The organism is Aeromonas sp. BIGb0405 (assembly GCF_024807335.1).
In the GTDB taxonomy this organism is placed as follows: Bacteria; Pseudomonadota; Gammaproteobacteria; order Enterobacterales; family Aeromonadaceae; genus Aeromonas; species Aeromonas rivuli.
Genome location: NZ_JANUEP010000002.1, coordinates 1 through 461373, shown reverse-complemented (window position 1 = coordinate 461373; position 461373 = coordinate 1). Strand labels below are relative to the sequence as shown.

Below are 461373 nucleotides of genomic sequence, written 5' to 3'. Positions count from 1 at the left end.
GTCACATGTACTGTTGCCTTGTCGCCATTTGGAGTGACAAGAAACGACACCTTTACATCCAGGTGTTTGTCACGGTCTTCCAGAATGACTTCATGTTGAGTGTTTTGCAATATACTAAAAATCCCGACAACATCACCATATTTGTATTCGCTGCTGGCTTTGCCGGCGTCGACACTCGTCATGCCCCCAAGTTCTTTCAAACCAAAGAATGATACCGTCGAATTCCTCAATGACATTAACCAATCAATCCAGGCTGGGGTGCCTTTTGCAACAGCATGATAAATATCCAATGCCGATTGATTTTTATAATCTATTTCAGTCGTATGGGTGTCGCAGAAATATGCGTTTTCCATATAACCCTGAATTATTGACTGTTTTGGAATATCCATTGAGACCTCGATGTTAAATGACATTGATATAATAGAGGCACAGTCAGATCAGGCCCCCAGAAGAGGAAGCCCCTTAAGGCTGTGATATTTGAGCGCCAATACAATGCAATGCCTTAATGGTATCTGCTCAATATTGGTAGTCAGCGGCACTATAATGGCTCTCTTTCCCTCAAAGCAGAAGATGCCTGGATAAATTTCTCTGAAGGTTTCAATCAGCCGTGTTTGGCAGTGAAAAAATACTTTGATGACATGCGGATCCTTTGGCTGCCAATCGATTCGAATGGTCGTCCCCCCTCTGACGAGGTAACTCGCCTCCCCCCACTTGAGGCACTCTTCAACCTCCCCTAACTGGTTTTCAATCGCAGAGTCCAGAATAAGCTGACGAACGCGCTCAAGCTGCTGCCTTGCCTCTGTCGGGTAGCCATCAAATTTCTCCTGGATATCTGAATTCATAAGCATCCTGCCACATCAAATAACTAGCTGTCATAGTGTGCTTATAGCGTATAGCGCCTTTCTATCATACGCTTATTTTAAATATTCTTCCTTGACCCCCTGAGAGCAGGTCAGAGATATTGGCGCTATTTACTGGACAGAACCAGGTCTTTTATCTTCGTTGCCTTTTCAAAATGATCGAGCCGATGCGTCATTATCCACCAGGTGGCCGCCTCCATAAGTAATTCGGGATCATCATTCCTGTTTGCGAAGAAAGCATAGAATGACAGACCCACCCCTGGTCCCTTGCTGGCAATTTTCTTGTCGCATACCTCAACGAATTTTCTTTTCAAGCTTTCTCGCATGCAGTCTCCGGCTATTATATTGTATATTCCTGCACCACTGCTTGTCGTTAACAAGGATGCAATATTTCATCTGTATGATGCCGCCTTGACTTAACCACCGTTAGGTTGCCGCCAGTGACTGTAAAATAAACTCCACACGCTCGGGTACCGAGGCCTTTGGCACTTCAATTAACGAGTAACCAAAAGTCTGGTATGCAGCGACCATTTCCAGGTAAGTATCAACAGCTTCGGCATAACTCTGCTTACGCTCTGAATCATTAGAATAGATGGACTCCCACGGCGGGAAGATAAACACATCAATGTGATATCTAGCAAGATGGCATGTGTTCAACAATGCACTGGGTATCGGCAGCCCTTCGAGTTTTGAATAGGCATATGAGTCGATAATACCTCTATCAAAGAATACCAGGCCTTGGTTGCCTTGATGGTGGCTGAAACATTCCAACTCTTCTCGTATCATCTCATCGCGAAAGGCGACCTTATCCATCCAGGGTAACGCACACCCATCTATCGCAAGTTGTTGCAAGATGACCTTGCGACCCACTTCATCCACGCACTGGTAACCGAGAGCCTTCAAGCAATCAATAGTCGTTGTTTTTCCTGACCCTGGCCCTCCGGTAAAAACGATTAAATGATTCAATCATGCCTCCATGAACGCCAATCAGATTTCAGTTGCCCTGAGAAAATAAATATCACTCATCTACATACAAAACAGTGCATATATTTCAAGGATCTGTCTAGCAATACATTCCCCGGACATGTCATAAACCATGTCGTGGGCATTATTTATAACCACGTGTCGATTTTTTTATGGCCTGTCTCACGTTTTGCATGATTGGCGTCATGATGCGTATTGGCCATGCCAACGGACAACCTCATGCCCGAACATTGGTTACCAAATGGCTATCATAACGGCCCGCCTGACGGAGGGAAGCGGGAAGAGGCGAAAATCCGAGCCGGATCAATAGCAGATTGACCGACCGAAGGCGCTGGCGTGCCAGATGGTGAGAGTCCGGGCAATCAGACCGTGCGCTCAGGGGTCTGAATACTGCCCCCTGTCCCTGTTATCCAGTTCACAATTAGTGCCGATTCAGTCTCAATACAGGCCCTATCCGCTACCATCTGAATTGACTCTCCCAGCTTAAACCCCTCTAATTGGCGTCTCGGATCTCATGCACGAACATCTTATGAAAATTCTGTTAGTCGAAGACGACAAGCTGCTCAATCATCATCTCACTACCCTGCTCGGCGAGGCGCAGAATCAGGTGCATGGCACCGACAGCGCCCAGGTGGCGTTACACTATGCCGAGGATTACCCCATCGATGTGGCCATCATCGATCTCGGCCTGCCGGACATGGATGGTCTGCAGTTGATCCGCACCCTCAGAGAGCGGCAGATCGCCTTCCCCATCATAGTGTTGACCGCCCGCGGCAACTGGCAAGACAAGGTCGAGGGGCTCGAGGCGGGGGCCGACGACTATCTGGTCAAACCCTTCCAGAAAGATGAACTGCTGGCCCGGCTCAATGCCCTGGTGCGGCGCAGCGCCGGTTTTATCTCGCCCAAGGTGCAAGGGGGGGATTACGAACTGGATCTGTCGCGCAAGGAGCTGACCATCGCCGGGGAGGTGGTGGTGCTGACCAGCTTTGAATATCTGATCCTGGAATACCTGATGCGCAATGCCCGCCAGGTGGTCTCCAAGCAGCAGCTGCTCGACCAGCTCTATGGCGATGGGGAAGGTGACCCCAATACCATAGAGGTGATGGTGAGTCGGCTGCGCAAGAAGCTGGATCCTGATGGCGAGATACAACCCATCTCCACCATCCGTCGCCAGGGTTACATCTTCAATCTCTCCTGCAGCTAAGATGGCTCTCGCCTTGTCTCTCACTGTCCAACCAGGTGAGCCCCTGGCATCGCGAGCCCATCCCCAGACTCTCACCGAGGCCAGCCCATGCCGTTGATCCGCCGCTCTCTGCTGGCCAAGCTGATGTTGAGCACCATGCTGGTCATCGCGCTCATTCTGGCCTTTGCCGTCTATGCCCTCTACCTGGCCAAACAGGAAGAGCTCGTCAAACAAACCAGCACCCAGATGCAGGAGAACCTCTCCAAGCTGTTCTCTTCCAAACTGCCCGATAATCAGGGCCAGGCCGGGTTCGATACCCTGGACAAGAATGCTGCCGATCCGAGACTAGACACCATGATCTGCCGCGCAGATGGTCAGATAAGCTGGGCCAGTCTGCACAATCCCGAGGTGCTCGAGGCCAAACCGACCCTGTGTCAGGATCTGATGAACTACCTCGGCAAGATGGATCATGACTACTTCTTCAAGCTGATCACCATCAAGAGCGGCAACAGCTACTTCATCTACAGCCTGCGTTTCATGCGCAACCATGGCCAGGGCCCCGTCACCTATTACGTGGTGATGATTGATTCGGCCACCTCGTATCAACAGCAGGTACAAGATTACCTCTACCAGTGCATGCGTCAGGCACTGCTCGCCTATGCCCTGCTCGGTGCCCTGCTGCTACTCACCAGTTTCTGGAGCCTCTCCTCACTGCGCGCCATGGCGCGCCAGCTCGATGAAATCCGCGCAGGCAAACGGGATGCCCTGTCACAAGATTACGAGCGCGAGCTGGCTCCCCTCACCGGCTCCGTCAATCAGCTGCTGGAGAACGAACGCCAGCAGACCCTGCGCTACCAGCATGCCCTCAATGATCTCGCCCACAGTTTGAAGACCCGATTAGCGCTCATACAGATGACGACGCAAGATGTCGCAATGAGCAAGGAGTTGCACGAAAACATCAATGAACAAATTTTAACCATGGATCAGATGGTCCAGTATCAGCTGCGCCGAGCCGTGACTGGCCGAAAACGCCTCGCTGGCAAGGGGACAGAACCCGTGCCGCTCATCGAAAAACTGCTGGCCAGCCTCGCCAAGGTGTACCGCCACAAGAAGCTGCAGACCCGTTTCCTGTTTGACGACGACGTCTTCTTCCATGGGGAACAGGGGGATCTGATGGAGCTGATGGGCAACCTGCTCGATAACGCCTGCAAGTTCGCCATCAGCGAGATCCGGGTCCAGGTGCGCCGTCAGGACAATGGCTTGCTGATCGAGGTCGAGGATGATGGCCCAGGCATAGAGCCGAGCAAGTCGCAGCAGATATTCCAACGAGGGGTGCGCGCCGACACCTCGCCGGGTCAGGGCATTGGCTTGGCCGTGGTCACCGAGATAGTGCACAGCTATGGCGGCGAAATCCGGGTGGATGAATCCCCCCTCGGCGGGGCCAGATTTCAGCTGAAACTGCCTCAATGATTCACATTTGAAGATTTTATGACCTGAAAACAAGGCGTTAAGCCACAATCTTATGCAAAATTGCTCCATGTGGAGCGTGGAAAATGTACCCTATATGTGACATAACTAGAGCCATTCTCTGCCGCACGGAAGCGATAGCCATGGCCAAGCCCTTTTCATCTGCAATTCTCAGACCCCATCAACAGATGCTGGCCCTGGAGCCACGCATTCTGTTCGATGGCGCAGCCGCCGTCGCCGTTGACCATCAGAGCCAGGATAATCAGGACGCATCCCAGACAGCGCCTGATCACGCCGAGCCGAATCAAAGCGGCCAACCCCGCCAGTTGCTGGTCGTCGATGCCCGTATCGAGCAGGCCAGCGAGCTGACCAAGCACCTCGGCAGCAACGTCAGCCTGCTTGTCATCGACAGCAACACCGACGCCCTGAGTGCCATAGGCGCCAAACTGGCCGAGCTGGGCCAGGTCGATGCCATCCAGATCCTCTCCCACGGCGCCGCCGGACAGTTCACTCTGGGGGATCGCACCCTCACGGCCGATAGCCTGACCAGCGTCTCCCAACAGTTGCAAGGCTGGCAAAGCCATCTGAGCGATGATGCAGATATTCAGCTGTACGGTTGCAGAGTCGGTGCGGGCGATGCGGGTCAGGCCTTGGTCAGCGCCCTGGCCAAGTGGACCGGTGCCGATGTAGCGGCCTCCAGCGATGATACCGGCGCCAGGGAGAAGGGTGGCGATTGGGATCTGGAGGTGCGTAGCGGCCTCATCGAACAACCCCTGGCCCTCAGCCGGGAGGCCGTACAAGCTTTTGACAGCCTGCTTGCCAATGCCAGTCCCGAGACCAGCCTGAGCCAGGGCAGTTCGGATGTGCTGCTCGGTGACAGCTTCGAATTCACCGTTAACCTCAGCAACGGATCCAGCCAGGTAGGCTATGCCCCCTATGTGGATCTCTATCTGCCCAGCACCGGCAAGGATGGCGACGATGGCATCAGTTTCGTCAAGGCAACCTACCTGGATCAGACCCTGAAGTTCCATCAGGTCACCTTCGATGCCTCGGGCAACGCGACTCATCCCCTCGCGGTCGACAACAATGGTAATCCGCTCATCATCAGGGCCAGCGATGTCGGGCTCAGGGCCGGGGATACCATGATAGTGCTGGAGATCCCCTTTGGCAGCCTGAGCCAGGGGCAGCCGGACATCGCCATCGATGTCACGGCGCGTCTGAGCAATCTGGCCGATACCAGCTACTCCAATGGCTCGCCAGCCCTGACCATAGGGACGCGCAGTGGCTTCCAGTTCGGCAATGACTCCCTCAACAACCCCCAGGCTGACCCCAGCCTGGTCGAGAGCAGCATTCATACCTTTGTGGTCAACCCGACGGTTATCAGCTTCGAGCAGAGCCTTGATATGCGCGAAGGAGAGACCGCCACCGGGCCCAACTTCAACCATACCCTGACCCTGACCGCCATCCCGGCCGATGGCCAGCCCTTGAGCAATGTGGTTATCAGCCAGACTCTGCCGCCTAATATGCAGGTGACTGCCATCATCCCTGGTGCCAATGGCACCCTGACCTCCATCACCCTCTCCGATGGTCGCGTCATCACCAACCCGGCCCTGATGGATGCCGCCATCAATAGTGACAGCCTCTTTATCAGCGCCTTCACGGTCGAATACAGCACGCTGACAATGGCGACCGACACGCAGGTCAAGTTCTACGTGCCCGATACCGATGCCAATGGTGAGCAGGTGATAGACCCCAACAGCGGCGATGCGGTGCAGATAGTGATCGACGCTCCCACTGGCAAGGGTGAGTGGGTGCCTCTCGATGGCCGGGATGTCACGGCACCGGCCACCAGCATCGATTTTGCAGGCCAAGGTGACACAGTGACCTTCACTGCCCGCTCCATCACCCTGCAAAAAGATGTCACCTTGAGCGTCGATGGCGGCAAGGCGGGCATCAGTCCGGGAGATACCCTGGATTACAGGGTCAATATGGCACTGTCTGATTACTTTGCCTTTGGCAAAACCACCTTCGGCGAAGGTCAGTTTGTGGTCACCGACACCCTGAGTGATGGTCAGACCCTGACCGGTGTCCCGACCCTGACCCTGTTTCGCAATGGCAGCGCCACAGGCGAGACCATCACCCTGGTCTACACTGCCACCCTCAATGCCGATGGCACCACCAGCATCACCTTCGACATCGGCCAGTCCCTGGCCAATGCCAATCAACTCATCAGCTGGCTGGCCGGCGATCTTGCCCTGAATGACAGTCAGCAGCAGGGTGCCACCCTGGCGCTGCTGAGCTACAGCGCCCTGATCAGCCAACGCTATACCCCCCCGGCCGGTAATCCCCAGAGCGAGATCAATGAGGGGGATGCCATTGGCAACAGCGCCAGCGTCACCGCCACCATAGTCGAAAGCAGCATCAACCTGACCGGCGGTAGCGAGTCCGACAGCTCCCAGACCACCACCCGCATCCCCACCAGCCAGGTTGTCATCGATCTGGTCGATATCAATGGGGGCGCGAATCCCGGAGGCGCCGTCGAGCTGCACCCCGGCGACGAGGTCACCTTCCAGCTCAGTTACGATCTGGTGACCGGGGACTATGAACAGTTCAAACTCACCGCCTATCTGCCCCTGCCCCTGTTCGATCTCAGCGGCATCAACTGGTCCGAAGGCAGCGGCGTCGGCCAATGGCACTTCGGCAGCGGTGACACCAACCTGGGCAATATCATCAGTGTCACCAATGGGCCGGGCAACTCGCTCATCTTCGACTTCGGTAGCTATGACACCAGTGATCTGAACGGCACCCGCATCGAAATACAGTTCACCCTCACCGTTGGCGATCAACCCTTTGCCGACCAGCGCGAGCTCGATGTGCTGGCCCAGTCGAGTCAGGTGACCACCCTCGACAAGACCCAGCTCAGCAGTTCGGACGTCACCGTCATTACCTCCATCGCCGAACCGGATCTCGCCATCGGCCACGGTGTCGTCTCATCGAACAACGGCACGGTGAGCGGTACCACGGGTAGCTGGCATCAACCGGGCAGTGGCGGCATGCCCTTCACTGGCACAGTCACCGATATCAATGCGGTGAATGGCAATGTCAGTGGCATAGATGGCGGTGATGCCCTGCGCCTGGCGACCGCCATTGAAAACCGCGGTGGTGGCGGCGCCTTCGATGTCGTCACCAGCATCAATCTGCCCGCCGGCCTCTCCTTCCTGAATGGCACCCTGGCCGATGCCAATCTGAAGATCTACCGTGGAGATGGCAGCCTGCTTGTACTGGGTACCGATTATCAGGTGAACGGCAACACCATCAGCTTCCTCGATGCGGGGGGGCAAGCCACCTTGCTGGCAGGACGCGATGGCACCGCTGCCGACCTGGCTGGCAGCAACCTGGTGATCATCACTTACGATGTGACGGTTGCCGACAACATCAATGCCAGCAGCACCCTGGAGACCAGCGCTGTGCTGAGCAACTATGCCAGCATTGATAACGGTGATGACTTCACCCCCACCGACTTGACGGAGACGGCAAGCGAGCAAGTCGCCGCCCCCACCATCAGCATCGATTTCACCGGCGGCAATGCAGGCAACGCCTCCAGCGCGGGCCATACCTCGGGCGCCAATCTGGTGATTGGCGAGAGCATGGGTTACGACATAGTGGTGACCCTGCCCGAGGGCAGCACCCAGCAGCTCAACATTGACAACCTCATTCCGCCCGGCTTCAAGCTCGATACCAGCTACAACGGCGGCAAGGGTTATGACCTGATCCTCACCGGATTTGGCGGCTCGGTCAGTGACCCTCTCCTCAGTGGAATAGGGGGGACTATCGGCAGCAACGGTGTCGATGCCCGTTTCAGCTTCAGTGTCAGCGGCGCCAATGCCGATGACAACGCAGGGAACAACAGCTTCACCATCAGGGTCAGGCTCATCGCCGATAACGTGCTCAGCAATCAGGACGGCACCACCCTCAGCAATGGCGCCGTCCTGCACTATCAGGATCCCGATGGCGACCTAGCCGGTGGTGCGGCACTGGTGCGAGACATCACTGCGACCCCGGCCCCCAATGCCATTATTCAGGAGCCCAAGCTCACCGTCAGCCAGGACCTGCTGATCACGCCGCCGCCCTATGGCTTCCAGCAAGGGGATGACGTCAGTGTCAAGATAGTGATCAGCAACAATGGGCCTCTGGATGCCTTCGACATCCGCTTGAGCGATCTGCTGCCCAGCCAGCTCAGCAACTACAGCCTGGACTCGGTCATCTATGATGGCGTCGATGTCAGCAGCCAGTTCGAGATAGTGGGCGGCCAATTGCAGACCAAGGCCAATGCCAATCTCGATATCGCCGTGGGCAAGCAACTGACCCTGGTGATCAGCGGGGTAGTCAATGCCAGCGCCACCAACTTGGCCCAGCTTCCCAACCAGGTCGAAGTCCAATGGACCAGCCTCGATGGCAGTGTCGGCACCAGCGCCGACCCCGCCGGTGAGCGCACCGGCGCCGATGGTGTACCGGGTAGTGACGTGCTCAATGACTATCGAGCCGTCAGCCAGGGGCTGATCCCCATCGCCAGCGGCATCTTTATCTCCCGGGTGGGTGGTGTCACCGAAACCGGCGGTGGTGCCACCAATGCCAGCCATGAACAGGTCACGGTCGGCGAGATCATCCGCTACAAGGTGGTGGCCCTGCTCCCGCAAGGGGAGAATGACAACTATGAATTGCGGATAAGCCTGCCCAAGGGGCTCAGCTTCATCGACAAGGATCAGGTGCGCCTCGCCCTCATCTCCAATGGCGGTCTGACCAGCAGCTTGAGCGGCACCGCCATCACGGGTGCCGATGTCACTGGCGACGAGACCAGCAGCGCCGCCCAGGCTATCTCCTCCACCCTGGCCAACGAGTTAACCGGGCTGCTGGCCGCTGGCCAGATAGAGATAGTGACCGATGCCGATGGCAACCAGACCATTATCTTCCGGTTGGGCGACATCAGTAACCTCGATGCCGATCTCGATCAGGAAGGGATCGCCATCGAGTTCAACGTGCGGGTCGATAACAGCCTGGGCAACCAGGCTGGTACCCAGCTTGAGGTCAGCGCCAAGGATTATATTGGTGTCGATCCCGACAACCTGGTGCAGCGCGGTATCAGCCAAGTGGTCTATCAGGACATCATTGAGCCTGGTTTTGCCAACCTCGACAAAGAGGTGATCGCCTTTAACCCCAACCCGGCAGGCAATACCGGCAGCGCCGTGGTGCAGATAAGCTTCGAGCAGAATGGGGGCATGACCGCCTTCGAGCCTCGCCTGACCGATGGTTTCCCCGGTGGCAGCAACTATGCCCTCAACAGCCTGATCATAGAGCTGGGCGGTACAACGTATACCTATGACAGCAGCGACAGCGGCAACAACTTTGGTCTGCCACCCGGCGTCATCATCAGTGTCACCCAAGGGGGCAGTTTTGCCGTCGACTTCTCTCAGTTGGATGCAGGGGCCAAGGTGACCCTGGTCTATCAGGTCGACTTGCCAAACGGCGCGACCATTGCCGGCACCGATGCCAGCCTGAGCTGGTCCAGCCTGCCGGACAGCTTCACAACCTGGGGTGGCGACAACGTTGGCGTTGACGGTACCGCCGGCGGCGAGCGTACCGGCCAGGATGGTCAGGGCAATACCCTCAACAACTACGTGCTCACCAGCGCAGCCGGGCTCGGGATCATCAGCGGCACCCTCTGGAATGACACTGCCAGCGCCACCGCCAGCACCAGCCCCGATGGCCCGGGGCTTGCCAATCAGACGGTGACCCTGGTCTGGGGCGGCTTGGATAACGACTTGACCACCACTGGTGATAACCAGAGCTTTGTCACCACTACGGATGGCAGCGGCCACTTCTCATTCGGCATACTGCCTTCGGGCGTCTATCGCCTCGACGGACCGGCTGGCACCACCATCACCGATGCCAGCGCGGGCACCTTGCAGGTCCGCATCGACAGCGATGGTGGCGACCTGGGTCAGGTTGGCATAGCGCTCACCGAATCAGGGATAAACACTGGCCAGTATGAAGATGGGGCCAATATCGGTTATGTGGAACTCAACGATGCCCCCACCCTGGGCAACACCACCCCTGCCCAGAGCGTGGATGAGGATCTCGACCTGGCGCTGGTTGGCCTCTCGGTCGCCGACATAGATGCGGGCAGCGGCGCCCTGACCCTCACCCTGACAGTGGGTCATGGGGTGCTTTCTCTGGGCAGTGCGACTGGCCTGAATGTCGTCACCAATAATGGCGGCGCCCAGCTGGTGCTGACCGGCAATTTGGCCGCCCTCAATGCCGCCCTGCTGACCCTCAACTACCGTGGCAATCAGGATTTCAACGGCACTGATACCCTCTCTGTCCTGGTCAATGACAATGGCCAGTTTGGTGACAAGCTCGATGGTGACGGCACTCCCGGCAACGCCGAGGATGCCCTGACTGCCACCACCAGCATCCTCATCACCATCAATCCGGTCAATGACACCCCCGTTGCCAACAACGACAGCGCCACCGCCATCGAGGCCGGTGGTACGGCCAACACAGTGCCTGGCAATGACCCTCAGGGAAACCTGATCAGCAATGACACCGATGTGGATATCGCCACCAATGGCGACATCTTGCACCTGGGACTGGTTGCCAGTGTGGCCACCGGCAACAGTGCCACCCCAAACTCGGTCGATAATCCCGTCACTGTTGAGGGCAAATACGGCACCCTCTATCTGTTGACCGGGGGCGGTTACCGTTATGTGGTCGACAACAGCAATCCAGAGGTGGAGGCCCTGCGGCTCAGTGGCGACACCCTGACCGAGCAGTTCGATTATCAACTGCTGGATATCGACGGTGCCAGCAGCCAGGCCAGTCTCATCATCACCATCCAGGGGGCCAACGATGCCCCTGTGGCCAGCGATGACATCGGCAGTGCCACCGAGCAGGGAGTCGGCCAGGCAGGCACCAATGCCACCGGCAATGTGCTGGGCAACGACAGCGACATCGATAGCGGGGACAGCAGCCACGTCAGCAAGGTGGCTCTGGGGCCGGACACCAATCTCAGCCAGATAACCGACGTGCCAGCAGGCAGCACCAGCGCCAATGGCGCCGTGATCATCGGTCTGTACGGCACCCTGACCCTGGGTGCCGATGGCAGCTATCGCTACGTGATTGACAACAGCAATGCCACCGTCCAGGCACTGCGGGCAGGAGACACCCTCACCGAGACCTTCAGCTACAGAGCCACGGATCTTGGCAACCTCAATGATATCGCCGCCCTGGTCATCACCATCAATGGCACCAACGATGCCCCCGTGGCGGTGGATGATACGGGGTCGGCCGTCGAGGCGGGAGGGATCAACAATGCCACGCCGGGCAGCGATGCCAGCGGCAATGTGCTCGACAATGACACAGACCCGGATGCAAGCAACCTCAACGAGACCCAAACCGTCAGCGCGGTGCGCACCGGTACTACCAGCGGCACGGGCACCGCTGGCACCCTGGGCAACCCGCTCAAGGGCACCTATGGCTGGCTCACCCTCAATGCCAACGGCAGTTATGACTATGAGATAGATAACAGCCTGGCGGCGGTGCAGGCTCTGCGCCTGTTGGGCAATACCCTGACAGACAGCTTTACCTATACCTTGATCGATGCCGCAGGCGCCACCAGCCAGGCCAACATCACCATCACCCTTCAGGGGGCCAACGATGCCCCCACGGCCGTCGCCGATGCAGGCACCGCCATCGAGGCGGGCGGCCTCAACAACGGCATCGCTGGCACCAATCCAGTCGGCAATGTGCTCGGCAACGACACGGATCCGGATCAAAATGGTGAGCAGCTCACCGTGACCGGCGCCAGTTTCGGTGCCAGCAACGCCGCCCCCGGCACAGCCCTCAACGGGCTCTATGGCACCCTCACCCTCAACGCGGATGGCAGTTATCGCTATGTACTCGACAACAGCAATGCCGACGTACAAAAGCTGCTGCCAGGGGAAACCCTCACCGAGCTCTTCGACTACCAGATAACGGATCTGGGCGGCCAGATCAGCGCCTCGACCCTGACCATCACCATTGAAGGGCGTAATGACAGCCCGGTAGCAGTCAATGATACCGGCACAGCAGTCGAGGCGGGAGGCGTCAATAACGCCACCCTGGGCAGCAATGCCACCGGCAATGTGCTGGGCAACGACACCGACCCCGAGTCCGCCAACGTCGATGAGCGTCAGAGTGTCACGACAGTGAGCACCGGCAGTGGCACCGCGGGCACCCTGGGCAGTCCGCTCAGGGGCACCTACGGCTGGCTCACCCTCAACAGTGATGGCAACTACACCTATGAGGTCGATAACAGCCTGGCGACGGTGCAGGCCCTGCGCCTGTCGGGCAATACCCTGAGTGACGGCTTTAGCTACACCATGGTTGATGCCAATGGCGCCAGCAGTTCGGCCAACATCACCATCACCATTCAGGGGGCCAATGATGCCCCCACTGCCGTCGCCGATGCAGGCACCGCCATCGAGGCCGGTGGCCTCAACAATGGTACCGCAGGTAGCAACCCAACCGGCAATGTGCTCAGCAACGACACGGATCCGGATCGCTACGGTGAGCAACCCACCGTCACCGGCGTCAGTTTCACTGGCAACAACGCCGCCCCCGGCACGGCCCTCAACGGGCTCTATGGCACCCTTACCCTCAACGCGGATGGCAGTTACAGCTATGTACTCGACAACAGCAATGCCGATGTGCAAAAGCTGCGGCCAGGGGAGACGCTCAGCGAGGTATTCGACTATCAGATGAGGGATCTGGCTGGCTTGGTCAGCGCGTCGACTCTGACCATCACCATTCAGGGCCGCAATGACACACCGGTGGCAGCCAATGATACCGGCACAGCCGTCGAGGCGGGGGGTGTCAACAACACCACCCCAGGCAACAATGCCACCGGCAATGTGCTGGACAACGACACTGACCCCGATTCGGCCAATGGCAGCGAGACGAAAACTGTCAATACAGTACGTACCGGTACCACCACGGGCGCGGGCACCACGGGAACGCTGGGCAACCAGCTCAGAGGCACCTATGGCTGGCTCACCCTCAACGCCAACGGCAGCTACACCTATGTGATCGACAACAGCCTGGCGGCGGTGCAAGCCCTGCGTACCAGCGCCGATATCCTGATAGACCGTTTCAGCTACAGCATGGGCGATGCCAGTGGTGTCACCAGCGCGGCCAATCTGACCATCCGCATCGAAGGGGCCAACGATGCCCCCCTGGCCCAGAACAATATCGGTATCGCCGTGGCCGACAATGGCGCAGGCAATGTCAGCAACCCCAGTGGCAATCTGCTTACCAATGACAGAGATGTCGATCAGGGGGACAGCCTGACCCTGACGGCAGGCCGCACCGGTGAAGAGCAGGCCGGTGGCAGCCTGGCCCCCGTCACTCAAGGCTCCCCTCTGGTCTTGACCGGCCAGTACGGCACCCTGACGCTCTACCTCGACGGCCACTACCAATATGTGCTGGATATCAACAATGGCGATGTGCAAGGCCTGGCCCCCCTGCAGACCCTGAGAGACAACTTCACCTATCAGGCACAGGATCTCGCTGGCGGCGTCGACCTGGCCCAGCTCAGCATCATCATACGGGGACGCAACGATGCCCCCGTCGCCAACCCGGATCAGGCTCAGGTGATAGAGGCAGGTGGGCTCAATAACGGCCAGCCGGGTCTTGATCCCAGTGGCAACGTGCTTGGCAACGATACCGATCTGGAAGGGGATGCCCTGACGGTGACCGGGGTCCAGAACAGCAGTGGCCAGGGGGCAAGTCTCGGCACCGTATTGCATGGTCGCTATGGGGATCTGGTGATGAATGCCGATGGCAGCTGGCACTACAGCCTGGATAACAGCCTGGCCGAGGTGCAGGCTCTGCGCGGCCCCAATCAGACCCTGGTCGAGGTCTTCAGCTATCAGATTGAAGATATCTGGGGGGTCGGCAGCGCCAGCACTCTGACCCTGACCATTCGCGGCAGCAACGACACCCCCATCGCCGTCGATGACACCACCACCGCCATTGAAACCGGTGGCGTTCACAACACAGGCGCCGGTCTGGATCCCGGTGGCAATGTGCTGGATAACGATACCGACGTGGACAGCCAGGCCAATGGAGAAACCAAGGCGGTGCTCACCGTCACCAGCGCCGCCGGTGTCAGCGTCAATGCGGGCCAGACTCTGCAGGGGCGCTATGGTCAGCTGATCCTCAATAGCGACGGCAGCTATCAGTATCTGGTCGACAATGACAATCCCGAGGTAGAGGCGCTGCGCTCGGCCAACCAGACCCTCACCGAAGTATTCAGCTACCGGATGCGTGACCAGGCAGGGGCCTTCTCGGAAGCGCGGCTGACCGTCGTCATCCAGGGTGCCAATGACAATCCCGTCGCCCAGGATGACAGCTCGCTCGCCAATGATCAGGTTCAACCCCCTCATACCTCCGGCAATGTGCTGCCCAACGACAGCGATGTCGATGCCAATGATCCCCTGCGGGTCACAGGGGTGCGCAGTGGCACCGAGAGCGGCAGTGGCCAGGCAGGTCAACTCGGCCAACCCCTGGCCGGTCGCTACGGCTGGCTCACCCTCAATGGGGATGGCAGTTACAGCTACACCATTGACCTGACCAACAGGGAAGTGCTGGCCGCCGCAGGTTTGGGACAGGTGCTGCAGGATGTGTTCACTTACACCCTGATTGATGGCAGCGATGCCACCGACCTGGCCCAGCTGGTGATCCATCTGGACATCTCCGCGCCCTACGTGCCGCCTCCCGAAAAAGGAGGGGTTGGCCCCCATCGGCTCGACAGGGAGATAGACAATGATCGGCAGACGGGGCTACCCGATATCACGCCAGCCATCTTCATCACCCCAGTGGTGCAACGGGTCGGACTGGGGCTCGATGCCAGCGGCGATCGCTCCGACGGCAGCCAGCTGTTCTTCGGCATGCCCCCCGAGATCCGCAGCCAGAGCATCGGTCAGGGCCTTGGCCAGATAGAGGGTACCTTCGTCGGTCAGAGCGTGCAGGAGAGCGCCATGGCGCAGGAGCTGGATCTTGCCAGCTTCCTCGGCCGCCATGGCCGGGTCGATCTCAATGCCGATGGCTTGCTCAGTGACGAATCGGTGTTTGCCCTGACGCCACAAGACATGAAGGCCCCCTCGTCCCAGGGCGAGCGGCCGACCAAAGCCAACAGCTTTACCAGACAACTACAAGAAGCCGCCGGGCGTTCCGCCCAGCCCAAAGGGGACAATCAACCCTTTGTGACCAATTCAGGCGTTTGATTCTAAGGACAGATGATGCCAAGACACGCTCTTCGACCACTTACCCTCGCCTCCACCCTGCTGCTGGGCGCTTGTAGCGCCCTGCCGCCGGAGGTTTATACCCAGCAGGATAAACAAGACAGGATCCGCCTGGACCGAAAACTCATGTATGGCCAGCAGGAACCTGTCACTCATCCCATCACCTTCTACGAGGCGGCGGCCCGGGCGCTCAAATACAACCTGGACTATCGCCTCAAGCTGATGGAAGGCGCGCTGGCCTCGGATCTCCATGACCTCTCCAGCTATGAGATGCTGCCCCGAGTGGTCGCCTCGGCCGGTTACGCCAGCCGCAGCAATGAGTCCGGCGGCACCTCGATCGGCATCGAGGACGGGGAAGAGAGTCTGCGGGCCTCAACCTCTCAGGAGCGCTACCGCGACCTGAGTGGTTTGGGGCTGAGCTGGAGCCTGCTCGATTTTGGCGTGGCCTACTACCGCAGTCAGCAGAAGGGGGATCAGGTGATGATGGCCGAAGAGCGTCGTCGCAAGGTCTCCCAGAACGTGCTGCAGGATGTGCGCAGTGCCTACTGGCGCGCCCTCGGCGCCCAGCGGTTGCTGCCTCAGGTCGACAAGCTGATGACCCGCACCCAGATGGCCCTCGATTCGGCCCGTCAGGCCGAAACCCAGGGGTTGATGCCACGGCAAGAGGCATTGGCTTACCAACGAGCACTGATCGACTCAGTCTCCCTGCTCAACCAGCGTCGTCAGGATCTGGAGTTCGCCCGCGCCGAGCTCTCCGCCCTCATGTCCCTGCCCCCCGGCAGCGAGATGGTGCTGGCCGATGACCCCGAGCCCAATCTGCCGGTCCTGACCCAACGGGTTGATAATCTGGAGCAGATGGCCCTGGAGAACCGCCCCGAAATCATGGAAGAGTGGTATCGCAAGCGCGCCAACCAGCAAGACATCAAGATCGCCAAGGCGGAGCTGTGGCCCAACGTGGGGCTGAACTGGGGTTACAACTACGACTCAAACAAATATCTCTACAACAACCACTGGTCCGAGGCGGGGCTGCAGGTCTCCCTCAACCTGCTCAAGTTCCTGCAACTGCCCGCCATCTGGGGCATGGAAGAGTCGCAGGAAGCCACCGATGATGCACGCCGGGTCGCCCTCTCCATGGCGGTGCTGACCCAGGTCAGGGTCGGGGTGCTGCGCTATAACCTGGCCTCCCAGGAGGTCGCCTTCGCCGACGAGAGCCTGCGGGTCGATGAGAGCCTGCTCAGCTATGCCCAGGCCGCCAGTACCAGCCGTCAGGGTTCCGAACTCGAGGTGATCCGGGCCGAGGGGCGTTACCTGCTGTCGCGCTATCAGCGCGAGGCCGCCTACTCCCAAGCCCAGGCGGCCTGGGGCCGTCTCTACAACTCGGTCGGCCTGGATGTGCAACCGGACGAGATCGCCCAGAACGACATCAAGACCCTGTCTCATGCCATCGAAGTGACCATGAAGCGCCAGGCAAGCCAGGAACTGATTGGTACCAATAGAGGAGTTCCCTATGCCCTTGCACGCTAAGCCCGGGCGCCCATTCGGGCCCTGGCTGTGGTTGGCGATCATGCTGCCCCTGACGGCCCAGGCCGAGAGTCCCACCCCGGCCACAACACCGCCCCTCAACCTGGGCGCGGCCCAGGATGATCCCAATGCGATCCGCATCCTGCTCGCCGCCGAGCTGGAGGCCACCCTCTCCAGCCAGATGAGCGGCACCCTGGGCGAACTCCAGGGGCGGCTCGGCCAAACGGTGAAGAAGGGGGCCACCCTGGCCCGTTTCGACTGCCGGGAGGGAGAGGCGCAGGCCAGGGTCGCCCGCGCCGAATTGCAGATGGCTCGCCAGGATCTCAGTGCAAAAAAGAGCCTGCGCAAGCTTGATGCGGTGGGCGATCTCGAAGTCGCCATCGCCGCCACCGGGGTACAGCGGGCCGAGGGGGCCGATGCCCTGGCCCGTACCCGCAGCAGCTATTGCGACGTCAAGGCGCCCTTTGCTGGCCGCATCGCCCAGGTACAGGCCAAGCCCTATCAGACCATGAGCGCCGGCACTCCGCTGTTCGACCTGGTCAGTGATGGCCCGCTCAAGGTAAGGCTCAACGTGCCCTCCCGCCTGCTACCCACCCTCAAGGAGGGCCAATCCCTCGAGGTCAGCGTGCTCGAGACGGGCAAAGCCTACCCGGCCAAGGTGAGCCGGATCAATGCCAGGGTCGATGCCGTGGCCCAGACCGTCGAGCTGGAGGCCAAATTGGAGGCATCCTATCCCGAGCTGGTCGCCGGCATGAGTGGCGTCGCCCGCCTGACCCAATGACGGAACGCCTCCCCTCTCCCCAGCTGCTGCTGGCCCTGACCGCGCTGCGGGACAGGGCCATGGCGGCGACCAGTCTCAACGCCCTCGCCTTCTCCATGGCCAACGACCTCTATCAGTTGTTGCCCTTCCATCAGGCCTTGGTCTTCGCCCACCACGGCCAGGCCCAGGAGCTGCTCTGCGTCTCGGGTTTGGCCCGCCCGAGCGAGGACTCGCCCTACCTTATCTGGCTGGAGCAGGCGAGCCGCTGGATCAATGCGCAGCTGGTCGACAGCGCACCGCGCTGGCTGGCGAGGGAGGCGCTCGACCTGCCCGAATCGCTGGCCGATGGTTGGAGTGAATGGTGGCCGGACGGTGTCTTGTGCATCCCTATCCAGCAGGCAGAGGGGACCAGGCTCGGCCTGGTCTGTCTGCTGCTCGAGGCTGAGCCGCCCGAAGCCCTGCTGACCCTGATGCAGGGGGTCTGGCAGACCTGGGCCTACTGCTGGCATAGCCTGACTCACAAGCCACGCCTGCTGGGTTGGCGCCCGAGTCGACGCCAACTGCTGCTGCTGGCCCTGGTGGCCGGGCTCATGCTGCTCATCCCGGTGAGACAGAGCGCCCTGGCACCGGCCGAGATAGTGTCGCGCCAGAGTCAGGTGATCAGCAGCCCGCTGGCGGGGGTCATCGCCGAGGTGGCGGTGCGTCCCAACCAGGCAGTCAGTGCCGGTACGCCGCTGTTTCGACTCGATGAGACCACCCTTCGCAACCGCGCCGAGGTGCTGACCCAGGAGGTCGCCGTCGCCGACGCCGAGCTGCTTGCCGCCAGCCAGCGCGCCTTCGACAATCCCCAGAGTCGGCGCGAGCTGACCCTGCTCAGCGGCCGCGCCCAGCAGAAGCGGGCCGAGCTCAACGGCGTCCAGTTGCAGCTCGGTCGCAGCCAGGTCGTGGCCCCCGCCGCCGGGGTCGCCGTGTTCAGCGATGCCAATGACTGGCTCGGCAAGCCGGTGGTGACCGGGGAGCGCATCATGCAGTTGGCAGATCCCGCCCGCCCCGCCATGCGCATCCAGCTGCCGGTGGCCGATGCCATCGCCCTTGAGCCCGGCGCCGAGGTGGCGCTCTTCCTCACGGCTTACCCCTTGCAGCCCCTGCGCGGCAAGATATTGGAGACCAGCTATCAGGCGCAGACCAACGCCGAAGGGGTGGTTGCCTATCGCCTGCTGGCCAGCATAGAGGAAGCCCCCGCCCACGCCCGGCTTGGTCTGCACGGCACCGCCAAGCTCTATGGCGAGCGCGTGCTGCTCGGCTACTATCTGCTGCGCCGCCCCCTGGCCGCCCTGCGGGCCTGGAGCGGGCTCTGATGCTGGATCCCGCCGACTTCCCCCTGCCAGCCCTGCGTGACGATCTGCAGCTCTGTCCAACCGGCCGCAACCCGGATGGGGAACCGGCCTGGCTGATCCAGGACAAGGTCGTCAATCGCTTCTACCGTATCGGCTGGTTTGAGTTCGAATGCCTGGTTCGCTGGGCCGGACAGACCCCCCGCCGCTTGCAGCAGGCCATCGCCGCCGAGACGGCCCTGCACCCCGAGGTGGAACAGATATTGGGTTTTTGCCAGTTCCTAGAGCGCCACCAGCTGCTGCGCCCCAGCCCCCAAGCCGTGGAGCGACTGCGCCTGGCGAGCGAGGGCAAAGCCTGGCTCACCGGCCGCTGGTGGCTGCACCACTACCTCTTCTTCCGGGTGCCGCTGCTGCGCCCCCAGGCCCGGCTGCAAGCGCTGGCTAGCCGGCTCGGCTGGCTGTTCCACCCCCTCACCGGCTGGCTGGTAGTGGGCGCCAGTCTGCTTGGCATACTGCTGGTATTGCAGCAGTGGGATCAGTTCAGCCATGCGGTGGTGGAGTCGTTCTCCCTCGATGGACTGCTGAGCTTCGCCCTGGCGCTGGCCCTGGCCAAGACGCTCCATGAGATGGGCCACGCCCTGGTGGCGACGCGCCAGGGGGTCAGGGTTGCCCACATGGGAATAGCCTTCGTGGTGCTCTGGCCCATGCTCTATACCGACACCAGCGAGAGCTGGAAGCTGGCGCACTCCCGTCAGCGACTGGCCATCGCCAGTGCCGGCATACTGACCGAGCTGGCCCTTGCCGGACTCGCCACCCTGGGCTGGGCCCTGTGCGCAGACGGGGCGTTGCGCAATGGTCTGCTCTATCTCGCCACCACCAGCTGGATACTGTCCCTCGCCCTCAACGCCAGCCCCTTCATGCGCTTCGATGGTTATTTCATCCTTTCGGATCTGCTCAACTTCCCGAACCTGCATGAACGGGCCTCGGCCCTGGCCCGGGTCGCCATGCGCCGCCGTCTGCTCGGCCTGATGGAACCCTGGCCCGAGCCCTTCCCCGCATCCAAACGCCGCCTGCTGATCATGTTCGCCATGGTGACCTGGCTCTATCGACTGGTGCTCTTCCTCGGTATCGCCGTCGCCGTCTATTTACTCTTCTTCAAGCTGCTCGGGATCCTCTTGTTCTGCGTCGAAATCAGCTGGTTCATCCTCCTGCCCGTCTGGCGGGAGCTCAAACATTGGTGGCAGGAGCGGGCCAAGGTCGCCCGGCCTCGTCGGCTCTGGCTCGGCCTTATCCTGATCACCCTGTTCACCCTGCTGGCCCTGCCCTGGCACAGCGAGATCAAGGGCAGCGGCGTGGCCCGTGCCGAGCGGCAGCTGCCGGTATTTACCCCTTTCCCCGCCCAGCTGGACGCCCTGCGACCCACAGGCCCGGTCAAGGCGGGGGAGCCGCTGCTGCAACTGGTGGATCCTGATCTGGCCTGGAAGGTGCAAAGCAATGAGCAGAGCATACAGAGCTACGGCGCTCGCCTGGGCGGCATGGTGGATGATCCCCTGGGACTCAATGAGCAGACGGCGACGAAAGAGCGGCTGCGGGTGCAATACCGGGAGGCGAGTGCCACCCGCGCCGAAATTGCCCGGCTCAAGTTGCAGGCGCCCTTCGATGGCCTCTGGCTGGATGTGGATCCCCAATGGCAGCCGGGCCAGTGGCTCAATAGCGAGCAGGCGGTCGGCATACTGATCGATCCCGACCACTGGCAGCTCGATGCGTATGTGGCCGCCGACGATGTGGCCCGCCTGCAACTGGGCAGCCCGGTGCGCTTCTACCCGGACGGTGTCCCCACCCCCCTCTTGGGCACCCTGGTCGACATAGCCCCCACCCGGGCTGGCAAGATCAAGTATCCCATGCTCAGCTCCCACTTCGGCGGCCCCATCGCCACCAACAATCAGGGGCAGGATCTGGTGCCCACTCAGACCCTGTTCCTGGTGCGCGTCCAGCTCAATCAGGCCCCCGCCAGCTTGCGCGAAACCCGGGGCAAGGTGGTGCTGAGCGGCAGCGAGCGCAGCCTGCTCGGCGAGGCGGCGACCCAGCTCGCCTCGGTGCTGCTACGGGAGAGCGGCTTCTAAGCCTCACCCCTTCCATTTGCAGACATAAATGGCAGACATAAAAAAAACCGGCCATAAGGCCGGTAAATACAGTTCAGGCTTTGTCAGGTGACAAACACACTCAGCGGATGACTCGCTACTCCGCGTCCTGCGGACCTCACGGGTCTTGAATGCGTGGGTTCACTATAAGCCGGCCAGGCTTAATTGGGGCTGAATCAGAGCGCGATCCCCATGGCCTGACGCAGATAGGCCCCCGCCCCGAGCAGACCCGGTCCCTGATGGGTGATGAGGAAGACCGGGATCTCCTTGAGATAGGGCTTGAACCGCCCCTTGTCTTCGAAGGCCACCCGAAAACCCGAGGCGAGGAAGAACGCCTGGAAGCGCGGCACTATGCCGCCGGCAATATAGATGCCGCCGAATGTGCCCATATTGAGCGCCAGATTGCCCGCGAAACGCCCCATCAAGACGCAGAACAGGCTCAGGGTGCGGCGGCAATCGAGGCAGTCACCCGCCAGCGCCCGCTCTGTGATGTCTTTTGGCGCCAACTCGGCAGGCTCGCGACCATCGGACTTGACCAGGCCGCGGTAGAGGTTCACCAGCCCGGGACCTGAGAGGAAGCGCTCGGCCGAGACATGACCCAGCTCGGCGCGCATCACCTGCAACACCGCATCCTCTTCTTCCGTGTTGGCGGCAAAGTCCGTGTGTCCCCCCTCTCCCGGCAGGCTCAACCACAGTCCCGCCGCCTGCACAAGATGCGCGACCCCAAGGCCGGTGCCCGCACCATAGATGGCCACCGGCTTGCCAGTCTGAGCCTGGCCGCCACCGAGCTGGATCCTGTCATCTTCGCCAAGCACCGGCACGGCCATGGAGACGGCGGTGAAGTCATTGATCACCAGCAGACGAGCCAGACCCAGATCGGCCTGCATCTGGGCAATGGAGAACTCCCAACTGTGGTTGGTCATGGCCACCCAGTCGCTATTGACCGGGCAGGCGATGGCGATGCACGCCTCGCTCACCTGCACCTGATGTTCGGCGAGATAGAGGCGGATCACCGCCTCGAGGGAGGGGTGCTCCAATCCGGAATAGGTCTTGGGCAAGGTGATGGCGCCCGAGCTCAATTCACACAAGGCAAGCCTGGCGTTGGTGCCGCCCACATCGCCAACCAGGGCATGGGTATGCTGCATAATCACTCCTTCGTTCCTTCGTTAAGGGCCCGGCAGTGCTGACACCCGAGCTTATTATTTGGCTGGGATTCTACCCGAGGCGCTCCTTTGCGAGGGGAGTTGGACACCACAAACGTGCGCGGGCTCACAGTGTTGTTGCTTTGCAACATTTGTAAGCGGTTTCAAAGGGGTTCTGGAAATTTGTAACCAAAATAACGAAATAATTAGACATGAGTCATACTTTACAGGGCCGAGATTAGTGCCGATAAGCGCTTGTCTTGTATAGTCCTTGGCGTAATTGGAAACCTTTTTAGCCCTCTATTTAGTGCAAAGACACTGAAGCTAAATTACAAGAAAGCCTGGTGGTAATGATGAATACCCTCGATAAGATTACGAACAATCTGGAAAGTTTCAGTAAGTCGGAGCGCAAAGTCGCCGAGGTGATCCTCGCCTCTCCCCAGACGGCCATTCACTCCAGCATCGCCGCCCTCGCCAAGCTGGCCGATGTCAGCGAGCCCACGGTCAACCGCTTCTGTCGTCGTCTCGATACCAAGGGTTTCCCGGACTTCAAGCTGCACTTGGCCCAGAGCCTGGCCAATGGCACCCCCTATGTGAATCGCCACGTGGAGGCCGAAGATGGCCCCGAGATTTACACCGCCAAGATCTTCGAGTCCACCATGGCCTGTCTGGATGCGGCCAAGAACAGCCTGGATATCTCCGCCATCAATCGCTGCGTCGATATCCTGACCCAATCCAAGAAGATCAGTTTCTTCGGCCTGGGGGCCTCCTCCGCCGTGGCCCGGGATGCCCAGAACAAGTTTTTCCGCTTCAATATCCCGGTGGTGAGCTTCGATGACATCGTCATGATGCGCATGAGCTGCATCAACAGCAGCGAAGGGGATGTGGTGGTGCTCATCTCCCACACCGGCCGCACCAAGGCCCTGGTCGAGATCGCCGCCCTGGCCCGCGAGAATGACGCCACCGTCATCGGCATGACCGCCAAGGACTCTCCACTGGCCCGGGAGTGCAACCTGGTGCTCTCCATGGATGTGCCGGAAGACACCGACGTCTACATGCCCATGGCATCGCGCATTGCCCAGCTCGCCCTGGTCGATGTGCTGGCTACCGGTTTTACCCTGCGCCGTGGCATGAAATTTCGCGAAAACCTGAAGAAGGTCAAAGAAGGTCTTCGCGAATCCCGCTTTGATACACCGCACTCTGCCTGAGTCGATGGGGGCCCTGCGCCCCCACTAGGTGTACCCGCCGCCATTCTGTAGTATTGTCATTTAGCAACAATATCCCCTCAGATGGCGTTTGGGCCTCTGCCCGCCGGGACAGTATTTCAAGTCATATCAACTTCAAACTGGAGTCTTTCATGCCAAGACGTACAAAGATTGTGACCACACTCGGTCCTGCTACCGACCGCGAAGGCATCCTCGAGGGGATCATCCGCGCCGGTGCCGACATGGTGCGAATGAATTTCTCTCACGGCAGTGCAGAAGACCATATCCAGCGGGCCGAACAAGTACGCGCCATCGCCGCCAAGCTGGGCCGCCATGTCGCCATCATGGGGGATCTGCAGGGACCCAAGATCCGTGTCTCCACCTTTAAAGATGGCAAGATCTACCTGGCCATCGGCGACAGCTTCATCCTGGATGCCGCCCTCGGCAAGGGTGATGGTTGCCAGGAGCAGGTTGGTATCGACTACAAGAGCCTGCCCGATGACGTGGTGGCAGGCGATGTATTGCTGCTCGACGATGGTCGGGTACAGCTCAAGGTTGAGCGCGTGGCAGGCAGCCGCATCCACACCACGGTCACCGTGGCCGGCCCGCTCTCCAACAACAAGGGCATCAACAAGCAGGGAGGTGGCCTCTCGGCCCCGGCCCTGACCGACAAAGACAAGGAAGACATCAAGACCGCCGCCCGCATGAACGTCGACTACCTGGCCGTCTCCTTCCCCCGCTGCGGCGATGACCTGCGCTATGCCCGCGAACTGGCCCGTGAAGCCGGCTCCAACGCCAAGATAGTCGCCAAGGTCGAGCGCGCCGAAACCGTCGCCACCGATGAGGCGATGGAAGACATCATCCTCGGCTCCGACGCCGTCATGGTAGCGCGGGGCGATCTCGGGGTCGAGATTGGCGATCCCGAGCTGGTCGGAGTACAGAAGAAGCTGATCCGTCACTCCCGTCGCCTCAATCGCATCGTCATCACCGCCACCCAGATGATGGAGTCCATGATCAACGCCCCGCTGCCGACCCGCGCCGAGGTGATGGACGTGGCCAACGCCGTGCTCGATGGCACAGATGCCGTCATGCTCTCCGCCGAGACCGCCGCCGGCCAGTTCCCCATCGAGACGGTCACCTCCATGGCCAGCGTCTGCGTGGGCGCCGAGAAGCATCCCAGCATCAATGTCTCCAACCATCGCATGAACTACACCTTCACCTCGGTGGAAGAGGCGGTGGCCATGTCGACCATGTATGCCGCCAACCACCTGGAAGGGGTGCAGGCCATCGTCGCGCTGACCGAATCGGGCACCACGCCGCTGCTGATGTCGCGCATCAGCTCCGGCCTGCCGATCTTCGCCATGTCTCCCCACGCCAAGACTCTCTCCTGGACCAATCTCTACCGCGGCGTCACCCCGGTACTGTTCGATGCCGATGAGAGCCGCCCCGTCTACGAGGTGTGCCGCGAGGCCCTGGAAGTGCTCAAGGCCAAGGGACTGCTCAAGAGCGGCGACATGGTGTTGCTGACCCATGGCGACAAGATGGAAACCGTGGGCAGTACCAACACCTGCAAGGTGATGATGGTCGAATAATTGCCGCCATCATGATGAAAAACGGCTCCCGAGGGAGCCGTTTTTGTGGCTGCCAGCCAGCAAACCGAGACCTCAAAAGAGAGCACCTCAACTGCCGCGATAGAGTTCGACCTTGTCGCCATCGCTCAGGGTCCCGGCACCGCGCACCACGACCCTGTCCCCCTGTTTAAGATCGCCACTGATGGCGACCTGGTGCTCGTCGCCAAACAAAATGGTGACCGGCACCCGACTCACCGTCAGGGCATCCCCCTCCCCCAAGACCCGATAGACCACGCTGCCCTGGGTATTGAGCACCAGGGCATCCCGGGGCAGCAACATGGTCTGCTGCTCCCCCATGGGCAGCGCGACCCGTACCGGCGCCCCTATGATGTAGTGGCCCTGACTCGGCTTGAGCCGCAGCTCGATGAGCCGGGAGCTGGGATCGGCGCTCGCCGCCCGCTGGTAATAGGTCGCCTCGCCCCGCAGCGACCCTCCCTCGACCTTGAGCGTCGTCTGGGGCGCCAGACGCAGGGCCCAGTCGATGGGGGCCTGCAACCGGATATCCGGGGCATCCGGGTTGACCAGCTCCAGCGCCCTCTCCCCCGCATCCACGTGCTCACCTGGCTGAATGAAGTGACTGTTGACCACCCCGGCAAAGGGGGCATAGATATGGCTGCGGCGGATCTGCTCCTCTATCTGGCGCGCCGCTATGCTCGCCAGCTGCAACGCCAAATTGGCCTGTTCCACCTCGAGTCGCGCCTTGTCGAACTGGCTGAGGGAGGCATTGTTCTGCTTGCGCAGCTTGTCTTGGCGCTCGAACTCCGCCTTGGCAAAACGCAGGCTGCTGGCCCACTTGGCCTGCTCGGCGCGGGCCTGCTCGAGGGAGAGACGCAGCGCCGCGGCGTCGAGGCGCAGCAACTCCTGCCCTGCCTCGACCCGGCTGCCAAAGTCGGCTATCCACTCGACCCGACCACTGAACTCGGCGCTGAGTTCCGCCTGCTGACGACTCGCGACAGTGCCGCTGACCCAGAGACTGGCTCCGGCCTCCCCTTGTGTCACCTCGGCCAGGGTGACCGACTTTGCCCAGAGTGGCAGGCTGGCCATCAGGGCCAGCCCGGCAATGATCTTGTTCACATTCCTCTCCTTATCCATGGATCCGAGTCTCATCATGTCCAACCTCGCATCAGGCCCGCTGACGCAGCGCAACCCTGACCGGCGTCTGCTCTCCCAGTCGCAGGAAGGCAGGCAGCAATATCAACGTAAACAAGGTACTGCAGCTCATGCCGCCGACGATGACGGTGGCCAGCCCCCGATAAATTTCACTGCCCGCACTCGGGCTCAGCATCAGGGGCAACATGCCGAAGATGCTGGTCAGGCTGGTCATGGCGATAGGGCGCATCCGGCTCTGCAGCGCATCCGCCACCGCCGCACCGCGATCCAATCCCTCACGCTCGGCCGTGCGGGTCTGGTGCACCAGCAAGATGGCATTGTTGACCACCAGCCCCAGCAGGATGACGAAGCCGATGAGGGTGAGCAGATCCATGGGCAACGGTACCACCAACCCGCTCAGCTTGAGGGTCACCACGCCACCGACGGTGGCGAGCGGCAGGGTCAGCAGCACCAGCAAAGCATCCCTGACCGAGGCAAACAGCCCCCAGAGCAGCACCAGCAGTATCACCAGCGCAAACAGAAAGATGCTGCCCAGGTTGCCGAGGGCCTGTTGCAGGCTGTCGGCATTGCCCACTACCCGCAGCTCGCCCCCGGCCGGCAGCTCGGGCCGGATACGGGCGAAGCTCTTGCCCTTGAGGGTATCGAGCACCTGCTCCATGCTCATCCCCTCAGGTGGGGTGATATGCAGGCTCAGGCTACGACGACCGTCGGCACGAAAGATGCCGGAGGGACCCATGTCATGGTCGACCTTCAGCAGCTCCCCCAAGGGGACTATGCCCCCCCTGGGGGTGGCCAGGGGCACCGCTTTCAGATCGTCCGGATTGCCCGAGGTCTGCCCCATCAGCAGGATGTCGAAACGCTCATCCCCATCAAAATACTCGCCGACCCGCAGGCCATCTCCGAAGGTCTGGATGATGGTCGGCATGGGGCCGCGATCCCAGCCCACCTCGGCGAGGCGCCGGTCTTGCGGCACCAGCCGCAGCTCGGGGGCCGTGAAATCCAGGGAGGGCTCGGGTCGCACCTGGGCGCCCGGCAAGTCTTGTTTGACTATCTCCATGGCCGTGCGCGCCGCCCGATAGAGTGCAGGCAGGGATCCGCCCTGGAGCAACAGCTCGACCCCGTTCTCGCTGTCGAAGCCGCCAAACAGCGAGCCCTGGCCACCGAAGGCCCGGGTATCGGGAATGCCCTGCAGCAGATCCTTCATCAGCAGGGTTTCCAGCTCCTTGATGCGATCATCGTCCCTGGCCCGCACCCCAATCTGGGCCCCACCCGGGTAGCGCATGATGTAGTAGTTCTTGAGCGCCGGTTCCTTGACTCCTCTCATGTAAGGGTCGAGACGGGCGATCAGGGTATCGATCACCTCCTCGCGCTGGGCCTTGAGATTGACGCCGGGGGTAAAACTCATCCAGACATCGATGGCGTCACGCTTTACATCCGGCAGGTAGTTCATCTTGGGCAGCAGGGCCCAGGTCGCCAGCACAGGCAGGCTCATCATGGTAAGGATGATGGCCCAGCGCCGCGCCGGGGTGCGCGTCCAGTGGATGATGCGCATCGTGGCCCTGTGCCAATGGCCTGCATAGGGATCTGTCAATCGATCTTGCCCCATCCAGCGCGAAGCCACGGCCGGCAGCACGGAGACCGCCACCAGCATGGAGACGGTCACGGCGCAGGCAATGGTCAGCGCCAGATCCGCAAACAGCTGGCCTTCGACATCATTGAGCAGCAAAACCGGCAGGAAGATGGCGACTGTGGTCAGGGTCGAGGCCACCAGCGCCGCCCACACCTGGCGGGTGCCCGCCAACGCTGCTCCCGCCTTGTCGATGTCCCCCCGCTCATGGCGCCGGTAGATACTCTCCAGCACCACAATGGCGGCATCGAGCACCATGCCCACCGCGAAGGCTATCCCGGCCAGAGAGATGACGTTGAGGGTCCTGTCCATCAGCTTGAGCAGGCAGAGGGTCAACATGATGCTGATGGGAATGGCGAGGGCTATCATCAGGGTCGCCTTGAGCTGGCGCAGAAAGACCCAGAGGATGGCGCAGGAGAGCAGCACCCCCAGCCCCAGGTTGGCGGTGACCATGTGGATGGCGCGATTGATATAGAGGGAGGCATCGAATGATTGCTCCATGTGCAGTCCGGCGGGTTCGAGCACCTCGCGGTTGAGATCCGCCACCCTGGCCTTGATCGCCTCAAGGGCCGCCAGGGCATTGGCACCATTCTCCTTGAAGATCTGGGCTGAAATAGCCTGGTTGCCATTCTGGATCCGCAGCACGGGGGACGCCTCCCGGGTCAGCCGCACCTCGGCCACATCGCGCAGATAAATGGGCAGGCCATCGCGCCAGTCCACCACCTTGTCCCCCAGGGTCTCGACATCGTAGCGACCCGCGAAGCGCAGCTTGTATTCCCAGCGCCCTATGTCCAGGGTACCGGCGGAGACGTCCCAGCCGGTCGCTGCCCGGCTCGCCAGCACGGGGATCTCCACCCCCAGCTCGGCGGCGCGATAGGGGTCGAAGCGGATCTGGAGCTGGCGGGCATTGATGCCGTCTATCTCCACGGTAGAGACCCCGGGGATACGCTCCAGCTCGGGCTTGACCCTGGATTCGATCAGCGGCTGCTGATCATCGATGGTTCCCTTGGCCCCCGGCAGTTGCTGAATGAAGAAGAAGGTGAGGGTGTCGTTGCTGCTGTAGTTGTTGAGATAGGGGCCATCTATGTTGTCCGGCAGACTGGAGACCCGGTTCAGGCGGGAGATGATCTCCAGCTGAACCCGCTGCATGTCGGTGCCGATGGCAAACTCCAGATCCATCTCGACGAAACCGGGGTAACTGTTGCTGGTCAGGCTCTTGAGGCCCTGCACCCCTTGCAGCTCCTGCTCGATGGGATCGGTTATCTCGGACTCCATCTCCTGGGGCGAGGCCGAGCGCCAGGAGACAGAGATGTTGAGATGGGGCCTGTCTATGTCGGGAAATAGCTGTACCGGCAGGCTGCGAATACTGAGCAGTCCTGCCAAAAAGATGAGCACGACCGAGACCGCCACCCAAATGGGGCGTTCGATCGCCGTCTTGGCGAGATTCATTTCATCTTCCCTGATTTTGTTGTTATCGACCCGCTCCGCGGGCCTGCTTCCTGCCCCAAGGGTTAGGGGGCAAATCATTAAACTGGAAATCCAATTAATTGTAAATGCTCGAAATACCAACAAAAAAACCGGCCATCAAGGCCGGTTGAAACAGTAGGAAAAGATCTTATGCCGCGTCGTCGACCCGGGCTGCCTGCCCCATGGACTCGAGTTCACCGGGGGCAAAGTTGTCAACCTGGATGGCCTCGTAACGCAGGGCATCGGCGGCCAGCAGTTGGTCTGCCTCCGCCTGGGTCAGAATGGACTGGGCCAGGGCCGAACTCACCAGATCGGCAATCGCCAGCTTGCGGGGCAGACGCTTCTCTTTCTGAGCCTGGGCGATCTTCTTCTCCAGAGGTTGTACCGCTACCATGGCCAGGAAGGCACGCTCCATCTGACCGACGGCATCCTGCTCATCCTTGCCTACGTAGCACAAGGCGGTGAGGCGATCCCGGAACTCGCCCGGCTTCATCATGGCCTGGCAGATTGAGTGACAACGGTCATCGGCGGGCATCTGATAATGAATGCCGAACGGGAAGACCACCCGCTTGAGCAGAGCGCCGACGACCTTGTTCGGGAAGTTCTGGAAGAAGCCATCAAATGCCTTGCCGATAAGGTGCAAGTTACGCTCCAGGGCATACTGGACGAAGGGCAGATCCGATACCATGCGCCCCTGATCCTCATAGTGCTTGAGGGTCGAGGAGGCCAGGTAGAGGTGGCTCAACACATCCCCCAGGCGGGCCGAGATCATCTCCTTGCGCTTGAGATCGCCACCCAGCATCAACATGGAGATGTCGGCACACAGGGCCAGCCCCTTGCTCATGCGCGACAGCTGCTGATAATAGCGCGCCGTCTCGCCACCCACGGGAGCACTGTTGAAGCGACCCAGGGTCAACCCCTGACCGAGGGCACCGAAGAAGTTGCCCGCCCCGAAGGCCAGATGCTTCATCAGCAGGCCATCGAATTTCTCGAGACCCCGTTCGCTATCTGGATCCGCCGCCGCTTCCATCTCGCCGAAGACATAGGGGTGGCAGCGCGTGGCGCCCTGACCGAAGATCATCAGGTTGCGGGTCAGTATGTTGGCCCCCTCCACCGTGATGGCGACCGGTATGCCCATGTAGGCGTAACCCGTGTAGTTCTTCGGACCGAGCTGGATGGCACGGCCGGCATGGATGTCCATGGAGTCATCCATGATCTGACGCGCCATCTCCGTCATGTGGTACTTGGAAATGGCGGTGACGATGGCCGGAGCCTGCCCCAGATCCAGTGAACCGGCGGTCATGCGACGGGCCCCTTCCAGTTGATAGGTCAGGCCGCCGATGCGCGCCATGGCCTCTTGTACCCCTTCGAACTTGCCGATGGACATGCCGAACTGCTTGCGCACATAGGCGTAGGCACTGACGGTGCGGCTCGCCATGTGACCGCAGGCGGTGCCCAGGGCAGGCAAGGAGATACCACGCCCGGCGGAGAGACACTCGACCAGCATGCGCCAGCCGCGGCCCGCGTAATCCGGCCCGCCGATGATCCAGTCAATGGGGATGAACACATCTTTGCCGAAGGTGGGGCCATTGAGGAACGCCAGCCCCATGGGGTAGTGGCGATCGCCGACTCGCACCCCGGGATGACTGGTCGGGATCAGGGCGCAGGTGATGCCCAGCTCTTCTTTGTCACCCAGCAGTTTTTCCGGATCGTAGAGCTTGAACGCCAGCCCCAGCACGGTGGCGCGCGGCGCCAGTGTGATGTAACGCTTGTTCCAGTTGAGGCGAATACCGAGCACTTCCTCACCCTTGTAGAGCCCCTTGCAGATGATCCCCTTGTCCGGGATGGCACCGGCATCGGAGCCGGCTTCCGGTCCGGTCAGGGCGAAGCAGGGCACGTCTTTGCCATTGGCCAGACTCGGCAGCCAGAAGTCCTTCTGGGCCTGGGTGCCGTAGTGCATCAACAGCTCGCCCGGCCCCAGGGAGTTGGGCACCATGACGGTGACCGCCACGCTCAGGCTCTTGGTGGCGATACGGGTGACTATGGTGGAGTTGGCAATGGCCGAAAACTCGCGACCGCCGTAGGATCTTGGGATGATGAGCGCGAAGAACCCCTCCTTCTTCAGATAATCCCAGACCGCTTCGGGCAGATCCTTGGTTTCGTTGACTATCTTGAAGTCGTCAATCATGGCGAGCAGGGTCTCGACCTGATTGTCGATGAAGCTCTGCTCATCGGCATTCAGGGTCGGCTTGCCGTAGCCATGCAGTTTCTTCCAGTCCGGGTTGCCACGAAACAACTCGCCATCCCACCAGACGGAGCCCGCTTCCATGGCCTCGCGTTCGGTGGCCGACAGCGGCGGTAATATCTTCTTGAAGATGCCAAAGACCGGACGGGTCACCAGCTTCTTACGGATAGCCGGGACGCCGAGCACTACCGCAACGGCCACCAGCAGCAGGACAAGCAATGTGATCATGGTTCAGTTCCCTCTCTTTCACAGTTCCGTTAACTTATTGTTTTGATTAGACAGCCAGGGATAACCTGGTCGACTCCACGGGCGCACCGACACCGGCAGCCAGGTAAGGAATAACGTTGCGCACCAGCGCTTCCACATCGAGGCGCTGACCAAAATCGGCCTGAGCTATGTCGCGCAGGGCATCGGCAGAGGCCATGGTGAAGACCACTGTGCCCAGGGTGAAGTGCAGTCGCCAGAACAAGTCTGCCGGGGTCAGCTCGGGATTGGCCTTTGAAATCGCCAGGGTGATCCTTTGCAGCACGTCGCCATAGTGAGTGGTGATGAAGCGGCGAAGGTGACCCTGGCTATCGATATAGCCACGGCCCAACAACTGCATGAAAATCGCCGGCCCCTGAGGACGTACCGCAACCAGCTTCATCAAGGGACTGACGAAGCTCTCAAACACCGGCAGCAGGGTGAGCTCATCCTGTTCAATGAGGGCTCTCAGCTTGGCATCCAGCTCTGGCATGAACAGGGAGAGATAGCGGTCCAGCACTGCCTGGATCAGCTCCTTCTTGGAGCCGAAGTGATAGTTCACCGAGGCCAGATTGACGTCGGCCTCACTGGTGATCAGACGCAAAGAGGTATCAGCGAATCCCCGCTCGGCAAACAACACCTCGGCAGCATCGAGAATACGGTTCTTGGTATCAATCTTGCTCACAGCACACCTCACTTAAACGAATGTTTAAAAAGTACGTTTCACGGACTGAGGTGTCAAGAGAATGTGAATGGAGGTTAGGGAAATGTTTTATTAAAAAACTTTGAACTTTGACCAAAGAACGCACTCTATATCTATGCCACTGCAATTAAACATTAAGTCTCGCCCAACCAGCCCCGTGCTGATTGGGCATTTTTTTATGGTGCAGCCCATGGTTCAGTGGCAACGACTGGCTTGAAAGGGAAAAAAAGATAAAAAAAACCGCCGCAGAGCGACGGTGGGGAAAGGGAGGTTGCGTCGTCCTGACCCAACCCATCGATGGAAGTTCAGGCTGCACATCGATGGTCACATGCTACCCAATAGTCTTGGGCAAACTTTGTCAGAGTGACAAGCATTTGTGACAAAGTATGACAGGCCCCCATCGTGGCCCCATACCGCTCTTTTTGCTATGCTGGCGCTCCACCACCCGGCTCTGAACATCGAGGGGAACGCCATGAAGTACACAGTCGACACCCATACCCACACGGTCGCCAGCACCCACGCCTACAGCACCATTCACGATTACCTGCCCATTGCCAAGGCCAAGGGGATCAAGCTGTTCGCCACCACGGATCATGGCCCGGATATGGCCGATGCCCCTCACTTCTGGCACTTCGTGAACCTGCATGTGTTACCACGGGTCGTAGACGGAGTCGGCATACTGAGAGGCATAGAGGCCAACATCAAGAATCTGGACGGAGAGATAGATTTCCCCGAGCGCTACGAATCCCGACTCGACATGATCATGGCCGGCTTCCATGAGCCCGTGTTTCCCCCGTGCGATCGGGCGACCCATACCCAGGCGATGATCAATGCCATCAAGAGCGGTCGGGTCGACATGATAAGCCACCCGGGCAACCCCGCTTTCCCCATCGACATCCAGGCCGTGGTAAAGGCCGCCGCCGAATACAGGGTCGCGCTGGAGGTCAACAACTCCTCCTTTAGCCACTCCCGGGCTGGCAGTGAAGATAACTGTCGCGCCATCGTAGAGGCCGCGCGGGATCTGGGAGCCTATCTCACCTTCGGCTCCGACTCCCATGTCGCCTTCAGCGTCGGCGACTTTGAGCATTGCCAGCGCCTGGTGACCGAAACGGGCTTCCCCGAGGAGCGGATCCTGGCGCGCTCCCCTCGTGCTCTGCTCAGTTTCCTCGAGAGTCGTGGCCGGGCCCACATACCGGAATTTGCCGATCTCTGAACAAGCAGTCAGTCACCATCGGCTAACACCATGAGCGGGCTTGAAAAACGGACATTCCTCGATTGACTTGCCAATCCGTTTTTCGGAATCTAGCGTCAAGCCGGTATAGCTCAGCTGGTAGAGCAGCGCATTCGTAATGCGAAGGTCGCAGGTTCGACTCCTGTTACCGGCACCAGCCAAGTCAAAGGACTAGCCTCATCAGAGGGTAGTCCTTTGTTTTATTGGGTAAGTCTGCTCTTGTTTACTATCTGCCATCATGGATGCTTGCCTGTTAAATCCCAAAATCAGACTGCCAGCCACTGGAAAACACCTTCATTAAAATAACCAACTGATGGCTACCTCAGTTATTAAACGCTTTGAATTAAAACAACATTTAAATAAAGTTGATATGATTTCTTTTAATTTAAAAGCTTTTCAAAAACCCATAAATATATAGCTTATTACTTTCATCCAAAAATCATATATATTGAAGCATGCTTTTTAATACTAGGTCGATGGCATCGTTAATAGCCATTAAGTCAACCCGCATTCTAAAAGTACTCATATCCAGGCAGGTTCCAATTTACAAGCCGTGGTATCGTTGCCATCATGGCTCTTTCTGGCACTACTGATAGCGACCCGGCGGCTCCCATCATGTTCGATCACCTCTCCCTCTCCACCTTCAACGAACTAGAGCTGATGGTGTATCACTATGTCATCAAGCACAGGGAGCAGATCCCCTACATGCGGATCCGTGAGCTGGCACAGGCGGCCGGGGTGTCGACCACCACAGTACTGCGTTTTTGCAAGAAGCTGGGCTGCACGGGTTTTTCCGAGTTTCGGATCCGCTTCAAGCTCTCATTGGAGCAAGACACGGCATCGGTTGCCCGCTTCGGGGTCAATGAGTTGATGAGTTTCTTCAAGAGCATCAACAACCCCGAGTTCGAGACCCTGATCGATCAAGCCGCCGCCCTGATCTCGGATGCCGAGCGTGTCCTGTTCGTCGGAGTCGGCACCTCGGGCTCCCTCGGCAAATATGGAGCCAGATTCTTCTCCAACGTCGGCAAGTTCAGCAACCATATCGACGACCCCTATTACCCTATTAGCACCGACACCTTTCATAATGCCGTCGCCATTATTCTCTCGGTCTCTGGTGAAACTCAGGACATGTTAAAGTTGGCGCAAAAATTCAGTTTCCATAAATGTAAAATAATCAGCATTACTAATAGCGAGACCTGTTCGCTGGCTAAACTGGCAGACTTCAATCTCTCCTACCACATGCCGCAGTTCATGGTTGGCCAAAACCATAATATCACGACCCAAGTGCCCGTTGTTTATATCATCGAGACCATAGGCCGCCGACTGACGGCCAATCCTCCGGCCTGAAAACAGCTTGTTTTTTGATTGTGACAAGTCACGAATAACCTATTTCGTTATATCGTGACTTTGTTATTTGCTTTGCTAACATCAGCCCATCACACCTCGCCCTGAACCGCGCCCAATCATGGGGCTCTTACCGATTGCTCGGCGAGGATCACCCATGCCATGCCCTTATTCGGGCCTTGATGAGAGAGAAGCCAATGAAACAGCAAGGATTACCAAAAGACTTTCTGTGGGGCGGCGCAGTCGCGGCCCATCAGGTAGAAGGGGCCTGGGATCAGGGCGGTAAAGGGCCCAGCATAGTGGACGTGCTATCGAGTGGCGCCCATGGGGTCGACAGGGTCATCACCGACGGCGTACTGCCCGGCTATCACTATGGCAACCATGAGGCGGTGGATTTTTATCACCACTACCAGCAGGACATAGCCCTGCTGGCCGAAATGGGCTTCAAGTGCTTTCGCACCTCCATCGCCTGGTCGCGCATCTTCCCCAAGGGGGACGAGCTGGTTCCCAACGAGCAGGGCCTGCAATTTTATGACGACCTGTTCGATGAACTGCTCAAACATGGCATAGAGCCCGTCATTACCCTCTCCCATTTCGAGATGCCCTGGCACCTGGTCAAGGAGTACGGTGGCTGGAAGCACCGCAAGCTGGTCGAGTTCTTCGTGCGCTTTAGCGAGACAGTGCTGCGCCGCTATCAGCACAAGGTCAAATACTGGATGACCTTCAATGAGATCAACAACCAGCGTAACTGGCGCTCTCCCCTGTTTGGCTACTGCTGCTCCGGCGTTATCTACAACCAGGAACCGAACCCGGAAGAGTGCATGTATCAGGTACTGCACCACCAGTTTGTGGCCAGCGCCCAGGTGGTCAAACTTGGCCACGAGATCAACCCTGAGTTCCAGATCGGCTGCATGATAGCCATGGTGCCCCTCTATCCCTACTCCTGCCATCCGGACGATGTGATGTATGCCCAGGAGGCGATGCGCGAGCGTTTCTTGTTCAGCGATGTCCATGTCCGTGGCGCCTATCCGAGCTATATCCGCAAGGAGTGGCAGCGCAAGGGCTACCAGATAGTCATGGAGCCTGGTGACGAACAGATACTGCGCGAGGGTTGCGTCGACTACATCGGCCTGAGCTACTACATGAGCAATGTGGTACGTGCCCACCATCAGGGCAGCGGCACCGCCCTGTCAGGCTTCGAGGGCGGGGTGCCCAACCCGCACCTCAAGGCTTCGGACTGGGGTTGGCAGATAGATCCGGTCGGCCTGCGTTACAGCCTCAATATTCTCTACGAGCGCTACAACAAGCCGCTGTTCATCGTCGAGAACGGCTTCGGCGCCCTGGACAAGCCGGGTGAAAACGGTGAGGTACAAGATGACTACCGCATCGAATACCTCAGCGCCCACATCGCACAGATGAAGAAAGCGGTGATTGAGGATGGGGTCGAGCTGATGGGCTACACCCCCTGGGGCTGCATCGATTGCGTCTCCTTCACCACGGGGGAGTACCGCAAACGCTATGGCTTCATCTATGTGGACAAGCACGACGATGGCAGCGGCAGCCAGGCGCGCAGCAAGAAACAGAGCTTCCATTGGTACCAAGAGGTAATAAAGAGCAACGGTGAAACCCTCTGAGCTCCCCCTGGGGCCAGCTCATTGGCGCCATCAAGATACGAGAAGGGCTGCCTCAGGGCAGCCCTTCTTCCTTGTTGAAGCCTTGACTGATCATGAATGGTCGATGAGCTCACCGGCCCGTATGGCTCAATAGAGGCAGAGTCGGCGCCAGGGCCCGGTGACCTCGCATAATCCCGTCTCCTCGGTCGGCTCCCAGCCGAGACGCCGATAGAAGGCAAGGGCGGCGGTATTATTGATGGCCACCTTGAGGGACGCCGGTCTGGGCAGTTCGGACAGGGCTTTATCGAGCAAGGCGCGCCCCACCCCCTGACCATGCCAATCGGCAGAAACATAGAGATGATGAACGAAACTGTCTGGCGCCCAGATGGCGATAAAGCCGCAGGGAGTGCCGCCCTGCTCTGCGACCCAGATCTGTTCACCACTGATCTGTTCGGAAAAATCGTCAAGGGCAAACAGCGAAGGCTCTACCCAATGAAACGTCTGGCGACGCCCTTTTTGAAACAGACGGGATAATGGTGCCACATCCGCCTCTGTCATGGCTCTGATCATCAGCCTCTCTCCCTTGCATGGCCCGGTTCGAGCACTCTATTGGCTATCAGCTTACCCCAGATGGGTGGCAGGATCCGGTTCACAAGCAGGCGAGCTGCTGTTAATTTGAACAGGTGAGGGGCTATACTGCCCGGGTCCCGCCTACGGATGTGTGAGGTTTGCCGACCATGGATAACAAGCAACTTGAAGGTAACATTTTTATTCCTGCCCACCTAGATGATGTCTGGCACGCCTGGACGACGGAGAGCGGGCTACGCAGCTTTCTCGCCCCGGAGTGCCTGATGGTGGCCGAACCCAATGGCCCGTTCGAGATCTACTTCCGCCCCGATGCTCCCCATGGCGAGCGGGGCAGCGAGGGGTGCCGGGTCATGGCCGTCATGCCCCATGACTTGCTCAGTTTCAGCTGGAATTTCCCCCCCCACCTGCCCCATGTGCGCCAGCAGAAGACCCAGGTCAGCCTGCGTTTCGTGCCCGAAGACCAGGGCACCCGCCTCCATCTGCTGCAGACCGGTTGGGCCAATGATCCGGACTGGGATGAGGGCTACGACTACTTTCGCCATGAATGGTTGGACGTCGTGCTGCCCCGCCTGCAATACCGTTTCACCCACGGCCCCATCGACTGGCACAACCCTCCCAGCGGCCAGCAACTCAAATGCCTGGCGCAATGACCAGGACTGCATGAAAGAGACCGCCCTCAGGCGGTCTCTTGTCATTGGACGACTGCCATCGCTCACACTCCCAACCGATCCCGCAGGCTGTACCAGGCGGCGCCGGCGGCGGTGAAGGGGATGCGGAACAGACGGCCGCCCGGGAAGGGGTAGTGGGGGAGCTTGGCGAAGGCGTCGAAGCGCTCCGCCTGGCCGCTCAACACCTCGGAGAGCAGCTTGCCCGCCAGATGGGTGCAAGTGACGCCGTGGCCACTGTAGCCCTGCATGTAATAGATGTTGGGGCCGATGCGGCCAAACTGCGGCAGGCGCGACATGGTCAGCAGAAAATTGCCGGTCCAGGTGTATTCCACTTTGACGTCGGCCAGCTGAGGGAAGGTCTTGAGCATCTTGGGGATGATGAGCCGCTCGATGTCAGCGGGATCCCGGGCGCCATAGACGACACCGCCGCCGTAGATCAGGCGGTGATCCCCTGTGGTGCGGTAGTAGTCGAGCAGGTAGTTGCAATCTTCCATGCAGTAGTTCTGCGGCAGCAGTTGCCGGGCACGCTCCTCGCCTATCACCTCGGTGGTCACTACCTGGGTGCCACAGGGCATGCTCTTGCCCGCCAATTCCGGCACCAGATCCCCCAGATAGGCATTACCCGCCACCACCACGAAGCGTGCCTTGACCGCCCCCTTGGCGGTGCGCACCAGCGCCGGTTGACCCGGCTCTATGCTGGTGACCGCTGACTGCTCGAAGATGCGCCCACCCAGACTGCGAATGGCCTCGGCCTCCCCCAGCGCCAGATTGAGGGGATGGATATGGCCACCGCGCTTGTCGAGCAGGCCGCCGACGTAGCGATCGCTACCCACCACCTGGCGTATCCCCTCTTTATCCAGCAGCTCCAGCTGATCGTTGCCCCATTTGCGCCAGCGCAGTTGCTGGGCCTTGAGCTCGTGCAGCTGACGCTCGGTATCGGCGGCAAAGACGCCACCCTGCTGCAAGTCACATTGAATGTCGTAGCGTTTGATGCGCTCGCGAATGATGTCACCCCCCTCAAACAACATGCTGCCGAGCAGCCTGGCCTGATCCGGCGGGCAGCTCGCCTCTATGTTGTCGATGTCGCGGCTGTAGGAGTTGACTATCTGGCCACCGTTGCGACCGCTGGCGCCGAAACCGACCCTGGCCGCCTCCAGCACCACCACCGAATAGCCCTTCTCCACCAGATGCAGGGCACTGGACAGGCCGGTATAGCCGGCCCCTATGATGCAGACATCGCACTCAAGCTGTTCATCCAGACTGGGGAAAGGCGCATGGGTATTGGCACTGGCGGCGTAGTAGCTCTTCACATGTTCGGTCATGATCCCTCGTTCCTCACAAGATTGCGCTCAATAATGGCTGAAATGGGGCCTTGCCTGGTCCCTTTTCGGGGGCGGGACTGGGTGGCTTGTGCATCGAACGGATTGCGCCTTCCGTTCATTATTTTGCACACCCATGACCGCAAATCTGTCAATGACACCACTTCTAGCACGCCAATACCGCCCTGGGCAACCGCATTTAACACTTGAAAAACAAAGTGGCGGCCATTATGGTCATCCAGTGCTTATTATTCTATACAGCAAGCGTGCCGGATAATGCCATGTCATCCCATCCAGAACGCCCTGAATCTACCGCCGAGGCCCCCATGTCACTGACAGCGCAGCTCGAACCCCTGACTCACTCCCTTGCCTATATAGATGGCCGCTGGTGCCAGGCCCACAGCGGTCGCCAGTTCGAGGTGACCAACCCGGCCACGGGTGAACTCATCACCCGGGTGCCGGACATGGATGGTGCCGATACCCAGGCCGCCATCGAAGCCGCCCATGCTGCTCAGCCTGCCTGGGCGGCACTCACCGCCAAGGAGCGCAGTGCCAGACTGATGCGCTGGTATGAACTCATCATGGCGAACCAGGATGCCCTGGCGCGGCTGATGACCCGGGAGCAGGGCAAGCCCCTGGCCGAGGCCAAGGGGGAAGTCGTCTACGGTGCCAGCTTTATCCAGTGGTTCGCGGAAGAGGGCAAGCGCGCCTACGGCCGCACCATACCGGGATTCAGTGGCGACAGGCGCCTGGCCACCATCAAGCAGCCGGTCGGGGTCGTGGCCGCCATCACCCCCTGGAACTTCCCCATCGCCATGATCACCCGCAAGGCAGGCCCGGCCCTGGCCGCCGGTTGCACCATCGTCATCAAGCCCGCCGCCGAAACTCCCCTGTGCGCCCTGGCCCTGGCTGCACTGGCCGAGCAGGCCGCTATTCCGGCCGGGGTGATCAACATAGTCACTTCCCATCAGGCCGCCATCGTCGGGGATGAGCTCTGTGCCAACCCCCTGGTGCGCAAGCTCTCCTTCACCGGCTCGACCCGCATCGGCAAGCTGTTGATGCGCCAATGCGCCGACACCATGAAGCGCGTCTCCCTGGAGCTGGGCGGTAACGCCCCCTTCATCGTGTTCGACGATGCGGACTTGGACGCCGCCGTGACCGGGGCCCTCGCCTCCAAATACCGCAATGCGGGCCAGACCTGCGTCTGCGCCAACCGCATATTGGTGCAGGCCAGCGTCTATGACGCCTTCGCCGAGAAGCTGGCCGCCGCGGTTCGCGCCTTCAAGGTGGGAGATGGCCTTGGTGAAGGCAGCCAGATTGGCCCCCTCATCAACCAGGCCGCCGCCGACAAGGTCGCCACCCTGGTAGAGCAGGCTCAGGCTGCCGGCGCCCAGGTGCTGGTCGGTGGCAAGATCCACGTTGCCGGCCCCCTCTTCTACAGCCCGACCATATTGACCAACGTCCAGGCCGATAACCCCATTTTGCAGGAGGAGATCTTCGGCCCCGTCGCGCCCTTGGTGCGCTTTGAGACCGAAGCCGAGGCCATCGCCATCGCCAACGACACCCCTTACGGCCTGGCCGCTTACTTCTATGGCCGTGACATCGCTCGGGTGTGGCGGGTCGCCGAACGTCTCGAGTACGGCATGGTGGGCATCAACGAAGGGATCATCTCTACCGAACTGGCGCCCTTTGGCGGCATCAAGGAGTCAGGCCTGGGCCGGGAAGGCGCCGCCGAGGGACTCGATGAGTATCTGGAAACCAAATATCTCTGCTTCGGCTCCATTGCATAATAAAACAAATTAATGGATATTTTATTCACCAGTAGTGGGGCGCAGGACAACCAGGCCCCCTGTGATGGACAACCTAAGGATGGGGAGCGACAGCCAGGCTGCCGACTCATCAACATACAGTGAGGGGCTTGCCCCTGATGGGAGAATCAAGATGAGTAATCAATCCTGGCAAGCGCGCCGCGAAGCCGCCGTGGTCAACGGCGTGGGCACCCTGATGCCGGTCTTTATCGACAGGGCCCAGAATGCCGAGCTGTGGGATGTGGAGGGCAACCGCTACATCGACTTTGCCTCGGGCATCGCCGTGCTCAACACCGGCCACAACCACCCCAAGGTGGTGGCCGCCGTGCGCGAGCAACTGGAAAAATTCAGCCACACCTGCTTCCAGGTTACCCCCTACCCCGGCTACATCGAGCTTGCCGAGAAACTCAATGCCCTGGTACCGGGATCGACCCCCAAGCGTACCCTGTTTCTCTCCACCGGTGCCGAGGCGGTGGAGAACGCCATCAAGATAGCCCGCGCCCATACCGGTCGCAGCGGCACCATCGCCTTCAAGGGGGGCTTCCATGGCCGCACCATGATGGGCATGGCGCTCACCGGCAAAGTGGTGCCCTACAAGACAGGGTTCGGCCCCCTGCCGGGAGAGGTCTATCACCTGCCCTTCCCCGCCGATTATCTGGGGGTGAGTGAGGCCGATGCCTTGGCCGCACTGGATCTCTGCTTCAGTGCCGACATAGAACCGACCCGGGTCGCGGCCATCATCATCGAGCCGGTACAGGGCGAAGGGGGCTTCTACCCAGCCTCCTCCGGCTTCATGCAGAGTTTGCGCAACGTCTGCGATCAGCACGGTATCGTGCTCATCTGCGACGAGATCCAGAGCGGTTTCTGCCGCACCGGCAAGACCTTCGCCACCGAATACAGCGGCATAGAGCCGGACATCATGACCCTGGCCAAGAGCCTGGCCGGTGGCTTCCCGCTCTCGGCCGTGGTCGGCAAGGCGGCTATCATGAACGCCGCCAAACCCGGTGGCCTGGGGGGCACCTATGCGGGCTCCCCCATCGCCTGCGCCGCCGCCCTGGCGGTGCTCGACGTCATTGAGGAGGAGCAACTCAATCGGCGCGCCCAGGCCCAGGGCGAGCAGCTCAAAGCCCGCTTGCACCAGCTTGCCGAGCGTTTCGACTGCATCGGCGATATCCGTGGCCCGGGCGCCATGGTAGCCATGGAGCTGGTCAAGGGCCGCGATGCCCGCCAACCGGACGCCGATCTCACCAAGCGTCTGGTGGCCGAGGCGGGCAAACAGGGGCTGGTATTGCTCTCCTGCGGCGTGCGGGCCAACGTCATCCGCTTCCTGGCGCCGCTCACCGCCGCACCGACGCTGGTAGACGAGGGGCTGGACAAACTGGAGCGGGCCCTGACCGCCGCCCTCGCCTAGGGCCGATACCGGCAACCTCAGCCCGGGCCCTGTACCCGGGCTGAGTCTTTACCCCAGAACAAGCCCCTGAACTTGCACCAAATATTTGCACTCCACCGGGCTGCCATGGGTTGTCATCCCCGTCCATCTGGGGCAAAATGCGCGCCGCTAAAATAACCGACTTGGTTGCCAAGTCGGTTATTTTCATTTTGTTGTTTACCACCAAACCGAGGCCGGGCCTTTTCCCGGAAATGATATCCGGGGTCGCACTCATAGATGGCGCGAACCCACCCATGATTTATGCCGCTATGAGGAACAAGATGGGGCTCTCTTATACTTCGTCTCCGCTCGCCGGAGTCAGCCTTGGCAACGCGATTGCCAACGACCTCTGCACCACTCTGTCGAGTGTGCGTCTGTTCAGTCCCCTGGCGTCTCGCCATGACCATGCCCTGGCGGCAATGCAGGAGGTTCGCTGATGTCTGATGCACCGGTTCGCCTCAAAAAAACCCTCAAATTATGGCAAGTCGTGGTCATCGGCCTCGCCTACCTGACCCCCATGGCGGTGTTCGACACCTTCGCCATGGTCTCCGACATCACCAGCGGCCACGTCGCCACCTCCTACCTGCTGGCCCTGGCCGGGATACTGTTCACCGCCATCAGCTATGGTCATCTGGTGCGCAAGTATCCCTCCGCCGGCTCGGCCTACACCTACACCCAGAAGACCTTCCATCCCTATGTGGGCTTCATGGTGGGCTGGTCGTCCCTGCTCGACTACCTCTTCATGCCGATGATCAACATGCTGCTGGCCAAGATTTACCTGACCGCCATGTTCCCCGGGGTCGAACCCTGGATCTTTATCTTCGGACTGGTGAGCGTGATGACCCTGCTCAACCTGCGCGGCATCAATCTGGTGGCCAACTTCAATGGCCTGATCGTGCTGGTGCAGGTCGCCATCATACTGGTATTCCTCGCCCTGATGGCCCATGCGGTCTACTTCGGCGAGGGAGAAGGGAGTGTGCTGAGCAGCCGTCCCTTCTATTCGGAGCACACCGCCTTGCTGCCGCTCTTTACCGGCGCCACCATCCTCTGCTTCTCATTCCTGGGCTTCGATGGCCTGAGTTCGCTCAGTGAAGAGACCCCCAACGCCGGCAAGGTGATCCCCCGGGCCATCCTGCTGACCGCCCTCATCGGCGGCATCATCTTCGTGCTGGTCTCCTACTTCCTGCAGCTCTATTTCCCGGACATCAGCCGCTTCAAGGAGCCCGATGCCGTGCTGCCGGAGATAGCCCTTTACGTCGGTGGCAAGCTGTTCCAGAGCATAGTGCTGGTCAGCACCACGGTCGCCGTACTGGCCTCGGGCATGGCGGCCCACGCTGGCGTGTCACGGATCCTCTACGTGATGGGCCGCGATGGCGTCCTGCCCGAGAAGGTGTTCAGCTATGTGCACCCCACCTGGCGTACCCCGGCCATCAACGTGCTGCTGGTCGGTGCCCTGGCGCTCTCCGCCGTCTCCTTCGATCTGGACATCGCCCTGGCGCTGGTCAACTTCGGCGCCCTGGTCGCCTTCACCTTCGTCAACCTGTCGGTGATCGCCCAGTTCTATGTGCGCGAACAGCGTAACAAGACCCTCAAGGATACGGTCTGCTTCCTGCTGCTGCCCCTGTGTGGCGCCGCGACCATAGGCCTGCTCTGGCTCAACCTGGAGCTGAGCTCCCTCTATCTGGGCCTCATCTGGGCCGGCCTGGGTCTGGTCTACCTGGTGCTGCGCATCAAGCTCTCCCAGGCGCCCCTGCGGGAGTACGAAGAGGCCGAGCTGCAATAAGCCACGCCGTTCACAGCAAGCAAAAAGGGGAGCCATTAGCTCCCCTTTTATCATTCACCATCCGGCATCCTTCGGCTATGGAGATACGCCCGCAAACGCCAGATACACAAAAAGGAGTCATGGACTCCCCTTTGTTAGCAGCTCTGGCTGTGATCCCCTGGGCGCGTCGAGCCTTATTTGATCAATGCCTTGGTGGCCGCTTTTGCAGGATCATCGACGGCATTTTCGACCTTGCCCTTGGCATCGCCCACCGAACCCTTGGCGTCGTTCAATGCGCCCTTCTTGTCATCCAGGCCGACCGAGTCTTTGGCCGTTTCGGCGGCGGAGCAACGCCCGCCCACCCCGACGGTGGCCTTCATGGCCGCGCCCTTGACCGCTTTCTCAGGGGTACAATCCGGGTTGATGACACCCGCCTGGGCACCCAGGGTGATCAGGCAGAGGGAGAGACAGAGCAGCAGTTTTTTCATGACAGACTCACTTTTGATGACGAATGAATATCTCCCAGTGTAGGGAGATGTGTGCAGGGAGCAAGATGCATCCATTCAGCCCCCTTGAGCGGGTGACTGGCGTCATAGGGTGAGACAGGCCCGGCCCAGAGAGCCTGTGGCCCGAGCAGACCCGGTTCAATGGCCACCACGCCCCCTATCAGGGAGCCAGTCCCACTCTCATCGAGACGTCTTGGGTTGTCGCAACCTGGCGCAGAGTGCTTGCCCCAGCGCGCGGTGCTTAGCGTATCAATCTTCTGGCTGCCGCCCGGCCGGGGTCATCCACGACATTCTCGACTCGCTGCCTGGTGTTGCGCGCCTTGTAATAGGCATCATCCACCCCGGTCGCCTGGGCCGCCTTGCGCTTGGCATAGTCAGCCGGGTCATCCACCGCATTCTCGACTCGCTGCTTGGTGTTGCGCGCCTTGTAATAGGCATCATCCACCCCGCTCGCCTGGGCCGCCTTGCGCTTGGCGTAGCCAGCCGGGTCATCCACCGCATTCTCGACTCGCTGCTTGGTATTGCGCGCCTTGTAATAGGCATCATCCACCCCGGTCGCCTGGGCCGCCTTGCGCTTGGCGTAGTCAGCAGGATTGTCCACGACATTGTCGACCCGCTGCTTGGCGCTGGCCGCAGAACAGCGGCTATTGATACCCGTAGTGCCATTGACGGCCGACCCCACCGCCACCTGTCCGGCACTGCAACCAGAGGGAAGAACGTCAGCCTGAGCAGAGAGGGAGACCAGGATCAGGGGAAATAGAAAGAGAGACCAATGCTTCATGACAGACTCGCGATAGCTGAAAAACGACCGCCTAGTCTAACGGCCTGAGCAGAGAGGACAAGCATTAATGACACATCAGTCACTTATGTCAGTCAACGTCTAACGCCAGGCTGCGGCCAAACGCGCCCGTTGGCCGAGGCGTCGGCAAGAGGATAGGCAGACCGTTTTTCCTTCCTCTGAAGGTGACACCGCCACGGTGCGCACGCTGTCATCAAATCATCATCAAAACGTCACTTTGTCATAAAAGTGTCATCAAGCCTTGCTGTAATGCGCCGGTCAAATTCATCAGCAGACGGCCAGCGCCGTCCCAAGAGGCTTTATGCACAACCCTGACTCCTTGCCACAGCAGCACGTCTCCTCCCATCGTGCGCTGTTCCACTGGATAACTGTCATAGCGCTGGTCTACCTGATACTGGTAGCGGTGGGAGCCGTCTCCCACGGCTTCAAATTGTTCTCCGGCGGCGCCGAGGGTGCGGCCGAAATCTTTGCCTTCGCCAACAACCCCTTCGTCGCCCTGCTGCTCGGCATCCTGGCCACGGCCCTGGTGCAATCATCCAGCACCGTGACCTCGGTCATCGTCGGTCTGGTCGCCGGTGGCCTGCCGCTGGCCATGGCCATTCCCATGGTGATGGGTGCCAACCTCGGCACCACCATCACCAACACCATCGTCTCCATGGGTCATATCCGCGACAGAACCGAGTTTCGCCGCGCCTTTGCCGCCGCCACTGTCCATGACTTCTTCAACCTGATGGCCGTGTTCATCTTCCTGCCCCTGGAGCTCGCCTTCGGTGTCTTGCAGCACAGTGCCGAGTTCCTGGCCCATCTGCTGGTCGGCTCGAGCGACATGTCGATGAAGGGCATGGACTTCATGAAGCCGCTCACCGCCCCCGCCATGCAGCTCATCGATGCCGCCGTCGCCTTCTTGCCCGGTAAAGGCCCCGCCCTGGCCACCATCGCCATCGGTATCCTGCTGATCCTGGGCTCGGTCACCTATCTGGGCAAGGTGTTGCAAAAGGTGCTGGTCGGTCGCGCCAAGGGGCTGCTGCACAAGGCCCTGGGCCGTGGCCCCCTCACCGGTATCGCCTCGGGCACCCTGGTGACCATCATGGTGCAATCCTCCTCCACCACCACCAGCCTGATGATCCCTCTGGCCGGCGGCGGCGTGTTCACCACTCGCCAGCTCTACCCCTTCACCCTGGGCGCCAACATAGGTACCACCATCACGGCCCTGCTAGCGGCCACCGCCATCGGCGGCAGCGGTGCCGAACTGGCGCTGACCATCGCCCTGGTGCATGTGCTGTTCAACGTCTTCGCCGTGGTGCTTATCTATGGGCTGCCCTTCCTGCGCGAACTGCCCATCCTGGCCGCCGAGTGGCTGGCAAGAGTCGGCAGCGAGAACAAGTTGCTGGCACTGGGCTATGTGGGCGGCCTCTTCTTCGCCCTGCCTGCGCTGATGATGGCCCTGGCAAAATAACCGGCCCCTAGGCTTAACTGAGTCGATTCACTCGGCAAGGAAGGGCGCTATTAGCGCCCTTTTGCTACCCCAGTTCGACCCACTGGGATAAGATATTCATCTCATTGTCTTACAAGGATTTAGTGATGAAATTTGTGCTGATCGCCATCCTGATCGCTCTGGCGGTCTTCTATTTCTACTCAAGCAATAACAACAAGAAGCTGGCCGAGGAGAATATCCGCGCCGGCGATCTCTTCCTCGCCGAGAACAAGGCCAAGCCGGGCATAGTGACCACCGAGTCCGGCCTGCAATATCAGGTACTGGCCGAAGGCGAAGGCGGCATGCACCCCAGCGCCAGCAGCAAGGTCAAGGTGCACTACGAGGGCAAGTTGCTCGATGGCACCGTCTTCGACAGCTCCATCGCCCGTGGCGAGCCCATCGAATTTGGTCTCAATCAGGTGATCCCGGGCTGGACCGAAGGGGTACAGCTGATGACGGTCGGCGAGAAGGCCCGCTTCTTTATCCCGTCCAGGTTGGGCTACGGCAACCGCGCCACCGGCAAGATCCTGCCCGGCTCCCTGCTTATCTTCGAAGTGGAGCTGCTCGCCATCGACTGACGCAATTCGGTCAGCCCATGATGAGCGCCGTCATGAGCGCACTGTCAAAGAGGGAGGCATTGCCTCCCTCTCTGCTTGATCTCCCCCCACCAGTCAACCTGCCTGCCCAAGCAATTATCAACCCTGAGTGAAGAGTGATTACACATATAGCCTAATTGTTCACCACAAAAAGGGGGCGGATAATGACCTCATCGCCTGCCAAGGCCCCCTCTGATGGAGCACTAAGATGTCCCCTGTCTGGTTTATCTCCCACGGCGCACCGGATCTGGTGCTGCGCGACGAGCCCGCCACTCGTTTCATGAAGGATCTCAGCCTGGGGCCGCTCAAGGGGCTGGTCGTCATCTCGGCCCACTGGTTCAGCCGCGAGCTGGAGATCAACTCGGCGCACAACCCGGCGCTCATGTATGACTTCCATGGCTTCCCCGACGCCCTCTACCGCGGGCGCTGGCCCGCCAGCAGCCCAGCGTGGTTGCAACAGGCCGTGCAGGAGACCTTGCTGCAAGGAGGACTGGTCGCCAACCCCGTCCTGCGCGAACTGGATCACGGGGTCTGGTCACCGCTCTCCCTGCTCGATGCCAACAGCGAGATCCCCCTGGTGCAGATCTCCATCCCGGCGGGCATGAGTCCGGCCGAGTTGTGGCGGCTGGGAGAAGCCCTGGCCCCGTTGCGCCAACAGGGCATTGGCATTCTGGCCTCCGGCGCCATCACCCACAATCTGAGGGCGCTCGGCCCCGATGGCTCCCCGCCCCCCGCCTGGGCCCAGGCGTTCGCCCACTGGCTGGAGGAGAAGATGGACAAGCAGGACAAGGCGGCCCTGCTCGATTATCGCGACCAGGCTCCGGGGGCGGTGCAATCCCACCCCCATGACGATCACCTGAGGCCGCTGTTCGTGGCCCTCGGCGCAGCAGGGGCAGACAAACCGCTCCGGCTGCATGATAGCTGGGACTATGGCAGCCTCTATATGGGCAGCTACCGCTTCGGTTAAGCCCACCTCATCCCACGATAAAATCCCCCCATAAAACAGCAGAGGAGCCATGGCTCCTCTGCTTTTGTTGCGCTGGTTGTGCGCATCAGCGCCTGATATTGACCGGCAGGCGGGGACCCCGTTAGCGAGACGGGTCGCCCGCCAGCAGTTGCTCCGCCTCTGTGACCAGCTGCTCGGTCAACTGATGACTACGCAGATAGCTGTCGATGAGGGCCTTGTCGGCCCGGCCCCCTGCTATTTGTTCATACCAGTGATCCAGCATGGCGGCAAAGCCACGGCGCACCAGCACGGGTTGCCAGTCGTCGATGGCCAGGGTCTGCACCACCTTGTCTCGCGCCAGCGTGCCCTGGGTGCAGTTCTCGACCTGGAGCGACAGATTGTCGCCATAGAGGCTGATGCGCTCCTCCGCGACCCCGGCGCTGCGATTCATGCTGCCACTGACTGCCGCCTGCCCGCTCTGCCAGCTGACACTGACCCCGGCCAGCATGGCCGGGTCCTGCGCGCTGGGTCTAAATACCCGGTGCAAGGCGCCACTTGGCAGGCCGCCATAGTGGCAGAGGCTATCGAGCACATGAATGAAATCATCGAACAGGAACTGGCGGGGCAGTCCGGGCAAGCCATGGCGGTGCTTTTGCCAATGCAGCTCGGTCACCGGCTGCGCCCGCCCAGCCGACAGCGCAGGCAGGTAGCGGCGATTGAAACCTACAAACAGCGGGCAATCTTGCTGCAACGCAAGCTGGCACAAGGCCTCTACCGCAACGGCACTGTCGCACAACGGCTTGTCGACGAAGGTGGGAATGCCTGCCAGCAGACTCTTGCGGGCCAGCTCCTGATGCACCGCCGTGGCGGCATGGATCATCACCCCATCGGGGCGACTCCCTAGCAGCGCATCCACGTCGGTGAAACACTCGGCCACCCGATATTGGCGGGCCAGCTTGTCGAGCACAGCTGGACTCCGGGTGCAAAGCACCGGCGTCACCCGCTCATCGCTGGCCAGCAGTGGCAAATAGGCTTTTTGGGCGATATCACCCAACCCAATCATGGCAATACGCATGGTGTTCTCTCTCCCTCAAGACTGCGCCCAGCTTACCCCATCCTCTTGTATGTTATGAAGGGATGGGCTAGCGTGGACTCCCTTTTTCCAAGCCCCGACCAAGATGACGCCGACTCTCTATCTGCTGCGCCACGGCCAGACCCGCTTCAATGCCCAGCAACGCCTGCAGGGCCACTGCAACTCCCCCCTCACCCCCTTGGGGGAACAACAAGCCCGCGCCATGGGAGCCACCCTTCGCCAGCAGCTGGACAACCCCGCAACCTGGACGATCTATACCAGCCCGCTGGGACGGGCCATGCAGACCGCCCGCCTCGTCTGCGACGAGCTGGGCCTTGACCATGGGCAGATCCGGGTCGATGAGCGGCTCAAGGAGCTGGGCCTGGGGGAGTGGGAGGAGCGCCGCCTGGACGAGATACGCCCCCTCTGTTTTGCCCTGCAAACTGGCGAGCCGGACTGGTACTTGCAAGCGCCAAATGGCGAGGGGTTGGCCAGCCTGCAGGCGCGCTGCCACGACTGGCTCCATGACCAGAGCCTGGGTTCCCGGCGCATCGCCATCGCCCACGGCTTGTCCGGCATCATGCTGCGCGGCCTCTATGCGGGATTGAGCCACGAGGCGCTCTGGCAGCAGGAGCTGCCGCAAGATGCCTTGTTCCGCCTGCAAGGGGGAGAGATCACCCGCATCCCCTGCCAGGCGGCGCTACTGCCCCAGATTTAACGACACAAGTGGCGCTGCGTTAACGAAACAAACGGCGCCAGCGTCAACGAAAAAGCGGGCCAAGAGGCCCGCTATCAGTATTTCAGTTTTTGGACTTGCCCCGCTCATCGACCAGTCTGCCCAGACGGGCACCCAATTCCGAACAGATCACGGCGCTGGCGATGGCAAACACCATCTGGATAGGATCAAACCCCTCCCTCTTCTCAAACAGCAGCGGGGCCAGCAGATTGAAGCCGATGATCCCCAGCAGCAGCCCGGTGCCACTGCCTATCTTCTCAAGCTTGGATTTGACTCTGACCGTCATCTGACTACTCCTGTGCAGGGGGATGCTTTATCGGGGGTGGCCATCATGCCTCCCCCTATCAATGGAACCTGGCCGCACAAGATAGCAAAGCCGCCCCCGCCTGACTGCTTTTATCGCCTCTGCCGCCACGCTTTGATGACAGGGCTCAAAAAACGAGAATTCTCTGATAGTTGCCTCGCTTTTGCTGCTCGCTTGGGAGGCTTCATTTGGCTTACCATGGCCATCCAGAACCCGTTGAACCGCGATGGGTTGCTACCCTCGTCGGTCAAAGGAGCATATTGGACGCTGTCATCCACGGGCGGTAGCGTGGAGTTTTCTAGCCCTTTCTGAATTGGCTGATATAAGATTCGAGATATATAACAGTGAGGAACATATGAAACTTGTCACCCCCACCCTTGTCGTTGAAGATGTCGATGGCTTTAAAAATGACGCGCTTCAGCGTAAATCATTTGGTGAAGCGTTATCAAATTTGGTAACTCGAACATCTGACGAGCTTGTAATATCTCTTGACGGAAAATGGGGGGAAGGTAAAACAACTTTTGTCAAAATGTGGCAAGGACTTCTGAAGGAAAAAGGAGTACCTAGTATCTACATTGATGCCTTTCAGAATGACTATACGGAAGATGCCTTCATTTCAATTGCCAGCGCAATTACTGCCTATGTAGGCCAGCATGCCATTCAAGCTGAAAAGAGTTCGGAGTTTTCAGATAAAGCGAAAAAAGTCGGTATTCGATTACTTTCATGGAGTGCAAAGATAGGAATCAAGACTGCCACGCTAGGAATTATCAAAGAGTCTGATATCGAGGCATTGTCTGAAATAGGTGATGACATTGCTACCGATACGTCTGAAACCGTTGCGACACTGGTCCAAGATAGGCTAAGTACACATTCCAAAGAAAATGAGATTATTCAATCATTTAGAGAGTCATTATCAGGGGTTCCCGAGACAATAACAGATAATAAAAGTGGTCGTCTCGTTGTGATTATTGATGAATTGGATAGATGTAGGCCATCATTTGCGGTGGAAGTTCTTGAAAAAATCAAGCACCTTTTCTCCGTGAAGAATGTTGTTTTTGTTCTTGTTATGCACAAAGAACAACTAGAAGAAGCTATCCGATGTGTATATGGCAGTAACATAGATGCACATACCTATCTTCAGAAATTTATTAATATTGAAGCCACGATTCCAAAACGAGTCACAGATCGTCACAGTAATGACTTGGATGCTTATATAGCACGGCTACTCCATTTACATGAACTAGAAACTTGGGGTGATAATAGGCTTATACAAGATTGCCTTAGCTCTCTAGGCCGCCATTTCAATCTTTCTCTCAGACAGCTAGAAAAGGTATTTACGAATCTAGCAATAATTTACAGTACGTCAGCAAAAAACCAGCTGAGACTCGTCCCAATAATCACATTTATTAGTACCGTGAAAGTTGTCAAACCAAGTGTTTTCAGCAAGATTCTACTAGGTAGAATATCCTATACTGAACTTATCAGTGAGACTGAGCTGCAATTTATAAACAATGAAAGTAATGAGCGAAATTTAATAAGGATAATGGACTGGGTTAGATTCTCAATACTCACTGATGCTGAATACAAAGCAATTAATGAGACTGATAATATCACTCGCCTCAGTCAATCACTCTGGGAATACAGCGTAGACAGGGAGAGACTGCTCCCAATGTTCTGTGAAAAACTCAATATGTTCACTGTAAACTGAGAAAGTGAAAATATCGCAGCACTACTATGACAAGCTGATATTCGCTTCTTAAAAAACGTTGTTTTACCTATTTATTATTACAATATTCGGCACAGCAAGGGCGACCATCCGGTCGCCTTTTTATTTCTATCGCTTTCCAATCAGGAAACTCACCGAGCCGATCGCTTGGCACTATTCCCTTTGGCCGCAGGCATTACCCTGATTAGGGCGGTTTGGCAAAATATGGGGGGCCTGATTTTTCCACGAATAACACCATCTATAACCTTTTATTTTTTAATACTACCCCCGATATGCTCTCCACTCTAAAATAAGTAAGTTCTTCTTTTCTTATTTTACCTTGACTCACTAAACAAGCGAACACATTCTCACCATAAATTCTAACAACAGCGTACTCTTTCCCACTTTTTATAAATGTTTTATATTCATCCTTATTAATTGAGCCATGACCAAGAATGACAAATGTGAATGCAAAAAGAAATAAAAAAGCACCTATATTAATTATCTTGAGACCACATTCCCTTATCTTGTTTTCTATCTTATTTTCTTGACCTATTTGCGTATCCAATGGCATCCACTGATTTAAAAAATGTAAAATAACTCCTGCATTTATCAAAATAACCATCCAGCTATTTCTTTCACCCATATAATATAATGAAAATATGTATGTAATAATTACACCTAAAAAAGATATTGATTGTTTGAATTTACTTCCCTTTCCCCATAACAATAGACATGCTGATATCAGCATTACCGGTAACAAAAAAAGATAAAAACCTATAAAGTCATCACTTATTATCGCCACGTTAATAGAAATAGCGTCTAAAGGTATATTTAGTGCTATAGCAACTCCTCTCTCATAAAAATATACTGCTGCATATAGCATGAAAGTAAGTATTGCAATTAATAATCCCTCTCTCTCAAAAATATTCTTTATCATATCAACCCTATTGTTAAGTAGCATAATATGTGTATTTATCAAAAAAATAAATTAACTATTTAATGCTATTAATCGTAACATGCAACATTTTAATGAGTCATGCCTCATAGAAATAAAAAGGCGACCATCTGGTCGCCTTTTTATTTCTATCGCTTTCCCAATCAGCAAATATCAGCGAGCCGGTCGCTTGGCTGCATTACCTTTGGCCGCGGGCTTGCCGCTCTGAGTGGCGGGTTTGGCACCCGGTTTGGCTGATCCTGCGCGGGTCGGGGTCTTCCCCTTGTGGGCGGCGTTGCCCTGCCCTGCTGGTTTGCCCTGACCTGCGCCTTGGGGAGTTGGCTTGCCGTTGCCCGCCTTGCCGTTTTTGGCAACCGCAGGCGCATTGCCCGCAGCAGCGCCTTTAGCCGCAGCCTTGTTGCCCGCCCCATTGCCCCGCTGATGGACGATATTGCTGTGGCGGGTCAGGGCTGGCTTGAGGCCCTTGTTGATGCTGCGCTCGGCCTTGACCTCGCCGCGACCTTCCGGCGGCACCAGGCAGCTCGGGCCGTTGCCGATCAGGTGGCCCTTGCCCATCTCCAGCAGGGCTTCGCGGATCATGGGCCAGCCGGCCGGATCGTGATAGCGCAGCAGCGCCTTGTGCAGGCGACGACGACGCTCGCCCTTGACCACGAACACGTCCTCACTCTGGCGGCTGATCTTGCCGAGGGGGTTTTTCTCGGTGTAATACATGGTGGTCGCGTTGGCGAGCGGCGACGGGTAGAAGTTCTGCACCTGATCGAGCTTGAAGCGGTTCTCCTTGATCCAGAGCGCCATGTTCACCATGTCTTCATCCGTGGTGCCCGGGTGGGCCGAGATGAAGTAGGGGATCAGGTACTGCTCCTTGCCCGCCTCTTTCGAGTACTTGTCGAACAGCTCCTTGAACTGGTAGTAGCTGCCCATGCCCGGCTTCATCATCTTGGAGAGCGGCCCCTCCTCGGTGTGTTCGGGGGCAATCTTCAGGTAGCCACCGACGTGGTGTTTGGCCAGCTCGCGGATGTAGCGCGGATCTTCCACGGCGATGTCGTAACGCACCCCGGAGGCGATCAGTATCTTCTTGATCCCCTTGATGTCGCGCGCCTTGCGGTAGAGATCGATGGTCGGGGTATGGTCGGTGTCCATGTGCGGGCAGATGGTCGGCCAGACGCAGGAGGCGCGCCGGCAGGTCTGCTCGGCCTTAGGGCTCTTGCAACGCAACTTGTACATGTTGGCGGTGGGGCCGCCAAGATCCGAGATGACGCCGGTGAAGCCCGGCACCTTGTCGCGGATCTCTTCAATTTCTTTCAAGATCGACTCTTCCGAACGGCTCTGGATGATGCGCCCCTCGTGCTCGGTGATGGAGCAGAAGGAGCAGCCTCCGAAGCAGCCGCGCATGATGTTGACCGAGGTCTTGATCATCTCGTAGGCCGGGATCTTCTCTTTGCCATAGGCCGGGTGCGGCACCCGCTGATAAGGCAGGCCGAACACCCCATCCATCTCGTCGGTTTCGAGGGGGAAGGCGGGCGGGTTGACCCAGATGATGCGATCGCCGTGGGATTGGGCGAGCGCCCGGGCACAGCCGGGGTTGGTCTCGTGGTGCAGGATGCGCGACGCGTGGGCGTAGAGCACCTTGTCTTCCTTCACCCGCTCAAAGGCCGGCAGCTTGACATAGGTCTTCTCCCAGGGCTTCTGCTTGGGAGGCTGCACCAATACCGGCTTGGCCTCCTGCTCCATGGGAGCCGTACCCTCGTCATCGCTGCAGGGCGCCCCTTCCATATAGGGATTCATGATGGGATCGATGCGACCGATGCGGTCCAACTTGCTGGAATCCACGCCGCGCCACTCGGGCAGCGGCTCCTTGCGGATCACGGCGGTGCCGCGAATGTCCTGCATGGTGGCGATGGTCTCTCCCGCCGCCAGGCGATGGGCCACTTCGATCAGCGGCCGCTCGGCGTTGCCGTAGATGAGGATGTCGGCCTTGGCATCGAGCAAAATGGAGCGACGTATGGTCTCGGACCAGTAGTCGTAGTGGGCTATACGGCGTAAGGACGCCTCGATGCCGCCGATGACCACGGGGACCTCCTTGAAGGCCTCCTTGCAGCGCTGGGTATAGACCAGAGTTGCCCGATCCGGCCGCTTGCCACCCACATCCCCCGGGGTGTAAGCATCATCGTGACGCAGCTTCTTGTCGGAGGTGTAGCGGTTGATCATCGAGTCCATGTTGCCCGCCGTCACCCCGAAGAAGATATTCGGCTTGCCCAGGCGCATGAAATCTTCCTTCGATGACCAGTCCGGCTGGGCGATGATGCCAACCCGAAAGCCCTGGGATTCGAGCATGCGGCCGATGACCGCCATGCCGAAGCTGGGGTGATCCACATAGGCATCCCCCGTGACCAGGATGATGTCGCAACTGTCCCAGCCGAGTTTATCCATCTCCGCCCGGGACATGGGTAGGAAGGGGGCGGTGCCGTAGCACTCTGCCCAGTAACGGGGATAGGAAAACAAGTTGGTAACCGGCTGCATTTTGAACACCTGGAACAATTCGGGTCGCGCATTATACCGGCAGAGCCCAGCGGGGGCGATGGCTTTTTATCCCTGTTAAGGCAAGGGATAAGGCCATCACGGAGGATGGCCTTAGAGGGGACGCAAGGCAGGGGCGCGGCGGCGCCAGAATCTGTGCTGATGGCGCAGCCAGAGCTGATAACCGCCGAGCAGCAACCAGAACAGCGCAGGCAGCAGGAACAGGGGGTGGGTCGCCTCGCGCAGCATCAGCAACCCCAGCAGGATCATGACGAAGGGGCGGCTCTCGTAGAGCCAGAGCGGCCACGCTTGCTTGCGCCTGCCATGGCTGCGTGGCTGGCTGAGTTGATACCAGACCAGACCGCCAATGAGATAGACGGACAGGCCGGCAAGCAGCAGCCTCCCCGGTTCGCTCACCCCTACTAGCAGGAGTCCGCAACACAGGCAGAGCAGAGGCGCTGCTTCACGACGTGACAAGATCAAGATGGGCATCTCCGGTAGACCATGAACTCAATATAGTCAACGGCTAGCGGTGTTGCGTCATAGGGTTCCCGGCTAGCACCATATGGTGGGCCTCGTCATACTCGGGGCGCGGTGCCGATGGCCTCGTCCACTTGCAGACTGCGCTGACCCGTCATGCCGGCCCGCTTGGCGAGCAGGTGATAACAGGCGGGGATCAGCAGCAGAGTCACCAGGGTCGCCAAGGAGAGTCCGAAGAAGACCACAGTCCCCACCGTCATCCGGCTCTCATAGCCGGCCCCCATGGAGAGCATCAGCGGCACGGCCCCCATCACGGCGGTGAGCGAGGTCATCAGAATAGGCCGCAACCGACGCACAGCCCCGGCAATGATGGCCGCCTCGAAGGCTTCACCACGCTGGCGCAGCTGGTTGATGAACTCCACGATCAGGATGCCGTTCTTGGTCACCATGCCGATCAGCATGATCAGGCCGATCTGGCTGTAGATGTTCATCTCCTGCCCCGTCAGCCAGAGGCCGAGCAGGCCGCCGAAGATGCCGAGCGGCACCGTCATCATCACCACGGCCGGGGTGATCAGGCTCTCGAACTGGGCCACCAGCACCAGATAGACCACCAGCAGCGCCAGACCGAACACCAGTGCCATCTCTCCCTGGTTATCGCGATAATCTTTCGAGTCTCCGGCGTAATCTACTGTCATGCCCGCCGGCAGATTGTCGTTGGCCCAGCCATCGAGCATATCCAGGGCCTCGCCCAGGGTGTGGCCCGGCGCCAGGTCCGCAGTCAGGGTCACCGCCTTCTGGCGCTGATAGTGGTTGAGCCGGTTTGGACTGGCCACCTGCTTGAAACTGGCCAGGGTCGAGAGGCTCACCATCTCGCCGGTGGCCGCCTTGAGATAGATGCGGCTGAGATCCGAGGCGCCATTAAGCTTGGTCTGATCGGCGCGCAGATAGACGTCATACTCCTCGCCCCTGTCCACATAGGTGGTCTTGGTACTGCCGCCGAGCAAGGTTTGCAGACTGTTGGCCACCGTCGACACCGGGATCCCCAGCTCGCTGGCCCTGTCGCGGTCTATGGTCACCCGCAGCTCGGGGGTCTTCTCGGCATAATCGAGATCCGGATTGGTCATCAAGCCGCTCTGCTGAGCCAGCGCCTTGAGCTGATTGCCCACCTGGTTGAGCTCGCCAAAATCCCCCCCCTGCAACACGAACTGCACCGGGGCGGTCGAGCCGCGCCTGAAACCGGGCTGGAAGGGTCTGATGGTCACATCCGGGATATCGGAGAGCAGGGTCGCCAGCTCCTTGGTGAAGGCGGTGGCATTCTGGTCCCGCTTGGCCCAATCGGTGAGCTGAATGATGGTCATGCCGGTCTGATCGCCTCCCCGCCCGAAGGCCGGGGTGCTGAAACTCATGGCCTGCACCACCCCCTGGCCGAGCAGGGGCATGATGGCGGCTTCGACCTGTTGCATATTGCGTTTCATCCGCTCGATGCTGGTGCCCTCTGCCCCCTTGACGAACACATAGACCACCCCTCTGTCTTCGGTCGGGGTCAGGTTGGCGGGCAGCAGCTTGATGAGACCGACACTGCCGACCAGACAGAGCAGCAACATCAGCAGCGCCCAGCCCGAGCGGGGCAACAGCCAGCCGAGCAGGCGGCGATAGTGCTCTTCAACCTTGCCCAAACCGCGATCCAGGGCCGCGGTCAGCGGGTTGGAGGTCTCCTTGGCCCGCATCAGCCAGGAGCCCATGGCGGGGGTCAGGGTCAGGGCGACCAGGGAGGAGCAGATCACCGCCAGGGAGAGCAAGATGGCAAATTCGGTAAAGAGCCTGCCCACCATGCCATCCATGAAGGCGATGGGCACAAACACCATCACCAGCACGGCGGTGGTGGCTACCACGGCAAAGCCCACCTCGCGGGTACCGTGCCAGGCCGCCAATAGCGGCGGCTCGCCCCGTTGCAGATGGTGGTGAATGTTCTCCACCACCACGATGGCGTCATCCACCACCAGGCCGATGGCAAGGATGAGCGCCAACAACGTGATGAGATTGATGGAGAAACCGAGATACCAGGCGCCGATAAAGGCGGAGACGAGCGACACAGGCACAGTGATGGCCGGGATCAGCGTCGTGCGCCCCTGCCCCAGGAAGAGATAGAGTACGGCCACCACCAGCACGGCGCTGATGGCGAGGGTGTGGTAGACCTCGTCGATGGACTGCTTGATGAAGATGGTGGAGTCATAATCGACCTCCAGGCTGGCCCCTTCCGGCAAGAAGCGCTGCATGGCCGTCATCTTCTGGGAGATACCCTCGGCCACCGCCAGCGGATTGGCCGTGGACTGGGGGATGATGCCTATCCCCAGGCTCTCCTTGCCATTGCGCTGGTAGGCGCTGTCTTCGTTCTTGGCCCCCACGTCCACGTCGGCAATATCGGCAAGATAGACCGGCTGACCATTGGCGGCCGTGGTGATCTGCAAACGACGAAAATCGGCGGCCGTGTTGTAGAGCCGCTCTATCTGCACCGCCACCGTCATGCTGTTGTTGCGGATCTCGCCGCCGGGCAGCTCTATGTTCTCCCGGGTCAGGGCGTCCTCAACGTCAGTGACGCTGATGCCGCGCGCTGCCATGTCAACCGGGCGCAGTCGCACATACATGACCCGCTCCAGATCTCCCGACAGCATCACCTCGCTCACTCCGTCCACCAGGCTCAGGGGATCCACCAACACCCGGTTGGCATAATCCGTCATGGCGGTTCTGTCCATCTGGCTGCTGCTGAAGTTGAGCCAGATGGCGACATCGCCATTGCCGCTGTCCTTGGTGATCAGGGGTTCATCCACATCATCGGGCAGCTTGGTGCGCGCGCGGGAGATGGCATCGCGCACATCCGATACCCCCTCGACCATGTTCCAGCCGAGCTTGAACTCCACCGTGATGCTGGAGCGCCCCTTGCGGGTCGAGGAGTTGATGTTCTCTATGCCGCTGATCCCCGAGAGCTGGTCCTCGATAGGCTTGGTGACCTGAGTCTCCATCACCTCGGGGGCCGCCCCCTCATAGGTCGTGGTGATGGAGACCGACGGCGTCTGCACATCGGGCATCTCGCGCACCGTCAATTTGCTGAACGCGACCAGGCCAAATACGGTGAGCAGGGCACTGATCACCACCGCCACCAAGGGGCGGCGTACTGATATATCGGAGAGCCACATCAGCCGTTCACCTTCGCCAAGTCCTTGACCAGCAAGCCATCCCGCAGGTTGACCAGCCCCTCCACCACGATGCGATCCCCCGCCTTGAGCCCCTCAGTCACCCAGACTTGCTCCCCTTGGGTTTCACCCAGGATCACCGGCAGGCGCTTGACCCGGCCATCGGCTTCGAGGCGATAGACGAAGCGCTGCTCACCGAGGTACTCCACCGACTGGGCCGGGATCAGCGTCATCTGCTGGGCGGGCAACGCCAGGGAGACACTGAGCAGCATGCCGGGGCGCAGCTGACCGGAGTCGTTGGGGAAAATGACCCTGGCCTTGATGTTCTGGCTACTGTCGGAAACCCGGCTATCGACCGTCTCCAGGGTGCCGCGGAACCCTTGATCCGGCCAGGCGGAGCTGGTCGCGGTGACCGTCATGCCGGGGCGCAGCAAGGAGAGATAACGCTCGGGCACGGCCAAATCCAGACGCAGCTTGGCAAGCTCGTCCAGATGCAGCAGGCTGTCGCCATTGCTGACCAGGGCCCCTTCGCTGAGATCGATCAGGCTGACGGTGCCATTGAAGGGCGCGCGCAGCTCACGCAGGCTCAGCTCATAGCGAGCCGCCGCCAACCTGGCCTGGGCCATGGCGACGGTGGCCTCCTGGCCCTCGAGTTCGGAGCTGGTCACGGCGCCACGGGCCACCAGACGCTTCATGTCGCGCAGCTTGCGCTCCTCGTCGCGAACACTCGCCCCCTGCTCGGCCAGTTCGGCCTGCTGTTTGCCGATATCGAGCTGGATCAGCAGATCCCCGGCCTTCACCTGCTGGCCAGAATGGACCGCGATGCGGACGATACGCCCCGTCACTTCCGGGCTCACCACCACGGCGCGGTTGGCGACCAGCTTGCCGACCAGCTTGAGCATGGGTTCGGTCAGGGTCTGACTGACGGTCTGGGTTCGAATATTGACAGGGTGAGGCGCGCCCTTGGCAACAGGCGCGCCAGAGCGGTAATACCAGGCCCCGATAACCAGCAGGGTGAGCACCGTGAGAAACAGCCAGCTACGCATTTTCATTGATGGATCCAGCAAACAAGGGTATGAATTTCACAATAGAGGGCCATTCTAGCCCCAGTTCTTGCCGTGACTATGTATAAGTGTGACAAAAGGTAACAGGCGCAGCACAAGCATTAACCGCCCCGCCTCCCGAATGCACCTCTTGCCCGGTCCCTCATGCGGCAATTCACCATCATCAAGGAGTAACACAGTGGCACGAAGACCCAGACTGGGACTCGCCCTTGGCAGCGGCGCCGCCAAAGGCTGGTCGCACATAGGTATAATACGGGGCCTGGAGCGGCTTGGGGTCAAACCCGATCTGGTGGCCGGTTGTTCCATTGGCAGCTTCGTCGGTGCCGCCTACGCGGCAGGTGCCCTCGACAACCTGGAGGAGTGGGTGCGTGGCTTTACCCGGTTGCAGGTGGTCAGCATGCTGGATCCCGCCCTCTCCGGCGGTCTGTTTCGCGGCGAGAAGGTGTTTGGCATCGCCGGTGGCCACCTGGGGGAGCCCAACATAGAAGACCTGCCCATGCCATTTTCCTGCATCGCCACCGAACTCGATACCGGCCGCGAGATCTGGCTCAAAGAAGGGCCCTTGCGCCAGTGTGTACGCGCCTCCTGTGGCATGCCAGGCCTGTTGACGCCCACCTTGCTCAATGAGCAGTGGCTGGTCGATGGCGCCGTGGTCAATCCAGTTCCCATCTCGCTGGCCCGCGCCATGGGGGCCGAGGTGGTGATCGCCGTCAACCTCAACACCGATCTGCACCAGCCCTGGAGTCATGAGCCGGATGAGGTGGTCGAGCCCCAGAGCGGACTGTTCGGTCAGTGGTTCAACCGGGGTGGCAACGGCAACCCGACGCCGCCCGGCATGTGGAATGTGATGAGCAGCACCCTCAATATCATGCAGGAGCGGATCACCCGGGCGCGCATGGCGGGGGATCCGCCGGAGATCCAGCTCTGCCCCCGCCTTGGCAATCTCTCCATCATGGATTTTCACCGGGCAGGGGAAGCCATTGAGGAAGGCGAGGCCTGCGTCGAGCGTAACGCCCATCAGCTCAAAGAGGAGCTGACCCGGCTCGGCCTGCTCGCTACCGCCCCCGAGCCCTCGCTCTAAGCCCGCATCCCCGCTAAATAAAAAGAGCGCCCCGAGGCGCTCTTTTTACGGCGGCCTCCCGGCCTAGAAGAGCCCCAATCCTTTGAGCATGACGATCAGGATCAAGAGGGGCGATACATAACGCACCACGAAAAACAGGGGTTTGAGGATCCTTAAGTGCAGGGTCCCGCCATTGGTCAGCGCCTCCTTCATCCGCTCGAATCCCCATACCCAGCCCACGAACAGGCAGAGCAGAATGCCACCGAGCGGCATCAACACATTGGAGGAGATAAAGTCGAACAGATCGAAGAAGCTCTTGCCCGCCACCGTCACCCCGGCCAGGGTGCTGTTGGAGAGCGCACAGCTCGACCCAATCAAGGCCAGGAGCAGCAGATTGATGAGGGTGGCTCTGGGGCGGCTCAGGCCAAATCGCTCCGACAACACGGAGACCGGCACCTCCAGGATGGAGAGCATGGCCCCGGTGGCCGCGATGGCACTGAGTACGAAGAAAAGCACCATGAATACCTGACCAAAGGGGATGCTGGCAAACACCGCAGGGATGGTAATGAACAGCAGAGCGGGGCCTGCACTTGGCTCAAATCCAAAGGCAAATACCGCCGGGAAGATGGCTATCCCCGCCAGCATGGAGACGAAGAGATCGGCGCACATCACTCGACATGCTGTCGCCGGTATGTGCTGATCGTCCCGAAAATAGCTACCGTAAGTCATCATGCAGCCCATGCCAATGGATAGCTTGAAAAACGCCAAGCCCATGGCGGTGAGCACCACCCCGGCACTTAATTTGGAAAAGTCCGGTGAAAACAAGAAAATCAATCCCTCCCTCGCCCCGGGCAGCGTCAGGCTGCGAGCCCCTATCACCAGCAGCAGGATGAATAGCAGCGGCATCAACTTCTTGGTCACCGCCTCTATGCCCCTTGAGACCCCCATCAGCAATATGCCCCCCATCAGCGCCAATACCAGCCACTGCCAGAGCAGGCTCTGCAGCGGATCCTTGATGAGTGCATTGAAGGCGGCCCCCGTCACGGCAGGATCCGTAGAGAGGATGGTGCCGCCAATCCCCTTGAAGATATAGGCAAACACCCAGGCCGCGACCTCGGAGTAAAAAGACATGATAAGGAAGGCGGCCCCCACCCCCATCAGGGCAACCAGCCACCAGGCCTGTCCCTTGGGTGCCAGCTTGATCAGGGTGCTGACCGCATCGGCTTTTCCTCTGCGGCCCAGCATCATCTCGGTGATCATCACCGGCAAACCGACCAGCAAGGTGGCAATCAGGTAGACCAGCAGGAAACTGGCCCCACCATTTTCCCCCGTCAGGTAGGGAAATTTCCAGATATTGCCAAGGCCGACCGCCGAACCCAGCGTCGCGGCCAGCACGCCAAACTTGCTGGTAAAGCCATCTCGAACCTGAGTGCTTGTCATGCTCATCTCTCACCCTGATGTTGTGTTACTGGAATTTTAGGGGGAAATCAGGGGATGGCGATCCTGCGACAAACTGCGCGAATGGGGCGACAAGGAGAGAGAAGTTGCAGCGTGCTGGCGGGGAAAAAAGATAAAAAAATGCCGCCCTTGGGCGGCATTTTCATGGGCGCAATCTCAGGCTCAGCCTTTGGCGAGATCGTCCGGACCTATCTGACCAATCTCGGCGACTTTCTTGTCGGCGAGCAGCCAGAGAGTGAACTTGTGCAGTTCCGGGTGATGGGCCAGGGCAACCAGGAAGGCGCCACCGACTTCACGGTAGCCGAGTTCGTAGTTTTTCAGGGTGGTGGGGGGAACACCCAGCAGATCGGCAAACTTGGGACGGCTCAGGCCGACGGCTTCGCGGATCTGGCGGATCTTCTTGCCAACAGTGTCAATGTTTGAATTCATAATGGTTCCATACTCCGTATGGCGGATTGACTCCGCCTTATTTTTCGCGACGACTCGTAGTCAAGTGTATCAGTTTTGAACGGACTCGTTATGGTCGAGCCTCTATCTTATAAACGCCTTTTGGCGACAACCCTTAAAAAACCTCGGGGATGGTAATCGCTCAATCGCCCAAGGTAAACAGTCTCGAAGAGAAACCTTTATGGAGGCCCGTTGAATCCTCCGTATAATCGATTGACCATCTATAACGAGTAACAAAAATGGCGTTTCCTGGAATAATATCCCGTCTGCATCCGAGCCCCGTCCCGCAGGATCTCGCCCTGCAACTGCAACAAGGCCAGCATTATCGAGCGGAAGCCTTCTTGTTACCTGAAGCCATGATGGCGCTGGCCACCGAGATACACCCGGCCCTGCCTGAGCGCATCAGCCTCTATCTGGCCCAGGAGCAAGCCGGGTTGGCACTGCGTGGCCATGACGGCGCCTTGCAAGATGATGGCGCTCTCACCCTCTATAATGGACAGCATATTCAACTGGCCCAGGAGCCCGGGCAAGGTCAGCTGGTCCCCGAATCGGGTCTGCGGGAGATGGGCCTCTGGCTCGAAGCCGGTCATCGCCACTTCATCTGCCCCGCCGCCGTGCAACCTGTCGCGCGCGCCATCCTCAATATCTGGCCTCTCGATCCCTATCTGGCCAAACATTTTTTACTCAGTTTCACTCCCCTGCTCGATTCGGCTACCGAACAAGATTTGCTCGCCGTGCTGGCGGCACGCCAGGACATCGCCACCCCGCGACCAGACTGGGTTGAGGTCTATATGAAGCTTGAAAAGCGGTTGCATAGGACCTACTTAGACCACTGAACTACAATGCTGAACCCCAGCTTGCGGCAGCGACATAAATTGGCTCAGGTCTCTTTTGTGAACTTGATCATGGTTTGAAATGGGAATACAGTGCGCATCGTCATCGGATTGACACCCTTTTTTGGTGGGTGAAAAGTGTGCAAACACAGACCCCCTCTTCATGGATGAGAGAGATCCCGGTTAACACGGGATCCCTGTCAGACTCCTTGCCATCGTTGGCAGAGCCTGCAGCTTACATAAATCAAAAAGTGCGAAGCACGTGATCAACGTGCCATCTCAACGAGGATATATTTATGATGAAAATGGCCCCTTCCCTGATTGCCATCGCCATGGCTACTCTGGGTGCTACTGCTGCTAACGCCGCTGACGATATCTACTTCGGTGCCGGTGTTGGTGCTGCTCACTTCAACGGTCTGAACAACGTCAACGGTGTTGACGATGGCACCGAAGATGCAGCCGCTGCTAACGCTTTCGTTGGTTACAACTTCACCGAGAACTTCGGTACCGAACTGGGCTACCAGTACGCTGGCCGTGGTAACACCGAAGGCTCCCGTTACGAGAACCAGGGTGCCACCCTGTCTGGTATCGCTCGTCTGCCGGTTGCCAAGGACCTGTCCATCTTCGCTGAAGGCGGCGCCTACTGGGCTCACACCGACGGTCTGGAAACTGGCGATACTCGCGTTTCCCCGCTGGCTGGCCTGGGTCTGACCTACAAGCTGAACGACGCCCTGGATCTGCAGGCTCGTTATCGCTACATGTGGAATGTCTCTGACCTGTCCACTGCTGCCTACAACACCTCTGATGACAACTACAAGTCCAACCAGAGCGTTGCGACTATGGAAGTGGTTTACCACCCGTTCCGTACTTCCTACGTTGAGCCGGTTGCCGCTCCTGTCGTTGAAGAAGCGCCTGCTCCGGTCGTCGTTGAGAAGAACTTCACCATGAGCTCCGACGTGCTGTTTGCCTTCGGCAAATCCACTCTGAAGCCTGAAGGTGTTGATGCACTGAACGGTCTGTACCAGCAAATCATCGACGCTCAGCCGAAAGACGGTAGCGCCGTAGTTGTTGGTTACTCCGACCGCATCGGTTCCGACGCTTTCAACCAGAAGCTGTCCGAAGCTCGTGCTCGTACCGTAGCTGACTTCCTGGTCGGTAAAGGCATGGCCGCTGGTAAAGTGTCCATCGAAGGTCAAGGCGAAGCCAACCCGGTCACTGGCAACCAGTGTGACGGTATCAAAGCTAAAGCTGACCTGATCACTTGCCTGGCCCCGGACCGTCGTGTTGAAGTCCGCGTTGCTGGCGTGCAAGAAGTTCAGCAGTAATCTCTCCGAGATTCTGACTGCAAGAAGGGGATGCATCGCATCCCCTTTCGTTTATCTGACACCCTGACGACAACCCCTGTCCGACCCCTCCCCCGCATTTATCTCCTCAGCCAGCCTGGCCCTCTCAAAATGCTGCATATTCGTTCAGTAACTTGATCAACGTGAGCCAAAAGAATACAGTTATCACGCTTGTAAGGTATTGGATGAATTATTAAAAGCGCCTCTACCGGTTAGTTGTCCACGGAAGCCGTTACGGCCGTGAGTAGCCAAGAGTCCTTCATATTCATTCATACTGCCCGTGCTACAGCACGGAGATATGCCATCCGGGTTCCCGGATGCGTTGCATATGACTAAGAGTGCTCGCCCATGACGCGGCAAACTCAACGAGGATATAACGATGAAAATGAAAGTGGCACCGACCCTGATTGCCCTGGCCCTTGCGGCCGCAGGCAGCACCGCAGCCCAGGCTGCTGATAACGACTGGTACACCGGTATCGCCGCCGGCTGGGCCTATACCCACGACCTGGAAGACTTTGGCAAGAATGCCGATGTGGACAAGGACGCCACCGCACTGAGTCTGTTCGGTGGTTATAACTTCACCGAAAACTTCGGTGCCGAAGCTGGCTACCTCTACGCCGGTAAAGCGGGCATCAATGGCGTGGATTTCTCCACTCAGGGCGCAACCCTGTCCGGGATCGGCCGCCTGCCTTTGGGCGACATCTTCTCCGTATTCGCTGAAGGTGGTGCCTACGTGTTCCACGCTAAAGGCAACAACGACGGCGACAACGGCATAGCCCCGCTGGCGGGTGTTGGCCTGACGGCCAAGCTGTCTGATCTGATCGACGTGCAAGCTCGCTACCGCTACATGTGGGACGTGGGTGACGAGAACAAGACTGGCAACAACATGATCTGGGAGACCGACATGAGTGTGGCCACGCTGGAACTGGTTCTGCACCCGAATCGCACCTCCTATGTGGCCCCGGTCGCCGCGCCAGTGGTGGCCGATCCCGAGCCGGTCATCGTCGAGAAGAACTTCGCCATGAGCTCTGACGTGCTGTTTGCCTTTGGCAAATCCAGCCTCAAGCCGGAAGGGATCGATGCCCTGAACGGTCTGTATCAGCAGATCGTCGACGTTCAGCCGAAAGATGGCAGCGCCGTGGTCGTCGGTTACACCGACCGTATCGGTTCCGACGCCTCTAACCAGAAACTGTCAGAAGCCCGTGCCCGCACCGTGGCCGACTTCCTGGTTGGCAAGGGTCTCCCCGCTGGCAAGGTTGCCATCGAAGGGCAAGGCGAAGCCAACCCAGTGACTGGCAATCAGTGCGACGGCATCCACGCCAAGGCTCAGCTGATCGCCTGCCTGGCACCGGATCGCCGCGTCGAAGTGCGTGTGACCGGCGTACAAGAAGTGCAGCAGCAACAGTAATGATGACAGTGTGAAGCCCTGCTAGCAGGCTAAATACCGTTGATGAAAAGAGGAGGCCATGGCCTCCTCTTTTCGTTTATATTTAGCATTCAATTGAAACCACTCATGCCGTGTATGACCCAACCGCACTTTAGGGTTTGCCACCGCCGCTTTCTTGGGATCCCGCTCACAGCCCAGACACTCTAAGTCTGTGTTCAGCCAAGCAAAATCATGGACGATGGCTATAACTAGATGGTGCGTAACAACTCTTGCACAACAAAAAAGAGGATAAGCGATGAAACCAAGCCTGTTATCTGCACTGATTGCCGTGGCATTCGCATCAGCTGCAAGCCTTCCAGCTCAGGCCAATGACTGGTATCTCGGTGGCGGTGGCGGTGTCGCCATTGGTCATGATCTGGACGATCTTGGCGATGACGTCGACAAGAATGACACCGCCTGGAGCCTGTTTGCCGGCTACAACTTTACCGAAAACTTTGGCGCCGAGCTGGGTTACCTCAACACGGGTGACTGGAGCGTCGATGATGAACAGTTCAGCAGCCAGGGCGCGACCCTGTCAGCCATAGGTCGCCTGCCCCTTGGGGATATCTTCTCTCTCTTTGCCGAGGGGGGGGCCTATATCTATCAGGTTGATACCATCAATGGCTCGGACAATGACTATGCCCCTCTGCTGGGACTGGGCATGGGGGCTCAGTTGACCGACTGGCTCGACCTTCAGGCCCGCTACCGCTATATGTTCCGGGTCGGTGATGACCCCGACAATGGCAAGCTGGGCAGCGGCACGGATCGCTGGGTCACCGACGTGAGCGTCGCGACCCTGGAGCTGGTATTTCATCCGAATCGCCATGCCTATGTGGCGCCGGTAGCCGCTCCCATGGTCGCCGCCGTCGCCCCCGTCATGGTCGACAAGAGCTTCTCCCTGAGCTCCGATGTCTTGTTCGAGTTCAACAAGTCAGCCCTCAGGGCCGAAGGCAGCAGTGCACTGGAAGATCTTTACCAGCAGATAGTGGCGGTCAATCCCAAGGATGGTCAGGTAACCGTCATGGGCTACACAGATAGGCTCGGTTCCGATGGCTACAACCAATCCCTGTCCGAAGCCCGTGCCCAGACGGTGGCCGATACCCTGATAGGGCTGGGTCTACCCGCGGACAAGGTCTCCATCCAGGGTCTGGGTGAGAGCAATCCGGTGACCGGCAGCCAGTGTGATGGCATCAGTCCCAAGTCTGAACTGATCAACTGCCTGGCACCGGATCGCCGGGTAGAGGTCAAGGTCACTGGCACTCAGACCGAGCAAACGCCCCAGCCCGTGGACGCTCAGCCCGCCACTGAGCCCATGGATAGCGAGCCCGCCAAGGCCTGACAACCCTCACCTCCGTTGTGCAAATAAAAAAGGGATGCCGCGGCATCCCTTCTTTATTTCAGCCTCTTTCGTTAGAAGGAGGTACGGCGATAACGTCGATACAGAGGGCGCCAGAAGTTAGCCTCGATGGCCTTGTCGATCACCTCGTCCGGGGTCTGTACCGCCTTGCCTTGCAGCATGGCGGTCTTGGCGACCATCTTGGCGATGTAACGGGACACCTCGTGGATATCTGCCAGATCCGGCAACAGTGAGCCATCCTCGCCTTTTACCATGGGAGAGCACTCCGCCAGGGCACGGCTGGCCGACATCAGCATGGCATCCGTCACCCGCTTGGCTCCCGACGCAATCACCCCAAGGCCTATCCCCGGGAAGATGAAGGAGTTGTTGCACTGGGCGATGACATAACGCTTGCCCTTGTACTCGACCGGTGCAAAGGGGCTGCCAGTGGCTACCAGCGCCTGGCCGTCGGTCCAGCGAATGAGATCCGCCGGGGTCGCTTCCACCCTGGAGGTGGGGTTGGAGAGCGGGAAGATGATGGGGCGAGCACAGTGTTTGTGCATGGTCTTGACCACCTCTTCGGTGAAGAGGCCGGGCTGGCCAGAGACCCCGATCAGGATATCCGGGCGACCGTGCTCCATCACCTCCAGCAAGGAGATGTTGTCTCCCACCGGCCACTCTTTGATCTGCTCTACCGGCTGGGAGAGGCGACGCTGGAAGTCGAGCTGGTTGGGGATCTTGTCGGTGATGAGGCCGAATCTGTCCACCATGAATACCCGGCCACGGGCCTGCGCATCGCTCAGGCCTTCGGCCTTCATCTGCGCCACTATCTGCTCGGCGATGCCGCACCCGGCACTGCCGGCACCGAGGAAGGCGACCCGCTTCTCGGAGAGCTTGGCCCCCGAGGCCTTGCAGGCGGCGATCAGGCTGCCCAGGGTCACGGCGGCCGTGCCTTGGATATCATCGTTGAAGCAGCACAGCTCATCCTTGTAACGGTTGAGCAGCGGCATGGCATTGCTCTGGGCAAAGTCTTCGAACTGGAGCAGGATGTCGGGCCAGCGGCGTTTGACCGCCTGAATGAAGGCGTCGACGAAGTCGTAATACTCCTCCCCCGAGATGCGCGGATGACGCCAGCCCATGTAGAAGGGATCGTTGAGCAGTTGCTGGTTGTTGGTACCCACATCCAGCACCACCGGCAGGGTATAGGCCGGGGAGATGCCGCCACAGGCGGTATAGAGAGAGAGCTTGCCGATGGGGATCCCCATGCCGCCTATGCCCTGATCCCCCAGACCCAGGATGCGCTCGCCATCGGTCACGACGATGACCTTGACGTTCTGCTTGGTGGCGTTTTGCAGCATGTCATCGATCCTGTCCTTGTCGGAGTAGGAGATGAAGAGGCCACGGGCGCGGCGATAGATGTTGGAGAACTCTTCACATGCCTTGCCCACGGTCGGGGTATAGATGATCGGCATGATCTCGGTCAGGTGATCCCGAATGAGACGGTAGAACAAGGTCTCGTTGGTATCCTGGATATTGCGCAGGTAGATATGCTTGTCCATGTCGTTGCCAAAGGCCATGAACTGGCGATAGGCACGTTCCACCTGCTCCTCGATGGTTTCGATGTTCTGGGGCAGCAGACCTTCCAGGTTGAAGTTGCTGCGCTCTTCACTGGTGAAGGCGCTGCCCTTGTTAAGCAGTGGCGTCTCTAATAGAGCGGGGCCGGCGTAGGGAATGTAGAGAGGACGTTTCTGATTATTATCTTCAAACATGGTTGGGTACCTTGACGATGTGGCCTCTGGATCCTATGGGCTTAGGCCAACAATTTCAAAGGATTTAGCCATCGGTGTGCGTCTGGGCAACCCCGGTCGCCACGGGTCTGCGACCGAGCCGGCGAAACTCACCTGGGGTCTGACCAGTCGCACGGCGAAAACGGTTCGCAAAGTTGGCGCCATCGCTGTAGCCGACCCGACCGGCCAGCTCGCCGAGCGGCCAATCGGTATAGAGCAGCAACTGGCGCGCTTTCTCCATGCGCAGCCCCGTCAGCCAGGTCATGGGGCCCATACCAAACGCCTGCTGGCAGAGCCGGTGCAAGTGCGGCGCCGAGCAGGCCATCAGACTGGCCAGTCGGGGGACTGTCCAGGGTTCATCGAGCCGCCCCTCCACCAGACGCTGCAAACCTTGCAACCGGTCAAGGGGCGTGCCCCTCGCCTCGCCGCGCAGCACCCGGGCCAACAGCGTCAGCAGCAAAGAGAGCAGTTGGGGCTGCAGGGCAGAACGGCTGCCCTCTGTGTGCATCAGCTGCAATAGATGATGCAGCGACTCCTCCTCGCGACTGACCCAGCAACGATGGCCAAGCCGGTGCAGATGCTGCCAGCGCGGCACGTCATCGAGCAGGATCCAGCTGGTGTGCCAGTTTTCCCCCGCCAGCCGCAGACCACCTGGCAGAGCGGCCGGTAGAAAGACCAAGGCCCCGGCCGGGATGGGCGTCTCCCCCTGCCCGGTCAGCAACATGCCACCCTCGCTGTGGCTGAGCAGCAAGATATGAAAAGCGGGCCTGTTGCGCTGGATAAGGTAATGGTCGCGCAGCACCGACAGACCGGTCAGAAAGACCCCCGCCTCGCCGAGCAAGGGCAGTCCCTCCCGCCCCAGCATCCGCTCCTCGCAACTCTGCGCTATCTCCAGACACTCCCTCTCGAACACCCGGCCTCCTGTTAATCGGTAATAGATAGTTTTGAACAAGAAAGACGATAGCCATTCACAGCGGGCACATCTGGCCCCGCGCTTATGATATCGGCTATCAACCTCAAGTTTCCATGACCCGGTTAACAGCAATGAACTATTGGCAAGCGATTTTCAAACAAACCACCGACAAGGAGTTCATGGGCAAACTGTGGCGACTGGCCCTGCCAGTCTCCCTGCAATCCATGATGTTCTCCCTGCTGGGTCTCATCGACATCATGATGGTGAGCCAGCTGGGGGCGACTGAGGTTGCCGCCGTCGGCTTGGGAAACCGGGTCTTCTTCTTCAATCTGCTGGTGGTCGCCGGTCTTTCTGGCGGCGTTTCTGTGCTGGCGGCGCAATACTATGGCCGCAACGACCTGAGCGGAGTGCGCCGTGCCTTGGCCCTGGCTCTGCTCAGCGCCCTGCTGGTGAGCCTGCCCTTCGCCCTGCTCTATACCTTTGCCCCGGGCAGCGTGCTTGGCTTTGCCAGTCAGGATCCCGTGCTGCGCCCCCTGGCGGATCAATACCTGATGATCACCGGCGCCACCATTCTCTGCACCGCACTGGTGGTGCCGCTGGAGGCGGCGCTGCGCTCGGTGGGCAATGCCGCTGCCGCCACCCATATCGGCATCATCGCCATCCTTGCCAACGTGCTGCTCAACTACGCCCTCATCTTCGGCCACTTCGGCTTCGACGCCATGGGGGTTGAAGGCTCGGCCTGGGGAACCACGCTGTCGCGCCTGCTGCAAACGGCCCTGCTCATCGGCTATGTGATGCACAAGGAGGCTCGCCTGCTGCCACGCCGCCCCGACTGGTTGCTGGCCCTCTCGGGCAAAGAGGTGCGCCGCTTCGTGCTGATCGCCCTGCCACTGCTGCTGCACGATGGCCTCTGGGCCTTCGGCATGCTGCTCTATGGCTTCCTCTATGCCCACCTCGGTGTCGATTCCCTGGCCATCATGACCACCCTGGGTGCGCTGGAGGGGATCCTCATCTCCCTCTTCTTCGGACTGGCGGTGGCCTGTGCCACCCTACTCGGCCACCGGCTCGGTGCCGAGGAGTATGAGGTCGCCTGGCAGCAATCCCAGCTGCTGCTGGTATTGGCGCCACTGGGGGCCTTGCTGGTCGGTCTCTTCGTCTGGTTCATGCAAGCCCCCCTGCTGCTCTGGATTGGCAACTTGCCCGCCGAGCTGCTGCCCCAGGCCGGCCAGGTGCTGGGCATTCTCTGCCTCGGCATGCTGCTCAAGGTGTTCAACATGGTGGGCATTGTCGGGGTGTTGCGATCCGGGGGCGACGTGAAGTACAGCATCGTCATCGACATCGTCGGCATGTGGTGCATCGGGCTGCCACTGGCCTGGCTGGCGGTCAGCTGGCTCGGCTGGCCTCTCTCCTGGGTGGTGGCCGTGGTGCTGCTCGAGGAGTTGAGCAAGGTGCTGATGGTCCATCGCCGGGTACAGCGTCGCCGCTGGCTGCGCAACCTGGTGGCGGCTTGAGTCAGCGCCGGTAAGTGCACCTCTGTTTGCAGCAAATCAAAGTTCGAGCAAGGCCCGGGGTGTATGCTGTGCTCATCTTGTTTGTGGGGGGCCTTGATGCCACCCCCGGGTTAGGAGAGAAACGATGCACACACAAAAAGAGACCCTGAGTCAGGAGGCCCTGCTCACCCTGGCCAACGAGCTTATCCGCAACCATGACGAGTTTATCCACGGCATGCACGCCGACGCCGTGACGCAGCGAGGGGATGTGCTGGTGTTCAAGGGGGAGTATTTCCTGAGCGACGACGGCACCCCGACCCCCAAGACGATGGCGGTGTTCAACATGTTCAAATACTTGGCTCACCAGCTATCGGGCAAATACCAGCTGGGTTGAGACGAACAACGGGATGCCAGGGGCATCCCGTTTTGCTGATGGCAAAGAGGCAGCCAGCCGCGCTCAAGCGACGCTGCGATCTGGCGAGCCCCGCTCCCCCACCACACAGTTGCGGCCCGCCACCTTGGCCTGATAGAGCCGCTCGTCGGCCCGATTGAGCAGACTCTCTGCCGATTCGGCGGACTGCATCAGAGCCACTCCGATGCTGACGGTCACCTCGAGCAGCTCATCGCTGGTCGGGCTCTTGATGAGGCGCGCCTCGACCGCCAGGCGCAGCCGCTCGGCAACCCCCGATGCCTGCTCCCCACTGCCGCAATCGGGCAGCAGGACGGCAAACTCTTCCCCCCCATAACGCCCCAGCACCATGCCCGTCTCGAGCTGCTCGGCCAGGCAGGCCGCCACCTCCTTGAGCACGGCATCCCCCGCCAGATGGCCGTAGTGGTCATTGATGCGCTTGAAGCGATCGAGATCGAGCAGCAGCAGGGCAAAGGGTTTTTGCTGGTAAAGGAAGCGGGCTCGGGATTGCGCCAACTGCTTCATCAACAGCCGCCGGTTCATCATGCCGGTCAGCTCATCCCTGGTGGATTCGCGATAGAGCTGCAGCAGCATGTTGAGCTGGCCACACTGCACCCAGGCACTCGCCAGGGCGAACAGGGTAAGCAGCCAGAGCTGATCCAGGGTGGCGGCGCTCCACAGGGGTTGGCCAAGCAGCAACCAGTTGCCCCCCAGCATGGCGACCATGATGCAGGCCGCCAGCTGCAGACTGAGCGAGAGAGGGACCGGAAAGATGGCGAACAGGCTGATCAACAGATAGGGGAAGGCCCAGTAGCCCGCCTGCAGCTCTTGCCCGGCGTCGAAGCTGGCCAGACAGAACAGCGAGAAGACCATCATCACCGTCATCAGGTAGCCGAGCGCCAGCTTCATGCGCTCCCGGCGAAAGTGAATGAGATAGGAGAGCGGGATCAGGGGCGAGAGTGCCAACAGGCAGAAAGCACGCGCCTTGAGCAGCTGGCTGAACTGCTCCTGACTCAGGGTCAACCAGTCGACCAGCCCCCAGGCGGGAATGCCGATCATCAACAGGCAGGTAAGCAGTCGCAGCCTGACCGTCATAAATCCCATGCGGGTCAGGGTGAAATCTTCCGAATGCGCGCGGGCACTCCAGAACTCCGACAGCTTCAACATCCAGCGTCTCCAGGTCGTGAAAGAGGGCTCATTCTACGCCTACATATGGCAAAAACCCATGACGTCGACGGGTTTTACCGCTCACACCCCAGATGCAAACCGGCGGATCATAATGGTCACACGCAAACGTTTCAACCTCGCGACAAATAAACCCGTTTATGACCAATTGCCGCTGGATCTCGCTTTTTCAATCACTACAATAGCCGCCAAATTTCCTCCCCCTTCTCCCATCAAATTTCGAGGTATCTATGGAACAGGCTGCTCTCAAGAGCGCTCCCGACCAGCCACAGCGGCGCCCCCACCCGGATCTGGTCTACGGCATCAACGAGGTTCCTCCCCTGCCCCAGACCCTGTTCGCCGCCCTGCAGCATATGCTCGCCATGTTTGTCGCCATCATTACCCCGCCCCTCATCATCGCCAACGCCCTTGGCCTGCCCGCCGATGAGACCCGCTACATAGTGTCGATGTCACTGGTCATGTCCGGCATCGCCTCCTTCATCCAGACTCGTCGCTTTGGCCCCATCGGCTCTGGTCTTCTGTCGGTGCAGGGCACCAGCTTCAATTTCCTCGGCCCCATCATCGCCTCGGGGCTGGCCCTCAAGCAGGCCGCCATGCCCACGGACGACCTGCTCGGCACCCTGTTTGGCACCATGCTGGTCGCCGCGCTGACCATGGTGGTGCTCAGCCGCTGCCTGCATCTGGTGAGCCGGGTCATCACCCCGCTGGTGACCGGCATAGTGGTGCTGCTCATCGGCCTGACCCTGATCAAGGTCGGCCTCATCAGCATGGGTGGTGGCTATGGCGCCCTGGCCGATGGCAGTTTTGCCAGCCACGGCAACCTCTTCCTCTCCCTGCTGGTGCTGGGATTGATTGTGCTGCTGCAACGCAGCCACAATCCCTGGCTGCGCCTCTCCGCCATCATGATTGCCATGCTGGTCGGCTATGGGGTCGCCCTGCTGATGGACAAGGTGCAGCCCCCCGTCTTCGAGGGACCTCTGCTGATGATCCCGGCGCCACTGCGTTATGGGCTCGGCTTTGACTGGCAACTGTTCGTGCCGCTCGCCATCATCTTCGTGGTGACGGCGCTCGAAGCCATCGGCGACATGACGGCCACCTCGGATGTCTCGGGCGAGCCGGTCAGCGGCCCGCTCTACATGAGCCGCATCAAGGGCGGTGTGCTGGCCGATGGTTGCAACTCCATGCTGGCGGCGCTCTTCTCCACCTTCCCCATGTCCACCTTCAGCCAGAACAATGGCGTCATCCAGTTGACCGGGGTAGCCAGCCGTCATGTGGGTCTCTTCATCGCCGCCATGCTGGCTCTACTCGGGCTGTTCCCGGCGGTGGCCAGCCTGGTACAGCAGATCCCGGAGCCCGTGCTTGGCGGCGCCACCATCGTCATGTTCGGCACCATAGCCGCGGCCGGGGTGCGCATCATCTCCCGCGAGGAGCTGGACAGACGCGCCCTGATGATACTGGCTGTCTCCCTGGCCATGGGCTTGGGGGTCGCCCAGGTGCCCGAGGTGCTGCAACACCTGCCCGAGCTCGCCAAGAGCGTGCTCTCCTACGGCGTCGCCACCGGCGGCCTCACCGCCATCATCCTGAACCTGTTGCTGCCCAAGCGAGCCGCCGCGCAGGCCTGACTCTCTCGCCAACAAACAGGTAAAGCCCCGCCGTGCGGGGCTTTACCTCCTCCTCCGTCGCGGGTACTGTGCAGGGCAGCCTCTGCTCAGGATGCCCTTGATGCCCTATACCCTGCTTCCCCCTCTGCCCACCAGCCACACCCCGGATCAGACCTTGGCCGAGGAGCAGCGCTGGCTGCGGGACTGTGCCCGTGACGGCCAACCCCGCGCCCATTTATGGCAGGCCCCCCAGTGCCTCATCGTCACCCGCAAAGATACCCGTCTGCCCCGCTATCAAGCCGCCTGCGAGCAACTTGCGAGGGAAGGCTGGCCCGTCCATGTGCGCGACAGCGGCGGCACCGCCGTGCCCCACGGTTCCGGCATCCTCAATCTCTCCTTGCTGCTACCCCGCACCGCTGCGGATCTGGCCCACTACTACCGGCTGCTGGGGGCACCGCTGCTGGCCCTGCTGGGGGAGCATGGCCTGGAGGGGAGCTACGACTTCGTGCCCGGTTCGTTTTGCGACGGCCAGTACAATCTGGTGATCGAGGGTCGCAAGGTAACAGGCACTGCCCAGCGCTGGCTGGCACCGGGTCAGGATCATGGCGGCGCCGTGCTGGCTCAGGCCATGCTATTGGTGGCTGGCGATGTGAATGAGGGCACCCGGATGGCGAGCCGCTTCTATGAACTGGCGGGAGGGGAGCTGCGTTTTCTGCCCGATACCTCCACCACCCTGGCGCACTGCATCGGTTGGCGAGGTAGCGAGGAGCAACTGGTGGCGCAGGTGCGACGGCGTTTGCAGGCGCGGCTGACCGGCAACTGATGTGCCGGCGCCCAAAGCCTGCCTGATACGAAAAAGCCACGACCCGGGTCGTGGCTTTTCTGTTTTCAGCGCCGCGGGTATCAGGCGGTCTGCGGCTCTGGCTCGGCTTCGCTATCGCGGTCCCGCTTGAAATAAGCGCGGGTCTCGGCGATCACCACATGGCGCAGGCCGATGAGACCGATGAGGTTGGGTACCGCCATCAGGCCATTGACGATGTCGGCCAACAGCCAAATCATGTCGAGATGGAGGAAGGCGCCGCCCGCCACCAGCCCCAGATAGATGAAGCGGTAGGGCTTGATAGCTCGAGTCCCGAACAGGTAGTGAGTGCAGCGCTCACCGTAGTAGTTCCAGCCGAGGATGGTGGTGAAGGCGAAGAAGAGCAGGCCTATGCTCACCAGATATTGGCCCAGGTGCGCATCCAGCCCCTGGGCGAAGGCGGCGCTGGTCATGGCTGCGCCGCTGAGATCGCCGCTCCAGACCCCGGTGACCACCAACGTCAGGCCCGTCATGGTGCAGATGATGAGGGTGTCGATGAAGGTGCCGGTCATGGAGACCAGTCCCTGCTCCACGCAGGAATCCGTCTTGGCCGCCGCCGCCGCGATGGGGGCTGAGCCTAAACCCGATTCGTTGGAGAAGACCCCCCGCGCCACCCCGGACTGGATAGCCAGCATGATGCTGGCACCGACGAAGCCACCGGTCGCGGCATGGCCGCTGAAGGCGCTCCCGACCACCAGCGCGATCGCATCGGGCAAGGCGCCAGCACTGTTCACCAGCACCCCGAGACAGGCGGCAATATAGAAGAGCGCCATGAAGGGCACCACCTTGCTGGCCACGCTGGAGATGGACTTGATCCCCCCCAGGGTCACCAGGGCGACCAGCAGCGTCAGCACCACGGCGGTCGCTTCACGGGGCACCGAGAAGGAGAGGCTCATGGCGTCGGAGATGGCATTGACCTGAGGGAAGGTGCCGATGCCAAAGAAGGCGACGCCTATGCCAAACAGGGCGAACAGTTTGGCCAGCCAGCGACTGCCGAGCCCCTTCTCCAGATAGTACATGGGGCCGCCCGCCATCTGGCCGTTGCTGTCCAGCTGTCGATATTTGACCGCCAGCAGACACTCGGCGTACTTGGTCGCCATGCCAAACAGGGCCGCCATCCACATCCAGAACAGGGCACCCGGGCCCCCTAGCTTGATGGCGGTCGCGACGCCGACGATGTTGCCCGTGCCTATGGTGGCCGAGAGCGCGGTGCACAGCGCCCCGAAACTGGAGACATCCCCCTGCTTGCCCTGGCCCTGATCGCGACCAAACACCAATTTGAGGGCGAAGGGCAACCGCACCAGCTGCAGCAGACCCAGGCGAAGAGTGAGGTAAACACCGGTCCCGACCAGCAGGATCAGCAGGGGAGGTCCCCAGACAAGATTATCGATGGCCGTCAGGGCCGATTGAATTGATGACATGCATCCTCCTTAAAAAACAACAATTAAGGAGGAGAAGGATGATCTTCCCATAGGTGTCGCGATCGCCAGAGGTGATCGGATGCGGGCCAAGAACGAGTTCACACTCTTACTGCGAGGCCGTGATCAAGGCTCATGCGCTGCTCGGAATCCTCACGTATGTCTATACGCTCCGGTTCCTGCGCTGCTCTTTACCTTGCTGACGACCTCTCGTTACAGATCGTGAACAGTTCCAAGCTCAGGTACAACCATCCCATCCCCTCTGTCCTTTTGCCTGAGAGTTTCCGGCGCCAGCCAGCCCTTGCGGGTCGTCATGGTGCCTTGCTCCTTCGGCGCCCGATTAAACGGGTCTCTCCAGAGTATCGTCCAGTAGCAGTCCACACCGGTTGCCCGGTACCTGAAAGATTTACTTCTTCGGTGGATGGTCCCCCATCGCTCTCCTGCTACCTTCATCCGAACTAGTTTTGGATTAGGACGGGCATATTAGTCCAAAATAATGTGATCTGTCTCGCAACAATCCCCGTTTTTCTTCCTGAGTCCCCGGCGCCACCTGAAAGTAAATAGATTGTTAACTATCAATTGGTTAGCCCGCCACTGGCCAGGAGGCCCTTCTTGCATCCGGATACGCCTTTTTGCACTGGATATCAATTTCCCCTTTCGTCTCGACCAGAAAATCTTGCCAACATAGTCAATCAAAAAGCTTGCATGACAAATCAATAAACAGATAATTGCGCGCATATCCAAGCAGTAACCATGAAAGTTATGCAGCTTGCTGGATAGGTCCCTTCCGGACCGCTCGCCTGAGCCGGCCGTTGCCGTCTCAACAAACCAAGGCTAGGGCAACTCCGCCCCCTAAGGATGATCAAAAGACAATGAAAGAGACCCTTGTGGCACAAGATTACCGTCAGCTGGTTGAACAATTTGGCTCTCCCCTGTTGCTGCTCGACAAGGCTGCCGTGCGCCGCCAATATCGGGCTCTGTCTGCCGCCCTGCCCGAGGTGCGCCTGCACTATGCGCTCAAGCCCCTGCCCCATGAGGCGGTGGTCGCTGTGCTCAAGGAAGAGGGAGCCTGCTTCGATCTGGCCACCAATGGCGAAGTGGATCTGGTGCGCTCGCAAGGGGTGCGGCCGGGTCGCTGCATCCATACCCATCCCATCAAGCGCGACAGTGACATTCGCTATGCGCTGGAATATGGCTGCACCGTCTTTGTCTATGACAACCCTCTGGAGCTGGACAAGTTCCTGCCCTACAAGGATGAAGTGACACTGCTGCTGCGCGTCAGTTTCCCCAATCCCAACACCAAGGTCGATCTCTCCAAGAAATTTGGCTGTACCCCGGAGCAGGCGCTGCCCCTGCTGCAACTGGCCCAGGCCAAAGGGCTCAAGGTGAGGGGGCTCTCCTTCCATGTCGGCTCCCAGGTGCCCAACAGCGAGCGCCATGTCCAGGCTATCGACGCCTGCCGCGAGATCATGGAACAGGCCTGGGATCTGGGGCTCAAGCCCTGGGTACTCGACATCGGTGGCGGCTTCCCGGTCGACTATGAGGGAGGCGAGTTCGATATCGATGGCTTCTGTGCCCCGATCCGATCCGCGCTCGCCAAGCTGCCCGCCACAGTGCAGAAAATTGCCGAACCGGGTCGTTTCATCAGCGCCCCAGCCATGACCTCGGTATCCAGCGTGATGGGCAAGGCCCACCGTGGTGACAAGATCTGGTACTACCTGGATGACGGCCTCTATGGCAGCTACAACGGTCAGCTCTATGACCACGTCACCTACCCGGTCAGTACCCCCTATGCCGGTGGCGAGTTGCACAACGCCGTACTCTCCGGCCCGACCTGCGACAGCGTGGATGTGATCCGTGACGGCATCATGCTGCCGGATCTGGAGATTGGTGAGCTGGTGATAGGGAAAGTGATGGGGGCCTATACCTGGGCCTCGGCCTCGACCTTCAACTTCTTCCCCAAGGCCAATATCCTGATCCTCGATAGCAGCCAGCAGAGCCAGAAGCTGGTCGCCGTCGCCTGAAGGGCATGACCATGACGCCGACATAGAGAGGGGGAGCCATTGGCTCCCCCTCTTGTTTGCATTGTCACGCCAGCGTCATCAGAACTGGCTGGTCAGCAGCCAACCGGTATAACCGAAGAAGATGCAGAGCAAGATCCCCCCTTCCACCCGGTTGATGCGGCCCTGGCCCTTGCGGCCCAGACACATCACCAGCAGCAGCAGGGTCAGCCCCATCATCAGGCTCCAGTCACGGGTCAACACGGCCGGATCCACGTCCAGGGGCGCTATGCCAGCGGCGATACCCACCACGGCCAAGGTGTTGAACAGGTTGGAACCCAGCACGTTGCCGAGGGCCAAGTCATGCTCCTTCTTCTTGATGGCCATCAAGGAGGAAGCCAGCTCGGGCAGAGAAGTACCCACTGCCACTATGGTCAGGCCGATGACGAGATCGCTGATGCCAAAGGCCTGGGCGATGGTGACGGCGCCCCACACCAGCAGGCGGGAAGCGCCGACCAGCAGAACCAGACCCACGATCAGCCAGAAGATGGCTTTCTTGAGGGGCATGGCCTCGCTGTCTATCTCCACATTGACATCGGCGTCCAGGGCATCGCCCTTGCTCTTGATCCCGGTCCAGATGGACCAGCCCAACAGCACGACAAAGACCACGCCAAGAATGAGCGCATCGCCACGGCCGAGATAGCCGTCAAACAGCAGGGCGCCAGTCAGCAGGGTGATGCCAAGCAGGATGGGTATCTCCTTGCGCACCACCTGGGAGGAGACGGCGATGGGGCTGATAAGTGCGGTCAGACCCAGGATCAAAGCGATATTGGTAATGTTGGAGCCATAGGCATTACCCAGCGCCAGCGCCGGGTTGCCCTGCATGGATGCCAGGGCCGAGACCACCATCTCGGGAGCCGAGGTACCAAAACCGATGATAACCATACCGATGAGCAGGGGTGGCATGCCCGCATAACGGGCGGTGGCGGCGGCACCATCGACAAATTTATCCGCACTCCAGACCAGCAGGGCCAGTCCGGCAATCAGGGCAACAAAAGCCAGGGTCATACGTATTCTTTCCAATCGGGTTGAGCTTCAGGGCGCCATGACGGTCACGGCATAAACAGGGACACGGGCCCAAGAGGCCCGTCGGCGCCAGTGTAACCGAGGGATATCGCTTTTCAAGGGCTAACTCAGCCCTGATTAACTATCCCAGCAGTGCAAGCAAGGAGTCGGCATCTGAGACCTCGAACTTGCCGGGTGCCTCTATGTTCAGCGCAGTGACCAGGCCATCTTCGGCTATCAGGGCAAAACGCTGAGCACGCACACCACCGAAGGCTCCCGTCTCTTTCTCCAGCCCCAGGGCCCGGGTCCAGCTGGCATCGCCATCGGCCAGCATGGTGATGGCCTGCGCGTTCTGTGCCTCGCCCCAGGCCTTCATCACGAAGGCATCGTTGACCGAGAGGCAATAGATGGCATCGACACCCTTGGCGCTGAACTCATCCGCCTTGACCACATAACCGGGCAGATGCGCATTGGAACAGGTCGGTGTGAAGGCGCCGGGCACGGCGAACAGCACCACCTTCTTGCCGGCGAACAGCGCCTGGGTATTCAGCGTCTGTTTGCCTTCGGTGGTAAGGAGGGTGAACTCACCCGCGGGCAGGGATTGGCCAACTGAGATCATGAAGAGTCTTCCTGACGGTAAATGATGAGGAGCAGTTTACCCCAGATGAGCGCCCCGTGCAGGGGTCCGTTATGCGCCGCCTCTGGCCTGCCAATGGGCGAGGGCTATCAGGGAATCCGGGGTAAATTCGGCGGCCCGGTTGGCGATCTCCGCCAGACTCATCCAGTGGACGGCGCTCACCTCCTCGGCCTGCAACTGCAATGGCCCCTGATAGCGGCAACTGTAGAGATAACCCCACACCTTGTAGTTGCTGCCCTCGGCCAGGAAGCTGCCATGTTCACTCAGCGGTATATCCATGATGCCCAGCTCTTCTCCCAGCTCGCGCAGGGCGCTGGCAAGGGGCACCTCGCCCACCGTCATCACGCCACCGGCGCAGGCGTCCAGCATGCCGGGGCAAAAATCCTTGCCCAGGGTTCGACGCTGCACCAGCACCTGACCCTCCCCCCCCAGCACCAGTATGTAGCTGGCGCGATGACGCAGGTTTTCACGGCGCACCCGTGCCCGATCGGCCACCTCAATGACATTGTCCTGGTCATCGACCACCTCGACCCATTCCATGCTGCTCTCCTGAGCCGTTCTGTTGCTGACGCCGCAGTATACATGGAGAAAAACCTTGCCGGATCAGCTACTAGGGGATTTTCTCGGCCAGCCTGCCCCGTCGTTTGTCGGGTAAAAGAGAGGGCACCCACAGGTGCCCTCTCGATGAGCGGTCCGCGCTCGCTCAGTTATGCAGGATCTGGGAGAGAAACAGCTTGGTGCGTTCGGACTGGGGGTTGTCGAAGAACTGCCCAGGCTCGTTCTCCTCGATGATCTGGCCTCTGTCCATGAAGATGACCCTGTCCGCCACCTGCTTGGCAAAGCCCATCTCGTGGGTCACGCAGAGCATGGTCATGCCTTCATTCGCCAGCTCCACCATGACATCGAGCACCTCCCGTACCATCTCGGGGTCCAGTGCCGAGGTCGGTTCATCGAACAGCATCACCTGAGGATTCATGCAAAGACTTCTGGCGATGGCGACACGCTGCTGCTGACCACCGGAGAGCTGACCCGGGTACTTGAGCGCCTGCTCGGGGATCCGCACCCGTTCGAGAAAGCCCATGGCGATCTGCTCCGCCTCCCGCCTCGGCAACTGCTTGACCCAGATGGGTGCCAGGCTGCAATTTTCCAGCACCGTCAAATGCGGGAACAGGTTGAAGTGCTGGAATACCATGCCCACTTCACGGCGCACCGTCTCTATGTTCTTGAGATCCGAGGTGAGCGCCATCCCCTTGACCAGGATGTCGCCGCGTTGATGCTCCTCCAGCCGATTGATGCAGCGGATCATGGTGGACTTGCCGGAGCCCGATGGCCCGCAGATGACGATCTTCTCCCCCTTGCCGACACTCAGATTGATGTTGCGCAGCACATGGAAGTCGCCATACCACTTGTTGACGTCCTTGAGTTCGACCACATAGTTACTTTCCATAATCAACAGCTCCTAACGCTTGTGGCCCGTGTGCAGCTTGCGCTCCAGATAGATGGAATAACGGGACATGCCAAAACAGAACATCCAGAAGATCAGTGCGATAAACACATAGGCTTCGGTGGAATACCCGAGCCAGTCGGGATCCGCCAAGGCCACCTTGGAGATGGCCAGCAGATCGAACAGCCCGATGATCAACACCAGACTGGTGTCCTTGAACAGGGAGATAAAGGTGTTCACCAGTGAGGGGATGGTTATCTTGAGCGCCTGGGGCATGATGATGAGCCCCATCACCTTCCAGTAGGAGAGCCCCAACGCATCCCCCGCCTCATACTGCCCCTTGGGGATCGCCTGCAAACCACCGCGCACCACTTCGGCCACATAGGCCGACTGGAACATGATGATGCCGATGAGCGCCCGCAGCAGCTTGTCGAACTCCACCTCCCCCGCCACGAACAGGGGCAGCATGACCGAGGCCATGAACAGCACGGTGATAAGCGGAACAGCGCGCCAGAACTCGATATAGACGGTGGAAAGGCTGCTGATGATCGGCATGTGGGAGCGACGCCCGAGGGCCAGCAAGATGCCAAACGGCAGGGCCACTGCGATGCCCACCACCGCCAGTACCAGGGTCAACATCAGGCCGCCCCAGAGATTGGTATCCACAGTCCTCAGCCCAAAGCCGCCGTGCAGCAACCCATAGGCGATACAGGGAAACACCAGCAGGGTGAAGAGTGCCAGCCGCCCCTTATAGGGCGTCTTGGGCCAAATCAGCAGCGCCAGCAATGCCGCCAGCCCGGCAAAGACGATATTGACCCGCCAGCGCTGATCCCCTGGGTAAAAGCCATAGATGTATTGACCAAAACGGCTCTCGATAAACAACCAGCAGGCCCCTTCCTGACTACAATCCGCTCGGCTACTGCCCGTCCAGGTCGCGGAGATAAAAGCCCAGTCAATCAGGTGCCAGAGCGCCGGCAGCAGAAAATAGGCCAGCGCCAGAGTCACCAGGCTGTTCCACCAATTGGGAAACAGATTGGCCCTGAGCCAGGCGGGTACGCCACGCCTGTTGTCAGGCGCAGGCTGCGCCTCTTGCATCTCAGTGACGAACATAGCTCCCCCTTATCATGATGCTTTCACCGCAGAGGCTGCACCGAAGACCCGTTGGGCATTGACTGTCATCTGATCTCCTCATCGCTCCACCAGCGCCATCTTGCGGTTATAGATATTCATCAGGACAGAGGTACTGATACTGATGACGAGATAGACCCCCATGGTCATGGCAATCACCTCGATGGCCTGGCCCGTCTGATTGAGGGTGGTCCCCATGAACACGGAGACCAGATCCGGGTAACCGATGGCCGTCGCCAGGGAGGAGTTCTTGGTCAAGTTGAGATACTGACTGGTCAGCGGCGGTATGATGACCCGCATCGCCTGGGGAATGATGACCAGTTGCAGGGTGCGGGGCGTGGAGAGCCCCAGGGCAGAGGCGGCTTCCGTCTGACCATGGCTGACCGCCAATATGCCGGAGCGCACTATCTCGGCGATGAAGGCTGCCGTGTAGATGGTCAGCGCCAGCAGCAGGGCCACCAGCTCGGGCAAGACGGTCAGGCCACCGCGGAAATTGAAGCCTTGCAACGTCGGCAGGCTCCAGGCAAGCGGACTGCCCACCAGCCAGAAGGTCGCCAGTGGCAGCAAGATGATGAGGCCAAGGGTGCTGAGCCACACCGGGAATATCTTGCCGGTCAACTCCTGGCGACGCTTGGCCCAGCGCCGCACTCCCCAGCTCAGGACAAGGGCCAGCAGCAGGGCACCGATCACATAGCCGAACCCCTCCTCAAACAGAGGCTTGGGCAGATAGAAGCCCCGCACATTCAAAAAGGCCAGCTCCCCCAGGTTCACACTCTCGCGGGGTGATGGCAGGGTGCGCAGCACCGAGAAATACCAGAAGAAAATCTGCAGCAGCAGGGGGATGTTGCGAAAGGTCTCGATATAGACAGTGGCAATGCGCGATACCAGCCAGTTCTTTGACAGCCGCGCCACGCCGATCACAAAGCCGAGCAGGGTCGCCAAGATGATACCCAGTACAGAGACCAGCAAGGTATTGAGCAGACCCACCACGAAGGTTCGGCCGAAACTATAGGTCTCATCGTAGGGGATCAGGCTCTGGAGTATGCCAAAGCCGGCGGTATTGCCGAGAAACCCGAAGCCGGTGGTGATGCCACGGGCCTCCAGGTTGGTCAGGGCATTGTTGATGATGTAGAACAGAAAACCGAGGACTGCCGCGATGGCCAGGCACTGGAAGATCAGCGCCCTCACCTTCGCGTCATACCACCAGCGGCCCTGTTCTTTCCTCTGGTCGTGCGGTTGTGACGCCATAGGGATTTACTCCGACAAAGCCAAGGCAAGAGGGAAAGCGGGGGCCTGAGCCCCCTAACCAACATATCTAGCGAATGGGGGGGGCGTACATCAGGCCACCCTGGTTCCACAAGGCATTGATGCCGCGATCGATCTTGAGGGGAGAACCGGCGCCGACGTTGCGATCGAACATCTCGCCGTAGTTGCCGACCTGCTTGATGATGTTGTAGGCCCACTTGTCATCGAGGCCAAGAATGCCTCCCTTGGGATCTTCGAGGCCAAGCAGGCGACGCACATCCGGGTTGGTCGACTTGAGCATCTCGTCCACGTTGCTACTGGTGACCCCGGCCTCTTCGGCATTGAGCAGGGCAAACATGCTCCAGCGCACCACCTTGAACCAGGGTTCATCACCCTGACGCACCACTGGGCCCAGCGGCTCCTTGGAGATAACCTCCGGCAACACTATGGCGTTTTCCGGCTTGGAGAGTTTGATCTTGAGGGAGTAGAGCTGAGATTGATCCGAGGTCAACACATCGCAGCGACCGGCCTCGAAGCCCTTCACGGTCTGATCCGAGGTGTCAAACACCACAGGGGTATATTTCATGCCGCCGTTGGCACGGAAGTAATCGGCCAGGTTAAGCTCCGTGGTCGTACCGGACTGGATACAGACGGCGGCGCCATCAAGCTCCTTGGCACTTTTTACCCCCAGGGCTTTGGAGACCATGAAGCCCTGGCCATCGTAATAGTTGACCCCGGCGAAGGTGAGACCAAGGGAGGCATCCCGCGTCATGGTCCAGGTGGTATTGCGCGACAAGATGTCGACCTCCCCCGATTGCAGTGCGGTGAAACGCTCCTTGGCGGTCAGGGAGACATATTTGACCTTGGTTGCATCCCCCAGCACGGCAGCGGCGACGGCGCGGCAGACATCGACATCCAATCCGGTCCAGGTGCCCTTGGCATCCGGGTTGGAGAAACCGGGCAGGCCATCGCCGACCCCACATTGCACAAAACCCTTCTTCTTGACGGCATCCAGGGTGCCTTCGGCCCAGACATTGGCGGCTGTCAACGACAACGCAACCAGCACACCCATCTTATGTAGCTGTTTCATATCACTCTTCCCTGTGGTTCAACTCGAATGTACATCACCGCAGCCTGCCGATGACGCTCTCCCTGCCTTCACTTTTTTTGCAGCTTATCCAGCGCCAAAAAAGCCTGTCAATCGGTGCAAACCGGCGCGAAATTGGTGCAGCAGCACAAAGCACCTATATGTCCCGATATACACCTTATGAATAAAAAATAGACCCATATCGACCAAATAGCATACTGACAATGCCAGCGCCGACCCTGCAGATCTTTTTTGCAGCTATTTTGTCATGCCCCAGAAGAGGGCAGCCTTTCATATTACAACTGACTCATATGGTTCATATTTTTGTCATGACGCCCCCTCATAGTGAGCCCTGTCCAAACAAGAAGGTATGCTCTGATGAAGGTGTTCAAAGGCTTGTCTCCCCGCCAGATGGCGCGTTACGTGAAGAGTTTTCACCGTGGCAGTTTCATGGTCGAGGAGATGGGGAAATTTGAATTTACTCAGGGCGAGATCATTCTGGAGAACCTGAATTGCAACAAGACCCTGGGTCTGGCAACCAGGGTTAACCGTGTGCTTCGTGGTCTGCGTCAGGGCAACCCGCTGTTGGGATAACTTCCGCGAGTCTTATTGGTCCTTTGCTTCCATATTCTTTTTTCGGCCCGCCGGTCATTGACCGCGCGGGCCGTCTTCTATTTCCGTGATGACACCGTTCTCGACGGTGACAAACTGCATGAACTGATTGCTGCCGAAGTTATAAGTCCAACGCTCTGCGTACTTGACCGTCATGCGAGCACCGAAGCCATTCTCCTCATAGCGGGTCAAATCCTCCCTGAGCATGGGTTGGCCACAACGCACCAGCAGAATGGCCGTGCTGTCCCCCTCGGTCAGCAGGTCACGTTTGCAGCGCAAGGTCCCGGCCGTCACGGGAAGCGCCAGGACACAGAGCAAGAGCAGCGAAAGCGGATATCTCATTTGGCGTTCCATCTGAACAGAGCGGCCCCCAGGGCGACGCAACACAGGGTAAACAGGCTGATCTGGGACAGTGGGCCCGCCACCTCTTGCCAGCCAGCGCCCTCCAGCATCACGGCCCGCGCCGCCGTCACTATCTGGGTCAGTGGCAACAGTGCCGCGACCTCTTGCAGCCAGGCGGGTGAACCTTCCAGCGAAAACCAGACGCCAGATAAGAACATCATGGGCAGGCTGATGAGATTGAGCAAACCACTGGCCAACTCTTCATTCTGGATGCGGGCCGCCACCAGAAGACCAAGGGAGGCCATGGCGGCCCCGCCCAGCAGCGTGATGAGCAGCAACCAGCCGGAGCCGAGCAGAGGAGTGCCGAGCAGCCAGTGGGCGACCAGGAATACCAGCAGGCTCACCACTAGCGTGATGGCTACCCGCGACAACAGTTGGGCACAGAGAAACTCGGTCGCGGTGAGCGGGGTCGCCCTCAGCCGCTTGAGCACGCCATTTTTGCGATACCGCACAATGACATAGCCAACCCCGAACAGGCCGGAGAACATCAGATTCATGCCGATCACCCCCGGCAGCAACCAGTCGCCATAGCGAATGGCCTTGCCCGGCAGAGTATCTCGTACCAAAGGGGTCAGGCTGGCCTGCTTGAGCAGGTATTCCGCCAGCCCCCCACTCTGCGAGTCCGGATTGACCCAGTAATTGCCCCCTGCCGGATTGAGCAGCAAATCCAGTTGGTGGTGACGCACCTTGAGCTGGGCGGAGGCCAGGTCGTCATATTCGATCAGCTTGAGCTGAGGGATGGTGTCGAGGGGCTGGTAGGCAGGAGGCAGCGTCCCCACGACACCGAGCTGGAGCAGGGGCTTCTGGTTGCCGGAAAAGATGATTGAGAAACCCAGCACCAGCAACAGGGGCACGGCCATGTTCCAGACCAGGGCGGCGCGATCGCGGACAAACTCCAGGTTGCGGGCATAGAAGAGGGCGGCGATGCGCCTCAGGCTGTCTCTCATCGCGGACTCCTTGTCATTTTCCTTATCAGGGCCACGTTGCTGCGGCTCATGCCCCGCTCCTCAGGCTATGGCCGGTCAACTTGAGAAAGAGATCCTCCAGATTGGGGGAGCGGATCTGCATGCCGGTCAGGGGGATCTGCAGCTCGAGCAGGCGCGGCATCAGGGTCGCGATATCGGGACAAGTCAGCTCCATCAACTCTCCCTGTTGAGTGAGCGGTAGCGCCAGCTGCATCAGGGCCGGGTGAGCCGACAGGCGCACCAGTACCCCGTCGAAATGCTGATCGAGCAGCGCTTGTGGCGTATCCAGACTCAATAAGTGGCCCCTGTCGACGATGGCGATGTGACTGCACAGTTGCTGCGCCTCATCCATGTAGTGGGTGGTCAGCACTATGCTCTTGCCCTGGGCCTTGATGGCCTTGACCCTGTCCCAAAAGTGGTGGCGCGCCTGGGGATCCAGACCCGTCGTGGGCTCATCGAGAAACAGCAGTTCCGGGTCGCCAAGCAGGGCCAGGGCCAGCAGCAGTCGCTGGCGTTGCCCCCCGGAGAGACGGCGGCTGTCTCGGTCGACGAAGTCTTCCAGGGCACAGAGGTTGATTAACAGCGCCAGAGGCAGAGGCTTGGGATAGAGGCGGGAGAAGAGGCGCAGGGTATCGCGCACCGTCAAAAAGTCCTGCAGCGCCGTGTGCTGGAACTGGATGCCGATGCGCGAACGATAGTCGGGGCCTGGCGGTTTGCCATGAAACAGGATCTGGCCGCTATCGGGGGTCAATATGCCCTCAAGCAGCTCTATGGTGGTGGTCTTGCCCGCCCCATTGGGGCCGAGCAGACCGAAACAGCTGCCATTCGGGATGGCAAAGCTCAGCCCATCCACCGCCTTGACGCCAGCGAAATGTTTGACGAGATCGACTACTTCAATGATGGCCGACATGGGTTCCCTCCCCCTTGACTCATCCGACTATAACGAAATCCGCGGATCCCTCCCATCTTCGTCGCCATCGGGCCAAAAACAAACGGCGGCCCGAGGGCCGCCGTTTGCATCGAGCAGACTGGATCACAGGATGTCCAGCAGCTCCACTTCGAATACCAGCGCGGAATAGGGCGCGATGGAACCGGCACCACGGGCGCCGTAAGCCAGATCGTGGGGGATGAACAGCTTCCACTTGGAGCCAACCGGCATCATCTGCAGGGCTTCAACCCAACCGGCGATCACGCCAGTGACCGGGAACTCTGCCGGCTCACCGCGAGCCACTGAGCTGTCAAACACGCCACCATGGGTGAAGGTACCGTGGTAGTGCACGCGCACGGACTGACCGGCAACTGGCACAGCACCATTACCTTCCACCATGACTTCGTACTGCAGACCGGAATCGGTCACCTGAACACCATCACGCTTGGCGTTGTCGGCCAGGAAGAGTTCACCGTCAGCGGCAGCAGCCTTGGCGGCCACTTCCTGTTCGGCTTGCATGCGGCTGGTGATAGCCTGGAAGGCATCATTGATATCATCACGGCTGACCGCGAACTCCAGACCATTGAGGGCATCTGCCAGACCCTGCTGCAGGGCAGGAATATCCAGACCGGCGAAGGATTGCTGAGCCAGTTGATCGCCCATATTGCGGCCTATGCCATAGCTGGCTTTCTGTTCGATAGAGTCGTATTGAGACATTGAGATTCTGCTCCGGGTCCATGTGTCAAAAGAGCGGGAATGATAACAGAATTTTTACCCGGATGCTGCCGCCAAGGCAGAGTGCCAATCTGCTCTGATGAGCTTGAGTGGCATCAGGCGGCAAACAGGGCCAGTCCCCGTCGGCCTTGACTTGATGTGGTGCGGCGCCACAGGTCCTGATGACACAGAGGATCCGCAACAACACGGCCAGCAAGGCTGACCGTTCTACTCTGGCAAAGCGACTGGCTTATTGATCAAGCAAAGCCCGCACCGCAGCCACCTTGGCGCCGTCGGTGATATTGACCCGGCCGTCGCCCGAGCTGCCCATGTTGGCCCTGTGACAAAGAGAGGCACCATGCCGTCACACCCTGACTCAGGCGCGATCCAGCAGGGCCCACACCGCAGCCACCTTGGCGCCGTCGGTGATATTGACCCGGCCGTCGTCCGAGCTGCCCATGTTGGCCCTGTGACAAAGAGAGGCACCATGCCGTCTCGCCATGACCTCAAGCGCGATCCAGCAGGGCCCGCACTGCGGCAACCTTGGCGCCGTCGGTGATATTGACCCGGCCGTCATCTGCGGTACCCATGTTCACCCCATGGGGCACCATGCCACCGCGCCAACCCATGCCGGACATATGCACCTCAGTCACCCCGGTAAATTCAAGTATGGTGCGCACGTTGTCGGCATTGACCCCGGCCCCCGGCATCAAGCTGGCGCGTCCCGCCAGGGTCTGCGCCATGGCTTGCAGGGTTTCCAGACCGGCCAGGGCGCTCGCTGCATGGCCTGAGCTCAAGATCCGCTCACAACCCGCCGCGACTATGGTCTCCAGATCGGCGCGCCAGTTGGAGCTGAGATCGATGGCGCGGTGGAAGGTTACCCCCAACGGGCCTGCAGCCGCCACCAACTGCTTGAGCTGGGCTGCGGGCACCCGCCCCTGTTCATCGAGCAGGCCAACCACCACCCCTTGCAGACCCGCGGCACGGGCCGCGGCTATGTCTTGCAGCATCAACTCGAACTCGAGTTCGCTAAAACAGAAATCCCCGGCACGGGGGCGGATCATGGCGTAGACGGGAATGCGCCCATGGCGCGCCGCCTGCTGCATGAAGCCATAGGAGGGGGTAAGTCCCCCAAGCCCGAGGGCCGAGCAGAGCTCGATACGATCGGCCCCCGCATCCTGAGCGGTAAACAGGGACTCAAGGTTATCGATGCAGACTTCGAGACGGGTCATCATGACTCCTCGTGATGGATGAGGTGAGACCCGTCATCGGGTCTCACAGATGGAGCAGTGCTGCGCCACGCACGCCGCCTGCACCGCCGAAGCGGGCCTGGCGTATCTCGGGCAAAGCCACACCGGGCAGCAGATGTCCCGGCAGGCGCAGCGGCAATTGTTCATAGAGGGCGGGCAGGCCACAGAGGCCACCGCCGAGTACCACCACGTCCGGATCCAGCACCGAGAGCGCCGTGGCCAACCCCGCCGCCATGATCTCGAGCCAGCAATCCAGGGTCGCGACCGCATGGGGCTCTCTGGCCTCGAAACGCGATACGATCTGCTGGCCGGAGGCACGCTCGCCGCTCAGGTGCAGATAGAGACGCTCCAACCCCGTGCCCGATGCATAGGTTTCGAAGCACGCGAGTCGGCCACAACCACAGCGTGGACGAGGCAGGTCGGGGTACTTCATCAAGATGGTGCCGGGCAGCGGATAGTGACCTATCTCCCCCGCCAGCCAGTTGCGGCCCTGTACCAGGCCGCCATTGACATAGACGGCGCCGCCGATGCCGGTACCAATCGTGACTGCCAATGCCGCCTCGGCACCGTCGGCTGCCCCTTGATGCACTTCGGACCAGAGGAAGCAGTTGGCATCGTTATCGACCCGCACCTCGCGATCGAGCCGAGCCCCCAGATCAGCCCCCAGATGGCGGCCGTTGATACAGGGCAGATTGGCGGCCACTATGCTCTTGTCGGCGCGGTTGAGGATGCCAGGAAAGCCGATACCGACGGTGCCGCGCACCCCATAACGTGTATCCGCCGCCAGCACCCGATCGAGGATGATCTGCTGCAGCGCCTCGTAATCGTCTCCCGGGGTCGCCAGACGCTCCTCATGACACAGGGTCAAGGCACCGTCATAGACGGCAAACGCCACCTTGGTACCACCTATATCGAAACCGTAATACATGCCCACACTCCCTTGCAGCTGAGAAAACGACTCTGTTCCTGAGCTCGCCATTGTATTAATTCGCAAGAAAAATAAAGTGACCCACCCCGAAAAAACGGCGCCTCGTCACAAATCGCGGGACATTTTTTGCTGCAGGCAGGGTCGGCCCTGTTGGCTCAGGGTGCGCTCGGTGCCATCGAACCGAAAACCGCGGCGCAGGTAGAAGCCTTGCCCCACCCGGTTGCCCGCCAGCAGCCAGAGGCTGACCCGCTCATACCCGGCGCGCCGCATCTGCATGGCGACCGCCTGCCAGAGCCGTTTGCCATGACCACGGCGCCAATGAGCCGGATGCAGATAGAGGGCACGGATATGCGCCTCGGGACCGATGTCGCCCTCCTGATGCTGCCAATAGAGCAGACCCACCACCACGTCCTGGACACAGACCAGCATGGGCCTTGGGTCATGACCCCCGAGCCGCTTGCGCCACAGCTGCAAATGCACGCTCGGGGACAGGTTGTCGAGCAAGTCGGCGCCCAGCACCTCACCATAGGCGGCCAGCCAACTGGCTCGCTGCAACACCGTCATGGCGGCGGCATCCTGCTGGCGGGCCATGCGCAGGGTCACCTCCGGCATTACCTCTTGCACTGGGGAGTCAGACCGGCGGCGCGGGCCTGCTGGTAGAGGGGAGTTGCCGTCGCAAGCTCGGCGCTCAGCTCACTGATGCGGCTCTCATTGCTCGGGTGGGTAGAGAGCAGCGCGGGAGGCGCCTTGCCCCCGGCGGCCTGCGCCATGTTCTGCCAGAGCGGGATAGCCTCGGCCGGGTTAAAACCGGCGCGAGCCATCAGATCCAGCCCGAGTCGGTCCGCCTCACTCTCCTGCTCCCGGCCATAAGGCAGGCTCACGCCGACCTGAACGCCCAGCCCAAGCGCCGCCATGGCCGCGCCACTGCCCTGGCTGCTACCCAGGGCCGCATCGGCGACCGCCATGCCAAGACCCGTTAGCTGATCGCGGGAGAGACGCTCGTTGGAGTGCTGAGCCAGCACATGGGTCAACTCGTGACCGATGACGGTGGCGAGCTGATCCTGGTTCTTGGCCACATTGAGCAGGCCGCTATAGACGCCAATCTTGCCACCAGGCAGGGCGAAGGCGTTGACCTGCTTGGAGTCAAACACCACCACTTCCCAACTGGTGATGCCATAGCTGCTCGGCACTTGGGCAGTCACTGCCTTGGCGACGCAGGAGACATAGGCATTGAGCTTGGCATCCTTGCTCACCTTCTCCTGCTGCTTCATCTGGTTAAAGGAGTCGGCCCCGAGTTGGTTCATCTGCTGGGGGGAAAACAGCAACATCTGGCTACGGCCCGTGGGGGATTGTGCGCAGGCGCCGAGCAGCAGTGTGCTGGCGGCCAGCAGTGTCACTTTGGAGAGGGCAGAGATCATCAACAGGATCCTTGTGGCTGGGAATGTCCTATTTTCGGGAAAGGCGGCGCCGCGCGCAAGTGACTATGCTTGGCCGCCCTGTTTTGCCCCCATAAAAAAACGAGCCCGATTGGGCTCGTTTTTGACATTTTTTATCGGGAAGTGGGATTACATCAGGCCCAGCTTCTTCATGTCCGCTTCGACCACCTTGGCCGGGACAGGCACATAGCCGTCTTTGGCGACGATGGTCTGACCGGCTTTGGAGAGGATGAGTTTGACAAACTCCTGCTCCATCGGGGCCAGCGGCTTGTTCGGGTGCTTGTTCACGTACAGATACAGGAAACGTGACAGCGGATACTTGCCGGTGATGGCGTTGTCGGCGTTGGCTTCGACGAAGGTCTTGCCATCCTTGGACAGCGGCACGGCACGCACACCAGAGGTGACATAACCGATACCGGAATAACCTATCCCGTTGAGGGACGCTGACACAGACTGCACCACAGAGGCAGAACCGGGCTGCTCGTTCACGCCGCTCTTGAAGTCGCCATCACAGAGGGCGTGCTCCTTGAAGTAACCGTAGGTACCGGATACCGAGTTGCGACCAAACAGTTGCAAATCCTTGCCTGACCAGTTGCCATCCAGACCCAGATCAGCCCATTGGGTAGCGGCCTTGCTCTCGCCACACTTGAGGGTGCTGGAGAAGACGGCATCGACCTGCTGCATGGTCAGCCCCTTGATGGGGTTGTCCTTGTTGACGAACACGGCCAGGGCATCGACAGCGACGCGAATGGCGGTCGGCTTGTAGCCATAACGCTTCTCGAATGCTTCCTCTTCACCCGACTTCATGGCGCGGCTCATAGGGCCGAACTGGGAAGTGCCTTCGGTCAGGGCGGGGGGCGCTGTGGAGGAACCCGCGGCCTGGATCTGAACGTTGACGTTCGGATAGACGCGTTTAAATTCTTCGGCCCACAGGGTCATCATGTTGGCCAGGGTATCGGAACCCACGGACGACAAGTTGCCGGAGATGCCGCTAACCGGCGCGTATTCAGGCAGATTTTTGTCGACGCCGTAAGCCATTGTGCTGGCAGAGAACACCACTGCAGCAGTCACACCGATAACAGCAGCCAATTTGTTGAGTTTCATCCAATCTCTCCAAAATTACAGAAGGTCCGTTCTTTAAGACGGCGCCAGTATCTGACCTGGCAGTGACAAATTTATGTCTTGTTCATGACGCTTTGATGACAAACCACCAGATAAGCAGAAAACATGAAGGGCCGCGGCTGCGACCCTTCATGAACCTCAAAAAGACAATCAATGGGTTCTATTTTGCCGTTGCGATCGCAGGCTTTGCCACCACCAGGCGCGCCGGGATCAGGAAACTGAATCGGCTGCCCATGCCGACCCGGCTGTCGATATCCAGGTGAGCATCGTGATGGCTCAGGGCATGCTTGACGATGGCAAGGCCAAGCCCGGAACCGCCGGTGTGCCGCGAGCGCGCCTTGTCGACCCGATAGAAACGCTCGGTCAACCGCGTCAGATGATCCGGAGTGATCCCCTCCCCCTCATCGCTCACCGCAAACAGCGCCTGGGAGCCCTGCCTGCGCCACTCCACCACTATCTTGCGACCGGGCGGCGTGTAGTGGATCGCGTTGTAAACCAGGTTGGAGACGGCGCTACGCAACTGATGTTCATCACCAAGCAGCCAGAGATCCGGCTGAACCAGAAACTCGATGACATGGGATCGCTCGCCGGAGAGCGCCCGCGCCTCTTGTTCAAGCAGGAACAGCATGGCCGGCATGTCGACCCTGTGGGAGAGATCGATGTCCGGCGCCGCCTCGATGCGCGACAGGGTGAGCAGCTGGTTCACCAGATTATCCATGCGCACCGTCTGCTCCATCATGACCTTGTGCGCCTTGGCCCACATGGCCGGAGGGGGCGGCTCTTCGGTCATCTCCAGATAGCCCTTGAGCACGGTCAGCGGGGTGCGCAACTCATGGGAGACGTTGGCCACGAAGTGTTTGCGGGTCTTCTCCAGGCTACGCAGTCGGGTCACGTCCCGCACCACCAACATGGCCTGATCCTCGGCATAGGGCATGATGCGAAATTCGAGAAACTTCTCCTCGTTGATGGGGGAGTGCATCTCGAAGGGCTCATCATAGTCACCCTTGTTGAGGTAGCTGACGAAGCTGGGCTGGCGAATGAGGTTGCCGATATGCTGGCCCGCATCCTCCGGCCAGCGAAAGCCGAGCAACTGCTCGGCCAGCCGGTTGCACCAGAGGATGCTGCCATCGGTACGAAACACCACGGCGGCATCGGGCAGCGCTTCGGCCCCTTCCCGGAAACGGCGGATCAACCCCGCCAGCTCCCGGCGCCGTGCTCTATGACGCTGTTGCAGCTTGTAGATACCGTTAAAAATGTACTCCCAGCTACCGCTACCGCTGGGCGGCACCAGGCTGCGTTCGTGCCACAGCCAGTCAGAGAGCCGCTTCTGAAAACGGTAATGCCACGCCAGATGCAGGCAGGTGGCTGCCAGCAGACTCAGGGCCAGGCACTCCATCAACCATCCAAACAAGACGAAGGGCAGGTAAAAAAATGCCATTCGCCACAACTGTCGCCGCCAGGCGTAGGGTTGCAACATAGCTGCCTCTAGAGACGGGTGGAGAAGCGATACCCTGCCCCGCGCACCGTCTGGATCAATCTGTCATGGCCCGAGCCTTCGACTGCCTTGCGCAGCCGGCGAATGTGCACATCCACCGTCCTGTCTTCCACATAGACGTTGGTGCCCCAGACGTTGTTGAGCAGTTGCTCGCGGCTGTAGACCCGCTCAGGGTGGGTCATGAAGAAGTGGAGCAGCTTGAATTCGGTCGGTCCCATGTCCAGCGCCCTGTCTTCGGCACTGACCCGGTGGGAGACCGGATCCAGCTTCAAGCCCTGTACCTCGATGACCTCGTCCACCGAGGTGGGCGACACACGACGCATCACGGCATGGAGGCGAGCGGTCAGCTCCTTGGGAGAGAAGGGTTTGGTGATGTAGTCATCGGCACCGGCCTCCAGGCCGCGCACCTTGTCCTCTTCCTCACCCCGGGCAGTCAGCATGACCACCGGGATCTGGCGAGTCATCTCATCTTGCTTGAGTTGCTTGAGGAACTGGATACCGCTGCCCCCCGGCATCATCCAATCCAGCAGGATCAGTTCAGGGTAAGGTTCGCACACCTTGGCCAGCCCCTCGGCGAAGTCCGCCGCCTCTATCGCTTCGTATCCTTTCTGTTCCAGTACAAAACAGAGCATTTCGCGGATCGGTGCCTCATCCTCGACCACCAGTATTCGCTTTGCCATATCCCTTCTCTCTCCTCATGAAGATTGGTGCGCCAATTATTAGAATTTTGTATGACACTTTTATGACTTTATGACAGCGAGGAGAATAAACGTTTTCAGTCGCGACTGTCAGCACGGCGCGACAACAGGTCCCAGCGGTTGCCACTGATGTCCTCAAACACCACGACAGTGCCGTAACTCTCCTGCCGCGGCTGTTCACAAAAGTGGACACCGGCGGCGCGCATCCGCTCATAGTCACCCCAGAAATCCTGAGTCTCCAGGAACAAAAAGACCCGCCCGCCCCCTTGTTTGCCGATATGGGACGCTTGCTCGGCATTGGCGGCCTGTGCCAACAGCAGGGCGCAGCCAGGCTGGGTGGACGGGGCGACCATGACCCAGCGCTTGCCCGGTTTGCCAGGCTCGTCGAGCAGCGTGTCTTCGAGCAGGGTGAAGCCGAGGCTCTGGGTGAAAAAAGCGATGGCGGCATCATAGTCCGCGACCAGCAGGGTGAGAGCGCCAAGGTGAGAAGCCATGGGGAATTCCTTGTGAGCATGAGGCTCAATGAGTGTGGGAGGCCCGGCGGCCAGATAGCAAAACAGGGCCGGGCGGCCCTGTCATTATGCCTGTCGCTACCCAGGCATTAATAGTGCGTTTCAATCCTTGGCCCTGACAGCGGAGGTCAGAAATAGAGGCGGGCGACAGATTCGATGACGCAGCCGGGGCGACGCACGCCCTCTATCTCCACCTTGATCTCCTTGAGCAGTTCCAGTCCGCCCTTGATGGGAGTCACTCGAATGAGCTTGGTGCGGGCGCGCACATTGCTACCCACCTTGATGGGATAGGGAAAACGCACCTGATCCAGACCAAAGTTGACCACCATGCGCGCCGTGGGGAACTCGGGGTTCTCCTCATCCACCGAACCGGTCAGTCTTGGCAAGAGCGCCAGGGTAAGAAAACCGTGGGCTATGGTGCTCTTGAATGGCGATTCGGCGGCGGCGCGATCGGGATCTGTGTGTATCCACTGGTGATCGCCAGTGACGGCGGCAAACTGATTCACCATATCTTGGCTGATGTGGAGCCAGTCACCGACATGGGTCTCCTCGCCGAGCTGGGCCTGCAAGCGGTCGAAGACCAAGGCCGCTTCCCCTTCGAGGGCAATCGCCGGCGCGGGCTGTGCCATGCCCTGACCGTTCACGACCTGACGTTGCTGGGACTGTTGTTCCACCTCGACAACGGGTTGGCCATGGGCGTCGAGCACCCGCCCCAGCAAGGGGTGAAGGTGCGCCTTCTGCTGAAACTCACGCCAGTAGTCACGGATAGCCGGCGAGAGCCAATCCTTGAGCTCAAAGGGGTGTTGCGCCAAGATTTCGCGCTTTCGCTTCAGAAAATCGACCACTTTCATTAACCAATCCCTATCTCTAATTAACCAACGAACAGGTCTAACCAGTCCTATTTTATGAAAGTTTCAGCTGCAAGTGCAAAAAAATCTCGGCGTACAACTGTACCGGCGGCGAGAGTGACCACTCACATGGGCTTCCCAGGCCGCGCCAGGCCTGCGGAAAAACGATTATCTGCTTTCGGGTCCCTTGCCCAGATAGCGCAGCCTGAAATGGCCAAAGTGCCTCATCAAGGCAATAGCGTCACCTCATCTGGCGAAGGACATGACGACCAACACCCCTGCCGGGGAGCGTCAGGGGTTTGTCATTGCGCGGGGATCGGCCCGATCACGCCCTGGGCATGAGGTCAAGGTCATTACTCGACAAGGGGGGAAGGGGCGAGGAGGAACGTGGTCAATCCGCCTCTGCCCCAGAGCCGGGACGCTGAGGCTCTGGGAGCGGGCCTGGGAGGAGTATCAGCCTCCCGGCCAGAGGTTGTCGGCTTCAGCGTCGCCATGCAGCACGACGCGCCACAGGGGCTCTCCTGCGCACTCAGCTCAGTCGGACCAGCGATTGTCGCTCTGGAAGCTCCAGGCCAGGATCCGGCTCTGTTTGTTACCCAGGCTCATCTCGATCACTTGCTGCCGCTTGGCGCCTGCCTGGGTGATTGCCTGCTTGGCCGCCGCCAGGTTCTCTTTTTTCGAGACCAGCGAGCTGAACCAGAGACATTGACCGGCAAAGTCCCGGCTCTCCCGGATCAGGGACGCGAGGAAGGCCGCTTCGCCCCCATCACACCAAAGCTCGGCCTTCTGACCGCCGAAATTGAGCACAGGAGCCTCGCTGCTAACCTCGGCCTTGCCCAGGTTACGCAGTTTGCGGCGGGTCCCATCGCTGGCCTCAGCCAGGGAGCCGTGAAACGGCGGGTTGCACAGGGTCAGGGTGAAGCGCTCCCCGGGCCCTATGATGCCGTGAAACATTCGGCGAGCGTCCGTCTGCAATCGGCACTCGATCTGCTTGCCCAGACCATTGCTGAGCGCCAGCAAGTTGGCCGCCTTGACCGACACGGGATCGATGTCGGCCCCAACGAAGCGCCAGCCATACTCGCGACAGCCCAGCAACGGATAAATGCAGTTGGCGCCAACACCGATATCGAGCACCCTCACCCCCTTGCCGGTCCGCGGCGCCGCTTCCCCCTCGCTGATGAGGTCGGCCACATGGTGCAGGTAGTCGACCCGTCCTGGGATCGGCGGGCAGAGGTAACCCGCGGGCAGATCCCAGTGGCGTATGCCGTAATGCAACGCCAGCAGCCCCTTGTTGAGCGCCTTGACGGCGGCGGGGTCGGCAAAATCCAGGGTGCGAGTACCATGGTCGTTGGTGAACACGAAGGGGGTCAGTTCGGGAGTGCGCAGGCAGAGAGCCGCCAGATCATAGGGAGCATGATGGCGATTGCGGGGATGCAATCCGGCTTTGGTGGTTGTCTCTCTGGTCATTGGGGGCCTAGTCATCTGGTGCCTGGTCAATCCTGGCGAAAAGCGGGCCCACACTATAGAGAGTCGACCCGCAAAAGTCTAAACGATGGCCATAAAAAACCGGGCCGCCAGGGCCCGGTTTGAGTGAGGTTGGAGAAACTGTCCGTACTGCGAACGGTTTGTCCAGCCTGGCTCTTAGATCTCGATGCGGCGCGCTTGCCAGAACTTATTGCGCCAGTACTGATTGTCCAACCGGGAGCGTGTCACACCGGCTCGGGTCGAAGCGTGAATGAACTCACCGTTGCCCACATAGATGCCCACATGATTGAGACGGGAGCTGATCTTGAAGAATACCAGGTCACCTTCAACCAGTTCCTGCTTGGAGACCCTGGTGCCTTCGTGCACCTGGGAGCGGGTATCGCGGGGCAACTCTATGCCCACTGCGTTGCGATACACTTCACGGGCGAAAGCGGAGCAATCTATGCCGCGTTCACTGGTACCACCGAAACGGTAGGGGGTACCACGCCACTCTTTGAATACGGTCAGAATTTCGTTTACGTCAGGTGTTTGGTTGACTTCCGGTTCAACCACGGGCTCCATCATGGAGACCTCGATCTTACTAGCGACATCGGGTTGGGGTGCCGAGGCACAACCCACCATGCCGAGTGAGACCAGCAGTAGCATCAGGTAACGCAATCCTTTATCCCCGCAAATTTGTTAAAAGTTGTTAAAATACGGCCTTTGGCAGGCAAATTATGAAATGCAACAGCCCTCGACTATATCCAAGAATCCTATCGAGGCAAGTGAAAATCCCTATCAAGTTCACAGTTTTGCAAGAAAATGCGTTATTTTTCATCATTAATGTGAAGATTGACCCACAAGATACCCCATAGGCAAGCCGCTGCGGTGCCGCTGCAGAGTGCTATTTATCCCTGTTTTATCGATATTTTGAAGTGAATAATGATGATAACCACGGATCTATTTTTGTTAAATTCTGCCAAGGTGGCCGAAGACCCGCTGTCAGGCTTGGAGCACCTGCTCAATCCAGCCCAGCACCGGCAATGGCAGCAGATAACACAGCCCCATCGCCGCCAGGAGTTCCTGATCAGTCGAGCCACAATTAATCGGTTATTGGGGGCCCGTCTTGGTCAGGACCCGCAAAATCTGCAGTTTTGTAGTGGTCCCCATGGCAAACCGACCCTCGCCGGTCCTGAGTCAGATTCCTGTCATTTCAATCTGAGCCACAGCGGCGACTGGCTGGTCATTGCCATCGGTACCCGGGGGCCTCTGGGGGTCGATCTCGAACTCGGACGCAGACCCCGCGCCCCCCTCCCCCTCGCCCAACGCTTCTTTACCGCCGCCGAGTATCAACACCTGGCAGGATTGCCGAGCGCGCAGCAGAGATCCAGCTTCTATCGACTCTGGTCACGCAAAGAGGCCGTGCTCAAGGCCCATGGCGGTGGCATCGCCGCCGGATTGGAGAAGGTGGAGTTTGTGCCCGATGAAGACTGGCGCCTGCTCAATCATCTGGATGGGATCCCTTATCGAGTCTGTGACTGGCCCTGGCAGGGAGGCTGGCTCAGCCTGGCGGGAGGAGAGGGTGAGGTGCATCTGCATCAACTCGATGAATACCTTGAAATCATGACAGGAGAACCCCATCTTGATAAAAACCCCTAGCCAAGAGCCAGCCTCATGATCGTTGACATCCATCCCCAGAATTTCCAGCTCGAGTTGCTCGATGCCTCCATGCAAAAACCGGTCGTCATCTATTTCTATGCGCCGCAGATGCCGGAATGCCAAGGGATGACGCCCCTCATCGAACAGCTGGTGGGTGAGAACAACCCGCAGGTCACCCTGGCCAAGGTGGACATGAACGATCCCCACCTGCAACCGCTGGCCGGTCAGCTTGGCCTGCGTGCCCTGCCCGCGCTGGTGCTCTTCCACCAGGGACAACCGGATGAGCAAGCCATGCTGGAGGGTCCGCAAGATGAACAGACCCTGCGCACCTATTTCGCCGCCTTCTCTCCCAAGGAAGAGGAAGAGCTGCTCAAGCGAGGGCAGCAAGCCCTCGCCGAAGGGCAGGCCGATGAGGGCTATGCCGATCTCGCCAAAGCCCATCAGCTGGCAGGGGATCGCCACGATATCCATCTCTGGCTCATCCAGGCAGCCCTCGACCTTAATCGCCTCGACGAAGCGGCGCAGCGGCTCGCTCAAGTTCCCATGGCAGCCCAGGATGATCACTATCACACCCTCTGCTCGCGTCTGGCACTGGCTCAACAAGCCGCTGACAGCCCGGAGCTGCGGGCTCTGGAGGCCCGTTATCAGCAGGCCCCTGACGATTTCGCCCTGGCTCAGGAGCTGGCCGTGCTCTACCACCAGGCGGGACGTCAGGAGGAGGCCCTCACCCTATTGCTGACCGTGTTGCAGCGGGATCTCGGCTTCGGTGACGCGAGAAAGACCTATCTTGATATCCTGGCGACCATGGGAGCTCACCCGGCGGTGGCCGGTTTCAGACGCAAGCTCTACAGCCTGCTCTATTGAGTCTTACTGGTACGATGAGAGGAGAGGGCTATGCCGAAGGGCATGGCTCTTTTTTATCAATGAGACCAGAGAAACAGACACTGTCGGGAAAACAAGAAAAGAGGGGATAACTGGCGGGACCTGGCAAGGAAAAGCCAAATTTTTGGCAAAAAAAAATGGCGCAGAGACTGCGCCATTTTTTCGCATGAATTACTTCTTGTAGGAAGTAGCCATGTTGTCCAGACGCTGGTTAGCGCGCATGGCTTCTTGGTTGGCTTGAGCAACATCAGCGGCCATTTTGGATTGATCAGCACGAACAGCGCTAACATCTTGAGCCAGTTGGTCAACTTTGTTAGACAGGTTCTGTACGGAGGTTTCCAGTTCGCTGGTGTTAGCACAACCGCCCAGCAGGGCAGACAGACCAACAACACCTACCAACAACAATTTTTTCATTTTTAAAGCTCCCTTGAGCTCGCCAGACGTTTAGCAAGCGGCGTGATTATGGCACAAAAAATTCTTACTTTGGATAGGCCTCATCACAGATAAATGCACTAAAACCCTCATTTTTTTTTCCATTTGCACGATTTGCGCAAATTTCAAACAAAATGGGGCCTCAGTGATGAGGTTCGGACAAAGCGTAACCAAAAAATGTCCTTATGACAATTTCGTATGGAACTTAGGCCGATCGCTCTGTCAACATCTGACGATACAGCACCAGATCTTCTATGGTCAGCACCGGCAACTGATGCTGGCGACCAAAAGCCACCAGATCCGGCAGACGCGCCATGGTGCCATCTTCGTTGGTCACTTCGCACAGCACTCCGAACGGTTTGAGTCCTGCCAACTGCATCAGATCCACGGTCGCCTCGGTATGACCCCGACGGCTCATGACACCACCATTGCGAGCCCGCAGCGGGAAGACGTGACCTGGGTGGTTGAGATCGGACGGCTTGGCACCATCGGCGATGGCGGCTCTGATAGTGGTGATGCGATCGGCGGCGGAGACCCCGGTGGTGACCCCCTGGGCCGCCTCTATGGTGACGGTGAAGGCGGTCTGGTATTGACTGGAGTTGGCCTCCACCATCATGGGCAGCTCGAGCTGACGCACTCTATCCTCCGGCAGGCAGAGGCAGACGATGCCGGAGCACTCGCGGATCATCATGGCCATTTGGGCGTTGGTCATGGACTGCGCCGCGAAGATGAGATCCCCTTCGTTTTCCCTGTCCTCATCGTCGGCAACCAGTACGCCGCGACCGGCGCGCAGGGATGCCAGAGCCGCTTCGACTCTTTCGATGGGATGACCAAATTCACTGAGTAAAGACTGATTCATGGTAAGACTCCGTTAACTTCACAAGTACCAGAATCAGGGCATGGAGCAGACAGAGAGAGGCATGCGGCGGCCACCCGAAAGGGCCACGCGTGGAACACGCTGTCTTATCCTCTTTCATCCGGACTATGACCGTCGGCTCCGGCATCTCACCGGATCTGCTGACCCCGACGACGAGTCGGGCGCTCGCGGGCTCCCCGAGTCAATCGGGATACCGCCGGTGGGGAATTTCGCCCCGCCCTGAGAATAAGCGCAGACAGACTAAAGAAATTTGTCCCGCGATGCCAGCATGCGGGCCTAAAAACCGCAAGCTGTCGAGATTTGACGCCCGGGCTGTGCTTGGGCTTTTCCTTTATGGCATAGTGCCTCAAAAACTGTGCCGCAAAGGCAGTGCCTAACCAGCAAGCCCGGCGGATACACTGCTCCGCCCGGATGGCCACCACACTACGGAAATGATGACAGACATGGAAAAGAAAATACTGCTCACGGATTGCCAGGACGCCAAGGGCCTCATCGCCAAGATCACCAACATCTGCTACAAGCACCAGCTCAACATCAACAAGAACGACGAGTTCGTCGATCACGAGAACGGCCGCTTCTTCATGCGCACCGAGCTGGAGGGGCGTTTCAATGACGAGACCCTGCTGGCGGATCTCGATGATGCTCTGCCCGCTGGCGCCCTGCGTCGCCTGGTCAAGGCGGGCAAGAAGCGGATCGTCATATTGGTGACCAAGGAGACCCACTGCCTCGGGGACATCCTGATGAAGAACTATGCGGGCGCCCTGGACATGGACATAGTGGCGGTGATCGGCAACTACGACACCCTGGCTGAATTGACGGGTAAATTCGATATCCCCTTCCATACCGTCAGCCATGAAGATCTGAGCCGCACCGAGCACGAAGAGCAGGTGCGCGCCATCATAGACGGCTATCAGCCGGACTACGTGATCCTGGCCAAGTACATGCGGGTGCTGACCCCCAGCTTCGTCGAAGCCTATCCGCGCAAGATCCTCAACATCCACCACTCCTTCCTGCCCGCCTTCATCGGGGCGCGCCCCTACCGCCAGGCATTCGATCGCGGTGTGAAGCTCATCGGCGCCACCGCCCACTTCGTCACCGACGATCTGGATGAAGGCCCCATCGTCGAGCAGGACGTGATCCACGTGGGCCACACCTTCAGTGCCGAGGGCATGGCCAAGGCGGGCCGGGACGTGGAAAAATCCGTGCTGAGCCGCGCCCTGGAGCTGGTGCTCAACGAGCGGGTCTTCGTCTATGGCAACAAGACGGTGGTGTTCAAGTAACAGCGCCATGCAAAAAGGCCCCGCGGGGCCTTTTTTGTTATCGACAGGCGGGTGGGAACCCCCACTCAGCGCTCTGCTCTCCTGATGTCACGCCGTCATCACCTATGGTCAGCACGAATAACCCCTTCACTCGACTGTGGGGCCAGTTCCGCTTCAGCCTCCAGGATGGTACGCCGCTGGGCCACATCGACCCAGTCACCATAATCGGCGAGCAGGGCCCGCAACTTGGGCTGGATGCTGATCTGGCAAAAGGGCTTGTCCGGCTGACGATAGTAGTAATCGCGGATCCCGGGGCGGGATGGCGAGAAGTCACGATAGCGCAGCGCCTCGGTCAGCAGGGGCTCGCTAAAGTGCGACTGCAGATCCGTGAGCATCTCGGCCACCCGGTGGCGTTGCTCCTCATCGAAGCAGTAGAGGGCGGAGCGGTAGCGATGGCGCAGGGCATGTGAGTTGGTGGCACTGTGACTGTGGAGATGGATCTCGACCAGCAGCGCCAGCGGCAGGCGGGACTCATCGAAGTGGACTATCACCCCCTCGCTGAATCCGGCGGCAACCAGGGCGCCATTGACTGTGCTGCCAGTGGCGGGATCCGCCTCGATCCCTTGCACGGCGTCAGCATCCTGCGCGGCCAGCCAGCCCTGCTCCACATCCGCTACGCCGCGCAGCGAGCGAAATACCGCCTCGGTACACCAGTGACAACTGCCGCCCAACCCTATTTTGCTCACCCTTCCCCCATCACACCTTTCGTTTACCCGGCGCCATGATGGCCAACCATCGCAATGCTGCATATCTCTATGCTAAACCATCGATAGACTGCATAGCTGAATGGCCGTGGCGACGCCATCAGGTCAAGTCGCCTCGGCGGGGTTACACCCCTCAGAGCGGCAGCTCATTGACCGTGAGCTTGCCCTCTTGCAGCTTCAATTCTGCCTTGAGGTTGCTCTGCTGCACCTTGAGATAACCCAGTTGTTGGAGCTGCAACAGCATGGGTGCAAGCTGGGGCACAGCCTCCCCCATCCCTTCGCTCAGATTGAGCTGGAACAGGCCAGAGAGCGCCTTCATGCCATCTTCCTCACCTGCCAGGCTGGCCAGGGTGGTCGACGCCAGGGTCAGCTCCCCCGTGAGCGAGGCGGGCTCGCCATTGAGCCGCGAGCTGAGATCGGTCAGGGTCAGGGTCAGGCCACGGCCCAGCACCTGATCCAGGGCGGCCAACAGGGCTTGCTGATCCAGGTTGCCCTCGGCACTCAGCGCCTGGTAGCCCGCCAGATCCAGCCCCTTGACCTCAAGATCGAGTTTGGCATCGGTCAGCGCCAGGTTGTCCGTGTCGTTGGCCATGTCCAGGGCGGCCAACTGGATCTGGTAACGATTGGAGAGGGTCTGTGCATCCTCCCCCTCCAGTCTGCTGTGACTGGTGAGCCGTTGCAACGAGACGCGGAGCCCGTCCTGTGGCTGCTGCAAGGAGAAGCTGGCCAGGGTCATGTCACTCTGGGGCGAGAGCCAACTGCCATCGACATCCCTCAGCTCGGCACTCCCTTTCAGGTCTGCCAGCACCATATCCGCCCCGCTTTGGGTTTCATGGAGACTCATACCAGCCCAATTGAGGGTCATGTGGCCATTGCCGACCAGATCACCGCTGTAATCGGCCTGCAACGGCTGAAACGTCATCTTTCCCTGTTCATGCTTGAGGCTAAGGGCGGCGATGTTGAGCTTGCTCTGACTCCCCTGGGTCAGCAGGTTGGTCAGGCTGGAGAGCTCCAGTCGCCACTCCTTGAGCCCCTGGGACGCCAACAGGGGAGCCAGGGAGCCCTGCTCGGTATCGAGCAGCAAATGACTCTTCACATAGAGCGGCAGGATCAGCCCCTCAACCTTGAACGCCAGCATGATGGGCTCCCCATGGCTCAGCTCGTCATCCAGCTGGGCCAGTGCCTCGGGGCCGATGATCAGACGCATCTCACCGTCGCGGTGCAGCAGATTGCTGCGACTCGGCTGCCACTGCAGCTCGATCCCGCTCTGCTCGCGCAGCTTGATAATCTGCTGCGCCAACTGGCGATCGAATTCACTACCCGTATACCAGCAGGCCCCAAGGCCAGCCCCAATCAGAGCCGCACCTGCGACGCCCCAGATCCACTTTTTCATCAAACCATCCATTTTAATCATGCTTGCAGGCACTTTACGGGGCTGGCTGCACGGCGGCAAGGCCCTCTCACGCTCACAACAAGGGGCTGAACAGGTAGAAAATGTTCTCCATGGCCCGCTTGTACCAGGGTCGGGCACGCCAATCGGCCAGCACCATGGGGGTCGCCTCCTTCATGTAGCCCTCGACCAGCTTGCTCAGCTGGCCGACAAACTCGGCATTATCGACCAGCAGGGTGACCTCGAAGTTGAGCCAGAGGCTGCGTCTGTCGAGATTTACCGTGCCCACCAGGGCGAAGTCATCATCGACCAGCACGCTCTTGGTATGCAGCAGACCGGCATCGTAGCGATACACTTCCACCCCGGCCTCCAGCAGCTCCTCCATGAAGGCATTGCAGGCATGGTTCGCCATCAGGGAGTCGTTACGATCGGGCAGGATCAGCTGTACCTGCACGCCCCGTGCCGCTGCCGAGGAGAGCGCGGCCGCAAGGGGATCGTCGGGTACGAAATAGGGGGTGGTCAGCACCAGATGGCTGCGGGCCTGGTAGATGGCGAGCAGCAGGCTCTGCTGGATGCAGTCACCGCCGACGAAGGGGCCGGACGGGATCAGCTGGGCACGATAGTTGTTTTGCGGCCAGGATTCGGGTTCGTGCTGCAGGCTGTCGAGCAGCCGTTCCCCGGTCTCCACCTCCCAATCCCAGACGAAGATGGACCACATCAGCGGCACTATGGGCCCTTGCACCCGGATCATGATGTCGACCCACTGGCCTATGCCGGCATCCTGCTTGAAGAAACGCGGATCCACCAGGTTCATGGAGCCCGTGTAACCCACCCTGTCATCGATCACCACCAGCTTACGATGCATGCGCAAGTCCTGGCGCTGGAAGGGGATGCGCCAGGCACCGACCGGCAGCACCTCGACCAGCTTGACCCCGGCCTGACGCAGCACCTTGGGCCAGTGGGAGCGGAAGAACGCCTTGCTTCCCACGGAATCGAGCAGCAGACGACAATCCACGCCGCGCTGCGCCACCTCGCACAGGGCCTCGCACACCTCGTCCGCCCAGCCGCCAGGGTGCCAGATGTAGAACTCCAGATAGCAAGATTGGCTGGACTGACGGATATCCTTGGTGATCTCGCGCAAGATCCAGTCCGGCTTGTGGAGCAGCACCATGCGGTTGCCGGAGAGCATGGGCATGGCGAGTCGCCCCTGGATAAGATCGTGCAGGGGCTGGGCCTTCTCGCTCACCTCGCAGTGGTGCTGCGGGAAGAGCCGGGCCAGTTGGCGGATCCACTTGGCGTAAGGGCGATACATGGCCTGAGCCCGCTCGGCACGCCGCTTGCCGAGGCGCACCTCGCCAAACAGCACATAGAAGCCGACGCCGGCGAAGGGGATGGCGTAGATGAGAGAGAGCCAGGCGAGGGAGACCCCGATTGGGCGGCGCTTCATCACCACACGCAGGGAGACACCGGCGACGATGACGGTGTGAAACAGCAGCAGCAGCAGGCCCAGGAAGCGGGAGAACAACAGATGAATGTCATATTCCAGAGTGTTGAACACGGGAACTCCTTTGGACATGGGATGAGGGCGGCCAGGAGATCCCGCCGAGCTGGGATGATATGCTGTCGGGCCAATCCCATTCAATCAGGACACAAGCATGATCCTGCACACTATGTTGCTCAGCCTGGCCATGTTAGGGCAAGGCTCATATGACATCAATGAACAGCAGATCAATCAATATCTGCAATCCCAGGTTCAGGTCGACAAGCAGCTGGAATTGCCCGGTATCATCAAGGCGCATGTCCAGCTGGAACAGAGCGACGTCCAGATAGGGCGCCAGAGCCCGGACACCGCCCGGGTCTTTGGCAAGGGAAAGCTCAACATCACCCTGCCTGACAGCACCAACTACGATGCCCGTGTCTCCATGACCTATGAGGCCAGACCCCGTTATGACAAGACACAGGGCGCCCTGTTTCTGGATAACATGAAGCTGATCGAGTACAAGCTGGAGCCCCTTGAGGCGGAGCAGAAGTTCGGGTTCATGCTCAACATGCTGCTCAAGAGCATGGAGAAGCGGCTCGAGACCCAACCCGTCTATCGACTCGACGACAAGGATCCGCAGCAGCTCTGGCTCAAGGAGAATCTCATCGGCCTGGAGCTGACCCCGGGCACCATACATCTGCTGACCAAGGGCTCATAACGCCACGGCATACTCACCGGGATAGCGGATCAGCAGTTCTATCTGGTAGCCCTGCTGGTGCTGCTTGATGAAATGGCTATGGAGGGGCCCCTTGAGCTCCTCCAATGCCAGGTCGACGAAGCCCACCTTGTGATAGAAGGGCTGCTCGAATGGCAGGGCCTGGCAGATGATGGGCTTGCTGATCAGGTCCTGGCAAGCCAGCTGCAACAGCCGGGAACCCAGCCCCAGAGACTGATAATGGGGGAGCAGGCGAAAACCGCACAGATGGTAATACTCTTCGTCTTCACGCAGCCGCACGGCGCCGACCAGCCAGTGAGCATCGCGTACCACGAAGACCCGCTCGCTCAAGTCCGGCACGTAATAGGAGAATGTGGTTTCGTAATAGTCCCTGATCAGGGAAAGATCCGCATCACAATACTCTTCGAAAGTGAGCTCCATGGCTCGGCCATCCATCAAAACACGCTCCCCTATCCGCTTGTCGCCTTCGGCGCCCACTCGGCCGATCTGATTAGACCAGCCAGCCGGAGAAGATAACACGGGGCAAGACGACAAAACAGCGAGCACTGCGCGCTTTGTGAATAAGCACCGGCAAGGTCATTCAGACACTTTTTTGTTGTGGCCAATCCCTTTTACAAGGCGCCTCTTCCTGGATAGCCCTTGTCCTTCCGGGGGCTGAATGCTTTACTCAACGGGCATCGATGCAAGGAGTACCACAGTGAACACAAGGATGTTGCTCACGATTTTACTCGGCACCAGTCTGCCCGCCTGGGCTCAGTCCCCGCCCCCGGCCGAGGTGGTGATGTTGAGCGTCTCCCCTCAGAAACCCCCTGCCAGCAAACAGTTCCAGGTCTACAAATCCCAGCAGAGCAATGGCGTGACCCGTTATTCAGACATCAAGCCGGAACAGGGGCACTTTGAGGTGCTGCTGTTCAACGACTGTTTCGCCTGTGATCCCAAATCCAGGGTCAACTGGAATACCACCGGTCTCTTCCTCTACGACTATGCCAGCACCATACAGGCCGCGGCACACACCTATGAGGTCGATCCCGCCCTGATCCGGGCCCTGATCCACGCAGAGTCGGCCTTCAACCCAGTCGCCGTCTCGCGCAAGGGGGCCATGGGCCTCACCCAGCTGATGCCTGCCACCGCGCGGGAACTGGGGGTCGGAGATCCCCTGCTGGCGGAACAAAACATCTTTGGCGGGGTCAAGTATCTCTCGGGCCTGCTCAAGCAATACAAGGGGGATGTGGCCCTGGCCAGTGCCGCCTACAACGCCGGAGCCGGCGCCGTGCAGAAATATGGTGGCATCCCCCCTTATGCCGAGACCCGGGCCTATGTCAACCGGGTCCAACTCCTCCATCAGCGCTATCTCACCATGCTGAAGGCAAAGGGGCTCTGACACGCCTGCGAGCCCGTTCCTGAAACAAAAAACACGCCAGGCGGCGTGTTTTTTTTCGATACACAGGAGCAGATTATTTCTGCTCAGTCGCCACCATGCGGTAGGCCAGAGCGCCCAGGATACCGCCCACTATGGGGGCAACCCAGAAGAGCCACAGCTGGCTCACCGCCCAGTCACCCACAAACAGCGCCACACCGGTACTGCGTGCCGGGTTGACCGAGGTATTGGTCACCGGGATGCTGATCAGGTGGATGAGGGTCAGACAGAGGCCGATGGCGATGGGGGCAAAGCCCGCCGGCGCGCGGCTATCGGTCGCCCCCATGATGACGAACAGGAAGAAAGCGGTCATCACCACTTCACATACCAGGGCCGCCAGCATGGAGTAACCACCGGGGGAGTGCTCGCCAAAACCGTTGGAAGCAAAACCGGCACTCACATCGAAACCGGTTTGACCGCTGGCGATGACGAACAGCACGGCACCCGCGGCTATCCCCCCCAGCACCTGCGCCACTATGTAAGGCAACACACCGCTCGCCGGGAAGCGACCACCGGCCCACAGGCCCATGGTCACGGCCGGGTTGAGATGGCAACCCGAGATGTGGCCAATGGCAAAGGCCATGGTCAACACGGTCAGACCAAATGCCAGGGAAACCCCGAGCAGACCGATGCCTACCTCCGGAAAGGCCGCCGCCAACACGGCACTGCCACAACCGCCCAGCACCAGCCAAAAGGTGCCCAAAAACTCTGCTGCATAAGGTCTCACGATAATTCTCCTGATTGATCAATGTCTTCTATGACAGAAGCCTCACAAGAGCCTGCCATCACAGCAAGTGTATTATCGGGATATGAAGGCGGATGACGAGGGGCAACTTTTCCGGCAAAAACGTGACAGCCATCACAAGTTATTGTTCTTTCAGCAAGATATCCCTATATAGAAGAAGGGCTTAACAGATGGCGCCAAAGGGGTACGACAAATTTTGGCGTCATTGCGCAACAAAAATACATCCGAGACGGGATCAGGAAGGCTCCTGGCCGTGTCACCCTGCATCCGGCAATTTTTATCAGCGATAGCGGCCGCGGGCGGCGCCCGATACCCGGCCGGCCATCTTGATCAGGCTCTGGCGGGTATGGAAGTGGCAGAGGGCAACGCCCAGGGCATCGGCCGCATCGGCCTGTGGGGTAGCGGAGAGCTTGAGCAGATGAGTCACCATATGCTGCACCTGCTCCTTGGCGGCGCCCCCGGTACCCACCACGGCCTGCTTGATCTGGGTGGCCGAATACTCGCTCACCGGCAGATAGGCATTGACCGCTGCGACAATGGCGCTGCCACGAGCCTGGCCCAGCTTGAGGGCGGAGTCAGGGTTGCGCGCCATGAAGACTCGCTCTATGGCAAATTCGTCCGGCTTGAACTGGGTGATGATCTCGCAGACGCCGTCATAGACTTGTTTGAGACGCTCTGGCAACTCACCACAGTCGGTACGAATGCAGCCCGAGCCCAGGTATTCGGCCTTGCCGGCGACGATACGAAGCACACCGTAGCCCGTGATCCGCGAGCCGGGATCTATCCCCAAAATGATACTCATGACAGCTGTTATTCCGAAGGCAGATGATGGGCGCCAAGATAGCACAAAGTCGCTCCCCCTTGGCTCGCGCCTTGCGCGCAATACGGATCCCCATGGCAGGCAAGCCACCTCAAGAAGCGGTATCGGGGGCGTCCATCATCGCACGCTGTCTTGCAGGCTAACCCACCTCCACGCGGTTGCGCCCCCTCTCCTTGGCCCGATAGAGCGCATCATCGGCTCTCACCAGTGCCTGCTCCAAGGGGTCGCCCCGACGCTCAGCCACCCCGAAAGAGGCGGTGATGCTCAAGGATGCAGGCCAGTTATCATATGCTGCCAGGGCGAGGCGGATCCGCTCGGCCAGCATGCGCGCCCGCGCCTCTTCGTAGTGCAGGCAGATCAGGATGAACTCCTCCCCGCCCCAGCGGATCAACCGACACAGGCTATCGCAACAGACCAACACCTCGCTGACCAGATGCTTGAGCACCTCATCGCCGATGGCGTGGCCATGGTTGTCGTTGACGCGTTTAAAGTGATCGAGATCCAGATAGATGACACTCAGCGGCATGTCGCCCAATTCACTGAGCAGGGTCTGACCACCGAGGCGGTTGAGGGCGCCGGTCAGGGGATCATAACGCGCCTCCATCTCGGAACGGCGGCTCTGTTCAGACAGGGTCTGGTTGCGCTGCTCGGCCTGCAGCCAGGCAGCACGGGCCCGCCGCAGCTTGTCGCGCAGCAACAGGTGCTGCATCAGGAAAACCAGCAAGCCGTAACCCAGCCAGAAAGCGAGCAGACCACGATAGAAGAGGCCCGCCGCCAGCCAGGGGCCATAGAAACTGAGTTTCTCGACCCTGAGTCTGTACTCCCCCATGGGCATCTCGGCGCCGCTGGCCAATTCGACAGCAAATATCCGGCTCAGATCGGGGCCCTGCTGCAGCAGAGGAATGCGATAATCCTGGATCCACCAGGTGGCGGGGCTGAATACCTTGAGCGGGATCTCCAGGTGCAACTCGGGCTTGTGGTTGCGAAACAGTACCTCATTGACCTTGTGGGAGACGGGATCGTCTGGCCTGGAGTAGCTGGGATCGTAGTTGCGCAGATAAATGCGCCACTCCTGAGGCGTGGGGCCATCGACGCTGATGGCCAGCGTCATGCGGCTGAAACCGGACAAGTCCAGCCCCTGCTCAGGCTCGCTCAGGGTAAAAATGATCTCGCAAAAGGGGTAACGGTAGCTGTCGCGCAGATCGCAATCTATCCCGGGCTGTTCGCCGGGCAGCAGCCTGGCTCTGGAGCTTCCCTTGTGGATACCATCGTCCAGGGCGCTGATGACCAGCCGATCCCTGGTCAGCACGTTCAGCTCCCGCTCTGGCCCATACTCGAACAGTGCGATCCCCAGCAGGGTCAACAGCAACAAGGGCCAAAACAGGCGATCAATCAGCAAGGGACCAAATGAGGGCATGACAACTCCGAGGCGACGAGATGCTTACTCTAAATCAACTTGGTGAGCGGCACCCTGATCCAGATTAACCCTCTCCACAAATAGGTTAATAGCCCCCGATTCTGCCCGAAGCCTACTTCTCCATATAGCCAGATAAGTTGAGCCAGCTCACAAAATCAATACGTTAATTAATCGCGACTGAGCTCGAGGCGCCGGTATAAGGTTGTGCGGCTGATACCAAGCCGCCGCGCCGCCTCAGTCACGTTGCCGTCACACTCGGCCAGGGTGCTGGCGATTTGCCTGTGCCCCGCCTCACGCAGACTGCGAGGCGGCGTCTCCTCCCCCCGCCCGTCTGGCAGTTGCAGGTGCTCTGGTCGGATCCAGCCCAGCCCCTCGGCCAGCACGCAGGCTACCTCCAACGCCTGCTTGATCTGACGGACATTGCCCGGCAGCGGATGTGCCAGCAGCCGCTGTTCGGCCTCCTCCGTCAGCTGCAATGCGGGATCCATCTCGACCAGCAAGCGGCTCAGCAATTGGCGCCTCTCCAGTTGCGGCCACTCCCGCCAGGGGGCGAGCCGCTGACGCCAGCCGCACAGCCGGTAGTAGAGATCCTCACGAAAGGTAGCGGCGTTGACCATGGCGCCAAGATCCCGGTGGCTGGCGCAGATCAACCAGAAATCCACCGGCTCGGGTCTGTGGCTGCCAAGGGGGGTCACGGCGCGCTCCTGCAATACCCGCAGCAAGCGGGTCTGGGCCAGCAATGGCAGCTCGCCAATTTCATCCAGCATCAGAATGCCGCCATGGGCGGCGCGCAGATAGCCCTGACTCCCCTGGCTGCGGGCGCCGCTAAAGGCCCCGCCCACATAGCCAAACAGCTCGGCCTCCACCAGATCGGCGGGCAGGGCGCCGCAGTTGACGCACACCAAAGGGGCGTCGGCCCGACTCGAGGCTTGATGCAGGCTCCTGGCCATGTGCTCCTTGCCGCTGCCGGTTTCCCCCTCCAGCAGCAGCGTGATGCCGCGCTCCAGCATCTTGAGGGGCACATTTGGCTTGCCCTCCACGGGCGCCCGAGAGGGAAGGATCCGGCAGATCTGGCGCTCGCGCAGCAATTGACGACCATCGAAAGCATGCTGGCCCAGCCAGAGTCGACCGGCCCGGTTGGCACCGAGCAGCTCCCCCTCCTCACCCAGCAGCAGCCGCGGTGACCAGAGCGTCTGGGGATCGAGATCCACCAGCCGGCCGGGACGACGGGCCAACAGGGCATTCTCCAGGGTCATGGCGAGCAGTCGCACCGTGCCCAGCATGTCGCCACCGTGATGCCGGGCATCCGAGGAGATATCCAGTACGCCGAGCAGGCTGCCGTCCGGCGCCAGCAGCGGGCAGGCACTGCAACTGAGGAAGCTGTGCTGGGCGAAGAAGTGCTGACTGCCAAGCACCTGCACTTCACTCCCCTCGGCCAGGGCTGTGCCGATGGCATTGGTGCCCTTGCTGCCCTCTCCCCAGCGGGCACCGCTGCGCAAGAAGATGCGCTCCGCATGGCGGGCAAAGCTGTCATCGCCGCTGGCGGCGAGTATGGCCCCCTCGCCATCGCAGAGCAGCAACCGGCAGGGTCTGCCTGCCAGCAGCTGGATAAACAGGGGCAGCACGAACTGCTCGAAGCAGAGCACCAGCTCCCGGCTCCCCTCCAACCGGGCCGACAGCTCCCCCTGGGGCAACAAATCCAGCTCGGCGCTCTGTTGACGACTGAGCCCCTGATGCAGGCAACGCTGCCAGGAGCGGTGAATGGGGTCGGACACGGGTAGTTCGCGCATGATGCCTCCTGTTCAAAATCGTGACAGTCGCGACAACGTGTGTCCCGTTTTGGAACAGCAGGCGTCGGCTCGCCAGGATCACTGGTTAAACAAGATACGCCGCCAACCGAGATTTGATAACGTTTTTGTAACTTTTGATGGCGTGGCCTGACCCTTGGCACGGCCCTTGCGATGTCGTGAATGACCACTATGCAGCCAAGCACAGACTATCCCCGGCGCTGACCGGGCAACAACAGGTCACACACACAAGCACAAGGAAGATGCCATGATCTATACCGCACCCGGCCAGGCAGGCGCCCTGGTCAGCTTCAAATCCCGCTATGACAACTTTATCGGGGGCGACTGGGTTGCCCCCCGCGGCGGCCGTTACTTTGAAAACATCTCGCCGGTCGATGGCCGTGTGTTCTGCGAGGTGGCCCGCTCCGATGCGGCCGACATCGAGCTGGCGCTGGATGCCGCCCACAAGGCCTTTGCCAGCTGGAGCAAGACCAGCGTCACCGAGCGCAGCAACCTGCTGCTGCGCATTGCCGATCGCATCGAACAGAATATCGAGGTGCTGGCCATCGCCGAGACCTGGGAAAACGGCAAGGCGGTGCGCGAGACCCTGGCCGCCGACTTGCCGCTGGTGGTGGATCACTTCCGCTACTTCGCCGGCTGCATCCGTGCCCAGGAGGGCTCGGCCGCCGAACTGGATCAACACACCGCCAGCTATCACTTCAAGGAGCCCATCGGCGTGGTCGGCCAGATCATCCCCTGGAACTTCCCGCTGCTGATGGCGGCCTGGAAGCTGGCGCCCGTGCTCGCGGCGGGTTGTTGCAGCATACTCAAGCCCGCCGAGCAAACCCCGGTCACCATCATGCTGCTGATGGATCTCATCAAGGACATACTGCCTCCCGGCGTGGTCAACGTGGTCAACGGCTTCGGCGCCGAGGCGGGCCAGGCACTGGCCACCAGCTCGCGCATCCAGAAGCTCGCCTTCACCGGCTCCACCGAGATTGGTACCCACATACTGCGCTGTGCCGCCGACAAGCTGATCCCCTCCACCGTCGAACTGGGCGGCAAGTCCCCCAACATCTATTTTGCCGACGTGATGGACCATGAGAGTCAATACATCGACAAGGCGGTGGAAGGCATGTTGATGACCTTCTTTAACCAGGGCGAGGTGTGCACCTGCCCCTCCCGCGCCCTGGTGCACGAGAAGATCTATGACGACTTCATGGAGAGGGTGCTGGTGCGCGCCCGGGCCATCGTGCAGGGCAACCCCCTGGACACCAATACTCAGGTGGGGGCCCAGGTGTCCCGCGAGCAATACGACAAGATCCTGAGCTACATGGCCGTCGGCCGGGCCGAAGGCGCCAACATGCTGATCGGCGGCAATGCCGCCAGGGTGAGCGGGCTGGAGGGCGGGTTCTATATCGAACCCACCATCTTCCACGGTCAGAACAAGATGCGGGTGTTCCAGGAGGAGATCTTCGGCCCGGCCCTCGGCGTGACCACCTTCAAGAACGAGGCAGAAGCCCTGGCCATTGCCAACGACACTCAATATGGGCTGGGAGCGGGCCTGTGGACCCGGGACAGCAACCTGGCCTGGCGCATGGGCCGCGGCATCCAGGCCGGTCGGGTCTGGGTCAACTGCTATCACGCCTACCCGGCTCACGCGGCCTTTGGCGGTTACAAGAAGTCCGGGATCGGCCGCGAGACTCACAAGATGATGCTGGATCACTACCAGAACACCAAGAACCTGCTGGTGAGCTACGACATCAATCCCCTCGGCTTCTTCTAACCCGAGCCGGAATGAATATCGACGCTGAGGGCGCCCATGGGCGCCCTCTCTTTATATCCGGGGATCCCCCTGGCAGGCTTTGCCAGACGGCCTGCTCAGCTCCCGGGCAGGGCCAGCTGCTGGCGATAACGTTGGGGCGAGCAACCCAGCTCGCGATTGAACATGGCGATAAAGGCCGAGGTCGAACCATAACCGAGCCGCCAGCCAATCTCCTGAATGGGCAACTCCCCCTTGAGCCAGGCCAGCGCCTTGAGCAGCCGCAGCCGCGCCCGCCATTGACCAAAATTCATGCCCAGCTCGCGCACGCAGCGCCGTGCCAGGGTGCGTTCGGTGCTGTGCAACTGCCCGGCCCACTGCGCCAGAGTGCGGGGATCGGCAGGATCACTGTGCAGCGCAGCCAGCATGGGGGCCAGCAGCTTGTCCTGGCTCATGGGCAGGTAACTGTCCTGGCAACGGGTATGGGTCAGCTTCTCCACCAGCAGCTCGGCCTGACGCATATCCCAGTCATCTCCCATGTGGCCGATGCGGCGATCGCAAAAGTCCGCCAGCAGCGCCTTGAGCAGCGGGGTCAGCTCCAGCAATCTCGGCTCGTCGGGCAGGCGCCGGGCCAGGGTGTCACTGACATAGATGGAGGTGTAGTCGAGGGCCTGCTGGTTGTAGGAGGCGTGTTCCAGCCCGGCAGGCACCCAGATGAGGTAATCCGCCGGGGCCAGCAGCCGCTGTTCGCCCACCACTATCTCCATCACCCCCAGGCTTATCAGGCTGAGCTGCCCCCAGGGGTGGCTGTGGGCGAGACAGGCATTGCCCGCCTGGATCTGGCTATAGCGAAAATAGAGCGGATTGGGGGGCGCCAGGGCGCGGTCCAGCGCCATGTAGGGGATCGACGGCACGGCTTGTCCTTTTCGAGGGATGAACTGTCAGTTTTACGTTACTTGTGATGATAAAGACAAGAGTAGACTGGCGCCATTATCATGAGGAGTCTGTCATGCCCCTGTTTTCCCCCCTGCTGTTCCCAGTCATGGCTGTCTTGATCTGGGCCACCAATACCGTGGTCTCCAAGGCCGCAGCCACCCTGGTCGATCCCGCCGCCATCTCCTTCTATCGCTGGCTGATCGCCGCCCTGGTGCTGACCCCCTTCTGCCTGCCGCAACTGTGGCGCCGTCGCCATGAAATACGCCCCTGGCTCGGCAAGTTGCTGGTGCTGGCGGCCCTTGGCATGGTGCTCTACCAGTGCCTTGCCTATTACGCCGCCCACACCACCTCGGCCACCAATATGGGGGTCATTGGCTCCCTGATCCCCATGCTGACCCTGCTGCTAGGGACATTGCTGTTTCGCCAGCGCCCCGGGCGCCAGGCCGTCATCGGCATGAGCCTCTCCCTGCTGGGCGTACTCTGGCTGCTCGGTCAGGGGGATCCCCTGAGCCTGCTGCGCCAGGGGATCAATCCCGGGGATGCCATGATGTTGCTCGGTTCGGCCAGCTATGCCTTATACGGCCTGCTGATCCGTCGTTGGCAGTTGCCGTTCGGCCCCTGGCTCAACCTCTACCTGCAGGTGCTGCTGGCGGTGGTATTGCTTGTTCCGGTCGCCGTCAGCGCCGATACCCTGGCCGTCTCCGTCCAGGCCTGGCCGCTGGTGATCTTCGCCGGTATCGCCTCCTCCCTGCTGGCGGCCTACTGCTGGATGCGCGGCCTGGCAAGCATGGGCGCGGAGCGTACCTCGGTGTTCATGAACCTGATGCCCTTGTGCACGGCGCTTATCGCCGTGATCACCCTGGGAGAGCCCATTCACGGCTATCACCTGCTCGGTGGCGGCCTGATCCTGGGCGGCGTCATGCTCTCCCAGTGCAAGCCCAGGGTACGCCCCGCCCTTGTGGAAGAGGCATAAACCGGCGAGACAAGCCGCAGCAGCACAAAGCAAGAAGGGAGCCGAGGCTCCCTTCTTGCATATCCACGCTAACACCCGCCAGCTCGGTTGCCCCGGCGCCAGTGTGTAACACAGCTGGCCGGCCACGCTGGTCGTAGTCGAGATCCACCTCGCCCCTGTACTCGGATGCCAGATAACGGCGCGCCTTGGTGCGGCTCAAGGAGAGACGCAGCGCCACCGTATCGGTGCAGAAGGAGGTTGTACACGAACAGCGCGGCGCCGCCCATGCCGAGCGGCAGGGAGCCGTTCCAGCCGGCGTAGAGGATGCAGGTGGCGAGCCCGAGGAAGATCATCATCGGCATGCCGGCGATGGGTGGATTGCCCCAGGGGGCGGCTTTCGGGGTAGAGAAGCTGTTCATTGTTATGCGCCAGCTTGTGGTGTGACGCCACGCTACGTATCCCCTCCTGCGCTGTCGGTTAGCGAGCCTGCAAAGCCATATAAAAACATTGAAACCTTAAGCACCATTGCCCTCCCCGCGTCCCCTGCCCCCGAAACTGAATGTGAGCTGAATCACGCTTTACTTAGCCTGCGAAATAAATATAATGCTTAGCAGGCTAAGTATATGAGGTGTCTGCCATGAAAAAGGATCTGGAGATGTTGCGCGAGCTCTCCCTCGCCGAACAACTGGGGCGACTGCACCGGCTGTGGCGCACCGTGGCCGATATCGAGCTGGCCCCCTTGGGTTTGACCCATCCGCGCTGGACCGCGCTCTGGAAGCTGAGCCGCCTCGGCGGCCACCTCAGCCAGAAGACCCTGGCCGAGGCGCTGGAGATAGAGCTGCCCTCCCTGATGCGCACCCTGGGTCAGCTGGAAGAGCTGGCGCTGATCGAGCGCCACTGCTGCAGCCAGGACAAGCGCGCCCGCATCGTCAGCCTGACTCCGGCCGGCAAGGCGCTGCTCGACAAGATCGAGGATCGCATCATGGAGGTCCGCCGGGATCTGCTGGCGGGCATCAGCCAGCAGGAGCTGGCCCAGTTTGAAGAGATAGTGCACCGCATCTCCGCCAATGCCCTCGGCAAGATCGGTGCCCAGCATGAAGAGAGAGAATAAGATGACCCCGGATCAACAATTCAAACGCTGGATCAAGTGGGCCATGGCCTGCTTCATTCTGGTGTTCGGCTACTTCCTGCTGGCCGACATCAAGATGCCCCTCACCCCCCAGGCCATGGCCACCCGGGTCGTCACCAAGATGGCGCCCCAGGTCAGCGGCAAGGTGGTCGAGGTCGCGGTGGTGAACAACCAGCACGTCAAACAGGGGGATCTGCTGTTCATGCTGGATCCGGCCCCCTTCGAGCTCGCGGTCGAGCAGGCCAGACTCGCCCTGGATCAGGCCGAGCAACAGAATCGCCAGCTGGATGCGACCCTGAACGCCGCCGCCGCCGATTTCAGCTCGCTGCAGACCCAGACCGCCCAGAAACAGCGGGAGGCCGAGCGCATCGATACTCTCTATCGCCGCCACATGGTCTCTGAGCAGCAGAAAGATGATGCCGACAGCGCCGCCCGCACCGCCCGTGCCAACCTGCTGGCCAGCCAGGCCCGCATGGAGCAGGCTCGCGTCAACCGTGGCCTGGCCGGTGATGACAACCTGCTGCTGCGCCAGGCGCGCAACCGCCTCGCCCAGGCCGAGCTCAACCTCACCTACAGCCAGGTCCATGCGAGCCAGAATGGCATCATCACCAACCTGCAGCTCAAGCCCGGCAGCGTGGCCACGGCGGGCGCCCCCCTGCTGGCCCTGGTCTCGGAGCAGGTGGACGTGATCGCCGATTTTCGCGAGAAGAGCCTGCGTAACATCACCCCGCAGAGCCGCGCGCTGGTCGCCTTCGACGGCGAGCCCGGCCGCCTCTATCCGGCCCGGGTCGCCAGCCTGGACGCCGGGGTCAGCGCCGGCCAGTTCGACGCCAACGGCCTCTTGGCCAACCCCATCGAATCCGATCGCTGGGTGCGGGATGCCCAGCGACTGCGCCTGCACCTGACCCTGGATCAGTTGCCCGCCCATCTGCCGGCCGGGGCCCGCGCCACCGTCCAGCTGCTGCCGGACAACGCCCTGAGCGCGCTCTTTGCCCGCGGCCAGATCCGCCTGCTCAGCCTGCTGCACTACATCTACTAATGGGGGCAAGCATGACACTCTGGCACCGAGCCCTCACCGCCAACGAGCTGCGCCAATGCCTGCGCATCGCCTTCGGCAGCACTCTGGGCTTCCTGATCTGCAAGATTTGCGGCTGGAACTACGGGGTCTTCTACACCGTCACCCCCATGCTGCTGCTCGGCATGATCCCGGTGATGAACGGCCACGCCGCCCGCCAGCTTATCGCCGCCGGCGTGATGTGCGGGCTGGAGGTCGGCCTGCTGGGCGCTCTGTTCGGCGGCCATGCCGGCCTGATGACCCCCATCGTCTTCCTGCTGTTTCTCTACCGTTTCGCCGCCATGTCCCGGGGCAGCCTGTTCCTGTTTGGCGCCAACGGTGTGGTAAGCCTCAGCATCATGCTGCACTTTGCCAGCTACCCCCAGACCGACCTGAACAATCTTATCTTCAGCAACCTCTGGGCCAACATACTGTCGGTGCTCATCGCCTACCTGGTGACGATCCTTATCCCGGATGTGGAGGCTCACGCCCCCAAAGCCTCCTCCGTCAAGGCCCCGCACCGGCTGCGGCACGAGGCACTGCTCGGCGCCAGCATCGCCACCCTCTCATTTTTGGTGTTCCAGCTGTTCGATCTGCGCGACTCCATGTCCGCCCAGGCGACCACACTGATGCTGCTCTTCCCCATGCATTGGGATGGGGCCCTGAGCTATGCCCGCAAGCGCGCCATGGGCACATTGCTCGGGGTGAGTTTCGGCATCCTGAGCCAATTGGTGCTCTATGACTGGTCAGGGCAACTGCTGCTGGTCACCCCCCTGCTCTGGCTCGGGGCCATGCTGTTCAGCCATGCCCATGTGAAGGAGGCGAGCGGCTCCGGGGTCGGCTTCGGTGCCCTCACCACCCTCGGCATACTGTTTGGCCAGTACCTGACCCCGGGCAACGATCTGGTGTTCAGCGCCCTCTACCGGGTCAGCAGCATCCTGTTTGCCATCGTCGCCACCCTGCTGGCCTGCTACCTGATCCACCGTCTGCTCAACCGTTTCGAGGCGACCCGTTTCGGTTACTGATACGACTACTGTAATGAGCCCATGGATGAGCTTTGTTTGCCCCGACCTGGTGTCGGGGCTTTTTTTGGGAAATATGTTCACCAGAGGTGATGAATAGAGCCCGCTGATGGAACCGTATCGGCGCAAAATGTCGCAACCGGGTCCCATATCTCACGGCACGACCGACCCGGGCCCCTTAATCCTTGCCTGAATGCCCTGCTCTGTTAGGCTTTATGGTCAGGCTATGGGTTCAGTCGAACCTGTACCTCACTGATGGAGTCTTCATTGTGATATTTCTGCGCTTTTCTCTGCCGGGTGCCCTGCTGCTCGGTCTCGCTGGCTGTGCCCCGGCACCCCATACCCTCACAGTCACAGGAGGCGAGCCGATCGCCTATCAGTGTGCCAACGATCAGAAGGTCCAGGTGAGCTACTTCGGCCTCTCCGATGACAGCCTCAACTTCGTCAAGCTGGCCTTGCCAAACGGCAAGGATTACACCCTGCCCCAGGTCGTCTCGGCCTCGGGTGTCCGCTACACCGATGACCATGAGGTTGTCTGGTGGAACAAAGGCAAGGAAGGCTTCGTCGAACAGCGGGCCGAAGATGGCAAGTGGCAGAGCCTCTACGCCGAGTGCACACAACAGTAACCAGTGGCATAGCCCCTACAGCTGCGAACAAAAAATGCTAACAAAAAGGCCAACCCGCAGGTTGGCCTTTTTGTTCACAAAATGCGGGTCAGGCACGCTTGTCGCTGACCACCAACCAGAGAGCATGCACCATGCCTGGCAGACCGCCGAGCAGGGTCAACACTATGTTGATCAGAAAATGCAGGCTAAAGCCCACCTGGATAAAGGCACAGACCGGGGGTAAAAAGATGGCAAGCAAGATTTTGAGCACGTTGTTCATCACATTCTCCTGTGAGTTTGATGCCTAACAGTAAGCCCACAGCCAGCAATTGGCAAAGGCTAAGTCGGGGCCAAATGACAGCAGCCCCAGCCCCGCATCCCCATCAGAGCAGATTGCGCAGTGGCGCAGAGCGGATCAGCGCCGCGATCTGATGCACCTGCTGATTGCTGCTACCCCGCCACAGCAAACCAGGATCGGCCAGGGTCTGCTCGAAGCGACCATCCACCAGTACGTCCAGCAGGGCCGCCAGCTGCCACTGCGCCTCATCAAGCTCCTCGAGCCGATAACCGGTCCAGCACCAGATGTCCTTGCCCGGACACTCGGCGCGTACTCGCCTCACCAGTGCCAGCACCTGGGGCACATTGGCGGGATGGAGCGGATCCCCCCCCGAGAGCGTCAGGCCACGCCGCTTGATCCGGCCATCATTGAGATCCGCGATGATGCGATCGCTCATGGCCGAATCGAACGCTTTGCCGCCATCGAGGCGCCAGGTGCTCTGGTTGTAGCAGCCAGGGCACTGGTGCTCGCAGCCGGAGACGAACAGGCTGGCCCGGGTACCGGGGCCATTGACCACATCGACAGGGTAATACTTGTGGTAATGCATCTCGCCCTCTTCTCGTTTCCAATACCGGCAGCTGCGGCCCTTGCATCATCGATGCTTACCGCAATCGACAAGGGTTCAAAAAGAGCCCTTTCATTTCCATCAGCAGCCAGCAGGCCCGTCAGCCTCGATCACAGGTGTTTGACCCGGCGTTTCACCTCTTCCTGCTTGCCCGCGTTGAAGGGGCGCGCATCCGGGCTGCCGAGGTAGCCGCACACCCGCCGGGTCACCGACACCTTGGCCGGATCGTGGTTGCCGCAGCGCGGGCAAGTGAAGCCCTTGGAGGTGCACTCGAACTCGCCGGTGAAGTCGCACTCGTAGCACTCGTCGATGGGGGTGTTGGTGCCGTAGTAGGGCACCCTGTCATAGCTGTAATCCCAGACGTTTTCGAGCGCCTCCAGATTGTGCTGCAAGTTGGGATACTCGCCGTAGCAGATGAAGCCACCGCTGGCGATGGGCGGATAGGGCGCCTCGAAATCCAGCTTGTCATAGGGGTTCACCTGCTTCTCCACATCCAGGTGGAAGCTGTTGGTGTAGTAACCCTTGTCGGTCACCCCGGGAACCAGGCCGAACTCCTTGGCATCCATGCGGCAAAAACGCGAACAGAGGTTCTCGCTCGGAGTGGAGTAAAGGCTGAAGCCATAACCGGTCTGCTCCTTCCACTGCTCGGTCGCGGCCTTGAGGCGGGCGATGATGGCGATGGCCTTCTGTTGCAACTGGGCACTGTCAAACAGGTGACGGTCGGTGCCAAACAGAGCGTTGATGGTCTCGTGCACCCCGATGTAACCCAGCGAGATGGAGGCGCGGCCATGCTTGAAGATCTCGCTGACGTTGTCGTCGGCCTTGAGGCGCACCCCGCAGGCGCCCTCCATGTAGAGGATGGGAGCGACCCGCGCCTTGACTCCCTCCAAGCGCTCGATGCGATACATCAGGGCTTCTCTTGCCACCTCGAGCACCTCATCCAGCCGTGACCAGAAATCGCTCTCATCCCGGGACTTGAGCGCGATGCGCGGCAGATTGAGGCTCACCACCCCGATGTTGTTGCGCCCCTCGTGAACGAGCTCGCCATTCTCCTCATAAGCACCGAGGAAGGAGCGACAGCCCATGGGGGTCTTGAAGGAGCCGGTCACTTTCACTACCTGGTCGTAATTGAGGATATCCGGGTACATCCGCTTGGTGGCGCACTCCAGGGCCAGCTGCTTGATGTCGTAGTTGGGATCCCCCTGCTTGTGGTTGAGACCATCCTTGATGGCGAATACCAGTTTCGGGAACACCGCCGTCTTCCTGTTCTTGCCCAGACCCGCGATGCGGTTGCTGAGGATGGCGCGCTGGATCAGGCGCGACTGCCAACTCTCCCCCAGGCCGAAGCCGAAGGTGACGAAGGGGGTCTGACCGTTGGCGGTGTGCAGGGTGTTGACCTCGTACTCCAGGGACTGGAAGGCATCGAAGCACTCCTTCTCGGTGCGTGCCATGGCATAGGCCTCGGCATCCGCGATGCCCCACTCCTCGGCCACTTCCCGGTGTTTCTGCCAGCTGATGGTCACATAGGGGGCCAGCACCTCGTCGATGCGGTTGATGGTGGTGCCGCCATAGATGTGGCTCGCCACCTGGGCGATGATCTGGGCCGTGACGGCGGTCGCCGTGCTGATCGACTTGGGGGTATCAATCTCGGCGTTGCCCATCTTGAAGCCGTGGGTCAGCATGCCCTTGAGATCGATCAGCATGCAGTTGAACATGGGGAAGAAGGGGGAGTAATCGAGGTCGTGGAAGTGCAGATCGCCACGCTCATGGGCCTGTACCACGGCCTTGGGCAACATGTGACTGATGGCGTAGTGCTTGGCGACGATACCGGCCAGCAGATCGCGCTGGGTCGGGATCACCTTGGCATCCTTGTTGGCATTCTCGTTGAGCAGCGCCGCATTGGTCTGCTCCACCAGGCCACGGATCTCCTGGGCCAACCGGCCACGAGCCTCGCGGGCCTGATCCCTGTCGTGACGGTATTCGATGTAGGCACGGGCGATGGTCTTGTCGTCGGAGGCCATCAGGTGGTTCTCGACCCGGTTCTGGATCTCGTGAATATCGACCTCGGCACGGCCCTCAAGCTCACTCGCCACGGCCATGGCGACGCTATTGGCCAACCCCAGATCCCCCTGACCGACCGCCTGGGCCGCTCGCCCGACGGCGGCCGCAATCAGTTCAACATCAAAAGGTGCATGGCATCCATCACGTTTGATCACAACCGGTTTCATTTCTCATCCCCGCAAAATGGCCGCACTTCGTCGACCCGATAAGCGCTCCCGGCCTGCCCCGGCTCGCCAGGGCGAGACGAGACCAGCCGGGCCTTGAGCCCCTGGCTGGCATCTGGGAGTGCTGAGGTTATCCACAGCTTACAAACACAACATATGGGATTTTTATCTCTTTAATTCCCTATATGTGGTGGCTATTAGGCCCCAAAGCCGAAGGCGCTTTCTTGATCCAAGACAGGTTTTTCGCCAGCTGCTCAGTTAGGAAACAGTGTCAAAAGAGCACTTTTCACCCCTAGGCCAGAGCCACTCTGGCCTAGGGGCGGATCCCTGGTTTGCAAATATGTGTGGCCCTTGCTGCCGACCTGGGCCGCCTCTGCCCAGCGGTCAGCCGGGCAACCCAGCAGAGCCGGTCAGGGAGACCATGCACCGGCAGCGATGATCTGTTGCAAGAGATGAGAAGAGGGATGGGATCGTTCGAGCAGGCCGTGGGCAACCGCTCAGCTGAACGGGTCGGCATAGGGAATAACCCATGAAAAAACAGACCCGGTCAGGGCCGGGTCTGTAGCGTCTCAGGTCAGGGATCCGGCTCAGGGCTGGATAGCGGCTTGCAACTGCTCTTCGGTCCAGATGGTGATGCCGAGCTCCTGGGCCTTGATGAGCTTGGAGCCCGCCGCCTCACCGGCCACCAGCACGTCCGTCTTGGCCGACACCGAACCGGCCACCTTGGCACCAAGAGCCTGCAGGGCCGCCTTGGCATCGTTGCGTGACAGGGTGGCGAGGGTGCCGGTCAGCACGAAGGTCTTGCCGGCGAAGGGTTGCTCGGCCGCCTCTTTCTGCTCAATCTCCGGCCAGTGGATACCGGCGGCCAGCAAGGCGTCGAGCACCTCGATGTTATGGGGCTGGCGCAGGAAGTAGTAGACATGTTTGGCCACCACCTCCCCCACATCCGGCACCGCGAGCAACTGCTCGACGCTGGCGGCGTGCAGGGCATCCAGAGTCAGGAAATGATTGGCCAGGTTCAGGGCCGTCGCCTCGCCCACTTCGCGAATGCCAAGGGCAAACAGGAAGCGCGGCAAGGTGGTGCTGCGCGCCGCATCGATGGCGGCCACCAGGTTGAGTGCGGATTTCGGCCCCATTCGCTCCAGCCCGGCGAGCTGGATGGCGGTGAGGCTGAACAGATCCGCCGGTGTCTTGACCAGGCCCTTGTCCACCAACTGATCCACTATCTTGTCCCCCAGACCATCCACATCCATGGCACGGCGAGCGGCGAAGTGCTTGATGGCGGCGGCGCGCTGCGCCTCGCAGAACAGACCACCGGCGCAGCGGGCCACCGCCTCGCCCTCGTGTCGTTCCACCGCCGAGCCGCACACGGGGCAGGCGCTCGGGAACAGGATCTCCCGGGCATCCGCGGGGCGCTGGGCGGCCACCACGGCCACCACCTGGGGGATCACATCCCCGGCCCGACGCACTATCACGGTATCGCCGATCATGACGCCGAGGCGCTCGATTTCGTCGGCATTGTGCAAGGTGGCGTTGGAGACGGTGACGCCGCCGACGAACACGGGTTTGAGCTTGGCCACCGGGGTGATGGCGCCGGTACGACCGACCTGGAACTCGACGTTTTCCAGCAGGGTCATCTCCTCCTGGGCCGGGAACTTGTGAGCCGTGGCCCAGCGCGGGGCACGGGCCACGAAGCCGAGTTCTTGCTGAAGCGGAATACTGTCGACCTTGTAGACGACCCCATCAATCTCATACTTCAGGGCGTCACGGCGCGCCAGAATGTCATCGTGGAACGCCTGGCAACCCGCCGCCCCCTCCATCAACCTGACCTCGGGACTCATGGGCAGGCCCCACTCCTTGAGACGACACAGCCGCGCGAAGTGGGAGTCCCCCAGCAGCTCGCCGCCAATGCCGACCCCGTAGGCGTAGAAACTCAAGGGGCGACTCGCCGTGATCCGGGAATCGAGTTGACGCAGGCTGCCAGCGGCGGCATTGCGCGGGTTGACGAACACCTTCTCCCCCGCGGCCAGGGCTCGCTCGTTCATCGCCTCGAAACCAGCCTTGGGCATGAACACCTCACCGCGCACTTCCAGCCGGGCGGGCCAGCCTTCACCACGCAAGACGAGGGGGATCGCCTTGATGGTGCGCACGTTCTCGGTGATCTCCTCCCCCGTGCTGCCGTCCCCCCGGGTTGCCGCCTGCATCAGCTGACCCTCCACATAAAGCAGGCTCACCGCCAGGCCATCGAGCTTGGGCTCGCAGCAGAAGGTGAAACTCAGCTCACGTTTCAGGCGATCCCTCATGCGCTGCTCGAACGCCACCAGCTCTTCGCTGCTGAACACATTGTCCAGACTGAGCATGGGGATCTCGTGGCGCACCTGATTGAAGGCTGTCAGTGGCGCACCACCGACCCGCACACTGGGGGAGCGGGCGGTTTTCAGCTCGGGATGATCGCTCTCCAGCGCGATCAGCTCGCGCATCAGGCGATCATATTCGGCATCGGGTACGGTGGGGTTATCCAGCACATAGTACTGATGGCCGTACTCCGTAAGCAGTCCACACAGCTGGCTATGACGAAGCTCAGGATGAGCCAATTCAAGGGCAAGTAGCTCCTCCTTCAATCGATCATATTCGGCATCCGGTACTGTCGGTTTTTTCAACCCGTAGTACTGATGGCCATATTCGATAAGCAGTTCACACAGTTGACGGTGGCGGGTGAGGGATTCGCTCATGAAAAAATCTCGACTGTGGTGGAAATGATAAGTTAGGCGGACAAATAAAAATGCGGCACCCAGGTACCGCACTTTTTATTCACTCGACAGCGCCGGTCGCTTAGTCGCGACTGGCCTCGAAGGCAGCCAATTCGCGGCGATACCTGTCGATGGTCTCATCGCTGAGCGGGCTGCGCTCCATGTCGGTCAGCATGGCATCCAGGTCACTGGCCAACTGATCGGCGGCTTGCAGCAGGTGCTCGAAGGCAAAGGCCACGTTGCTGCGCAGGGGCAGTTGCATGAACAAGGAGACCCCAGGGGTATTGAACTGCTCCATCCGGTACGGATTGAAGGTGCCCGGTTTGACCATGTTGATCATGGAGAACAGCACTTCCCCGTGGCCATCGAGCCCTTCGTGACGGTGGAAGATATCCATCTCGCCGAACTTGAATGCCAGGGATTGCAGGGAGGCCAACAGGGCAGCCCCTTGCAGCGCCTGACCGGGGCGAGCCATCAGGTTGATGACATAGACATCCTGCCAAATCTTTTCGACGGGAGCGCGATCGGGCTCCGGCTCGTCATACACAGGGGCATAAACCGGGGCCTGCACGGGGGCGGCACGCTCGACCCTGGGCTCGGCACGGGGTTGCACTCTCGCCTCAGCCCTGGGTGCAAACTGGGGCTCGTCAAACTGTGGCTCGGCATGCACTGGCGCCTGACGGGGTTCGGCGCGCACGGTTTGTTCACCGAAGCTGAGGCCGCTGGTGTAGGCAGGCTCGGGCTGAGGCTCGTCGTCAAACGGCTGCAACGCGGGTTCGTGCTGGGGGCGAGAGCGATAGACTGGGGTGCGGCGATTCACCTGAGCGGGCTTGCGCACCGGCTCGGCGGCAACCGGCTCCTCGTAGATCTCCTCTTCCTCGTCCTCATAGACAGGGGCTGGGGCGACGGGACGGGCGACCGGTTTGCGCGGGGCTGGCGGCGGCAGTTCGTCTTCATCCTCATCATCGAGGTAGTCGTGGACAGGTGCAGCCTCAGGCTGCAGCTTGGGCTCGGCACGGCGGCCAGCACTGACCACGCGCACCTGGCCGATGCCGTCGCTATCGAAGGCATCGCTGTCACGATCCCGTGCTTTGGTGTCCATCCGGTTCAAGGGTTTCTCCTTGATCGGGGACTGACGATTCTTCCTGTTGCTCCACAACCCGTGAATGAGCAATGCCGCTATGGCAATCCCGCCCAAGGCGACCAAGATGTAACGCAATTCCTGCATTAGCTGCTTCTCTTTCTAGTTTTGCTCAGCCAAAGCGACGGCTTCACCGATGTCGACCGAGACAATGCGCGAGACACCAGGCTCTTGCATCGTTACGCCGATCAGTTGTTCAGCCATCTCCATGGAGACCTTGTTATGACTGATGTAAACGAACTGTACTGTGCTCGACATCTCTTTGACAAGAGAACAGAAGCGACCGACGTTCACTTCATCGAGCGGTGCATCCACCTCATCCAGCAAACAGAAAGGCGCTGGATTGAGTCTGAAGATGGCAAAAACCAGCGCAAGTGCGGTCAAGGCCTTCTCCCCCCCGGAAAGCAGGGCAATGGTAGCATTCTTCTTACCCGGAGGTCTTGCCATGATACTCACCCCGGCCTCTAAAAGATCGTCGGAGGTGAGCTCCAGCCAGGCGCTCCCACCCCCAAACACCTTGGGGAACAGGGATTTTAAATCTTCATTGACCTTATCGAAAGTGTCACGGAAGCGTATTTGTGTCTCTTTATCAATTCTTTTAATGGCTTGGCCCAGGGTTTCCAAGGCTTGCTCGAGATCCTGGCACTGATTTTCCAGGTAGCTGGCCCGGGTTTGCGCCTCCTCGTATTCCGCCAGCGCCGCCAGGTTGATGGCGCCAAGCGCCTCCACCTGGCTCTCCAGGGTCTGGATCTCCTGGCGCAGGGCGGTGCGATTGGCGGCGATCAGCACCGCCTGATCGAGATCGATCAGCCGTACCCCCAACTCCTCGAACTGCTCATGCAGCCCCTGACGACGGGTCAGGTTGCGCTCACGCTCTAGGCGCAGCTGGGCCAGCTGCTCTTGCAGTGTCACCAGCACGTTGCGATCCGATGCCCGGGTCAGCTCCAGCTCGGCCAGCCCCTTATCAAGCTCGGCGATACGTTGATGGCAGGCCAGTTGCGCCGTCTCCAGGGTGCGCTGCTCATGGAGCAGGGGCGACAGATCCTGACCCGATGCGAGCTCAGGCGCCTTGAGCTGCGCCAGCTCCAACCCGAGCCGGGCCAGCTCTTGTTCTCGCAAGGCGATGATCTGATCCCGGTTCTGTTGCGCCAGCTGCAAGCGCTGGCTGCTCGCCAGTTGCTGCTCGCGGCGCACCCGTGCCGCCTCCAGCTCTTGCTCGGCTCGCCGCCCCTGCTCCTGTGCCAGTTGCAGCGCCTCACGCTCAGCCTCTCCTTGCGCCAGATGTTCCTGCAACTGGGCATCAATCAGCTCACACTCCTGGGCAAGCGCCTCGCTGCGGCTGGACTCGGAGGCCTGCTCGGCGTCGAGGCGACGCAGATCCTCACCCAGCTGGCCCAGCCGCAACAACCGCTCCTGGCGCTGACCCTGTTGTTGACTCCAGGCTTCACGCTGCCGCTGCCATCTCAGCTCCTGCTCGCCGAGCGCCCGGCCATGTGCCTCATAGGACTCTTTTTGCTCTACCCATAGCCGATCGGCCTCTTGCAGGGCGCTGACTAACTGCTGCCGCTCGCCGTCGGCCTGACTGCGTTCCTGACGCAACCGCTCACGCTCCCCTTGCAGGGCCAACGGTCCCAGGGCGCCATCCTGACCCAAATCGGCCCAGTTGCGCCCGAGCCAGTCGCCCGTGGGGGTGAGCACAGACTCCGCCGCCGCCAGCTGTGTCTGTTGTTGACGGGCCGCCGTCAAATCCGCCGCCAGCCAGATGCCATTGAGAAAAGCCGGGATATGCGGCCCCGTCACTTCGGCCCCGAGCGTGCCGGGCAGAGCGGGTTCCGCCGGGCCTATCCAGAGCCCTGCATGGCCCTCGGGGCAGATGTCGGCGGCGTTGGCCGTGATCCAGCGACCCAGCACCTTGTCCAGGGCCTGGGCCCAGACGGGCGACACTTGCAAACCATCGGCCAGTTTGTCGCCACCCAGTTGCGGGCCCAGGATCTGATCCAGGGTGGTGAGCCGGGCATCGAACTCGCGCAGCAGACTGGTCTGCTGATGCAGTCGTTCATTGAGCCCCTGATGATGAGCCGCGCCCCCACGGGCTAATTCGGCCAGCTCCCCGTTCTTGGCACGCATCAGCTCGAGCTCGCGGCTCAGAGCCTCCAGTGCCGGTTGCAAGTCCGGCTGGCCGGCCAGGGGATCCCCTTGCTCCTCTTCGAGCTTGAGGCGAGCGAGCCGGGTCTTGGCCTGCAGCTCCTGCAGACCATGTTGCTGAGTGCGCGTCTGGTTGAGGTTTGATTGCAACTGAGCCAGCTGCTGCTGCCACTGTTGTTGCCGCGATCTCGCCCCTTCCAGAGCCTCGCTTGCCGCCACGCGCCGCCCTTGTTGATCCTCAAGCAACTGCTCACATTGCTCGAGGCGGGCCTCCTCCTGCTCGGCGGTCAGCGCCTGGCTGGCCTGCTCGGTCAAGAGTTCGGCCAACTGTCCCTTGAGCCCCTCGATGCGCTCGGTCAGTACAATGCTGCGCGTCTGCCAGTCGCGGCCCAGCTCATCGCGATGGAGCTGTTGCTGCTCGAGGCGAGCGATGGCTTGACCGCCGAGGAAGAGCTGCTGCTGGCGCGCCGTCTGCTCGGCCTGGGCCTCCTGACGTGCCACCGACAGGCGGATATGGTGACTGTCATCCTGACTGCGCTTGGCATCGAGGGCGGCAATGGCCAAGTCCACCTTGGCAAGCTCCTCCTTGGCCTGGGCCAAGCGAGTCTCCAGTGCCCACAGCTCGGAGCCAATCAACTCGGCACGGGCGGCACGGCTGCGCCCCTTGAGCTGACTGTAACGTTCGGCGGTCTGAGCCTGGGTTCGTAAATGATCGAGCCGGGAGCCGAGCTCACTGCGAATGTCGCCGAGCCGCTCCAGGTTCTCCTGGGTGTGACGAATGCGCAGCTCCGTCTCCCGACGGCGCTCCTTGTAGCGAGAGACCCCCGCAGCCTCCTCCATGAACAGCTTGAGATCCGCCGGGCGCGACTCCACCAGGCGACTGACGGTGCCCTGCTCTATGATGGCGTAGCTGCGCGGGCCCAGCCCCGTGCCGAGGAAGAGATCGGTGACATCCTTGCGCCGGCACTTCTGGCCATTGATTTCGTAATGGTTGCTGCCATCTCGCAGCACCTCGCGGCGCACCGAGATCTCGCTGAAACGACCAAACTCGCCGGGCACGCGATTGTGGGGATTGTCGAACACCAGTTCGACCGAGGCGCGGCCATGGGCACTGCGATTGAGGGAACCATTGAAGATGACGTCTGTCATGTTTTCGCCGCGCAGGTGGCGGGCCGAACTCTCCCCCAGCACCCAGCGCACCGCATCGATGACATTGGATTTGCCGCAACCGTTCGGACCCACTATGGCGGTCATGTCGGCACTGAGCACTATCTTGGTCGGCTCGACGAACGACTTGAAACCGGCGAGCTTGATCAATTTCAGACGCATGTAGGCCTATATCCGGGCTAAATAGTGGGGCGGCGGGTCGATGACTTTACCAAATCAATGGCTTGTTTGTAATATGCAGGCTGTTCCCTGTCATGGATGGAGCTCAGATGAGCCAATCACGCCCCTTAGTCAAAGACTCTATCAGCGGTGCAGACTACTTCCTGCGCGGTTTCTCACTGATCCGCCAACCGGGTATCCGCACCTTCGTGCTGATCCCGCTGCTGGTCAACTTCCTGTTGTTCTCCGGCGCCTTCTACGCCCTGTTGCTGCAACTCGATGGCCTGTTCGCCTGGCTACACCAGCAGATCCCCTCCTGGCTATCCTGGCTCGACTACCTGCTCTGGCCCATCGCACTGCTGACCATACTGGTGGTCTTCTCCTTCCTGTTCAGCTCCCTGGCAAACTGGGTGGCGGCCCCCTTCAATGGCCTGCTGGCCGAGAAGGTGGAACAGCACCTCACCGGCCAACCCAGCGCCGAAACCGGCATGCTCGACATAGTCCGGGATGTGCCTCGGATATTCGGGCGCGAATGGACCAAGCTGAAATACTATCTGCCCAAGGCGATTGGCTGCCTGATCCTGTTCCTGATCCCCGTGGTGGGCCAAACCCTGGCTCCCCTGATCTGGTTCCTGTTCAGTGCCTGGATGATGGCCATCCAGTATGTGGACTACCCGTTTGACAACCACAAGATCGACTTCGTCACCATGCGCGACGCCCTCAAACAGCGTCGGGGCAAGTGCCTGAGTTTCGGCGCCCTGGTGACCCTCTTCTCCGCCATTCCCGTGGTGAACCTGTTCGTGATGCCGGTGGCCATCTGTGGTGCCACCGCCATGTGGGTTGATCAGTACCGGGATGAGCAGATCAAAAAGTAACGAGATTGTTTCATAAGAAAAAGAGGGGGCGATAGCCCCCTTTTCATTACTTAATCTAATGTGAATGTGAGAGTGCTTGTAGGGCCAATGCAGGCTTGTTAGGATGCGGGCCTTTCTCGAACCCGGGTATTTCTCATGTTACATGCACTCTTCTTGCTCGGCCTGGTCGCCGAAGGGATGACGGGCGCGCTGGCGGCGGGCCGGCGGCGAATGGACTTGTTTGGCGTCGTTATCATCGCGTCGGCGACGGCCATCGGCGGCGGTACCATCAGAGACGTGCTGCTGGGACACTATCCCCTGCTCTGGGTCGAGCATCCCCTCTACGTGGTGCTGGTCGCTGGCGCCGCCCTGGTCACTGTCATCTGCGCGCCCCTGATGCGCTACCTTGGCAAGCTGTTCATGGCCCTCGACGCCCTGGGCTTGGTGGTCTTCTCCATCTTCGGCGCATCCCGCGCCCTGGAGATGGGCCATGGCGCCGGCATTGCCTGCATCATGGCCGTGGTGACCGGGGTATTTGGCGGTGTGCTGCGCGATCTGCTGTGCCAGCGTATCCCGCTGGTGTTTCGCCGCGAGCTCTACGCCGGTGTCTCCCTCATCACAGCCGGGCTCTATTGCCTGGCGCTCGATCAGGGGCTGCCCAGTGATTGGGCGGCATTCGGCGCCATTGGTATTGGCTTCGTGCTGCGGCTGCTCGCGATACGCTTCAAGTGGGGACTGCCCACCTTCAACTACCAATATGCTTCCCACTAAGCGGTACATGCCTTGCTGATCTGCTGAAAAGCGGGCAACAAAAAAGCGCCGTTTGGCGCTTTTTTTGTTGGGGGAAGCTATTTGATCCCTTCGGAACTGAAGAAGGTCGCCTTGTCGGCAATGAAACGGATCTTGATGTTCTGTTGCTTGTCACCCCAGATGCAGCTGGTCGTGCCCAGGGCATCATCGCAACTGTCCGCCTTGCCGAGGATCGCACTCGCCTCGCTGTAGCTGATCCCCATCTTGAGCTTGTCGTAGTTATCACGGTTTATCTTGCCGCAACCTGTCAATACCAGGGCCACCATGGCACCTATCAGGATCTGCTTCATCTTTTTCTCCTCTGTATGAGGCACCAAGCCTAGCAGCTCCCCCTTGCCCCTGTCAGCCAATGAGACCGAATGGGTCTACCAACTGCGCACCGGCCCCGTATCCAGGTGAACAAAATTGTCGCTGGGGTAATAACCCACGCCACCCACCTTGAGCTGCAGCGCCGCTTTGCGCAAATGGGCAAGCTGCACCCCCTGCAGGCGCACATCGACCGCCTGGCCGAGTACATGGTAGCTGTGTTTCGCCACGCCCTTGCTGCGCCTGTGTTTGGCATTATTGGTGGCCGGGGAGCGGTAACCCGAGATAAGCTGGATTTCACCATGATGGCCGAGGCGCTGTTGCAGCAAATAGAGCTGATCAAACAGCTTGCGGTCTATGTTGAACACCTCATCGCGCCTGTAGTCACGCAGCAGATGATTGAGTTCGGCCAGGCCGTCCGGCAGATAGCGCCCCTTCTCCCAGTAACTGGCCTTGACCCGCTCGCCGGTGTTGAGGTTGAAAACACTCAAGTCGCGACTGTTGGTGCTGCGGCTCGCCTGGGCGGGAAAAGAGAGCAAACTGGCTCCCATCACACAACCAGCCCCCAGTAGCAGGCGGCGTCGGCTTATCTCTTTGTCGAGCATGTCGGCTCCGTCTGAATGTGAATAAAAGCAAGGAAACCGCTCGAACTTAACCGCCGCCTTCCTTTTCTGTCAAACCCTAATCCGCCAACAAAAAGCCCGGCCGAAGCCGGGCTTATCAGACTGTGCTCGGGATCACAGGGCACGACTCTGATAGCTGACCCGATCAAATCCATAGATGTCGCTGCGCAGTTGCTGACGACCCTGCTCATCGAGCCAACTGCTCCAGTAGACGGTGAATACCGGCGTTGGCGTGCTGAGCGGCAGCCACTTGGTCTTGTCTTCTTTGAGCAGACTGGCCACCTTGTCGGGTTGATAGCGGGAGTCGGCGAGCAGCAATTCGGCCAGATCGTCTGCATGTTCGACCCGGATACAACCAGAGCTGAAGGCCCGCGCCCCCTGTTCAAACAGCCCCTTGCTCGGGGTTGAATGCAGATAGATGGCATCGTTGTTGGGCAGATAGAATTTGTAACGGCCCAGGGCATTGTGATCCCCCGGCTTTTGCCGCAGTCGATAAGGGAACCCCTCGGCCAGGGCCTGATGCCACTGCTCCTCGGTGAGGTGCTGCGGATTGCCGGCACTGTCGGTCACCTCGAACTGCTCGCGGGCCAAATAGCCCGGATCGCGACTCAGTTTGGGTAGTATGTCCTTGCTCAGGATGGATCTGGGCACATGCCAAGCCGGATTGAGCACCACGGAGCGGATCTCGCTGGCGAGGATCGGGGTCTCCCGCTCCTCCTTGCCGACGATGACCCGACTGGTAAAGACCTCACCGCCCCCCTGCACCACGCTCAGGCGATAGTCGGGAATATTGACCAGCACATAACGGCTGCCGACCAGATGATCCACCAGATCCCGGCGCCAGAGATTACGCAGCAGTAAACTGGCGCGTACCACAGGCCCGGTATTGAGCCAGGCCAGGGTGCGGCGGCCTATGATGCCGTCGGCAGTCAGACCATGACGACGCTGGAACAGCTTGATGGCCTCTTCAGTCTCGGCGTCATAGATTTCATCCTGATGGGCGGGGGCCACATCGCCAAGTTCATTGAGCATGGCGCGGATCTGGCCAAGCTCGGGGGATGGTTCGCCACTGCGCAGAGTTGGCATGGCCAGGGTGGGCCAGGTGGTGGCCATGGGCAGCGCCAGCAGCTTGTGCACCTTGGCACGCACCGCCTCATATTCGGCGACCTGGGGGCGTAGATCCCGCACCTGATCGAGCAGATCGCCGCTCTCTGTCACCGGCTCCGACGACAAGGAGAGATCCAGCTTCTGGGTCTTCAGCTGCTCGCGAGAGACCAGATCCATGGCGCGCCACTGTTGCTGGAAACGGGCCAACTTGCTGAACGCCTCGTCATAGAGCGGCCCCCGCCCCTGCTCGGGCATCGCCTTGAGCCGCCGCCACACAGCTTGGAATTCAGGGTGCAACTGGGCCAACGCAGCCTCTTGCAACTGCAGCTCCAGCTCTTTTCTTGCCTGCTCTGATCTACTGTCCCTATACCATTCATGGGTGCCGATCGCAGTACTCACCACCACAGGGGTCTCGCTGGCCTGTGCCTGCCCCAGCGGCAAACAGCCCAGCCACATCAGGTTTGCCAATGCCAGCCAATACTTCTTTCCCATGTGAACCTCAATTAGATCCGAACATTGCCATCCAAGTCACAGCGACCCTCTCACCGGCCCATGATGCGACAATAAGTACAAGCTGACTAGGGTGTCTGTGTGTAGCGTTGCCAAATCCGCGCATACTGGCCGGACTGGCGCAACTGCACCAAGGCAAGGTTGACGCGCGTCACCAGCGTGGGAGAGACACTCTGCTTGCTGAACATGAAGAAGGTGGGCAGGCGAGCGGCAGGCTGCTCTGCCATTACCACCTGTTGCCCAAGTCCAGCATCCATGAGCCCCTGATGGGTCGCCAGCCTGTCCCCGAGAAAGCCATCGATGCGCCCCAGCAGCAGCTTATGATAATTCTGGCTCTCTCTGGGCACGGCACTCACCTGATGTGGGTGACGGGCAAGCAGGGCTATCAGCTCATCCCCATAGAAATAACCCCGGGTCACCCCCAATCGCTGGCCCTGTCCCAGCCAGCTGGCAAGGCTGTTACCCTGCCCCGTGACCCCGCCCCCCTTCACTAGCCAGAGCCCGGTTTCCCCGGGGTTATAGGCATCGGAGAAGAGCCCATAGGCGGCACGCTCTTCATTGATGAAGGCTTCCATGGCGATGTCTATTTCCCCAAGTTCCACCCCCTGCAGCACCCGCTTCCATGGTCGCTCGACATAGGTCAGCTGGCAGGGGATCTGTGCCATCACGGCTTCCAGCACTTCGATGGTAAAGCCCCGCATCTGACCACTATCATCACGACTGTGATAAGGCGGCCACTCGTCGTAGCCGACCCGCAACGGGTGCGGACAGGGGCTCGCCGCCCACAGGGCTGGCGAGAGCAAACAGGCAATCAAGGGGAGCAGCAAACGGGTCATTGGCAATCCTTGCACGCAGAGTCGCGCCATCATAAGGGGATAACCAGGCCAAGGCGACCATATGAGCCGAAATTTGGTGTCAATTGATGACGCACTGAATTATCCCTCGCCTTGACCTGAGCGGGCCATCCATTGCCGCGCCCTGTGTCTTGGCGAGGGAGTGTGCAAAATGACGTCACGGCATCGGGACCGGGCGGGGGTGGTGATGACGGATGACAGGGGTTAATATATGACCAAATATTTTTTTGTGATCCACTATGCTTTTTTTGCAATTGGATTAGCATATGCGCGAGTTAGCCTCCCCCTTGGGCGTAGAGAGTAATATGACATACAAAAAGTTCGGTTTTATCGCAGCCATCCTCGCCTTGAGCGGCTTCTATCTCTATACCCTCTACCTGGCTGCCCACCCCAATGTGAGCCTGGCCTATCGCCTCTATTATCTGGAAGGCAAGACCCGCTTCTGGGAGCACAACTCCAGCATGACGTACCGGGTAGGCAACGAGCTCAATCTGACCAAACCGAGCCGCTTCCTCTCCAGCGAAGGCTGGTCCAAGAAGCCGAGCGAGCAAGGCACCCAGCTAACTGGTCAGGGGGGTCTCTATTTCTTGCTGCCCAAGCAGGGGGAGTCGTCAGCCGACCAGAATGACCTCACTGTGCGAGCGCGCATCAACAGCCCAGAGGCCGGAGCCCTGCTCAAGGTCGCCATGGGTCATGACTTCGTCACCACCATCAAGCTGGCCAAGGCGGGTCTGAACGAAATCAACTTCCAGCTGCCCGGTGAGGCCCTGAGCCAGGATCCCAAACAGCTCAACTTCCTGGCCCTCTCGACGGCGACCCCGCTCAACGTCGAATCAGTGCAACTGAGCACCGAATAACCACCTCCTCTTTTCATGCCCCCTTTCCTATAAGGACAGCCCCATGTCGCAAGCCAATTTCCGACTCTCTCTGGTCGTGCCCGTTTATAACGAGGAAGAGAGCATTGATGCCTTTATTGCCGCGATAGACTCAGAACTGCACTCCATCAAGGAGCACCTGGAGATCGTCTTCGTCAACGACGGCAGTCGCGATCGTACCCGTGACGTCGTCGAGCAGGCCATCGCCCGTGACCCCCGGGTGACCCTGGTCAATCTGGCGCGCAACTTCGGCAAAGAAGCCGCCATGACCGCAGGCCTGCACCACGCCCGTGGCGATGCCATGGTCCCCATGGATGTGGACTTGCAAGATCCCCCCGCTCTCATCCTGGAATTCGTCAAGCTGTGGCAAACCGGTGACTATGACACCGTCTACGGCATTCGGGTCGATCGCAGCGCCGACACCCCGATGAAGCGCATCACCGCCGGCGGCTTCTACCGCTTCTTCAATGCCCTCTCCAGCGGTACCAAGCTGCCGGAAAACGCCGGTGACTTCCGCCTGATCGATCGCCGGGTCGTCGAGGCCATCAAGCAGCTGCCAGAGCGCACCCGCTTCATGAAGGGTCTGTTCGCCTGGGCCGGTTTCCGCGCCGTCGGCGTGCCTTACGAGCGTCCCGCCCGCCATGCCGGCGAGACCAAGTTCAATTACTGGAAGCTGTGGAACTTCGCCCTCGATGGAGTGATGAGTTTCTCCAGCTGGCCGCTGCGGGTATGGAGCTATGTCGGGGTCGGCGTTTCCTTCGTTGCCTTCCTCTACATCCTCAAGATAGTGACCCAGGTGCTCTTCTTCGGCGTAGATGTCCCCGGTTACGCCTCGCTGATGTCGGTGGTGCTCTTCCTCGGCGGCATCCAGTTGCTCTCCCTTGGCATCATAGGCGAGTACATTGGTCGCATGTTCGTGGAAGTGAAGCAGCGTCCTATTTACCTGATTGAAGGGGTTTACGGCCAATATGCCGCCGATGAGGCGAGCAAACCCTCTGCCCCCAAGGCCAAGAGCCGCGCCAAGGCGAGCAAGCCTGAGCAAGCTGACGCAGCAAGAGATGGCCAGGAGCAAGATCCTGCATGATCTCCCGCGATGAATTCTGGCGGTTGGTGCGCTTCGGCTTCGTCGGTGGTGGCGCCACCCTGGTGGATCTGGGCAGCGCCTTTGCCCTGTTCCACAGCTGGCCCGGCATCAACGAGCACCTGGTCACCACACTCGCGTTCTCGGTGGCTTTCTGGTTCTCCTTCTTCGGCCACAGGTACATCACCTTCCAGAAGCAGGGGGCCGTTGGCAAGTTCTTGCTGGTTGCACTCTTCTCGTTAGCGGTGCGTAACCTGATCCTGAGCGGCCTGCTGTTTGCCGGGCTCTCCGGCCTGCTGCCGGTGGTCATCGCCACCTTGACGGTCACCATACTGACCTATGTCCTCTCCCGTATCTGGGTATTCGCTTGATGAATGATGTGACCAATCTCAATGTGCCGGGCGCCGTGGCGCCCTATCGTCCCTCCCTGCGTATCAGCGGCAATGACTGGCTGCTGATTTTTGCAGCCTTTGCCCTGAGTCGCATCGCCTTGTATGGCATGGGTTACTTCGGGACCCAGCTGTACGGCAGCCCCATTGGCCCCTTCCAGGCTTACTGCCAATTCGACTGCGTCTGGTTCCAGCGCATCATTGAAAACGGCTACGATCTCTATCCACGCTGGCTCAGCAAGGGCAATGCGGCCAACTGGGCCTTCATGCCCCTCTACCCCATGCTGGCCGGCGGCATCTCCAGCCTGCTCGAGGTCGAGAGCCTGTTTGGACTGATGCTGGTCGCCAACCTCGCCTTCTTCGCCAGCCTGCCGCTGATGCTGCTGGTGCTGCGTCAGCTCAAGTTGGGAGATGAAACGGCACGCTTCGGAGTCTGGCTGCTCGCCTTCTCCCCCTTCTCGGCCTATTTCGTGTCCGGCTATACCGAGCCCATGTTCATGGCGCTCATGCTGGGCATGTTCCTGTTCGCTTACCGGGAACAGTGGATGATGGTGGCCGTCTTGGGGATCCTCATCTCCAGCACCCGCAACCTGGGGGTCATGATGGTGTTCCCCGTGCTGATCCTGGCGCTGCAGGCCTATGGCATCCGCGAGTTCCTGCGTTTCAGCGAGCGGACCCTCAAGGTGGTGCTCACCCTCTGGCTCATCCCCTTCGGCCTGTTCGCTTACATGGTCTACCTCTACCACCTGATGGGGGATGCCCTGGCATTCAAACACATACAGGTTGCATGGGGTCGTCACATGGACAGTCCGCTGGACTGGTGGATGAGCGGCTTCGAACTCGGCGGGCGCAAGGCCTACCTCTCCATCATGGTGATGTTCGGCTGGGCCCTGAACGGCTATCTGTTCTACAAGAAGCGCTGGGCCGAGGCGACCCTGATGTTCATCTGCTGCACCATACCGCTGATGACAGGGCTCAACGCCATGCCGCGCTACATGTTTGGCCTCTATCCGACCCTCTTGGCCATCATCTTGCTGACTCACCGCTGGCCCGCCATCCGACCGGCCGTGCTCTGCCTGTCCGGCATGGTGGCCTCCTTCATCGCGGTGGCCTTCGTCAACTTCAAGTTCTTTACCGTCTAATCCCCCATCACGACCATAAAATGCCGACCTCAGGGTCGGCATTTTGCTTATCTTGCTGTGCAAACCAACCTCCTTGCCCTTGAAAGCGTTGCCATTTGAACCGAGTTCACAGATCCCGGTTGCCGTTTCCCACTCGCCCTCTGGGGCCCCTTAGAATGAACCATCCCGCTGCTTGGCAAAGGAATGGTTCATGCGTCTCTCCCCTCTGTTGCTCGCCCTGCTGGCCCTGCCCGCCTGGGCAGCCCCCGACTTGCACCTCTATGTGGATGGCGAGGCGCTGCCCGTCAATCTCAGCCTGACCGGGGGGATGCAGCAGCTGACCCACCCCCTGGCCAAGGGCAGTTACCGCATTCGTATCAGCGATGCAGGCAACAGTTGCGGCACCAGCTTTGGCCCGCGCGAAAACATGCCGCTGCCCTTTGGCACGGATCTGCCCATGGACAACTGTGCGCCAGAGAGCAGCTTCACCCTCAAGGTGATGCTGGCAGGAGAGTACGAGTTCAGCTTCGACCCGCAGACCCCCAGCCTGAAGGTGCTGCGGGCCACCAAAAAGAGCACCTTCAAACGCCAGCCCCCCGAGCAAGCCTGCCTTGCCTGGGATGGCGGCCCGGTGACGGTGTCGCTGAAGGGCGTCTGGCCCGACGGCACCCGGCTGCGGGATGCCTACTCCAGGCAGGAGGCCGTGGTCACACAGGGCAAGCTGACCCTGACCCCGACCAAGGAGAGCGGCGGCCTGCTGCTGCTCGAACCCGTGGTGGCGCCAAGACCCGAGCCCTTCAGCTGGGATCAGGCGAGCGTCTATTTCCTGCTGACCGATCGCTTTGCCAACGGCGATCCCGGCAACGATCACAGCTTCGGCCGCCAGAAGGATGGCCAGGACGAGGTCGCCACCTGGCACGGCGGCGACTTCAAGGGGCTGACCGCCAAGCTCGACTACATCAAGGCCCTCGGCATCAATGCCATCTGGATAACCCCCATGGTGGAGCAGGTGCACGGCTTCATCGGCGGCGGTGAGCAGGGCAAGTTCCCCTTCTATGGCTATCACGGTTATTGGGCGCTCGACTTCACTAAAATCGACCCCAACTACGGCGATGAAGAGAGCCTCAAGACGCTAGTGGACCAGGCCCATCAGCGGGGCATGCGCATCATCCTGGATGTGGTGATGAACCATGTCGGTTACGCCACCCTCGCCGACTTGCAGGATCTGGGACTGACGGCGCTGACCCGAAACAGCGACAAGTTGCCGGCCCGCTGGAATGAGTGGCGCCCCAGTAGCGCGCAGAGCTGGCACGACTACAACCCGTTCATCGACTATCAGTCACCAGCGTGGAACAAGTGGTGGGGGCCAGACTGGGTGCGGGCGGGTCTGCCAGGCTATCCCCAGCCCGGCACCGATGACGTCACCGGTTCGGTGGCGGGGCTGCCGGACTTCCTGACCGAGTCCGACCAGCCGGTCGGCCTGCCTCCTCTGCTCGCCGCCAAGCAGGATACCCGGGCCAAAGCGCTCCCCAATGCCACGGTAAGCGACTACCTCATCGCCTGGCACACCGACTGGGTGCGCCGCTTTGGTATCGACGGTTTTCGGGCCGACACCGTCAAGCACCTGGAACCCGAGGTGTGGCTGAAACTCAAGCAGGCGGGCAATGCGGCCCTCAAGGAGTGGAAGGCGAACAACCCGACCAAGAAGCTCGATGATCTGCCCTTCTACATGGTGGGCGAGGTGTGGGATCAGGGGGTCACCAAGGACTTCTGGTACCAGAACGGCTTCGATGCGCTGATCAATTTCGATTACCAGCGCGAGGCCGCGCTGCCCCAGGCCCAGTGCCTGGCCAGCGCCGAGCCGACTTACGCCAGCTATGCCAGCCGCCTCAACCAGGATCCCGAGTTCAACGTGCTGAGCTACATCAGCTCCCACGACACCAAGCTGTTCTTCGGGGACTATCAGGATGTGGCGCTGCAACGGCGAGTGGCCAGCAGCTTCCTGCTGCTGCCCGGCGCGGTCCAGATCTACTACGGTGACGAGTCGGGCCGGGGACTGGCCAAGGATGGCGGCGTCTTCGATCAGGGGGTGCGATCCGACATGAACTGGCAGGAGCTGGCCAGCGGTGACAAGGCCGAGCTGGTCAAACATTGGCAGCGACTCGGCCAGTTCCGCGCCAGCCACCCGGCCATCGCCGCCGGCAGCCACCGTCAGCTCTCCGATGCCCCCTACAGCTTCGTGCGAGAAAAAGGGGACGACAAGGTGGTGGTGGTGTTCGCCGGGCGTGAGCAACCCTAAGCGCCGGCACGCATCGACACTGGGCATCACTGACTCGAGCGGCCAAGGGGAGAGGTCGGTGGCAAAACTGAACGAGGGGAGCCTGGGCTCCCCTCGTTCATACCATCGCCAGACTGCACATGCCTGGCCGGTGCCTGACGCCACCACCCGATGTTAACCCTGCGGCCTGGCGGCCAGCGCGGGCCACTCCTTGCCAGCCCGCTCAAGGGTCTCCTGCCACAGGGGCCAGGCCAGCAAATGCTGCTGATAAGCCCCCGCCGCCCCCGGCAAGGCGATACCATAGTTGAACAGACGCTGGGCCATGACGGCGTAGAACGCGTCCAGTATACCGGGAGCGCCAAAGTAGAAGCCGGCGCCGGCCTGGGCCCAGATCACCTGCAACCTGGCCAGCTCGGGCAAGGTCTCCAGGGGGGGCTCCTGCTTGCGGGGGGCCCCCAGAAAATAGGGTAAACGGCTGCGGATCTGGCCAAAACCGGCGTGCAGCTCGGCGCACAGGCTGCGCGCCAGGGCACGCTCGGCTCGGCCCGCCGGATAGAGTCCCCGACTCGGATACTGCTCATGCAAATATTCGGCGATGGCCAGGGAGTCGTGCACCCGCACGTCATCATGCACCAACCAGGGCACCAAGCCTGCCGGGGCCTGCTGTTTGAGCCTGTGCAGGGCCGCGGCATCCTTGAGCTCGAACGCCTGCTCGCGCCACTTGACCCCGGTCAGACCGAGTACCAGGGCCGCCCGCATCGCCCAGGTCGAGCCCGTGCCGACCGTCAATACCATCTCATCCATCTTGCTCTCCTGCATCGCCAGGGTCCCGGGCCACCCCATCACAGGCGGCGAGTTGCTGGCTACTTGTTATTGCCTATTGATAGGCATAGCAATTCATCCTGGCTGACCGTCACATTTGTCGGTCTGCGTGTTTGACCACCATGGGGGGCGATGCTAGTTTGATGTTCCAAAACAAATAGTTAACATCGAGCCATGGACAGCCAATTTACCATCGTCATCGCGGATGACCACCCCCTGTTTCGGGGCGCACTCTATCAAGCCGTGCACATGGCCGTCAGCGATGCGCAATTGCTGGAGGCTGACTCCATCGACAGCCTGGCCCATCTGCTTAAGGATCACCCCGAAGTCGACCTGCTGCTGCTCGACCTTAAAATGCCGGGCGCCAATGGCTTCGAGGGGCTGGTGCATCTTCGCGGCCAATACCCGGATCTGCCGATTGTTGTCGTATCAGCCTCGGAAGAGGCCTCTGTCGTGCAGCAGGTGCTGCGGCTCGGCGCCCTGGGGTTCATCCCCAAATCCTCCTCCATGAAGCAGCTGGTGACGGCACTCAATGCGGTCATCGCCGGTGATACCTGGCTGCCAGAGGGAGTCTCGCTCAGGCCAGAGAGCGAAGATGAGTCGAGCCTGACCAGCAAGCTGGCCAGTTTGACCCCCCAGCAGTACAAGGTGTTGGTGATGCTGCGCGATGGCAGCCTCAACAAGCAGATTGCCTGGGAGCTCAATGTCTCGGAAGCCACCATCAAGGCCCATATCACCGCCATCTTCCGCAAGCTCGACGTCAAGAATCGCACCCAGGCAGTGATTGCCCTGCAGCAGCTGGATATCAAGGATAACTGACCCTCAGGGCCCATATCACTACCGCCTTCCGCAAGCTCGACGTCAAGAATCGCACCCAGGCAGTGATTGCCCTGCAGCAGCTGGATATCAAGGACAACTGAGCCCTTGTCACCCTCAGGGCCCATATCACTACCGCCTTCCGCAAGCTCGACGTCAAGAATCGCACCCAGGCGGTGATTGCCCTGCAGCAACTGGATATCAAGGACAACTGAGCCCTTGTCACCCTCAGGACCCCTATCACTACCGCCTTCCGCAAACTCGACGTCAAGAATCGCACCCAGGCGGTGATTGCCCTGCAGCAGCTGGATATCAAGGACAACTGAGCGGCGTCTTCTCATTGCCGGACCGCGACTTGTCTGCTGTGCAACTGTGGCTCGCAAAAAGTACGATCGTCCTATATGCTGCCACGGGATCGACACTGAGGTGATGGATGAGCAAAGGCCGACTGACCCGTGAGACTATCTTGCAGCAAGGTTTCGAGCAGGCGAGCCAGCAGGGGTTGGAGAGTCTCACCATCGGCTCCCTCGCCAGCCGGTGCGAGATGTCCAAGAGCGGCCTGTTCGCCCACTTCCAGTCCAGAGACAATCTGCAGATAGCCGTGCTCGAATACGCAGGCCTGGTGTTTCGGGACAGAGTGATCCAGCCGGTGCGCCAGCGGGCATATCCGGATCAGCAGGCTAAATTACGGGCGCTGCTGGAAGCCTGGCTCGCCTGGAATCAGAATTTCGCCGGACGCTGCATGTTTCTCGATGCCTGGACCTCGGCCCAGGAGGGAGAGGTGCAGCAAGCCGCTCGCCAGCTGGTGCGCTTCTGGCTCGACTATCTCGCCCGTCAGGTTGCCGCAGGCCAGGCCCTGGGCGAATGGCGAGCCGAGATGGATCCCTGGCGCGCCGTCTACCGGCTCTACGGCCTCTATCTGGGCGATCAGGTGTTCGATGCCCTGGCCCTGAGCGACGATCCCGGGCACCATTTCTGGCCCGAGGTAGAGGCGCTGTTCATCAGTTGGCGCCCAAGCTGATCGCCCTGGTGGATTGGCTGTTTTCAGCCGCTGTTTTTTAAAACCGATTAAAAAGCACGACCGTACTCAAAATAACACACCCAGCCGCCTCACACCGGCGCACCACAGGAGTGACCGCCCATGAGCAGCAAGATCTACTTCAATACCCGCCGTTTCAGCCCGGGCAAGTGGCTGCTGGGTCTCGGCACCCGCCTGCATCATGGCCTGGCCCCCGCCCACGCCAAACGCACCGCCAGCAAACTGCTGCTGACCCCGAGCCGCGCCCAGCGCGACACCGATCTCCCCGCAGGTCTGGTGCGCCAGGCCGTGCACACCAGCGAGGGGCAGCTGATGAGCTATCGCCTCGGTCAAGGCCCGGTCTGGCTGTTGATGCATGGCTGGTCCGGCAGCGCCAGCCAGCTCTACCCGCTGATGGAACACATTGCGGCCCGGGGGTTCACCGCCATCGCCTACGATCACCCAGCCCACGGCCATAGCGAGGGGAAAACCGGTCATCTGCCCCGCTTCGTGCGCGCCCTGGATGAGTTGATCGAACGGCTTGGCCCCATCGCCGGCGTGATGGCCCACAGCATGGGAGGCGCCGTGGCCCTCTCCAGCCGCCACCCTCGCCTGCAGACCTGCCCCCTGCTGCTGGTCGCTCCCGTCATCGACTATGTGCCCCAGCTCTACGCCATGGTGGCGCGATCCGGTTATTCGATGCGGCTGTTCGATGCCGTGGTCAAAGAGATAGAGCAGGAGTATCAACACCCCTTGAGCGAGGTGGACCCCCTGGCTGCCCTGACCAGGCGCAGCGGCCCGGCCCTCATCGTCCACGACGAGGGGGACAGGTTCGCCCCCCATCAAGACTCCCTGCGTGCCAGCCAGAATGGCCGCACCCGGCTCATCTCCACCCAAGGCCTGGGTCATGGCCGCATACTGGCCAGCCCACCCCTGTTTGCCGCCTTCGTCGAACTCAGCCAATCGCCGGCCTGATCTCGCGACCCGCCAAGAAGGGAGGGGAGCCATGGCCCCCCTCCCTTCTTGGTCAGCCTGCCTGAACTCAATAGACCAGCGTGGGGGCGTAGAAGAAGGGCTCGATGGTCGGAGTCAGGCCCCGGCATGCGGGGCGCAGGGCATCGGCACGGGCCAGCAACCAGTCGGTGCGGTGGCGATAGCCCAGACTCATGGTCTGTCGGGGGTCGAAACAGACACTGATGATGTTGCGCGAGCCCAGCACCCAGCGCCCTGGCATGGCCGCCGCCCAGGCGGCAGCTTCCCGGCCCTGCACCCGGTTCTCCTCATGGTAGGAGTAGTGCCAGAGCGGCTGGCGGGCGAACAGCAGATGCTGCTCCTTGAAGCCCACCAGCAGCAGCTGATCTTCATGGGGCACCTCTTGCGCCGCCTTGACCATGATCTCCTCCGGGGTGCGCACCTCGTTGAGCCGCATCGCTATCTGGGTGGAATAGAGCAGCCAGCCGAAGGCCAATGAGCCGAGGACCCCTAGCAGCGGGGCCCGGCGCAACATGCCATTGATCACCAGCAACCCCAGCCCGAGCACCAGCAGCGGCAACCAGGGATGCTCCCCAAGCTCGGCCGCCTTGGCGGCCAGCCTGGCATTGAACATCAGTGCCAGAGCAGCGCCGATCCCCACCAGAGCGAGCAGCCAGCCCAACCCCTTGAGCAGCCGCACCGGCCAGACCCGGTCAAGCAGCTGGCCCAGCCAGGGCGCCGCCAGCAGCGCCAGCACAGGGGTGCCCGGCGTGATGTAGACGCCGCGCTTGCCCGGTGACAGAGAGAAGAACAGCAGCATCAAGAGCAGATAGCCGAGCAGCAGTATCACCCGCCTGTCACCATCATTTCGAATGGCACGAGCCCAGCAGACCGCGAGCCAGGGTAGCAGCAGGGAGATCGGCAGCCAGAAGGGGGGGATGACGGCGGTGAAGTAGTACCAGAGGGGTTTGACGTGATGCCAGGCGTTGGCATAGCGGGTCACCGTCTGATGCAGCAGGATGTTGTCACGATAGGCTTGCAGCACGGCATCACCGCTCGACGCCACCGCCAGCACCATGGGCAGCAGCCAGAGGCCAATCGCCCCCAGCATCACCAGGGGGCCAAGCAGCCCCTTGCACCAGGCGGCGCGACTGGCTTGACGCAATGGCTCCCTGTGCGTCCAGATAGCCGGGATCAACACCAGTACCGCCAAGATGCCAACCCCCTTGGTGATGATGCCAAGACCCGCGGCAAACCAGCCGAGGTAGTACCAGCGCCAGCCGCCGCCCGCGAGCAGGAAACGCAGGAAGCCATAGAGCCCTAGGGTGATGAAGAAACTCACCAGGGCATCGATTTGCGCCGTCTTGGCCTGCAGGGTGAACTGGACGGTAAAGAGCAGCAGCACCCCCGCCAGGAAACCCACCGGAGCATTCCACAGCCGACGACCGAGATCCCAGGTCAGCACCAGGGTACCGAGTCCCGCCAGCAGGGAAGGCAGCAAGAAAGCCACCTTGAGTGAGCCTGTCAGCAGATAACCGAGGGCAATACCCCACATGAACAGGGGCGGCTTGTCGGGATAAATCTCGCCGCCACGCATGGGAAACAGCCAGCGGCCGCTCTCGACCATCTCCTTGGCCACCAGGGCGAAACGGGGCTCGTCGGCGGGCCAGGGGTCGCGCAGTCCGATCCCCGCAGCCAGTATTACCAGGGCCAGCAGCATCAGCCAACCCAGGGTCTGGCGCGGTGATGCCTCCAGTAAAGATCGATCACTTATCATGGCAGCCCCTTGTCATCACCGATCCCCCCTGTCCCGGCGCCAGCCACGATGTTTCACATCCAGATAGAGGCTGTAGAACGCGGTGAAGGCGGGAAACAGATTCTGCAACACACCGACCGAGTCTTGCTTGGGGGAGAAAATGAAATAACTGAGCGTCATCAGGCTGCCGAGGATGCTCATGTACCAGAACAGCCGCGGGATCACCGGCTTGCCTGCCCGCCTGGACGCGATGAACTGCGCCAGCCAGCGCCCGCCAAACATCAAGGCCCCCGCATAACCGATGAGCTTCCAGCCGGTGACATGCAGCCCGGTCCATATCAGCCAGTCAATTTGGGTCTCCAGCATCATCAATCCAGCTGCTCCCTGACTTGGACTACCTTGGCCCTGCGCAGCAACCAGCAGACCCCGATCACATCCACGAGTCCGACCCAGAGCCGGTTCCAGACCCCGTATTTGGACGTTCCGGCCTGACGTGGCCTGTGGTTGACCGGGTAAGAGGCCATCTTGCCGCCATAGGCCTGGATCAGCGCCGGAATGTAGCGATGCATGTGGTTGAAGCAGGGCAGCGCCAGGTAGCATTCCCGCTTGAGCGCCTTGAGGCCACAGCCGGTATCGGGGATGCCATCGCGCAGCAAAAGATCACGAAAGCTGTTTGCCACTCTGGAGGAGAGTCGCTTGACCCAGTCATCCCGCCGATTGACCCTGTGACCAATCAGGCCCACCAGCGCCGGATCCGCCTCATTGCGCCCCATCAATTCATGCAACAGGCCGGGGATGTCGGCCGGATCGTTCTGGCCATCCCCATCCAGTATCACCAGCCAGTCGCCACGGCCATGGCGCACCCCGCTCAGGACGGCAAAACTTTGGCCCACCCCCTGCTCATGGCGCAGCACTCTGAGCCTTGGAAAATCCTGCTTTATCCGGGTCAGAATGGCAACGCTGTCATCGGTGCTGCCGTCATCCACATAGATGAGTTCGTACTCGAACTGTCCATCCATGGCCTGGCGGATCTCGCCGATCAGGGGTTCCAGGTTGTCCCGCTCGTTCTGTGCCGGTATGACGATGGAGACGCTGATGTGCGCTGCTTGCATTGATGGGGCCTCAATTGATTTCACAACTCGCGTTACATTAACCCACAGCAAGGCTGAACCTGGACTGGATTTACCCTGACTTTACACATGGGCTTAACTATTTTTATTAATAATGTTATAGACTTGTAGTCAAGTTACTGCCCAGCGTCCCTGACGGAAATGACGCAGCTATGACATCTTCTCTACCCTTGGCCGGGCGCTGGCAGAACCCATGTCACAGGATGGAACCCGACCGGCGGCTCTTGCTTTGAGCGCCACAGAACAACCTTGAATAGTTCCAAAGGCATCCGCTATGGCCAAACCTAACACAGCCCTGCTGTTAACCGGTGGTGGTGCTCGCGCCGCCTATCAAGTTGGCGCCCTCAAAGCTATCGCCGAACTCTACCCCCGCAATCAGGGGATCCCTTTCCCCATTTTATGCGGCACCTCGGCCGGTGCCCTCAACGCCACGGCCCTCGCCTGCCATGCCTCATGCTTTCACCTGGGAGTGCGTAAACTGGAGTGGGTCTGGCGCCGTTTCGAGACGCGCCACATCTTCGATTTTCACCCGGGGCGCCTGCTCTGGCGTCTGCTCTACGAGGGGTCGGCGGGCCTGATCCATCCGGACCCGAATCGCGCCTTCAACCTGTTCGACAATAGTCCGCTGCGCAAGCTGCTCGAGCAGCTCATCGACTACCACCGCATCGATGACAATATCCTCTACGGCAGTCTGGAGGCCCTGGCCATCACGGCATCGGATTATGAGAGCGGCCTTAGCACCACCTTCTTTCAGGGACGTTCTCAGCATCACCCCTGGGAGCGGGAACGCAGGCGCGGCATCCGTACCCTGATCACCTCAGATCACCTGATCGCCTCCAGTGCCCTGCCCTTCGTGTTCCCCGCCACCCGTATCGGCGACAAATTCTATGGCGATGGCTCCATTCACCAGCTCAGTCCCCTGAGCCCGGCTATCCATCTGGGGGCAGAGCGGATCCTGGCCATTGCCCTGGCGCCGCCTCCCCAACATAACCCGACTCAATACCGGGAGCGGCTGACCAGCTCCCACATCGCCAGTCACCTGCTCGACACCGTGTTCACCGACACCCTCAATTCGGATCTGGAGCGCCTGGGCCGCATCAACCTCACCCTGTCGCTCATTCCAGAGCGGGACAGAGCAAGGTTAAAACTCAAGGAGGTGGAAGCCTGCGTGCTCAAACCAAGCCAGGATCTCGACGTGCTGGCGCTCCCTTTTCTGCCCCAGCTGCCAACCGAGATGCGCCGCCTGCTGCGGGTGTTGGGGGTCAAGGGTGATGAGACCAGCAGCCTGGCCAGTTTTCTGATGTTCGTCCCCGGCTACTGCCAACAGCTCATCGCCCTGGGTTATCAAGACACCCTGGACGACAGATCCCGTGTCGCTCGCTTCCTCGATATCCAGAGCCCGGCCAGCGTCTCGCAAGTCACCGCAGTCCAACCCGCCAGATAGCGGCCAGGGCTATGTTCTTGCCGCCATTGCGCCGCCAGCGCCCTGGCGGCCTCCCAGCACACCCCATCCCCATCTTCCCGACTTGCACTAGCGCCCCTCCAGCAGCCGTTGCTCTGCCTGCTCGATGGCGGCACTCGTGCCAAACAGCACCAGGGTATCCCCCGCCCCCAGCAGCAGCTCGGCCCTGGGCTCCAGCACGTCGCCCCCACGCTGTACCTCCTTGATGTGCACAGCCTCCAGGGCGAGATCCTGCACCTTGTGGCCTATGGCCCAGGCCTGCTCGCTCAGCACGAGCGGGTGCAGCCGCTCCAGGCCCTGATCCGTCTCCAGATCCGGGGCACTCTGCCCCCCCCAGTAAAAGCCATGCAGGAAGGAGTACTGGCTGTTGCGCTCCTTCTCCATGCGCCGGATCACCCGGCCTATGGGCACGTCACAGTGCAGCAACAGGTGGGACACCAGCATCAGAGTCCCCTCCTGGGATTCCGGCACCACTTCGTGAGCCCCGGCCTGCTTGTACTGCTCCAACAGGCGGTCATCCTGGGTGCGCACCACTATCTTGACCCCCTCTGCCAAACCGGGGATCAGGGAGAGCATGGCGCCGATCCGCTTGGCATCGTCGAAGGTGATGATCACCAGACGGGCCCGTTGCAGACCGGCGGCCAGCAAGATCTCGCGTCTGCTGGCATCACCAAAGGCCACCTGCTCCCCCGCCAGCTTGGCCTCATTCACCCGCTCGGGATCCAGATCCAGTGCCAGGAAGGGGATCCCCTCCAGCTTGAGAAAGCGGGCACAGGTCTGACCGGCCCGACCGAAGCCCGCGATGATGACGTGACCACTCTTGCTCAGGCCCGACTGGGCCACTTCTGATTGGGAAAGCAGGGAAGATCGCGTCAGCCAGCGCGCCAGCTCCTGGGAGCGCCCCACCAGCCAAGGGGTGATGGCAATAGAGATAACGCCAATACCGATCAGCAGGGAGACGATATCCTGACCAAGCAAGCCGTGGCTGAGCGCCAGGGCCAGCAGCACGAAGCCAAACTCGCCAACCTGACTCAGCATGATGCCCGCCGCCATGGCATCGCGTTTTCGCTCCCCCATCAAGCGCCCCGCCAGCAGAACCAATAGCGATTTGAACAGCACCAGCAGCACCACAATGCCCACCACCTGCCACCAATGGCGCGCCACCTGCTGCCACTCCATGGCCATGCCGATGGTGATGAAGAAGAGCCCCATCAAGACATCGCGAAACGGCTTGATGTCCACCTCCAGCTGGTGACGATAGTGGGACTCCCCTAACATCATCCCCGCCAGGAAAGCACCCAGGGCCATGGAGAGCCCCATCCACTGAGTGAGAGAAGCCGCAAGCAGCGCGACCAGCAGGGCGCTCAGTACGAACAACTCGTCGGAGCGGGCCCGGGCAACCTCATGAAACAGGGAGGGCAACCACCACTTGCCCACCGCCAACAGGCCGAGCAGGACCAGCAAGCCCTTGAGTAAGGCCCAGGCGACCGCAACCAGCAGGGCATCGCCCTGGGCTTCGGGCTCGGCCAATATGGGGATCATCACCAGCAGGGGCACCACGGCCAAGTCCTGAAACAGCAGGACGCTGACCCCAAGCTGGGCACGACGGGTATGCAGCTGCTTCTGCTCCCCAAGCTGTTTGATCACCACCGCAGTCGAGGAGAGGCTGAGGGTGCCCGCCACCACCAGTGCCTGGGGCAGGGTCAGCCCCCACCACCAGCCAATCCAGCAAAACAGCGCCGTGGTCAGGATCACCTGCAGCCCCCCGACCCCGACCACCAGGCTGCGCATGGCAATGAGCTTGGAGAGGGAGAATTCGAGGCCGAGAGAGAACATCAGGAAGACCACCCCAAGTTCCCCCAGGGTGTGCATCATGGCTTGCTCAGTGACCCACGCCAGACCATAGGGGCCGAGCAGCACGCCGGCGATCAGGTAAGCGAGGATCGCCGGCAGGCCCAAGCGCCGGAAAACCGCCACCAGCAACACGGCGGCAAACAGCAACGTCAAAAATTCCGTATACAATTTTTCCTCCTATTTTATCGACTTAAGTCTAGCCAGCCGGGGTTGCCCCTATAGGACATATTTTGGGCGCGGATCTTGCAGTATTTGGCACCATGGTGGGCCTGGGTGCCGCTTGGGAAGGAAATAGAGTGGATAATTCAACATCGTGGAGAGGGGCAAACGCCTCGGTCGGTTATGACGCAGCGCAGTGGATCCGCCAACTGGATCACCTGACGCCCGTGATAAGTCAGCCAGCTCATGGCTTGCTCGAGCGCTTGCTCGGCCAGCAGACGCTGAGCGAGCTGCTGGCAATCTTTGCCCGCACGGCGGCAAGGATTGTCCGCATCCACAGCCTCTGCCTGGAGGGCACCCACCACCACAGCCTGATCCAGTGTCTGCCCCAGGATCAGATCAGCCTGCACAGCTACCAGTTTCCGCTCAAGGATGGCCAGGGTCTCTGCCTGGGACAGCTCCATTATCAGCTGATCCAGACCCCCAGCCAGCAGCAGACTGCTGAGTTGCAGGCCTGTCACCGCCAGTTCGAGCTGGCGCTGCCCCTCTACCTGCGCCTGGCCAATCTGGAACAACAGGTGCGTCTCGATCACCTGACCGGGCTTGGCAACCGGGCCTATTTCGATGAGGCCCTCGGCCGCGCCGTCGAGCAGCACAGCCGGGATCCTCATGGCTTGGTGTTGGTACTGCTGGATCTCGATCGCTTCAAGCAAGTCAATGACACCTGGGGCCACCCGGTCGGCGATCTGGTGCTCAGCCGCTTCGCCCAACTGCTGCAGCAGTGCATCCGCGCCACGGATCAGGCGTTTCGGATCGGGGGGGATGAGTTCGCCTTGCTGCTGCAACCGGCCGATGCCGAGGCCTGGCGACCGGTCTGGCTGCGGCTGCAACAGATGCTCCGCAGCCACCAGGAGCTCGTCAGCTTCGAGGTCGGCTGCTCCCTTGGCGCCGCTAACTGGCTGCCGGGCATGGACGTCTACACCCTGTACGAGACCGCGGATAGCCACCTCTACTCCCGCAAGAAAGCGGAAGGCGCTGGCTAAGCAGTCATGCCTGTCTGCATCCAGGGATAGCCAAGCCATGAGCTTGCGCTGTTTAACAAATCCGGGGCGGCCAATGGCCGCCCCGGATTTTTTATGGCAAGGGCTCGGTATCGTCCGGCGAGTCCAGCCTCTGCCAGGCCAGCCCCAGGCCACCGGTCCGGGCAAAGCCCTCGCAGATGAAGAGATCCAGGGCCGCCGCGGGCGCCTCGCCATAGAAGAGAATGGGGATTCGACCCCGCTGCCAGGAGGGCACCCCGTACTCCTGCCACAATTTCTTGAGGCGACGGCTCCCCCCTCGCCCCTGCGGGGTGAGGGTCTGGCCAGGGGCCACCGAGAAACGAATGGAGAGCGGCTCATCCGCCCCGGGCAGCCTCAATGTCCCCTCGGCGCCGATGCGCAACTGCACGCTGCCAAGCCGGTCCGGCAATGTCACCCAGCGACCAGGAACCAGGGGGATCTGCTCGGTCAGCGGCGCCAGATCCGGGCGCACCAGATAGAGCAGGCCCTGATAACGACGGCAACTCACCCGACCCCAGTTGAGTTGAGGATTGGCATCCGGGCGGGCCAACACCAGTTCGTCCCACAACCGGGCCAGCTGATCCCGGGCCGGCATCTCGCCACCCTGGCGCCGGATCCAGTGACGCAACAGGTTATTGCGCCTGGCCGGACTCAACTCATGGAGCGGGGCGATGCGCAACGCCTCCCCCTCTCCCGCCAACCGCCAATCCTCGGCCGCCAGCTCTTCGAGCAGCGCCTGCTGTTCCGCACAGAGGGCCATGCTGCGGGCCGCCGTCTGGGCGATGGCCGGCCAGCGGGCCCTAAGCCCGGGGATCACCCGCTGGCGCAGGAAGTTGCGATCGTAACTCACGTCCACATTGCTCTCATCTTCCACCCAGCTCAGCCCCGCCTCGCCGGCCGCCTCGGCCAGCTCCTCGCGGCCAGTGGTCAGCAAGGGGCGCAACAACCATCCCTGACCAAATGGCTGGCTCGGCACAATGCCGGACAAACCCCGTGGGCCGGCGCCACGCTTGAGGGCCAGCAAGAGAGTCTCCAGCTGATCGTCCTGATGATGCGCCGTGAGCAACCAGCCCCCAGGCGCCAGCGCCGTGCTCAGCTGGTCATAGCGAGCGGTGCGGGCCTGCGCCTCCAGGCTCTCGCCATTGCCCCGGTTCAGCGCTACCCGCGCCACCTGCAGCGGCACGCCGAGCTGCCGACAGAACGCGGCGCACTGCTCGGCCCAGGCATCGGCATTGGGGCTGAGCCCATGGTGCACGTGCAGAGCACGCAGGGGCAGCTGCCGCTCGCGGGCGAAACGATCAGCCAGCAAGAGCAGCAGGGTGGAGTCGAGACCACCGCTGTAAGCCACCAATAAGGAGCTGGAACTTGTTGGCGTCGGCAGGGTCTGACAGACACGTGAATAGAGTTGAGAAATCATAGGCTTCCCCGGAATAGACGGGCCGATCTTAGCAGATGCGGACTTATCAAGCTGTAACCGGACTGCTAGAGTGAGACTCGCCTGCTCGCACCCTGAGCAAGGAAGCAAATAACTCGAATTGGAACAAGTACAATGCACAACAAGAAAAGCATACTGGCCGGGTTGATAGGCTTGGCCCTGCTGGCCGGTTGTAGCCAGGGACCTGCCCAGGATCAGGCCCACTCAGGGCTGACCTTGGCCAACATGGATACCCGTATCAAGCCCGGCGACGATTTTTTCCGCTATGCCAACGGCCACTGGCTCGCCAGCGCCAAGATCCCCGATGACAGACCCGCCGATGGCGCCTTCTATACCCTGCGCGACAAGTCCCTTGCCGATGTTCGCACCCTGATTGAGGCGCTGCCCAAGGATGCGCCCCAGGGCTCTGAAGCCCAGCAGATCCGCGATTTCTACGCCAGTTATCTGGATAAAGCTGGCCGTGATGGCAAGGGCATGAGCCCGCTTCGCCCCCTGCTCGCCGAGCTGGATCAGGTGACGGATAGCCGCACCCTGGCCCAGGCCCTGGCGCGAACCGGCAAGGTGGGCGGTGGTGCCCCCTTCGGCTTCTGGATTGGACCCGATGCCAAGGCGCCGACCCAGTACAGCGTCAACATAGGCCAGTCCGGTCTCGGCCTGCCAGACCGGGACTACTACCTCAAGAGTGATGACGCCAGCGTGCGCCTGCGCCAGCAGTACCAGCAGCATATCGCTGGTATGCTGACCCGGGCCGGTGAAACCGATACCGAGGCCAAAGCCAAACAGATAGTGGCGCTGGAAACCGCCATCGCCCGCATCCAGTGGGACAAGGTCGCCCTGCGTGATCGGGAGAAGAGCTACAACAAAGTCGCCAGCGGCGATCTCAGCCGCCTCGCCCCCCATATCGACTGGCAGAGCTATCTCGAGGAGGCGGGCATTGTCGCCCAGCCGACCCTGATCCTGGGCCAACCCAGCTACCTGCAAGCCCTGGACAAGCTGATGGTGCAGACTCCCGCAGCCCAGTGGCGCGACTACCTCAAATGGCAGCTCATCAGCGACTATGCCCCCTATCTCGACAGCGACACCGACCAGGCCAACTTCGCCTTCTTCGGCACCGTCCTGAGCGGTACTCCCAAGCAGCGTGCGGCCTGGGAGCGAGCATTGGCGGTACTCGATGCCCACCTGGGCGAGGCCGTCGGCAAACGCTATGTGGCGCAATATTTCCCCCCCGAGGCCAAGGCCCGCATGGAGCAACTGGTCGAAAACCTGCGCATCGCCTACGGCCAGAGCATAGATACCCTCGACTGGATGTCACCGGCCACCAAGGCCCAGGCCAAGGAGAAACTCGCCAAGTTCAGACCCAAGATTGGTTACCCGGACAAGTGGCGGGACTACAGTGCCATCCAGGTCAACGCGGATGATCTGGTCGGCAACCTGCTGCGCGCCCAGGCCTTCGAGTATCAGGAGAGTCTCTCCCGGCTCGGCACCCCGGTCGACAAGGATCGCTGGTACATGTCGCCCCAGACGGTGAACGCCTACTACAACCCCAGCAACAACGAAATCGTGTTCCCGGCGGCCATCCTGCAGCCCCCCTTCTTCGATCTGAACGCCGATGATGCGGTCAACTATGGCGCCATCGGTGGCGTCATCGGCCACGAGATGGGTCATGGTTTCGATGATCAGGGCGCCAAGTCCGATGGGGACGGCGTGTTGCGTGACTGGTGGACGCCGACCGATCTCAAGGAGTTCAGGTTCCGCACCAGCCGGTTGGTCGCCCAGTACAACCGCTTCGAACCCATAGCGGGTCAGTTCGTCAACGGTCAGTTCACCCTGGGGGAGAACATTGGCGATCTGGGCGGCCTCACCATTGCCCACAAGGCCTACCTGTTGTCACTCGCTGGCAAGGAGGCCCCGGTGCTCGACGGCTTCACCGGCGAACAGCGCTTCTTCCTCGGCTGGGCCCAGGTGTGGAAGGGCAAGTATCGCCCCGAGCTGATGCAGATGTTGCTCAGTTCGGATCCCCACTCCCCGCCCGAATACAGGGTCAATGGCGTGGTGCCCAATATTCCCGCCTTCTACGAGGCGTTCAAGATAGATCAGGGCGACAAGCTCTATCTGGACCCGGCCAAACGGGTCAAGATCTGGTGATCGCCGCCTCGTCGAGGCAGATGACAGGCGCCGGGCACAGATGCCCGGCCCACTGGTTTCAATCCGTGACAGGCAACCCTGTTTGCCAGTCACCGCAGTAACAAGGGTCAAATCGATGAAAACCTTGCTCATGACACTCGGCCTGCTCAGCCTGCCACTGACCGGCCAGGCGGCGGATGGTTTCTTCAAACAGCTGACGCTGCCCTCCGGTCAGGTGATCACCGTCAGCGAGGGACGCGGTGAACCCGCCTCCACCGGCAGCTACGGCGTGCGCCTCTACACCGGAGCCAACCCCCAATTTCCCCTCGACCAGTTCATCGATGGCAAGATCTTGCCCCGCGATGGCAGCATCAAGGAGCTGACACTGCAGGATCTCAACGGTGACAAGCAGCCCGAACTCATCGTCATCATCGAGAGCGCTGGCAGCGGCAGCTATCTCAGTGCCAGTGCCTTCATCATCGATCCCCAGCAGGGGCTCGACAGCTTCAACCACGTAGAGGGGTTGGCGCCAAACGATGATGTGATCCAGGCACTCAAAACCCCTAGGGATTAATGGACAGTGAAGCCGGCAGCCTGCCATGCAGGCTGTCGCTTTGCTTGCTGAGATGCGCTGTTCGCCACACTCATCACCAGGGGCCACGCCCTCTGGTTCGCCGATGGACGCTTGTTTTTTTCTGTGCTTATAATCGCCTCACTGTGCCATGACAAAACACAAGGAGGTAAAAAATGGTAATCCCAACGTGTCCGATGTTCTCGGCTCGTCTGTTCGACACTTTCCCCAGCTCTTGCCTGCATAAGATCGCGCTGCGATAGCGGGTTCGAGCAAAGCCGACTCCCTTCTTGACCGAGACCTTTCTCGACCATTGTCGCCAGCGCTCCTGATGACAGGGATCTCCGATCCCGCATTTTAGAGAGCAACAGCATGACAACATTGATGAGTACCCACTCCCTGCAGATGAGCGCAGGTCACCTTCCCCTGTTCGACAATATCGACCTCAGCATCCAGAGCGGTGACCGCATCGGCCTCATCGGCGCCAACGGCAGCGGCAAGAGCACCCTGCTCGCCCTGCTGGCTGGCCAGATCCAGCCCCATGATGGACGCGTGCAACAGGCCGCCCCCTGCCGCTGCGAGTTTGTGGCGCAGCATTTACCCACTGCGTTGCAGGGGCTCAGCACCCGCGCCGTGCTGGAGCAAGCCGTGGCAGGGGATCCCGCCCTCGGCTGGCAGGTGGACAAGATGCTCGATGAGCTGCAACTCGCCGAGCAGGCCGACTTGCCGGTCACTACCCTGAGCGGTGGCCAGCACAGCCGCCTGCAGATAGGCCGCGCCCTGCTGCGCCAACCCAATCTGCTGCTGCTCGATGAGCCAAGCAATCACCTGGACTTGCCCGCCCTGCTCTGGCTGGAGCGCTTCTTGTCGAGCTGGCGCGGCGCCTTCGTGCTGGTCTCCCACGATGGCCGCCTGCTCGATCGGGTGACCCAGCACACCCTGATCCTGCGGGACAGGCGCATCTACCGCTTCGCCCAGCCTTGCAGCCAGGCCAGGGCGGCGCTGGTGGAAGAGGACGACAATGCTCGCCTGCGCCGGATGGATGAGCAAAAAGAGATAGACCGCCTGAGTGCCAGCAGCAAACGCCTCACCATCTGGGGGCGGGAACATGACAGCGAGAAGCTGATACGCCAGGCCAAGTCCATGGAGAAACGCATCGTGAAGCTGCAGGAGGAGCAGAGCCTGGTCGGCGCCGGCGCCCCCTGGCGACTCGAACTGCACGGACTGGGGCTGCCCGCCGATGCCCTGTTGCGGCTGGAAGCCCTCGACGTGCGCCCGGCGCCACAGTTGCCGCCCCTGCTGCGCGCCGAGGATCTCTGGTTGAAATCCGGTGACAGGGTCGCCCTGCTCGGTGCCAATGGCACGGGGAAATCCTCCCTGCTGCGCCAGTGCTGGGCCGAGATAGGTGAACAGCGCCAGGCAGAGGGCTGGTACCGCCACCCCGCAGCCAGCATCGCCTACTACGATCAATCCCTGCAGCAGCTCGATGACGGGGCCACCCTGAGCGACGCCCTCTACGCCCTGGCGCCGCGACCGGCGGTGACCCTGCGCCAGGCCCTGATCCGGGCAGGCTTCCCCTACACCCGTCACGGCCAGCGGGTCTTGAGCCTGAGTGGTGGCGAGCGGGCCAGACTGCTGTTCCTCGCCCTCTCCCTGGCGAGTCACCACCTGCTCTGGCTCGATGAACCCACCAACCATCTGGATCTGGAGGGCAAGGAGGAGCTGGCCGAGGCACTGACCGGCTTTGCCGGTGGCGTCTTGCTGGTCTCCCACGACCGGGATCTGATCGAGCGCAGTTGCAACCGCTTCTGGGTGATCAAGGGGGGGCGCATTGTCGAGGCCCACAGTGCCGAGCGAGCCTATGCCGAGCTGCTCGGCCATGAACTGGCAGGCCCATCAAGCAGCCCGATCCCCACGGCCCTCTCTCAGCCCCAGGCCACGGCAGAGGAGGATGACGAGGCCATGCTGGCACGCTGGTACGAACTGGATAGCTTGCTGGCGGCCGATCTCGCCCGTAAGCCCAGGCATCAGACCCCACGGCTGCAACAGCGCTGGCGCGACGAGCTATCCCTGCTCACCGAGCGGCTTGGCCTCTGAGCACTGCCGCCAATCATGATGACAAAGCCCCGCATTGCGGGGCTTTGACTGGGTCGCGTCGGCGCCTTGTGACAGCGGTTACTCGATAACGGAGCAGCTGCCCCCCTCGGCCGCGCCCTGACGCTGACGACACCTGCGCCGCCACAGGGCGAAGAGCCCATAACCCAGGGTCAGCAGCAGGGCATAGATCCCCTCGGCGGCCAGGGCGACCATGACGGCCGCGCAGAGCAGGGCACTCATACCCGCCAACCACTTGCCGCAGCCTGCCAACAGGCGCCAGCCCGCCGCCATGCAGAGCAGATAGACCAGTACAAAGTTGCCGTTGGCGTAGCGGATCAGGGTATCGAGGGGCAGCCGCCACCAGAGGATCAGGGTGATGGAGGCGACACAGATACCGAGCACCAGACAGAGCGCTCGCACCGGAGCCCCCCGCGTCGACAGGGTTGCCAGGGAAGCAGGCAGCTTGCCCTCGCGCGCCATGCTCCAGATGAGCCGTGCAAACCCCTGTAGATAGATGTTGATGCTGGCAAAGCAGGAGAGATAGCCGAGGATCGCCACCAGCCACTTGGCGGTCGGCCCGAACAAGAGCGCCAGCAGGGTAGGAATGGCGGTGGCATTGGTCGCCTCATCGCCATAGAGGCCGTACTTGAGCACGACCAGGGAGTGGATCCCGTAGATGAGCCCCGCCAGCAGCACACCGCCAAGCAGGGCAAGGGGATAGTCGCGCCCCGGGTTTTTGAACTCCTCCCCCATGTGGGCGAAGGCTTCCAGACCGACGAAGCACCAGAACATCACCGCCAGCGCCGTGGCCATGGCGGGCCATTCAGCTGCCGTCGGCAGAGGCTGAGCGGCATCACGCCAGCCAATCTCGCCCTTGAGGGCGATAAGCAGGGTCAGCCCGACGATGGCCAGGGCAATGAGCAGTTGCAGATTACCCGAGGAGCGTGCGCCGCGCAGACCGAGCAGCAAGACGCCGAGCAGGGTCAACAGCTGTATGGCCCACAGGGTCAGCTCACCAAGTTCGAACAGGGCATGCCAGAATCCCGCCGCTATGGTGAGGGCCGCAGGCAATCCCACCGGCAGCACCGCCAGAAACAGGAAGGCGGAGTAACGCTCTGCGCCGGCTCCAAAGGCATTGCCGATAAGATGGGGCGCCCCGCCCGCATGGGGATAGCGGCGCCCGAGCCGGGCAAAGGTAAAGGCGATGGGCAGCACCAGCACGATGAGCAGCACCCAGGCCCAGAGGGAGGCTCCCCCCGCCAGGGAGGCCGCGGCGGCAGGTACCACGAAAATCCCGGTACCAAGCAAGGAGGTCGCCAGCAACCCCATCCCCTGCCACAGTCCCAGATCCTTCTTTAAGCTCGACATTTTCCGTTGTCCGATGTGAAAATCGTCCACCATGTTAGGCCAATTCGGCCTCGCAGGTAAGTCATCAGACTGCCTCTTGGCAGCGGTGAAGTGACGGTTATCACCGCCATTTCGTCGGCCATAACCGGGGTGCGCAGGAAAGCAGCAGCAAAGAGGCAACGTGGACAAATACGACGACAAGATAGTGGCCCTGCTTTCGCAAGATGGTCGGCTCAGCATCAGCAAGCTGGCCGAGGCGGTGGCGCTGTCCCGCTCCGCGGTGAGCGAGCGGCTCAAGCGCCTGGAGGAGCGAGGCATCATCCTCGGCTATCGCGCCGTGCTGGCCGAGCCCCAGGGCCAGATCAGCGCCTTCTTCGAACTCAGCTTTCGCACCCCCCGCTGCGAGCAATATGGCGCCCGCATCGGCCAGATCCCCGAGGTGCGGCTCTGCTACAGCATCAGTGGCGACACCGACATGCTGGTGCAGGTCAGGGTGGCGAGCATGACGCGGCTCGACGCCATTCGCCAACAGTTGGAGGCCCTGCCCCAGCTCAGCATGATCAAGACCCATGCCATCTTGAGCGAGCTTGTCGATCGCACCCGTTGAGCCAGTTCAGGGATGCCCAGACAGCACAAAGCCGCCCGAGGGCGGCTTTGTGCTGATAACGCTGACTCAGAACAAGAGGGAGTAGAGGATGCCGGTCATGGCCAGCACACCGATGAACGTCACGAACAGGTTGCTGGGCTGGCCCGCAAACTTGCGCATGGCCGGTACCTTGGCAATGGCGTACATGGGCATCAGGAACAGCAGCATGGCGATGATGGGGCCCCCCAGGGATTCGATCATGCCGAGTATGCTGGGGTTCACCGTGGCCACGGCCCAGGTGGTCAGGATCATGAACAGGGCGGTGACCTTGTTGAGCCGCGTGCTGTCAATCGACTTGCCACGTTCACGCAGCATCTTGACCATCAGCCCATTGAAGCCCTCTTGTGCCCCCAGATAGTGGCCCAGGAAAGACTTGCTGATGGCGACCATGGCGATCAGCGGCGCCAGGGTGGCAATCACGGGATTGTCGAAGTGGTTTGCCAGGTAGGAGAGGATGGAGATGTTCTGATCCTTGGCCGCCAGCAAATCACTTGGAGAGAGTGCCAGTACGCAGCTGAACACGAAGAACATCACGCTCACCACCATCATGATGTGGGCGCCCAGCAGGATGCGGTTGCACTTGCCATCGGCTCGCTCACCGTAGCGGCCCTTATTATCCACCGCAAACGACGAGATGATGGGCGAGTGGTTGAAGGAGAACACCATCACGGGAATGGCCAGCCACAGGGTCTTGACGAAGTCCCCATTGAGGGCGTCGGACAAGGCCGGCGCCTCGCTGATGATGGCACCATTCCAGTGCGGAACCAGGTAGAAGGCCAGCCCCATGAGGGCGATGACGAAGGGGAACACCAGTATGCTCATCGCCTTGACGATAAACTTGCCCCCCAGACGCACCACGGCCATCAGGGAGAGGATCAGCCCCAGGGCCAGCAGGGCGCGGGGTGGCGGCGTCATGCCGAGCTGATGGATCATCAGGCTCTCCACCGTGTTGGTGATGGCAACGGCGTACATCAGTAAGATGGGGTAGATGGCGAAGAAGTAGAGCAGCGTGATGAGCTTGCCCGCCATCTTGCCAAAATGCTCCTCGACCACCTCGGTGATGTCACCCTCCCGGGTCGAGCCAGAGAGCACGAAGCGATTGAGGCCACGGTGAGCGAAGAAGGTGAGCGGCAACGCCAGCAGGGTCATGGCCAGCAGCGGCCAGAGTCCGCCGACCCCGGCATTGATGGGCAAAAACAGGGTACCGGCACCGATGGCCGTGCCATACAGGCCCAGCATCCACACCAGATCGGCCTTGTTCATGCCAGTGGCACGGGTGCCCTGGCGCGGCAGGCTGCCCTCTACTGCAACATTCATCTCGGACATGAGTCGTTCCTGTAGTTTGAGAATCGAATTTCTGGCTCACGGCAAGTGCCGCCTTGTTCCGACTCCCTGGAACCTTATGTCCACCCTGGATCTGGCTCGAACCGTGGCGCAACCCGGCAAGCATTACCAAATTGCAACAAGTGGGGCGATCAGGGGATTCACGTTGAACCATGCCACGGCGGCGTTCACACCCCGTTAACCCTGTATCGCGTTGATGGGGTCACTCTAAATTAAACATCCGGCCAAATCACAGGTAAATTTGAACAATTAAACAAAAGTTTGACTTAAATCGTGTTTGCCACGCTCTGAGTCACGCTTCCTTTCCACTCTGGTGAAGAGTCGTTAACAATTCGCGGGAGCCCGTTATCGACGCCTGCTCCCGATGCTGAAACAACCTGATCACACTCCTCCCTCCGGGACTCAAGTTGTGTGCCACCTTGCCCTGGCGTACCCTGTTCCTCACCGCTTTTTCCGTTGAATAACTATGGCCATCACCCGTACCGATCTCGCCGAACTGGCGGTGTTTGCCGCCGTCGCCCGCCACCAGAGCTTCAGCAAAGCCGCCCTCGAACTTGGCGTCTCAGCCTCCGCCCTGAGCCATAGCCTGAAGGGCTTGGAGCAGCGGCTGGGGGTCAGGCTGCTCAATCGCAGCACCCGCGCCGTAGTGCCGACCGATGCGGGCCAACGGCTGCTGGAGCAGCTAGTGCCGACCCTGACCCAGCTGGAAGAGGCGCTGGAGGAGCTGACCCGCCACAGCGAGGAGCCGGTCGGCAGGCTGAAGCTCTGTGCGCCACGGGGTGCCATCCATACCGTACTGGCACCTGTGCTGATCGATTATCTGGTGCGCTACCCGCGCATGCAGGTTGAGGTGGTGGAGCAGGAGCTGATGCCGCGCCTCATCGAGGATGGCTACGATGCCGCTATCTTCTATGGCGACCTGCTGCCCAAGGAGATGATTGCCGTGCCGCTCGGTCCGCTGCAACGCTATCTGGTGGTGGCTTCCCCCGCCTATCTGGCCGAGCACGGTACGCCACAGCACCCTCGCGAACTGGCCCGTCACGCCTGCATCGGTTATCGACTGACCCCCTCCCACCACTACCGCTGGGCCTTTGCCGGGGAAGAGGGCAGCCTGCTGGAAATAGAGGTGACTGGTCCCCTGACCACCAGCACCCCCGCTCTTTACCTGGGAGCGGCCGAGGCGGGATTGGGGTTGGCCTACTGCCTGGAGGAGGAGGTGAGCCAGCAGCTCGCCGAGGGGAAACTGCTGAGCGTGCTGGAGCCCTGGTGCCCCAGCTTCACGGGCTTCTCACTCTTCTACCCCAGCCGCCATCAGCTGGGACACGGCCTGCGCACCCTGATCGACCAGCTCAAGGAGCACTATCACCGCCATGATTGCTGAGTATTATTCAGTAATTCATCAAATATAAATCGGATTATCAATGTAAGTTTATCAATCTAGACTGTCTGCTCGATATTGGGCCTCCCCGAGAGAACAGATATGTCTGCCTACTTCACCCTGCGCCAACGGGTCATGACCCGCCGCTTCTGGGGCTATGCCCTCCCCTCCATCCTCGCCATGCTGGTATCCGGTGCCTATTACCTGGTCGATGGCATCTTCGTCGGCCACTATGTGGGGGCCGCCGGCCTCGCCGGTATCAATCTGGTCTACCCGGTCATCATGGTGCTGATCGGCCTCGCCGCCATGGTAGCCATGGGGGCGGCAACTGCCATCTCCTTCCAGCAAGGGGCGAGAAACCTCAAGCAGGCCCGCCAGAGCCTGGTCAATGCGCTCTGGCTAGTGGCAGGGCTTGGGGTCGCCGCCCCCCTGCTGCTGCACCATTGGCACATGGAGATCCTGCTGGCGCTGGGGATTGAGCAAGGCACCGCGACCTGGCAGCAGGCCAGTGACTATCTCACCTGGATTGGTGGCGGCACCCTGCTGCTGGCCAGCAACCTGGCGGTGCCCTACCTGCTGCGCAACGATGGCCGCCCCCGCCTCGCCATGATCCTGGTCAGCAGTGGCGCCATTCTCAACATCGCGCTCAACTATGTGATGGTGGGCCGACTGGGGCTGGGACTGGTGGGCACCGCCCAGGCGACGCTCATCTCAGAGGGTATCGTCAGCCTGCTGGGCCTCGGCTATTTCTTTAGCTCCCATGCCAGGCTGCGCCTCTCCTGGCGCGACCTCGTCCCCGAGTGGATGGCCATGCCCGGCTTGCTGTTCAGCGGCCTGCCGAGCCTCATCACCCAGTTCAACCTGGGGCTGCTGCTGCTGCTGCACAACAGCCAGCTGATGGTCTATGGCTCCATCAAGGATCTGGCTGGCTTCACCGTGGCCGGTTACACCGAGGCGGTGTTCATCGTGATCCTGCAGGGGCTGGCCTTCGGCATCCAGCCGCTGGTCAGCCAGGCGGCGGGGGCCAAGCGCCATCGGGATCTGAAGTTCCTGATGGAGATGGGGCTCAAGGTAACCTTGATCTACGGGGTGGCGGTCTGGCTGTTGATCCAGCTGCTGCCGCAACCGGTGGCCATGCTCTACACCGGTTCCCAGGATGCGGAGCTGATTGCCGCCGCCGTCAGCAGCCTGACCCTCAATCTTGCCGCCATTCCGCTGGAGGGGATCATCATGTTCGGCATAGTGCTGCTGCAATCCATGGCCCGCACCAGGCAGGCGCTGATCATCTCGACCGCCAAGACGGCGCTGCTGCTGCCGCTCATCTTCTGGCTACCGCTCTGGTGGGGCCGCGACGGGGTGCTGATGGCCCAGCCCATCACAGTGCTGCTGCTGAGCCTGCCCCTGTGCGGATTGCTGTGGCGGGAGTGGCGTCGCCTCAAGCTGGCTTGCCCCCCCCGCCCTCAACGCAAGGTGCTCGGCGCCCGTCAAGGGGGGCTACTGGCACGCCGTGCCGGCTAGCCCCAACCACGCACAGGCTAGAGGTGGGTAGCCCGGGTACGGATCTCGGGCTCGGCCATCGCCTGCTGCGCCGCCACCAGCTGCAACTCATAGGCTCCCGCCAGCCAGGTGTGGGCCATGACCGCATCCACGCTGGCGTTGGTGCGCTCGAACGCCAGCACGGGATCCTGTCCCGCCAGCAGGTTGGCCAGCAGGGTGGCGCTGAGCAGATCCCCGACCCCAATGGGATGACGCTTGAACGGATAGAGGGGACGGGAAACATGAAAGGCCCCCGCGTCACACACCAGCAGCATCTCGAACCTGTCCGGATCAAACCCGACCCGACCCAGATGCTTGACCATCACCAGCTTGGCCCCCTGCTCGCGCAGTTGCTGGCAGGCTGCCAGCGCCTCTGGCACATTGCGGATCTCGCGTGCGGTGAGTTGTTCCAGCTCCAGCAGATTGGGAGCCAGCATGTCGGCGCAGGCCAGGGCCCGCGTCTTGAAAAATTCGGCGACGCCGGGCGCGACTATGCACCCTTTGTCGGGGTGACCCATAACGGGGTCACAAAAATAGAGGGCGTCCGGATTGAGCGCCTTGAGACGGGCCACCGCCGCCAGTATCTCCTCCCCCTGCTCGACCGAGCCGAGGTAACCGCTCAGCAGCGCATCACACTGCCCCAGCACGCCGATGTCGGCCAGCCCGCCCACCAGTTGGCCGATATGGCCAGCGGGCATCACCATCCCCTGCCAGCCTTCGCTGTACTGGGTGTGGTTGGAGAACTGCACCGTATTGACGGGCCAGACGTCCAGCCCCATGCGGCGCATGGGAAACACGGCAGCGCTGTTGCCGGCACAGCCGAACACCACGTGGGATTGAATGGAGAGTACTCGCTTCATGATGGCGACTCGCATAAAAAGGGATAAACCCGAGGGGAAAAACGGGCCTTGCGGCCCGTTGTGGTCTGATTAACGCAGCACTTTGACGGTGTAGCTGCCATCGGTCTGACGATAAAGACCGTGGATATCTGTTTCGAAGCCCGGGTAGTGAGCCCCGATCTCGCACAGCATCTCCAGGAACGCCAGCACCGGCAGGGAATCGGCAGTCACCATCTCACCCGGCAGTACCAGGGGCACTCCCGGCGGGTAGGGCAGTATCATGTTGGCGCTGATGCGATCCACCATGTCACGCAACGGCACCTCTTCCAGATTACCGGCCAGCTCCTGCTGCCAGGCGGCATGCGGGGTCATCTTCATCTCCGGCAACACGTCGAACGCCTTGAACATCAGCTCAGGCAAACGGTACTTGCTGGTCAGCAAGTGGATGTTCTGGGCCAGCGTCTGAATGCGCATGCCTTCGTAGAAGCTCGGGTCTTCACGGTAGAGGCTCGGCAAGATGCTCTTGATGGTCAGGTTCAGATCATAGCCACGCTTGAACTCGGTCAGGGCGCGCAGCAGTTGCATCGCCTTGGACTTATCGATGCCGATGGAGAACAGGAACAGCATGTTGTAGGGGCCGGTCTTCTCCACCACTATGCCGCGCTCGTCAAGGAACTTGGAAACCAGAGACGCCGGGATGCCGCGCTCCAGCAGCTCGCCCTGACGGTTCATGCCCGGGGTCAGCAGGGTGACCTTGATGGGATCCAGGTACATGTGGTCATCATCGATGCCGCTAAAACCGTGCCAGTCATCTTTGGGATCCAGCTTCCAGCACTCGACGGTGTCGATGTTGTCCGGCTGCCAGACGTCGAAGAACCAGCCTTCACTCTGCTCCCGCAGCCGCTTGATCTCTTTGCGGAAGGAGATGGCGCGATCGATGGAGTCCTTGATCAGCCGCTTACCGGTGTTGCCCCGCATCATGGCGGCGGAGATCTCGGTGGACGCCACTATGCCGTACTGGGGCGAAGTGGAGGTGTGCATCATGAAGGCTTCGTTGAAGGTCTCCTCTTCGACCTCGCCCTTGATGTGGATCATCGAGGCCTGAGAGAAGGCCGCCAGCAGCTTGTGGGTGGACTGGGTTTCGTAGAACACCTTGCCCGGCATGGCGTCGCCGCTCATGCCGCACTTGCCCTCATAGATGGGGTTGAAGTTGGTGTAGGGCACCCAGGCACTGTCGAAGTGGATGTAGGGGGTATCCAGGGTCTGCTTGATGAAGCCGGTGTTGTAGAGCAGGCCGTCATAGGTGGAGTTGGTGATCACGGCGTAGCGCGGCGCCTTGGCACCCGGGGTCGCGGCCACCTTGGCGGCAATAGTCTCGCGACTGAACTCGCGCTGGGGGATGCCACCCAGGATGCCGTAGGCGTTGCGGGTCGGGCGGAAGTAGAGCGGGGTCACATCGCTCATCATCATCAGATGGGTCAGCGACTTGTGGCAGTTGCGATCCACCAGCACTGTGCTGCCGGCCGGGGCGGAATACATGCCGACTATCTTGTTGGCGGTGGAGGTGCCGTTGGTGACGATGTAGGAGCGATCGGCGTTGAAGGTACGGGCGATGTACTCCTCGGCCTCCTTGTGCGGGCCAGAGTGATCCAGCAGGGAGCCCAGCTCCGGCATGGAGATGGAGACATCCGCCTTGAACGCATTGGGGCCATAGAAGTCATAGAAGATGCTGCCGGCCGGGCTCATCTGGAAGGCGGTACCGCCCATGTGACCCGGGGTACAGAAGGTGTATTTACCCTCTTCCACGTACTTGAACAGCGCCTTGGTGAAGGGAGGCAGCAGGGCGTCCTGGTATTCACTCGTGGCCTGCCCCATCTTGAGGGCGATGTCATCGGCCATGCCGAGACGGTACTCGAAGAAGTGCACGTTCAGACGCAGATCGGTCAGGTGAATGTCCAGGGTGGACTGGTCGTTGGCGAAGGCGAAGATCGGCAGCTTCTCGTTGCGATCGTGGATCTCCTTGCACAGGCCCAGGGAATACTTGTCCCAGTCGAAGATGGCGCCGCAGACACGGGGGTTCTTCTCGATCAGTTTCAGCAGATCGGCCACGTCGACCGGATATACCACTTGAAAGCCCTTGCGCTCGAGGGAGGCTTGCAGCTGACGGATGGGCTCTTCTTTGAAGAACACGCCCAGGTGGTTGAGGATGGCAATGATATTCATCTTGTTACTCCACACGTAGAGGGGCGCTCTCCATCAGGGATGGTGAGTGGAGAGCGCTCGGAAAAGGAAAACGGTGTTAGTGGCTGGCTTGCTCTTTGAGCAGGGCATCGTGTTGACGCAGGCCCTGTTTTTTGGCGTAGAACATCAGGATGATGAGCGACACCACGAAGGTGGCAGTGAGGTTGGAGCCCTTGGCGCCCATCAGGGCCACCAGGCAGAACACGCAGGCGACGCCGGAGAACAGCATGGTGCCGATGCTGCGGGAGGTCATGCCCTCGAAGCGGATCAGGTTAATGCTGGAGTAGAAGTAGGGCAGCATGGTCAGCAGCACTGCATCCGTGGTCAGCACGTTGAACAGATCGGCTGCGTGAGCGGATTTGGATGTGAAGGCGGTCAGGCCGATCATCAGGGCGGTCATCTTGAGGGAGCCGAGGATCAGCCCCTTCTTGGCGACGCCGTTCTTGTCCAGTTCACCGTAAATTTTCGGGAAGTTGCCGTCGTTGGCGGCACGCTTGCCCGCCTCGCCCACCAGCATCATCCAGGAGCCGAGGGAGGTGAAGCACGCCAGGGCGGTGAAGGCGGAGACGAAGGGGGCAGACCAGTCACCAAAGATGGCGGAAGAGGCCATGGCAAAAGGAGCACCAGAAGCGGCCACTTCACCGGCCGGGAACATGCCGCTGATCACCTGGGTGGAGAGTATGTAGATGACGCCAGCGATGCCGGTGCCCAGCATGGTGGCGAGCGGCACTGTGCGCTTGGGGTTCTTCACCATGCCGGAGGAGACGGCGGCGGACTCCACCCCGACGAAGGACCAGAGGCAGATCAGCACGGCGCTGATGACGGCGTGCAGGTCGCTGCCGCTGGTGGTGTTCCAGTTCTGGCTGTAAAGGGTGCTGTCAAAGTGCCCCCAGCCCATCAGGGCGGTGCCCACCACCGGCAGCAGGATCAGCGCCAGCCCCAGGGTACAGAGGCGGCTCACCCAGCTACCGCCAAGCAGGTTGACGAAGGTGAAGATCCACACCGCCGCTATGGTGGTCACAGCCGCCGGGATAGGGTTGTTGAGGATCGGGAAGAAGACCGAGAGGTAAGAGACACCGGTGATGGCGATGGCCAGGTTGCCGATCCAGTTGGCGTGGTAGTAGAGCACCCCGGTCTGGAAACCGAACACAGGGGAGATCTCGCCTGCATAGGCGATAGGGCCCCCCTCTTGCGGGTTCTTGGTGGCGAGGCGGGCAAACACGAAGGCCAGGCCCATGGCGCCGACCAGACAGATTGCCCAGCTGAAGATGGAGATGGAACCGATTGTGGCCAGGGCCGAAGGCAGCAGCGCGATACCGCTCCCCATCATGTTGCCGGCCACTACACCTGTACAGGCGATGAGGCCAATCTTCTTGCTCGTATCTAGGGACATAATATCTCCGGTTCTATGAAAGGTCGGGCCGTCACACGCAAGTCTTGATGCAAGGCCACACCAACGAATGAGCACAGACTAGGCCTCGCTCCCCCGGAAAACATAAAGACCCGCTAAGGAATAAAATCATGAGTGAACTTTTTCACCCCATCCTCAAGATAAATAAAAATTCTTTTAAAACAATACCTTGAGAACTAACCCCTGAGCCACCTTGATAGAACCCTGATATCCGCTGGCGCCCTTGATGCTCTTGATAAGAGCTCCCTGGCACAGCTTGATATTTTTCGGCAGCCCCTCGCGGCCATCGGCAGTGGCATTCGGCCTCCACTGCCCGTCTGTCGGGCCGACTACCGGCCGAGGCACTGCCATCAAACCGGATATATCCCTGTTTGCCTCGCCCATCGCGGCTCAATGCCCTCACCACTGGCGCAGTACCAAGCCATCCGGAGTCAATGACGATCGGATGACGCCACCGCGAGCGGGATAAGGGAAATAATGGGGAGTCGCGAGATCATCTTCGTGGATGTTGCGAGCGGGATAAGGGAAATAATGGAGAGTCGCGAGATCATCTTCGTGGATGTTGCGAGCGGGATAAGGGAAATAATGGGGAATTGTGTGACCATCTTCGCGGACGTTGTGACCGCGAGGCCGTGCGGGCATCGCGCCAGCAGGAGGACAAGGCCGGGAGCGGGCTCAGGAACCAGGGCTGTTAGGCATAGAAACAAAGAGAAAAACAGGGCTTGACCATGTCCCAGGCTGTGGTTTGGCAAGCAGCAGATAAACAACAGGCTGCCCAGAGGCAGCCTGTTGTGGATTGACCGCAAGGCGGGCAACCATGTCTATGAAGGAGCACCGCTCAGAACAGCTTCACCTTGCTATGGCCGAGGGCGTTGAACAGCGCGGGAGCCAGGGTTTCCATGTTGCTGTAAAAGCCCAGCTGCTGGCAGAGCAGATAGGTCTGCTCGGTCGCCTCCATCAGGAATGCCTGACTGTAGGCATCCCCCGCCATGTCTGGCCGACCATCCAGCTCCGCCAGCTTGCCCAGCAGTATGTAGTAGAGCACCGAGCGGCCACGGGTGGCAGCCTGCGCCAGCAGGCTATTGGCCTGCTGTTGCTGGCCGTTCAGAATGGCCTGCAGGCTCAGCGCCTCCCACACCCGCGCCAGCAGCATGTCGCCACTCTGGGCCAGGCTCGCCAGATGGGTGCCAATTTCCTGCTGTTGATCCCCCTCGGATGTGCCGGTCAGGGCCACCAGCGCCTCCCCCGCCAGATAGCGCTCCGCCAGCAACAACGGCTGATCGGGCTGGGCGACGAGGGACTGGTCGAGCAGCATGATGCCGCGCTTGAGCGCCACCGCATCCTGGCTGTTGGTGTAGTAGCGCGCCTCCATCATCGCCATCAGCGCGGCATCATCGGTGGGCCAGCCCATGCCGGGCAAGAGATCCGGCCTATCCAGCACGGTCAGCAGATCCTGGCTGCTGGTTCGCAGCATCTCATGCACATTGTGGCGACTGAGCTGATATTGGTGGCTGAACAGCACCCGGTTGGTATTGATGTTGCGGTACTCCAGATCCAGGTAGTCCCCGCCCGGCTGGCGGGAGACCCGTACACTCAGCTCCTTGCCGGGCAGTATGCCCCCCACCAGGGTACTGGCGCCGAACTGCACCCGCAACGGCGTGGCAGCCGCCACCTCCCCCATCAGGGTACGGGTGATGCCATCGGCAAGACGCACGTTCTCGTTGTCACCCTCCATGCCGGAGTGAAAGCGAAACACCAGCAGGTTGGGATCCAGCATGGAGTGGATCTGGGGGCTGGCGTGCTGATAGCCGAGCAGACTGACGATGGCGACCAGCAGGCCGACCACGAAGATATCGAAGCTGAGCATCTTCCAGCGACTGCGCCCTTCCCGTGCATGATTAGAGATGGCGCGGGTCAGCGGCCCGGCCGGGAAGGGGGTCAGATCACGAGTTACCCCATCCTCTTCATCACTCGCAGCCGGCAGGCTCAGATCGGAGAGGGTTGAATTGACCGCCAGGGCTGACTGGGCATCCACCATCAGCACCGAGAGCACCTGCAACGGCCGTACCGGCGCCACCAGCTTGTAGCCACGCTTGGGCACGGTGACTATGTAGTCGGCCGCATCGTTGCGGCCATCTTTGAGGATCTTGCGCAACTCGAAGATGGACTGGGTGACCACCTGATCGGTGACCTCGGCCCCGTCCCACACCTCATTGATGAGGGAATCTCGCCCAAACACGGTACCGGTATGACTCGCCAGAAAACGCAGCAGATTGACCAGCCGGGGCTCGAGGTAGACCTCGCGTTCGGGACGACACAGCATGTTGTCATCAACCCTCAGGGTCCAGTCATGGATCTCAAAAACTGATTCGCTCATGATTCACTCACCGCAAGATGGAGACAATACTCGATGAAAGTGACTTAACTCCAGAGGCAGGCAGAACCAAGCAGGATGCTGCAGAAAACGGGGCCGCCGAAACAGGGAGGATACCAGTGAGCCAGTCTGGCCAGGTCATCCTGTTCACGTCTGAAGTGCATCCTTGCAGGCACTCCAATCGGGCCGATCGGAAGGGGGCACTTTAAGTAAAACGAGAGCGTGATCCCACTTCTTTTGACCACTAATCGCCGTTGATTTGATCCGACACGGGGGTTTGCGGCAAACACAGCGCCAGTCGGTATCCATATGGGAAACATAAAAAAGAAGGCCCCTGCGAGGAGCAGGGGCCTGATGGCATCATGAAGAGATGAACAGAGGGCTTAGCAGTAGCCGTAACCCAGCAGACGCTGGTAGCGCTGCTCCAGCAACTGGTCGCTGTCCAGCGGGCGCAGCGCCTCGAGATCTTGCTTGATGCGGGCCTTGAGGCGCTCGGCCATCAGGACCACATTGCGGTGGGCGCCACCGAGGGGCTCCTCGACGATGGTGTCGATAAGCTTCAGCTCCTTCAGGCGCTGAGCCGTGATGCCCATGGCATCGGCAGCGATCGGGGCCTTGTCGGCGCTCTTCCACAGGATGGAGGCGCACCCTTCCGGCGAGATGACGGAGTAGGTGGAGTACTGCAGCATGTTGACGCGATCGCCAACACCTATCGCCAGGGCTCCGCCCGAGCCGCCTTCACCGATCACGGTGCAGACCACCGGCACGGTCAGGCCAGCCATCACTTTCAGGTTGCGGGCGATGGCCTCGGACTGGCCACGCTCCTCGGCACCCACGCCGGGATAGGCGCCCGGGGTGTCGATGAAGGTGATGATCGGCATCTTGAAGCGCTCGGCCATCTCCATCAGCCGCAGGGCCTTGCGGTACCCTTCCGGGCGCGGCATGCCGAAGTTGCGCTTGATCTTCTCCTTGGTCTCGCGCCCCTTCTGCTGACCGATGATCATCACCGGCTCGCCGTCGAGACGGGCGATGCCGCCGACGATGGCCTTGTCATCGGCATAGGCGCGATCCCCTGCCAACTCGTCGAAGTCGGTGAAGATGTGCTCGATATAATCCAGGGTGTAGGGGCGCTGGGGATGGCGCGCCATCTGGGATACCTGCCAGGCCCCGAGATCACCGAAGATCTTCTTGGTCAGCTCTTCGTTTTTCTTCTCCAACCGGCGGATATCTTCTTTGAGATCCACGGCGTGATTGCCTTCGCTCACATGCTTGAGCTCATCGATCTGCGCCTGCAATTCGGCTATCGGCTGTTCAAAATCCAGAAAAAGACTCATAGGGCCTTAGAACCTCTAATCAAAAACCAATTCCACCCGCTCTCGTCCCAGCAGGACACGCAAGTCATCTATCAGTTGATCGGTGGGCGTCACCCGCCACTCGGTACCGAGCGTCAGTCGCACCCGGGAGCCGGGGCGCCGATAGTGTACCTGAACCGGACAGACTCCGGCACGAGCGGGCTCCAAAATCTCGCTAAAACGCTGAAAAAAGCGTTCATCTATACGCTGTTCGTCGAGAGAAATACGGATCGCCCTGGCGAAACGCTCCCTCGCATCATTGATGTCCAGCAGTTCACGGGCCGACATTTTAAGGCCACCGGAGAAGTCATCAAAGCTGACCTGTCCAGAAACCACCAAAATACGGTCTTTTTGCATCAATTCTTCGTATTTTTCCAGTGCTTCACTGAATAGTGTCACATCCAGACGCCCGGATCTGTCGTCCAGGGTGAAGATCCCCATCTTGTTGCCGCGCTTGGTCACCATGCTGCGAGCCGCGATCACCAGCCCCGCCGCCGTGGTCACCGTATCCCGGGAGGTGGGATGCAAGTCGCACAACCGCCCCGAGGTATAGCGGCGCAGTTCGCTGCTGTACTGGTTGATGGGGTGGCCGGTCAGATAGAGGCCGAGGGTCTCCCGCTCCCCTTCCAGCCAGACCTTGTCCGGCCAGTGCGGCACGTTGGCGAACGCCTTCTTGACGTCATCAATCTCATGGGTCAAGACCCCGAACATGTCGACCTGACCAAATGCCTGCGCCTTGGCGTGCTGCTCGGCGGCGCGCATCGCCTCCTCCAGCGTCGCCATCAGCGCAGCGCGGTGCGGGCCCAGTCTGTCCATGGCCCCGGAGTAGATGAGCTTCTCCATCACCCGCTTGTTGATCTTCTTGATGTCGACCCGGTTGCAGAAATCGAACAGATCCCGGAAGGGACCGTCGCTGTCTCGCGCCGCCAGTATGGCATCGATGGGGCCCTCGCCGACCCCCTTTACCGCACCTATGCCATAGACGATATGACCATCTTCATTGACGCTGAACCGGTAGCGGCCGGTGTTCACGTCCGGCGGTATCACGGTCAGCCCCATGCGCTGGCACTCGTCCACCAGGGTCACTATCTTGTCGGTGTTGTCCATATCCGCGGTCATGACCGCCGCCATGAACTCGGCCGGGAAGTGGGTCTTGAGCCAGAGGGTCTGGTAGGAGACCAGGGCGTAGGCGGCGGAGTGCGACTTGTTGAAGCCGTAGCCCGCAAACTTCTCCACCAGATCGAAGATCTTCACCGCCAGCTCGCCGTCGATGCCGTTCTTGACCGCCCCTTCTTCAAACCCCGAGCGCTGCTTGGCCATCTCGGCCGGGTTTTTCTTGCCCATGGCCCGGCGCAGCATGTCTGCCCCACCCAGGGTATAGCCCGCCAGCACCTGGGCTATCTGCATCACCTGTTCCTGATAGACGATGATGCCGTAGGTCGGCTCCAGTATGGGTTTGAGGCTCTCGTGCTGCCAGGTGGCATCCGGGTAGGAGATGGCCTCATCCCCGCGCTTGCGCTCGATGAAGTTGTCCACCATCCCGGACTGCAAGGGCCCCGGCCGGAACAGTGCCACCAGGGCTATCATGTCTTCGAAACAGTCGGGTTGCAGCCGCTTGATCAGATCCTTCATGCCGCGGGATTCGAGCTGGAACACCGCCGTGGTCTCGAAGCGCTGCAACAGGGCGAACGACTTCTTGTCATCGATGGGAATGGCGGCGATATCGATCGGCGGCTTGCCCTCCTTGGCCAGGCGCGGGTTGATCATGCCGAGTGCCCAGTCGATGATGGTGAGGGTGCGCAGCCCCAGGAAGTCAAACTTCACCAGGCCTGCGTATTCCACATCGTTCTTGTCGAACTGGGTGACCGGGTGATGCCCTTCACTGTCGCAATAGAGGGGGGCGAAATCGGTGATCTTGGTGGGCGCTATCACCACACCACCGGCGTGCTTGCCGGCGTTGCGCACCACCCCTTCGAGGCGGCGCGCCATGTCGATGAGATCCTTGACCTCTTCGTCCTGATCGTAGAGTTCGGGCAGCTTGGGTTCGGCCTCGAACGCCTTGGCGAGGGTCATGCCGGGATCCGGGGGTATCAGCTTGGAGATACGGTCCACGAAGCCATAAGGGTGACCCAGTACCCGGCCCACATCCCGCACCACCGCCTTGGCGGCCATGCTGCCGAAGGTGATGATCTGGGAGACCGCATCCCGACCATACATCTCGGCGACGTGGTCTATCACCTCGTCACGCCTGTCCATGCAGAAGTCGACGTCGAAGTCGGGCATGGAGACCCGCTCCGGGTTGAGGAAACGTTCGAACAGCAGGTCAAATTCCAGCGGGTCGAGATCGGTGATCTTGAGGGCATAGGCCACCAGGGATCCCGCCCCCGAGCCTCGGCCCGGGCCGACCGGGATGCCGTTGTCCTTGGACCACTGGATAAACTCCATCACGATGAGGAAGTAGCCAGGGAAGCCCATCTGGTTGATCACCTTGAGCTCGATGTCGAGGCGCTCGTCATACTCCCCGCGCTTGGCGGCGCGCACTTCCTCGTCCGGGAACAGGAAGGCGAGTCGCTCCTCCAGCCCCTCCTGGGATTTTGCCACCAGGAACTCTTCCGTGGTCATGTCGCCGGTCGGGAAGTTGGGCAGGAAATACTCCCCAAGGCGCACTGTCACGTTGCAGCGCTTGGCGATCTCGACCGTGTTCTCCAGCGCCTCGGGGATGTCGGCGAACAGCTCGACCATCTCGGCCTGACTGCGCAGATATTGCTTGGGACTGTAGTTGCGCGGCCTGCGCTTGTCCGCCAGGGTGTAGCCGTCGTGGATGGCAACCCGGATCTCGTGGGCATCAAAGTCTTCGGCGTTGAGGAACACCACCTCGTTGGTGGCCACCACCGGCAGCGCGAACTCGGTGGCGAGGGCCACCGCCATGTGCAGATAAGCCTCTTCATCTGGCCGCTCGGTGCGCAGCAACTCGAGGTAATAGGCATCGGGGAAGTGCTGACGATAAAACGCGAGGCACTGCTCGGTCTGCGGTCGGTTGCCTTTGAGCAAAAACTTGCCCACATCCCCTTCCCGCCCACCGGAGAGCACTATCACCCCCTTGGCATGATCGCCGAGCCAAGCCTTGTCGATGACGGGTTTGTCCTGCACATGACCACGCTGATAGGCACGGGAGATGAGCAGGGTAATGTTCTGGTAACCCTCATTATCCATGGCCAGCAGGGTGAGCCGAAACAGCTCGTCCCCCAACTCGTCGCTCTGCGCCCAGAAATCGGTCCCGACAATGGGCTTGATCCCCTTGCCATGGGCCGCCCCATAGAAGCGCACCAGACCACACATGTTGACCTGATCGGTCAGCGCCAGGGCTGGTTGACCATCGGCGGCGGCGGCGCTGACGATGGGGCCTATCTTCTGCAGGCCATCGACCATGGAGAAATCGGAATGAACGCGCAGATGGATAAAGCTAGGCTCGGCCATGGTCACTCCCTGGTGCTTGGTTGATATTGACTGACGCTGTCGTCGGTTGAGTCATGGATGAAGGCCGCAAGGTCACTCCTGCCCGAGTGCCCGGCGCACCGGCTTGAAGCTCTGGCGATACTCGGGCAGGGGGCCATGCTCGGCCAGAATGGCAAGGTGCTCAGGGGTCGGGTAGCCCTTGTGACGGGCGAAACCATATTCGGGATGACGGCTATCGAGCTCGGTCATTTCGCTGTCACGGGTCACCTTGGCGAGGATGGAAGCGGCACTGATGGCAGCCACCAGGCTGTCGCCCTTGACCACGGCGCGGGCTTCCATCGGCAAGCTTGGGCAGCGATTACCGTCGATAAACACCAATTCCGGCACTATGTGGAGCCCCGCCACGGCGCGCTGCATCGCCAGCATGGTGGCGTGCAGTATGTTGAGCTGGTCGATCTCGCTGGGAGTGGCCCGGCCGACGGCCCAGGCCAATGCCTTCTCCTTTATCTCGCCGTACAGGGCGAGACGCTTCTTCTCGGAGAGCTTCTTGGAATCGGCCAGCCCGACAATGGGATTGGCAGGATCCAGGATCACCGCGGCGGTGACCACGTCCCCCACCAGGGGGCCGCGGCCGACTTCGTCCACACCGGCAACCAGCTTGTCTTCGGGAATATCGATCATCATCTTGCAGCCTTGAATCAAAACAGGCCCCGCAGGGCCAGTGTCAGCACAACATCGCCAGCGGGTGCACTATTTGCCAAGCAGCGCGAGTACGGCATCGGCAGCCTGCTTGTCGGCATCGCAGCGGATGCTCTGATGCAGCCGGGTGAAGGTGGCGATGAGCTCGCTGTTATCATGTTGCAGCAGCTTGCACACCTCTTCGACCAGATTCTCGGTGGTGCACTCGTGCTGGATAAGCTCGGGCACCAACATCTGATCCGCCAGCAGGTTGGGCAGGGAGACGTAATCCGTCTTGACCAGGCGCTGGGCCAACCAATAGCTGAAGGGTTTGAGCTTGTAGCCGACCACCATGGGTTTTTTCACCAGCATGGCTTCCAGTGCCGCCGTGCCCGAGGCCAGCAGCACCACATCGGCGGCCGTCATGGCCTCCCGGCCCTGCCCTTCGAGCAGCACCATTTCAAGCTTGGGGGCTATCTCCTGCTTGATCCGCAGGAACTGCTCCCGTCGCGCCTCGTTGACCAGGGGCACGATGAAACCGAGACTCGGGTAGTGTACCGTCAGGTGCTTGCACGCCTCGAGGAAGAGGGGGGACATGAAGCCCACCTCGGCGCTGCGACTGCCTGGCAGCACCGCCAGCCAGCGGCGGGAGGGATCCAGCCCCAGCTCGGCGCGAGCGGCCCCCTGATCCGGCACCAGCGGAATGGCATCGGCCATGGTGTGGCCGACGAAACGGCAGGGCGCATCGAATCTGTCGTAGAAGGCTTTCTCGAACGGCAAGAAGGCGAGCACCATGTCGGTGGCAGCCTTGATCTTGTGAATGCGGCCCTGACGCCAGGCCCAGACTGAGGGGCTGACATAATGAACCGTCTTGATACCGGCGCGGCGCAGTTTGAGCTCCACCCCGATATTGAAATCTGGCGCATCCACCCCGATAAAGATATCGGGCGGATTGGCAATGAAATGGCGCAGCAGTTCGCGGCGTACCTGAAGAATGCGTGGCAGACGGCCCAGCACTTCAGTGATGCCCATGACGGAGAGCTCTTCCATCTCGAACAGCGCCTTGACGCCAAGGGCCTGCATGCGCGGCCCAGCGATCCCTTCGAACTGCGCATCCGGATAACGGCGTTGCAGCTCACGCACCAGGCCGGCGGCCAGGATGTCGCCGGAGGTCTCTCCGGCAACGATACCGATGCGAATAGGATCAGGCACGGATGATGCCACGCTCATTGTCTTTGAGGAAATCGACATAGAGCTGGACAGCCGGTTCGCTGGCCGCCATCTCAGTCAGCACTGGCAGCACCTCTTCGATGGTCTTGCCTGAGCGGAAGATCTCTTTGTAGGCGCGCTTGACGGCGGATATCGCCTCCGGGCTGAAACCGCGGCGACGCAGGCCCTCGGAGTTGACCCCGAATGGCTTGGCATAGTTGCCAGCAGCCATGACGTAAGGCGGCACGTCCTTGTTCAGGGCGGCGCAGCCACCGATGAAGGCGTGGGAGCCGACTCGGCCAAACTGGTGAATGGCAGAGAGGCCGCCGAAGATGACGAAATCGCCGATCACCACATGACCCGCCAGGGTCGCATTATTGGCAAAGATGCAGTTGTCACCGATGACGCAGTCATGGGCCACGTGGACGTTGACCATGAACAGATTACCGCTGCCGACCTTGGTCAGACACTGATCCTGCACGGTGCCACGGTGGACGGTGCAGTTTTCGCGAAAGACGTTGTTATCGCCAATCTCGAGGAAGGTGCGCTCACCGGCGTACTTCTTGTCCTGGCAATCCTCACCGATGGAGGTGTGCTGGAAGATCTTGTTGCCACGGCCAATCTTGGTCGGGCCCTTGATCAGAACATGAGAGCTTATCCAGGTGTTATCACCGATCTCCACCTCGGCGCCAATGACGGAAAAGGGGCCTATCTCAACCCCTTTGCCTATCACGGCAGACTCATGGACGATGGCAGTATCGTGAATGACGGCTGTCGAATCGATCACTATTACACCTCGCGTTTGGCACACATCAGTTCGGCGGTACAGACCACCTCACCATCAACGGTGGCCACACCGGTAAATTTGGCAATGCCACGACGCTCCTTCAGGAACACCACGTCCAGCACCAGCTGGTCGCCAGGGCCGACCGGACGCTTGAAGCGCGCATGGTCGATGGAGGCGAAGTAGTAGAGCTCATTCGGGGACGGCTTGCCGACCATGGTGAACGCCAGAATGCCAGTGGCCTGCGCCATGGCCTCCAGGATCAACACACCGGGGAATACCGGTTTGGCCGGGAAGTGGCCCTGGAAGATGGGTTCGTTGAACGAGACGTTCTTGATGGCACGCAAGGTCTTGCGCTCATCGCTTATCTCGTAATGTTCAACCTTGTCCACCATCAGGAACGGATAACGGTGTGGCAGCAGATCCATGATTTCCTGGATCCCTAAGCTTTTCTTTTCAGTAGTCAAAACAGTACCCTATCGTGATTATTCTTCGTCACCCAGTTTCTTCTCAAGCTGGCTTAACCGTTTGTGCATCTCGTCGATACGCATCACCCGGGCGGCGGTCTTGCGCCACTCTTTATTGGTTTGCAGGGGGATGCCGGACGAGTAGACACCGGGCTCGGTAATGGGTCGCATCACCATGGCCATACCGGTGACGGTGGCCTGGTCGCAGATCTCCATGTGCCCGTTAAAGACGGAAGCGCCGCCAATAATACAATACTTACCAACCTTGAGACTACCGGCCATCACTGTCGAACCCGCCACGGCGGTGCCGTAACCAATCTCGACGTTGTGGGCGATCTGGCACTGATTGTCGATGATGACATTGTCGGCAATGCGTGTGTCTTCCAAGGCGCCCCTGTCAATGGTAGTACAGGCGCCAATCTCGACTCTGTTGCCGATGGTCACGCCACCGAGCTGGGGGATCTTGATCCACTCGCCACGCTCGTTGGCATAACCGAAACCGTCTGCTCCTATCACTGTCCCGGCTTGCACCAGACAGTCCGTGCCCAAAGTCACCTCATGATAGAGCGTGACATTGGCCCACAGGCGGGAGCGATCACCCAATCGGGTGTTTTTACCCACGAAGCAACCCGGACCTATGCGGACATCGTCTCCCAGCACAACGCCGGATTCGATGACCGCATTGGCACCAATGGCAACCCTCTCACCCAGCTGGACATCGGCGGCAATGACAGCGCTAGGATGAATATCCATGGCTGGCTGCGGCGTAGTGTCCAGCAACTGGGCAACCCGGGCAAAGCCGACATAGGGATCCTTGAGTACCAGCGCATTGGTGGGACAAAACGGCAGATCTGCCTCCGTGATCAACACGGCGGTAGCCTGACTCTGCTCCAGATAAGTGCGGTACTTCTTGTTGGACAGGAAGGCGATTTCCCCCTTCCCGGCCTTTTCCAGTGTCGCTACCTTGCGAATTTCCTGGCTTCCATCGCCATGAACTTCTGCCCCGAGTCGCTGGGCCAGCTGTGCGAGAGTGAATGCCATCAATTAGTTGCTCTTGCTGACCTGAGAGATAACCTGACCGGAGATGTCCAGCTTGCTGGCAGCATAAGGGGCTGCGTTGCGCTCCAGAACCAGATCGTAACCATTGCTCCTGGCGATGGAGTCGATGGCCGCTTTCACCTTGGTCAGGATCTTGTTGCGCTCTTCAGCCTGACGACGGCCGTTATCCTGCTCGAAGGCCTGACGCTTCTGGTTGAACTCCATCTGCAGCTTGGCCAGTTTCTCCTGGTTCTGCTTCTTCTGATCGGCGCTCATGAAGGCTTCATCCTTCTTGAACTTCTCGACCAGCTTCTGGCCATCGGACTCCAGCTTCTGCAACTCGCGCATGCGCGGCTCGAACTCGCCTTTCAGCTTCTTGGAAACCGCTTCACGCTGGGGCAATTTCTGGAAGATTTCGCTCATGTCGACCACGGCAATCTTGGTCTCAGCCAGGGCGGAACCCATGCCAGCGACCATCAGAGCAATACTCAGACCAGCGACTTTCAATGCTTTGTTCACACTTACTCCTTGTACCCCCGGATGAGGGTAACTGATTACCTTGAATTGCAAGCGACACCCGGTGCCAACTTGTTACTTAGCGGGGCCCGACGGCCCCATTATTTACCGCTCTCCCGAGGAGAGCGGTTACACCAGGTGGAACCAGCCTTGCTGGCTCCCTCCTTTAGAAGGTACGACCAATGTTGAAGGAGAAGAACTCTGTTCTATCCCCTTCGTACTCTTTGAGCGGACGCGCAATGGCAAACACCAGGGGGCCCATGGGTGAGAGCCACTGAACCGACAGGCCATAGGAGGCGCGGAAGTTGGTGGGATCCGAGTAGTCCATCAAGTACTTGCAGCCAGTGACACAGCGGTTCTGGTACTGGTCATAGTCGAAGGTGGTGTCCCATACCGAGCCCGCATCGACGAAGACACTAGTACGCAGCTGAGGCTGATAGGTCTCCGAGGCAAAGGGCGTCGGCACTATCAGCTCAAGGGAGGCGATAGCCAAGGCGTTACCCCCCACGGAGCTGTCGGTGCCTTGGGCAACATCGTTACCCCCTACGTTGTAGTAGTAGAGCGCCTTGGGACCGACGGTGTTGCTCTTGAAGCCACGCAGGGTATCGAAGCCACCGGCGAAGTAGTTCTCGAAGAAGGGCAGTACATGGTCATAGTCGCCGTTGCTGCCGTAGCCGTTGCCGTAGGAGAGGCGGGCCTTGGTCATCAGTACCCAGCTGTGATCCGCATCGAACGGGAAGTAGTGAGCATCTTCGGCATTGAGCTTGAAGTACTGCAGATCCATGCCGGGCACAGTCACCTTGGCGTTGATGCGCTGACGGTTACCATCGCTCGGGAAGGTGCCCTTGTTCAGGGTGGAACGGGTCCAGCCTGCGGTGAAATCGACCGTGTTGAAGGTCAGGCGGTTGTCACCGTCGATGTTGTCGCTGTATACCTTCCAGAACTCCTCAACCTGCTGATAGGGATTGGGCTGGGACAGCTTGTTATTCTCAAAGCCAAGGCTGAAGTCGAGGCGGTTGTTCTCGTTGACCGGGAAGCCGCTGGAGAGACGGAAGCCGATGGTGGTGTTCTCATAGTCAACGATGTTGGCATCTGCCGCGCTGAACTCGTTGTAGTAGAGACGGCCACCCAGGCTGACCCCATCGACGGTGAAGTAGGGATCGTTATAGCTGAGATCGATACTCTTCGAGTAGTCGTTGGTACTGGCCGAGATACCGATCTTTTTACCGGTACCCATGAAGTTGTCCTGCTGCAGGCCCGCCTGCAGGCTCAGACCCGAATCGGTACCATAGCCGACACCGGCATTGATGGAACCGGCCGGCTGCTCCTTGACCTTGAAGTCCAGATCCACTTGGTCATCGCTACCCGCCACGCGCTTGGTGTCCACGTCGGCACTCTCGAAATAGCCGAGCCGGTTGAGACGGGTCTTGGACTGCTCGACGTTGTCGGAGGAGAGCCAGGTGCCTTCCATCTGACGCATCTCGCGGCGCAGCACTTCGTCCTTGGTGGTGACGTTGCCGCTGAAGTTGATGTTGCGCACATAGACACGGGGACCCGGTTCTATGTTGATGATCAGCTCCACTTCCTTGGTCTCGTCATTGATCTGCGGGAAGGTGGTGACCTTGGGATAGGCATAACCATAACGGCCGAGTAACTTGGAAAGCACCTCTTCGGTGTGGGTCACCTGGCTGGCGGAGTAGACGCTACCTGCCGTGATGGGGATAAGCTCCTTCATCTCGGCACCGCGATCTATCATGTCACCCTTGAGCTGGATGCCGGAGACCTTGTACTGATCCCCTTCCTTGAGGTTGAGGGTGACATAGACCCCCTTCTTGTCCGGCGTCATGGAGACCTGGGTAGACTCCTGGGCGAAGCGGATGTAACCGCGATCCAGATAGTAGGAGCGCAGCACCTCGATATCGCCGGCCAGCTTCTGCTTCTGGTAGCGCTGATCGCCGGTGAAGTTCCACCAGGGCACATCGTCCTTGAGGGAGAGCTGGGCCAGCAGCTTCTCTTCCGGGAACACATTGTTGCCGACGATGTTGATCTGCTGGATCTTGGCCGCTTCCCCTTCGACGAAGGTGAACTTGAGGTCGACCCGGTTGCGGGGCAACGGGGTGACGATGGCCTTGACCTTGGCGGAGTACTTGCCCACACCGTAGTAGAAATCTTCCAGCCCCTTCTCGAGGGAGCTCAGCACGGTACGATCCAGGGGATCACCGACGCGGATACCGGAGGACTCCAGGCTCTGGGTCAGCTGCTCTTCCTTGATGTCCTTGTTACCGGAGAACTCGATGCTGGAGATGGTCGGTCTCTCCTTGACCGCCACTTGCAGCACATCGCCATCCCGATAGACCTTGACGTCCTCGAAGTTGCCCGAGGCATAGAGCTTCTTGATGGCGCTGGCCAGGGTAACGGGATCGACGGTGTCACCGACCCGGATCGGCAGATTCAACAGGGCGGCGCCCAGTGTCACCCGCTGCAAACCGTCAACCTGAATGTCTTGCACCACAAAAGAGGCAGGGGCCGCCTGGGCCAGGAAGCTGGCACCCAGCAGGCAACTCAACACCAATGCTTTTTTAACAGCCATTTTGTTCTTATGTGTCCTTGTTGATGCTCTGGCCTCAGAGGCGAGCGAAATCATTAAACAGCGCAATACCCATCAGCAACATCAGAATGGCGGCGCCTATCCTGAACCCCACTTCCTGAATCTTCTCCGAGACCGGCTTGCCAGTCACTGCCTCGATGAGGAAGTAGACCAAATGGCCCCCATCCAGCACCGGCAGCGGGAACAGATTGATGATCCCCAGGTTGACGCTGATCAGCGCCAGGAAACCGAGAAAATAGACCAGACCGTAATCGGCGCTGTTACCCGCGCCCTTGGCAATGGAGATGGGCCCGCTCAGGTTGTCCAGCGACACTATGCCACCAATCAGCTTGCCTATCATATCGAAGGTGAGCGTGATCAGGCTCCAGGTCTTGTGCATGCCCTGCCAGAGGGCATCGAGCGGCCCATACTGTAACAGAATTCGATATTCATCCGGTAATGGAACCACTTGAGGCGATAATCCCACGAAGCCCACCGCCTTGCCCTTTACCTCTTTGGCATGGGGAGTCAGGGTGATGCTCTGTTCACTGCCATCACGCTCAATGGTCAACTGCAAGGGCTGCTCGGGGGAAGATTGTACCTTGCCCACGAAGGCGACCCAGTCAGTCAGAGGTTCGCCATCCAGCGCCAGGATCTTGTCCCCTTTGCGCATGCCAGCCGTGTCACTGGCACTGCCCTGCACCACGTCGGCCACTACGGGCAACACCTTGGCCCCCAGCGGGATGATCCCCAGGCTGACGATGGGCGACTCTTTATCCGGATCGAATGCCCAGCTCTTCAGTTCGAGCGTCTTGTCGCTGGCATAACTGCTCTTGGGTTCGGTCAGCTTGAGCTGTACCGAATCGTCCCCAAGATGGCTTATCAGGGCATAGACAATGCTCTCCCAGTCACCGGTCGGCTCGCCGCCCACCTCGACGATCTGCATCCCTGGCAGCAAGCCAGCCTCGGCGGCGATGGAGTCAGTGCGCACCTCGCCGACGATGGGTTTGACACTTGGCACCCCTATCATGAACATCAGCCAGAAGGCGAACAGGGCGAACACGAAATTCGCCATGGGGCCGGCGGCGACGATGGCCATGCGGGCCCAGACGCTCTTGTGGTTGAAGGCCTGCGCCTCCTCCCCCGGTTTAAGCTCGTCGACCCGGCCGTCCAGCATCTTGACGTAACCGCCAAGGGGGATCAGCGCCAGCACATACTCGGTGCCATCCTTACCCATCCGGCGCCAGATAGCCTTGCCAAAACCGATGGAGAAGCGCTCCACCTTGACGCCACAACGGCGGGCCACCCAGAAGTGGCCAAACTCATGCACCGCAACCAGCAGGCCCAGGGCGACGATGAAGGCGCCGATATTCCAGAGTACCCCCCCCATCAGCCAAGGCTCCTTGCGTCATGTCCGGTCATCAGGTCAGCGCCGAAGGCGACCCTGGTGTTGTGTTTGCACTTGTTTTTGCACAGCGTACTCATGAGTCCAATTCCTTGATGTCATCGATGACCCGCGACGCTGCAAGGAGAAAAGCAGCAGGCCAGGGTATGGCATTCATCGGCTAAGTGCCTTAATCAAATCCTGAGCCCGGGCACGTGCAGCACAGTCCAGGGCAATCAAATCGTCCAGCGAGTCGGCAGACTGCCGGCCAACGGTCAGCAAGGCAGTCTCATTGACTCTGGCAATATCCATGAAACCGATGCGCTCGGCAAGGAAAGCCGCCACGGCCTCCTCATTGGCGGCGTTGAGTGCCGTGGTGGCACTCTGTCCCGCCTGGCAGGCGGCCATGGCCAGCGCCAGGCAGGGGTAGCGCTCGACGTCGGGACGAATAAAGCTGAACTCTCCGACACTGAAGAAATCCAGAGGTTCCACGCCAGACTCAATCCTGGCCGGATAAGCCAGGGCATGGGAGATGGGGGTACACATGTCGGGGTTGCCGAGCTGGGCCAGCACGGAGCCATCCTTGTACTGCACCATGGAGTGAATGACAGACTGGGGATGGACCACGACCTGGATCTGCTCAGGGGCGGCATTGAACAGCCAGCGCGCCTCTATGTACTCCAGGCCCTTGTTGAACATGGTGGCGGAGTCTACCGAGATCTTGGCCCCCATGGACCAGTTGGGGTGTGCCACCGCTTGCGCGGGAGTGACCTTGTCCAAGTCGTTGATATCGGTGTAACGGAACGGGCCGCCCGAACCGGTCAACAAGATTTTGCTGATGCCGGCCCCGGCCAGATCGCAGCAGCCAAGCTGACGTTGAATGGCCTCGGGCAGGCACTGGAAGATGGCATTATGTTCGCTGTCGATGGGCAGCAGTTCGGCGCTGTGGTCGCGCACGGCGTCCATGAAGAAGGCCCCGGACATCACCAGCGCCTCCTTGTTGGCCAGCAGAATACGCTTGCCCGCTCGCACCGCGGCCATGGTCGGCGCCAGACCGGCCGCCCCCACGATAGCCGCCATGACGCTGTGGGCATCGGGATGAGCCGCCACCTCGCACAGCGCCTTGGCACCGGACAGTACCTGGGTTTGGCTACCATGAGCCTTGAGTCGGCTCGCCAACTCGCGGGCCGCGGTCTCGTCGACCATGACGGCGAAGCGGGGGGAGAATTCGAGGCAGTCACGCAGCATGGTATCCAGACTGCGCCAGGCGGTCAGCGCCAGTACCTGCCAGCGGCCCGGATTATGACGCAGCACTCTGAGGGTGCTCTGACCGATGGAGCCGGAGGCCCCCAGGATAACGAGCTGGCGCATTAGCCCCCCTGGCTCAGCAACAGATAGCTGAGCAGGAAGACTGGCAGGGCCGCCGTCAGGCTGTCGATACGATCGAGAATGCCACCATGACCCGGCAACAGGTTGCCGGAATCCTTGATGCCCGCCTCACGTTTGAACATGCTCTCGGTCAGATCGCCCAGCACCGAGGCCAGCACCGCCAGCAAAGAGCAAAGCAGCACTGTGCCCATCTTGGCGGGCACAAACCCCATCCACCAGGTCACACCGACCGCGAGCAGGCCCGCGGTAAACAGACCACCGCACAGACCTTCGATGGTCTTACCCGGGCTGACGGAGGGAGCCAGCTTGTGTTTGCCAAACGCCTTGCCGAAAAAATACGCGCCAGAATCTGCCGCCCAGACCAGGCCCATGACGAACAGCAGGATCCAGGCGCCCATGGAGGAGTCGTGATAGAAGTTGTAGCCGCGAATGGCGACCATGGACCAGAAGAAGGGGATGAGCGTCACCAGGCCAAACAGCGACTTGAGCCAGACAGACTCCTTCCACAGTCTGGCACTCTGGGGGTAGCGCAGCACCAGCAGCAGGCCGAGCAGCCACCAGCTGGCCGCCGTCCAGAGCACCCCCATCAATATGGGGTTGAGTCCAGGGGCCCACAGCTGCTCCACCGGCAGCCACATCAGGCTGGCACCGAGCAAGAGACAAAACAGCAGGGGTATCCATTCCCGCCGCTCACTGCTAACAAAACCACCCCACTCCCGACTGGCCAGCAAGAAGACCAGGGCTGCCAACAGGGCAAAAAATTTCAAAGGCAAGAAGAACAGCGCCCCCAGCACCAGGGGGATCAGACACAATGCGGTAATAATTCGTTGTTTTAGCAAAAGAAACCTCTCTCTTGGGAGCGGGGTTTAGCCGGTCTGTTGCTCGGCGATCAATTCCCGGATCTGTTCACCCGTACACCCGAAGCGACGCTCGCGGGCCACGAAAGAGGCAACTGCCTCACTGAACTCGGCCTCGTTAAAATCGGGCCATAACACAGGCGTAAAATGGAGCTCGGCATAGGCGAGCTGCCATAACAAAAAATTGCTGATGCGGTGATCTCCACCGGTGCGGATCAGCAGATCGACCGGGGGCAGATCGGCCATGCAGATGGCCTGTCCCAGTCGGGCTTCAGTGATCTCCTCGGCTTGGAGTTCACCCGCCGCCACGGCTTCGGCCAGCTTGCGCGCAGCCTGGGTAATGTCCCACTGACCGCCGTAATTGGCGGCAATATTGAGGGTCAAACCCTGATTATTCTCGGTCAGTGCCTCTGCCTTGGCGATCTTGGCCCGCAGCCGCGCACTGAAACGCGAGGTATCGCCAATCACCCGCAAGCGGATGCCGTTGCTGTGCAGCTTCTTGACCTCGCTGCCGAGCACGGTGAGGAAGAGCTCCATCAGGGCACTGACTTCCCCTTCCGGACGACGCCAGTTCTCACTGGAGAAAGCAAAGAGGGTGAGAGCATCCATCTTGGCCCGTGCGGCAAAGGTCACCGTCTCCCGCACGGCCTTGACGCCGGCCTTGTGCCCATAGACCCGCATCTTGCCACGGTTCTCGGCCCAGCGCCCGTTGCCATCCATGATGATGGCGACATGGCGGGGCAGACACTGGTTGGCGCTATCGCCGAAGGCTGCCAAACGCGACATTCATTTCTCCCACAAAGACAAAAGCGCCGTGCAGGGGCACTACACGGCGCTCGTAATATACCTGTCAGACGCTTAGATTTCCATTAGCTCCTTTTCCTTCACGGCCAGGGCGTCATCCGCCAGCTTGATGAAGGCATCGGTGAGTTTCTGGATCTCTTCCTGGGCACGACGGTCGTCGTCCTCGGAGATCTCTTTGTCCTTGAGCAGGGCCTTCAGATCGGCGTTGGCATCGCGACGGATGTTGCGGATGGCAACCCGGGCACCTTCGGCCTCGGAGCGGACGATCTTGGTCAGATCGCGGCGGCGCTCTTCGGTCAGCGCCGGCAGCGGCACACGCAGAGTCTGGCCATTGCTGGACGGGTTCAGACCCAGATCCGAGGTCAGGATCGCTTTCTCGATCGCCTGCATCATGGAGCGATCGAAGATGGAGATGGACAAGGTGCGGGCATCCTCGGCCACCACGTTAGCCAACTGCTTGAGCGGAGTCGCTGCGCCATAGTACTCAACCTGGATGCCGTCGAGCAGGCTCGGGTGAGCACGGCCGGTACGGATCTTGGACATCTGGGATTTGAGCGATTCTACGCTCTTGGACATGCGGTCCTTGGCGTCGTTTTTAATCTCGTTGATCACAGTGGTTTTCCTTTTGGCGAACGAACCCGCGACGGGTCCGTTTCTAGCTTAATTTACTGACGCAATGGATAACAAACCGCCTTCCGGTTCGCTGCAATCTTACTTGCCGACGTGGTGGATCAGCGTGCCTTCCGGTTCACCCATGATAACCCGGCGCAGGGCACCCGGCTTGTTCATGTTGAAGACACGGATCGGCAAGTCGTGATCGCGCGCCAGGGTAAAGGCGGCAAGATCCATTACTTTGAGTTCTTTATCAAGCACTTCGTCGTAGCTCAGCTCATGATACAACACGGCGTCCGGATTCTTAACCGGATCCTCGGTGTAGACACCATCGACCTTGGTGGCCTTGAGCACCACGTCGGCTTCGATCTCGATCCCACGCAGGCAAGCCGCAGAATCAGTGGTAAAGAAGGGGTTGCCGGTACCGGCAGAGAAGATGACAACCTTGCCGGCGCGCAGTTGGCTGATCGCCTCAGCCCAACTATAGGAATCGCAAACACCTTGCAAGGAGATGGCAGACATCAGACGGGCATTCACATAAGCACGATGCAGGGCATCACGCATCGCCAGGCCGTTCATGACGGTAGCCAGCATGCCCATGTGGTCACCCACCACGCGGTTCATACCCGCTTTGGCGAGACCGGCACCACGGAACAGGTTGCCGCCGCCGATGACCAGACCGACTTGAACACCCAGCTCAACCAGCTCTTTGATCTCTTGGGCCATCCGCTCCAGTACAGCCGGATCAATGCCAAAACCCTCGGATCCTTGCAGGGCTTCACCACTCAACTTAAGAAGAACACGTCGGTATGCAGGTTTGGGATTGGTACTCATGTCACTGATTCCTGGTCATATAAAGACCGCGACATAAGTCGCGGTCTGGAGTTAGCTAAAACCGGTTCGGTTATGCCTTCTGAGCAGCCGCGATCTGGGCAGCAACTTCGGCAGCGAAGTCAGTTTCCTGCTTCTCGATGCCTTCGCCCACTTCGAAGCGAGTGAAGGAAACAACGTCAGCACCTTCTTTCTTCAGCAGCTCGGCAACGGTCATGGACGGATCCTTGACGAAGGGTTGACCAGTCAGGGAAACCTCACCGGTGAACTTCTTCATGCGGCCTTCAACCATTTTCTCGGCGATCTCTTTCGGCTTGCCGGAGTTGATGGCGATGTCGATCTGAATTTCGCGCTCTTTGGCAACGACTTCAGCGGACACATCTTCAGGCTTGACGAATTGCGGGCTGTTGGCAGCAACGTGCATAGCCAAGTCTTTGGCCAGCTCGGCGGAGCCACCGGTCAGCTTGGTGATAACACCAATGCGGGAACCGTGTACATAGGTACCCAGGTTGTCACCTTCAACCAGCATCACGCGACGCAGGTTCATGTTCTCACCGATCTTGGCGATCAGGTTGGTGATGGTCAGCTCGACGGACTCACCGTTACCGAAGTCGGCCGCTTTCAGGGCGTCAACATCAGCAATTTTCTGGGTCGCAGCGATGTCAGCGATCTTCTGGCCCATGCCCATGAAGCTGGCATCTTTGGCGACGAAGTCGGTTTCGCTGTTCAGCTCGATCATGACGGCAACATTGCCTTCGGTACGGGCAAAGATCACACCTTCAGCAGCGATACGGCCTGCTTTCTTGGCGGCTTTGGCCTGACCAGATTTACGCATGTTCTCGATCGCCAGCTCGATGTCGCCATTGGCTTCTTCGAGTGCTTTTTTGCAATCCATCATGCCAGCGGCGGTGCGCTCGCGCAGTTCTTTTACCAGGGCGGCAGTAACGTTAGCCATGTCCAGTATCCTCGGTCTTGAATTGACAAGAAACAGGGGCCACAAGGGCCCCTGCTAACCAATTACATCAGCTTGGTTAATAAGGGCTTTAACAGTCCTTATCAATTACTCAGCTTCAACGAAGCCATCTTGTTCGGCTTGAACAACGATGTCTTGAGCGCGAGCTTCCAGTACGGTGTCAGCAGCAGCATTCAGGTACAGCTGAACGGCACGGATCGCATCGTCGTTACCCGGGATGACGTAATCAACGCCGTCCGGATTGGAGTTGGTATCAACGATGGAGACAACCGGGATACCCAGGTTGTTGGCTTCTTTGATAGCGATGTGCTCGTGGTCGGCATCGACAACGAACAGCACGTCAGGCAGGCCGCCCATGTTCTTGATACCGCCCAGGCTCTTCTCCAGCTTGTCCATTTCGCGAGTACGCATCAGCGCCTCTTTCTTGGTCAGCTTCTCGAAGGTACCGTCTTGGCTCTGGGCTTCCAGATCTTTCAGACGCTTGATGGACTGACGAACGGTTTTCCAGTTGGTCAGCATGCCACCCAACCAGCGATGGTTCACGTAGAACTGATCGCAGCGGATAGCAGCATCTTTGACGGCTTCAGACGCAGCACGCTTGGTACCAACGAACAGTACCTTGCCTTTTTTGGCAGCAACGGAGCTCACGAAGTTCATGGCATCGTCAAACATCGGAACGGTTTTTTCCAAGTTGATGATGTGAACCTTGCTACGGGCACCGAAGATGTAGGATTTCATTTTCGGGTTCCAGTAACGAGTCTGGTGACCGAAGTGAACGCCGGCTTGCAGCATGTCGCGCATAGAAACTTTAGCCATTTTATACCTCTGTATTGGGGTTAGGCCTCCACACATCCCATGTAACCGACCCCAAAGGGGCACCCCGGTACAGGTATCGATGTGTGTGTGTTATTGATTAGGGTGATGAAACCGGGACAAGTAGTTCCGGTTCCGGCGCGCTTTATACCATAAGTTTGCCACTGGCGCCACCAGCAGCCGCGCTAAAAAAGGGCAGCGGGGTCGACTCTGCGCCAATGATTTGACCTTGTGATGACAATCACACTGGAAGTCGGCGGGGGTTGCGGATAAAATTTTGCCCTGATTGCAAACGCATCTATTTTTCATTACCTGCTTGTTGTCGGCCATGCCGACGAAGAACCAGGCCGCAAGAGAGATCCCATGTCCATTAAAATCAAGACGCCGGAAGAGATTGAAAAGATGCGCGTTGCCGGCCAACTGGCCGCCGATGTGCTGGTGATGATAGCCCCCCACGTACAGGCAGGCGTCACCACTGACGAACTCAACACTCTGTGCCATGACTTCATCGTCGATGTCCAACAGGCCGTTCCGGCCCCCTTGAACTATCACGGCTTCCCTAAATCCATCTGCACCTCGGTGAATGATGTGATCTGTCACGGTATCCCCAACCACAAGAAATTGCGGGAAGGCGACATCGTCAACCTGGACATCACCGTCATCAAAGATGGCTACCACGGTGATACCTCCGCCATGTTCATCGTCGGTCAGACCACCCCCCTGCGCCGCCAGCTGTGCAAGGTTGCCCAGGAGAGCCTGTATGCCGCCATCAAGCGGGTACGCCCGGGCATGTGCATCACCGAGATTGGTGCCGTGATCCAGCCCATCGTCGAGCAGGCCGGTTTCTCCGTGGTGCGTGACTACTGTGGCCACGGTATCGGCAGCGAATTCCATGAAGAGCCGCAGATCCTGCATTACCGCAACAACGGCAAGCTGGAGCTCAAGGCGGGCATGTGCTTCACCATTGAGCCCATGGTCAACAGCAAGAAGTACCACTGCCGTACCAACCCCAAGGATGGCTGGACTGTCACCACCAAGGATGGCGGCGACTCTGCCCAGTGGGAGCACACCCTGCTGGTGACGGAGGATGGCTGCGAGGTGCTCACCCTTCGCCCGGACGACACTATCGACCGCCATATCAAACAGGGTTAACATCAAACCCCGGCCCAGCGCCGGGGTTTTTGTTTTCCAGACGATGAGATGCCATGGACGCCAGCCTGCTTTCCCCCCATCTGCTGCCCGATGATGACCTCAGCCGGGATAACTGCAAAGAGTACCTGAGCCGTTTTCTCGGCTGGTTGCACGCCCGCTTCGATGCTGGCGACAACATCATCGAACTGGTGGCGACCCGCTCCTTGTACATGGATCAGCTGCTCACCCGGCTGTGGCACAAATTCGGCTTCGATCAGGAGACGCACCTCACGCTCATCGCCGTGGGCGGCTATGGCCGTGGCGAGTTGCATCCCCACTCCGATATCGACCTGCTCATTCTCTATGAGGGGGGGCAGCTCGACGAGGCCCTGGGGCTGCGCATCGGTGAGTTCATCACCTTGCTGTGGGATCTGAAGCTGGAAGTGGGTCAGTCGGTACGCAACGTGGCCGAGTGCATCGAACAGGGATTGGCCGACATCACGGTCGCCACCAACCTCATCGAGGCGCGCCATATCACGGGCAACCTCGGCGGATTCGAGACGCTCCAACAGGCCACCCGCCCCGAGGTGTTCTGGCCGAGCGAAGATTTCTTTCGCGCCAAGCGCGCCGAGCAGGCCCAGCGTCACCAGCAGTTCCTCGGCACCGCCTACAAGCTCGAACCCGATCTCAAGAGCAACCCGGGGGGGCTGCGCGACATCCAGACCCTGGCCTGGGTTGCCCGTCGCCATTTCGGCGCCACCACCCTCTATGAGATGACCAGCCACGGTTTCCTCAATCGCGCCGAGTACCGTGAGCTGCTCGACTGCCAGAACTTCCTGTGGAAGGTGCGCTTCGCCCTGCACATGGCCATCAACAGAGGTGACAACCGCTTGCTGTTCGACCGGCAGCGCACCGTCGCCGAGATGCTGGGTTTCGAGGGGGAAGGCAACCGATCGGTCGAGCAGATGATGAAGCGCTTCTATCAGACGGTACGGCGGGTGTCCGAGCTCAACGAGATGCTGCTACAGCTGTTTGATGAGGCGATCCTCGGCAATACCGCCATGGACGTGCGCCGGATCAGCGACGAGTTCCAGCTCCGTGGCCGGCTTATCGATGCCGTGGACGCCGAGCTGTTTGGTCGCGATCCCGCCGCCATATTGCGGCTCTTCTACCAGATAGCCCAGCACCCCGAGATAGCCGGCATTCACTCGGCGACCCTGCGTCAGCTGCGTGAGGCGCGGCGCAAGCTCGACTGCTGGCTGCAAGATATCCCCGAGTGCCGCCGCCTGTTCATGGCGCTGCTGCGCCACCCCAACGGCATAGGCCAGCCGCTCACCCTGATGCATAAGTACGGGATCCTCGCGGCCTATCTGCCTCAGTGGAACCTCATCGTCGGCCAGATGCAGTTCGACATGTTCCACGCCTACACGGTCGATGAGCACACCCATCGCCTGCTCAACAACATTCATCACTTCCCCACGTCGGCCAGCCGCCAGACCCATCCGCTCTGCCATGAGATAGTGAACCGGCTGCGCAAACCCGAGCTGCTCTGTATCGCCGCCCTGTTCCACGACATCGCCAAGGGACGGCGCGGGGATCACTCCGAGCTCGGTGCCGTCGATGCCCTGGAGTTCTGCCAGCTGCACGGGCTGGATCGTTACGAGAGCCGCCTGGTCGCCTGGCTGGTGCGTCATCACCTGCTGATGTCGGTCACCGCCCAGCGCCGGGACATTCACGATCCCGAGGTGGTGACCGATTTCGCCCAGAAGGTGCGCGATGAGCAGCACCTGGACTTGCTCTACTGCCTGACCGTGGCCGATATCTGCGCCACCAACGACAGTCTCTGGAACGACTGGAAAGGCACCCTGCTGCGCGAGCTCTATTTCACCACTCAGAAGGCGCTGCGTCAGGGATTGGAAAACCCACCCGATATCCGGCTGCGTATCCGTGAGAACCAGCGCCAGGCGCGCCAGCTGCTCAGTCAGCGTCATCTGGACGATGCCTCCATCACGGCGCTGTGGAGCGACTTCAAGGCGGACTACTTCCTGCGCCACAGTCCGGAGCAGATCGCCTGGCACAGCCGTCACATTCTCGAACAGGAGGGTGCAGGCGAGACGCCGCTGGTCACCATAGGCAAACACCCGACCCGAGGCGGCAGCGAAGTGTTCATCTATTGCCGCGACACCCCGAATCTGTTTGCCACCGTCGCCTCGGCACTGGATCAGAAGAACCTCAACATCCACGACGCCCAGATCATGAGCTCGCGCAGTGGCTATGTGCTCGACACCTTCATCGTGCTGGAGCCCAATGGCGAACCCATCAGCCCCAACCGCACCGCCACCATCCGCAAGGCGCTGGAGAAGGCACTGCAAGAACCGGGCAAGCTGGTGCTGCGCAACAAACCCCTGTCCCGCCGTCATCGCCAGTTCATGGTGCCGACCCGGGTGGTGTTCTTGCCCCACAAGGGAGAGAACCGCCACACCCTGCTGGAGCTGACGGCGCTGGATACCCCGGGGTTGCTGGCCCGGATAGGGGCAGTTTTCCAACAGTGCGGTCTCAGCCTTCATGCCGCCAAGATCACCACCATAGGCGAGCGGGTAGAGGATTTCTTCAGCCTGACCAATCGCGACGGCGAGCCGCTGACCCAGGCCGAACAGCTCAGTCTGGAGGAGAAGCTGGTCCATCAGCTCAACCCCCAGGAGCAAGAAAGCTGAACCCAGTGACGCTCGCAGACCGTCGGGACACCCTGACCAGCCAGTCCCGACCGCTTGCTGGACGAAGAAATCGACCCTCCCCCTTAAAACCGGCGGGAAAAGTGTGATACAACAAACGGAATTTTTTAAAGGAACCCCATCATGACCGAGTTGCAACAGATCATTGAGTCGGCCTTCGAGCGCCGCGACACCATCACCCCAGGCTCCGTCGATGGCGCCACCAAGGCCGCCATTTTGCAGGCCATCGAGTTGCTGGACAGCGGCAAGGCGCGGGTCGCAGAGAAGATTGCTGGCGAGTGGGTCGTCCACCAGTGGCTGAAGAAAGCGGTGCTGCTCTACTTCCGCATCAATGACAACGGCATCATCAAGGGCGACGACGCCCAGTACTTTGACAAGGTTCCGCTCAAGTTCTCCGATTTTACTGCCGAGCAGTTCAAGGCAGCCGGTGTGCGCGTCGTGCCGCCGGCCACCGCCCGCAAAGGCTCCTTCATCGCGCCCAATACCGTGCTGATGCCCTCCTACGTCAACATCGGCGCCTTCGTCGATGAAGGCACCATGGTCGATACCTGGGCCACCGTCGGCTCCTGTGCTCAGATTGGCAAGAACGTCCACCTCTCCGGCGGCGTCGGCATCGGCGGCGTGCTGGAGCCACTGCAGGCCAACCCGACCATCATCGAAGACAACTGCTTCATCGGTGCCCGCTCCGAAGTGGTGGAAGGTGTCATCGTCGAGGAAGGCTCCGTCATCTCCATGGGCGTCTTCATCGGCCAATCCACCCGTATCTATGACCGTGAAACCGGCGAAATCCACTATGGCCGCGTCCCGGCAGGCTCAGTAGTCGTCTCCGGCTCCCTGCCCTCCAAATGTGGCAAGTACAGCCTCTACGCGGCGGTCATCGTCAAGAAGGTCGATGCCAAGACCCGCGCCAAGGTGGGTATCAATGCCCTGCTGCGCTCCATCGACGAGTGATGAGTCATTGAATGCAAAACAGGCGCCTTATGGCGCCTTTTTTGTTGTTATCTTGCCCCGATGGGATCGGATCGTCATCGATGATGCCAGCCCCTACGCCCTCCTTCTGGAAAAGGGTTCGTACGGGCCTCGTTTTATTTTGGCGCCCCAGTCACAGGCCTGTCGCGCTTTCTCGGTTATCATGGGTGGGCGAGACGGTTTTAAGCCAAGGAAATAGTCGAATGTACGAGAATCTGAAGAGTTTGGGGATCCAGGATCCCGCGGCAGTGGACAGTTATACCCTCCGTCAGGAAGCGAACCACGACATCCTCAAGATCTACTTCAAGAAGTTGAAAGGAGAGTTCTTCGCCAAGAGCGTCAAGTTCAAATACCCCCGGCAACGCAAAACCATTTTGGTCGACTCTGGTACCCACCAGTACAAGGATGTCACCGAGATCAATGCCAACCTCAAGTATGTGGTGGATGAGCTCGACAGTCTGACCCAGGGGGTCCATAGCCAGGCCGACCCTGATATCAAACAGAAGATACTGCGGGATCTGCGCCACCTGGAGAAAGTGGTGGCCAACAAGATCAGCGAGATAGAGAAAGATCTCGAGAAACTCTGATAGCGGCCAGCGCCGCACCAATAGCAAGGGCGCCTGATGGCGCCCTTGCTATTGGGGTGTAAAAAACCTCTCGCCTCGTCGTTCAGCCGCCTGATACAAGGGGCACAGCCATTCCATCACAAGCTGTCACGCAAGCCCGGCTCGCCTCCCTGCCAGCGCAGACACTCAGCGGCCGCAATAGAAAAGGGAGGCTAGCGCCTCCCTTTTCATCTCTGTCTTTCAAGCAAGCGGATTAGTTGCTCTTCATCCAGATATCCATGTCGGTTTTCAGGTTGTCAGACTTGGTACCGAAGATGGCTTGTACACCAGAGCCAGCAACGACCACACCGGCAGCACCCAGCTTCTTCAGGCCAGCCTGGTCAACCTTGGCGACCTCTTTCACACCCACCCGCAGGCGAGTGATACAGGCGTCCAGGGAGGCGATGTTATCTTTACCACCGAAAGCGGCAACCAGAGCAGCAGACATATCGTCTTTGCTTTGGACGGCATTCACTTCCACGGTTTCGTCTTCACGACCCGGGGTTTTCAGGTTCATGGCACGGATGACAACGGTGAACACCACGTAGTAGAGCGCGGCATAGGCCAAGCCCAGACCCACCAGCAGCCACATCTTCTGGGCATTGGGGGATTGCACCACGAAGTCGATGAAACCGTTGGAGAAGGTATGACCGTGGACAATGCCCAAGGAGTTGGTCAGCACATAAGCCAGACCCGCCAGCAATGCGTGGATGGCGTACAGTACGGGCGCTACGAACAGGAAGGAGAATTCGATTGGCTCAGTAATACCGGTCAGGAAAGAGGTCAGGGCGGCAGAAGCCATGATACCGACGATCTTGGCACGGTTTTCCGGCTTGGCAGAGTGTGCAATGGCAAACGCAGCAGCAGGCAGACCGAACATCTTGAACAGGTAGCCACCGGCCAGTTGGCCGAAGCCGTTGCCAGCGGCGCGAGTCGCGTCGTTAGCAGTCAGGAAGCAGGTCATGATGCCATGTACGGTTTCACCGGCAGCGTTGACACAGGTACCCGCCTGATAGAAGAAAGGCACGTTCCAGATGTGGTGCAGACCGAACGGGATCAGGGAGCGTTCAACCACGCCGTAGATACCGAAGGCCAGTACCGGGTTCTGGTTGGCAGCCCAATCGGAGAAGGCAGCAATGGCTCCGCCAACCGGTGGCCAAATCACCGACAGGATCACACCCAGACCGATGGAGACGAAACCAGTGATGATGGGCACGGCGCGCTTGCCGGCGAAGAAGCCCAGATACTCTGGCAGCTGGATCTTGTAGAAACGGTTGAAGGCCCAGGCAGCCACACCACCGGCGAGGATACCCCCCAGTACACCGGTATCGATCTTGTCGACCCCCATCACCGGTGCCATCACCGACAAGGTTGCCGTCATGATGCCGTAGCCGACGATGGCTGACAGGCCGGAAACGCCATCATTGTTGGTGAAACCAAGGGCAACACCCACGGCGAACAGCAGGGCCATCTGGCCAAACACTGAACCACCGGCTTGCTCCATCAACTGGGAGACGATTTCGGGCATCCAGCTAAAGTGGGCGGCACCCACCCCCAGCAAGATACCTGCAACAGGCAAGACCGAGACAGGCAGCATCAGCGCCTTACCGACTTTCTGCAGGTTGGAGAATGCGTTTTGTAACATGTGTGTACTCCTGAATGATTGTTCCCTAACGGACCCATTCGAAGTTAAGCCTATCACGGGTATGAAAGCTAACCGGAAAAGGGAGATCGGGTGTTTTTATTTTGACGAGAACAATATAACCCAGAGAAAAGGGAAATTCTTTACTCTGGAATTAGCAGATAGGAAATTTGGAGAGGAGATCACAAGATGATTTAAATAAGTCTTTAACGTCGTTTTCTGGTTAAAATTTGGCAACATTACTATATTTCAATTCGATGAAAAGTGCCGTTTCAGATTGCATCTAAATACTGCCAACCGTAATAAAAGGAAACGAAACGTAACTCAATGTAACCACTTAATCATCTTGTGTAGAAACAATATAACCATTAAAAAGGCCCCCGACAATGGAGGCCTGATAAATATAGTGAAGGATAAAAAATCCGTTATTATTTTTGGGATTTTTTCACCGCATCAACGAATACTGACTTGGCTCGGCTAGAACCGCCCCGCTCGGCTTCACTGACCAATTGCATCGCTTTATCGATATCGCCAGCCTTGACCGCTTTCTCGATCTGAGACTGATAGAACGCCTCTGTCTCGCTCAGCATGGCTGGCGCGGGTTTGCTTGGCGCCGTCGCAGCTACAGCGGTTGCCGTCGCGCCAGTGGCAACGACTGCCGTGGTGGCTGGCTTGGCCTGACTCATGGCAACTTTATCGGCATATTCTGGTGTGAACACGGCCTCAATACCCTGTGCCTTGGCCATGTCGGTGACCACTATCTGTACCAGTCCCCAAGGGGAGTGAGGGATCACCGGATCCTTGATATCGGGTTCGACTGTGTTGTTGGCCCGGGCAAAGGCTTTGGCAGGGTGCAAGATGGTGGTGGAACCACTCAACTGATCTGCCGGTGCATAGACCACCATATAGGTTTCGCTCGCGGGATTGCCCGGCATGCTGCGATCGACAAACACCTTGCCCTCGATGCGATCGGCATCCATCAGGTGAGCTGGCTGATAGGAGAACACAGACTCACCCAGTACACGGGTTACCTTGAAATTGGCATCCAGCATGACAACCTTGGGTTGCAGCACAGTTTTGCCAACCTGTGAGGCCAAGCGAATGTAGAGGTTACCCGTGTCTTTGGGCAGACGATAAGCGGCAAAATAGCTCATGCCTTCATCGAAACGGTAGCTGGGTTGCTTGCCATCCAGGCTAAGCAGCGTCTCCCCTTCCGGCAGATTGGCATATTGGAACTCATTGAAACCGGCACAGCAGTTGCTGGCCTGCGACAGGGCCTGCTTGGCCTGATCGGCATTGTCCAGAACGGCCGCATGCTCTTGCAAGGGCACGCCCATATTACCCGCACAACCGGTCAACCAGACGGTCACTGCGGCGGCAATCGACATCTTTACCAGCGTCATTCTTATTATCCCTCTTATCCGGTGGCCGTTACCCGGCGAAACGAAACTGCCCCCAAGTGGGGGCAGTCACTAACTTAACTGAAAGTCGGGCTTACCACCAAGCTTCCGCTTGGACACCGAAGTTCCAGGTGTTGTCATCGTTGTTGCTGCCATTGAAAGTCTGGCCGTTATCGCCACCGGACTTCAGGTAGGAAGCGAACACGCGAATCTCCGGACGGGCCCAGAAGCTGGGACCGGCAGACCAAGCCTGGGCAATGGTGTACTTCTGACCGTTGCGGTCCTGGCTGTCCTGATCGCGGACGTCCTGAGTATCATGATAGTAACCCAGCTCCAGAATGGTCTTCTGGATGTCATCCCACTTGTACATGGGACGGATCACGGCAGAGAAGGTATCGGCATCAGAACCAGTCACACCGTTGATGGTCACGTCGTTGGACTGACCATAAACCAGCTGGTGACCAAACTCGACCTTGTCACCGATCGGCAGTACGCCCCAGTTGATGATGCGGAAGCCGTCACCGCTGGCACCATCCTGACTGGTCCAGTTACCGGCGCCGTAGTAAATCGGCAGGGTGGCATAGCTGTCGCTCATATACTGCAGCGTGGTTTTGTTGAAACCGCCCAACATGTTCTGAGTCAGTTCAGCCGTCAGCATGACACCATCTTTGATGTCGCCATCGAGCTTGTCCTGATCGTCGGTGGGGTTGGCGATGGCATAGTCAGCGCCCACTTCCAGGGAAGCATCGCTCCACAGCGGGATACCGGCGTAACGCACGTCCAGTATGTTGTTGTTCAGCTCACCGGCATCGCTGCGCGTCCAGGCCAGGGACAGTTTGCCCGGGCCGGCCTGGATGTTCTCAATCCCGGCACCAGGACCGGACACATCCCAGTAGTAGAAATCGGAGATGTGGATGTCGTGACGCTGGTAGTAACGCTTACCGGCCCACAGGGTGGCTTCCGGGGCAAAGCCCAGCACGCCTTTGGCCTGGACGTTGAACTGACGAAGGGCAAAAGTGGCGTCATCTTCACACTGCTTGGTGTCGAAATTGCAGCTGGTGCCAGTACCTTCGAAGTCATTGGACTGGTTGGTGACCATGGCCACCATGGAGTCAACATAGAAGGACTTGCCATCCTTGTTATAAACTTCCTGGCCCAGTTGTACTTCGCCATAGGTTTCGTTCTCGTTACCCAGACGACCGACTTTCTGTTTGTCGAAGGTCTGCATGTCGCCATCTTCGGAGATGCCGACACCGGAACGGAAGTAGCCGTGGAAATCAACGGCGAAGGCGGCTTGAGAAGCCAGGGCTGCGGTAACGGCTGCAGCGATCGGGAGCCACTTTGCTTTCATTTTCATTTTCCTTATTTCCCGCTGAGGAGTGTGTGATCCTTAGGTTTAACTTCCTATCACCATAAAAACGTTTCGGTGATAACCGGGGTCGATTATAGGTAGGCGATATGGGGACAAACATGAGCCAATTCACAAAACAGGGACAAATAGCGCCCAATTATTTCAATGGGCTAATAACGCCCGTACGAAGCCATAAAATAGCAATAACTCACCCATTAAATCGAAAAATGACCGCACAGACACAATCTGAAAACGGTGTCATAAATTAATTCGCATCGAGCAATAAGTAATAAACCATCAAAACAATGACAAAAACATGACTGAAATCGCTTTCAATGAGGAACTTTTAAATTTGCGACTTGTCAGCAAGCCACTCTTTTATCTGCACCCTGTTTAAGAGTAAGAGCTCTAATTAATCATGGTAGGGGAAGGAAATAAATGTGTGTGTGAGGAAGGGATGCAGGAAAAATAACGGGCCCAATATGGAGGGCCCGTGTTATCGATTATAAATAGCGATGATAGTGCATTAATCGGTCAATTCACTGGAGTTGCCCCTGCCACTCTCTTAGCCAGGCCAGTGCGACCACTTCAGGTTCATCGACCACAGTCGCATCAATTTCCAGTCTGGGCTGCAAGGGTTGGGCCCCCAATTCCAGCAGCAAGGTGTCGAGCTGACGACCCGCGCCGCAGAAGTGATCATAACTGCTGTCACCCATGGCGATCACTGCGTAATTGAGCCCCTTCATATAGGGCGCCCTGTCTTTCAGATCGGCGGCGAAGGCTTCCAGATTGGGGGGCACATCCCCCTGCCCTGTGGTTGCCGAGACGAGCAGCAGGAAACGGGTCGGCGAGATGTCCTCGAGGCGGGCCTCTTCATGCAGGTTGCACTCATGCCCTTGGCCCGTCAGTTCATCCATCAGGGTCTCGGCGACCAGGAAGGCGGCGCCATAGACGCTGCCCACTACGATATCTATCTGTGCCATCTTGCCTCCTCGCGTTCGGAATGGTTTCAGCATGCCACAGCGAGCATCCCGGGGACAGGTCAACAGATCAATACACTGATTTGACTGGTGTTAAGCCGATCCCCCTCAGTAGTCACTCTCGCTGGCTGGCCAGCCCAGCTTGCCAAATAGCGTCAACAACTCGGCACCCAGCGGGGCCTGAATACGCATGGGTACCTTGAGCACGGGGTGTTCGAAGCTGAGAGTACGCGCCACCAGCAACAGGCGCTGGCAGCCAAAATGTTCCCGGAAGAAGCGATTGTGGCGACCATCCCCATGGGTGGTATCCCCGACCATGGGGTGGAAGAGGTGCTCCATGTGACGGCGCAGTTGATGCTTGCGTCCCGTGTGGGGGAAGAGTCGCACCAGGCTGTAACGGCTGGTGGCATGCTGCTTGGAAACCGCATGGGGCAGTTCGACCTGATGCAGACGCCTGAAGCTGGTCACCGCCTCCTGGGCGGGTTTGTCTCGGGTAGCGAGGGCATCGGCTATCTTGTCCAGCTGCTCTTTGAGCGGATAGTCAATCAGTCCCTGCTCGGGAGCCCAGCCGCGCACCAGCGCCAGATACTCTTTGTGTACCCGTCGCCCACTGAAGGCCTCGGTCAGGCTGCGTGCCACCTCGGGACTCAGGGCAAAGAGCAGCACACCCGAGGTGGGCCTGTCGAGCCGATGTACCGGGTAGACATGACGGCCACCGATGAGATCCCGGGTCATCTGCATGGCGAAGCGGGTCTCGCCCTTGTCGAGCCAGCTGCGGTGCACCAGCAGTCCAGAGGGTTTGTTGACCGCCACCAACCACTCATCCTGATAGAGCAGGGTCGGCCTCAGTTCATCCAGCCGTTGCTCATCGGCGGGCAATGAGTCCAAGGATGAGCTGTGGTGCAGTGCACTATCGCCCTCCCCAGCATCTGCCCCTGTGGGTCTCAGCTCATCCCCAGGGGATGAGGGGCAAGTCACTGCTCCACCACTTTGCCTGAGAGCAGCAGATCGAAACGGGCGATGAGCCGCAGCAAGTCAGTCACCTCCGCCAGCTCCTCCTTATAGCTCTCGCTCGCCATGGGATAGAGAGAGACGCTGCTTGGCAAGGGCGCCTGTAGCAGCACCAGCTGCTCCATGCGCGGGATCAGCACGAACTGCAACCATTGATCAAAACTCAGGGTATCGACGCAAAATGGCAGTGTGCTGGCCAACGCCTCTTCACCCGGATTGTCCAGCTGCCAGCGATCCAAACGCTGCAACTCGGCGCTCAGCTCGCCTAGCAGGCCAGCCACTAACAGATACTTGTTCATCATCAACTCCTCACTATCTCTGCCAACCGGGCTCGTTGCACCGGCTCCCCTTTGTCGTCATGAATCACCCGGTGGATGCAAAGCACCACACTGTTCATAGGGCGTATCGAAAGGGGCGCCACTATACACAATCTCACCGGGCTTAGGCAGGGGGCCGCAAGCCCTCACTCCCTCACCGCTGGCTATCTGAAGCTGGCTCCTTATAATCGGGGCCATGACCCATCAGCCATCCCATGCCATGACCGCCATCCATACCCTGACCGACTTCCTGACCCAGGCCGAGACGCAATTCCAGCTGTTTGATCTGGGCCGCCAGGTCCGCCCCCTCGACAGCGCCGAGTTTGTGCGCATCGAGCAGCAGGCCATCCCCTACCCCTGGCCGCTGCAGCAACACGCCTGGCTGGGGGTGCATTTCTTTCAAGCGACCGAGGAGAAACATTACCTCTGGTTCCTCAAGTTTGCCCTCGATGAGCGCGGCCTGCTCATCTCGGCCGGCCCCAAGCATTTCATGGATCTGGTCGCCGAGACCCTGGGCTACAAACTCACCGGCGATCTGGACGATGCCACCGCCAAGCGACTGGCAGACAACCCTTACACCTTCCGCCCGGCCGAAGCCAAGATGGCCAGTCTGCACGCCAAGCTGGGACGCCAGCTCGAGCAGGCCCCCTCCAGTTATTATCAGGCGCTGTGCCACTATCTGGCAGCACCCGGACAGGATGGCTGGCAACAGCTCGGCCTGCAGGGCTTTGCCGACTTCGCCGAGCGCTTGCAGCAAGAGAGCAATCTGGCGCTGGTGTGCAAGGCCATGGCGCGCCTGCCCGATGAGCCGCTCCACGCCCTGTGCCAGAGCCTGGAGAGTGCCGCCCTGCCCCCTGCGCTGCAAGGTGCCTTGCTTGAGCGCCTTGGCAAGGAGCAGGAGTGCGCCTCCCCGGATCCCGAGACCCTGGCCTATCTGTGTCGCGCCTTCGCCGCCAGTGCCACTAACCAGGCACGCACCAACAAGTTGCTGACCCTGCTGGAAACCCAGCCCAGCCCCAGCCTGTTGCTCGCCATCGCCGGACGGCTCTGGCCGGATCTGCAACAGGGCCCCCTGCTCGATCTTTTCCTGGAACGACTCGCTGACCAGCCAACCCCCTTCTTCAATCAGGTCTTCGCCGAGCTGGTTACCCTGCCACTGCTGCGTCCCCAGGTACTCGCCATCCTGCGCAGTCCGGATCGCAGCGAGGCGCTGAGCCGCGCCATCGGTCGCCTGTTCAACGCCAACTGACCCGGCCTCAAGGAGCCCGTCCATGGAAGAAATGCTCTGGATCATGCTGCTGGTCTGTCTGGCCAGTGCGTTTTGGCACCAGCGGCGCCAGGCCGAGCTGGCCTGGCAATACCTGAGGCGCTACTGCCAGCAGCATGAGTTGCAACTGCTGTCGGTGGCGCGCAGCCACAGGCGGCTTGCCCACCGGCCGCTGCGCCTGCTCACCTGCTACGAGTTTGAATTCAGCAGCGATGGGGAGAGTCACTATCTTGGCACCCTCACCATGCAGGGGCTCAACGTGGCAGGGGTTGAGATCCCGCCGCACCGGCTGCCCGGCGGTGGATAACATGACCACCCGGGCCAGGGGCTTGTGGCGGTGACAAGTGCCGGATGACTGGCGCTGAGCACGGCCCATTGGACGACCAAGGACCAGGAAGGGAGGCGGGCTGTCTATAATTTAGGGGTTTCATTCAAGGAGAAAGACGATGGACCCCATGGTACATGACATGCCTACCCTCTTTGCCCAGCTGGGACTGGCCAATGATGCGGCCAGCCTGCGTCACTTCATCGACAGCCATAGCCTGCAAAAAGAGATGGAACTGAGCGAGGCACCGTTCTGGAACGCCTCTCAGGCCCAATTCCTGCGGGAATCCCTGCGCGATGACGCCGCCTGGAGCGAGACCATAGATCAACTCGATGTACTGCTGCGCCAGTGAGGCCCCTGTTCGGCAAGGCGCAGTCAGGGTAAGCTCTGGCCGCCCAGCGCCGCCAAGCCGGGGCCCTGGCATGCCGCCCGTGAGAGAGAACCAGAGGAAGCCCAATGTCATCCGCCGAGATCCACCAGATTGCCAGCGAGCTCAAAGCCCGCGGCATCACCCCCACCACCGCCATGGTCAAGGCGCGCCTGAGCCAGGCCGTGCCCATGGCCGAGCTGCTCAAGAGCCTCAGTCAGTGGAAGCAGGCACAACTCAAAGAGCAACAGGGCGAGCCAGCGCCCCATGACAGGCATGAGGGGCCACAACCCCACCAAGAGCCCCTGCCCCATGAGCCCAGCGTGCAGAGCCTCGCCGCCCAGCTCGACAGACTCGAACAGAAGCTGGATCGCCTGCTTGCCCTCATGACCCAGCCCCGCTAAATCAGGCCCAGCTCTCTCCATGTATATTCTCGAACTGACTTTCGAATGCTACCGCGATACCTCCCTCGGCGACGCCGAGCGGGCCATCGTCAATTATCTGGACATGCTGCGCTATCAGGGTCAGATCCTGGGCCGGGAGTTTCCCACCAGCATGCAGCAAGGCCACTTCGTCAGCCGGGTGGTCTGCCCGGAGCAAGATAGCCTGCACCCGGATAACCAGAGTGAACAGGTTGTCCTGGCCGAACAAGGCCTGCACCAGGCAGGCCTGCTCGCCCCCAAGCTACAGCTGCTGGGAGCCGATCTGCTCTCAGATGGCACCGACCCTTGCGGACGACCGAGCTGGTTACTGCTCTACACCAGCTTCCTGCACAGTTGCTCCCCCCTGCGCTGCGGCGATCACTTCGCCCCCGTGCCCCTCTATCGGCTGCCCGCCATCGCCAATGGCGATCAGAAGCAGATCATCAAGTGGCAGGAAGATTGGGAAGCGTGCGATCAGCTGCAGATGAATGGCTCCATTGCCGAACATGTGGCACTGCACGAGATTGGCGATCCCGGCAGCCGCCTGGCTCGGCGTGGCACTGACTTGTGCAAGCGGCTCGAAGCCCTGACCGGCATCCCCGTCTATTACTATCTCTACCGCGTCGGCGGCCTGAGTGCCCCGGAGGAGCGCACTCGCCCCTGCCCCGGCTGTGGTGGTGACTGGGCCCTGCCAACCCCCCTGCACGAGATCTTCGACTTCCAGTGCCAGCCCTGTCGGCTGATCTCCAATATCTCCTGGGACTTCAAGGATTAGCAGGTTGCGCACCCGGGCAGGGCTGCGCTCCCCATACTCCTTCTCCCCAAACACAAAGGGCGTCCTACCGGGACGCCCTTTGCACTGAAGCCGACTTGACGCAGCTAGTCCGGCAAGGTCTCCAGACTCGCCAAGAAGTGCGGCAAAGAGGGGGCCAGTACCAACCGGCGACCACTGTCCAACCACTCCAGCCACACTTGCCCCGTCTCGTTATCCAGGGAGATGAGCGTCATCTCGTTGCGGGTCGTGGCAATAAAGAGCGATGGGGAGCGCTTGAGCTTGCGCAGCATCAGCAGGTGACCTATCAGGTTCTCGCGCAGCAGATCGAGATCCTGTTCATTCCAGGGCAGGATCAGCTCCAGCCTCAATCCCTTGAACAGACATGGCAGTGGACGACTGAACCAGTGGCCAAACCACAGCTTGGCACTCGGGTGCAGTTCCAGCTCCAGGGCGCCCTCCAGGGCGGTGAAGTCGGCAGCGTCAGTGCGAGCATGGGGACGCCAGGCGACAAGCCCACCATTGGCTTCACTCAGCTCGCAAGGGGAGCGCCAATCCGGCTCCCACTGACACAAGGGCAGACCCCGTCTCGCCTCACCGTCGCGTTGCCAGCGCGAAAAAAAATGCGCCAAGGCAGACAAGACTTGATCCGACATCGAAATTCCTCACAATTAGCGACAACATTCGCTATTGCACCATCAATCCCATGAGCAAACAAGACAGATACGCCAACGCCCTGCAGGGGCTGAGCCTGGGCCAACAGTCCGCCTACATCAGCCAGTACAGCCCCTCCTTGCTGCAACCCGTGCCCCGCAGTCTGAACCGAAACGATCTGGCCCTGCCGGATCCCTTGCCCTTCCATGGCGCCGACATCTGGACCCTGTACGAGCTCTCCTGGCTCAATGATAAAGGCAAACCTGTGGTGGCGCTGGGTGAGATAAGCGTGCCCGCCACCAGTTTGAACCTCATCGAGTCCAAGTCGTTCAAGCTCTATCTCAACTCCTTTAACCAGACTCGCTGCACTAGCCTGGCGGCGGTCCGCGAGCTGCTTGCCAAAGACCTGAGCGCCTGTGCTGGCGCCGAGGTCGCCGTGACCCTCACTCCCCTGGCACAGGCGCCGCAGCAGATAGTGGACTTGCCGGGCGAGTGCATCGATGACCTCGACATTGAGATCGACAACTATGAGTTCGATGCAGATCTGCTGATCGGGGCCGCCGGTCAAGACGAGGTAGAGGAGACGCTGCACAGCCACCTGCTCAAGTCCAACTGCCTGGTCACCAGCCAACCGGATTGGGGCTCAGTGGTCATCCACTATCGGGGCCCGCGTCTGGACCGGGAGAAGTTGTTGCGCTATCTCATCTCGTTTCGCCAGCACAACGAGTTCCACGAGCAGTGTATCGAGCGGATTTTCACCGACCTCAAACAACACTGCGCCCCGCAGCAACTCACCGTCTATGCCCGCTATACCCGCCGGGGCGGCCTGGATATCAACCCGTTCCGCAGCGACTGGGAAGAACCAAGTGAGAACCTTCGACTGATCCGTCAGTAAACTCTGGACTCACGGGGGGGGGCTTGGATAACATGCCCTCACTCCCGTGCGGCCCTTAATCTAATGAATCAACTGTTTTTTCTGGCAATGATGATGTCCTCCCTGTCGGCTCCCAATGTGGATCTGACCAAGGATCAATTGTCTATCGATCTGCAACAGGCTCAGACCCTGGTGTTGAGCGATCCGGCCAGATGTGTAGAGATCACCTCGGCCTTCCTGATCCGCACGGCCAATAATCCCAAGCAAATCATCAGCAATCGTCAAGATTACGGCTACCGCGAGCCCATGCTCAGCTTCGGCACCGTCGCCCAGGCCACGGGGGCACACCTGCTCAAGGGTGAGTGCCTGATCCAGCTCGCTCAACACCGGCTGGCGGATCAGGAGCTGCAGCAGGCCCTGGCCCTGGCAAGCAAGGAGAAGCAACCCGAGCTGCAAGCCCAGAGCCTCTATCTGATGCTGCGCAACAAAGCGCTGCTCGACAGCGGCCGTGATTATGTGCCTCTTCGCACCCAGCTCGATCAGTTGCTCGGTGAAACAGCCCTCAAGAACAGCCCGCTCCAGGTCTATAGCCGACTACTGCTCATCACCGACCTTATCGAATCTCATCAGTTCGAGGAGGCCAAACAACGACTCAGCGAATCCCGGCAATGGGCCCGCACCATAGGCGATAGCAAGGCACAAGCCTGGGTCGATGCGGTCAGCGGCGATCTCTACCATGCCCTCAGGCAGCCCCAGCTCGCCCTTGGCGACTATATTTCGGCCCAGCAACAGGCTCGCCCCCTGGCGGATCCCCTGTTCCTCGGCCTGCTCGCCAATCAGATAGTGGACCTCTATCAGGAAGAGCAGGAGCCCCAGAAGGCGTTGCAGTACGCCAACGAGGCGGCCAACTACTTCCACGCCCTCGGCAATCCCGCGCTGCTCAGCCAGGCACTGACCGTGCTGGCGCGCCTGAACCGTACCCAGGGCGACATGAACATGGCCCTGGTCTATTTCTTCAATGCCCTGGACCTGCTCGACGAGGGGCACCAGCGCATCCAGGTCGCGCAGCTCAAGTACGAAATAGGCAAAACCTATCTGCAAAACGGCAACCTGCCCCTCGCTCGCAGCTATCTGAGCGCAGCGCGCCAGGCGCATCGGGCGGAGGATGACAAGCGACCCCTCATCGATACCCTGCTGCTGCTCGGTGAACTGCACCTCAAGCAGAAAGAGGCGGCCATCGCCATCTTGCAACTGGAAAATGCCCTGGACCTTGCCAACCAGATTGCCGATACCGGTCGCCAGTTCCAGATCTATCGCCTGCTCTCCCTCGCTTATGAGCAGAAGGGTTATCTGCTGCAGGCGCTGGAAAGCTATAAGCGCTTCCACCAACTGAGCGAACAGATCAGCCAGCAACAGGTTGCGTTGGAGCAGGAGGCCATTCGCGACAACTACACCCAGGTCGAGCGTGAGCAGCAGATCAAGTCCCTGGAGCTGAGCCTGGAAAACAGCCGCCATCAGCAGGAGCGCTACCTCTGGTCGAGTGTCATCACAGGTCTGCTGCTGGCCTTCTTCATCTACCTCTTCTTCACCCTCTGGCTGCGGCTCAAGAGCGCCCGCCAACAGGCGCGTTTCCTGGGAGAAGCCACCCTGAAAGAGCCCCGTAGCGGTCTGGCCAACTGGCAGCGCCTGATGAACCGCTGGCCAAAAGAGATGGCCAAGCGTCAGCAACAATCGGAGCGCTGGTACCTGAATGAGCTGACCGAGGGTGAGTTTGATGACAAGTTGCACTATCTGCTCTTCAAGGTGCCCTTCCTGGCCAATAACCTGGAACGACACGGTTATCAGCTAGCGAGGGACATTGAGACGGCATTCGGCGACTATGTCGCCGGGCTGACGCCACCCGATGGCCGTATCTATGACCTGCGCGAGGGCCACTTGCTCTATGTGGTGCCCCAGCGTCATGTCGCACAGCTGCATCAACTGGCCCGGGAGCTGCTTGAGCAGCTCGCCGCCTTCCCCTGCGATCAGCCCATCGATCGCCGCATCAGCCTCGGCATCGTCAGCCATCCCTTCCTGCCCAAGGCGGCTACCGCCCTCGATCATCTCGGCCTGTTCGATCTCTGCTACCTGGCTCTGGCAGGTGCAATCCAGCTCAGCGAGCGGGCCAATCAGAGCGCCTGGTTGGAGCTGGCCGCGATCGACTGTCAACAGGCCGCGTTTTTTAACGGAGATGTGTGGCAATGCTGTCTGATGGCGATTGACAAGGGATTGGTAAAAGTAAACTCTTCTCACGACAAACAGTGGATCAACTGGCCTGGCCTGTCACGGACGAAGGGCACAGATGATCGATGACAAGATAGCGAATCGCTGGGGATCTGAGTCGGCCTCGCCCGCAGAGGACTATCCCACCGCCATAAATAATAACAAACAGGGCAGCCTGAAGAATGAATGACATCACTGCCGTAGCGGGACAATTGGCCAGACTCAGAGAGTCCCTTCAGCGCAAACAGTTTGAACTCGACGAGACAGTGCTCTGCTCCCAGGCCGAGCGCAGCCGCAGCATTCAGTTTATCGCCAAACTGATGCAAGCCTGCCGCGGCCACGATCGCGAACTCGACAGCAAGCTCGCCAAGCTCAAACAGAAGCTGGATGGCCAGCCCTCCCTGACCCATCTGGATCAGGATCTCGCCGCCATCGAGAAGCTGCTGCAGCAGCACAGCACGGCGCTTGAAGAGTCGATCGGCCTGACCGCGGGCGCCATCGAGCTCGGCTCCAGGCAGCTCAAATCCCTCAAGGGCTTTCCGGAAGAGACCCGAAAGTCCCTCAAGGCATTCCTGGCCACCCCCAATGGTTATGGCCTCAGCGATCATCAGCGCCGGGTCACTCAATTGCTGGAGTTCTATCAGCAGGCCATCAAGATCCAGCTGTTACCCGCAAACCTCCCCTCCGACACCGCGGGCCAGGGTCTGGCATCCGCAAGCAAGGAGACTGGCGAGGCGTCCGCCTGCCTGGATGGCAAGGTCTATAGCCGTATCGCCGATGAACTGCAGCGCCTCATTACCGAGCTCGATTTTGCCGGTGCCGTGGGTGAGAGCCTGGCGGAAATTCGCCGTCAGCTATTGATGGGAATGGATCCCACTCTGCTGGCTGAATCCTGCCTGCAGGTGATCCAGCTCATCATCGAGGGCACCCGCGAGGAGCGTAAAAGCTCCCGGGCCTTCCTGACGGCCCTCAATGAGAGCCTCTCCTCGGTCCATTTCAACTTCACCGAGTCGCTGGATGAGGGGCGGGCTTTGCAACAGGCGAGCCAGACCAGCCGCGTGGCCCTGGATAACGAAGTCCAGGCCATCGATGATACCCTCACTCGCCACCACTCCTCCGAGGCGCTCAAGGAGGCCATCAGCGAGCACATGGCCACCATCGGCTTGCTGCTGCGGGAGCGGGAGAGCATGACGGCCCGGGAACTGCACCTCATCACCCGCCTCTCCACCATGGAGGCCAAATTGCGGCTGATGAAGGAGGAGACGGCGGAGTACAAGAAGCGGCTCACCATCCAGAAGCACAAGCTGTTCCTCGACAGCCTGACCCAGGTCCATAATCGGGCGGCGCTGGATGAGCGGCTCGAGCTCGAATACAAACGCTGGCTGCGCTACCGCACCCCCCTGTGCCTGGCTATCATCGACATCGATCACTTCAAGAACATCAACGACAACTATGGCCATATGGCCGGCGACAAGGCGTTGAAGGTGGTTGCCAAGGCATTGCAAAAATCCCTGCGCGATACCGACTTCATCGCCCGTTTCGGCGGTGAGGAGTTCGTGGTGCTGCTGCCCAACGTCAACCCGGACAAGTTCGAGACACCCCTCGAAAATCTGCGCAAGGCGATCAAGAGCATTCCGTTCCGGTTTCGCGATGCCAGGGTCGAGATCACCATCTCCATCGGTGCCACCCTGTTCAAGGAGGGGGATCAACCCTCGGATGCCTTCGAGCGGGCCGACAAGGCGCTGTACGGTTCCAAGAATGGCGGCAGGGACAGGGTCAATACCGACCTCGGATAATCCCGGTACTGCCAGCGCCGGGCAGCGCTGGCGGTGGCACGGTTCGTGATACATCGGCCCTGCCTTGCCTAGTCAAAGGGCCACACCAGCCCGATGAAACGCTCAAAAAAGCAACAGTCGCACGGCCCCCTATTCCCCTCCCCCTCAAGTTGGCTCTACTATCAGGCGAGAGGGATGCCCAAAGGCATCCCCTCTATCCCCAGGGAAAGAGAGAACGATAACAATTGAGCGAGAAGGGGAAGATCATGATCACACACATCAATCCCGTGGGCAGCATGGACCTGCTGTCCCAGCTTGAGGTCGACAGACTCAAGCAAACGGCCTCCAGCGATATCTATCAACTCTATCGCAACTGCTCGCTGGCGGTCCTGAACTCGGGTAGCCACACCGACAGCTCCAAAGAGATACTGGAGCGTTTCAAATCATTCGATATTCACGTGATCCGGCGCGAGCGCGGGGTCAAGCTCGAGCTGTTCAACGCCCCCGAGCACGCCTTCGTCGATGGCGAAATCATCCGCGGCATCCAGGAGCATCTCTTCTCCGTGCTGCGCGATATTCTTTACGTTTCCAACCAGATCGATGCCAACCGCCTGGTCGACCTGACCAGTCCGAGCCACATCTCCAATCTGGTGTTCTCCATGCTGCGCAACGCCAAGGCGATCCATCCAGGGGCGGATCCCAACCTGGTCGTGTGCTGGGGTGGTCACTCCATCAACGAGACTGAATACCAGTACACCCGTGAGGTGGGCAGCGAACTCGGCCTGCGTGAACTCAACATCTGTACCGGCTGCGGCCCTGGCGCCATGGAGGGTCCGATGAAGGGGGCCGCCGTGGGCCACGCCAAGCAGCGGGTTCGCAATGGCCGCTATATCGGCCTGACCGAGCCCTCCATCATCGCCGCCGAGCCCCCCAACCCTATCGTCAACGAGCTGGTGATACTGCCGGACATAGAGAAACGGCTCGAGGCCTTCGTGCGTCTGGGCCACGGCATCATCATCTTCCCGGGTGGGGTCGGCACCGCCGAGGAGCTGCTCTACCTGCTCGGCATCATGATGCACCCGGCCAACGAGCGCCAACCCATCCCCATCATACTGACGGGCCCCAGGGAGAGTGCCGACTACTTCCGCGCCATCGATGACTTCATCAAGGCGACCCTGGGCGAACCTGCGACCAGCCTCTATCGCATCGTGGTGGGAGATGCCCCCGAGGTGGCCCGCGCCATGAAGGAGGCCATGCCGCGGATCCGTGAATACCGCAAGTCCGTGGGGGACGCTTACTCCTTCAACTGGTCCCTCAAGATAGAGCCCGAGTTCCAGCTGCCATTCGAGCCCAATCACGCCAACATGGCCGCCCTGGACTTGCATCGCAACCAGGCTCCGCAGCAGCTCGCTGCGCACCTGCGCCGTGCCTTCTCCGGCATAGTGGCGGGCAACGTCAAGGAAGCGGGGCTGCAGGCCATCGAACAACATGGCCCCTTCAAGCTGCACGGGGACAAGGAGCTGATGCAGCGCATGGATACCCTGCTGGAGAGCTTCGTCAAACAGCAGCGCATGAAGCTGCCGGGTAGCCAGTACATTCCCTGCTACGAGATTGTGCGTTGATCGCCCGCACATCGATGCAGACAAGATGAAGGGAGGGGCGCAATGGCGCCCCTCCCTTGTTACAATGGCCATCCGAGCGCATCAGCGCCTTGTCACCACCGCCGGGCCCCGAGGATCTGGCCATTCGAGAAAGCACACCGCTATGCCGCCCAAATCCCATCTGCTGATCATCGATGCACTCAACCTCATCCGCCGCCTCCATGCGGTGCAGGCCCAGCAATCCCTGAGCCCGGAGCAGGCTCTGATCGCCACCCGGGCCAATCTCATCAACACCAGCCGCAAACTGCTGGCGGCCAGTGAGCCGACCCACGTCATCGCCGTATTTGATAGTGAGCTCGATGGTGAGGTGCCAGGCTGGCGCAAGGCGCGCTACCCCGCCTACAAGGAGGGACGCAACCCCATGCCTCCTGAACTCAGGGCCGGGCTCGCCAGCTTGCAGGATGCCTTCTGGGAGTGCGGCATCGACGCCCTGCTCTCCGAAACCGATGAGGCCGATGACCTGATAGGGACCCTGGCCTGCGGCATCGCCCGCCATGGTCACAACGCCACCATCATCTCCACCGACAAGGGGTTCTGCCAGCTCATCTGCCCGCAGATCCAGATCCGTGACTACTTCAACAAGCGCTGGCTGGATGCCGCTTTCGTCCAGCAGCAGTACGGCGTTGCGCCGACGCAGCTGGTGGATTTCTGGGCATTGACCGGTGTCGGCGGCTCCAACATCAAGGGGGTAGCGGGCATTGGCCCCAAGGGCGCGACGCTGTTGTTGCAGCAATATGGCAGCCTGGCCCAGATGCTCGAGGTGGCCCCCGAGGATGCAGGCAAGCCCCTGCAGAAGGTGTTGGCCCAGGCCGAAGAGGCCAGACTCGCCCAGACCCTGGTTCGCCTGCGCCTCGATATCCCGCTGGGCTTCAATCTGCAGGAGATCCGCTATTGCGCCCGCTGAGTGCAAATAGCCACAAGCATGATCGGGCTCACCTTCGCTGTTGATGAAAACCGGTAAAATGTAAAGAAACATGGTGGTTTTTGGGTGAAAATGATATAAAAACCGCCGAATCCTCCCCCTCCTCGTTCCCTAGAAGTGGATTAGTTTCATGTCAAAAACCAAGATCACCGTCATCCCGGGCGACGGCATAGGCCCCAGCATCATTGAATCCGCCATCCAGATCCTGACCCATGCAGGCTGTGACTTCGAATATGAGTACGCCGATGCGGGCCTGGTGGCCCTCGAGAAGCACGGTGAATTGCTGCCCCAATCCACCCTCGATCTGATTGAAAAGAACAAGATAAGCCTCAAGGGGCCACTCACCACACCGGTCGGCGGCGGCTTCACCTCCATCAACGTCTCCCTGCGCAAGAAGTTTCACCTCTACGCCAATGTCCGCCCCGTCATCTCCTTCAAGGGCACCAAGAGTCGCTACGAGAACATCGACATCATCACGGTGCGGGAGAATACCGAAGGCATGTATTCGGGGGCTGGCCAGAAGCGCAGCGAAGATAACCGCAGTGCCGAGGCGATGAGCATCATCACCCGCGATGGCGCCGAGCGAATCGTCACCTTCGCCTATGAGCTGGCACGCAAAGAGAGCCGCAAGAAGGTCACCATCGTCCACAAGGCGAACATCCTCAAATCCACCTCCGGCCTCTTCCTGGAAGTGGCACGGGAAATTGCCGCTCGCTACCCGGATATCCAGAGCGAGGAGATGATCGTCGATGCCGCCTGCATGAATCTGGTGATGTACCCGGAGCGCTTCGATGTCATGGTCACCACCAACCTGTTTGGCGACATCCTCTCGGACTTGTGCGCAGGCCTGGTCGGCGGACTGGGCATGGCCCCAGGCGCCAACATTGGCGATGGCGCGGCCATCTTCGAGGCGGTGCATGGTTCGGCCCCCGACATCGCGGGCAAGAACATTGCCAACCCCACCTCGGTGATCCTGGCCTCCATCCAGATGCTGGAGTACTTAGGTATGCAGGACAAGGCTGAGCAGATCCGCGAAGCGGTGCGCAGCACCATCGAAGCGGGAGAATGTGTGACCCGGGACCTGGGCGGCACGGCCTCCACCGATGAGTTCACCCAGGCCATCATCGCCCGGCTGTAAACCCCTCAACTGATTGATTTAAAAAGGGAGCTTCGGCTCCCTCTATTTTCTCCGGCGCGCCGCTTTCCCCCTGTTCCATTGGCAACTATGTTCAATAGACCAAGGATAAGGAGATCCGACATGCGCGCTATGCTGATGCTGCTACTCATAAGCAGCGGGGTAATGGCCATCGACAGACCCGTCGCACAACGAGCCTGGAAAGAGGCACCCGAACAGACCCCTACCCAGACCTGGCAATCCAGCCTGGATACCAATGACCTGCTGAAAGCCCCCAAACCGCTGTCGTTCGGGGTAGATATCAGTACGGACAACCTCGGCAACAAGACCATCACCCCCTATCAAAAACTCAACCTGACGCCGGAGAAGAGTGTCAGCCTCGCCTTCGAGAACTTCCGGCCCAGGGTCAAGTTCAAGGCTGGTGGCATGAACACCGCCGTCAAATTGCGCGGGGATGGGGTCAAGATGCAATTCAACCCGACCGACAAGAAGATACCGCTGCAAGTCGAGATCAAGCTCACCGATGATGAGTCCTCCCTGCGTTTCGACTACAAGTTCTGAGCTCCGTCTTGCACAAACTGGCGGCCTAAGCAGAGCGTATCGGGAAAAGAAAAAGACCGGCCAGAGCCGGTCTTTTTGCATCCATCCTCATCGGATGTGAACCGTCAGATCTTCTCTTCCAGCTTGGAGACCCAGTACTTGTTGTACACATGCACAGTGATCTCTTCACGGTCGTGATAGAGCTGTTTGGCCTGGATGACGAAGGCGCTATCGATCTTCTTGAGCAGCTCGCGCAATACCTCGATATTGTGCACCGCCTCGGCGTAGCGCTTCTTCATCGGCAGCTTGAGGTTGAACATGGCCTCCTGGCAATCTCCATCCTTGAACCAGTCGGCGATCATGTGAGTCACCCGCGCCGGCTTCTCGACCATGTCGCACACCAGCCAGTAGATGTTCTTCTTGCTGGGCCGCCAGACGAAACCATCATCGCGCAGGTGCTTGACCTGGCCCGTCTCCATCAAGGCAGGCGCCATGGTGCCGTTGTCCACTGCGGTCACCATCATGCCACGACGCACCAGCTGATAGGTCCAGCCACCGGGGCAGGCGCCCAAGTCCACCGCCTTCATGCCGGAGGTGAGGCGTCGGCTCCACTCTTCCTTGGGCACGAACACATAGAAGGCCTCTTCCAGCTTGAGGCTGGAGCGGCTCGGAGCATCGGCCGGGCAGCGCAGACGCGGTATGCCCATGTGGAATTCGGAGTTGTTGAACGAATAGGAGTAACCGAGCAGCAGGTGATCGTTGGCCATGAAGAAGGCGTGGAACACGGGGCGGTTGCCGGTCTCCTTCTTGGTCAGTCGCTCGTTGTTGCGCAGGGCCTGGCGCAGCGGCACGGTGAACTTGCGGCAGAAAGCCGACAGCTCTTTGGCTTCGTTGGTATCCGCAGTTTCGACCCGCAGATCGCCACAAATGGTGTAGTCGCTGGTCGCTTCTATGATGGGCGAGATCCGATCCGCCACATCCAGATCCTTCAACTCGTGGGTCACCACCAGCATCTGACGGATGAAGATGAGCTCACGGAACGGCAGCTTGCGCGCCAGCAGATCGGCCTGCTCCTCGTCATACAACTCGTATATCACATAACCGCTGTCGTCCTTGACCCGGGCGAAGCCGTAGCATTGCATGTTACTGGCACGCTCGGTGATCTCTGCCGCCGCCTCTTTCTCAAAACCGGGGCGGCAATAAAGCAGCAGATTATTCATTTTTTCCTCCAAGACGACAGCCCACCCAGATAAGGGCGGTCCATCCCAACATAAAACAGAGGCCACCGGCCGGAGTCACTAACCCCAGCCCCTTGCTGCCAAGCAGCACCATGGCGTAAATACTGCCGGAGAATCCCAGGATCCCCAGCGTGAATGCAACGCCCGCCACAGTGATAGCGCGGCGGCGCGGTGCGCACCAACCCAGCATCAGCAGGGCCAGGGCGTGAAAGAACTGATACTCGACGGCGCTATGATAAGCCGCCAGTCGCTCCGGGCTTATCCCGGTGGCGCCTAAACCGTGGGCACCATAGGCCCCCAGCATAGTGGCCGTGAGGCCAAAGAGGCCCGCGAGCACCAACCAGACAGGGTTAGTTCTCATCATTAACTCCTTGCAATGCAGCACCAAGGGCAGCCTCTTGAGCCTGCGCCTCGATGAAGCACTTTATATGGGCCGCCGCCTGAGCCAGGTTCTCCGGCTCGGTACGGCCACTGGCCTTGCGCGGCTTGAAGCTGTGGTCACCATCTTGCAACCACTGCACATCGACGCAGGCGGAGAAGGGGAAATCCGCCAATTCCAAACGGCTGCCGAAGCTGTCGCGCTCCCCTTGCAGCAGCAGAGTTGGCGTCTTTATCTGCTTGAGTATCTCTCCACGCCAGGCGTCCGGCTTGGCGGGAGGGTGGAAAGGATACCCGAGAACGAACAATCCTGCAGCATTGACGTCATCGGCTATCTCGGCCGCCATCCGCCCGCCCATGGATTTACCGGCGATAAAGAGCCGGGGATGGGCAAATTCGACCACCATGGCACGCCAATGGGCCAGCAAGACCGGCTGTCTGTCCGGTGGCCTGCGCCTGCCATCCTGGGCCCGCTTGCTCATATAGGGAAAATTGAAGCGGATCACCTCAAGCTCAGATCCTGCCAGCAGGGTCGAGAGCCGGGTCAGGAAGTCGTGGTCCATGCCTGCGCCGGCGCCATGGGCCAGCAACAGCCGGGTGGGAGCCTGGGCACTGCCTGCCCGGATCACATCATAAACAGGATCAGGCATCGGCGAGCCGCGCCCGGCGACGGGCCTCCTCCTGCTCCACCAGCTCCAGCATCCAGTCACGGAAGGCGACGATCTTGCCCTGATCCGCTTGCTGCTCCTGGCACACCAGGTAGAAGGCATTCTTGCTGACCAGTACCTGCTCGAACGGACAGATGAGGCGGCCGGCCTCTATCTCGGGCTGGGCCAGCACGCTGTGACCGAGCGCCACCCCCTGACCGTGAATGGCGGCCTGGATCACCATGGTGGAGTGGCTGAAAATTGGTCCCTGATTGACGTTGGGGGCATCGATATCGAGCTGGCGGAACCAGGCCTTCCAGTCGCGGCGGGACGTATCGTGCAGCAGGGTATGGCGAGTCAGATCATCAGGGGTGCGCAGCGGCTTGGGACCGGTCAGCAACAGCGGTGAGCAGACCGGGATCAGGTATTCGGTATGCAACTTGTCACAGCGCAATCCCGGCCAGTTGCCACGGCCGTAATAGATGGCCACATCCACGTCGTCGGTGAGGGCCCCCTCGTCCATGTCCACCGCCTTGATGCGCACGTCTATGTCGGGATGACGCTCGCTGAAGCGCACCAGACGCGGTACCAGCCACTGAATGGCGAAACTCGGTTGCAGGCTGACGGTGAGGGCCCCCTTGGCGCTGCGAGCCAGCAGCTTGTCGGTGGCCTCGGAGATGGAGGCGAAGATGTCCTTGATGTCGAGAAAGTAACTCTGCCCCTCCTCGGTCAGCAGCAAGGAGCGATTCTTGCGCCGGAACAGCTTGATCCCCAGGTACTCCTCCAGCGCCTTGATCTGGTGACTGATGGCAGCCTGAGTGACGAACAGCTCTTCGGCTGCCCGGGTAAAACTTAAATGGCGCGCCGCCGCTTCGAAAGCCTTGAGCGCATTGAGCGGGGGTAAACGACGAGACATGACACCAGCCAACGATGAGTTTTTCTAATGGACCGCATTATAATTTGTCGGTTGCGGGCCGACCAGTGAATAAACATAATTCGCTCCGCAATCCGTTGTCATATGGCTCACTTTTTCTGCCCCATGTGGTTTACATGTGCCTTATGAGCCGACGATCCGATTGTGGTGTTGTGTTTCTTCCTCTGCGGGAAGAGGGTTTATGCCGTGAGGTGTTGACCCAGTCTGTCATCTGAATGTGTTTGGCGCCTCCTATGGGATGGCGCCTTTTTTATGGCTGCAACAAGGGGTTGGCCCGCACCATGCCACGGGCCCCATCATCATACTTTGAACTGACCCACCAACTGCTGCTGCTGATCGGCCAGGGATGCCAGGGAGCGGCTATTTTCGGCGGCGGTTGCCGCCTGTTCACGAATACGATGGCTCACGTCGCGAATATTGCTGACGTTGCGATTGATCTCGTCAGCCACCGTGCTCTGCTCCCCCGCCGCCCGGGCTATCTGCTCATTCATCTGGTGTATGGTACCCACCGCATAGATGATCTGCTCGAGCACCCGCACCGAGGAGTCCACCTTGTCCAGGGTCAGGCTCGCCTGATCATGGCCGCTCATGATCCCCTTGACCACCGCCTGAGTGCCCGATTGCAACTGATGGATCAGGGTCTGGATCTCGACGATGGCATTCTGGGTGCGACCGGCCAGGTTGCGTACCTCATCGGCCACCACGGCAAAGCCACGACCCTGCTCCCCTGCCCGCGCCGCCTCTATGGCGGCATTGAGCGCCAGCAGATTGGTCTGCTCGGCAATGCTCTGGATCACCGTCAGTATGTCGTTGATGTTCTCGCTGTTGGCTGACAGGCGTTCCACCTCAGGCTTGGCCTCACTGATGACAGTCATCAGCCTGGCCATGGCGACCTGGGTATCGGCCACCACAAACTTGCCCTCCTGGGCCGCACTGTCCGCTTCATCGGCCGCCGCAACCGCCGCCTTGGCATGGCCCGAGACCTGCAGCGCAGTGGCGCTGAGCTCCTCGAACGCGGTCGCCACCAGATCCACTTCCTGATACTGGGCCTGCATCCCCTCGCTGGTACTGTCAGCCACCACGGCGGCCTGAGTGGCGCTGGCCCGAGTGCCGCCGACTGTGGTGATGATGTCGCCCATGGTGAGCTGCAACTTGTTGAGGAAGCGGTTGAAGCCATCGGCCAGTTCGCCAATCTCGTCGCTGCGCTGGATGTCGATACGCTGAGTGAGATCCCCCTCCCCGGAGGCGATGTCATTGAGACGAGCCACCACGGCGCGAATAGGCGCCACTATGTGATGGGCCATCCACCAGATAAACAGCAGGGCCGCCAGGGTGATCAGGCTGCCGACCCCAAGTTGGGACCAGATGCTGCGTGTTGCCTGGCTCGTCAGCTCGCGTTGCAGCTCGCTGGCCGACGCCAGCACCACAGCCCGTGGCAAATCGATATAGATGCCCCAGCGCTGATCGCTGCCCCGCATGGTCACCGGCATGAAGCTCTGCAGGCTGCTGCCATCCTGGCTCCACTGAGTGAGCGGCTGGCCCGCACTGAGCCAGCCGGTGAGCATGGTCATCAGCCCCTGAAACTGTGCACCGGGGGCCTTGCCGGGGATGATGTCAAAACCGGCAGCACCGGCGACCCGCCCGCCATGGCTGAGCAGCAGTATCCGCCCCTGGCCCTGGTAGAGGGTCTGATCCATCTCGACCACCAGCGCTTGCAGCTTGGCCAAGGAGATATCCATGCCCACCATGCCGAGCAGCTTGCCCTCTTCGAGCAGCGGCGTGGTGACCGAGGTCATCAACACCTCCTCGCTGCCCACCTCGTCGAGATAGGGCTCGAGCAGACAGAGGGCCTTGTCACGCAGGCTGCAGCGATACCACTCATTCTTGGGGGTGCCAGACTCATCGGGACTGGCATCATTCAGGGTGGCTTCGTTCATCACCTCCAGACTCACCTTATCCCCTACGTGGGCCCAATAGCTGGAGAAGCGCCCCTTGTCATTGGAGCCAAGATCCGTGGAGCCCTGGTAGTTGGCATCCTCACCATCGAGCTGATCGGGCTCAAAAATGGCATAGGCACCCAGCAGGTTCGGAGAGTGCATGACCGCATTGTGCAGTTGCTGGTTGACGGCCCCGCGCAGCGCCTCGGAGTGGATGAAGTTGTCGCTGGCATTCTGGCGCTGGAACAGCAGGCTCTGGGCCAGCAGGGTGGCCCGGAAATAGGCTTCATCCAGATAGCTGGTGATCCGGGCCGACTGCTCCGAGCCCATGGCCTGCATCCAGCGGGTCGCGGCCAGTTCGGCCTCCGCCGTGGTGGAGGTCATCACCTCGCTTTGCATGCGGGACGCGTTGTAGAGAGAGGAGACCACTAGCGTGGCGGCACAGAGCAGCAGGGAGCAACCCGCAATCAGGGTAATACGCCCCTGTACTGAGAGAGAAAACATGCGAAACATCCTTTTAATGCAGTCGTCTACAGGTTATCGGTGACAATAACAAAAACTTAACCTCAACGGTCGAGATCCAGACTAAGTTGATTCACTTCCCCCTCCTTTGGCAGGCCCACCACCAAGCCAAGGAGTCGTATGGGTTTTCCTTCCGCTCGCACCAACCCCTCATGGAGCAGATCATGGAACAGAGGGGCCGAATAGCCTCCATGACTGCGGTAGACGGTGGTCTGCTGGAAATCGGCAAACTTGAGCTTGATCCCCTGCCCCATGATCTGATCCCGCGGACAGCGCTGGCCAAAGCGCAGCTCCAGCTCGGGGATGAGCCGGGTCAGCACGGCCCAGCAAGCCGCCTCGTCATAGACATCGGCATCCAGGGTGGTTTCCACCCCTATGCTCTTGCGCACCCGGCTCGCCTGAACCGGGCTGTCGTCGCGTCCCCAGATGCGATCGGCCAGCATCACACCCAACTTGCCAAATCGCCCCTTGAGCTCCTCTTCTGGCAGTTGACGCGCATCTTCGCACAGATAGAGCCCCTGTAGTTCGAGCCGCTCCGCCGTCTTGCGCCCTATCCCCGGGATCTTGCCAAGGGGCAACAGGCGCACGAAGTCGTCCACCTCCTGGGGGGCGATCACGAAGAGACCATCGGGTTTGCGCCGCTCGCACGCCAGCTTGGCCAGGAACTTGTTGGGCGCTACCCCGGCCGAGGCGGTCAGCCCCAGCTCACTCTGGATGGCGGCGCGGATCTGCTCGGCCATCAGGGTGGCACTGCCGCCGCAATGGGGGCTGTCGGTGACATCCAGATAGGCTTCATCCAGAGAGAGCGGTTCAACCAGCTCGGTGTAGCGGGCAAAGATGGCCTGGATCCGGGTCGAGGTCTCCTTGTAGAGCGCCATCCGCCCCGGCAGCAGCACCAGCGGGGGACAGAGCTTGCGCGCCAGGGCGGTCGGCATGGCGGAGCGCACCCCGAAGCGGCGTGCCACATAGTTGCAGGTGGAGATGACCCCGCGCCTGTCCGCCGCACCGCCGATGGCCAGCGGCACCTCACGCAGGGCCGGGTTCTCGCGCATCTCGACGGCGGCGAAGAAGCAATCCATATCGATGTGAATGATCTTGCGCATAACACTGTACAAATAAACAGTTAATGCCAACATCTTACCCCAGAGCCGGGACCTAGACTAGATAGGTGTCATTCGGCATCTTTCGGCCACTATTTCGACTAGTCTACAAGACTCGATAGATGACATATCAGGGGGCAATATGGAGAGAGGATGGGGATATCGGGGGCTGATCCTGGGGCTGCTGCTCTGGCCTATGCTGGGGAGTGCCAAACAGCATCCCACCGCCGAGTGCCGCTGGCTGCACGACAGGATAGCCACGCTCAAGCAGGTCATCGCCAAGGGCGACACCCTGGGCACTCACGAGGAACTTGCCCGCTGGCAGCAGGAGTACAGCGAGAAACAGTGCCGCCAATACGACTACTAGCAATGCCAGGGCGGTCTGCCTGGCCAGACTCAAGATAAAAAAGGCCATCCGAAGATGGCCTTTTTGCAATCAGATGATCCTGTGCTCTTCGAGCATCTTGCGGCGGGCCTCTTCCTTGGCCATCTTCTTCTTGCGATTGTCACAGGGATCAGGGCAGTCGCACGCCTTCTCGATACCCACAGTGCCCAAACCACCACAGGATCCCGAGATGCTCTTCTTCTGGAAGATGTAACCGATGGCCATGCCGGCCACCACCAACAGAAACACCGCGAAGGTGATCAGAAAAATCTGCATATTGATTCCTTACTTAGCATCACGGGTCAGGAATGGTTCGAAAGCGGGAGAGTAACGCTCCTCAAACCCTTCATCCGTCTTGGTCACCATGAAGATGGCCACGCCTTTTTCGGTCGCATAGGCCATCCCCTTCTCGGGGCCCATCACCGTCAACGCCGTGGCCAGCCCATCCGCCGTCATGCAGGAGGGGTGCACCACTGTCACCGAGACCAGTCGATGATGAATGGGTTTTCCGGTGGCGGGATCGATGGTGTGGGAGAAACGCTGCCCATCCAGTTCGTAATAGTTACGATAATCCCCCGAGGTGGCAACCCCGTTGTCACCGACCTGGATCACTTCCTGCACCGAGCCCAGATTGACGGTTGGCTTCTCGATGGCGACGCGCCAGGGGTGACCCTTGCCGTTGACGCCATTGATGCGCAGCTCGCCGCCGATCTCGACCAGATAATTGCGCGACCCCTTGGCTTCCAGATACTCGGCGACCTTGTCGACCCCAAAGCCTTTGGCGATGGAGGAGAGATCCACATAGAGATCCGGAATGTCCTTCTGCAGGGTATCGGCATCGGCCGAGGTGATCACGTGCAGATTGCCCAGCCCCGTCTTCTGGCGAGTCTGGCTGATCAGCTCATCGGATGGCACCTTGGTCGGCTTTGCATCCGGGCCAAAGCCCCACAGATTGACCAGAGGGCCCACCGTCACATCCAGGGCGCCGCGGGTCTCGCGGCCCAGATGCAGGGACTCGGTCACCACACGGGCGGTATCGCGAGAGACCACAACCGGCGTCGCGTTACGGGCCTGATTGAACCGGGACAGTTCCGACTCCGGCCTGTAGGTGGACATCTGATCGTTCACCAGCTCGAGCAGTTGGTCGATATCGGCCTGGAACTTGGCTTTGTCCAAGATGGCGTCATCGGCCACCTTGATGGAGTAATAGGTCCCCATGGTGCTGCCGGTGATCTGCATCTCCGGATGAGTTTTGACATTCTCCTGGCCACACCCTGCCAAGAAAAAGGCTAGCCCGAAGGCTAGCCAGGTCTTTACAACACTGCGCATGGATTAACCACCAAAGTCATCCAGGAGGATGTTTTCGTCTTCAACGCCGAGGTTCTTCAGCATGTTGATGACGGCCGCGTTCATGACGGGAGGTCCACACATGTAGAACTCGCAATCTTCCGGCGCCTCGTGGTGCTTGAGATAGTTCTCGAACAAGACGTTGTGGATGAAGCCGGTGTAGCCATCCCAGTTGTCTTCCGGTTGCGGATCAGACAGGGCGACGTGCCACTGGAAGTTGTCGTTCTCGGCGGCCAGCATGTCGAAATCTTCGACATAGAACATCTCGCGCTTGGAGCGAGCACCGTACCAGAAGGTCATCTTGCGATTGGTCTTCAGGCGACGCAGCTGGTCGAAGATGTGGGAGCGCATCGGCGCCATGCCGGCACCACCGCCGACAAACACCATTTCGGCGTCGGTGTCTTTGGCAAAGAACTCACCAAACGGACCCGAGATGGTCACCTTGTCGCCAGCCTTGAGGCTGAAGATATAGGAGGACATCTGGCCAGGAGGCGCAGTCCAGTTGCTCGGTGGCGGGGTCGCGATCCGCACGTTCAGCATGATGATGCCGAACTCTTCCGGATAGTTCGCCATGGAGTAAGCACGAATGATCGGCTCCTTCACCACAGACTCCAGCTCGAAGATCTTGAAGCGATCCCAGTCACCACGATACTCCTCGGGAATATCGAAGCTGTTGTACTTGACGTGGTGGGCCGGCGCTTCGATCTGGATATAACCACCGGCGCGGAACGGCACGCTCTCCCCATCGGGGATCTGCAGCTTGAGCTCCTTGATGAAGGTGGCCTTGTTATCGTTGGAGATAACAGTACAGTCCCACTTCTTCACCCCGAAGATCTCTTCAGGCAGCTCGATCTCCATGTCGGAACGCACTGTGACCTGACAGGCCAGACGCTCCCCATGACGGGCTTCACCCTTGCTGATGTGATCCAGTTCGGTCGGCAGTATGTCACCGCCGCCCGCCTTGACTCGCACCTTGCACTGACCACAGGAGCCGCCGCCGCCGCAGGCGGAGGAGACGAAGATGCCGCTACCGGCCAGCACGCTGAGCAGCTTGCCACCGGCCGGGCTGGTCACGCCCTTGGCCGGATCGCCATTGATGCTGATTGTCACGTCACCCGCGGTCACCAGCTTGGACTTGGCGAACAGAATGACTGCCACCAAGGCCAGCAGGATCACGGTAAACATGACCACACCCAGAATAATTTCCATTTATGATTCCTTTTCCGATTACAAGGAAATACCAGAGAAGGACATAAAGCCCAGCGCCATCAGACCCGCGGTGATGAAGGTGATGCCCAGACCACGCAGGCCTTCCGGAACATCGGAGTACTTCATCTTCTCGCGGATCCCCGCCATCGCAACGATGGCCAGCATCCAACCGGCACCCGAGCCCACGCCATAGACCACAGACTCCGCGAAGTTGTAGTCACGCTGCACCATGAAGGAGACGCCGCCGAAGATGGCGCAGTTCACGGTGATCAGTGGCAGGAAGATACCCAGGGCGTTGTAGAGCGCAGGGAAATACTTGTCCAGGGCCATCTCCAGGATCTGCACCAGGGCCGCAATCACACCGATGAAGGTGATGAAGCTCAGGAAGCTTAAGTCCAGACCGGGGGCCAGGGCACCGTCTTTCAACACGAAGTTGTAGATCAGGTTGTTAGCCGGTACGGCGATGGTTTGCACCACCACCACGGCGATACCCAGACCCATGGCGGTCTTGACCTTCTTGGACACCGCCAGGAAGGTACACATCCCCAGGAAGAAGGAGAGGGCCAAGTTTTCGATGAAAATCGAACGAACCAACAGACTCAGATAATGTTCCATACCTTAATCCTTCGCCTCCACCTGCTTGGGATCCTTGGTGCGTACGCCCCAGATGATCAGACCAATGATGAAGAATGCACTCGGCGGCAGCAGCAGCAGGCCGTTGGGCACATACCAGCCACCGTTGTTGACCAGCGGCAGCAGCTCGATGCCGAACCAGGTGCCTGACCCTAAGATCTCGCGCACGGTCGCCACGGTCAGCAGCACGGCGCCATAACCCAGACCGTTACCGATACCGTCCAGGAAGGAGGGCAGCGGGGCACTCTTCATGGCAAAGGCTTCGGCACGACCCATCACGATACAGTTGGTGATGATGAGACCCACGAATACCGACAGTTGCTTGGAGATGTCATAGGCATAGGCCTTGAGCACCTGGTCAACCACGATAACCAGGGACGCGATGATCGCCATCTGGGCGATGATGCGCACACTGTTCGGGATCTGGTTACGGATCAGGGAGATGAACAGGTTAGAGAAGGCGGTGACCGCCATGACCGCCAGGGTCATGACGAACGCCGTCTTCATCTGGCTGGTAACGGCCAGGGCGGAACAGACACCCAACACCTGCAAGGCGATGGGGTTGTTGCCGAGCACTGGCGTCAACAGCAACTTCTTCATTGCGGTATTGTCAGCCATTGTTGAGTTCTCCTGCGCGGATCTTGGCAAGGAAAGGACCGAAGCCCTGGGGGCCCATCCAGAAATCGAACGAGTGCTGGACACCGTTGCTGGTCAGGGTCGCGCCGGAGAGACCATCGATCTCATGCTCGGAACCTTCCGGGGCATGACCCTTGATCACCCGCAGCGCAGGCTGACCATCTTGACCGAACAGCTTCTTGCCGACGAACAGCTCACGCCAGGCCGGGTTCTCGATCTCGCCACCCAGACCCGGGGTTTCGCCCTGGTCATAGTAGGTGATGCCCTTGATGGTCTGGCCATCAGCGGCAACGGCGACGAAGGCATACATGGTAGACCAGAGGCCCTGACCATAGATCGGCAATATGATGTTATCGACCTTGCCTTCGCTGTCTTTGGCGAAGAAGACCGGCATCAATTTGGAGATCTGACGGATCCCGGCCTTGTCATCGGAAGGTGCCAGACGAACATTCTCGGCCGGATTCTTGGCAGCCAGCTTGAAATCGAAGCCATCAGCATCGCCATCGACGAACTGACCGGTAGAGAGATCTACCAGACGGGCTTCGATCTTGTCGCCATAGAGCTTGCCGAGTTCATTCTTGGCGATGCTGGTCACATCAATGCCAGCAACGGCAAGGATGTTGCTCTGTTTGTCCAGAGCCTTGTTCAGCTGCTGAGCCGGACGCAGGCCCACGGCGGCCACAGAGACCACGATGGAGCAGACCAGGCACAGACCCGCCACTATGCTGACGGTGCCGACGGTTGAGTCTTTATTAAACGCCACGACTGATCCTCCGCTTGATGTTCGCCTGTGCCACGAAATGGTCAAACAGCGGGGCAAACAGGTTCGCAAACAGAATGGCCAACATCATGCCTTCCGGGAAGGCGGGGTTCACAACACGGATCAGCACCACCATGAGACCGATCAGGATGCCGTACCACCATTTACCTTTGTTGGTAAAGGAAGCAGACACAGGATCGGTTGCCATGAAGGCCATCCCGAAGGCAAAGCCACCCAGTACCAGATGCCAATGCCACGGCATGTTGAACATGGGGTTGGTATCGGAACCTATGACGTTGAACAGCAGGGAGGTCGCCACCATACCGATCATGACACCGGCGATGATGCGCCAGGAGGCGATCCGCATGTAGACGATCATGGCCGCGCCGATGAGGATCATCAGGGTGGAGACTTCACCGATGGAACCCGGCAGGTTGCCCAGGAAGGCATCCATCCAGCTGATTGCCTGACCGGTGGCGCCATTGATCAGCGACATCTGGCCACCTTGAGCCCACTGGCTCAGGGCGGTCGCACCGGAGTAGCCATCGACGGCAACCCAGACGGCGTCGCCAGAGATCTGGCTCGGGTAGGCGAAGAACAGGAACGCACGACCCGCCAGGGCAGGGTTCAGGAAGTTCTTGCCGGTACCACCGAACACTTCCTTGGCCATGACCACACCGAAGGTGATGCCGAGGGCAGCTTGCCACAGGGGCAGCTCAGGCGGCACGATCAGTGCAAACAGGATGGAGGTCACGAAGAAGCCTTCGTTGATCTCGTGCTTGCGGATCATGGCGAACAGCACTTCCCAGAAACCACCGACGATGAAGACGGTGATATAGATGGGGAAGAAGTGGGCCGCACCGATCAGCATCTTGCTGCCGATACCGGCCACTGCCGGATCCAGAGAAGCACCCAACAGGGTAGCCAGACCATACTGCCAGGAGACGGCACCGGCGGCGGAGCCGAGGTGCGCGATGGCGGCGATCGCCTGGTTGCCTATGTTGAACATGCCCCAGAACATGGCCGGGAACACGGCCAGCCATACCATGATCATCATGCGCTTCAGATCGAGGGCATCGCGAACGTGGGCGGCGTTACGGGTTACAGAACCCGGTGTGTAGAAAATGGTGAAAGCCGCTTCGTACAGGGCGTAGTACTTCTCATACTTGCCGCCCGGCTCGAAGTGGTGTTCCATATTTTCAAGAAATTGCTTGAAACTCATCGCTTAACCTTCCAGTTCGATCTTGGTCAGGCACTCACGCAAGATGGGGCCGTACTCTGTCTTGCCAGGGCAGACAAAGGTACAGAGCGCCAGATCTTCCTCATCCAACTCCAGGCAACCCAGGGCTTGTGCACTGTCGGTATCGCCAGAGATCAGATCCCGCAACAGCAGGGTCGGCAGGATGTCCAGCGGCATGATGCGCTCGTAGCTGCCAATCGGCACCATGGAACGATCACTCCCGTTGGTCGTGGTGGTGAAATTGAGCAGCTTGCCCTTCACCAGGTGAGACAGGGTGGTGCGGGTGATGGAGAATTTGTCGGCACTGGGTTTGATCCAGCCCAAAAACTCCTTCTCGCGCCCCTCGGCCAGTACGCTGACCTGATTGTGGTAACGACCCAGATAGTCATGTACCTCATCGGTCTTGGCACCACTTAGCAGGGAACCGGAGATGACACGGTTTTCATCGCCGCGCAGCTCATTGTGAGTCAGCTGGCTGATGCAGGCGCCCATACGGGTGCGCAGCAGACGCGGCTTGACCACATTGGGGCCGGCCAGGGCGATCACCTTGTCGGTACAGATCTGGCCCGTGGTGAACAGCTTGCCCAATGCGATCACATCCTGATAGTTGATGTGCCACTGGATCTTGTTGCTGCCAACCGGATCGATGAAGTGAATATGGGTACCCGGCAGACCAGCGGGGTGAGGGCCGGTGAAGACCTCTTCCTGGACTTGCGCTGCGGAAGACTGCGGCAGACTGCCTTCGCCCTTGCACACATACACCTTGCCATCCGTCAGACGGCTGAGCACGGTCAGACCATCGATAAAGGCCTGGGATTGCTCCTTGATGATGAGTTCAGCGCTGGCAGCCAGCGGGTTGGAGTCCATGGCTGTCACGAAGATAGCGCGGGGCTCGGAACCGACGGCAGGCACCTTGCTGAAGGGGCGGGTGCGCAGTGCCGTCCATTGACCTGACTCGACCAGGATCTCTTGCACCTTGCTGCGCGCAAGCTGTGTCAGCTCGGCGGACGCAAACTGCTCAAAGGTCACCTGTTCGTCAGCGCCATCGAGTTCGATGACCACGGATTGCAGAATGCGTTTGGCACCACGGTTGATCTCTGAAACTACGCCGGTGGCGGGAGCCGTGAATTTAACGCCAGGGTTCTTCTTATCTTCGAAGAGCACCTGACCTTTAATGACGCGATCCCCTACTTTGACAAACATAGTAGGTCGCATCCCCACGAACTCTTCGCCCAGTGTAGCAACACGGGTGATGGCCGGGCCATCGTAGATTACTTGCTCTGGCGCACCCAGCACGGGGATGTCCAGTCCTCTTTTAATTGTAATCATACTCACTTGCACTACCGTTACGGGAGAGAGAATGGTTAGCGCCGAGAAATACATCACGACGGGTTGTTGAACACACTCGGCACATGGCTGGATGGATACAAATAAACAACAAATCAGCAACATACGGGGTGTTTCAAAAGCGCTTGAGTTTACCACTTTCAGGCTGCTGACTGCCACGTCAAATGGGGAAAATTAACCCGCTATCACAAAATTAACCCGCACACTTGCTTGCAGCACTCCCATCAAAACCCGTACTTCCGCCACACCTGGACAAAAATACCCACTAAGAGTTAGTTTCGTAAAAGTTCACTGCAGGATTAGAAAAATTGATGAAGTTGCCGACAAATGTTGCCGATGAAACAGGCAAAGGGGTGTCCCTTTGTTAACGGAACATCACAGCTTCTCAGTTATTTCCCTGTCGCTCATTGGGGACCCAGCTTGCTGGCACAGACCGGGCTGCGCGGCGCCATGCCCTTCTGTTGCCACTCTTCATCGGTATAGGTATGCAGTGCCAGCGCATGAACGGGCCCGGCCAGCAGATCGGCCAGCAGTTGATTGACCTGGCGATGACGGCTGATGAGGCGCTGAGCGGCGAAGGCTTCGCTCACGATGATCACCTTGAAGTGGCTCTCGGCGCCCGGCTCGGTACGATGCATGTGGCTCTCGTTGAACACCTCTAGATGGCTGGGATGAAGGGCCTCATTGAGGCGTTGGCTGATGGTCTCTTGGGTATTCATGATCTCTTCCGATGGCTGATAGGGACAAACCCCATTCTATCGACTTTGGCGCTCAGGGAGAACGTGCATGGCGGGACAAGGGGTGAATTGCCCCGGCGTCGTTAGACGAGGCCCATTCGCTCAACATTGACCACTCACAGCGGGGTAATGGGTGAATTGCCCCGGAGCCGTTGGACGAGGTCCATTCGCTCAACATTGACCCCTGAGAGAAAGCCTTCACTGCGGGGTAATTGGTGAATTGCCCCGGCGCCGTTAGAGCAGCCCCATTCGATCGGCGTTGCCCCTGAGAGAAAGCCTTCACTGCGGGGTAATTGGTGAATTGCCCCCGCGCCGTCAGACGAGGCCCATTCGCTCAACATTGACCACTCACAGCGGGGTAATTGGTGAATTGCCCCGGCGCCGTTAGAATAGCGCCATTCGATCCAGCCGTGAGACAGACAGTTCAATGCAGACCCACCTCGAGACAGACCATTGCCGCCTGATCCTGCAGCGCTATCCGCGCCAGGCGCAGGATCCCCTGCAGGCATGGGATGCCGCCGATGAGTACCTGATCAATCAGTTGGCAGAGCAACCTCCCGAAGGCTGCGGCCCCGTCATCATCATGAATGACAGCTTCGGCGCCCTGGCCGCCTTTCTCCATGACCATCAGCCCCTGTGCGTGACCGACTCCTTCGTCAGCGAACAAGGTACCCTGGCCAATCTGGCCGACAATGATCTGGATCCGACATCCGTCCGCATCCAGGACTCGCTGGCACCACTGCCAGCGGCCCCGACCCTGGTGATCATCAAGGTGTCCAAGTATCAGGCTCTGCTCGAGCAGCAGCTGCTGGCCCTGCGTGAGGTGGTCACCCCGGCCACGCGCATCCTGGCCGCCGGCAAGGCCAAAGAGATCCACAGTTCGACCCTCAAGTTGTTCGAGAAGTATCTGGGCGAGACCCGTACCTCCCTGGCCTGGAAGAAGGCCCGCCTCATCCATTGCAGCATCGCTGATGCAGCGGGGACAGACAGCCCCGCCCTGGCCAACCCCTTCCCGACCGTCTGGCCACTGGAGGGAAGCGAGATGCACATCCACAACCATGCCAACGTCTTCTCGCGTACCAGCCTGGATATCGGCGCCCGCTTCATGCTGGCCAACCTGCCTGTCCACAGCGCCCGCAAGGTGATCGATCTGGGTTGTGGCAATGGCGTGCTCGGTCTGGCCCTGCTGGCCCGGGACAGCGAGGTGGAGGTGGCCTTCATCGATGAATCCTATATGGCGGTGGCCTCGGCAAGGCTCAACGTCGAACACAATCTGCCCGCCGCCCTGCCCCGTGCCGAGTTCTTGGTCAACAACTGCCTGGATGGCTTGCCGACCGGTTATGCTGACCGCATCTTGTGCAACCCGCCGTTCCACCAGCTCCAGGCGATCACCGATCACATCGCCTGGCAGATGTTCGAAGATGCGCACAGGGTGTTGCCCAAGGGGGGGGAACTCTGGATAGTGGGCAACCGGCATCTGGACTATCACAACAAGCTGAAGCGACTGTTTGCCAATGCACAAGTCGTTGCATCCAATAGTAAATTCGTTATTTTGAAAGCCATTAAACGCTAGAGGAATCCATCATGAAATCACCACTCCTGCTGCTCGCCGCCCTGCTGCTTGGCGGCTGTGCCACCCACTGGCCCGAGACGGCACTGCTCAATCCCCAGGTGATCCCGGCGAATCAGCAGTACTACTCCGGCAACCGCATCACCATGGAAGGCATAGACAAGCGTGCCGCTGCCCATGTGTTCGCCATCAAGCAGAAAGAGAAGGCCCCCGTCTACATCAAGAGCGAGCAGCCCCTCAATACCCTGCTGGTCGAGCGCCTCAGTGAAGGGCTGCGCAGTCAGGGGCTGGAGGTGGGCAACAGCGGCACCACCAACCTGACGCTGCAGGTCAATAACGCTCTGGTAAACGTTGAAGAGAAGACCTTCACCTATGTCACCAAGACCAAGGTGAGCCTGCAGGTGATGGCCGATTTCCAGGGGAACCGCCTGACCAAGGTGTTCAATGCCAGCGCCAGCAAGGAAGGTCCGGGAGAGCCCAGCATCGCCGATCTGGAGCTGGTGCTGAACCAGCAACTCGGTAGCCTGATCCAGCAGATCATGGCCGACGAACAACTGCGCGGTTACCTCAAAGGCCAGCCAAGCGCCTGATCTCTCTATGTATCAAGGATAATGTCATGAAGAAGCTGATGTTGCTGGCCCTGCTGGCCTGCCCCCTGGCCTTCGCAGCCCCCAAGGTGAAGCTTGAAACCAACCACGGCAATATCGTGGTGGAGCTGGCCCCCAAAGCGGCCCCCCAGACGGTGAAGAATTTCCTGCGCTACGTGGCCGATGGCAGCTACGATGGCAGCCTGTTTCACCGGGTCATCCCCGGCTTCGTGGTGCAAGGGGGCGGCTACAACCAGCAGTTCCAGCAGCTGCCCACCTTCGATCCCGTGGTAAACGAGTCCAAGGGGGGCCTGCCCAATACCCGTGGCAGCATCGCCATGGCCCGCACCCAGGCGGTGGACAGCGCAACCCGCCAGTTCTACTTCAACCTTGCCGATAACAGCAACCTCAACGCCAATGCCGGCGCCGGCTATACGGTATTTGGTCAAGTGGTGCAGGGCATGGAAGTGCTGGACAAGCTGGCTCAGGTTCAGACCGGCTACAGCCCCATCCTGCGTGCCAATGACGTGCCGACCAGCACCATCATCCTCAAGAAGGTGACACTGCTCGCCGAGTAAATCCGACTGCCGGGCCCGCTCGGGCCCGGTCTCTTGCCCATCCAGTCCCTTTTCCCTCCCGATGCCAGATCGTTTTCTATACTGCTCACTCCCCTCAATCTGGATTGGAGCATCTCGTGACCTGCGATGACTATTTTGCCCAGCACAGGGCCCCCCTGGCCCTGGCCGTTCGTCAGTTTCTGGCACAACAGCTCGACTATGACGCCCTGCAAGACGTGAGCTGGCAACTGCTCGGCCAATGGCAGTCTCTGCCCCGGGACTGCGCCGACAAGCAAGCCGATAGCCCGCAGGAGAGCGTGTTCTGGCACCTGCTGCACAGTCTGCACCTCTGGAACCAGGATGAGCTGGCTCAGGATCCGGCGTTGCGCCACCAGCTGCATGACTGCGCCGCCTGTTTGCTGGGCGAGGGACCGGCACCGCTGGGCTGCATAGGAACCCGCCCCTGAGCTCATCGCACGGGATGGCTGGCTCCCGGCAGAGCAAGGTGAGGCCGACGAGCGTCAATAATCTCATTCGACACCGCGTTAACGACCCATCGCCGCCGTGATCTGCCCTCTGGCGGCCAGACGACCTCTCTTTGTCCCCACAATCTGAGCGCCCGCCTTGGCGCGGGCGGATGAACCTGCCAAAATGGCTCACTTTTCCCGAGGAGTCAGGCACTTGAACGCTGTCAGCAAACCAAGCTGGAAAGAATCCCTCCGAGTCTATCTCGAGCCCCGCGTCCTTATTCTGTTTGCCATGGGGTTCTCCTCCGGTTTGCCGCTGTTGCTGGTATTCGGCACCCTCTCCTTCTGGCTGCGCGAGGCGGGGGTGAGCCTGACCGACATCGGCTACATGAGCTGGGTGGCGCTGGCCTATGGGGTCAAGTGGCTGTGGTCCCCCCTGGTGGACAGATTGGCCCTGCCGCTGCTCTCGCGTCTGCTCGGCAGACGCCGCAGCTGGATGCTGTTCTCCCAGCTGTTGATCGCCGCGGCCCTGGTCGGCATGTCCTTTTGCGATCCCAAGACCCAGCTCGCCCAGCTTGCGCTGTTCGCCCTGCTGGTGGCCTTTGCCTCCGCCACTCAGGACATCGTGATCGATGCCTACCGCATAGAATCAGCCCCTGAACGCCTTCAGGCGGCCATGGCGGCCTCCTACATGACCGGTTATCGACTGGCCATGATCATGGCCGGGGCGGGCGCTCTTGCCCTGGCAGCCTGGCTTGGCAGCAACAGCGTCTATGACTATCGGGGCTGGCAGTTAACTTACCTGCTGATGGCGGGGATGATGAGCATTGGCCTCATCACCACCCTCTGTTGCCATGAGCCCGACATCGATGTGGCAAGCCAGGACAGGCAGCAAGCGATGCGCAAGTCCCTGCTGCTGCAACACGGCTGGCCACGCTCACTGGCGGGACTCGGCGCCTGGGCCTACGAGGCCGTCTGGTGCCCCTTTGCCGACTTCTTCGAACGCCACGGCCGCTCGGCCCTGTTGATCCTCGGGCTCATCGCCTGCTATCGCATCTCGGATGTGGTGATGGGGGTCATGTCCAACAGCTTCTATGTGGATCTCGCCTTCAGCAAGACGGAGGTGGCGACCATCACCAAGGTATACGGTGTCATCATGACACTGGTCGGCGCCAGTGTGGGGGGCATTCTGGTGATGCGCTTTGGCACCTTGCGCATCCTGATGCTGGGCGCCCTGCTCACCGCCAGTACCAATTTGCTGTTCGCGCTGCTCAATCAGATCGGTCACAACCTGGAGCTGCTGACCCTGATCATCTCCCTGGACAATCTGAGCGCCGGCATCGCTACCGCGGCGTTCATCACCTATCTGTCGAGCCTGACCAATGTCGCCTTCTCGGCCACTCAATACGCCCTGTTCAGCTCCGTCATGCTCTTGTTGCCAAAACTGCTGGCTGGCTTCTCCGGTGGCTTCGTCGAACAGTTTGGCTACAGCGTCTTCTTCATTGGGACCAGTCTGCTGGGCATCCCGGTGCTGATCCTCATCACCATGGTTGCCAAACGAAACAGTGCGTTGTTACCGAAATCGAACGAATAGCAAGCGTTTGCGCCAATTTGGGGGTGATTAGATTCACACTTCCAGAGAAAGTTCCCTCTTGATCGTTTATCCGCGGAAATTAATTGGCTAGAATCCCTCCGCTCCTTGTGGGCAGGCTACGGAAAACCTCAACTAAACGCACAAGAGACCAATAAAATGGCCAAATTGAACAAGACTCTGATCGCGGCAGGCTTGCTGGCAGCATCCGCCACTCCGGCTATGGCTGCCGACTATAGCGGTGACATCCACAAGAACGACTACAAGTGGTTCCAGTTCAACGTCATGCACACCATCGATCAGCTGCCTTACAGCGAATCCGAAGGTGGTTACAACGACACCTACTTCGAAATGGAATTTGGTGGTCGCTCCGGTATCTTTGACCTGTACGGTTACGTCGACGTGTTCGACATCTTCCAGAGCAAGCACGACGACAAGCATGACAGCGACAACCTGTTCATCAAGTTCGCCCCACGCCTGTCCATCGATGCCATGACCGGCAAAGATCTCTCCTTCGGTCCGGTGCAAGAAGTCTACATTGCCAACCTGGTCAACGTGGGTGGTCCGGATGGCCTGTTTGAAGCCATGACTGGTCTGGGTGCCGACGTACAAGTACCTTGGTTCGGCAAAGTGGGCATGAACCTGTACGCACGTCACGTCAACGAAGGCTCTGGCGAGCAAGGCTGGAACGGCTATCAGTTCTCCATGAACTGGTTCAAGCCCTTCTACACCTTCAGCAACGGCAGCTTCGTCGCCTATCAGGGCTACCTGGATCACCTGTTTGATGCCAAGGACACTTCCACCGACGGTACCGCCATGTTCAACGGCCTGTACTGGCACTCCGACCGCTACGCTGTCGGTTACGGCCTGAAGTACTTCAACGACATCTACGGTATCCAGAACGGTACCTACGGCCTGAAAACCACTGGTTTCGGTCACTACTTCTCCGTGACCTACAAGTTCTAATCGAACCCGTAGCACGCAGAAACGAAAAACCGGAGCCCTGGGCTCCGGTTTTTTTATGGCGCAATGCGCAGAAAAAGAGGGCCGAACCCTCTTCCCCCGGGATCAGTCGCGGAAATTCTGGAACTGCATAGGCTGACCCAGCTCGGCGCCACGCACCAGGGCCATGGCCTCTTGCAAGTCGTCACGCTTCTTGCCGGTGACGCGCACTTCATCGCCCTGAATGGCGACCTGCACCTTGATCTTGGAATCCTTGATGAGCTTCACCAGCTTCTTGGCGACCTCTTTCTCGATCCCTTGCTTGAACTTGACGTTCAGATGGAAACGCTTGCCGGAGTGGACGCTATCGCCCGCCTCCATTGAACTGTTTTCGATGTTGCGCTTGAGCAGGGCTGCGCGCAGTATCTCTACCATCTGCTTGAGTTGGAAGTCGGCATCGGCCTCCAGCTTGACCTCTTCCTTGGCCATCTCGAAGCTGGCTTCTACACCGCGAAAATCGAATCGGGTGGCCAGTTCACGATTGGCGTTGTCGACTGCGTTCAACACCTCGTTCATTTTGACTTCAGAGACAATATCGAATGACGGCATGGCCGGGGCTCCTCATGTTGCGTTCGTTATGAGGGGGCAAATCTACCAGAAAACCGGCAAATTTGCTGATTTCGATAAAGGCGCTCTGTTAGAATCCTTGCCATTGCCGACAGGTGAGACCCATGAGTGTCCACCCCATCGCCATTCGGGCACCTCTCCAGGTCGAATGGCCCACCCTCTTGATCGAGTCATATCATGCCAAGCGGATCTCAATCCCCCCTCCCCCCCTCCTGGTCCCTGCTCGGTTGTGGCGCACTCGGCGGCGTCTTCGCCGCCCTGCTGACCCAATCCGGCCAACCGACTCAGGTGCTGCTACGCGAGCGCCACAGAGCGACACTGCACCCCGTCATCGACTTTACCGGGCTGGATGGCCAGCATGGGCTGATCAGCATTGCCAGGGGTTTCCTGGCCGATAACCCCCCCATCCGTCGCCTGTTGGTGATGACCAAGGCGGATCAGGTGATCCCCGCCTTGCAGCCCCTGGTCGGCAAGCTGGACAAGTCTGTGCCCATAGTGCTGCTGCACAACGGCATGGGGGTGGCCGAGCGGGTCGCCGAGCTGTTTGCAGAGAACCCCATCATCGCGGGTGTCACCAGCCATGGCGCCCTGCAGCAGGGTCACTTCGTGTTCCGCCACACTGGCCGGGGCGAGACTTGGCTAGGCCCGGTCAACGAGCAGGGGCGCCACTTCGCCCATCTGGCAGACCGCCTTGCCCAGGCCCTGGGCCAGGCGGGCTGGGACGAGCAGATCCTCGCCCGCCAATGGCACAAGCTCGCCATCAACTGCGCCATCAACCCCCTCACCGCCCTCTATCGCATCAAGAATGGCGAGCTGACAGGTCCACGCTTTGCCGACACCTTGCAGCAAGTCTGCATCGAGGTGGCCGATGTCATGAATGCTGAAGGCATTGCCACGACCCACGAGGAGCTGGCGCGGCGGGTACAATCGGTCGCCGGACTGACCGCGGACAACTACTCTTCCATGCAGCAGGATCTGGAGCAGGGCAAAGAGACTGAGATAGAGGCCATCACCGGCTTCCTGCTGGCCAAGGCGCGCCTCCACGGCATCATGGTACCGGTCAACCAGGGCCTCTATCAGGCCGTCAAGGATCGCCACCAGGCCGAGCGCTGATCCACCTTTAGTCCTCAACCGGAGCAGGAGTCCCCCATGAGTGTCTTGGTATTGGTCGCCCCCGGCTCGGAGGAGATAGAAACCGTTGCCATCCTGGATGTGCTGGTGCGCGCCAACATAGCGGTGCTGCTCGCCTCCTGCTGCCCTTTGGGCCTGCGCCAAATTCGCGCCTCACGCGGGGTTCAGCTGGTCGCCGACTGCCATCTCTACGAGCTGCCGCAAGAGGAGTTCGAGATGATAGTGGTGCCCGGCGGCCTGCCCGGCAGCGAATGCATCCGCGATAACAGCCGCGCCATCGGTCTGCTGCGCGAACAAGCCGCGAACGGTCGCTGGCGCGCGGCACTGTGCGCCGCCCCCGCCGTGGTGCTGCTGCCCCATCAGCTGCTGGGGCAAGCCAGCGTCACCTGCCATCCCGGCTTTTGGGCCCAGATCCCCGCCGCCCAACTCCGCCATGAGCGGGTGGTGATAGACAAGGGCGCGCGACTGGTGACCAGCCAGGGACCGGGGACGGCCATCGAGTTTGCCCTCACCCTGGTGCAGGTGCTGCGTGGCGCCACTGCGGCCGAGGCCGTGGCGGGCCCGATGATCCTTTAAGAGAAATGGCCACTGGATCGACCCATCAGCTTGCCGAAGCGACATCGCCAACGAAAAGGCCTCCGCGAGGGAGGCCTTTCTGATCTCAGGACCAGCCTGATCCGGCTGGCGGAGGGGAAGCGCTTACTTCACCGTCACCCGGGCAAACTTGCGCTTGCCGACCTGATAGACGGCGGTGCCGGCAGCGATCAGCGCCTTGCCATCGTCCAGCTTGTCGCCATCCACCTTGACCGCGCCCTGCTTGATCATCCGCAGTGCCTCGGAGGTGGTCTCCACCAGGCCGGCGTCTTTGAGCAGGTTGGCGATGGCCAGGCCGTCCCCTTCCAGGGCCAGTTCGACTTCCGGCATCTCGTCCGGGATGGCGTTCTTGGAGAAACGCTGGGTGAAGTCTTCGTGGGCCGCCTCGGCCGCCGCCTCGTCGTGATAACGGGCGATGATCTCTTTCGCCAGCCAGATCTTAACATCGCGCGGGTTCAGGGTCCCGGCTTCGATGCCGGCCTTGAAGCCTTCGATGTCCGCCAGCGGGCGGGAGGAGAGCAGCTCGTAGTAGTTCCACATCAGGGTGTCGGTGATGGACATGATCTTGCCGAACATCTCCCCCGGGGCGTCGTGCACGCCTATGTAGTTGGCGGCAGACTTGGACATCTTCTTGACGCCATCCAGGCCCACCAAGAGCGGCATCATCAGCACGCACTGGGCGGCCATGCCGGCATCTTTTTGCAGCTCGCGACCCATCAGCAGGTTGAACTTCTGATCGGTACCGCCGAGCTCGACATCCGCCTTGAGCGCGACCGAGTCATAGCCTTGCAGCAGCGGATAAAGGAATTCGTGGATGGCGATGGACTGGCCGCTGCTGTAGCGCTTCTTGAAGTCGTCGCGCTCCATCATGCGGGCCACGGTCTGCTTGGCCGCCAGCTTGATCATGCCGGTGGCGCCGAGCTCACCCAGCCAGCTGGAGTTGTACTCGATGCGGGTCTTGGCGGGATCCAAAATCTTGAACGCCTGCTCCGCATAGGTGAGGGCGTTGTACTTGATGGCCTCTTCGGAGAGCGGCGGGCGAGTGCTGTTCTTGCCGGAGGGATCCCCCACCATGGCGGTGAAGTCGCCGATCAGCAAGATGATCTCATGGCCCAGATCCTGGAAGGTCTTCAGCTTGTTGAGGATCACGGTATGACCCAGGTGAATGTCCGGAGCCGTCGGGTCCATGCCCAGCTTGATGCGCAGCGGGCGCCCTTCCTTCAACTTGGCAACCAGTTCTTCTTCAACCAGAATTTCTTCCGCTCCGCGCTTGATCTCGGCTAGCGCCACCTCGAGCTGGGACATTTTTTGACTCTCCAATCACGATTCCACAGGGCCAGACATATTACTGGAATGGCGAGACAATTGGAAAGCCTGTAAAATCCGCTGATTCCGCCCGACTTCACGCCCTTTTCTCATGCATATTTGGCACACCTTCAACGCTCTTCCCCTCTGGCACCGCAAGATGGTGCTTATTCTGAGCATCCTGGTGATGATGCTGGCCGCCTGGCCCGGCGAGCAGGCCGTCGCCACCCGGGTCGATGAGCATGCCGCAAGTCGGACCCGCGACGAGTTGCCAGACGAGCAGGATCGCCTCGCACTGGAGCAGACTGTCCGCCCGGCCAAGCCTCTTTATGTCACCAAGCAGGTCAAGGTTCGCAGCGGCGACAACATGGGGGTCATCTTCCAGCGTCTGGGCCTCGGCACGGCAGATCTGCACCTCATCGATCAGCTCGCGGCCGCCGATCCGCTGCGCATGCTCAAACCTGGTCAGGAGCTGACCTTCAAACTCACCCAGGGCGGCGAACTGCAGAGCCTCTATTACCCCCACAGCCTGGAGCAGGCGCTCAAGGTCAACCGACGGGAAGATGGCTTCGTGGCCAAAGCGGTTCGCCTCGAGCTCGACACCCGTGAAAACTGGGCCCAGGGCAATATCCGCTCCAGCTTCTGGGGCGCCGCCGTCGAAGCGGGCATGACCGAGGATCAAATCATGGATTTGGCCGCCATCTTCGGCTGGGACATCGACTTTGCCCAGGACTTGCAACCGGGGGACAGCTTCCGGGTGCTGTTCGAGGAGAAATACCAGGATGAGGAGCGGGTCGCCTCCGGCGATATTCTGGCCGCCGAGTTCGTCAACCAGGGCGAGGCCTACCGCGCCGTGCTGAGCGATGATGGCAACTACTACACCCCGGCGGGCAAGGCGATGCGCAAGAGCTTCCTGCGCGCGCCGGTCAACTTCAAGTACATCAGCTCCAACTTCAACCCGCGTCGCCTGCACCCGGTCACCGGCAAGGTGCGCCCCCACAACGGCATCGACTACGTGGCCCCCGTGGGCACCCCCATCATGGCCTCGGGGTCGGGGAGCGTGGTGGCCGCCGGTTACAACCAGTTCAACGGCAACTATGTGTTTATCAAGCATGCCGGCAACTATGTGACCAAATATCTGCACCTCTCCAAGCGCACCGTCAACAAGGGTCAGCGAGTGAAGCAGGGACAGACCATAGGTCTGCTGGGCAGCACGGGCCGGGTCACGGGCGCCCATCTGCACTACGAATTCCTGGTCGCCGGGGTACACAAGAACCCGCGCACCCTGACCCTGCCTCAGGCAGAAACCCTCAGCGGCCGCGAGTTGAGCCAGTTCAAGGCCCAGGCCCTGCTGCAACTCGCCAAGCTGGAGCGCTCAGAGCCTCAGCTTGCCCAGCGCCGGGATGGATCCTGAGTCAAAGCTCACCCGGATCACGGGGAGCAAGCAGCAGCCATCGCCGGTATGGCGACAGGCAAAGCGGTTATCACAAGCAATGACAAGGAGCCCTCAGATGGCGGAACGTTACTTGGGTCTGATGTCCGGCACCAGTCTGGATGGCATCGATGCGGTGCTGATAGAGACGGATGGGGATGGCGTGCGGGTCGAGGCGGCGCTGTGCCATCCCTGGCCCGATGACACGGCTCACGCGCTGCACACCCTCTGCACTCCGGGGGAGAACGAAATCGATCGCATGGGGGTGGCCGATAACCTGGTGGCCCGTGAATTTGCCGCCGCCACCCAGGCCCTGCTCGCCAAGGCAGGGCTTGCACCTTGTGATATTCGCGCCATCGGCAACCACGGTCAGACCATCCGCCATCGCCCGGCCCTCGGCTTTACCCTGCAGATCGGCAACGCTGCCTTGTTGGCGGCGCTGACCGGTATCGACGTCATCGCCGATTTTCGCACCGCTGACATGGCCCTCGGTGGTCAGGGCGCGCCCCTGGTGCCCGCCTTCCATCAGGCGCTGTTCGCCAAGCCGGGTGCCCTGCGGGTGGTACTGAACCTCGGCGGCATCGCCAATATCTCGGTGCTGCCGGGTCATGCCGATGGCGCTGAGGGCGCTGGTTTAAACGGCTCTGGTTTAAACGTCTATGGCTTCGATACCGGCCCCGCCAACACCCTGCTCGATGGCTGGTATCGCCGCCACAACCCGCAAGGCGGCGACTATGATGCCGGTGGTCGCTGGGCCGCCAGCGGCGCCCTTGTCCCCGACCTGCTGGCCCGGCTGCTGGCCCATCCTTACTTCGCCGCCCCCTGGCCCAAGAGCACGGGGCGGGAGATGTTTACCCTGGAATGGCTAGACCACGAGCTGGCCGGTGGCGCCTATGCCCCCGTGGATGTGCAGCGCACCCTGCAGGCGCTGAGCTGCCACAGCATCGCCCGCCAGTTGCCCGTGCTTGCAACGGGAGCGGATGACCCCCCCCCCCAGGCCGAGCTGTTTGTCTGCGGCGGCGGCGCCCACAACGGCCCCCTGCTGGCCGAGCTGTTTGTCTGCGGCGGCGGTGCCCATAATGACCCGCTGCTGGCCGAGCTGGCGGCCCTGCTGCCCCGCTGGCGCATCGCCAGCACGGCCGAGCTGGGGCTCGCCCCCGACTGGGTGGAAGGGGCCGCCTTTGCCTGGCTGGCACAGCGCTTCATTGCGCGCCAGCCAGGCAACCTGCCCGCTGTCACCGGCGCCAGCCGACCAGCGGTGCTCGGTGCCCTCTATCCCGCCTGAGCGGGCAACCAGCGCACACGAACAGAGAGGGCGGCACATGCCGCCCTCTCTGTCATTATCCGGCTCTGCCGGCAGATGTTATCGACCTTGTTCATTCCCCCTCTTTTTCCCGCTGCAATTTCATTGCATAAATCTGAATGTCATATGCAGCCCGTATTGGTTGATTGCGGCGGCTCGCTTGCGTCAATGACATCGTCGTCATGCAGCCTGGGTGAATGATAATTCCCGCCTCTGTTTCAAGGGTCGAAAACGGACATTGGCTAGCATATTTTTGATGTTGCTGACAGCCCCGTTCATGGGCATAAAATGCATAGCCATTCATATTGAAGTGCATGAACAGCAAAATATTGCCGATGATTAACCCTTTATTCACAGAATTGATCAACGACGGCCCGGTACAAACCCACGCACTGCGGCCATTTCCCTTATAAGGCGCGTTATGACACCCGGCCAGCCGTTATATATCGTGAATTGAACCGCATTTTAGCTATATTTCAGAGCATTGAGCCACCTCATAGAAATGCGATCCCGGTTTGCATCCCCTGGTCGGCCCCCCATAGAATCCCCCTGTCTGAATCATCAACCCGATCCATTTCTCCATCAGCCGCTCGCCCACCCAGGCGACGTCGAAGCAAGACTCGAAACAGCGATGACTGTTTTCCGTATCACCCGTCGTCATTCGTCGGGAGCGGGCAACTGTTGCCGAAATAAAGCGAGGCGTGCGGCAAACGAGGAAGGAAGGCGTTGACCCTACATCAATAAAGAGAAAGGAGTATCGCCATGAGTGGTACCATCATCAAGTCAGCCAGAAATACCCCCAATGCCCCCCAGGATCTGAGCCCCTGCACCCAGAGCGTGGCCTTCTCCCACTACAACAATATTTCGGCGCAACTGCCCGTCGATCCCAAGACCGGCAAGCTGGTGAGTGGCGATATCCAGGCGCAGGCCAGACAGTGCCTGAATAACCTCAAGGCGATCATAGAGAGCATCGGCCACGTGATGGACGATATGGTCAAAGCCACCATATTCCTGAAAGACATGGGGGATCTGGAGGCGGTCAACAGCGTTTATCGCGAATTTTTCCCGGGCTATCTGCCGACCCGCACCGTGCTGGCCGTGGCCGGTCTGCCGCTCGGCGCCGCCATTCAGATGGACGCCCTGCTCTCCAACGGCGAAGGCACCTTCCCACAAGCCCCCTGCGCCCTGGTAAAACTCGCCCGTAACAGCGACAAGGCACCGCACAACCCGCTCTCGACCCATACCGTTGCCTTCTCCCACTACAACAACATCGGGGCCCAGCTGCCCGTCGACGGGGCATCGGGCAAGCTGGTTGCCGGCGGTATCAAGGAGCAGGCGGCCCAGTGCCTGAGCAACATCAAGGCCGTTCTGGAAAGCGTCGACGTGCCCTTTGACGACATCGTCAAGGTGACTGTCTACCTGACCAGCCTCGCGGATCAGGGCGCCGTCGACGAGGTCTACAGCACCTTCTTCCCGGACTCCGCCATCGCTCGCGCCGTGGCTTATCTGCCCGCTCGCTCCGTTGTCAGCGCAACGGCCCTGCCCATGGGTGCCCGGGTGCAGATGGATGCGGTCATCTCCCACGGTGACGGCACCCCGCCCCAGCTGGTGGAAGACAGGCACAACCTGGTGATCCGCGCCCGCAATACCGACAAGGCACCACGCAGCCCGCTCCATTGCCAGAGCGTCGCCTTCTCCCACTACAACCATATTGCCGGCCAGCTGCCGATCGACATGGCCACCGGCAAGGTGCTGACCGGCTGTATCAAGGAGCAGACTGCCCAGTGCCTCGACCATATCGAGACCATCGTGGAGAGCATCGGCCACGGGATGGACGATATCGTCAAGGTCAATATCCAGCTGAAAAACATCGAGGATCTGGACGCAGTAAACGCCATCTACACCCAGTATTTCCCGAGCTATCTGCCGGCCCGCACCGTCATTGGGGTGAGTGAACTGCCCGCCGGCGCCTTGGTGCAGATGGATGCAGTGCTCTCCAATGCGGAAAGTACCCCGCCGCAGGTGTAAAGGTTGCTTTCAATAATAAAAAGAGACCGGCTATATGCCGGTCTCTTTTTAGGTAATACGAAGGGACATTATTTTCAGGGTATTGTATTAAAAATGCGAACGTCCGATTATGCTTCGCTAATCGAACCTACGAGCTCAGCCTCATCGAGATGAAACATTCTTCTTATGAAGGATCTGAAATAATATTGTGAGGTTAGATAGTCAACTCCAAGATATGGCATATCACCATGAATTGGATGTTCAGTGAGTCCATTATAATGACATGCTTTATAATCTAGATCTGTTATATCTTCATATAACCGTCTTAATAATCCAGTTGGTCTGACAAGAAAGTTATGGCAATAGACATCTTCTATAAGTGACCTTTGATATGCTTCCCAATCTAAAAATCCGTGATCAATATCACCTTTTCTCCCATCGGTTGTTTGGGTGACGGCTTCAACCACATCCCGCCCTATGATAAACAGTTGAGAGCTCCAAACCGAGTATAAATCAAACATAGTATCTTCATTGTCATCGTTTGGGACTCCCTTCTTAATTAAATCACAAATATTTGGTAAATATTCTAGTGGCGTAGGAATCTCGCTTGGTTTAATTTTTTCATTATCGACTAAGTACTGCGCACTTGCTGCAGCATAAGGGTTTAATCCTACTAATACGAGGGAGTTGGTATACGGGAGCTTTTCAGATAGCTCTGACCAAAGTTGAGAGCAATATACAAAACCATGAATCCCTGATTCTTCCATTCTCTGAGCGGCAATAGTCGATATACTATTGAACTGTTCTCTGAATTCAGCAGAGGGATCTTCTCCCTTAGGAGCATCCCAACGATCTTCATCATACTCCCAGACAATTTTACAAACACTAAAGTTATCTTCTTTAAAAATAACATGACCGAACGTTGCTAACTCATTATCTGTCGGAATCCATAACTTCAGCCTCAAAGAGGATATATTACCTGGATCGTCAAAATATGGTATCAAAGCAACTATTTTTCGATTATCAAATGTTAACGTTTGAATGACAGCATCTCGCGCGATACGTGTTTCCATTGGTGATATCAGAATATAAACACTATCTTCCCTACTCATAGCAGGAAATAATGTAGTAAGATGATTTGAATATGCAAGCAACTCAGTAAATGCTTGTCTTTCAGTCTGTTCACTTTTCTTTAGCTCTATAATTCCTATCCCAGTATCCCCAGGAAATGTAGCTAAAAAATCAGCTCTAATCGTTGAATTTGATTGCTGTTCTAAAGGAACTTCACACCCAATTAATTTAATGCTGCATAGCTTGGAGTGAAACCCCTCTAGCTTTTTATTAATTCTATTTTTTATTAAGTTCTGTGCAGAAACATTTGATAAATCATTTTCAAATTCAAAAATATCTAAACCTACAGGGTCATCTAAGAACGAGTCAAAGCGCTCACGATTACTCCAAATGTAATCTTGTATTTCTCTTTCGGTAAAAGAGATTTTTCCCATATCTATCCTTATTTTTAATTTATTAAACTTTAACCTTCTGCATTACTCGCAACCCTATCAATATTATTTATAATATATTCATAAAAATTTATAAATGGCAATAAAAAAAGCGCCTCCCGAGGGAGGCGCTTTTCAGTTCAGAAAAAAGCAATCAGGAATTACAGGGACTCTGCGGTCGCAACCACGTTTTCCACGGTAAAGCCGAATTCCTTGAACAGCAGCTCGGCCGGGGCGGACTCACCAAAGGTGGTCATACCGATGATCTTGCCGCCAAAGCCCACGTACTTGTACCAGTAGTCGGCGATACCCGCTTCGATGGCGACACGCTTGGTGACGCTGGACGGCAGCACGGACTCCTTGTACTCGGCGCTTTGTGCGTCGAACACGTCGGTGGCTGGCAGGGAAACCACACGCACGGCGCGGCCCTTGGCGGTCAGCTGCTCATAGGCGGCCACGGCCAGCTCCACTTCGGAACCGGTGGCGATCAGGAGAAGCTCCGGGGTACCGGCGCAATCTTTCAGCACATAACCACCCTTGGCGGTATCGGCCAATTGCTGGGCGCTGCGGTCCATCTGGGGCAGGTTCTGACGAGAGAAGATCAGCGCAGTCGGGCCGTCCATACGCTCGATGGCGTGCTTCCAGGCGATGGCGGATTCCACCTGGTCACATGGGCGCCAGGTGCTCATGTTCGGGGTCAGACGCAGGGAGGCTATCTGCTCTACCGGCTGGTGAGTCGGGCCATCTTCACCCAGACCGATGGAGTCGTGGGTGTAAACGAAGATGGCGCGCTGCTTCATCAGGGCGGCCATGCGCAGGGCGTTGCGGGCGTACTCCATGAACATCAGGAAGGTGGCGCCGTAGGGGATGAAACCACCGTGCAGGGCGATGCCGTTCATGATGGCGGACATGGCGAACTCGCGCACGCCGTAGTGGATGTAGTTGCCTGCCGCGCTCTCGGGCGTCAGAGACTTGGAGCCGGACCACATGGTCAGGTTGGACGGCGCCAGATCGGCGGAACCACCCATGAACTCGGGCAGCAGCTTGCCGAAGGCTTCCAGGGAATTCTGGGACGCTTTACGGGTCGCTATCTTGGCCGGGTTGGCTTGCAGGGTTTCGATGATCTTGGCAGATTCAGCGGCCCAGTTGGCCGGCAGCTCGCCTGCGGTACGGCGCTTGAATTCGGCAGCCAGGGTCGGGTGCGCGGCTTCATAGGCGGCAAACTTGGCAGCCCAGTCGGACTCGAGCTTGGTGCCTTTCTCCTGGGCATTCCACTCGGCGGCGATCTCGGACGGGATGACGAAGGGCGCGTGATCCCACTTCAGGAAGGCACGGGCGGCGGCGATCTCGTCGTTGCCCAGCGGTGCGCCGTGGCAATCGTGGGAGCCGGACTTGTTCGGGGAGCCGTAGCCGATGATGGTGCGGCAGCAGATCAGGGTCGGCTTGCCGGTCTCGGCCTTGGCGGCTTCGATGGCAGCGTTGATGGCTTCCGGGCTGTGACCGTCAACCGCAGGGATGACGTGCCAGCCGTAGGCTTCGAAACGCTTGGGGGTGTCGTCGGTGAACCAGCCTTCCACATGACCGTCGATGGAGATGCCGTTGTCATCCCAGAAGGCGATCAGTTTGCCAAGCTGCAGGGTACCGGCCAGGGAGCAAGCCTCGTGGGAGATACCTTCCATCAGGCAGCCGTCGCCCATGAAGGCGTAGGTGTAATGGTCGACGATGTCGTGACCCGGCTGGTTGAACTGCTCGGCCATGGATTTTTCAGCGATCGCCATGCCCACGGCATTGGTGATGCCCTGACCCAGCGGGCCAGTGGTGGTTTCGATGCCAGGGGCATAACCGTACTCAGGGTGACCCGGGGTGCGAGAGTGCAGTTGGCGGAAGTTTTTCAGGTCATCGATGGTGAGGTCGTAACCGGAGAGATGCAGCAGGGAGTAAATCAGCATGGAGCCGTGGCCGTTGGACAGCACGAAACGGTCGCGGTCGGCCCACTTGGGGTTGTTCGGGTTGTGCTTGAGGTGGCCACGCCACAGCACTTCGGCGATATCTGCCATTCCCATGGGGGCGCCCGGGTGACCGGAGTTGGCTTTTTGTACGGCATCCATACTCAATGCGCGAATGGCATTGGCAAGCTCTTTACGAGAAGGCATCTGTATCTCCTGCGATTGCTTCATTTGATGGCCAAGATTAAGGCGCGTTATTGTCCCAGCAGGGCGGGCGAGGTGCAAATATTATCTGGGCGAATAAAGTGGCTTTGGGAGCGCAGTCGCTTTTCTTGCCCCGGCAAACGATTCGCGTTGCGGCCATTTGCAACCCTTTATGGGTAAGGCTGGCCACAGCTGGCACCAAACCAAAATAGTGCTGGCAATCACCCTCCCCCCTCTTTAAAATAGACGTCCAGATGGAGATACCTCTACAAAGACGTCCCTAGAGTGACGTCCCGATGCAGATATCTCAAATACCAAGACTCTCCTTTTTACCCGGTTATGGCCAAGGCGATAACCCCTAGCGTTGAGAATGCTTCCATGGCAAAGCTGTTTACTTCCGAGTCGGTCTCCGAAGGCCATCCCGATAAAATCGCCGACCAGATCTCCGATGCGGTGCTGGATGCCATCCTGGAACAGGATCCCATGGCCCGTGTCGCCTGTGAGACCCTGGTCAAGACAGGTATGGTACTGGTTGGCGGCGAAGTAACCACTTCTGCCTGGGTCGACATCGAGCAGATCGTGCGCGATACCGTGCGCGAGATTGGCTACACCCACTCCGACATGGGCTTCGATGCCGACTCTTGCGCCGTGCTTAACGCCATCGGCAAGCAGTCCCCGGACATCAACCAGGGTGTTGACCGTGCCGATCCCTATGAGCAGGGCGCCGGTGACCAGGGTCTGATGTTTGGCTACGCCACCAACGAGACCGAGGTGCTGATGCCAGCACCCATCACTTACTCTCACCTGTTGGTGAAGCGTCAGGCCGAAGTGCGCAAGAATGGCACCCTGCCCTGGCTGCGTCCGGATGCCAAGAGCCAGCTCACCTTCGCCTATGACAGCGAAGGCAAGATCCTTGGCGTCGATGCCGTGGTGCTCTCCACCCAGCATTGCGACTCCATCAGCCACGCCGATCTGGTCGAAGCGGTGCGCGAAGAGATCATCAAGCCGGTACTGCCCGCCGAGTGGATCAGCAAGAACACCAAGTTCTTCATCAACCCGACCGGCCGTTTCGTCATCGGCGGCCCCATGGGTGACTGCGGTCTGACCGGTCGCAAGATCATCGTCGATACCTACGGCGGCATGGCCCGTCACGGTGGTGGCGCCTTCTCCGGCAAGGATCCATCCAAGGTGGATCGCTCCGCCGCCTACGCCGCTCGCTATGTCGCCAAGAACATAGTGGCCGCCGGTCTGGCCGACCGCTGTGAGCTGCAAGTCTCCTACGCCATCGGCGTGGCCGAGCCGACCTCCATCAGCGTCGAAACCTTCGGCACCGCCAAGGTCTCCGAGGAGCTGCTGGTTACGCTGGTGCGCGAGCACTTCGAACTGCGCCCCTACGGCCTCATCGAGATGCTGGATCTCAAGCGCCCCATCTTCAAGGCCACCGCCGCCTACGGCCATTTCGGTCGCGAAGAGTTCCCCTGGGAGCGTACCGACAAGGCCGAGCTGCTGCGCGCCGCCGCTGGCCTCTAAGCCAGCCGGTAGTCAGAAAGGGGAGCTCAGGCTCCCCTTTTTCATGGCCGGGATCCGGATGAACAGACCCCTTGCCTGCTTTTCGTCAGCATGAGCAAGAGGTAGACTGCCCCCTTTCGCTCACCTGCATGAATAGCCTTCAATTGCCCATGTCAGCACTTACTCTCACCCCGCTACAGATGCAGCAGACCCTGACCGAACGGGTCCATCTCTGTTTCAGTCAAGCCGAGCAGAAACTGGGGCGCGCGTTCCCGCGTCCGCAGATCCACTGCAACATGCGTGGCCGGGCGGCGGGGTCGGCACGGCTGCAAACCTGGGAGCTGCGCTTCAACCCGGCACTGTTTGCGGCCAATTATCAGGCCTTCCTCGATGAGGTGGTGCCCCATGAGGTGGCGCACCTGCTGGTGCATGCCTTGTGGGGCGCAGGACGAGGCAAGGGGCGAGTGCTGCCCCACGGTCGCCAGTGGCAGTCGGTGATGCGAGAAGTGTTCAATCTGGAACCCAGAACCACCCACAGCTTCGATCTCGCCGTGCTGGCTCAGCCTAGCGTGACCTACGCCTGTGCCTGCCAGCAGCACCAGCTCTCCATCCGCCGCCATAACAAGGTGGCGCGCGGGGAGGCCAACTACCATTGCCGGCGCTGTAAGCAGGTGCTCACTCGCCCCTGAGTCGCATTCTTGTCGCCCCCATGCCAGGGGCGCTGCCAACATCACTCCCGACCCCCTTAAGGAAGCCCATGTCTCGTTTCGCCTCGTTCATTCTGCTTGCCCTCTTCATGGCTCTGCCGTTGCAAGCCCAGACCTTTCGCACCGCCAAGCAAAGTCTTAATCGCCTCTATCAGTCCCACCCCACCAGCTTCTACTGCGGCTGCGACATCGACTATCAGGGCAAGCAGATGAGCCCGGATCTGGCCAGCTGTGGCTATGAGCCGCGCAAGCAGGCCAAACGCGCCGCCCGCATCGAGTGGGAACATGTGGTGCCCGCCTGGGAGTTCGGCCACCAGCTGCAGTGCTGGCAGGAGGGGGGCCGCAAAAACTGCGGCAAGAGCGACCAGTTCAACCAGATGGAGGGGGACATGCACAACCTCTTCCCCGCCATCGGCGAGGTGAACGGCGATCGCGCCAACTACCGCTTCTCCGACTGGAACGGCAAGCCGAACCAGTATGGCCAGTGCCAGATGCTGGTGGATTTCAAGGCGCGTCAGGTACAGCCGCCCAAGGGGCCGGTACGGGGCCAAATAGCCCGCGCCTATCTCTATATGAGCGAACAACACGGGCTGCGTCTGGCCGCACAACAACGTAAACTGTTCGAAGCCTGGGACAGGCAGTACCCGGCAGATAGCTGGGAGTGCGAACGCAATCGCCGCATCGGCAAGCTGCAGGGCAACACCAATCCCTTCATTGAAAAGCAGTGCCAATGACACAATGTAAGGAAGCAGGCGTCCCCTTGCTCCCAGACAGGGGCGGGATGAGAGCCATCCCGCTCATTGAATCAGCCAAGAGACAGACACTCAGCCATGCGCATTCCACGTATCTATGAACCGGCCGCCCTGCAGGTTGGCCAGACCCTCGCCCTGTCGGAAGACGGTGCCAATCACATAGGCCGGGTGCTGCGCATGCAGGCCGGTCAGGCCCTCGAGCTGTTCAACGGCGATGGCCAGCAGTACCACGCCCTCATCACCAGCGTCGGGAAAAAATCCCTCGAGGTGAGCATAGAGAGCGCCGAGGCCCGCTCGGTCGAGTCGCCTCTGGCCATCCATCTGGGCCAGGTGATCAGCCGTGGCGACAAGATGGACTTCACCATCCAGAAATCGGTGGAGCTGGGCGTCACCTGCATCACCCCGCTGTTTTCCGAGCGCTGCGGCGTCAAACTGCCCGCCGATCGCCTCGAGAAGAAGCGCGAACAGTGGCAGAAGGTGGTGATCAGCGCCTGCGAGCAGTGCGGCCGCAATGTGGTGCCAGAGGTGCGTATGCCGATGGAGCTGGATGCCTGGCTGGCAGAAGAGACCCAGGAGCTCAAGCTCAACCTGCACCCGCGCGCCGAGTACAGCATCAGCACCCTGCCTATCCCTGCGCACGGCGTACGCCTGCTGATAGGCCCGGAGGGCGGCTTGTCCAGCGACGAGATCGCCCGTACTGTGCAGGAAGATTTCAAAGAGATGCTGCTGGGGCCGCGGGTGCTGCGCACCGAAACCGCGGCCCTGACCGTCATCACGGCACTGCAGTGCCGGTTTGGCGATCTCGCTTAATGCCATCGGGCAGCGTCGATAAGCCCCGTGGCGGCATCCTCGAACGATTGCAGCCTTAAACGGCCGATTAGGCTTCGCTAATCGACCCTACAACCCAACCGAGCCACAGAAGGAATTCCGGATGACCATCAAACTCGGCATCGTAATGGACCCCATCTCGACCATCAACATCAAGAAAGACTCCAGCTTTGCCATGTTGCTGGAAGCCCAGCGCCGTGGCTACGAGCTCTTCTATCTGGAGATGGCGGATCTCTACATGGAGGCCGGGCGCGCCTTTGGCACCATGCGCCCACTGCGCGTGGATCAGAACCCGGCCAAGTGGTATGAACTGGGCGAAGTGGTCGATCAGCCGCTCAGCGAGCTCAATGTGATATTGATGCGCAAGGATCCGCCGTTCGACACCGAATTCATCTACGCCACCTACATGCTGGAGCGGGCCGAGGACGAGGGCAGCCTCATCGTCAACAAGCCCCAGAGCCTGCGCGACGCCAACGAGAAGCTCTACACCGCCTGGTTTGCCGAGCACACCCCGACCACTCTCGTCACTCGCCGCGCCGACAAGCTGCGCGCCTTCCACGCCGAGCACAAGGACGTGATCCTGAAGCCGCTGGACGGCATGGGAGGCGCCTCCATCTTCCGCATGAAGGAGGACGATGCCAACGTCGGCGTCATCATCGAGACCCTCACCGAACATGGCAGCCAGTACTGCATGGCCCAGACCTTCCTGCCCGCCATCAAGGACGGCGACAAGCGGGTGCTGGTGGTGGACGGTGAGCCGGTGCCTTACTGCCTGGCCCGTATCCCGGCCCAAGGGGAGACCCGTGGCAACCTGGCGGCCGGTGGCCGCGGTGAGGCGCGCCCCTTGAGCGAGGCCGACTGGGCTATCGCCCGCGCGGTCGGCCCGACCCTCAAGGCCAAGGGCTTGATCTTCGTCGGCCTCGACATCATCGGCGATCGGCTGACCGAGATTAACGTCACCAGCCCGACCTGCATCCGCGAGATTGAGGCCGCCTTCGACGTCTCCGTCACCGGCATGCTGATGGATGCCATCGAGCGTCGCCTGGGCCACTGATCAGCCCAGGTTGGCAACACAACGAGGGAGTGGGGCAACCCGCTCCCTCATTTTTTTCGCCTGCCATTTTATCGCCGCAGCGCCGAAGATCCCGCGCTGCGGTAACCGCCAAGCACGCAGTGGCCACCGCCAGGAAAGTGGCGTGACTCAGCGCTTTCGCAGCCTCTTCTACCAAGAACTGGCCCCCGTTTCAGGGCTCCCATCATGCTCATCCGCTGGCAACTCTCCAGCCCGCCCACTAAAAAAGCGGTTTTGCCCGCCCGCCCTAGCTGCCATAATTGGCCCAAATACCTCGGCCTTGCACTCTTTGACCCATGCAAACACTGCAAAATCATTTTCTGCTCGCCATGCCGAGCCTCAAGGATCCCTACTTCGAGCGTGCCCTCGTCTACCTGTGCGAGCACAGCCCAGAGGGGGCCATGGGGCTGGTGGTCAACATCCCCGTCGACATGGCGCTCGATACCATGCTGGCGCAGCTCAAGCTGACGCCACCCCCCAAACCCGAACTCAAGCAGCCGGTGTTGCAGGGCGGGCCGGTCGCCGCCGAACGCGGCTTCGTGCTGCACAGCTTTCGCCCCGGCTTCAACTCCAGCCTGCAGGTCAGTGACGAGCTGATGGTCACCACCTCCAAGGACATCTTGGAGACCCTGGGCACGGAGCTGGCGCCGGATCACTATCTGGTGGCGCTGGGCTACGCCGGCTGGAGTGCGGGTCAGCTCGAGCAGGAGCTGGTCGACAGCGCCTGGTTGGTGATACCACCGGACAAGGCCCTGCTGTTTGATACCCCAACCCATTTGCGCTGGCAGCAAGCCGCCGCCAGCATAGGGGTCAACCCCCTGCACCTCTCCAGCGACATAGGGCACAGCTAAGCCTGGCCCTTCCCTCACCTCACAGGAACAGACATGTCATCAGCGCGTAGCATCATGGGTTTCGATTACGGCACCAAGAGCATAGGGGTCGCCATCGGCCAGGAGCTCACCGGCACGGCGCAGCCATTGCGCTCCCTCAAGGCCAATGACGGTGTGCCCAACTGGGACGAGATAGAGAAACTGCTCAAGGAGTGGCAACCGGATCTGCTGGTCGTGGGCCTGCCGCTGAATATGGATGGTACCGATCAGGAGATCACGGTACGGGCCCGCAAGTTCGGCAATCGGCTCCATGGCCGCTTTGGCAAGCAGGTCGAGTTCAAGGACGAGCGGCTCACCACCACGGATGCCCGTGCCCGTCTGTTCGAACGTGGCGGCTACAAGGCGCTCGACAAGGGCAGCGTGGATGGGGTCTCGGCTCAGCTTATCGTCGAAGCCTGGATGGAAGAGCAGTACGGTTAAGCGCAGAGAGCCAGAAGAGCAGTCCTCCTGACAGTGAGTATGAGAAGTCCCCTGACGGTCAGGACAAAAAATGCGCCGGGTTGCCCCGGCGCATTGCTATCCGTTATCAATCGAACCATGGGCTAGGCCAGGGTCAGTCGCCCAGCTTGCTCAGGATGGCGTGCGCTGCCTTGACGCGGGCTTCGTTGGGGTAGTTGCGATTGGCCAGCATGACGATGCCAATCCCCCTGGCAGGCACGAAAGCCACATAGGCGCCGAAGCCATTGGTGGAACCCGTCTTGTTGAACAGCACACTGCCCCCCGCCACGACCGGCTTGGTGACAGGGCTCACGGGATGAGGCTTGAGGGCCATCTCGGCACTGTTCCCCCCCTGCAATGTCTCCAGGCTCAGCGGGTATTCATACATCTCCCATCCCAACCCCTGGGTCATCTTCCCCACCGAGTAGAAACCAGTGTGGGTCAGCTCTATCGCCTTTTTGACCTCGCTATCCCCCTGATACACCATGTTTGCCCGCACAAAGGCCAGCAGATCGGCCGAGCCGGTCTTGATGCCATATGCCTCTGCCGCCAGCATCCCCGGATTGACCCTGATCGGTTTGTCATCCTTGGCGTAGCCATAGGCATAATTCGCCATGGCCGCCTCGGGCACGGTGAGATAGGTATGCTCGAGACCTAGCTTGGGCAGCAGAGTCTGGCTCATCAACTGCTCGAAGGGCTGGCCCAGGCTACTCGCCGCCAGATGGCCGAACAGACCTATGCTGGGGTTGGAGTACTGGCGATGGGTTCCCGCCTGATACGGAGGTGACCAGTGGCGGTAGTAAGCCTGCATGCTGTCGGTCGAATTCACCTCGTCCGGGAGCTGCAGCGGCAAGCCCCCGGCGCTGTAGGTGCCAAGCTCAGCCATGGTGATGCCGTCAAATACCGAGCCTTGCAGCCAGGGCGCATGCTGGCTCACCTTGTCGTCCAGTTTGATCCCTCCCTTCACCACGGCATAAGCCCCAAGCGTTGCCGTAAGAGTCTTGCTGACCGAACCTATCTCGAACAGGGTCTGCTCGCTGACCTTGGCCCCGCTTGCCCGATCAGCCACCCCATAGTTGAAATAGTGCGCCTTGCCCCCTTTGAGCACGGCGACCGCCATGCCGGGGATCCTCTGCTCTTTGAGCAGGGGTTGAATGTTGGCATCGACCAACTTGTTCAGGGTATCGGCTTGAATGTCGGTGGCTGCGCTGCCAGCCTGAGCCAGACCGACCCACAACAGCGTGCTCGCTGTCACCCAGTTAATCCGCTGTCGTTGTTGCATTGTGTCTTCGTCCTCTTGTTTATCGGCAGGTCGCCGTCATGGCGCACAGTGAGACCAGCATAGGCGAGCAGCATGTGCTGGTGATGAGGCCATGTGAAGTCTGGGTGAAGTCGCGCCGGATAATCTCGCTGCGGGCCGGTCGCGCCGAAGCCCTCTGGTCTGCACCTCTCCCGCCCTGACACACTTCCCCGCCCTCAATCCATAAAAAAGGGAGCCATTGGCTCCCCTCTTGCTATCGGTCTGGTGTGCGGTGTTACTTCTTGACCGGCGTATCCCAGATCCCCGCCTCCAGCTGGCTGCGGATCTCCGGGTACTTGTTGGCATCGAAGGTCGGCACCTTGCCCAATTTGAGCTGATCGTTGTAATCCTTGGCCAACTTGATGGCGACCCCGGAGAGCAGGAGTATGGCGACCAGGTTGACGATGGCCATGAAGCCCATGGAGACATCCGCCAGGGCCCACACGGTCGGCAGCTCGCCCACAGAGCCAAACATCACCATGCCAAGCACCAGCAGACGGAAAAACAGCAGGCCGCCCTTGTGGTTGTGTTCCAGGAAGATGAGGTTGGTCTCGGCGTAGGAGTAGTTCGCCACGATCGAGGTAAAGGCAAAGAAGAAGATGGCGGTGGCAATGAAGATATTGCCCGAGCTGCCAATCTGGGACGAGAGTGCCCGCTGGGTCAACTCGACCCCCGTGATGCCAGAACCCGGCTCGAACTGACCGGACATCAGGATGATGGCGGCAGTACAGGTACAGATGACGATGGTGTCCATGAAGACCCCCAGCATCTGCACATAACCCTGAGAGGCCGGATGCGGCGGATAGGGGGTCGCGGTCGCGGCGGCGTTGGGGGCAGACCCCATACCGGCCTCGTTGGAGAAGAGACCACGCTTGATGCCGTTGATCATCGCCTGGGAGATGGCATACCCCATGGCACCGGATCCGGCCTGCTCTATGCCAAAGGCAGACTTGATGATCAGCACAAACACCCCTGGCAATTCGCTGATGTTCATCGCGACAATGACCAGGGCCAGCAGTATGTAGGCCAGGGCCATGAAGGGCACGACCAGTTCGGCGAAGCGGGCGATGCCGCGAATGCCGCCGAAGATGATAAGACCCGCCAGCAGCACCAGGACGATGCCACTCATCCAGTCAGGAATGCCAAACGCCACGTTCATGGCCAGACTGATGGAGTTGGCTTGCACGGCATTGAATATCAGACCGAAAGCCAGCAGCAGACAGAGGGAGAAGAGCACCCCCATCCAGCGCATGCCAAGGCCACGCTCCATGTAATAGGCGGGGCCCCCTCGGTAGTTGCCATCCTCATCCTTGACCTTGTAGAGCTGAGCCAGGGTGCTCTCGACGAAGGCGGTCGCCATGCCGATGAAGGCAATCAGCCACATCCAGAAGATGGCGCCCGGACCCCCCAGATAGATGGCAACGGCGACACCGGCCAGATTACCTGTCCCCACGCGGGCGGCCAGACTGGTACAGAGTGCCTGGAAGGAGGAGATGCCGGCCTGGTCGGATTTACGACTGTTGCGTAGTACCGAGAACATGTGGCCAAAGTGACGCACCTGGATAAACCCCAGGCGGACAGTGAAGAAGATGCCGACCCCAATCAGCAGGTAGATGAGCACGGCTCCCCACATCAGGTCGTTCAGTAGCGCTATCAAGGTATCCATAATTCTCTCGTTGTTATTCACATCCATGGCCAGTCTGCGCTGACCGCTTTGCTGTATGTTGCCGCATTAGCTTTCTGCTAAAGGGGCGGAATCTAGCATAGCGGGCAGGTTCAGAATAGTGATCCCCGTCACCCTGATCACAATAAGTGAACGATACCAGGCCGAAAAACCGCAGTTATTCAGCAAAGATTCAACAAAAACAATAATCCATACCCAATCTGGGCATATTTAGCCCGCGCAGATGTACAAGATGCCAGTGCCCGGCCCTCCCCGATCCACGCGCCATCGTTTGCTCAAACGTTTCCCAGAACAAGGGCCAAAACAGGCGGTTTTATGAAAAACGTTTTACACGTAATAAAATTTCAAGTAGTGGCCATAAAGTTTTTTGTGACCAACTACACATATCCGATAAAAACATAAAAAAAGTGACGCTGACAAGCCACTCGATAGTGCGATGAAGATATTAAAAAGATCATATAAATCATACGCTTTAACCATGGTTTACCCTGAAGACCACGCTGCTGTTCGATCCCTGTGCAATCCCCCCTCTTGCGGTAGGCCCTTCAACTGTATTAAGTAGGCAAACAGTGTGGATGGGGTCGCCTCATCCAGCAGTTCTGAGCGTCTGCCGCCGCGTTTTTGTAATTTTGTTTCAAAACGTACCGCCCACGCCATCACCCTGGGATGACTCCCCATCAAGAGATGATATTTGCCATGGCCGATAAATTAACTCAGCTCAAAGCCCTGACCACAGTCGTCGCCGACACCGGTGATATCGAAGCCATCAAGCGCTACCAGCCGACCGACGCCACCACCAACCCATCATTGGTGCTCAAGGCCGCCGAGATCCCCGAGTATGCACCGCTGATCGACGACGCCATCAACTGGGCCAAGGCCCAGAGCCAGGACAAGGCTCAGCAGCTTATCGACGCCGGTGACAAGCTGGCGGTCAATATCGGTCTGGAAGTGCTGAAGATAGTGCCGGGTCGCATCTCCACCGAGGTGGATGCGCGTCTCTCTTTCGATACCGAGGCCAGCATCGCCAAGGCCCGCAAGCTGATCCGTCTCTATAACGAAGCGGGCATTAGCAACGATCGCATCCTGATCAAGCTCGCCTCCACCTGGGAAGGGATCCGTGCCGCCGAGGTGCTGGAGAAAGAGGGCATCCAGTGCAATCTGACCCTGCTGTTCTCCTTCGCCCAAGCCCGTGCCTGTGCCGAAGCCGGCGCCTTCCTGATCTCCCCCTTCGTGGGCCGTATCCTCGACTGGTACAAGGCCAAGCACAACCGTGACTACACCCCGAGCGAAGATCCGGGCGTGGTCTCCGTTACCGCCATCTACGACTACTACAAGCAGCACGACTACTCGACCGTGGTCATGGGTGCCAGCTTCCGCAATACCGGCGAGATCCTGGAACTGGCCGGCTGCGACCGCCTGACCATAGGCCCTGCCCTGCTGGAAGAGCTGAGCAAGAGCGAAGGCGCCGTGGTGCGCAAGCTGAACTACACCGGTGAACGCCAGGCCAAACCCGCCCCCCTGAGTGAAGCCCAATTCCGCTGGGAACTGAACCAGGACGCCATGGCCGTCGAAAAACTGGCCGAAGGCATCCGCATGTTTGCCGTCGATCAGGGCAAACTGGAAACCATGCTGGCCAGCCGCTTGGCGTGAGTCTGCATCGGATGAAAAAACCGGGCTCCCTGTTGGGAGCCCGGTTTTTTTTCGTCGATTAATTTAGCCAATTGAACCCTGTCATATGAATGTCACGAAAACGTTTTAATTTCCATAGCGCTGTGTTATACGGTTGGTGAAAAGAATAACAACCAAGGAGGGATCCATGGATATGTTCAGCTATGACGTTGAAGATGTTGTTGAGCTGGGTTCACGCGGTCGCGGGACAACGGGAAAAAAACGCAAGTGGAGAGAAATTGAGGCATTGAAGGATAAACATCGCTTGCAGAAGGAGCTGCAGTCGATCGATATCACCTACGATGGTCTCTCCGAGGAGATAGTGCTGTAACCGCATCGACTCTCATGAAAAGACCCCGCCTGCGCGGGGTCTTCTTATTTCAACGAGGCAGCTGCCACCGCCATTCTCTCTCAACAACAGGCCCGCTATCACAGGGCCCCTTTCAGTGAAATAACCATCTAGATGACTGGCAGAGAGAGGCGACGGGCCAACTCCTGAAAGTGCTGGCTCACCTCGGGTCCGAACAGGGGATCGCCTATGGCACGGTTCTGCCACTGTTGCTCCAGTTGACGCCAGTCATCTTCGGTCAGCACATCGCGCAGATGCGGGAATACCACCCCTTCCTCATAGTTCATGTGCCCCTCTTGCAAGGCCACGAACTGGGCTAGCTTGGCGGTAAATTGATCCAGGGGGATGACGGCGTCCATCAGGATCATCTCCACCATCTCCTTCAACTGGGAGCCAGTCTCGACCAGAGAGGCATGCTCCAGTTGCAGCCGCTGGCTGACATTTCCCTCGACCAGACGGTACTTGAGGTAGTAGTCATAGATGAGATCTTCCTTGGGATGGTGGTATTTGTCGGCCACTTCCCGCAAGTAGTCGATCACGTCACGCACCAACGCATAATCGACCGGCCGCTCCTCATGGATAGCATTGAGCTTGCTTTTGAGCAGCTCCAACAGCCTGGCTATGTTGAGGTGATCCTGGTGCAGCTTGGCTAACATAAGCTCTCCTTGGCTTAAAAATGAACATGTCCATCCTTGAGTATACGGCCATTTATCCCCTCAACTTTGCCCTCAATCAAGTCAGACGCAGACAGAACACCAGTCGACCGGGTGCTGACCCTGCTCAACCAGCAGGCGATTCGTCTCGGTGAAATGACCGCAGCCGATGAAACCACGATGGGCTGAAAGCGGGCTGGGATGGGGCGCTGTGAGCACATGGTGACGCTCCTTGTCGATGAAACGCCCCTTCTTCTGGGCATGGGCACCCCATAACAGAAACACCACCCCTTCCCGGCTGGCATTGAGCTGCTCTATCACCCTGTCGGTGAAGGTTTCCCAACCCAGAGCCGCGTGGGAGTGGGCCTGACCCGCCTCCACCGTCAGTACCGTATTGAGCAGCAGTACCCCTTGTTTCGCCCAGGACTCGAGGAAGCCATGGTTGGGGATGGTGAAGCCGGGCAGATCCCGTGCCATCTCCTTGTAGATGTTGACCAGCGAGGGCGGGGTACGGACTCCGGGCAATACGGAAAAACAGAGGCCATGGGCCTGACCCGGGCCGTGGTAGGGGTCTTGTCCCAGGATCACCACTTTGACATCCGCCAGCTCGGTCAGCTTGAAGGCGTTGAACACCTCGCTGGTCGGAGGGTAGATGAGCTTGCCCGCTTCCCGCTCAGCCCTGACCGCAGCCAGGGTCTGCTTGAAATAGTCCTGCTCCTTCTGGGAGCCAATCACATCCGTCCAGGTCAACACCGGGATACCTCATTCTCAGTTTCTGCAAGGTGCCCAGAATAGGGGGAGGAACCGCCGGACGCAACCAGGGCCGACTCAGACGCCCCCGGACAAAGAGAGTGAGATACGGGATAAGAGATTGAGCCACCCGCCATATATCCTCACCGCCCTGAGCTTATATATGTGGCTAACAAGCGCATAAGATGTAGTTAAATTACTAGATTAAGAATTAAAAAGATGCATAATTAGACCATCTTACGATTCGGCACAAATGACTTAATATTGATTAAACTCAATGAATTAAATATCTGTAAGCCCAGCTTTCTGGATGTTTTTTGATTTAGATCAAAATTGGTTTTATTACTAACATGCTATATATGACCCCATCAGAGTAAAGGTGTAAGGCAAGCGCCCGTTAAGGCTGTTTCAGTTATTTTCAGCACATTTGGGTAATTTCCTTACAGTGGATCCGCTTTTAATGAGGAGTCATGCCATGATCAAGGGCATTCAAATCACCCAGGCCGCCAACCCGGCGCTGCTGAATTCTTTCTGGCTGCTGGATGAAGCACAGCAACAGGCTCGCTGCATTTGCGCTAAAGACGATGCCTTCGCCGCCGATCAGGACGTCAAACTGTCCGATCTTGGCCAGTTCGAATATCGTGAACTGCCGCTGCAAAGCGACCCTGTCGTCGAAGGTGGCCAGCACCTCAATGTCAACGTGCTGAGCCGCGAGACCCTGGAAGACGCCGTCGCCAACCCCGAGAAGTACCCGCAGCTCACCATCCGTGTCTCCGGTTACGCAGTGCGATTCAACGCCCTGACCCCGGAACAGCAGCGTGACGTGATCACCCGTACCTTTACCAAGAGCCTGTAAGGCACGCTTAAGGTTACGGATGAAAAAAAACCTCCCGACGGGAGGTTTTTTTTATGGCTGTTGCGCGCAGGCTCAAGCGGAGGTATCGAGGGGCTCGAAGCCCTTGATGAGGTCATCGATCGCCTTCATCTGCTTGAGGAAGCCTTCCAGCTTCTCCAGCGGCAAGGCGCTTGGGCCGTCGCAACGGGCCGATTTCGGATCTGGGTGGGATTCAATAAACAGGCCGGCCAGACCGACCGCCATGCCGGCACGGGCCAGCTCGGTGACCTGATCCCGACGGCCACCGGAGGCGGCGCCCAAGGGATCGCGGCACTGCAGGGAGTGGGTCACGTCGAAGATAACCGGGTAGCCACCGGTGCTCTTCTTCATCACTCCCAGACCCAGCATGTCCACCACCAGGTTGTCATAGCCGAAGTTGGCGCCGCGCTCACAGAGAATAAGTTGATCGTTGCCGCACTCCTCGAACTTGTCGGTGATGTTCTTCATCTGGCTCGGGCTCAGAAACTGCGGCTTCTTGATGTTGATGACGTTGCCGGTGCGAGCCATGGCCTCCACCAGATCGGTCTGGCGCGCCAGGAAGGCGGGCAGCTGGATGACATCCACCACTTCCGCCACCGGCTTGGCCTGATGCACCTCATGCAGATCGGAGATGACCGGCATGCCGAAGGTCGCCTTGAGCTCCTGGAAGATCTTCATCCCCTCTTCCAGGCCCGGGCCGCGGTAGGAGTGGATGGAGGAGCGGTTCGCCTTGTCCCAGCTCGCCTTGAACACGAATGGGATGCCCAGCTTGCTGGTCACTTCCACGTACTTCTCGCACACCGCCATCGCCATGTCGCGGGATTCCAGCACGTTCATGCCACCAAACAGCACGAAGGGTTTGTCATTGGCTACGTCGATCGCGTTGATCTTGATATTCTTCTGTTCCATCTCAGCATCCTTAAGTGAAGGGGCTTGGGCACGTCGGCCTTGATATTCTTCTGTTTCAATTCCCAGGCCCCCTTAAGTGAAGGGGCTTGAATCCAAATCAGTCCGCTGCGCCTTGAGCACATCGATCTTGATATTCTTCTGTTTCAATTCCCAGGCATCCTTAAGTGAAGGGGCTTCTCCAGACGCCCTCAATGGAGGGGCTTGGGGCTGAGATCCAGGGCGGCCAGCTGCATCTTGAGCACATCGGCCACCGGATCGTCCGGGCACTGTTCAATAAAATATTCAAAGTCGTCGGCGGCGAAGCGTGGGCAGTCGAGCTGCTCGTAGATGAAGCCTCTGTCCCGCGTCTCCAGCGGATCGCCGGGTTTCATGCGCAGCAGCAGCTCGCTGGCGCGCAGCGCCTCCGCCATGCGATTCTCACGCAGCAAAGCACTCTTGCTGACGTTGATCAGGCGCTCGATGATCTCCCACTGCCCCGACGGTTGCAGATGATCCGGCTTCAGGGCCGCCAGATCCCCGAGGGAGCCGCGCAGCAGCAGCTCGATACGGTGGTGGCTCAGCACCTCGCCGTTGAAGGGATCGACATAGACCTCCCCCTCGTCCCCTGCAAAACTCACCAGGAAGTAACCGGGGAAGCAGATCCCCTCCACATCCAGACCGACCCGTCGCCCAAGCTGGATAAGCAGTATGCCGAGGCTGACCGGGATCCCCTGGCGCCGCGTCAGCACAGTGGCAATATCGCTGTTACCTGAGGAGAAAAAGTCCTGCCAGTCGCCGTGAAAACCCAGACTCTGGTAGAAACCATGGATCAGCTGAGTGCGCACCTCATCGGCCGTGCCTTCCTGGAGGGTCTCATTGAGCCACTCATCGAGCAGCTCCAGTTCCCGCAGGGATCCTTCCCCATCATGCTGATTGATCTCCTCGCTGACGCTCAGGGCCAGCAAGACGAGATCCTGGGCCTCAAAATCCGTCCACTCATCGATGCGAAACATCAGCTTATTCCCCCAGGCACGAGATCGCAGGCGGCTAGCCGCATGCAGGCAACCTCAGTCCATTTATCAATTGCGGGCATCATGAGCCTTAACCGAACAGCGTTGAGTGCTTGAGTATGGCCAGCTTGGCCACGAAATAGACCCAACCCAGGGTGCCCAGGAAGGCAAACCAGCGGATCATATTGCCTCGGGCCAGACGCAATGCCATTAGACCCAAGAAGGCAACCACCAGAATGGATACCAGCTTCTCGCTCAGCCAGGGCACGACATTATTGAACGGATTGAGATCCAGCACCATGCACAGGGCCACGCCGGTGAGTACCACCAGGCCATTGCACCAGCCACTCAGTTGCAGGGTGCGGGGATCTCTCCCTCGGTCAGAACCCGTCTGTTGCCAGTAGAAACGCAGTATGAACATCAGCACGGCAGCCGCGATCAGCAGCAGATGAAGATGTTTGAGAGCAAAATACATCACTTATCCTTGAACAAGATGCGGGCCTGGCCCGCCATCAATCATGAGGGTGCCAGCAACCCAGGGTCACCCGTTCGTTATCGCCATAGTCACGTATGGTCGCCACCCCCTGATAACCCTGCTGCAACAGCAGGTTGCGCACCGCCTCCCCTTGTTGCCAGCCATGTTCGAGCAGCAACCAGCCGCCCACCTGCAGATAGTCCGGGGATTGCGCCACTATCTGGCGCAAGTCAGCCAATCCCTGCTCGTCAGCCACCAGGGCAGAAAGCGGTTCGAAGCGCACATCGCCCTGCGCCAGATGCTCATCATCCGGGTCTATGTAAGGCGGATTGGAGACAATCAGGTCAAAACGCGGCGGCGTGGCCAGCTCGGCCAGAGGGGCAAACCAGCTGCCCGCCAGCAGCGTCAGCGGCAATGACAGGGTCTGACTGTTCTCCCGGGCCAGGGCCACGGCACCTGGCATGAGATCCAGGGCCCAGATATCGGCATCGGGGCGCTCCGACTTGAGCGCCAGGGCAATGGCACCGGTGCCGGTACCCAGATCGAGCACACGGCAGGGGCCTGCGGGCAAGCGGGAGAGTGCCTGTTCGACCAGCAGCTCGGTATCCGGGCGCGGGATCAGGGTCGCCGGGCTCACTTTGAGGGGCAGCGACCAGAACTCCCGCTCGCCGATAAGGTGGGCGATGGGTTCACCGGCCAGGCGACGCACCAGCCACGCTTGCAGCGTCCCTTGCTGCGCGGCATCGAGAGTGCGCTCCGGCCAGGTCATCAGGTAACTGCGCCGGCAGCTCAGCAGATGGCAGAGCAGCGCATCGGCGTCGGCGCGGGGGGATTCCCCGGAGGCCAGGGTCGCCATGATATGGGCCCGGGCTTGCTGGATCTGCATCAGTGCGGCTCTCTCTGGGTTGCCATCCTATACACACTCCTCTGCTGGCGATTAACCATTGTCCGCCAGGGAGGCGAGCTGATCGGCTTGATACTCCTGTACCAGCGGCGTGATGACGCAGTCCAGATCCCCCTCCAGGATGTCGCCCAGCCGGTAGAGGGTGAGGTTGATGCGGTGCTCGGAGAGGCGCCCCTGGGGGTAGTTGTAGGTACGAATACGCTCGGAGCGATCGCCAGAGCCCACCAGATTGCGGCGGGTGCTCTGCTCGGCGGCGCGGTGGCGCTCATCCTCGGCCGCCTGCAGGCGGGCGGAGAGCACCGACATCGCCTTGGCGCGGTTCTTGTGCTGGGAACGCTCATCCTGGCACTCCACCACCAGCCCGGTGGGCAGGTGAGTGATGCGGATGGCGGAGTCCGTCTTGTTGACGTGCTGACCACCGGCCCCGGAGGCGCGGAAGGTATCTATCTTCAGGTCGTTCGCATTGATCTCGACTTGCTCGGCTTCCGGTACTTCCGGCAGCACCGCCACGGTACAGGCGGAGGTGTGCACCCGGCCCTGGGATTCGGTCTCTGGCACCCGCTGCACCCGGTGGCCGCCGGATTCAAACTTGAGGCGACCGTAGACGTGCTCGCCATCAATCTTGGCGATCACCTCCTTGTAGCCCCCATGTTCGCCGTCGTTGCAGCTGACGATGGAGAGGCGCCAGCCCTGACGTTCGGCAAAGCGCGAGTACATGCGAAACAGATCCCCGGCAAAGATGGCGGCTTCATCCCCGCCCGCTCCGGCGCGGATCTCCAGGTAGCAGTTGTTGTCATCCCGGGGATCCCTTGGCAACAGCATCACCTGCAGCGCCTGCTCTTGCTCTTCCAGCGTGGCCTTGACCAGGGGCAGCTCCTCCTGCGCCATCTCGCGCAAGTCGGTGTCACTGTCCTCCAGCATCAGCTTGGTGGTTTCCAGCTCCTCCTCGGCGCCGCGAAAACGCTGGAAGGCGTGAACAATGTCTTCCAGCTGGGAATACTCCCGGGTCAGGGCGCGGTATCTGTCCTGATCCGAGGCCACCCCCAGCTCGCCGAGCAAGGCCTGTACTTCTTCGTGGCGCTCGATGAGGCCTTCCAGCTTTCTGATCAGTGACGGATTCATAGTTCCCGATATCTCAATGGTGACGGGGCGGCATGGCCTGCCCGGGCAAAGTTAGTCCGCTGACAGGCCAAGGACCTGACGCAGCTGGATCAGCTGTTCGCGATCCCCGCTCGCCCCCGCCTGACGAAGGGCCTGGGTCGGAGCATGGATCAGCTTGTTGGTGAGTCTGTGGGTCAAGGCGCGCGCCGCCGCCTCGGGGGATTCCCCTTGCGCAAGGGCTTGCAGGGCTCGGGCCAGCTCCTCTTCCGCATACTGCTGGGCCTGGGCGCGGTAGTCGCGAATGAGATCGACCGCATGCAAGGAGCGATACCAGTCCATGAACTCGTCGCGCTCTTCCAGGACGATGACCTCGGCCTGGGTGGCCGCCCGCTTGCGGGTCTCCAGGTTCTGCTCGATGATGCCCTGCAGGTCATCGACCGTGTAGAGGTAGGCATCGGAAAGATCGTCCACCTGCGCCTCGATGTCGCGGGGCACGGCGATATCGACCAGAAACATCGGCTTGAAGCGACGCGCCTTGAGGGCCCGCTCCACCATGCCCTTGCCGATGATGGGCAAGGGGCTGGCGGTGGAGCTGATGACGATGTCCGCTTCATGCAGATAATCCGGGATCTCTTCGAGGGTCATCACCTGAGCGCCGAACTCCTCGGCCAGGGTATGAGCACGCTGCAGGGTGCGGTTGGCCACCATCATCTGACGCACGTTCTGCTCGCGCAGATGGCGGGCGACCAGTTCGATGGTTTCGCCGGCCCCGACCAGCAGCACCTTGGTCTGGGAGAGATCCGAGAAGATACGCCGCGCCAGACTCACGGCCGCGAAGGCGACCGATACGGCGCTTGCGCCTATTTCGGTGTCGGTACGCACCCGTTTGGCCACGGAGAACGCCTTCTGGAACAGGCGCTCCAGGGAGCCCTTGAGCACCTCGGCCTGCTGGGCATGGGCGTAGGATTGCTTGATCTGCCCCAGGATCTGCGGCTCTCCCAATACCAGGGAGTCGAGCCCGCAGGCGACCCGCATCAGGTGGCGTACCGCCTCCTCGTCATGGTGCTGGTAGATGGCCTTCTCCACCTCGGCGTTATCCAGACCGTGATACTGCTGCAGCCACTGGGCGACCTGAGCGCCATGGCCCTGCTCCAGGGCGCAGTAGAGCTCGGTGCGATTGCAGGTAGAGACGATCACCGCCTCGCTCACCCCGGGTTGCGCCACCAACTCCCGCAGGGCATGGTCGATGCAATCCGGGCCAAAGGCGACCCGTTCCCGCAAGGCGACACTGGCGGTGTTGTGGTTGATTCCGAGGGCAAGCAGACTCATGAGTGGGCGCTGATCGTTTCTTGGGCACAGGGTGTATAAGGCCGTCAATTGTACGAGAAAGGGTAAGGCTTTAAAAGCAATACGGCCGCCCCTTATACTGTGGCAAACCTCTTATCCGGAGCACGACCTTGTTCTTGCGACTTTTCCCCCTGCTCGGCCTGCTACTGCTCGCCGGTTGTACTGTCACCCAACCCCAGCGCCAACAAGTCGATTGGCAGCAAGAACGGACCCGGTTAGAGCGGCTCGATCACTGGCAACTGTCGGGCAAGATGGCCATCATCACCGCCCAGCAGAAGGGCAGCGCTCGCCTCAACTGGCAACAAACCGGTGATGATTATCGCTTGAATCTCACCAGCCTGATCGGCACCAGCATCCTGGAGCTGAGCCGGGTGCAAGGCCAGGTCAGCCTGACCGACAACGAGGGCAAGCTGCACCAGAGTCAGGATGCCGAGGCGCTTATCTACCAGCTCACCGGCTGGCACCTGCCCATCGACGGCCTGCCCGAGTGGATCAAGGGGCTGCCCGGCAAAGCCGACTACAACCTCAACCCGGACAACAGCCTGGCGAGCGTCCGTGATGGCCAGTGGCAGATCAACTATCAGGACTACCGGGATCAGAATGGCTACCGCCTGCCCCACTTGCTCAACATGACCGGCCCCCAGAGCCGCCTCAAGCTGCAGATCAACGAGTGGATCCTGCAACCATGAGCCAGACTCGCTGGCCAGCCCCGGCCAAACTCAATCTGTTCCTGCACATCAATGGCCGTCGCCCGGACGGCTATCACGAGCTGCAGACCCTGTTCATCTTCCTCAACCACGGCGACTGGCTCGAATTCGAGCCGCTGCCGGACAGCGACCAGCTCACCCTGAGCCCGGCCATTCCCGGCGTACCCGATGAGCAGAATCTCATCATCCGTGCCGCCCGGCTGCTGCAAACCAGGTTGAGCCGTCCCATGGGGGCCCATATCAGGCTGGAGAAGGTACTGCCCATGGGGGGCGGTATCGGCGGCGGTTCATCGGATGCCGCCACCACCCTGGTGGCCCTCAATCATCTCTGGCAAGGGGGATTGAGTCTGGATGAGTTGGCCGAGCTGGGGGTGAGCCTGGGCGCCGATGTGCCGGTGTTTGTGCGCGGGCGCGCCGCCTTTGCCGAAGGGGTGGGCGAGCGGTTGCAACCCGTCACCCTGCCCGAAGCCTGGTATCTGGTACTCAAACCCGAGTGCCACGTCAGCACCGCCGAGGTTTTTCAGGATCCGGACTTGCCACGCAATACCCCCAAATTGGCATTGAACAGCCTGCTGGACGGGGTTTGGAAAAACGATTGCGAGCCGCTGGTGAAAAAGCGCCACCCCGAGGTTGCCAATGCGCTCGGCTGGTTGCTAGAATACGCGCCGTCAAGAATGACGGGCACAGGAGCCTGCGTCTTTGCTCAGTTTGAAGACGAAGTGAGTGCTCGAAAGGTGTTGGCCAAGGTACCGAGAGAGTGGGGGGGATTTGTCGCCAAGGGCGAGAACATATCACCACTCTTCGTGACATTGCAACAGACTCAATGATTGGGGTATCGCCAAGCGGTAAGGCAGCGGGTTTTGATCTCGCCATTCCTAGGTTCGAATCCTAGTACCCCAGCCATCATTGACCCATGGGAAGGATTACCGAAGACAGACTAGCGTCATGGCTTCGACCCCCTCTCCTCTGTTATAAGGTCTCTGCATAGTTCATTCGGTTGGTCTGCCGACCCGGGCCCATTGCCCTGCCCCGTCAGCTTGCTAAATCGTTTGCTAGCGAACGATATGGGTTCGATTACGGACTCACCCACATACTGGATGCAACCCCGAGGTTTCAAACCGTGCCTGACATGAAGCTGTTTGCTGGTAACGCAACGCCGGAACTAGCCCAGAAGATCGCAGATCGCCTGTTTATCAAACTCGGCAATGCTGCCGTAGGTCGCTTTAGCGACGGCGAGATCAGCGTACAGATCAATGAGAATGTACGTGGTGGCGATATCTTCATCATTCAATCCACCTGTGCCCCGACCAACGACAATTTGATGGAATTGATCGTCATGGTGGATGCACTGCGTCGTGCTTCAGCTGGCCGTATCACGGCTGTCATCCCCTACTTTGGTTATGCCCGTCAGGACCGCCGCGTCCGCTCCGCCCGTGTACCCATCACCGCCAAGGTCGTCGCCGACTTCCTGTCCAGCGTGGGTGTGGATCGCGTGCTGACCGTTGACCTGCATGCCGAGCAGATCCAGGGCTTCTTCGATGTCCCGGTTGACAACGTGTTCGGCAGCCCGGTGCTGCTCGAAGACATGAAGTCCAAGAACCTCGAGTCCCCCGTGGTTGTCTCCCCGGACATCGGCGGCGTAGTCCGTGCCCGTGCCATCGCCAAGCTGCTGGACGACACCGACATCGCCATCATCGACAAGCGTCGTCCCCGTCCGAACGTCTCCCAGGTCATGCACCTGATCGGTGACGTCGCCGACCGCGACTGCATCATCGTCGATGACATGATCGATACCGGTGGCACCCTGTGCAAGGCGGCCGAAGCGCTGAAAGAGCGTGGCGCCAAGCGGGTATTTGCTTACGCAACTCACCCAGTGTTCTCCGGCTCCGCCGTCGAAAACATCAAAAACTCCGTCATCGACGAGCTGATCATCACCGACTCCATCCCGCTCACCGCGGAGATGAAGGCCATCGGCAAGGTCAAGCAGCTGACCCTCTCTACCGTGCTGGCCGAGGCCATTCGCCGCATCAGCAACGAAGAGTCCATCTCTGCCATGTTCGAGCATTGATGCAGGCTCGCCAGCTTGCTGGCAGGCCAGATAAGAAAAACCGCCCCTGGGCGGTTTTTCTCTTTCTGCACGCGGCAAAGGGCCCGCAGCCACGGCCCTGACAGCAGAACAAATGGCAAGCTGGGACGGCATTGGTTGAGTGATCGCCACGCGGCGGCTAGAATATTGCGTCCTATTGCCCCGGGCACACCGTTTCGGGCTGCAGCGAGTGAAGAGACTGAGCGTGACAAGCCAAATCAAATTGATCGTCGGTCTGGGTAATCCGGGTGCCGAATATGCCAAGACCCGCCACAATGCGGGTGCCTGGTATGTGGAACAACTGGCCCGCTGGCACAACGCCAGCCTGCGTGAAGAGCCCAAGTTCCACGGTCACACTGCCCGTATCCTGGTCGAGGGAGAGGATGTGCGTCTGCTCATCCCCAACACCTATATGAATCTCTCCGGCAAGGCGGTGGCTGCCCTGGCCCGTTTCTACCAGATAGCGCCCGAAGAGATGCTGGTCGCCCATGACGAGCTGGATTTGCCCCCCGGCATCGCCAAGTTCAAACAGGGCGGCGGTCATGGGGGTCACAATGGCCTCAAAGACATCATCGCCAAGATGGGCAATAACAAGGAATTTTTCCGGTTACGGCTCGGCATCGGCCACCCCGGCGCCAAAGAGCTGGTCGCCGGCTTCGTGCTCACCAAGGCACCCAGCAGTGAACAGAGTCTGATCGATGCCGCACTGGACGAAGCCCTGCGTGCCACCGACATCCTGTTCAAACAGGATATGACCAAGGCCATGAACCGCCTGCACAGCTTCAAGGCCGAAAAAGTCTGAATACAGATGCCTGACACGCGTCAGGCTCGCACAATATGACAGGGTCGCCCGAGAACCTGTCCACGCACTGTGACGAGAGGTCGTCAGCAAGGTGAAGCGCAGCGCAGGAACCGGAGCGTATAGGCATACGTGAGGATTCCGAGCAGCACATGAGCCTTGATCACGGCCTCGCAGTAAGAGCGTGAACAGGTTAAGCGGCCCTCAACAGCATCCATCACGTAAGGTAACTATCCATGGGTTTTAAATGCGGTATCGTGGGCCTGCCCAATGTAGGTAAATCCACCCTGTTCAATGCGCTGACCAAGGCCGGCATCGAAGCCGCCAACTTCCCGTTCTGCACCATTGAGCCCAACACGGGTGTGGTCCCCATGCCGGATCCCCGTCTCGATGCCCTGGCGGCCATCATCAACCCCCAGCGCGTGGTACCGACCACCATGGAGTTCGTGGACATCGCCGGTCTGGTCGCGGGCGCCTCCAAGGGTGAAGGTTTGGGCAATCAGTTCCTGGCCAACATCCGCGAAACCGAAGCCATCGGTCACGTGGTGCGTTGCTTCGAGGATGAAAACATCATCCACGTCGCCGGCAAGGTCTCCCCGGCCGATGACATCGAGGTGATCAACACCGAGCTGGCCCTGTCGGATCTGGACGCCTGCGAGCGCGCCATCCACCGCCAGTCCAAGCGCGCCAAGGGCGGCGACAAGGATGCCAAGCTGGAAGTGGAGACCCTTGAAAAAATTCGGACCGTGCTGGAAGAGGGTCAGATGATCCGCGGCATGAAGCTGGACAAAGAGGAGCTGGCCGCCGTCAGCCACCTCAACTTCCTGACTCTCAAGCCCACCATGTACATCGCCAACGTGGCGGAAGATGGCTTCGAGAACAACCCCTTCCTCGACAAGGTGCGTGAAATCGCCGCCGCCGAGAATGCGGTTGTGGTCGTAGTCTGCTGCGCCATCGAGTCCGACATTGCCGAACTGGATGACGAAGATCGCGCCGAGTTCATGGCCGATCTGGGTATTGAAGAGCCGGGCCTGAACCGGGTGATCCGCTCAGGTTATGAATTGCTCAACCTGCAGACCTACTTCACCGCCGGCGTGAAAGAGGTGCGAGCCTGGACCATTCCGGTCGGCGCCACCGCCCCGCAAGCGGCAGGCAAGATCCACACCGACTTCGAAAAAGGCTTTATTCGCGCACAAACCATCGCATTTGATGATTTTATCACCTACAAGGGTGAGCAAGGCGCCAAGGAAGCGGGCAAGATGCGCGCAGAAGGGAAAGACTACATCGTCAAAGATGGCGATATCATGAACTTCCTGTTCAACGTCTAACCCCATGACAGGTCAGCATTTGCTGGCCTGTTTTTGCTCATGGTTCAGGCCCTTGCCATCCCTGCCATGAGTTTAAAAAAACCAGATTGTTGGGCTTTTGCACGACAGAGCGCAATATCTGGTCAAACGCACCCAAATTCGGATTTTCTGGCAAAAAAAGGGTTGACGCCCCAAAGCCAGATACGCATAATTCGGGCCGCACAGTGACGAGGTAACGACTCACTGGACGCTAGGTTGGCTATGTAGCTCAGTTGGTTAGAGCATCGCACTCATAATGCGAGGGTCACAGGTTCGAATCCCGTCATAGCCACCATTTATCTTGCAGTTGGGGTATCGCCAAGCGGTAAGGCAGCGGGTTTTGATCTCGCCATTCCTAGGTTCGAATCCTAGTACCCCAGCCATTATTTCAGTCGTTGACATCGTCGATGACAAGCCATGAAAGCAGTGACAATCTGAACACGTCAATGCGGCCGGTGAGTGACTGGCATCAAGGCAAGTGTTAAAGGTTCTTTAGCGGCCAGCTGGCTGATGGGGAATAGCAGTTGGGGTATCGCCAAGCGGTAAGGCAGCGGGTTTTGATCTCGCCATCCCTAGGTTCGAATCCTAGTACCCCAGCCATTTTTACTGTTATTGGCATCGCCGATGACGTGCTGCGATAAGCGTGAGAGGTTTTGATCTCGTCAATGCGCCTAGGTTCAGAGCCTAATATCTCAGCCATTTTTACTGTCATTGGCCTCGCCGATGACGTGCTGTGATAAGCGTGAGAGGTTTTGATCTCGTCAACGAACCTAGGTTCAGAGCCTGGTATCTCAGCGATTTTTACTTGTATCGACTACGTCGGCACAAGACGGCTATGTAGCTCAGTTGGTTAGAGCATCGCACTCATAATGCGAGGGTCACAGGTTCGAATCCCGTCATAGCCACCATTTCTAGTTGCAGTTGGGGTATCGCCAAGCGGTAAGGCAGCGGGTTTTGATCTCGCCATTCCTAGGTTCGAATCCTAGTACCCCAGCCATTAATTCTGGTTATCGATGTTCACCTGTCGGTAGCAAGCTGAGGAAAGCATTGAGAGATTTTGATCTCGTCAATGTGCCTAGGTTCAAATACTGGTTCCGCAGCCATTTTTAAAAGTTCTTTGCCAGTCTCACGACTGTTGAGGAGCGCTGTTGGGGTATCGCCAAGCGGTAAGGCAGCGGGTTTTGATCTCGCCATCCCTAGGTTCGAATCCTAGTACCCCAGCCATTTTTACTGTCATTGGCATCGCCGATGACGTGCTGTGATAAGCGTGAGTGGTTTTTACCTCGTCAACGCACCTAGGTTCAGAGCCTGGTATCCCAGCCATTTTACTTGTACACGACAATGTCGGATACAAGACGGCTATGTAGCTCAGTTGGTTAGAGCATCGCACTCATAATGCGAGGGTCACAGGTTCGAATCCCGTCATAGCCACCATATAGTTTGCGGAAGTGGCGAAATTGGTAGACGCACCAGATTTAGGTTCTGGCGCCCTAGGCGTGAGAGTTCGAGTCTCTCCTTCCGCACCATTACAGCAGTACCAAACAGACCAGCTCAGGCTGGTTTTTTTGTGCCCGCGGGTCAGCTCCCCGCCTCTTCATGCCCTGCTCACATCCCTGATTTCTCCTGCACAGCCACGTCCCTCATGGCTGGATCTGCCTCAGTATTCATGATGCCGCCGATAAAAAGCGGCCCGCAGGCCGCATCTGTCCATCTTCCTGCGTTCATTCCACCCAAGACTGCTCAGAACGGGAAGAACCAGGGAATGGCCACCACGCTCACCCCCATGACCAGCAAGGTGAAAGGCACTCCCACGCGCACAAAGTCGATGAAGCGATACTCGCCAGGGCCGAGCACCAGGGTATTGACCGGCGACGAGACCGGCGTCATGAAGGCCGCCGAGGCCGCAATGGCAATGGTCATGGCAAAGGGATAGGGAGAGACCGCCATCTGCTGCGCCGCGCCGATAGCGATGGGAGCCATCAATACCGCGGTGGCGGTGTTGGAGATGAAGAGCCCGGTGAGGGCACAGAGGGCAAACAGGCTGGCCAGCATGACCCTGGGACCCATGTCGCCGACCAGCTCCATCAGCCCGCCGACAATAAGATCCACGCCCCCTGTCTTCTGCAACGCCAGGGCAAAGGGCAACATGCCGACGATGAGGATCAGGGTCGGCCAATGGATAGACTTGTAGGCACTCTCCAGATCGATACAGCGAAACTGGCCCATCAGCAGGCAGGCTATCAGGGCAGCCACCACATTGGGCACAGGATCTGTCACCATCAGGAGCACCATGACCCCCAGCGAGAACAGCGCATAGGCCGCCTGGCTGCGGGCCGGGGCCATTTCGTCCACCTCGGCGGGCAGCCCCAGCAGCAAAAAATCCCTCTGATGAGCGTGTAGCTGGCGAATGAGACTCCAGTTGCCCGCCAGCAGCAATCTGTCGCCCAGTTGCAAGGGTTCATCGACCAGCCGCCCGGTCAGCGCCTCACTGCCGCGCCGCAGCCCCACCACGCTCAGCCCATACTGACTGCGAAAGGTCGTCTCCCGCAGGCTCTTGCCGAGCAGGCTGGATTCGGGAATGAGAGAGATCTCGGCCAGGCCCACCTCCCGCGCCTGATCCGAGAAATAGTCCCCTCGGAGTATCATGGGCTCGAGCATGGCCTCGCTGCAGAAGGTGCGGATATCCACCTCGGGATCCGCCATGTCGATGAGCAAGACGTCTCGCGCCTGAAACTCCGAGATACCGGACACGCTCACCATGACCCGCCGGAACTTGCGCCAGCGCTCCACCCCGATGACGTTGGCACCGTAACGGGCTCGCAGTTGCAGCTCGTCCAGGGTGTGACCTATCAAGGGAGAGCCCGGGCGGATCGCCAGACGCCGCGCCCGCCCCGTCAGCCGATAGTCACGAATAAGCTCGCGCAATGTGCTGCGCCGCGATCCCTTGTTGCGGCCGGGCGCCGCATCCTTGACCAGGGTACCGCGCACCAGCAGCATATAGCCGATGCCAAGCACCAATATGATGAGTCCCATGGGGCTGAAGCTGAAGAAGCCAAATCCCGGGATCCCATGGCGAACCAGCTCACTGTTGACCACCATATTGGGCGGCGTCGCCACCAGGGTCATCATGCCGCTGATGAGGCCGGCGAAGCCGAGCGGCATCATCAGCCTTCCAGCTGGTATGCCCATGCGATTAGAGACGCTGAGCACCACGGGGATGAAGATAGCCACCACCCCAGTCGAACTCATCACGGCACCGAGCCCGGCGACCGCCACCATCAGCAGCACCAGCAGCCGGGTCTCGCTGTTGCCAGCCACCTTGACCAGGGCATCCCCCACCTGATAGGCGATGCCGGTGCGCACCAGCCCCTCCCCCACCACGAACAGAGCCGCTATCAGGATCACGCTGGGATCGCTGAAGCCAGCCAGCGCTTCACTGAGGGTCAAGGTGCCGCTGAGCACGAACAGGATCAGCACCAGCAAGGCCGTCACATCCATGCGCACCTTGTTGCTGACGAACAGATAGATGGCACCCAACAGCAGGCAGAGCACCCAGACCAACTCGGAATTCAACGAACTCTCCTCCCTATCTATCCCATCTGCCGCGCGCTCATCATCACGACAGCGGACTCCATCAGAGCACAGTCACCCTGGCAGCATCTTGTGACATATCAATAAAGCCCGCCATCCCGATCAGACCTAGTGGGTGCGGCTCGACAGCTCATGGCGTTTGAGGGCAAGCAGGGTGAGCAGCAGTGCGCCGCTGGCGATGGCGGCCATGCCGATATAAGTCGCACTGAAGCCCGGCGCCAGCTCGGCCGGGCTGAGCTTATCCAATCCACCCTCCGAGCGGGTGGACAGGGAGGCATGAAACAGCACCGAGCAGACGGCGACACCGATGGCGCCGCCCAGCTCACGGCCGAAGTTGAACAGCGACATGCCGATGCCGCGATCCTGGGCTGGCAACGCACTTTGCACCACCACGGAGAGCGCAGGCAGGGTCAGTCCCAGCCCCAACCCGGCAAACAGCAGCGCCAGCCTCACCCAGACATCGAAGTGCAATTGCCACAACGCCACCGCCGCCAGGGCAAAGCCCACCACCACGAACCGCTTGTAATGGCCGGTGCGGGCGATGAACTTGCCACCGACGAAGGCCCCAAGGGTGATGAATACCATGAAAATCACCATGTCCTGACCGCTCTCGCTCGCGCTCATCCCCTTCTGCCACTGCATCTGCAAGGGCAGATAGACCAGCACCGCAAACATCAGCAATTGGGCGATCAGAGAGAGCAGCACCGCGACCAGATAACCGGGCAGTCGCACCAGGTGGGCAGGCAGTATGGGGTCATGGGCACGCCGTTCGATGAGGATGAGCAGTAACAATGCCGTGCCGAGTGCCGCGGCCAGCCAGAGGCCAGGCAGCGGCGTGTCCGGCGAGAGCAGCAACAGCGACAAGGTGGTCACAGTGATAAGCAGTCCCGCCCCCTTCCAGTCGAAGCGACTGTGGCGACGCACATTGAGATGGCGCAGATTGCGATTGACCAGCCAGAGCGCCAGAGCGCCGAGGGGAAGATTGATCCAGAAGATCCAGCGCCAGTTCAGTTGTTCGGTAAAGTAGCCACCGAGCAGAGGACCCGCGATGCTCGAGACCGCATAGACGATGGAGATATAGCCCTGATACTTGCCCACCTCCCGCGGCGGTATGCTGTCGGCAATCACGGTGAAGGCGAGTGCGATCAGGCCGCCGCCGCCCAGCCCTTGCAGTACCCTGGCCGCCAGCAGAGTAGGGAGATCCTGGGCTAAACCGCAGGCGAGGGAACCCGCCAGAAAGAGTGCTATGCCGATGTTGAGCATCCGCAGGCGGCCGAACAGATCGCTCAGCTTGCCATAGACCGGCAGCGCGGCTGTCGCGGCAAGCAAATAGGCGGTGACCACCCAGGTCAGGGCCGAGCCGGCGTTCAGATCGGCGCCAATCATGGGCAGAGGCGTGGTGACAATGCTCTTCTCCAGTGATCCCAGGGCAATGACCAGGGCAACACTCGAGAACACTGTTTTTGGCGAAATGGACATCAGGGGTCTCGCATAGGGGTAGGCCACGGGGGCTCAGTGTTTCACATGGTGCCATATTATGGCGGCGGCTGCCCCATGGTTCGCGGATCCCCGCCTCACCGCTTTGCGGCCTCGCCATGACCTCCCTTCTGCCGGATGGCACTCAAGCCCTATCCGCCCCCTGCATATTCGAAAGCCGTGCATGAGACTAATCCCAACATGGTCGATGTGCATCATGTTAGGCTGATCCTTTCCCCCGTGCGGAGCCAACCCCTTGTTTGAACAATATGATGCCCTGATCTTCGACATGGACGGCACCCTGGTCGACTCCATGCCCCTGCATCTGGATGCCTGGCAGATCACCTGCGATGAGTTCCAGCTCTCCTTCGATCGCGCACTGCTGAACAGCTATGGCGGCATCCCTACCCGCAAGATAGTCGCCATGCTGGCCGAGCAGCAGGGAGTGACCATAGACATTGACGCCTTCGTCCGTCGAAAAATCGACCTCTATTTGCAGCACATCGGCGAAGTCACCCTCTTCCCGGCCATGGCGGAGTTGGTCAGGGCACAATATGGCAAGATCCCCATGGGCATCGGCACGGGGGCGCCTCGGGATCAGGCGCAGCAGATACTGCGCAATACCGGACTGGATGCCCTTATCCCTGTCCTCATCAGCGCCGATGATGTGCAAAACCATAAACCCAACCCCGACACCTTCCTCAAGGTGGCCGAACTGCTGGGGGTCGCACCCCACCGCTGCCTGGTATTTGAAGATACCGAGATAGGCATTCAGGCTGGCAAGGCGGCGGGCATGGCAACCATATTGGCGACAGAGGGCGTGCTTGAATGGGTCTGAGAGACCGGCCCGTTTCACTGGCTTGCTGCCATAACATAGCGGGCGTGCTTGAATGGGTCTGAGAGACCGGCCTGTTTCACTGGCTTGCTGCCATAACATAGCGGGGCGCGCAGCAATGCCATCGGGCATCGCACATTGCCCTTTTAATTCGAACACCATAAAATAAATCATTGATTTATTTTATGGTGTGGGGATGATTCAACCAAATATCAACCCTACAACCCAGAACGCAAAAAAATAACAAAACAACCACACCCAGATAACATTAATGGCGTTATAGAATAATGAAAAGAGTAAAGATACATGTGGTTTGCCGTAAGAATGCCATGGATAAATACGGTAGAAACGTCCAATCTCTGCTCAACGCCCGCATCCACCCCGATGAGATCCCTCAAACCCTTTGTATGAGTGGGTGTACCGTCTGGACATTTCAAACACTTATCAATTTAAACCACTATTATGGTGATGAAATAGAGTGCAGCTTTGGCACAGAATGTCTGCCAGGCAGAATTAATTTACTTCATTATGATGATTTCAGTCCGAGAGTAAAACCATGGCGTGGGCTGACTGTTGTCTGCCGAGCAGACAGGCCATATTTTTTTGGGGCCGACTATGTCGTCGAGCAAATAAAGTCAGCGGAGAAGAATGGCGGCATATTTATCTCACACTGGCCACAACCTGGCCTCAAACCCAGAGATAAAGCGCGTTGTTCCATCACGACTATTGGTTATTTTGGTCGCATGGACAGCTTCCCTCCCGAATTGGCAAGCGATGCATTCAAAGAAAAATTAGCGGCGCATGGTCTTTCATTAAAAGTAGAATTGAATGACTGGACTGACTATCAGAATGTAGACATTGTGCTCTGTTTTCGAAAATACCATGACCATCGATTATCACGCAAACCAGCGAGCAAGCTCATCAATACCTGGTTGGCTGGCTGTGTATTGATTTGTGATGACGAGCCTGCGATCAAGGCAATAAAGAATAGTCCATTGGATTACCTTGTTGCACATAGCCAAGATGACATTATAGAGACGGCCATGATGCTTAAGAACAATCCGGTTCTATATCAGGACATGGTAGAGCATGGCAAGCAACGAGTGAGGGAATACGCCAGAGAGACGGTCGCAAAAAACTGGATGGTACTGCTTGAACATATCTGGGAAGAAGGATTAAATCGGCGTAGTACCACTATGAGGGCGTTGGCATTTTTCCTCTGGAAATTAACCAAACCCTTCATGAAATAGACCTTGGCTCATGATGTATTCACCCTAAACGACAATGCCTTGCCAATAACCCCAGCCAATACCCATCACTGCCCGATATAAATAACAAACGCCTCCCAACCGGAGGCGTTTCAATACGAATGACCGAAAGCTGTCCTCAATCTCCCCCACAGCTACATGCTATTGGTGGATTCGAAGATCTTGTCGGCAGAGGCCTCGACGAAGCCCGGGTAGAGGGTGCCGTCGACCCGCGGGTAGCGCAGGGCAAACTCGTAGAAGCAGCTCGGGATCTGTTGAACCCCGTCGCTGAAAGGCACGCAAGCCTTGTCCGCCATGGTGGAAGATTGCTCCAGCATCACCTGGGGATCCCCCTTCACCTCGCCCCCGGCAGTATTGAGCACAAACCCCGCCGCTTTCAGCGTCTCGTTGACCGCCTCTATGGTGTCAAACTCGGCCAGACGATTGATGCTGACGGTGAAGTGGTTGGCGCGATAGCCCCATGCCGCCATCCAGGCCGCATACTCGCTCTCGGCAAGCAGGGTCTGGTAGTCGGCCCCCGAGACCTGCCAGGGAGCCCCCGCATGGAGGAAGGCGCTGGTGTCGGTCAGATGGGTTGGCACCTGGGCAACCAGCTTGTGAATGATGGCCTGAGCGCCCTCGGAGAGCTCCTCCACCTTCAGCTCGCTGATAAACACCTTGGGAGCATCCGGATCCGCATGCTCGAAGTGCTTGGCATAGAGTTTCTTGGCCTTGAACACATACTCATCCCTCTCCTCATAACCCAGCGCCCGAAAATGAGCGGCCAAGGTCTCGAGGCCGACCTGGGGCAGGTTGAAGGTGCGAAACGCCACATGGTCGTTGACGATGGGGGCACCACCGCCCAGTAACTGGTGGACCTTGAGGGCACTCGGGGTGACTTGAATGTAGTTATCCCACAGATGACCGAACAGGGTTTCGATATCCTTTTGCATCTCTCTTTCCTTTGCTTGCGGGGTCAGACAAGGGCAACCTGAGCTGCCCTTTTATGGTTGGGTTGTCAGAACGTCAGGCCAGGAGAGAGCTGCTCCGGCATGGTTGCCTTGCTGTCTTCCACCGAGGCGACCGGGCAATGGGTACAGTAGTCGGCCAGCACCTGCCTGTTCATTTCTGCCTCTTTCCTAGAACGTCAGGCCGGGCGACAGCTGCTCCGGCATGGTTGCCTTGCTGTCTTCCACCGAGGCGACCGGGCAATGGGGACAGTAGTCGGCCAGCACCTGCCTGCTCATTTCTGCCTCTTTCCTAGAACGTCAGGCCGGGCGACAGCTGCTCCGGCATGGCTGCCTTGCTGTCTTCCACCGAGGCAACCGGATAAGCACAGTAGTCGGCGGCGTAGTAGGCACTCGCTCTGTGATTGCCGGAGGCACCGATGCCGCCGAACGGCGCGGCACTGGAGGCACCGGTGATGGGCTTGTTCCAGTTGACGATACCGGCACGAATGCGTTTGAAGAAGTGGTTCCAGTCCGCTTCGTTGTCCCCGAGCAGACCGGCCGAGAGCCCGAAGCTGGTGGCATTGCCCAGATCGATGGCGGCATCGAAATCCTGGTAACGAGTCACCTGCAGCAGGGGGCCGAAGTACTCCTCATCCGGCAATCCTTGTGCGGCGGTGATGTCGATGATGCCAGGGGAGACAAAACCGGTGCCCGGCTCCAGATGCTTGAGCACGAGCAGGCTCTTGCCACCCAGGGATTGCAACTTGGCCTGGGCCTCGACCATGCCGAGGGCGGCGCGTTCGCTGATCATCGCCCCCATGAAGGGTTGATCCGCATCATCGTAATGACCCACCTTTATCTTGCCGACCACCTCGATGAGGCGTGCCAGCAATGCATCTCCGGCTGACCCCTTTTCCACGAACAGACGGCGGGAGCAGGTGCAGCGCTGGCCAGAGGTGATGAAGGCGGACTGGACGATGGCGTGCACGGCGCCGTCCACATCGCTCACGTCCTTGACGATGAGCGGGTTGTTTCCCCCCATCTCCAGCGCCAGGATCTTGCCCGGTTGACCGGCAAATTGCTGATGCAGGAAGTGACCGGTACGGGACGAGCCGGTGAAGAAGAGACCATCGATGTCCCCATGACTCGCCAGGGCCTTGCCGGTATCGACCTCTCCTTGCACCAGATTGATGACACCGGCAGGCAGACCCGCCTCCTGCCAGATCTTGAGCATGGCCTCGGCCACCATGGGGGTCAGCTCCGAGGGTTTGAATACCACGGTATTGCCGGCGATGAGTGCAGGCACTATGTGGCCGTTGGGCAGATGACCCGGGAAGTTATAGGGGCCGAACACCGCAACCACACCATGGGGTTTGTGGCGCACGAATGCCTTGGCACCGGGCATGGGATTTTCGACCGTGCCGGTACGCTCCTCATGGGCGCGGATGGAGATGGCAATCTTGCCCTGCATGGCGGCGACCTCGGTACGGGTCTCCCACAGCGGCTTGCCGGTTTCCCGGGCTATGGTGAGCGCCAGCGCTTCCTTGTGCTCGCCGAGCAATTCCCCATAACGGCTGATGATGGCACTGCGCGCCGTCAAGGAGAGATCCGCCCAGTGGTAGAAGGCGGAGCGCGCAGCCTTGACGGCGGCATCGACCTGAGCGGCACTGGCCGCTTGCCCACCCCAGATCACCTGGTTCTTGGCCGGATCTGTTGACTCGAACGCCTTGCCCTCGCCCGCCAACCAGTTGCCATTGATCAGCTGTACTAATTCGCTCATTGCTCATATCCCTTGTTGCTTGGCTCTCGCCTGCCAGGCCGCCCAATGCGGGCGCCAGCTCATCATGTTCAAAGGGACAATGGATCGCACTGTCCCCATGTTGTCAGTCCAGATCCACGACCCTGACCTGATCGCCATTCTCCACCTTGAGGGCCGCGGCCATCTTGGGGGGCACTATGGCCTCCTGCTTGTCCAGATCGACCCGGATATTGCCAAGGCAGGCACGGTATTGTTCGAAGCGGGTGTTGCACAGCAGATAGGTGTGGCCGCCCAGGGGCTCGCCCACCACCACGGTCAGCCGTTTGCTGCGGCGGATGCTGCGAATGTTGTTCACGTCGCACTCGACCGTGGGACCGGCATCGAAGATGTCGACATAGCCGCGATTCACGAAACCTTCATCCTGCAGCATCTTGATGGCAGGCCGGGTCTTGTCGTGGGTTTTGCCGATCACGGCCCGCGCCTCATTGCTGAGCAGATTGACGTAGATGGGGTACTTGGGCATCAGCTCGGCGATGAAGCGCTTCTTACCAATCCCGGTGAGATAGTCGACGGTGGGGAAATCCATCGAGAAGAAGTGCTTTTGCAGCCACTCATAGAAGGGGCTATGACCCTTTTCGTCGGAGACACCGCGCATCTCGGCGAACACGGTTTTATCAAACAGCTCGGGGTGCTCGGCCATAAACAGGAAACGGTGCTTGGAGAGCAGCCGACCATTGAGTCCCTCGCGAGCGCATTCGCGCAAGAACAGGGTGCACAGCTCAGAGTTACCTGTGTAGTCATTGGATAGGGTCAGCGTCTCGACCACGTTATAGATGCCGAGTTTGGGGGAAGAGTGCACCACCTTGCCGATATGGTAGTTATAAAACGGCTGGGACAGCCCCACGGCCGCATCGATGGCGCAGGTGCCGACCATGTCCCCGGTGTCCAGATCCTCGGCCACGAAGAAATAGAGGCAGTCGCCCTTTCCCGCGGGTTTGTCCGAAAAAGTCTGGGTGGAGGCGTCGATTTTGCGCTGTAGCAGCTCATCGTTGACCGGCAAGGAGGTCATGCCAGTACCGGATTCGATGGCGCAGGTCTTGAGACCGGCAAAATCTTTCTGTTCGATAGGACGGATTAACAACATAGATGACAACTCCCTTTCATTGACGACAGGTGGGGTCCCGGCTCCTGCCGGGAGGGCTCCCCACCTCAATTCGGGATCAGGCGTTAACGACCTGAGCCACGGCCAGCTCGAAGCGAGCCAGGCCTTCCTGGATGTCCGCTTCCGGGATCACCAGGGAGGGGGCAAAACGCACTACGTTGGTGCCGGCCACCAGGGCCATCAGCCCCTGATCGATGGAGGCCAGCAAGAAGTCACGGGAGCGGCCCTTGAAGTCATCGTTCAATACGGCGCCGAGCAGCAGGCCCTGGCCACGCACTTCGCTGAAGCAGTGATACTTGGCGTTGATGGCTTCGATACCGGCGCGGAACAGGGCTTCGCGCTGCTTGACCCCTGCCAGCACTGCTGGCGTATTGACCACATCGATCACCGCCTCGGCCACGGCGCACGCCAGCGGGTTGCCGCCGTAAGTCGAACCGTGAGTACCCACTTTCAGGTGAGCGGCTATCTCTGTGGTGGTCAGCATGGCGCCGATGGGGAAACCGCCGCCGAGCGCCTTGGCGCTGGTGAGGATGTCCGGCGTGACGCCCAGACCCATGTAGGCAAACAGCTCGCCGGTGCGACCGACGCCAGATTGCACCTCGTCATAGACCAGCAAGGCATTGTGCTTGTCGCACAGCTCGCGCACACCCCTGGCAAATTCGTCGGTGGGGCGAATGATGCCGCCTTCCCCTTGCAGCGGCTCCATCACCACGGCGCAGGTATTGTCGGAGATGACGGCGGCCAGCTCGGCCAGGTTGTTGTAGGTCACGTGAGTGATGTCGGCGGGCTTGGGGCCGAAACCGTCAGAATAAGCGGCTTGACCACCGACGCTCACGGTGAAGAAGGTGCGACCGTGGAAACCCTGGTGGAAGGCGATGATCTGGGTCTTGTGGGCCCCGAACTTGTCGATGGCATAACGACGGGCCAGCTTGAGGGCCGCTTCGTTCGCTTCGGCGCCGGAGTTGCAGAAATAGACCTTGTCGGCGAAGGTGGCGGCGACCAGCTTCTTGGCCAGACGCAGGGCCGGCTCATTGGTCATGACGTTGGAGAGATGCCACAGCTTCTCACCCTGAGTCTTCAGGGCTTCGACCAGCTTGGGATGACAATGGCCCAGGCCATTGACCGCAATACCGCCGGCGAAATCCACATACTCACGTCCAGCCTGATCCCAGACACGTGATCCTTCACCACGCACCGGGATGACATTGGCGGGCGCATAGTTGGGAACCATCACTTCATCGAACACTTCACGTGTCACTGCCAACAACTCTGACATACTTGCTCTCCTTCCAGATGGCGACAGAATAATCCACCGCCTAAAAGTTAAATCCGTGTAAACGTGACGGTATTGTCACAGAAAAAAAGTAAAAAGTCTGTAACTTGACGGCCTACAAGGAACAATCTTCGATTGCCCGTGAGATTTTAGGCAGCCCCATTGCATAACGGCTCAGAGGCTGTTGGCAAGAGATAATTTCGACTGGTGCGGGGGTGAATAAACCGTCAGAGAAAAAAATTTCGCCCATCCCATGGAAATGGGATTTTCATCACGTTTTTGAGCCGGAGCAGGGCGAAATCCCCCTGGATCCCGGGGTGGGAAAGGTGAATCAGTCTAGTCGAACGAAACCCTGCTTTACCGCTGAGGCAGGCTTTTATGCTGCCGATCGGCGCCGCGCTGCCATGGATGGGAACCGAGGCCGTTCATCAGCAGATGATGCGGGTAAAGAGGAAAAAACAGTGAAAAATTGGGCAGGGATGGCTCAGCCCCGAGCCAGAAAGTTGGCAAGCAGCTCATGACCCTGCTCACTCAGGACGCTCTCCGGGTGAAACTGCACCCCCTCCACCGCCAGTGTCTTGTGGCGCAGCCCCATGATCTCATCGACGCTGCCATCCTCGTGCTCGCTCCAGGCGGTCACCGCCAGGCAGTCCGGCAGGGTCTGCGCCTTGACCACGAGTGAGTGGTAGCGGGTCACACGCAGCGGATTGTTGAGCCCCTCAAACACCCCCTCCCCCTGATGGCGGATGAGAGACGTCTTGCCATGCATCACCCGCCTGGCCCGCACCACCTCGGCGCCAAACACCTGAGCCAGGGATTGATGGCCGAGACAGACTCCGAGAATAGGCAATCGACCGGCGAAATGTGCGATGGCGGCCAGGGAGATACCCGCCTCATTGGGGGTACAGGGACCAGGGGAGATCACCAGGCGATCGGGGGCCATGGCTTCAATGTCCGCCAGGGTCAATTCATCGTTGCGTTTGACCACCACCTTCTCCCCCAGCGCACCGAAGTACTGCACCAGGTTCCAGGTAAAGGAGTCGTAGTTATCGATGAGTAGCAGCATGCAAACACCCAGGATTGAGATCGAGGCTAGGGTAACTCGCCTGCTCGTTGGCTGGCGAGTCGCGCATTCTGGCACGTCTGCCCCGGTTAATAAACGCCTGCCACCGGATACCCGTGGCTGGGGCCACCCTCGCCCATCAATGCCATCTTCGGCTCGCGCCAGACAATACGGACACCCCCCATTGAAGAAGGCCCACTCAGCCTCCTTCATATCAGGTGCGCTATGCCCCTCCTCCCAGCCCCTCACACTGTCGCCCCTGCTAAGAGGGCTCTCGATACAACACCGCGATCCCGCTCCTGCCGCCCCCCTCGCTCACCGCTTTAAAATAAAACCTTAAATGTGAATCACAAAAAACAAAACAAAGTTTCATTTTAGTTTGATCGCAGTTTTTCATTTTGCTATCGTGCCTTCAACGACAGGATTTCCCGACACATTGTCATTGATGCCGCGTGCGGCCCGGAATTGAGGTTCATTATGCAAACTCGTCAAAGCATCCACAGCGATCATGCCAAACAACTCGACACCCAGGGTCTGCGCCGTGAGTTTCTGGTCGAAGAGATCTTCACCCCGAACACCCTGACCATGACCTACAGCCACATAGACCGCATCGTGTTTGGTGGCATCATGCCGGTGGATGCTCCCCTGACCTTCTCCGATGAACTCGGCAAGGGATTTGGGGTCAGCTATTTCCTCGAGCGGCGTGAGCTCGGCCTCATCAATATCGGTGGCCCGGGGGTGGTGGTGGTGGATGGCACTACCTATGAAGTGGACAAGGCCGAGGCCCTCTACGTCGGCCAGGGAGCCCGCACCCTGAGCTTTGCCAGTGTCGATGCCTCGCAGCCTGCCAAGTTCTACTACAACAGCGCTCCCGCCCACACCTGCTACCCGACCCGCAAGGTCACCCAGGCCCAGGCCTCGCCGGCAACTCTGGGGGATGCCGCCACCAGCAACCGCCGCACCATCTACAAGTACCTGGTACCGGACGTGCTGCCGACCTGCCAATTGGTGATGGGCATGACCCAGCTGGAAGAGGGCAGCCTGTGGAACACCATGCCCTGCCACACCCACGAGCGTCGCATGGAGGTCTACTTCTACTTCAACATGAAGGAGGACGCCGCCGTGTTCCACATGATGGGCAAGCCGGACGAGACCCGTCACCTGCTGGTGCACAACGAGCAGGCCGTCATCTCCCCGAGCTGGTCCATCCACTCCGGCGTCGGCACCCAGGCCTACACCTTCATCTGGGGCATGGTGGGCGAGAACCAGGTGTTCGGTGACATGGACCATGTCGCTGTTCAGGATCTGCGCTAACCGGCTTCCCCATCCCGAGCCGCCATGGCGGCTCCTGCCCGACACTTCACCCCACATTGGCCCACGGCTTAGAGGTAACAATATGATTCTTAATGCATTCGATCTGAAAGGTAAGGTCGCCATCGTCACCGGTTGCGATACCGGTCTGGGTCAGGGCATGGCACTGGGGCTCGCCGAGGCGGGCTGCGACATCGTCGGCATCAATATCGTCGAGCCGACCGAAACGATCGCCAAAATCGAAGCCATTGGCCGCCGCTTCCTGAGCCTGAAGGCGGACGTCAGCAAGGTAGACACCCTGCCAGCCCTGGTCGATCAGGCGGTCTCCCACTTCGGCCGCGTCGATGTGCTGGTGAACAACGCCGGCATCATCCGCCGGGAAGACGCCATCAACTTCAGCGAGAAGGACTGGGACGATGTGATGAACATCAACATCAAGAGCGTGTTCTTCATGTCCCAGGCGGTGGCCAGGCAGTTCATGACCCAGGGCCAGGGCGGCAAGATCGTCAACATCGCCTCCATGCTCTCCTACCAGGGGGGTATCCGCGTGCCCTCCTACACCGCCTCCAAGAGCGCCGTCATGGGCATCACCCGCCTGCTGGCCAACGAGTGGGCCAGCAAGGGGATCAACGTCAACGCCATCGCCCCCGGTTACATGGCGACCAACAACACCGCGGCCCTGCGTGCCGATGATGACCGCAATGCCGCCATCCTTGAACGGATCCCGGCAGGCCGCTGGGGGGTGCCGGACGACATGATGGGCCCGGTCGTATTCTTGGCCTCTGCCGCCTCAGACTACATCAACGGTTACACCATCGCCGTCGATGGCGGCTGGCTGGCCCGTTAATTCAGTTCACTATGACCAGGCGCCGCGAGGCGCCTTTTGCCGTTGTCTCCTGACAGGAAGGCCCTATGTTGCTCGACAGTCTCTGGTTTGCCCAATCAATCGGCCTGTTGGCCTGCCTCGTGGGTGCCACGGCGTTCATGCAGCGCCAGGATAGCAAGCTCAGAGTCCAGCTCACCCTCAATGGCACCCTGATGGGGCTGCATTTTTTGCTGCTGGGTTCCTCGGTTGCCGCCATCAACTGCCTGCTCTGTGCCGTGCGCAACGGGGTCTCCGGTTACTATCGCGGCCTCGGTGTGATGCTGCTGTTCCTCGCCCTGGCCTGGCTGCTGGTCATCCCCCGCATCGAGCACCCGGTCCAGATGCTGACCCTGCTCGGCACCACCCTCAGCACCTTCGCCCTGTTTCGCCTCAACGGTATTGCCCTGCGACTGTGCATGCTGAGCAGTACCCTCTGCTGGCTGACCCACAATATCTGGGCGGGATCCATCGGTGGCATCCTGCAGGAGAGCATCTTTTTCGTCATCAATGGCTACACCATCCTCAAGCTCTACCAGGCCGCCCCGCAGGACATCGAGGGGTGAACCACCCTGCCTGCGGGTCCAATCACGGGCAACGGCTCATTGTCGCTGAGAACTGACATGCAAAAGAGCAGGCCAAGCCTGCTCTTTTTGAGACGAGATACTCAATCAGCGTGAGGAGTGAGTACCAAATGGATAGTCGTGGAAACCCAGCCCGGCAGAGATATTGGCCGCCGCCTCATGTAGCTGGGCCACCAGGGTTGCCTTGTGCTCTTCATGGAAGCGCACCAGGGGCAACGACAGGGAGAGCCCCGCGATGATCCGCCCCATGCGGCTGTAGATGGGGACGGCGAAGCAGCGCAGACCGTGTTCCATCTCTTCCCGATCTTCGGCATAACCTTGCTCGCGCACCTGGGCCAGCTCCACCAGCAGGGCATCGACATCGGCAAGGGTATGCTCGGTGAAGCGCTCGAAGGTCACCCCGGCCAGCATGGCGCGTACTTCGGTCTCGGGCAGCCAGGCCATCATCACTTTGCCAAGGCCGGTGCTGTAGAGCGGACGGCGACGACCGATACGGGAGTACATCCGCAGGTTGTATTCAGAGTCAATCTTGTGCAAATAGACGATGCTGTCTTCATCGAGCATCCCAAGGTGCAGGGTCTCTTTGGTCAGCTTGCCGAGACGGTACATCTGTTCATCGGCGATCTGCACCAGATCCTGATGTTCCAGCGCCTTGGCGCCCAGCTCGAACAGCTTGAGGCTAAGGGCATACTTGTCAGTTTCACCCTCCTGGGTGATATAACCCAGGGTCTTCATGGTCTGCAAGAAACGGTAGACGGTGCTCTTGGACATCATGATCCGCTGGGACAGCTCGGTCACCCCGATCTCTTTCTGCTCCCCCAGCGCCTGCAGTATGCCGAACACCTTGAGTACCGATGACACCGATTCGGGCGAGTTGTCTATCATCGACATTGTTTACGTCCAAAAAAAATGATTGATTGTTTCATTGTATTTGAAATGAGCTGGCCCTCATAGTGACAGAGCCACTTATCCAGTCAAATCATCCACTCATGGATAGAGAATGTGGTCTCGCTCACGCGACTATTCACCCGCACCTCGCCGCAGAGGTGGCGACGATAGTCTTTATAACCCCTGGCTCACGGCCACTTTCCCCTGCCTCCACCCTGCGAGTCATCAACACAAGACAATCATCACATTTTTAATGAAATGATGTTTCAATTGTTTTTTATTCTCCGTTAGTTAAATAGAATAGCGCCATCATCAACGCGGAAAACAGGGGAAGCGCTATGCCTATCAAGGTCGCCGTCATTGGCGAATGCATGATCGAGCTGTCCGAAAGCAGGGCCAACATAGTGCGCCATTTTGGCGGGGACACCCTCAACACGGCGGTCTACCTGACCCGCGCCAACCCGGACATCGCTGTGCATTACGTGAGTGCCCTGGGCACGGATCCCATGAGTGGGGCCATGCTGACCCAGTGGCAGCAAGAGGGAATACACACCGAGCTGGTGCAGCGCCTTGACCACAAGCTGCCCGGTCTCTATCTCATCGAGACCGATGATCGAGGTGAACGCACCTTCCACTACTGGCGCAGCGACTCTGCGGCCCGCTACTGGCTGCAGACGCCAGAGGCCGAGCGGATCGGTGAGCGACTGCACGATTTCGATTACCTCTACCTGAGCGGGATCAGCCTCGCCATCCTGTCACAAGATGACCGGCTGACCCTGCTGAACAGGCTGGCCGAGTGCCGGGCTGGCGGGGCCAGGATAGCCTTTGACAACAACTACCGCCCCCGCTTGTGGGAGAGCCAGGCCGCGGCCCGGCAGACCTATGCCGCCATGCTGGCGCTAACCGATCTCGCCTTCCTGACCCTGGATGACGAGGTCGCCCTCTGGGGGGACAGCGACGACTCCCAGTGCCTGGCCCGCACCCTTGCATGTGGCGTGAACGAGATCGTCATCAAGCGCGGGGCCGAGGCCTGTCTCATCGTGCAGCCTGGGTACAGCGACCAGGTGCTGGCCGTCCCCCTGGCGAAAGAGCAGATCATCGATACCACGGCGGCTGGCGACTCCTTTAGCGCCGGTTACCTCGCCACCCGGCTGGCGGGGCAGTCCATGGCCGATTCGGCCCGCTATGCCCATCGGCTGGCGAGCACCGTCATTCAACATCGTGGCGCCATCATCCCCCTGACGGCCATGCCACACCCCATCACCCCTGATCACCCATACAATGAGGCTTCCCATGTCAGCATTGCTTGAACGACTCTGTGCCCTGAAGATCATCCCCGTCATTGCCATCAAAGACGCCAATGATGCCGTCGCCCTTGGCCGCACCCTGCTGGAAAACGGCATGCCCAGTGCCGAGATCACTTTCCGCACCCCGGCGGCGGCCGAATCCATCCGCCGGCTGCGGGAAGCCTTTCCCGAGATGATCATTGGTGCCGGCACAGTGCTGACCACAGCCCAGGTCGATCAGGCCATCGAGGCGGGGGTCGACTTCATCGTGAGTCCCGGGCTCAACCCGCGCATCGTGCAATATTGCCAGGCGCGCGGTGTTCCCATCATTCCCGGCGTCAACAACCCCAGCCTGGTCGAACAGGCGATGGAGCTGGGTCTGAAGACCCTCAAGTTCTTCCCGGCAGAGCCATCCGGTGGGCTGGGCATGCTCAAGGCCATGAGCGCCGTCTACCCGGTCTCCTTCATGCCCACTGGCGGCGTCAGCCCGAGCAATGTGAAGGACTATCTTGCCCTGCCTGCGGTATTCGCCTGTGGCGGCACCTGGATGGTGCCTGCCAACCTCATCGACAATCGCGAATGGGACAAGATCGGCGCCCTGACCAAGGAAGCCATGGCCGCCCTCTAAATCGGCCGGGGCCCGTCTCACGGGCCCATCATTCCAGCCTCGACCGGTTCGCCATCGACCTCAGCCACCGGTTCAATCAAAGGAGCTACCCATGATCGTTGGTAATCTGCAGCAACTGGACATCGCCATGCTGCCATCCCCACTGCTGCATCTTCTCAACCGGCCCGCGCTCTCCTTGCACAACCTGCAACAGCAGGCAGAGGGGAAATATGATCTCATCGAGGATGCCGTCTTCTACATCGTCTCCTCCCCCATCACGGCTCAGGAGGCGGATCTGAAGAGTGAGTTCCACGATCGCTATCTGGATATCCAGATAGTGCTGGCCGGGCAGGAGGCGATCGCCCTCAGCACCACAATCCGCGCTCCCCATGACCATCAGGAAACCAAACCGGATCTCATCTTCCTGGACAACCCGGCGATCACCACCCGGCTGTTGCTCGACACCGGTGACTTCGCCATCTTCTATCCCGGTGAGGTGCACAGACCCACCTGCCAGGTCGGCTCCCCCGCCCAGATTAAGAAAGTCGTGGTCAAGATCTGCAAAGAGTGGCTGTCAGCCCAATAAGAGTCGCCGGCCTCCACCCCCTTGGCATGAACTCCCGGTCAGGAGGCCAGCATCATTTAGCACGCCTCCCCCATCTTCTATTCGCTCTCCTGTGCTCCGGTGGGATCTGCCCTCCTCTTTCTTTTATCTAAAAACTCGTTTGAAGCCTTATTCCATCAGCATCGCCGCAGTGTAATAAACGGCCATCACAAAACTTGATTTTTGATTTCCACAAATATGGAACGCCATTTCATTAACTTGATTTTGATCACTGAAATGCGGCCGGATTCACGTAGCATGAACAGCATCAAAATAACGAAGTCCATAAAGGGGTTACACACATGCGTACAATGAATGCTCTGCCCAGACTGTCTCTGATTGGCACAGTGGTCGCCGCGGGTCTGTTTCTGACTGGATGTGGTGAAGACAGCAAGGCTGCTGGCCCCCTGATCCTGAAGACAGCGTTCAACCAGTCTGAACACAATCCGCAGTTCAAGGCGCTCGAAGATTTCAGCCAGAAGCTGGAAGCCGCGACCGGTGGTAAATACAAGCTGGAAATTCACCCGAACGAGCTGCTGGGAGATCAACGGGCGGCACTGGAACTGGTGCAATCCGGTGCCATTCAACTGGCCGTCGTCGCCAACCCCCTGGTCGAGAACTTCAACAAAAACTTCTCCGTGCTGGCCATGCCTTACATCTACGACAACCCGGATCACCAGCGCAAAGTCTTCACCGGTGATCTCCTGGATGGCCTGTTCAGCTCCACCAAGGGCAACGGCTTCGAGGTATTGACCGCCTATACCGCCGGGGCCCGCAGCATGTATGTCAAAGGGGCTCCAATCAAGACTCCAGAAGACATGAAAGGGAAGAAGATCCGGGTTATGCAGTCCGATACCATGGTCAAGATGCTGACCTGTATGGGGGGCACCGGGGTGCCCATGGGTCAGGGCGAAGTCTACTCCGCCATCCAGCAGGGGGTGCTTGATGGCGCCGAGAACAACGAGATCACCTACGCCGATCTGAAGCAGTATGAAGTGGCGCCCCATTTCTCTTACACCCGCCATGTGATGGTGGCCGATCTGCTGGTTGTCAATGAGTCCTTCCTGGAGAAGATGGATGCCGCCGATCAGGCGACCTTCCGCAAACTGGCCAAAGAGAGTACCGCGACCGAGTTTGATCTCTTCAGCCAGGCGCTAGAAACCGCCAAACAGACGGCCACTGCCCAGGGCGCCACCTTTACTGAGGTCGATATTGCCCCCTTCCAGGCGCGTTGCAAGCCGCTGCAAGAGACGCTGCTGACCACCCCGGAGCAGAAAGATATCTTCAACAAGATCCGCGCATTGGCCAACTAATGGCTGTTGTTGCCAGGGGTTGCCATGGCAACCCCTCCTATGAGGTTCCGCTATGAAACCCGCTCAACAACCAGCAACCCTCTCCGAACCATCCGTTCAGCATAGCTTCTATGCCTTGCTGACCGGGTTCAAGCAAAGAGTGGATCTGGTGGTCTCTTATCTCTGCATCGCCATCGTGGCCGTGATGACCCTGCTGGTCACTTATCAGGTGGCAACCCGCTACCTGCTCAATAGCCCAAGCGCCGTGAGCGAGGTGCTCTCCCGCTACCTGTTCATCTGGCTGGTCTTGATCGGCAGTGCCTATGTCTTTGGCCTGCGCGAACACATGGCAATCACCTTCATGCGTGATCGCATGTCGCGCAATGTGCGCATCCTGGTGGAGATGCTCGGTGAGCTGGCGACCACTCTCTTTGCCCTGCTGGTACTGACCGTGGGGGGTTACATCGGGATGAGCCGCCAGATGGGACAGCTCGATTCGGCGCTGCAGATCCCCATCGGCGTCATCTATGCCGCCATCCCTCTTTGCGGCGTGCTGACCGTTTTCTATTGCCTGTACAACCAATACGGGTTGGCCAGACAACTCTCCTTCAAGCAAAAGGTATAACCATGGATATTGCGGTTGTTGTCGCGCTGGTGATGTTCATCGGTGCCTTTGTCCTGCTGTTTATCGGCACCCCTATCAGCATCAGTATCGGGCTCCCCTCCTTCCTGGCCATGGTGATCATCCTGCCTTTCGATGGCGCCATCCTGACTTCGGCCCAGCGGGTCTTCGTCGGCCTGGACTCTTTTGCCCTGCTGGCCATTCCCTTCTTCATCCTGGCCGGCAATCTGATGAACAATGGCGGCATCGCCATCCGCTTGATCAACTGCGCCAAGATAGTCAGCAACTTCCTGCCGGGTCCTCTGGCCCAGACCAACGTGGTTGCCAACATGCTGTTTGGCTCCATCAGCGGCTCCGGCGTCGCCTCGGCGGCGGCCATCGGCGGCATCATGTCCCCTATCCAGAAGAAGGATAAATACGATCCCGCCTTCAGTGCCGCGGTCAATATCGCCTCGGCACCGACTGGCATGCTGATCCCCCCAAGCAACTCCCTGATCGTCTACGCCACTGTGGCGGGCAGTGTCTCCATCACGGCTCTGTTCATGGGCGGCTACGTGCCCGGCATTCTGTGGGGACTGGGGGTCATGCTGGTGGCGGGCTTCATTGCCAAGCGCCGTGGTTATGTGGCCGAGCACAACTCTCTCAAGGGTCTGCGCCTCAAACTGTTGTTAGATGCCATCCCCAGCCTGCTGATGATCGTTGTGGTTATCGGTGGCATCCTCGGTGGCATCTTCACCGCGACCGAAGCCTCCGCCATCGCCGTGGTCTATTCGCTGATCCTCGGTGTCTGCTACCGGAACATCAAGGCCGTCGATCTGCCCGCCATCTTCCTGGCTACCGCCAAAATGACCGCCATCGTGATCCTGATGCTGGCCGCCTCATCCATCATGTCCTGGGTAATGGCGTTCACCCAGATCCCGGCACTGATCGCATCGGCCCTGCTCTCCTTCACCGACAGTTTCCTGATCATCCTGCTGGTCATGAATCTGGTACTGCTGCTAGTGGGCACCTTCATGGACCCCACCCCGGCGGTACTCATCTTTACCCCCATCTTCCTGCCCATCTGCACCCAGTTCGGCATGGATCCGGTGCAATTTGGCATCATGATGATCTTCAATCTATCCCTTGGCACCATCACGCCACCGGTTGGCCCCATACTGTTCACCGGATGCAAGATCGGGGGGATAAAAATTGAAGGGGTCATCAAGCCACTGCTGCCTTTCTTCGCGGTCATTGCACTGGTGCTGATGCTGGTGACCTATGTACCGGCCATCTCGATGGCGCTGCCCCAGGCGATGGGACTGATCAAATGATGCCTCTGTGCGACGGGCATGGATGCCGGTCGCACTCGTGATGAACTCACCCCGGGCGCGTCGGCGTCCGGGTTTTTTCATCTCTGCAGCAAGGAAACGGGGGATGAGAACAAGCAGGAGAGAGCAGGGCGCCCTGGGGCTGGCACGCACTGTCAGGGAGATTACGTGGGCAGAACCACCGCGGATAGGCTGAGCCCGGAGGTGCGCCTCAGCGATCCAGGTAGCGGCCTTGTTCCATCTCGCGCTCTCGTTGACACTCGGCGAGGTAGATGGCGGCAGCGATGGCCGGGGTAGCATGGTGTTTGTCGATGGCATTGGAGACCATCAGTTGCAGGGTATTGAGGTTCTTGGCCTTGCGAAACTTGCGCAGCCAGTGACCCTTGTCGCCCAGCTCGTCTATGGAGATTTTTTCTTGGATGGACATGCTCACTCTTGGGACTCGGGGTCCACTTAAATTCAGGATCCGGGGATCACAGATACCGAGGGGGAAAACAAAGAAAGCCAGGTTGATACCCGGCTTCCTACGGTTACACCACAATCCGATATATCAGGCTCTGGGAACGAAGCCAACCACATCATATACGCTGGCCAGGGTTTTTTCAGCCCTTTCCCGGGCCTTTTGTGCACCGGCAGCGAGGATGGCCTGCAGATGAGTCTCATCTTGACGCAGGGCATGGAAACGGGCTTGTAGCGGCTCAAGCAGGGCAACCACGGCCTCGGCGCACTCACCTTTCAGATGGCCATACATCTTGCCTTCGAAGTGCTGCTCGAGCTCAGGGATGGGGCGGCCAGTCACGCCAGACATCAGGGTCAGCAGGTTGGACACCCCAGGCTTGTTGACCGGATCGAAGCGCACCACGGCCGGCTCGTCCGAATCGGTGACGGCCCGCTTGATCTTCTTCACTATCTGCTTGGGATCTTCCAGCAGACCGATGAAGTTGGCCTCGTTGTCGTCAGACTTGGACATCTTCTTGGTCGGATCCTGCAGGCTCATCACCCGGGCACCCTCTTCGGGAATGAAGGGTTCGGGCAGGGTAAACACCTCGCCATGCAGATTGTTGAAACGGGTGCAGATGTCGCGGGTCAGCTCCAGATGCTGCTTCTGATCGTTGCCGACCGGCACCTGATTGGCCTGATAAAGCAGGATGTCCGCCGCCATCAGCACCGGGTAGCCGAACAGACCGACGTTGACGTTATTCTCGAAACGGGCGGACTTGTCCTTGAACTGGGTCATGCGCGACAGCTCACCCATCTGGGTGTAGCAGTTGAGGATCCAGCCAAGCTCGGCGTGCTGGGGCACATGAGACTGGATGAAGACGGTGCTCTTGGCGGGATCAATCCCGACTGCCAGATAGAGGGCGGCGGCATCCAGGCAAGCCTTGCGCAGGGCAGCAGGCTCCTGGCGGGCGGTGATGGCATGGAGATCGACGATGCAGTAGAGGCAATCGAAGTCATCTTGCATCTTGACCCACTGACGCAGGGCGCCCATGTAGTTGCCTATGGTGAGCTGCCCGGAGGGCTGGGCACCGCTCAGTACTATTGGTTTGGCCATGGAGAGGAGTCCTTGTTCTTATTCGACCAGCAGGGCATCGAGCTCACAGAAATGCTCGCACACCCAGTCTGGATTGGAGTCGGCAATGGGGCGGCCATAGTTGTAGCCATAGGTGAGCCCTACCACCTTCATGCTGGCGGCCTGGGCGGCCAGCACATCATTTTCGGAGTCACCCACCATCAGGGTGCGCGCCGGGCTGACACCCAGCTCATGGCAGGCATGCAGCAGCGGTGTCGGGCTCGGCTTCTTTGGTTCCACACAGTTGCCGCCCAGCCAGAGCGCGAAGCAATCGGCAATGCCGAGGGCATCGAGGATCGGCTGCACGAAGTGACTCGGCTTGTTGGTCACCACGGCCTGGCGGTAACCCAGTTTTTGTAAACGGCGCAGGCTCTGCTCGACCCCGTCATACATGGCCAGCCCTTCCAGCAGACAAGCCTGATAGTGCCGATCGAACAGGCCGCGGGCCTGGCTGAACTGTTCGCCAGCACCGCGATAATCCAGGGCGCGGGAGATGAGCTTATCGGCACCATTGCCGACCCAGGTACGAACCACGGCCTCGTCGGCCTCGGCCAGACCCAGATCGGTGAGAGTGCGATTGACCGCCAGCGCCAGCTGGGAAGCACTGTCGATCAGGGTGCCGTCCAAATCGAACAGCACCAGATCGAAGGGACGATTAACGCTGGACATGGGCAAGCTCCGCACGCATCTGGTCGATCACCGCCTTGTAGTCTGGCTGGCTGAAGATGGCAGAACCGGCCACGAACATGTCGGCACCGGCCTCGGCAATGGCACGAATGTTGTCTACCTTGACCCCGCCATCGATCTCCAGGCGAATGTCACGGCCACTCTCGTCTATCAGACGGCGCACCTGGCGCAGCTTGTCGAGGGTGCCGGGGATGAAGCTCTGACCACCGAAACCGGGGTTGACCGACATCAGCAGGATCACGTCCAGCTTGTCCATCACATATTCGAGGCAAGAGAGCGGCGTGGCCGGATTGAGCACCAGGCCAGCCTGGCAGCCCTGCTCCTTGATGAGCCCAAGGGTGCGGTCGACGTGATCGGACGCTTCCGGGTGGAAGGTGATGAGATTGGCACCCGCCTTGGCAAAATCAGGGACTATCCTGTCCACCGGCTTGACCATGAGGTGCACATCGATCATCGCCTTGATACCGAAGTCACGCAGGGCCTGACAGACCATGGGGCCTATGGTCAGATTGGGCACATAGTGATTGTCCATCACATCGAAATGCACCACATCGGCACCCGCTGCCAATACCTTGGCAACATCGTCGCCCAGACGGGCAAAATCGGCGGAGAGGATCGAGGGAGCTATCAGAAAGTCTTTCATCACGTCATCCATTGGCAGCTAGGCGAAAAAACGGCGCAATTTTACCCCAAACTGGCTCAGGAAACGAGACTGATTGCCGCTTACCGCGCCTCATGGCCCACGGGAGACCCATTTTCCCGGATATAGGGAGATATGAGCGCCCCCGGGCCGGGACGTTGAGAGAGCTCAACCCGTCTCCAGCCTCCAATCTCGACTCATAAGGGCAGAAGAGCGGAAGAGACCCTCTTCCATGATGGGATGAACAACATGACAGCGCAGAGTGATGAGGGACGGAAGGGGCTCTCTTGGCGAAAGCTGGCTAGGCTGTAGGGAGCCAGGAGGCGCACATGAACCAAAGACTCACCCTGTGGCACACGCTCACCAGCACCCTCGCCGCCCTGTTCGGGGTGCAATCCCAGCGCAATCGCCAACGAGATTTTGCCAACGGCTCGCCATTGGCTTTCATCCTGATGGGAGTGATACTGATCGCCCTGATGCTAGGCAGCCTCTGGCTACTGGTGAGCTGGGTGCTCGCTTAGCCGTTCAGCGGCCCTGCCTAGACGCTGGTGCCAACCTCGACCAGATCCCCTGGATACCACCCCTGCTCCGGCGCTATGCCGGGAGGATAGAGCGCCAGCAGCTCGGCCACCTTGTTGCGGGTGCCGCCATTGCGGCTGATGGTGCGTTTGACCAGGATTTCATCGAGCTTGGCACCACGATAGAGTTCGCGGGTCAGTTCGATGTCGTGGTTGCTGATGAGCACGGGAACCCCTTTCTCGGCAGCCGTGTGCCGCGCCAGCCGCGCCAGCACCGCCTGATCGTCCAGGGTAAAGCCCCCGGCCGAATAGCTGGTGAAGCTGGCCGTGGTAGAGAGGGGGGCATAAGGGGGATCGCAATAGATGACCCAGTCGGCCTGCGCCCGCTTGATGGCATCGGCATAGCTCTCGCAGATGAAGGTCGCCTTCTGCGCCTTCTCAGCGAAGAACCACAGCTCTTTTTCCGGGAAATAGGGCTTCTTGTAAGAGCCAAAGGGGACGTTGAAGCCCCCCTTCTTGTTGTATCGGCACAGGCCGTTGAACCCGTGGCGGTTGAGGAACAGGAACAGCAGGGCGCGCTCGAAGCTGCCCTCTGTCTGGTTGAACTGAGTCCGCAACCGGTAATAAGCCGCCTTGTGATTGTTCTCGGCCACAAACAGCTTGCGCGCCTCGGCAATCAATTGCTCAGGTGTGAGCTTGAGATGGTTATAGAGGGCAATCAGATCCGGATTGATGTCGTTGAGCACATAGGCATCGTAATCGGTGTTGAGAAACACGGATCCTGCACCGACGAAAGGCTCCAGCAACACACGCCCTGCTGGCAACCGCTCGGCAATCTCTTCAACCAGGGAATACTTTCCCCCGGCCCATTTTAAAAAAGCGCGTGTTTTCTTCATGGAAATCCGGCGTTAAGAAGGCAGCAACCCAAAAAGGGGGACGATTCTACCCCCTTATCCGACCTGCTGCTATGGCTTCAGCTCTTTTTGTACCTGGGCGAACGACTTGGGCCAGGGCTGCCCCTTGACCAGGGCGGGTGGTAGCTGGCGGATGGCCGCCTTCGCCTGCTGGAGGCTAGCATGATCGCCCTGCAGCACCACGAACCAGGGACTGCCGCGGAACTGAGTCTGATAGACCCAGACCTTGCCCGACAGCTGGTTCTCCGCCACGAAGCTGTCGACCGCTGGCCGGTTGCTCGCCCCCATCAACTGCACGCTGTAATGGGTCTTGGCTTTCTGCTGCAAGGTGGTTACCGGGGTCAGGGCAACCCGGGGGGCTGGCGCGGCCTGCTCGACCATCTTGGCAGGGCCTGTCTGGCTCGCTGGGGCTGTCGTAGCAGCCTGATTGCCTGTCGCCTGCTTGGCTTGCGAGCCTGCCTGCCCATTGGCCTTGGCCACGTTTGACTCGTCACCGGTCAGCTCCTTGACCACCTCGCTGGGCAGGGCGCCGCTGACGCTGGGCCCTGTCATCAGCTTCTCGACCACGTCGTCGGAGATCACTATCCGGCGACCTTCGTAATTGCCTGACTCGGCAGTCACCGTCTCGCTCTCCACTTTCTTGGGCAAGACCTGGCTCTCTGGTTTCCAATCCCGAACCAGAGCGCCGCTGTCATTACTGGCTGCTCCCGGTTGAGTATCTGCTTGGTTCACAGCCCCAGCCGGACTCTCCCCCGGAATGGGGGCTGGCAGTGTTGTGCTCACCGGTTTCGCCATCTCCTGGCCCTCCGGCTTGTCTGAAAACAGCGAGGGAAGCAGGTAAGTGAGCGCCAGCAAGATGCCGATGACGGCAACAAAACCCAGGACGACCTGCTTGATGGGCAGCTTGGGTTGCGACTTCTTGGGTCTTCTGTCGGTCATGATATCCTCCAGGGCCTGCATGATAATGGACGGCTGTCCTTTCGATTGGCTCAGGATCTCCTCTACCTTGGCTTTGGGCAAGAGGGTCGCCGGTATCTTCTGCGCTTTTGCTTTCTCATACAGGAAGATGCGTTGCTCAGGGGCGCTCAGGGGGGCGACCTCCAGCTCGAGGGAGGGCATGGCTCGCCCCTTGAGACCCGGGCGCGCAGTGCGACACCAGGCGTCATCACCGGTCAACAGGGTCGCCAACTGATGAGGCTTGGTCAGGGTGTCATTGTGACGACACAGGGTCCAAAGCTCGCTGAGCACCTCGGCAGGCAACTCGTGCGCCCGCTCGATCAGCAACAACAGCGTTGCAGGCTTTCCTTCCATCATGCGAAAGAAGCTGTCAGCCAAGGCATCTTGAGGATTGAACAGGGGTTTATCGACTATCTGCTCAAGCAGCAGCTGACGCACCTCGCCCATCTTCATGTCGGGACGACCGATCAGGCTCACCACCTGCACCTTCTCAGGCAGGCGGGTCAGCAACAGCTCGCAGAGGGTGGCGCGGCCGCTGCCGGCCGGACCGGATAGAAATATAAAAGGATGATTGAATTCAATCAGATGCAGCAGCCGTTCGACCAGCTGCCGCTGAGAGGGAAACTGGATCAACTTACTCACATTCGGACTCGATCACCGATTGCAATTGAGCATCAGACACATCGGCCACCACTTCGGCATGGCCTATTCCCACCGGCAATACCAGACGCAGCTTGCCAGCCAGCACCTTCTTGTCACGGCGCATGTGACGCAGGTAAGCATCGAAGTTCATATCGGCAGGCCCCTTCACCGGCAGCTTGGCCGCCAGCAGCAAGGCACGGATCCGCTCCTGCTGTTCGGCGCTCACCTGACCACGCAACCGGGCTGTGGCCGCCGCTTGCATCATACCCGCAGCGACAGCCTCGCCATGCAGCCAGTTGCCATAGCCTTGTTCTGCTTCGATGGCATGACCAAAGGTATGACCCAGATTGAGCAGCGCCCGCACACCGTGCTCAGTCTCATCTTCGGCAACCACTTCGGCCTTGATCTCGCAGCAAAGCTTAATGGCATAGGCTAACGCAGCCGGGTCCTGCCGCTGTAGCCGAGGCATGTTTTGCTCCAGCCAGCTGAAGAAATCTGCATCCCAGATGATGCCGTACTTGATCACCTCTGCCATGCCTGAGGCAAATTCACGCTCGGGCAGGGTCTGCAGGCATTCAGTATCTATGACGACCAGTTTGGGCTGATAGAAGGCACCGATCATGTTCTTGCCGAGGGGGTGATTCACGGCAGTCTTGCCGCCAACAGAGGAGTCGACTTGGGAGAGGAGTGTAGTGGGGACCTGGATGAAGGGGATACCGCGTTGGAAGCTGGCGGCCGCAAAGCCCACCACATCCCCTATCACGCCCCCACCCAGGGCGATCAGGGTAGTATCACGTCCATGGTTGGTCTCAAGTAGCGCAGACATGATGCGTTCGAAAGTCGCCAGCGTCTTGTGTGCCTCACCATCCGGCAGGATCAGGTGTTCTACCTGATAGTCCGCCAGTAGCTGACTCACCCGCTCCAGATAGAGGGGAGCCACCACGGTGTTGGTCACTATCATGACCCGTCTACCCTTGATGGCCTGAGTCAGCACGTCGGGGTGCTGCAGCAGTCCAGCCGCTATTTCTATCGGGTAAGAACGCTCACCCAGTTCGACCTTCAACCTTTCCATGGACGTCCTCGACATTACATACCGATTAGCTTGACGATTTGATTGGCGACGATTTTAGCACTCTGATCATCGGTGTGGATAACAAAGTCGGCCACTTCCTCATAGAGGGCATTGCGCTCGTACGCCAGACGCTCCAACACTTCACGGGGCGGCTCTTCGGTCTGTAGCAAGGGCCTGCGCTTGTCTCTCTGTGTGCGCGCCAGTTGCTTTTCAATGGTGGTTTCGAGGTAAACGACTATGCCGCGGGCAGAGAGCTTGTTGCGGGTCTCGCGGCTCTTGATTGCACCACCGCCCGTCGCCAGCACTATGCCTTGCTGCTCGGACAGATCGCCGATCACCTTCTCTTCGCGAATCCGGAAACCTTCTTCGCCTTCAACATCGAACACCCAGCTGATATCGGCACCACTGCGGCGCTCAATTTCATGATCTGAGTCGAAAAACTCCATATGCAGTTGTTCTGCCAGATGTCTACCTATGGTGCTCTTGCCCGCACCCATGGGACCTATCAGGAAAATATTGCGTTTCTCAGCCATGTCTTTTCATTAGTAATTACAAACTGTACGACCCCGATGAACTATGGATCGGGGTACCTATGAACCTTGTCTTGCGATGGATCAGGAGGGGGATTATCTCAATAGAAATCAGGACTGGCAACCGCAGACCTTACGCCCCAGCCTCATCGGGGCGTAAGGTTATATGTGTTTTACCCTGATATGTAAAGCATTCAAAACTTGTCGGTAACTATCCTTGGCGTCACAAAAATCAGCAACTCGCGTTTCTTGTTCTCGCTGGTGGTCTTGCGAAACAGGATGCCAAGGCCCGGGATATCACCGAGCAGGGGGACCTTGCTGACATCGTTCTTGATGGTCTGCTGATAGATACCGCCGAGTACCAAGGTCTCCCCATTGTTGACCAGCACCTGGGTGGTGATGGATTGGGCATTGATGGAGACCGCATCCCCGGTCCCGGTAGGAACCGTTTCGCCCTTGGTATCCTGGGTCACAGTGAGATCGAGGATGACCCTGTTGTCCGGCGTAATCTGCGGTGTCACTTTCAGGCTCAGTACCGCTTTTTTGAAGGTAACCGAGGTCGCACCGCTGGAGGAGGATTCCACATAGGGGATCTCGGTACCCTGTTCAATCAATGCCGGTTTCTGGTTCGCCGTGGTGACTCTTGGGCTCGCGATGATCTCCGCCTTGCTCTCTTTCTCCAGCGCCGACAGTTCGAGATCCAGCAAGGTTCCGTTGGCGAGGCGAGCCACCTGGAAGGCCAGGGTGCCTGCGGCATTGGTGACAGGCAGATTGACGTTTAACCTGTCCTCGACACTTGGAGGTCCGGGGGTAATACCGTTTGAGTTATCATTCCCCTCTATCGAACCCGACGTGCTATTGCCATGACCATCATTCTTGGTCACCCCCCAGCGCACCCCGAGCGCCTCGTCGAAACCGTCATCTATGGTCACCATCCTGGCCTCGATCACCACCTGTTTGACCGGGATATCGAGGATATCCAACATGCGTTTGATGTTGCTAATCACATCGGCCGTGTCTTTCACCACCAGCACGTTGGTGCGCTCATCCACGCTCACTGCGCCTTTTGCCGAGAGCAGCTTGGTGCTCTCGGAGGAGAGCAGGGCCGCGACTTCCGACGCCTTTGCGTAATTGATCTGCATATATTCGGTATAGAGCGGTGCCAGATCTGCCACCTGATTGCGGCTCTCCAGCTGCTGTTTCTCCCGGGCCGCTATCTCTTCTGCCGGCGCGACCAGCAAGATGTTGTCATCGAGGCGCTTGTCGAGACCACGCACCTTGAGAATGATGTCGAGGGCCTGCTCCCAGGGCACACCATCGAGGCGCAGAGTGATATTGCCGGAGACTGAATCCGTGGTCACCAGATTGAGGTTGTTGAAGTCAGCGATGAGCTGCAACACGGTACGTACCGGTATGTCCTGGAAATTCAGGGAGATGGGCTTGCCTTTATATTGTTTGGCGACAGTGCCGACCGGCGCGCGCTTTTTTACTTCGATGATGAACAGCTTGTCCGCCTGATCGTAGCGAAAATCGAACTGGCCATTCACCGATAGCTCGAATCGGGTGTCATTACCCTGACGAAATGCCTCCACTTGGGAAACCGGGGTGGCAAAGTCTTGTACATTGATGAGGTTCAGCTGATCGTCCGGGATCCGGGTTCCGTGAAACTTGGCCACCACTTTCTGTCCTGTACTGCTGACATCCACGGCTGCCGAGCTGTTATCCAACCGCACCAGAAACTCACCCTGGCCATCTTTGCCACGGCGAAAATCGACCCCCTTGACCGAGTTGAAATAGGCATCTTCGGTATTGGCTTTGGTGGCAGGCAACACCATGGGTGCTTTGGCGACAGGGGTCGGTTCCGGTTTGGCCGCCTTGTCACCGAGAGAGATAAGTAACTTGTTGCCTTGCTGATGCACCTGATAAGGCATCAATCTGTCCAGTGCAATCTGTATATCCAGTCCTGTTCCTTTACCATCGACCTTGACGCTGTCGACCCCCTCCTGCTTGATGGGCAATGGGTTGACCTTCAGGGCCCCAACCGCCCCCGGAATGTGCAACATCAACTGATTGGGTTGATAGCCAAGCCGGTCGGTAAAACCCGAAACCGGCTCGCTAAAGCTCAGTTCCAGCAAGAGTTGATCGGCCAACAGGGGATTGACTTTTACCTCCTGCAAAGTCGGGATCGCCCATACCGGATGAAACGAACTGCCCAGTAACAGCGCAGCCACCCTGAATGTAATTGCTGTTGTTATTCTCATCGACGCTCATCCCTGATTATCGTTTCGCTTCAAGAAGATGGACCATCACCAGCGGCAATGCTTCATGCTCATCACCGATTATTTTTTGCTTCTATATTGGCCATCACCAACTGCGTTTCACGCGTTACCCAACATCCCTTGCCGTCGGGCACTGTTTCCAGCAAATCTACCGCCGTATTGGTGATCCTGATGACCCGCCCCTGATCCAACCCCATGTAATGATTCAGCCCCATGCGCATGGATTGACCATCAGGCGTGCGAATGAGTGCCCACAATTGCCCCTGCTTGCCCATGGTGCCCTGCATCGCCAGACTCGCCAGCGAGTAGTTCTCAAGCACCTCCTTGGGTCTATCTGCCACTATCTGGGCACAGTCAGCTTTGGCTTTTTGTTCAACGCCGGCACGACTCTCTGGCTGAGGCTCAACAAAAGGGTTTCGTTTGTCCATCGATTCGTAATGCAGGGGAGAGAATGGCGTTATGGTGGGCAATGGCTCTATGGCAACCGGGGGCCTGGCCCTGATCTGGCTGATGTAGCCATCCATGTTCTCCTGGCTATTACAACCCGCAAGCAACAACACAAAGCAATATCGGGTGAGCTGCCTCATTTTTTCTGCCCCCCGGCATTGCCATTGTATTTATAAGTCTTGGCCAGCATGGACATGGAGATGATGTCGCTGTTAGTTCCATGGCTCAGGGTAAAAGAGTCCAGAATAACGATACGCGGCAGTGCCGCCATGGCTGCCGTAAACTTGCCAATCTCATGGTAGGTACCTGCAACCTCAATGCGCATCGGTAGTTCAGTAGAGAACTCATGGGGCGTCTCGGCCTCCCAGTGAATACGATTGAGTTTGAGACCGTTGTCAGTGGCGATGAAGCTGATGTCATCAAGCAAACCAGCGACCTCATGGGTGTTGGGTAACTGCTTGAGCTGGGTATCAACCAGTAACTCCAATTCGACCAGCTGCTTTTTATAGGCAGACAAGTTAGCGGCCAGCATCGCCTTGCTCTCAAACTGTGCCTTGAGCTCTTTCTCCTTGCTCTGTTCCTGAGTCAGGGCGGTCAGTGAACTGGCTATCACATAGTAATAAATAGCACCGCCGAGCAAGACACAGCCAAACAGGATGAGCACCAGCTTGGCCGCCTTAGGCCAGCCGCCTATGTTGTTCAGATCCAGATCGTTGAGTTGTTGCAGGTTCATGATTTACCTCCCGCGACATCAGCTGGCGACTTGGTGACCTGAAACATCATGGAGAATTGGCTGAGGGCAACGGGAGCCACATCCGAGGCAAAGATGGTGCTTATGCGAGACGCCCCCAACCAGCCGGAACCATCGATGCGCCGCATCATGCTCGCCACCCGGCCATAGGCTTCGGCCTTGCCATTCACATCAATGGCATCACTCTTCAACGCTAGCGTATTGAGGTAGACTCCATTGGGCACCAAAAGCGGCAACTGGTTGAAGAGGCGCACGGGTAAGTTACGCCGCTGCTGCAGTCTCTCGATGAGCGCCATCCGTTCAAGCAACCCTTTGCGCTTATCCTTGATGAGACGGATCTCACCAAGCTGGGCATCCAGCTTGACCATCTCCTGCACCAAGCGCTGATTCAAGCCACGCTGCTGAGAAACTTGCTGGTTCACGAACCAGTCAACCGCAAACCCCAGAGAGGCTGTCACCGCCAGACAGACCCCAAACAGCACACCAAACTGCGCCTTTTCACGCTTTTGCTTAGCGTCGCGCCAAGGTAGCAGGTTTATATTTGACATGGTGTGAAGCTCCGCAAGGCCAAGCCAAACGCGGTCATATATTTGGCGCCATGACCACGCCCATCACCGCCAGTATTGCCAAACAGGGCAAACGGATCCGGGTGTAGCACCTCCAGAGAGAACTCCTGATGCAGCATATCTGCCAGCCCGGCTACCAGACTCCCTCCCCCGGTCAGTACCAGCTTGGCGAGATCCCGTTGTCCGGACGAACTGACAAAAAGTTGAATATTGCGACGTACCTGCTGTAACAGGCTCTGCAAGTACGGCTGTAGCACCTCAATCTCATGATCCTGAGGTAACTGGTTCTGAGTCTTGGCAAGTTCAGACTCATCCAAGGGAAGGTTATAGAAGGAGGAGATCGCCTGGCTGTATTGGTCACCACCAAAATTCTGCAAGCGAAAGTAGGTCACTTCCCCCTTTTGCACCGAGGCGAAAGTCATGGTGCTCGCCCCGATATCGATGACGGCCACAGGCTTTTCCAAACTGGCAAGCTCAGGCTGGCAGGCCAATACGGCGCGAACCAAAGCATGGGCCCCAACATCCACCACTCGGGTCGTGAGCTCGGCCTCAGCCAGTGCGCTGACCCTGCCGCTGACACTCTCGGTACGGGCGGCGCTGAGCAATACCCGCTGACGCGTGGCGTCGGGGGTACCAGCCAACACCTCGAAATCCAGACTGACCTCATCAAGAGGGTAGGAGATAAGCTGCTCGGCCTCCCGCTGCACCTGATCTTCCAGCTCTCCTTCACTGAGGCCAGCATCGACCAGTATCACCTTGGTGATCACATTGGATCCGGTGACGGCGGTCGCGACATTCTGATTGCTGCCAACCAGCTGACGCTTGAGGGTTCTGAGGGATTGACTGACCCTCTCTATGTCCTGCACCTGATAGTCGATCAAGGCCCCTTTGGGCATTTGGACATCGGCAATCGACTCGAGCCTGGGCTTGCTCGCCGTACCGTTCAGGGTGACAGCCTTGAGGGACTGGCTGCCAAAATCCACCCCTATCATGGGGATCAGAGTTCCATTCTTGAATAGCCCAACCATATACACATCCATGCGTTATTGGGTTGTGGTCTTGATTGTAGAACAGCTAATTCCATATTGAGCGGCGCCACAACTTAGAATTGTCTAATTATCAGAGCCATAACACATCTTCACTATATCGCCACTACAACCGCCATTTTGGCGCAGCTTGGTGAAAAGGGCCCGAGATGCTAATCTGAGCGCTCTTTGGCCAGCCGATCCTCTGCTTGGAAATGTCGAATTTTCCTGGGCAGTGTGGGTATACTCTGCGCCTGTTGGTTACTTTTAAGACGATTGGTAGTTCTTCCATGCAGAAATGGCTCGTACGCCTGTTAATAGTGATGATGTTGGGTGCTGTACTTGGCGTCGCCAGCCTCATCGGTATCTACTTCTACATCAAACCCCAGTTGCCGGATGTGTCGGCCCTGCGTGACGTCAAGCTGGCCACCCCCATGAAGGTGTACAGCCGCGACGGCGAATTGATCGCCCAGTTTGGCGAAATCCGTCGCATCCCGCTGCAACTGAGCGATATCCCTCAGTCCATGATTGATGCCGTGCTGGCCACCGAAGATGCCCGTTTCTACGAGCATCCAGGCATAGACCCCATCGGGATCCTGCGTGCCGCCACCGTCTGGGCCGTCTCGGGCAAACCCCAACAGGGCGCCAGTACCATCACCCAGCAGGTGGCTCGTAACTTCTTCCTGACCAATGAAAAGACCATAGTGCGCAAGGTGAAGGAGGTCTTCCTCGCCTGGCGTATCGAACAGAATCTCACCAAAGACGAGATATTGACGCTCTATCTCAACAAGATACCGCTCGGCTATCGCTCGTTCGGGGTCGGCGCCGCCGCCCAAGTCTACTTTGGCAAAGATGTAAAAGAGCTGACCCTGGATGAGATCGCCATCATCGCCGGTCTGCCCAAGGCGCCTTCCATGCTCAATCCCATCCGTTCGCCAGAGCGCGCCTTCGCTCGCCGCAATGTGGTACTGGGTCGCATGCTGGATACTGGCAAGATAACCCAGGCCCAGTATGACGAAGCCAGCAAGATGCCCATCAAGGCGCGCTACCATGGCGCCGAGACCACGCTCCATGCCCCCTATCTGGCCGAGATGGTGCGTCAGAAGATGGTGGACCAGTTTGGTGAAGACGCCTACACCATGGGCTTGCATGTCTACACCACGGTCAGCGCCGACCGCCAGCGGGCAGCCAAGAAGGCACTGCTCGATGGCATCACCGATTACGACACCCGTCACGGTTACCGTGGCCCCAGCGCCCAGCTCTGGAAAGAGGGTGAGGCTCAGTGGGACTACAACCAGATAGTCGCGCACCTCAACAAGGAGCCTGCCTACGATCCCCTGATCCCGGCCGTGGTCACCAAACTCGCCGACAAGAGCGCCAGCATAGTGCTCAAGAACGGCAAGCAGGCCGAACTGAACTGGGATGGCATCAAATGGGCTCGCGCCTTCATCACCGACTCGCGCCAGGGCAATGCCCCCAGGGCGGCGAGGGATGTGCTGAAAGTCGGCGCCCAGATCTGGGTACGAGAACAGGGTGAGGCCCTGATCCTGGCGCAGATCCCTGACGTCAACGCGGCCCTGGTCGCCATGAACCCGACCGATGGCGCCATCGAAGGTCTGGTGGGTGGTTTCAGCTTCGAACTATCCAAATTCAACCGGGTCGAACAGGCACGTCGCCAGATCGGCTCAAACATAAAGCCATTCCTCTACGCCACCGCCCTTGAGCAGGGTTATACCCTGGCATCCATCATCAATGATGCCCCCATCAACCAGTGGGATCCCTCCAAGGGCCCCATGTGGCAGCCCAAGAACTCACCGGCCGTCTACGATGGTCCGACGCCGCTGCGCATTGGTCTGGCCAAATCCAAGAACGTGATGTCGGTGCGCCTGATGCGCGCCATCGGTCTCGATACCTACATGGATGGCCTGGTCAAGTTCGGCTTCCCTCGCGAACACATCCAGCGCAATGAATCCCTGGCACTGGGTGCCGCTGAATTTACGCCGATGGAAGTGGTGCGTGGTTTCTCCATGCTCGCCAACGGCGGTTATCAGGTCACCCCTTACTTCATCAGCGAAGTCAGAGACAGCTTCGAAACCCTGCTGTTTGCCGCCAACCCGGCCGCCGCATGCCGGGGTTGTGGTGCTCTGGCTGCCGCCGACATGAACGCTCCCGAGGCCTATCTTAATGTGGAAGGTGATTGGCGTGCTCAGTGTGCCATCGACCCTGTGGTGCCCAACAACCTGGCCCCGCAAACCATCAGTGCCCAGAGTGCCTTCCTCATCACCGATACCCTGACCACGGCCATCTGGGGTGGACGTGGCTGGATGGGGACCGGCTGGCGTGCGGCCCGCGATCTCAAGCGCCACGATATCTCGGGTAAAACGGGGACCACCAACGAATCGCGAGATGCCTGGTTCTCAGGCTATACCCCGAATCTGGTGGCGACCGCCTGGATAGGTTTTGACAATCATCAGCGGGCCCTGGGCCGTGTCGCCTACAACGCCAACATGGGACGCGACCAGACGGCCGGTGGTGAATTTGGCGGCAACGCCGCCCAGCCTATCTGGATCGACTTCATGAAGGTGGCGCTCAACAAGGTACCCGAGCAACCGATGCCGGTCCCCGAGGGCATCATCAAGCTGCCGGTTGACGCCAGCACGGGTCTCTTGACCCACAGCGGCAATGCCACCACCGAGTATTTCAAGGAGGGCACGGAGCCAACCCGTTACTCGGCACCCGTCTCGAACGGCAACAGAGTCTATGGGGAGGATGGCTATTTCGGTGATGGCGACAGTCCCGTCTCGACCGACGATCTGTTCTGATCCAGGCCCGCCAGGCGGGCCTATGGCAATCAAAAAAAACCGGCGCCTCTGCGCCGGTTTTTTATTGCCGCTCACACACTGAGCTGCGCTTTGTGCTGTTCATGGCTCAACTGGCCAACTGCACCTTCATCAGGGCGCGGATGCGGGTCGCCAGCTCGTTAAAACAGGGACGACGCACCGAATAGTGGCGATAGAAGAGTGAGATGGCGCGTCCAGGTACGGGGTCAATCACGGGCCTGTAGCTCACCCCCCCCTCGTCGCGATTGGCAGGCACGGCCAGGCGCGGGATCAGCGTCATGCCGCTGCCTGCCGCCACCATGTTGCGCAGGGTCTCCAGGCTGGTTCCCTGAAAACGCACATCCTCCCCCACCCCGGCTGCGAAGCAAAAACCCATGGCCTGATCCCGCAGGCAGTGACCGTCGGCCAGCATCAGCAGCTTCTTGCCCTTGAGGTTGCCCAGCGGCACAGCCTTGGCGTGGGCTTCGGGGTGCAGTCGGGGTACCGCCAGCCACATGGGCTCTTGGTACAGCGGCAGTGAACCAAAACCCTCCATGCCATCCAGTTCGGCCAAAATGACACAGTCCAGCTCCCCTTCCTCCAGACGCTTCATCAATACCTGAGTCTGCTCTTCGTAGAGGTAGAACTCGAGCTGGGGAAAATGCTCACGCAGATCCTGGATGATATGGGGCAACAGATAGGGGCCCACCGTGGGGATGAGGCCGATGTGGATCTCCCCTGACATGGGCTCGGCGAAGTGCTGGCCGATGTTCTTTAGCTCGCGCGCCTCACGCAACACCTTGCGAGCCTGCTGGGCCATGGCATCACCGGCGGGGGTAAAGAGCACCTTGCGGGAGGTGCGCTCGATCAAGATCACCCCGAGTTCATCCTCCAGCTTGCGCAACTGGCCACTCAGGGTCGGCTGGCTGACGAAGCAGCGCTCCGCCGCCTTGCGAAAATGTTTCTCCTCTTCCAGCGCTACCAAATACTCGAGATCGCGAAGGTTCATATATCCCCACTGCTGACGGGCAAAAATCGACCCCTAGCATGCCCAATAAGTGCTTGAAGAACAAGGCAACCTAGTCGGCCAATCGCGCCAGAAACCCAGCCACATCTCCCAGATAGGGAGCGATGTCGAGCCGCTCCAGCGTCTCGCCCCGCGCCAGCCCCAGGGTCGGGTACCCCTGACCCTTGAGCCGGGTTAACCAGCGCTGACTCTCTTGCAGGGCTGGCTCCAGCGCCTGGGCCTCATAGGCATGATGGAAGGCTGCCTCGTCCACCCCCTGTTCGGCGGCGAGACCGGCCAGCCGCGCCACGTCCCCGACCCAGAGGCCATCCCGATAGTGGGACTCCTGGATCCGTTGCAACATGGTCAACTCGTCGCCCCCCAGAGATCCGATCGCGAGTATGGCGCGAATGGGAGGGGCCGAATCGAGCAGCAACCCCTCCCTGATCAGCAGTTCACTGAAATAACGCTCGCCAAAAGGCTGGCCGGTCAGGGTCTGGATCCGCTCATCATGGGGCCTGACATAATCACGCAGAGCCGCTCCCATCGGCTGGCGACGCGGGCCCAACCAGAGGCCTCCCGGGTGCAACTTGACCCTCACCCCGGCCTGCCTCGCGGCCGCTGCAAGCAGGGGGGCCGCGCCATAACACCAACCGCAGAGGGGGTCATAGATGTAGTGCAATGTCGTTTCATTCATCTTCATGGCATCGTATCCAACTTGAAAAAACCGGGCCAAGGGCCCGGTAAAAAACACAGGGAAGCAGGCTTATTGCTTTACCACTTCATCTCGCCAGTCGCGACCTTGGCGCCGATAGCCAGACCGTCATCGGCAGGCAGCGCCGGGAAGGCCTGCTTCATGCTCTGGATCAGGCTGTCTGAGCCCTTGGCCCTGGCCAGCTCCTGCTCGAAGCGCTGCACATAATCGCGGGTGAAGGTCACCGCCTCGGTGCCTTTGGGTTCGGCGCCCAGGAAGTGGCCCGGGATCACGCGAGCAGGTTGCATCGCCAGCAGCTCATTGAGGGTCTTGACCCACTGCGCCCGCGCCGCCTTGGTCTGGCTGTCTGCCATCCAGACATGCACTCCGTGATAAACAGGCACGCCACCCAATGCGGTCTTGATAGAGGGAGCCCACAGATAGGCGCTCGGGGTATTCATTGCCTTGATCTCGATCCGCTCGCCTTCCAGCGTCAGGTGGGATGCCGTCATCACCTCGGGGACTATCAGGCTCTTGGGCGCCTGGTCGCCCAGTATGGGGGCCCAGTAAGCCAGCTTGGCATCCTTGGTCGCCTTGATATGGTCAACCACGTGTTGACTGGCCACTATCTTGGCGTTCGGGAAGGCGGCCTTGAGAGGCTCAAGACCGAAATAGAAGTCAGGATCGCCACCACTGATGAAGATGGTGGTCAGCGTCTTGCCACTCTTGTGCAGCAACTCGACCAGCGCCTGGCCATCACCGACCCCGAACTGGGCATCGACCAGTATGGCCTCCTTGTCTCCTGCCACTATCTCGGAAGAGACCGGGAAGATCCCCTGCTCGCCCGGGTTGTAGACGGTCACCGTCAGAGGAGCAGCTAGTGCGGCGCCGCTGAGCAGTGTGGTGGTCAGGGTCAGGTTGCGAAGTGCGTGCTTGTTCATTGCGTCATTCCTAATGATGGATTCGGGATGAACAGAGTTTATTAGAACGATTGAGTTGCAAATACCGCATAATAGTCACTTCACCGTTGCATGAATCGAGCATATAGAGGCAAACATGGATCGACTGACCGCCCTGCGGGTCTTTGTCAGCGTGGTGGAGCAGGGCAGCCTGAGCGCCGCGGGAGAGCAGCTTGAGATGTCGCGGGCCATGGTGTCACGCTACCTGGCCGAGCTGGAGCGCTGGATGGGAGCCCGCCTGCTACACAGGACCACTCGCCGCCTCAGCCTGACCGGGCCGGGTGAGGAGGCGCTGCTGCGAGCTCGTACCATGCTGACCCTGGGCGAAGAGATGGAGCAGCTGGCAGTGCAAAACCAGGATGCCCCCAAGGGCTTGCTGCGCATCACCAGCAGCTACTCCCTCTCCGAGGCCTTGCTGGTGAACATCGCCAATGACTATCTGGCCCGTTATCCAGGCACCGCCATCGACATATTGCTGTTGGACAGAACGGTTAATCTGGTGGAGGAGCGCATCGATCTGGCCGTGCGGATCACCAACGATCTGGACCCCAATCTGGTCGCCCGTCGGCTCGGCACCTGCCACTCGGTGGTCTGCGCCAGCCCGGCTTACCTCGCCAGCCATCCGGTACCGCAACAGGTGCAAGATCTCGCCTTGCACAACTGCCTCACCTACACCTACTTCGGCAAGAGCCTGTGGCAATTTGATGGTCAACAGGGCCCCCAGTCGGTCCCCGTCAGCGGCAATCTGAGCGCCAATATCTCCAATCTGCTTCTGGCCGCCACACTGGCGGGCACAGGCATCAGCCTGCAGCCCCACTATTCGGTTAAAACGCATCTCGAACGAGGTGAGCTGGTGGCCTTGCTGCCCGACTGGCAACCCAAGCAAATGGGCGTTTACGGTGTCTATGGCACCCGCAAGCAGATGTCTCCCTTGCTGCGCAGTTTCCTCGACTTCATGGTCGCGCGCATGGCAGCCGATCCACTCTGGCGATAAAAAAGGGGCCTTGCGGCCCCTGATAGCAAAAAGAAGGATCAGGCTTCGAAACCGGTCAGCGCCACTGGCTCTTCCCCCTCTTGCTCGATGAGGAAAATATCCTTGTATGCCATATAGATGGAGTAGTTGAGCGCAGGCAACACCACCAGCAGGCCAATCAACATCAGCAGGGTGCCGAGTAGCAACATCACGCAGCCCAGCAAGCCCCACCAGAGGAAGGGCCACATATTGCGCTGACAGCCGATGAAGCTCAGCTTGGCGGCCTGCCAGGCTCCGACATCATGGAAATAGATGAGGGCGGGGGCAAAGGTCATCGCCATCAATACCGGCACCAGCAGCAGCATCCCCAGCAGCACGCAGAGCAGCACGCCTCTGGCCTGCTCCACCGTCAGGGAGAGCTGTTCGGGATCCTGACTAAACAGATCGCTCAGCCCCCACAATGAGAGCAGTCCGAAACAGAGCATGGCGATCAGGGTGAAGAGACCAAGGGCAAACAGGCCCCCCATGATCAGTGGCGTCAAGCGGTGGCGAAAGCCTGCGAACAGGTCGGAGAAGGTCAAGCGCCCCTGCTCATCCCCCCCCTTGGCCACCACCATCCAGCCGGCCATCCACACCATGTAGAGCAGCTGGGAGATGAAGCCTCCTGCGGGCAGCTGTTCGATCAGCAGGCCAACCCCCAGCCAGAGCAGCAACATGGCGACGCTCAGTCCCATGCCCTTGTTGAAGATATCGAATCCGCTACGGATCCATAACCAGCCACGTCCTATGGGATGACGCTGGGGTTCGGTGCGCAGGGCGCTCTGGGTACTCATCATGTTGCCTCGATCGGATGGGCGGGCAGAGGGCGGCTCAGGGCACAGTCACCGTCACCATGACGGTGGCCGTATAGGGCCCGGTTCGTACCGGCTGACCGGGCAGCTTGGTCGGATACACCCTCACCCTGTAGTCAGTCTTATGGGTGCTTTGCGAATAGGGTACCCCGATGGCTGTATCAAATGGAATAGGGGTATCCGTATCCTGTTGGAACAAGCCAATACCGACCCCCACCAGGCTGGTGCTGATGAAGTTGCCCTGACTGGTGAGGGCGCCACCAAAACGGTAACTGAGCGGGATCACATAGTCGCTCGGGATCTGGCTGCAGGTCACACTCACGTTGACGCTGCGCGGAGCATAACCCTGTGGCACGCCCCCCTCGACGAAGGCGCTCTGGGCCACGGCGCCGAGATCCAGGGGGATGCTGGTGCCCGCCGGAAACTGACAACTCGGAGTCGAGGTGATGCTGATATTCATGGCCAGCCGGCTGAACTCGTTACCAACCGCAGTACTGGGCATAGCGGCGCGGCGCACGAAGAGGCTGGCGACAGTGCCGCTGAAGGTTTGGGTCCCCGTAATCCCCTTGAGCAATTTGAGGGTATATCGCCCACCATTGACGCTGATCCCCCCTAGCACAGACACATTTAACAGCCCCCCCACACAAACGGACAACAGACCTGTCGTTGTGTTGTTGAAGGGGACGGTTTGATACCCCCCTCCGGCATTGAACTCCGCCTTGAGACCGAAATAATCATTGAGTTTGATCAGGGTGCCCAGGGGGTCGGCAATGGTCGGCAAGGTGGTGGTCCCCTGGTAGTAAACCGTCATCAAGAGACCAATACCGATGCCGGTACAGTCGCAGGTCGCCGTACTGGTGGTGGCAAAACTGCCAGTGGCCGTATCCCCCGGTTGATAGACGCTGGCAGGGTTGGTCACCGGGACTGTAGCCAGGAAGGGGCTGGTGCACTGGCCGTTGACGGCGTTTGCCTCGGGCAGGCAGCACAGCGCGCCGAGCAAGACCACTCCCCGCATACCCACTCGCCGAATCACCGGCTGGGCCCAGTTCACCCACGTATGGTTTTTGAACCTTATCATCCTGCCCCCTGCCCCAATCGAAAATCCTGCTCATGATAATTGCCATCATCATCAATCCAGCGCACTCGGCCACGGGCACCCTGCAATGGGGCCTCACTCCCCCCCGCCATGGGCAGGAACAGCTTGCCCAGAGGCGGGATCAGGGCGGCCTCTTGCCAGACCAGCGGCTTTTTACCATGGGAGATCAACACCTCGCTCAGGCTGATATAAAAGCCACCGGGATTGGACACAGTCACCCCCAGCCCCGGCCCGGTTTGCCAATTCAACCGAGTTACCGCCTCCCTCACTGAACCAGGCAGGCCAGCGGGTCGATAGAGCAGCTTGATGCGAGTGCGATAAGCGAGCTGCACCCTGGCCCCGTCAGTGACCGCATTGGGGGGCAGACCCAGCACATTGAGCCAGAACAGGGATTCGCGATCCTGCACCAGACTCTTGGTATCAGTCCCGTAAACACGCAGCGTCTGGCCCTTGCCCCCCCCCAGCCGCATCATGGGAGGGGTTACCAAGAATGGCGCCTTGCTTTGACTCGGTCCCTGCTGCGCATCCCCCTCATCGACCCAGACCTGCAACAAGCTGGGCCGCTGGTCATCGTTGAACACCCTGAGACTGGCTTCCGGTGCCCCGCCCGGATAGATGAGACGCGTCGTCATCAGATTGATGGCTGCCCGCCCCTGCTCTCCCCACAGGAGGAGCGAGCACAGCATCAGACAATAGAGCCCACCTCTTTGCATCATGGTGTCTCCTCCGGCTGGCAGAGTGCGGTCACCTGCTGATAGGGAATGGCAGGGTCCGGCTTGGGTTGTCGATAGTCCAGACGGCAGCGCTGGCTTCCCTCCTTGCCCCACTGCACGTGCAGCTGACCCTGCTCACCACGCACGAAGATGAGCCCCCCCTGGCCGACCACGGCCACCGAGCGGCCACTGCTATCGATCACATCGGCGCCAAACGGCAGCGTCATCCGATCCGGTAGCTGGGCCTGCACCAGCAAGGGTTGGCCAATATGGGTCTCATAGTCGAGTTTGACGATGGCGCCGCGCCTCGGGGCCACCATCTGCGCACTGCCATCTATCTCCACATCCACCGGCAGGCCGCCCGGATCCAGACTGATGATGTTGTTACGATAGGGATTGAGCCCGGCCAATACCGCATAACCATCACCATCGACCTCGCTGCCGATGCCATGGCTTATCTTGGCCCCCTGGGCGCCCTTGGCTTCCACCAGCGCCATTGTCTCCCCCTGCGTCTGCCCCAGTACCCACCCATCTTTATGTACCAGCAAGGTCCCCTTGGCCGAAGCAACGTACTGGGAGTAACCATCTCCCTGGCTGGTACTGGCCCCAAGTTGAGCCGCCGCCCCCTGATACTGCAAGTTGCCGCCATAGCCATAGTGGCTGGGTGCCCCGCCCCCATTCTTGCTGGCGTAGAGCCCGTAATAGAGCAAGCCATCACGCGCACCACCATTGAGATCGGCACGGGCGCTGTAGCCCTGTCCCTCCTGATAGGAGAGGGTGCTACTCAGTCTTGGCCCGCCGAGCGCTTCACCGATGGGAATGCTGAGACTCAGTACATATTGATCCCCGCCGTCGTCTTCATTGAGGGAGTGACTGACCGAGAGGGAGAGACTGCCCCAGCTAAATCCCTTGTTGTAACCCAGCTGGAAGCTGCTGTTGTTCGGCTCTCCCCCCCAGTAGTTGCGGGCGATGCCGCTGAAGTAGAGATCGCCCAGCTCTCCCACCGGCTGGCTGATGTTGAGCTGGAAGCGGTTGCGCTCCCGCTGCAACACATTGAGGCGATCCCCCTGCAATGCCGCCACATCATCAAGATCCAGATACCCCTCACTCGAGAATCGGTATGCGGCCAGAGTGAAGTAGGTGCGGGTGTAGTCCAGCTGCTTGCTGTAGGTCACCCGATAACTCTGCCCCGACAGATCCCCGGCTAATCCGGACTCGGGGGGAAGATCCCGCGCCCAGGAACCGGTGAGATCGAGTGCCAGGGCACCATAATCGGATCCCACCGCCAACCCCCCCAGCAGGGCGCCATAATCTTGCGCCGCAATAGTGCCGCCATAGAGAGTCAGGGTATTGGAGAGGCCACGCCTGTAGGTGCCTTGCATGAAGTTGGGGCCATCCGCCCCATCATCATTGCGATATTGTCCCAGGGTCAGGCTAAACCGGGAGGCATCGGTGCGCAGCATCTGCACCACGGAGGAGAATGGCAGGGTGAAGCTGCGCTCACGGCCATCCGCCTCTGTGATGGTCACATCGAGATCCCCCGCAAAACTGGTGGCATAGAGATCGTCGATGGCGAAAGCACCTGGGGCAACCTGGGTCTCATAGATGAGCGCCGTTCCCTGACGGATGGTAACCCTGGCATTGGTTTCGGCGGTGCCGCGTACCACAGGGGCAAAGCCACGTTCAAAATCCGGCAGCATGGCATCATCGCTGGCCAGCTGCACCCCCGTGAAGGGCACACTGTCAAAGCTGTCCCCCGGGGTAAAATACTCTCCCAAGGTGAGCTGGGCTCTGTGCACCGTGATATCCCGCTGGGCATAGCTGTTGAGCGCTTGATAGTCCCCTTCGCTCTGAAAGGAGCCGTTATGACGTAAACGCCAGCTTCCCAGATTGAGGCCGGTATTGAGGTTGATGTTGCTGCTGAGCCGGTCTGATGCGCCTTGCTGGTCGCTGTAGTAGAGGTTGGCGTTATAACCGACAAAACCGGCATTGATCCCCTCCACCCACTGATCCGGCCCCACATAATTGCGGCGTACTCGCCCGACATAGGCCTGTGGCAGGCTGAGGGCACCCGTCAGGCTGGGTAGGTCCAGCGTGAAACGGGCCTCAGGCACCAAAGCGTCGACTTCGATGCAATCGCTCTGTAGCAGGGCGTTAACTGTCTCCTGATCAGGAAGTTGGTCTATCAGCAAGCCCCACTGCTCGACCTGACCCGCCTTGAAGCAGAAGCGGGGTGACTGGGGATCCGCACTCGCCCTCACCTCCAGCTGCTGGCTCAACTTGTCCTGGCCATTAATGATGATATCGAGTTGATACATGCCTGGTGGCACAAAATCGGCGCGGGAGAAGCGGGTCAGGTCGATGTCCATGCCAAGCGCATCGAGCAGCTGACTATTGAACTCCACCGGTTCGGGAGCCGCTACCGCCTTGGTTTGCACGGTCTCAGCTGCCATTGCGACATGACCGATGAGCAGCATTATAAGCAGGAAAATACGTGTAACCCGGCAAGATATCCGGCAAGGGGGGAGGTAAACATGATGGCTAGTCATCGACACGACGGCAGGGAGATCACTGGCAATCACGGCGCACCCCCTCCAGATACAGACTGACATCGAATGCGGGAAGACCTGATGCCGGGCTTACTCCCCCGGCCCGGTGCTCGTCAGTTGAACGCGAATCGGCCCACCTCGCGGGCACCATAATCATTAAGCCAATAGAAGGTCACCGTCTTGGCCTGCACTGGCCCGCTCAATCGTTCCAGAGGAAAATCAAAGCTGGCCCCAGGCGCCACCATGCCACCACTGCGATTGGCATACTGCCCGGCCTGAACCGTCGTCAGATCGAGATGGCTGATACTGACGTGGTAACTGCTCGGGTTGCTGGCACGCAGCACATAGCCACTCGTCTGATGCAGTAGTTGCCACTGCAAACCATTGGCGGATTTCTGGATGTCACCGGCTAGCCCCTGGGGCCGGTAGAACAGCTTGATGCGAGAGCGAAAGGCGAGTTGCACCAGATTCTGACCCGCCACGGCAGACTTGGCGCTGGGCGGCACCTCCAGCACATTGAGCCAGAACACCGACTCCTTGTTGGATGGCAACCCTTGCCCCACATAAGCCAGGCGCAGGGATTGGCCTCGCAGGGCCTCTATTCGGGTAATGGGGGGAGTAATGAGGAATGGCAATCTGTCGGCACCGGGTCGGATCCGACGATCGCCGCTGTCCATCCAGATCTGTACCAACGCGGGCAGCGTGCCCTTATTGGTCAGCTCCAGCGTCACCTCACGGGCCGTGGAGGGATAGATGACCCGGGTGCCAGATATCTGGACCTGGCCCCAGGCCAACATGGGCAAGATCACCACCCCAGGGAGCAGAAACCGGCCGCACATGCCACCCAGACGGGCCAGACGCCATGCCATGCTCATGGGGCTGATCTCAGTGATAGTCGAGAGAGTAAATGAGATCAGCGGACACCAACCCTGCCCCCACAGCCCCAGTAGCTATGTATTGGGCGCTGTAATAGAGGGTGGCATCACCGGTCGCATTGAAATCAACCAGCACATCGTTGCCCGTGTTATCTCTCAGATCGATAGGCGTACTGTCGGATGCGAGGATCTGCACCTCCACATTCGCTGCCGGATTCTTGCCCCCGGACGCCACCGCTTTGTTGCTCAGGTTGCCGGTGCTCTGGGCCACGCCAAAGTTCTCGAAATAGGCTCGTACCGAGCCCGTCGTCGGGCAACTGGTGAGCTCCAGGTTGAAACCTGTCGCGCCGGCGGTTACTCCGAGACCGGAGAGCGCATTGGTACTGACGGTGGGCAGGGTCACAATCGCCGAGGCACTGCCGCCGTTGACAGAGATGTCGCAGGTTCCCGCCGTGACCTCCCCAGTGATCGTTATGGTGCCATTGAAGGCCAAGACAGACCCCGAGGCCAACAAGCTGGCCGAGAGTCCAAGAGCCGCAAGAAGATTTATTTTCATCACAACCTCCACCTAACCCGTTGGGATAGCTCAACTCGGTGTGCTGGCAATGCTCTGTTTTCTATCTCCGGCACATCATCCTTGATGGGTGTCATTTAACGACCGAAAATTAATGACTTATTAGTAAATAGCACAACCTGTGGCGCTGTGCCTGTCGCAGGCCAAATATAGAGAAAGCCCCAAGTGAACCACTCCTTGTTTCAGGGGGAAGTACTATTCAACCTGGAGATGTCAGACAGATAAACGAGGATGTGGCATCATAGCCCCTTTGCAATTTTCCCCTATCCGGAGTGGTCATGCGCCTCTTGTTCCCCCTCTGTCTGCTGCTGTGCAGTGCAGCCTTGCAGGCTGAACCCAGCTTTATCAGCCGTCTGCTCAATCAACCCGTTCCCGGTGGCGTTGCCGTGATCCCTCTCGATGAGGGTAGCCAGACACCCGCTCCTCGCTATGAGGGAAAACCCGTATTGGTGGTCAAGGAACAAGGTAAACAGTGGATCGCCATCGTCGGCATTCCGCTCAAGAGCAAACTCGGTGGGCATCAGCTCGACCTGGCCGATGGCCGCACCCTCGCCTTCAAGGTCGAAGGCAAGCACTACCGCGAGCAGCACATCAAGCTCAACAACAAGCGTCAGGTCAATCCCAACCCGGATGATCTCGCCCGCATCCAACGCGAGCTGGCCGAGCAGACCCAGGCTTATCAGACCTTTAGCCCCATCCAGCCGAGCAACTTGCTGTTCGACAAGCCGGTACAGGGGCCCCTCTCCAGCCCATTCGGACTGCGGCGCTTCTTCAATGGCGAGGAGCGCAATCCCCATTCCGGGCTCGACTTTGCGGTCGGTGCCGGCACCCCCGTCAAGGCTCCCGCGGCGGGCAAGGTCATCCTCGTCGGTAACTACTTCTTCAATGGCAACACCGTCTTTGTCGATCACGGCCAGGGGCTGATCAGCATGTTCTGCCATCTCTCCAAGGTGGATGTGACTATGGGTCAGAGCCTGCCCAGGGGCGGCATTCTCGGTCGAGTCGGCTCAACTGGCCGCGCCACAGGTCCCCATCTGCACTGGAACGTCAGCCTCAACGACAGCCGGGTCGATCCCGCCATCTTTATCGGTGCCTTCAAACCCTGACCTCGACTATCGAACAGACAGAAAAAAGGCAGCCATCGGCTGCCTTTTTTCTGTCATTCATCCGTGCTCTGGGTTCAAGGGGTGGCGCGGCCATGCCGCGCAGATTCCTGGCCCATGGCCCAGATCATGATGGCCACCAGCAGGGCGCTGCTGCTGGGCAGGGCCAGCCAGACACCGGCCACGCCCCACAGGGTGGAAAATAGCCACAAGAAGCCGCCGATCAGCACCAGCTTGCCGCCGGTGAGCAGGGATGCCAACCGGGCTCGCCCTATGGCCTGAAAATGGGTGGCGCCCACCAGCAGCAATCCCTCCAGCGGCAAGCCCCAGAAGTAGAGCCAGATCCCCAGCGTCGCCACAGGTAACAACCCAGGATTGTCACCGGCAAACAGATAAACGGCCCCTTCTGGCCAGAGGTAGAGCGGAAACAGGGCCACCAAGGCGATAGCGAGGGTCGCACCGAGCGCCAGGTTGCGAACGCGAATGACCCTGTGCCACAGACCGGCCCCGGCATTGAAGCTGGCGATGGGTTGGATGCCCATGGCGATCCCCTCGAAGATGAGATAGAAGAAGGCCTCGGTGTAACTGATCACACCATAGGCGGCCACATGCAACGAGGTGCCCACCCCCAGCAGGGCCTTGTTGTGCATGGCCAACACCACGGAGAGATAGAGGTACATCAGGAAGCTGGAGAAGCCGAGTTGCAACGTCTGGCCAATTTGACGCCAATCCGGACGCAGGCTGTCCCAACGAATGCGTAGCTGGCTGCGGCGGCCGAGGAAGTGCCACAGACAGAGCCCCCCCGTCATCGCTTGTGAGAGCATGGTGGCGATGGCGGCCCCCGCCAGCCCCCACGGCAACACGACCATCAGCAGATAATCGAGCAGCACATTGAGCACGCCTCCGGCCACCAGGATCCAGGTAGCCAGACCTGGACGACCATCGTTGCGCAGCAGGGCAGTAAAGGCCATGGAGAGCACGGCGAAGAACCCAAGCAGGGCGTACCAGTCGAGGTAGGCAATGCCGGCCTCGAACACGGCACCCTCGGCCCCCATCCAGCGCAACAGCGCATCCCCATAGATGAGACCTATGCCACTGAGCAGCAAGGATGCCAGCAGCACCAGCAGCAAGGCATTGCCGACAATCAACCGGGCCAGTTCCGACTCCCCCTTGCCCTGCAAGAAGGAGACCCGGGCGCTGGCGCCCATGCCGATGAGGGCACCTACCGCATAGAGCACGGCGCAGATGGGATAGGCGAGCATCATGCCCGCCAGCCCATCCTGGCCCAGAATGTGGCCGACGAAAATGCCATCTATGGTGACATAAATCCCCGTGACCAGCATGGCGGCCACGGTCGGTGTGACATAGCGCAAGAACAGACGGCCGAGTGGGGCGGTGCCCAGATCCAGGGTCGACATAGGACTCTCAACAACGAAACAGGAGGGGGCAGAATAATAGCCAAACAAAGCCATCCCTACCCGTTATTTATGTTACGAATCATTAATATGTAAAACTTTACCCGCCCAGAGCCCTGCTTTAGGCTAGGACTCTTCTCTCGAACGGAAACGAGCCTCATGTTGCAACGCCTGCTCCCCCTGCTTTTCCTCTGCCTTCCCCTGCTCTCCCAGGCCGATGACGCCACCTCGCAGATAGAGGAGCTGCTCCAGAGCGTGCCCAAGGGCGATGCACCTGAGCATCAGAAGCTGCGGGAAAGCTATCAGCAGGCACTGCAATACGCCCGGGATGCGGAACGCTACCGGGCACAGGGTAAAGCCTATCAACAGCTGATGATCGACTACCCCAATGAGTCGGCACGGCTCAAAGATGCCCTGCACAACTACCAGCCCGCCAACCGGGTGCCCCTCGCTAGCCTGAGCGAGGATGCCCTGCGTCAGGCACTGGGGCTGAGCAACAATCGCCAGCTCAACCTGCGCAAGGAGCGTCAGGAGCTGATCGACAACCTCAATCAGCAGGAGATCACCGGCCAGGAGTTTCACCTGCGTATCGATGAGCTGCGCAAGCAGCTGCAACAGACCCGCGCTCAGCTCGATCGGATGAGTTTCAGTGGCGAGTCGGATCGTCAGCATGAGGCACTGCAGTTGATGACCCGCCTCAAGGAGCAGGCGCTGTCTGATCGGATCCAGATGCTGGAGCTGGAACAGCTCTCCGCCCAGCAGCGCAGCGATCTTGCCAAGCTCAAGGTGCAGGGGCTCAACCTCGCCATCACGGATGAAGACGAATGGCAAAACGCCCTCATCGGCCAGCAGAACCTGCTCAGACGCCAGAATACCGAACGCACCCTGGCCCAGAGCGCGCGGCTCAAGGCCCAGCTCACCGCCGACATGCCGCTGCTGCAGGAGCAGCAACAGCAGAACCAGAGGCTCTCCATCCAGCTCGGTACCCTGGAAGAGCAGATAGAAAGGGTGCAAGACGAGCAGCGGGATCTGGACAACAGCCTCTCCCACCTCAATGACCTGGTCGATTCGGTACGCGAACAGCTCGAATGGCTGCAGATAAGCAATGCTTACGGTGAAAACCTGCGCAGCAAACTGGCCGACCTGCCCGCCTACTTCCCCCTCGACAAGCTCGAATCGGCCATAGTGCAGTCGCGCATCGCCAAATACCGTTATGAAGGGGAGCAGGAGGGGCTCAAGGATCCGGCTCACGTCCGGGATAGACTGCTCGAAGAAGAGAGCAACAAGCTCGACCGCACCCAGATCACAGTGCTCGATAACCTGCTCAAGACCCGTCGCCTGCTGTTGACCCGGCTCAATGATGCCGCCGATACCCTGATCCAGGAGCAGACCAGGCTCAAGCTGCTCTACATCCGCCAGAACAGCAAAATAGACGAAATTCGCGATCTCAGCGCCAGCCATCTGTTCTGGCTGCCAGATGTGCCTCCCCTGACCCCGGCCGTCCTGCTCGGGGTGCCTGCCGCGTTGGGACTGGCATTCGATCCTGCCAACTGGTGGCAACTGCCCCTGGCCCTGGCCGAACAGGGCGCCACCCGCCTCACCTTCATCGTCTTCACCCTGCTGCTGCTATTCGGGCTCTGGATCCGGCTGGCCCGCCATCTGAGCAATTTCAGCCAGCAGATAGCCTCACGGGTCGGCAAGGTAACCCAGGACAAATTCAGCCTGACCAGTCGTTTGCTGCTGCGATCCTTGGTCGCCGCCCTGCCCCTGCCCGCCATGGCACTGCTGCTGCGCTACCAGCTGGAGGGGGCCTGGCAATATCCCTTCGCCATCGCCGTCGCCAAGGGGCTCGGCGAGATTTGGTTCCTGCTGCTGGCCCTGCTGCTGGTGCGCCATCTCACCCTGGAGAAAGGCATACTCATTCACCACTTCGGCTGGAGTGGCGTGCAAGTGACCCGCGTCTGGGGCCAGTTCCGCACCCTCTTGCTGATCCTGATCCCCAGCTTCTTCGTGCAGGGCATGGCCGACAGCTATCAAGAGCACGCCTTCTACGACACCCTGGGGCGGCTCGCCTTCATCGTGGGTGCGCTCTGGCTGCTGCTCTTCTTCGTGCGCCTCAATCATGAGCGGCTGCCGCTCACCTGGGGACAGGCAGACATGAACAAGCCACACCTGTTGCACCACTTCATCTGGAACGCCCTCATGCTGGCGCCCCTGGTGGCGGTGACCGGGGCCCTGCTCGGCTACTTCTACACCTCCCGCATCCTGCTGCGCCAACTGGAAGTGAGCCTGCTGATGGGGCTCGGCTGCCTGCTGGTCTACTACCTGGCAAGGCGCTGGATGCTGATCCAGCGCAGGCGACTCGCCTTCGAGCGCGCCAAGAGCCGCCGCGCCGAGATCCTGGCCCAGCGTGAACGGGAAGAACAAGATGACCTCAGTTCCGAGATCCCGGATGTGGTGGAGGAGCAGGAGCTGGATCTGGACACCATCAGTGCCCAGTCCCTCGGCCTTATCCGCACCTTGCTGATGCTGGGCTTCACCATACTGGTGGTGGTGCAATGGTCCGATCTCAACTCGGCCTTCAGTTTCCTGAGCAACATCGAGGTCTGGCAGGTAAGCAGCAAGGTGGCGGGCATAGAGCAGCTCTCGGCCATCACCTTGCAGGATCTGATGCTGACCCTGTTCGTCTTCATCCTGACGGTGATGACGGCCCGCAACCTGCCGGGTCTGATGGAGCTCACCCTGCTGCAACACCTGAGCCTCTCCCCCGGCACCGGCTTCGCACTGACCACCGTCAGCAAATACATGGTCATCCTGATAGGCGCCCTGACCGGCTTCTCCATGCTCGGCATCGACTGGTCCAAGACCCAGTGGCTGGTGGCGGCGCTCTCGGTGGGGCTGGGCTTCGGCCTGCAGGAGATCTTTGCCAACTTCGTTTCCGGCCTGATCATCTTGTTTGAGAAGCCGATCCGGCTCGGCGATACCGTCACCATCCGCGATCTGACCGGGACAGTCTCCAAGATCAAGACCCGGGCCACCACTATCGTGGACTGGGACAGGAAAGAGATCATTGTGCCCAACAAGGCTTTCATTACCGAACAGTTCATCAACTGGTCCCTGTCCGATGCCATCACCCGGGTCAAGCTGCGTATCCGCATCGGCCTGACCCAGGATCCCAAGCGGGTGCAGCAGCTGCTCGAGCAGTGCGTGCGTGAATCCAGCCTGGTGCTGGATACCCCGATCCCCGAGGTGTTCCTGATCGAATTCACCGATTCGGCGCTCATCTACGAGATCCGGCTCTACGTCAACAACATGGATCACCGGATGCCGATCACCCACGAGGTCCACTCGGCCATCCTGGAAAAACTGCATCAGTTAGGCATGCATCTGCCTCACCAACAAATCGACATTCGGATGAGTCGGGGATGATATGGATAGCGATGCAATTCACGTTGTTCATTGCACCCTGCGGGGCTGGTAGGGTGCAACAAGCGCCGCGCCGTGCACCGACACCGACAACAGGAGCCCGCCAATGCAGATCATCGCCCATCGCGGGGCCAGCAGCCTGGCCCCGGAAAATACCCTCAAGGCCATACGCCTTGCCCTCGAGTTGGGTGCCCCTGCCATCGAGATCGACGTGCAGCAAGCAGATGGCGAACTGTGGGTATTCCACGATCGTCGCCTGGAACGCTGTACCAATGGTCATGGGGTGCTGAGCCGACAACGTGCCGACTACTTGCATGGCCTGGATGCCGGTGAGGGGGAGCCCATTCCCCTCCTGTGGCAAGTCATGACGCTTCTCAAGGGACGCTGTGAGCTGCATATCGAGCTCAAGGGGAGTGATACGGCAGAGGGGGTCGCGGCCCTCACCCGACGTGCCGAGCGCGATCTCGGCTTTACCCCGGATCAGTGGCTGGTCTCCTCCTTCCATCACCCCGAATTGGCCCGCTTCGGCGCACTGCGCCCCGAGATCCGGCTCGGCGCCCTCATCGCCAATCGCCCCCTGGCCTTCTCCCATGCCGCCGAGGCACTCAATGCCTGGTCACTGAACTGCGACCTCGATTTCGTGGATGAAGCCCTGGTGAGGGATGCCCATGATCGCGGATTCAAGGTGCTGATCTATACAGTCGATCAGCTGGAAGATGCCCGGCAATTACATGAATGGGGGGTCGATGGAATCTTCACCAACAGTCCCGAGCGGATGCTGCAGGACCCTGAGCTGGGTCAAAACGCCACAGACCACGAAAATAAAGGGGTCGAGGGGATAAAGAAGCCGGAAATCGGCCGATAACCTAAGGGACCATAACAATAAAATAACCCATTCTGACTAACGCAGACAGACGCTCACAAGGATGTACCCATGAACCTATCTATCAAAAACAAGCTGGTACTGGCCGTCGGCCTGATCATTCTGATCATTACCGGGCTGCAGGTCTGGTACAACACCAGCCAGCTCAAGAGTGAAACCCAGCGCCTGGTCTGGAACATCATCGACGAGAGCTCCACCTCCAACGTCAAGGGGATCTCCCGCTGGCTCGACTCGCGCATCGGCATGGTCACCTCCGCCAAGGAGGCCTTCACCGATCAGGATGCCCCCATCAGCCACCTGGCCCAGGCCATGAATGCCGGCAACTTCGACCTCGTCTACGCCGGGACTCAGGATGGCAAGATGATCCAGAGCAAGCCGACCGACCTGCCCGCTGGCTATGACCCGCGCCAGCGCCCCTGGTACAAGGAAGCCATCGCCGCCGGCAAGCTCATCATCACAGAGCCCTATGCCGACATCACCACGGGCCAGCTCATCATCACCATCGCCGAGCCTTTCACCCGGGGCAACACCCAGGGCGTCATCGCGGGCGACGTCTCCATCGACAGCCTGGTGCGCGATATCCTGGCCATGAACCAGGAAGGTACCTATGCCGTGCTGGTCGACAAGAGTGGCGTCATCATCGCCCACCCGGACAAGGCGTTGGCCCTCAAGCCCGCCACCGAGATGTCCCCCGAGCTGACCCCTGCCAAGGTCAACGAACTGGCCCATGATGGCACCATCTCCGACATGGTGATCGGCGGCAAGCTGAGCGTGTTCGACCTGACCGAAATTCCCAACTCCAGCTGGTACTTCGGCATAGTGGTGGAGGAGGCGGTGGCCTATCAGTCGGTGTCGCGCATGGTGACCTCCACCCTGCTGCAGGGACTGCTCACCATCCTCATAGTGGCGGGTTTCTCCTCCCTGGCCATCAGCCGTGCGCTCTCCCCCTTGCAGACCCTGGGTGAGGCCATCGCCGACCTTTCCCGTGGTAATGGTGACCTGACCCGCAGGGTCAAGATTGAGCGGGAAGACGAGGTGGGTACGGTTGCCAAACACCTCAACACCTTCATCGATCGCATCCACGTCATGGTACAGGACATCTCCAACTCCTCGGGTCAGCTCAATCAGCAGGCCAGCTCCTCCCATAACATGGCGGAGAAATCGAGCCAGGGGCTGGCCCGCCAGCAGAATGAGATCTCCCAGATTGCCACTGCGGTGCACGAGATGTCCGCCACCGCCGTCGAGGTGGCCAGCAACGCCGAGCAGACCGCCGATGCGGCGCGCACCTCCTCCAACAGCTGTGAGCACGGCAAGCAGGTGATTGCCCGCAACCAGAGATCCATCACCGATCTTGCCACCCAGGTGAAGCAGGCCTCCGGCATCATTCAAGAGCTGGAGAAGAACGCTCAGGAGATCAACACCATCCTCTCCACCATCCAGGGCATCGCCGAGCAGACCAACCTGCTGGCGCTCAACGCCGCCATCGAGGCCGCCCGGGCCGGTGAACAGGGTCGTGGTTTCGCCGTGGTCGCCGACGAGGTGCGAGTCTTGTCCCAGCGCACTCACAGCTCCACCGTCGAGATCCGCAGCATGATAGAGACCCTGCAGCGCAACACCCAGGGGGCAGTCAGCACCATGCACGAGGGTCAACTGCTCGCCCAGAACAGCGTGGATGATGCCAGCAACGCCACCCTGGCCCTGGAGCAGATCACCGCCTCCATCAATCAGATCTCCGACATGGCGACCCAGATCTCCAGTGCCGCCGAGGAACAGCGCGCCGTCACCGACGAGGTGAGCCGCAACATACAGGCGGTGAAGGATGTCTCGGACGAGCTGGCCGAGGATGCGGATAGCTCCCGCAACCTCTCCGCCCAACTCAAGAACATCTCGGGAGAATTGAGCAATCAGGTCGGCATGTTCCGCATCTGAGCGCGTTGAAAAAAAACAAAGGGGCCATTCAGGCCCCTTTGTTTGATAAATTCTTTTTGCTTCTGTGGCCATCATTCCCTTTCCCCCCACCTCGCTGTGAGCCCGCTCTCCATCCAGGCAACGAATTTACTCATACAAGTCCCCACTCAGTTATATTCGCATTACTTTTTTGACGCCTTTTTGGCACAAGACCATGCGAATAATTATTATTAAATATTTTTGATAAAAAACTTAAAAACGTTAGGGTTAATACCTAAAAAGAGAGGTGTTTCTCATTTTTTTGACAGAAAACTACGTACAATCTTGGACTTAAATGACAACGATCCGCAATGCGGCTAATCCGAGCTGACTGAAGGATGGCGATGAATACGGCAGTTTTGTCCATGGAATGGGGTGATTTGCATAAAAGTCACCATTGCCACGCACTAAAACAGAGCAGTTTGACTTGTATCAAGCCTGAATTTTTTTCATAGAGCAAAATCGTGCCTAGCAAATCTATCCCTAAGGAGGCAGATGTGGATATTATCAAGACCGATGTCGCCATCATCGGTGCCGGTGGTGGTGGCCTGCGTGCCGCTATCGCCATAGCAGAAGCCCACCCGGATCTGGAGATCGCCCTGATCTCCAAGGTCTACCCGATGCGCAGCCACACCGTGGCCGCAGAGGGTGGCGCCGCCGGTGTTGTCCGCGACGATGACTCCCTCGAAAACCACTTCAACGACACCGTGTCCGGTGGCGACTGGTTGTGCGAGCAGGACGTGGTCGATTACTTCGTCGAAAACTGTACCCAGGAGATGGTCCAGCTGGAGCACTGGGGCTGCCCCTGGAGCCGCAAACCGGACGGCAAGGCCAACGTGCGCCGCTTCGGCGGGATGAAGATCCCCCGCACCTGGTTTGCCGCCGACAAGTCCGGTTTCCACATTCTGCATACCCTGTTCCAGACCTCCATCAAGTACCCGACCATCAAGCGCTTCGACGAGCACTTCTGCATGGACTTGATCGTGGAAGATGGCCGCGTGCAGGGCGTACTGACCTTCGATATCCAGAACGGCATCACCCGCTTCATCCAGGCCAAGTCCGTCATTCTGGCCACAGGTGGCGCCGGTCGTGTCTACCGCTACAACACCAACGGTGGCATAGTCACCGGCGATGGCATGGCCCTGGCCTACCGTCACGGTGTGCCCCTGCGGGACATGGAGTTCGTCCAGTATCACCCGACCGGCCTGCCGGGCACCGGTATCCTGATGACCGAAGGTTGTCGTGGTGAAGGTGGCATCCTGGTCAACAAGGATGGTTACCGCTATCTGCAAGATTACGGTCTGGGCCCGGAAACCCCGGTCGGCGAGGCCAAGAACAAGTACATGGAGCTGGGCCCGCGCGATCGTCTCTCCCAGGCATTCTGGCAGGAGCAGCAGAAAGGCCGCACCATCCCAGGCCCCATGGGCGACGTGGTGCACCTCGACCTGCGCCACCTCGGCGAGAAGTACCTGAAAGAGCGCCTGCCCTTCATCTGCGAACTGGCCAAGGCCTACGTGGGTGTGGATCCGGTCAAGGAGCCGATCCCGGTTCGTCCGACCGCCCACTACACCATGGGTGGCATCGAGACCAACGGCCAATGCGCCACCCGCATGCCGGGCCTCTATGCCCTCGGCGAGTGTGCCTCCGTCGGTCTGCACGGCGCCAACCGGCTGGGCTCCAACTCCCTGTCCGAAATCGTGGTGTTCGGCAAGGTGGCCGGTGAGCACGCCGGTGAATTTGCCAAGACCCAGACCCATGGCGACACCCAGGCCCTGGCCGCCAAGGCCGAGCAACTGATCAAGCAGCACCTCTCTCTGCTCGACATCGACGGCACCGAAAACCCGGCCGATATCCGCAACGAATTGGGCCTGTCCATGGAAGCCGGGGTCGGTATCTACCGTACCGAAGAGCTGATGCAGGGCACCATCGACAAGATCAACGAGCTGAAGGCCCGTTACAAGAAGGTCAAGATCAACGACAAGTCCTCTGTCTTCAACACCGATCTGCTGTACGCCATCGAACTGGGCTACATGCTGGACGTGGCCGAAGCCATGGCCCACTCCGCCATCAACCGCAAAGAGTCTCGTGGCTCCCACCAGCGGCTGGATGGATTTGAGGAGCGGGATGACCTGAACTACCTCAAGCACTCCCTCTCCTTCTATAACCAGCAAGGCGCCCCGACCATCGACTACTCCGATGTGAAGATCACTAAATCCCAACCGGCAAAACGCGTCTATGGCTCCGAGGGTGAACAGCAGGACAAGGCCAAAAAGGCCGCGACCATGGCATCCCAACCGGTAGCTGAACAGGTGCACGGTTCCGAGGGTGAGAAACAAGACGAGGCTAACAAACATGGCTGAGATGATCGAAATTGAGATCCTGCGCTACCGCCCGGAGCAGGACAACGAGCCCTGGATGCAGACCTTCCAGGTGCCTTATCTGAAAGAGATGTCCCTGCTCGATGCCCTGCAGTACATCAAGGATCAGCTGGACTCTACCTTAAGCTTCCGCTGGTCCTGCCGGATGGCGATCTGCGGCTCCTGCGGCATGATGGTCAACGGCATTCCGAAGCTGGGCTGCAAGACCTTCCTGCGGGACTACCTGCCGGGCAAGATGAAGATCGAACCGCTCAACAACTTCCCGATCGAGCGCGATCTGGTGGTCGACATGTCCGATTTCATCGAGAAGCTGGAGAGCATCAAGCCCTACATCATCCCGTCTGAGCCGCGCAACCTGTGCGACGGCGAGTACACCCAGACCCCGGCTGACATGGCGAAGTATCACCAGTTCTCCATGTGCATCAACTGTGGTCTGTGCTACGCCGCCTGCCCGCAGTATGGCATCAACAAGAAGTTCACCGGCCCGGCGGCCCTGGCGCTGGCTTATCGCTACAACGCCGACAACCGCGATGGCGCGTCCAAGGAGCGGATGAAGATCATCAGCCAGGATGAGGGTGTCTGGGGTTGTACCTTCGTGGGTTATTGCTCCGATGTCTGTCCGAAGGGCGTGGATCCGGCCGCTGCCATCCAGCTTGGCAAGGTCGAGAGTGCCAAGGACTACATGATCGCCATGTTCAAGCCAGATTGAGATCAGGAGTGAGACCATGAACAACACCAATAGCAAACGTAAGCCTTACGTGCGCGAAATGAAGAAAGACTGGTGGCTGAAGAACGCCTTCTACACCGGTTACATGATCCGCGAAGGCACCAGCATCTTCGTCTCCATCTATGCCGTGGTGCTGATGTGGGGTCTGCTGCGACTGGTTCAGGGTCAGGAGGCGTTCAACGGCTGGCTGGAATCCCTGCAGAGCCCAATCGCCATCCTGTTCCACGTCATCGCGCTGGCAGCCTGCCTGTTCCACGCCAAGACCTGGTTCGCCCTGGCTCCCAAGGCCATGCGCATCTTCCGTGGCGAAGACCTGCTGCCGGAGAAGCCGATCGTCATCGTCCAGTATGTGGCGCTGGCGGTGGTATCCCTGCTTGTCCTGATCATCGTGGCCTGAGGAGATTAATGATGAGACGTTCTGACGAACCCATTTACTGGGGACTCTTTGGTGCCGGTGGCATGGTGGTTGCCATGCTGCTGCCGGTGATTGTCCTCATTACCGGTCTGCTGGTGCCCATGGGCATCATGGACGTGGAGACCATGAGCTTCGAGCGCGTGCACGACTTCGCCAGCTCCTGGTGGGGTGCCTGCATACTGCTGGTGATCATCGCCCTGCCCATCTGGCACGGCATGCACCGCATCTACCACGGCCTGCATGACCTTGGGATCCACACCACCAAGCTGCACCACTACGTGTTCTATGGCTTCGCCTTCCTGGTGTCCGCCATCACAATCGGTCTGCTGATGGTGCTGGTACTCCAGTAATCCTTAGGTTGCCAGCAACAGATGATAAAACCGGGCCCTGTGCCCGGTTTTTGTTTGGCTGTCGTTTAGTCTGCGGGCTAAGGATGCAGCGCTGGCTCTGGCCACAGGGCCCGCAGGGAGGCTGGCATGGCAGCGACGTGCAGAGACGGCGTCTGGTGCCAGTCGGCCAGTTTTTGCAGCGCCGTCGCCAGATCCTGCACCAGGCTGGCGCTCACCCTGACTCCTTGCTCCAGATAGAGGCTCTTGACCTCGAACACCCCCTCCTTGCGATGGGCCTTGGCATCCAGACGTCCCACCAGCTTGCCCCGGCGCAACAACGGCAACACGAAGTAGCCGTACTGGCGCTTGGGGGCCGGGGTGTAGCACTCGATGCGGTAGTCAAAGCCAAAGAGTTCGCTGGCCCGCTTGCGATCCCACACCAGGGGATCGAAGGGCGAGAGCACGGCGGTGTGGGTCGCCTTGAGAGTGCCAGCCTGGGCCCGGGCCAGCTCATCGGAGAGCGATGCGTGCACGAAGGCGCCGTGCTGCCAGCCCTCCACCCGCACCGGCAGCAGCTCCCCCTCGTCCGCCAGCTGATGGAGCAGGGCGTCGTATTTGCCGCGTCGCAGCCGGTAGTAATCCGCCACCCAGCCGGTCTTGACCAGCCCCAGCGCCCGGCAGCTGGCGCGCACCATGTCGCGCAGGGCGAGCTCAGGGCTCGGCAGATCCCGCCCATCGTCCCACTCGGGCATGACCCGCTCGGCGAGATCGTAGACCCGCTGGAAGTTGCGCCGCTCGCGCACCATCAGGCTTCCGGCGGTAAACAGCACCTCCAGATGGCGCTTCTCGGGCTTCCAGTCCCACCAGCCGTTGCCCTTCTGCCCCTTGCGCTCGAAGTCGATGGCCCGCACCGGGCCATCCCGGCGAATCCGCTCGACTATCTGCGCTATCTGGTCGCCGTGGGTCTTGAGCCACTGGGCGGAGAACTTCCAGCCCATGGCGGCGGGATCCAGCATGCGATGACGCAGCAGGCGGTAATCCTCGCGGGGCACGAAACAGGCCTCGTGAGCCCAGTATTCGAAGAGATCGCCATCGGCCAGCAGTTGCTCCAGCCAGCGCGGCTCGTACTGGCCGAGCCGGCTGAACAGCACCAGATAGGGGCTGCGCGCCACCACAGAGATGGTGTCTATCTGCAGCAGCGCCATGCGGCGAATAGTCGCCAGCAGATCGGCCGGGGTCGCTTTGCTGCGACGGGGGGCAAGCAGGCCCTGGGCCGCCAGTTGCAGATGACGGGCGTCCTGCAGCGAGAGATGGGGGATCGACATGAAAAACCACTCCTTGGTTTCAGGGTGCCGCGCTTGCCGCCTCGTCGCGGCTCGCAGCGCCAGCGCGATGATAAATGGGGAAAGTAACGCCCTGCGGTCAGGCCATCAGCATGCCCAAGCCACCGCCAAATGAAAATGCCCCGTTCAGGGTTTGGTGATGACCGCCACATCGGCGTGGGGAAAGAGAACGTCTGCCTGCCAGCGGGCCGCCAAGGCGCGAAACGAGGCCTCGGCAAAGAAGACGATGTGGGTCGGATCGTGGCGGTAGCGCCAGCTCTTGAAGCGCTCGTCACCAAGCACCATCTGGGTCTGCAACACCAGGATACCGCCGGGCTTGAGGCAGCCCCACAGCATCTCCAGCACGGCGCGTGGGGTGGCGATGTGCTCGATCACCTCGGTGCTGGTGATGAAGTCATACTGCCGCGTCAGCAGCTCGGGGAAGTCGGCATAGAACTTGTCGTAGCCCGCCATCTGGTAGCCCGCCTCCCGCCCCATGGCGATCAGCGCCGGGCCCGGGCCGCAACCGAAGTCGAGGCCGCTGGCTGGCGGCGGCAGCCGGCTCAGCACCTCGCCGAAGGCCCGCATCAGAAAGCTGCGATAGCGGGGATCATCCACCTGGTTGTCGTGGCCGTCATAGACCGACTTCTCGCGCTCGGGATCCAGGTGCTCGGCCGCATCCAGCCAGACCAGCTCGCAGGCCCGGCAGCGATGATACAGCTTGCCGGCCACCGGCAGCCCATAGGCATCGGTGGCACAGCAGAGCGGGCAGGATAAGGGGGTCATGGCATCTTCTCTCGAAAGCGGGGCGGTCTGAAATGGCCGCAGCTTGCCTGCCTGTCTGCTGGCTGACAAGGTTTTTGTCCTGCCGACCGGATGGCTCGTCACAGCTTCGCTTCATTTTTCAGGATGTTGCATCGCCCTGATACAAATTTTTTACCTCTTAAGGATTTCTTAAGTTTGCCCCTTTAGTCTGACAACAACAGATCAGAAGGAGCCATCCATGACCACAGACATTCAAGCCCCCTACCGTTTGGTACTGGCCGATACCCCGCAACAGGTCATGGCATTGCAGGCCTACATACAGGCGGCCTACAGCCAGGAGTTCAACGCCCGCATTCCCCATTTTCTGCCCTGCCTGCTCGGTCTCTACCGGGCAGACGGCATCTTGGTTGGCGCCTGCGGCCTCAAGTTGGCAAGTAATGAACGCCTCTATCTGGAACAGTATCTGGACCACCCCATAGAGGTCGCCATCGAGACAAGGCTGGGTGCCCCCGCCCGGCGAAATCGCATCGTAGAGGTGGGCAATCTCGCCTGTAGCGAACCGGGCAACGCCCGTCTGATGTTTGCTGCGCTCTGCCGCCTGCTGTGCGACAACGACCTCGATTATGTTGTGTTCACCGGCACAGCCCGGCTTCGCAACAGCTTCCATCGCCTCCACCTCACCCCGGTGGAGCTGGCCCCCGCCCAGGCCGACAAGGTGGGTGACGATGCCAGCGCCTGGGGCGCCTATTACCACTGCCAGCCCAAGGTGATGGTCGGCGATCTCGGCCAGGGACGGCAGGCACTGGCCCAGGGCAGCCTGCTGCTCTCCCTGCTGGCCCCCATGCCCTCCCTGTTCAACTGCCCGCACCGGAACGCCCTATGATGCTGTTTGACCAGATAGCCCATTTCGCCCGCCATACGCCCCACAGCCCGGCCCTGAGCGGCGGCGAGCATAGGATCAGCTACCAACAGTTGTGGCTGCAGGTGTCCGCCCTGGCCGACCGTCTGCAGCAGGCCGGCATAGCCCGGCTGGCACTGCAACTGGATAACGGCCTGCCCTGGGCATTGATCGACTTGGCCTGCGCCAAGGCCGGCATAGTGGTGATCCCGATCCCCCACTTCTTCAGCCCGGAGCAGCAGGCGTGGCTGCTGGAGAGCAGCGGCGCCGACGCCCTGATCGGCCCCCACCATCCCGGCTGGCAGGCCAGCGAGCCGCTGCAACTGGCGGTCGGCGAGCTGCCGCTGTGGCGCCGCACGCCTGCCAGTCTGCCGCCTCTGCCGTCCGGTACCGCCAAGATCACCTATACCTCCGGCACCACAGGGCAGCCCAAAGGCGTCTGCCTGTCGCTGGCCCAGATGATGGCGGTCTGCGCCTCGCTGGCCGAGCGGGTCGCCCCGGCCAACGTCGAGAAGCACCTGACCCTGCTGCCGCTTACCACACTGCTGGAAAACCTGACCGGCCTCTACGTGCCGCTGCTCACCGGCGCCTGCAGCCGCATCCCCTCGCTGGGAGAGCTCGGCTTTGCCGGTTCCAGCAAGCTGGATCCGGCCACCCTGGCCCAGGCCCTGCTGCGCTGGCCCACCCACAGCCTGGTGCTGGTGCCCGAGCTGCTGCGCCTGCTGCTGGCCCTGTGCAGTGCCAACCCGGCGCTGGCCGAGCAGCTGGCCGGCCTGCGCTTCGTCGCTGTGGGTGGTGGCAAGGTCTCGCCCGAGCTCATCAGCCGCGCTCGCAAGCTGGGGCTGCCTGTCTATGAAGGTTATGGCCTGTCGGAGTGCGGCTCAGTGGTGGCGCTCAACGGCCCGGATGGACACAGCCCGGGCAGCGTCGGCCAGCCACTGCCCCACTGCCGGGTATCGATCGCCGCCGACGGCGAGATCCTGGTGGAGGGGGCTGCCATGCTCGGCTATCTGGGCAGCGATGAACCGGCGCCAGAGCTGGTTGCCACCGGCGATCTGGGCCACCTGGATGCGGAGGGTTACCTGCACATCACAGGGCGCAAGAAGAACGTGCAGATCACCGCTTTTGGCCGCAACTTCTCCCCCGAGTGGATCGAGGCGGAAGCCCAGCTCTGTCCCGCCATCGCCCGCATCGTGATCTTCGGCGACGGCCAGCCAGCCAACGTCGCCCTGATCCAGCCACTGCCCGGCGCCGACGCCCAGCTGGCCCAACAGATAGAGCAGCTCAACCACCGCCTGCCCGATTACGCCCGCATCCATCACTGGCTGCCGGTGGCGCTGGATCAGCATCCGGAGCTGCTGACCGCCAACGGTCGTCCCCGCCGCGAGCGGATTTATCACCACTTTTCCCGGCAGATCAGCCAATGCCTTACAGGAGAGACCTCATGAGCTTCTACCAAGTGCTGCAACAAGCCACAGCCCCGGCCCGGGAGCATCTGTTCAAGGCCCCCATCATAGAGGCGTGCCGCAAGGGGGAGATCTCCCGCGACATCTACCTGCGCTTCCTCGCCCAGGCCTTCTATCACGTGCGCCACACTGTGCCGCTCTTGATGGCCACCGGCGGCAAGCTGGGCCAGGAGTATGAATGGGTGCGCGGCGCCATTGCCGAGTACATCGACGAGGAGTACGGCCATCAGGAGTGGATCTTAAGCGACATCCGCGCCTGCGGTGGCGATGCCGAGGCGGTGCGCCACGGCAAGCCCGAGCTGCCCATCGAACTGATGGTGGCCTTTCTCTATGACCAGGTGCAGCGCGGCAACCCCATGGGCTTCTTCGGCATGGTGCAGGTGCTGGAAGGCACCAGCGTCGCCATCGCGACCACCATTGCCGACCAGCTCAAGAGCGGATTGGGTCTGCCACCCCAGGCGATGAGCTATCTCAGCTCCCACGGCTCCCTGGATCAGGAACACCTCAAGTTCTTCGCATCCCTGATGGACAGGGTCGAGAGCCCGGCCGATCAGGGGGCCATTGTTCATGCCGCCAAGGTGGTCTACCGCCTCTACGGCGACATGCTCTACAGCCTGACGGAGCGCCATTGATGCCTGTCATCTGTTCTCTTCCACCCGGGGAGCGCTCGTCATGAATCTTTCCGCAAAGCGCATACTGCTCACCGGTGCCAGCGGCGGCATCGGGGAGGCCCTGGCTCAGGAGTTGGCAGCTCAGGGAGCCATATTGTTGCTGCATGGACGCCGCAGCAGCGCCCTGGAGCGGCTGCGCAAGGGGCTACCCAACCCTGATCGCCATCAACTGCTGGTAGCGGATCTGATGACGGCAACGGGCCGCGCTCAGTTGCTGCAGCACCCGGCACTGGATGAGCCCATCGATGTGCTGATCAACAACGCCGGTTGCAACGAGTTTGCCTGGTTGGAAGATCAGAGCAGCGAGCAGGTCGAACGCCAGCTGCGCCTTAACCTGGAGGCCCCTGTTCAGCTCTGCCGCGCCCTCTTGCCCAGGCTCAATCACCCTGGCCTCATCATGAATGTGGGTTCCTGTTTCGGCGCCATCGGCTACCCGGGCTACAGCGTCTACTGCGCCAGCAAGTTTGCCCTGCACGGCTTTAGCGAAGCCCTGGGGAGGGAGCTGAAAGGCTCTGGCATCAAGGTGATCCACTTCGCCCCACGGGCGACCCGCACCCGACTCAACTCGACCGAAGCCTATGCCATGAATGCCGAACTCGGGACCAAAACCGATACCCCGGAGGCCGTGGCCGAGGCGGCGTTGCACGCCCTGATGCGGGAGGGACGCAACTACTGGCTCGGTTGGCCCGAGGCCTTGTTTGTGCGGCTCAACGGCCTGCTGCCCGCCCTGGTCGACTGGGCCCTTGCCAAACAACATGCCGTCATAGCACGCCATGCCCGCCAACGACAGACCCTCAACACCGAACAAAAAAAGCAACAGGATCAAGGAGAAACACAATGAAAAAGACAGTGATAGCTACCCTTGCCCTGCTCGCACTGACCCCCGGCCTCTCCCAGGCCGCCCCCCTGGATCTCGGTGGCATACAACAGGCCTGGGCCCAGTGTCAGTACCAGCAGAGCGGCGACAAGCAGGAAACCTGCCTCAAGCTGTTGAACAGCGAGGCAGCCGAGGCCAGCGCCGCGGCGCCCTTCAACACGGATCTGCTGATCTGGTCTGCCATAGTGCAGAGCAGCTGGGCCGGTGCCAAGGGGGGGCTGGGGGCGCTGAGTCTGGTCAAGGCGGCCAAGACCAAACTGGAGATTGCCATCAAGCAGGATCCCAAGGCGCTCGACGGCTCCGCTTATACCAGTCTGGGATCCCTCTACTACAAGGTGCCGGGTTGGCCGGTGGGTTTTGGCGATGACGAGAAGGCGGAGCAACTGCTCAAGCAGGCGCTTGCCCTCAATCCAGACGGCATAGACCCCAACTTCTTCTATGGCGACTTTCTGATAGATCAAGGCCGCAAGGCTGAAGCCAGGCCTTATCTGGAACACGCCCTCAAGGCACCGGACAGACCGGGGCGCGCCCTGGCCGATCAGGGCCGACGGGCCGAAGCCAAGGGGCTGCTTGCCAAACTCTGACGCCATGGCATACCCGAGAGGGCGGCTGCAATCCGCCCTCTCTCCTCCCGCAAGAACCTGTCCAAGCGGGTGAGTTAACCCGTGGAATTCTTTGTTTAAACTGCGCTCGCCAGCAGACATACTGGGAGGCCTTGCTGACCCGGAGTTGTGTATGCGAGTACTGTTGGTGGAAGACGATCTCATGCTGGGTGACGGCATGCGCGATGCCCTGCGCAGCAGCGGTTACACCGTGGACTGGCTGCAGCTCGGCCTGCCTGCCCTGTCCGTGCTCAAATGCGAAGAGTTCGCCACCCTGATCCTGGACCTCAACCTGCCCGATATAGATGGCATCAGCCTGCTGCGCCAACTGCGCCGCGCCGGGCACAGCCTGCCGGTATTGATCCTCACCGCCCGGGATGCCCTGGATGACAGGGTGCTCGGCCTGGATGCCGGTGCCGACGATTACCTGGTCAAGCCGTTTGCCCTGCAGGAGCTCAACGCCCGCCTGCGCGCCCTGGTGCGGCGCAGCAAGGGGCAGGCCCAGTCGGTGCTGGAATATGGTGATATCCTGCTCTATCCGGATGCACAGCAGGTCACCTATCGGGGGGAAGCCGTGCGACTCACCCCTCATGAATACAAGCTGTTGCAGGAACTGTTGACTCAGACGGGTCGAGTGCTCAGCAAGGAGCAGCTGCAACAGAGCCTCTATGGCTGGGATGAAGGCGCCGAGAGCAATGCGGTCGAGGTACATATCCACCACCTGCGTAAAAAGCTCTATTCGGACCTCATTCGCAACATCCGTGGCGTCGGCTACATAGTGCCGCTCAAGGAGTCCCTCCCCTGATGGTCACCACTCCTCCTTGCGAGATCTTGCTCTCATGAAACCACAGCGCTCCATTCGTCGCTTCCTGCTCACCGGCATACTGACCCTGGTAGGCGGCAGCCTGGTACTCAGCGCCTTCATTGGTTATCTCGAGGCGAGCCACGAGATGGAGGAGCTGTTTGATGCCCGGTTGGCCCAATCGTCCCGTATCACCAATCAACTGCTGATCAGTTACATCAATCACACCAAGACGCTGCCTGCCGATGGCACCATCTATGAGGATTGGGAGCAGCGCAATCCGGGCACTCGCCCCCATGAGAAGGGGATGAATCTCAGTGGCGAGGACAGGGATACCACCCCCTATGGCCACGAATTCGAGCGCAACCTCACCTTCCAGCTCATCGACAGTGACGGCGTCATACTGCTGCGCTCCCCCAGCGCTCCCGTGACCCCTATGGTAAAGCTGGCGATCGGCTTCGAGACGATGCATATCGACCGGCATCAGTGGCGCACTTTCACCCTCTATAACGACAAGCAGCAGACCTGGCTCATTGTCGCCGAGCGGGACGACGAACGCGGCGAGCTGGCCAGCAAGATGGCCACCCTCACCATGCTGCCGCTCTTCATCACCCTGCCCTTCCTGCTCGGCCTGCTCTGGTGGCTGATCACCCGTGGTCTCGCACCACTGCGCCAGCTGGTGAAAGCCGTCAGCGAGCGCCACCCCGCCAACCTGGATCCCCTCGACCTAGAACTCCAGGTACAAGAGATCACGCCGCTCACCAACGAGATCAACCGGCTGATGCACACCCTGGCCGACACCCTGGAGCGGGAAAAACAGTTCACCAATGAGGCGGCTCATGAACTGCGAACCCCCCTGGCAGTGCTGCGCATTCATAGCGAGAACGCCCTGGCGGCCCAGGATGAGGCGAGTCGACGCCACTCCCTCGGCAAGATGCTGATCGCCCTGGATCGCAGCGATCGCCTGTTGCGCCAGTTGCTGACCCAGGCCCGCATCGACAATCAGCAGGATCCCGTGCTGGAGCGCGTCGATCTCGGCCAGCTGCTACAGGGCAGCTTGGCCACTTTGGCCCCCCTGGCGTTGCAAAAGGATCAGCAACTCTCCCTCGATGTCGAGGGCCAGACGGAGGTCATGGGGCAGCCCACCCTGCTCGACCTGCTGTTTAGCAATCTCATCGACAATGCCCTGCGCTATACCCAGGCCAAGGGGGAGATAAGCGTGCGAGTCGAGCAACTCGGCAAGCGGGTACGGGTGGAGGTCCGGGACAATGGCCCCGGCATTCCGGCCGAGGCCATGGCCCGACTGTGCGAGCGCTTCTTTCGGGTCAACCCCCAGCAGGGAGATGGCGTCGGGCTTGGCATGGCGATAGTGCGCAGCATCGCCGAGCTGCATCGCGCCGAGCTCGATATTCACAATGGCGCCGAGGGGGGCCTGGTGGTCAGGGTGATCCTCGACGGAACCCCATAAAGCCGCGCATGGATGTGACGCCGCTCCGACCCGGCAGCAGGCGCACAAGCGGGCTCGGGACACCCCAGGGACACCAAAACAGAGAGGGCCACACCTGCCGGCGTGGCCCTCTTTGCATGGGCAGGGCTGTCATGGAAGAGCAGCCTTGTGGTTGAGGCCGCTCAGGGGCACTCAGGCTGGGTGGTGAACGTCCGCCCTGCATCCACAGGACCCAACTCCGCCAACAGGCGCCGTCCCAGCAATACCGGGTAAACCATGTTCGCCCGGGATCGCAGGGTGAACTCCTCCTTGTAGAGGGTCTCACCGATACAAATGGACATATGCACCACAGGCCGCTGCTCGGAGCCACCGGCACCACTCACCGTCACGCGGCGCAGCACGGGCCGCTCTATCTCCTGCTTGACCTGCTTGTCTGTCTCCACATCTTTCATATTCAGATTGAAGCGCACCCACTCCTTGCCATCGCGCTCGAAGCTGGTCAGGTTTCGCGCATCCATGGAGGAGGTGAGCGCACCGGTATCCAGCTTGAGTTTGACCGTCACCCCGCTTGGCATGATCACCCCTTTCTCGACCCAGCCATAGACATGGTCGCTGTCGGCCTGGGCCTGCGAGGTGCTCAGCGACAGCGCCAGCAAGCCCCACAGCGCAATGTTCTGATGTTTCATCCTGTCGCTCACCCTCTTTGATCTATGCCGGGCCCCTGCCCGTCATCGGTTCCAGCTTGAAGCTTGATGTTGCCCCCGTCAATGCGGCGCGGTGCATCCGGGATAAGATCGGGAAAGTGGCAGCTATCTTCCGACAAATTCGGACATCTTTCGACAAAACAGCGACAACGGGACGATGCGATGTGAATGAAGGGACTGGGGGAGACGTCGCGGGAGAAAACCCAGGTTGTGACGCCAAAGGCTACCACAAAAGATCTGCCATTATCAGTCTTGTTCCGGAGGGATTTCTGACTAGACTGTTGTAAACCGGAGGCCTCGAAAACCTGCGGTTTTTTTGTGCCTGCCGTTTATCCAGACAGGGCTCCTGGCCCCTCGACCAGGCTCATTAAGGAAATGTCATGCGTATCGAAGAAGACTTGAAGCTCGGTTTCAAAGACGTGCTGTTTCGCCCCAAGCGCTCAACCCTCAAGAGCCGCTCCCAAGTCAGCCTGACCCGTCAGTTCACCTTCAAACACAGCCAGAGCCAGTGGCAGGGGGTGCCCGTCATCGCCGCCAACATGGACACCGTCGGCAGCTTCGCCATGGCGCGTACCCTGGCGGGCTTCGAGATGATGACGGCGGTACACAAGCACTACAGCCTCGCCCAGTGGCAAACCTTCGTCAGCGAAACCGATCCGGCCCTGCTCGGCCATGTGATGGTCTCCACCGGCACCTCCGAAGAGGACTTCATCAAGACCCGCCAGATCCTCGCCATGTCAGAGGCCCTGCGCTTCATCTGCGTGGATGTGGCCAACGGCTACTCCCAGCACTTCGTCGAGTTCCTGCGCAAGACCCGCGACGCCTGCCCCAACCACGTCATCCTGGCGGGCAACGTGGTCACCGGCGAGATGGTGGAGGAGCTGATCCTCTCCGGCGCCGACATCGTCAAGGTCGGCATAGGCCCGGGCTCGGTCTGCACCACCCGGGTCAAGACCGGGGTCGGCTACCCCCAGCTCTCCGCCATCATAGAGTGCGCCGATGCGGCCCATGGCCTGGGCGGTCAGATCGTCGGTGACGGCGGCTGCACCTGCCCGGGGGACGTGGCCAAGGCCTTCGGCGGCGGCGCCGACTTCGTGATGCTGGGGGGCATGCTGGCGGCCCACGAGGAGTGCGGCGGCGAGGTGGTGGACGTGGAAGGCTCCCCCTTCATGAAGTTCTACGGCATGAGCTCGTCCAGTGCCATGGACAAGCACGCAGGCGGCGTCGCCGACTATCGCGCCTCCGAGGGTAAAACCGTGCTGCTGCCCTATCGCGGCCCGGTCGAGAACACGGTGCGCGACATCCTCGGCGGCGTGCGCTCCACCTGCACCTACGTCGGCGCCAGCCAGCTCAAAGAGTTGACCAAGCGCACCACCTTTATCCGGGTGCGTGAGCAGGAGAACAACGTCTACGGCAAGGAGTAACGCCGGACGCGCCTCCAGAGCGAGGCCCAACCATTAGAAGCCAAATCACCGGTGTGCTACCCTGCCCACCGGTTTTTTTGTCTCTTTTTCGTAGCTGGTGAACCAACATGACGACCCCTGCCCCCTCCGCCCAACCCGACTTCGACTGGGATATCTTCTGCTGCGTCGTGGACAACTTCGGCGACATCGGCGTCACCTGGCGGCTGGCCCGCCAGCTGGAGCAGGAGGGTCATGGACAGGTACGGCTCTGGGTGGACGATCTGGCCAGCTTCGCCCGCATCTGTCCGGGGCTGGATCCCGCGCTGGATCGCCAGTGGGTTGAGGGGATCCACATCCAGCACTGGCACTATACCCTGCCCGTCGATGTCATCCCGGCCAGGGTCGTGATCGAAGCCTTTGCCTGCGAACTGCCCGCGCCTTTCGTACAGGCCATGGCCGAGCAGAGCCCGCCCCCCTGCTGGATCAATCTGGAGTACCTCAGTGCCGAAGCCTGGGTCGAGGATTGCCACGGCCTCGCCTCCCCCCAGCGGGTCGGTAGTCAGAGCCTCAACAAATTCTTCTTCTTCCCGGGCTTCACCCCCAGCACCGGTGGCCTGCTGTGCGAGCGCGGACTGATCCAGGCACGAGAGGCCTGGCAACAGGATGAGGCTGGACTTGTCGCCTACTGGGCCAGTCTCGGCCTGCCGCCCCAAGGGGAAGATGAGCTGCGCATCAGCCTGTTTGCCTATGAGAGCGAGGCGCTCATCAGCCTGGTCGAGGGATGGCAGGCCAGCCCAACCCCGGTCACCCTCTTGCTGCCGCTGGGCCGCGCCGTGGCGGACGTGCTGCGGGGCCTGGGCTGTGAGGGCCAGGCCGTGCAGGCCGGTGATCTGTTGCGAGGGGGCAACCTCAGCGTCAAGCTGCTGCCGATGACGGATCAGGCCGGTTATGACAGGCTGCTGTGGAGCTGCGATCTCAATCTGGTGCGCGGCGAAGACTCTTTCGTGCGGGCCCAGTGGGCGGCGCGTCCCTTCCTCTGGCACATCTATCCCCAGGAGGAGCAGGCCCACATGGTCAAGCTGGACGGCTTCCTCGATCATTACCTGGCCGACTTGCCACCCGAGGTCAGTCAATGGCTACGGGCCTTCAACCACGCGCTTAATCAAGGGGATGGCACGAGGGAGCTCTGGGACAAATGGCCGCAATATGACGCTATTTTGCGGCAACATGGGGGAGACTGGTCACAGAAGTTGCTGAGGGATGGGGATCTCCTCACACGATTGGTGAAATTTCTGGAAAGCCGTATATAATCTGGCGGTTTTTATCCCCTTATACGCACATATTGCACAGGAATTTTTTACATGAAAACCGCACAGGAAATCCGCGCTGGTAACGTCGTCATGATCGGCACCGAGCCGATGGTGGTACAGAAGGCCGAGTTCAACAAATCCGGCCGTAACTCCGCCGTGGTCAAGATGAAGCTGAAGGGCCTGCTCAACGGCAGCGCCACCGAGACCGTCTTCAAGGCTGACGACAAGCTGGACGTGGTTCAGCTGGAGCGTAAAGAGTGCACCTACTCCTACTTCTCCGATCCCCTGTATGTCTTCATGGACACCGAGTACAACCAGCACGATGTCGAGAAAGACAACCTGGGTGATGCCCTGAACTACATGGTTGACGGCATGGAAGACATCTGCGAAGTGACTTTCTACAACGAGAAAGCCATCTCCGTCGAACTGCCGACCACCATAGTCCGCGAAGTCGAGTACACCGAACCGGCTGCCCGTGGCGACACCTCCGGCAAAGTGACCAAGCCTGCCCGCCTGAAGGGCACCACCTACGAGCTGGCCGTTGCCGCCTTCGTAGAGATCGGTGACAAGATCGAAATCGATACCCGCACCGGTGAGTTCAAGCGTCGCGTCAACTGATGTGACGGCTTAGGCCAGTGTTGAAAAAAGCGAGCCCCTGGCTCGCTTTTTTATTGGCCGACCTTCCTCCGCCTGTCTGGCGATCCCAGCCCACGCCCCCCTAATCCCTCGACTCCCCTTCAGGAATGCCCCAGGCCGCCGCTAACAGTAAGACCCGCACCCAGGGTAAGCCAAGAGGGGCCTATGGCCAGAGTATCGCTACCGTTGTTGTTGAGCCTGTGCAGCCTGAGCGGTGGGCCTCTCCTTGCCAGCGAGCTGACCCCGCCCCCTCCGGCGGATCACTGGCAGAGTCGTGACTGGCAAGGTCTGCCCGGCGCCAGTCAGCTGGAGAAACAGACGGTGCTGTTTGCCAAACATGACAGCAACAGCTACCTGGGTCTGGCCATCCTGCTGCCGGACTGGCAGCGCAGTGGTCAGTTGTGGCAACTGACACGCCAGCTGACCCGTGTCGGCTTCGATACCCTGTTGCTGCTGCCCTCCCCAAATCAAACCGAGCTCGATCCCACGGCCGAGAAGAAGCAGCAGGGCATAGATGCCTTTCGCAAGCAGTTCGCCGAGCGCATCGTCCAACTCGGTGACGCCAAGTGGCAGGCGGGGGGCTTCAAGCTGCTGCTGGCTCAGGGCACCAGCGCCGCCTGGGTCAGCAACCTCATAGCCAGCGAGCAGCTGCCCGCCCCCGATGCCCTGGTGCTGCTCGACGGCTTCTTCCCCAATTCCCAGAGCAACCAGACCCTGGCCAAGCAGGTCGCCCAAGGCACCATACCCACGCTGGATCTCTATCAGGAGCAGGGGGGAAACTGGCCACTGCAGGCCGCCGAGCAACGCCGTGAGGAGAGTCGGCGCAGTCACAAGCTCAACTACCGCCCCTATGCCCTGATGGAACTCGATGAGGCGCCGGGGCGCATCCAGGGTTGGCTCACTCACCTCGGCTGGCTCTGACGGCTCTGATGCCAGGGGATGAAATAGCGGATCCGGCCCCAGAGCGGGATCTCGCTGCCAAGGGCGATTGGCAGTGGCCCTCCGCCCCCTTTCTTTGGCATCATAGGACTCCATAGCCGGAGGCCCCATGCAGCAGATAGTCTTCCTCGACAGCGATACCCTGGATGCGGGCGTGCGACTGCATCGCCCCGACTTCCCCCATCACTGGTTGAGTTACCCGACCACGACACCGGATCAGGTGGTGCCTCGCCTGCGTGAGGCCAGCATCGCCATCATCAACAAGGTGCGCATCGGCGCCGCCGAACTGGCCGCGTTGCCAGGGCTGCGCTTAATCGCCCTGGCCGCCACCGGCAGCGACAACCTGGATCTGGAGGCGTGCCGCGCCGCCAACGTCGCCGTGTGCAACATCCGCAACTACTCGGGCCCCTCGGTACCAGAGCATGCCATGGCCCTGATGCTGGCCCTGTCGCGCAACCTGTTCGCCTGGCGCCAATCCCTGCTGGAGGGGCGCTGGCAACAGAGCGGCCAGTTCTGCTTCTTCGATCACCCCATTATGGATCTGCACGGCAAGCGGCTCGGCATCATCGGCAAGGGCACCCTGGGCCAGGCCCTGGGCGAGCGGGCGCTTGGCATCGGCATGGAGGTGCGTTATGCCCAGAGCCAGATAGGCGGTGAGGCAGCAGGCGATCGCCTGCCCCTCGATGAGCTGTTGGCCAGCTCGGATGTGATCAGCCTGCACTGCCCGCTCACCCCCTACACCCGCCACCTCATCGGGGAGCGGGAGCTGGCACTGATGAAACCGACGGCCTTGTTGATCAACGTAGGCCGTGGCGGCCTGGTGGACGAGCAGGCGCTGCTGGAGGCGCTGGGGAACGGCCGACTCGGCGGCGCCGGCTTCGATGTGGCCAGCCAGGAGCCGCCCCCTCCGGATCACCCGCTGATGCGGGCGCTGCAATATCCCAACTTCATCCTGACCCCGCACGTGGCCTGGGCCAGCGAAGAGTCGATGCAGCGCCTGGCCGATCAGCTGATCGACAACATCAACGCCTTTGCCGCCGGGAGACGCCAGCACCGGCTGGTCTGACCCAGGACGCTCAAGGCGAATGAACACGAGGCATATCGGCTCCCACGGAGGGCGACACAGCGGCGATAGTGAAACGGCAGAAAGAGGGGAGGCACCATGCCTCCCCTCTTCTATTGTTCCCGGTAAGAGCCGGGGTCGAGACCAAGCTGCGGCTGCAGCTCGTCTTGTTGCGCCTGTCTTGGCACTTATCTTTACGTTATCCGCACATGGGCGAACTCATGCCTGCAGACACCCTGCGTTTCAACGTGGGGAGACAGGGGGCGGCAGCGGGATCCCCCGCGCCTCCATCACCACCCGCAGTCGATCCGGGTAGTCGGTGATCATGCCGTCGACCCCGTTCTCCAGCATGCGATTCATGGTGCCCTCATCGTCGACCGTCCAGGGGATCACCTTGATGCCCTCGGCATGGGCGGCATCGACCAGATCCGGAGTGGTGTACTCCACATAGCCGGGATCCCCGTAACGTCCCCCCTGGGGATCCCCGTGTACCGGAGAGATGGCATCGGCGCCGAAAGAGGCCACGGCCTGCACCAGATCCCCATTGAAGTCATCGATGTCGAGCCCCCCCAGCCAGGGAGACGCACCCGGCATGCCAACCTGCAGGAACTGCTGACCATTGGTCAAGGCTATGATGGGCAGGCTGGGTTCGAGCTCCCGCGCCAGCATGAGTGAGCCCCAGTCGAAACTCTGTATGGTTGCCTGCCGCATCAGACCGGCGTCACGGATCTCCTTGAGCACCGTCTTGACGAAGATCTCCCGGGGGGCCGTCTCCTCCGGTGCGCCCGCCTCGACCTTGGTCTCGATGTTGAGCAGCACCTGATCGGCCTGGTAGGCGTTCACCAGGGCTAACACCTCTTGCAGGGTCGGCATGGTGGCACCGGGGACCTGCACCTGCTCGGGAAAATCGGCCAGCGGCAGGGAGCCACAATCCAGGGTCTTCACCTGGGCCAGGGTGAGATCCTTGATGTATTTGCCCACGTAGGGGTACAGGGGATCTCCCTCGCTGGCGGGCTGGGTATCCAGACACTTCTTGTCCGAGATCTTGCGATCATGGGTCACAACCGCTATGCCATCCCGGGTGATCTGGGTGTCCATCTCCAGGGTGGTGACCCCCATCTCCAGGGCGTTGGCAAAGGCGGCCAGGGTGCTTTCCGAGACGAGGCCGAGGCCGCCACGATGCGCTTCTAGATCGAAGGCCCTGGGCTCGTTGAACAGGTGTGGTGGGGTATCAAGCTGGGAGGTCGACGCATTATCATGGCAAGCCGAAAGCAACAGGGGAGAAAAGAGCACCAGGCTAAGGAGGCGAGGTGTTGGGATAGACATGAGCATAACCTTGTTGAGTAAGAGGTCCGGCTAAGCTAACTCCTTTATATTTCTAAAAAATTAATATGACTGATGTTGTTACCATTCTCTTGTTCGTCTCTCTTCCAGGGAGGGCGATGGATCAACAGGCCGGACATGCCACGGCCCGCATACCGCAGACAGAATGCAATCAAGCATGCCAGTCTGACAGACTGGCATGCTTGTCACGGATCCTTTGCTCGGCACACGAATGAGATCAGTCGTCGTCATGCCATCCGTGTTTGCGGTGTTTCTTGTAATATTTTTTCTTGTGCTTGTGGTGGTGATAATGGCGATCGTCATGATAGCGACGTCCGTCGTAGCGGCGACCGCCCCTGTCATCATCACGGGATTCGTGACCGTCCCCGGTGCGGGCGCCAATAGCCGAACCACCGGCACCACCTATGCCTGCACCGATCAACTGACCGGTATCACCGCTCAGGCTCTTGCCGATGGCCGCCCCACCCAGGGCCCCCACGGCGCCGCCGATGGCGGCTTCGTTCTTGTTACCGCGATTGGCAGTCGCGGCACCACCTGCCGCGCCCCCCAGGGCCGCGCCAACCAGGGCACCGGTATCACCACCAAGCTGCTTGCCAAGCATGGTCCCCGCCACGCCACCGACACCACCGCCGAGTATGGTATTGACCGTCTCGGAGGCCTGCGCCGGCAGCCAGGCCAACAACAGAGGCCCCAACAACGCCAAGGAACGCAGCGTCTGTCTGTTCATTCCCATGGGATACTCCTGTCCAGCTGATTAATTTTCCCCTGCACTATGATGAGAGTCGGTAACGCGCGCCATAGCCCCTCCCCCTTCCAGACGACAAAGCTTGACTGAGCCTGAATGGGTCATCGTTTAACTCTTTGAATTGTCATGAATAGTTCTCGATAACGCCTGCCAGCTCATCCTGAATCCCCTCCCTGACGTCATTCGTCATCGGTCAACTCCTGTCGGCAAGGGGCCCAGTCGGGCATGACCTGAACCTGCGGGATCTCCAAACGCTATGGATGGATGGGCTAGGAAGAGCTTGATGGCGGCGCTACACTGGCTGCGCACGAGGCCAGCTTGGCCCTTGGGTCCGCCATGCCGTTGAACCACGCATTTTCGTTACGCAAGGAGAGGTTATGAGCAATTCATTTATCGAACTGATGAAAGTACGCCGCACCATCTATGCACTCGGGGACAAGGTTTCCCACAGTCAGGACGCGTTGACCGCCCTCATTCAAGAGGCGGTCAAGCAGAGTCCCTCTTCGTTCAACTCCCAAAGTTCCCGGGTGGTCATTCTCTTTGGTGATCAGCACCACGCCCTCTGGGACCTGACGAAGGAGACGCTGCGCAAGCTCGTTCCCACCGAGGCCTTCCCCCAGACGGAAAACAAAATCAACGGCAGTTTCCGTGCAGGGTTTGGCACTGTGCTCTTCTTCGAAGACACCGCCGTCATCAAGGAGCTGCAGCAGAAGTTCGCCCTCTATGCCGACAACTTCCCCATCTGGTCCGAACATGCCACCGGCATAGCCCAGTTTGCAGTCTGGAGCGCCCTGGCCCAGGAAGGCATTGGCGCCTCACTGCAACACTACAACCCGATCATTGACGATCAGGTTCATCAGCGTTGGGAGCTCCCCGCCAGCTGGCTGCTGCGTGCCCAGATGCCCTTTGGCAGCATAGAGCAGCCCGCCGGCGACAAGACCTTTATGGATGATGCCGAGCGCTTCCGCGTCTTTGGTTGAGATCCACCGCCCCCTCCCATGAGGGGGCTCACAACCCATTCTCATCGGACTCTGTGCCCATCCCATGGGCCCCCTTCTGCATCAACCGCTTGCCACTGTCCATCGTCTCCCCAAGCCGATCTCTGCAGCGGCGAACACTCGCTTTGGCAGGATGTGCACTACCACCAGCTGCTGTCAGCGTGCAGGCTGATCGCCAGCCCTCCCTCTTGCTCTGTCACCTTTATCTGCCGCCAATCCCGCACTCGGGCCGCCACCGCAGGATCGAGCGCGCGATCTCCACCGATCTGCACGACCCGGCAACCCGCTCTGATAGCACTCTGTATTCCAGCCAGCGCATCCTCAAACACCAGGCAGTCGGCAGGCGCCACTCCCAGGCTCTTGGCTCCCAGCAGATAGGGTTCGGGATCCGGCTTGCCTCTGGCTACCTCGGCGGCACCAATCAGTTGCAGCGGCACGGGCAAACCCGCCGAGGCCAGACGGTGCAAGGCCACCCGACGGCTGGCCGAGGTCACCAGCGCCCAGCGGGTCATGGGTAGCCCCTGCAAGACGGCGCGACAACCCGCCAGCGGTTCGGCGGCCCCTGTATGCTGGATCTCCATCTCATCGAGCAGGGCTATCTCCCGGGCCAGATCCAGGTCGGGCGCCAGGGCCTGGATCACCTCAAAGGATCGCACCCCATGACAGGCGGCCAGGATGGGGTCGGGGTCGAGCCGGTGGCGTCGACACCATAGCCGCCACACCGTCTCCACTTCGGTGGTGGAGTGAACCAGGGTACCGTCCATGTCGAGCAGCAGCGCCGCCGCCTGCAACGTGAGCCCCGTCATGACGGACGTCCCGCCCTGGGGGTGCCCTGAATGCCGGGCAGCTCCCCTATCTCCTGTTCATAGCAGGCCAACGCCTGCCGACTGTTGCCCGCCAGGATCTGCCGGGGATCCAGCACAAACCCCTGCTGCAACAGACTGACCAGCAGCTCTCCCGTCTCCGGGGCCGCCAGGGGCTGAGCGATCACAGTCCCTTCTTTGCGTAATAACAGATACGTTTCTGTGCTCATGGTCTCTTCCCTCTGGGCAGCGTGACGGACAACAGGCCCGTTTCGAGACCATTAGAACAAGGGCAATAGATAATTTATAATCAATAAAACTCAACATTCGATAATCAAACGGAATGAAATTCGACTTCAAACAGCTACAAGCCTTCGTGACCCTGGCCCAGAGCGCCAACTACCGGGAGGCAGCGGCACGCCTCTTCATCACGCAACCGGCCCTGACCAAGCAGATCCAGGGGCTGGAGCTGATGCTGGGGGCCAGCCTGTTCAATCGCGGTCGCCACGGGGCAGCGTTAACCGCCATCGGCGCCCAGTTGCTCGTCCAGGCCCGCGCCCTGGTCGAGCATGGACAGGGATTCGAGCGCCACGCCCTGGCATTGGCCAGCGGCATCGCCGGACGGCTCAATATTGGCTTCGGCCTGTCGAGCTTCGAACTGGCGCCAACTCTGGTCGCTCGCTTTCGCCAGCACGCCCCCGAAGTGCTTGTCCATCTGCGGGACATGCCCTCGGCCGTCCAGCATGAACAACTGCTGTCGGGGCAATTGCAACTCGGCTTCATGCGCCGCCCTCAAGGTGAACAGCTTCACGAGATCCCGTTGCTGACAGATCGACTGGTGCTGGCGGTGCCCACCCAAAGCATTCAGGGTGACGCTACCGGGCTGGATGTGGAGCAGGCGCTGACTCGGCAACCGCTGCTGCAGATGGTGGGGCATCGCTGTCCGGGCCTGAGCCAGCAGATTGCCAGCTTCCTCGGCGCCAATCGACTGACAGGGACCATTCAAGAGGCGGAAGATATTCAGACCCTGGTGGCCCTGGTCGCCGCCGGCATCGGCAATGCGATATTACCGAGGAGTGTCAGCTTCATCGCTGGCCCCAACGTGACCCTCTATCCCCTCTCGGGTCCCCACTCCGCATGGGAGATAAGCCTGGTGTGGAACCCGGGTTTCCATGATCCCATCCGGGATAACTTCTTGAAAATGATGACGACCATGGCACCACAGCGCCCGGGATCACAGTGACGAGATCCGGGGATGCCTGAGTTGCGACCCGGCCAAGCCTGGGTGTATCGTCTGCGACACTGACACTGCCGAGAGGTTTGATATGAGATCGAGATGGCACAACGCCCTGCCCCTGCTCCCCTTGCTGACCCTGGCGGGCTGCGCCCAGCAGGGCCCTGCACCCGCACCAGCCAAGATAGGCATGGCCAATCCGGCCTCGGTCTATTGCACCGAGCAGGATGGCAAGTTAGTCATGGAAGAAGAAGCGGGGGGGACAGTGGGATATTGCCATCTGCCAGATGGCACCGTCATGGAAGAGTGGACCCTCTACCGGGCAGCCCAGCAATCCCAGTAGGTGCAGTTGCCCTCATGCCCACCCGCAAAAACAGAAGGCCGATCATGAGGATCGGCCTTCTGTTATGAGCGAAAGCCGCCCAGAGGCGTTAGCCTTGCCCATCCGCCGTTAGCTGTTCGACCTTGATGACCTCGGCGATACGGCTCAGCATCCGCAGGGATGCATGGTGTTCATTGGCATCCGCCGCGGCGCAGGCATCTTCCAGAATGGTGATGCGGTAATCCCTGTCATGGCCATCCCGCGCCGCGGCCTGGATGGCCCAGCTGCTGCTCAGCCCGCACAGGTAGAGGTGTTCGATGCGATTGGCCCGCAGGGCAGGCTCAAGCAGGGTGCCATAGAAGGGACTGACCCTTGGCTTCTCCATCACCAGATCGGTCGGTTGCACATCAAGCTCCGGGTGAAACTCGCACCCCTCGCCATCGAGGCAGAGGGCACCAAAGGCCTGCGCGCGGCCAAACATGGGGGAGCCCTTGGGCTGGACATGATAGTTGGCCTCAAAACCGACCTTGACCTGGATCACCAGCCAACCATGGGCCCGGGCATATTTCAGTGCCTGATTGGCATGAGTGATGGCGTCTTGCTCCTGCACGTGGCGGGCAGAGGCCGCTATCTTGCCATCCGGGTGGGCGAGATCCTTGATGAAATCGATGACCAGCAGTGCCTTGTCTGTCATGGTTGCGTCTCCAGATGTGAACGAGTGGCCTACACCAGCCCCAGTGCGTAGCGTAGCGCCATCTCCTTGAGGGGGCCCGCCTTGTCGGCCAGATTGAGAGCCAGATTGCGTGCCAGGCGCAGCGGCCCTATGTCGTTGCTAAAGGCCGCGTAGAAGAGATCCATCCCCGACTGCATCAACATATTGTCCGGGCGCCTGCGCCGCTCATAACGCCTTGCCAAGGCAGGATCTTGCCAATTGTCTCCCGCCGCCTCTAGCAGTTCACTCCAGCAGGCCACGTCCTTGAAGCCGAGGTTGACCCCCTGACCCGCCAGCGGATTGATGGTGTGGGCGGCATCGCCGAGCAGCACTACCCGCCCGGCGTGATAGTCGTTGGCATGACGGCGTACCAGCGGGAAGCTGCCCTTGCCGGTCACCCTGAAACCGCCGAGCCGGGTCGGGAAGTGCTGACGCACCTCGGCGGCCAGGGCCTCGTTATCCAGGGCCGACAGGGCGCGGATCCGGGCCGGGCTGTCATACCAGACCAGGGAGCCGTGCTGACCCGGCAGCGGCAGGAAGGCGCGCGGGCCACTCGGGGTGAACTGCTGCCAAGTGATATCTTCCTGCTCGAACTCGGTATCGATATTGATCAGCATGCAGTGCTGGCGGTACTCGAAGCGCGACACACCTATCCCGGCCAGGCGCCGGGTGAGGGACTCGGCACCGTCGCAGGCCAGCACCCAGCTGGCCTGCAACTCGGTACCATCATCGAGCAGCAAGGTGGCGTGATCACCGTTCTGCTGCAGACTCTGCACCGCCGCCGGGGTATGGGTCTGGATGTTCGCAAAATCCTCGATGCGGCGCAGCAGAGCGAGCTGGATGAGGCGGTTCTCTATGATGTAACCGAGCTGGGGCAGGCCCAGCTCCTCGGCCGAGAAACGGGTCGCGCAACCCGCTTGCTCCCAGGTCTCCAAGCGGCGGTAGGGGCACAGCCGCATCTGTTGCAGGTGTTGCCAGGCACCGGCCTTGTCCAGCAGCGCCACCGAAGCCTGGCTGATGGCGGAGACTCGCAAGTCCAATGGCTGTTCTGGGCTGAACGGTTCGGGCAGGCGCGTCTCGATGAGCCGCACCGAGCGCCCCTGACTCGCCAGCAGACAGGCGATGGCGGCGCCCACCATGCCGGCCCCAACGATGATCACATCGGCGTCATTGGGCCGTTGGCTGGGGACATCTAACTTTGCAAACATGGGTGCTTCCTGAAAACGGGCGCCCAGAGGCGCGGCGCCAACCGACGAGGGTGGGCTCTGTGACAAAGGCTTGGCAACCGGCCAAGCGTTGCTGTGGCCATGATACCCCAAGATGCGGTGGCAAGCAGTGACCTGGCTCGCCAGGGCCCGGTCATGGCAACAGGGCAAGTTCCATCACGCCAAGCCTGGTGCCAGCTGGATATTAACTGGTCAGCGTCCCCATTGCGGAGTAAAATGCTCGGTCGTTTGACCCTGTCAAATTTTAGAAACAGCCAAAAACCGTCAAGAGTAGCAATGAGCAAGAAACTTCACATCAAGACCTGGGGCTGCCAGATGAACGAGTACGACTCGTCCAAGATGGCCGACCTGTTGGACGCCAGCAATGGCTACACGCTGACCGAAGAGCCCGAGGAGGCAGACGTCCTGCTGCTCAATACCTGCTCCATCCGTGAAAAGGCCCAGGAGAAGGTGTTTCACCAGCTCGGTCGCTGGAAGAAGCTCAAGCTGAAAAAACCGGGACTGGTGATCGGCGTGGGTGGCTGTGTCGCCTCCCAGGAAGGGGAAGCCCTGCGCCAACGTGCGCCCTATGTGGACATCGTGTTCGGCCCCCAGACCCTGCACCGCCTGCCCGCCATGATCAAGCAGGTCCAGGAGGGGCGAGGTGCCCAGGTGGACATCGCCTTCCCGGAGATCGAGAAGTTCGACAACCTGCCGGAACCCCGTGCCGAGGGAGCCAGCGCCTTCGTCTCCATCATGGAAGGCTGCTCCAAATACTGCTCCTTCTGCGTGGTGCCCTACACCCGCGGCGAGGAGGTGAGCCGACCGCTCGACGACGTGCTCTACGAAATCGCCCAGCTCGCCCAGCAGGGGGTGCGCGAGGTGAACCTGCTCGGTCAGAACGTCAACGCCTACCGGGGCCCGACCTTCGATGGCAATGACTGCACCTTCGCCGAGCTGCTGCGCCTGGTGGCCGCCATCGACGGCATCGACCGCATTCGCTACACCACCAGCCATCCCATCGAGTTCACCGACGACATCATCGAGGTCTACAAGGACACGCCGGAAGTGGTCAGCTTCCTGCACCTGCCGGTGCAGAGCGGCTCGGATCGCATCCTGACCATGATGAAGCGCCCCCACACTGTGCTGGAGTACAAGTCCAAGATCCGCCGCCTGCGCGCCGCCCGTCCCGACATCACCATGAGTTCCGACTTCATCGTCGGCTTCCCGAACGAGACGGACGAGGATTTCGAGGCCACCATGAAGCTCATCGAGGAGATCAACTTCGACATGAGCTTCAGTTTCATCTACAGCCCGCGCCCCGGCACCCCGGCCGCCGATCTGCCGGACGACGTCGACATGGAGGTGAAGAAGGCCCGCCTCACCCGCCTGCAGAACCAGATCAATCACCAGTCCATGCTCATCGGCCGCGCCATGCTGGGCTCGGTGCAGCGCATCCTGGTGGAGGGGCCCTCCAAGATGGATCCCATGCAGCTCAGTGGCCGCACCGAGAACAACCGGGTGGTCAACTTCGAGGGACCGCACCGTCTCATCGGTGGCTTCGCCGACGTGGAGATCACCGACGTGCGCCCCTACTCCCTGCGTGGCCGCTTCATCCGCGGCGAGGACGAAATGAATCTGCGCATCGCCACGGCGCCGAGCGACATTCTGGCGCGTCGGCCCGACAACCTGCCCAATGAACTGGGCGTCGCCGCCTTCAGGCCCCACTAATTTTCTTCCCCCTCCGCCTGCCGGAGGGGGATATCGCTGAGACGAGGACACTTTGAGCCGACACATCTCGACCCTGAACCTGCACCTGGAGCCCGCTGACAATCAGCGCCTCGTCAGCCTGTGCGGTCCCTTCGATGACAATATCAAACAATTGGAACGCCGCCTCGGCGTCGAAATCAGCTACCGTGACAACCACTTCCAGCTGCTCGGCAAACAGGCCCAGGTGGATGCCGCCGCCGTCATCCTCAAGCATCTCTATGTGGAGACCCAGGCGCTCAAGGGGGGCAAGGTGACCGACATTACCCCCGAGATGGTGCACCTGACGGTGCAGGAGTCCCGTGTGCTGGAGCAGGACGATGAGGAGACCCCGAGCCAGCCCCATGGCAAGGAGGTGACGGTCAAGACCAAGCGCGGCCTCATCAAGCCCCGCAGCCCGAACCAGGCGCAGTACATCAGCAACATAGTGCGCCACGACATCAGCTTCGGCATTGGCCCGGCCGGTACCGGCAAGACCTATCTGGCGGTGGCCGCCGCAGTGGATGCCCTGGAGCGCCAGGAGATCCGCCGCATCCTGCTGACCCGCCCGGCGGTGGAAGCCGGGGAGAAGCTCGGCTTCCTGCCCGGGGATCTCTCCCAGAAGGTCGATCCCTACCTGCGCCCCCTCTACGACGCCCTGTTCGAGATGCTGGGCTTCGAGCGGGTCGAGAAGCTGATGGAGCGCAACATCATCGAGGTGGCGCCCCTCGCCTATATGCGCGGAAGAACCTTGAATGACGCCTTCATCATCCTGGACGAGGCCCAGAACACCACCACCGAGCAGATGAAGATGTTCCTGACCCGCATCGGCTTCAACTCCAAGGCGGTGGTCACCGGCGACATCACCCAGGTGGACCTGCCGCGCAGCACCAAGTCCGGCCTGCGCCACGCCCTGGAAGTGCTGCAGGGGGTCGATGGCCTGTCGTTCAACTTCTTCGAATCCAAGGACGTGGTGCGCCACCCGGTGGTGGCCCGCATCGTGCAGGCCTATGAGGCATTCGACGCCGCGCAGGCCGAGTCCGCCACTGCCAAACCCAATAGAGCCAACGCCAAACAAGAGAGCGCCCAATGAGCCTGACCCTGGATCTGCAACTGGCCTCTGAGCAAGAGACGGGGCTGCCGAGTGCAGCCCAGCTGCAAGGCTGGCTGGAAGGCACCATCCTCGGCTTCCAGCCAGAGGCCGAGGTGACGATACGCATCGTCGATGAGGCCGAGAGCCAGCAGCTCAACCACACCTATCGCGGCATGGAGAAGCCCACCAATGTGCTCTCCTTCCCGTTTGAGGCTCCACCAGGCATGGAGCTGCCCCTGCTCGGCGATCTCGTTATCTGTCGTCAGGTGGTGGAGCGCGAGGCCGCAGAGCAAGGTAAAACCCTGGAAGCCCACTGGGCCCATATGGTTGTGCACGGCAGTCTGCATCTGCTAGGTTATGACCATATCGAGGATGAGGAAGCCGAAGAGATGGAAGGGCTTGAGCGCGACATCATGGCCGAGCTCGGTTTCCCAGATCCTTATCAGGACGATATACTCGGTGACGAGTATCACGGCGACTGACGTCAACCCCGTTGACGACGCAGGCCTTCGGGCCTGACCTATTCGGGTCGCTGACCCTTTAATGAGTAATCAAGAGACATCATGACCGACGATCACCCTAGTACCGGCTCGCCGAAGAAAACCTGGCTCGATAAACTCAGCCAACTCTTCCAGGGCGAGCCAAGAGACCGCAATGATTTGGTAGATGTGATTGCCGACGCCGAAGAGCGCGACCTCATCGACCAGGACACCAAGGACATGATTGAAGGTGTGCTCGAAATTGCCGAGCTGCGCGTGCGCGATATCATGATCCCCCGCTCCCAGATGGTGACCATCGAGAAATCCCAATCCGTGGATGAACTGCTGCCGGTCATCATAGAATCTGGTCACTCCCGTTTTCCGGTGATCAACGAAGACAAGGATCATGTGGAGGGCATCTTGCTCGCCAAGGATCTGCTGCCATTCGGTTTTGGCTCTCACCACGCCAGCGAGCCCCTGCAACTCGAAAACATCCTGCGCCCGACCGTGATAGTGCCCGAGAGCAAGCGGGTCGACCGTCTGCTCAAGGAGTTCCGTGAGGAGCGCTACCACATGGCCATAGTGGTGGACGAGTTCGGCGGTGTCTCGGGTCTGGTGACCATAGAAGACATTCTCGAGCTCATCGTCGGCGAGATAGATGACGAGTTCGACGATGACGACAACGAACCCGATGAGATCCGCCGCATCAGCAAGCGGGTCTTCGCGATCAGCGCCCTCACCGAGATAGAAGACTTCAACGACTATTTCGGCACCCAGTTCAGCGATGAAGAGGTGGATACGGTGGGCGGCCTGGTGATGCACGCCTTCAGTCACCTGCCCAAGAAAGGGGAAGAGATAGAGCTCGATGGCTATCTGTTCAAGGTGATGCATGCCGACCGTCGTCGTCTGCAGCAGTTGCAGGTCCGGATCCCCGAAAATCATATCGCGGCACAATCCGAGACCCAGTAAGCCGGCGCACTCTGCCCTGGCTGACTGTAAAAAACGCCCCGCACCGCGGGGCGTTTTCGTTGGCGATCGGTCAATGCCGAGCCCCCGGGCTCGCCGTTGCCCGCCATTACGGGTTAAGATAGCGGCCAATATCATTGAAGCCCAATTTGAGCCCCAATTACCCGTGAAATCAAAACTCCTGACAAGCCTCTGTGCCTTTGCCTGTGGCGCCCTCGCCGTGCTGGCCTTCTCGCCCTTCGGTTACTGGCCCGTGGTTGTCCCCTCCCTGCTTGGCCTCTATGCCCTGCTGGACAAGGCCAACCCCAGACAAGCCGCCTGGCGCGGTTTTGGTTACGCCATGGGGATGTTCCTGCCGGGGCAGTGGTGGATCCATGTCAGCATGACGGAGTTTGGTGGCATCCCCCTGCCAGCGGCCTTCCTGCTATTGACCGCATTGGCGGCTTATCTGTCCCTCTACCCGACCCTGGCCTGCTGGCTGTTCGCCCGCTTCTTCACCGCCCGCCACTGGAGCCGCTGGCTGCTCGCCTTCCCGGCGCTCTGGCTCATCGCCGACTGGCTGCGCGGCTGGGTGATGACCGGCTACCCCTGGCTCTGGTTTGGCTACAGCCAGATTGATGGCCCCCTCAAGGGTTTTGCCCCCATCCTCGGGGTGCAGGGCATCACCCTCGCGCTGTTGCTCTGTACCTCAGCCCTCTGGCTGCTGTGGCAGAGTCGCAAACCGGCCTGGCTGCTGCTGCCGGTCGCCCTGGTCGCCAGCGCCCATGGATTGATGCAGCTCAACTGGGTGACCCGGGGCGAGCCGGTCAAGGTGGCGCTGGTGCAGGGCAACATAGCCCAGTCCCTCAAGTGGGATCCCGAGGCCCTGGTGCCCACCATTCGCACCTATCAGGATCTCAGCCGCGATAACCAGGATGCCGACATCATCATCTGGCCGGAATCCGCCATTCCGGCACTCGAAAAAGAGATGGGCAACTATCTGGAGAGCCTGGACAAGGCGATGAAGATCAATGATACCGCCCTGCTGGCCGGTATCATCAACTACGACACCAAGCAGCAGCGTTTCTATAACGTGGTGCTCGGCATGGGGGTACAGGATGCGGACGGCAAGCAGAGCTACCACTATGAGCATGAGAACCGCTTCAACAAGTATCATCTGCTGCCCATTGGCGAATATGTGCCGTTCGAAGATTGGCTGCGCCCCATCGCCCCCTTCTTCAATTTGCCCATGTCCTCCTTCAGCCCAGGGGATGAGGTGCAACCCAATTTGATCGCCAAGGGGTTCAAGCTGGCAGCGGCCATCTGCTACGAAATCATCTTCCCGGAGGAGCTGCGCCGCACCGTCCAGCCGGACACCGACTTCTTGCTGACCGTCTCCAATGACGCCTGGTTTGGCAGCAGCATAGGTCCCTGGCAGCACATGGAGATCGCTCGCATGCGCGCCCTGGAACTGGCTCGCCCGTTGCTGCGTGCCACCAACAACGGCATCACCATCACCACCGAGATCGATGGCAGCATCACAGGCCAGATCCCGCAGTTCGAAGCCAAGGTGCTGCGCAGTGAAGTGCGTCCCGCCCATGGCCAGACTCCCTATCACCGCTTTGGCAGCTGGCCCCTCTACGCGTTCTGCGCCCTGGGGCTGGGGCTGGCCCTGGGGCTGAGACCCCGCGCCCACCCCTGGGCTCGTGAACTGTGATAGCCGAGGGATAAATGAAGAAGGCGCCCCAAAAAGGCGCCTTCTTCTATGTCTGGGATACGCGGACTCTCAGGGCGAGAGGGGCTCACGATGGAACTCGCTCGCCCCGCATTCCGGGCAGGGGCCGAGCTGCTGCGGATGAAGCACCGTATGGCGCCACTCACAATCCTCGCACACCACCACCCCGAGGCCGACCCAATCACCAACACGATAAACGCCCTTGTGCTCCAGTTCGTCGGCCAGCTCCTGCCATTCCACCTGGGATCGGTCGGTCACATCGGCGAGCCAGGACCAGGCGGTATCTTTGAGCGCCAGCATGAAGGCCGACTCCGGTGCCTCGGCCCGACCGGCCTCAAAGTTGCCCAGATCCCGCTTCACGTATTCGGCGATCAGGGCCAGCTCATCCTGGGTCAGGTCACCGGCGGCTTCCATATAAGCCTGTACCTTGGCAATCATGCGATTGAGGCGCTCGCCCTGAAAGGCTTCCGTCTCCTCCCACTGCTGCCTGAGCTGGGCGATGAAGGCCTCATAACCTTTTCGACGTTTGTCCATGGCATTACTCCTCTCGAATGACGGATGGATGCTTTGCCCGACTGGTAACCCGGGACGCTGACGGTTGTTGCCGCCGCAGGATATGGGTATTCTATCGGGATTTCCCAGCCGATTTATCTACCCATTTCACAGATCCGGATGTCACCAAATGCAAGAGCAATACGTTCCCCAGTCCATAGAACCAGCAGTGCAACAGCACTGGGATGCCAAGAAAACCTTCAAGGCAGTGGAGAAAGTAGACAAAGAGAAGTTCTACTGCCTCTCCATGTTCCCTTATCCGTCTGGTCGTCTACACATGGGGCACGTGCGTAACTACACCATAGGTGATGTGATCTCCCGTTATCAACGGCTCAATGGCAAGAACGTACTGCAACCCATCGGTTGGGATGCCTTCGGTCTGCCCGCCGAAAACGCCGCCATCAAGAACAACACGGCGCCGGCCCCCTGGACCTATGAAAACATCGAATACATGAAGAACCAGCTCAAGATGCTGGGGCTGGGCTATGACTGGGACAGGGAGCTGGCCACCTGCAAGCCGGATTACTACCGCTGGGAGCAGTGGTTCTTCACCAAGCTCCATGAGAAGGGTCTGGTCTACAAGAAGACCTCCTCGGTCAACTGGTGCCCGAACGATCAGACGGTGCTCGCCAACGAGCAGGTGATCGACAACTGCTGCTGGCGTTGTGACACCCCGGTGGAGCAGAAAGAGATCCCCCAGTGGTTCATCAAGATCACCGACTATGCCCAGGAGCTGCTGGACGATATAGAGAACCTGGATGGCTGGCCCGAGATGGTCAAGACCATGCAGCGCAACTGGATTGGCCGCTCCGAAGGGGTCAACATGACCTTCCAGGTCGCCGATAGCGATGCCTCCTTCGACATCTATACCACCCGTCCCGACACCCTGATGGGCGTGACTTACGTTGGTATCGCGGCCGGTCACCCGCTGGCCCTGCAGGCTGCTGCCACCAATCCGGAACTGGCCGCTTTCATCGAAGAGTGCAAGCACACCAAGGTCGCCGAAGCCGAGATGGCAACCATGGAGAAGAAGGGCATGGCCACCGGCCTGTACGCCATTCACCCTCTGAGCGGCCATAAGGTGCCGGTCTGGGTCGCCAACTTCGTGCTGATGAACTATGGCACCGGCGCCGTGATGGCGGTCCCCGGCCACGATCTGCGCGACCATGAATTTGCCACCAAATATGGCCTCGAGATCAAGGCGGTCATCAAGCCTGCCGATGGCGAGGTGGATGTGAGCGACGCCGCTTACACCGACAAGGGTGTGCTGTTCAATTCCGGCGAGTTTGACGGCCTCGAATTCCAGGCCGCCTTCGATGCCATCTCCAACAAGCTCGAGGCGCTGGGCCGCGGCAAACGCACCGTCAACTTCCGCCTGCGCGACTGGGGCGTCTCCCGTCAGCGTTACTGGGGTGCCCCCATCCCCATGTTGACTCTGGCCGATGGCACCGTAGTGCCGACCCCGGAAGATCAACTGCCGGTACTGCTGCCCGAAGACGTGGTGATGGACGGCATCCAGAGCCCGATCAAGGCCGATGCCGACTGGGCCAAGACCACTTACAACGGCCAGGAAGCGTTCCGCGAGACCGATACCTTCGACACCTTCATGGAGTCCTCCTGGTATTACGCCCGTTACTGCTCCCCGGACTACGACAAGGGCATGCTGGATCCCGCTGCCGCCAACCACTGGTTGCCGGTGGATCAGTACATCGGCGGCATCGAACACGCCTGTATGCACCTGCTCTACGCCCGCTTCTTCCACAAGCTGCTGCGCGATGCGGGCCTGGTCAACAGCAGTGAGCCGTTCAAGCGCCTGCTCTGCCAGGGCATGGTGCTGGCCGACGCCTTCTACTACAAGGACGAGAAGGGCGGCAACGTCTGGGTCAGCCCGACCGAGGTCAAGCTCGAGCGTGACGAGAAGGGCCGCATCACCAAGGCCGTCGATCTGGAAGGCCGCGAAGTGATCCACTCCGGCATGACCAAGATGTCCAAGTCCAAGAACAACGGCATAGACCCGCAACTGATGGTGGAGCGTTACGGCGCCGATACCGTCCGTCTGTTCATGATGTTCGCCTCCCCGGCCGACATGACCCTGGAGTGGTCCGACTCAGGCGTCGAAGGGGCCCAGCGCTTCCTGCGTCGTCTGTGGCGCCTCACCTTCGAACACGTCTCGGCCGGTGCCGTGCCTGCGCTGGACCTGACCGCCCTGACCGGCGATCAGAAAGCGGTGCGCCGTGAACTGCACAAGACCATCAAGAAGGTGAGCGATGACGTGGGTCGCCGCCAGACCTTCAACACCGCCATCGCCGCCATCATGGAACTGATGAACAACCTGGCCAAGCTGGGTTCGGATGCGCAAGACCGCGCCCTGATGCAAGAAGCGCTGGAAGCCGTGGTGGTCATGCTCTACCCCATCACCCCGCACATCGGCTTCGAGCTGTGGAAGATGCTGGGCAAGGGTGACGACGTGGACCACGCCGTCTGGCCGGTGGCCGACGAGGCCGCCATGGTCGAGACCGAGAAGCTGGTCGTCGTGCAGATCAACGGCAAGATGCGCGGCAAGCTGACGGTGCCCGCCGACATCAGTCAGGCCGAGATCGAGCGCCAGGCCATGGCTGATGCCTCGGTGCAGAAGTTCACCGACGGCCTGACGGTGCGCAAGATTGTCTATATCCCGGGCAAGCTGCTCAACATAGTCGCTAACTGATTGATCAGGCATCCTTCCCGATGCCATCACCGGGTGCAAGGCCGCAAGGTCGCGCACCCTCGTATAATCAAAGGAGGCGGCTCGCCGGTGCGCGCCGCCTCCTTGTTGGAGAGGACATGCCATGGGTTCGCCCCTCATTCGCTGGATCAGCATACTGTTGACCACACTGTTGCTTTCGGCCTGCGGCTTCCAGATGCGCGGCCAGGCCATTCCCCCCGAACTGATGACCATGAAGGTGGTCGGTGACACCAAGAGCGATCTCTATCGACTGGTGACCACCCGCCTCAAGGCGTCAGGGGTCGTGCTGGACGACAAGGAAGGCATTCCGGTGCTGACCCTGGGCAGCATCGGCAACAGCAGCGAGGTCGCCTCGGTCGATGCCCTCGGTCAGGACAGGGAGTATGTGCTCGGCTACAGCACCAGCTTTACCATCTCCATGCCGGGTCAACCGACCCAGATCTTCCCCATCACCTTCAACCGCAGTTTCCTGAACAAACCGGACGCGGCCCTTGCCTCATCCCGCGAGCAGGAGCAGCTCGGCAAGGAGATGCAGGAACAGGCCGCCAGCCTGATAGTGCGGCAGCTGAGCCAGGTCAAGTTCTGATGAGAGTATCTTGATGAGGATTTACCCCGAGCAGTTTGCGGATCACCTCAAGGCAGGGCTCAGGCCCTGCTATCTCGTCTTTGGTGCCGAGCCGCGGCTCGAGACAGCAGAGCAGGCCATCGACCTTGCCCATCCATCGACCCAGCCAGAACAAATTCTGATGAGAGTATCTTGATGAGGATTTACCCCGAGCAGTTTGCGGATCATCTCAAGACAGGGCTCAGGCCCTGCTATCTCGTCTTTGGTGACGAGCCGCTGCTCAAACAGGAGGCCATCGACAGCATCCGCCAGCACGCACACAAGCTGGGGTTCGATGAGCGCCACAGTTTCGTGGTCGAGCCGGGGCTTGACTGGAACCAGGTCTACGATGCCTGCCAGGCTATGAGCCTGTTCTCGGCCCGCCAGCTCATCGAGTTGGAGCTCCCCCCCAAGGTCGACAAGGATCTCGCCGCCCGCATCAGCGAAATCGGCAAGCAGCTGCATCCCGACCTGCTGCTGGTGCTGAGCGGTGGCCGGCTCAACCAGACCCAGATGAAGGCAGCCTGGTTCGACAAGCTCTACCAACTTGGAACCTATGTGCCGGTCAACCACCCGGAGCCGCGCTTCTTCCCGCGCTGGATGGGGGCCCGTTTTCAGAAGTTCGGCCTCAAGGCCCTGCCCGATGCCATCAATTTCATGTGCCATGCCTATGAGGGCAACCTGCTGGCGGCGAGTCAGGAGATTGAGAAGCTGACCCTGCTGGATCCACCTCAGCCGATCAGCGTTCCCTATCTGCAAGAGACCATCATTCGTCACGCCCACTTCACCCCCTTCCAGCTGATCGATACCCTGCTGGAGGGCAAAGTGAACCGGGCCCAGCGCATCTTGCAGGCCCTGCGCGCCGAGGGCACCGAGCCCGGCATGCTCGCCTGGACCCTGACTCGCGAGCTGGAACAGCTCACCGAGCTGTCGCTGGCCATGCGCAGTGGCCAACCCCTGGGGGAGCACTTCTCCCGCCTGCGTATCTGGCAGAGCCGCCAGCAGCTGATCCAGCAGGCACTGACCCGCTTGCCCTTTGCCAAGTTGCAGCAGCTCTGGCAGCTGATGAGCCAGCTCGACGCCGCCCTGAGCCACTTCGAGACACAGCGTGCCTGGCTGCTGCTGCAAACCCTGGCCCTGGGATTTCGCGATGGCCACCCCTTGCCGATGGCTGTGGAGCGCAACCCATGCTAAGCAAACCAATCGGCCTGCGCGCGACAAAGGCCACCTTCGAGTCCATTTGTCATCGGCCCCCGACGATCAGGACAGTGCCACAGGGGTGGGCTGCATGTTGAATCCAGCTATCGGCCTGCTCGGCGGCACCTTCGATCCCATTCATATCGGCCATCTGCGCCCAGCCATCGAGGCGCAACAGGCGCTGTCACTGGCCGAGATCCGGCTCATTCCAAACCATATCCCCCCCCACAGGGCCAACCCCTTCTGCTCGAGCGAACAACGCCTGGCCATGGTCAGGCTGGCGGCGGCCGAGAATCCGGGGTTTGTGGTCGATGAGCGGGAGCTGAGGAGAGAGCGTCCCTCCTACACCATAGAGACGCTTATCGAGCTGAGGAGCGAGCTGCCCGACACGCCGCTCTGCTTTCTGATGGGCATGGATTCCCTGCTCAGTCTGCCGAGCTGGCATCGCTGGCAAGCACTGCTCGACCATGCCCATCTGGTGGTGAGTGGCCGCCCGGGTTGGCAGCCGGATTACCCCGCCCCGGTGGCCGAGCTGCTGGCCCGCCATCAGACTCGGGATCCCGGTGCCCTGCACCAGCGCCTGGCCGGTCATATATGGCTGGCAGACAACCTGCCCATCCATCTCTCTGCCACGGCGCTGCGGGAGTTGCTGGCCAAGGGACAGGATCCCCGCTATCTGTTGCCAGCCTCTGTCGCGCACTATATTGATCAACAAGGGCTCTATCGCGCCAGCGCAAAGATCCCCCTTGCTTCCCCTACCCAGCCTGGTAGGAAATGAAGCCACCCATGATATAATCCGCCGCCCCATGCCCAAGCAAGCCGCGCCGGATCCAGAGGAGAAACACTATTGCAAGAGCAACAACTGCACGCCTTCATCATCGACAAGATCGATGACATGAAGGGCCGCGACATCGTTACCCTGGATGTGCGCGGTCAATCCACCATCACGGATACCCTGATCATCTGCTCCGGCAACTCCAGTCGTCATGTCTGTGCCATCGCCAGCAACCTGGCGAGCGAGGCGCGCCATGCCAAGCTCAATCTGCTGAGCGTGGAAGGACAACAGACCGGCGAGTGGGTGCTGGTCGATCTGGGCTCCGTCATAGTGCATGTGATGCAAGACGAGTATCGCGACTTCTACCAACTGGAGAAACTCTGGGGCAGTGCTCCGGTACAAGCCTGATCCCCATGAAGATTCAGTTAATTGCCGTGGGCACCAAGATGCCCGCCTGGGTCGAGCACGGCTTCCAGGAATACCGCCGCCGCTTTCCCAAAGACATGCCATTTGAGCTGGTCGAGATAAGCGCAGGCAAACGCGGCAAGAATGCCGACATCCCCCGTATCCTGCAAAAGGAGGGGGAAGCCATGCTGACCGCAGCGGGTCGTTCACGCCTCGTCACCCTGGATATTCCCGGCAAGCCCTGGACCACGGAGCAGCTGGCAGGCCAGCTGGAAGCCTGGAAGCTGGATGGCCGCGACGTCGCCCTGCTGGTAGGCGGCCCCGAGGGGCTCTCTCCTGAATGCAAGGCGGCTGCCGAGCAGAGCTGGTCCCTCTCGCCACTCACCCTGCCCCATCCCCTGGTGCGGGTCTTGGTGGCCGAGAGCCTTTACCGGGCCTGGAGCATCACCACCAACCACCCTTATCACAGGGAATAGCGCTTTATGTTTTCGCTCCCCCCCAAGGTTGAGGCATCCCCATGCTGAAACAACGCATCGAGATGCGCGATCACAGTGCAGAGGGCAACCTCTTCTTCCGTCGCACCCTGGTCGCCTACCTGGGCATGGTCGCCCTGATGCTGGTGCTGCTCGGCAATCTCTACTACCTGCAGGTAGAATCGTTCGACACCTACCAGACCCGCTCCAATGACAACCGGATCAGGGTCGTGCCGGTGGCCCCTCCGCGCGGCCTCATCTATGACACCAATGGCGTGCTGCTGGCGGAAAATCGCCCGGTCTACAGCCTGGAAATCGTGCCGGAAGAGGCCGGGGACATCGACAAGATGGCCGATGAACTCATCGCCCTGCTCGGGCTGCCGGAAGGGACCAAGGAGAAGTTCCTGGCGGAGGTCAAGCGTCAGCGTCGCTTCAAGCCCGTCTCCCTCTATGAGAAGCTGACCGAGAAGCAGGTCGCGGTCTTCTCCGTCGATCAGCACAACTATCCGGGGGCCAGCATCGAGGCCTACCTCAAGCGCTATTACCCCTTTGGCGATACCCTCACCCATGCCCTGGGTTATGTGGCCAAGATCAATACCCGGGATGTGGAGCGTCTCGATAAAGAGGACAAACTCGCCAACTACGCGGCCACCAAGGATATCGGCAAGCAGGGGGTGGAGAAGTTCTACGAGGATCAGTTGCACGGCGTCGCCGGCTACCAGGAGGTCGAGGTCAATAACCGTGGCCGGGTGGTGCGTACCCTCAAGTTCCAGGCACCCCAGCCCGGCAAGGACATCTACCTCAACATCGACATCCGCCTGCAGCTACGTGCCCAGCAGCTGCTGGCTGGCCAGCGGGGGGCCATCGTCATGATGGATCCCAAGACCGGTGCCATCCTGGCCATGGAGTCGAGCCCGAGCTATGACCCCAATCTGTTCGTGACTGGCATCTCCACCACCAATTATTCGGGTCTGCTCAACGATCCGGCCCGCCCGCTGGTCAACCGCACCACCCAGGGCATCTATGCCCCCGCCTCCACCGTCAAGCCGATGATGTCGGTGATGGGGCTCAACGAGGGGGCCATCACCCCCCAATACCGCTACTTTGGCGGACCCACCTTCTCCATTCCCGGTACCACCAAGAAGTTCCGGGACTGGCGCCGCTGGGGCCATGGCTGGCTCGATGTGTATCGCGCCATCGAGGTGTCGGCGGATACCTATTTCTACGATCTCGCCTACCGGGTCGGCATCGACAAGATCCACGAATACATGACCCAGTTCGGTTTCGGTCAGTACAGTGGCGTCGATCTCTACGAGGAGACCCGAGGGGTCATGCCCTCCCGGGAGTGGAAGATGAAACGCTGGCGCCAACCCTGGTATCAGGGTGACACCATCTCCATCGGCATAGGCCAGGGCTACTGGAGTGCCACGCCCATCCAGCTCGCCAAGGCGATCAGCATCCTGACCCAGAATGGTCATGACGTGACGCCGCACCTGCTCAAGAGCACCGTCTCCCTGGATGGCTCGGTGCCTGCGCCGATCAATACCAAGGTGGCGCTCAAGACCAAGAGCGACAGCTATTGGCAAGTTGCCCAGCAGGGCATGTGGCGGGTCAACCAGGGCAAGGAAGGCAGTGGCCGTCATGCCTTTGCCCATACCCCCTACGTCTCCGGTGGCAAATCGGGCACGGCCCAGGTGGTCGGTCTGAAGGAGAACCAGATCTATAACGCGGCCACCACCAAGGTGGAGCACAGGGATAATGCACTCTTTGTCGCTTATGCCCCCTTCGAGGCGCCCAAGGCCGTGGTGGCCCTGGTGCTGGAGAACGCCGGTGGCGGCAGCAAGAACGCAGCCCCTGTGGCACGTCAGATGCTCGACTCCTATCTGCTGCCCCCCGAGCCCGAACTGCCCCCGGCCCCGCTCAAAGCGGCGGCAGCCAAACCGACCGATGCCAACGCCACAGAGGTAAGCCCCCATGAGTAACTCGGCCCGCCAGAACAGCCTCTGGTACCGGCTGCATATCGATTTGCCCCTGCTGATCGGTCTGCTCTGCCTCATGGCCCTCTCCATGGTGGTGCTCTACTCCGCCTCGGGTCAGGACATGGACTCCATCGTGCGCCAGCTGGTGCGCGGCGGCCTCGCCTTCGTGCTGATGCTGGCCCTGGCCCAGCTGCCACCGACCCTCTATGCCCGCTGGGCCATCCCCGTGTTCACCGTGGTGGTGCTGATGCTGATCGCGGTCGATGTCTTTGGTCATATCGGCAAGGGGGCGCAGCGCTGGCTGGATCTCGGCTTCATGAAATTCCAGCCCTCCGAAGTGATGAAGGTCTCCATGCCCATCATGGTGGCGACCTGGCTCAGCCGGCATTCGCTGCCTCCCAAACTCAGCCACGTGATAGTCGCCCTGATCATGGTGCTGCTGCCGACCCTGCTCATCGCGGCCCAGCCCGATCTTGGCACCTCCATCCTGGTGGCGGCCTCCGGCTTCTTCGTCATCTTCCTGGCGGGGATCAGCTGGTGGCTCATCGGACTGGCCGCGCTGCTGGCGGCGGCCTTCATGCCGGTACTCTGGTTCTTCCTGATGCACGACTACCAGCGTCAGCGGGTGCTGATGCTGCTCGATCCGGAGAAAGACCCCCTCGGCCGCGGCTACCACATCATCCAGTCCAAGATAGCCATCGGCTCCGGCGGCGTCTTTGGCAAGGGCTGGCTGCAGGGCACCCAATCCCAGCTGGAATTTTTGCCAGAGCGCCACACCGACTTCATCTTCGCGGTGTTCAGCGAGGAGTTCGGCCTGGTGGGCGTCGCGCTGCTGCTCGCACTCTATCTCTACATCATCAGCCGCTGCCTCTATATCTCGATGCAGGCCCAGAGCAGCTTCGAACGCCTGCTTGGCGGCGCCCTGACCCTCACCTTCTTCGTCTATGTGTTCGTCAACATGGGCATGGTCAGCGGCATACTGCCGGTGGTCGGCGTGCCGCTGCCGCTGGTGAGTTACGGCGGCACCTCCATGGTGACCCTGATGGCCGGCTTCGGCATCCTGATGTCCATTCAGACTCACAGAAGGCTGCTGGCCTGATGCTGCGGCGCGCCTCCCGCCTGCTGTTGCTGGCAGTGACCTTGCCAACCATGGCGGCTCCCGTCGCCACTGCGCCGCCGAGCATGGCCACCCTCACCACCCTGGCCGAACGTCAGGCCGTTCCTCTGGCCGACTTGCAGGCTGCCGCCGGGGCCGCCCGACTCAATCCCGAGATACTGGCGCTGATGCAGCGCCCCTGGGAGGCCAAGCCCTGGTATCAGTACAGAGCGCTGTTCGTCACCGAACAACGCATTCAGGCCGGTGTGCGCTTCTGGCAAGAAAACCACACGCAGCTCAGCCAGGCGGAACAGACTTACAGAGTCCCCGCCGCCCTCATCACCGCCATCCTGGGGGTAGAAACGGCCTACGGTAAGCAGATGGGCCGCCACGGGGTACTCGACAGTCTCTATACCCTGGGTTTCTACTACCCGGAACGGGCCGATTTTTTCGCCAAGGAATTTGCCCAGCTGGTGCTACTCGGCCAGGAGGAGGGATTGTCCCTCCAGACCCTCAAGGGCTCCTACGCGGGCGCCATGGGCATGGGTCAATTCATGCCCTCCAGCTATCGCCACTATGCCGTGGATTTTGATGGTGACGGCAAGCGGGATCTGTTCGGCAACAAGGCCGATGCCATCGGCAGCGTGGCCAACTATTTTGCCGAGCATGGCTGGCGCTGGCAGGAGCCCGTGGTCGAGCCCGCCGAGGCGACCCTGCCGGTCGCCGAGTCTCTGATAGGCAAGGCCCCCGAACCAACCCTGCCATGGCAGACCCTGTCTGATGCCGGGCTGCGCCTCGCCACGCCACCGGATGCCAATACCAGGGTCCGTCTGCTGGCCCTCGATAAGGCGGACGGCCCCAGCTACTGGGTCGCCCGCCACAATTTCTACGTGATCAATCGCTACAACCGCAGCCCCTTGTACGGCATGGCGGTCTATCAACTCAGCCAAGCCATTCAGGATGCCTATGCAGCACAACCAAGCCCTCCTTCTCAGCCTGACCTTGTTGCTGGCCGCCTGTAGCAGCCAACCCGAGCAGCCCCCGGCCCCCCCTTCCCCCCCAGTACAGGTGGAGAAACCGCCGGTCATCGAGTTCCCCCAGGCCACTGGCGCCATACCGCGCCATGAGCCCCTGAGCGCGAGCGGCAACCGCGACTACTGGGTAGGCAAGCAGAAGTATCAGGTGTGGCGCGACATCAAGGACTACAGCGAGGAGGGCTCCGCCAGCTGGCTCGACCAGGGACTCGACGGCAACAAGACCGCCAACGGCGACATCATGGACAGCAGCCAGTTCAGTGCGGCCCACCGCAACCTGCCGTTGCCGAGCTATGTGCGGGTCACCAACCTCGACAATGGCAAAGAGACCATAGTGCGGGTCAACGACCGTGGTCCCTTCACGCCATCACGACTCATCGACCTCTCCCATGCCGCCGCCCATCAACTCGGCATGGTCGATAACGGCACGGCGCGAGTCAGGCTGGATCTCATCACCGATACCCCGGATCAACAGATTGAACGGGTGGCAGACATTCCCATGACGGACACCCTCGCGGCCCAGGCCCCCGAGCCCCTGGTAGCGGCCAAGCCTCCAGTCGCGCCCCCAGCCAAACCGGCGGTGAAGGCCCAGACACCTGTGGCCAGCACTGCGGCCACCCCGGCGACAGGGTCTGACAAGCGGATGCAGGTGCTCGCCAGCGGGTCCCAGCAGCGGGCCCAGAGCCTGGCCGAGAGCCTCGGCAAACAATATGGGGTACCTCATCAGATTGAGGCCGCCGGCCACGTCTTTCGCGTGCTGCTGGGCCCCATCCCTGCGGCCAAGCAGGCTGAGTTGCTGCAACAGTTGCGCAGCTCAGGATTCGAACAGGCTTTCTTGCTCCCCTGATGCGCTCGTTTCAGGCCCTCCCCCGCGACCACTGCAAGGCGGGGGCGCGCCTGATTACGACGCGTTTGCTGAGCGGGATTGTTAAAAAATCCCCCCCGATCGCCATGCCGGACTATAACCGCTGCGCGCTTCTGGTATAGTTAGCCCCGCTTTTTCATTTACATTTACCAGGGGTCATCCCCCGACCAGGCCCGCAGGAATTTTCACGATGTCCAAATTTTCTCATTCAGTTATCCTCGCCGCCCTGATCAGCGCAACCGCCCAGGCCAATACCCCGGTGCCGGATGCACTGCCCACTCCCAACAGCATGCCGGTGGTAGTGCCCGCCGCGCCGACCATTTCGGCCAAGGCCCATATCCTGATCGACTACGCCAGTGGTCAGATCCTCGCCGAGGAGAATGCCGAAGAGCGCCTGCCGCCTGCCAGTCTGACCAAGATGATGACCTCCTACATCATTGGTCAGGAGCTGCTCAAGGGGAATATCAAGCGCACCGACATGGTGACCATCAGCCAAAACGCCTGGTCCAAGAACTACTCCGATTCGTCCAAGATGTTTATCGAGGTTGGCAAACAGGTTTCCGTCGACGATCTCAACAAGGGCATTATCATCCAGTCCGGCAATGACGCTTGTGTCGCCATGGCCGAATTCCTGGCAGGCAGCACCGACTCCTTCGCCAGCCTGATGAATACCTGGTCCGCCAAGCTTGGCATGAACGACAGCCACTTCATGAACCCCCATGGTCTGGATGCCGAGGGGCACTACAGTACCGCCCACGACATGGCGCGCCTGGGCCAGGCCCTGATCCGCGACTTGCCGGAGGAGTACAAGATTTACTCCCAGAAGTCGTTCGTGTTCAACGGCATCACTCAGCACAACCGCAACCGCCTGCTGTGGGATCAATCCCTGCAGGTCGATGGCATCAAGACCGGCCACGTCAGCCAGGTCGGTTACAACCTGGTCTCCTCCGCCACCAACAATGAGGGCATGCGCCTCATCGCCGTGGTATTCGGTGCCAACAGCGAGGCCTCCCGCGCCGCCGAGAGCAAGAAGTTGCTCACCTACGGCTTCCGCTTCTTCCAAAGCGCCACCCCCTATAAAGCGGGTACCGAGCTGGTGAGCCAGAAGATCTGGATGGGTGACAAGCCGGAGGTGAAGCTGGGGGTGGATCAGGATGTCTCTGTGGTGGTGACCCGCGGTCAGGCCAGCAACCTGAAAGCGGACTTCCAGCTCGACAGCGAGCTGAAGGCACCGCTGACCAAGGGACAAAAAGTCGGAACCGTCTTCCTCAAGCAGGGTGACAAAGAGATCAAGCAAGTGCCCCTGGTTGCCCTGGAAGATGTGCAAGAGGGTGGCCTGATGAGCCGTCTGTGGGACTATGTCGTCCTGCTGGTGACCAGCTGGTTCAAGTAAGGCTCGGGTAAGTGCGTCAACCAGCGAGACCCACGTCATGGCCCTGCAGCTGACCAGCTGACGCCGGACAAGCAGGGTAAAATGTTGTCAAGTAACGGCGCCATCAGGCGCCGTTACTGTCTCGCTGACAGCCACTAGCGAATAACCCTGCAATCTGCAGGTTCCGCCGCCCCGGGATTTGTGGTAAAAAGCAGCACCTCCATGTCTTGTCGCACGAAACCGGGTCTTGATCCCGGTCTGGGCCATGCCCATATAGACTTGTACTGGCGGCCGTCTAGGCCAAGGGCAATGAGCTACATGAGAGAGTCATCCCTGATGACACAAAAGGTGAGTCAATGAATACCAAGTTTGATGAACTGCTGGAGTTCCCCTGCAAGTTCCCCTTCAAGGTACTGGGTGTCGCCGATCCCGCCCTGCCGGATCAGGTTGTCCAAGTGCTGCAGCAGCATGCGCCGGGCACTTACAGCCCCGTCGTCCAACCCAGCTCCAAAGGCAATTATCACTCTGTAAGGGTGACGGTTACCGCCCAGAGCAAAGAACATGTCGAAGCCATGTATACCGCCTTGGGTAACATAGAGCTGGTTCGCTACGTTCTGTAACCTCATGCCTTCGTCGCCCCCGGAGGGCGACGAATTTTTTGTCGTGCCCTGCCCGTGAGGAAACCATGTCCAGTCCAGCACAACATCACCTGCTGATCAGACACCTGGGTCGCAGCCCCTATCAGGCCGTGTGGGACGCCATGAAGGCGTTCACCGATGGCCGCGATGGCGACACCCCTGACGAATTCTGGTTGGTGGAGCATGAACCCGTCTACACCCAGGGACAGGCCGGCAAGGCCGAGCATCTGCTCGCCCCCGGCGACATTCCTGTGGTGCAGAGCGATCGTGGTGGCCAGGTGACTTATCATGGCCCCGGCCAGCTGGTGCTCTATGTGCTGGTGGACGTGCGCCGCTGCAAGCTGTCGGTGCGCGAGCTGGTGACCGCCCTGGAGCAGGCCATCATATCGACCCTGGCCCTGAGCGATATCGCCGCCTATGCCAAGGCGGATGCCCCCGGTGTCTATGTGCAGCAAGCCGGTTTCGAGGCCAAAATCGCCTCCCTGGGACTGCGCATTCGGCGCGGCTGCTCCTTCCATGGCCTGGCCCTCAACGTCAACATGGACATGAGCCCCTTCCTGCGGATCAACCCTTGTGGTTATGCAGGCATGCCGATGGCTCAAACCAGTGCCCTGGGCGGCCCTTTGAGCGTCGCCGACGCGGCGGTGCCGCTTATCGACGCCCTGGCCAGCCTGATCGGCTATCAGACCATTACCCATGTCGAGCAAGCAGCATGAGTCGTTTCCTGCCCTGCGGCGATGGGAACATCAAGATGCCCCCTTCGGCCATCAACCTGACAGTAACAAACACCGAGAGTGAATCATGAGCAAACCAGTTCGTATGGAGCCGGGCGTCAAGCTGCGCGATGGCGACAAGATGGCCCTGATCCCGGTGAAATTCATGCCGGATCCCACCGAAGAAGTGCTGCGCAAACCGGACTGGATGCGCATCAAGTTGCCGCCTTCGAGCCAGAAGATTGAGCACATCAAGAGCACCTTGCGTAAAAACAAGCTGCACTCGGTCTGTGAAGAGGCCTCCTGCCCCAATCTGGCCGAGTGCTTCAACCACGGCACGGCCACCTTCATGATCATGGGCGCCATCTGCACCCGTCGTTGCCCCTTCTGCGACGTGGCCCACGGCCGCCCGCTGGCACTGGATCCCGACGAGCCGCAGAAACTGGCCCTCACCATCAAGGAGATGGGGCTGAAATACGTGGTCATCACCTCGGTGGACCGCGATGACCTGCGTGACGGCGGTGCCCAGCACTTCGCCGACTGCATCAAGCAGATCCGTGAGCACAGCCCCCAGACCCGCATCGAGATCCTGACCCCGGACTTCCGTGGCCGGATGGAGCAGGCCCTGGACGTGTTCCGCGAGACCCCGCCGGACGTGTTCAACCACAACCTGGAAACCGCCCCGCGCATGTACCGGGTCGCCCGCCCCGGTGCCGACTACAAGTGGTCCCTGGAGCTGCTGCGCCGCATCAAGGAGATGCACCCCCATGTACCGACCAAGTCCGGTGTCATGATGGGTCTTGGCGAAACCAACGAAGAGATAGTCCAGGTGCTCAAGGACTTGCGCGAGCACGGCGTCAACATGCTGACCCTGGGCCAGTATCTGCAGCCGAGCCGCCACCACCTGCCGGTGAAGCGCTACGTGCCGCCCGCAGAGTTCGACGAGCTCAAAGACGTCGCCATGGATCTGGGCTTCTCCCACGCCGCCTGCGGTCCCTTCGTGCGCTCCTCTTACCACGCAGACCTGCAAGCCAAGGGCGAAGAGGTCAAATAATCGCCCTTGCATCCCCATGCATCTGCCAACAAGAAGAGCGCCTCAGGGCGCTCTTCTTGTATCGGTCAATCAAGGCTGTAATAGGTCGAGCGCCATGCCGGGTCGGCTGTTGGCTTGGCTCAATGAGGGCCCCGCACCTGTTGTTGCAGCTCAAGCAGGGCCCTGACCTCGGCCAGGCGGCGCCGGGTCAACGCAATACGCTCCGCCTTGCCCATGCCCTCACCCGTCAGCAAGTCGGCCAGACAGTGATCATAGAGAGGGCCGCTCAGGCGCCAACTGCGGCTGACGGCTCCCTGAGTCAAGGTGAGCCGCTCCTCGCTGCCACAGCGATCCAGGCTGATCTGCCGACCATCTGCCAGAGAGGCCCGGATCCCCTTCTGTCCCCCGGCAGGGCCGGCGTACTTGTCGAGCCAGATATGAAGCGGTATGGATCCCAGGGAGCCAAGCAGTTCGGCCCGTCCTTCGGCGCTGTGCAGGTCGCCTCGGGCTATGGTCTGGCCCAGCCGGTCTGTCACGCCACGGGCTTTCAGTTGCAGGGATTCATCCTCCCCAAGCGCCGCCACCAGCTCTCTGGCCTGAGTCAGCACATGGGTGCCTATGTCGAGGATGACCCCATCGGGATGGCGCAGCGCCCGGCGATCCGCTTCTCCCGTGGCAAAGTTGAGGGCGATGGGCTGCCCCTGATCGTCCCTGCCACTGGCTTCTTGCAGATAGCCCTCCAGCAGCACAAGCCGAGCACCGGTGAAGTCAGGAAGATCCGCCTGCGCCGGATCCTCTGCCTGCCAATGCACGCCAAGTTGCCCCGATAGCAGTTGCTGGATCCCACGGCGTGCCATCCAGTGATCCAGGGCCAGCACTCGCCCGGCCTGGGCAGCGTCGGCCAGCAGCGCCTCCATCTCCCCAAGCTGATCCAGACGGGCTACCAGGGGTTTTTCCACCACCAATAGCGGTATTGCGCTAGCCAGGGCTGCCTGCAGGGTCTCCAGATGAACGAGGGAGGGTGTGGTGATGAACAACAGATCCAGCGGCTTGGCCAGCAAGGCTCCCAGACTCGGCAGGCCATGAATGCCCATCAACTGCCGAGCGGGATCCACGTCATGGCCCCACAGATCTAGGCCCGGTATGGTGAGCCGCTTGAGGGCTGGCAGATAAGCGGTTTCCACCACGGCGCCCAGGCCGACGAATCCAATTTGCATCAGCTTCTCTCCAAATAGATTCAATCTAGCGCCACTGGCCTTGACCTGGCCTGATCCAGAGCAATGAATCCCGCGGACCTGACTCGGCGCAGGCGTCTGGAGGCAACGACAAGGCCCCGTTCGAGCATTCCTGTTCCTTCGGGCAGAGGCTATGATGCCGACTTTCCCGCCGCATTCAGGAGCTGCTCATGTCCCCGGTCAAGGTCTTCATCATCCATGGTTACACGGCATCCCCCCAGGCCAACTGGTTTCCCTGGCTCGCCACCCGGCTCGAAGAGCAGAGGGTGCAGGTCACTGTGCTGGCCATGCCGGATCCCCATACCCCGGCGCCTGCCGCCTGGGATGCTTATCTGGCCCAGCGTATCGGAGAAGCAGATGGCAGCACCATACTGGTTGGCCACAGCCTGGGCTGCATCGCGGCCCTGCGTTACCTGCATCAACGAACCGCGACGCATCACCTCGGCGGTTTGCTGCTGGTCAGTGGCTTTGATGAGCCCCTCGCGACCCTGCCCGAGCTGACCCCCTTCGTCGCCCAGTCGCTGCCCCTTGCCGAGCTTCGTGCTCGCCTGCACCATTGCGCCCTGATCGCCTCCATGGATGATGCCATAGTGCCCCAGCCCTACTCGGCGCGTCTGGCCCAGCGGCTCCAGGCTCCTTTGCATCTGATCGAGCAAGGGGGACACTTCCTCGACCGGGAGGGTTTCACCGAGTTGCCCCTCGCCTATGAACAAGTGATGGGTATGGTCAGTGCCCTGGGTGATGTCCAAGGGACGCTTAAGGCAGGTTGATGGCATGGCTGTCATTGTCGGTAGATTTCGATAACTTTCAATGACAAAACGGCCACCCGAGGGTGGCCGTTGGCTTGCGTGACGTTTGAAGCGGCAAGACTAGAGACCGGCGGCCTCCAGATGCTCCACCAGCAGCTGGACGCTGCGGTTGCCGCGCCACTCGTTGACATCGAGCCGGTAGACCAGCCGCACCCGTTTGACCGAGGCATCGGGCCAGCGCTTGAGATCCACCCCGAAGGCAATGGCATCTACCGCATGGCCGGAATCCGTGGTCAGCATCAGCTTGAGGTGCTTCTCCCCCACCAGCCGCTGCTGCACCAGCACGAACTCGCCATCGAACAGCGGCTCCGGGAAGGCCTGGCCCCAGGGGCCGGAGGCGCGGATCAGCTCCGCCAGCTCCAGACTCAGCTCGTCGGGCAGCAGCTCGCCGTCGGTGAGCAGCACCCCGGTCAGCAGCTCCGGGGTCACCAGCTCGGCGATGACCGCTTCAAACGCCCGGCCGAACGCCTCTATGTTTGCCTTGGGCAGGGTCAACCCCGCCGCCATGGCATGACCACCGAACTTGCCCATCAGGCCGGGATGGCGGGTATCGAGCAGCTCCAGCGCATCGCGCAGGTGCACCCCGGGGATGGAGCGGCCCGAACCCTTGAGCTCGGTGTCGCTGCTCTCGGCGAAGGCGATCACCGGTCGGTAGTACTTCTCCTTGATCTTGGAGGCCACCAGCCCCACCACCCCCTGATGCCACTCGTCCCTGTGCAGCACTATGCCGCTTGGCACCTCGCCATCGCGAAAACGGATCTGCTCCAGGGTGGCCAGCGCCTCCTGCTGCATGCCCTGCTCTATCTCCTTGCGCTCCTGGTTGAGGCTGTCCATCTCCGCCGCAAGCTGGCGTGCCAGGTTGAGATCATCGCTCAGCAGACAGGCGACCCCGAGGGACATGTCATCGAGACGGCCCACCGCATTGAGGCGAGGCCCCAGGGCGAAGCCGAGATCGGCGGCGCACAGCCGGCGACCATCGCGGCCCGACACGTCCACCAGCGCCTGGATGCCGGGGCGGCAGCGACCGGCCCGGATCCGCTGCAGCCCCTGATGGACCAGGATGCGATTGTTGCCATCCAGCGCCACCACGTCGGCGACGGTGCCAAGCGCCACCAGATCGAGATAGTCCGCCACATTGGGGGCGCGAATGCCGAGTCGCTCATACCAGCCGCTCTGGCGCAGATGGGTGTTGAGGGCCGCCATCAGGTAGAAGGCGACGCCGACCCCGGCCAGAGATTTCGAGGGGAAGTCGCAGCCGCGCTGGTTGGGGTTCACTATCGCATCGGCGTCAGGCAGCTCGTGGCCCGGCAGGTGATGGTCGGTGACCAGCACCCGCATCCCGGCGGCCTTGGCGGCGGCGACACCGGCGATGCTGGAGATGCCGTTATCCACGGTGATGAGGAACTCGGCGCCGCGAGCCACCGCCAGCTCGACGATTTCGGGGGTGAGGCCGTAGCCGAACTCGAAGCGGTTGGGCACCAGAAAATCGACGTGATGGCCCCCCATGGCCCGCAGGGCCAGCACGCACAGGGCCGAGCTGGTGGCGCCGTCGCAGTCGAAGTCGCCGACGATGAGGATGCGTTTCTGGGCAGTCAGCGCCCCGGCCAGCAGCGGCACCGCCTGCTCCATGCCAAACAGCCGCTGGGGCGGCAGCAGCTGGCTGGCGCTGCGCTCCAGCAGGGCGGGATCCTCCACCCCGCGACTGGCGAAGATTTGACGCAGCAAGGGATGCAGGGTATCGGGGAGATGAGCATCATCCACCCGGGGACGACGACGAATTTGCAGGGACATGGGGCTATCCAATGGGGTTAATCAACACGGTGGCAGAGGCCGAAAACAGGTGGCAAGGATCGCACTCCTGCCCCCGATAGGCAAATTCCATCATTCTGGATCTTATTACGAATCCCATTAATAACTGATCGTTAACAGAAATTTTGCCCGCTCAGGTTGCCAATTGGGCTCAGTCACATCAAGCTAGCAGAGATGGCTCATGGGTGTAGGCGCAGCCTGTACTCAGCCCTCACTCCATCACTCATAACTTTGTGCAACTTTACCCATTTGGAGAGATTTCAATGAGCCTGATCCAGGAATTCAAGGCCTTTGCCGCCCGTGGCAACGTGATCGACATGGCCGTCGGTATCATCATAGGTGCCGCCTTCGGCAAGATAGTCTCCTCGTTCGTCGGTGACATCATCATGCCCCCCATAGGTATCATCCTGGGCGGGGTCGATTTCAGCGATCTGGCCGTGGTGCTCAAGGCGGCCGAGGGAGAGACCCCCGCCGTGGTGATCGCCTATGGCAAGTTTATCCAGACCATCATCGACTTCCTGATCATCGCCTTTGCCATCTTCATGGGCGTCAAGGCCATGAACAGCATGAAGAAACAAGCCGAGGAAGCGCCAGCGGCACCAGCCGCGCCGACCAAGGATCAAGAGTTGCTGAGCGAGATCCGCGATCTGCTCAAGAACAAGCAGCAATAACTCCCCGGCAAGCCCCCGCAACCACGCCGAGGAGGGCCCCCTTCTCGGCCATAAGCCCAAATGAATATACAAATGACAGATCAATCATTTGCCTTGAGGGATCCCGCCACGTAGACTGGTCGGTCAGCCTGTTTCGGCCCAGAACCTTTCAGGAATGCCATGACCTCCCCCAGCAAACCCACAAACAGTTACCATCAGTTTGTCACTTATTATCTCATCATCCTGGCCATCCCCATGCTGCTGATCAGTGGCGGTCTCTTCTATTTCAATCAGCTCACCCAGTCCAATCTTCTCCAGGCGACACTCAAGGCGACCAGCCAGATCATGGTTCAAGACATAGCCCGCCAGAGCACCATGCTGGTCGCCCAGCTCAATATGGCGGGAGAGCAGTTGCAAAAGACAAAAAGAGGAAATCGGCTCTCCAATGCAGAAAAAGAAGAGCTGGCCCAGCGCTGGCGCGCGCTGAGCTATCCCTCCCCCCTGATAAAGCACATCTACTACAGCAGTCATCAGGGCAGCTTCTTCTCCTATCCCACCTTGCGGCTCACCGACGACTACCTGCCCACCCGGCGCCCCTGGTATCAGGTTGCCCTTGAGCTGCCTAATACACCTGTGTGGGGGAATCCTTATAGCGATGCCTTGACCAAGATCCCGGTCATATCGGTCTCCAAGGCCTTGCTCGCTCCCGACGGCAAAATTGATGGGGTAGTCGCCCTCGATGTGTCGCTGCAGGAGTGGAGTCTTATCTTTCAGCAACACACCAAACTGGCCAACGGGGCCCGTATGATGCTGGTCGATACCCAGACCGGGATCCTGATCGCTCACAGCGACGCTTCTCTCATCAACAGCCCCGCCGACCCCAAGATGCTGGTGCAGTTGGAGGGGTTGGATGGCCAGTTCCTCGATGAGGAGAATAACCTCGTCACCTTCGTCAGCATTGAGGGGCACCCCAACTGGATCCTGGTGACTCAGCTCCCCTTCAGCCTGACCAATAACATCAACAAGGGGTTCATCACCACAGTCATTGTCATGTTGCTGCTCTCCCTACTGCTGTTTGGCCTGGTGGCCGTCATCTTCAAGAACAAAATTGAACAGATCATCACCCAGCTCATCCAGGTCGTGCGCCTGATGCGAGTCACGCCTCCCGGCAAACAGGTTATCCTGCCCAGTATCAAAGGGGTTGAGGAGCTGGAAGATGAGCTCAACCGGATGACGGCCAAGATGGACAAGGTGGCCGACAATGCGAATCGAGATGCGCTCACCGGCCTCTACAATCGCCGTTATTTCGATAACCAAATGCGTCGGCTTCATGACGAGCAGCGTCCCTTCGTACTCGCCTTGGTCGATCTCGACAATTTCAAGTCGATCAATGACAGCTTCGGCCACCCGACCGGAGATGCGGTCCTCAAGCGCGTGTCGGCCCTGGGACAGGAGATCCTGCCCCAGGGGGGGACCCTGTGCCGCTATGGTGGCGAGGAGCTGATCGTCATCTTCGAACAGGAGTCACTGCTGGAGGCCAAGCTGCTGATGGAAGCGTGGCGAACAGCAGTCAGCAGGCTGGTATGGCGTGAACCTGCACTATCCGTCACCTTCAGCGCTGGTCTCGGAGCCTGGCAGGGGCAAGCCTGGGAAGCGCTGTTGCAACAGGTGGATGATGCGCTCTACCAGGCCAAAGCCAATGGCAAGAACCAGTTGGCAGAAGTCAGCTCACACTGAGTCAGGCACGGGGGTGATGCTCGCCATGCAGCGCCTTGAGCCGTTCATTCGCCACATGGGTGTAGATCTGGGTGGTGGAGAGATCCGCGTGCCCCAGCAGCATCTGCACCACCCGCAAGTCGGCACCGTGGTTGAGCAGGTGGGTGGCAAACGCGTGGCGCAAGGTGTGAGGGGACAGCTCCCCGGCAATGCCGGCGCGCAGGGCGTAGAGCTTGATGCGATGCCAGAAGGTCTGGCGGGTCATCATCTGCGCCCGTTTGGAAGGGAACACCACATCCGAGCTCACCCCGCCGAGCAGCAGGGGACGCGAGGCGCGATAATAACGTTCGAGCCAATGCACCGCCTCCTCCCCCATGGGCACCAGCCGCTCCTTGTTGCCCTTGCCGACTACTCGCACCAGCCCCTGGCGCAGGCTCAGGTGCTCGGCGGTCAATCCCACCAGTTCCGAGACCCGCAAGCCAGTGGCGTAGAGCAGCTCCAGCATCGCCTTGTCCCGCAGCTCAAGGGGATCCTCCACATCAGGCTCATCGAGCAAGGTGCCAACCTGCCCCTCACTCAGGTCTGAGGGGAGCTTCTTGGGCAACTTGGGCCCCTCCAGCAAGACGGTCGGATCGTCACTGCGCAGCTTCTCCCGGTTGAGATACTGATAGAAGCGGCGCAAGGCGGAGAGAAAGCGCGCCGTGCTGCTGGGGGCGAAGCCCTGATCCACCCGCCAGGCGAGGTAGTGCTGGATCTCGGCCATCCCCGCCAGCAGCAGGGCGCTACCCTGCGCATCCAGCCAATGGGCGAACTTGCTCAAGTCGACCCGGTAGGAGGCCACGGTATTGTCAGACAGGCCCCGCTCCAGCCAGAGCGCGTCGAGGAACTGCTCGATCAGGGGGTGCGGAGAGTGGGCGGACTTGACGGTTTTCTTGGTCATGGGGCGGCCGGGTTGACGAACAGGTTGCCATTCTAACGCCAAGTCGGGGCCGCCACACAAGCCGGGCTGCGAGTGTCGGATCAGACGCCCTGATATGGCGAGGGATCAAGGCCCGTCCAGACTGGGAAGCGGCGGCCACTCTCTGGTAAACTTGCCCCCTTACCTTGAGCTGGCTGGAAGAGCGATGAAGATAGGTCTGTTTTACGGTTCCACCACCTGTTACACCGAGATGGCCGCCGAGAAGATCCGTACCCTGCTGGGCCCGGAGCTGGTCGACATCCACAACATCAAAGACGTGCCCATGGTACGCATGCAGGATTACGAGATCCTGATCCTCGGCATCTCCACCTGGGATTTCGGCGAGTTGCAGGAAGATTGGGAATCCAGCTGGGATGACATCGCCGGGCTCGACCTCGAGGGGCGCATCATCGCCCTGTTCGGCATGGGCGATCAGCTCGGCTACGGCGACTGGTATCAGGATGCCCTCGGCCTGCTCCACGATCAGCTGCTGCCCAAGGGAGTCAAGCTGGTGGGTTACTGGCCCAATGAAGGGTACGAATTCGAGGCCTCCAAGGCACTCATCGACGACGGTCGCCACTTCGTCGGCCTGGCCCTCGATGACGCCAACCAGTATGACCAGACCGATGAGCGACTCGAACAGTGGGTCGAACAGATCCTCAATGAGATCCAGGAACTGCTGTAAGCCTGCCCTTCCCCTCATATTTTCTATTGTCGTCATCGGGTTCGGCCTAGCGACTTTTGCACACTGGTCTGTAACAATGTTTACCTGCGCCCAACATAATCCTAAAAATCAGGGCGCTGGAAGCAAACAGGAATAGACCAGAAAAGGAAATTCTATGATCCAAATCTCCCTCCTGGCCCCCGCCATCGCCCGCGACGTGCTCGATCACGCCCTGGCGCTGGGGGCCGACTTCGCCGAGCTGTTTGTGGAGCGCAAGCGCCGCAGCCAGATCAGCCTGCTGTCGAGCCAGATAGAAAATATCAGTGGCGGCCTCGATTTTGGCATAGGCGTGCGCCTGTGCTATGGCCACAAGGTGCTCTACGGCTACACCAATCTGGCCAGCCGCGATGAGCTGCTGCGCATCGTCACTCTGCTGGCGGCAAAAGACAGACGGGATCCTGTGGTGACCGCCACCGCCTTCGATTTCACCCGTTTGACCGATCACCATCCCATCGCCCTGCCGCTGTCGGCGGACAAGCTGCTTGAGCAGAAGATCGCTTATCTGCATGCCATGGATGCCGCCGCCCGCAGCGAGAGTGACAAGTTGAGCCAGTTCTCCGCCAATGCCATGGGCTGGGAGCAGGAGGTGGAGATCTTCAACAGCGAAGGGTTGCAGGTGGGGGATCGTCGCCACTACAACCGCATCATGGCCCAGGCCATCGCCGCCCAGGGCAGCGAGCAGACCATGGGCTACGAGGCCCCCGGTGCCCTCATGGGCTGGGAGCATGCGGCCAGCATAGATCCCCGCGAGCTGGCGCTCACCGCCACTCGCCAGGCGCTGGTAAAACTCGGCGCAGCTCCCTGCCCGAGCGGTACCCTGCCGGTCATCATGGAGAGCGGCTTTGGCGGCGTCATCTTCCACGAGGCCTGTGGCCACCTGCTGGAGACCACCTCGGTCGCCAAGAAGGCCTCGGTGTTTCACGACAAAATGGGCCAGCTCATCGCCAATCCGGCGGTCAGCGCCGTGGACGAAGGCTTGCAAGGCAACGCCTGGGGCTCCATCAACGTCGATGATGAAGGCATGGCGACCCAGCACACCCAGCTCATCAAGGATGGGGTACTGACCGGCTTCCTGGTCGACCGCATGGGGGCGCTCAAGACCGGCCATGCCCGCACCGGCTCAGGGCGACGCGAATCCTATCGCTTCGCCCCCGCCTCGCGCATGCGCAACACCTTTATCGAAGCGGGCAATCACAGCCTCGACGAGATGCTGGCCACGGTGGAACACGGCATCTATGCCAAGAAGATGGGCGGCGGCTCGGTGCAACCTGGCACCGGCGAGTTCAACTTCAACGTGCAGGAGGCTTACCTCATCGAGCACGGCAAGATCACCCGGCCGCTCAAATCGGCGACCCTGATAGGCACCGGCCCCCAGGTGCTCAAGGAGATCTCCATGGTCGGCCGCGATCTGGCCCTCGCCGCGGGCATGTGTGGTTCCGTCTCGGGCTCAGTGCCCACCTCGGTCGGCCAGCCAGCCTTGAAAGTGGATAACATCTTAGTGGGAGGGAACGCCTGATGAGCGCACTCGATATGAATACTCTGCTCAGCCGCCTGCTGGAGAAAGTGGCCGATATCAATGCCGAGGCGGATATCATCGCCAATCAGGACAAGGCGTTCTCCCTCAAGGCCGACAAGGGGGAGCTTGGTGAATACAAGGTCACCAGCAGTCAGCAGCTTGGCCTGCGTCTCATCAAAGATGGCCGGGTCGGCATCGCCTATTCGGAATCCCTGGATGAGGCCGCCCTCGATGCCATGTTGCAAGATGCCCTCGACGCCAGCCGTTTCGCCAAGGTGGATGCAGATCAGGCGATTCGGGTGGCCGACAGCCAGCTCAATACCGACTGCGCCGAGATCCATCAACCCGATCGCACCCCGGTGGAAGAGAAGATAGCCCTGGCCCTGCGCCTCGAGGCGGACATGCTGGCCCTGCCGGATGTGACAGGTGCGCCCTACAACAGCCTGTTCGAGGGGGAGAGCCGCCTCTGGCTCGCCAACAGCCTGGGAACCCTCTGTCAGCACAGCGAGTTCAGCGTCGGCTGCTACACCTCGGCGCTGGTTGAGCGTGAAGGGCGCCAGTCCATGCATTATCAGGGACAGTACGGCCGCCGCTTCGACGAACTCGACAGCCGTACCCTCATCGAACAGGTGTATGCCGTGGCTGAGGGGCTGCTGATGGGGGAAGCCGTGCCGAGCGGTCGCTACAGCGCCCTGTTCAGCACCAACTGCCTGGCCAGCCTGTTTGGCTGCTTCCAGTCGGCGCTGTCTGGCAAATGGGCCCAGCAGGGGATCAACCCCTGGCGCAACAAAGTAGGGCAGAGCGTGGCGTCGCGCTGGCTCACCCTAGAGAGCCGGGTCTATATGCCGGGGGGCATGAACATCAAGGCCTTCGACGGTGAGGGAGCCCCCAGCACCGATCTGCTGCTGATTGGCGAGGGGGAGCTGAAAACCCTGCTCCACAACAGTGTCACGGCGCACCACTTCGGCATCCAGAGCAATGGGGCCGCATCACGCAGCGCCCGCAGCGCTCTGGATGTCAGCCCGCGCCATCTGGTGTTTGGCACAGGCCCCCACAGCGAGACCGAGGTACAAACAGGCGAGTATCTGGAACTGGTCAAGCTCGATGGCCTGCACTCGGGGGCCGATGCGGTGAGCGGTGACTTCTCGTTTGGCGCCTCGGGCTTCCTGTGTCGGGACGGGGTTCGCATCGCGCCGGTACGCGGCATCACGGTGGCGGGCAACTTCTACCGCCTGCTCGGGGAGCTGGAAGCGGTCGGCGACTTGCTGCACCACGACGATGGCAAAGGCTTCTACGCGCCGCTCATCCGCTTCGGCGGCTTGAACATCGCCGGGAAATAAGCGGTGCGTTTGACCCGATGGCAAAGGCTCCTACGCACCATCATTCATCCGCTTTGGCGGGCTGAGCATCGCCGGGAAATAAGCGGTGCGTTTGACCCGATGGCAAAGGCTCCTACGCACCATCATTCATCCACTTCGGCGGCTTGAATATCGCCGGGAAATAGCCCGCTGACACAGGAAATGATGGCAAAGTCTTCTACGCGCCATCATTCATCCGCTTCGGCGGGCTGAGCATCGCCGGCAAGTGAGCCCTTCGGACAAGAAGAGCCGCTGTATGCCAGCACAGAGATGGGGCGGTGGCCTGAACCTCGAAGGTAACTGACTGTATACAGTGCAGAAATTGCTGCTCTCCCCCACTCCAAAACGGCGCCTGATGGCGCCGTTTTTTCATTGATGGCGCCCCTTATTCTCCCCTCCTAACCTCTAAGAGCCACCGGTCGCATCGGCCGGAAACGTCTGGAGAATGCAAGATGGACAACACGCTAGTCTGGGCCGACATTCCAACCCGGGATCTGGACCGCGCCATGGCCTTCTACTCGGCCCTGCTCGACGTGCCGGTCACGGCACAACAGGAGGAGATACGCTTCGCCATGCTGCGCCACGACGGCAATAATGCAGCGGCCTGTCTCGGCCCCATGGATGAATACCACCAGCCCGGCGGCAGTGGCCCCCTCATCTATCTCTCCCTCGGAGACAGGCTGAAAGAGGCCGAACTCATGGTTCCCCGGCTCGGCGGGCGGGTGCTGGCACCTCTGCACGGCATCGGCAGCGGTCACGGCTCCCGGGTCATCATCGAGGACACCGAAGGCAATCGACTGGCGCTCTATGCGCCCCCGGCATCCTGATCCAATGGCTGCCATAGAAACAACAACGGCGACCCTGGGGTCGCCGTTCTCTTGACTGACACTCTCAATGAGACCATCAGACCTCGGGGTTGAGGCGAGTCGGCAGGCCGGAACGCTGCTCCAGAGCCTCTTTCACCATCTTGGAATCGTTCTCGGCATGAGCGACGAAACGGCTGATGGGGGCCGTCAGCTTGAGGGGGACTGGCGTATTGGAGTTGAACTCGGCCTCGCTGCGCGACAGCGGCTCATGGACTTCCATGTAACGGCTGCCATCGGGTTCGACCGTGGCCTTGACCGGCTGGTTGACGAACTGCACGCGAGTACCGACCGGTACCTTGTCAAACAGGTACTTGATGTCGTCGGCACGCAGACGGACGCAACCACTGCTCACCCGCAGGCCGATGCCGAAGGTCGCGTTGGTACCGTGGATGGCGTACAGGTTACCGATATAGAGGGCATGCAGACCCATGGGGTTATCCGGGCCGGCCGGCCAGACAGCGGGCAGCGTCTTGCCTTGCGCGGCATAACGGCGACGGATGTTCTCGGTCGGCGTCCAGGTCGGGTTGGCACGCTTGCGCTCCACCTTGGTGACCCAGTTTTCCGGGGTGTTGACCCCAAGCTGGCCTATGCCTATCGGCAACACCTGCACCACATTCTTGCCCTTGGGGTAGTAGTAGAGACGCATCTCGGCCACGTTGATGACGATGCCCTCACGGGGCGCATCCGGCAGTATCAGCTGATGAGGGATCACCAGGGTGCTGCCCGCTTTGGGCAGGAAGGGATCCACGCCGGGGTTCGCTTCCATGATGTTGGTCAGCCCCAACTGGAAGTCGGCGGCGATCTGTTCGAGGGGGCGGTTGTCCGCCGGCACCACGTACTCCTGATTTTCACCGATCAAACGGCTCTTGGCGGTAGGCAGAGCATATTCAACAGCGGCGGCTTGCTGGCTGACCAGTGTCAGGCTGCACAAGAGGGCCGAGGCGGCGACGCGAACCGTGGTACTAAAGGCGTTCATACAATTCCTATAGGTGTTTCTGTGACCTGATCTGGGGAAGGTGCACGCTCATCATGAGCTGCCAGCACCCTTGGTGCGCATTCTTCCCTGCCGTGACACAAATTTCAACGTCCAGACGGGGGATTTATCACTCAAAGGCCCCGCTTTGACACTATTTAATGATTTACCCTACTGCCCTTTGGCTGACTATTCCATGAACAGTGGGATCCCGCTTAAGGTTGCTGCTATTTCCCGGCCTGTGAAGTGGCTCACAACCGAGGTCAATCGACACCCAACCTTCCTCCTTGCGCCTTATAATGCCAGCGCCAAAAAAAGGCGCTAACCTATTGACGCTACGGGAAATATAATGAAAAACCTCAATAAAACCCTACTGGCTGCCGCCATTTCCCTCGGATTACTGGCAGGCTGTAACAGCAACAATGACTCCAAGGCCCCCGATCCCATGGTTCGCTTCGCTACCTTCAATCTGTCGTTTGATCGCACCGCCCCCGGCATGCTCTCCGGCGAACTGGCCCTGGACCGCGCCGCCCAGGACGCCCTGCTGGCCCGCTACCAGGAGGGTGACGCCAGCCTCGGCAAGGCCGAGATCACCCAGGCCAAAAACGTGCAGCAGATCCGCAATATTGCCGAGATAGTGCAGCGCACCCGCCCGGACGTGTTTCTGCTGAACGAATTCGACAACGACGGCAAGGGCGAGAGCACCGCCGATCTCAAGGCGTTCAACGACAACTACCTGGCCCATGCCCAGCACGGCGAGGTGCAGGCCATCAGCTACCCTGTGATGCAGAATTTCGCCACCAACACCGGCCTGATGAGCGGCCAGGATCTCAACCTGGACGGCAAGGTCAGCAGCGGGCCGGACGATGCCTGGGGCTTTGGCAACTACCACGGCCAGTACGCCTTCGCGGTGATGTCGAAATATCCCATCGACACCAAACAGATCCGCACCTTCCAGCACTTCAAGTGGAAGGATATGCCGGGCGAAACCAACCCCGTCATCGACGATTGCAACAACCCCAGAGCCCCGATCCCGGCCGGTCGCCAGTGTGGCGAGCCCTGGTATGACGGCGCGGCCTGGGCGCAATTCCCGCTCTCCTCCAAGAACCACGCCGACGTGCCGGTGCGCATCAAGCAGGGCAACAAAGAGGTGGTGGTTCACTTCCTCCTCTCTCACCCGACCCCGCCCATCTTCGGCAACGCGGCGCGCCACAACGTCAAGCACAACAGGGCCGAGGTCGCCTTCTGGCAGGACTATGTGGAGAGCGCCAGCTACATGGTGGACGATGGGGGCAAGGCGGGTGGCTTGGCCGAGGGCGCCCGCTTCGTCATCGCCGGGGATCTCAACGCAGATCCGCAAGCGGGTGACGGGGATCTCAGTGCCATCCAGGATCTGCACAACCATGCGCTGGTCAACCAGGCAGTCACCAACGGCGCCCTGATCCCGGTCAGCCAGGGTGGCCCCGAGTGCCTCGCCAGCCAGCCGGATCAGTGCAAGCGCAACAACAACCGCACCACACCGGAACGCATCACCAGCAGCAGCGGCCTGCAGCTCGATCACCTGATCCCCTCCGCCAACCTCAACGCGGTCGCCTCCGGCGTGTTCTGGCCCGCCAGCTTCGAGCCGGGTTACCACCTGGTGTATGACCCACAGCTCGGCATCGCAAAGGGGGTGAGCTCGGATCACCGCCTGGTGTGGGTGGACGTCGAACTGGACCAGTGATCCAAGGGATCCACTCAATGAAAAGCGGGGCCATGATGGCCCCGCTTTTTTGCATCTGGCGCTAGACCAGCTTTTCGACCCGGGCCGGCAAGCCCTGGCGCGCCGAGGAGCCGATGGCCCAGTCCACCAGCGGGTAGCGGCCGTGGCGGCTCGGATCCAGCACCGCCAGATCGTTGAGGTTCACCCCGGCGCCGCGCAGGGGGCTGGCCACCACCTCCTTGCCGTCGACCCAATGCGCCCTCGCCCCCAGCTCCTTGTGACCGAAGCCGTGCTCGATGGCGATGGCATCTTCCTGCACCCCGGCCACGCACTCCGCCAGCCCGATCACGCTGCCATTGGGGGTGCTGACCCGCACCCTGTCCCCGCTCACTATGCCAAGGCGCGCCGCCGTCTCCACGTTGAGCCGCACCCCGTTGCTGGGGTGCACCTGGCGCAGGCGATCCGAGGCTATGCTCATGGAGCTCATGGTGTGGGACTTGTAGCTGGTGAGCAGCAGGGGCCACTGGGCCGGCTTGAACGCCTCGCTCAGCGGTGTGCCATCGGCGAGCTGAGCCAGGAAGAAGCGCGGGGTACCGCTCAGGAACTGGCCGCTCTGGCTGTGACGGCGGCTGCCCACCGCCGGGTTCCACAGCATCAGGGGCTTGGGCCAGCGCTTGCTCGGCTGACCCGCCTCGTCGCGCCCCTTGGCGACCGGCTCGAAGCGCCCGCCCCGGGCAAAGAGGTAGGCGGCGCGGCCCGCCTCCTCCGCGCTCAGGGTGGCGTTGAGGGTGGGCAGGATCCGCTCCACCCCGGACCAGGCGAGATCCTCAGGCCCAATGGCGGGTACGGGCTCACCCAGATAGGCGACGTTGGCCGCGCCGTAGAGGGAGAAGTCCGCCGCCTTGTGAAGACCGTACAGCTTGCCATCCGCCCCTTTCAGGGCCCCCTCGCCAAAGCCCGGCAACCCTAGGCGTTTCGCCACGGCGATGAGGAAGGACTCCATGCAGACGGGATCCCCCGAGGCCGTCTTGGCGACGCGAGGCTCCACCACAGGCCAGCGCCCGGTCGAGACCTTGGTCATGACGCCGTGCCAGGCGGTTGCCCAGCCCCAGGACTCGTAGGTCAGGGTGTCAGGCACTATGTAGTCCGACAGCGCCGAGGATTCGTTGATGAAGCTGTCGATGCTGACAAAGAGCGGCAGCACCCTGGGGTCTTTCAACTGCTCACCTATGGCCTGGTGCAGCCCCGCCTGACCGTAGAGGGGGTTGCCCATGTGGTTGATCCAGGCCTTGGCGCGGTAGGGATAACCGCTCACCGCCGCGGTCAGGTGTTCGCCGAGCAGCGGGCCCGAGATGGGGAACCAGGGCTCGTGAGCCGGATAGGGGTTCTGCCCCGCCTCTTTCTTGCGACGATATTCGGAGGTCTTCTCGTAGGGGAACTTGGAGCGGGACAGGAAGACGCCGGCGGGTTTGACCATACCCGGGAAACTCGCCAGATCGTAGCGCGGCCCGGCGCCGAAGGGGTCGAACTTGCCGCCGCTCGCCACGGCGCCGCCCTTGGCGTTGAGGTTTCCTATCATGGCATTGAGCATCATGATGGCCCAGGCCGTGTAGAAGCCGTTGGCGCTCATGGTGCCGCCGTGGGTGATCACCGCCGCCCGGGTGCCGTGGTTGGTGAACTCCCGCGCCAGCTCCTTGATGTCGGCCACCGGCACGGCGCACTCGGCACTGTATTGCTCGAGGGAGTGCTCCCGGCTCGCCTCGGCCAGCAGCTGGAAGCTGCTCTTAACCGCCAACTCCCCGCCCGGGGTCGAAATGCTGCGCGCCACCCAGAGTCGGGCCCGCTCGCAACGGCCGGCCGGTGTCGGCTCGTCACTGTCCGCCTCCATCACCAGCACGGCATCCCCCTCGCCATAGGCCTCGCCCTCAAAGGGCAGCCCCAGATCGCTGGCGTGCAGCATCTGGCCGAAGCGGGGGTGGGATTCGTCGCAGACCACCAGATGGCTGGCGTTGCAAAAGCCGCGATAGCCGGCCCGCTCGGCGGCCTCGGCATTGGGGGCCGCCAGGAAGGGTTCGGCGTAGCGCTCGTTGTCGATGATCCAGCGCAGCATGGCCATGGCCAGGGCCGAGTCCGTGGCGGGCCTGATGGGCAGCCAGCGGTTGGCGGGGGCAGACGGCAGGTTCACCGTGTTCGGCAGGCTGGGGGCCACCACCACATAGGAGAAGGGCTTGCCCTGCCGTGCCCGCCCCGCCGCCAGCTGGCGGGACTGGCGTTTGAAGGGGTTGCCGGACTGCTGGGGAGAGGTGCCCATGAACAGCAGGAAGTCGCTCTCGTCCCAGTCTGGCTTGAGGTGGGCGTTCTTCTCCAGATCGTCCAGCAGGGCGCCGGCCCCGACCCTAAACGACAGGCCGCAGTAGGCGCCGTGGTTCGCGAAGTTGCGGGTGCCGAAGCCGTTGAAGGTGAAGCGCTTGATGAAGGCGTCGCGCCCCTCGTCCGAGGCGTTGCTCACCAGCAGCTGGTTCGCCCTGGGGCCATATTCCGGGTTGGTGGGATCGAGCGGCTCGGCCAGGTTGCGGATGGCCCTGAGCCCTTCAACCTGACCCTCCCCGAACAGATCGCCCCCCTCCACCACCTCCTCGATCAGTTGCTCGAAGGGGATGCTCTGCCAGCGACCGCTGCCACGGGGGCCGACCCGCTTGAGGCAGCGGGTGACCCTGTGGGGGCTGTCGAGCTGCTCCAGCATGGCGTTGCCCCGGGCGCAGGCGGTGGAGCGGCCATCCAGCCCCCCTTCCTGATAACCGCTGGTGCCGAGCAGCGCCTGCTTGATCGGTGTCTTGAAGTCGATGTGATGCAGGGCAGAGAGCGGGTGATAGGGGTTGCCGAGGATACGCACTATCTTGTCGCTCTCGTTGTCGATGCGGGCCCGCACCCCGCACAGGGTCCAGCAGCCGAGGCACATGGTGTTGGCGAGGCGCTGGTCCGGATTGGGGTGAAGTTCCCCTCCCTCATCGACCCTGTACTCCACCGCCAGGGAGTTGCCGTGGATGGGATCCCGGGTCGGCTTGCCCGAGCTGCCGGTGGCCACCCCGCTCACCACCTGCTTGAGGGTGTCGCTGTAACCGGCCACGAAGAACCCCGTGCCCCCGGCGATGGCGGCTCCCTTGAGAAACTTGCGTTTGCTGTGATCCATCAGAGTGCCTCGCGAGCGCAATGGGTGGTGGCTGCCTGGGTGGCAGATGACGTTGTGGCGGATGGCAGAGCCGGGGCGCGCACCAGCTCGGAGAGCGCCACCAGCAGGGCCAGCAGCAGGCCGAAGGTGCCGAGGATGCCGAGCACCCCGGCCGGCCCCCAGGCTATCTGGTAGACATAGACACCGGCGCCATATTTCGGTGCCAACTGCCCCTGAATGAGCACCAGCCAGCGCAGGCCCCACACCAGATGCAGTGCCAGCAGCCCCAGGCCCCAGGTTTGCAGGCGGGGGGAGAATCGGTGCCCCGCCAGCAGCAACAGGCCGAGCAGGCCCAGGGTCAGCAGCAGCCAGTGGGCCGCCAGCCGCCAGCTAGGATCCAGCCGATAGAGGGCCGCCGCCTCAGCCGCCGAGGCGCCGCCAAACAGGGCCCAGCCCAGCAGGGAGAGCGCAAGCAGGGCCAGGGTCGGGCGGATCTGGCGCAGCAGCCCCGCCTCGGTGTGCTGCTGCCAGCCCGCCAGCAGCCGGTTGAGCAGCAGCAGGGCGCTCTGGGCCGCCAGCAGGGCGCTCAGCGCCAGCAACCAGGGGAGCCAAGGGGTGTGCCAGAGCGGGCGCGCCTGCACCGCCATGGTCTCGAGCCCGGTGTAGAGCGCGATACTGAGCCCGCTCAAGGCCGCCATCAAAGCCAGCGGCTTGCGCCAGGGCTCGCCGGACCAGTTCCCCAGGCAGAGCAGTCGCGCCAGGGCGGCGACCCTGTCCCGCTCCTCGCCGCGTCTGGCCAGGTTGGGCCTTATCAGCAGCCAGCCAAACAGCATGCTGAGCAGGCTGAACAGGGGCAGCAGGTAGGCGCCATACCACATGATGGAGGTGAAGCGGGTCTGGGCGTAGAAGTGCCAGGCCCGGGCTGGCTGGTGCAGATCCGCCGTCAGAGCGATGGGCGCCACCAGACCGGCCCCCATCATCAGCACGGCGGCCAGGGTCTGCAGCCGCCGATCCGGTACCTTGCGCCATAGATCGGCCGCGCCCAGCCAGAGGGCCCCATAGGCGAGGCCGATGAGGAAGAAGTATTGCACCGCCCAGGGCAGCCAGGTGATGGGCTGATCCGGGGCCAGCAGTTCGTTAATGGTCATGGGCTATCTCCTTGCCGTCGTCGCCGAGCAGGGTACGCTGCGCCGGATGGCCGTCGATCTTGCTGACGAAGGCCTCATCCATGCCCAGATAGAAGACCCGCGGCTGGGTATGGGCCTCGGGCTTGAGCACCTTGAGGGCGGACTCATATTCCCGCAGCAACCGGCTGATCTGGCTCTTGGGATCGTTGAGATCGCCGATGATGCGCGCTTCGCCGACGCAGCTCTCCACGCAGGCGGGCAAGAGCCCCGCCTCCAGCCGGTGGGCGCAGAAGGTGCACTTGTCGGCGGTGTTGGTCTCGTGGTTGATGAAGCGGGCGTCATAGGGGCAGGCCTGCACGCAGTAGCCGCAGGCGACGCACCAGTCGTTGTTGACCACCACTATGCCGTCATCGCGCTGGAAGGTGGCGCCGGTGGGGCAGACGTCGAGGCAGGCGGGCTCGGTGCAGTGGTTGCAGAGCCTCGGCAACATCAAGAGGGAGGCGGGGGCATCGAGTGCCGCCACATCGCTCACCTCGTACTGGCTGACCGTGGTGCGAAACTGGCCGAGGGGTGGCTGGTTCTCTATGGTGCAGGCCACTGTGCAGGCCTGACAACCGACGCAGCGGCGCAAGTCAATCAGCATGCCGTAGCGCTTGCGGCCATCCCCCCGGCTGATGGCCGCCCGCCCATTGCGGGGCACGGGGACGGACTGGGCCTGAGCGACAGGGATCAGGGCCGCCCCTGCGGTGAGGGCGGCGATCCCGGATAACAATCGGCGCTTGCTGAGCTCCATGGCGTCTTTCCTTCTGCTGAGCTGGCTTCCCCCAAGAGGGGGGTTGGGCCGATTGTCCGCAACGCAGCAAGTCGCCTCTATTGTGGTTTTCCACATACCGGGAGCCGGGTTGATCCAGCGCAATAAAACCAGCCCCATAACCGCCAAACTGTGACCTAAGCCCCATTCGCCGCCCCATCACGGCGCCAGGGCGGCCCAGCACATCGCCCCGGTGATAGACTGGCTTCCCCACCCCCATCAGCCGCCCAAGGAGAGCACCCTGTTCCGTCACCCCCCCTCATCGCTCGCCCGCCAGCCCCTGCTGGCCCTGTTGCTCTGGATCTGGGTCGCCCCCGCCCTGGCCGGATCTGTGCCGCCCCAGACAGCGTCGGCGCAGGCCCAGACCGAGCCGGTGCGAATAGGGGTGCTGGCGACCCGCGGCCCGGCACTTGCGAAGGCCCAGTGGCAGCCGCTGATGGGCTGGCTGAATGAGCGCGTGCCAGAGCGGCGCTTCGCGCTGGTGCCCCTGGAGCTCGATGCCCTGGCCGAGGCCGTCGCGCAAAGCAGGCTCGACTTTGTCATCACCAACCCGGGCCAGTCGGTGAGTCTGGCGCGCCAGTATCCGCTGGCCTGGCTCGCCACCCTCAAGAGCCCGGCCGGGGGTGACAACCTCGCCATAGGCGCCGCCCTGGTGGTGCGCGCCCATGCCCCCTACCGGCACTGGCAGGATCTCGAGGGACAGCCGGTCGCCGCCGTGTCGGAAAACGCCTTCGGTGGCTACCTCGCCTACCGCTTCGAGGCGGACGAGCAGGGGGTCAGGCTGGAGCGCTTCTTCTCCGCCGTGCGCTTCACCGGCTTCCCCCTGGACAGGCTCATCGAGCAGCTGGCGGCGGACCAGGTGGCCGCCGCCATAGTGCCCGTGTGTCAGCTGGAGCGCATGGTGCGGGAGGGCAAGGTCGCCGACTCGGATTTTCGGGTGCTGGACAACCAGGCGCCGGCGGGCTTTGGCTGCCAGAGCTCGACCCGGCTCTACCCGAACTGGGCCTTCGCCCAGACGGAGCAGGCCTCCCCTGCGCTTGCCCTGGCGGTGACGCGAGCCCTGTTCGACCTGCCAGCAGACAGCGAGGCGGCCATGGCCGCCGATTCGGCGGGCTGGACAGTGCCCACCAGCCAGCTTGGCATCGACCGCCTGCTCAAGGCGCTGGATCGCCACCCCCTGCAGGGCCCCTGGTGGCAATCGGCCTGGCACTGGCTGCGCCAGCATCAGCAGTGGGGCTGGGGGGCCCTGGCGCTGGTGCTGCTGCTCGGCGGCCACCACCTGCTGCTGCAATACCTGTTCAACCGCAGCCAGCGCCGACTGCTCGCCACCCGCCAACAACTCGAGGAGAAGGGACGCCAGCTCGAGCAGGCCAGACGCCTCGCCGAGCTCGGCGAACTCGGCGCCAACATGGCCCACGAGATCAATCAGCCCCTCACCGCCATCGCCAACTACAGCCAGGGTGCCCTGCTGCGCCTGGCAAAACAGGGCCAAGACTCGGCCCCGGATCCTGTGCTGATCCAGGCGCTCGAGCAGATTGGCCTGCAGGTCGAGCGCATCACCCAGACAGTCCAGCGGCTCAGATCCCGGCTGCAAAAGCGTCCCCGCCAAGCCGAGCCCACGGACCTGGTCGCCCTGGTGGAGGGCCTGCAACCCCTGCTCGGTCAGATGCTGGCCCCCCTCGGGGTCACCTTCACCCTGCGCTGGCAGGGGCAGCCGCGCCTGCTCCCCCTGGATGGCACCGGGGTGGAGCAGTTGCTGATAAACCTCATCAAGAATGGCGCCGAGAGCGCGGCCCGAACGGACGGCCCAGCGGCGCAAAGGGCTGAGCCGGGCCGGGTCGAGCTGCTTGCCTGCTTCGAGGCGACGCTCTTGATCCTGGAGATCCGCGACAACGGCCCCGGCCTGAGGATGCCAGAGGCGCTGCTGCAACAGGCGTTTCACAGCGACAAGGAGGGCGGCATGGGGCTGGGGCTCGCCATCTGCCGGGACGTGGTCGAGTGTCATCGCGGCCAGCTCGCCTTGAGCAATCTGAGCCCCCATGGCTGCCTGGCCCGGGTGATCCTGCCCGCCACTCAGCAGCCGCTTGAGGCCGCTTCCCATCCCAATCCAAGGAGCTGATATGCAGTCCGTTGACCGCCCTCCCCTCTACCTGGTCGATGACGACGAGGCCGTGCTCGACTCCCTGCGCTTCATGCTGGAGAGCTGCGACGAGCGGCAGCTACGCTGCTTTGCCGACGGCGAGCGCTTCCTGGCAGAGGTCGATCTGCGCCTGCCCGCCTGCCTCATCCTGGATTGCCGCATGCCGGGGCTGTCCGGCCCCGAGGTGCAGCAGCGGCTGAAGGCGGCCCAGAGCCCCATCGCCATACTGTTTCTCACCGGCCACGGGGAGGTGCCCCTGGCGGTGGAGTCCCTCAAGCAGGGGGCTGTGGATTTCTTGCAAAAGCCGGTGCAGCTGGCCCCCCTGCTCGCCGCCATAGCGCGGGCCGATCAGGCGACCCTGGCCGCGGCGGCGCGCCTTGCCCATCGGCACGCCTTCGAGCGGCTCACCTCCCGCGAGCACCAGCTGTTGCAGCTCATCGCCCAGGGCCACAAGAACCAGCAGATAGCGCAGGATCTCTGCATCTCGGTGCGCACAGTCGAGGTGTGCCGCGCCAGTCTGATGAGGCGGCTCGAAGTGAGCTCCCTGGCCGAGCTGATGCTGCGCTATGCGGCGGTCAATGGGCGGCCCTGAATCGCTCACGCCACGGGCAAACCCCAACCCCGGGACATAAAAGGTGGCGAGATCACACACTTGGCGCCGCCTTGGGGGTAGAGTAGCCCCTTCCCTTTATCAGGGCCGACCTAGGTCCTGCGCATTATTTCGAGGAGACATCATGGAACTGCTGTTACTGAGCAACGGAAAAACCACCGAACACCCGGGCCTGCTCGGCTGGGCCCGCGACCGGGTGCAGACCCTGCTCGCCCGCAAACAGGTCAAGCGCATCCTGCTCATCCCCTATGCGGTGATCCGCAGCGACTGGGATGCCCGCGCCCAGGATCTCGCCGAGAGCCTGGGAGTGGAGACCATCAGCATCCACCAGTTCGACGATCCCGTGGCGGCCATCAACCAGGCAGACGCCATCTTTATCAGCGGCGGCAACACCTGGCGCCTGAACCAGCTGCTGCACGAATACGGTCTGGTGGTGCCCATCCAGCGCGCCGTGCGCGAACGGGGCGTGCCCTATGTGGGCTGGAGCGCAGGTTGCAACGTGGCGACCCCGAGCATCCGCACCACCAACGACATGCCGGTGTGCAGCGCCGCCGTACTGCCGGCCCTGGGCCTGTTCCCGCTGCAGATCAACCCCCACTATCTGGACGCCAGCATCAGCGGCCACATGGGGGAGACCCGGGACGAGCGGCTCGCCGAGTTCTGCGCCATCAACCCGAGCGAATCCGTGGTGGCCCTGCGCGAGGCCAGCCTGTTGCAGATCAGCGGCGAGAGCAACGGCGAGACAGTCGAGTACTGGAGCGTGCGCGGCGAAGGCTTCAAGATCTTCAAGCACGGCGAGACGACCCTGGAGTATGAGGACGCAGCTCCCCTGGCCGCCCTCACTCCCTTCATCCCCAAGATCTGAGTCAGGGGCGCTGCAATGAAAAGAGGGATGGCCAAGGCCATCCCTCTTTCGTTTGCCCCCTCGCACCGGGGTGAGGTCCCGCAAGGGCCCTCACTCCAGGATCGCCAGCGCCTCCTTGCCGCCGCCACGCTTGGGGGCCTTTAGCAGCAACACCAGCGGAATGGCACACAGGCTCACCCACATCATCAGCCGGAAGTCCTGCAGATAGGCGAGCAGGCTGGCCTGGCGGGTCACCTCGCCATTTATCGCGCTGAGCCCTTTGGGCGTCATCAGCTCCGCCATGCCTCCCCCATGATGCAGCGCCTGGTTGAAGGGGGTAATGTAGGAGGCAAACACCTCATGATTCATCTGAGTGCGCTGGGCCAGATAGGTGATGACCACAGAGATGCCGATGCTGCTGCCGATGTTGCGCATCAGGCTGAACAAGGCCGTGCCCTCGGTGCGAAAACGGGGCGCCAGGGTCGCGAAGGTGATGGTGGAGAGCGGCACGAAGATGAAACCCAGACCCAGGCCCTGAACGACCCCGGTACGGATGATGTCCCAGTTGCTGATGTCGGTATTGAACAGCGTCATCTCCCACATGGAGAAGCTGGTGAGCAGCAGCCCCAGCAGGATCAGGATGCGCACATCCACCCGACCCGACAGCCTGCCCACCAGCATCATGGCGAACATGGTGCCGACTCCCCGTGGCGCCAGCAGGTAGCCGACATCGATCACCGGATAACCCATCAATCCCTGCATGAAGGGGGGCAGCAGTGTCATGGTCGCCAGCAAGATGATGCCGACGATGAAGATGAACACCAGGCCGACGCTGAAGTTGCGATCCTTGAACAGGGCCGGCTCTATGTAGGGGTGCGAGTGGGTGAAAATGTGCACCACGAACAGGTAGAAGCAGAGCACCACCAACCCGGTCTCTATGACGATCTCGGCGCTGGCGAACCAGTTCTGGGATTGGCCCCTGTCCAGCGCCATCTGCAACGCGCCTATGCCAATACTGAGCAGGGCAAAGCCGAGCAGATCGAAGCGCCGACTGCTATTGATCTTGGTCTCCTCGATGAAGGCGGCGAGGCCGAACCAGGCCAGCAGGCCGAATGGCAGGTTGATGTAAAACACCCAGCGCCAGTTGTAGTACTCGGTGAGCCAACCCCCGAGCGAGGGGCCCAGGATGGGGCCCACCATGACACCTATGCCCCACATCGCCATGGCAGAACCATGCTTTTCAGGGGGATAGCTATCGAGCAGTACCGCCTGGGAGAGGGGGACCAGGCTGGCGCCGAAGATCCCCTGCAGCAGCCGGAACAGCACTATCTGCTCCAGACTCTGGGCCGCGCCACACAGCATGGAGGCGATGGTGAAACCCGCCACCGACCACATGAACAACCGCTTGCGGCCAATTCGGTCAGAGATGAAGCCGGTCAGCGGCATGAAGATGGCGGCCGCCACTATGTAGGAGGTGAGCACCCAGGAGATCTGATCCTGGGTCGCCCCCATGGCACCCTGCATATGGGGCAGGGCCACATTGGCTATGGTGGTGTCCAGCGCCTGCATGATGGTGGCCAGCATGACCGACAGGGTGATGAAGCCAAGATGTGCCTTGCTGGGTCCTTCCTGAGTCGCTGTTGTCATAGGGTTCACCTCACAACGACCAGCCAAACAGGCTGCGGTGATGGCCGGTATCTATCTCGGCCACGGCACTGAGTCCAGCCCTGAGCGCAGGCGCTGCACTGGCATCGTCCAAGCGGATCCTGACCGCGACCCTTTGGGTGATCTTGACCCAGTTGCCGGTCGCATTCTGGGCCGGTATCACCGAGAACTCTGAACCTGTCGCCGGGCTAAGACTCTCGACCACCCCTGTCCAGTGAGCATCCGGATAGGTATCCACACTGATGTTCACCTGCTGGCCAGGCTGGACATGAGTCAGATCCGTCTCGGTGAAGTTTGCCTCTATCCAGGGCTGATCGGTCTCTACCAGCATCATGGCGGTCATGCCCACAATGCTGTACTGGCCAGACTTGGGCAGTTGGCTGACGATGCCATTGACCGGGGCATAGATCTTGGTACGGGCCAAATCCAGTTTTGCCTTGGCCAATTCGGCGGCCGCTTCCATATAGGCGGGTTGCTGTTCGACCGGCAGATTGACGTCACCATTCAGGGAAGCCTCTATCTTCTTGAGCCCCTCTTCCAGCGCCACCTGTTGCTGCGCCGTCTGTATGGTGAGCTGACGGGCATCATCATAATTGGCGGTCGAGGTGAAGTGCCTGGCAACCAGATCTGCCTGGCGATGCTCTTCCTTCTGGGCATAAGCGTTGCGGGTATGAGCCACGGCTATCTCGGCCTGCTGACCGCGATAGCTGGTCTGCAATGCCACCAGATCGGTGCGTACCTTGGCAAGCTCAGCCTCGGCCTTGGTCACGGCGAGCTCGAAGGAGGCGGGATCCAATTCGAACATCAGATCCCCGGCCTTGACCTGGGCATTCTCCTTGACCATCACCTTGTCTACCCGGCCCAGTACCTCGGTACTGATGGGCACCTTGTCCGCCTTCACATAGGCGTTGTCGGTCTCCACATAGCGCCCGCCCAGCATATAGATGACGCCACATCCAAACAGGGCAATGAGAGGGACCACCACCAGGAGTAACAGTCGGGTACGGCGTCGGTCGGAAACCGCCACAGGGGCGGAAGTCGGATCAGTAGTCATGAGAAACACTCCGAAAAATCGAGAAGATCAGCTCTGGGAAAGGTTGTCGTGCATTGTCTTTAGCGCCTGATAGAGGGCGTTCGCCGCCTTCTCATCCAGATCGCCCATGGCACTGCGATGTACGGCGTCGCCAGCCCGCTTGATGCATTGCAGGTGAGGGACGGCCGCTTCGGTCAAAAACAGCTGATGAGCACGCCTGTCATCGGGATCCGGGCGTCGCTCGACCAGACCACTCTGGGCCAGCTGATCGAGCTGGCGAGCCAGGGTGATAGGCTGGATATCCAGCCGCTCGGCCAGCTCAACCTGACGCATCCCTTCATGCCGGGCGATATGGACCAGGGCACGGGCCTGGGCCAGGGTCAGACAACTCCCTTCCAACTGTTGCTGGAAGTGACGACGCATCAGGCGATGCACGTCGCCGATCAGGAAGCCCAGGGTGTCAGGTTGTTTCATCATAGCGAGACCAATAAATTAGTAAGCATTACTTATTATATACAATGCATGTTTAAATTCAATGCTGGCCTCCCTCTCTTGTTGCCAGCATGCTAAGGCTCTACAGCCAACAAAAGGAGAACGACGATGAAGACAAGGATGGAGCGGGACAGCCTGGGAGAGATCGCGGTACCGGCCAACCGGCTGTGGGGGGCTCAGACCCAGCGATCTCTGCACCACTTCGCCATCTCGGTGGAGCGGCAGAGTCCCGAGCTCATTCGTGCCCTGGTGCAAATCAAGAGCGCCAGCGCCCGGGTCAACCAGCGGCTGGGGCTGCTCAAGGATCGCCATGCCGAGGCGATCATTGCCGCCGCCGCCGAGGTGCTGGCGGGTCAGCATGACAATGAGTTCCCCCTGGTGGTCTGGCAGACCGGCTCTGGCACCCAGACCAACATGAACGTCAATGAGGTGCTCGCCAACCGGGCCAGCGAGCTGCTCGGTGGCATGCGCGGCGAGGAGCGTCTGGTGCATCCCAATGACGAGGTCAATCGCAGTCAATCCAGCAATGATGTCTTCCCCACAGCCATGCATCTCGCCGCCGTGACTGCCATAGTGGCGCATCTGCTGCCCGCCCTCGCCAGCTTGCGCCAGACCCTGGAGCACAAGGCCAAGGCATTTGACCATATCGTCAAGATAGGCCGCACCCACCTGCAAGATGCCACCCCCCTTACCCTGGGTCAGGAGATCTCCGGCTGGGCCGCTCAGCTCGCCCATGGAGAGCGCCATCTTCGAGCCGCCCTGCCCCATCTGTGCGAACTGGCGCTGGGCGGCACCGCGGTCGGCACTGGCCTCAATGCGCCAGCCGGTTATGCCGAGGCGGTAGCCGGGGAGCTCGCCAGCCAGACCGGCTTGCCCCTGGTCACAGCGCCGAACAAGTTCGAGGCTCTGGCGAGCTGCGATGCTCTGGTCCACGGCCATGGCGCCCTCAAGACCCTGGCCGCCAGCCTGATGAAGATCGCCAACGATGTGCGCTGGCTCGCCAGCGGCCCGCGCAGTGGCATAGGGGAGATCAACATTCCGGAGAACGAGCCCGGCTCCTCCATCATGCCGGGCAAGGTCAATCCGACCCAGTGCGAGGCGCTGACCATGGTGGCGGCGCAGGTGATGGGCAATGACGTGGCCATCAACATCGGCGGGGCCAGCGGCAACTTCGAGCTCAATGTGTTCAGGCCCATGATTGCCCACAATTTCTTGCAGAGCGTGCGCCTGCTCAGCGACGCCATGACCAGCTTCGAACATCACTGTGCCCGCGGCATAACCCCGAACCAGGCCCGCATCGACGAGCTGGTGGCCAACTCCCTGATGCTGGTCACGGCGCTGAACCCCCACATCGGTTACGACAAATCCGCCGAGATAGCGAAGAAGGCACACCATCAGGGGATCAGTCTGCGGGAAGCGGCCATCGCCTCCGGCCACCTGAGTGCCGAGCAATTCGATCTCTGGGTGGTGCCTGCCGAGATGGTGGGCCGCAAGCCATAGGCTATCTCAGCCCCCGGGAGTCAGATGCCGGTGCCTGCCCAGATGGTGGGACCAGGTAAATGGAGGCGGTTAAAAACAGAAAGGGCGCCATGGCGCCCTTTTCATTAGCAAAGCCGTCTCAGCTCTTGCTCTGACAGTTGAACATCCAGTGGGTACCGAACTTGTCCACCAGGCTGCCGAAATAGTCACCCCAGAACATCTCCTGTAACTCCATCGCTACGCTGCCGCCTTCGGCAAGGGCAGCAAACAGGCAGTCGGTCTCGGCCCGGCTGTCCGGCTCCAGATTGAGGTAACTGTTGTTGCCCTGCACCAGGGTGAACCCCATGCTGGCCGGCGCATCCGTGCCCATCAACACATGGCCGCCGAGAATGGCCAGCTCCACATGCATCACCAAGTTCCCATCTTCCGGGGAGACGGGATCCTGACCCGGGCAGCCCGGTGAATCGCTGAACCTGTGGATGGGGCCATTGAATTCGCCACCAAACACCTCCCGGTAGAAGAGGAACGCCGCCTCCGTCTCCCGGGCAAAGTTGAGATAGGTACTGACACGCGCCATGGTGAACTCCTTGTCACTGATTACGGGTTACGAGGCCAGCTATCAGCATAGAAGAGCGCGGCTCCATCGCCTCAATGGCCTCCTCTAACCGAGCGGACAGCGCCAGCCCATTGTACGGTGTCAGCCATGGCAACCTAGGCAGCATGCCCATTGGCGCAGGTCTTCCCCTGGGCTGGCATCGCCAATCAACGGATATGCCGCCTGCGGCGCCCTGTGACAGATCCTGACCCCTGGCACAAGGCCGACAAACCTCCATTTACACCCACATCATGGGTTGCACCCACACCACGATACGACTGAGAAAAGGTGCAACCATCCATTTATGCGTCCGTTGCTAACGCACATTTTTGAGACATATTTTTAACTTCATTATCTTGTCGCAACACACTGACACTGCATCGTTTTTCACCGCCAGTCCCCGCCAGCGCGCTTATCCAAACGCAACCATGTAACGGAGACATTAAAATTTCTAACTTGAAGGTTGCACCTGGTTGCGCCATCCTCATCGAAATTTAACCATACGGCAATATTCTCGCCGGCACAGATACAGGAAGTCCCATGGCTACTACCACCCTTGGCGTTAAACTCGATGAAGCCACCCGCGACCGGCTCAAGCAGGCAGCGCAGACCATCGACCGCACCCCGCACTGGTTGATCAAGCAGGCGATTTTCACCTATCTGGAGCAGCTGGAGCGTGGCCTGACCCCCACGGAACTCTCTGGTCTGGCCGCCGCCGCGGGAGAAGAGTCGGTGGAAACCCTGACCGAACAGGGTCTGCAACTGTTCCTCGAATTTGCCGAGAGCATCTTGCCGCAGTCCGTGCTGCGCGCCGCCATCACCTCCGCCTATCGCCGCCCCGAGACCGAGGCCGTGCCCATGCTGCTGGAGCAGGCCCGCCTGCCCAAAGAGAAGGCAGAGGCCACCCAGAAGCTGGCCACCAGCATCGCCGAGAAGCTGCGCAACCAGAAGGGTGCCAGCGGTCGTCAAGGGCTGGTGCAGGGTCTGCTGCAAGAGTTCTCCCTCTCCTCTCAGGAAGGGGTGGCCCTGATGTGCCTGGCCGAGGCGCTGCTGCGCATCCCCGACAAGGCGACCCGCGATGCCCTCATTCGCGACAAGATCAGCGGCGGCAACTGGAGCCAGCATCTGGGCAACAGCACCTCCTTGTTCGTCAACGCCGCCTCCTGGGGCCTGCTCATCACCGGTAAACTGGTCTCGACCCATAACGAGGCTGGCCTCAACAGCTCCCTCAAGGGGCTGATCGGCAGGGGCGGCGAGCCGCTGATCCGCAAGGGTGTGGACATGGCGATGCGCCTGATGGGGGAGCAGTTCGTCACCGGCGAGACCATAGCCGAGGCGCTGGCCAACGCGGGCAGCACAGAGAGCAAGGGTTTCCGCTACTCCTACGACATGCTGGGGGAAGCGGCCCTCACCGAGGAGGACGCCAAGCGCTATCTGGCCTCCTACGAGCAGGCTATTCACGCCATCGGCAAGGCCTCCCACGGCCGCGGCATCTATGAGGGCCCGGGCATCTCCATCAAGCTCTCCGCCCTGCATCCGCGCTACAGCCGCGCCCAGTACGATCGCGTCATGGCAGAGCTCTACCCCACCCTGCTCGGCTTGACCCAGCTCGCCAAACAGTACGACATCGGCATCAACATAGACGCCGAGGAGGCCGATCGGCTGGAGATCTCCCTCGACCTGCTGGAGAAACTCTGCTTCGACCCGAGCCTCACCGACTGGAACGGCATCGGCTTCGTCATCCAGGCCTACCAGAAGCGTTGCCCCTATGTGATCGACTATGTGATCGATCTCGCCAAGCGCAGCCGTCACCGCCTGATGATCCGGCTGGTGAAGGGCGCCTACTGGGACAGCGAGATCAAGCTGGCTCAGGTCAACGGCCTGGAGGGCTATCCGGTCTATACCCGCAAGCCCTATACCGATGTCTCCTACCTCGCCTGTGCCCGCAAGCTGCTGGCGGTGCCGGAAGCCATCTACCCGCAGTTCGCCACCCACAACGCCCACTCACTCGCCGCGATTTACCAGCTGGCGGGGCAGAACTACTACCCCGGTCAGTACGAGTTCCAGTGCCTGCACGGCATGGGTGAGCCGCTCTATGAGCAGGTGGTCGGCAAGGTTGCCGATGGCAAGCTGGGCCGCCCCTGCCGCATCTATGCGCCGGTCGGCAGCCACGAGACCCTGCTCGCCTATCTGGTGCGCCGCCTGCTGGAGAACGGGGCCAACACCTCCTTCGTCAACCGCATCGCGGACAACAACATCTCCCTCTCGGATCTGGTACAGGATCCGGTGCAGCAGATCGAACAGATGGCCGCCCGTGAAGGGGCGCTGGGTCTGCCTCATCCACGCATTCCGCTGCCCCGTGACTTGTACGGCGAAGCCCGCCCGAACTCCGCCGGTCTGGATCTCGCCAACGAACACAGACTCGGCTCTCTGTCCGCCGCCCTGCTCGCCAGCACCAATACTCGCTATCAGGCGCTGCCCATGTTGGGTAATGAACAGCCGGGCTGTGACACTGAGGCACCAACCGAGTTTCTGAATGTGCTCAACCCGGCGGATCACCGCGATGTCGTCGGTCAGGTGAGCGAAGCCACCCCCGAGCTGGTCGACAGTGCGCTTGCCTGCGCCCTGGCCAGCGGCCAGATCTGGCAATCGACCCCGCCCGCCGAGCGCGCCGCCGTGCTGGACAGAGCCGCCAGCCTGATGGAGTCCGAACTGCAACCCCTGATGGGTCTGCTGGTGCGCGAGTCCGGCAAGACCTTCAGCAACGCCATCGCCGAGGTACGCGAGGCGGTGGACTTCCTGCGCTACTACGCCGCCCAGGCCCGCAACCACTTCGCCAACGACAGCCATAGACCGCTCGGCCCCGTGGTCTGCATCAGCCCCTGGAACTTCCCGCTGGCCATCTTCGCAGGCCAGGTCTGCGCGGCGCTCGCCGCCGGCAATACGGTGCTCGCCAAACCGGCGGAGCAGACCCCGCTCATCGCCGCCCAGGCGGTGCGCATCCTGCTGGAAGCCGGCGTGCCCGCCGGCGCGGTGCAACTGCTGCCGGGCCGCGGTGAGACCGTGGGCGCCGCCCTTATCGCCGACGAGCGGGTGCGTGGCGTCATGTTCACCGGCTCCACCGAAGTGGCGGGCATCATCTCCCGCAACCTGGCCGGTCGCCTAGACGCCCAGGGTCGCACCATACCGCTCATCGCCGAGACCGGCGGTCAGAACGCCATGATCGTCGACTCCTCCGCCCTGACCGAACAGGTGGTGATGGACGTCATCTCCTCGGCGTTCGATAGCGCCGGTCAGCGCTGCTCCGCCCTGCGGGTGCTCTGCGTACAGGAAGATGTGGCGGATCGGGTGATCCGCATGCTCAAGGGCGCCATGGCCGAGTACAAGGTCGGCAACCCGGAGCACCTCTCCACCGACATAGGCCCGGTGATCGACGCCGAGGCCAAGGCCAACATCGAGCAACACATCAAGGCCATGAACGACAAGGGTCGCCGGGTGCACCAGATTGCCCGCGTCCCCTTATGTGCAGACAAGGGGGCCGATTACAGCCGCGGCACCTTCGTGCTGCCGACCCTGATCGAGCTCGACAGCCTGGACGAACTCGGCCGCGAGGTGTTCGGCCCGGTGCTGCACCTGGTGCGCTACCCCCGTGCCAAGCTCGGCGAGTTGCTCGCGCAGATCAACGACAGCGGCTACGGCCTGACCCTGGGGGTCCATACCCGGATTGACGAGACCATCGCCCAGGTGGTCAACACCGCCAAGGTGGGCAACCTCTATGTGAACCGCAACATAGTGGGCGCCGTGGTCGGGGTGCAGCCATTCGGCGGCGAGGGCCTCTCCGGCACAGGTCCCAAGGCGGGCGGTCCGCTCTATATGTACCGCTTGCTCGCCACCCGTCCGCAGGATGCGGTGGCCAGTCAGCTGCGCCAGGAGTCCGGTGCATCTCAACAGACCGAGGCGACCAAACCGGCCCTGCAGGCCCTGCGCAACTGGGCAGCCAAACAGGCTCCGGCCCTCGTCACCCTCTGCGACCAGTATGCCGAGCTGGCCCAGAGCGGCCTGACCCAGGTGCTGGTCGGCCCCACCGGTGAGCGCAACACATACAGCCTGCTGCCCCGGGAACGGGTGCTCTGTCTGGCTGCCGACGATAACGAGGCCAAGGCGGATCTACTGGCCCAGCTCGCCGCCTGTCTGGCGGTCGGAACCGAGGTGCTGTGGCAGGACAATGCCGAGCGTCGCACCCTGCTCGCCAGCCTGCCAATGGAGGTGCAACAGCGCATCCAGCTGGTCGGGGACTGGGCAAACAGCGACATCGGCTTCGATGCCCTGCTGCACCACGGCGATTCGGATCAGCTGATCGAGGTGAGCAAGCTCGCCGCCGCCCGTCCCGGCGCCATCGTCGGCGTGCACGGCCTGCACCGCGGCGAGACCGACATCCCCCTGGAGCGGCTGCTTGTCGAACACGCCCTCTCGGTCAACACCGCCGCCGCCGGTGGCAACGCCAGCCTGATGACCATAGGCTAAGCGCCCCAGACAGAGACTCAAGCCCCGCCGATGCGGGGCTTGTTCTTTCGGCCATGGGATAAACGAGCATAAAAGAAGGCCGCCCTTATCGGGGCGGCCTTCTTGTTGGTGCATCCAGCGGGGGAACTTACTTGGTTATGGCAGCGGCCGATTACGCTTCGCTAATCGACCCTACACAGATTCCATAAAGACTCGGGAGCTGAACTTGGTGATGGGCTCGTAGGGGAAAGGTCACGCCTGTCTCCGCCATTCATTGCCTTCTAAACCGAGGTCCCAGACCTACACGTACTCCATAAACACCCGGGAGGTGAGTTTGGTGATCGGCTCGTAAGGAGGAGATTGTGCCTATCTCCTCGGCCGCCATCCCCAATCAAAGGGTTAGACGTACTCCATAAAGACTCTGGACGTCAGCTTGGTGATCGGCTCGTAAGGAGAAGATTGTGCCTATCTCCTCGGCCGTCATCCCCAGTCAAAGGGTCAGACGTACTCCATAAAGACTCTGGAGGTGAGCTTGGTGATCAACTCATAAGGAATGGTGCCTATCTCCTCGGCGACTCGCTCCACCGGCAAGCCCTCGCCCCAGAGTACGGCCTCGTCGCCGGCCTGGTCGGTGGCGCCGGGGCCGAGATCCACCGTGGTCATGTCCATGGAGACGCGGCCCACCAGCGGCACTATGCGGCCATTCACCAGCACCGAGGTGCCGTTGGGCGCCATGCGTGGGTAGCCGTCGCCGTAGCCGATGGCGATGACCCCGAGCCGGGTGTCGCGCTCCGACACCCAGTTCGCGCCATAGCCCACCGGCTCACCGGCCTTGTGATCCCGCACCGCGATAAGCTGGGTCTTGAGGGTCATCACCGGCTTGAGGTCATAATCCGCCGCCACCGAATTGGGGAAGGGGGAGACGCCGTAGAGGATGACGCCGGGGCGCACCCAGTCGCAATGGGAATCGGGCCAGGCCAGGATCCCCGCCGAGTTCGCCATGGCGCGCTCGCCCTTGAGCGGCGCAGTCAGGCGGCTGAACAGATCGATCTGCTCGCGGGTGGTCGATTGTTCGAGCTCATCGGAGCGGCTGAAGTGGGTCATGATGTTGAACGGCTGCACCACGTTCTTGCACTTGGCGAGGCGCGCGATAAAGGCGGGCATCTCCTCGGCCCGCACCCCGAGCCGGTGCATGCCGGTGTCGAGCTTGAGCCAGGTCACCACCGGGGCGGGCAGCTCGGCCTGCTCCAGGGCCTCGAGTTGCTCCCAGGTGTGCACCGCCGTCTGCAGGTTGTTGGCCGCCAGCACCGGCAAGTCTGCCCGGGAGAAGAACCCCTCCAGCAGCACTATGGGTTTGACCACGGCGCAGGAGCGCAGCATCAGCGCCTCTTCGATGCGGGCCACTGCATAGGCGTCCGCGTCCACCAGGGTACGGGCGACCGGCAGCAGGCCATGGCCATAGGCGTTGGCCTTGACCACGGCGATGATCTTGCAGGAAGGGGCGTGGCGCTTGACCACGGCGAGGTTGTGGCGCAGGGCCGAGGTATCAATTTGGGCAATAGCCGCTTTCATCTGTTTTCCCTATGCGAGGGCGTGATGGCGCGTGAATGCGCCAGGCACCTTGTGGTGTCAACCCTGAGTCATCATCGTCGAAGGCCGGACCGGCATAATTGTCGAACCGGGAAAACTGGCTCTGACGGGAGCGACGAGCACCGACTCGGCCATCCCCTGTCAGGGCGAACATGGTGATACCTAAACCAATATCACCTTAGTAATCATCGTCAAACGCCGGACCTGCGTAGTTGTCGAACCGGGAGAACTGACCCTGGAAGGTGAGTCGTATACGCCCTATCGGGCCGTTACGCTGCTTGCCGATGATGATCTCGGCCACCCCCTTGTCGGGGCTGTCATCGTGATAGACCTCATCGCGGTAGATGAACATGATCAAATCCGCATCCTGCTCGATGGAGCCCGATTCCCGCAGATCCGAGTTGACCGGCCGCTTGTCGGCGCGCTGCTCCAGGCTTCGGTTGAGCTGGGAGAGCGCCACCACCGGCACTTGCAGCTCTTTTGCCAGCGCCTTGAGGGAGCGGGAGATTTCACCGATCTCCAGGGTTCGGTTGTCAGACAGCGCCGGAACCCGCATCAGCTGCAGGTAGTCGATCATGATCATGGAGAGGCCGCCGTGCTCACGGGCGATGCGCCGGGCACGGGAGCGCACGTCGGTCGGGGTCAGGCCGGAGGCGTCATCGATGTACATCTTGCCCTTCTCGAGCAGCAGCCCCATGGTGGAGGAGAGCCGCGCCCAATCCTCGTCGTCGAGCTGGCCGGTTCGCACCTTGGTCTGATCGATGCGCCCGACCGAGGCGAGCATACGCATGATGATCTGCTCGGAGGGCATCTCCAGGGAGAAAATGAGCACCGGCTTGTCGGCGGTGAGGGCCGCGTGCTCACACAGGTTCATGGCAAACGTGGTCTTGCCCATGGAGGGACGGGCCGCCACGATCACCAGATCCGAGCGCTGCAGACCGGCGGTCATCTTGTCCAGATCCCCATATCCGCTGGAGACCCCGGTCACCCCGTTGTGAGGGGTCTTGAACAGCTCCTCAATCTTGTCGACCGTCTGCTCCAGAATGAGCTTGAGCGGCTGTGGCCCCTCATTGGCGCTGGTGCGCTGCTCGGCAATCTTGAATACCTTGCTCTCGGCCAGATCCAGCAGATCGCCGGAGGTCCGACCCTGGGGCTCGTAACCCGCTTCGACTATCTCGTTGGCAACCGAGATCATCTCCCGCACCACGGCGCGCTCGCGCACGATTTCGGCGTAGGCGCTGATGTTGGCGGCGCTCGGGGTATTCTTGGCGATCTCCACCAGATAGGCAAAACCTCCCGACTCTTCCAGCTGCTCGGAGCGCTCCAGCTCCTCCTGCAGGGTGATGAGATCGATGGGGTTGCCGGTATTGGAGAGGCGCGCCATGGCCTGGAAGATCAGCCGATGGGGACGGCTGTAGAAATCCTTGTCGATCACCCGCTCGGCGACCCTGTCCCAGGCCTCGTTATCCAGCATCAGGCCGCCCAGTACGGACTGCTCTGCCTCAAAAGAGTGGGGGGGGACTTTCAGCTGTTGTGTCTTGGCGTCTTTTTTCGCCGTCACTTGCTCTGCCATACACCTAAAAAACCGCAGCGGGAAGGGGACGAGAATTTTACAAAAGAAAGCCCGCCACCGCGAGCGCTAATCTGGCCGCGTGCCGGATAAGCGACCAGGCCGCCGCGATTTGCCAAGAGATCGCCGTTCGGGCAGGCTGGTACCTTGATAAATTCGTTCATGAATAATTCATGCCGGGAGTGTTACTCCTAGTGACAAGCTGCGACACATAGCGGGACTGGCAGCTTGCCATGCGCCTTGCCACTAACGGGGCATGCCCCATCCATTGCTGAGAGTGAAAGCGTCAAAATGAAAAAAATGCTGACCTTGTTTGCCTTGATCCTGGCCGTTGGCCTGGGGGCACCCATCGCCGAAGCCAAGAAATTTGGCGGCGGTAAATCTTTTGGCAAGAGCTACAAGACGGCACCGGCCCAGCCTGCCGCCAAGCCCGTTGACAGCAAGAACCCGACAGTGGGCGCCCAAGGGGCTCCCAAGAAGAGCGGCATGATGGGCGGCCTGCTCGGCGGCCTGCTGGCCGGTGGCCTGTTTGCAGCCCTGCTCGGTGGCGGTGCCTTCGAAGGCCTGCAAGGCATGGACATGTTGCTGATAGCGGCTCTGGCCCTCGGCGCCTTCTTCCTGATCCGTGCCCTGCGCCGCAGCAAGGCGGCCCAGATGCCACAGCAGCAGCGAACGGCCTATGCCGGAGCAGGTTATCAGCCCCAGGCACCACAGCAGTTCGAGCAGAGCAGCAGCGCCCCCCAGGCGACCGGCTTTGCCGACAGCGATGTGCCTTTCCGTCTGCCGCCGGGCTTTGACATGAACGGTTTCCTGTCCGGTGCCCGCGATCACTACCGCACCCTGCAAGAGGCCTGGAACCAGAACGATCTGGAGAAGATGCGTGAATATCTGAGCCCGGAGTTGTTCGAACAGCTCATCACAGAGCGTGCCGAACTGACCGGTGAGCAGCATACCGAAGTGATGTATGTGGACACCCAGCTGGTCCGCGCCGACCACGGCAGCGACTGGGCTCAGGTCAGCGTGCGCTTCAGCGGCCGCTACATGGACCGCCAGGAGCAGGTTGAGGAAGATATCAAAGAGGTATGGCACCTGGAGCGCAACCTGGCCAAGGCCGGTGCCCCCTGGCATATCACTGGTATCGAACAGCTCTGATTCCTGCTTTGTTTGTTGAAAAAGCGACCTTATGGTCGCTTTTATCATTTGTAGAATGTGAAATGCACTAGTCTATCCCTCTCCCCCTCAGTAAACTCAGCGGCCATTTTCCACCAAGGTCAGGCTATGCCCCTCTCTTTCATGCGCAGCAACAAGCCTCGCCTGCTGAACAGCCTGTTGTCTCTCCTGTTGGTCGCACTCACCGCACTCACCGCGCTTTATTGGCAAACCCGATCCGACCTGCGTCAACAGGCTCACAACGCAGCTCTTGATGCCGTGGAACAGATCGATCAGGTATTGGAAGACAGTAAAGAAATAACCATGCAGGCCACTCCCCTGGCGGGCAGCGCCTGCACGACGGCCGCGCGAGAACTTCGCATGCTGGCCGCCTCCTCTCCCTATATTCGCGCCATCAATCTCACTCGCAATGGCCACCTTTATTGCTCTTCTATTTTCGAAGAGGTCGATGTGCCTGAACACAGGGACAGCTACATAGGGGGTCAGTTGCGCCTGCTACCCAGCTCGCCCCTGGGCCGCCATTCTCAACTTTTTCTCTATCATCTGGATCTCGGCGGTACAGGTGTCCAGGTCGCCATCGACCCTTATAACCTGTTCCGCAATCTAGACTGGACTCTTACTGGTCCCCAGACCTTGATCGAGGTCGGCGATCGCTGGATTGGCACCCATGGCGTCATACATCTGGAGCCGCCGCCGCCGCTGATGGGGGATAACGTCCAGCTCGACTCCACTCTTTATCCCTATAGCGTGCGGTTCGGGTTCAGCCAGGCGCAGCTCCATCAATATCTGCTCGAACAGCAAAGGCCCGCCCTGCTGCTCTGCCTGGTGCTGGCACTCATGACGGGGCTCAGCGTCTACCGCTGGTGGTGGCACATATCCACCCCGACCCAGGAGCTCAGACGCGCCCTAGGCAACGGGGAGTTCATCCCCTATCTGCAACCCATCATAGATAGCCAGAGCAAGGCCATCCGTGGCTGCGAGGTACTGATGCGCTGGCAGCACAGGCATCAGGGGCTGATCCGCCCGGATCTCTTCATTCCCCTGGCCGAGGAGAGCGGCCTTATCGTCCCCATGACCCGCAGCCTGATGCAGCAGGTGAGCCAGGCACTTGCCCCTAAGGTTCACCTCCTTCCCCCTGACTTTTACTTCGGCTTCAACATCTGCGCCCGCCACTGCCAGGATCTCAGCCTGCTCGATGATTGCAGGGCCTTCCTGGCCGCCTTCAAGCGCCGAGACTTGGTACTGGTACTGGAGTTGACCGAGCGTGAGCTCATCACCCCCACCCTCATCACCGAGCAGCTGTTTGGCGCCCTCCATGAGTTAGGGGTCAAGATAGCGCTGGATGACTTTGGCACAGGCAATTCAAGCCTGAGTTATCTGCAAAAATTCCAGATAGACCTGCTCAAGATCGACAAGAGCTTCGTCGACATGATCGGTACAGACGCGCTCTCTCACCACATACTCGACAACACCATCAATCTGGCGACCCGCCTCGGTCTGGATACGGTTGCCGAAGGGGTCGAGACCCAGGAGCAGGCCGACTTTCTGCGCCAGCGTCAGGTTCACTTCCAGCAGGGTTACCTCTACGCCAAACCCCAGCCCCAGCAGCAGTTCCTGCTGCAGCTGAGCAAGCCGCCTCCATCGGCTGTCGCCCCGGACGAAACGGAGTTGCTGACCCCCTCCTTCGACTAAGGCCCGGCGCCATCTCATTTCGTGGTGGGGACCCAGCACTGCACCGGCTTGCAGAGCGACTGACGCCCAGATAAGAAAAGAGCCCGAATGGGCTCTTTTTCATGGCACTGGCGACAGGGGTCAGCTCACTGGGCCAACCCTGCCTCGCTACAGGATAAAGGTCGACACCTGTTTGCTCAGATCCGTGGCCCGACCCTTGAGGCCATGGGCTTGATCCAGATCGCGCATGGCGGAGGCGGTGATCTCGTCACTCACATCCTTGATGGCCGTGGTGTTCTGGGTGATTTCGCCAGTCACCTGAGTCTGCTCCTCGGCGGCGGTGGCGATCTGGCCCGCCATGTCGGAGATGAGGGAGACCGCCTGGGTGATCTCCTCCAGGGCGGCGGCGGCGGCATCGGCATCCTGCACGCTGTTGTCCGCCAGCCCCTGACTGGTCTGCATCAGGCTCACCGCACGGGCCGTGGTCTTTTGCAGGGTCTCGATGGTGGACTGGATCTCCTGGGTGGAGTCTTGGGTGCGGCGGGACAACACCCGCACCTCGTCCGCCACCACGGCGAAACCGCGACCCTGCTCACCGGCACGGGCCGCTTCGATGGCGGCATTGAGCGCCAGCAGGTTGGTCTGCTCGGCAATGCCCTGGATGGTGGAGAGAATGCCGGAGATGGCCTGAGCGTGGCGGCTCAGCTCGCCAATCACTTCGGTCGCCTGCCCCACTTCACTGGCCAGGCTGTTGATGGATTGACGGGTCTGGTTCACGAGCTGCTTGCCCTGTTCACTGCTCTGGGCCGACTGCTGGGCCGCAGAGGCGGTGTTCTCGGCGTTGCCGGCGATCTCCATGGTGGCGCTCGCCATCTCGGTGACGGCGGTGGCGACCATGGTCACCTCCTGCTGTTGACGCTGCAGCTCTTCCACGGCGGCCTGGCTGGTCACCAGACTGCGCTCGGCGTCGGCATTCAGCTCATGGGCCAGATTGCGGATATGGCCGATCAGCTGATGCTGGCTGCCGACGAAGCGGTTGAAGCTGTTGGCCAGCTGACCCACCTCATCATTGGCATCTATCTTGATGCGCTGGGTCAGATCGCCATTACCGTCGGCGATGCGGGCCAGGGCCTGGGAGACCTTGGCCAGGGGGCCAAGCAGCAGACTGACCAGCCAGGAGATGGCGAGGATGCTGCCCACCAGCACCACCAGCGCCATGGCGAGCTGGGTCATCAGCAAGGAGGAGAGCGGCGCCTCCAGGGTGGCCTTGTCCAGCACCAGCACCAGCTCCCAATCGGTATCGGGCACGTCCACCGCCAGCAGCAACTTGTCGCGCCCCTCGTTATCGAAGTAGGCAGGCACCAGGCTCTGGCTCGACTTGCTCTGATCGATCAGGGCATTGGTCAAGTCGTTGTCGATCTCGGTGGCCGGCTTCATCGCCTTGGCGGCATCCTTGTAGGCGATGACGGTGCCGTCCTTGTGCATCATGATGGCAAAACCGTCTGCCGGCAGGGTCATCTTGGTGACGTCATCGACCAGCGCGGCGATGGAGAGATCGCCGCCTACCACGCCGCCCTGGGCGGGTTGTGCCAGGGTGACCACCAGAATGTTGTAAGCCACGTCCAGATAAGGCTTGGTGACGATGAGGCCGCCCTTGCTCATGGCCTCCTGATACCAGCCACGGGAGCGAGGGTCATAGCCGTCGCGGTTGATGGAGGGATCCGAGTCATTCATCTTGCCATTGCCCTCACCAAAATAGGTGAGCTGGAAACGGCCGGAGACCTGGGCCTGCTGCAGGGCATTGAGGGGCTCGCTGCTTGCCTTGTTGCCCAGTGCCTGGATCACGTCGCGGCGGGCACTCAGCCAGTCGCTGACACTCTGTGCTTGCTGGTTACCCAAGCGCTGCACCTGTTCCTGACTGCCTTGCAGCAACAGGGACTTCTGGCTGGTATAGCTCTGCCAGGAGAGCAGCAGGATCACCAGGGAGAGAGCGATCACCACAGATAACAGTATCTTCTGCTTGAGTGAGAGGTTTTTCATCATGTGTGCTTCTTATGTCAGGAAGAGAGAGTGCCCATTAATGCCGTCGACATCTTTGTCTTGCAGACGTTAATAGCGGCGCGCTGGGGAAAATCTGAACCTTTATCTGCCTGTGCCGCTAAAATTTTCACCCCCATGGGCAAAAATGCACCACTAATTGCCCCATCAAGTCCCACGAGGGGCGGGCAACCCTGTTTATTCCTTCCACAATTGGCTAGAATATCCCGTTTTTAAATCACATCGACCCCGAGAGTTTTCACGATGTTTGAAGTCAATCCTGTATTAAACAAGCTTAAGGAGCTGTCTGAGAGGACCGAGCTTCTTAGGGGGTACCTTTGACTATGACGCCAAGAAAGAGCGTCTAGAAGAAGTCAACGCCGAGCTGGAACAGCCCGACGTCTGGAATGAACCCGAGCGCGCACAGGCGCTGGGCAAGGAGCGCGTGTCGCTCGAAAACGTGGTCACTACCATAGACGTCTTGACACAAGGTGCTGAGGACGTCGAGATGCTGGTCAGCCTGGCCGTCGAAGGGGAAGATGAAGAGACCTTCAACGAAGCCGTGGCCGAAGCGGATGTGCTGGAAGCCAAGCTGGTGGATCTCGAATTCCGCCGCATGTTCTCCGGTCAGCACGACGGCTCCGACTGCTACATCGACATCCAGTCCGGCTCGGGCGGTACCGAGGCCCAGGACTGGGCCAACATGGTGCTGCGCATGTACCTGCGCTGGGGCGACGCCCACGGCTACAAGCCGGAGCTGATCGAGCTCTCTGACGGCGACGTGGCCGGCATCAAGTCCGCCACCGTCAAGTTCACCGGCGAGTACGCCTTCGGCTGGCTGCGCACCGAGACCGGCGTGCACCGTCTGGTCCGTAAATCGCCGTTCGACTCCGGTGGCCGCCGCCACACCTCCTTCTGTTCGGTGTTCGTCTACCCGGAGATCGATGACGACATCGAGATCGACATCAACCCGGCCGACCTGCGCATCGACGTCTACCGTGCCTCGGGCGCCGGTGGTCAGCACGTCAACCGGACCGAGTCTGCGGTGCGGATCACCCACATCCCGACCGGGGTGGTGGTGCAGTGCCAGAACGACCGTTCCCAGCACAAGAACAAAGATCAGTGTATGAAGCAGCTGAAGGCCAAGCTCTACGAGCTGGAAATTCAGAAGCAGAATGCCGAGAAACAAGCCCTGGAAGAGACCAAGTCCGACATCGGCTGGGGCAGCCAGATCCGCTCTTACGTGCTCGATGATGCTCGTATCAAGGATCTGCGCACCGGCGTCGAGACCCGTAACACCCAAGCGGTGCTCGACGGCGACCTGGACAAGTTTATCGAAGCCAGCCTGAAATCAGGTCTGTAACACGCAGCAGGAATCACCATGTCTGAACAAAGCACCACTCCGGCAGTCGAGAACCAGCTCGAACTGAACAACGAGATGACCGAGCGTCGCTCCAAGCTGGCCGCCCTGCGCGCCCAGGGCAACCCCTTCCCCAACGATTTTCGTCGTGACAGCCTCTCCGGTGATCTGCACGCCGAATTCGACGACAAGAGCAGCGATGAGCTGACTGCCCTGGGTAAACGGGTATCGATCGCCGGTCGCATCATGACCCGCCGCATCATGGGCAAGGCCTCCTTCGCCACCCTGCAAGATATGGCGGGCAAGATCCAGATCTACGTGACCCGTGACGATCTGCCGGAAGGCTTCTACAACGAACAGTTCAAGAAGTGGGATCTGGGCGACATCGTCGGCGTGGAAGGCACCCTGTTCAAGACCCAGACTGGCGAGTTGTCGGTGCATGTCTCCACCATCCGTCTGCTGACCAAGGCACTGCGTCCGCTGCCAGAGAAGCACAAGGGCCTGACCGATCAGGAGGCGCGCTGCCGCCAGCGTTATCTGGATCTGATCGCCAACGAAGAGTCCCGCAAGACCTTCATGATCCGCACCCAGGTGGTCTCCGGCATCCGCAAGTTCTTCAATGAGAAGCGCTTCATGGAAGTGGAAACCCCCATGATGCAGGTCATCCCGGGTGGTGCCTCCGCGCGTCCGTTCGTCACTCACCACAACGCGCTGGACATCGACATGTACCTGCGTATCGCCCCCGAGCTCTATCTGAAGCGGCTGGTGGTCGGTGGTTTCGAGCGCGTCTACGAGATCAACCGCAACTTCCGTAACGAAGGGATCTCGGTGCGTCACAACCCCGAGTTCACCATGATCGAGTTCTACATGGCCTATGCCGACTACATCGATCTGATGGACCTGACCGAGGAGCTGCTGCGCACCCTGGCCCAGGACATCCTGGGTGACACCCAGATCCGTTACGCCAAAGAGGGTGAAGAGGGCCTGACCATCGATTTCGGTCAGCCGTTCCAGCGTCTCACCATGGTGGACTCCATCCTGAAGTACGCCGAGGGCGTCACCCTGGAAGATCTCGCCACCCTGGAGAGCGCCAAGGCCGTCGCCAAGCGTCTGCATATCGAGCTGATGAAGGGCTGGGAACTGGGCCACGTGATCACCGCCATCTTCGAAGAGACGGTGGAACACATGCTGCTGCAACCGACCTTCATCACCGAGTACCCGGCCGCCGTTTCCCCGCTGGCCCGTCGCAACGACGCCAACCCGGACGTGACCGATCGCTTCGAGTTCTTCATCGGCGGCCGCGAGCTGGCTAACGGCTTCTCCGAGCTGAACGATGCGGAAGATCAGGCCAAGCGTTTCCAGGATCAGGTCAACCAGAAAGAAGCGGGTGACGACGAAGCCATGTTCTACGACGCCGACTTCGTGACCGCGCTGGAACACGGCCTGCCGCCGACCGCCGGTCAGGGCATAGGTATCGACCGCCTGGTAATGCTGTTCACCAACAGCCACACCATCCGCGACGTCATCCTGTTCCCGGCCCTGCGCCCGCAACAGAAATAAGCACTCCGGCAGGCTTGACCTGCCCCTTGAGCGCAACGAAACGCCCCGCAACTGCGGGGCGTTTTTTATGGGTTGGATCAGCCTATCTCTTGCTCAGCCACTGAGGCTTGTCACACTGGCAGCAACCACTCACCCCGGCTCAGGATCAGCGCCCGCCCCGTCATCTGCACCCTGTCACCTGCCAGCCGCAGTAACAACTCACCACCCCGCCCTGAAGCCTGATAGGCCCTGAGCTCCGTTTTGCCCAGACGCTTGCCCCAGAAGGGCGCCAGGGCGCAGTGGTTGGAGCCGGTGACCGGATCTTCCTCCACCCCGACCCAGGGGGCAAAGTAGCGAGACACGAAATCTATCGCCGGATCCTCCCCGGGGGCGGTGACGATGAGTCCCCGTCCCGGCAGGGCGCGCAGGGCCTGAAAATCGGCTTTGATGGCACGCACCTCGGCCTCACTATCCAACTCCAGTACAAATTTGGCCCCTGCGGCCAGGCAGTGACGAGGGTTGACCCCGAGCGCCTGACCGTAAGCGGCGTCCAGCGTCAGCGGCGCCATCGCGATGGCAGGGAAATCGAGCCGGATCCCCCCCTCAGCCTGCACCGCCGTCAGCAAGCCACTGCGGGTATCGAAGCGCAGTGGCTGGGCAGGGAGAGCCAAACCCAACGCCCAGATCACATGAGCCGCCGCCAGGGTGCCGTGGCCGCACAAATCCACTTCAAGCTGCGGCGTGAACCAGCGCAGTCGATAGTGATCCCCTGTGATGGCCTCCAGGAAGGCGGTCTCGGAGAGGCAGAACTCGGCGGCCATGCGCTGCATGGTGGCTTCATCGAGTCCCTGACTCAGCACCACCATGGCGGGGTTGCCGGTGAAAGGGGCATGGGCGAAAGCATTGACGTGAAACAGACGGATCATCGGGGCTCCAGGCAGACAGATGGAAGGCACTGACTCTAACAAAGATCGCCCTCCCCCAGACATGCCTTCCTGTGGGCAGGGATCTGCAAGGGAGATTTCACACTTTTTAATGCCTCAATCGAATAAAAAAGACATTTTTATTCTTTGTTGTTATTCATGCCAACCCTTAATCTGACCAAAATTCAGACCATGGAAGACCTGTGTGATGCAATTGACGGACTCTTTGACCAACATAACTCCCCTCTCCGATGAGCAGCAGCGCCAGCTAACCCAGGCCCTGGGCACGCTCAACAGCCAGCAGCTGACCTGGGTCAGCGGTTATCTCTATGGTCTGGTCCAGGCCGGTGGCGCTGTCAGTGCGGCGCCTGCCCTGCACGCCAGCGCCGGTGGCAGCCTGACTATCTTGTACGGCTCCCAGACCGGCAATGCCAAAGGGGTGGCCAGTGCCATCGAGAAACAGGCCCAGGCACAGGGATTACCCACCACGCTGATCTCCATGGCCGACTACAAGCCCAAGCAGCTCAAGAAAGAGAGCCACCTGCTGATCGTCGTCAGCACCTATGGCGAGGGCGAGCCGCCCGAGCCTGCGGTCGATCTCCACGAGCAGCTCAAGAAGGGCAAGCTCGGCAAGCTCGATGGCGTCAAGTTTGCCGTACTGGGGCTGGGGGACAGCTCCTATGAGTTCTTCTGCAAGACCGGCCAGGATTTCGATGGCTGGCTGGCTCAGGCCGGGGCTGAACGTATCGCGCCCCTGGCCGGTCTGGATGTGGATTACGAAGCGGGTGCCAAGGCCTGGACAGAACAGGCGCTGGCGGCAGTCGCCGCGACCCTGAATGCGGGGCCGGTCGGCTCGGTGGCCGGTGCCGTCAAGAGCGCGGTCGGTCACAGTCAATATGATAAAGCCAACCCCTTCCCGGCCCGGCTGTCTGTGAATCAGAAGGTCACCGGCCGTGATTCGACCAAAGATATCCGCCACATCGAGATAAGCCTCGAAGAGTCCGGCATCACTTATCAACCCGGTGATGCCCTCGGCGTCTGGTTCGATAACGAGGCCGCGCTGGTGGACGAACTGCTGGCCCTGGCCAGCCTGTCCGGCGAGGAGCCGACCGAGCAGGGCAGCCTGCGTGCGGCTCTGACCCGCAACTTCGAGCTGACCCGCTTGCATGGCGGCTTTATCACGGGTCTGGCCGCCATCTCCAACGATGCGGCACTGCACGACATCGCCGGTGACAAGACTCAGCTCAACGCCCTGGTCGCCAGCGCCCAGGTCGTCGATGTGCTCAAGCGCTTCCCGACCCCCTTGAGCGTGGAACAGCTGGTCGGCCTGCTGCGTCCGCTCACCCCTCGCCTCTACTCCATCGCCTCCGCCATGAGCGAAGTCGAGGAGGAGGTGCACCTCACCGTCGCCGTGGTCCGTTATCCCCAGCAAGATGGCACCCTGCGCAGTGGCGCCGCCTCCTCCTATCTGGCCGATCGGCTGGATGAGGATGCCGAGGTACGGGTGTTCGTGGAGCACAACGATAACTTCCGCCTGCCAGCCAACCCCGCCACCCCCGTCATCATGGTGGGCCCGGGCACCGGCATAGCGCCGTTCCGCGCCTTCTTGCAAGAGCGTGATGCCATCGGAGCCTCGGGTAAAAACTGGCTCTTCTTCGGCAACCCCCACTTCACCCAGGATTTCCTCTATCAGCTGGAGTGGCAGCGTTATGTGAAGAGCGGCCTGCTGTCGAACATCTCCCTGGCTTTCAGCCGGGATCAGGCCAGCAAGATTTATGTGCAAGACAGATTGCGTGAACAGGGTGCAGAGTTGTTCTCCTGGCTTGAGGCGGGTGCCCACTTCTATGTGTGTGGCGACGCCAACCACATGGCCAAGGATGTGCAGGAAGCCCTGCTGGATGTGATTGCCCAACATGGCCACAAGAGCCGTGAAGAAGCAGAAGAGTATTTGAGCGAATTGCGTCGTGCCAAACGTTACCAAAGGGATGTCTACTGATGAGCAAGCAAACAATCTCAACACAAGAAGCGGGGCCGGTTGCAGGGCCGCTGTCCGACAACGAGCGGCTCAAGCGCGAGAGCAACTTCCTGCGCGGCACCATAGAGCAGGATTTGCAGGATCCCCTGACCGGCGGCTTCAACGGCGACAACTTCCAGCTGATCCGCTTCCATGGCATGTACCAGCAAGATGACCGCGACATTCGTCCGGAACGCACCGCCCAGAAGCTTGAGCCCCTGCACAACGTCATGCTGCGCGCCCGTCTGCCCGGTGGCATCATCACCCCGGCCCAGTGGCAGGTGATCGACAAGTTCGCCGAAGATCACAGCCTGTATGGCAGCATTCGCCTCACCACCCGTCAGACCTTCCAGTTCCACGGGGTGCTCAAGCGCGACATCAAGCTGATGCACCAGACCCTCAACAGCACCGGCATCGACTCCATCGCCACCGCCGGGGATGTGAACCGCAACGTGCTCTGCACCAGCAACCCGGTCGAATCCGAGCTGCACCAGGAGGCCTACGAGTGGGCCAAGCAGATCTCCGAGCACCTGCTGCCCAAGACCCGCGCCTATGTGGAGATCTGGCTCGATGGCGAGAAGCTCGGCGACGATGAGGAGCCCATCCTCGGCTCCAACTATCTGCCGCGCAAGTTCAAGACCACAGTGGTGATCCCGCCCCACAACGACATCGATGTGCATGCCAACGATCTCAACTTCGTGGCCATTGCCGAAGGCGGCAAGCTGGTGGGCTTCAACGTGCTGGTCGGTGGCGGACTGGCCATGACCCACGGCGACACCAGCACCTATCCACGTAAGGCGAGCGACTTCGGCTTTATCCCGCTCTCCCACGTGCTGGAGGTGGCGGCCGCCGTGGTCAGCACCCAGCGCGACTGGGGCAACAGAGTCAACCGCAAGAACGCCAAGACCAAATACACCCTCGAACGAGTGGGCGTGGCGGCGTTCAAGGCCGAGGTGGAGCGCCGCGCCGGCATCACCTTCGCCGACAGTCGCCCCTATGAGTTCACCAGCCGTGGGGATCGCTTCGGTTGGGTTGAGGGCATAGACGGCAAGCACCACCTGACCCTCTTTATCGAGAATGGCCGCCTGCTGGACTTCCCTGGCAAGCCGCTCAAGACCGGGATGCTGGAGATTTCCCGCGTGCATCAGGGGGATTTCCGCCTGACCGCCAACCAGAACCTGATCATCGCCGGGGTGCCCGCCAGCGAGAAGTCACGGATCGAAGCCCTGGCTCGCCAATACGGCCTGCTGGACGATGGGGTGAGCGAGCAGCGCAAGCAGTCCATGGCCTGTGTGGCCCTGCCCACCTGCCCGCTGGCGATGGCGGAAGCCGAACGCATGCTGCCCGCCTTCGTCACCGACATCGAAGCCTTGCTCGGCAAGCACGGCCTGGCCGATGACGCCATCATCTTCCGGGTCACCGGCTGCCCGAATGGTTGCGGGCGCGCCATGCTGGCGGAGGTGGGACTGGTGGGCAAGGCCCCCGGTCGCTACAACCTCTACCTGGGCGGCAATCTGGAAGGGACCCGGATCCCGCGCATGTATCAGGAGAACATCACTGAGCCGCAGATCCTGGCCGAACTGGATGCCCTGATCGGCCGCTGGGCCAAGGAGCGCAACCCGGGTGAATGCTTCGGTGACTTCGTGATCCGCGCAGCCATCGTCGCCCCCGTGGTCAACTCGGCCGTGGACTTCTACGCCGCCTGATCCCAAGGGCGCCCCGCATTGCCGCGGCGCCCGCTTTTCTTCACAGAGCGAGACACTGAGATGACACTGGATCTGACCCTATTGCTCAACCTCTCCAAAGAGGAGCAGCTCGCCGCCCTGGCCCCCCACAACCGTGAGCTGGAGGCCATGAGCGCCCCCGAGCGGGTGCGCTGGGCCCTGGCCAATCTGCCAGGACAGCACATCCTCTCTTCCAGCTTCGGCATTCAGGCCGCATTGATGCTGCACCTGGTGAGTCGCGAGCAAGGTGACGTGCCCGTGGTGCTGACCGATACCGGCTACCTCTTCCCCGAGACCTATCGCTTCATCGACGAACTGAGCGAACAGCTCAAACTCAATCTCAAGATCTACCGCTCCGAGCTGTCCCCTGCCTGGCAGGAGGCCCGTTTCGGCCTGCTGTGGGAGCAGGGAGTGGAGGGGATCACCCGCTACAACCAGCTCAACAAGGTCGAGCCCATGGACAGGGCGCTGCGGGATCTCGGCGCGCAAACCTGGTTCTCCGGTCTGCGCCGGGAGCAGTCAGGCAGCCGCGGCAACTTGCCGGTGCTGGCCATCCAGCGCGGCCGTTTCAAGTTCCTGCCGGTGATCGACTGGAGCAACAAGGACGTCTTCTATTACTTCAAGGAGTTCGACCTGCCCTACCACCCCCTGTGGGAACAGGGCTATCTCTCGGTGGGCGATGTCCACACCACCGCCAAGTGGGAGCCGGGCATGAGCGAGGAGCAGACCCGCTTCTTCGGCCTCAAGCGAGAGTGCGGCCTGCACGAAGAGAGCGGCGAGAACGACGGCTCCGGGATCTGAGCACCGGTTTACCCCATGAAAAAAGGCCCGGATCATGCCGGGCCTCTTCATATTCGGCTCACAACTTGCGGCCGAGTCGCTTCTCTATCTGGCGCCGCTCCCAGTCGGGGCCGAGCCACTTGGGCAGCTTGAACAGATTGAAGGCGTGAGCCGTCAGACCTATGCCCCAGCCCAGCATGGGCCACCAGGCCCAGATATGCCCCGGGCTGGTCACCAGATTGATGACCCACAGCAGGCTGATCACCAGCCCATAGCTGATGAGGTGGCCGTAGAATCCCTTGAGATCCTCGACAAACTTCATCGCCTCGCGCTCTTCCAGCGACACCCCGGATCCCGTCTCCATGCTTGTTTCCCTCATCTCGCTCTCCTGCAGTTGACTGATATCGAGTTCGAAGACGGCGGCCAGGGCCTTGAGGGATTCGAGGCCGGGGGCCTGCCCCCGCTCTATCCGTTGCACTGTGCGGACACTCAGCCCCGACATGGTAGCCAATTGATCCTGTGACCAGCCGCGCTGCAATCTCAACTTCCTGACAATCATCGATGAACTCCTTGTGGTATTGACGAGAGCAAGCGTACCCGGCCTGGCAGTAATCCTTGACGACAGCGACCCGACATCTGCGCGACAGCCTTTTTAGATCAACATCTTATAGAATAAGCTGCACAAATAAAAACGCCCGGCTCAAGAGCCGGGCGTGATCGGATGACAGACTGCTGACACCTATTTGGCGGCGCGAGCCTCCGTCAGCCACTGCTTGACCAGGCTATCATGCCCCTTGATCCAGGCATCGGCGTGCCGCTCTATGTCGGCGGGCTTGTTCTGACCCTGCTTCATCAGGCTGTTCTGGACGTTGATGTCGTTGATGGGCAACTTCATCTCGTCAAACAGTTTGGCTGCCGACGGATTGGCCTCGGCGAAGACGCGGTTGGCCACTATGTGCATGGTGTTCATCTCGAAACCATAGTTCTTGCCATTGGCCAGCTTGGTGTCGCCATCGCGGCCATCCGGCAGCGCGGTGAAGGGCACTTCCAGCCAGACCACATCCTTGCCCGGGATCAGATCGCCACTGACCCAGTATGGGGTCCAGGTGTAATAGAACACCGGCTTGTGCTCCTTGTAGCGGGTAATGGTGTCGGCAATGATGGCCGCATAGTTGCCCTGCTGGTGAGTCACCGTCTTGTCCAGGTCAAACGCCTTGAGTTGATGATTGATCACCCCCTCACAGCCCCAACCCGGATTGCAACCGGCCAAGTCGGCCTTGCCATCGCCGTCACTGTCAAACAGGGCCGCCAGCTTGGGATCCTTCAGTTGCGCGATATTGGTGATGCCGTACTTGTCGGCGGTCAGCTTGTCGATGAGGTAGCCCTGGGCCGCCCCCGTCACATAGGTGCCTTCACGATAGAACTTGGTGTCACCGCCCGCTTTTTCGTATTTGTCCTTGTGCAGCGGATCCCAGTTGAACGCGAGGAAGGTCGCATCGCCGCTGGCGACCGAGGCATAGCCCACGTTGTAATCCGCCTCTTTGGCGGGTTTGACGTCATAGCCAAGCTCGCCGAGCAGCTTGCTCACCAGCAGGGTCTGAAATGCCTCCTCCGGTACGCTGCTCTGAATGGGTTGCACCGGGACGCTGGCCATGGCGGTGGTGCTCAGTAACAGGCTTGCCAGGGTCAATCCCTTGGTGATGGCTCTCATAGTATTTCTCCTTTGGTGTGATTCTGATGATGGCGGCCGAACGGGGCGAGCAGCAGACCGATGGGGCCTCGCTGATACCAGCGACCGGTACGCTCGGCGCTGGATTGGCCCATGGCCTGGGTGAGACGGTCGAGCACTATGGCCAGCAGCACTATGCCGAGCCCGCCGACCGAGGCCATGCCCATGTCGAGACGGCCTATGCCACGCAGGACCATCTGGCCCAACCCGCCCACCGCAATCATGGAGGCGATCACCACCATGGAGAGGGAGAGCATCAGCGACTGGTTGACCCCGGCCATGATGGTCGGCATGGCCAGCGGCAGTTGTACCTTGAACAGCAGTTGCCGTGGGCTGGCACCAAATGAGTGACCCGCCTCGATGAGATCCGCCGGTACCTGGCGAATGCCGAGTATGGTCAGCCGGATCATGGGTGGCAGGGCGAAAATGATGGTCACCACCACCCCTGGCACGTTGCCTATGCCAAACAGCATGACGATGGGGATCAGGTAGACAAAGGCTGGCGTGGTCTGCATGGCATCGAGCAGGGGCCGGGTCCAGGCGGTGGCCCGCTCGCTACGGGCCAGCAAGATGCCGGCAGGCAGACCGATCAACATGCAAAACAGCAGGGAGGTCATCACCAGGGCCAGGGTGACCATGGCATCGGACCAGGCCCCGATGAGGCCAATCCCGATGAGGGAACCCAGGGTGCCAAGTGCCATGCGCCCACTGACCAGCTGCCAGGCGATCAGGGTCAAGAGGCCCACCATCAGGGCGGAAGGCACGCTCTGCAGCGCCTGGGTCAAGGCATTGAGGGTCACCTCGACCGGTGCACGAATCACCTGGAACAGGGGTCTGAAGTGGGTCACCAGGACACCAATCCCCTCTTCAACCCAGACATCGAGGGGCAACCAGGCCTGCTGGAAAGGATCCAGCAGATCCAGCGCCGGCTTTTCATCGGCCACGGCTATCTGGTTCTGCCAATCGTTGCTGGCGACCGCGGTCTGGGTAGTGCTGCCCCAGGGATCCGCCTCGGCTTGCGTCGTCGGGGTTTCGGCCCAGGGATCCGGAGCGGCGCCAGGGGCTTCGTCGGCCCAGGCTGGGTGTGCGGCCAGCAACAGGGTCGCCAGGCAGAGGGATAACAGATGCTTCATGCCGGGGTACTCCTGTCCAGGGTATTGAGCAGATTGGCCTTGGAGATAAGCCCCAGATAAGTACCATCCTCTTCGATCACCGGCACCTGACAGGGTGCGGCTGCCACCTGACTGATCAGTTCATGCAAGGGGGTATCCGCCAGCAAGGGGCTCACCTCCTCGAGCAGGGCCTGATCCAGGCTGCCCTTGCTCGCCACGGCACAGGCCAGAGAATCGAGAGAGACGACACCGACGAAGTGTCGGCTGCGATCGATCACATAACCAAATTCCCGCTCCTGCTCCTTGAGCTGACGCAGGGCGTTGGCCGGGCCATCCGTGATGTGTTTCTTGATGAGCGGGGTCTGTTTGCGGCTGGCGATGTCACGGGCGCTGAACACATTGGCGAGATCCACGCCGCGAAAGAAGGCACGCACATAATCGTTGGCTGGCTGACTCAGGATCTCATCCGGGGTGCCGACCTGGATCACCTGGCCATCCTGCATGATGGCGATGCGATCGCCGATGCGCATCGCCTCGTCCAGATCGTGGGAGATGAAGACGATGGTGCGCTGGTGATTGGCTTGCAGCTTGAGCAACTCGTCCTGCATCTCGGTGCGAATGAGGGGGTCTAGCGCGGAAAACGCCTCATCCATCAACAGGATATCGGGGTCATTGGCCAGGGCGCGGGCCAGGCCGACCCGCTGCTTCATGCCACCGGACAGAGCGTCAGGATAGGCGTCCGCCCACTTGTCCAAACCTACCTGAGCCAGCGCCTGACGGGCACTGCGATGACGATCGTCCTGGGATACCCCAGCCAGCTCCAGACCAAAAGCGGCGTTGTCCAATACCGTCAGGTGCGGCATCAAGGCGAAGGATTGGAACACCATGCTGATCTTCTTTCGGCGCACCTGACGCAACGCCTCATCCGAGATGACGGCGATGTCTTCACCATCGATCAACACCTGTCCTCGGGTCGGCTCTATCAGCCGGTTGAGCAGGCGTACCAGGGTGGATTTGCCAGATCCCGACAACCCCATCACCACGAAGATCTCTCCTTCATGGATCTGCAGATTCACATCATGCACACCGAGGGTCTGCCCAGTCTTTTGCAAGATACCGGCACGATCATCACCCTCTTCCAATAACTTGAACGCCTTGTCAGGTTGCTCTCCAAAGATTTTATACAGGGTCTTTACTTCCAGTTTGACTGTCATGTTGCCCTTTCTAATTGATTAAAACTCCATCGCCATGGCATGGCCATGGTGAAATTCACTTTATACACTAAACAATTTTTGAGTGAATTCAAAGGCTAAATAACAGCCACCAACCCACAATCATAAACCAAATAACTGATTTAAAACCACAAAATACGATAATAACAATTTCCATTATCAGGTTTAGGCACCAAGCCAGAAGCTTTTGACCATAATATTATTTAATGTTCTAAACTAAATTTAATGCTTGAGCCTCAAACCATCAAATTCCTGGAACAGATGCCTCTTTTCCACCACTGCAACAGGAGGGCCTGATCAGCCGACACCGAAGCAGGCAGAGCCAGCAATGGGCAGAAAAAAGCAGGAGGAAATAGGGATGAAAGTCAGGATAAATTGATAAAAATCGGCAACGTTGCCGCTAAATTCCATAAACGTCGAACATATGAATGGTTGCCGAAACCAATGAGATGACGTGCAGTGGATGGCAAGAATGAGACCGAAGATCAGAACGTCAGAAGGTCAGAAGGTCAGAAGGTCAGAAGGTCAGAAGGTCAGAAGGTCAGAAGGTCAGAAGGTCAGAAGGTCAGAAGGTCAGAAGGTCAGAAGGGGATAACAAGGGTGGGGAGGTCTGTCAATCGCGAGTGAAAACCCGGTGTCTGTACACCGGGTTTGCGGGCCATCAGAGCGAGCGCATTACCTCGGCACCCAGGGCGAAGGAGCGCAAGCGGGCCTGATGATCGAAAATGGGGCCATTGAACATGAGTTCATCGGCCTGAGTTTCGGCCAGCAATGCCTGAATACCATGACGAATGGCCGCTTTATCACCCACCAGGGAGCGAGATAGCGTCTTCTCCATGGCCACCAGCTCATGGGGTGCCCAACCGGTCAGCTCCTCGACCGGCGCCGGCAATTCCCCGGCATCTCCCCGATAGAGCCGCAAAAACTGCTGCTGTACTGTGCTCAGCAGAAAGCGGGCCTCGGCCGTGCTCTCGGCGGCAATCAGATTGACGCAGACCACGGCATACGGCTTGGGCCAACGTGCGGAAGGGCGATATTGGCTGCGATAGATCTCCAGCGCCTGCGACAACAGGGCCGGGGCAAAATGGGAAGCAAAGCCGAACGGCAACCCCATGGCCGCCGCCAACTGGGCGCTGTAAAGGCTGGATCCGAGCAGCCAGACCGGCAGCTTGAGTCCCAGCCCCGGCACGGCGCGTACCGGGCCAGGCTCATCACCGAAATAGGCCATCAACTCTGCCACATCGGCAGGGAAATCATCCACCTCACCGATCCGCTGACGGCGCAGGGCCTGCATGGTGCGCTGATCCGAACCTGGTGCCCGGCCAAGACCCAGATCGATCCTGCCCGGATAGAGGGATTCCAGGGTGCCAAACTGCTCGGCGATCACCAGAGGGGAGTGATTGGACAACATGATGCCACCGGCGCCCAGGCGCAGGGTATGGGTACCCGCCGCCAGATGACCAATCAGCACCGAGGTGGCCGCACTGGCGATCCCCGGCATGTTGTGATGTTCGGCCAGCCAATAGCGGTGATAACCCCAGGCCTCGGCCTGCTGGGCCAACTCAAGGGAGCGACGGAAAGAATCGGCGGGGCGGGAACCGACGGGGACAGGCACCAGATCCAGTACCGAATAGGGAACACCCATGACTCACTCCTGTGGATGAGAAAACCCCCACTCTATCACTAGCTCTGAATGAGACACAATCATCCATCACTGGCGATCTCGATGCCATGAGCCACACTCATTGCTGGCCAACCATGGATGAGTGGCCATCACAAGGATCTGGACCATGAGGCAATCCGGCTCACAACGCCGCCCTTTCTATGTGCATATAGCCACTCTGTTTATCGGCCTGTTCTGTCTGTTCGGTGCCCTCTTGATACTGCAGCAATTCGCACAGCATCGTGCTCAGGGCATGGCACACGAATATCAAAATTTTCAGCAATATAGGGAGCGGTTGGCCCTCGCATTGCAGCTCAACGAACGTCCCGCCCGAACCAGTCTCAAGCTACTCAGGGCCGGTTCACTGATGCAGGCAGACGATCTGGAGGCGCGACTGACATTTTTGCCCCAGCTCATCGAAGTACTGGCCAGCAACCACGGTTATGGCGCCATCTATGTCGGCTATGACAACGGTGACTTCTTTCTGGTGCGAACCCTGACCGAGCGAGTCAAGGCGCAGCTGGGTTCACTGCCAGAAGGCAGCAACATTCTGGTGCAGAGCCTCGCCAGAGGCCAAGGCGACTACCTCTACTATGATGCCCGCCAGCAGTTGATTGCCCGCCAGCCCATCCCCGACTACCAGTTCGATCCCCGCGCCAGGCTCTGGTATCAGCAGGCGCTTCACCACAATGGCATCACCAGCACAGCCCCCTATCTCTTTTTCACCACCAAGGAGCCAGGCATCACACTGGCGATGGCCAGCCAGGATCGCAAAGCGGTGATCGGCATCGATGCCAGTGTCGAGCGCATCTCGGCACTCATCGGCAAGATGCAGCAGGAGGGAACCCAACTGGTACTGTTCGATCGTCATGCCACCCTGCTGGCCACGGATCCGGCCCAACTACCCGGCTACGACAGACTGCGAGTTCTCCCCAAGATCTCGACCCTGAGCGATCCCGTCTTTACCCTGTTGCAGCGCCGGCTGAGCGCCGAACCCGAACTGCTCAAGGGCCGCCACGCCCTGACCCTCGACGATCCAGAACGGGGGGAGTGGCAGGTCAACCTCTCTCCAGTCGGGGAAGGATCGTCCTACTACCTCGGGCTGCTCATCAGTAGCGAACGCCTGTTTGCGGATGCCAAGCGTCAGGCCTTGCACAATCTCGGCAATGCCCTGCTGGCCTTGTTGCTCATGCTGCCTATCATCTGGTTTGCGGCCAGACGCACGGCCACCCCCCTGCTCGCCCTGACCCGAGAGGCCGAACGTATTCAGCATTTCGACTTTAGCGAAGGTGAACATACCCACTCCTCCATTCAGGAGATAGAGGATCTCTCACGCACCATGTCAGGCATGCGCCTGACCCTGGGCAATTTCATGAACATGGGCAGAGCCCTTGGCGCCGAGCACGACATGGATACACTGTTCAAATTGGTGCTCAGTGAGACCATATCCGCAGCGGGGGCTATCGGGGGAGCCCTCTATCTGGTCGAGTCCGGGCAGTTGCAGCCCGTCAGGGCCTTCTGGCAGGGTCAACTTCTGCAGCGGTTCGATGGTGCTCCCCTGCTGCGCCCCGTCTTGCAGGGCGAGCGGGTGAGTCTGGCCCTGGAGAGCGGGATATGGCATCGCCATCTGAGTGGCTGGGGGGATTATCCGGGCCCAGGACAGCTGGTAGCCGAACCCTTGCTCAGTCACAACCAGGAAGTGACCGGGTGTCTGCAGATCTTGTTACCCCCCTGCTCCCCTGATGAACTGGCGGCTCGCATCAGTCTGATCGAGGCACTGGCCGGCACCTCGGCCTCGGCCATCGAAAATCAGCGCCTGCTCGCGGAGCAAAAGCAGTTATTGGAGTCCTTCATCGAGCTCATCGCCGGCGCCATCGATGCCAAGAGCCCTTACACGGGCGGCCACTGCCAGCGCGTCCCCGAGCTGACCCGGCTGCTGGCCGAAGCCGCGAGCGCAGAGCGCCATGGCCCCTTTGCCGATTTCCGTCCCAATGCCCAGGAGTGGGAAGCCATCCACATCGCCAGCTGGCTGCACGACTGTGGCAAGGTGACCACCCCCGAGTTCGTGGTCGACAAGGCAACCAAGCTGGAGACCCTCTACGACCGCATCCACGAGATCCGCACCCGCTTCGAGGTGCTCAAGCGCGATGCCCACATCGCAGCCCTGAGTGAACAGCTGTCAGAGCAGCAGTGCAGCCTCGCCCGCACGGCCGTGGCCCCGGCCTGGGCAGAGCTCGATGCCGAGTTTGCCTTCGTGGCCGAGTGCAATCAGGGTGGTGAGTGGATGGCACCCGAGCGGCTCGAGCAGTTGCAACGGATTGCCAGTCGCAGCTGGCTACGCACTCTGGATGACCGGCTTGGCATAGGCGTCGAGGAGTTCAAACGCCATGGCAGGGCCCCACTCCCCCTGCCCTGCCGCGAATCCTTGCTGGCTGACAAGCCCGAGCACAGGATCCCCCGCCCCGACCACGATAGACTGGAGGCTGACAATCCCTGGGGCTTCAAGGTGAAGGTGCCCGAGTGCCTCTATGATCGCGGTGAGCTCCACAATCTCGGCATTCGACGGGGCACCCTGAGCGAGGAGGAGCGCTACAAGATAAATGAACACATCATCCAGACCATCAGGATGCTGGAGCGGTTGCCCTTCCCCCGCCACCTGAAACAGGTGCCAGAGATAGCGGGCGGCCATCACGAAAAGATCGATGGCAGCGGTTATCCGAGGGGGCTGAACCGGGCGCAGATGAGCATACCGGCCCGCATCATGGCCATCGCCGACATCTTCGAGGCGCTGACCGCGAGCGATCGTCCCTACAAGTCAGGCAAGAGTCTCAGCCAGTCCCTCGCCATCATGAGCCAAATGGCCAATGAGGGTCACATTGACCCGGATCTCTTCTCCCTCTTTCTGCGCAGCCGTATCTGGCAACAATATGGTCAGCGCTTCCTGGACGAGGCGCAATGCGATCAGGTCAATCTGGCTGCCTTCTCCAATCCGGGGCCGAGTGAGCCTGCCTCGCTCCTCAGGTCCCGGGATCTCAAGCCTTCCCGGCAGACCAGCAAGCGCCCTCCCCCTGGCTGACACAACAGGTCGCCGGGCTATCCGCCCTGGGACGGCCCCCCCGTGACTAGTGAGGGGCAAGTTCGGCACTCATCAACTCCTTCATGCGAAACTTCTGCAGTTTGCCGGTGACCGTCATGGGATACTCATCCACGAAACGGATATAGCGTGGCACCTTGAAGTAGGCAATGCGGGCCGACAGGAAGTGTTTAATCTCCTCCTCATCGGCATCACAGCCGGGCCTGAGCTTGATCCAGGCACAGACCTCCTCGCCATAGCGATCGCTGTCGATGCCAAACACGGCGGCATCCTGTACCGCAGGGTGATCGTAGAGCCGCTCCTCGACTTCCCGGGGATAGATGTTCTCGCCACCCCGAATGATCAGCTCCTTGCTGCGCCCCACGATCTGCACATAGCCTTCGCTATCCATGACCCCTATGTCGCCGGAGTGCAGCCAGCCCTCGCCATCTATCGTGGCGGCCGTCTTGGCCGGATCCTGCCAATAACCGCTCATGACGCTGTAACCACGGCAGCAGATCTCCCCCCTCTCCCCTATGGGCATCGTCTCACCGCTGGGGTCGACCAACTTTATCTCGGTATGGCCGATAGCCCGTCCGACCGTGGTGACTCGCTTGTCGAGGGGGCAATCCACCGCCGTCATGTGATTGATGGGGCTGCACTCTGTCTGACCATAGGCGATGGTCACCTCGGTCATGTGCATCAGGGTCTGCACCCGCAACATCAATGGCTCCGGGCAGATGGCCCCGGCCATGATGCCGGTACGTAGGGAGCCGAGATCGAACTCGGCGAAGTTCGCAAGCTCCAGCTCGGCGATGAACATGGTTGGCACCCCATGCAAGGCGGTACAACGCTCCTCACTGACCATCTGCAAGGTGATGGCGGGGTCGAACGCCTCACTGGGGAAGAGGGCGCAGGCCCCCACACTCAGACAGACCAGGTTGCCGAGCACCATGCCGAAGCAGTGATAGAGGGGCACAGGGATGCAGAGCCTGTCGTGCTCGGTCAGTCCCATGCCGGCGGCAACCAGCAGACCATTGTTGAGTATGTTGTTGTGGCTCAGGGTCGCGCCTTTCGGGCTGCCCGTGGTGCCAGAGGTGAACTGGATATTGATGGGATCCGAGGCCTTGAGCCCGGCTGACACCCTTTGCAGGGCGCAAGCATCCTGTTCATCGCCCAGGGTGAGCAGAGTGTCGAAGTTGAGCATACCCGGGCTCTTATCCTCCCCCAGGCGCACTACCCAGGCCAGGCTAGGCAAGGCGGCCGCCTTGAGAGAGCCGGGCGCTGAACTGTCCAACTCAGGGGCCAGCTCGGCCAGGATGGCAAGATAGTCGCTGCCCTTGAATCGGCTGGCGCAGATCAATGCCTTGCAGCCCACATTGTTGATGACAAAGGCCAGCTCCTCGCGGCGATAGGCCGGATTGATACAGACCATGATGGCGCCGATGCGCGCGGTAGCAAACTGCACCAGGCACCACTCGATGTTATTGGGAGACCAGATACCGACCCTGTCACCGGGCTGTATGCCGATGGCCAGCAACCCCTTGGCCAGGCGATCTATCTGCTGCGCGTATTCACGCCAGTTCCAGCGGATCTGTTGATGGCGCACCACCACGGCGGGCCGGTCCGGGAAGCGTTCGACTATCCCTAGCAGGTAGTCACCTATGGTCTGATCAAGCAGGGGGGCATCGGTCGGGCCGACGCGATAGCTGAGCGGTGCGGGCATGGGGGGCTCCTTGCCATAAGGGGAACGACTGGCCTACGGCTCGGCTGGCAACATCGCGATGACGAATGTTACGTTAATGTAAAGTCATGGAATTGCAAAGCCCACTTTGGTCGAACAGCAGCCTGAGCGGCCGCTGCGATTACAAAAGGCCAGTTCGATCACAGATCGGCAGAAAATATATATAAAAAACGGACAGCCAAGGGACTGTCCGTTTTTTTAGCCGTTTTTTACCAACACGCTGGTTCAGAACAACAGATGAGCCATGGCGGCAATGACCGGCAGGGTCACCAGGGTACGCAGCAGGAAGACCACAAACAGCTCCCACAGCTTGACCGGGATCTTGCTGCCAAGCAGCAGAGCACCCACTTCCGACATATAGATAAGCTGAGTCACCGACATGGCGGCGATGACGAAGCGGGTCATCTCGCTCTCTATGCTGGACGCCAGGATCGCCGGGATGAACATGTCCGCGAAACCGACCACTATGGTCTTGGAAGCGGCTTCGGCCTCCGGCAGCTGCAACAGCTCAAGCAGCGGTATGAAGGGAGCACCCAACCAGTTAAACACGGGCGTATGCTCGGCCAGCAACAGGGCACAGGTACCGATCGCCATCACCACCGGCAGCACGCCAAACACCATGTCCAGGGCGTTCTTAACTCCTTCCCGCGCCATGGCACCAAGGTCAGTCACGCTATCGGCTTTCTTGAGGGCACGCTCGAAGCCATAGCTCACCAGACTGTGGTCGTGGGGCACCGCCTCCTGCTTGCGGCACAGCGGAGTGCCATCGGCATAGACATCCTTCTTCCAGGAGAGCGGCGGCAGACGCGGTACTATGATGGCAGCCACCACACCGGCCAGACAGACGGTCAGATAGAAGGGCACGAACATATGCTCGAGCCTGACTTGCGAGATGACCACCAGGCAGAAGGTAATGGAAACGGCCGAGAAGGTGGTGCCGATGACGGCGGCTTCTCGCTGGGTGTAGAACTTGCCTTCATACTGCTTGCTGGTCAGCAGGATGCCCACGCTGCCATCGCCGAGCCAGGAGGCGAAGCAGTCGACTGCGGAGCGCCCCGGCAGACGGAATACCGGACGCATGATGCGGGTCATCAGGGTGCCGACAAATTCCAGCAGACCAAAATCCAGCAGCAGCGGCAGCAGCAGGCCGGCGAAGATAAACACCGAGAACAGCACGGGCAACAGGTCATGCAGCACCAGACCACCGGTCGCATCGGAACGCAGTGCCTCTGGGCCCACTCCGAAGAAGGTCAGCAACGCGAAGAGGCCGCCCAGTACTCGCACCATGGCCCAGAAAGGGGACACGTTAAACAGGGCATTGAGAAAGGGGCGACGTACCAGGATCCCAGGCTTGAACAGCCAGGCAACCAGGGTCAATAGCATGGTCGTGGTGATCAAGGCGCACACCACGGCCACCAGGGAGTCGGCGAACACCGCTTGTACCGTCTTGGCCAGCACAGCCACGGGTATGGTGATATTGCCGTCATAGAGCACAGGTGTCATGAACAGCAGGATCCCGATAAGTGACGGGATCAAGAACATCAGCAAGTTACGGCGCGTATTTACCGCAGGGGCTTCGAGGGTCTTTTCCAACATGAGATTACAGCCTTAATGTTACTTTTCCTTAGCCAGGTCGCCTGCATACTCATGCCCCGCCCAGCAAAACGGGCGAAAGAATACTCCAAAAAAATGCACAAACAAGCTTTTAATGCATAATTTTAAGCATAAGTATTTTTCAGACGAAGCTTCCATAAGAACATCCCCAAACAGATATGCATATCAATTCATGACACAGTGTTAGCATATTGTTTCAAGCAGGTTACGTTCAGGTGCGCAGTATAACCAGCTGGCGATGACAGGCAAGAACAGGCATCACAAATACATCTACTGGTACGCTTCGGATCCATGAAAACCACAGTGGCGCCCATAAAAAAACCGGAGTCCGTTGCCGGACTCCGGTATTCATCTCAACCATCTGAAGAGTGATCAGTCACGCACGTAGATGACTTCTACGCCGTCATCATCGTCTTCATCCCAGTCATCATCACCGAGGGATTCATCGAAGGCGCGGGAAGCCGCTGCGGCCTCTGCTTCGGCCTGGGCCAGCTGGTTCTTGTGGTAGTCATCCCACTTGAACTCCACCTTCTCGATGGCGTCCTTGGCATCTTGCTCCAGCTGACGAGGCATGGTATCGAGCAGATCCAGAATGTCGTAGCAGACCTTCTTGGTACCTTGCTTGCTGATAGCGGAGATCTCGTAGACGGGGCCTTCGTAGGCCAACGCACTCTTGACGCGCTCCATCACCTCGGCCGCTTCTTCTTCCAGGATCAAGTCCATCTTGTTGAACACCAACCAACGCGGCTTGCTCGCCAGCTCAGGGCTGTACTTCTCCAGCTCCTTGACGATAGTGACCGCGTTTTCGGCAGGATCAGACTCATCAACCGGGCAGATATCAACCAGGTGGATCAACACGCGGCAGCGCTCAAGGTGCTTGAGGAAGCGAATACCCAGACCGGCGCCCTCGGCGGCACCTTCGATCAGGCCCGGAATATCGGCGATCACGAAGGAGCGGGAGTTTTCACCACGTACCACACCCAGATTCGGCACCAGGGTGGTGAAGGGGTAATCGGCAACCTTGGGTTTGGCGGCAGAGACGGCACGAATGAAGGTAGATTTACCGGCATTGGGCAAGCCCAGCATACCGACGTCAGCCAGCAGCAGCAGTTCCAGCTTCAGGGTACGCACTTCACCCTCGGTGCCGTTACTCTTCTGATAGGGGGCACGGTTGACCGAGCTCTTGAAGCGCGTGTTGCCCAGACCATGGAAACCACCCTTGGCGACCAGCAGCTTTTGGCCATGCTGGGTCAGGTCACCGAGCCGCTCGCCGGTATCTTCATCGCTGGCACGGGTACCGACCGGCACCTTCAGGGTCAGATCCTTGCCACGGCGACCGGTACAGTTGGCGCTCTGGCCATTCTCACCACGCTCGGCGGCGTGGAAACGCTCGAAACGGTAGTCGATCAGGGTATTCAGGTTTTCATCGGCAAGCAGATAAACGTCGCCGCCATCACCACCGTCGCCACCATCAGGGCCACCGTTGGGGATGAATTTCTCACGGCGAAAGCTCACACAACCGTTACCACCGTCACCGGCATCGACTCGAATTTGGACTTCATCAACAAACTTCATAGGTAACCGTCACCTTAATTCGAAAAACCGATACGCAATTATAGTGGTACAGACCCCTGCGGGCGAGACGCATCTTGGCGATGAGGCCTGTCAGCGCCAGCTCATCCGCGTGCCGTTTTTTCGTCAAACTTTTCAGAAAAACAAAAGCCCCGCCAGGTTGGCGGGGCTTCGGATCCTTGCGGTCCGTAATTACTCAGCAACGATGCTGACGTACTTACGATTCTGCGGACCTTTAACTTCGAACAACACTTTACCAGTCGCAGTAGCGAACAAAGTGTGGTCGGTACCCAGACCAACGTTGGTGCCAGGGTGGAACTTGGTGCCACGCTGACGAACGATGATGCTACCAGCCAGTACAGTTTCGCCGCCGAAGCGCTTGACGCCGAGACGTTTGGCTTCTGAGTCGCGACCGTTACGGGATGAACCGCCAGCTTTTTTATGTGCCATTTTTCAGATTCCTCTCGAATTAAGCGCTGATGCCAGTGATTTTGACTTCAGTGAACCACTGACGGTGGCCCGCTTGCTTACGATGGTGCTTACGACGACGGAACTTGACGATAGTCACTTTCTCGCCACGGCCGTGAGCCACAACTTCAGCTACAACCTTGCCACCTTCAACGAAAGGAGCACCTACTTTAAAAGTGTCGCCTGCAGCAACCATCAGAACTTCATTGAAGTCGATAGTAGCGCCGGTCTCAACGTTCAGCTTTTCAAGACGAACGATTTGACCTTCGGCCACACGGTGTTGTTTTCCGCCGCTTTGGAATACCGCGTACATTTGATTAACTCCGTAAAGGCGAGTCTTTTGCTCAAGGCCAGACCCGCACAAAAACCTATAACAATGGGCCGGCATTCTACGCACATCGATCTGTTCAGGCAAGACCAATTTAGCAAAAAGTTTATTTTGTGCGCACGTGCCGAGCCGTGAATAAACGCTTCACTGTAACCCATTGTGAAATCGTGTAGAATCCCCGCCATTACTAAAACTGCAGACATTGCTGCCCGTCACGTTACGAGATCTATGGACCAACAGACTATTCGAGCGCTCTGTGCCGCCGACATGACGGCGGTCAATGAGCTGATCCTGGCCCGACTCCAGTCCGAGGTCAGTCTGATCAACCAGCTGGGCTTCTATATCGTCAGTGCAGGCGGCAAACGGATGCGCCCCATGCTGACCGTCATGGCTGCAAGAGCACTGGGTTATGAGGGAGAAGATCACCTCAAGCTGGCTGCCATCATAGAGTTCATCCATACCTCAACCCTGCTGCACGACGACGTGGTCGATGAATCCGACCTGCGCCGTGGCCGGGAGACCGCCAATGCCATGTTCGGCAATGCGGCCAGCGTGTTGGTCGGCGACTATCTCTACAGCCGCTCCTTCCAGATGATGGCCGAACTCGCCGACCTGCGCGTGATGGAGATCCTGTCCGACGCCACCAACACCATCGCCGAGGGCGAGGTGCTGCAGTTGATGAACTGCAACGATCCCGATACCACAGAACAGAGCTATATGACGGTCATCTATTGCAAGACCGCCAAGCTGTTTGAGGCCGCGACCCGACTCGCTGCCGTGCTGACCCAGCAAGATGCCCGCATAGAGGCTGCCATGACCGATTACGGCAAGTATCTGGGTACCGCCTTCCAGATCATCGATGACGTCATGGACTACTGCTCCCAAAGCGATGAGATGGGCAAGAATGTCGGCGACGATCTCGCCGAAGGCAAACCGACCCTGCCGTTGTTGCGTGCCATGGAAGTGGGGACGCCGGCCCAGCGTCAGCGTATCCGTGATGCGATAGAACACCGTAACGGCATGGAGCATCTGGACGAGATCCTCACCATTCTGGATGGCACAGGGGCGCTCGACTACTCCCGCCAACGCGCCCGCGAGGAGGCCGACAAGGCCATAGCGGCACTCATGGTGCTGCCGGACTCACAACATCGTCAGGCCCTGATCCAGCTGGCCCAGATGGCTGTACAGCGCAGCGCCTGAGTGCTGGCGCTGTGACCAATAAAAGAGAGGCCTGATGGCCTCTTTTTTATTGGTTGATATGCACCAGGGTGGAGAAGAGACAGACCCTGTCTTCATCGCTCAGCCCACCCTCTGCTCAAGAGCGTCCTTGGCCTTTGTTCTGCCGCAGCTACTGCCCAAGCACGTCATCCCCTGGCCCTACTTGTCCCCTCCATTTACTAGCGCCTTTACGAACACGTCATAGGTCAGTGGCAATGGCCTCCCCCAGCTGAGCATCATCACATCTGTCGGCCTAAACCGGCGTTAAATCCCAGCCATAGAAAAGGGCCCTCACGGGCCCTTTTACATAACGACATGGGACTAACAAGCTTACTGCTTGTTGCCTTCCGGCGACTTGAGGTAGCGGAAGAACTCGCTGTCCGGCTTCAGGACCATCAGGTCGTTGCCACCGGCGAAGCTCTTGCGATAGGCCTCCATGCTACGCACGAAGCTGAAAAACTCGGGGTCTTTCTTGTAGCTGTCGGCATAGATCTTGGCGGCTTCCGCATCCCCTTCACCACGCAGCTGACGCGCATTACTGTCGGCGTCGGCGATCATGACGGTCACCTTGCGGTCGATGTCAGCGCGCAGGATTTCAGCCTGCTCGCGCCCCTGGGAGCGATGCTCACGGGCCACGGCAGTCCGCTCGGCACGCATCCGCTGATAGATGGAGTTGGAGACTTCCACCGGCAGGTTGATCTGCTTGATGCGCACATCCACCACCTTGATACCGAGCTCGGAAGAGCGCGCCATCTTCATCAGGGCATCTTCCATCACGGTACTGCGTTCACCGGAGACGATGTCCTTGATGGTGCGGTTACCTATCTCGGAACGCAGGCCGTTGTTGATCTTGCGCTTGAGCAGGTCTTCGGCCTGGATCTTGTTGCCACCACCCGTTGCCAGGTAGTACTTGGAGAAGTCCTCGATCTTCCACTTCACATAGGAGTCGATGATGAGATCTTTCTTCTCCGAGGTGACGAAGCGATCCGCCTGGCCTTCCAGAGTCTGGATGCGAGCATCCATCTTGCGAACCTGGTCGATCACCGGCACCTTGAAGTGCAAGCCTGGCTCGAAGAGACGAGGCTCACCGGAGTCAACTCGCTTCACCTTGCCAAACTGTACCACTATCCCTTTCTGCCCTTCATCGACGATGAAGACGGAAGAGAAGCAGACCATGGCAGCCACAGCGATGACACCAATAGCTATCTTATTCATCTATCAGTTTCTCCCTGTGCTGAAACGGTCACCGCTACGCAGCGGCGTCGGAGTGGAGTTGGCCCCTTCGTTGGACGGCTGAGCCGGTTCCACCGCAGGAGTGCCAGCCGGACGGGCCGGTTGCACCGCATTCGCCTTGCCAGACAGCTTGTCGAGGGGCAGATAGATCATGCTGTTGTTGCCAGCAGGCATGTCGACCAGCACCTTGTTGGTCTGCTGATAGAGCTCTTCCATGGTTTCCAGGTAGATACGCTCACGAGTCAACTCGGGGGCGGCCTGATACTGGGGCAGCAGCTCATTGAAGCGGGCAACTTCACCCTTGGCCTTCAGCACAATCTGGGACTTGTAGCCTTCGGCTTCCTGTTCCAGACGTTTGACCGAGCCGCGAGCCTTTGGCTCCACTTCACGGGCATAGGCTTCGGCTTCACGGATGAAGCGCTGCTCATCTTCCTGAGCGGAGATGGCATCATCGAAGGCATCTTTCACTTCTTCTGGCGGACGCGCCGGCAGGAAGTTGACGTCGACGATTTGCAGACCCATCTGGTAGGGCTCGATAATGCCATCGATCACCTGCCAGGTTTCCTGACGAACCTTTTCCCGACCCGTGGTCAGGACATCATCCATCCGGGTGTGGCCAACGACGTAGCGCAGGGCACTGTCGGTGGCTTGGCTCAGACTCTCGTCGGCATTGGTCACGCTAAACAGATAGGCCTGGGGATCGACGATGCGATACTGCACGTCCATCTCGACCCGGACCACGTTCTCGTCCTGAGTCAACATGAAACCAGAGGCTGGCAGTGAGCGTACCGATTCCACATCCACCGGGATCACCCTGTCGATGAAGGTCGGTTTCCAGCGCAGACCCGGATCCACGTTATGGGAGTACTCCCCAAAACGCAGCACCACGCCACGCTCGGCCTCGCGAATGGTATAGAAGCCGCTGACGACCCACACCACCACGGCGACCAGCAGGGCGATGGAGAGGCCGAACTTGCCTATCTCTCCACCGGATTTACCACCGCCGCCAAACAGACCGCCGAAGCGACGGCTGACCTTGCGCAGCATCTCGTCCAGATCAGGGGGTCCCTGAGTCTTGCCGTTATTCCCCCAAGGGTCACGGTCTTTGCCGTTGTTACCAGGCTCATTCCAAGCCATCAGCATCTCCATTTAAATACTTGCGAATGGATGTCATCTCTATCGGCAATCAGTCCACCAGGCTCAGTAGCCCATGTGATGGATCAATGCATGATAAAGCGTTGTAAAACTTCACCTTCTTGCTTCACGAGGCGGTTCCAGTCGGCCACTTGCAAGCGGACTTCCAGCACGAAATCCCCCTCCTCGCTAAAACCTTCCTGCTCTATCCCTTTGAGGCGATAGAGGGTACTGCGCAACCGGGCGGCCGAGGGTGGCAACTGCAACCTGTGGTGCACCATGGTGCCAGCCAACAATTCGGTCAGGGCCTGGAACAAGAGTTCGCGGCCTTCACCCGTCTGGGCGGAGAGCCAAACCCGTACCGGTCGGCCCTCATCGTCACGCTCCAGCATGGCGGGGCGATCGCTCAGCTTGTCAATCTTGTTACAGATCATCAGCTGGGGGCGGTCATCGGACTCGATCTCGACCAAGACCCGCTGCACGGCGTCAATATTCTCCTGCATCTGCTCGTCGGCGCAATCCACCACATGCAGTAGCAGGTCAGCCTCCCGGGTCTCTTGCAGGGTCGCCTTGAAGGCCGCGACCAGATCATGAGGAAGGTGTCGAATAAAGCCTACCGTGTCCGCCAGTATCACATCTCCTACGTCCCGGATCTCCACTTTACGCAGCGTCGGGTCCAGAGTTGCGAACAACTGATCGGCAGCATACACGCTGGCATCTGTAAGTTGGTTGAACAAAGTGGATTTTCCGGCGTTGGTATAACCCACCAGAGAAACGGTTGGTACTTCATTGCGATTGCGGGCACGACGGCCCTGTTCCCGCTGCTTGGCGACCTTGTCGAGCCGACGCAAGATGGCCTTGATGCGTTCACGCAACAGACGACGATCGGTTTCAAGCTGGGTTTCACCCGGGCCGCGCAGGCCGATACCGCCCTTCTGGCGCTCAAGGTGAGTCCAGCCACGGATCAGTCGGGTAGAGAGGTGGCGCAACTGGGCCAGTTCGACTTGCAGCTTGCCTTCATGGGTACGGGCGCGCTGGGCGAATATATCGAGAATGAGGCCGGTTCTGTCGACGACCCGGCACTGGAACAAGCGCTCCAGGTTGCGCTCCTGGGCAGGGGTCAGGGCATGGTTGAAGATCACCACATCCGCCCCCAGGGCTTGCACCTCGGAGGCGATCTCTTCCGCCTTGCCGCTGCCGACAAAGAACTTGGCGCTGGGCGCACTGCGACTGGTGGTGACGACGCCCAACATGTTGACCCCGGCAGAGCTCACCAACAGCTTGAGCTCTTCGAGATCCTCACGTTCCCCTTCATCACTGAAGTTGACATGCACCAGCACAGCCTGTTCGCCTGCTTCATAACGGTCAAACAAGCGCTTGCTCCTTAACTGGACTCATGAGGCATGGCGAGCTGGCTCGCCGCTTGGACTCACTCCTCACTGTCACCTGACGGCTCATCACCCTGACCAGTGGCGGTATGCTGATGATGGTTGACGGCGCGAGCCGGCACCACGGTGGAGATGGCATGCTTGTAGACCATCTGGCTGACGGTGTTCTTGAGCAAAATGACGAATTGGTCGAAAGATTCGATTTGACCCTGCAGTTTGATGCCGTTCACCAAATAGATAGAAACAGGAATCCGCTCACGGCGCAGCGCATTCAAAAACGGGTCTTGGAGTGATTGCCCCTTAGCCATCTTCTTTTTTCCTTATAGTTTGTTGTTTTTAAACACCGGATATCACTATAACAACCTGATTATACAGGGAGTGTCAAGCCGCACCAGCGCAGGCAATGACCCTGGCGAGGTTGTCAGACTCACCAGATCCCAACCAGGTGACCTCAGGCCATCCCCTCAACCAGGTCATTTGCCGTTTAGCAAGCTGACGAGTGGCAACGATGCCACGATAACGCATCTCATCATACCCCAGTTCCCCGGCCAGGTAGTCCCACATTTGGCGGTAGCCAACGCAGCGAATTGAGGGTAGGTCCGGCGTCAGATCCCCCCGTGCGCGCAGGGCCCTGACCTCGTTCTCGAACCCTCGGGCCAGCATGAGATCGAAACGCTGTTCGATCCGCTCATGCAGCTGAGCCCTCTCGGTCGGGGCAATGGCAAATTGATGCACCCGATAGGGCAACCCCTCCCCCTGCACCTGAGTCAGCTCGGTGAGGGTCTTGCCGCTGATGCGATAGACCTCGAGGGCCCGGCTCAGCCGCTGGGGATCATTGGGATGAATACGCGCCCCGGCCACAGGATCGATGCGCACCAGCTCGTCGTGCAGGGCCTGCCAGCCCAGCCGGGCCGCATCGGCCTCAATGCTGGCGCGAATGACGGGCTCGGCCGAGGGCAGCGGAGAGAGCCCCTCCAGCAGTGCCTTGAAATAGAGCATGGTGCCGCCGACCAGCAAGGGAATGCGGCCGCGACTGGCAATCTCGTCCATTTCGCGCAAGGCATCACGGCAAAAATCCGCCGCCGAGTAACTCAGCGCCGGATCCAGAATATCGATCAATCGATGGGGGGCGAGCCTGAGCTCGTCGACACTCGGTTTGGCGGTGCCGATGTCCATGCCGCGATAGATGAGCGCGGAATCCACGCTGATGATGTCGCAGGGCAGGGTCTGGCACAGTTCGATGGCGAGATCCGTCTTGCCGGAGGCGGTAGGCCCCATCAGAAAAATGGCAGTCGGCAAGTCAGTCACGGTCAATTCCTTTCACAAAACGCTAAAAATGGGGGGCTGCCCCATGCAAGTCAGCTGCGAGTGGCTTCACTCTTCCTCAAACTCGGCCAGGGCCGCGGCCAGGGAGAGGGGGCGCAGCAGCCCCTTGTCACCACGCGGATCACCCAGTTGGCTCACCAGCTCACCAAGCAGGCGAGTGGCCGTGGCAAAGTCATATTGTTTGTCACTGGCCAAGCCTTGTTCGACCAGCCACTGACAGAGCACCTGAGCCTGCTCCTCGTTGCTGGCAGCACTCAACCCTTCGAGGAGTTGCAGCAGCTCGGGCAGCAAACGGGCCAGATCAGTCTGGCGCAGCAGCGCCGGCACCCGAGTCAGGATCATGGTGTCGCGACCACCGCTTTTCAACTCGAGTCCCATGCGTTTGAGCAGCTTTTCCTGTTCGGCGGCCACCCCATGGAGGGATTTGGGCAATTTAAAGGCGACGGGCAGCAGCAGCGGCTGGGCGGCCAGCCCCTGCCCCCAACCTTCGAGCAGCCAGTGGCGCAGCAGGCGCCGTTCGGCCACAACCAACCGTAGCAGAGCGAGCCCGCCTCCCTGCTCGAGCAGCAGATAACGTCCCTCCACCAACGTCAGGGCCCGAGCGGTGCCCTCGACGTGCGCTTCATCCCGGGACGCCGTGCTGGTCTGAGGTGGCGCCTGGAGAGCGGGCAAGGTCGTCAACAGGGCCTCCATGCCACGCAGCGCCTCCCGAGTGGGGGCCTGCGGCAGCTCCCCACCATGGGAGCCCAGCCCCCTGGCCAAGGTCGTGCGCGGCTGACTAGCGGGACGGTCGCTGCCCATGATGCCATCAGATCCGCCCTGGCGGGCCCCCTCCCGCACCTCGGTGGGGGCACGATAGCCGTGTTCTGCCCCATACCAGTCGGTGCGCGCCGCTTGCCCCGGATAGTCGGGCGCCGTGGTCGGCAGGCTCACCTCACTCATCGCCAGAGGCTCCTGACGGTCGGCCTGGTGCAGGGCGCTAAACAGCGCCTGATAGATGAAGTCGTGGATGAGCCGCGCCTGATGAAAACGCACCTCGTGCTTGGCGGGGTGCACATTGACGTCCACCTGACGGGGATCCAGCTCGATATAGAGCACGTAGGCGGCAAAGCGATCCGGTCCCAGCAGCTCGTCATAGGCCTGGCGGATGGCGTGATTGATCAGCTTGTCGCGCATCATGCGGCCGTTGACATAGGTGTATTGCAGATCATTCTGCGGCCTGGCCCCGGCCGGGGTCGCCAACCAGCCGCGCAGTCGCACGTCGCTGTGCTCGCTCTCGATGGCGAGGGCATGGTGCATGAAGGGGGTGCCGCACACGGCGGCGAGGCGGCGCTCCTGCTCTTGCACCGAACTGGCGGCGCGATACTGGCGCACCAGCTTGTCATTGTGGCGCAGCAGCAGGGTGATATCGAAGCGCGACAGGGCGATGCGGCGCACCAGCTCATCGATGTGGGCAAACTCGGTCTTTTCGCTGCGCATGAACTTGCGCCGCGCCGGGGTATTGAAGAAGAGATCCACCACCTCGACCGTGGTGCCGACGGGATGGGCGGCGGGTCTGATGGTGACGTTCATCTCCCGTCCCTCTGCCTCGGCCTGCCAGGCTTCGGACTGTTCCTGAGTACGCGACGTGAAACTGAGCCGGGAGACAGAACTGATGGAGGCGAGCGCCTCTCCCCGAAATCCGAGGCTGTTGATCCCTTCCAGATCATCCAGGGTCGCCACCTTGGAGGTCGCGTGCCGTGACAAGGCCAGCACCAGCTCATCCTTGGGCACGCCGCAGCCGTTGTCACGGATGCGGATCAGCTTGGTGCCCCCTTTGTCTATGTCGATCTCGATCCGGTTCGCCCCCGCATCCAGGCTGTTCTCGACCAGCTCCTTGACGACGGAGGAGGGGCGCTCAACCACCTCGCCAGCGGCTATCTGGTTGGCGAGAATAGGAGGCAAAATACGGATCTGCATCGCTTATCCTTTGGGTATGTAGAGCACCTGCCCAATCTGGATCTCGTTGGATTTCAGATTGTTGTATTTAGCAAGCCGGGACATGGAGATGCCGTGACGCTCGGCAAGCCGTGACAGGCTCTCGCCGCGGGTCACCACGTGTCTGATGCTGCGCTGCTTGTCGATGGTATTCGCGCCGCTGAGGCTGGTCATCGGCTTGATAACACCCGCCCCGGATGCGCTGACCACGGGGGCGCCGCTGCGAGCCGACTGGCTAACAGGCGCCACCTGACTGACGGCTGGCTGGGTGCTGCGCGTCGACGCGCTGCTCACCTTGCCCGACATGATGTGTCCCTTGACGGGATGCGCCTTGTAGTAGTTGCGGATCCCGTGGAAGATCGCCTGGGCCAGCTTGTTCTGATAAGCATTGCTGGCCAGCAGCTTCTCCTCTTCGTGGTTGGAGATAAAACCCGTCTCCACCAGCACGGAAGGGATATCCGGCGCCTTGAGCACTGCCAGACTGGCATGCTCTGGGGCGGACTTGTGCAGGCGGGCGACTCGCCCCATCTCTTTCAAGATCATGCGGCTGACGTCATAGCCCTCGGCGCGGGACTTGTCCATGGAGAGATCCAGGAAGGTGCGCGCCAAGTAGGGGTTGGGGTCAGACTCGGCAATCACCTTGCCCACACCACCCAGCAGCTCGCCCTGCTTCTCCTGTTTCTCCAGCCAGCTGCCCATCTCGCGATTGGCCCTGTTGGTCGAGAGTACCCAGACCGAGGCACCGCGCGGACGCGGGTTGGTGAAGCTGTCCGCATGCACCGAGACCAGCAGATCCGCCTTGGACTTGCGCGCAATCTCGGAACGTTTATTGAGATCGACGAAGTAGTCCCCACGGCGGGTCATCACCGCCTGCATGCCAGGTTCACGATTGATGAGCGCGGCCAGCTTCTGGGAAACCGCCAGGGTGACTCGCTTCTCGTAGGTGCGACGCGGACCTATGGAGCCAGGATCCTCACCGCCGTGACCGGGATCGATGGCGATGATCACCTTGCTGCCCGGGGTCGCGGGGGCTGGCGTGGCATGACGGGCCGAACTCTCCTCATAGGGGAGATCGATCACCAGCCGGTGGCCATAGGGACCGGCTGGTGCCAATGGAAATACCACCGGCTTGATGGTCGACTTGAGATCCAGCACCAGACGCAGGCCTCCCTTGTCCACCGGCGTGCTCTCGCGGATCTTGCGTACCAGCTCGCTCTTGTTCTCGACCCGGGCCAGATTGGCGCCATTGCTGGCCCCCTTGAGGTCGATGACCAGCCGATCCGGCCCGGTCAGGGTGAAATAGTTGAATTGGGGCGAACTGGAGAGATCCAGCACCACCCGAGTGTTGTCGGGCGAGGGCCAGATCCGCACACTCTTGAGCTGATTGGCCCAGGTCGGTGAGGCAAGCAGAATAAAACACAGGGAAATTATCAGACGCACTTGGGTTGCAACCGTTCCAGAATAGCTTCGCCGATCGCAGTACGGGCCACCAGCAGGGCCTCGCGCTGCATGTCTACATATGTCAGGGTAATCTCGAGATCCGGGGCAGCTAGCCAACCTTCTCCCTTCTCAGGCCACTCAACCAGACAGAGGGTGTTGGGGCCGAAATAGTCACGGATCCCCATGAACTCCAGCTCCTCGGGATCTGCCAATCGATACAAATCAAAGTGATAGACCTGCCAGGCTCCGAGCTCATAGGGCTCGACCAGTGTATAAGTCGGACTCTTTACCTTGCCTGAATGGCCGAGTCCCTGGATCCAGCCACGGGTGAGCGTCGTCTTGCCCGCCCCCAGGGTGCCGTGCATAAAGACGGTGGTCGCTACTTGGCTGGCGCGCGCCAACTGACCACCCAGATTTACGGTCGCTGCCTCATCCGGCAACGCTATCATCAACTGTTTTGCCATCGTCTTCTTAACTTGTCAGGAGTGTCGGGATTGGCCAGAAAGCGGATCCATGGCAACAGGTCAGATGCCAGCATGCCTCTCTCCCCTTCTGTCGCCGCCAGATCGGCAGCCTCCCCATGGAGCACTGCGCCCAGGCAGGTTGCATCACGCGCCCCTAGCCCCTGGGCCAAAAGGGCGGCGATTATACCAGATAACAGGTCACCCATGCCGCCGCTGGCCATGCCGGGATTCCCCTCATGGCAGAGCCAGACCTGTTTACCATCCGCGATGAGTGTACCTGCCCCCTTGAGCAGCACGACGCCGCCATAGGTGCCCTGCAGGGTCTGTACGGCGGCGAAGCGATCGGCCTCCACCTCGGCGGTGCTGCAACCCAACAGGCGGGCTGCCTCGGCGGGATGGGGCGTGAGCACCCAATTATCCTGATGGCGGGGCTGTAGCGCCAGCCAATTCAATCCATCTGCATCCAATACCAGTGGCAGCTCCCGGCACAAAGCCTGCTTGAACAGGGCCCCGCCCCAGGCATCGAGGCCCAGTCCAGGCCCCAGCACCCGTACTGATCCCCAGGGGTTGACTCCGCCCACTCGGAGCCTCTCTCCAGGCAGGGTCTCTGCCGCCGATGAGGAGCCGACCAGCGCGTCGCGCGCTAATGTCATGATCTCGGGCTGGGTCTGGCTGGCGGGAACATTCATCGGATGCTGGCACACCTTGACCAGCCCGGCCCCGGTACGCAGGCAGGCCATGGCTGCCAGCAAGATGGCCCCCGCCATGCCCTGATTGCCGCCAATCAGCAGCACACGGCCTTGTTCTCCCTTGTGGGCGCAGCGTGCACGGGGGACTAACAGATGAGCCAGGGCGGGATAATCGATACGTCGGGCGGCGGGCGCTTGCCAATGACTCAGATCCAGACCGAGAGGGTCCACATCCAGCTCCCCGCACCAGCTCGGTCCCTGGCCGGTGAGCAGCCCCTGCTTGAGCCCGACCAGGCAGAGAGTGCGAGTCGCCCGCACCGGGCTGGCCATGATGTGGCCGGTATCGGCATCCAGCCCTGAGGGGAGATCCACGGCCAGCAGCGGCACGGGCAAACGATTGATGGTTGCGACAATCTTTGTCATCGCCGGCGTGAGTGGCAGGCGGACGCCGCTGCCAAGCAGCGCATCTATCAACAGATCCGGAAGGAAAACCGGCTCGGCAAGGGTCAGATGGACATCCTCGAAGCGTTCAACCTGACCCCCCGCCGCCAGGAAAGCGGCCGCGGCCCGATGGGCATCCCCCTTGAGCTGCGCCGGGGCCCGCGCGGCGATGACTCTCACTCTGAAGCCAGCAGCCTGCGCCAACCGGGCCAATACATAGCCATCGCCGCCATTGTTGCCGGGGCCGGTGAAGATCCACCAGTGATGGGCCGCTGGCCAATGCCCCTTGGCATAATCAAACAGCGCGGTGCCGGCGCGCTCCATCAACTCATAGAGCGACACCCCCGCAGCGGCGGCCAGTTCCGCCTCGGCACGGCGAATTTGTTCGCTACGCCATAGCGCGCTGGGGAGCCGTGGGCCATGACTGCGCGGTTCGTTGAGGAGCTGTGGTAAACTGCCCCCTCCTTCCCTGTTGATCTGCATCATGACGGCTCCCGATTTCGACAAACTGGCCCAAGATATCAAGCTCTGGGCACGCGAGCTAGGATTTGACCAGGCTGGCATCACGGACACTGACCTGCACCAGGAAGAGCCCAGGTTGCAGGCCTGGCTCGATGCCGGCTATCACGGCACCATGGACTACATGGCCCGTCACGGCATGATGCGCGCCCGCCCCCATGAGCTGCTGCCGGGCACCCTGCGGGTGCTGTCGGTGCGGATGAATTATCTCCCCTTCGAGGCGGGTTTCGCCGCGACCCTGCGCGATCCCAGCCTCGGCTATATCAGCCGTTATGCCCTGGGCCGCGACTACCACAAGCTGCTGCGCGCCAGGCTCAAACAACTCGGTGAGCGGATTGAGGCGCGCTGCGAGGCGCTGGGCTGGCGTCCCTTCGTCGACTCGGCCCCCGTGCTGGAGCGGCCACTCGCCGCCAAGGCTGGGCTCGGTTGGGTTGGCAAACACTCACTTTTGCTCAATGAGTCCGCCGGTTCCTTCTTCTTCCTCGGCGAACTCCTGCTGAGCCTGCCGCTGCCCATCGACCAGCCGGTGGAGAAAGAGCAGTGCGGCAAGTGCGTGGCCTGCATCAACATCTGCCCCACCGGTGCCATCATCGCGCCCTATGTGGTGGATGGGCGGCGCTGCATCTCCTACCTCACCATAGAGAGTGACGAGCCTATTCCTGTCGAGCTCAGGCCCCTGCTCGGTAACCGTATCTATGGCTGTGATGACTGTCAGCTCATCTGCCCCTGGAACCGTTACGCCGATGCCAGCCCCGAGCCTGACTTCAGTCCGCGCGCCAATCTGCACAGCCCCAAGCTGCTGGATCTCTGGGCCTGGTCCGAGGCTCTCTTCCTGAAAAATACCGAGGGGAGCCCGATCCGCCGCATCGGTTATCAACGCTGGCGCCGCAATCTGGCAGTGGCGCTCGGCAACGGCCCGGCCGATGAAGCCGTCTTCACCGCCCTGCACGCAGCCCTGCCAAGCGCCGATCCCATGGTGGCCGAGCACATCAGCTGGGCAGTGGCGAGCCTGACCGCCCGTCAGCAGGGTGAGAACCGCAAGACCAAGCTGCTCATCCGCTGCATCGAAAAGGGTCTGCCGGATCACGCTTAATCTCACTGTCACCTCTGCTAACTCGCGATCAGAGCCAGTAGCCATGCCCTTGATCGACAAGAGATCAGCGACAGATCACGCTTGAGGATCGGCCTCCTTGCTGTTTCCTCGCACATTTCCCATGCTTTAGCGCCGCCAGTGTGGCGTCATCATCATAAGGATCGGAGCAGATGCAGATATTGGGTGTGGACATAGGAGGCTCGGGCATCAAGGGGGCCCTGGTCGATACAAAGCGCGGCGAACTCATCGGCGAACGCCATCGCATCCCGACCCCGCAGCCCGCCACCCCGGCCGCCATCGCCCATGCCCTCAAGCAACTGGTCGAACACTTCCAGTGGCAGGGCCCCATCGGCTGCGGTTTTCCCGCCACCATACATCACGGCGTGGCCAAGAATGCCTCCAACATCGACAAGAGCTGGATAGAGACGGACGCAGCCAGGCTGTTTGGCGAAGTGACAGGTCAGCCCTGCTTCGTGCTCAATGACGCCGATGCCGCAGGCCTGGCCGAGATGCGGTTTGGCGCAGGCCAGGGCCATGATGGGGTCGTCATCCTGATCACCGTTGGTACCGGCATAGGCACGGCCCTGTTTGTGGGGGGTCATCTGCTGCCCAATACCGAACTGGGTCACCTGATGCTGGAGGGCATGATAGCCGAACACTACTGCTCGGATGCGGCGCGCAAGCGGGAGGAGATCTCCTGGAGCAAGTGGGGCAAGCGTTTCAACCAATATCTGGCCCGGCTCGAGTTCCTCTTCTCGCCGGATCTCTTCATCCTGGGCGGGGGCACTGCCGCCAAACTCGACAAGTTTGTCGACAAGATAGCCACCCGGGCGCCGCTTATCGCCGCCGCCAGCCTCAACCAGGCAGGGATCATCGGGGCCGCGCTCTATGCCGCCGAACAGGCAGCCACTCGTTCGAAACCGACAAAAAAGGCCCCGTAAGGGGCCTTGGATTTACCGGGACTAGGCACTCCCTATCGGGGCAGGCTTGCGATGTAGCGCTCTACCACACCCTTCACGAAAAGCTGACAGGCCTCCCCCGTTTTCGGATCATAGTGGCCGCCATTGGTCAGGTTGTTGGAGAGGATACGGATCGAGAGGAAAGGGATCTGGAAGGCATCGGCTATCTGCGCCGCTGCCGCCCCTTCCATCTCTTCCACGCTGGTGCCGAACTCCCGGTGGAACCAGTTGATGCGATCTACCTCGCTGTTCCAGAAGTTGGCAGACCCCACCGTCCCTTCGACGACCTTCCCCCTGGCATAGGCTACCTGCCGGGCGATGTCGATGAGCGGCTGGCTTCCCTCGTAGTAACGGATCTTGTTGGCATCGTCGCCACCCGCACTGCCGGCAGATGCCATGATATCCATCGGCAGCCACGCCAGCGCCTCGACCCCCTGCCCTTCTGCTCGCTGGGGTGTCTTCAGATTGCCAATGTTGACGGTCCGCTTGCCCAGCACAATGTCACCCACCTTGAGCTGCTTGTCATGGCCCCCGGCCGTGCCCTGGTTGATGATGGCCAGGGGGTGATAGCGACCAATGGCGATGGCCGTCGCCGCGGCCGTGTTCTCCAGCCCCTTGCCGGTCTGGCTGACGATCACCGGGTAACCGTTCAGAGTCCCCCGGTAGAAGAGGTAGGGACCAACCTGCTCCATCACCACCCCTTGCAACAAGGAGGCAAAGTGCTCGGCTTCGATGGGCATGGGTCCCTGGATCAGGATGGGAGACGAAGGAGGATGATCGTGGCCGGCCACAATGACACTGCTGAGTGACTGGGCCTGGGTCGTCATGCTCATGGCCATCATCAAGGCCATGAACCACTGTGTGAGATTACGCATTGCCAAACTACTCCTCTGCTCGGGTACTCGGGTCATAGGCAGCAGGCCTATCAACCATGTAGGGCGCGGATTATCGCACAAAACAGCAAACGTTTTCATGGCAAAGCGAAGTGATAAATAGCTGAGAAATGGGGGTAATAGTAATCAAGGAAACTGAACATCGGGGATGAAAAAAGAGGTTGGAAAGGGTACTTCGAGGAGAGATTGGAGCGGGAAACGAGACTCGAACTCGCGGTCCGACCCTGGCAAGCACGGATCATGCTCTACCAATGTATTGGGTACAAAATCAGGCGGTATATATCTATGGAAAGGGTACTTCGAGGAGAGATTGGAGCGGGAAACGAGACTCGAACTCGCGGTCCGACCCTGGCAAGTACGGATCATGCTCTACCAATGTATTGGGTACAAAATCAGGCGGTATATATCTATGGAAAGGGTACTTCAAGGAGAGATTGGAGCGGGAAACGAGACTCGAACTCGCGACCCCGACCTTGGCAAGGTCGTGCTCTACCAACTGAGCTATTCCCGCAACAGGTACTGCTGATATGACGGTGTTTATGGATGCTTGGAGCGGGAAACGAGACTCGAACTCGCGACCCCGACCTTGGCAAGGTCGTGCTCTACCAACTGAGCTATTCCCGCATCGATTCGACTGGCGTCGATGCATCTGCAAACACGGCTTTCTTCGATTGGAGCGGGAAACGAGACTCGAACTCGCGACCCCGACCTTGGCAAGGTCGTGCTCTACCAACTGAGCTATTCCCGCAACAGGTACTGCTGGTATGGCTGTGTTTTTGGATGCTTGGAGCGGGAAACGAGACTCGAACTCGCGACCCCGACCTTGGCAAGGTCGTGCTCTACCAACTGAGCTATTCCCGCATCGATTCGAC

397 protein-coding genes, 14 tRNA genes, 5 pseudogenes and 3 riboswitches (1 of these 419 only partly in view) are annotated in these 461373 nt (G+C 60.2%); of the genes and pseudogenes, 197 read left to right on the top strand and 219 right to left on the bottom strand.

The annotated features are described in order from the left end of the window. The 4 genes from M2366_RS06880 to M2366_RS06865 form a co-directional block, all read right to left on the bottom strand. Positions 1–389: the 5' portion of a DUF2867 domain-containing protein gene (locus M2366_RS06880; protein WP_259269276.1), read on the bottom strand. 109 nt of this gene lie to the left of the window's left edge; 389 of the gene's 498 nt are visible here — the first part of the coding sequence; it begins with the start codon at positions 387–389; the stop codon falls past the left edge of the window. Between the two features lie 48 nt (positions 390–437). Continuing rightward, the gene (locus M2366_RS06875) at positions 438–842 is read right to left on the bottom strand and encodes a DUF1801 domain-containing protein (protein WP_042040580.1); all 405 of its coding nucleotides are present in this window, start codon (positions 840–842) and stop codon (positions 438–440) included. A 125-nt stretch (positions 843–967) separates the two neighbouring features. Continuing rightward, complete coding sequence (locus M2366_RS06870; protein ID WP_259235629.1) at positions 968–1186, bottom strand: DUF6500 family protein; 219 nt, start codon at positions 1184–1186, stop codon at positions 968–970. Positions 1187–1286: 100 nt separating this feature from the next. Next, the gene (locus M2366_RS06865) at positions 1287–1826 is read right to left on the bottom strand and encodes an ATP-binding protein (protein WP_259269275.1); all 540 of its coding nucleotides are present in this window, start codon (positions 1824–1826) and stop codon (positions 1287–1289) included. Between the two features lie 547 nt (positions 1827–2373). On the opposite strand from M2366_RS06865, the gene M2366_RS06860 reads away from it, so the two are divergent. The 7 genes from M2366_RS06860 (at position 2374) to M2366_RS06830 (ending at position 21571) form a co-directional block, all read left to right on the top strand. Beyond that, a complete protein-coding gene (locus M2366_RS06860; protein ID WP_042040583.1) occupies positions 2374–3048 on the top strand; it encodes a response regulator transcription factor in 675 nt (224 codons plus the stop codon). 87 nt (positions 3049–3135) lie between these two features. After that, positions 3136–4497 carry an ATP-binding protein gene (locus M2366_RS06855; RefSeq protein ID WP_224430914.1) on the top strand — a complete coding sequence of 454 codons (1362 nt, stop codon included), beginning with the start codon at positions 3136–3138 and terminating at the stop codon, positions 4495–4497. A gap of 140 nt (positions 4498–4637) precedes the next feature. Continuing rightward, on the top strand, positions 4638–15815 hold the full coding sequence (locus tag M2366_RS06850; protein ID WP_259269274.1) for a VCBS domain-containing protein: 11178 nt from the start codon (positions 4638–4640) through the stop codon (positions 15813–15815). A 15-nt stretch (positions 15816–15830) separates the two neighbouring features. Continuing rightward, the gene (locus M2366_RS06845; RefSeq protein WP_224430916.1) at positions 15831–17357 is read left to right on the top strand and encodes a TolC family protein; all 1527 of its coding nucleotides are present in this window, start codon (positions 15831–15833) and stop codon (positions 17355–17357) included. After that, the gene (locus tag M2366_RS06840; protein WP_259269273.1) at positions 17341–18135 is read left to right on the top strand and encodes an efflux RND transporter periplasmic adaptor subunit; all 795 of its coding nucleotides are present in this window, start codon (positions 17341–17343) and stop codon (positions 18133–18135) included. Before M2366_RS06845 ends, M2366_RS06840 begins: the two co-directional genes overlap by 17 nt. Beyond that, positions 18132–19472: an efflux RND transporter periplasmic adaptor subunit gene (locus M2366_RS06835; RefSeq protein WP_259269272.1), complete on the top strand. Its 1341-nt coding sequence runs from the start codon at positions 18132–18134 to the stop codon at positions 19470–19472. The genes M2366_RS06840 and M2366_RS06835 overlap by 4 nt, the downstream gene beginning before the upstream one ends. Next, positions 19472–21571, top strand: a complete 2100-nt coding sequence (locus tag M2366_RS06830; RefSeq protein WP_259269271.1) for an HlyD family efflux transporter periplasmic adaptor subunit — start codon at positions 19472–19474, stop codon at positions 21569–21571. Before M2366_RS06835 ends, M2366_RS06830 begins: the two co-directional genes overlap by 1 nt. Positions 21572–21765: 194 nt before the next feature. Here M2366_RS06830 and glk read toward each other — a convergent pair whose 3' ends face one another. After that, positions 21766–22734: a glucokinase gene (glk, locus tag M2366_RS06825; RefSeq protein ID WP_259269270.1), complete on the bottom strand. Its 969-nt coding sequence runs from the start codon at positions 22732–22734 to the stop codon at positions 21766–21768. A gap of 347 nt (positions 22735–23081) precedes the next feature. Between glk and M2366_RS06820 the strand changes: the two genes are divergently transcribed. Both M2366_RS06820 and pyk read left to right on the top strand, forming a co-directional pair. Beyond that, entirely contained in the window at positions 23082–23939 is an 858-nt protein-coding gene (locus tag M2366_RS06820; RefSeq protein WP_042040590.1) for a MurR/RpiR family transcriptional regulator, read from the top strand. 149 nt (positions 23940–24088) lie between these two features. Further along, complete coding sequence (gene pyk / locus M2366_RS06815) at positions 24089–25528, top strand: pyruvate kinase (protein ID WP_042040591.1); 1440 nt, start codon at positions 24089–24091, stop codon at positions 25526–25528. A gap of 87 nt (positions 25529–25615) precedes the next feature. Here pyk and M2366_RS06810 read toward each other — a convergent pair whose 3' ends face one another. The 4 genes from M2366_RS06810 to M2366_RS06795 form a co-directional block, all read right to left on the bottom strand. Next, complete coding sequence (locus M2366_RS06810) at positions 25616–26659, bottom strand: efflux RND transporter periplasmic adaptor subunit (RefSeq protein WP_259269269.1); 1044 nt, start codon at positions 26657–26659, stop codon at positions 25616–25618. 31 nt (positions 26660–26690) lie between these two features. Next, positions 26691–29753: an efflux RND transporter permease subunit gene (locus M2366_RS06805; protein WP_259269268.1), complete on the bottom strand. Its 3063-nt coding sequence runs from the start codon at positions 29751–29753 to the stop codon at positions 26691–26693. A 166-nt stretch (positions 29754–29919) separates the two neighbouring features. Next, on the bottom strand, positions 29920–32244 hold the full coding sequence (locus M2366_RS06800) for an acyl-CoA dehydrogenase (RefSeq protein ID WP_259269267.1): 2325 nt from the start codon (positions 32242–32244) through the stop codon (positions 29920–29922). A gap of 46 nt (positions 32245–32290) precedes the next feature. Further along, positions 32291–32944 carry a TetR/AcrR family transcriptional regulator gene (locus tag M2366_RS06795; RefSeq protein ID WP_224430921.1) on the bottom strand — a complete coding sequence of 218 codons (654 nt, stop codon included), beginning with the start codon at positions 32942–32944 and terminating at the stop codon, positions 32291–32293. Positions 32945–33434: 490 nt separating this feature from the next. Between M2366_RS06795 and M2366_RS06790 the strand changes: the two genes are divergently transcribed. The 4 genes from M2366_RS06790 (at position 33435) to M2366_RS06775 (ending at position 37171) form a co-directional block, all read left to right on the top strand. Next, positions 33435–34175, top strand: a complete 741-nt coding sequence (locus tag M2366_RS06790) for a phosphatase (protein WP_042040597.1) — start codon at positions 33435–33437, stop codon at positions 34173–34175. A gap of 99 nt (positions 34176–34274) precedes the next feature. After that, positions 34275–34350: transfer RNA gene (locus M2366_RS06785), tRNA-Thr, on the top strand. A 413-nt stretch (positions 34351–34763) separates the two neighbouring features. Further along, positions 34764–35540 carry a MurR/RpiR family transcriptional regulator gene (locus M2366_RS06780; RefSeq protein WP_259269266.1) on the top strand — a complete coding sequence of 259 codons (777 nt, stop codon included), beginning with the start codon at positions 34764–34766 and terminating at the stop codon, positions 35538–35540. 194 nt (positions 35541–35734) lie between these two features. Beyond that, positions 35735–37171 (top strand): 6-phospho-beta-glucosidase, encoded by a 1437-nt coding sequence (locus tag M2366_RS06775; RefSeq protein WP_224430949.1) that lies wholly within the window; start codon positions 35735–35737, stop codon positions 37169–37171. A 126-nt stretch (positions 37172–37297) separates the two neighbouring features. Here the strand turns inward: M2366_RS06775 and M2366_RS06770 are convergent, their stop codons facing one another. Further along, positions 37298–37720 carry a GNAT family N-acetyltransferase gene (locus M2366_RS06770; protein WP_224430950.1) on the bottom strand — a complete coding sequence of 141 codons (423 nt, stop codon included), beginning with the start codon at positions 37718–37720 and terminating at the stop codon, positions 37298–37300. A 167-nt stretch (positions 37721–37887) separates the two neighbouring features. Here M2366_RS06770 and M2366_RS06765 point away from each other — a divergent pair, with 167 nt between their 5' ends. Further along, positions 37888–38388 (top strand): SRPBCC domain-containing protein, encoded by a 501-nt coding sequence (locus M2366_RS06765; RefSeq protein WP_042040626.1) that lies wholly within the window; start codon positions 37888–37890, stop codon positions 38386–38388. Between the two features lie 62 nt (positions 38389–38450). Here M2366_RS06765 and M2366_RS06760 read toward each other — a convergent pair whose 3' ends face one another. Beyond that, complete coding sequence (locus tag M2366_RS06760; protein WP_259269265.1) at positions 38451–39728, bottom strand: FAD-binding oxidoreductase; 1278 nt, start codon at positions 39726–39728, stop codon at positions 38451–38453. A 323-nt stretch (positions 39729–40051) separates the two neighbouring features. On the opposite strand from M2366_RS06760, the gene M2366_RS06755 reads away from it, so the two are divergent. The 4 genes from M2366_RS06755 to M2366_RS06740 all read left to right on the top strand — a co-directional run bounded on the left by M2366_RS06755 (position 40052) and on the right by M2366_RS06740 (position 44745). Next, a complete protein-coding gene (locus M2366_RS06755; protein WP_259269448.1) occupies positions 40052–41515 on the top strand; it encodes an NAD-dependent succinate-semialdehyde dehydrogenase in 1464 nt (487 codons plus the stop codon). Positions 41516–41666: 151 nt separating this feature from the next. After that, positions 41667–42944 (top strand): 4-aminobutyrate--2-oxoglutarate transaminase, encoded by a 1278-nt coding sequence (gene gabT, locus M2366_RS06750; RefSeq protein ID WP_224430953.1) that lies wholly within the window; start codon positions 41667–41669, stop codon positions 42942–42944. A 299-nt stretch (positions 42945–43243) separates the two neighbouring features. After that, positions 43244–43399: a hypothetical protein gene (locus M2366_RS06745; RefSeq protein WP_157013903.1), complete on the top strand. Its 156-nt coding sequence runs from the start codon at positions 43244–43246 to the stop codon at positions 43397–43399. Continuing rightward, on the top strand, positions 43399–44745 hold the full coding sequence (locus tag M2366_RS06740) for an APC family permease (protein ID WP_042040632.1): 1347 nt from the start codon (positions 43399–43401) through the stop codon (positions 44743–44745). Before M2366_RS06745 ends, M2366_RS06740 begins: the two co-directional genes overlap by 1 nt. Positions 44746–44918: 173 nt before the next feature. Here the strand turns inward: M2366_RS06740 and M2366_RS06735 are convergent, their stop codons facing one another. Next, complete coding sequence (locus M2366_RS06735; RefSeq protein ID WP_042040634.1) at positions 44919–45212, bottom strand: hypothetical protein; 294 nt, start codon at positions 45210–45212, stop codon at positions 44919–44921. 259 nt (positions 45213–45471) lie between these two features. Beyond that, positions 45472–46011 carry a hypothetical protein gene (locus M2366_RS06730; protein ID WP_259269264.1) on the bottom strand — a complete coding sequence of 180 codons (540 nt, stop codon included), beginning with the start codon at positions 46009–46011 and terminating at the stop codon, positions 45472–45474. A gap of 319 nt (positions 46012–46330) precedes the next feature. On the opposite strand from M2366_RS06730, the gene M2366_RS06725 reads away from it, so the two are divergent. The 3 genes from M2366_RS06725 (at position 46331) to M2366_RS06715 (ending at position 49066) form a co-directional block, all read left to right on the top strand. After that, positions 46331–47485: a Na/Pi symporter gene (locus tag M2366_RS06725; RefSeq protein WP_042040636.1), complete on the top strand. Its 1155-nt coding sequence runs from the start codon at positions 46331–46333 to the stop codon at positions 47483–47485. Positions 47486–47610: 125 nt separating this feature from the next. Then, complete coding sequence (locus M2366_RS06720; RefSeq protein WP_042040639.1) at positions 47611–48081, top strand: FKBP-type peptidyl-prolyl cis-trans isomerase; 471 nt, start codon at positions 47611–47613, stop codon at positions 48079–48081. A gap of 226 nt (positions 48082–48307) precedes the next feature. Beyond that, positions 48308–49066 (top strand): class III extradiol ring-cleavage dioxygenase, encoded by a 759-nt coding sequence (locus M2366_RS06715; RefSeq protein ID WP_259269263.1) that lies wholly within the window; start codon positions 48308–48310, stop codon positions 49064–49066. A gap of 121 nt (positions 49067–49187) precedes the next feature. Here the strand turns inward: M2366_RS06715 and M2366_RS06710 are convergent, their stop codons facing one another. Next, on the bottom strand, positions 49188–50120 hold the full coding sequence (locus M2366_RS06710) for a Gfo/Idh/MocA family protein (RefSeq protein ID WP_259269262.1): 933 nt from the start codon (positions 50118–50120) through the stop codon (positions 49188–49190). Between the two features lie 103 nt (positions 50121–50223). Here M2366_RS06710 and M2366_RS06705 point away from each other — a divergent pair, with 103 nt between their 5' ends. Next, a complete protein-coding gene (locus M2366_RS06705) occupies positions 50224–50835 on the top strand; it encodes a histidine phosphatase family protein (RefSeq protein ID WP_259269261.1) in 612 nt (203 codons plus the stop codon). 82 nt (positions 50836–50917) lie between these two features. Here M2366_RS06705 and M2366_RS06700 read toward each other — a convergent pair whose 3' ends face one another. Then, positions 50918–51139 (bottom strand): hypothetical protein, encoded by a 222-nt coding sequence (locus M2366_RS06700; protein WP_259269260.1) that lies wholly within the window; start codon positions 51137–51139, stop codon positions 50918–50920. Positions 51140–51512: 373 nt separating this feature from the next. Between M2366_RS06700 and M2366_RS06695 the strand changes: the two genes are divergently transcribed. Then, entirely contained in the window at positions 51513–52865 is a 1353-nt protein-coding gene (locus M2366_RS06695) for a KAP family NTPase (protein ID WP_259269259.1), read from the top strand. 256 nt (positions 52866–53121) lie between these two features. On the opposite strand, the gene M2366_RS06690 is transcribed toward M2366_RS06695, so the two are convergent. The 5 genes from M2366_RS06690 to M2366_RS06670 all read right to left on the bottom strand — a co-directional run bounded on the left by M2366_RS06690 (position 53122) and on the right by M2366_RS06670 (position 61060). Continuing rightward, entirely contained in the window at positions 53122–53802 is a 681-nt protein-coding gene (locus tag M2366_RS06690) for a hypothetical protein (RefSeq protein WP_259269258.1), read from the bottom strand. A gap of 171 nt (positions 53803–53973) precedes the next feature. Further along, positions 53974–56340, bottom strand: coding sequence for a YgiQ family radical SAM protein (locus M2366_RS06685; RefSeq protein WP_259269257.1), 2367 nt, complete (start codon positions 56338–56340; stop codon positions 53974–53976). A gap of 111 nt (positions 56341–56451) precedes the next feature. Next, entirely contained in the window at positions 56452–56829 is a 378-nt protein-coding gene (locus M2366_RS06680; protein WP_042040651.1) for a hypothetical protein, read from the bottom strand. 86 nt (positions 56830–56915) lie between these two features. Next, positions 56916–60011, bottom strand: coding sequence for an efflux RND transporter permease subunit (locus M2366_RS06675; protein WP_259269256.1), 3096 nt, complete (start codon positions 60009–60011; stop codon positions 56916–56918). Further along, positions 60011–61060, bottom strand: a complete 1050-nt coding sequence (locus M2366_RS06670) for an efflux RND transporter periplasmic adaptor subunit (RefSeq protein WP_259269255.1) — start codon at positions 61058–61060, stop codon at positions 60011–60013. The genes M2366_RS06675 and M2366_RS06670 overlap by 1 nt, the downstream gene beginning before the upstream one ends. A gap of 190 nt (positions 61061–61250) precedes the next feature. Between M2366_RS06670 and rssA the strand changes: the two genes are divergently transcribed. After that, positions 61251–62153 carry a patatin-like phospholipase RssA gene (rssA, locus tag M2366_RS06665; protein ID WP_042040655.1) on the top strand — a complete coding sequence of 301 codons (903 nt, stop codon included), beginning with the start codon at positions 61251–61253 and terminating at the stop codon, positions 62151–62153. A gap of 63 nt (positions 62154–62216) precedes the next feature. Here the strand turns inward: rssA and M2366_RS06660 are convergent, their stop codons facing one another. Then, positions 62217–63578 (bottom strand): sodium-dependent transporter, encoded by a 1362-nt coding sequence (locus tag M2366_RS06660; protein ID WP_259269254.1) that lies wholly within the window; start codon positions 63576–63578, stop codon positions 62217–62219. A 174-nt stretch (positions 63579–63752) separates the two neighbouring features. Beyond that, positions 63753–64019 (bottom strand): DNA-binding transcriptional regulator, encoded by a 267-nt coding sequence (locus M2366_RS06655; RefSeq protein WP_042040657.1) that lies wholly within the window; start codon positions 64017–64019, stop codon positions 63753–63755. Positions 64020–64276: 257 nt separating this feature from the next. Between M2366_RS06655 and M2366_RS06650 the strand changes: the two genes are divergently transcribed. The 4 genes from M2366_RS06650 to M2366_RS06635 all read left to right on the top strand — a co-directional run bounded on the left by M2366_RS06650 (position 64277) and on the right by M2366_RS06635 (position 68978). Further along, positions 64277–64873, top strand: a complete 597-nt coding sequence (locus M2366_RS06650) for a hypothetical protein (protein WP_259269253.1) — start codon at positions 64277–64279, stop codon at positions 64871–64873. A 293-nt stretch (positions 64874–65166) separates the two neighbouring features. Further along, on the top strand, positions 65167–66195 hold the full coding sequence (gene ompA, locus M2366_RS06645) for a porin OmpA (protein ID WP_042040659.1): 1029 nt from the start codon (positions 65167–65169) through the stop codon (positions 66193–66195). Between the two features lie 397 nt (positions 66196–66592). Continuing rightward, the gene (locus M2366_RS06640; protein ID WP_259269252.1) at positions 66593–67621 is read left to right on the top strand and encodes an OmpA family protein; all 1029 of its coding nucleotides are present in this window, start codon (positions 66593–66595) and stop codon (positions 67619–67621) included. Between the two features lie 274 nt (positions 67622–67895). After that, positions 67896–68978 carry an OmpA family protein gene (locus M2366_RS06635; protein WP_259235598.1) on the top strand — a complete coding sequence of 361 codons (1083 nt, stop codon included), beginning with the start codon at positions 67896–67898 and terminating at the stop codon, positions 68976–68978. A gap of 71 nt (positions 68979–69049) precedes the next feature. Here M2366_RS06635 and M2366_RS06630 read toward each other — a convergent pair whose 3' ends face one another. Both M2366_RS06630 and M2366_RS06625 read right to left on the bottom strand, forming a co-directional pair. Further along, complete coding sequence (locus M2366_RS06630) at positions 69050–70744, bottom strand: NAD-dependent malic enzyme (protein WP_042040664.1); 1695 nt, start codon at positions 70742–70744, stop codon at positions 69050–69052. A gap of 64 nt (positions 70745–70808) precedes the next feature. Further along, a complete protein-coding gene (locus M2366_RS06625; RefSeq protein WP_042040993.1) occupies positions 70809–71627 on the bottom strand; it encodes an AraC family transcriptional regulator in 819 nt (272 codons plus the stop codon). A gap of 179 nt (positions 71628–71806) precedes the next feature. On the opposite strand from M2366_RS06625, the gene M2366_RS06620 reads away from it, so the two are divergent. Together M2366_RS06620 and M2366_RS06615 are read left to right on the top strand one after the other, a co-directional pair. After that, entirely contained in the window at positions 71807–73186 is a 1380-nt protein-coding gene (locus M2366_RS06620; RefSeq protein WP_259269251.1) for an MATE family efflux transporter, read from the top strand. 124 nt (positions 73187–73310) lie between these two features. After that, entirely contained in the window at positions 73311–73559 is a 249-nt protein-coding gene (locus M2366_RS06615; RefSeq protein ID WP_042040666.1) for a DUF2498 family protein, read from the top strand. A 63-nt stretch (positions 73560–73622) separates the two neighbouring features. Here the strand turns inward: M2366_RS06615 and M2366_RS06610 are convergent, their stop codons facing one another. Beyond that, positions 73623–74741, bottom strand: a complete 1119-nt coding sequence (locus M2366_RS06610; protein WP_259269250.1) for a diguanylate cyclase — start codon at positions 74739–74741, stop codon at positions 73623–73625. 248 nt (positions 74742–74989) lie between these two features. On the opposite strand from M2366_RS06610, the gene M2366_RS06605 reads away from it, so the two are divergent. Both M2366_RS06605 and M2366_RS06600 read left to right on the top strand, forming a co-directional pair. Then, positions 74990–76381, top strand: coding sequence for a nucleobase:cation symporter-2 family protein (locus tag M2366_RS06605; protein WP_259269249.1), 1392 nt, complete (start codon positions 74990–74992; stop codon positions 76379–76381). A gap of 100 nt (positions 76382–76481) precedes the next feature. Then, positions 76482–77183: a lipoyl protein ligase domain-containing protein gene (locus M2366_RS06600; RefSeq protein WP_259269248.1), complete on the top strand. Its 702-nt coding sequence runs from the start codon at positions 76482–76484 to the stop codon at positions 77181–77183. Positions 77184–77263: 80 nt separating this feature from the next. On the opposite strand, the gene M2366_RS06595 is transcribed toward M2366_RS06600, so the two are convergent. Beyond that, complete coding sequence (locus M2366_RS06595; RefSeq protein WP_259269247.1) at positions 77264–78640, bottom strand: sodium:alanine symporter family protein; 1377 nt, start codon at positions 78638–78640, stop codon at positions 77264–77266. Between the two features lie 249 nt (positions 78641–78889). Continuing rightward, positions 78890–79005: riboswitch (glycine riboswitch) on the bottom strand. A 5-nt stretch (positions 79006–79010) separates the two neighbouring features. Next, positions 79011–79090, bottom strand: a riboswitch (glycine riboswitch). A 419-nt stretch (positions 79091–79509) separates the two neighbouring features. Between M2366_RS06595 and M2366_RS06590 the strand changes: the two genes are divergently transcribed. Next, positions 79510–80661, top strand: coding sequence for a type III PLP-dependent enzyme (locus M2366_RS06590; RefSeq protein ID WP_259269246.1), 1152 nt, complete (start codon positions 79510–79512; stop codon positions 80659–80661). 78 nt (positions 80662–80739) lie between these two features. On the opposite strand, the gene M2366_RS06585 is transcribed toward M2366_RS06590, so the two are convergent. The 7 genes and pseudogenes from M2366_RS06585 to M2366_RS06555 all read right to left on the bottom strand — a co-directional run bounded on the left by M2366_RS06585 (position 80740) and on the right by M2366_RS06555 (position 87246). Beyond that, positions 80740–81705 (bottom strand): calcium/sodium antiporter, encoded by a 966-nt coding sequence (locus tag M2366_RS06585; RefSeq protein WP_259235592.1) that lies wholly within the window; start codon positions 81703–81705, stop codon positions 80740–80742. Positions 81706–81844: 139 nt separating this feature from the next. Then, positions 81845–82321, bottom strand: a complete 477-nt coding sequence (locus M2366_RS06580) for a peroxiredoxin (protein ID WP_042040674.1) — start codon at positions 82319–82321, stop codon at positions 81845–81847. Between the two features lie 69 nt (positions 82322–82390). Then, positions 82391–82882, bottom strand: a pseudogene (yfcD, locus tag M2366_RS06575) (NUDIX hydrolase YfcD); the annotation flags it as partial. A 160-nt stretch (positions 82883–83042) separates the two neighbouring features. Further along, complete coding sequence (locus tag M2366_RS06570; protein ID WP_042040678.1) at positions 83043–83786, bottom strand: amino acid ABC transporter ATP-binding protein; 744 nt, start codon at positions 83784–83786, stop codon at positions 83043–83045. A gap of 12 nt (positions 83787–83798) precedes the next feature. After that, positions 83799–84893 carry an amino acid ABC transporter permease gene (locus M2366_RS06565; protein ID WP_259269245.1) on the bottom strand — a complete coding sequence of 365 codons (1095 nt, stop codon included), beginning with the start codon at positions 84891–84893 and terminating at the stop codon, positions 83799–83801. Between the two features lie 78 nt (positions 84894–84971). Beyond that, entirely contained in the window at positions 84972–86159 is a 1188-nt protein-coding gene (locus M2366_RS06560; protein WP_224430978.1) for an amino acid ABC transporter permease, read from the bottom strand. Between the two features lie 67 nt (positions 86160–86226). Beyond that, positions 86227–87246: an amino acid ABC transporter substrate-binding protein gene (locus tag M2366_RS06555; RefSeq protein ID WP_224430979.1), complete on the bottom strand. Its 1020-nt coding sequence runs from the start codon at positions 87244–87246 to the stop codon at positions 86227–86229. 375 nt (positions 87247–87621) lie between these two features. Here M2366_RS06555 and M2366_RS06550 point away from each other — a divergent pair, with 375 nt between their 5' ends. Continuing rightward, complete coding sequence (locus M2366_RS06550; RefSeq protein ID WP_259235590.1) at positions 87622–87837, top strand: DUF1107 domain-containing protein; 216 nt, start codon at positions 87622–87624, stop codon at positions 87835–87837. Between the two features lie 54 nt (positions 87838–87891). Here the strand turns inward: M2366_RS06550 and M2366_RS06545 are convergent, their stop codons facing one another. The 17 genes and pseudogenes from M2366_RS06545 to M2366_RS06465 all read right to left on the bottom strand — a co-directional run bounded on the left by M2366_RS06545 (position 87892) and on the right by M2366_RS06465 (position 101283). Further along, positions 87892–88197, bottom strand: a complete 306-nt coding sequence (locus M2366_RS06545; RefSeq protein WP_157013906.1) for a DUF2845 domain-containing protein — start codon at positions 88195–88197, stop codon at positions 87892–87894. Next, the gene (locus M2366_RS06540; protein WP_259269244.1) at positions 88194–89204 is read right to left on the bottom strand and encodes an ABC transporter permease; all 1011 of its coding nucleotides are present in this window, start codon (positions 89202–89204) and stop codon (positions 88194–88196) included. Before M2366_RS06540 ends, M2366_RS06545 begins: the two co-directional genes overlap by 4 nt. 46 nt (positions 89205–89250) lie before the next feature. After that, complete coding sequence (locus M2366_RS06535) at positions 89251–90132, bottom strand: ABC transporter ATP-binding protein (protein WP_259269243.1); 882 nt, start codon at positions 90130–90132, stop codon at positions 89251–89253. 123 nt (positions 90133–90255) lie between these two features. Continuing rightward, the gene (locus tag M2366_RS06530; RefSeq protein ID WP_042040688.1) at positions 90256–90867 is read right to left on the bottom strand and encodes an FKBP-type peptidyl-prolyl cis-trans isomerase; all 612 of its coding nucleotides are present in this window, start codon (positions 90865–90867) and stop codon (positions 90256–90258) included. Between the two features lie 247 nt (positions 90868–91114). Beyond that, positions 91115–91207, bottom strand: a pseudogene (locus M2366_RS06525) (copper homeostasis protein CutC); the annotation flags it as partial. Positions 91208–91240: 33 nt separating this feature from the next. Beyond that, positions 91241–91366 carry a hypothetical protein gene (locus M2366_RS06520; protein WP_404972787.1) on the bottom strand — a complete coding sequence of 42 codons (126 nt, stop codon included), beginning with the start codon at positions 91364–91366 and terminating at the stop codon, positions 91241–91243. 4 nt (positions 91367–91370) lie between these two features. Next, a complete protein-coding gene (locus M2366_RS06515) occupies positions 91371–92096 on the bottom strand; it encodes a copper homeostasis protein CutC (protein ID WP_259235587.1) in 726 nt (241 codons plus the stop codon). A gap of 43 nt (positions 92097–92139) precedes the next feature. Next, a complete protein-coding gene (locus M2366_RS06510) occupies positions 92140–93042 on the bottom strand; it encodes an ROK family protein (RefSeq protein WP_042040690.1) in 903 nt (300 codons plus the stop codon). A gap of 105 nt (positions 93043–93147) precedes the next feature. Next, entirely contained in the window at positions 93148–93654 is a 507-nt protein-coding gene (locus M2366_RS06505; RefSeq protein WP_259269242.1) for a GNAT family N-acetyltransferase, read from the bottom strand. After that, positions 93654–94460, bottom strand: a complete 807-nt coding sequence (locus M2366_RS06500) for a M48 family metallopeptidase (RefSeq protein ID WP_042040692.1) — start codon at positions 94458–94460, stop codon at positions 93654–93656. The genes M2366_RS06505 and M2366_RS06500 overlap by 1 nt, the downstream gene beginning before the upstream one ends. Before the next feature lie 147 nt (positions 94461–94607). Further along, positions 94608–95582 (bottom strand): PstS family phosphate ABC transporter substrate-binding protein, encoded by a 975-nt coding sequence (locus M2366_RS06495; RefSeq protein ID WP_224430985.1) that lies wholly within the window; start codon positions 95580–95582, stop codon positions 94608–94610. Positions 95583–95760: 178 nt separating this feature from the next. Then, complete coding sequence (gene phoR / locus M2366_RS06490; protein WP_224430986.1) at positions 95761–97077, bottom strand: phosphate regulon sensor histidine kinase PhoR; 1317 nt, start codon at positions 97075–97077, stop codon at positions 95761–95763. Positions 97078–97085: 8 nt separating this feature from the next. Then, entirely contained in the window at positions 97086–97775 is a 690-nt protein-coding gene (phoB, locus tag M2366_RS06485) for a phosphate regulon transcriptional regulator PhoB (protein WP_042040695.1), read from the bottom strand. 95 nt (positions 97776–97870) lie between these two features. Then, a complete protein-coding gene (locus M2366_RS06480; protein ID WP_259269241.1) occupies positions 97871–98287 on the bottom strand; it encodes a VOC family protein in 417 nt (138 codons plus the stop codon). Between the two features lie 146 nt (positions 98288–98433). Beyond that, positions 98434–99156, bottom strand: a complete 723-nt coding sequence (locus M2366_RS06475) for a MaoC family dehydratase (protein WP_042040697.1) — start codon at positions 99154–99156, stop codon at positions 98434–98436. A 531-nt stretch (positions 99157–99687) separates the two neighbouring features. Then, positions 99688–100620 carry a 23S rRNA (adenine(1618)-N(6))-methyltransferase RlmF gene (gene rlmF / locus M2366_RS06470; RefSeq protein WP_259269240.1) on the bottom strand — a complete coding sequence of 311 codons (933 nt, stop codon included), beginning with the start codon at positions 100618–100620 and terminating at the stop codon, positions 99688–99690. A 174-nt stretch (positions 100621–100794) separates the two neighbouring features. After that, a complete protein-coding gene (locus M2366_RS06465; RefSeq protein ID WP_005897199.1) occupies positions 100795–101283 on the bottom strand; it encodes a C40 family peptidase in 489 nt (162 codons plus the stop codon). A gap of 300 nt (positions 101284–101583) precedes the next feature. Here M2366_RS06465 and M2366_RS06460 point away from each other — a divergent pair, with 300 nt between their 5' ends. Together M2366_RS06460 and M2366_RS06455 are read left to right on the top strand one after the other, a co-directional pair. Further along, positions 101584–102276, top strand: coding sequence for a 4'-phosphopantetheinyl transferase superfamily protein (locus M2366_RS06460; RefSeq protein WP_224430989.1), 693 nt, complete (start codon positions 101584–101586; stop codon positions 102274–102276). Between the two features lie 15 nt (positions 102277–102291). Further along, entirely contained in the window at positions 102292–103140 is an 849-nt protein-coding gene (locus tag M2366_RS06455; protein ID WP_259269239.1) for a tetratricopeptide repeat protein, read from the top strand. Between the two features lie 189 nt (positions 103141–103329). On the opposite strand, the gene M2366_RS06450 is transcribed toward M2366_RS06455, so the two are convergent. Together M2366_RS06450 and ribB are read right to left on the bottom strand one after the other, a co-directional pair. Beyond that, positions 103330–103572 carry an Lpp/OprI family alanine-zipper lipoprotein gene (locus M2366_RS06450; RefSeq protein ID WP_005897212.1) on the bottom strand — a complete coding sequence of 81 codons (243 nt, stop codon included), beginning with the start codon at positions 103570–103572 and terminating at the stop codon, positions 103330–103332. 223 nt (positions 103573–103795) lie between these two features. Next, a complete protein-coding gene (gene ribB / locus M2366_RS06445) occupies positions 103796–104449 on the bottom strand; it encodes a 3,4-dihydroxy-2-butanone-4-phosphate synthase (RefSeq protein WP_042040700.1) in 654 nt (217 codons plus the stop codon). Positions 104450–104551: 102 nt separating this feature from the next. Beyond that, a riboswitch (FMN riboswitch) is annotated at positions 104552–104698 on the bottom strand. 212 nt (positions 104699–104910) lie between these two features. Between ribB and purU the strand changes: the two genes are divergently transcribed. After that, the gene (gene purU, locus M2366_RS06440; protein ID WP_042040701.1) at positions 104911–105747 is read left to right on the top strand and encodes a formyltetrahydrofolate deformylase; all 837 of its coding nucleotides are present in this window, start codon (positions 104911–104913) and stop codon (positions 105745–105747) included. A gap of 98 nt (positions 105748–105845) precedes the next feature. On the opposite strand, the gene M2366_RS06435 is transcribed toward purU, so the two are convergent. The 3 genes from M2366_RS06435 to cls form a co-directional block, all read right to left on the bottom strand. Continuing rightward, a complete protein-coding gene (locus M2366_RS06435) occupies positions 105846–106472 on the bottom strand; it encodes a peptide-methionine (S)-S-oxide reductase (RefSeq protein ID WP_259269238.1) in 627 nt (208 codons plus the stop codon). Between the two features lie 151 nt (positions 106473–106623). Further along, a complete protein-coding gene (locus M2366_RS06430; protein WP_259269237.1) occupies positions 106624–107883 on the bottom strand; it encodes a YdgA family protein in 1260 nt (419 codons plus the stop codon). Positions 107884–107956: 73 nt separating this feature from the next. After that, positions 107957–109438: a cardiolipin synthase gene (cls, locus tag M2366_RS06425; RefSeq protein WP_224430994.1), complete on the bottom strand. Its 1482-nt coding sequence runs from the start codon at positions 109436–109438 to the stop codon at positions 107957–107959. Positions 109439–109535: 97 nt separating this feature from the next. On the opposite strand from cls, the gene M2366_RS06420 reads away from it, so the two are divergent. Next, on the top strand, positions 109536–110078 hold the full coding sequence (locus M2366_RS06420; RefSeq protein ID WP_224430995.1) for a DUF1439 domain-containing protein: 543 nt from the start codon (positions 109536–109538) through the stop codon (positions 110076–110078). Here the strand turns inward: M2366_RS06420 and M2366_RS06415 are convergent. Next, entirely contained in the window at positions 110073–110516 is a 444-nt protein-coding gene (locus M2366_RS06415; RefSeq protein WP_042040705.1) for a GNAT family N-acetyltransferase, read from the bottom strand. The genes M2366_RS06420 and M2366_RS06415 overlap by 6 nt on opposite strands. 289 nt (positions 110517–110805) lie before the next feature. Here M2366_RS06415 and M2366_RS06410 point away from each other — a divergent pair, with 289 nt between their 5' ends. Then, positions 110806–111477, top strand: a complete 672-nt coding sequence (locus M2366_RS06410; RefSeq protein ID WP_259269447.1) for a lytic transglycosylase domain-containing protein — start codon at positions 110806–110808, stop codon at positions 111475–111477. A gap of 73 nt (positions 111478–111550) precedes the next feature. Here the strand turns inward: M2366_RS06410 and aqpZ are convergent, their stop codons facing one another. The 4 genes from aqpZ to M2366_RS06390 form a co-directional block, all read right to left on the bottom strand. After that, the gene (aqpZ, locus tag M2366_RS06405) at positions 111551–112240 is read right to left on the bottom strand and encodes an aquaporin Z (RefSeq protein WP_259269236.1); all 690 of its coding nucleotides are present in this window, start codon (positions 112238–112240) and stop codon (positions 111551–111553) included. Between the two features lie 298 nt (positions 112241–112538). Then, positions 112539–113060 carry a crossover junction endodeoxyribonuclease RuvC gene (gene ruvC, locus M2366_RS06400; protein WP_042040707.1) on the bottom strand — a complete coding sequence of 174 codons (522 nt, stop codon included), beginning with the start codon at positions 113058–113060 and terminating at the stop codon, positions 112539–112541. Positions 113061–113217: 157 nt separating this feature from the next. Further along, the gene (locus tag M2366_RS06395) at positions 113218–114495 is read right to left on the bottom strand and encodes a GGDEF domain-containing protein (protein ID WP_259269235.1); all 1278 of its coding nucleotides are present in this window, start codon (positions 114493–114495) and stop codon (positions 113218–113220) included. Between the two features lie 167 nt (positions 114496–114662). Then, a complete protein-coding gene (locus M2366_RS06390) occupies positions 114663–116285 on the bottom strand; it encodes a sigma-54-dependent Fis family transcriptional regulator (RefSeq protein WP_259269234.1) in 1623 nt (540 codons plus the stop codon). 265 nt (positions 116286–116550) lie between these two features. Here M2366_RS06390 and M2366_RS06385 point away from each other — a divergent pair, with 265 nt between their 5' ends. Then, on the top strand, positions 116551–118068 hold the full coding sequence (locus M2366_RS06385) for an aldehyde dehydrogenase family protein (RefSeq protein WP_224430999.1): 1518 nt from the start codon (positions 116551–116553) through the stop codon (positions 118066–118068). Positions 118069–118163: 95 nt separating this feature from the next. Here the strand turns inward: M2366_RS06385 and M2366_RS06380 are convergent, their stop codons facing one another. Then, positions 118164–118940, bottom strand: a complete 777-nt coding sequence (locus tag M2366_RS06380; RefSeq protein WP_259269446.1) for a helix-turn-helix transcriptional regulator — start codon at positions 118938–118940, stop codon at positions 118164–118166. 113 nt (positions 118941–119053) lie between these two features. On the opposite strand from M2366_RS06380, the gene M2366_RS06375 reads away from it, so the two are divergent. Continuing rightward, positions 119054–119953, top strand: coding sequence for a DMT family transporter (locus M2366_RS06375; RefSeq protein WP_259269233.1), 900 nt, complete (start codon positions 119054–119056; stop codon positions 119951–119953). 68 nt (positions 119954–120021) lie between these two features. Here the strand turns inward: M2366_RS06375 and M2366_RS06370 are convergent. Beyond that, a pseudogene (locus M2366_RS06370) lies at positions 120022–120191 on the bottom strand (response regulator); the annotation flags it as partial. Between the two features lie 378 nt (positions 120192–120569). Here M2366_RS06370 and slyA point away from each other — a divergent pair. The 4 genes from slyA to M2366_RS06350 all read left to right on the top strand — a co-directional run bounded on the left by slyA (position 120570) and on the right by M2366_RS06350 (position 123763). Then, the gene (slyA, locus tag M2366_RS06365) at positions 120570–121043 is read left to right on the top strand and encodes a transcriptional regulator SlyA (RefSeq protein WP_224431002.1); all 474 of its coding nucleotides are present in this window, start codon (positions 120570–120572) and stop codon (positions 121041–121043) included. A 1-nt stretch (position 121044) separates the two neighbouring features. Continuing rightward, positions 121045–122100: an HlyD family secretion protein gene (locus M2366_RS06360; RefSeq protein ID WP_259269445.1), complete on the top strand. Its 1056-nt coding sequence runs from the start codon at positions 121045–121047 to the stop codon at positions 122098–122100. Between the two features lie 11 nt (positions 122101–122111). Then, on the top strand, positions 122112–123140 hold the full coding sequence (locus M2366_RS06355; protein WP_259269232.1) for a DUF2955 domain-containing protein: 1029 nt from the start codon (positions 122112–122114) through the stop codon (positions 123138–123140). Between the two features lie 266 nt (positions 123141–123406). Continuing rightward, a complete protein-coding gene (locus tag M2366_RS06350; protein ID WP_404972786.1) occupies positions 123407–123763 on the top strand; it encodes an MliC family protein in 357 nt (118 codons plus the stop codon). A gap of 88 nt (positions 123764–123851) precedes the next feature. On the opposite strand, the gene M2366_RS06345 is transcribed toward M2366_RS06350, so the two are convergent. The 6 genes from M2366_RS06345 to M2366_RS06320 form a co-directional block, all read right to left on the bottom strand. After that, a complete protein-coding gene (locus tag M2366_RS06345) occupies positions 123852–124022 on the bottom strand; it encodes a YqaE/Pmp3 family membrane protein (RefSeq protein WP_005898342.1) in 171 nt (56 codons plus the stop codon). A gap of 103 nt (positions 124023–124125) precedes the next feature. Next, on the bottom strand, positions 124126–124626 hold the full coding sequence (gene nrdG / locus M2366_RS06340) for an anaerobic ribonucleoside-triphosphate reductase-activating protein (RefSeq protein ID WP_042040717.1): 501 nt from the start codon (positions 124624–124626) through the stop codon (positions 124126–124128). Between the two features lie 128 nt (positions 124627–124754). Next, positions 124755–126872 carry an anaerobic ribonucleoside-triphosphate reductase gene (gene nrdD, locus M2366_RS06335; RefSeq protein ID WP_259269231.1) on the bottom strand — a complete coding sequence of 706 codons (2118 nt, stop codon included), beginning with the start codon at positions 126870–126872 and terminating at the stop codon, positions 124755–124757. 584 nt (positions 126873–127456) lie between these two features. Continuing rightward, positions 127457–129601, bottom strand: coding sequence for an NAD-dependent DNA ligase LigA (gene ligA / locus M2366_RS06330; RefSeq protein ID WP_259269230.1), 2145 nt, complete (start codon positions 129599–129601; stop codon positions 127457–127459). A 100-nt stretch (positions 129602–129701) separates the two neighbouring features. After that, positions 129702–130847 carry a cell division protein ZipA gene (gene zipA, locus M2366_RS06325; protein ID WP_259235569.1) on the bottom strand — a complete coding sequence of 382 codons (1146 nt, stop codon included), beginning with the start codon at positions 130845–130847 and terminating at the stop codon, positions 129702–129704. Between the two features lie 15 nt (positions 130848–130862). Continuing rightward, a complete protein-coding gene (locus tag M2366_RS06320; protein ID WP_259269229.1) occupies positions 130863–134234 on the bottom strand; it encodes an AAA family ATPase in 3372 nt (1123 codons plus the stop codon). A gap of 107 nt (positions 134235–134341) precedes the next feature. On the opposite strand from M2366_RS06320, the gene cysZ reads away from it, so the two are divergent. Together cysZ and M2366_RS06310 are read left to right on the top strand one after the other, a co-directional pair. Further along, positions 134342–135106, top strand: coding sequence for a sulfate transporter CysZ (gene cysZ, locus M2366_RS06315; protein ID WP_042040721.1), 765 nt, complete (start codon positions 134342–134344; stop codon positions 135104–135106). Between the two features lie 135 nt (positions 135107–135241). After that, positions 135242–135856 (top strand): trimeric intracellular cation channel family protein, encoded by a 615-nt coding sequence (locus tag M2366_RS06310; RefSeq protein ID WP_042040722.1) that lies wholly within the window; start codon positions 135242–135244, stop codon positions 135854–135856. A gap of 77 nt (positions 135857–135933) precedes the next feature. Here the strand turns inward: M2366_RS06310 and M2366_RS06305 are convergent, their stop codons facing one another. From M2366_RS06305 to M2366_RS06290, 4 genes are all read right to left on the bottom strand, one after another. Beyond that, positions 135934–136185, bottom strand: coding sequence for a lipoprotein (locus M2366_RS06305; RefSeq protein ID WP_042040723.1), 252 nt, complete (start codon positions 136183–136185; stop codon positions 135934–135936). 75 nt (positions 136186–136260) lie between these two features. Then, entirely contained in the window at positions 136261–136806 is a 546-nt protein-coding gene (locus M2366_RS06300) for a YcbK family protein (protein ID WP_042040724.1), read from the bottom strand. Positions 136807–136938: 132 nt separating this feature from the next. Next, positions 136939–138423 carry a murein L,D-transpeptidase gene (locus M2366_RS06295; protein WP_224431009.1) on the bottom strand — a complete coding sequence of 495 codons (1485 nt, stop codon included), beginning with the start codon at positions 138421–138423 and terminating at the stop codon, positions 136939–136941. A gap of 86 nt (positions 138424–138509) precedes the next feature. Continuing rightward, a complete protein-coding gene (locus M2366_RS06290; RefSeq protein ID WP_224431010.1) occupies positions 138510–139277 on the bottom strand; it encodes an ABC transporter substrate-binding protein in 768 nt (255 codons plus the stop codon). 323 nt (positions 139278–139600) lie between these two features. Here M2366_RS06290 and M2366_RS06285 point away from each other — a divergent pair, with 323 nt between their 5' ends. The 5 genes from M2366_RS06285 (at position 139601) to M2366_RS06265 (ending at position 145060) form a co-directional block, all read left to right on the top strand. Further along, positions 139601–140152, top strand: a complete 552-nt coding sequence (locus tag M2366_RS06285; RefSeq protein ID WP_042040727.1) for a hypothetical protein — start codon at positions 139601–139603, stop codon at positions 140150–140152. 43 nt (positions 140153–140195) lie between these two features. After that, the gene (locus M2366_RS06280) at positions 140196–141254 is read left to right on the top strand and encodes a glycosyltransferase family 2 protein (protein WP_042040728.1); all 1059 of its coding nucleotides are present in this window, start codon (positions 140196–140198) and stop codon (positions 141252–141254) included. Continuing rightward, a complete protein-coding gene (locus M2366_RS06275; RefSeq protein ID WP_042040729.1) occupies positions 141251–141622 on the top strand; it encodes a GtrA family protein in 372 nt (123 codons plus the stop codon). The genes M2366_RS06280 and M2366_RS06275 overlap by 4 nt, the downstream gene beginning before the upstream one ends. After that, the gene (locus tag M2366_RS06270) at positions 141622–142782 is read left to right on the top strand and encodes a membrane protein (RefSeq protein ID WP_042040730.1); all 1161 of its coding nucleotides are present in this window, start codon (positions 141622–141624) and stop codon (positions 142780–142782) included. Before M2366_RS06275 ends, M2366_RS06270 begins: the two co-directional genes overlap by 1 nt. A gap of 190 nt (positions 142783–142972) precedes the next feature. Beyond that, entirely contained in the window at positions 142973–145060 is a 2088-nt protein-coding gene (locus tag M2366_RS06265) for an alpha-amylase (protein ID WP_259269228.1), read from the top strand. A gap of 153 nt (positions 145061–145213) precedes the next feature. Here M2366_RS06265 and M2366_RS06260 read toward each other — a convergent pair whose 3' ends face one another. Continuing rightward, complete coding sequence (locus M2366_RS06260; RefSeq protein ID WP_259269227.1) at positions 145214–145843, bottom strand: glutathione S-transferase N-terminal domain-containing protein; 630 nt, start codon at positions 145841–145843, stop codon at positions 145214–145216. Positions 145844–146035: 192 nt separating this feature from the next. Between M2366_RS06260 and M2366_RS06255 the strand changes: the two genes are divergently transcribed. From M2366_RS06255 to M2366_RS06230, 4 genes and pseudogenes are all read left to right on the top strand, one after another. Then, entirely contained in the window at positions 146036–146680 is a 645-nt protein-coding gene (locus M2366_RS06255) for a response regulator transcription factor (protein WP_259269226.1), read from the top strand. A 110-nt stretch (positions 146681–146790) separates the two neighbouring features. After that, positions 146791–146892 (top strand): annotated as a pseudogene (locus M2366_RS06245) (DNA-binding response regulator); the annotation flags it as partial. Between the two features lie 218 nt (positions 146893–147110). Next, entirely contained in the window at positions 147111–147698 is a 588-nt protein-coding gene (locus tag M2366_RS06235; protein ID WP_259269225.1) for a TetR/AcrR family transcriptional regulator, read from the top strand. Positions 147699–147818: 120 nt separating this feature from the next. Next, positions 147819–148670, top strand: coding sequence for an alpha/beta fold hydrolase (locus M2366_RS06230; protein WP_259269224.1), 852 nt, complete (start codon positions 147819–147821; stop codon positions 148668–148670). 67 nt (positions 148671–148737) lie between these two features. On the opposite strand, the gene M2366_RS06225 is transcribed toward M2366_RS06230, so the two are convergent. Genes M2366_RS06225 through M2366_RS06215 form a run of 3 tightly spaced genes read right to left on the bottom strand, consistent with a single transcriptional unit; the run spans position 148738 to position 151535 of the window. Further along, complete coding sequence (locus M2366_RS06225) at positions 148738–150444, bottom strand: glycosyltransferase family 39 protein (RefSeq protein ID WP_259269223.1); 1707 nt, start codon at positions 150442–150444, stop codon at positions 148738–148740. Positions 150445–150459: 15 nt separating this feature from the next. Then, the gene (locus tag M2366_RS06220) at positions 150460–150789 is read right to left on the bottom strand and encodes a lipid-A-disaccharide synthase N-terminal domain-containing protein (RefSeq protein WP_259269222.1); all 330 of its coding nucleotides are present in this window, start codon (positions 150787–150789) and stop codon (positions 150460–150462) included. A 2-nt stretch (positions 150790–150791) separates the two neighbouring features. After that, entirely contained in the window at positions 150792–151535 is a 744-nt protein-coding gene (locus M2366_RS06215; protein ID WP_224431019.1) for a glycosyltransferase family 2 protein, read from the bottom strand. A 292-nt stretch (positions 151536–151827) separates the two neighbouring features. Here M2366_RS06215 and M2366_RS06210 point away from each other — a divergent pair, with 292 nt between their 5' ends. Then, positions 151828–152997 carry a patatin-like phospholipase family protein gene (locus M2366_RS06210; RefSeq protein WP_042040739.1) on the top strand — a complete coding sequence of 390 codons (1170 nt, stop codon included), beginning with the start codon at positions 151828–151830 and terminating at the stop codon, positions 152995–152997. Between the two features lie 87 nt (positions 152998–153084). Here M2366_RS06210 and M2366_RS06205 read toward each other — a convergent pair whose 3' ends face one another. Then, positions 153085–155037, bottom strand: a complete 1953-nt coding sequence (locus tag M2366_RS06205; RefSeq protein WP_224431020.1) for a monovalent cation:proton antiporter-2 (CPA2) family protein — start codon at positions 155035–155037, stop codon at positions 153085–153087. 128 nt (positions 155038–155165) lie between these two features. Here M2366_RS06205 and M2366_RS06200 point away from each other — a divergent pair, with 128 nt between their 5' ends. After that, entirely contained in the window at positions 155166–156071 is a 906-nt protein-coding gene (locus M2366_RS06200; protein ID WP_370736601.1) for a GGDEF domain-containing protein, read from the top strand. A gap of 91 nt (positions 156072–156162) precedes the next feature. Here the strand turns inward: M2366_RS06200 and tilS are convergent, their stop codons facing one another. Next, positions 156163–157506 (bottom strand): tRNA lysidine(34) synthetase TilS, encoded by a 1344-nt coding sequence (gene tilS / locus M2366_RS06195; protein ID WP_259269221.1) that lies wholly within the window; start codon positions 157504–157506, stop codon positions 156163–156165. A 132-nt stretch (positions 157507–157638) separates the two neighbouring features. Between tilS and M2366_RS06190 the strand changes: the two genes are divergently transcribed. The 3 genes from M2366_RS06190 to M2366_RS06180 all read left to right on the top strand — a co-directional run bounded on the left by M2366_RS06190 (position 157639) and on the right by M2366_RS06180 (position 162316). Further along, positions 157639–159669, top strand: a complete 2031-nt coding sequence (locus M2366_RS06190; protein ID WP_259269220.1) for a M13 family metallopeptidase — start codon at positions 157639–157641, stop codon at positions 159667–159669. A 115-nt stretch (positions 159670–159784) separates the two neighbouring features. Continuing rightward, a complete protein-coding gene (locus M2366_RS06185; RefSeq protein ID WP_042040743.1) occupies positions 159785–160222 on the top strand; it encodes a PliI family lysozyme inhibitor of I-type lysozyme in 438 nt (145 codons plus the stop codon). 369 nt (positions 160223–160591) lie between these two features. Then, complete coding sequence (locus M2366_RS06180) at positions 160592–162316, top strand: ABC-F family ATP-binding cassette domain-containing protein (RefSeq protein WP_259269219.1); 1725 nt, start codon at positions 160592–160594, stop codon at positions 162314–162316. A 78-nt stretch (positions 162317–162394) separates the two neighbouring features. On the opposite strand, the gene yjeH is transcribed toward M2366_RS06180, so the two are convergent. Next, the gene (yjeH, locus tag M2366_RS06175; protein ID WP_259269218.1) at positions 162395–163684 is read right to left on the bottom strand and encodes an L-methionine/branched-chain amino acid transporter; all 1290 of its coding nucleotides are present in this window, start codon (positions 163682–163684) and stop codon (positions 162395–162397) included. 160 nt (positions 163685–163844) lie between these two features. On the opposite strand from yjeH, the gene M2366_RS06170 reads away from it, so the two are divergent. Then, on the top strand, positions 163845–164270 hold the full coding sequence (locus tag M2366_RS06170; protein WP_259269217.1) for an Lrp/AsnC family transcriptional regulator: 426 nt from the start codon (positions 163845–163847) through the stop codon (positions 164268–164270). A 66-nt stretch (positions 164271–164336) separates the two neighbouring features. On the opposite strand, the gene M2366_RS06165 is transcribed toward M2366_RS06170, so the two are convergent. After that, entirely contained in the window at positions 164337–165635 is a 1299-nt protein-coding gene (locus M2366_RS06165; protein WP_310508863.1) for an HAAAP family serine/threonine permease, read from the bottom strand. A gap of 484 nt (positions 165636–166119) precedes the next feature. On the opposite strand from M2366_RS06165, the gene M2366_RS06160 reads away from it, so the two are divergent. Beyond that, positions 166120–167034: a LysR family transcriptional regulator gene (locus M2366_RS06160; RefSeq protein ID WP_042040747.1), complete on the top strand. Its 915-nt coding sequence runs from the start codon at positions 166120–166122 to the stop codon at positions 167032–167034. 99 nt (positions 167035–167133) lie between these two features. Further along, positions 167134–168549 carry an MATE family efflux transporter gene (locus M2366_RS06155; protein ID WP_259269216.1) on the top strand — a complete coding sequence of 472 codons (1416 nt, stop codon included), beginning with the start codon at positions 167134–167136 and terminating at the stop codon, positions 168547–168549. A 17-nt stretch (positions 168550–168566) separates the two neighbouring features. Here M2366_RS06155 and pdxY read toward each other — a convergent pair whose 3' ends face one another. From pdxY to rpsB, 21 genes are all read right to left on the bottom strand, one after another. Beyond that, positions 168567–169427, bottom strand: a complete 861-nt coding sequence (gene pdxY / locus M2366_RS06150; RefSeq protein ID WP_259269215.1) for a pyridoxal kinase PdxY — start codon at positions 169425–169427, stop codon at positions 168567–168569. A 69-nt stretch (positions 169428–169496) separates the two neighbouring features. After that, the gene (locus tag M2366_RS06145; protein WP_259269214.1) at positions 169497–171629 is read right to left on the bottom strand and encodes a lysine decarboxylase CadA; all 2133 of its coding nucleotides are present in this window, start codon (positions 171627–171629) and stop codon (positions 169497–169499) included. 76 nt (positions 171630–171705) lie between these two features. Beyond that, on the bottom strand, positions 171706–173040 hold the full coding sequence (cadB, locus tag M2366_RS06140; RefSeq protein ID WP_259269213.1) for a cadaverine/lysine antiporter: 1335 nt from the start codon (positions 173038–173040) through the stop codon (positions 171706–171708). Positions 173041–173896: 856 nt separating this feature from the next. Further along, positions 173897–175435, bottom strand: coding sequence for a lysine decarboxylation/transport transcriptional activator CadC (gene cadC, locus M2366_RS06135; RefSeq protein WP_259269212.1), 1539 nt, complete (start codon positions 175433–175435; stop codon positions 173897–173899). 380 nt (positions 175436–175815) lie between these two features. Further along, complete coding sequence (accA, locus tag M2366_RS06130) at positions 175816–176766, bottom strand: acetyl-CoA carboxylase carboxyl transferase subunit alpha (RefSeq protein ID WP_224431028.1); 951 nt, start codon at positions 176764–176766, stop codon at positions 175816–175818. 15 nt (positions 176767–176781) lie between these two features. After that, entirely contained in the window at positions 176782–180261 is a 3480-nt protein-coding gene (gene dnaE / locus M2366_RS06125; RefSeq protein ID WP_259269211.1) for a DNA polymerase III subunit alpha, read from the bottom strand. A gap of 72 nt (positions 180262–180333) precedes the next feature. After that, the gene (gene rnhB / locus M2366_RS06120; protein WP_259269210.1) at positions 180334–180924 is read right to left on the bottom strand and encodes a ribonuclease HII; all 591 of its coding nucleotides are present in this window, start codon (positions 180922–180924) and stop codon (positions 180334–180336) included. 66 nt (positions 180925–180990) lie between these two features. Next, the gene (lpxB, locus tag M2366_RS06115) at positions 180991–182130 is read right to left on the bottom strand and encodes a lipid-A-disaccharide synthase (RefSeq protein WP_042040751.1); all 1140 of its coding nucleotides are present in this window, start codon (positions 182128–182130) and stop codon (positions 180991–180993) included. Then, positions 182123–182914: an acyl-ACP--UDP-N-acetylglucosamine O-acyltransferase gene (gene lpxA, locus M2366_RS06110; RefSeq protein WP_259269209.1), complete on the bottom strand. Its 792-nt coding sequence runs from the start codon at positions 182912–182914 to the stop codon at positions 182123–182125. The genes lpxB and lpxA overlap by 8 nt, the downstream gene beginning before the upstream one ends. Before the next feature lie 2 nt (positions 182915–182916). After that, entirely contained in the window at positions 182917–183378 is a 462-nt protein-coding gene (gene fabZ / locus M2366_RS06105) for a 3-hydroxyacyl-ACP dehydratase FabZ (protein WP_005892075.1), read from the bottom strand. A gap of 18 nt (positions 183379–183396) precedes the next feature. Next, entirely contained in the window at positions 183397–184419 is a 1023-nt protein-coding gene (gene lpxD, locus M2366_RS06100; RefSeq protein ID WP_224431033.1) for a UDP-3-O-(3-hydroxymyristoyl)glucosamine N-acyltransferase, read from the bottom strand. A gap of 3 nt (positions 184420–184422) precedes the next feature. Next, complete coding sequence (locus tag M2366_RS06095; RefSeq protein ID WP_042040753.1) at positions 184423–184935, bottom strand: OmpH family outer membrane protein; 513 nt, start codon at positions 184933–184935, stop codon at positions 184423–184425. A gap of 163 nt (positions 184936–185098) precedes the next feature. Further along, a complete protein-coding gene (bamA, locus tag M2366_RS06090; protein WP_042040754.1) occupies positions 185099–187522 on the bottom strand; it encodes an outer membrane protein assembly factor BamA in 2424 nt (807 codons plus the stop codon). A 34-nt stretch (positions 187523–187556) separates the two neighbouring features. Then, positions 187557–188909 carry a sigma E protease regulator RseP gene (gene rseP / locus M2366_RS06085; RefSeq protein WP_259235548.1) on the bottom strand — a complete coding sequence of 451 codons (1353 nt, stop codon included), beginning with the start codon at positions 188907–188909 and terminating at the stop codon, positions 187557–187559. Between the two features lie 168 nt (positions 188910–189077). After that, positions 189078–190274, bottom strand: a complete 1197-nt coding sequence (gene ispC / locus M2366_RS06080) for a 1-deoxy-D-xylulose-5-phosphate reductoisomerase (RefSeq protein ID WP_259235547.1) — start codon at positions 190272–190274, stop codon at positions 189078–189080. Further along, positions 190274–191131 carry a phosphatidate cytidylyltransferase gene (locus tag M2366_RS06075; protein WP_224431036.1) on the bottom strand — a complete coding sequence of 286 codons (858 nt, stop codon included), beginning with the start codon at positions 191129–191131 and terminating at the stop codon, positions 190274–190276. The genes ispC and M2366_RS06075 overlap by 1 nt, the downstream gene beginning before the upstream one ends. Positions 191132–191158: 27 nt before the next feature. Further along, complete coding sequence (gene uppS / locus M2366_RS06070) at positions 191159–191935, bottom strand: polyprenyl diphosphate synthase (RefSeq protein WP_224431037.1); 777 nt, start codon at positions 191933–191935, stop codon at positions 191159–191161. A gap of 72 nt (positions 191936–192007) precedes the next feature. Then, complete coding sequence (frr, locus tag M2366_RS06065; RefSeq protein WP_042040759.1) at positions 192008–192565, bottom strand: ribosome recycling factor; 558 nt, start codon at positions 192563–192565, stop codon at positions 192008–192010. 99 nt (positions 192566–192664) lie between these two features. Beyond that, a complete protein-coding gene (gene pyrH / locus M2366_RS06060; protein WP_042040760.1) occupies positions 192665–193399 on the bottom strand; it encodes a UMP kinase in 735 nt (244 codons plus the stop codon). Between the two features lie 70 nt (positions 193400–193469). Next, positions 193470–194351 (bottom strand): translation elongation factor Ts, encoded by an 882-nt coding sequence (gene tsf, locus M2366_RS06055; RefSeq protein ID WP_005892045.1) that lies wholly within the window; start codon positions 194349–194351, stop codon positions 193470–193472. 105 nt (positions 194352–194456) lie between these two features. Continuing rightward, positions 194457–195185, bottom strand: a complete 729-nt coding sequence (gene rpsB / locus M2366_RS06050) for a 30S ribosomal protein S2 (protein WP_005892043.1) — start codon at positions 195183–195185, stop codon at positions 194457–194459. Positions 195186–195545: 360 nt separating this feature from the next. On the opposite strand from rpsB, the gene map reads away from it, so the two are divergent. The 4 genes from map to M2366_RS06030 all read left to right on the top strand — a co-directional run bounded on the left by map (position 195546) and on the right by M2366_RS06030 (position 200601). After that, positions 195546–196334 (top strand): type I methionyl aminopeptidase, encoded by a 789-nt coding sequence (gene map / locus M2366_RS06045; protein WP_042040761.1) that lies wholly within the window; start codon positions 195546–195548, stop codon positions 196332–196334. 53 nt (positions 196335–196387) lie between these two features. Then, positions 196388–199027, top strand: coding sequence for a bifunctional uridylyltransferase/uridylyl-removing protein GlnD (gene glnD / locus M2366_RS06040; RefSeq protein ID WP_042040762.1), 2640 nt, complete (start codon positions 196388–196390; stop codon positions 199025–199027). Positions 199028–199168: 141 nt separating this feature from the next. Further along, entirely contained in the window at positions 199169–199996 is an 828-nt protein-coding gene (dapD, locus tag M2366_RS06035) for a 2,3,4,5-tetrahydropyridine-2,6-dicarboxylate N-succinyltransferase (protein ID WP_224431038.1), read from the top strand. A gap of 221 nt (positions 199997–200217) precedes the next feature. Beyond that, on the top strand, positions 200218–200601 hold the full coding sequence (locus M2366_RS06030; RefSeq protein ID WP_042040764.1) for a DUF3461 family protein: 384 nt from the start codon (positions 200218–200220) through the stop codon (positions 200599–200601). A 232-nt stretch (positions 200602–200833) separates the two neighbouring features. Here the strand turns inward: M2366_RS06030 and ptsG are convergent, their stop codons facing one another. From ptsG to M2366_RS06000, 6 genes are all read right to left on the bottom strand, one after another. Further along, positions 200834–202264, bottom strand: a complete 1431-nt coding sequence (ptsG, locus tag M2366_RS06025; protein ID WP_224431040.1) for a PTS glucose transporter subunit IIBC — start codon at positions 202262–202264, stop codon at positions 200834–200836. A 425-nt stretch (positions 202265–202689) separates the two neighbouring features. Next, positions 202690–203664, bottom strand: a complete 975-nt coding sequence (locus M2366_RS06020) for a MalM family protein (protein WP_042040767.1) — start codon at positions 203662–203664, stop codon at positions 202690–202692. Between the two features lie 91 nt (positions 203665–203755). Continuing rightward, positions 203756–205012 (bottom strand): maltoporin, encoded by a 1257-nt coding sequence (locus M2366_RS06015; protein WP_310504049.1) that lies wholly within the window; start codon positions 205010–205012, stop codon positions 203756–203758. A gap of 539 nt (positions 205013–205551) precedes the next feature. Continuing rightward, positions 205552–205995 carry a flavodoxin gene (locus M2366_RS06010; protein WP_259269208.1) on the bottom strand — a complete coding sequence of 148 codons (444 nt, stop codon included), beginning with the start codon at positions 205993–205995 and terminating at the stop codon, positions 205552–205554. A 105-nt stretch (positions 205996–206100) separates the two neighbouring features. After that, positions 206101–206871, bottom strand: a complete 771-nt coding sequence (gene truC, locus M2366_RS06005; protein WP_224433029.1) for a tRNA pseudouridine(65) synthase TruC — start codon at positions 206869–206871, stop codon at positions 206101–206103. 95 nt (positions 206872–206966) lie between these two features. Further along, positions 206967–207302 (bottom strand): YqcC family protein, encoded by a 336-nt coding sequence (locus M2366_RS06000; protein ID WP_042040770.1) that lies wholly within the window; start codon positions 207300–207302, stop codon positions 206967–206969. Positions 207303–207540: 238 nt separating this feature from the next. On the opposite strand from M2366_RS06000, the gene M2366_RS05995 reads away from it, so the two are divergent. The 5 genes from M2366_RS05995 (at position 207541) to M2366_RS05975 (ending at position 210476) form a co-directional block, all read left to right on the top strand. Beyond that, complete coding sequence (locus M2366_RS05995; protein WP_042041002.1) at positions 207541–208569, top strand: DUF3549 family protein; 1029 nt, start codon at positions 207541–207543, stop codon at positions 208567–208569. Between the two features lie 22 nt (positions 208570–208591). Continuing rightward, complete coding sequence (locus M2366_RS05990; RefSeq protein ID WP_042040771.1) at positions 208592–208894, top strand: DUF3301 domain-containing protein; 303 nt, start codon at positions 208592–208594, stop codon at positions 208892–208894. A 139-nt stretch (positions 208895–209033) separates the two neighbouring features. After that, positions 209034–209264, top strand: a complete 231-nt coding sequence (locus tag M2366_RS05985; RefSeq protein ID WP_042040772.1) for a DUF2789 domain-containing protein — start codon at positions 209034–209036, stop codon at positions 209262–209264. 104 nt (positions 209265–209368) lie between these two features. Continuing rightward, complete coding sequence (locus M2366_RS05980; RefSeq protein WP_259269207.1) at positions 209369–209683, top strand: hypothetical protein; 315 nt, start codon at positions 209369–209371, stop codon at positions 209681–209683. A 19-nt stretch (positions 209684–209702) separates the two neighbouring features. Beyond that, positions 209703–210476, top strand: coding sequence for a Zn-ribbon-containing protein (locus M2366_RS05975; RefSeq protein ID WP_259235544.1), 774 nt, complete (start codon positions 209703–209705; stop codon positions 210474–210476). Between the two features lie 104 nt (positions 210477–210580). On the opposite strand, the gene syd is transcribed toward M2366_RS05975, so the two are convergent. Next, positions 210581–211129, bottom strand: coding sequence for a SecY-interacting protein (gene syd / locus M2366_RS05970; protein WP_042040775.1), 549 nt, complete (start codon positions 211127–211129; stop codon positions 210581–210583). Between the two features lie 50 nt (positions 211130–211179). Between syd and queF the strand changes: the two genes are divergently transcribed. From queF to M2366_RS05935, 7 genes are all read left to right on the top strand, one after another. Continuing rightward, positions 211180–212022 (top strand): NADPH-dependent 7-cyano-7-deazaguanine reductase QueF, encoded by an 843-nt coding sequence (gene queF / locus M2366_RS05965; protein WP_259235542.1) that lies wholly within the window; start codon positions 211180–211182, stop codon positions 212020–212022. A gap of 63 nt (positions 212023–212085) precedes the next feature. After that, on the top strand, positions 212086–214353 hold the full coding sequence (locus M2366_RS05960) for a hypothetical protein (protein WP_259269206.1): 2268 nt from the start codon (positions 212086–212088) through the stop codon (positions 214351–214353). A 92-nt stretch (positions 214354–214445) separates the two neighbouring features. Continuing rightward, the gene (locus M2366_RS05955; RefSeq protein ID WP_259269205.1) at positions 214446–216059 is read left to right on the top strand and encodes a diguanylate cyclase; all 1614 of its coding nucleotides are present in this window, start codon (positions 214446–214448) and stop codon (positions 216057–216059) included. 245 nt (positions 216060–216304) lie between these two features. Further along, on the top strand, positions 216305–217660 hold the full coding sequence (gene ppnN, locus M2366_RS05950; RefSeq protein WP_042041003.1) for a nucleotide 5'-monophosphate nucleosidase PpnN: 1356 nt from the start codon (positions 216305–216307) through the stop codon (positions 217658–217660). Positions 217661–217802: 142 nt separating this feature from the next. Further along, entirely contained in the window at positions 217803–218603 is an 801-nt protein-coding gene (gene xni / locus M2366_RS05945) for a flap endonuclease Xni (protein ID WP_042040779.1), read from the top strand. Between the two features lie 148 nt (positions 218604–218751). Continuing rightward, entirely contained in the window at positions 218752–219759 is a 1008-nt protein-coding gene (locus M2366_RS05940) for an isocitrate dehydrogenase (RefSeq protein ID WP_042040780.1), read from the top strand. 120 nt (positions 219760–219879) lie between these two features. Continuing rightward, on the top strand, positions 219880–220317 hold the full coding sequence (locus tag M2366_RS05935; protein ID WP_042040781.1) for a hypothetical protein: 438 nt from the start codon (positions 219880–219882) through the stop codon (positions 220315–220317). Positions 220318–220421: 104 nt separating this feature from the next. Here M2366_RS05935 and rlmM read toward each other — a convergent pair whose 3' ends face one another. The 6 genes from rlmM to dinB all read right to left on the bottom strand — a co-directional run bounded on the left by rlmM (position 220422) and on the right by dinB (position 227055). Then, complete coding sequence (gene rlmM, locus M2366_RS05930) at positions 220422–221516, bottom strand: 23S rRNA (cytidine(2498)-2'-O)-methyltransferase RlmM (protein WP_042040782.1); 1095 nt, start codon at positions 221514–221516, stop codon at positions 220422–220424. Continuing rightward, positions 221509–221895 carry a DUF423 domain-containing protein gene (locus M2366_RS05925; protein ID WP_042040783.1) on the bottom strand — a complete coding sequence of 129 codons (387 nt, stop codon included), beginning with the start codon at positions 221893–221895 and terminating at the stop codon, positions 221509–221511. The genes rlmM and M2366_RS05925 overlap by 8 nt, the downstream gene beginning before the upstream one ends. Beyond that, on the bottom strand, positions 221885–222562 hold the full coding sequence (locus tag M2366_RS05920; RefSeq protein WP_259269204.1) for an alpha/beta family hydrolase: 678 nt from the start codon (positions 222560–222562) through the stop codon (positions 221885–221887). The genes M2366_RS05925 and M2366_RS05920 overlap by 11 nt, the downstream gene beginning before the upstream one ends. Continuing rightward, positions 222555–223475 (bottom strand): transcriptional regulator GcvA, encoded by a 921-nt coding sequence (locus M2366_RS05915; RefSeq protein ID WP_042040785.1) that lies wholly within the window; start codon positions 223473–223475, stop codon positions 222555–222557. Before M2366_RS05915 ends, M2366_RS05920 begins: the two co-directional genes overlap by 8 nt. A gap of 317 nt (positions 223476–223792) precedes the next feature. Continuing rightward, positions 223793–225934 carry a methyl-accepting chemotaxis protein gene (locus M2366_RS05910; RefSeq protein ID WP_042040786.1) on the bottom strand — a complete coding sequence of 714 codons (2142 nt, stop codon included), beginning with the start codon at positions 225932–225934 and terminating at the stop codon, positions 223793–223795. Between the two features lie 62 nt (positions 225935–225996). After that, on the bottom strand, positions 225997–227055 hold the full coding sequence (dinB, locus tag M2366_RS05905; RefSeq protein ID WP_042040787.1) for a DNA polymerase IV: 1059 nt from the start codon (positions 227053–227055) through the stop codon (positions 225997–225999). A gap of 139 nt (positions 227056–227194) precedes the next feature. Here dinB and M2366_RS05900 point away from each other — a divergent pair, with 139 nt between their 5' ends. Beyond that, on the top strand, positions 227195–227419 hold the full coding sequence (locus M2366_RS05900) for a hypothetical protein (protein WP_042040788.1): 225 nt from the start codon (positions 227195–227197) through the stop codon (positions 227417–227419). A gap of 69 nt (positions 227420–227488) precedes the next feature. Here M2366_RS05900 and nqrM read toward each other — a convergent pair whose 3' ends face one another. The 9 genes from nqrM to M2366_RS05855 all read right to left on the bottom strand — a co-directional run bounded on the left by nqrM (position 227489) and on the right by M2366_RS05855 (position 235328). Further along, complete coding sequence (gene nqrM / locus M2366_RS05895; RefSeq protein ID WP_042040789.1) at positions 227489–227713, bottom strand: (Na+)-NQR maturation NqrM; 225 nt, start codon at positions 227711–227713, stop codon at positions 227489–227491. Positions 227714–227722: 9 nt separating this feature from the next. Beyond that, a complete protein-coding gene (locus M2366_RS05890) occupies positions 227723–228766 on the bottom strand; it encodes an FAD:protein FMN transferase (protein ID WP_042040790.1) in 1044 nt (347 codons plus the stop codon). Positions 228767–228769: 3 nt separating this feature from the next. Then, positions 228770–229993 carry an NADH:ubiquinone reductase (Na(+)-transporting) subunit F gene (gene nqrF / locus M2366_RS05885; protein WP_042040791.1) on the bottom strand — a complete coding sequence of 408 codons (1224 nt, stop codon included), beginning with the start codon at positions 229991–229993 and terminating at the stop codon, positions 228770–228772. A gap of 18 nt (positions 229994–230011) precedes the next feature. Continuing rightward, positions 230012–230608 (bottom strand): NADH:ubiquinone reductase (Na(+)-transporting) subunit E, encoded by a 597-nt coding sequence (nqrE, locus tag M2366_RS05880; protein WP_042040792.1) that lies wholly within the window; start codon positions 230606–230608, stop codon positions 230012–230014. A gap of 3 nt (positions 230609–230611) precedes the next feature. After that, on the bottom strand, positions 230612–231244 hold the full coding sequence (locus tag M2366_RS05875) for an NADH:ubiquinone reductase (Na(+)-transporting) subunit D (protein WP_042040793.1): 633 nt from the start codon (positions 231242–231244) through the stop codon (positions 230612–230614). Continuing rightward, positions 231237–232025, bottom strand: a complete 789-nt coding sequence (locus M2366_RS05870) for a Na(+)-translocating NADH-quinone reductase subunit C (protein ID WP_224431055.1) — start codon at positions 232023–232025, stop codon at positions 231237–231239. The genes M2366_RS05875 and M2366_RS05870 overlap by 8 nt, the downstream gene beginning before the upstream one ends. Next, entirely contained in the window at positions 232015–233244 is a 1230-nt protein-coding gene (locus tag M2366_RS05865; RefSeq protein ID WP_259269203.1) for an NADH:ubiquinone reductase (Na(+)-transporting) subunit B, read from the bottom strand. The genes M2366_RS05870 and M2366_RS05865 overlap by 11 nt, the downstream gene beginning before the upstream one ends. A gap of 3 nt (positions 233245–233247) precedes the next feature. Beyond that, complete coding sequence (locus M2366_RS05860) at positions 233248–234591, bottom strand: Na(+)-translocating NADH-quinone reductase subunit A (protein ID WP_042040796.1); 1344 nt, start codon at positions 234589–234591, stop codon at positions 233248–233250. 422 nt (positions 234592–235013) lie between these two features. Continuing rightward, entirely contained in the window at positions 235014–235328 is a 315-nt protein-coding gene (locus M2366_RS05855; protein ID WP_259235534.1) for a BolA family transcriptional regulator, read from the bottom strand. Between the two features lie 445 nt (positions 235329–235773). Between M2366_RS05855 and M2366_RS05850 the strand changes: the two genes are divergently transcribed. The 6 genes from M2366_RS05850 to M2366_RS05825 all read left to right on the top strand — a co-directional run bounded on the left by M2366_RS05850 (position 235774) and on the right by M2366_RS05825 (position 241084). Continuing rightward, positions 235774–236919, top strand: a complete 1146-nt coding sequence (locus M2366_RS05850; protein ID WP_259269202.1) for a methyltransferase — start codon at positions 235774–235776, stop codon at positions 236917–236919. A gap of 11 nt (positions 236920–236930) precedes the next feature. Beyond that, positions 236931–237506, top strand: coding sequence for a YajG family lipoprotein (locus M2366_RS05845; RefSeq protein WP_259269201.1), 576 nt, complete (start codon positions 236931–236933; stop codon positions 237504–237506). Positions 237507–237532: 26 nt separating this feature from the next. Next, a complete protein-coding gene (locus tag M2366_RS05840) occupies positions 237533–238081 on the top strand; it encodes a peptidylprolyl isomerase (RefSeq protein WP_042040800.1) in 549 nt (182 codons plus the stop codon). A gap of 116 nt (positions 238082–238197) precedes the next feature. Beyond that, on the top strand, positions 238198–238527 hold the full coding sequence (locus M2366_RS05835; RefSeq protein WP_224431058.1) for a hypothetical protein: 330 nt from the start codon (positions 238198–238200) through the stop codon (positions 238525–238527). A 214-nt stretch (positions 238528–238741) separates the two neighbouring features. Then, positions 238742–240121, top strand: coding sequence for an AmpG family muropeptide MFS transporter (locus M2366_RS05830; RefSeq protein ID WP_259269200.1), 1380 nt, complete (start codon positions 238742–238744; stop codon positions 240119–240121). 156 nt (positions 240122–240277) lie between these two features. Then, entirely contained in the window at positions 240278–241084 is an 807-nt protein-coding gene (locus M2366_RS05825; protein ID WP_224431060.1) for an outer membrane protein OmpK, read from the top strand. 102 nt (positions 241085–241186) lie between these two features. Here the strand turns inward: M2366_RS05825 and M2366_RS05820 are convergent, their stop codons facing one another. After that, complete coding sequence (locus M2366_RS05820; protein WP_042040804.1) at positions 241187–241669, bottom strand: YajQ family cyclic di-GMP-binding protein; 483 nt, start codon at positions 241667–241669, stop codon at positions 241187–241189. 195 nt (positions 241670–241864) lie between these two features. On the opposite strand from M2366_RS05820, the gene M2366_RS05815 reads away from it, so the two are divergent. Together M2366_RS05815 and M2366_RS05810 are read left to right on the top strand one after the other, a co-directional pair. Further along, positions 241865–242800 carry a ketopantoate reductase family protein gene (locus M2366_RS05815; protein WP_259269199.1) on the top strand — a complete coding sequence of 312 codons (936 nt, stop codon included), beginning with the start codon at positions 241865–241867 and terminating at the stop codon, positions 242798–242800. A 36-nt stretch (positions 242801–242836) separates the two neighbouring features. After that, positions 242837–243394 (top strand): DJ-1 family glyoxalase III, encoded by a 558-nt coding sequence (locus M2366_RS05810; RefSeq protein ID WP_259269198.1) that lies wholly within the window; start codon positions 242837–242839, stop codon positions 243392–243394. A 123-nt stretch (positions 243395–243517) separates the two neighbouring features. Here M2366_RS05810 and tyrS read toward each other — a convergent pair whose 3' ends face one another. Next, positions 243518–244717: a tyrosine--tRNA ligase gene (tyrS, locus tag M2366_RS05805; RefSeq protein ID WP_259269197.1), complete on the bottom strand. Its 1200-nt coding sequence runs from the start codon at positions 244715–244717 to the stop codon at positions 243518–243520. Positions 244718–244829: 112 nt separating this feature from the next. On the opposite strand from tyrS, the gene M2366_RS05800 reads away from it, so the two are divergent. Together M2366_RS05800 and M2366_RS05795 are read left to right on the top strand one after the other, a co-directional pair. Next, a complete protein-coding gene (locus M2366_RS05800; RefSeq protein WP_224431063.1) occupies positions 244830–246131 on the top strand; it encodes a peptidoglycan DD-metalloendopeptidase family protein in 1302 nt (433 codons plus the stop codon). Between the two features lie 97 nt (positions 246132–246228). Further along, entirely contained in the window at positions 246229–247434 is a 1206-nt protein-coding gene (locus M2366_RS05795; RefSeq protein WP_259269196.1) for an anhydro-N-acetylmuramic acid kinase, read from the top strand. A 91-nt stretch (positions 247435–247525) separates the two neighbouring features. On the opposite strand, the gene M2366_RS05790 is transcribed toward M2366_RS05795, so the two are convergent. Beyond that, positions 247526–247807: a hypothetical protein gene (locus tag M2366_RS05790; protein ID WP_259269195.1), complete on the bottom strand. Its 282-nt coding sequence runs from the start codon at positions 247805–247807 to the stop codon at positions 247526–247528. 407 nt (positions 247808–248214) lie between these two features. Here M2366_RS05790 and M2366_RS05785 point away from each other — a divergent pair, with 407 nt between their 5' ends. Then, a complete protein-coding gene (locus M2366_RS05785; RefSeq protein ID WP_259269194.1) occupies positions 248215–249480 on the top strand; it encodes a RidA family protein in 1266 nt (421 codons plus the stop codon). Between the two features lie 107 nt (positions 249481–249587). On the opposite strand, the gene M2366_RS05780 is transcribed toward M2366_RS05785, so the two are convergent. Further along, the gene (locus tag M2366_RS05780) at positions 249588–250964 is read right to left on the bottom strand and encodes a hypothetical protein (RefSeq protein WP_259269193.1); all 1377 of its coding nucleotides are present in this window, start codon (positions 250962–250964) and stop codon (positions 249588–249590) included. A 158-nt stretch (positions 250965–251122) separates the two neighbouring features. Beyond that, the gene (gene tkt, locus M2366_RS05775) at positions 251123–253114 is read right to left on the bottom strand and encodes a transketolase (RefSeq protein WP_259269192.1); all 1992 of its coding nucleotides are present in this window, start codon (positions 253112–253114) and stop codon (positions 251123–251125) included. A gap of 375 nt (positions 253115–253489) precedes the next feature. Here tkt and metK point away from each other — a divergent pair, with 375 nt between their 5' ends. The 7 genes from metK (at position 253490) to ruvX (ending at position 259289) form a co-directional block, all read left to right on the top strand. Then, the gene (gene metK, locus M2366_RS05770) at positions 253490–254641 is read left to right on the top strand and encodes a methionine adenosyltransferase (protein ID WP_042040813.1); all 1152 of its coding nucleotides are present in this window, start codon (positions 253490–253492) and stop codon (positions 254639–254641) included. 149 nt (positions 254642–254790) lie between these two features. Beyond that, positions 254791–255309: a SprT family zinc-dependent metalloprotease gene (locus M2366_RS05765; RefSeq protein WP_404972785.1), complete on the top strand. Its 519-nt coding sequence runs from the start codon at positions 254791–254793 to the stop codon at positions 255307–255309. A gap of 68 nt (positions 255310–255377) precedes the next feature. Next, positions 255378–256061 (top strand): endonuclease, encoded by a 684-nt coding sequence (locus M2366_RS05760; RefSeq protein ID WP_310508861.1) that lies wholly within the window; start codon positions 255378–255380, stop codon positions 256059–256061. 96 nt (positions 256062–256157) lie between these two features. Further along, positions 256158–256889 carry a 16S rRNA (uracil(1498)-N(3))-methyltransferase gene (rsmE, locus tag M2366_RS05755; protein WP_259269191.1) on the top strand — a complete coding sequence of 244 codons (732 nt, stop codon included), beginning with the start codon at positions 256158–256160 and terminating at the stop codon, positions 256887–256889. A 121-nt stretch (positions 256890–257010) separates the two neighbouring features. Continuing rightward, a complete protein-coding gene (gene gshB, locus M2366_RS05750) occupies positions 257011–257961 on the top strand; it encodes a glutathione synthase (RefSeq protein ID WP_224431070.1) in 951 nt (316 codons plus the stop codon). 314 nt (positions 257962–258275) lie between these two features. Next, entirely contained in the window at positions 258276–258830 is a 555-nt protein-coding gene (locus M2366_RS05745) for a YqgE/AlgH family protein (protein WP_042040818.1), read from the top strand. Positions 258831–258863: 33 nt separating this feature from the next. Next, complete coding sequence (gene ruvX / locus M2366_RS05740) at positions 258864–259289, top strand: Holliday junction resolvase RuvX (RefSeq protein ID WP_259235524.1); 426 nt, start codon at positions 258864–258866, stop codon at positions 259287–259289. Positions 259290–259422: 133 nt separating this feature from the next. Here ruvX and ampC read toward each other — a convergent pair whose 3' ends face one another. Both ampC and M2366_RS05730 read right to left on the bottom strand, forming a co-directional pair. After that, positions 259423–260589, bottom strand: coding sequence for an FOX/MOX family class C beta-lactamase (gene ampC, locus M2366_RS05735; protein ID WP_259269190.1), 1167 nt, complete (start codon positions 260587–260589; stop codon positions 259423–259425). 253 nt (positions 260590–260842) lie between these two features. Then, on the bottom strand, positions 260843–262273 hold the full coding sequence (locus tag M2366_RS05730; RefSeq protein WP_259269189.1) for a sodium:alanine symporter family protein: 1431 nt from the start codon (positions 262271–262273) through the stop codon (positions 260843–260845). A 714-nt stretch (positions 262274–262987) separates the two neighbouring features. Here M2366_RS05730 and tal point away from each other — a divergent pair. Together tal and M2366_RS05720 are read left to right on the top strand one after the other, a co-directional pair. Next, on the top strand, positions 262988–263941 hold the full coding sequence (gene tal, locus M2366_RS05725; RefSeq protein ID WP_259269188.1) for a transaldolase: 954 nt from the start codon (positions 262988–262990) through the stop codon (positions 263939–263941). A 166-nt stretch (positions 263942–264107) separates the two neighbouring features. Continuing rightward, positions 264108–264290, top strand: a complete 183-nt coding sequence (locus M2366_RS05720) for a DUF3545 family protein (protein WP_005907863.1) — start codon at positions 264108–264110, stop codon at positions 264288–264290. A 128-nt stretch (positions 264291–264418) separates the two neighbouring features. Here M2366_RS05720 and M2366_RS05715 read toward each other — a convergent pair whose 3' ends face one another. Both M2366_RS05715 and ung read right to left on the bottom strand, forming a co-directional pair. Continuing rightward, positions 264419–264964: a hemerythrin domain-containing protein gene (locus M2366_RS05715; protein WP_259235519.1), complete on the bottom strand. Its 546-nt coding sequence runs from the start codon at positions 264962–264964 to the stop codon at positions 264419–264421. Positions 264965–265045: 81 nt separating this feature from the next. Then, positions 265046–265714 carry a uracil-DNA glycosylase gene (ung, locus tag M2366_RS05710; RefSeq protein WP_042040825.1) on the bottom strand — a complete coding sequence of 223 codons (669 nt, stop codon included), beginning with the start codon at positions 265712–265714 and terminating at the stop codon, positions 265046–265048. Positions 265715–266186: 472 nt separating this feature from the next. On the opposite strand from ung, the gene grcA reads away from it, so the two are divergent. Beyond that, entirely contained in the window at positions 266187–266567 is a 381-nt protein-coding gene (gene grcA / locus M2366_RS05705; RefSeq protein ID WP_042040826.1) for an autonomous glycyl radical cofactor GrcA, read from the top strand. Between the two features lie 72 nt (positions 266568–266639). Here the strand turns inward: grcA and kdsA are convergent, their stop codons facing one another. The 6 genes from kdsA to hemA form a co-directional block, all read right to left on the bottom strand. Then, positions 266640–267494, bottom strand: a complete 855-nt coding sequence (gene kdsA / locus M2366_RS05700; RefSeq protein ID WP_042040827.1) for a 3-deoxy-8-phosphooctulonate synthase — start codon at positions 267492–267494, stop codon at positions 266640–266642. 188 nt (positions 267495–267682) lie between these two features. Continuing rightward, entirely contained in the window at positions 267683–268486 is an 804-nt protein-coding gene (locus M2366_RS05695; protein WP_042040828.1) for a SirB1 family protein, read from the bottom strand. 88 nt (positions 268487–268574) lie between these two features. Next, a complete protein-coding gene (locus M2366_RS05690; protein ID WP_042040829.1) occupies positions 268575–268958 on the bottom strand; it encodes a SirB2 family protein in 384 nt (127 codons plus the stop codon). Between the two features lie 37 nt (positions 268959–268995). Further along, complete coding sequence (gene prmC / locus M2366_RS05685) at positions 268996–269844, bottom strand: peptide chain release factor N(5)-glutamine methyltransferase (RefSeq protein ID WP_259269187.1); 849 nt, start codon at positions 269842–269844, stop codon at positions 268996–268998. A gap of 51 nt (positions 269845–269895) precedes the next feature. Further along, positions 269896–270984, bottom strand: coding sequence for a peptide chain release factor 1 (gene prfA / locus M2366_RS05680; protein ID WP_259269186.1), 1089 nt, complete (start codon positions 270982–270984; stop codon positions 269896–269898). 51 nt (positions 270985–271035) lie between these two features. Continuing rightward, the gene (hemA, locus tag M2366_RS05675; RefSeq protein ID WP_042040832.1) at positions 271036–272292 is read right to left on the bottom strand and encodes a glutamyl-tRNA reductase; all 1257 of its coding nucleotides are present in this window, start codon (positions 272290–272292) and stop codon (positions 271036–271038) included. Positions 272293–272420: 128 nt separating this feature from the next. Between hemA and lolB the strand changes: the two genes are divergently transcribed. From lolB to M2366_RS05605, 14 genes and pseudogenes are all read left to right on the top strand, one after another. Then, on the top strand, positions 272421–272999 hold the full coding sequence (lolB, locus tag M2366_RS05670) for a lipoprotein insertase outer membrane protein LolB (protein WP_042040833.1): 579 nt from the start codon (positions 272421–272423) through the stop codon (positions 272997–272999). Next, positions 272996–273866 (top strand): annotated as a pseudogene (gene ispE, locus M2366_RS05665) (4-(cytidine 5'-diphospho)-2-C-methyl-D-erythritol kinase). Before lolB ends, ispE begins: the two are co-directional and overlap by 4 nt. After that, positions 273846–273920, top strand: a tRNA-Gln gene (locus M2366_RS05660). The pseudogene ispE and the gene M2366_RS05660 overlap by 21 nt, the downstream one beginning before the upstream one ends. 217 nt (positions 273921–274137) lie before the next feature. Then, the gene (locus M2366_RS05655; protein WP_005907893.1) at positions 274138–275085 is read left to right on the top strand and encodes a ribose-phosphate pyrophosphokinase; all 948 of its coding nucleotides are present in this window, start codon (positions 274138–274140) and stop codon (positions 275083–275085) included. A gap of 223 nt (positions 275086–275308) precedes the next feature. Next, a complete protein-coding gene (gene pth, locus M2366_RS05650; RefSeq protein WP_042040835.1) occupies positions 275309–275905 on the top strand; it encodes an aminoacyl-tRNA hydrolase in 597 nt (198 codons plus the stop codon). Positions 275906–276138: 233 nt separating this feature from the next. After that, a complete protein-coding gene (gene ychF / locus M2366_RS05645; protein ID WP_042040836.1) occupies positions 276139–277230 on the top strand; it encodes a redox-regulated ATPase YchF in 1092 nt (363 codons plus the stop codon). 236 nt (positions 277231–277466) lie between these two features. Next, positions 277467–277543 (top strand) — tRNA-Met (locus tag M2366_RS05640). A gap of 13 nt (positions 277544–277556) precedes the next feature. Continuing rightward, positions 277557–277631 (top strand) — tRNA-Gln (locus M2366_RS05635). 142 nt (positions 277632–277773) lie between these two features. Next, positions 277774–277848, top strand: a tRNA-Gln gene (locus tag M2366_RS05630). Between the two features lie 231 nt (positions 277849–278079). Next, positions 278080–278156: transfer RNA gene (locus M2366_RS05625), tRNA-Met, on the top strand. Between the two features lie 14 nt (positions 278157–278170). Further along, positions 278171–278245: transfer RNA gene (locus tag M2366_RS05620), tRNA-Gln, on the top strand. 152 nt (positions 278246–278397) lie between these two features. Continuing rightward, positions 278398–278472: transfer RNA gene (locus M2366_RS05615), tRNA-Gln, on the top strand. A 133-nt stretch (positions 278473–278605) separates the two neighbouring features. After that, positions 278606–278682: transfer RNA gene (locus M2366_RS05610), tRNA-Met, on the top strand. Positions 278683–278690: 8 nt separating this feature from the next. Further along, a tRNA-Leu gene (locus M2366_RS05605) sits at positions 278691–278774 on the top strand. A gap of 214 nt (positions 278775–278988) precedes the next feature. Here the strand turns inward: M2366_RS05605 and M2366_RS05600 are convergent. Together M2366_RS05600 and M2366_RS05595 are read right to left on the bottom strand one after the other, a co-directional pair. Further along, positions 278989–280821: an SLC13 family permease gene (locus M2366_RS05600; RefSeq protein WP_042040837.1), complete on the bottom strand. Its 1833-nt coding sequence runs from the start codon at positions 280819–280821 to the stop codon at positions 278989–278991. Between the two features lie 126 nt (positions 280822–280947). Then, positions 280948–282318, bottom strand: a complete 1371-nt coding sequence (locus M2366_RS05595; RefSeq protein WP_198135235.1) for an MDR family MFS transporter — start codon at positions 282316–282318, stop codon at positions 280948–280950. Positions 282319–282571: 253 nt separating this feature from the next. Between M2366_RS05595 and M2366_RS05590 the strand changes: the two genes are divergently transcribed. Both M2366_RS05590 and M2366_RS05585 read left to right on the top strand, forming a co-directional pair. Beyond that, the gene (locus tag M2366_RS05590; protein WP_157013915.1) at positions 282572–283153 is read left to right on the top strand and encodes an HAD family phosphatase; all 582 of its coding nucleotides are present in this window, start codon (positions 282572–282574) and stop codon (positions 283151–283153) included. A 284-nt stretch (positions 283154–283437) separates the two neighbouring features. Then, positions 283438–284400, top strand: a complete 963-nt coding sequence (locus M2366_RS05585) for a glycosyltransferase (RefSeq protein ID WP_259269185.1) — start codon at positions 283438–283440, stop codon at positions 284398–284400. A 152-nt stretch (positions 284401–284552) separates the two neighbouring features. Here M2366_RS05585 and M2366_RS05580 read toward each other — a convergent pair whose 3' ends face one another. The 5 genes from M2366_RS05580 to M2366_RS05560 form a co-directional block, all read right to left on the bottom strand. Then, entirely contained in the window at positions 284553–285350 is a 798-nt protein-coding gene (locus tag M2366_RS05580; protein WP_259235512.1) for a DUF1338 domain-containing protein, read from the bottom strand. 307 nt (positions 285351–285657) lie between these two features. Continuing rightward, on the bottom strand, positions 285658–287127 hold the full coding sequence (gene astD / locus M2366_RS05575; RefSeq protein ID WP_259269184.1) for a succinylglutamate-semialdehyde dehydrogenase: 1470 nt from the start codon (positions 287125–287127) through the stop codon (positions 285658–285660). 103 nt (positions 287128–287230) lie between these two features. Continuing rightward, entirely contained in the window at positions 287231–288250 is a 1020-nt protein-coding gene (gene astA / locus M2366_RS05570; protein ID WP_005899872.1) for an arginine N-succinyltransferase, read from the bottom strand. A gap of 76 nt (positions 288251–288326) precedes the next feature. Then, positions 288327–289544, bottom strand: coding sequence for an aspartate aminotransferase family protein (locus M2366_RS05565; RefSeq protein WP_259269183.1), 1218 nt, complete (start codon positions 289542–289544; stop codon positions 288327–288329). Between the two features lie 481 nt (positions 289545–290025). After that, positions 290026–290607 (bottom strand): aminodeoxychorismate synthase component II, encoded by a 582-nt coding sequence (locus M2366_RS05560; protein WP_259269182.1) that lies wholly within the window; start codon positions 290605–290607, stop codon positions 290026–290028. A gap of 474 nt (positions 290608–291081) precedes the next feature. On the opposite strand from M2366_RS05560, the gene kduI reads away from it, so the two are divergent. From kduI to M2366_RS05545, 3 genes are all read left to right on the top strand, one after another. Then, positions 291082–291918 (top strand): 5-dehydro-4-deoxy-D-glucuronate isomerase, encoded by an 837-nt coding sequence (kduI, locus tag M2366_RS05555; protein WP_042040843.1) that lies wholly within the window; start codon positions 291082–291084, stop codon positions 291916–291918. A gap of 82 nt (positions 291919–292000) precedes the next feature. Continuing rightward, positions 292001–292762 (top strand): 2-dehydro-3-deoxy-D-gluconate 5-dehydrogenase KduD, encoded by a 762-nt coding sequence (gene kduD, locus M2366_RS05550; protein WP_042040844.1) that lies wholly within the window; start codon positions 292001–292003, stop codon positions 292760–292762. A gap of 65 nt (positions 292763–292827) precedes the next feature. Then, entirely contained in the window at positions 292828–293343 is a 516-nt protein-coding gene (locus M2366_RS05545) for a YgjV family protein (protein ID WP_259269181.1), read from the top strand. A 105-nt stretch (positions 293344–293448) separates the two neighbouring features. Here the strand turns inward: M2366_RS05545 and kdgR are convergent, their stop codons facing one another. Then, positions 293449–294252 carry a DNA-binding transcriptional regulator KdgR gene (gene kdgR, locus M2366_RS05540; RefSeq protein WP_042040846.1) on the bottom strand — a complete coding sequence of 268 codons (804 nt, stop codon included), beginning with the start codon at positions 294250–294252 and terminating at the stop codon, positions 293449–293451. 335 nt (positions 294253–294587) lie between these two features. Here kdgR and M2366_RS05535 point away from each other — a divergent pair, with 335 nt between their 5' ends. The 6 genes from M2366_RS05535 (at position 294588) to M2366_RS05510 (ending at position 299973) form a co-directional block, all read left to right on the top strand. Next, complete coding sequence (locus M2366_RS05535; protein WP_042040847.1) at positions 294588–295559, top strand: sugar kinase; 972 nt, start codon at positions 294588–294590, stop codon at positions 295557–295559. Continuing rightward, entirely contained in the window at positions 295543–296163 is a 621-nt protein-coding gene (locus M2366_RS05530; RefSeq protein ID WP_224431092.1) for a bifunctional 4-hydroxy-2-oxoglutarate aldolase/2-dehydro-3-deoxy-phosphogluconate aldolase, read from the top strand. Before M2366_RS05535 ends, M2366_RS05530 begins: the two co-directional genes overlap by 17 nt. A gap of 91 nt (positions 296164–296254) precedes the next feature. Beyond that, positions 296255–296728, top strand: coding sequence for a YhcH/YjgK/YiaL family protein (locus tag M2366_RS05525; protein ID WP_224431093.1), 474 nt, complete (start codon positions 296255–296257; stop codon positions 296726–296728). A 320-nt stretch (positions 296729–297048) separates the two neighbouring features. Continuing rightward, the gene (locus M2366_RS05520; protein WP_259269180.1) at positions 297049–298059 is read left to right on the top strand and encodes a TRAP transporter substrate-binding protein; all 1011 of its coding nucleotides are present in this window, start codon (positions 297049–297051) and stop codon (positions 298057–298059) included. A 52-nt stretch (positions 298060–298111) separates the two neighbouring features. Further along, entirely contained in the window at positions 298112–298663 is a 552-nt protein-coding gene (locus M2366_RS05515) for a TRAP transporter small permease (RefSeq protein WP_259269179.1), read from the top strand. 2 nt (positions 298664–298665) lie between these two features. Next, positions 298666–299973: a TRAP transporter large permease gene (locus M2366_RS05510; RefSeq protein ID WP_042040851.1), complete on the top strand. Its 1308-nt coding sequence runs from the start codon at positions 298666–298668 to the stop codon at positions 299971–299973. 208 nt (positions 299974–300181) lie between these two features. On the opposite strand, the gene M2366_RS05505 is transcribed toward M2366_RS05510, so the two are convergent. The 4 genes from M2366_RS05505 to rpe all read right to left on the bottom strand — a co-directional run bounded on the left by M2366_RS05505 (position 300182) and on the right by rpe (position 302873). Then, a complete protein-coding gene (locus tag M2366_RS05505; protein WP_042040852.1) occupies positions 300182–300397 on the bottom strand; it encodes a hypothetical protein in 216 nt (71 codons plus the stop codon). A gap of 123 nt (positions 300398–300520) precedes the next feature. Beyond that, the gene (gene trpS, locus M2366_RS05500; RefSeq protein WP_042040853.1) at positions 300521–301525 is read right to left on the bottom strand and encodes a tryptophan--tRNA ligase; all 1005 of its coding nucleotides are present in this window, start codon (positions 301523–301525) and stop codon (positions 300521–300523) included. Between the two features lie 18 nt (positions 301526–301543). Next, positions 301544–302212 (bottom strand): phosphoglycolate phosphatase, encoded by a 669-nt coding sequence (locus tag M2366_RS05495; protein ID WP_042040854.1) that lies wholly within the window; start codon positions 302210–302212, stop codon positions 301544–301546. Beyond that, positions 302199–302873 carry a ribulose-phosphate 3-epimerase gene (gene rpe / locus M2366_RS05490; protein ID WP_042040855.1) on the bottom strand — a complete coding sequence of 225 codons (675 nt, stop codon included), beginning with the start codon at positions 302871–302873 and terminating at the stop codon, positions 302199–302201. The genes M2366_RS05495 and rpe overlap by 14 nt, the downstream gene beginning before the upstream one ends. A 326-nt stretch (positions 302874–303199) precedes the next feature. On the opposite strand from rpe, the gene M2366_RS05485 reads away from it, so the two are divergent. After that, positions 303200–303391, top strand: a complete 192-nt coding sequence (locus M2366_RS05485) for a DUF2970 domain-containing protein (protein WP_259269178.1) — start codon at positions 303200–303202, stop codon at positions 303389–303391. Positions 303392–303408: 17 nt separating this feature from the next. Here M2366_RS05485 and M2366_RS05480 read toward each other — a convergent pair whose 3' ends face one another. The 9 genes from M2366_RS05480 to pilM form a co-directional block, all read right to left on the bottom strand. Further along, on the bottom strand, positions 303409–304284 hold the full coding sequence (locus M2366_RS05480; RefSeq protein WP_259269177.1) for a Dam family site-specific DNA-(adenine-N6)-methyltransferase: 876 nt from the start codon (positions 304282–304284) through the stop codon (positions 303409–303411). Positions 304285–304353: 69 nt separating this feature from the next. Beyond that, complete coding sequence (locus tag M2366_RS05475) at positions 304354–305901, bottom strand: SPOR domain-containing protein (RefSeq protein WP_259269176.1); 1548 nt, start codon at positions 305899–305901, stop codon at positions 304354–304356. Next, complete coding sequence (aroB, locus tag M2366_RS05470) at positions 305894–306973, bottom strand: 3-dehydroquinate synthase (protein ID WP_259269175.1); 1080 nt, start codon at positions 306971–306973, stop codon at positions 305894–305896. Before aroB ends, M2366_RS05475 begins: the two co-directional genes overlap by 8 nt. A gap of 14 nt (positions 306974–306987) precedes the next feature. After that, a complete protein-coding gene (aroK, locus tag M2366_RS05465; RefSeq protein ID WP_005909680.1) occupies positions 306988–307506 on the bottom strand; it encodes a shikimate kinase AroK in 519 nt (172 codons plus the stop codon). 191 nt (positions 307507–307697) lie between these two features. Further along, the gene (locus M2366_RS05460) at positions 307698–309764 is read right to left on the bottom strand and encodes a type IV pilus secretin PilQ (RefSeq protein WP_259269174.1); all 2067 of its coding nucleotides are present in this window, start codon (positions 309762–309764) and stop codon (positions 307698–307700) included. 71 nt (positions 309765–309835) lie between these two features. Then, positions 309836–310369: a pilus assembly protein PilP gene (locus M2366_RS05455; RefSeq protein WP_259269173.1), complete on the bottom strand. Its 534-nt coding sequence runs from the start codon at positions 310367–310369 to the stop codon at positions 309836–309838. Further along, a complete protein-coding gene (gene tapO, locus M2366_RS05450) occupies positions 310366–310962 on the bottom strand; it encodes a PilO family type IV pilus biogenesis protein TapO (protein WP_224431099.1) in 597 nt (198 codons plus the stop codon). Before tapO ends, M2366_RS05455 begins: the two co-directional genes overlap by 4 nt. Continuing rightward, positions 310959–311528, bottom strand: a complete 570-nt coding sequence (tapN, locus tag M2366_RS05445; RefSeq protein WP_259269172.1) for a PilN family type IV pilus biogenesis protein TapN — start codon at positions 311526–311528, stop codon at positions 310959–310961. The genes tapO and tapN overlap by 4 nt, the downstream gene beginning before the upstream one ends. Further along, positions 311516–312574 carry a type IV pilus assembly protein PilM gene (gene pilM, locus M2366_RS05440; protein ID WP_310508856.1) on the bottom strand — a complete coding sequence of 353 codons (1059 nt, stop codon included), beginning with the start codon at positions 312572–312574 and terminating at the stop codon, positions 311516–311518. Before pilM ends, tapN begins: the two co-directional genes overlap by 13 nt. A 287-nt stretch (positions 312575–312861) precedes the next feature. On the opposite strand from pilM, the gene M2366_RS05435 reads away from it, so the two are divergent. Beyond that, the gene (locus tag M2366_RS05435; protein WP_259235499.1) at positions 312862–315393 is read left to right on the top strand and encodes a penicillin-binding protein 1A; all 2532 of its coding nucleotides are present in this window, start codon (positions 312862–312864) and stop codon (positions 315391–315393) included. 106 nt (positions 315394–315499) lie between these two features. On the opposite strand, the gene oxyR is transcribed toward M2366_RS05435, so the two are convergent. From oxyR to M2366_RS05420, 3 genes are all read right to left on the bottom strand, one after another. After that, positions 315500–316399 carry a DNA-binding transcriptional regulator OxyR gene (gene oxyR / locus M2366_RS05430; RefSeq protein ID WP_042040866.1) on the bottom strand — a complete coding sequence of 300 codons (900 nt, stop codon included), beginning with the start codon at positions 316397–316399 and terminating at the stop codon, positions 315500–315502. Positions 316400–316469: 70 nt separating this feature from the next. Continuing rightward, a complete protein-coding gene (locus M2366_RS05425; RefSeq protein WP_259269170.1) occupies positions 316470–317099 on the bottom strand; it encodes a DsbA family protein in 630 nt (209 codons plus the stop codon). Positions 317100–317170: 71 nt separating this feature from the next. Further along, positions 317171–318031, bottom strand: coding sequence for a Vmh family MBL fold metallo-hydrolase (locus M2366_RS05420; protein WP_259269169.1), 861 nt, complete (start codon positions 318029–318031; stop codon positions 317171–317173). Between the two features lie 115 nt (positions 318032–318146). Between M2366_RS05420 and M2366_RS05415 the strand changes: the two genes are divergently transcribed. Next, positions 318147–319043, top strand: coding sequence for a LysR family transcriptional regulator (locus tag M2366_RS05415; RefSeq protein ID WP_042040868.1), 897 nt, complete (start codon positions 318147–318149; stop codon positions 319041–319043). Between the two features lie 38 nt (positions 319044–319081). Here M2366_RS05415 and M2366_RS05410 read toward each other — a convergent pair whose 3' ends face one another. The 6 genes from M2366_RS05410 to M2366_RS05385 form a co-directional block, all read right to left on the bottom strand. Next, positions 319082–319855 carry a BPSS1780 family membrane protein gene (locus M2366_RS05410; RefSeq protein WP_224433033.1) on the bottom strand — a complete coding sequence of 258 codons (774 nt, stop codon included), beginning with the start codon at positions 319853–319855 and terminating at the stop codon, positions 319082–319084. Positions 319856–319892: 37 nt separating this feature from the next. Then, on the bottom strand, positions 319893–320888 hold the full coding sequence (locus M2366_RS05405) for a fimbrial protein (protein WP_259269168.1): 996 nt from the start codon (positions 320886–320888) through the stop codon (positions 319893–319895). 59 nt (positions 320889–320947) lie between these two features. Beyond that, on the bottom strand, positions 320948–321685 hold the full coding sequence (locus M2366_RS05400; protein WP_259269167.1) for a molecular chaperone: 738 nt from the start codon (positions 321683–321685) through the stop codon (positions 320948–320950). Continuing rightward, positions 321682–324135, bottom strand: a complete 2454-nt coding sequence (locus tag M2366_RS05395; protein WP_259269166.1) for a fimbria/pilus outer membrane usher protein — start codon at positions 324133–324135, stop codon at positions 321682–321684. Before M2366_RS05395 ends, M2366_RS05400 begins: the two co-directional genes overlap by 4 nt. Positions 324136–324344: 209 nt before the next feature. Then, positions 324345–325106 (bottom strand): fimbria/pilus periplasmic chaperone, encoded by a 762-nt coding sequence (locus M2366_RS05390; protein ID WP_052448199.1) that lies wholly within the window; start codon positions 325104–325106, stop codon positions 324345–324347. 10 nt (positions 325107–325116) lie between these two features. Then, positions 325117–325662: a fimbrial protein gene (locus M2366_RS05385; protein ID WP_042040870.1), complete on the bottom strand. Its 546-nt coding sequence runs from the start codon at positions 325660–325662 to the stop codon at positions 325117–325119. 296 nt (positions 325663–325958) lie between these two features. Between M2366_RS05385 and M2366_RS05380 the strand changes: the two genes are divergently transcribed. Beyond that, complete coding sequence (locus M2366_RS05380; protein ID WP_259269165.1) at positions 325959–326786, top strand: M23 family metallopeptidase; 828 nt, start codon at positions 325959–325961, stop codon at positions 326784–326786. 74 nt (positions 326787–326860) lie between these two features. Here the strand turns inward: M2366_RS05380 and M2366_RS05375 are convergent, their stop codons facing one another. Further along, on the bottom strand, positions 326861–328201 hold the full coding sequence (locus M2366_RS05375) for an MATE family efflux transporter (RefSeq protein ID WP_259269164.1): 1341 nt from the start codon (positions 328199–328201) through the stop codon (positions 326861–326863). A gap of 156 nt (positions 328202–328357) precedes the next feature. On the opposite strand from M2366_RS05375, the gene mscM reads away from it, so the two are divergent. The 7 genes from mscM to frdD all read left to right on the top strand — a co-directional run bounded on the left by mscM (position 328358) and on the right by frdD (position 338324). Continuing rightward, positions 328358–331627: a miniconductance mechanosensitive channel MscM gene (gene mscM, locus M2366_RS05370; protein ID WP_259269163.1), complete on the top strand. Its 3270-nt coding sequence runs from the start codon at positions 328358–328360 to the stop codon at positions 331625–331627. Positions 331628–331730: 103 nt separating this feature from the next. After that, positions 331731–332489, top strand: coding sequence for a glycerophosphodiester phosphodiesterase (locus M2366_RS05365; protein WP_259269162.1), 759 nt, complete (start codon positions 331731–331733; stop codon positions 332487–332489). A 69-nt stretch (positions 332490–332558) separates the two neighbouring features. Further along, on the top strand, positions 332559–334436 hold the full coding sequence (locus M2366_RS05360; RefSeq protein WP_259269161.1) for a methyl-accepting chemotaxis protein: 1878 nt from the start codon (positions 332559–332561) through the stop codon (positions 334434–334436). Positions 334437–334951: 515 nt separating this feature from the next. After that, positions 334952–336814, top strand: coding sequence for a fumarate reductase (quinol) flavoprotein subunit (gene frdA, locus M2366_RS05355; RefSeq protein ID WP_084218143.1), 1863 nt, complete (start codon positions 334952–334954; stop codon positions 336812–336814). Further along, entirely contained in the window at positions 336807–337541 is a 735-nt protein-coding gene (locus M2366_RS05350; RefSeq protein ID WP_042040876.1) for a succinate dehydrogenase/fumarate reductase iron-sulfur subunit, read from the top strand. The genes frdA and M2366_RS05350 overlap by 8 nt, the downstream gene beginning before the upstream one ends. A gap of 16 nt (positions 337542–337557) precedes the next feature. After that, a complete protein-coding gene (locus M2366_RS05345; protein ID WP_259235487.1) occupies positions 337558–337956 on the top strand; it encodes a fumarate reductase subunit C in 399 nt (132 codons plus the stop codon). Positions 337957–337967: 11 nt separating this feature from the next. Then, entirely contained in the window at positions 337968–338324 is a 357-nt protein-coding gene (gene frdD, locus M2366_RS05340) for a fumarate reductase subunit FrdD (RefSeq protein ID WP_042040878.1), read from the top strand. 77 nt (positions 338325–338401) lie between these two features. Here frdD and M2366_RS05335 read toward each other — a convergent pair whose 3' ends face one another. Then, entirely contained in the window at positions 338402–339628 is a 1227-nt protein-coding gene (locus tag M2366_RS05335; RefSeq protein WP_259269160.1) for a winged helix-turn-helix domain-containing protein, read from the bottom strand. A gap of 144 nt (positions 339629–339772) precedes the next feature. Continuing rightward, a complete protein-coding gene (locus M2366_RS05330) occupies positions 339773–340411 on the bottom strand; it encodes a class I SAM-dependent methyltransferase (RefSeq protein ID WP_259269159.1) in 639 nt (212 codons plus the stop codon). 217 nt (positions 340412–340628) lie between these two features. Here M2366_RS05330 and M2366_RS05325 point away from each other — a divergent pair, with 217 nt between their 5' ends. From M2366_RS05325 to M2366_RS05295, 7 genes are all read left to right on the top strand, one after another. Then, a complete protein-coding gene (locus M2366_RS05325; RefSeq protein WP_259269158.1) occupies positions 340629–341273 on the top strand; it encodes a thermostable hemolysin in 645 nt (214 codons plus the stop codon). Next, positions 341270–342736 carry an AMP-dependent synthetase/ligase gene (locus M2366_RS05320; RefSeq protein WP_259269157.1) on the top strand — a complete coding sequence of 489 codons (1467 nt, stop codon included), beginning with the start codon at positions 341270–341272 and terminating at the stop codon, positions 342734–342736. The genes M2366_RS05325 and M2366_RS05320 overlap by 4 nt, the downstream gene beginning before the upstream one ends. Then, positions 342733–343386 (top strand): TenA family transcriptional regulator, encoded by a 654-nt coding sequence (locus tag M2366_RS05315; RefSeq protein ID WP_259269156.1) that lies wholly within the window; start codon positions 342733–342735, stop codon positions 343384–343386. Before M2366_RS05320 ends, M2366_RS05315 begins: the two co-directional genes overlap by 4 nt. Before the next feature lie 40 nt (positions 343387–343426). Further along, positions 343427–344266, top strand: a complete 840-nt coding sequence (locus M2366_RS05310; protein ID WP_042040882.1) for an SDR family oxidoreductase — start codon at positions 343427–343429, stop codon at positions 344264–344266. Next, on the top strand, positions 344263–344886 hold the full coding sequence (locus M2366_RS05305; protein ID WP_259269155.1) for a tetratricopeptide repeat protein: 624 nt from the start codon (positions 344263–344265) through the stop codon (positions 344884–344886). Before M2366_RS05310 ends, M2366_RS05305 begins: the two co-directional genes overlap by 4 nt. Before the next feature lie 151 nt (positions 344887–345037). Beyond that, positions 345038–345709 carry a response regulator gene (locus M2366_RS05300; protein ID WP_042040884.1) on the top strand — a complete coding sequence of 224 codons (672 nt, stop codon included), beginning with the start codon at positions 345038–345040 and terminating at the stop codon, positions 345707–345709. A 34-nt stretch (positions 345710–345743) separates the two neighbouring features. Then, positions 345744–347174 (top strand): ATP-binding protein, encoded by a 1431-nt coding sequence (locus tag M2366_RS05295; protein WP_042040885.1) that lies wholly within the window; start codon positions 345744–345746, stop codon positions 347172–347174. A 161-nt stretch (positions 347175–347335) separates the two neighbouring features. Here M2366_RS05295 and M2366_RS05290 read toward each other — a convergent pair whose 3' ends face one another. After that, positions 347336–347839: an ATP-dependent zinc protease gene (locus tag M2366_RS05290; protein WP_224431120.1), complete on the bottom strand. Its 504-nt coding sequence runs from the start codon at positions 347837–347839 to the stop codon at positions 347336–347338. A 398-nt stretch (positions 347840–348237) separates the two neighbouring features. Between M2366_RS05290 and M2366_RS05285 the strand changes: the two genes are divergently transcribed. From M2366_RS05285 to M2366_RS05265, 5 genes are all read left to right on the top strand, one after another. Continuing rightward, the gene (locus M2366_RS05285) at positions 348238–349281 is read left to right on the top strand and encodes a GMP reductase (protein ID WP_259269154.1); all 1044 of its coding nucleotides are present in this window, start codon (positions 348238–348240) and stop codon (positions 349279–349281) included. Positions 349282–349388: 107 nt separating this feature from the next. Further along, entirely contained in the window at positions 349389–350570 is a 1182-nt protein-coding gene (gene earP / locus M2366_RS05280; protein ID WP_259269153.1) for an elongation factor P maturation arginine rhamnosyltransferase EarP, read from the top strand. A gap of 51 nt (positions 350571–350621) precedes the next feature. Beyond that, a complete protein-coding gene (gene efp, locus M2366_RS05275) occupies positions 350622–351188 on the top strand; it encodes an elongation factor P (RefSeq protein WP_042040889.1) in 567 nt (188 codons plus the stop codon). 183 nt (positions 351189–351371) lie between these two features. Continuing rightward, entirely contained in the window at positions 351372–352127 is a 756-nt protein-coding gene (locus tag M2366_RS05270) for an alpha/beta hydrolase family protein (RefSeq protein WP_259235477.1), read from the top strand. A 127-nt stretch (positions 352128–352254) separates the two neighbouring features. Then, positions 352255–353211: a D-2-hydroxyacid dehydrogenase gene (locus M2366_RS05265; RefSeq protein ID WP_224431124.1), complete on the top strand. Its 957-nt coding sequence runs from the start codon at positions 352255–352257 to the stop codon at positions 353209–353211. A 240-nt stretch (positions 353212–353451) separates the two neighbouring features. Here M2366_RS05265 and M2366_RS05260 read toward each other — a convergent pair whose 3' ends face one another. Together M2366_RS05260 and M2366_RS05255 are read right to left on the bottom strand one after the other, a co-directional pair. Continuing rightward, positions 353452–354534, bottom strand: a complete 1083-nt coding sequence (locus M2366_RS05260; RefSeq protein WP_259269152.1) for a glycerophosphodiester phosphodiesterase — start codon at positions 354532–354534, stop codon at positions 353452–353454. Between the two features lie 235 nt (positions 354535–354769). Further along, on the bottom strand, positions 354770–355285 hold the full coding sequence (locus M2366_RS05255; RefSeq protein WP_042040892.1) for a YMGG-like glycine zipper-containing protein: 516 nt from the start codon (positions 355283–355285) through the stop codon (positions 354770–354772). Positions 355286–355674: 389 nt separating this feature from the next. On the opposite strand from M2366_RS05255, the gene M2366_RS05250 reads away from it, so the two are divergent. Beyond that, positions 355675–356277, top strand: a complete 603-nt coding sequence (locus M2366_RS05250) for a nitroreductase family protein (RefSeq protein ID WP_042040893.1) — start codon at positions 355675–355677, stop codon at positions 356275–356277. Between the two features lie 158 nt (positions 356278–356435). Here the strand turns inward: M2366_RS05250 and M2366_RS05245 are convergent, their stop codons facing one another. After that, positions 356436–357101, bottom strand: coding sequence for an HAD-IA family hydrolase (locus tag M2366_RS05245; RefSeq protein WP_042040894.1), 666 nt, complete (start codon positions 357099–357101; stop codon positions 356436–356438). Next, the gene (locus M2366_RS05240) at positions 357098–357328 is read right to left on the bottom strand and encodes a hypothetical protein (RefSeq protein WP_259269151.1); all 231 of its coding nucleotides are present in this window, start codon (positions 357326–357328) and stop codon (positions 357098–357100) included. The genes M2366_RS05245 and M2366_RS05240 overlap by 4 nt, the downstream gene beginning before the upstream one ends. Before the next feature lie 113 nt (positions 357329–357441). Between M2366_RS05240 and M2366_RS05235 the strand changes: the two genes are divergently transcribed. Continuing rightward, positions 357442–358341, top strand: a complete 900-nt coding sequence (locus tag M2366_RS05235) for a LysR family transcriptional regulator (RefSeq protein ID WP_259235472.1) — start codon at positions 357442–357444, stop codon at positions 358339–358341. Between the two features lie 82 nt (positions 358342–358423). After that, a complete protein-coding gene (locus M2366_RS05230; protein ID WP_224431130.1) occupies positions 358424–358675 on the top strand; it encodes a DUF333 domain-containing protein in 252 nt (83 codons plus the stop codon). Between the two features lie 88 nt (positions 358676–358763). Here the strand turns inward: M2366_RS05230 and M2366_RS05225 are convergent, their stop codons facing one another. Both M2366_RS05225 and M2366_RS05220 read right to left on the bottom strand, forming a co-directional pair. Continuing rightward, positions 358764–359348, bottom strand: a complete 585-nt coding sequence (locus M2366_RS05225) for a cysteine hydrolase family protein (RefSeq protein ID WP_042040898.1) — start codon at positions 359346–359348, stop codon at positions 358764–358766. Between the two features lie 29 nt (positions 359349–359377). Further along, a complete protein-coding gene (locus M2366_RS05220; protein ID WP_042040899.1) occupies positions 359378–360574 on the bottom strand; it encodes an FAD-dependent monooxygenase in 1197 nt (398 codons plus the stop codon). Positions 360575–360868: 294 nt separating this feature from the next. On the opposite strand from M2366_RS05220, the gene miaB reads away from it, so the two are divergent. The 5 genes from miaB to lnt all read left to right on the top strand — a co-directional run bounded on the left by miaB (position 360869) and on the right by lnt (position 366551). Further along, positions 360869–362302: a tRNA (N6-isopentenyl adenosine(37)-C2)-methylthiotransferase MiaB gene (miaB, locus tag M2366_RS05215; RefSeq protein ID WP_042040900.1), complete on the top strand. Its 1434-nt coding sequence runs from the start codon at positions 360869–360871 to the stop codon at positions 362300–362302. 52 nt (positions 362303–362354) lie between these two features. Next, the gene (locus tag M2366_RS05210; protein WP_224431132.1) at positions 362355–363410 is read left to right on the top strand and encodes a PhoH family protein; all 1056 of its coding nucleotides are present in this window, start codon (positions 362355–362357) and stop codon (positions 363408–363410) included. Further along, positions 363407–363892 carry an rRNA maturation RNase YbeY gene (ybeY, locus tag M2366_RS05205; protein WP_259269150.1) on the top strand — a complete coding sequence of 162 codons (486 nt, stop codon included), beginning with the start codon at positions 363407–363409 and terminating at the stop codon, positions 363890–363892. Before M2366_RS05210 ends, ybeY begins: the two co-directional genes overlap by 4 nt. Positions 363893–363973: 81 nt before the next feature. Beyond that, on the top strand, positions 363974–364858 hold the full coding sequence (corC, locus tag M2366_RS05200) for a CNNM family magnesium/cobalt transport protein CorC (RefSeq protein WP_224431134.1): 885 nt from the start codon (positions 363974–363976) through the stop codon (positions 364856–364858). A 163-nt stretch (positions 364859–365021) separates the two neighbouring features. Then, complete coding sequence (gene lnt / locus M2366_RS05195; protein WP_259269149.1) at positions 365022–366551, top strand: apolipoprotein N-acyltransferase; 1530 nt, start codon at positions 365022–365024, stop codon at positions 366549–366551. Between the two features lie 69 nt (positions 366552–366620). On the opposite strand, the gene M2366_RS05190 is transcribed toward lnt, so the two are convergent. Beyond that, positions 366621–367103, bottom strand: coding sequence for a zinc ribbon-containing protein (locus M2366_RS05190; protein ID WP_042040905.1), 483 nt, complete (start codon positions 367101–367103; stop codon positions 366621–366623). 148 nt (positions 367104–367251) lie between these two features. On the opposite strand from M2366_RS05190, the gene leuS reads away from it, so the two are divergent. The 15 genes from leuS to lipA all read left to right on the top strand — a co-directional run bounded on the left by leuS (position 367252) and on the right by lipA (position 382051). Further along, positions 367252–369828, top strand: coding sequence for a leucine--tRNA ligase (gene leuS / locus M2366_RS05185; RefSeq protein WP_259269148.1), 2577 nt, complete (start codon positions 367252–367254; stop codon positions 369826–369828). A gap of 121 nt (positions 369829–369949) precedes the next feature. Continuing rightward, positions 369950–370432 carry an LPS assembly lipoprotein LptE gene (gene lptE, locus M2366_RS05180; protein WP_042040907.1) on the top strand — a complete coding sequence of 161 codons (483 nt, stop codon included), beginning with the start codon at positions 369950–369952 and terminating at the stop codon, positions 370430–370432. Positions 370433–370445: 13 nt separating this feature from the next. Further along, a complete protein-coding gene (locus tag M2366_RS05175) occupies positions 370446–370607 on the top strand; it encodes a DNA polymerase III subunit delta (RefSeq protein ID WP_259269441.1) in 162 nt (53 codons plus the stop codon). Then, positions 370607–371644, top strand: coding sequence for a DNA polymerase III subunit delta (gene holA / locus M2366_RS05170; RefSeq protein ID WP_259269440.1), 1038 nt, complete (start codon positions 370607–370609; stop codon positions 371642–371644). The genes M2366_RS05175 and holA overlap by 1 nt, the downstream gene beginning before the upstream one ends. A 94-nt stretch (positions 371645–371738) precedes the next feature. After that, positions 371739–372425: a nicotinate-nucleotide adenylyltransferase gene (gene nadD / locus M2366_RS05165; protein WP_259269147.1), complete on the top strand. Its 687-nt coding sequence runs from the start codon at positions 371739–371741 to the stop codon at positions 372423–372425. 69 nt (positions 372426–372494) lie between these two features. Continuing rightward, the gene (gene rsfS, locus M2366_RS05160; RefSeq protein WP_042040911.1) at positions 372495–372830 is read left to right on the top strand and encodes a ribosome silencing factor; all 336 of its coding nucleotides are present in this window, start codon (positions 372495–372497) and stop codon (positions 372828–372830) included. A 5-nt stretch (positions 372831–372835) separates the two neighbouring features. Beyond that, a complete protein-coding gene (rlmH, locus tag M2366_RS05155; RefSeq protein WP_259269146.1) occupies positions 372836–373303 on the top strand; it encodes a 23S rRNA (pseudouridine(1915)-N(3))-methyltransferase RlmH in 468 nt (155 codons plus the stop codon). Positions 373304–373344: 41 nt separating this feature from the next. Further along, positions 373345–375282: a penicillin-binding protein 2 gene (gene mrdA, locus M2366_RS05150; protein WP_259269145.1), complete on the top strand. Its 1938-nt coding sequence runs from the start codon at positions 373345–373347 to the stop codon at positions 375280–375282. Next, positions 375275–376378: a rod shape-determining protein RodA gene (gene rodA / locus M2366_RS05145; protein ID WP_259235466.1), complete on the top strand. Its 1104-nt coding sequence runs from the start codon at positions 375275–375277 to the stop codon at positions 376376–376378. The genes mrdA and rodA overlap by 8 nt, the downstream gene beginning before the upstream one ends. 23 nt (positions 376379–376401) lie before the next feature. After that, a complete protein-coding gene (gene mltB, locus M2366_RS05140) occupies positions 376402–377397 on the top strand; it encodes a lytic murein transglycosylase B (RefSeq protein ID WP_396021401.1) in 996 nt (331 codons plus the stop codon). Then, positions 377342–378256 carry a septal ring lytic transglycosylase RlpA family protein gene (locus tag M2366_RS05135; RefSeq protein WP_259269144.1) on the top strand — a complete coding sequence of 305 codons (915 nt, stop codon included), beginning with the start codon at positions 377342–377344 and terminating at the stop codon, positions 378254–378256. Before mltB ends, M2366_RS05135 begins: the two co-directional genes overlap by 56 nt. 208 nt (positions 378257–378464) lie before the next feature. Next, positions 378465–379667: a D-alanyl-D-alanine carboxypeptidase family protein gene (locus M2366_RS05130; RefSeq protein ID WP_042040916.1), complete on the top strand. Its 1203-nt coding sequence runs from the start codon at positions 378465–378467 to the stop codon at positions 379665–379667. A 335-nt stretch (positions 379668–380002) separates the two neighbouring features. After that, positions 380003–380266, top strand: coding sequence for a DUF493 family protein YbeD (gene ybeD / locus M2366_RS05125; protein ID WP_042040917.1), 264 nt, complete (start codon positions 380003–380005; stop codon positions 380264–380266). 65 nt (positions 380267–380331) lie between these two features. Continuing rightward, the gene (gene lipB / locus M2366_RS05120) at positions 380332–381000 is read left to right on the top strand and encodes a lipoyl(octanoyl) transferase LipB (RefSeq protein ID WP_259269143.1); all 669 of its coding nucleotides are present in this window, start codon (positions 380332–380334) and stop codon (positions 380998–381000) included. Positions 381001–381085: 85 nt separating this feature from the next. After that, positions 381086–382051 carry a lipoyl synthase gene (lipA, locus tag M2366_RS05115; protein ID WP_042040919.1) on the top strand — a complete coding sequence of 322 codons (966 nt, stop codon included), beginning with the start codon at positions 381086–381088 and terminating at the stop codon, positions 382049–382051. Between the two features lie 119 nt (positions 382052–382170). Here the strand turns inward: lipA and M2366_RS05110 are convergent, their stop codons facing one another. Next, positions 382171–383247 (bottom strand): Gfo/Idh/MocA family oxidoreductase, encoded by a 1077-nt coding sequence (locus tag M2366_RS05110; RefSeq protein ID WP_259269142.1) that lies wholly within the window; start codon positions 383245–383247, stop codon positions 382171–382173. A gap of 188 nt (positions 383248–383435) precedes the next feature. Here M2366_RS05110 and M2366_RS05105 point away from each other — a divergent pair, with 188 nt between their 5' ends. Continuing rightward, positions 383436–384035, top strand: a complete 600-nt coding sequence (locus tag M2366_RS05105; RefSeq protein WP_259269141.1) for an alpha/beta hydrolase — start codon at positions 383436–383438, stop codon at positions 384033–384035. A gap of 99 nt (positions 384036–384134) precedes the next feature. Here the strand turns inward: M2366_RS05105 and recJ are convergent, their stop codons facing one another. After that, the gene (recJ, locus tag M2366_RS05100; protein WP_259269140.1) at positions 384135–385865 is read right to left on the bottom strand and encodes a single-stranded-DNA-specific exonuclease RecJ; all 1731 of its coding nucleotides are present in this window, start codon (positions 385863–385865) and stop codon (positions 384135–384137) included. 281 nt (positions 385866–386146) lie between these two features. On the opposite strand from recJ, the gene mscL reads away from it, so the two are divergent. Further along, the gene (mscL, locus tag M2366_RS05095) at positions 386147–386554 is read left to right on the top strand and encodes a large-conductance mechanosensitive channel protein MscL (RefSeq protein WP_042040923.1); all 408 of its coding nucleotides are present in this window, start codon (positions 386147–386149) and stop codon (positions 386552–386554) included. A 159-nt stretch (positions 386555–386713) separates the two neighbouring features. Then, positions 386714–388270: a sensor domain-containing diguanylate cyclase gene (locus M2366_RS05090; protein ID WP_259269139.1), complete on the top strand. Its 1557-nt coding sequence runs from the start codon at positions 386714–386716 to the stop codon at positions 388268–388270. 1 nt (position 388271) lies between these two features. Here M2366_RS05090 and xerD read toward each other — a convergent pair whose 3' ends face one another. Then, the gene (gene xerD / locus M2366_RS05085) at positions 388272–389189 is read right to left on the bottom strand and encodes a site-specific tyrosine recombinase XerD (protein ID WP_259269138.1); all 918 of its coding nucleotides are present in this window, start codon (positions 389187–389189) and stop codon (positions 388272–388274) included. A 184-nt stretch (positions 389190–389373) separates the two neighbouring features. On the opposite strand from xerD, the gene fldB reads away from it, so the two are divergent. The 4 genes from fldB (at position 389374) to M2366_RS05065 (ending at position 393632) form a co-directional block, all read left to right on the top strand. Next, the gene (gene fldB, locus M2366_RS05080; protein WP_259235461.1) at positions 389374–389892 is read left to right on the top strand and encodes a flavodoxin FldB; all 519 of its coding nucleotides are present in this window, start codon (positions 389374–389376) and stop codon (positions 389890–389892) included. A 154-nt stretch (positions 389893–390046) separates the two neighbouring features. Continuing rightward, positions 390047–391447: a TldD/PmbA family protein gene (locus M2366_RS05075; RefSeq protein ID WP_259269137.1), complete on the top strand. Its 1401-nt coding sequence runs from the start codon at positions 390047–390049 to the stop codon at positions 391445–391447. Then, positions 391447–392787 carry a TldD/PmbA family protein gene (locus M2366_RS05070; RefSeq protein WP_259269136.1) on the top strand — a complete coding sequence of 447 codons (1341 nt, stop codon included), beginning with the start codon at positions 391447–391449 and terminating at the stop codon, positions 392785–392787. Before M2366_RS05075 ends, M2366_RS05070 begins: the two co-directional genes overlap by 1 nt. A gap of 470 nt (positions 392788–393257) precedes the next feature. After that, positions 393258–393632 (top strand): VOC family protein, encoded by a 375-nt coding sequence (locus M2366_RS05065; RefSeq protein WP_042040928.1) that lies wholly within the window; start codon positions 393258–393260, stop codon positions 393630–393632. Between the two features lie 76 nt (positions 393633–393708). Here M2366_RS05065 and M2366_RS05060 read toward each other — a convergent pair whose 3' ends face one another. After that, positions 393709–394647: a L,D-transpeptidase family protein gene (locus tag M2366_RS05060; protein ID WP_042040929.1), complete on the bottom strand. Its 939-nt coding sequence runs from the start codon at positions 394645–394647 to the stop codon at positions 393709–393711. A gap of 346 nt (positions 394648–394993) precedes the next feature. Between M2366_RS05060 and M2366_RS05055 the strand changes: the two genes are divergently transcribed. Beyond that, positions 394994–396367, top strand: a complete 1374-nt coding sequence (locus M2366_RS05055) for an endonuclease/exonuclease/phosphatase family protein (RefSeq protein ID WP_259269135.1) — start codon at positions 394994–394996, stop codon at positions 396365–396367. A gap of 61 nt (positions 396368–396428) precedes the next feature. Here M2366_RS05055 and M2366_RS05050 read toward each other — a convergent pair whose 3' ends face one another. Genes M2366_RS05050 through dsrO form a run of 3 tightly spaced genes read right to left on the bottom strand, consistent with a single transcriptional unit; the run spans position 396429 to position 401435 of the window. After that, positions 396429–399536, bottom strand: a complete 3108-nt coding sequence (locus M2366_RS05050) for a tetrathionate reductase subunit A (protein WP_259269134.1) — start codon at positions 399534–399536, stop codon at positions 396429–396431. Continuing rightward, on the bottom strand, positions 399536–400663 hold the full coding sequence (gene nrfD / locus M2366_RS05045; RefSeq protein ID WP_259269133.1) for an NrfD/PsrC family molybdoenzyme membrane anchor subunit: 1128 nt from the start codon (positions 400661–400663) through the stop codon (positions 399536–399538). Before nrfD ends, M2366_RS05050 begins: the two co-directional genes overlap by 1 nt. Next, positions 400653–401435 carry a sulfate reduction electron transfer complex DsrMKJOP subunit DsrO gene (dsrO, locus tag M2366_RS05040; RefSeq protein WP_259269132.1) on the bottom strand — a complete coding sequence of 261 codons (783 nt, stop codon included), beginning with the start codon at positions 401433–401435 and terminating at the stop codon, positions 400653–400655. Before dsrO ends, nrfD begins: the two co-directional genes overlap by 11 nt. Before the next feature lie 298 nt (positions 401436–401733). On the opposite strand from dsrO, the gene M2366_RS05035 reads away from it, so the two are divergent. From M2366_RS05035 to pepE, 3 genes are all read left to right on the top strand, one after another. Then, positions 401734–403572, top strand: a complete 1839-nt coding sequence (locus M2366_RS05035) for a PhnD/SsuA/transferrin family substrate-binding protein (protein ID WP_404972789.1) — start codon at positions 401734–401736, stop codon at positions 403570–403572. A gap of 1 nt (position 403573) precedes the next feature. Continuing rightward, on the top strand, positions 403574–404185 hold the full coding sequence (locus tag M2366_RS05030) for a response regulator transcription factor (protein WP_259269130.1): 612 nt from the start codon (positions 403574–403576) through the stop codon (positions 404183–404185). 142 nt (positions 404186–404327) lie between these two features. Further along, positions 404328–405068 (top strand): dipeptidase PepE, encoded by a 741-nt coding sequence (gene pepE / locus M2366_RS05025; RefSeq protein ID WP_259269129.1) that lies wholly within the window; start codon positions 404328–404330, stop codon positions 405066–405068. Positions 405069–405158: 90 nt separating this feature from the next. On the opposite strand, the gene M2366_RS05020 is transcribed toward pepE, so the two are convergent. The 3 genes from M2366_RS05020 to M2366_RS05010 are packed head-to-tail and all read right to left on the bottom strand — an operon-like array spanning position 405159 to position 408222. Continuing rightward, positions 405159–406694, bottom strand: a complete 1536-nt coding sequence (locus M2366_RS05020) for a DHA2 family efflux MFS transporter permease subunit (protein ID WP_259269128.1) — start codon at positions 406692–406694, stop codon at positions 405159–405161. Between the two features lie 10 nt (positions 406695–406704). Next, on the bottom strand, positions 406705–407766 hold the full coding sequence (locus M2366_RS05015; RefSeq protein WP_259269127.1) for an HlyD family secretion protein: 1062 nt from the start codon (positions 407764–407766) through the stop codon (positions 406705–406707). Between the two features lie 27 nt (positions 407767–407793). Beyond that, positions 407794–408222 carry a MarR family winged helix-turn-helix transcriptional regulator gene (locus M2366_RS05010; RefSeq protein ID WP_042040938.1) on the bottom strand — a complete coding sequence of 143 codons (429 nt, stop codon included), beginning with the start codon at positions 408220–408222 and terminating at the stop codon, positions 407794–407796. A gap of 123 nt (positions 408223–408345) precedes the next feature. Between M2366_RS05010 and fumC the strand changes: the two genes are divergently transcribed. After that, positions 408346–409737, top strand: a complete 1392-nt coding sequence (gene fumC / locus M2366_RS05005) for a class II fumarate hydratase (RefSeq protein ID WP_259269126.1) — start codon at positions 408346–408348, stop codon at positions 409735–409737. 118 nt (positions 409738–409855) lie between these two features. On the opposite strand, the gene M2366_RS05000 is transcribed toward fumC, so the two are convergent. Further along, positions 409856–410293: a VOC family protein gene (locus M2366_RS05000; protein ID WP_259269125.1), complete on the bottom strand. Its 438-nt coding sequence runs from the start codon at positions 410291–410293 to the stop codon at positions 409856–409858. A gap of 558 nt (positions 410294–410851) precedes the next feature. On the opposite strand from M2366_RS05000, the gene putA reads away from it, so the two are divergent. Next, a complete protein-coding gene (putA, locus tag M2366_RS04995; RefSeq protein ID WP_259269124.1) occupies positions 410852–414835 on the top strand; it encodes a trifunctional transcriptional regulator/proline dehydrogenase/L-glutamate gamma-semialdehyde dehydrogenase in 3984 nt (1327 codons plus the stop codon). A 477-nt stretch (positions 414836–415312) separates the two neighbouring features. Here putA and alr read toward each other — a convergent pair whose 3' ends face one another. The 3 genes from alr to M2366_RS04980 form a co-directional block, all read right to left on the bottom strand. After that, positions 415313–416386: an alanine racemase gene (gene alr / locus M2366_RS04990; RefSeq protein WP_259269123.1), complete on the bottom strand. Its 1074-nt coding sequence runs from the start codon at positions 416384–416386 to the stop codon at positions 415313–415315. Positions 416387–416582: 196 nt separating this feature from the next. Further along, positions 416583–417977, bottom strand: a complete 1395-nt coding sequence (gene dnaB, locus M2366_RS04985) for a replicative DNA helicase (RefSeq protein ID WP_042040943.1) — start codon at positions 417975–417977, stop codon at positions 416583–416585. Beyond that, on the bottom strand, positions 417962–418138 hold the full coding sequence (locus M2366_RS04980) for a hypothetical protein (RefSeq protein WP_224431162.1): 177 nt from the start codon (positions 418136–418138) through the stop codon (positions 417962–417964). The genes dnaB and M2366_RS04980 overlap by 16 nt, the downstream gene beginning before the upstream one ends. A gap of 127 nt (positions 418139–418265) precedes the next feature. On the opposite strand from M2366_RS04980, the gene M2366_RS04975 reads away from it, so the two are divergent. Next, positions 418266–419126, top strand: a complete 861-nt coding sequence (locus M2366_RS04975; protein ID WP_042040944.1) for a Tim44 domain-containing protein — start codon at positions 418266–418268, stop codon at positions 419124–419126. Between the two features lie 126 nt (positions 419127–419252). Beyond that, a complete protein-coding gene (locus M2366_RS04970) occupies positions 419253–420836 on the top strand; it encodes a cyclic diguanylate phosphodiesterase (RefSeq protein WP_259269122.1) in 1584 nt (527 codons plus the stop codon). A gap of 147 nt (positions 420837–420983) precedes the next feature. On the opposite strand, the gene M2366_RS04965 is transcribed toward M2366_RS04970, so the two are convergent. Then, positions 420984–422855, bottom strand: coding sequence for a methyl-accepting chemotaxis protein (locus M2366_RS04965; protein WP_042041018.1), 1872 nt, complete (start codon positions 422853–422855; stop codon positions 420984–420986). Positions 422856–423116: 261 nt separating this feature from the next. On the opposite strand from M2366_RS04965, the gene prfB reads away from it, so the two are divergent. Next, a protein-coding gene (gene prfB / locus M2366_RS04960) for a peptide chain release factor 2 (protein ID WP_157013917.1) occupies positions 423117–424215 on the top strand; the annotation gives its coding sequence in 2 pieces (ribosomal slippage) (positions 423117–423191 and positions 423193–424215; 1098 coding nt in all). Positions 424216–424233: 18 nt separating this feature from the next. After that, complete coding sequence (gene lysS, locus M2366_RS04955) at positions 424234–425772, top strand: lysine--tRNA ligase (protein WP_042040946.1); 1539 nt, start codon at positions 424234–424236, stop codon at positions 425770–425772. A gap of 110 nt (positions 425773–425882) precedes the next feature. Here the strand turns inward: lysS and M2366_RS04950 are convergent, their stop codons facing one another. Further along, positions 425883–426677: a PhzF family phenazine biosynthesis protein gene (locus tag M2366_RS04950; RefSeq protein ID WP_042040947.1), complete on the bottom strand. Its 795-nt coding sequence runs from the start codon at positions 426675–426677 to the stop codon at positions 425883–425885. A 205-nt stretch (positions 426678–426882) separates the two neighbouring features. Between M2366_RS04950 and M2366_RS04945 the strand changes: the two genes are divergently transcribed. The 3 genes from M2366_RS04945 to M2366_RS04935 are packed head-to-tail and all read left to right on the top strand — an operon-like array spanning position 426883 to position 431213. Continuing rightward, entirely contained in the window at positions 426883–428670 is a 1788-nt protein-coding gene (locus M2366_RS04945) for an assimilatory sulfite reductase (NADPH) flavoprotein subunit (protein WP_259269439.1), read from the top strand. Further along, positions 428670–430394, top strand: a complete 1725-nt coding sequence (gene cysI, locus M2366_RS04940; protein WP_224431164.1) for an assimilatory sulfite reductase (NADPH) hemoprotein subunit — start codon at positions 428670–428672, stop codon at positions 430392–430394. Before M2366_RS04945 ends, cysI begins: the two co-directional genes overlap by 1 nt. Positions 430395–430454: 60 nt before the next feature. After that, positions 430455–431213 (top strand): phosphoadenylyl-sulfate reductase, encoded by a 759-nt coding sequence (locus M2366_RS04935; RefSeq protein ID WP_259269121.1) that lies wholly within the window; start codon positions 430455–430457, stop codon positions 431211–431213. 58 nt (positions 431214–431271) lie between these two features. On the opposite strand, the gene M2366_RS04930 is transcribed toward M2366_RS04935, so the two are convergent. From M2366_RS04930 to M2366_RS04910, 5 genes are all read right to left on the bottom strand, one after another. Further along, positions 431272–431751 (bottom strand): 2TM domain-containing protein, encoded by a 480-nt coding sequence (locus M2366_RS04930; protein ID WP_042040951.1) that lies wholly within the window; start codon positions 431749–431751, stop codon positions 431272–431274. Between the two features lie 180 nt (positions 431752–431931). Beyond that, complete coding sequence (gene proX, locus M2366_RS04925) at positions 431932–432903, bottom strand: glycine betaine/L-proline ABC transporter substrate-binding protein ProX (protein WP_224431166.1); 972 nt, start codon at positions 432901–432903, stop codon at positions 431932–431934. After that, positions 432900–434054, bottom strand: a complete 1155-nt coding sequence (gene proW, locus M2366_RS04920) for a glycine betaine/L-proline ABC transporter permease ProW (protein ID WP_259269120.1) — start codon at positions 434052–434054, stop codon at positions 432900–432902. Before proW ends, proX begins: the two co-directional genes overlap by 4 nt. Continuing rightward, positions 434051–435247 carry a glycine betaine/L-proline ABC transporter ATP-binding protein ProV gene (gene proV, locus M2366_RS04915; RefSeq protein WP_042040954.1) on the bottom strand — a complete coding sequence of 399 codons (1197 nt, stop codon included), beginning with the start codon at positions 435245–435247 and terminating at the stop codon, positions 434051–434053. The genes proW and proV overlap by 4 nt, the downstream gene beginning before the upstream one ends. Positions 435248–435926: 679 nt before the next feature. Continuing rightward, positions 435927–436910 (bottom strand): MsnO8 family LLM class oxidoreductase, encoded by a 984-nt coding sequence (locus M2366_RS04910; RefSeq protein ID WP_259269119.1) that lies wholly within the window; start codon positions 436908–436910, stop codon positions 435927–435929. A gap of 145 nt (positions 436911–437055) precedes the next feature. Here M2366_RS04910 and M2366_RS04905 point away from each other — a divergent pair, with 145 nt between their 5' ends. Beyond that, on the top strand, positions 437056–440004 hold the full coding sequence (locus M2366_RS04905; RefSeq protein ID WP_259269118.1) for an HD domain-containing phosphohydrolase: 2949 nt from the start codon (positions 437056–437058) through the stop codon (positions 440002–440004). Positions 440005–440050: 46 nt separating this feature from the next. On the opposite strand, the gene M2366_RS04900 is transcribed toward M2366_RS04905, so the two are convergent. From M2366_RS04900 to rplU, 5 genes are all read right to left on the bottom strand, one after another. Next, positions 440051–441727: an AMP-binding protein gene (locus tag M2366_RS04900; RefSeq protein ID WP_259269117.1), complete on the bottom strand. Its 1677-nt coding sequence runs from the start codon at positions 441725–441727 to the stop codon at positions 440051–440053. A gap of 243 nt (positions 441728–441970) precedes the next feature. Further along, positions 441971–443341, bottom strand: coding sequence for a YjiH family protein (locus M2366_RS04895; protein ID WP_259269116.1), 1371 nt, complete (start codon positions 443339–443341; stop codon positions 441971–441973). A 390-nt stretch (positions 443342–443731) separates the two neighbouring features. Next, positions 443732–444934: an Obg family GTPase CgtA gene (gene cgtA / locus M2366_RS04890; RefSeq protein WP_042040958.1), complete on the bottom strand. Its 1203-nt coding sequence runs from the start codon at positions 444932–444934 to the stop codon at positions 443732–443734. Between the two features lie 189 nt (positions 444935–445123). Further along, positions 445124–445381: a 50S ribosomal protein L27 gene (gene rpmA / locus M2366_RS04885; protein ID WP_005911261.1), complete on the bottom strand. Its 258-nt coding sequence runs from the start codon at positions 445379–445381 to the stop codon at positions 445124–445126. 19 nt (positions 445382–445400) lie between these two features. Continuing rightward, positions 445401–445712, bottom strand: coding sequence for a 50S ribosomal protein L21 (rplU, locus tag M2366_RS04880; protein ID WP_005304210.1), 312 nt, complete (start codon positions 445710–445712; stop codon positions 445401–445403). 243 nt (positions 445713–445955) lie between these two features. Between rplU and ispB the strand changes: the two genes are divergently transcribed. Next, positions 445956–446927, top strand: a complete 972-nt coding sequence (ispB, locus tag M2366_RS04875) for an octaprenyl diphosphate synthase (RefSeq protein ID WP_042040959.1) — start codon at positions 445956–445958, stop codon at positions 446925–446927. 348 nt (positions 446928–447275) lie between these two features. Here the strand turns inward: ispB and hflC are convergent, their stop codons facing one another. The 9 genes from hflC to M2366_RS04830 all read right to left on the bottom strand — a co-directional run bounded on the left by hflC (position 447276) and on the right by M2366_RS04830 (position 457523). Next, positions 447276–448160, bottom strand: a complete 885-nt coding sequence (gene hflC, locus M2366_RS04870) for a protease modulator HflC (RefSeq protein ID WP_042040960.1) — start codon at positions 448158–448160, stop codon at positions 447276–447278. 3 nt (positions 448161–448163) lie between these two features. Continuing rightward, entirely contained in the window at positions 448164–449315 is a 1152-nt protein-coding gene (gene hflK / locus M2366_RS04865) for an FtsH protease activity modulator HflK (RefSeq protein WP_042041021.1), read from the bottom strand. 83 nt (positions 449316–449398) lie between these two features. Beyond that, a complete protein-coding gene (gene hflX / locus M2366_RS04860) occupies positions 449399–450685 on the bottom strand; it encodes a ribosome rescue GTPase HflX (protein ID WP_042040961.1) in 1287 nt (428 codons plus the stop codon). Between the two features lie 56 nt (positions 450686–450741). Beyond that, complete coding sequence (gene hfq / locus M2366_RS04855; RefSeq protein WP_042040962.1) at positions 450742–451008, bottom strand: RNA chaperone Hfq; 267 nt, start codon at positions 451006–451008, stop codon at positions 450742–450744. Between the two features lie 73 nt (positions 451009–451081). Continuing rightward, positions 451082–451978 carry a tRNA (adenosine(37)-N6)-dimethylallyltransferase MiaA gene (miaA, locus tag M2366_RS04850; RefSeq protein ID WP_259235822.1) on the bottom strand — a complete coding sequence of 299 codons (897 nt, stop codon included), beginning with the start codon at positions 451976–451978 and terminating at the stop codon, positions 451082–451084. Between the two features lie 96 nt (positions 451979–452074). After that, positions 452075–453985 carry a DNA mismatch repair endonuclease MutL gene (mutL, locus tag M2366_RS04845; protein ID WP_259269115.1) on the bottom strand — a complete coding sequence of 637 codons (1911 nt, stop codon included), beginning with the start codon at positions 453983–453985 and terminating at the stop codon, positions 452075–452077. A gap of 3 nt (positions 453986–453988) precedes the next feature. After that, positions 453989–455443 carry an N-acetylmuramoyl-L-alanine amidase gene (locus tag M2366_RS04840; protein ID WP_042040964.1) on the bottom strand — a complete coding sequence of 485 codons (1455 nt, stop codon included), beginning with the start codon at positions 455441–455443 and terminating at the stop codon, positions 453989–453991. Then, positions 455434–455907, bottom strand: a complete 474-nt coding sequence (gene tsaE, locus M2366_RS04835) for a tRNA (adenosine(37)-N6)-threonylcarbamoyltransferase complex ATPase subunit type 1 TsaE (protein ID WP_224431174.1) — start codon at positions 455905–455907, stop codon at positions 455434–455436. The genes M2366_RS04840 and tsaE overlap by 10 nt, the downstream gene beginning before the upstream one ends. Further along, entirely contained in the window at positions 455892–457523 is a 1632-nt protein-coding gene (locus tag M2366_RS04830) for an NAD(P)H-hydrate dehydratase (RefSeq protein ID WP_259269114.1), read from the bottom strand. Before M2366_RS04830 ends, tsaE begins: the two co-directional genes overlap by 16 nt. Here M2366_RS04830 and queG point away from each other — a divergent pair. Both queG and ppgK read left to right on the top strand, forming a co-directional pair. After that, positions 457522–458649 carry a tRNA epoxyqueuosine(34) reductase QueG gene (queG, locus tag M2366_RS04825; protein ID WP_042041023.1) on the top strand — a complete coding sequence of 376 codons (1128 nt, stop codon included), beginning with the start codon at positions 457522–457524 and terminating at the stop codon, positions 458647–458649. The two genes, M2366_RS04830 and queG, sit on opposite strands and share 2 nt — an antisense overlap. A 170-nt stretch (positions 458650–458819) precedes the next feature. After that, positions 458820–459590 carry a polyphosphate--glucose phosphotransferase gene (gene ppgK / locus M2366_RS04820; protein ID WP_224431176.1) on the top strand — a complete coding sequence of 257 codons (771 nt, stop codon included), beginning with the start codon at positions 458820–458822 and terminating at the stop codon, positions 459588–459590. 32 nt (positions 459591–459622) lie between these two features. Here the strand turns inward: ppgK and M2366_RS04815 are convergent, their stop codons facing one another. The 5 genes from M2366_RS04815 to M2366_RS04795 all read right to left on the bottom strand — a co-directional run bounded on the left by M2366_RS04815 (position 459623) and on the right by M2366_RS04795 (position 461362). Next, positions 459623–460483 carry a 5'-methylthioadenosine/S-adenosylhomocysteine nucleosidase gene (locus M2366_RS04815; RefSeq protein ID WP_259269113.1) on the bottom strand — a complete coding sequence of 287 codons (861 nt, stop codon included), beginning with the start codon at positions 460481–460483 and terminating at the stop codon, positions 459623–459625. Positions 460484–460936: 453 nt separating this feature from the next. Next, a tRNA-Gly gene (locus M2366_RS04810) sits at positions 460937–461012 on the bottom strand. A 37-nt stretch (positions 461013–461049) separates the two neighbouring features. Next, positions 461050–461125: transfer RNA gene (locus M2366_RS04805), tRNA-Gly, on the bottom strand. 48 nt (positions 461126–461173) lie between these two features. Beyond that, positions 461174–461249 (bottom strand) — tRNA-Gly (locus M2366_RS04800). A gap of 37 nt (positions 461250–461286) precedes the next feature. After that, positions 461287–461362, bottom strand: a tRNA-Gly gene (locus M2366_RS04795). Between the last annotated feature and the right edge of the window lie 11 nt (positions 461363–461373).

Coding starts and splice junctions, on each gene's coding strand:
- M2366_RS05940 (WP_042040780.1), top strand. CDS start 218,752: ATGTCAAAAACCAAGATCACCGTCATCCCGGGCGACGGCATAGGCCCC.
- map (WP_042040761.1), top strand. CDS start 195,546: ATGTCCATTAAAATCAAGACGCCGGAAGAGATTGAAAAGATGCGCGTT.
- M2366_RS04815 (WP_259269113.1), bottom strand. CDS start 460,483: ATGCGTAATCTCACACAGTGGTTCATGGCCTTGATGATGGCCATGAGC.
- M2366_RS06225 (WP_259269223.1), bottom strand. CDS start 150,444: ATGATAAGTGATCGATCTTTACTGGAGGCATCACCGCGCCAGACCCTG.
- M2366_RS05485 (WP_259269178.1), top strand. CDS start 303,200: ATGAACCAAAGACTCACCCTGTGGCACACGCTCACCAGCACCCTCGCC.
- M2366_RS06840 (WP_259269273.1), top strand. CDS start 17,341: ATGCCCTTGCACGCTAAGCCCGGGCGCCCATTCGGGCCCTGGCTGTGG.
- M2366_RS05075 (WP_259269137.1), top strand. CDS start 390,047: ATGATCCAAATCTCCCTCCTGGCCCCCGCCATCGCCCGCGACGTGCTC.
- rseP (WP_259235548.1), bottom strand. CDS start 188,909: ATGGGGGGGGTACTCTGGAATATCGGCGCCTTCATCGTCGCCCTGGGC.
- M2366_RS06740 (WP_042040632.1), top strand. CDS start 43,399: ATGTCTGATGCACCGGTTCGCCTCAAAAAAACCCTCAAATTATGGCAA.
- M2366_RS05890 (WP_042040790.1), bottom strand. CDS start 228,766: ATGCGCAGTGTTGTAAAGACCTGGCTAGCCTTCGGGCTAGCCTTTTTC.
- M2366_RS05015 (WP_259269127.1), bottom strand. CDS start 407,766: ATGACTACTGATCCGACTTCCGCCCCTGTGGCGGTTTCCGACCGACGC.
- M2366_RS06655 (WP_042040657.1), bottom strand. CDS start 64,019: ATGAATTCAAACATTGACACTGTTGGCAAGAAGATCCGCCAGATCCGC.
- M2366_RS05235 (WP_259235472.1), top strand. CDS start 357,442: ATGAAATTCGACTTCAAACAGCTACAAGCCTTCGTGACCCTGGCCCAG.
- M2366_RS06430 (WP_259269237.1), bottom strand. CDS start 107,883: ATGAAAAAGTGGATCTGGGGCGTCGCAGGTGCGGCTCTGATTGGGGCT.
- M2366_RS06680 (WP_042040651.1), bottom strand. CDS start 56,829: ATGCCCATCTTGATCTTGTCACGTCGTGAAGCAGCGCCTCTGCTCTGC.
- M2366_RS06565 (WP_259269245.1), bottom strand. CDS start 84,893: ATGTTCGTCACTGAGATGCAAGAGGCGCAGCCTGCGCCTGACAACAGG.
- M2366_RS06570 (WP_042040678.1), bottom strand. CDS start 83,786: ATGGAAAGTAACTATGTGGTCGAACTCAAGGACGTCAACAAGTGGTAT.
- M2366_RS06495 (WP_224430985.1), bottom strand. CDS start 95,582: ATGAAACTCAACAAATTGGCTGCTGTTATCGGTGTGACTGCTGCAGTG.
- M2366_RS06285 (WP_042040727.1), top strand. CDS start 139,601: ATGACATACAAAAAGTTCGGTTTTATCGCAGCCATCCTCGCCTTGAGC.
- kduI (WP_042040843.1), top strand. CDS start 291,082: ATGCAAACTCGTCAAAGCATCCACAGCGATCATGCCAAACAACTCGAC.
- nqrM (WP_042040789.1), bottom strand. CDS start 227,713: ATGCAGATTTTTCTGATCACCTTCGCGGTGTTTCTGTTGGTGGTGGCC.
- queF (WP_259235542.1), top strand. CDS start 211,180: ATGAGCAAACAAGACAGATACGCCAACGCCCTGCAGGGGCTGAGCCTG.
- M2366_RS05250 (WP_042040893.1), top strand. CDS start 355,675: ATGAGCAATTCATTTATCGAACTGATGAAAGTACGCCGCACCATCTAT.
- M2366_RS06310 (WP_042040722.1), top strand. CDS start 135,242: ATGTTACATGCACTCTTCTTGCTCGGCCTGGTCGCCGAAGGGATGACG.
- M2366_RS04895 (WP_259269116.1), bottom strand. CDS start 443,341: ATGTTGGAAAAGACCCTCGAAGCCCCTGCGGTAAATACGCGCCGTAAC.
- M2366_RS06265 (WP_259269228.1), top strand. CDS start 142,973: ATGCGTCTCTCCCCTCTGTTGCTCGCCCTGCTGGCCCTGCCCGCCTGG.
- M2366_RS05320 (WP_259269157.1), top strand. CDS start 341,270: ATGATGCTGTTTGACCAGATAGCCCATTTCGCCCGCCATACGCCCCAC.
- M2366_RS05225 (WP_042040898.1), bottom strand. CDS start 359,348: ATGACAGACAAGGCACTGCTGGTCATCGATTTCATCAAGGATCTCGCC.
- kduD (WP_042040844.1), top strand. CDS start 292,001: ATGATTCTTAATGCATTCGATCTGAAAGGTAAGGTCGCCATCGTCACC.
- earP (WP_259269153.1), top strand. CDS start 349,389: ATGACGACCCCTGCCCCCTCCGCCCAACCCGACTTCGACTGGGATATC.
- miaB (WP_042040900.1), top strand. CDS start 360,869: ATGAGCAAGAAACTTCACATCAAGACCTGGGGCTGCCAGATGAACGAG.
- M2366_RS06595 (WP_259269247.1), bottom strand. CDS start 78,640: ATGTCATCAATTCAATCGGCCCTGACGGCCATCGATAATCTTGTCTGG.
- M2366_RS05920 (WP_259269204.1), bottom strand. CDS start 222,562: ATGCCTGATCCTGTTTATGATGTGATCCGGGCAGGCAGTGCCCAGGCT.
- M2366_RS05295 (WP_042040885.1), top strand. CDS start 345,744: ATGAAACCACAGCGCTCCATTCGTCGCTTCCTGCTCACCGGCATACTG.
- ybeY (WP_259269150.1), top strand. CDS start 363,407: ATGAGCCTGACCCTGGATCTGCAACTGGCCTCTGAGCAAGAGACGGGG.
- M2366_RS05925 (WP_042040783.1), bottom strand. CDS start 221,895: ATGAGAACTAACCCTGTCTGGTTGGTGCTCGCGGGCCTCTTTGGCCTC.
- M2366_RS05840 (WP_042040800.1), top strand. CDS start 237,533: ATGAAGAAGCTGATGTTGCTGGCCCTGCTGGCCTGCCCCCTGGCCTTC.
- M2366_RS05240 (WP_259269151.1), bottom strand. CDS start 357,328: ATGAGCACAGAAACGTATCTGTTATTACGCAAAGAAGGGACTGTGATC.
- M2366_RS06875 (WP_042040580.1), bottom strand. CDS start 842: ATGAATTCAGATATCCAGGAGAAATTTGATGGCTACCCGACAGAGGCA.
- M2366_RS06500 (WP_042040692.1), bottom strand. CDS start 94,460: ATGATCTCTGCCCTCTCCAAAGTGACACTGCTGGCCGCCAGCACACTG.
- M2366_RS05305 (WP_259269155.1), top strand. CDS start 344,263: ATGAAAAAGACAGTGATAGCTACCCTTGCCCTGCTCGCACTGACCCCC.
- M2366_RS05090 (WP_259269139.1), top strand. CDS start 386,714: ATGACCTCCCCCAGCAAACCCACAAACAGTTACCATCAGTTTGTCACT.
- M2366_RS06475 (WP_042040697.1), bottom strand. CDS start 99,156: ATGAAAGTGGTCGATTTTCTGAAGCGAAAGCGCGAAATCTTGGCGCAA.
- glnD (WP_042040762.1), top strand. CDS start 196,388: ATGGACGCCAGCCTGCTTTCCCCCCATCTGCTGCCCGATGATGACCTC.
- hflK (WP_042041021.1), bottom strand. CDS start 449,315: ATGGCTTGGAATGAGCCTGGTAACAACGGCAAAGACCGTGACCCTTGG.
- queG (WP_042041023.1), top strand. CDS start 457,522: ATGACGGCTCCCGATTTCGACAAACTGGCCCAAGATATCAAGCTCTGG.
- prmC (WP_259269187.1), bottom strand. CDS start 269,844: ATGCAGATCCAGCAAGCCCGGGCCCATATCATGGCGACCCTGGCCTCC.
- M2366_RS04945 (WP_259269439.1), top strand. CDS start 426,883: ATGCAATTGACGGACTCTTTGACCAACATAACTCCCCTCTCCGATGAG.
- M2366_RS05030 (WP_259269130.1), top strand. CDS start 403,574: ATGCAGTCCGTTGACCGCCCTCCCCTCTACCTGGTCGATGACGACGAG.
- M2366_RS05315 (WP_259269156.1), top strand. CDS start 342,733: ATGAGCTTCTACCAAGTGCTGCAACAAGCCACAGCCCCGGCCCGGGAG.
- M2366_RS05975 (WP_259235544.1), top strand. CDS start 209,703: ATGTATATTCTCGAACTGACTTTCGAATGCTACCGCGATACCTCCCTC.
- M2366_RS06235 (WP_259269225.1), top strand. CDS start 147,111: ATGAGCAAAGGCCGACTGACCCGTGAGACTATCTTGCAGCAAGGTTTC.
- M2366_RS06550 (WP_259235590.1), top strand. CDS start 87,622: ATGAAGGTGTTCAAAGGCTTGTCTCCCCGCCAGATGGCGCGTTACGTG.
- M2366_RS06300 (WP_042040724.1), bottom strand. CDS start 136,806: ATGCTCGACAAAGAGATAAGCCGACGCCGCCTGCTACTGGGGGCTGGT.
- M2366_RS06255 (WP_259269226.1), top strand. CDS start 146,036: ATGGACAGCCAATTTACCATCGTCATCGCGGATGACCACCCCCTGTTT.
- nrdG (WP_042040717.1), bottom strand. CDS start 124,626: ATGCATTACCACAAGTATTACCCTGTCGATGTGGTCAATGGCCCCGGT.
- phoR (WP_224430986.1), bottom strand. CDS start 97,077: ATGTTGCAACCCTACGCCTGGCGGCGACAGTTGTGGCGAATGGCATTT.
- M2366_RS05820 (WP_042040804.1), bottom strand. CDS start 241,669: ATGCCGTCATTCGATATTGTCTCTGAAGTCAAAATGAACGAGGTGTTG.
- recJ (WP_259269140.1), bottom strand. CDS start 385,865: ATGTCCCTGCAAATTCGTCGTCGTCCCCGGGTGGATGATGCTCATCTC.
- tal (WP_259269188.1), top strand. CDS start 262,988: ATGGCCGATAAATTAACTCAGCTCAAAGCCCTGACCACAGTCGTCGCC.
- M2366_RS06690 (WP_259269258.1), bottom strand. CDS start 53,802: ATGATAAAGAATATTTTTGAGAGAGAGGGATTATTAATTGCAATACTT.
- M2366_RS05360 (WP_259269161.1), top strand. CDS start 332,559: ATGAACCTATCTATCAAAAACAAGCTGGTACTGGCCGTCGGCCTGATC.
- M2366_RS06280 (WP_042040728.1), top strand. CDS start 140,196: ATGTCGCAAGCCAATTTCCGACTCTCTCTGGTCGTGCCCGTTTATAAC.
- M2366_RS05795 (WP_259269196.1), top strand. CDS start 246,229: ATGGCGGAACGTTACTTGGGTCTGATGTCCGGCACCAGTCTGGATGGC.
- M2366_RS05000 (WP_259269125.1), bottom strand. CDS start 410,293: ATGGCGCGTGTCAGTACCTATCTCAACTTTGCCCGGGAGACGGAGGCG.
- M2366_RS05720 (WP_005907863.1), top strand. CDS start 264,108: ATGGATATGTTCAGCTATGACGTTGAAGATGTTGTTGAGCTGGGTTCA.
- M2366_RS06780 (WP_259269266.1), top strand. CDS start 34,764: ATGGCTCTTTCTGGCACTACTGATAGCGACCCGGCGGCTCCCATCATG.
- M2366_RS06180 (WP_259269219.1), top strand. CDS start 160,592: ATGACAACATTGATGAGTACCCACTCCCTGCAGATGAGCGCAGGTCAC.
- M2366_RS04935 (WP_259269121.1), top strand. CDS start 430,455: ATGACACTGGATCTGACCCTATTGCTCAACCTCTCCAAAGAGGAGCAG.
- M2366_RS05130 (WP_042040916.1), top strand. CDS start 378,465: ATGTCCAAATTTTCTCATTCAGTTATCCTCGCCGCCCTGATCAGCGCA.
- M2366_RS05695 (WP_042040828.1), bottom strand. CDS start 268,486: ATGTTTCGCATCGATGAGTGGACGGATTTTGAGGCCCAGGATCTCGTC.
- M2366_RS06650 (WP_259269253.1), top strand. CDS start 64,277: ATGGCGTTTCCTGGAATAATATCCCGTCTGCATCCGAGCCCCGTCCCG.
- M2366_RS06215 (WP_224431019.1), bottom strand. CDS start 151,535: ATGCAAGCAGCGCACATCAGCGTCTCCATCGTCATACCGGCACAGAAC.
- M2366_RS06270 (WP_042040730.1), top strand. CDS start 141,622: ATGAATGATGTGACCAATCTCAATGTGCCGGGCGCCGTGGCGCCCTAT.
- M2366_RS05325 (WP_259269158.1), top strand. CDS start 340,629: ATGACCACAGACATTCAAGCCCCCTACCGTTTGGTACTGGCCGATACC.
- ampC (WP_259269190.1), bottom strand. CDS start 260,589: ATGCAACAACGACAGCGGATTAACTGGGTGACAGCGAGCACGCTGTTG.
- nrfD (WP_259269133.1), bottom strand. CDS start 400,663: ATGACCATTAACGAACTGCTGGCCCCGGATCAGCCCATCACCTGGCTG.
- M2366_RS04965 (WP_042041018.1), bottom strand. CDS start 422,855: ATGAAAAACCTCTCACTCAAGCAGAAGATACTGTTATCTGTGGTGATC.
- M2366_RS06230 (WP_259269224.1), top strand. CDS start 147,819: ATGAGCAGCAAGATCTACTTCAATACCCGCCGTTTCAGCCCGGGCAAG.
- astD (WP_259269184.1), bottom strand. CDS start 287,127: ATGAGCGAATTAGTACAGCTGATCAATGGCAACTGGTTGGCGGGCGAG.
- rlmM (WP_042040782.1), bottom strand. CDS start 221,516: ATGAATAATCTGCTGCTTTATTGCCGCCCCGGTTTTGAGAAAGAGGCG.
- M2366_RS04905 (WP_259269118.1), top strand. CDS start 437,056: ATGAGGCAATCCGGCTCACAACGCCGCCCTTTCTATGTGCATATAGCC.
- M2366_RS06185 (WP_042040743.1), top strand. CDS start 159,785: ATGAAAACCTTGCTCATGACACTCGGCCTGCTCAGCCTGCCACTGACC.
- M2366_RS05760 (WP_310508861.1), top strand. CDS start 255,378: ATGTCTCGTTTCGCCTCGTTCATTCTGCTTGCCCTCTTCATGGCTCTG.
- M2366_RS05690 (WP_042040829.1), bottom strand. CDS start 268,958: ATGTATTTTGCTCTCAAACATCTTCATCTGCTGCTGATCGCGGCTGCC.
- M2366_RS05255 (WP_042040892.1), bottom strand. CDS start 355,285: ATGGGAATGAACAGACAGACGCTGCGTTCCTTGGCGTTGTTGGGGCCT.
- lipA (WP_042040919.1), top strand. CDS start 381,086: ATGAGCAAACCAGTTCGTATGGAGCCGGGCGTCAAGCTGCGCGATGGC.
- M2366_RS06675 (WP_259269256.1), bottom strand. CDS start 60,011: ATGTGGCTCTCCGATATATCAGTACGCCGCCCCTTGGTGGCGGTGGTG.
- M2366_RS05220 (WP_042040899.1), bottom strand. CDS start 360,574: ATGTTTGCAAAGTTAGATGTCCCCAGCCAACGGCCCAATGACGCCGAT.
- mscL (WP_042040923.1), top strand. CDS start 386,147: ATGAGCCTGATCCAGGAATTCAAGGCCTTTGCCGCCCGTGGCAACGTG.
- nrdD (WP_259269231.1), bottom strand. CDS start 126,872: ATGAAACCGGTTGTGATCAAACGTGATGGATGCCATGCACCTTTTGAT.
- nqrE (WP_042040792.1), bottom strand. CDS start 230,608: ATGGAACATTATCTGAGTCTGTTGGTTCGTTCGATTTTCATCGAAAAC.
- proX (WP_224431166.1), bottom strand. CDS start 432,903: ATGAGAGCCATCACCAAGGGATTGACCCTGGCAAGCCTGTTACTGAGC.
- M2366_RS06480 (WP_259269241.1), bottom strand. CDS start 98,287: ATGGCTTCTCACCTTGGCGCTCTCACCCTGCTGGTCGCGGACTATGAT.
- M2366_RS05335 (WP_259269160.1), bottom strand. CDS start 339,628: ATGTCGATCCCCCATCTCTCGCTGCAGGACGCCCGTCATCTGCAACTG.
- ppgK (WP_224431176.1), top strand. CDS start 458,820: ATGCAGATATTGGGTGTGGACATAGGAGGCTCGGGCATCAAGGGGGCC.
- leuS (WP_259269148.1), top strand. CDS start 367,252: ATGCAAGAGCAATACGTTCCCCAGTCCATAGAACCAGCAGTGCAACAG.
- M2366_RS05855 (WP_259235534.1), bottom strand. CDS start 235,328: ATGAATACCCAAGAGACCATCAGCCAACGCCTCAATGAGGCCCTTCAT.
- yjeH (WP_259269218.1), bottom strand. CDS start 163,684: ATGTCGAGCTTAAAGAAGGATCTGGGACTGTGGCAGGGGATGGGGTTG.
- M2366_RS06755 (WP_259269448.1), top strand. CDS start 40,052: ATGTCACTGACAGCGCAGCTCGAACCCCTGACTCACTCCCTTGCCTAT.
- metK (WP_042040813.1), top strand. CDS start 253,490: ATGGCAAAGCTGTTTACTTCCGAGTCGGTCTCCGAAGGCCATCCCGAT.
- M2366_RS05910 (WP_042040786.1), bottom strand. CDS start 225,934: ATGTTTTCTCTCTCAGTACAGGGGCGTATTACCCTGATTGCGGGTTGC.
- M2366_RS05455 (WP_259269173.1), bottom strand. CDS start 310,369: ATGAGGCAGCTCACCCGATATTGCTTTGTGTTGTTGCTTGCGGGTTGT.
- M2366_RS05780 (WP_259269193.1), bottom strand. CDS start 250,964: ATGGGAAAAATCTCTTTTACCGAAAGAGAAATACAAGATTACATTTGG.
- ispB (WP_042040959.1), top strand. CDS start 445,956: ATGGACCAACAGACTATTCGAGCGCTCTGTGCCGCCGACATGACGGCG.
- M2366_RS05290 (WP_224431120.1), bottom strand. CDS start 347,839: ATGAAACATCAGAACATTGCGCTGTGGGGCTTGCTGGCGCTGTCGCTG.
- M2366_RS06695 (WP_259269259.1), top strand. CDS start 51,513: ATGAAACTTGTCACCCCCACCCTTGTCGTTGAAGATGTCGATGGCTTT.
- proV (WP_042040954.1), bottom strand. CDS start 435,247: ATGACAGTCAAACTGGAAGTAAAGACCCTGTATAAAATCTTTGGAGAG.
- M2366_RS05285 (WP_259269154.1), top strand. CDS start 348,238: ATGCGTATCGAAGAAGACTTGAAGCTCGGTTTCAAAGACGTGCTGTTT.
- pyk (WP_042040591.1), top strand. CDS start 24,089: ATGCCAAGACGTACAAAGATTGTGACCACACTCGGTCCTGCTACCGAC.
- trpS (WP_042040853.1), bottom strand. CDS start 301,525: ATGGCCAAACCAATAGTACTGAGCGGTGCCCAGCCCTCCGGGCAGCTC.
- M2366_RS05765 (WP_404972785.1), top strand. CDS start 254,791: ATGTCAGCACTTACTCTCACCCCGCTACAGATGCAGCAGACCCTGACC.
- M2366_RS05730 (WP_259269189.1), bottom strand. CDS start 262,273: ATGGATACCTTGATAGCGCTACTGAACGACCTGATGTGGGGAGCCGTG.
- glk (WP_259269270.1), bottom strand. CDS start 22,734: ATGCAGCATACCCATGCCCTGGTTGGCGATGTGGGCGGCACCAACGCC.
- rpe (WP_042040855.1), bottom strand. CDS start 302,873: ATGAAAGACTTTCTGATAGCTCCCTCGATCCTCTCCGCCGATTTTGCC.
- M2366_RS05380 (WP_259269165.1), top strand. CDS start 325,959: ATGCGCCTCTTGTTCCCCCTCTGTCTGCTGCTGTGCAGTGCAGCCTTG.
- M2366_RS05460 (WP_259269174.1), bottom strand. CDS start 309,764: ATGAGAATAACAACAGCAATTACATTCAGGGTGGCTGCGCTGTTACTG.
- grcA (WP_042040826.1), top strand. CDS start 266,187: ATGATCAAGGGCATTCAAATCACCCAGGCCGCCAACCCGGCGCTGCTG.
- M2366_RS05520 (WP_259269180.1), top strand. CDS start 297,049: ATGCGTACAATGAATGCTCTGCCCAGACTGTCTCTGATTGGCACAGTG.
- M2366_RS04950 (WP_042040947.1), bottom strand. CDS start 426,677: ATGATCCGTCTGTTTCACGTCAATGCTTTCGCCCATGCCCCTTTCACC.
- aroK (WP_005909680.1), bottom strand. CDS start 307,506: ATGGCTGAGAAACGCAATATTTTCCTGATAGGTCCCATGGGTGCGGGC.
- ribB (WP_042040700.1), bottom strand. CDS start 104,449: ATGAATCAGTCTTTACTCAGTGAATTTGGTCATCCCATCGAAAGAGTC.
- M2366_RS05825 (WP_224431060.1), top strand. CDS start 240,278: ATGGCCAAATTGAACAAGACTCTGATCGCGGCAGGCTTGCTGGCAGCA.
- ybeD (WP_042040917.1), top strand. CDS start 380,003: ATGAATACCAAGTTTGATGAACTGCTGGAGTTCCCCTGCAAGTTCCCC.
- M2366_RS04830 (WP_259269114.1), bottom strand. CDS start 457,523: ATGATGCAGATCAACAGGGAAGGAGGGGGCAGTTTACCACAGCTCCTC.
- rlmF (WP_259269240.1), bottom strand. CDS start 100,620: ATGACCAGAGAGACAACCACCAAAGCCGGATTGCATCCCCGCAATCGC.
- M2366_RS06345 (WP_005898342.1), bottom strand. CDS start 124,022: ATGAACAACGTGCTCAAAATCTTGCTTGCCATCTTTTTACCCCCGGTC.
- M2366_RS05420 (WP_259269169.1), bottom strand. CDS start 318,031: ATGAACAAGCACGCACTTCGCAACCTGACCCTGACCACCACACTGCTC.
- M2366_RS06685 (WP_259269257.1), bottom strand. CDS start 56,340: ATGCAGCCGGTTACCAACTTGTTTTCCTATCCCCGTTACTGGGCAGAG.
- dnaE (WP_259269211.1), bottom strand. CDS start 180,261: ATGGCCGAGCCTAGCTTTATCCATCTGCGCGTTCATTCCGATTTCTCC.
- M2366_RS05190 (WP_042040905.1), bottom strand. CDS start 367,103: ATGGACAAACGTCGAAAAGGTTATGAGGCCTTCATCGCCCAGCTCAGG.
- M2366_RS06305 (WP_042040723.1), bottom strand. CDS start 136,185: ATGAAGCAGATCCTGATAGGTGCCATGGTGGCCCTGGTATTGACAGGT.
- kdsA (WP_042040827.1), bottom strand. CDS start 267,494: ATGGAACAGAAGAATATCAAGATCAACGCGATCGACGTAGCCAATGAC.
- M2366_RS06725 (WP_042040636.1), top strand. CDS start 46,331: ATGCACAACCCTGACTCCTTGCCACAGCAGCACGTCTCCTCCCATCGT.
- ompA (WP_042040659.1), top strand. CDS start 65,167: ATGATGAAAATGGCCCCTTCCCTGATTGCCATCGCCATGGCTACTCTG.
- M2366_RS05060 (WP_042040929.1), bottom strand. CDS start 394,647: ATGAACGCCTTTAGTACCACGGTTCGCGTCGCCGCCTCGGCCCTCTTG.
- dinB (WP_042040787.1), bottom strand. CDS start 227,055: ATGCGCAAGATCATTCACATCGATATGGATTGCTTCTTCGCCGCCGTC.
- M2366_RS05515 (WP_259269179.1), top strand. CDS start 298,112: ATGAAACCCGCTCAACAACCAGCAACCCTCTCCGAACCATCCGTTCAG.
- M2366_RS06805 (WP_259269268.1), bottom strand. CDS start 29,753: ATGAATCTCGCCAAGACGGCGATCGAACGCCCCATTTGGGTGGCGGTC.
- M2366_RS05020 (WP_259269128.1), bottom strand. CDS start 406,694: ATGACAACAGCGACTCAGGAAGGACCCAGCAAGGCACATCTTGGCTTC.
- zipA (WP_259235569.1), bottom strand. CDS start 130,847: ATGCAGGAATTGCGTTACATCTTGGTCGCCTTGGGCGGGATTGCCATA.
- corC (WP_224431134.1), top strand. CDS start 363,974: ATGACCGACGATCACCCTAGTACCGGCTCGCCGAAGAAAACCTGGCTC.
- M2366_RS05070 (WP_259269136.1), top strand. CDS start 391,447: ATGAGCGCACTCGATATGAATACTCTGCTCAGCCGCCTGCTGGAGAAA.
- holA (WP_259269440.1), top strand. CDS start 370,607: ATGAGGATTTACCCCGAGCAGTTTGCGGATCATCTCAAGACAGGGCTC.
- tapN (WP_259269172.1), bottom strand. CDS start 311,528: ATGTCAAATATAAACCTGCTACCTTGGCGCGACGCTAAGCAAAAGCGT.
- rodA (WP_259235466.1), top strand. CDS start 375,275: ATGAGTAACTCGGCCCGCCAGAACAGCCTCTGGTACCGGCTGCATATC.
- M2366_RS06505 (WP_259269242.1), bottom strand. CDS start 93,654: ATGCCGGAGGTGACCCTGCGCATGGCCCGCCAGCAGGATGCCGCCGCC.
- M2366_RS05365 (WP_259269162.1), top strand. CDS start 331,731: ATGCAGATCATCGCCCATCGCGGGGCCAGCAGCCTGGCCCCGGAAAAT.
- M2366_RS06735 (WP_042040634.1), bottom strand. CDS start 45,212: ATGAAAAAACTGCTGCTCTGTCTCTCCCTCTGCCTGATCACCCTGGGT.
- M2366_RS06660 (WP_259269254.1), bottom strand. CDS start 63,578: ATGAGCATGACAAGCACTCAGGTTCGAGATGGCTTTACCAGCAAGTTT.
- M2366_RS06820 (WP_042040590.1), top strand. CDS start 23,082: ATGATGAATACCCTCGATAAGATTACGAACAATCTGGAAAGTTTCAGT.
- M2366_RS05375 (WP_259269164.1), bottom strand. CDS start 328,201: ATGTCGACCCTGGATCTGGGCACCGCCCCACTCGGCCGTCTGTTCTTG.
- M2366_RS05865 (WP_259269203.1), bottom strand. CDS start 233,244: ATGAGTTTCAAGCAATTTCTTGAAAATATGGAACACCACTTCGAGCCG.
- M2366_RS05815 (WP_259269199.1), top strand. CDS start 241,865: ATGCCAAGCGGATCTCAATCCCCCCTCCCCCCCTCCTGGTCCCTGCTC.
- M2366_RS06830 (WP_259269271.1), top strand. CDS start 19,472: ATGCTGGATCCCGCCGACTTCCCCCTGCCAGCCCTGCGTGACGATCTG.
- M2366_RS06290 (WP_224431010.1), bottom strand. CDS start 139,277: ATGACCCGTTTGCTGCTCCCCTTGATTGCCTGTTTGCTCTCGCCAGCC.
- M2366_RS05300 (WP_042040884.1), top strand. CDS start 345,038: ATGCGAGTACTGTTGGTGGAAGACGATCTCATGCTGGGTGACGGCATG.
- xni (WP_042040779.1), top strand. CDS start 217,803: ATGCCGCCCAAATCCCATCTGCTGATCATCGATGCACTCAACCTCATC.
- M2366_RS06555 (WP_224430979.1), bottom strand. CDS start 87,246: ATGAAACAGCTACATAAGATGGGTGTGCTGGTTGCGTTGTCGTTGACA.
- M2366_RS06720 (WP_042040639.1), top strand. CDS start 47,611: ATGAAATTTGTGCTGATCGCCATCCTGATCGCTCTGGCGGTCTTCTAT.
- M2366_RS05050 (WP_259269134.1), bottom strand. CDS start 399,536: ATGGATCACAGCAAACGCAAGTTTCTCAAGGGAGCCGCCATCGCCGGG.
- dnaB (WP_042040943.1), bottom strand. CDS start 417,977: ATGGCAGAGCAAGTGACGGCGAAAAAAGACGCCAAGACACAACAGCTG.
- nadD (WP_259269147.1), top strand. CDS start 371,739: ATGTTGAATCCAGCTATCGGCCTGCTCGGCGGCACCTTCGATCCCATT.
- M2366_RS06715 (WP_259269263.1), top strand. CDS start 48,308: ATGTCCCCTGTCTGGTTTATCTCCCACGGCGCACCGGATCTGGTGCTG.
- gabT (WP_224430953.1), top strand. CDS start 41,667: ATGAGTAATCAATCCTGGCAAGCGCGCCGCGAAGCCGCCGTGGTCAAC.
- bamA (WP_042040754.1), bottom strand. CDS start 187,522: ATGGCTGTTAAAAAAGCATTGGTGTTGAGTTGCCTGCTGGGTGCCAGC.
- M2366_RS06410 (WP_259269447.1), top strand. CDS start 110,806: ATGTTGCTCACGATTTTACTCGGCACCAGTCTGCCCGCCTGGGCTCAG.
- M2366_RS05985 (WP_042040772.1), top strand. CDS start 209,034: ATGGACCCCATGGTACATGACATGCCTACCCTCTTTGCCCAGCTGGGA.
- M2366_RS06000 (WP_042040770.1), bottom strand. CDS start 207,302: ATGAACAAGTATCTGTTAGTGGCTGGCCTGCTAGGCGAGCTGAGCGCC.
- M2366_RS06420 (WP_224430995.1), top strand. CDS start 109,536: ATGATCCTGCACACTATGTTGCTCAGCCTGGCCATGTTAGGGCAAGGC.
- M2366_RS05995 (WP_042041002.1), top strand. CDS start 207,541: ATGACCGCCATCCATACCCTGACCGACTTCCTGACCCAGGCCGAGACG.
- M2366_RS06700 (WP_259269260.1), bottom strand. CDS start 51,139: ATGACGGTCAGAGTCAAATCCAAGCTTGAGAAGATAGGCAGTGGCACC.
- M2366_RS06730 (WP_259269264.1), bottom strand. CDS start 46,011: ATGAAGCATTGGTCTCTCTTTCTATTTCCCCTGATCCTGGTCTCCCTC.
- M2366_RS06160 (WP_042040747.1), top strand. CDS start 166,120: ATGGCCATCACCCGTACCGATCTCGCCGAACTGGCGGTGTTTGCCGCC.
- M2366_RS05055 (WP_259269135.1), top strand. CDS start 394,994: ATGAAAAACCTCAATAAAACCCTACTGGCTGCCGCCATTTCCCTCGGA.
- rpsB (WP_005892043.1), bottom strand. CDS start 195,185: ATGGCTAAAGTTTCTATGCGCGACATGCTGCAAGCCGGCGTTCACTTC.
- M2366_RS06855 (WP_224430914.1), top strand. CDS start 3,136: ATGCCGTTGATCCGCCGCTCTCTGCTGGCCAAGCTGATGTTGAGCACC.
- M2366_RS05135 (WP_259269144.1), top strand. CDS start 377,342: ATGCAGCACAACCAAGCCCTCCTTCTCAGCCTGACCTTGTTGCTGGCC.
- M2366_RS06545 (WP_157013906.1), bottom strand. CDS start 88,197: ATGAGATATCCGCTTTCGCTGCTCTTGCTCTGTGTCCTGGCGCTTCCC.
- M2366_RS05395 (WP_259269166.1), bottom strand. CDS start 324,135: ATGGCAGCTGAGACCGTGCAAACCAAGGCGGTAGCGGCTCCCGAACCG.
- M2366_RS06615 (WP_042040666.1), top strand. CDS start 73,311: ATGCACACACAAAAAGAGACCCTGAGTCAGGAGGCCCTGCTCACCCTG.
- M2366_RS06510 (WP_042040690.1), bottom strand. CDS start 93,042: ATGTATTACGGTTTCGATATAGGTGGTACCAAGGTGGCGTTTGCCGTC.
- M2366_RS05900 (WP_042040788.1), top strand. CDS start 227,195: ATGGAGAGAGGATGGGGATATCGGGGGCTGATCCTGGGGCTGCTGCTC.
- ligA (WP_259269230.1), bottom strand. CDS start 129,601: ATGAGCGAATCCCTCACCCGCCACCGTCAACTGTGTGAACTGCTTATC.
- xerD (WP_259269138.1), bottom strand. CDS start 389,189: ATGACCAAGAAAACCGTCAAGTCCGCCCACTCTCCGCACCCCCTGATC.
- ptsG (WP_224431040.1), bottom strand. CDS start 202,264: ATGTTACAAAACGCATTCTCCAACCTGCAGAAAGTCGGTAAGGCGCTG.
- M2366_RS05980 (WP_259269207.1), top strand. CDS start 209,369: ATGTCATCCGCCGAGATCCACCAGATTGCCAGCGAGCTCAAAGCCCGC.
- M2366_RS04900 (WP_259269117.1), bottom strand. CDS start 441,727: ATGCCCGCACCGCTCAGCTATCGCGTCGGCCCGACCGATGCCCCCCTG.
- M2366_RS05530 (WP_224431092.1), top strand. CDS start 295,543: ATGTCAGCATTGCTTGAACGACTCTGTGCCCTGAAGATCATCCCCGTC.
- M2366_RS05230 (WP_224431130.1), top strand. CDS start 358,424: ATGAGATCGAGATGGCACAACGCCCTGCCCCTGCTCCCCTTGCTGACC.
- M2366_RS06535 (WP_259269243.1), bottom strand. CDS start 90,132: ATGTCGGCCATCATTGAAGTAGTCGATCTCGTCAAACATTTCGCTGGC.
- M2366_RS06220 (WP_259269222.1), bottom strand. CDS start 150,789: ATGCTGGAGACCCAAATTGACTGGCTGATATGGACCGGGCTGCATGTC.
- M2366_RS05480 (WP_259269177.1), bottom strand. CDS start 304,284: ATGAAGAAAACACGCGCTTTTTTAAAATGGGCCGGGGGAAAGTATTCC.
- M2366_RS06580 (WP_042040674.1), bottom strand. CDS start 82,321: ATGATCTCAGTTGGCCAATCCCTGCCCGCGGGTGAGTTCACCCTCCTT.
- M2366_RS06320 (WP_259269229.1), bottom strand. CDS start 134,234: ATGCGTCTGAAATTGATCAAGCTCGCCGGTTTCAAGTCGTTCGTCGAG.
- M2366_RS04980 (WP_224431162.1), bottom strand. CDS start 418,138: ATGAACGAATTTATCAAGGTACCAGCCTGCCCGAACGGCGATCTCTTG.
- M2366_RS06390 (WP_259269234.1), bottom strand. CDS start 116,285: ATGCGCGAACTACCCGTGTCCGACCCCATTCACCGCTCCTGGCAGCGT.
- M2366_RS06145 (WP_259269214.1), bottom strand. CDS start 171,629: ATGAATATCATTGCCATCCTCAACCACCTGGGCGTGTTCTTCAAAGAA.
- M2366_RS06465 (WP_005897199.1), bottom strand. CDS start 101,283: ATGCTACTGCTGGTCTCACTCGGCATGGTGGGTTGTGCCTCGGCACCC.
- M2366_RS05350 (WP_042040876.1), top strand. CDS start 336,807: ATGGCTGAGATGATCGAAATTGAGATCCTGCGCTACCGCCCGGAGCAG.
- M2366_RS06605 (WP_259269249.1), top strand. CDS start 74,990: ATGGAACAGGCTGCTCTCAAGAGCGCTCCCGACCAGCCACAGCGGCGC.
- M2366_RS06635 (WP_259235598.1), top strand. CDS start 67,896: ATGAAACCAAGCCTGTTATCTGCACTGATTGCCGTGGCATTCGCATCA.
- rlmH (WP_259269146.1), top strand. CDS start 372,836: ATGAAGATTCAGTTAATTGCCGTGGGCACCAAGATGCCCGCCTGGGTC.
- M2366_RS06845 (WP_224430916.1), top strand. CDS start 15,831: ATGCCAAGACACGCTCTTCGACCACTTACCCTCGCCTCCACCCTGCTG.
- M2366_RS06775 (WP_224430949.1), top strand. CDS start 35,735: ATGAAACAGCAAGGATTACCAAAAGACTTTCTGTGGGGCGGCGCAGTC.
- M2366_RS05875 (WP_042040793.1), bottom strand. CDS start 231,244: ATGGCTGACAATACCGCAATGAAGAAGTTGCTGTTGACGCCAGTGCTC.
- M2366_RS05265 (WP_224431124.1), top strand. CDS start 352,255: ATGCAGCAGATAGTCTTCCTCGACAGCGATACCCTGGATGCGGGCGTG.
- M2366_RS06760 (WP_259269265.1), bottom strand. CDS start 39,728: ATGACCGAACATGTGAAGAGCTACTACGCCGCCAGTGCCAATACCCAT.
- hemA (WP_042040832.1), bottom strand. CDS start 272,292: ATGAGTCTGCTTGCCCTCGGAATCAACCACAACACCGCCAGTGTCGCC.
- M2366_RS05535 (WP_042040847.1), top strand. CDS start 294,588: ATGCCTATCAAGGTCGCCGTCATTGGCGAATGCATGATCGAGCTGTCC.
- M2366_RS05565 (WP_259269183.1), bottom strand. CDS start 289,544: ATGTCAGAGTTGTTGGCAGTGACACGTGAAGTGTTCGATGAAGTGATG.
- M2366_RS05580 (WP_259235512.1), bottom strand. CDS start 285,350: ATGCAAAAGGATATCGAAACCCTGTTCGGTCATCTGTGGGATAACTAC.
- M2366_RS06395 (WP_259269235.1), bottom strand. CDS start 114,495: ATGCCCTCATTTGGTCCCTTGCTGATTGATCGCCTGTTTTGGCCCTTG.
- gshB (WP_224431070.1), top strand. CDS start 257,011: ATGACCATCAAACTCGGCATCGTAATGGACCCCATCTCGACCATCAAC.
- M2366_RS06640 (WP_259269252.1), top strand. CDS start 66,593: ATGAAAATGAAAGTGGCACCGACCCTGATTGCCCTGGCCCTTGCGGCC.
- tsf (WP_005892045.1), bottom strand. CDS start 194,351: ATGGCTAACGTTACTGCCGCCCTGGTAAAAGAACTGCGCGAGCGCACC.
- ruvC (WP_042040707.1), bottom strand. CDS start 113,060: ATGAGTATCATTTTGGGGATAGATCCCGGCTCGCGGATCACGGGCTAC.
- M2366_RS06190 (WP_259269220.1), top strand. CDS start 157,639: ATGCACAACAAGAAAAGCATACTGGCCGGGTTGATAGGCTTGGCCCTG.
- M2366_RS05415 (WP_042040868.1), top strand. CDS start 318,147: ATGGATCGACTGACCGCCCTGCGGGTCTTTGTCAGCGTGGTGGAGCAG.
- tapO (WP_224431099.1), bottom strand. CDS start 310,962: ATGAACCTGCAACAACTCAACGATCTGGATCTGAACAACATAGGCGGC.
- cysI (WP_224431164.1), top strand. CDS start 428,670: ATGAGCAAGCAAACAATCTCAACACAAGAAGCGGGGCCGGTTGCAGGG.
- pdxY (WP_259269215.1), bottom strand. CDS start 169,427: ATGAAGCGAGTACTCTCCATTCAATCCCACGTGGTGTTCGGCTGTGCC.
- M2366_RS05110 (WP_259269142.1), bottom strand. CDS start 383,247: ATGCAAATTGGATTCGTCGGCCTGGGCGCCGTGGTGGAAACCGCTTAT.
- purU (WP_042040701.1), top strand. CDS start 104,911: ATGGAAAAGAAAATACTGCTCACGGATTGCCAGGACGCCAAGGGCCTC.
- M2366_RS05745 (WP_042040818.1), top strand. CDS start 258,276: ATGCAAACACTGCAAAATCATTTTCTGCTCGCCATGCCGAGCCTCAAG.
- M2366_RS05400 (WP_259269167.1), bottom strand. CDS start 321,685: ATGATGCAAAGAGGTGGGCTCTATTGTCTGATGCTGTGCTCGCTCCTC.
- M2366_RS06515 (WP_259235587.1), bottom strand. CDS start 92,096: ATGACCCGTCTCGAAGTCTGCATCGATAACCTTGAGTCCCTGTTTACC.
- M2366_RS06375 (WP_259269233.1), top strand. CDS start 119,054: ATGCCCCTGTTTTCCCCCCTGCTGTTCCCAGTCATGGCTGTCTTGATC.
- pepE (WP_259269129.1), top strand. CDS start 404,328: ATGGAACTGCTGTTACTGAGCAACGGAAAAACCACCGAACACCCGGGC.
- prfA (WP_259269186.1), bottom strand. CDS start 270,984: ATGAATCCGTCACTGATCAGAAAGCTGGAAGGCCTCATCGAGCGCCAC.
- M2366_RS06610 (WP_259269250.1), bottom strand. CDS start 74,741: ATGTTGAAGCTGTCGGAGTTCTGGAGTGCCCGCGCGCATTCGGAAGAT.
- M2366_RS06860 (WP_042040583.1), top strand. CDS start 2,374: ATGAAAATTCTGTTAGTCGAAGACGACAAGCTGCTCAATCATCATCTC.
- M2366_RS06540 (WP_259269244.1), bottom strand. CDS start 89,204: ATGAGAGACAGCCTGAGGCGCATCGCCGCCCTCTTCTATGCCCGCAAC.
- cysZ (WP_042040721.1), top strand. CDS start 134,342: ATGAGCCAATCACGCCCCTTAGTCAAAGACTCTATCAGCGGTGCAGAC.
- M2366_RS05525 (WP_224431093.1), top strand. CDS start 296,255: ATGATCGTTGGTAATCTGCAGCAACTGGACATCGCCATGCTGCCATCC.
- M2366_RS05010 (WP_042040938.1), bottom strand. CDS start 408,222: ATGATGAAACAACCTGACACCCTGGGCTTCCTGATCGGCGACGTGCAT.
- M2366_RS05800 (WP_224431063.1), top strand. CDS start 244,830: ATGCATATTTGGCACACCTTCAACGCTCTTCCCCTCTGGCACCGCAAG.
- M2366_RS06275 (WP_042040729.1), top strand. CDS start 141,251: ATGATCTCCCGCGATGAATTCTGGCGGTTGGTGCGCTTCGGCTTCGTC.
- M2366_RS06385 (WP_224430999.1), top strand. CDS start 116,551: ATGATCTATACCGCACCCGGCCAGGCAGGCGCCCTGGTCAGCTTCAAA.
- M2366_RS06835 (WP_259269272.1), top strand. CDS start 18,132: ATGACGGAACGCCTCCCCTCTCCCCAGCTGCTGCTGGCCCTGACCGCG.
- rpmA (WP_005911261.1), bottom strand. CDS start 445,381: ATGGCACATAAAAAAGCTGGCGGTTCATCCCGTAACGGTCGCGACTCA.
- M2366_RS04975 (WP_042040944.1), top strand. CDS start 418,266: ATGAAAAAAATGCTGACCTTGTTTGCCTTGATCCTGGCCGTTGGCCTG.
- dsrO (WP_259269132.1), bottom strand. CDS start 401,435: ATGGAGCTCAGCAAGCGCCGATTGTTATCCGGGATCGCCGCCCTCACC.
- astA (WP_005899872.1), bottom strand. CDS start 288,250: ATGTTGTTAATCCGTCCTATCGAACAGAAAGATTTTGCCGGTCTCAAG.
- tsaE (WP_224431174.1), bottom strand. CDS start 455,907: ATGGCAAAACAGTTGATGATAGCGTTGCCGGATGAGGCAGCGACCGTA.
- M2366_RS06030 (WP_042040764.1), top strand. CDS start 200,218: ATGTACGAGAATCTGAAGAGTTTGGGGATCCAGGATCCCGCGGCAGTG.
- M2366_RS05505 (WP_042040852.1), bottom strand. CDS start 300,397: ATGTCCATCCAAGAAAAAATCTCCATAGACGAGCTGGGCGACAAGGGT.
- syd (WP_042040775.1), bottom strand. CDS start 211,129: ATGTCGGATCAAGTCTTGTCTGCCTTGGCGCATTTTTTTTCGCGCTGG.
- M2366_RS05595 (WP_198135235.1), bottom strand. CDS start 282,318: ATGTCCATTTCGCCAAAAACAGTGTTCTCGAGTGTTGCCCTGGTCATT.
- M2366_RS06810 (WP_259269269.1), bottom strand. CDS start 26,659: ATGGATAAGGAGAGGAATGTGAACAAGATCATTGCCGGGCTGGCCCTG.
- ychF (WP_042040836.1), top strand. CDS start 276,139: ATGGGTTTTAAATGCGGTATCGTGGGCCTGCCCAATGTAGGTAAATCC.
- efp (WP_042040889.1), top strand. CDS start 350,622: ATGAAAACCGCACAGGAAATCCGCGCTGGTAACGTCGTCATGATCGGC.
- M2366_RS05495 (WP_042040854.1), bottom strand. CDS start 302,212: ATGTCCAGCGTTAATCGTCCCTTCGATCTGGTGCTGTTCGATTTGGAC.
- rplU (WP_005304210.1), bottom strand. CDS start 445,712: ATGTACGCGGTATTCCAAAGCGGCGGAAAACAACACCGTGTGGCCGAA.
- M2366_RS05785 (WP_259269194.1), top strand. CDS start 248,215: ATGAGTGGTACCATCATCAAGTCAGCCAGAAATACCCCCAATGCCCCC.
- ppnN (WP_042041003.1), top strand. CDS start 216,305: ATGATCACACACATCAATCCCGTGGGCAGCATGGACCTGCTGTCCCAG.
- lpxD (WP_224431033.1), bottom strand. CDS start 184,419: ATGGCATTCACTCTCGCACAGCTGGCCCAGCGACTCGGGGCAGAAGTT.
- mrdA (WP_259269145.1), top strand. CDS start 373,345: ATGCTGAAACAACGCATCGAGATGCGCGATCACAGTGCAGAGGGCAAC.
- oxyR (WP_042040866.1), bottom strand. CDS start 316,399: ATGAACCTTCGCGATCTCGAGTATTTGGTAGCGCTGGAAGAGGAGAAA.
- M2366_RS05270 (WP_259235477.1), top strand. CDS start 351,372: ATGGCCAGAGTATCGCTACCGTTGTTGTTGAGCCTGTGCAGCCTGAGC.
- mutL (WP_259269115.1), bottom strand. CDS start 453,985: ATGCAGATCCGTATTTTGCCTCCTATTCTCGCCAACCAGATAGCCGCT.
- tkt (WP_259269192.1), bottom strand. CDS start 253,114: ATGCCTTCTCGTAAAGAGCTTGCCAATGCCATTCGCGCATTGAGTATG.
- M2366_RS05545 (WP_259269181.1), top strand. CDS start 292,828: ATGTTGCTCGACAGTCTCTGGTTTGCCCAATCAATCGGCCTGTTGGCC.
- frdD (WP_042040878.1), top strand. CDS start 337,968: ATGAGACGTTCTGACGAACCCATTTACTGGGGACTCTTTGGTGCCGGT.
- M2366_RS06360 (WP_259269445.1), top strand. CDS start 121,045: ATGACCCCGGATCAACAATTCAAACGCTGGATCAAGTGGGCCATGGCC.
- kdgR (WP_042040846.1), bottom strand. CDS start 294,252: ATGTCGATGATAGACAACTCGCCCGAATCGGTGTCATCGGTACTCAAG.
- lptE (WP_042040907.1), top strand. CDS start 369,950: ATGGGTTCGCCCCTCATTCGCTGGATCAGCATACTGTTGACCACACTG.
- M2366_RS05105 (WP_259269141.1), top strand. CDS start 383,436: ATGTCCCCGGTCAAGGTCTTCATCATCCATGGTTACACGGCATCCCCC.
- M2366_RS06450 (WP_005897212.1), bottom strand. CDS start 103,572: ATGAAAAAATTGTTGTTGGTAGGTGTTGTTGGTCTGTCTGCCCTGCTG.
- miaA (WP_259235822.1), bottom strand. CDS start 451,978: ATGGGGCCTACCGCCTCCGGCAAGACGGATCTCGCCATCGAACTGTGC.
- cgtA (WP_042040958.1), bottom strand. CDS start 444,934: ATGAAGTTTGTTGATGAAGTCCAAATTCGAGTCGATGCCGGTGACGGT.
- M2366_RS06155 (WP_259269216.1), top strand. CDS start 167,134: ATGTCTGCCTACTTCACCCTGCGCCAACGGGTCATGACCCGCCGCTTC.
- M2366_RS05435 (WP_259235499.1), top strand. CDS start 312,862: ATGCAGAAATGGCTCGTACGCCTGTTAATAGTGATGATGTTGGGTGCT.
- M2366_RS05425 (WP_259269170.1), bottom strand. CDS start 317,099: ATGAAGATGAATGAAACGACATTGCACTACATCTATGACCCCCTCTGC.
- ruvX (WP_259235524.1), top strand. CDS start 258,864: ATGTCATCAGCGCGTAGCATCATGGGTTTCGATTACGGCACCAAGAGC.
- phoB (WP_042040695.1), bottom strand. CDS start 97,775: ATGGCAAAGCGAATACTGGTGGTCGAGGATGAGGCACCGATCCGCGAA.
- M2366_RS05410 (WP_224433033.1), bottom strand. CDS start 319,855: ATGAGTACCCAGAGCGCCCTGCGCACCGAACCCCAGCGTCATCCCATA.
- M2366_RS05915 (WP_042040785.1), bottom strand. CDS start 223,475: ATGTCTCGTCGTTTACCCCCGCTCAATGCGCTCAAGGCTTTCGAAGCG.
- M2366_RS06620 (WP_259269251.1), top strand. CDS start 71,807: ATGAACTATTGGCAAGCGATTTTCAAACAAACCACCGACAAGGAGTTC.
- fldB (WP_259235461.1), top strand. CDS start 389,374: ATGAAGATAGGTCTGTTTTACGGTTCCACCACCTGTTACACCGAGATG.
- accA (WP_224431028.1), bottom strand. CDS start 176,766: ATGAGTCTTTTTCTGGATTTTGAACAGCCGATAGCCGAATTGCAGGCG.
- M2366_RS05935 (WP_042040781.1), top strand. CDS start 219,880: ATGCGCGCTATGCTGATGCTGCTACTCATAAGCAGCGGGGTAATGGCC.
- M2366_RS05845 (WP_259269201.1), top strand. CDS start 236,931: ATGAAATCACCACTCCTGCTGCTCGCCGCCCTGCTGCTTGGCGGCTGT.
- M2366_RS05405 (WP_259269168.1), bottom strand. CDS start 320,888: ATGCGGGGAGTGGTCTTGCTCGGCGCGCTGTGCTGCCTGCCCGAGGCA.
- ispC (WP_259235547.1), bottom strand. CDS start 190,274: ATGCGCCAGCTCGTTATCCTGGGGGCCTCCGGCTCCATCGGTCAGAGC.
- slyA (WP_224431002.1), top strand. CDS start 120,570: ATGAAAAAGGATCTGGAGATGTTGCGCGAGCTCTCCCTCGCCGAACAA.
- mscM (WP_259269163.1), top strand. CDS start 328,358: ATGTTGCAACGCCTGCTCCCCCTGCTTTTCCTCTGCCTTCCCCTGCTC.
- M2366_RS06560 (WP_224430978.1), bottom strand. CDS start 86,159: ATGGCGTCACAACCGCACGACCAGAGGAAAGAACAGGGCCGCTGGTGG.
- putA (WP_259269124.1), top strand. CDS start 410,852: ATGGCTACTACCACCCTTGGCGTTAAACTCGATGAAGCCACCCGCGAC.
- M2366_RS06770 (WP_224430950.1), bottom strand. CDS start 37,720: ATGATCAGAGCCATGACAGAGGCGGATGTGGCACCATTATCCCGTCTG.
- M2366_RS05175 (WP_259269441.1), top strand. CDS start 370,446: ATGAGGATTTACCCCGAGCAGTTTGCGGATCACCTCAAGGCAGGGCTC.
- M2366_RS04930 (WP_042040951.1), bottom strand. CDS start 431,751: ATGATTGTCAGGAAGTTGAGATTGCAGCGCGGCTGGTCACAGGATCAA.
- M2366_RS06520 (WP_404972787.1), bottom strand. CDS start 91,366: ATGGCGAGACGGCATGGTGCCTCTCTTTGTCACAGGGCCAACATGGGC.
- M2366_RS06355 (WP_259269232.1), top strand. CDS start 122,112: ATGACACTCTGGCACCGAGCCCTCACCGCCAACGAGCTGCGCCAATGC.
- cadC (WP_259269212.1), bottom strand. CDS start 175,435: ATGAGCGAATCAGTTTTTGAGATCCATGACTGGACCCTGAGGGTTGAT.
- M2366_RS05955 (WP_259269205.1), top strand. CDS start 214,446: ATGAATGACATCACTGCCGTAGCGGGACAATTGGCCAGACTCAGAGAG.
- M2366_RS06530 (WP_042040688.1), bottom strand. CDS start 90,867: ATGTCTCAATACGACTCTATCGAACAGAAAGCCAGCTATGGCATAGGC.
- M2366_RS06800 (WP_259269267.1), bottom strand. CDS start 32,244: ATGATCACATTGCTTGTCCTGCTGCTGGTGGCCGTTGCGGTAGTGCTC.
- M2366_RS05310 (WP_042040882.1), top strand. CDS start 343,427: ATGAATCTTTCCGCAAAGCGCATACTGCTCACCGGTGCCAGCGGCGGC.
- uppS (WP_224431037.1), bottom strand. CDS start 191,935: ATGTCGCGTTTGGCAGCCTTCGGCGATAGCGCCAACCAGTGTCTGCCC.
- M2366_RS05810 (WP_259269198.1), top strand. CDS start 242,837: ATGAGTGTCTTGGTATTGGTCGCCCCCGGCTCGGAGGAGATAGAAACC.
- nqrF (WP_042040791.1), bottom strand. CDS start 229,993: ATGGAAATTATTCTGGGTGTGGTCATGTTTACCGTGATCCTGCTGGCC.
- M2366_RS06415 (WP_042040705.1), bottom strand. CDS start 110,516: ATGGAGCTCACTTTCGAAGAGTATTGTGATGCGGATCTTTCCCTGATC.
- M2366_RS04970 (WP_259269122.1), top strand. CDS start 419,253: ATGCCCCTCTCTTTCATGCGCAGCAACAAGCCTCGCCTGCTGAACAGC.
- M2366_RS06705 (WP_259269261.1), top strand. CDS start 50,224: ATGACGCCGACTCTCTATCTGCTGCGCCACGGCCAGACCCGCTTCAAT.
- M2366_RS06210 (WP_042040739.1), top strand. CDS start 151,828: ATGGCCAAACCTAACACAGCCCTGCTGTTAACCGGTGGTGGTGCTCGC.
- M2366_RS06670 (WP_259269255.1), bottom strand. CDS start 61,060: ATGAAAATGCGTAGCTGGCTGTTTCTCACGGTGCTCACCCTGCTGGTT.
- dapD (WP_224431038.1), top strand. CDS start 199,169: ATGACCGAGTTGCAACAGATCATTGAGTCGGCCTTCGAGCGCCGCGAC.
- pilM (WP_310508856.1), bottom strand. CDS start 312,574: ATGGTTGGGCTATTCAAGAATGGAACTCTGATCCCCATGATAGGGGTG.
- proW (WP_259269120.1), bottom strand. CDS start 434,054: ATGAAGCATCTGTTATCCCTCTGCCTGGCGACCCTGTTGCTGGCCGCA.
- tyrS (WP_259269197.1), bottom strand. CDS start 244,717: ATGTCCCAGCTCGAGGTGGCGCTAGCCGAGATCAAGCGCGGAGCGGAA.
- hfq (WP_042040962.1), bottom strand. CDS start 451,008: ATGGCTAAGGGGCAATCACTCCAAGACCCGTTTTTGAATGCGCTGCGC.
- lipB (WP_259269143.1), top strand. CDS start 380,332: ATGTCCAGTCCAGCACAACATCACCTGCTGATCAGACACCTGGGTCGC.
- alr (WP_259269123.1), bottom strand. CDS start 416,386: ATGAAAGCGGCTATTGCCCAAATTGATACCTCGGCCCTGCGCCACAAC.
- M2366_RS06165 (WP_310508863.1), bottom strand. CDS start 165,635: ATGTCCGAGATGAATGTTGCAGTAGAGGGCAGCCTGCCGCGCCAGGGC.
- aroB (WP_259269175.1), bottom strand. CDS start 306,973: ATGGAAAGGTTGAAGGTCGAACTGGGTGAGCGTTCTTACCCGATAGAA.
- M2366_RS06020 (WP_042040767.1), bottom strand. CDS start 203,664: ATGACGCTGGTAAAGATGTCGATTGCCGCCGCAGTGACCGTCTGGTTG.
- rsmE (WP_259269191.1), top strand. CDS start 256,158: ATGCGCATTCCACGTATCTATGAACCGGCCGCCCTGCAGGTTGGCCAG.
- M2366_RS05560 (WP_259269182.1), bottom strand. CDS start 290,607: ATGCTGCTACTCATCGATAACTACGACTCCTTTACCTGGAACCTGGTG.
- M2366_RS06600 (WP_259269248.1), top strand. CDS start 76,482: ATGCCCTATACCCTGCTTCCCCCTCTGCCCACCAGCCACACCCCGGAT.
- M2366_RS05260 (WP_259269152.1), bottom strand. CDS start 354,534: ATGTCTATCCCAACACCTCGCCTCCTTAGCCTGGTGCTCTTTTCTCCC.
- M2366_RS06710 (WP_259269262.1), bottom strand. CDS start 50,120: ATGCGTATTGCCATGATTGGGTTGGGTGATATCGCCCAAAAAGCCTAT.
- M2366_RS06870 (WP_259235629.1), bottom strand. CDS start 1,186: ATGCGAGAAAGCTTGAAAAGAAAATTCGTTGAGGTATGCGACAAGAAA.
- M2366_RS05960 (WP_259269206.1), top strand. CDS start 212,086: ATGAATCAACTGTTTTTTCTGGCAATGATGATGTCCTCCCTGTCGGCT.
- M2366_RS06850 (WP_259269274.1), top strand. CDS start 4,638: ATGGCCAAGCCCTTTTCATCTGCAATTCTCAGACCCCATCAACAGATG.
- M2366_RS05345 (WP_259235487.1), top strand. CDS start 337,558: ATGAACAACACCAATAGCAAACGTAAGCCTTACGTGCGCGAAATGAAG.
- M2366_RS05390 (WP_052448199.1), bottom strand. CDS start 325,106: ATGAGCATGGCATGGCGTCTGGCCCGTCTGGGTGGCATGTGCGGCCGG.
- M2366_RS04910 (WP_259269119.1), bottom strand. CDS start 436,910: ATGGGTGTTCCCTATTCGGTACTGGATCTGGTGCCTGTCCCCGTCGGT.
- M2366_RS06765 (WP_042040626.1), top strand. CDS start 37,888: ATGGATAACAAGCAACTTGAAGGTAACATTTTTATTCCTGCCCACCTA.
- M2366_RS05385 (WP_042040870.1), bottom strand. CDS start 325,662: ATGAAAATAAATCTTCTTGCGGCTCTTGGACTCTCGGCCAGCTTGTTG.
- M2366_RS05715 (WP_259235519.1), bottom strand. CDS start 264,964: ATGTTAGCCAAGCTGCACCAGGATCACCTCAACATAGCCAGGCTGTTG.
- M2366_RS05330 (WP_259269159.1), bottom strand. CDS start 340,411: ATGACCCCCTTATCCTGCCCGCTCTGCTGTGCCACCGATGCCTATGGG.
- M2366_RS05850 (WP_259269202.1), top strand. CDS start 235,774: ATGCAGACCCACCTCGAGACAGACCATTGCCGCCTGATCCTGCAGCGC.
- M2366_RS05065 (WP_042040928.1), top strand. CDS start 393,258: ATGGACAACACGCTAGTCTGGGCCGACATTCCAACCCGGGATCTGGAC.
- cadB (WP_259269213.1), bottom strand. CDS start 173,040: ATGTCCCTAGATACGAGCAAGAAGATTGGCCTCATCGCCTGTACAGGT.
- lysS (WP_042040946.1), top strand. CDS start 424,234: ATGTCTGAACAAAGCACCACTCCGGCAGTCGAGAACCAGCTCGAACTG.
- pyrH (WP_042040760.1), bottom strand. CDS start 193,399: ATGAGTACCAATCCCAAACCTGCATACCGACGTGTTCTTCTTAAGTTG.
- M2366_RS06630 (WP_042040664.1), bottom strand. CDS start 70,744: ATGTTTGAAGATAATAATCAGAAACGTCCTCTCTACATTCCCTACGCC.
- M2366_RS05245 (WP_042040894.1), bottom strand. CDS start 357,101: ATGACGGGGCTCACGTTGCAGGCGGCGGCGCTGCTGCTCGACATGGAC.
- M2366_RS06295 (WP_224431009.1), bottom strand. CDS start 138,423: ATGGGAAAGAAGTATTGGCTGGCATTGGCAAACCTGATGTGGCTGGGC.
- tilS (WP_259269221.1), bottom strand. CDS start 157,506: ATGATTTCTCAACTCTATTCACGTGTCTGTCAGACCCTGCCGACGCCA.
- M2366_RS06380 (WP_259269446.1), bottom strand. CDS start 118,940: ATGGCGCTGGACCGCGCCCTGGCGCCCCCCAATCCGCTCTATTTTCGC.
- fumC (WP_259269126.1), top strand. CDS start 408,346: ATGAAGACAAGGATGGAGCGGGACAGCCTGGGAGAGATCGCGGTACCG.
- hflC (WP_042040960.1), bottom strand. CDS start 448,160: ATGAATAAGATAGCTATTGGTGTCATCGCTGTGGCTGCCATGGTCTGC.
- rnhB (WP_259269210.1), bottom strand. CDS start 180,924: ATGATGATCGATATTCCCGAAGACAAGCTGGTTGCCGGTGTGGACGAA.
- M2366_RS06590 (WP_259269246.1), top strand. CDS start 79,510: ATGAAAGAGACCCTTGTGGCACAAGATTACCGTCAGCTGGTTGAACAA.
- M2366_RS06010 (WP_259269208.1), bottom strand. CDS start 205,995: ATGGCACAGATAGATATCGTAGTGGGCAGCGTCTATGGCGCCGCCTTC.
- M2366_RS05510 (WP_042040851.1), top strand. CDS start 298,666: ATGGATATTGCGGTTGTTGTCGCGCTGGTGATGTTCATCGGTGCCTTT.
- M2366_RS06790 (WP_042040597.1), top strand. CDS start 33,435: ATGAAGTACACAGTCGACACCCATACCCACACGGTCGCCAGCACCCAC.
- M2366_RS06625 (WP_042040993.1), bottom strand. CDS start 71,627: ATGCTGGGGCGGGAGGGACTGCCCTTGCTCGGCGAGGCGGGGGTCTTT.
- M2366_RS05990 (WP_042040771.1), top strand. CDS start 208,592: ATGGAAGAAATGCTCTGGATCATGCTGCTGGTCTGTCTGGCCAGTGCG.
- M2366_RS06745 (WP_157013903.1), top strand. CDS start 43,244: ATGGGGCTCTCTTATACTTCGTCTCCGCTCGCCGGAGTCAGCCTTGGC.
- M2366_RS06585 (WP_259235592.1), bottom strand. CDS start 81,705: ATGACCCTGGCTTTTGTTGCCCTGATTGCCGGACTGGCCCTGCTGGTC.
- M2366_RS05860 (WP_042040796.1), bottom strand. CDS start 234,591: ATGATTACAATTAAAAGAGGACTGGACATCCCCGTGCTGGGTGCGCCA.
- M2366_RS06455 (WP_259269239.1), top strand. CDS start 102,292: ATGATCGTTGACATCCATCCCCAGAATTTCCAGCTCGAGTTGCTCGAT.
- M2366_RS06015 (WP_310504049.1), bottom strand. CDS start 205,012: ATGAAAGCAAAGTGGCTCCCGATCGCTGCAGCCGTTACCGCAGCCCTG.
- M2366_RS06260 (WP_259269227.1), bottom strand. CDS start 145,843: ATGGATGAGATGGTATTGACGGTCGGCACGGGCTCGACCTGGGCGATG.
- M2366_RS05585 (WP_259269185.1), top strand. CDS start 283,438: ATGAAAAGAGTAAAGATACATGTGGTTTGCCGTAAGAATGCCATGGAT.